Origin of the sequence: Bacillus cereus group sp. MS39, assembly GCF_040448665.1 — a bacterium.
Taxonomy (GTDB): domain Bacteria; phylum Bacillota; class Bacilli; order Bacillales; family Bacillaceae_G; genus Bacillus_A; species Bacillus_A wiedmannii.
The window spans coordinates 1,375,533-1,836,905 of record NZ_CP123058.1; the positions used below are offsets into that span (position 1 = coordinate 1,375,533).

The window sequence follows — 461,373 nt, forward strand, 5'->3', positions numbered from 1 at the left end:
TACGAATTATGATTTATACCACTCTCCTCCAGCTAAATTAGTAGATTGGGTGGGCTTCAAAAACTTTATTGATATCTTTACATTACCGATGTGGAGAGAGACATTTTTAAGCGTATTTTCTTGGACTGTCATTTGGACATTCGTTGCAACGACGTTACAAGTTGCGCTTGGTATTTTCTTAGCGATTATCGTGAATCAGCCTGGTATTAAAGGGAAGGCAATTATTCGAACAATCTTCATTTTACCGTGGGCGGTTCCAGCATTCGTATCTATTCTTGTTTTCTCTGGTATGTTTAATGAGACATTTGGAGCAATTAACAATCAAGTATTAGCTTTATTTGGAATCGAAAAGATTGCTTGGATGACAGATCCATTTTGGGCAAAAATCGCTTTAATTATGATTCAAACATGGCTTGGATTCCCGTTCGTCTTTGCAATGACAACAGGCATACTGCAATCGATTCCAGGGGAGTTATATGAAGCTGCTACAGTAGATGGAGCTACAGCTTGGCAGCAGTTTCGTAAAATTACATTGCCACTTGTTCTATATGCAACAGCACCAATATTAATTACGCAATATACGTTTAACTTTAATAACTTTAGTATCATCTATCTATTTAACGGCGGAGGTCCTGCTGTAGCTGGACAAGACGCAGGTGGAACAGATATTTTAATTTCATGGATTTATAAGTTAACGATGACTTCGGCGCAGTACGGGAAAGCGGCAGCTCTTACAATGATCTTATCGTTAATCGTTATTACAGTTGCGTTATGGCAATTTAAGAGAACAAAATCATTCCAAGAAGAGGATATGATGTAAATGAATATTAAAAGACAAAAGATGTTACGTCTCTCATTAAGTTATCTCGTTATTTTCGTAATGTGTGCCATCATTTTCTATCCATTATTATGGATTATTGGCTCATCGTTTAATCCGGGTGATAGTTTATCTGGATCAAGTATTATTCCGCAAAATGCAACGTTAGATCATTATCGTAAGTTATTAGATTTAGAGAATAGTAATTATTTACTATGGTATAAAAACACATTAAAAGTAAGTGTTATAACGATGATTTTCTCAGTGTTAGCAATTAGTTTTACTGCTTATGCATTTTCAAGATACCGTTTTGTTGGAAGAAAAAATGGTTTATTAACGTTTTTAATCCTGCAAATGATTCCGAACTTTGCGGCGTTAATCGCTCTATACGTATTGGCACAGTTAACAGGGTTAATCGATACGCACCTTGCATTAATTTTAATTTATGTAGGTGGGGCAATTCCAATGAATACATGGCTTATGAAAGGATATTTTGATACGATTCCGAAAGAATTGGATGAGTCAGCTCGTATGGATGGGGCAGGACATTTCCGTATTTTTTGGCAAATCATTATGCCACTTGCAAAGCCAATCGTAGCAGTTGTGGCGTTATTCACTTTCATCGGTCCATTTACAGATTTCATTTTAGCGAGTGTTATTTTGCGCACACCAGAAAATTATACGTTAGCAGTTGGGTTATATGAAATGGTAGCGAAGAAATTTGGTAATGAATTCACAACGTTCGCAGCGGGTTCAGTATTGATTGCAATCCCAATTTCAATTTTATTCCTATCACTACAAAAATACTTTATCTCTGGTTTAACTGCTGGGGGTACGAAAGGATGAAAAATGGGACATTACGTCCCATTTTTCTTTTCATCTCCCTATAAAAAATTTTATAGGGAGATGAAAAGAGATTTGACATCACATATGAAAAGAAGTGAAATAAATAGTATATTATAGTATAGGAAAAAAGGGCTATATCCCTTACAATACATGGAGAGGGAGAATATGATAGGATTTACAAGATAGAATCAATGAAAGTTTATGTCTTCTCCTATTACTTGCAACGGGTGCAAGATTAAAATATATAACAAAATGGCAGAGAAGTGAGAGGAGGGGGATTTTTATGACAGTTACAATTAAAGATGTGGCGAAGAAGGCAAATGTAGCACCATCTACCGTTTCTCGTGTAATTGCTGATAATCCAAGTATAAGTGAAAAAACAAAGCGTCGTGTTCGGAAAGTAATGAGTGAACTAGGGTATCATCCCAATTTAAACGCAAGAAATCTAGCTAACCAAACAACAAAAACACTTGGTCTTGTTATGCCAAGTTCTGCAAGTAAAGCTTTTCAAAATCCGTTTTTCCCAGAAGTTATAAGAGGGATTAGTTCATTTGCACATGTAGAAGGGTATGCGCTTTATATGTCGACAGGTGAAACGGAAGATGAAATTTTTAATGGTGTTGTAAAGATGGTACAGGGGCGCCAAATTGGTGGCATTATTCTTTTATATTCAAGAGAGAATGATCGGATTATTCAATATTTGCATAAACAAAATTTCCCGTTTGTTTTAATTGGGAAACCGTATGATCGAAAAGATGAAATTACATATGTAGATAATGACAATTATACAGCTGCAAGAGAAGTAGCAGAATATTTGATTTCATTAGGTCATAAACAAATCGCGTTCATCGGCGGTGGATCAGATTTACTTGTAACGAGAGATCGTTTGGCTGGTATGAGTGATGCTTTAAAATTAGCGGACATTGTATTACCAAAAGAGTATATTTTACATTTTGATTTTTCGAGGGAAAGTGGTCAACAAGCCGTTGAGGAGTTAATGGGACTACAGCAACCACCGACAGCAATTGTGGCAACGGATGATTTAATTGGACTTGGTGTGTTAAGTGCTCTTTCTAAAAAAGGATTCGTTGTACCAAAGGATGTTTCCATTATAAGCTTTAACAATGCTTTATTATCAGAAATTGCGAGTCCGCCACTTTCGACAGTTGATGTGAATATTTATCAACTAGGATATGAGGCAGCAAAAGCTTTAGTGGATAAAGTAGAGAATGCGGAGTCTACTGCAAAGTGTATTATTATTCCTCATAAATTACTAAAGCGCCAAACTTGCGATCGTTATGCATAAAAAAGCTAAGAGTTTAACTCTTAGCTTTTTGTTGTAGAAAGGCCTCTAATCGATCACAGCCTTCTTTTAAAGTTTCAATACTATACGCATAGGACAAGCGAAGATAGCCTTCACCATATTCAGAAAATGCAGTTCCAGGAACGACAGCTAGTCCAGCTTCTTTGACAAGGTCAAGTGCAAAATCAAATGATGAAGATGTTAAATGACCAACATATGGGAATAAGTAAAATGCACCTGTTGGCTTTTCAACTGTTAAGCCCATTTGAATGAGTCGATTATATACATAATCGCGGCGTTTCTTGTATTGATGACGCATCATTTTTGGTGCATCTTTAGCAGCTGTTAATGCTTCAATTGCAGCATATTGAGCGATTGAAGTAGCACACGTTACGTTGTATTGATGAACTTTTAGTATATGTCCTGCTAAATAGCTTGGTGCGAATAATAGACCGATACGCCAGCCAGTCATAGAATGAGATTTTGATAAACCGTTAATGACGATAGTCTTTTCACGCATTTCTGGGAAATGAGCGATAGATGTATGCTTTTGTTCATATACAAGTTCGCTATAAATTTCATCAGAAAGGACGAAAATATTTTTATCTTTTAAAACAGTTACAATATCCTGTAATTCTTCTTTTGATAAAGTTACACCAGTTGGATTAGAAGGATACGGCAGTACGACGCATCTTGTTTTTTCTGTAATAGCATTTTCTAGCGCTTCGGCTGTTAAACGGAAGCCAGTTTCACGAACATCGATAAAAATAGGTGTAGCACCGCATAGTCGAATAATTGGTTCGTATCCTGGATAAATAGGGGCAGGTAAAATAACTTCTGTTCCTGGCTCTAAAATTGTTCGAAATGCAATATCAATTGCTTCACTGGCACCGATTGTAACGATGGTTTCGTTTTCAGGTGAATACTGTAAATCGTAGTTATCTTTTACAAAGTTACAAGCTGCCTTGCGTAATTCTAGTAAACCAGCGTTATGTGTATAGCTTGTATAATTTTCTGTAATAGCCCGTTTTGCCGCTTCTTTTACGAGAGAAGGTGTAGGGAAATCGGGTTGTCCAATTGTTAAAGAGATAAGATTATCATAGTTTTGAATCATGTTAGAGAATTGACGGATTCCAGAAATTTGGATGTCCTTCACTCTAGGGTTAATGAATTGTTCCATTGTATCTCCCTTTCTTCCGTTTGAAAATTAAGTTCATTTTAACATATTTTCTATGATTTCGCTTGTGTATATGTTATGTAGAAAGAGAGGGATAATAGAAAAAAAGCCGCTGTAAGCGACTTTTTAATATCCGTACTCCCAATCTATTTCATCTTCATTCCAAAGTACAGAGGATACTTTGCCAAGGTGAACAACTGATTCATTCACAGCACATGTGCAATTTTCTTCTCCGGTTTTATGCTGTAATTCTTCATATACTGATTTTTCAACATTTTCTAGAACGACCAAATTTTCTTCTTTTAAAACAAGCGTAGTACCCGCCATATTTATCTTCCTCCTACTAAAATAATGATCACTTATTTGTAAACATAGATAGTATGGATTATATGCTGTATTTTGCTATAGTTGTCCGTCTCATGAAGTATTTTTTATTTTCTTTGTAATCCGTATTCATTGTATACTGTCGGGCAGAAATTTGGTACAGGGTTTACATTCATTTCGAAAATCTGTAACAATTATTATGTGTTGTTAACAAAGAATTAACAAATATGTTAAGAAAAATCAAAATTTTAAAACAAATAAACCCGTAAAATGATATAATCATATCAAAATACATATAGGGGATGAGAGGCTATGGAGCTGATCCGTGATTTAATGATCCAAATTGCCATCATTATTTTGCCACTATTTTTATATGAAGCGATTCGTTTAAATCGTTATCAAGAAATGCCTCCGAAGCCGAACCGCTACTTTATTATGTTTTTATCCAGCATTACACTCATTCTCTCCATGACATACTCTATTTGTTTTGGTGACATTTGTGGGTATAATTTTCACCCAATCCCGATTGTTAGTGGTTTTTTATATGGTGGGATTGTTGGTTTAATCCCGGCCGTTATTTTTGTTGCATATGAATGGGCGCTAAAGGGAATGAGCCTTCTTCCAGTCATAGAAGTAATATTTCTATTGATAGTTCCATTATTTTTATCAAAGAAATGGTCTCTATTTTCAAGGGATAAGAAGCTAATTTTAGCATTTATGATTTCATCACTATACGTACTTGTTTCTTTAGTGATTGGCATGATTAACGTTCTGTTAGAAACGGGGTTTACACCACATATTTCACACTTATATAGCGGATATATATTTGCTTCGCTTACTATGGTTATGACTATGGTATTTCAAGTGTACTTAACAGAATATTTAAATGAAAATGCAATACTACGTACAGAGATGCAAAAGTCAGAAAAGCTTAATATTGTAAGTGAGTTGGCAGCAAGTGTTGCACATGAGGTTCGAAATCCACTCACTGTTGTTCGTGGTTTTATTCAATTGTTAGAAAGTACGGAAGATGTGAAAAATAAGGATTATATGCGTCTCGTATTAGCCGAATTGGATCGGGCAGAACAAATTATTTCAGATTATTTGAATTTAGCAAGGCCACAAATTGAGAAAAAAGAACACATTTGCTTATCCGCTCAATTAATAGAAATGACAACTCTTATGTCATCATTTGCTGCGATGCAAGGTGTATATTTGCAAGTTGAGATTTCTGAAAGTCTTTATACGATCGGTGATAAGACGAAATTGAAGCAAGCTATTATGAATGTTGTTAAAAATGGTATTGAAGCAATCCAAGGAAATAAAGGATATTTAAAAGTAACGGCTATGCAAAAAGATGAAACGATAGTAATAAGAGTTAAAGATAGTGGTGTTGGAATGACGAAAGAACAGTTAGTAAGACTGGGACAACCGTATTATTCTTTAAAAGAAAAAGGGACAGGATTAGGGCTTATGGTAACATTTAGTATTTTACAAGCGCATAATGGTACGCTGGAATATAAAAGCGAAAGTGGGAAAGGAACTGAAGCGATTATTATATTGCCAGCTGTAAGAAATAAGGAATAAAAGTTACCGATGGCAGGTAACTTTTTATTTTATATAGGAAAAAAATATTATTTTATTCAGATGTTTTTTCTTGTTTTGATCGGCTAAATAAACTTCTAAATGATTGAAAAAAACTTTGTTCTTTCGAAGCTGCGACTAATCTTTTTGTTTCTTGAATTTCGCGAATCACTTGCATAAGTTGTGCATCCCGGTTGCTGTCTTTATTATAAATTTGATTTACGAGTTTATTCATTTTTTCCTCTTGCTTGGATTCTCGTTTATACATATGATTCATTAATAAGTCCATCTTTTCTTTTTGCAGGGCATCTGTTTGAGCGGCATGATCTACTAACTCTTGTAGCATTTTTTCTTGAGAGCCTTCTTTTACATAAACTTGTTGCATCAATTCATCTAGCTTTTCATCTTTTAAACGATTTTGGGTAATAAGAGTAGAATTTTGATGAATAATTGCTTCATTTAATTGAGCGAGCATTTCAAGTTTTAACATGAACTCCTCAAAGTTACGCCCATCTTCTTTTTCTTTCGTTTGTATTTCTTGCTTATCTTGTATAGCGGGTACAGGCGGGTCCTCTTTTTCTTTTAAAATAATAGGTATCGTTTCTGAAATATCTTCTTGCAGTTTAGCAGCTCTTTCATGTATAGATTTCAATAGTTTTAAATCATCCAGTTTATAAATACGAGCATCAGCTGTTTTTGAAATGATATAACCATGTTCCTCTAACAGTTGGCTATATTTACGGACTATATGTTTTGGGATGCCTGTTTTATTCGTGACATCTTTCGTTTTATAGATAGCTTCCATGTTATTTCCTCCCCAAAAAGTATCGTATATATCATTTCAATCTTTTATGAGGACTTCCTTTAAAAAAGAATGTCGGAAGGTTATTAGTTTTCTACAGCATTAGTGAAAAGATGAAGGAAAATGAGAGTTTTTTGGCGGAATGGCGAAGAAGAGCTAAAATAATGTCTGAAAACATATACAGGAGAAGTTTGTTATAATAACGGAGGAAAAGAAACTGGTAGAATCATGGAGGTATACATGAAGCAATTAAAAGGTATTATCATTTCAATTATTGCAATTCTTTCTATTGTAGTAGCGGTGTATGAAGTACTTGTTCCAGAAGAAACAAGTATCAAAAAAACAAATGCGTATGATCAAGTTCTAGAATTTCCGAAAGAGCGATATCCAGAGACAGGGAAACATATTACCGATGCTATAAAAGAAGGGCATTCAGAAGTTTGTACAATCGACCGTGGTGGCGCTGCGGATAGAAGAAAATTATCGTTAGCTCCATACCCATCAAAAAAAGGGTATGATCGTGATGAATGGCCAATGGCGATGTGTAAAGAAGGCGGAAAAGGAGCACATATTGAATATATAAGTCCAGCCGATAATCGCGGGGCAGGGTCTTGGGTAGGGAATAAGTTAGATAAATACCCAGATGGTACACGTGTGAAATTTGACGTAAAGTAGTAGTTGCATATTTCATAATGAAGGAGAAGTGACCTATGGAGTTAACAATTTCGTATTCGCAATTAATGTTGATGAACTATGACGGTGATCAGCCTTACGTTGACTGGACGGATGAAGATTTTGAAAGAGGTTATGCGAAGGCGGATGGAACTGTTATTTTTGAAGCACTCTCTGATTATACTTGTGAAGTAAAAGTGACTTGCGGGAAGCATATTGAGAAAGAAGAAGTGATTAGAACGGTTACAGTTCCTTTTACAATTGAAAATGAATGTATCGTTGTAACAAGTATTCTTTCAAATAAATTTCAAATCCCTATTCCAAATGGTGAGTATACAGTTGTCTTACAAGCAACTCCTCTTGAAGAACCAACGGATGATGAATTATATAAAATACAATACGAATTCTTTTTTGAAAGTAAAGAATAAAAAATGGGTTATCCTCAAAAAGGATAACCCATTTTCGTTATGCGTTTGTTTTTAGTAGGGAACGTGCATCTTTTGCTGCTTGCACCATGTGTTCTAAAGCCGGGATAACTTCTTCCGTTCTTCTCGTTTTTAAACCACAATCAGGATTAATCCAGAAATATTTAGGATCGCATACTTCTAAAGATTGTTCCACGATTTTATACATTTCATCTTTACTCGGTACACGTGGACTATGAATATCATATACACCTAGACCGATGCCTTTTTCATATGTTGTATGTTTTAATGTGTCAATAAATTCACCGTGACTTCTTGATGTTTCGATAGAAATCACATCTGCATCTAATGCGCGAATCGCATCAACAATATCTTCGAAGTTACTGTAACACATATGCGTATGAATTTGTGTTTCATTTGCTACAGAAGAAGTTGCTAAAAGGAAGGATTGTACTGCCCATGTAATATAAGCGTCCCAATCTTTTTCTTTTAGTGGCATTCCTTCACGAAGTGCTGGCTCATCGACTTGGATTACTCGAATTCCGGAAGATTCAAGTAGTTCAATTTCGTGACGAAGAGCTAATGCAATTTGATACGAAACTTCTTTTCTTGGAATGTCATTTCGAACGAAAGACCAATTTAAAATCGTAACAGGTCCAGTTAACATTCCTTTTACAACTTTCTCTGTTAAGCTTTGTGCATAAACCGTTTCCTTAATAGTCATTCCATTAATAAAGGCAACATCACCATAAATAACAGGTGGTTTTACGCAGCGAGAACCGTATGATTGTACCCAACCGTTTTTAGTGAATGAGAAACCAGCAAGGCGCTCACCAAAATATTCGACCATGTCAGTTCTTTCGAATTCACCATGTACAAGGACATCAAGACCAATTTCTTCTTGGTAACGAATCCATTTTTCTGTCTCTTTTTCAATAAATTGCTCATATTGTTCATTTGAAATAACACCGTTACGCCATTCTTTTCGCGTTTGACGAACTTCAGTTGTTTGCGGGAAGCTACCAATAGTCGTTGTTGGTAATAACGGTAACTCTAGGGCAACTTGTTGTAATTCGTATCGTTTTTCAAATGGAAGAGGACGTGAAAAATCTTCTTCTTTTAGTGCTGTTCGTGCTGCTTTGACATCTTCACGGTTACGTACAGCAGATGAACGAATTGTATGATGTACATTTCGATATGTTTCCAGCTCATTACTAATACTTTCTGTACCTTTAGTGAGAGCAGAGTGAATGAGAACTAACTCTTCTAATTTTTGATTTGCAAATGCTAACGCATCGAATAGTTCAGTCGATAAGTGAGTTTCTTCTGTTTTATCGATTGGTGTATGCAATAAGCTACAAGAAGGCTGAACGATGAAGTCTTTCGTTTGGACTTCTTTTTGTAACGTTGTAAATAACGTAATAACTTCATCAAGGTCAGCTCTCCAAATGTTACGGCCATCTATACAACCGACAGCTAAAATTTTATCAGCTGGGAATCCATATTTTGAAATAGCATGTAGATTACCTTCTTTACCATGAACGAAATCTAATCCAATACCGGATACAGGGAATGTAATAATTTCTTCATAGTTTTCTTCTACACTATCAAAATATGTTTGTAAAAGAAGATTCGCATTTGGAACTTCTTTACGAATAGCTTCATAAATTTCTTTTGCTTGTTGAACTTCTTCTTTCGTTAAAGAAGCGAAAATCGGTTCATCAACTTGAATGACTTGTGCACCAGCTGCATGTAGTTCTGAAAGCAGTTGTACGTATGGTGCAACTAATTGTTTTAAAATCGTAGTAAATTGTTCTTGTGTATAACCTTTAGCTAATTTTAAGAAAGTATATGGTCCTAAAATAACAGGTTTTCCATCTACTCCTAATTCTTGTTTTGCCTCTTCGTATAAGCGAAGTGGACGATTATCTTTTAAAGAGATTTGTAATCCCTCTTCATATTCAGGAACGATATAATGATAGTTTGTGTTAAACCATTTTGTCATTTCAGAAGCTACGTGATCTTTAGAGCCACGCGCCATTGCGAAATATACATCAAGGTAAGATGTAAACTCAGAAAAACGTGATGGGATAAATCCTAGCATATAAGCAGTATCCAAAACGTGATCATAATATGTAAAGTCGCCAATTGGAATGAGTTCAATCTCTTTTTCTTGCTGTACTTTTACGTGTTGAAGGCGAATTTCTTTCATCTTTGTTAAAAATTGTTCTTCATCGATTTTATTGGACCAAAAAGCTTCCAATGTCTTTTTCCACTCTCGTTGTAGTCCGATACGTGGATAACCTAAGTTACTTGTTTGAATTGCCATTTTAAATTCCTCCCTAATTGAAAGTAAGCATTTCCGTTTACTAGGAAATACCTATAACAAAAAGCATAAAGGCATAGAAAATAAGCCTTCCTTTTTGTTTTAACACCTCATCATCATCCGTGAATCTATCAGTGTTGTTAAAACAGGCAGGTCTCCTGACTTATGCTTCATATAATCTCTTTTACCTTCCCGTTTTCACAGTGGCATAGAAAAGAAATCTCAGCATTTACAGTGGCGGGACCGTGTTGGAGTTTCACCAAGCTTCCCTTTTAAACACGAAACGAAATTTTCGTGTACCTATTTTCCTTTTGAAAGGAAGTTAACAAGCGATATGATATTGAAACAAATTCTAACACAATTTTTGGAATTTTGTCTACTGTTTTAAAATAAGAAAATTCTAAAGTTTTTAATTTTAATTATTATGATTTTTCTGAGTTTTTTAAGGCGAAGGGAATTGAAATGAAGAGCGATTAAACATACAAAGAAGTATACACTTGTATAGAGATAAGATACGAGTTATTTTATTTGAAAACTCTTCCGTATTTTGGGAGATGGAAGGAAATTGAATGGTTCATTTTGAAATAGTAACGTATCACAAGAAAGAGTAAGGCTCCTGTATAAAGATAAATATACTAAGTTTATAGAAATGGGGAATTTCAATTGGAACAAAGTACAAAAAATATTTATTCACCACCAAAACATATAGTTTCAGCAGCGACAATTGTAATTAATGAACAAAAAGAAATTCTATTAATTAAGGGACCTAGAAGAGGATGGGAAATGCCAGGTGGACAAGTTGAAGAAGGGGAGTCTTTGAAAGATGCTGCAATAAGGGAGACTAAAGAGGAAACAGGTATTGATATTGAAGTATTAAAATTTTGTGGAGTATTCCAAAATGTGAACCATTCAATCTGTAATACGTTGTTTTTAGCTAGACCAGTTGGAGGTAAATTAACGACTACACCAGAAAGTTTGGAAGTAGGGTTCTATCCTATTGAGCAGGCGTTAGAGATGGTGAATTTTATGAATTTCAGACAAAGAATTGAATACAGTTTGGATGAAAATCAACATCCTTTTTATATAGAATTTTAAGAAATAATCTTCTATTATGGGATACCGGTGATAAATAAATCTTTGTTATATTTTTGAGTGCAGTGAAATAAGTATCTTATAGCGAAAATAAAACAAGCATCCCTCGTCCTAAGTTAGAACGGGGCTATGCTTGTTTTAGGGGGTAAAAAGAAATAACTTTATTGTCTTTTTACAGTTTCTTCTTTATAAGTTTAATTTGTATCTATATCAATTTCTGACAGTCGCCCTGCAACTGCATCTGTAAGGAGGGTGTTTAACCATTGCAATTCAACTGTAATATGTTCAATAACGCTTTGTAAAATATATAGTTGTGCACGTGGAATTTGTCCTTTACTACAATCATATATAGTTTGCATTTTATGTAAATATTGAACGGTATCATTTTTCTTTTTTTCTAAAATAGGAATTAACTCTTGATCATCACCAAAATGAGCGAAAGAGAGTGCTGAATAAATTGGTTTATATATTTGATTTTGTGCCTCGAATTGTTTTAATAGTAACGTGTGAAATAACCGTTTACCTTCTTCTGTTATATGAAAGATTGTTTTATCGGGTCTATTCGTATCTCGAACAATCGTGGTAATACGAATTGCACCCTGCTTTTCTAATTGCTCGAAGGCGTAGTAAAGTGATCCTTTTGCATATTTAATATAACAATCCATTTGTCGTTCTTTCATGATGTGTTGCACTTCATATGGATGTTTATCTCCTTCGAGTAGCAAGCCGAGAATGACTAATTTCATGCTCATGCTGTCTCAACTCCTATAAATAAAAACTTTATACATATTATAAACGGCATATCCGTTTTCATAAAGGGATATGCCGTTTCTTTTCTTTATATTAACTTACTTGCTTTTGTTTTTGTTTCGTTTTTGGACCTGTAAAGAGGCGTTCATTTCCCATAAGTAAAATACAAATAACACTTAGTACAGCCGGGATCAGTGCCCAGAAGAATGTACTGGCAATAGAGGTAGCGAGAGCATCTTTAATACCAGTTAATATTTCAGCTGGAATCTTCTCGGTAGCACCTTGTGATAATAAGAAACTTGTGTCTCCGCCTTTTGGAACTAATTTAGCTAGTTCAGGAGGGAACACAGTGTTTAATTTAGTAGTAAAAATATGGTTTTGAATTGTACCAAAAATCGTTACACCAAGAGTCATACCGAGTGAACGGAAGAATGAGTTTGTTGATGTAGCAGAACCACGGTCTCGCATTTCTAACTTGTGGATAGAAGACATACTTAAAACTGAGAACGAGAAACCAACTCCAAGTCCAGTGAGAACCATAAATAGCGTTACAAGTAGACGAGGTGTATCCATTGTTAAAGTGCTTAGTAAATAAATACCAATTACGAAGAAAATGCCAGATACCATCATGATGTTACGATAGCTTGTTCGAGAAGCTAACTGTCCACCTGTTTGACTTCCAATTACAGAGCCAACCATCATAGGTGTTAAAATTAATCCAGCATTGGAGGCTGAACCACCGAGAACACCTTGAACGAAGATTGGGATATAAACTGTACAGATAATAAAAGCGGCACCATAGAAAAAGGCAACGCCTTGGCTAGCTGCGAATAAAGGTTTTTTAAATAGATGGAAAGAAATGATAGGCTCAGTTGCTTTTCGTTCTACGAAGAAGAAAATAATAAGCATAATAACAACTGTTGTAAATAAACCGATAATTACAGTGGAATTCCATGCGTATTCTTTACCACCAAGTTCTAAGGCAAACATTAAGCAAACGATACTAATAACAAGTGTAATAGCGCCAGCCCAATCAATTTTTTGTTTTCTAAATTCTAGAGATTCACTGTAGTATTTAGTAATGAAGAAGAAGGAGATAATTCCTAATGGAATATTAATATAGAAGACCCAATGCCAACTTATATAGTCTGTAATATAAGCACCTAATAAAGGGCCAAATACACTAGATGTCCCGAAAACCGCACCAAATAGCCCTGTCATTTTCCCACGCTTTTCTGGTGGGAATATATCGTACATAATCGTGAAGGCGATAGGCATAAGAGCACCGCCACCGATCCCTTGAATTGCTCTATAAATACTTAGTTGCTCAATACTAGATGCTGTCCCGCAAAGTGCAGAACCAAATAAGAAAAGAATGAGACCACCAATATAAAAGCGTTTCCGTCCGTACATATCAGAAAGTTTTCCGAAGATAGGCATCCCTGCCATTGTTGCTACCATATATGCAGACGTGACCCAAACGAACTTGTCAAATCCTCCTAGGTCTCCAACAATCGTTGCCATTGCTGTTGCAACGATTGTATTATCCATTGCCGCCATTAAAATACCAAGTAATAAACCTGCAACAACAAATTTTGTATTGTTGGAGTCTTTTTTTGATAATTGAGATTCCAAATATAACCCTCCTTTAATAATAGTAAAATATATGAAGTTTTGAGTGCAGCGCATAAAAATTTGAAATATAGTTTTTTAAATCAATTTACATAAGTGCACTGACAAAGCCATAAAGAATATTATAGTCAAATTTGACTAAAAGGCAAACTTTTTCTTCCGCCAAAATATTCTGTTGTATGGACAGAGAAAGAGTGAGCAATACTTAGTATTGGTGTAAAGTCAATGAAGGAAATTGTAAAAAAATATTTCCGTAAGAATACCTTCTGTTAACAGAGGAAAAATGGTTTTTTCTTTATATTGTCGAATAGGATAAAAGGAAGAGTAATAACTATATATCGTTTGTAACAAGCTTTATTAATATTGTGTGGAGAGGCAGAATAAGGTCGTATGGATATGATGCATCTGAAATGGGGTGAATATTATTATGAAAATATGGAAACGAATTTCAGATCAAGGTAGGCGTTCAATGCCGCTACAACCGGTGTTATGGATTGATGGCTCAAAAAAGGAAAACGAATGTCCTAATGTAGCAGTTACATTGCAAATCCGTAGTATGTATAAAGAAAAATTTTCATATGAACTGACCTATGATGTAAATGACATACTTATTATTCGAATTGAAGTAGAAAATAAAGGAATGGAAATGATTTCACGAGTTGTAGTAAGTCATATGATTCGAGATTATTTTGCATATATCCCAAATTCATTAAAGGCTGATAAGGGGATGAGCGAGTTTTTGTTCCAGCTTGTAAGGTGGCGAATTGATAATTTATTACCGAATGAGAAAGTAGAACTAATTTGTAAAATAAAAGCAAATAGAGATAAAGCAATCAAAAACGCATTATTTCAGGCTACATATACATTTCAATATAAAGGAGTATCATATGGCCCGCTACAAACAAATGAGGTTGTTGTGCGGCAATGATAAAAAGGAACCTGTAAGAAAGGTTCCTTTTTTAATGAAGGTTGTGTTTTTTGAGTACTTTTTTTTGCTCGATTCCTTTTTTTCCTACATAATTATTTTTATAACCAAAATATAAAATGAAAAGAAAGGAAGCAACATTTACAATAGCATCAATTTGATCGTTTGTAATAAAGTTCACTCCGAAAGAATTAAACAGTAATTTTAATGATAATAGAAAACCTGCTAGTAAACGTATAATATCTGATAGATTCTCTTTTTGTAGCATATAAGTCACCTCTTTCTAAAACGATATATAGTATATATATGAAATAGAATAGAAATGGTAGACAAGCTTAAGCGGAAATGTACACTCAATATGTACATTTTTTATTTTGTAGAAAAACATAATTGTTATAGAAACATATATTGGTATAGAAAGGAGGAGAAGTATGAAACATAAAGGGAAAATTAGTGGGTTATTACTTGGGAATACAGTGGCAGTTACAGAATGGATTGCGCTTCAGGATGTAATTACAAAACTGGATTCGCGATCATTTTATACCGTCTTTATTATTTATATATTGCAAATGATACTCAGCTATTATTTTGGACATTGGTATGATAAAAGAGCGAGTGGGCGTATGGATACGGAAGTAGGGGGGATGGCAAGTAATGATTTTGTAGTTGATTTCTTTGAGAAAGTAGCTGCTTTATCAGAACGGGATTCTCATAATATTACAGTGTACATTCTTTCTGTGAAAGAATGGAAAGAACTAAAAGAAACAGTGCAAGAAAAAAAATTGGAGGTGTTAGTACAAAAATTGGAGAGTACGATTGTAAAGACAATTCGTAAAGGAGATGTCGTTACTAGGTGGGATGAAAATAAGTATGTTATTGTGGCGATTGATAACGGACATGAAAAGTCGACAATAACAAATCGATTAATGAAAAATATTGAAAGTGAAATAGAAAATGGTTTGTTAAGTATGACGCTATTATTTGGAGCTGCTAGTTATCCAATAGAAGGAAAAACTTTTGAAGAATTGTTAAGAAAGGCACAAAATCAATTGTACCAGCATAGGGATTTGTAAGAAAATGAGTGAAACCTTGATTTGAAGAAATATGATATGAAGAAGTTTTGAATGTAACATTTTTTTGACTTTTATTACAAAAAGAACTTTTATTGTAATAAAAGTCTTTAAAAATATATGGAATAAGCATATAATTATGATGGATGTGTCAATGCATTTTGCACAATGTGTTTCATTTTAAAAGTGTAGAGGAAAGCATGCTCTACACTTTTCCTTTTTAGGGAATGACAAGAATAATTGTAAGTTGTTGCAAGATAGCATTTATACTGTGTAAAATGAACAAATAGATTATTTGATAGAAAGCCGGAAAGGGAATGATAGAATGATAGACGTGAGAGAACAACGATCATCTTTTATCAGGTGAATTATTATTGCTGTTGTTCTTCAAATTATTATGGCTGTGATGAATTCCGTTGTACTTTTATGTAATACATAGTATGAACAGGCTTTAAAAAGTGCTAAGTAAAAGATGGATATGAAACTGCTAATTGGTTCAAAAAAGTAAAATGTAATTTTAAGTAATACAATTTGTACAAGCATTATAAACAATATCAATGATTTTCGTAGAAAAGGTGCGAGTATGGAGTTTATAGAAGGATGTATAATTTTCATAGCTTTTTACACGATGATCGTATATAAGTAGGAGGAAGAAGATGTTGAAATATAGTAAATTAGCAATTGTAACTGCATTATCAATGACTTTATTAGCCGGTTGTTTCGGACCGAAACCAGAAGAGGAATTATATGTTGCATTTGAAAATGCTGCAAAGCAAGAAAAAACAATGTTTGAAGATGCAAAGAAACTTGAAACTTTAGAAAAAGAGGGACAAGAATTATATAACCAGATTGTTCAAGAAGGAAAAGATAATAATCAAACTGTTAAGGAAAAATTGAACCAAGCAGTGAAAAATACAGATGAACGAGACAAAGTGCTTAAAAAAGAAAAAGAATCTTTAAGTAAGGCACAAGAAGAAGTAAAATCAGCAGATAAATATGTGAAGAAAATTGAAGATAAGAAATTGAAAGATCAAGCGGATAAAGTGAAAAGCACATATGAGAAACGACAAGATTCATTTAACAAGATGTATGATAGCTATAATAAATCGTTAAAACAAGAAAAAGAATTATATACAATGTTACAAGATAAAGGTACAAAATTAAAAGATATTAGTGAAAAAGTAAAAGTAGTAAATCAATCTTATAAGGATATTGAATCAGAAAAAGACAAGTTTAATGAATTTACAAAATCTTATAATACAGAAAAAATAGCTTTTTATAAACAAGCAAATATTAAAATTAAAGAAGAGAAAAAATAAAACAGTTTGGCCTACAATTGGCCAAACTGTTTTATTTTTTTGTATAAGTACGACTATACCATGGGACAGGTTCACTTAATTTTTTTTCTTGTTTCAGTGCTTCAGCACCAATATAATCTTGAAGTGTTTTTTTTGCTACTGTTAAAGATAAGGTTGTTTTCGGATTTCGATAGGAGGATTCAAGATGACCAAGATGTGGTAGGATTCGAAAATCTTCTTTGGTAGGAGGAATATGGAAAAAATAATCACCTAAACGTATAAGAACATCAGATTGTTGTTGGCTAAAACGTGGATTTCTAGAAAAATGTAATCCTTCTTTAATAGCTTTTTTTTCAGCAATTAAGCGTTCTAAAGCCGTCTTTTTTAACCAGTATAAATACTTCGGATTAGTTGCAGCTTTAGCATGACGATTCACAACGAAAATAGATTGAGCTAGTCGATTAATAGAATGTTGGTTTTGTAATTGAGATTGTGGTTGTGAAGGTTTCATATTGAATCTCCTTTCAATTTTTCATTATTATAACATAAATAAAAGAGGTTTTTATTATATGCAAAAAGTGATTGTATATATTTTCAATATTAAAGCAATATTGTTACAAAAAACAACTATTTTGTATAATAGTAATAGAATGTGCTTTAGAAATTTGATAATGAAAGAGTGAGAAGTTTGAAAGAAATATTAAAACAGCAATATGCCATTATAGATATTGGATCTAATACAATGCGTTTAGTTATTTATGAAAAGCAAAACGGAGGTTTTTATAAGGAGATTGAAAATACGAAAGTGGTTGCTCGGTTAAGGAATTACTTAATTGATGGTGTGTTGATTGAAGAAGGAATAGAGGTATTGTTACAAACATTATTTCAATTTCAAGAAAGTACGCGATTCCACCAGTTGCATCATGTACTTTGTGTTGCAACAGCAACAATTAGACAGGCTGAGAATCAAGAGGCAATTAAAAAACTGGTTGAAGGACAAACAGACTTTACTCTTAGAGTCTTATCAGAATATGAGGAAGCACGTTACGGCTATTTAGCAGTTATGAATTCAACTTCGTTCTCTGAAGGAATTACAGTAGATATTGGTGGAGGAAGTACAGAAGTTACATACTTTCGAAATAGAGAGATTCTAGAGTACCATAGCTTTCCTTTTGGAGCACTTTCTTTAAAGCAACAATTTATTAAAGAGGATATACCTACTGAAGACGAGTTGGAAAAGATTCAAACGTACTTAGAATATCAATTTCAAACATTACCATGGTTAATTGATAAGAAATTGCCTCTTATTGCAATTGGTGGTAGTGCGAGGAACTTAGTGAAAATCCATCAAAATTTAATTTGTTATCCTATAGCAGGGGTACATTTATATAAAATGAAAGAAGAAGATATTAAAAATGTGAAAGAAGAATTGGAAGCATTGTCGTTCATAGAACTTCAAAAATTGGAAGGATTGGCAAAAGATCGAGCAGATACAATTATTCCAGCAGTCGAAGTTTTTCATATGCTTGTTAATGTTATAGAGGCACCAGCATTTGTGTTAAGTAGAAAAGGGTTACGAGAAGGTGTTTTCTATGAAGAGTTGACAAAAGATTTGGGGATTTCATATTATCCGAACGTAGTCGAAGAAAGTTTGTATTTATTATCACATGAATATGAAATGGATATGGAATTTGTAATGCAGCTTATTAAACATGGAAGACTCATTTGTCAACAACTTGAAGAAACAGGGCTGATTTCTATGTCAGTAAAAGACTGGGAAGTATTCCATCAAGCAGCGAAAGTATTTAATATAGGTAAATATATAGACGAAGAAGCGAGCCGCTTACATACGTTTTATTTATTAGCGAATAAAACAATTGATGGGATGATGCATAAAGAGCGAGTTAGATTAGCGCTTATTGCGTCTTATAAATCAAAAATGTTATTCAAACAACATTTGTCCCCATTTGAAGGATGGTTTGATAAAAATGAACAAAAAAAAATCCGTCTATTAGGGGCTGTTTTACAGTTTTCAGCAGCTCTGAATATAAGACAAAGATCGCTTGTTGAATCGATATCTATAACAGAAAGTAAAGAAGGATTAACATTTAAAATTGTATGTGAGCAATCGGCATTAGCGGAAAAAGTGCAAGCTGAAAAACAAAAAAAGCAGCTGGAAAGAGTGTTGAAAACGACTATTAATTTATCCTTCGAATCAAAACGTTAAGTTGTACGGATGTCTTTACAAAAAATTAACACCTTGGAATATTGTAATTTGCTAAAATAAAAGTAACTAAATTATAGTAAAAAAGTTTCAGGGGAAGTGTGAAGAGGATGGAAATGTTGATGGGGAATATAGTAAATTTAAATGATACAGCTTATTACAATAATCGAGAATTAAGTTGGTTAGCATTTAATGAACGTGTACTACAAGAAGCACAGGATGAAACAAATCCGCTCTTGGAAAGATTAAAGTTTATTAGCATTTTCAGTTCCAATTTAGATGAATTCTTTATGGTACGCGTAGCAGGATTGAAGGATCAAGTGAGTGCTGGGTTTAACCAACCAGAAAATAAGGCTGGCTTAACACCAAAAAAGCAATTAAATAAAATTGCGATAAAGGCCCATGAATTAATGACTGTACAATATGATACGTTTAAAAATTATGTGTTGCCAGCGCTGGAGTTAGAGGGGATTGAACGTTTAACATTCCACGATTTGACGAAAGAACAGAGGGAATTTATAGAAGAGTATTTTGATGAGCAGATTTTTCCAGTCTTAACACCTGTAGCTATTGATGCATATCGTCCATTTCCGATGTTATTAAATAAAAGTTTGAATTTAGCTACTCTTTTATATGATGAGAAACAAGTGGAGGAAGAAAACCGCACGAAGTTAGGAATTGTACAAGTTCCTTCATTACTTGAACGTTTCATATTTTTACCGAGTGAGGGGCAAAAGCATAAATTTATTTTATTAGAAGATGTAATTAGTGGTTTTACTCATAAATTATTTACAGGATATAAAGTATCGTCTGTTACTCGTTTCCGTATTACACGCAATGCGGATTTAACGATTCATGAAGAAGGTGCGAGGGATTTATTAAAGGTAATTGAAAAAGAATTAAAAAAGCGTAAGTGGGGAGCTGCTGTACGTTTAGAAGTTGGCAAAGAGCATATTGATGAAAGAGTATTAGCATTATTATATGAGGTGTTGGAAGTAAAAGATGAAGATGTGTATATAATGGATGGACCATTAGATTTAACATGTCTATTTTCTTTATATAAAAAACTAGCTCCTTTATATGAACATCTAGTATATCCGGCTCTTATTCCGCAACGGCCTCAAGACTTGGGGGATGCGGAAGATGTATTTGAAAAAGCAATTGAGCATGATATTTTATTACATCATCCTTTTGAATCATTTCAGCCAGTAGTTGATTTTGTCCGTGATGCGGCAGACGATCCGAATGTACTTGCAATTAAACAAACATTATATCGAGTAAGTGGGGATTCGCCGATTATTCAGGCGCTAAAGGTAGCAGCTGAAAAAGGGAAGCAAGTTACGGTATTAGTTGAATTGAAGGCAAGATTTGATGAAGAAAATAATGTGCATTGGGCTAAAGAATTAGAAAAGGCAGGCTGTCACGTTATTTACGGTGTAAGCCACTTGAAAACACATAGTAAAATTACGCTAGTTGTAAGAAGAAAAAACAGAAAAATCGAAAGGTTCGTACATCTCGGGACTGGAAATTATAATGACGCAACAGCAAAGTTATATACTGATTTCGGGTATATTACATCACGAAAAGACTTTGGGGTCGATGCAACAAATTTCTTTAATTATTTGAGTGGTTATACAACCAAGCCACATTTTCATCATTTATCGGTTGCACCATTTGATATAAGAGAGCAATTTATGGATTTAATAGATGAAGAAATCCGTTATCATAGGCAATATGGAAATGGATATATTATCGCTAAGATGAATTCATTAACAGATAAACCATTAATCAAAAAAATGTATGAAGCATCACAAGCTGGAGTAAAGGTAGAGCTCATCGTTCGAGGAACGTGTTGTTTAAGGCCTGGTATTCCAAATGTAAGTGAAAATATTCGGGTAGTTAGTGTTGTCGGGAGATATTTAGAACATAGCCGAATTTATTATTTCCATCATAATGGAGAAGAGAAAATATACTTATCTTCAGCTGACTGGATGACGCGGAATATGGAGAAGCGAGTAGAAATATCTTTCCCGATATTAGATATTGAAATGAAGGCGAGAATTAAGGCGATTTTACAACTTATATTAGCTGATAATGTGAAAACACGTGAACAGAATAAATCTGGTGAGTACTACTATGTTATTAATAGTAGTACAGAAGAAATTGATAGCCAAGTGAAGTTGTTTAAGATGGCGTATCAAAACACGGATGCTGAATAATGAGAACAAAGTAAAAAAACCTCTTTTTTTAAGAGGTTTTTTTACTTTGTTCTCTACTTATTATACATTCTCTAAATAGAAGGATGCGTAGAGAGAATAGTTTTTATTATAAGCATGTTAATGGATCAGTTAAGAGAGGGAATAACATTGGTAGAATTGTTGGAGTACATTAATAATAGAATGGTTGTTGACAAGGTCCGCCATAACAAGGATAAGGTGTTGGCGGTGGGAAAGGTGGTGGATATGGTGGGTAATACGGTCTAGGACCGAAAGCTAATGCTCCACCGAGCAGTCCACCAGCAATCCCAGCTAGAAATGGAACACCAAAAAACGGAAAGAAGCGTGAGTCGCCTACTGGACCAATAGGTGCTGAACGGACTGGGATTGGTTGATAATATGGATACATGAACAAACCTCCTTTATTGGACTCATTTTTATCATATGGTAAATGAAACGTGGATGAGCGCGTACAAGAAAGGATATGTAAGAAAATAGGCGAATTATTACGAATGTTGGAGCGTAAAAATTGTAATTTCAGGTTTTGCCATAAATCGGAATGGGACGCGTGTTCTGCCAAGACCTCGATTGACATAGAGAGCTAAATCTTGAATCGTATAGAAACCTTCAACATAGTTTTTAGCAAGTGATGGGGTAATAATAGCACCTAAAAAAGGAATTTGTACTTGTCCGCCATGGCTATGACCAGAAAGTTGTAAGTTAACTGGATATTTAGCGATTTGTGGTGCAATATCTGGCTCGTGAACAAGAACAATGTTATAAGTGTTTTGCCTCGCGTGCTGTAGTGTTTCTTCTATTTTGGGTTTGCCTAGTAGTATATCATCAAGACCGAAAATTGAAATTTCACTATTATCCAGTAGACGAATTCTCTTTTCGCTATTTAGTAGTAGTTCAAATCCAGATTCACGCATGACGTGCTCGTAGTATTCCGTTCCATATCCGCCGTGATCATGGTTACCATAAATAGAAAATTTACCGAAGGGTGCTTGTATATTTTTTAAAATAGATGGAACGAAAGGAGTGTCAGTATATGTTTGATAATTATCAATGAGATCACCAGTGAAAAGAACAATGTCAGGTTTTACAGCATTAATTTTAGAAACGATTTGAGATAAATGTTGGAGAGAGAAATAGTATCCGAGATGTAAATCGCTAAATTGAAGAATCTTCATACCATGAAAACTTTTGGGTATGAGTTGTGATTTAAGTGTATGCTCTGTAAAAGAGAGTAAATGAGGCTCAATATATTTAGCGTAATAGTATCCGATGCTAGTGGTTATAAATGAATATAGACAAGTGCGCATTCCAGCTTTAAAAAAATCTCTTCTTGTAATTTTCTTCATAAAAATATGAGTATACCTATTTAACTTATATCACATGTTTTCGTTACATTTATAGGTTACTCAAATCTCCTTTCAGTTTATTTCAAATATATTTTAAATAATAAAAAAGTAGTATGGATTACGAAAAAAACGAATAAAAAGAACCCTCTTTACGTTAAAATATCAGAAAAGTTTAAAAATATAAAGATTTCTATTAAATAAAATGATAAAATGAATGTGTATTCATTTTTGGGAGGGGATGTATGTGAAAGAAAAGGTAGTTATTATAACAGGTGGATCGAGCGGAATGGGAAAAGGAATGGCGACCCGTTTTGCAAAAGAAGGGGCAAGAGTTGTTATTACAGGACGTACAAAGGAAAAACTAGAGGAAACAAAGTTGGAAATTGAACAATTTCCGGGGCAAGTATTACCCGTACAAATGGATGTAAGAAATACTGATGACATTCAGAAAATGATTGAAGAGATTGATGAGAAGTTTGGTCGAATTGATGTTTTAATAAACAATGCAGCTGGAAACTTTATTTGTCCAGCAGAAGATTTATCCGTGAATGGCTGGAATTCAGTCATTAATATTGTATTAAACGGTACATTTTACTGCAGCCATGCTGTCGGAAAATATTGGATTGAAAAAGGTATAAAAGGGAATATCATTAACATGGTAGCAACATATGCATGGGATGCAGGTCCGGGAGTTATTCATTCGGCTGCAGCGAAGGCTGGAGTATTAGCAATGACGAAGACACTCGCTGTTGAGTGGGGTCGTAAATATGGAATACGAGTTAACGCTATCGCGCCAGGACCAATTGAACGTACGGGCGGTGCTGATAAATTATGGATTTCAGAAGAAATGGCTAAGCGTACGATACAAAGTGTTCCGCTTGGAAGACTGGGCACGCCAGAAGAAATTGCAGGTCTAGCTTATTATTTATGTTCAGATGAAGCTGCGTACATAAATGGAACTTGCATGACAATGGATGGAGGACAACATTTACATCAATATCCATTTTAAAAGGGATAAGAAAATGAATGTTTGATTCATATTCTTACGGTTAAATGTGACGGAATTGTGACATGTGAAAGAAAAGTGTTTACAAGAGGTCATATATACGTTATATTTAAGACCTCTTTTTTCTTCATAGTAGAATTGCTAATTCCCCTTAGCATTTTACCCCTCTAATCCCTTCAGGAAAACTGAAGGGATTTTTTATTATTTTTCCGTAAATATCATGTTATAATTTTTGAAAAGTAAAGGGAGGGAAGCACATTGATAGATGCATTAGATGTAATGAGTAACTTGGATAAAGTCCTTCCTTATTATCAAGCTATTTTTAGTGCTGATGAGCATACTGTAATTGGATATGAAGTAGTAGGACGTATTCAAACAGAAGAGGGCATACAAAGTTTAGCTTCTTTCTTTCATGATGATTCTATTCCGAGTGAGTTTCAACTGGAAGCGGATAACATTATAGTAGAAAAGGCTTTAAATCGTTATTTAGAAAGTGATCAAAAACTATTATTATTTATACATCGGAATGCTAACGTATTAATGAACGATGATGATGAAAGTTTACTTCAACTTTTATTGATGTATGAAGAGCAAGGTTTAAATTTGAAACACATTGTTTTAGAAATTACAGAACATGAATGTAAAGAAGATATAGAGCAATTTAATCATTTGCTTATGTATTATCGTACATATGGTATTCAAATTTCGATTAATAAAGTCGGAACGGGTACAAGTAATTTAGAACGTATTAGCGTGTTAGCACCGGATATTTTAAAAGTAGATTTAACAAACTTAAGGCAAACTGCACTTTTACAATCTTATCAAGATATTTTATATTCTTTATCATTACTTGCTAGAAGAATTGGTGCAACATTGTTATATGAAGAAATAGATGCTTTTTATCAACTACAATATGCTTGGAAAAACGGTGGTAGATATTATCAAGGGAATTATTTGAAAGAGTGCTTACCTGATTTTATTGAAACGAATGTTTTGAAAGAACGACTTGGTAATGAGTGTCATCAATTTATTCAACATGAGAAGAAGAAATTACAAAAAATTTATAATTTAACAGAACTGTTACGTGATCGAATTGGTGATGTTCTAGCCAAACAGAAAAAGAATGAAGATATAAATGATTGGTTATTACAATTTAGCCAAAGTGTATCACAGTGTAGTTTCCGCATATTTATTTGTAACGAAGATGGTTTCCAACAATCAGGAAACGTTATGAAAAAAGATGGGGAATGGATTGTGATGCCTGAGTATTATATGAAGAACTGGAGTTGGCGTCCGTATTTTCTAGAAAATATTATGAAAATGCGTTTTGAGAATAAGGCAAGACTTTCAGATTTATATGCTGATATTGAAACCGGTGAGATGGTACGGACATTTTCCTTCCCAATTGATGATGAAAACTTTTTATTTATAGATTTATCGTATGAATATTTATATGAAGAAGATGTTTTATTTTAATGCACGAAGAGATTCGTGCATTTTTTGTTTGTTTTTATCATAAATTGGTAATAGTGAAAATGGTGATGAAAATGCTGTCTATCGTTGTAAAGATTTTACGAACGAAACCACCCCTGTCTTTGCATAATCATTGTTACAATGAATACTACAAAGACAAGTTTTCTTAAAAGGAAGGTGAAAAAATGAGGAAATATGGAATATGGTTAGTTCTATTTGTATGCGTTGCCTTTCTAGTTGGTTATAGTGTCACAACTGTTTTAGGAAAAGAGGAAGTGAAAGTCGATCGGGAAGAAGTGTTTACAACGATACAAAAGGGCTATGAAACCCAATTTTCAATTCGTGGGAAGCATTTGCCGATGAATAAGATGATAGAAACGTTATCACCATATTTTACAGAGAATTTCCTTCAAGTATTTACAGATGAAAATAGTAGAAGTGATAAACAAAGTGGTGAATATTTACTTCCAGCAAAAGAAGCGCCGTTTTCTTTTCATTCAGAAACGAAAATGTCATATGATGAAGAACATAAAATTTTATATGTATATGAGCGGGCGAAAAGTGGACAATATCAAATTGTAACATTGCAAAGAGATCAAGGAAAATGGAAATTGGCCGGATATCATGAAAGCCAAGAACTTTTAACTGAAATAAAACGATTACAACAATTATAAAGTGAAACTGTAATCGGTGGGGATGTTCATCTCTCACTGATTAATAGCTCGCACCAATAGGGCTATTACTGCCCACAAATAGTGGGATAAAAATAAGAATAGGTCTTTACCTATTCTTATTCAATATTGAGTAGCTGTTGTAATTTTTCAATTTGAAAACCAGCAACAACTTCTCCATCAATTACAACTGTTGGAGTTGAATACGAATCATAGTCGTATAAAAGACGATTGCGTGCAGCAGCGTCTTTTTTCACGTCAAATTCTTCATATACAACGTTATTATGCTTTAAAAATTCTTTCACAATGACACATGGCGGACAATCAGGTTGTGTGTAAACCTCAATTTTTCTCATTGTAATTCCTCCTTTTTTCTGTTTTTTATTATATTCTTCCAGTATAAAAATCGCAATAAAGAAGGGAAAAGATGTTCTTTCTGTTTTTTCCTTCGCATTTCGACAAATTTTTAGTTGAGTTTCTGGCCAATAACCTTTATCCTAGACTGTGGAACATTTTTTCTGTTATGACGGATAGAATGAGTATAGCTGTAAAACCTATTGGTAGGAAGATCAGAGAAAGGAGAGATTTCATGTCTCTACTCCAAGGAATTTTAACTCGACTTGTTAGTCTACAAGAACAAGCTGAAAGCGGTGAAGTAGCACAACGCTATTTTGAAGTGAACGGTGAGCGCAAATGTAGCGTGAAATTTTTCGATAAAAGTGAAATGTATGAGTTAGAAGTGTATCAACAAGGTGAAAAACCTCAAGTGTATCAATTCGATAATATCGATATGGTTGCAATTGAGATTTACGATATCATTTCTTGATACATATAAAAAAGGTGTTGCCATATGGCAACACCTTTTTTAGTTCTATTACTTTTTAGCATATAGGTATAGGGAGTTTTCATTTTTCCTACAATGGTAATAAAGTGAAATTGTAATCAGTGGGGCTTCTTCGTCCTATACTGAATATTAGTCATCACCAATTGGTTGTTTACAGATAGCAAAAGCGAGATAAAAATAACGAGGAGGTGTGTTGTATGGAACGTTTACCAGTTGTGATTTGTCCTAAATGTCATAATTCTGCTGAGATTATTCATGTATTAACAGCTCAATCGAATCAAAATGTAATTTATACGTGCCAAGTTTGCCATTATGTAATTCGAAATATTGAAACGAATAAAGGATAGGAAGTTATAATTTTTATTTTTGTCCCATACAATGAGAATACGAAAAGTCTGTCTAATTGAAAGGACGTGACTATGTGGCCGGTGAACATACATTTTATAATGTTTCAGAGAGACATTTAAATTTTGATATGGTCTTTAGCCGTATTTGTAGTTTCATTGAAAAGGATCCACGAAATTTATATCGCTTATCCATTGGGACAGACTCACAAGCACATCAAAAGGATACGAGGTTTATTACGGCAATTCATATTCATCGCGTTGGAAAAGGTGCCTGGGGGTGTTTACACCATAAATCAGTGAAAGATAAGCCAGCAACTTTACGTGAGAAAATATATTTAGAAACGCAGTTTAGCCAAGAGATCGCATGCCTATTTACTCCAAATCATATACAAACAATATGGGATTTATTGCATCCATATGCTCAAGATGGGGCTGGATTTATAATGGAAATTCACTTGGATATCGGAAATGATGGTTTAACAAAAGAATTTATTCTAGATATGACAGCGAAAATTCAAGCGATGGGATTAACTGCAAAAATTAAGCCAGATGCTTATGCGGCGTTTAGTTATGCAAATCGATATACGAAATAAAAAACAATTTTTATATATCCTTCACTAAAAACTGAATATTACATCTATTAAATAGGTTGGAAATTATATATAATAAGAGTAACGATGCGAGTATAAGGAGAGGGGTATATGAAAAGGGAATTTGTTTTAACAGAAGAAGAAGAGAGTTTATTACTAGATATTCTATTTCAGCAAAATTATGCGAGTGAAATTTTATCTGTGGAAATTACAGATATTGAGAATGGCTTAAAACAGACAGATGTGACACAATATAAAAAAATCACAAGGTTATTTTACAGATTAAAAAATAAGGGGTATTAAGCGCTACCGGGATGGTAGTCTTTTTTTTGTGTTGTATGCTAAAATAGCTGTGTAATTTTGTTTTTATTGAAATAAAGTAAGGACAAAATAATAATATGAAAACGCTGTCATAAAATGTGAATAGAGTCGATGATTAAAAGTAGGAAAAAGGGAAAATGGGGGATGTAATATGATTAGTATTCCGAAAGACGAGTTTCAACAAATTTTTGTGAAAGATTTAATGATTTCATCAGAAAAAGTAGCACATGTCCAAATGGGGAATGGTTTAGAGCATGCTTTACTCGTTCTTGTGAAATCTGGATATTCGGCGATACCTGTTTTGGACCCGATGTATAAATTGCATGGGTTAATTAGTACTGCTATGATTTTAGATGGTATGTTAGGGTTAGAACGTATTGAGTTTGAAAGACTTGACGAAATGAAAGTAGAACAGGTGATGAAGGAAGACATTCCGGTTCTTAAGTTAGAAGATTCGTTTGCAAAAGCTTTAGAAATGACAATTGATCATCCTTTTATTTGCGCTGTCAATGAAGATGGGTATTTTGAGGGGATTTTAACACGTCGGGCTATTTTAAAATTGTTGAATAAAAAAGTAAGGCAACATAATCGATAATGTGAGAAAAGTGACTTCATAGAAGCGGAGAAGTCACTTTTTTTCGTGCATATCAGTTGTGTATGTATTATATTTAAAAAGATAAAAAATATAAGAGTATATAGTTAAATTAAGGATGAAAAGCTTATTGAGATAAGGTGTATGGAAGCTAAGGAAAGAGGGAGAAAGTTGCAAATTGATGATTTTCAAATGATGGTTGTGTTAGCTCAGGAATCGAATATGAGAAAAGCGGCGGAACGTTTATTTGTTTCACAACCTGCGCTTAGTCAACGATTACAATCTATGGAGAAACAATGGGGAATGAAGTTTTTTATTCGCTCACAAAAAGGATTGACAATTACACCTGAAGGGGAAAAAGTCGCAAATTATGCAAAAGAAATGCTACAAAAGGAAGAGGATATTAAAAGTGAGCTAGCTGTTTTTAGAACAGAAACTCACGGAACGTTAAAAATAGCTGTTGCATCAGTTATTGGTCAATATTGGCTTCCTCCTGTTTTGAAGAAGTTTGTACATAAATACCCTTCTGTGAAAATATCGCTGTTTACTGGCTGGAGTAGTGAAGTGCAAAAGCAATTTTATGAAGGAGACGTTCATGTTGCTATATTGAGAGGAACACAAGAATATAAAGGTCAGAAGCAACAATTATTTGAAGATGAACTTTATTTAGTGGATAAAGAAATAAAAGATATTACGATGTTAAAAGAAACAAATAGACCTTTTATTCAATTTAAAAGTGATTCGACTTATTATGGACAAATACAAAATTGGTGGTATGGTTTATTTTCTAATCCACCTAAGAGAACAATTGTGGTTGATCAAATTGAGACTTGCAAACAACTCGTTTTAAATGGTATAGGTTATGCTCTTCTACCTTCTACCGTTTTAAAAGAAGTACAGGAAAATATGTATAAAACACCTGTTCAATTAACGAGAGAAACATGGTTATTGACGAGTGAATCGGCCAGACAATTGAAGCAAGTAAGGGCATTTTTAGAAATTATAGAAGAAATTCAAATGGAAAAATAGGATTATTATCTTGCTACTCGCTCTATCGTTTGGTAGAGTAACATTATAAATGGATTTAGGAGGCAACAAGAATGAAAATGATGGACGCTAACGAAATTATTTCGTTTATTCAAAAAAGTGAAAAGAAAACTCCTGTAAAGGTATACATAAAAGGGGATTTAAAAGAAGTAACATTCCCTGAAACGGTACAAGCATTTGTAAATAAAAAGTCTGGTGTATTATTTGGAGAATGGTCTGAAATTAAGACAATTCTTGATGAAAATAGCAAGCACATTGTTGATTATGTTGTTGAAAATGACCGTCGTAATTCTGCAATTCCAATGCTTGATTTAAAAGGTATTAAAGCTCGTATTGAGCCAGGCGCGATTATTCGTGATCACGTTGAAATCGGCGACAACGCTGTTATTATGATGAATGCAACAATTAATATCGGTGCTGTAATTGGTGAAGGTACTATGATTGACATGAACGCGGTACTTGGTGGACGTGCAACTGTTGGTAAGAACTGTCACGTAGGTGCAGGTGCAGTACTTGCAGGTGTTATTGAGCCGCCTTCAGCAAAACCAGTTATCGTTGAAGATGATGTTGTAATTGGTGCAAACGTAGTTGTGTTAGAGGGAGTTACAGTAGGTAAGGGTGCAGTTGTAGCAGCAGGAGCTGTTGTAACAGAAGATGTACCTCCATATACAGTTGTTGCCGGTACTCCAGCACGTGTAATTAAAGAGATTGATGAGAAGACAAAAGCAAAAACTGAAATTAAACAAGAGCTTCGTCAATTAAACCCAGAGAAATAAACACAAAAAAGCGTAAGAGCATAACAGGCTCTTGCGCTTTTTATAGATAGAGGTGCAAAAATGGCAGTAAGCAAATTCGTTCAAATTCGTAGAGACTTACACAAAATACCGGAAATTGGATTTAAAGAGTGGAAAACACAACAGTATATTTTAGATTACATAGGAACGCTTTCGAATGAATATGTGGAAGTGAAAGTATGGAAAACGGGTGTCATTGTTAAAGTAAATGGAAAAAATCCAGAAAAAATTATCGGTTATCGCGCAGATATAGACGGTTTACCAATTACCGAAGAAACTGGATATGAGTTTGCTTCTATTCATGAAGGAATGATGCATGCATGTGGACACGATTTGCATACAACAATCGGTTTAGGCCTTCTAACAGCAGCTGTAACAGAAAGAATAGATGATGACCTTGTGTTTCTATTCCAACCAGCTGAAGAAGGACCAGGAGGGGCTCTTCCTATGTTAGAGAGTGAAGAGTTAAAAGAATGGAAGCCAAATATAATTCTTGGTCTTCATATTGCACCTGAATACGCTGTAGGAACAATTGCCACAAAAGAGGGGCTATTATTTGCAAATACATCAGAGTTATATGTTGATTTGAAAGGGAAAGGTGGACATGCAGCCTACCCGCATACTGCAAATGATATGATTGTAGCAGCAAGTCACCTTGTTACACAACTTCAATCCGTTATTAGTCGTAATGTGAATCCTCTTGATAGTGCAGTGATTACAATCGGAAAAATAACAGGTGGTACAGTTCAAAATATCATAGCAGAAAAGTCTCGGTTAGAAGGAACGATCCGAACGTTATCAGTGGAATCAATGAGGCGTGTTAAAAGTAGGATTGAGGCAATTGTTGCAGGTATAGAAGCTTCCTTCCAATGTGAAGCTATTATTGACTATGGAGCGATGTATCATCAAGTATATAACCATGAAGTATTAACGAGAGAGTTTATGCAGTTTGTAAGTGAACAAACTGATATGAATGTAATTACATGTACTGAGGCAATGACAGGGGAAGATTTTGGTTATATGCTTCAAGAGATTCCTGGATTTATGTTTTGGCTTGGTGTAAATTCAGAATATGGTTTACACCATGCAAAATTAAAACCAGATGAAGAGGTTATTGAGAAAGCTATCGCATTTTTAGATCAATATGTAAAGTGGAAAGGAACTAGAAAGTAAACTCGCTCGCCAACTTTGCAAAAACTTACAGTGGGTACTTATTAGTTCCAAGACGAAAACATCTTTCATATTTGTTTTGGATACACATTGGCATACAAATGGATAAAGTAATGAGCAGCGGTTTTGAGCCGCTGCTCATTATTCATTATCGCTTATTGAGAAGATGATTAGTTAACTAGCTTATATATGTTTACATTTCGTGTAGAAAGTGTGTAAAATCAAGGTGAAACATAGAAAAAAGGGTGGGGAATTACGTGCAAATTAGCAGTGCAATGTTGTGTTTCGTCTTATATGCGTATGTTATTATTGCGGCGGTGTATTTTGGGATAAGTTTTTATGCCTACCGTTTAGTAGATAATCATGAATATGACGAAACTTATAGATGGGTGAAAAGATATTTATCACCTGTATTAGAAATTATGAATGGGTTTGTGCTCTTTTTATTTATTGGATTAATTGCTTTCTCGACGAGTTTAGTAGGGAATAAAACGACATTATTTGTACTAGGTATCATTATTTTTATGTTGTTAGGGATACGGATTGGTAACACAGTGTTTTGGAATGAAAGAAAAGTAGATGGTTGGACTGGAATGTTAATCCCGTGTATGTTAGCGGCTATCGTGACAAACATAGAGCATGAGTATTATCAATTACATTTTTGGCTTATTATCGTTTTAACAATTCTTTCAGTTTTGTACATAAGTACGGTAGTACTCACATACATTGCACATGAAAAAGGTGATGTTAAAGGAACACGCTTCTTTAGAGGGCGAGCATTATTTTGGAGTGTGCCAACGATGGCTGTTATAGGAATTATTGCGATATTAGTAAATGGGTATCAATTTACTAATTGGCAACTGTTTTTAGAAAATTGGTGGATTTTCATCATTTCGTTTATCGCTTTTTTAGGTGCAACACATTATTTATTCCATCAACATCATTATATATTGGCATTGCTATTCGCATTTACACAACTATTATTTGCTTTCTTCGGACAAGAAACGTTATTATTCGTTTTTGAAACATTTAGTTCATTTGGAAATATATTTGTATTTGGTATGTTAATTTTCAGTATCGCATTTTATTTACAACAGTATTTTTATATGCAAAAACAAAAATAAGAATGAGATACAGGTTTTTGTAGCAAATCTAAAGTATGTTACAATAAAAATACATAGTATTCGATGTTATTGGAGGAATCCCTGTGGGTGAAAAAGAGAAAGAATTTGCTGTCATTGGGCTTGGACGTTTTGGTGGAAGCATTTGCCGAGAACTCGCTCAATTAGGTATGGAAGTAATGGCAATTGATTCAGATGAGGATAAAATTAATGAGTTTGCAAATATAGCTTCACATGCTGTAATTGCAGATTCAACAGATGAGATGGTATTAAAAAGTCTTGGTATTCGTAATTTTGATCATGTAGTCGTTGCTATTGGAGATAATTTAAATTCAAGTATTTTAACAACATTAATTTTGAAAGAATTAGGTGTAAAAAATATTACTGTAAAAGCTCAAAATGATTACCATGAAAAAGTGTTAAGTAAAATAGGGGCAGACCACATTGTGCATCCTGAGCGTGATATGGGAAAAAGGATTGCTAATAATATTGCATCAAGTAATGTATTAGACTATCTTGAGCTTTCAGATGAGCATAGTATTGTAGAGATTATTGCAAATAAAAAAATTGATGGTCATTCTTTAATCGAATTAGATATTCGTGCGAAGTTTGGATTGAATATTGTAGCGATTAAACGTGGTAAAGAAGTTATTGTATCTCCTCGAGCTACGGAAAATATTCAAGCGGGAGATATATTAATTGTAATTGGTCATGACGATGAAGTAGATCGTTTTAAACACTTTTTAAGATAAGAAAAAAGGACAATACCACGAAGGTATTGTCCTTTTTCTTATATTTCCATAATGATTGGTAAAATCATTGGGCGACGTTTTGTTTTCTCATATAGGAATGGTGCTAATGTATCTGTAATTTCATTTTTAATTTCAGACCATTGTGTTGTTTTACGCTCCATTACTTTTTCTAAATGAGTTGTAATTAATGTTTGAGCATCATTAATTAAATCACTACTTTCGCGCATATACACGAAACCACGTGAGATAATATCAGGTCCTGCTGCAACTTTAAACTCTTTCATATCAATGCTTACAACTACAATAACAAGTCCTTCTTCAGAAAGAATACGACGATCGCGTAATACGATATTACCGATATCTCCAATACCATTTCCGTCAATATAGACAGATCCAGATGGTATTTTACCAGCTACGCTTGCTTCATCAGAACGAAGAGCAAGAACATCTCCATTATCCATGATGAAACAGTTTTCTTCTGGAATACCACAATCGTTTGCTAACTTCATATGCATACGTTGCATGCGATATTCACCATGAATTGGCATGAAATACTTCGGTTTAATTAGACGAAGCATTAGTTTTTGTTCTTCTTGTCCACCGTGTCCACTCGTATGAATGTTTGACAGTTTCCCGTGGATTACATCAGCACCAGCACGATACAACATGTTAATTGTACGGCTTACACTAATTGTATTACCAGGGATTGGTGAAGAAGAGAAAACAACTGTGTCGCCAGGAATGATTTGAATTTGACGATGAGTACCATTAGCAATACGTGAAAGTGCTGCCATTGGCTCACCTTGACTACCTGTACATAAAATAACAACTTTATTAGCCGGTAGGCGGTTTAGTTGAGCTGTATCTATGAATGTATCCTTCGGACAGCGAATATAACCAAGGTTTTGTCCGATTTCAATCGCCGCTTCCATACTGCGACCGAACACAGCCACTTTACGATTGTTTTCAACAGCCGCTTCAACAACTTGTTGTAGACGATGGATATTTGATGCAAAGGTTGCAAAGATAATACGACCTTCTACTTTGCGGAAAATATCTTGAATACTATCACCAACACGGCGCTCAGACATTGTAAAGTTTGGAACTTCACTGTTTGTACTGTCAGATAAGAGACAAAGTACGCCGTCTTTTCCGATTTCAGCCATTTTTGTTAAGTCCGCTGGTTCACCGACTGGTGTGAAATCAAATTTGAAATCGCCAGTATGAACAACTTGTCCTTGAGGTGTTTTCACAACAACTCCGTATGAATCTGGGATACTGTGAGTTGTACGGAAGAAGGAAACAGATGTCTTTTTAAATTTAATAACATCATCTTCTTGAATTTCATAAAGTTTTGCTTTACGAAGTAATCCGTGCTCTTCTAATTTGTTTTTGATTAGTGCAATTGCTAATTTTCCGCCATAAATCGGGATGTTTACTTGACGTAATAAGTAAGGAATTCCACCGATATGATCTTCGTGACCATGTGTAATGAATAATCCTTTAATTTTATCTTCGTTTCGCACAAAATAAGTGTAATCTGGTATTACATAATCGATTCCGAGGAGTTCGTCTTCTGGAAATTTAATTCCAGCATCAATAATAATAATTTCATCTTGAAATTGAACAGCATATGTATTTTTACCGATTTCACCAAGTCCACCTAAAGCAAAAACGGCTGCTTGATCATTCTTTAGAAATTTCATATGACTATACGATTTCCGCTAATGTTAAATCAGCGTTTTCTTTTTCATATTCAAGATGAGCACCAGTAACAGACTGAACGAACTCGATATTATATGCGAACTTATTTAATTTCTTACGAACATCCTTTTCAGACGTAGCCTCTAAATATAAAACTTTTGTATTTTCACGTACTGGAACCTCAGTCAATTTTACTTGATAAAATACTTTAAAAATCATTTGGAAAACCTCTCCTTGTCTATGTTTTGCATTATCTGTTACTTATTATAAAGCAAACAGTCACGATTTTCATGTTTTTTCGAATGAGAATGAAGAAAAAGCCCGAAATGGGCACAATTTAAGCGATTGTCTTTTTACGGACTAGATCTTTTAAATAACGCTTGAGCTTTTTCTTCAGCTTCTTCAGCATGATTACTCCTTCCTTTCCTTATTTTAAACATGCATATTACTAGTGAAAACTCCGTCTCTGATATAAGAAAGAAGACAAAAGTGAATGTTGAATCTTGTCCTTTCTCATACAGGGAAAGTTATTCTATAGTAACGATTAGTAGCCGTTAGTTATAGGTATAGTATGAGAAAGAATAGAAAAGAAAATTCATACGAACAAGTATCCACATTTTTTACTAATATATATATGCAGGTTTCATAAATAAGGTCAGAAAGTGAACGCTTTCTTCACAGATGTTTAATATGTTATACTTTTTTTTAGAATTTGAAAAGTGATAATCAAAATAGGAATATAGAGTAACGGAAAGGATTTTGACAAATGAATGATAAAATTGTCTTTTTTGATATTGATGGAACATTATTAGATCACGATAAGAAGATTCCGCAATCTACACGAGATGCAGTAAGACATTTACAAGAAAAAGGTGTGCATGTAGCAATTGCGACAGGACGTGCGCCATTTATGTTTGAAGATATTCGTGAGGAACTCAATATACATAATTATGTTAGCTTTAATGGACAGTACGTTGTATTTGAAGATGAGGTAATATTTAATAACCCGTTACATCCAGCTGCCTTACATAAGTTTACTCAGTTTGCAAAACAAGAAGGATATCCACTTGTATATCTGGATCATCAAGAAATGAGAGCATCAGTAGAATATCATGATTATGTGAAAGAAGGTTTTGGAAGCTTAAACTTTGAACATCCGGCATATGAACCTGATTTCTATGAGAAACGTAATATTTATCAAACACTTCTTTTCTGTGAAGTGAATGAAGAAGAAAAGTTTATTAATCATTACCCAGACTTTCATTTTATTCGCTGGCATGCATATTCAATGGATATTATTCCGAATGGTGGTTCGAAGGCAAAAGGAATTGAGAAATTTATTGAAAAATTAGGATTTACCCGTGAACAAGTGTATGCATTTGGAGATGGCTTAAATGATTTAGAAATGATCGAAGCAGTTGGGACAGGTATTGTGATGGGGAATGGTCACGAAGACTTGAAAAAACTTGCAAATCATGTGACAAAGGATGTTAGTGAAGACGGCATATATCATGGCTTAAAATGGGCTGGATTGCTATAAGTGAATATGGAACCCATTTCATATAAAAAAGGCGGAAGATTAACTCCCGCCTTTTTTATTATCGCTCTAGAGGTTTTGAATCGTCAGGAGCAGCAAATGGATTTTCTTTATTAATGTGGTCATAGAACATAACACCATTTAAATGGTCAATCTCATGCTGAAATACAATTGCTGGTAAACCTTTTAAACGTAATTTTACTTCTTCGCCGTTGATAGATGTTGCTTTCACTGTAATTCTTGTGTAACGAGGGACATAACCAGGTACTTCGCGGTCTACTGATAGACAGCCTTCCCCGCTTTGTAAATATGTACGTTCAACAGAATGACTAATGATTTTGGGGTTGAATAATGCATGACTATATAACGTACCGTCAGTATCAGTTACATGAACCGCAATCATTTTCTTTGAAATACCGATTTGTGGAGCTGCTAATCCGATTCCAGGGCGTAAACTATATTTTTCAGCCATTTCAGGATCTTGGCTATTTATTACAAATTCAATCATTTCTTTAAGGGTAGTTGTATCTTCTTCGCTCGCCGGTATTGATACCTCTTCTGCAACGTTTCGCAAAATAGGATCTCCTTCGCGAATTACATCTTTCATTGTAAGCATATGTAATCTCTCCTTTCTTCTTTAGTCTACCAAAGGAGATGGAAAAAGTCATCGACAAGTAGGGAAGCGCTTTGGAAAGCGTTCTACTATAGAATATTTATGTATGTAATAAAAAGAAAAGACGGCAAAGCCGTCTGTTTCTTCCATAGTTGTTTCATTTTACATTAGCGAATGCAAGCAGCACCAACGATAATTAAAAGAATAAACAACACAACGATTAAGGCGAAGCCGCGTCCAGACCCGCCACAAGAACCGCCATAACCGTAGGAAGGATTTGAACAAGTTGGATAGCAATATGAGTATCCGTACATGAGATGACCTCCTTTATCATTTCCCGCTAACACTGCGGTTACTATAATGTATGGAGGGAAGGATAGAAATGTATGGGTAATTACCTATAAAAGGAAGAAGAGTTTGTATATTTTTGCTAAGAAGAGAGAAAAACTAAAGAGAATTAAATCGTTTACATATTATTCTAAGAGAAAAAATAAGTTGAAAAGGGAATAATATAACAGTAGGTTAATGCTTACTAATACAGATGTGAAAAATAAAAACACGTTTGTGTAGAAGAAACCTGCAGATTATTTATAAAAAAACGTAACCAAAGTAATTGACATCGTAATTAGAATAGTTGTAAACTAAAAAACGTGATCAAGATTGTATTAATATGTTTCTGAAAAAACATTAGTACAGATTGTTAGGTACACAAAATTATTCTCAACCGACAGATAAATTTGTTGGTTTACATTGTTGCGTTTTCAGTCTAGCTAATAGATAGTGAAAGCGTTTCAGAATATGGTTCAAGAGAGGAAGAGGTGAACGGAATGGGTACTAAAACAAAAAAGACCCTATTTAATGTTGATGAGCAAATGAAAGCTATCGCAGCTCAATTTGAGACATTACAAATTTTAAATGAAAAAGGCGAAGTTGTGAATGAAGCAGCTATGCCTGAATTATCTGATGATCAATTAAAAGAATTAATGCGCCGTATGGTGTATACTCGCGTACTAGATCAACGTTCTATTTCTTTAAACCGTCAAGGACGTTTAGGTTTCTACGCACCAACAGCTGGACAAGAGGCTTCTCAATTAGCAAGTCATTTCGCACTTGAAGCAGAAGATTTCATCTTACCAGGATATCGTGATGTGCCACAATTAGTATGGCACGGTTTACCATTATACCAAGCATTCTTATTCTCTCGTGGACATTTCATGGGTAACCAAATGCCTGAGAATGTAAATGCACTTGCTCCACAAATCATTATCGGTGCGCAAATCATCCAAACTGCTGGTGTTGCGTTAGGTATGAAACTACGTGGTAAAAAATCTGTTGCAATTACTTACACTGGTGACGGTGGTGCTTCACAAGGTGACTTCTACGAAGGTATGAACTTTGCGGGTGCATTCAAAGCTCCAGCAATCTTCGTTGTACAAAACAACCGTTATGCAATCTCTACTCCAGTAGAAAAGCAATCTGCAGCTAAAACTGTAGCACAAAAAGCAGTAGCAGCAGGTATTTACGGAATTCAAGTAGACGGTATGGATCCATTAGCTGTATACGCAGCAACTGCTTTCGCTCGTGAGCGTGCAGTAAACGGCGAAGGCCCTACTTTAATCGAGACTTTAACATTCCGTTACGGTCCACATACAATGGCTGGTGATGACCCAACTCGTTACCGTACAAAAGATATCGAGAACGAATGGGAACAAAAAGATCCAATCGTACGCTTCCGTGTATTCTTAGAAAACAAAGGCCTATGGTCTCAAGAAGTTGAAGAGAAAGTAATCGAAGAAGCAAAAGAAGATATCAAACAAGCAATTGCTAAGGCTGACCAAGCTCCAAAACAAAAAGTTACTGATTTAATGGAAATCATGTACGAAAAAATGCCTTACAACTTAGCTGAACAATATGAAATTTACAAAGAAAAGGAGTCGAAGTAAGCCATGGCTCAAATGACAATGATTCAAGCAATCACTGATGCTTTACGCGTTGAAATGAAAAATGACCCTAACGTACTTGTGTTTGGTGAAGACGTTGGTGTAAACGGCGGTGTATTCCGTGCTACTGAAGGTTTACAAGCTGAATTCGGTGAAGATCGTGTAATGGATACTCCACTTGCAGAGTCTGGTATTGGTGGACTTGCAGTTGGACTTGCATTAGAAGGCTTCCGTCCAGTTCCAGAAATCCAATTCTTCGGTTTCATTTATGAAGTAATGGATTCAGTTTCTGGTCAATTAGCTCGTATGCGTTACCGTTCTGGTGGACGTTGGACTGCTCCAGTAACAATTCGTTCTCCATTCGGTGGCGGTGTTCATACTCCTGAACTACATGCTGATAGCTTAGAAGGATTAGTGGCTCAACAACCTGGTCTAAAAGTTGTTATTCCATCTACTCCATACGATGCAAAAGGTCTTTTAATCTCTGCGATTCGTGACAACGATCCAGTTATCTACTTAGAGCATATGAAATTGTACCGTTCATTCCGTCAAGATGTACCAGAAGGCGATTACACAATTGATTTAGGTAAAGCTGATATCAAACGTGAAGGTACAGATGTATCTGTTATCGCTTACGGTGCTATGGTTCATGCTGCATTAAAAGCTGCTGAAGAACTTGAAAAAGAAGGTATCTCTTTAGAGGTAGTTGACTTACGTACAGTTCAACCATTAGATATCGAAACAATCATCGCTTCTGTTGAAAAAACAGGCCGCGTAGTTGTAGTTCAAGAAGCACAAAAACAAGCTGGTATTGCAGCTAACGTTGTAGCGGAAATTAACGACCGTGCAATCTTAAACTTAGAAGCTCCAGTTGTACGTGTTGCAGCTGCTGATACAGTATTCCCATTCTCTCAAGCTGAGAGCGTATGGTTACCAAACCATAAAGATATTGTTGAAGCTGTTAACAAAGTAATGAACTTCTAATTTTTAGCTTTTCATGTGCAAAAGAAATCAGCACATGCTGGTTTCTTTTGTACATATTCCATAATAATGAAATGAATCAGGGGGCTGAATTCCGTGGCATTTGAATTTAAACTACCAGATATCGGTGAAGGTATCCACGAAGGTGAAATCGTAAAATGGTTTATTAAACCAGGCGATGAAGTAAACGAAGACGATGTACTTCTTGAAGTACAAAATGATAAAGCAGTAGTAGAAATCCCTTCTCCTGTTAAAGGTAAAGTACTTGAAGTACTTGTAGAAGAAGGAACAGTTGCAATTGTAGGAGATACATTAATTAAATTTGATGCTCCTGGATACGAAAACCTTAAATTTAAAGGTGACGATCATGATGCAGCTCCAAAAGCTGAAGAAGCAGCAGTAGAAGCTCCAGCAGCGGAAGCTACTCCAGCAGCAACTGCAGAAGTAGTAAATGAGCGCGTAATCGCTATGCCATCTGTTCGTAAATATGCTCGTGAAAACGGCGTAGACATTCATAAAGTAGCTGGTTCTGGTAAGAACGGCCGTATCGTAAAAGCTGACATCGATGCATTTGCAAATGGTGGACAAGCAGTAGCAGCAACTGAGGCTCCAGCAGCAGTAGAAGCTACTCCAGCAGCAGCGAAAGAAGAAGCACCAAAAGCACAACCAATCCCAGCTGGTGAATATCCAGAAACTCGTGAGAAAATGAGTGGTATCCGTAAAGCGATTGCTAAAGCAATGGTTAACTCTAAGCATACAGCTCCTCACGTAACATTAATGGATGAAGTAGATGTAACAGAACTTGTTGCTCACCGTAAGAAGTTCAAAGCTGTTGCAGCTGACAAAGGTATTAAATTAACTTACCTTCCATACGTTGTTAAAGCTTTAACATCTGCATTACGTGAATACCCAATGTTAAACACTTCTTTAGATGATGCTTCTCAAGAAGTAGTTCATAAACATTACTTCAACATCGGTATCGCAGCTGATACAGACAAAGGTCTATTAGTACCAGTTGTTAAAGATACAGATCGCAAGTCTATCTTCACTATTTCTAACGAGATCAATGATCTTGCTGGTAAAGCACGTGACGGTCGTTTAGCTCCGGCTGAAATGAAAGGTGCTTCTTGCACAATTACAAACATTGGTTCTGCAGGTGGACAATGGTTCACTCCAGTTATCAATCACCCAGAAGTAGCAATCCTTGGTATCGGCCGTATCGCTGAGAAGCCAGTTGTGAAAAACGGTGAAATCGTTGCAGCTCCAGTATTAGCATTATCTCTAAGCTTTGACCATCGTTTAATTGACGGCGCAACTGCTCAAAAAGCATTAAACCAAATTAAACGTCTATTGAATGACCCACAATTATTAGTAATGGAGGCGTAATAACAATGGTAGTAGGAGATTTCCCAATTGAATTAGATACAGTCGTTGTTGGTGCAGGTCCTGGTGGATACGTTGCGGCAATTCGTGCAGCACAATTAGGTCAAAAGGTAGCAATTATCGAAAAAGCTAACCTTGGTGGCGTATGCTTAAACGTTGGATGTATTCCTTCAAAAGCGTTAATCAATGCAGGTCATCGTTATGAGAATGCAATGCATTCTGATGACATGGGTATCACTGCAGAGAACGTAAAAGTTGACTTTACAAAAGTTCAAGAATGGAAAAACGGCGTAGTTAAGAAATTAACTGGCGGTGTTGAAGGCCTTCTTAAAGGTAACAAAGTTGAAATCATTCGCGGTGAAGCTTACTTCGTAGATGCTAATACATTACGCGTAATGACTGAAGATGCAGCACAAACGTATACGTTTAAAAATGCTGTTCTTGCAACTGGTTCTACACCAATCGAAATTCCAGGATTCAAATACTCTAAACGTGTTATCAACTCTACAGGTGCTTTAAGCTTACCTGAAATTCCTAAAAAACTTGTTGTAATCGGCGGCGGTTACATCGGTATGGAATTAGGAACTGCATATGCTAACTTCGGTACAGAAGTTACTGTAGTAGAAGCTGGCGACGAAATCTTAGCTGGTTTCGAAAAAGCTATGAGCTCTGTTGTTAAACGTGCTCTTCAAAAGAAAGGTAACGTAAATATCCATACAAAAGCTATGGCTAAAGGCGTTGAAGAAACAGAAACTGGCGTAAAAGTTAGCTTTGAAGTTAAAGGTGAAATCCAAACTGTAGAAGCAGATTACGTATTAGTAACTGTAGGTCGTCGTCCAAACACTCAAGAAATTGGTCTTGAGCAAGTTGGAGTTAAAATGACTGACCGCGGCATCATCGAAATCGATGAGCAATGTCGTACAAACGTATCAAACATCTATGCAATCGGTGATATCGTTCCTGGACCACCATTAGCTCACAAAGCTTCTTACGAAGGTAAAGTAGCTGTTGAAGCAATTAGTGGCCATGCATCAGCAATCGATTACATCGGAATTCCTGCAGTATGCTTCACTGATCCTGAATTAGCATCTGTTGGTTACACTAAGAAACAAGCTGAAGAAGCAGGAATGACAGTAGCTGTATCTAAGTTCCCATTCGCTGCTAACGGTCGTGCATTATCATTAAACAGCACTGACGGTTTCCTACAACTTGTAACACGTAAAGAAGATGGTCTTCTTGTAGGTGCTCAAGTTGCAGGTGCAGGCGCTTCTGATATTATCTCTGAGATTGGTTTAGCTATCGAAGCTGGAATGACAGCAGAAGATATCGCTCAAACAATCCACGCTCACCCAACATTAGGTGAGATCACAATGGAAGCAGCTGAAGTTGCTCTTGGAATGCCAATTCACATTGTAAAATAATTTAAGTAATGAAAATAACCCCTCTCTTATTTAAAGAGAGGGGTTATTTTTATTTTAATAAAATGGCTTGCAAGGTCTTTATGTGTACTTGTCGAATGAATATATAATACTTTAAATGAATCGTTAGAACATATGTTAATTCAAAAGTAGTATATATGCTTTCGTATAATATGTAATTGATTCAAACTTAATCCCATATATTAATAAAATAGAGCATGTCAAAGGAGAAGGTTCCATGAGAATATTACATGTTATATTTTATCATTTTTTATTATGGAGTGGTTTTTCCGTAGTATTATCATTGTCAAATGGTGATAAGTTGCATTACAAAGTAATGCTATTCTTTGTATTTCTTTATTTAGCATATGTGATCGCATATTTTGTATTGCACATCAGAAAGCAGGCATTATTCCTTACGTGTTCAAATTGCATACTTTTTTTAATTGTATATTCTATTTTTTAAATTAACGTTTATAGAAATACATTGTTCTTCCATTAAATAATTGTAATTCTCCTTCTAATTTCTTCGCTAGAAAACGGCAAAATTCATTTGCTTTTCCTTTATCACCAAATGTTGCATTAGGTGGTAAAGAAATCTGAATAAAAGATTGTTCCTTTTCTATACCAACACCAACATATATGGAGTCATATCGATCGTGAGTAGCTTGTAGTTTTAATGTTGTTGCTGATGTATCTAAAATTTCATAAGGAAAAGCGGTATTTGTATAAGCGTAATTAATTTGAACACCAGTTTTGGAAGTAACTGTTTTATAGCACTGAAAAAGTTGTTTTATATCATCTGTTGAAACAGTTTGTTGATTGGATTTAGGTACAAGCGTAATAAAGGCATGTTGCATATAAGTTCCTCCTAACTTAGTAGAATACTATCATTCTACATCCTACTGAATTTTTTGACAATTAAAAGGAGTATTCCTTTTTTTGTTTAATATACTAATGAAAGGTGATGTAGAAAGGTGGAAACCGATGTTTGAAAAATTGTATGATGAGCATGAAAGTGTGAAGGTACGATTTTTGGGGTTTATGACACATGATACTCGTTATGATTTTGGTGTTATTTATACAAATATGTTTTTTGGAAAGCCGCTCATTGTTTGTATGCAAACAGGAAGGTCTACTTTACTTGGAAGAGATGATGTAGAGAATGTGCAACATATACAGGAAGTTTTTAAATTAGGGTCAGAAGAGGAAGCAGCAGAGTTAGCTCAGTTTTTTAAATTTTTAGTCCCATCTACTTCTTTGCATGCGGAATATGAAGAATAATTAATGTAAAACAGTCGTACGTATAAATATGGCTGTTTTTTTGTTTGAATATCGCATACTAATTTAAATTAAAAATATTTAATGTGTTATACTAAAAACCTATTGACGTAAAAAGTATAACATATTAAAATAAAGACAGAAAGTTAAGCGGTTACAAAAGTTTTTGGGATTATAAACTTAGGAGGAAATGAAAAATGGGAACGATCGTATGTCAAGATTGTGAAGGTACAATTGCACACTTCGAGGATGAGAAAGTAACGGTACTTTACGGGAAATGTGGATCTTGCGGATGTGATCACACAGAGCATACAAAAGCCCAATAATTGATAGGAAATGGACAGCTAAAAGTTTTTAGGACCATAAACTTAGGGGGAAATGAAAAATGGGAACAATCGTATGCCAAGTATGTGAAGGAACAATCGGACATTTTGAAGATGAAAAAACGACAGTGCTTTACGGAAAATGTGGTACAAATTGTGACTGTGCTAATAGAGACAAGGCGAAAGCTTAATTATAAATAAGTAGATTATTATTAAAACTCAGGGGGAAATGAAAAATGGGAACAATCGTATGCCAAGTATGTGAAGGAACAATCGGACATTTTGAAGATGAAAAATCAACAGTACTATACGGAAAATGTGGATCTCATTGCGAATGTGACCATAAAGAACATACAAAAGCTTAAATAAGAAGAAGCGCCTACATATATATGTAGGCGCTTTTTTAATAAATTGTAGTTGTATGGCCAACTGTTGCAACGATTGCATCATCTCTAATCGGAATAAATCCTATCGATGTCTGTGGAGTGCTAGGAGAGGCGTAGTGGCTCATGAGACGGCTATCAATACGGGTAATAGTATCGGTCAAGAAAGCTGAAATAAAAGCGTAAGGGACTCGTCGTTCATTTAATGAGTATATAATTTCCTCTTTTGTTTTTACACCTACGCCATGTCCGTAAAAAAAGAAATTTCCTAGATAGATTGTATTTTCTCCTTGCCACTCGATCGTAGCTGGATTCACTTGTGGATTTTTAAAATAAACGAGATCACCTGGAACAAGATCGCCACCCGTTTTTGTTATGAGCTTTAAATCTTGATCGTAGTCCCACGTATAAAGTAAAAGGTTTGCAAAGAGACGGTTGAAAGTTTCTTCCTCATATAATGATAGTAAAGCTTTGTAAAAAATAATGATCATAGCGGTGGCGCATTCAGTTCCATATAGTTTTCCGTTTTTGAAAATATCTTGTATGGCAATGGAAGGGGGTATGTTTGGTAGTAGCTCGAACCCTCCAAGTGGTGTTCTTTTCCAATACTGGGGGTTGCAAAAGGATTGTTGAAATGTGCGAAACTGAAATCCACTTTGAAAAAGTTCTAATGCAGAAGTAATAATATTCACTCGCAAATTTAGATCAAAGCTGAGTTCATCAGATGTTCGGAAGGAATAAATTTCTTGATTTCCTGCCATTATCGATAAAATTTGTTGTTTCTCAGCTGCAAATGGCTCATATTCATTTGTGATATAAGGATGTACAATAGAACGGCCTATTACAATCATAATAGTATCCCCACCTATACGTTACATTACTTAATATCGTATGGGAAAAGAGAAAAAGGGTGAAAGAAAAGCCTATCAACTGATAGGCTTGTACTCTTTAATCACACGTAATGTTTGTAATGTCATATCTTCAGGACCTTGTACAGGTAAACCTGCTTCTAAGTTTTTACGAATATACTCTAAGTTATCTTGTGTAATAATTTCCCCCGGAGTAAAGATTGGAATCCCTGGCGGATAAACCATAACGAAATCAGCTATAATACGACCTGCTGCATTTTCAAACGGAATGACTTCTGTTTCCGAATAAAAAGCATCTCGAGGAGAAAGTGCTAGCACTGGAATTTCTGGAATTTCTACTTGTATTTGAACACCTTTATCGGCTTTATTTCTAAATGTTGCTGCTAAATCTTGTAATGCTGCAATAAGTGTATTTGTCTCACTTTCTGTATCCCCAAAAGTGACAAGACATAGTATGTTGTATAAATCTGAGAGTTCTACTTCAATGTTATATTGCTCTCTAAGCCATACTTCAGCCTGATGGCCTGTAATACCTAAATCTTTTACAGATACAATTATCTTTGTAGGATCGTAGTTAAAAGTAGCATCCGTACCTAGCATTTCTTTCCCAGGACAGTAAAGATCCTCAATAGCATTAATAGCATCACGAACTTGTTCCGCTAATTGTATTGTTTGTTCTATGAGTGCTGTTCCTTCTGTAGCAAGACGTTTTCTAGCAACATCTAGGGATGCTAACAAGATGTAAGAAGTTGATGTCGTCGTAAGCATGCTAATAATAGATTGAACATGTTTAACGTTCACAAGGCCTTCCTTCACGTTAAGAATAGAACTTTGCGTTAAAGATCCTCCTAATTTGTGAACACTTGTTGCTGCCATATCTGCACCGGCTTGCATCGCTGACATCGGCAATTCATCGTGAAAATGAATATGAACTCCATGAGCCTCATCAACTAGTACAGGGATATCATAAGAATGCGCTAATTGGACGATCTGTTCTAAGTCCGCAGCAAAGCCAAAGTATGTTGGATTAATAACAAGTAAGCCTTTCGCATCTGAATGCTCTTCAAGTGCCTTTTTGACAGATTGAATTGTGATTCCGTGTGAAATACCAAGTGTTGGATCGATTTCAGGATGCATGAAAATCGGTTTTGCACCTGAGAAAATAATAGCTGACATTACTGATTTATGCACGTTTCGTGGCACTAGGATTTTGTCACCAGGACCGCACACGCTCATCACCATTGTCATTATTGCACCACTTGTACCTTGAATAGAAAAGAAAGTATGATCTGCACCAAATGCAGCGGCTGCTAAATCTTGTGCTTCTTTAATCATACCTTTCGGATGATGTAAATCATCGAGCGGCGCAATATTAATTAAATCAATTGCTAATGCATTATGCCCAATAAATTCGCGAAATGTAGGATCCATGCCCTGTCCTTTTTTGTGACCAGGAATATGGAATTGAATTGGATTTCGCTTACTGTGCTCAACTAAAGCGGTAAACAATGGTGTTTCGTATTGGGACAATCTATACACCCCTTCTTTTTCATAATATTTATTAGAGTTTGTTTTATATAATCTTGTTCTAAAAAAGTTAAGTGCTTTTTAGAATGAGACTTGTTTTTCTGCCAATCACAAAAGCATTTTTGAGATGGTAGGTTCACTTTATTTTCTATAAAACAAAAGCATTATATCACCAATAATTATAGATGTATAGAAAAAAATATTTTTACAGTGAGTATGTTAAATAGTTATTTCCAATTAACTTATAGAGGAAGACAATTCCATCACAATGAATAAATAGTGTATAATGCAAAGTGGCTATAGTGAAGAAGAAAAAATCCCTTTAAGATAGCATATCGAAATAAGAAGAAATGATAAATGAGGTGCGAAATGGAATATCAATATCCGTTAGATTATGATTGGTCAAATGAGGAAATGGTTGTAATTGTGAAGTTTTATGAAGCAATTGAGAAAGCATACGAAAAAGGAATTATAAGAGAAGAATTAATGGGATTATATCGTCGTTTTAAAGAGATTGTTCCATCTAAAGCAGAAGAGAAGAAAATTGATAAAGAGTTTCAAGAAGTAAGTGGATATTCTATATACCGTGCGATTCAAAGGGCGAAAGAAACGGAAGAACAAAAGCTCGTTAAAATGTAAAAATATTTTGAAAAATGAAAACTGAAGTGATATAATGTGATAACAACTAAAAACGGACAATATAAATTGTCCGTTTTCTACTATCGATTACAAAGTGCATATAAAGGAAGGAGTGATTGCATCGTAGATTCAATCTTAGCAAGGAATTGTTCGTTGGTCATTGCTGAAAACTCCTCTGGTGATATATGAATACCAACTAATAATTCTGCTTTTTTCACAGTAGCTAGACGTTCAATCATCTTTTGTAAGTCTTCTGTTTCAAGTGTTTTATGTAATTTTACACTTGGTTTAGTATGGTCAATGGACCAAACGAAGTCATTTGGAATATTTGTTTTTAAATCATTTAAATGTTCTAAGAAGGCGTGAGCCGTCTCCACTTTTTGTGGACACTCATAGATTAAACCAAAGTATATGAAGGCATGAGTACCCCATAATCCAATTTGGAAATGTGGTAGCATTTTATATCCGCGTTTATTTGTTGAAAAAGCAACCCAAGTATCGTTTGGTGGATTGACTTTGCGACGTGCATGTTTTGCTACATGATAAAAAAAGTTCTCATCAGTTTGTTTGGATAAATACGTTGCAAACTGTTCCCCTAAAGCTTCCAGCTTAGGATGAATGTTCGTTTTAATTGCACTCATTCGTTCTTCGAGACCATCAACTGTAAAGACCTCAAAATCAGTTGACTTGAATGTTTGTAGTGTCATGATTGTTCCTCCAACTCCTATTTTGCTTTTATTTTAGCATAGCTTGTACTATTCATAAAAAAAACAGCACAAAAAAAATTTAAATAAAAAAATATAATTTTGTTGCATAGATGATTTATCCAACATAGTATAGTATAAAACAAAAAATCAGAAAATTGAATCAATTCTAGTCCGAGGGCAGACGAATATTGGGAGGAGGCAAATAATATGAGACAGGTGATTAATGCGTTAAAGAGAACAGATGCTGAAAAGAGAATACCGGTGCTACGTTTGGAGCTAGATTATGAATTAGCAACTTTATATGATGCGATGATGGAAAATGATAAACTGAAAAAAGAAGAGTGTGTACAAAAGTTAGAAGTGTTAAGACTTGAAATGATTCGTTTAGAAGCGTAATAATAGTATATGTATAAAAAATTAGTTGGTGCGAACCTTATAAAGGGTTCGTTTTTTCTGTGAACAGTATAGATCGGAGTGTTTAAACATGCAAGAAGTATGGAAAGACATCGATGCACACGCCAAACAGTGGATTCGAGATGCAGGAGAGTTTTTAATGGCATCAATGGAAAAAGCACTTATTATAGAAACGAAATCCAATGCAGCTGATTTAGTAACAAATATGGACCGAGAAATAGAACAGTTTTTAATTGGGAAAATTAAAGAAACATTCCCGAACCATAATATTTTAGGAGAAGAAGGTTATGGAGATGAGGTAACTTCTTCTGAAGGGGTTGTTTGGTTAATTGATCCAATTGATGGCACGATGAACTTTGTTCATCAAAAAAGAAATTTCGCAATTTCAATTGGAATTTATGAGAACGGTATCGGAAAGGTTGGACTCATTTATGATCCAGTTCATGATGAATTATACCATGCGGTAAAGGGAGCTGGAGCATTTTGTAATGAAGTACCAATACCTTTATTGGAAAAAGGAACTGTAGAGCAAGGTATTGTAGCTGTAAATGCGATATGGCTTACCGACAATCCAATGCTTAATAAGGAAAGTATGATGGCACTGGTTAAGAAAGCAAGAGGCACGAGATCATATGGCTGTGCAGCGTTAGAGATGGTATACGTTGCAACAGGAAGAATAGATGCATATGTAACGCCGAGATTATCACCATGGGATTTTGGTGGGGGACAGATAATTGTAGAGGAAGTTGGAGGCAAGGTGACAACTTTTTCTGGATCCCCGCTTTCTATCGTAGAGAAGAGCAGCGTATTAGTTGCAAAACCAGGAGTGTATGAAGAGTTGTTACGATTTATAGCGGAGTAACAAAAAAAGTAAGAGGCTGTATAAGCGCTTCTTACTTTTTGACGTTATTTCGATTTACGCATTTTTCTTTTTGTTACAAAACCGTATCCAACTGTAACAAATGTGCCGATAATGCAAATAATAATACCGATGGGACTATTTTCAGCAACCATAATGCCGATACCAATTAAGAAAATAACACCGATAATTGCAGTTAATAAAAAGCGATATTGAATGTGTTCCATTTCTTCACCCTCCAATCTCATTTTACTTTCACAAAAGTAAGAATACAACTATATTTTCATTCTTGATTTTATTTTGATTGCCATTGTATCCCCTTCGCTCTTATAATAGAGAAGGATTAAAAAGACATTAGGAGTTGGACATGTTGAAAAAACGACAAGATTTACGAAATATAGCAATTATTGCCCACGTTGACCATGGTAAAACAACACTTGTTGACCAGTTATTACGTCAAGCGGGGACGTTCCGTGCGAATGAACATATTGAAGAACGCGCAATGGACTCAAACGATCTAGAAAGAGAACGTGGTATTACAATTTTAGCGAAGAATACTGCGATTCACTATGAAGATAAAAGAATTAACATTTTAGATACACCTGGTCACGCTGACTTCGGTGGAGAAGTAGAGCGTATCATGAAAATGGTTGATGGTGTTCTACTTGTTGTTGATGCATATGAAGGTTGTATGCCACAAACACGATTTGTTTTAAAGAAAGCTCTTGAGCAAAACTTAACTCCAATCGTTGTTGTAAACAAAATTGACCGTGACTTCGCTCGCCCTGATGAAGTAGTTGATGAAGTAGTTGACTTATTCATCGAACTTGGTGCAAACGAAGATCAATTAGAGTTCCCAGTTGTATTTGCATCAGCAATGAACGGAACAGCAAGCTTAGATTCAAATCCAGCAAATCAAGAAGAGAATATGAAATCATTGTTTGACACAATTATTGAACATATTCCAGCACCAGTTGATAACAGCGAAGAGCCACTTCAATTCCAAGTAGCACTTCTTGATTACAATGACTATGTTGGTCGTATCGGAGTTGGACGCGTATTCCGTGGTACAATGAAAGTAGGACAACAAGTTGCATTAATGAAAGTTGATGGAACTGTAAAACAATTCCGTGTAACGAAATTATTTGGTTACATTGGATTAAAACGTCAAGAAATTGAAGAAGCAAAAGCTGGAGATTTAGTAGCTGTTTCAGGTATGGAAGACATTAACGTAGGTGAAACGGTATGTCCGGTTGAGCATGAAGAGGCTTTACCATTATTACGTATTGATGAGCCAACACTACAAATGACATTCCTTGTAAATAACAGCCCATTTGCAGGTCGTGAAGGTAAATTCATTACATCTCGTAAAATTGAAGAGCGTCTTCGTTCACAATTAGAAACAGATGTAAGTTTACGTGTAGATAATACAGATTCTCCTGATGCGTGGATCGTATCTGGACGCGGGGAATTACATTTATCTATCCTAATTGAAAACATGCGTCGTGAAGGTTATGAACTACAAGTATCTAAGCCTGAAGTAATTATTAAAGAAGTTGATGGCGTAAGATGTGAGCCTGTAGAGCGCGTGCAAATCGATGTACCTGAAGAATACACTGGTTCTATTATGGAATCTATGGGTGCACGTAAAGGTGAAATGTTAGATATGGTGAATAACGGAAACGGTCAAGTTCGCCTTACTTTCATGGTTCCAGCACGTGGTTTAATTGGTTACACAACAGAATTCTTAACATTAACTCGTGGTTACGGTATTTTAAACCATACATTCGATTGCTACCAACCAGTACACGCTGGACAAGTTGGTGGACGTCGCCAAGGTGTTCTAGTTTCACTTGAAACAGGAAAAGCATCACAATACGGTATTATGCAAGTTGAAGACCGTGGTGTAATCTTCGTTGAACCAGGTACAGAAGTATATGCTGGTATGATTGTTGGAGAACACACTCGTGAGAATGACTTAACAGTTAACGTTGTAAAAATGAAACAACAAACTAATATTCGTTCTGCGACGAAAGATCAAACTTCAACAATGAAAAAACCACGCTTAATGACTTTAGAAGAGTCATTAGAGTATTTAAACGATGACGAGTTCTGTGAAGTAACTCCAGAATCAATTCGTCTACGTAAAAAGATTCTTGATAAGAGCGAGCGCGAAAGAGCTGCTAAGAAAAAGAAATCTGTAGAAGCGTAAAATAATAGAACAGCTACCTTTGAGGGGTAGCTGTTTTTTTATTGTATTTATTTTTGGAATATTTACTCTTTTTTGTGGACAGTATTTTTTTTGCGGGTTACTCTTGTATTAAGTACATAAATAAAATTTGTTTCTTGTGAGAAAGGGGGATGAATGATGTTAGAAAGAATGTCGTTTTTTGCGAAATTATGTAAAGTTGATGAAAATCCAGAACTAGGGATGTGGTTGCTATATGGCATCATTATTATATTAAGTGCACTTGTGTATAATTTAGGTTTTGCAAGAAAACTATCAATAATAAAAAATATAGTGATATATATATCGTTAGCGATTGGGTGTACAGTTTTAACTTTCTTTGCAGTTTTTTTACCTGTTGGAGAGGGCCTTGTTGTAGCGGCAATTGTACTTGGGATTTATAGGTTGCGTTTACGTCAAGCGAGACAACAAAAAGCAGGATGAGGGGGGGAGTTTTATGCGTTCAGTACAAGATGCATTATATAATTGGTTAACAATTAAAACAGTTGCCGAAGCACGTCCAGATGATCGTGCTGCAAAAGAAACGTATTTGTTATTTCAAAATATGATATATGAGGAACATAAATTAAAGAATGTGGAAGTTAAAAAGAATGAAGAAATGTATTTGATTACATATGAAATGAATGGAGAAAGAAAATCTGCGAGGTTTCCGTTAGAAGCTATTGATTGCTTTTTGGATCAAATGAATCGTGAACCTGAAAAATATAAATAAGTCCTTATCTATATGATTAAGGACTTATTTACATTTTACCAATCGTCTTCGACTTTTTTATCACGATATAATCGGAAATTACCACTTGCATGACGTTCCATCGTACGTTCTGCAATTCGTTCCGAACATTCCATGCACATATATGTATGAATAGGGCGGTTACGTAGTTTTTTTGCCATAGGATTTTCATCATCTAACATATCTTTTTTATCACAAATCATACATTTGACTCTCATTTCGTCACCTCAATACGAATTCTATCAGTATAAGTATATCATGGAAGTGTAATATTTTTGAATAATAGCGGGAAAAAATAATATTTTCGCAATTCGAAAAATAAGTTATGATAAGGATATACTAATTATATTTGGAGGTGGAAATATGGCGAATGTAGTAGATCCTACATTAACAGATGATTTAGTACAAACGTTACGTAAAGAATGTATTGTTATGGTAGCAACAACAGACTTCGAAAAACAAGTTCCTAACGTAAGTGCTATTTCTTGGGTGTATGCAGTGAGTAAAACTAGTATTCGATTTGCAGTAGATCAACGTTCACGTATTGTGGAAAATATACGGCATAGTACTGGGCTAGTATTGACTATAATGGCGAATGAATCCGTATTTTCCATAAGTGGTGCAGGTGAAATTTTGACTGATAGAATGGAAGGCATTCCTCTAAAATTAACTGTAATAGAAGTAAATGTACAAGAAGTACGTGATGTTATGTTTTATGGAGCGAAGCTTGCAACTGAGCCAACCTATGAAAAAACATATGATATTCGCGCAGCGAAAAAGCTGGATAACCAAGTGTTAGTAGGAATAAAAGAATTATAAATGTGATAAATAAGAAAATAAGTTATTAACTTTTGTAATCAGTTATTGTGATTTTATGTTAATAATTATAATTAAAAGTAATATATTGAATAGAAATGAATAAAAAATAAATAAAAGGTTTCATGGCTATGAATTTCGATTCTACCTCGTTTATACGGTACATATAATTATAACAATGGTTCGTCCATATTTTATGGATGAAACCCTTGTTCTACAAATTTAAAAGTGGAGTCAGGGGGTAACAGGTTGGATAAAATTTATGTGTTAGATACGAATGTACTTTTGCAGGATCCTTTATCTATTTTTTCATTTGAAACAAATGAAGTAGTGATTCCAGCAGTTGTATTAGAAGAGGTTGATTCGAAAAAACGTTATATGGATGAAGTAGGACGAAACGCTCGTTATGTATCTAAGCTAATAGACAAATTTCGTGAAATAGGAAAGCTGCATGAAAGTATTCCGTTAGAAAACGGCGGTACATTTCGTATTGAATTAAATCATCGTTCATTTGTTCAACTACAAGATATTTTTGTAGAAAAAACGAATGATAATCGAATTTTAGCTGTAGCAAAAAATCTATCTTTAGAAGAACAAGAAAAAGAGGACGGGAAGTCTGTTATTTTAGTAAGTAAAGACGTGCTCGTAAGGGTAAAAGCTGATGCAATTGGTTTGAAGGCGGAAGATTATTTAAGTGATCGTGTAATTGAAGTAGATAATATATATTCAGGATTTTTAGAAGGGTATATATCAAAAGAGCAATTAGATTATTTTTATGAAAAAGGTGAATTGCCTTTATCCGAAATTGCAAATCACCCTTTTTATCCAAATCAGTTTGTAGTAATGAAAGATGCATTAGGGGGATCTAGTTCAGCACTTGGCATTGTGGATCATTTAGGTAAGAAGGTAAAGAAACTTATTTTTCACAATGAACAAGTATGGGGGATACGACCACGAAATGTGCAACAAATTATGGGATTAGAATTGTTGCTTCGTGAAGATATTCCGCTAGTAACGTTAACGGGGAAAGCTGGTACAGGAAAAACATTACTCGCGTTGGCTTCAGGACTCATGCAAACGGAAGATTTAGGACTATATAAAAAACTACTCGTTGCAAGGCCAATTGTTCCGGTCGGAAAAGATATCGGTTATTTACCAGGAGAAAAAGAAGAAAAGTTAAGACCATGGATGCAACCGATTTTTGATAATCTAGAGTATTTATTTAATACGAAAAAGCCAGGAGAGTTAGATGCTATTTTAGCTGGAATGGGTTCGATTGAAGTAGAGGCCCTTACCTATATACGTGGGAGAAGTATTCCAGATCAGTTCATTATAATTGATGAAGCACAAAATTTAACGAAGCATGAAGTGAAAACGATATTAACAAGGGTAGGAGAAAAAAGTAAAATTGTATTAATGGGAGATCCTCAGCAAATTGATCACCCGTATTTGGATGAATATAATAATGGTTTAACATATGTTGTAGAGAAGTTTAAAGAGCAACGTATTAGTGGTCATGTAAAGTTTGTTAAAGGGGAGCGGTCTAATTTAGCTCAACTTGCAGCAGATTTATTATAAAAGGAGTGAGCTGAGGCTCACTCCTTTTTCTTCCAAGTATACACTTTAAATAATTGTAAATTTACGGATGTTACGGATTGGATTTTGTCTATTAGATCCATCATTGTAATATAGATGAACAGGTCCATCCTCTTTTAATGGCTTTCCTTCTTTTGAAAAACCAAGAATAGCATTTGCTACAGTTTCTAATGGAAGTATTATTGTTTGATCTACTGTTTCAATTTCGACTTGCGTAGCGTCCTCTGAAGTTTCGGCGTTAGCAAGAAATGGATGAAATGGTATACCGAACGTTCCGGTAATTAGTTGTTCTTTTTTATATTTCTTTACACTTTGTTGTATCGGTGGAAACGCAGCACCATCACGGATTTCGCGATCCCAATGCTCTGAAGTGTTTTTTAAATAAGCTTCTAGTTCTGAAGTGTTTTCTCTTGTTTCATCAAAGTAAGTTGTCAAATCTACTTTTCGATCATCAAAGATCCAAACAGTTGGATCGATAGTGATTGGAAAACGAACTTTTCCATTAATAAATAAAATTTCGCTCATTGTTGTTCCCCCATTTGTGTTATACTCCCACTTTTCAGTATAATAGCATTAGACACGGTTGTCACAAAAAATGTTTCTATTGCAATTTACTAAAACTATCGCTAATATTAATAGATAGGAGAGAGTAGGACGGAAACGGAGGGAATCAATTTGGCGTCTGAGACAGTATCAAATCATCAGGAAAAGGCACTAGCCCTTCTACAAGCGGATGCGGAGAAGATTTTAAGACTTATTAAGGTGCAAATGGACAATCTTACAATGCCGCAATGTCCATTATATGAAGAAGTGTTAGACACACAAATGTTTGGACTATCCCGCGAGGTCGATTTTGCAGTTCGCCTTGGTCTTATTGCAGAAGAACAAGGGAAAGCAATGTTAGGAGAGCTTGAACGTGAGTTATCTGCACTTCATGAAGCATTTACGAACAAACAACAATAACGGGTTCAAATAGGGGGGCTCAAACTGAAATAGTTTGGGCTTTTTATTTGTATAATAAAGCAGGAAGAATCAATGTACATATGGAATACAACAATAATTAAATTGAAACAGAAAGAGGAAATGAAATGAAAAGAGTATGGAAATCAATGGATTATTCATTATTACTTCCTCTTGTTATCTTATGTGTGTTGGGAGTTATAATGGTATATAGTTCTAGTTCCATTGTCGCGATTTCGTCGAAATATAACTGGCCAGCAGATCACTTTTTTAAAAAACAATTAGTTGCTCTTGCTATTGGAACAGTAATACTAGTGATTGTCGCTGTAATTCCTTACAAATTTTGGAGGAAAAAAATAGTTCTTACAGCGATGGGGTTAGGGAGTCTGGGCTTACTAGCAGCAGCTTTTCTTTTCGGTAAGGTAATCAATGGTGCAAAAGGATGGATACTAGGTATACAACCAGCTGAGTTTGTAAAAATAGCAGTTATTATTACGCTAGCAAGTTTTTTTGCTAAGAAACAAGAGAGGCAAACCCCTTTTTTTCAAGGGATAATACCTCCTATATTTGTTGTCGGTGGATCGATGGTATTAATTTTATTACAAAATGACTTAGGGACCGACATATTAATAGGTGGAACAGTGTTAATTATGTTCTTCTGTTCAGGAGTTAATGTTAACTTGTGGATTAAAAGATTTTTATTAACATCTGTCGTGTGGATTCCGGCGTTGTATTTTATTGGAAACTATAAATTAAGTCTATACCAAAAAGCTCGATTTTCAGTTTTTCTTGATCCATTTAGTGATCCGCAAAATGATGGATTTCAACTAATAAATTCATTTATTGGAATTGCCTCAGGTGGATTAGGTGGTAGAGGATTAGGGAATAGTATACAAAAGTATGGCTACTTACCAGAGCCGCAAACGGATTTTATTATGGCAATTATATCTGAAGAACTAGGTTTTATAGGTGTAGCTATCATTTTAATCTGTTTACTACTTATTATCATTCGTTCGTTTAGAGTAGCACAAAAGTGTAAAGATCCATTTGGAAGTTTAATTGCAATCGGAATTGCAAGTTTAATTGGGATACAAACTTTTGTTAATGTTGGTGGTATGTCTGGATTAATACCACTTACAGGAGTACCTTTACCGTTTATTAGTTATGGTGGTAGTTCTTTATTGGCTAATCTAATCTCGATGGGTATATTATTAAATATTGCTAGTCATGTAAAACGACAAGAGAAACAACAAAATGAGATAATGAAAGAAAGAGAGCAAGATGGACCGCGTCTTGTTGTAGTAAAATAAAAAACACATTGTGCTTTAGAGCGTGATGTGTTTTTTTATGTTCAAGAAACATTGAATAGGATACATTAATTGATATATATATTAAAAAATATATCACATTTAATTAAATGTGATATACAATTAAGTTGTTAGAAAAGGAAGAGGTATGCTATACTATTTTTGTGAAACAAATTGATCAGAAAACTTATCATTTGTTAAAAAATAAGGTATGATGGATAAAAATAAAGTGAAGCTTTCTAAGTATAATATAATGTAGAAAGTGAAGAACTTCACGCTCTTTATGGTGTGTATATATTTTATCTCTAGAGTGGTAGGAAAGTAGAGGGGGAAAATCATGACAAAGCTGCAACGTATTCAAAAAGTATTGGTAGCTAACCGTGGAGAGATTGCAATTCGTGTGTTTCGAGCTTGTTCGGAACTTGGATTAAAAACAGTTGCAATCTATTCTAAAGAGGATAGCGGTTCTTATCATCGTTATAAAGCCGATGAGTCCTATTTAGTTGGGGAAGGGAAAAAGCCAATTGATGCTTATCTAGATATTGAGGGCATTATTGAGATTGCGAAAAGTAATCATGTAGATGCAATCCACCCTGGATATGGTTTCTTGTCAGAAAATATTCAATTCGCAAAACGTTGTGAAGAAGAAGGGATTATCTTTATTGGTCCAAAGAGTAAGCATTTAGATATGTTTGGAGATAAAGTGAAAGCAAGAACACAAGCGCAGCTAGCACAAATTCCAGTTATTCCTGGTAGTGATGGGCCAGTAAATTCAATAGAAGAAGTCGAAGAATTTGCTGAAAAGTATGATTACCCGATTATTATTAAAGCTTCCCTTGGCGGTGGCGGTCGTGGTATGCGTATTGTACGTACTAGTGAAGAATTAAGAGAATCGTATAATCGAGCGAAGTCAGAAGCGAAAGCAGCCTTTGGTAATGATGAAGTATACGTTGAAAAATTCGTTGAAAAACCTAAACATATAGAAGTTCAAATTTTAGCAGATGAAGAGGGCAATGTTGTACATTTATATGAGCGTGATTGTTCTGTACAACGTCGTCATCAAAAAGTTGTAGAAATTGCACCAAGTGTGTCGCTTTCAGATGATTTACGTCATCGTATTTGTGATGCTGCTGTGAAATTAACGAAAAATGTAAACTATTTAAATGCAGGAACAGTAGAATTTCTTGTAAAAGGTGATGAGTTTTACTTTATTGAAGTAAATCCGCGTGTTCAAGTTGAACATACGATTACAGAGATGATTACAGGAGTCGATATCGTTCAATCGCAAATTTTAATAGCTGATGGACATGCATTACATAGTAAAATAGTAGGTGTTCCGAAGCAAGAGGAAGTAGTTGTGCATGGATTTGCAATCCAATCTCGTGTAACAACTGAGGATCCACTAAATAATTTTATGCCGGATACAGGAAAAATAATGGCGTACCGATCAGGCGGTGGTTTCGGTGTGCGTCTTGATACAGGAAATAGCTTCCAAGGTGCAGTTATTACACCGTACTACGATTCTTTACTTGTAAAAGTTACAACATGGGCGCTTACTTTTGAACAAGCTGCTGCAAAAATGGAACGTAACTTAAAAGAATTCCGTATTCGTGGTATTAAAACAAATATTCCATTCCTAGAGAATGTAGTAAAACATAAAAACTTCTTATCAGGAGAATATGATACTTCGTTTATTGATGTGTCACCTGAACTATTCTTGTTCCCGAAACGTAAAGACCGCGGAACGAAAATGTTAAATTACATTGGTTCAGTAACAGTAAATGGCTTCCCAGGAGTAGGGAAAAAAGAGAAACCAATTTTCCCGGATGCTCGTATACCGAATGTATTACATTCAGAGCCAATCCAAAATGGAACGAAACAAATTTTGGACGAGCGTGGAGCAGATGGATTAGTAAAATGGGTACAAGATCAAAACCGTGTACTTTTAACGGATACAACATTCCGTGATGCGCATCAGTCATTACTTGCAACTCGTATTCGTACAAAAGATTTACATCAAATTGCAGAGCCAACAGCGAGAATGTTACCGAACCTATTCTCAGCGGAAATGTGGGGTGGTGCAACGTTTGATGTTGCATATCGTTTCTTAAAGGAAGATCCATGGGAACGATTACTAGATCTTCGTGAAAAAATGCCAAACGTTTTATTCCAAATGTTACTTCGTTCTTCAAACGCAGTTGGTTACAAAAACTATCCGGATAATTTAATTCAAAAATTTGTGGAATGTTCTGCTCAAGCTGGAATTGATGTCTTCCGTATTTTTGATAGCTTAAACTGGGTAGAAGGTATGAGAGTTGCGATTGATGCTGTACGAGATACTGGTAAAATTGCAGAAGCAACAATGTGCTACACAGGAGATATTCATGATCCGTTACGTAGTAAATATGATTTGAATTATTATAAAAACTTAGCAAAAGAGTTAGAAGCATCAGGAGCACATATATTAGGAATTAAAGATATGGCAGGCTTATTAAAACCTAATGCGGCATATGATTTAGTTTCTGCATTAAAAGAGACGGTATCGATTCCGATTCACTTGCATACACACGATACGAGTGGAAATGGTATATTAACGTATACAAAGGCAATTGAAGCAGGTGTTGACATTGTCGATGTAGCAGTAAGTTCTATGGCTGGTCAAACGTCACAACCAAGTGCGAACACGCTATACTATGCATTAGGTGGAAACGAAAGACAGCCAGACGTTAATATAGATTCATTAGAAAAACTATCTCATTATTGGGAAGATGTACGTAAATACTACGCACCGTTTGAAAGTGGTATGAATGCACCTCATACAGAGGTATATATGCACGAAATGCCAGGCGGACAGTATAGTAATCTACAACAACAAGCGAAAGCGGTTGGTTTAGGAGATCGCTTCGATGAAGTGAAAGTAATGTACCGCCGTGTGAATGACATGTTTGGCGATATTGTTAAAGTAACACCATCATCTAAAGTTGTCGGTGATATGGCATTATTTATGGTTCAAAATCACTTAACAGAACAAGATGTTTTAGAGCGTGGGCATTCTATGGACTTCCCAGGATCTGTTGTTGAAATGTTCTCAGGAGATTTAGGACAACCGTATGGTGGTTTCCCGAAAAAGTTACAAGAAATTATTTTAAAAGGGAAAGAGCCATTAACAGTAAGACCGGGTGAATTATTAGAGCCAGTAGATTTCGACGCGTTAAAAGAAGAGCTATTCCATAAGCTTGGACGCGAAGTGACGATTTTTGATGTTGTTGCATATGCATTATATCCAAAAGTATTTATGGATTACGAAAAAGTTGCTGAGCTTTATGGAAGTGTGTCTGTGCTTGATACACCGACATTCTTCTATGGTATGAGACTTGGTGAAGAAATTAATGTGGAAATCGAACAAGGTAAAACATTGATGGTTAAACTAGTATCAATCGGAGAGCCTCAGCCAGATGGAAATCGTATTCTTTACTTGGAGTTTAACGGTCAACCACGTGAGATTGTTGTGAAAGACGAAAGTGTGAAAGCAACAGTGGCACAACGTGTGAAAGGAAACCGTGAAAATCCAAACCACATTAGTGCAACAATGCCGGGAACGGTTATTAAAGTAGTTGTAAAAGAAGGCGATGAAGTGAAAAAAGGCGATTCTATGGCAATTACAGAAGCGATGAAAATGGAAACGACAGTTCAAGCGCCGTTCAATGGTAAAGTGAAAAAAGTATATGTTAACGATGGAGATGCAATTCAAACGGGTGACTTACTCATTGAATTAGATCACTAAAAAAGAAAAAGAGCTGTGTAAATGCAGCTCTTTTTCTTTATCCCGCTATTCGCCGGACAGTAAGACACCCGCCTCAAAATTCAGCGAAAACAAAGAAGTTAGATGGGGGATCAACTGCCCATAAAAGCCTGATTGGTGCGGGCTAATAAGCAGTGGGGGATGAAGCCCCCACTGCTTAAAGTTTCACTTTATTGCAAAAAATACCTTGCCAATTCAGCAAGGTATTTTAATTTGAATTTATTTTGTTTGTTTAGAAGTTGATTCAGCTTCTTTTGCATTCACTTTACTTCGTGTACCTAACATAACTAAATAGCATAGTACAGCAAACAAGCAAGAAATGAATAGTGAATGTAATAATGCCATTACTAAATTAGCATTTGTAAATACGACTAAAATTCCTACGATAGCTTGAAGTGTAACAAGGATAAATGAAATGATCCATCCCCAGTATACGACAGGCTGCTGCTTGTAATGGCGAATAGCGAGAATCATCGCGTATAGTATCCAAGCGAAAATTAACATCGCTGCAACTCTATGTCCCATTTGAACCCATTCATGTAGTTGAGTTGGCATAGGTCTATTTTTGCTACATAAAGGAAAGTCTGGACAGGCTAAGCTAGCTCGTTCGTGACGTACTAAAGCACCTGTGTAGACGACAATATAACTGTAAATTGTTACACCATAAATATGAAATTTCATTTTTTTGTCCATAATAAGTGAACGTGCATCAAATTTCTGATCAATTTCAAAGATAAGACACGTTAATAAAATGACAGAAGCAAATGAAATTAAGGAAATACCGAAATGGATAGCAAGTACAGCTGGCATTTGTCCCCAAACAACTGCTGCCGCTCCCATTAATGCTTGCGCAACTAAAAATACGAAGGATAAAATTGCTAACGTTTTTGTTTCGCGCACATGTTTATAATATTTCCAGGACAAAATACAAAGGAGAGTGACAAGAATTCCTGCTGATCCTGATGTAAGGCGGTGACTTAGTTCAATAATAGTTTCCATTGATAAATTAGATGGAACAAATTCACCGTTACAAAGTGGCCATGATTTACCGCACCCTTGGCCAGAACCTGTTTTTGTAACTAAGGCGCCTCCTAGTAAAACTATTAATAAATCAAGACTCGTAATGACTGCTAACCATTTAATAAAGCGTTGCAATCTATTTCACCATCTTTCTGCTATGAAGTTATTGCGAAATATTTTCATTCCATTATGTATAGAATAAAAAGCGCTAGTTCCTATGATATATAAAAAATAATAAAATAGCAAAGAAATGGCGGGGGCAGACAGGGGAGAGAAAATGGGTGTGGAAATAGGATATATAAGGGAATTTTTAGGTGAAAAACAGGCTATTTTGAAAAGATATGGGGAGAATACGTGTTAAATATGACAAAAAAGTTTATTATAGAAGGTAACATCATGTTATGATAAGGACAAGTAAGAATTAAGTTTTTATATTCGACACAAAAAGTTCATGTTTTCTTCACAAAATGTTCGGGAAATATGATTTAATATATTGGAGTATGGGCGTAGATTAGTAGTAGAATGGATTAACAATATTTCTACTGTAATAATATTGCTATATAGAAGCGAAATATTTCATTCGAAATAGGCGCAAAAAGAAAGATGAAAGTTTTAAGAGGGGGTTAAAGTGATGAGCCATGCAACAAGTGAGCTGCATGATGAGTCAGCTGTTACAAGCGTACCGGAAACAACTCGGCTACAAGATTTATCAGCGCTCGTTAAAATGGGGATTGTAAACTCAAATACACTTACTGTATTTACAGGATTTTGGTTGGCATTACATTTTAATGGATTAAGTGTGATGGATAATCTGGATAAGTTATTCTTTACAATCGTTGGTTCTGGATTAATTATGGCAGGGGTATGTTGTTTAAATAACTACATTGATCGAGACATCGACCCGTTAATGGAAAGAACAAAAACCCGTCCAACAGTTACTGGGAAGTATAAACCGGGATTTGCACTTACATTTGGACTAGTTATATTACTTCTTGGATTTGTATTTTTATTATTAACAACACCAATGGCAGTATTAATGGGATTTATTGGTGCTTTCACATATGTTGTCTTATATACGTTATGGACAAAGAGAAAGTATACACTAAATACTGTTGTAGGTAGTATATCTGGAGCAGTTCCACCTTTAATTGGATGGGCAGCAATCGATCCATCTTTAGGCCATCCAATTGCTTGGATGTTATTTTTAATTATGTTTATTTGGCAAATCCCACATTTCCTCGCATTAGCGATGAAACGTGTTGATGAATATCGAAATGCAGGAATTCCAATGCTTCCTGTAGTTCATGGATTTGAAATTACGAAACGCCAAATTATGATTTGGACAGTATGTTTATTACCACTACCATTTTATATGAGTGGACTAGGGATAACATTTATGGTAATTGCAACATTGTTAAACATCGGATGGATCGTTTTAGGATTTTATGGCTTCCGTAAGCAAGATGACATCAAATGGTCCGTACAAATGTTTGTTTATTCCCTAAATTATTTAACAATCTTATTTGTATCAATGATTGTAGTTACATTCTTCTAAGACAACGACATAATTGGATTTCTTTACGTTGAGATTTACTTTACTTAACTATAAAGTACAATCTAATTCACAAGGAAAGTGGGGGTTGTTTGTATGAAGAAACAGTGGCGACTGCTTTCGTTCGTTTCACTGCTGGCTTTACTGTTAGGGGGATGCGGTAAAGCCTTTCAATCTACTTTAATTCCGCAAGGAGAAGTAGCAAAAATGCAATATGATTTGCTCTTACTAGCAACTGCGATTATGGTAGGAGTAGTACTAGTAGTTACTATTATTTTCTTATATGTAATTGTGCGTTTCCGACAAAAGAAAGGTCAGGAAGATTATATTCCAGAGCAAGTTGAAGGGAATCACAAACTAGAAATTATTTGGACAGTTATTCCGATTATTCTTTTGTTAATCTTAGCTGTTCCGACGGTTACATATACATTCAAACTTGCTGATGTAAGTGCGATGGAGAAAAAGAATATTGATAAAGATACTATCGTTGTTGATGTAACAGCGAATCTTTATTGGTGGGAATTTTCTTATAAATCAGAAAAAATAGTAACTTCTCAAGATTTAGTCATCCCCACAGGTAAGAAAGTGTATTTGAATTTGAAGGGTGCCGATATTAAACATTCGTTTTGGGTTCCATCTTTAGCTGGGAAAATGGATACAAATACAGACAATGTGAACAAAATGTGGTTAAAGGCAGATAAATCGGGCACTTATAATGGTTTTTGTACAGAATTTTGCGGCCCATCACATTCTTTAATGCAATTCAAAGTGAAAGCTTTAGATGAAAGCGAGTACAAAAAGTGGCTTGCTGATATGAAGAAGATTGATGGGAAGAAAGAAGTAGCTTCAACAAAGGCGCAAGAGGGCCAAGAAATATTTAATAAAAGCTGTATTGGTTGTCACGCAGTTGGATCTAATGATAGTAGACCACCTTCCGCTCGTATCGCACCAAACTTAGCAAACTTTGCGGATCGCGATATGGTTGCCGGTATTGCCGAAAACAATGAAGAAAACTTAAAAAAATGGCTGAAAGATCCTGAAAATATGAAACCAGGAAATAAAATGACTGGTAAATATGGCAACTTAACGGATGATCAAGTTGATGCATTAAATGCATACTTACAAACGTTAAAAGTTGAAAAGTAAAGAGGGATTATTCGCGAAGGGGAGGTTGAAAACGTGAGTTCTGTAGCAAAAAAACAGGGGATGGGTGCTGTCATATGGGATTATTTAACGACAGTAGACCATAAAAAGATTGCCATTCTCTATTTAATTGCAGGTGGATTGTTTTTTATAATAGGCGGAATAGAAGCTCTATTTATTCGCCTTCAATTAGCGATTCCTAACAACGCTTTTCTTGTTGGGGATGCTTATAATCAAGTATTAACGATGCACGGTACAACAATGATTTTCCTCGCAGCTATGCCACTCGTGTTTGCATTTATGAACGCCGCTGTACCACTTCAAATTGGTGCACGTGATGTAGCGTTCCCGTTTTTGAATTCACTCGGATTTTGGTTATTTTTCTTTGGTGGAGTATTTTTAAATTTAAGTTGGTTTTTAGGTGGAGCACCTGATGCAGGCTGGACATCTTATGCATCTTTAGCTTTAGCCTCTAAAGGCCATGGTGTTGATTTTTATGTACTCGGCTTGCAAATCTCCGGTATTGGTACATTAATTGGAGGTATTAACTTCCTTGTAACCATTATTAATATGCGTGCGCCAGGAATGACGTATATGCGTATGCCGATGTTTACATGGACGACATTTGTAACATCTTCTCTAATATTATTCGCTTTTCCGCCGTTAACTGTAGGATTAGGACTTTTAATGTTAGATCGTTTATTTGGAACAAGTTTCTTTAATCCAGCATTGGGCGGGAATACGATTATATGGGAGCATTTATTCTGGATTTTCGGTCATCCAGAAGTATACATTCTTATACTCCCAGCTTTCGGAATATTCTCAGAAATCTTCGCGACATTTTCGAAAAAACGATTATTTGGTTATTCGTCGATGGTGTTCGCGACAGTATTAATTGGATTCTTAGGATTTATGGTATGGGCGCATCATATGTTTACTGTTGGACTTGGTCCAGTTGCAAATGCTATTTTCTCAGTTGCAACAATGGCGATTGCAGTACCGACCGGTATTAAAATATTCAACTGGCTCTTTACGATGTGGGGAGGAAGTATTCGTTTTACGACACCGATGATGTGGGCAGTAGCTTTCATTCCATCATTCGTAATGGGTGGAGTTACAGGGGTTATGCTAGCATCTGCACCAGCGGATTATCAATTTCATGATAACTATTTCGTAGTAGCTCACTTTCATTATGTAATTGTCGGCGGTGTTGTATTTGGTCTACTTGCAGGAGCTCATTATTATTGGCCACTGATGTTTAATAAAGTATTGAATGAAACGTTAGGAAAGATAACATTTTGGCTATTCTTTATCGGTTTCCATTTAACGTTCTTCATACAGCATTTCCTTGGTTTAATTGGTATGCCACGTCGTTACTACACATATCTTGAAGGCCAAGGGTTGGAAATGGGGAATATGATTAGTTCTATTGGAGCGGTATTTATGGCTCTTGGAACGATTGTTCTTCTATTCAATGTAATTAAAACGACAGTTTCAAAAGAAAAGGCTGGTCGTGATCCATGGGATGCACGTACATTAGAATGGACGATGCCAGCACCAACACCAGAATATAACTTTAAACAATTACCATTTGTTCGCGGGTTAGATCCGTTTTGGATTGAAAAACGTGAAGGGAATAAAGAGATGACAGCGGCGGAACCAGTTGGTGATATTCATATGCCAAATCCATCATTTTCACCATTTATCATTTCTTTAGGATTGTTTATAGCGGCATTCGGTGCAATGTATATGCAGGGTGGAAAAGATAAGTTTTGGTTATTAGTAGCAATTATCGGTTTAATCATTACATTTGGCACAATGTTCCTACGTTCAGTAATTGATGATCATGGATATCATATTCATAAGGAAGATTTAGAAGATAAGGGGGGCAAGGCATAATGCATGTAGATGAAAAATTAACGAATGAAACATTTCCAGCAGAGCCTGAAAAAGCAACCCTTGAGGGGAAAAATAAGTTTGTCGGTTTTTGGTTATTTCTTGGAGGCGAAACAGTATTGTTCGCTTCCTTATTTGGCACATATTTGGCGTTAAAGAATTCTACAAATGGTGGACCAACATCTCAAGAGATGTTCCAAATGCCACTCGTTTTCATTATGACGATGCTTTTATTAACGAGTAGTTTAACGAGCGTTTATGCGATGTATCATATGAAAAACTTTAACTTTAAAAAAATGCAACTTTGGCTACTAGTAACAGTGTTGCTAGGTTTAGGGTTTTTAGCATTTGAGATATATGAGTTTTATCATTATACGCATGAATTTAAGCATACTATGAGAAGTAGTGCATTTGGTTCCGCGTTTTATGCTCTTGTTGGTACACATGGTCTCCACGTATTGTTTGGGTTATGTTGGATTTTAACATTAATCTTTAGAAATGCGAAGAGAGGTCTAAATTTATACAATGCACCGAAGTTTTATGTTGCATCGATTTATTGGCACTTTATTGACGTAGTTTGGGTGTTTATTTTCACTGTAGTATATTTGATGGGAATGGTGGGATAAACAATGGCGATAAAGCAAACGAATAATCCTAAAGTTGATCTTGTTTATCGGAAGAGAAAAAGTGCGGAGGAAATGAAGCATCAAGTTATTACATTTGCATTAATGATTTTTTTAACATTAGTTGCATTTGCAGCAGTCGCATATCCGAAAACTTTTAGTCCGACTTTCTCAGTACCATTTATTTTACTATTAGCAGTGGTACAAGTAATTTTTCAATTGTATTATTTTATGCATATGAGTCATAAAGGACATGAAGCGGCAAGTTTCTTTCTTTATTCTGGTCTGTTGATCGGGTTAATTACAATTTTAGCTTTTATGACAATTGTGTGGATTTGAAAAGTGAAAAATAAGGGAGCTTGTGTTGGCACAGCTCCCTCTTCTTATTATGTGAAAGGATAACCTTAAGAAGGTAGGTGTAACAATGAGTAACTTGTGGATATTTGGTTTTCAAGCTCTATGGAGTCCAATCTTTTTATTATTTATGCTTTCGATTCTTATTGGGTACTTTTTAATTATTGGGCCATATAGAATGCGATTTGAAAATGCGAGGAAGGTAAGTAAGAAGCAAATTTTTTATTTTACGACCGGGATTGTTCTTTTGTATCTTGTAAAGGGAGGGCCTATTGATTTAATTGGTCATATTATATTTAGTGCACATATGTTTGAAATGGCAGTTATGTATATTGCAGTTCCACCGTTATTGTTGCTTGGTATACCAGATTGGTTATATCGTTATATTACTTCTTTTAAGTTCGTTCAAATTATATTAAAGATATTTGCTAAACCACTTATTGCATTGTTTGTATTTAATGGCCTGTTTTCTTTTTATCATTTACCAGTTGTTTTTGATACAGTAAAACAAAGTCAAATTGCTCATCCTATTTGTCTCGCTATATTGTTCTTTACGGCAATCATGATGTGGTGGCCGATGCTAAATCCATTACCAGAATATCAAACATTAAGTGATATAAAGAAACTTGGTTATATGTTTGCTAACGGTATATTATTAACGCCAGCTTGTGCGCTAATCATTTTTGCAACTGCACCGTTATTTGCAACCTATACGGATCCGGCTGCTTGGATGAAGGCGATGGAACTTTGTGTACCCGCGGGAACTTTATCAGATTTAAATATAACGGGATCAGAATTTTTACACTGGATGCCAGTCGTACAAGACCAACAAACAGGTGGCATCATTATGAAAATTGTCCAGGAAATAGTGTATGGCACAATTATAGGCTATGTATTCTTTCGATGGGCGCGTCGAGAGCGTGAAAAGGATAAAGAGCAGTTGCAACAATTGCCGCCGTATTTACAGACTAAGTAAAAAAGTGTATGGGTTTCCATACACTTTTTTAGTTTTAGTAAACTATAAAAAGATTGAATTTTCAATTTATTTATGTTAAGTTAGTGTAGGCATGTACTAAAAGTGGATATAAGATTTACTACTAGCTTTAATACGTAATGATTCCATGTGTAGTGCAAGTTTTTTAGAGAGTTACAAATTTATATTGTTATCTTTAATAAACAAGAACTATTTTAAGGGGGAATTTAAATGGGTAGTAGTGGAAGTATGGTAAAGCCAATTAGTGGTTTTTTAACAGCATTAATACAATATCCAGTACCGGTAGTAGAGTCACGTGCAGACATTGATAAACAAATTAAACAGATCATAAAAACAATTCATTCAACTAAATCAGGGTATCCTGGATTGGAATTGATAGTATTTCCAGAATATAGTACACAAGGGCTTAATACAAAAAAATGGACTACAGAAGAGTTTTTATGTACAGTTCCTGGGCCAGAAACAGACTTGTTTGCTGAGGCATGTAAAGAGTCTGAGGTATATGGTGTTTTTTCTATAATGGAAAGAAACCCTGATGGTGGAGAACCGTATAATACAGCAATAATTATTGATCCACAAGGTGAAATGATTTTGAAGTATCGTAAGCTAAATCCTTGGGTGCCAGTCGAACCTTGGAAAGCTGGAGATTTAGGCTTACCTGTTTGTGATGGACCTGGAGGAAGTAAATTAGCTGTTTGTATTTGTCATGATGGTATGTTTCCTGAAGTAGCTCGTGAAGCAGCTTATAAAGGTGCAAATGTCTTGATTCGTATTTCTGGATATAGCACACAAGTTAGTGAACAATGGATGTTAACTAATCGTTCGAATGCATGGCAAAACTTAATGTATACATTGTCAGTGAACTTAGCGGGTTATGATGGGGTATTTTATTACTTTGGTGAAGGACAAGTATGTAATTTTGATGGGACTACTTTAGTGCAGGGACACCGAAATCCTTGGGAGATTGTTACTGCCGAAGTATATCCAGAGCTAGCAGATCAGGCTAGATTAGGATGGGGTCTCGAAAATAATATATATAATTTAGGTTCAAGGGGATATGTAGCGACTCCTGGAGGGGTGAAAGAAAACCCGTATACGTTTGTAAAAGATTTAGCTGAAGGTAAATATAAGGTTCCTTGGGAAGATGAGATTAAAGTAAAGGATGGAACTATTTATGGGTATCCAGTCAAAAAGACGATTCATTCTTAAGTAAGATAAATAGAAAAAGCGCATCACTATGATGCGCTTTTTCTATTTACTCAATGATTTGGAACTCTTTTAACTCTTTTTCGATATTTTGTAGGAGTTGTTCGCTTTTTTGAAGTACATTCGTTGGGAAAGTTTCACCATCACCATATTCAACGCCGTGAGGATAATAATGTTTTCCTAATAAGGGAGGAAGTAGCTTTATATCAGCGTGTCTGCTACCAACATCACCTTCAACAGCCAAACCTTGTACGCGCAAATAATAAATATCATTTAATATTTCAAATTTATAATCGTATGTAACTCGTTCATAATCCCACTGTCCAGCAAGTACAAAATGGTTCTTTTCCATAATCTCTGTTAATAGTGTTAAATCAACGACTGCCCCATTAAATTTCGTATTTGTAAATTGCATATAATACCTCCTCTTTTCATGTTACATCATTATTTTTATAATAGTACGAATAATAAGAAAGCGCAATTCATATTGAGAGAAAAGGTAGAATCCAGACTTTTTTTGCAAAAATATGATATAGTGAAAAGAGTACGGTACACACAAAAAAGGAAAGAAAAGGATTTGTGTATATCTCAATTTTATGTTTTGTGCAGGAGGTATATCGATTGAAGAAATTATTGCGTATCGTAATGATTACATTTTTAATTTTAGCTGTTGATTTATACGGAAAATTACTCGTTTCACAATATATATTAACCCCATCTCAATCAAAGCAAGAAAATAAAATTGTGAAAAAGAAAAAACAAGTAAATGAAGACTCTTCCGATACTGTTTTAAATATGATTGGTGGGGACTCTGAAAATTTATTAGCAAAATGGGGCGAACCATCTCGAATAGAGCCATCTGCTTACGGATATGAATGGTGGGTATATAATCAAGATTTAACTAAGTATGTGCAATTTGGAGTTGCAGAACGAAAAGTTGTAACGGCGTATGTCGCTGGTGAGCAAGTTAAGGTGCCGCCTTATTATATAAATGAAAAGTATGAAGAAGTGTATAAAAAGAGTCCACTCTCGCATGAGATTTCGTTAAAAAGAGGGAAAAATAGTTATCAATTTGAGTTATCTGACACGGAAGTGATGGAACAACCATTAATACCTGTAGAAGATGGCTGGGCACAATTATATTTTGATCATTTTACACATGAGCTTGTTGGTGTTCGTTATATGGATGATGAAACGTTATTACGCCAAAGACCGTATCAGCTTGTTTATTCGGGTGAATTACTAGCTGAACAACCATTGACTCCAGATAAAATGAAACAAATAGAGAATGGGAATATGCAACAAATTTTTGATTTAACAAATATTATTCGAAGTCGCTATAAGTTACCGCTGCTAGCTTGGGATCAACAAACAGCAGAGGTGGCTATAGGGCATAGTAAAGATATGAAGGATAATAATTACTTTTCACACGATTCACCTACACTAGGTACGTTAGGAGATCGTTTACAGCGCGGGAAAGTAGGGTTTCAACTTGCTGGTGAGAACATAGCGGCGCAGCATAGTGATGGAATTGCGGCGGTGCAAGGTTGGCTAAATAGTGAAGGGCATAGAAAGAATGTATTAAATGAACAATTTACAGGATTAGGTGTTGGGGTATACGATAAGTTTTATACACAAAACTTTATTCGAAAATAAAGTGAAATTTTAAGTTGTGTAGGGGACACCTCACGTTTAAGTACTTCGTATTCACTGAAGTGTAGGTCGGAATCTTACCGTATGCAAATAGCAGGATAAAAAGGTGCATGAATCGTCTAAAAATAGGCGAACCATGTGCCTTTTTTTTCTTACTATATAGTAGATATACATGAAGAGGTGAGGATTATGCCAACAACAAAAGGGCCGTTACATCCATCGGTTCAACAGTTTAAAGAGTTTGTAAACCATCACCCTAAAATGGTTCATGAGGTTAGAAGTGGTCACAAAACTTGGCAACAGTTTTATGAAGAATGGTACTTACTTGGTGAAGAAGATCCGATATGGGCAACTTTTAGGCCTGATGGAGCGCCAGCTTTTTCTTCGGTAAAAGAAAATAAACAAGAAAAAGAAAAAGATAATCGAACTGAAGAGGAAAAAACTGCTGATGTGATGGGACAAATGCTTTCTTTCTTTAAAAAGCTAGATGTGGAACAGATGCAACACCATTTAGCTAATGTGACGAGTGCTATTGGTAGTGTGCAACAAGTTTTTCAACAATTTCAAGGGAAGCCCGCGCGGCAAGAAGAAAGTACTTCCGAAAATAATCCATTTTTCTTTCAGAAGGATTAGGGGGAAAGCGGATGAGAGCAGAAATTATGGAGTTTATAAAGGCTGATGAGGATTTATCTCGCTATATTAGGGAGCAACCGTACTGGTATAGAAAACTAACGCGAAACCCTGAAGAAAAAGAGGCATTTGAGTTAGCGGCTATGCAGCATTTCAAAAAAACGATACCAGATAAAGTTGAGAAATTTCAAAACCAATTGGCAGTTGCCTCCATTATGATCGATATGTTTCAGTATATGAAGCAGCAAAATACAACATAATTGGAAGGGAAAACTATGTCCGTCATGCAGAACTTTTGATACAATAGAAGCGGATTATTTAAAAAGGAGTTGCAGCATGAGCATGACGGAAATTTGTTTAGTACGACATGGACAAACTGATTGGAATTTTCAAGAGATTATTCAGGGACGTGAAGATATTCCACTTAATGAAGTGGGAAAGAAGCAAGCAAGTCAAAGTGCAGTTGCTTTGCAAGCGGAAGCATGGGATGTAATTATAAGTAGCCCATTAATTAGAGCGCACGAAACAGCTAAGGAAATTGCAGGGGCTGCAGGATTGCAATCGATTTTATTAGATGAGCGATTTGTTGAACGTAATTTTGGTGAAGCTTCTGGGAAGCCGGTTGCGACTGTTAGGGAGCTAATTGCAGAAGGTAAAGTAGAAGGTATGGAGCAAGATGACGAGATTGTAACTCGTTGCTTTGCTGCTATAAAAGATGTTGCAGAAACTCATTCTGGCAAACGTATTATCATTGTAGCTCATTCACATGCGATAAAAGCAATTTTACATGCAATTGCACCGGAAGATATTTCGTTTAAGACACCATTAAAAAATGCATGTATTAGTTATGTGAAAGAAAATAGTGGGAAATGGGATGTTCTGAAATATAATATTGCGGAACATATTAATGTATAAGTATGTGCTGGGATTATACGGAAAATAGTTAGAGTGATATCTTTCTGTTTAGTGAGACGCTTCAATTAGTAGTTCTATTCTAAATGTGGTATGATGAATACTCGGAGGTGTCTCTCATGATTGTAGCGACGCTGGAAAGCGTATTGATATTAGATAAGGCAGAGCAGCTTGCAAAAGCGATTATCTGTTCAGATATAGCAGAAGACTATCGTAAGTGTTATAAAGAATTGCATGAAGATATGGAAGTTCAGACGTTAATTCAGCAATTTACAGCGATGAAAGAACGATATGAAGAAGTGCAACGTTTCGGTAAATACCATCCTGATTATACTTTCGTTTCGACGAAAATGAGGGAGTTAAAGCGTTCTGTAGACTTACATGATAAGGTTGCAGCTTTTAAACGAGTAGAAACAGCTTTGCAAAAGTTGTTAGATGAAGTTAGTGTAGCAATCGGTTCTGAGGTGTCTTCTTCCATCAAAGTTCCAACAGGAAATCCATTTTTTGATGCTGGTGGCTGTGGTGGCGGTTGTGGTACCGGCGGAGGTTGTGGCTGTAAAACGGGGTAAATTACCCCGTTTTTTAGAAGATAGAAGAAAACGTATACAGAGTTTGTCCTGTAATGTCATAAATTTCTGATTGGTTTTCATAAAATATAAAATATATGTTTTTAAAAGGAGAAGATGGAGAAGATTATGTTCGGGCAACGACAAAGTATGATTGTTTATTTACATTCATTGAAACATGCCAAGATTTTAAGGAAATATGGTAACATACATTACATATCAAAACGCTTAAAATACGCAGTAGTATATTGTGATATGGAACAAATTGAGCATATGATGCAAAAGTTGAACAAACTTCCTTTTGTGAAGAAGATAGAACAGTCGTACCGCCCGTATTTAAAAACGGAATTTGAAAATTCACGTCCTGATCGGGCAAAAGAATACGATTATAGTTAATAGAAAAAATCCCCTGCTAATTTTAGTAGGGGATTTTTTTACTTGAAATAACACTTTATTTCATTGGAGGAATGAAATTATTCATTCGTAAAATACCAATTAAATGATTGAAAAACAGTTCTTTTTCTGGGAAAGTTGTGGATGGTTTTACCGTAAAGGTAGTCACTTTTCTTCCTAGTTGTTCTGCCGTTTCTTCAAATAAAATGACGCGTTTACTTTTTTTATTTTCAAGTACAGGAATGCCTTCACGACATATGTATAATGGTTGGAAATCACCAGTAGTAGTTGGTTTTAATATTACAACAAGTGAGCACACTTTTTTTTCATTTTTAATCGTTTCAAATTGTAACATATGTGTTATACGTTCTTGATTTGCTTTGGCAATTTCAAGTAATTCATATAAATCAGAGTAGCCTTCTCCGAGTTCTATAAAGCGTTGAATCATATTTTTTCCTCCTCTTTCTTTTATTTACTGTACCATCTCACTTTTTAAATGAAAAGTAGACAAAGAAAAAAAACCCTGCAAAGCAGGGCCCTTCTTATACTAGCATGTACTAGTAAGAAGGCAAAGGGAGAGGAGAAACCGGAGGAAGAACTTATGGGGAAACGTAAGTCTTCTCCGCGGTTGGCAACAACATCGAAGGTGATGTTGTTATAATTATTTATGTCCAATCTAAATGAAGATATACATCATGAAATTAAATTTTATGTTTGGCTTTTTATTTTTCTTTTTTTTATTTTATGATAGGATAAAAAAGATAAAGTGAAACGAATATACATAATGGGTTCGTGTTAGCGCATAGTGAGATGAATACATAAAAATGCAGAGCGGTTATTTTAAGCCAAAGTTCTCCTATTGTTCGTTGAGAAATGAATGGAAAATTTCATGGAATAGTATAGTTTGGTAGCGGTTACCGAATGGAGAAAGGTTTTCTATAATTGCTCGATAGATTGAAATAAAGGTAGTGACAACAGATGAGAGTAGTTTCAGGAAAATGTAAAGGGCATCCACTAAAAGCGGTGCCAGGTAATACAACACGTCCAACGACAGATAAAGTAAAAGAATCAATCTTTAATATGATAGGTCCTTATTTTGATGGTGGTATCGCTCTTGATTTATTTGGCGGTAGTGGTGGTCTTGGAATCGAGGCTATAAGTAGAGGGATTGATAAAGCAATTTTTGTTGATCGAGATAATAAAGCGATAAAAGTAATCCATCAAAATTTAGAAAGTTGTCGAATACAGGAACAAGCTGAAGTATATCGAAATGATGCAGAACGTGCGGTAAAGGCTCTTATAAAACGTGAAATATCATTCGATCTTATATTAATTGATCCTCCATATAAAGATCAAAAAATTGTATCTTTAATTAGTGTGATGGATCAACATGGATTGCTACATAGAGATGGATTAATTATGTCAGAGCATGGTAATGATGTAGTTTTACCTGATTCTATAGGGAGTCTTGTAAAAGTAAGAGCTGAAAATTATGGGATTACAGCAATATCGATTTATAAGTATGAAGGTGAGGGGACGGAATGACTAGTATAGCTATTTCTTCGGGAAGTTTTGATCCAATTACCCTTGGGCATCTGGATATTATTAAAAGGGGAGCAAAAGTATTTGATGAGGTATACGTAGTAGTTTTAAACAACTCGTCAAAAAAACCGTTCTTTTCAGTTGAAGAGCGCTTAGATTTAATTCGAGAAGCAACAAAGGATATCCCGAATGTAAAAGTAGATTCACATAGTGGACTACTAGTGGAGTATGCGAAAATGCGTAATGCAAACGCGATTTTGCGTGGGTTACGAGCGGTTTCTGATTTTGAATATGAGATGCAAATTACTTCTATGAATCGAAAATTAGATGAAAATATTGAAACCTTTTTTATTATGACAAATAACCAATATTCATTTTTAAGCTCGAGCATTGTAAAAGAAGTTGCGAGATATGGAGGAAGCGTAGTAGATCTTGTACCTCCTGTTGTAGAACGTGCTTTAAAAGAAAAGTTTCAAACCCCGTTAAAGTGAACGGGGTTTTTCTTTGTTGCTACGAAAAAATAATAAGATAACATATACATATAAACAAAATAAAGTAAAGATCGGTCCATAGTGTACAAAAGATGTCCAAATTTCTTGCAGTATAGAAGAATGATTCGATAAAAATACGGGGATATCTTTTTGCATAGGTGAAAAAGAGCTTACTTTTTCATAAAATGGTTTCCAAAATATAAAAGTAAAAATAGGAGCCAGAATACTTTGGATAATTCGTGCGAAAAAATAGGGCTTAAATCGGATGTCTGTTTCAGCTAATATGCTAGCAACTTGTGCCTGAATAGAAAGGCCGCTAAACGCTAAAATAAAGCTTGTTACCATAGCTTGCTGCAGGAGGGGTGTTTCATTTATTTGACTAATCATTTGGCTACCGAGTGTCATTTCAAAAATGCCTGATAAGATTGGAATACTAAATTCTGTAGTTAGTTGGAAGAATGATAAAATATGTTGCATAATAAAAGAAAGTGCTGCTGTAATATGAAATACAGTAATCATTTTATTTAAAACAGAGAATAAAATAATAAATCCACCAATCATAAGTAATGTTTGAATAGAAGAAACGATAGCGTCCCCAAGTAATTTTCCTAATGGTCTTTTTTCTTGCATGCGCGTCTCGTGTAGGACTGAAAAAGGGTTTTGAAAAGGACGTTTTTTAGTAGGATGTTGATCCTTCGTGGAAATATTGTTATTGCCGTAAAAACGCATCAATAACCCGACGGCAAAGTTACTTAAATAATGTGCAGCGGCTAATACGATTCCTAATTTTGGATTATTGAAAAAACCGATAGAAACAGCTCCAAAAATAAAAAGTGGATTAGATGAGTTTGTAAAAGATACGAGGCGTTCTGCTTCGATTTGTGTTAGCTGATTACTTTTACGTAGTCTAGCGCTTAATTTGGCGCCAGCAGGGAATCCAGAAGCCATTCCCATTGCCCAAACAAATCCGCCTATCCCTGGAACGCGAAAAAGTGGTCGCATGAGTGGTTCTAATATAACACCTATAAATTTTACAACACCAATACTAATTAGAAGTTCCGCAATGATGAAAAACGGTAAAAGTGAAGGGAATACAACTTCCCACCATATATTTAACCCTCGAATGGAAGCTTGCAAAGCAGCTTGGGGGTGAAGTACAAGAGAAAAGGTTAAAAACAGTGTTGATATGGTAAGAAAAGCCGTTTTCCATTTTTCATACATGTAAGTAAATCCCCCTTTGTCCCAAAAAACGTTCATTTCAGTATACGTGGATACGTAGTGCATTTAGACCATAAGTATGAAAAAGGAATGAAAAAAATTAAAGGGTGAGAAAAATGAAAGAACCGAAAATTGGTTTAGCTCTTGGATCTGGGGGCGCAAAAGGGTTTGCGCATATTGGTGTTATAAAAGTTTTAAGAGAAAATGGTATACCGATTCATATGATTGCAGGAAGTAGTATGGGGGCTTTAGTAGGTACGTTTTATGCAGCTAGCTCAAACGTTGAAAGGTTGTATAAACTGGCAAATGTTTTTAAGAGGAAATATTATTTAGATTTTACAGTTCCGAAAATGGGATTTATTGCTGGAAAACGTGTCAAAGATATGATTAAAATGTTTACATATAATAAAAATTTAGAAGAGTTAGATATCCCGACGGCTGTTGTGGCTACTGACATCTTGAAGGGGGAAAAAGTAGTTTTTACAAGTGGTCCTGTTGCAGAGGCTGTGAGAGCTAGCATATCTGTACCTGGAGTGTTTGTACCAGAAAAAATAGATGGACGATTATTGGTGGATGGCGGAGTGATTGATCGCATTCCAGTATCGGTTGTGAAAGAGTTAGGTGCCGATATTGTTATTGCTGTTGATGTATCGCCGATTAAAGTGAATGGAGAGGTTACGTCTATTTATGATGTAATTATGCAGAGTATTGAAATTATGCAACATGAGCTGGTGATGAATCGACAAATTGCATCGGATTTAATGATGCGACCAGCTGTAGAACAATTTAGTTCACGTGCTTTTACAAACATTGAAGACATTATTCGAGTTGGAGAAGTAGAGGCGGAAAAACATGTTGCAAATATTTATTTATTAATTGAGCAGTGGAAGGAGAAACATAATGTTTAAGCGTTTTCGGTTTATATATGCAATTTTAATAGGGGTTATATTGGCGATGTTACTTGTTTACGTACGTTTACCGTATTATGTAACAAAACCAGGAATGGCGGCCAAATTAGAGCCTTACGTTCAAGTTGAGGGTGGAACGAAAGAATCCGGTGATTTTATGCTTGTTACGGTTTCAATGGGACCAGCAAATGTGGTGAATTTAATAGCGGCACAGTTTAATAAATATACACATATTTCGAAAGCGGAAGAAATATTGCAAAAAGGTGAGAGTGATGAAGAATATCAATTCCGCCAAAATTATGCGATGAAAGATTCGCAAAATGCAGCAATCTATAATGCGTATAAACGTGCAAACCGTACTGTTTCTTTTGAAAATAAAGGTGTATTGGTTGCAGGAGTAGCGAAAGGGATGCCGTCAGAAGGAAAGCTTAAGCTTGGAGATGTCATCATAGCTGTCGACGGAAAAACATTTGAAAAGACGGAGCAATTTATTGAATATATGACAGGGAAAAAAGAAGGGGAAGCAGTAAATATTGAGTACAAGAGAAATGGAAAACAGTTAAAAGAAAATTTAAATGTAAAGGCCATTCCGAATGGAAATGGGCGTGTTGGTATAGGGGTTTCTATCGTTACTGAAAGAGAATTAGTGGTAGATCCGAAAGTGAAAATTGATTCTCATGAAATAGGCGGACCATCGGCAGGCCTAATGTTTACATTAGAAATATATAATCAACTTGTGGAAGATGATTTAACAAGAGGGCATGAAATAGCTGGAACAGGGACGATAAATGAAAAGGGAGAAATTGGCCCGATTGGTGGTATTCAGCAAAAAGTGGTTGCTGCAAGTGATGCTGGTGCTGAAGTGTTCTTTGCGCCAAATGAAAAAGGTGCGGAGAAATCGAATTATAAAGATGCGCTTGAGGCTGCGAAAGATATTAAAACAAAAATGAAAGTTGTACCAGTTGATACGCTGGATGATGCATTGCTGTATTTGGAAAAAATGGGCGAGAAAAAATAAACCTCTCTGAAAAAGAGAGGTTTATTTATAGAAATTTTGCAGTTGTTTCATCATAACGAATTGGATGGTGTGTTGCATCTTGTTTTAGTAGTTGTGTTCGTAATGGTTCTTGCATGATGGAGAAATATACAGAATTGGCTTTTCGCTCTATATGTAAAGTAGGATGGTCAAATGTTTTTGTATGGGTAAGGATGGGAAGTTCTATTTTTTTCTTGTTTTTTGAAAGGTAAGTTTGTCCTTTTTGTGACATGCCTAGTAGACGAATGTACGGTGCATGCTGCTCTATATTTGCGCTATGTATTTCTTCTTTTGTTGTATTTGTTAAAATGTGTGTACAAGCTCTTTGTAATCTAGTCCATGTATAACGCTTCGTTTTTAATGCTTCCATGAATGAATGGAAGGAGGAACTGTTTTGTATTTTTGATAAAATACGATGCTCTAAACCTTCTTCTATTTCATATATATGTCGTAAGTCTTCTGGAGACATCGTCATGAGTTTGTATTTAAAAAATGAAAAGTATTGTTCCCAATTATGTAATATCCCGTAGTTTTGTTTGTAACTTGCTAAAAGAGAAGCAGTCGCTTTTGGGATAAAAGGCTCAATTTCTGTAAAAGAACTATTTTCGCTAAAAAGTTGTTTACGAATACTAGTTGCGCTTGCAATATGTTGGTCGCTAAATGTTTCATCATGATAATGAGATGCGAATCTTTTTATCGTTTGTGCTTGCATAGAACTATTTTGTAAGAAAATTGATTTCATGTATTGGAATCCTAATATGTTATTCGGTTGTGACATGTCTATGTTTTTTTCGGATGGTAAAATGTGTAGGAAGGCTTCAGATGTAGCTTTTGCGTAACTGTTACCTGCATTCATAAATTGCTTTACAAGATGATTAAAAGTATCTTCTTCATTTTTTTGCACAGAGATGGTGTTATGAAAATTTTCAATCTGCCCATCTTCACTACCGAAACAAATTTCAGAAACACGCAGGGCGTTTAAAATAGAAATAGCGCCATTTGCAAAGGTTTCAGCCTTTTGTGTTGAGAAGGCGTATGGAAGCTCTACAACAAGGTCTACACCGCATGATAAGGCCATTTTGGTACGATACCATTTGGATATGAGTGCTGGCTCACCACGCTGTAAAAAAGGGCCACTCATAACAGCGATTGTAATATCGGCGTGTGTTAACTTTTTTGTTTGTTGCACATGATAATCATGACCGTTATGAAAAGGGTTATATTCAACAACAATGCCACTGGCTTTTATGGTAATCTCTCCTTTCGATGTAGCATCTTTTTCAAAAACGTGATACTCTATATATTATTTACTATGATGACTTCATTATAGTGTAAAGAAAAAACATTGACAAATATAAAATGGCTAGCTATAATTTTGTTTGTTGCCTTGAGGTGATATGATATGAAATGGTCCATCCATCAATTGAATAAATTGAGAAATAAAGGATTGACATTGGATGAGATGGTAGATGTAAGTGAGCTGCAAGAGGTCGAGAAAGATATTCGTGAAATTAATCCTGCTCATGTAACAGGAAGAGTTGATTTTGGCTCCGGTAAGTTTACGTTCCATCTACATATAACTGGAAGCATGGTTTTACCATGTTCTCGCTCTTTAGTAGATGTGACATTACCATTTGACATTAAAACAACTGAGGTGTTCCAAACTTCACAAGAAGAATTTGAAACTGAAGCTGAAATTCATTGTTTAGAAGGAGAAGTACTTGACTTACTGCCCGTAATCAAGGAAAATATACTTTTGGAGATTCCAATGCAAATTTTCAGTGATGATGTTTCTGGTGGAGCACCGATGCAAGGTCAAGACTGGCAAGTGATTTCGGAAGAAAACAAAGAAAAGACTGTTGATCCACGATTAGCAGGACTTGCAAAGTTTTTTGACAAATAATCGGAAGACTGGTTTAGGCCTTCATATGAAAATAACTATTTCTTTTAAGGAGGTGGGAAGAATGGCTGTACCTTTTAGAAGAACTTCTAAAACAGTAAAAAGAAAGCGTCGTACGCATTTCAAATTATCAGTACCTGGTATGGTAGAGTGCCCAAGCTGTGGTGAAGCGAAATTAGCTCACCGTGTATGTAAAGCATGCGGTACTTACAAAGGTAAAGAAGTAATCAGCAAGTAATTGCGGGAAAATAAACGTAGAAGATATCTTCTGCGTTTATTTTTTTTTGTTGTATTCTATCTTTTCTAGTAACTGCATATGCTTAATAAAAAATGCATAGGGAGGACTAGAGAGATGGCGACAACAAGACAAGATGCTTGGACTGATGATGAAGATTTGCTTCTGGCAGAAGTAGTACTCCGGCATATTCGAGAAGGTGGAACGCAATTATCTGCCTTTAAAGAAGTGGGAAGACATTTATCTCGTACACCAGCAGCATGTGGCTTTAGATGGAATTCTTACGTTAGAAAGCAATACAAAGAACGTATTGAAGAAGCGAAGCAACTACGTAAAGTAGAAAATTATGAAGTAAAAGAGACAAAGGTAGTAGAGCCTACGTCAATTACATTGAATGATGTTATTGATTTCTTGCAAAATTATAAAGATGAAAACTCTTTAATGGTGTTGCAACAGCAAATTGAATCGTTACAAACAGAGAGAGAGAGTCTTTTGGAGCGATTATCAGTATATGAGGAAGAGTATAGAACATTGCTTGATTATATCGATCAAAAAAGAAGTGTAATGGTAGCGGAAAGAAATAGCGCTCGTTCGAATGGGAAATTAGAAAAGTTAAAGAAATAAAAAAACAGCTGCTATGTAGCTGTTTTTTTATTTCTTATGCAGACTCTTCGTTTGTAACCGTATTCAAATTTGTTTCTGGGTTCCAAACATAAAAATCACCATCAGGTACTGATACAGGCTGGAAATTTAATTTATCCCAAAAACCAGCTGAATGGATACGTGCGATCGTTTTAATTGGGAACTGTAGCCCCTTCGCATAATTTACAAGCATTTCTCCGAATCCTTGTTTTTGGAAAGTCGGTAACACTTCAAGTTTATAGAGTTCTAGGTAAGTACCTGTAATTTCGAATGGTTCTCCGCCGTTCCTTTTCATATATAGACTCATGCGTGCAATTAGTGATCCGCCATAATAAATACCGTAAAATGGAGATTCACTATCGTTTTCAATAATGTTTGCCTGTAATTCTTCTAACATGGATAGTTCTTGAGCTCCGCAACCTTTAAATTTTTTAAATTCGTCTAATGTTTTATAATTGATGAGCAAGCGCTCAACTTTTGGGAATCCCATAACATCACATCCTTTTCTTGTCTCGTTGAATGCAGAAAAGTAAAAATATTTATAATAATATTATAACTCATTTTTTTATTTTTATGAAGAAGATAGTATATTTCTTTTATTATTTTTTTGAGGATTTGCTAAACTAAGAGTAGAAGCATATTAATAGGTAGTATATACATATTGAAAGTAGAGGTTGCATTTGTTTGTTAAAGAGCAATGAAATTGTAAACTATGTTCATGGAATTGAGAAAGGTAAAGTGAAACTGTAATCGGTGGGATTTGTTCACCTTTAGTTAATTATGATTCCGCACCAATCAGGCGTTTGCGGGATAAAAAGGGGGAGGGAAAGGGACTTGTGTAACGTATTTATATGAGTTCCTTGTGTGAAAATGAAAATCGGAGTTGTGGGACCAGGAGCTATCGGTCTGTTATATGCATTTTATTTACAAAAAAGTAATCAAGATGTTACGTTGTTTACAAGGACAGCTAAACAGGCTGAGGAATTGAATAGAACGGGTGTAACTTGTATGAGGGAGGAAAAACGTGAAACCGTATTCCCACCTGTTTTACCAATAGAAAGTATGCTAGACCAGAAGCTAGACTATATATTTATTGCTGTTAAGCAATATCATATAACTGACATACTACCTTTTGTGCGAGGGGAATCCTCATTAATCTTTTTGCAAAACGGAATGTCGCACCTTCATGCTATGCAGCAAATAAGGAATAAAAATATTGCGGTTGGGATTGTAGAGCATGGTGCAAAAAAAGAAGAAAGACATATCGTTTATCATACGGGAATAGGTGTAACGAAGTTTGGAATCGTGCACGGCCAGTCTATACATTTTGAAAAAATATTTAATTGCTTTCCATTTCCTCATTTTCCGATTCAAATAGAAGATGATTGGAAGGATGTCATGCACAAAAAATTAGTAGTTAATGTATGTATCAATCCATTGACAGCATTATTACAAGTCCAGAACGGAGAGTTGATTACGAACCCGTTTTTTTATCGATTGATGGAGCAAGTTTTTCAGGAAGTCGTTTTTCTTGTTAAAGAAGAAAAAGAAATGGTATGGAAAATGGTACATCGCGTATGTGAAAGAACGTCTCGTAATACATCATCTATGCTGGCAGATGTAAGGGCAAATAGACAAACGGAAATCGGTGCGATTGTTGGATATGTATTAGAAGAAGCTAAGAAACAGCAACGATCTGTTCCGACACTGCAATTTTTGTTCGATGCAATAAAAGGATTAGAAGTAAAAGAATAAGTGTAATTCTTTGCTTTTACGTGCAACATTGACTACAATGTGGATTGGTGAGAGAACAGGATACGAAAGGAAGAATTATATGGAGATAAAAGAAATCTCTGTTCCGCAACAAGGTGTTGTAGCGGACTATATGAACGGTAAAAAAGAGATACAGTCGTGTTTTGACTATATGTTAACAGAAGATGCTTTTAAACAGCGTGTACATGATTTGTGTGAGAGGGAGTTTTTCCGCCAAGACTTAGTAGCGCATTTATTAGAATATAATACAAAATTACAAGCGGGAGAAGCTACGATTCAAAATGTAAAAGCGCTTGGAGATGAAAATACATATGTTGTTATAGCTGGACAACAAGCTGGGTTATTAACTGGACCACTTTATACAATTCATAAAATTATTTCAGTTTTACAGCTTGCGAGGGAAAAGGAAGAAAGTTTAGGTGTTAAAGTCGTTCCTGTTTTCTGGATTGCTGGTGAAGACCATGATATGGATGAAATTAATCATACTTTTGTAACGAAGAATAAAAAAATAAAAAAGACTATTTTTCATGACCGTAATCCGAAAGTGGCGAGTGCTTCAGAGTCCGAGCTTTCTTTGGAAGACTGTAGAAAGTGGATTGAAGAAATTTTCAAAACATACCCTGAAACGAATTTTACAAAGGATGTACTGCAATTTATTGATGATTCTTTGGGGAAATCGAATACGTATGTAGATTTCTTTGCCCATCTTATTATGAAAATGTTCGTTAATTCTGGTTTAATTCTTGTTGATTCGCATCATCCTGAATTAAGAAAATTAGAAGTGCCGTTTTTCAAGCGAATTATAGGTAAGTATAAAGAAGTGCAAGAGGGGCTTCATAACCAACAGGAAGTAATTAAAGAATTAGGATATAAACCAATTATTGAAACAAAGTATAATGCAGTACATATATTCATGGAAATTGATAATGAGCGAGTATTACTTGAAGACGATCAAGGGAAGTTTGTAGGGAAGGATGGAGCGTATTCCTTTTCATATGAGGAATTGATGGAAGAGATGGAAAGAAGTCCGGAACGCTTTAGTAATAATGTTGTAACGCGCCCTCTTATGCAAGAGTATCTATTTCCTACGCTTGCGTTTATTGGAGGACCAGGGGAATTAGCTTACTGGAGTGAATTGCAACAAGTTTTCCATACGATTGGTTTCCAAATGCCGCCTGTCGTTCCGCGTATTACAATCACTTATGTAGAGAGGGATATAGCGACAGATTTATACGATTTGCAATTGCAAGACAGTGATCCGTTTTTAAATAACGTAGATAAGTTGCGTGAAAACTGGTTATCTAATCAAATAGAGGAACCGATAGATGATCGATTTGTAGAGGCGAAAAAAGAAATAATTGATATCCATACGTCATTACAACAGTTTGTGAAGAAAATAGATCCTGGATTAAGTGCGTTTGCAGGGAAAAATGAATTCAAAATTAATGAACAAATTGAACTGTTGGAAAGAATGTTGAAAAGAAATGTTGAGAAAAAACATGAAGTACAGCTAAATAAATTCCGTCGCATACAATTTGCACTTCGTCCATTAGGGGCGCCGCAAGAGCGTGTGTGGAATGTATGTTACTATTTAAATCAGTTCGGTTTGGATTTCGTTGATCGTGTAATGGAAAAACCGTTTTCTTGGGACGGAAAACATCATGTTATAAAACTATAGAATCTTGCTCTTAGGAGCAGGATTTTATTTTTGTCCTGTTGAATTTACTGTGAAGTGAAATTTTTCTGAATTATTAATTTTAAAAAAGTGAATATCGTAATTATGCAGGATACTTAAATATATGACAAAATAGCACAAAATGTAAACGTATTATCATCTTTTTCGACAGTTTTTTATTTAAATTCCCGCAAAAAATGATAAAATTTAGTATATAATAAAAGAAAATAGCGATTTGTATAGTATGCTGCCTTTGTAGGCAAGTTAAATGAGTCGTTCTTTCATAGTATTTCGTTCTCTAATCGTGAAATATGCGTTTGGGGGAGGAGATGCATTCAACATAATTAATTGGAAAAAGAGTAGGTGCAACAATGTTTAAACATGTAACAGTGCTTTTGAAGGAAACAGTAGACGGCTTAGATATAAAGCCAGATGGTACATATGTAGATTGTACACTGGGGGGAGGAGGACATAGTTCTTATTTATTATCCCAATTAACTGAAGGTGGAAGATTAATCGCGTTTGATCAAGATGAGATAGCGATTCAAAATGCGAAAGAAAAATTCTCTTCATACGGTGAGCAGTTCATAACAGTAAAGAGTAATTTCCGTTATTTATCTGAAAAACTACAGGAATTAGGTATAACAGAAGTAGACGGTATTTTATTTGATTTAGGTGTTTCATCCCCACAATTAGATACACCAGAGCGTGGCTTTAGTTATCATCATGATGCACCGTTAGATATGCGGATGGATCAAGATGCCCCATTAACAGCATATGATGTTGTAAATAGCTGGTCATATGAACAACTTGTAAGAATTTTCTTCCAGTATGGTGAAGAGAAATTTTCAAAACAAATAGTAAGGAAAATTGAGGCGTATCGTGAGAATAAAGCTATTGAAACGACAGGAGAATTAGTAGAACTAATTAAAGAGGGTATTCCAGCTCCTGCTCGTAGAACGGGTGGACATCCTGCGAAGCGAGTGTTCCAAGCAATCCGTATTGCTGTAAATGATGAATTGAAAGTATTTGAAGAAGCGTTGGAATCTGCAATTGACATGGTCAAGCCAGGTGGAAGAGTTAGTGTTATAACATTCCATTCTTTAGAAGACCGTATTTGTAAAACGACGTTTAAGCGAAATAGTACAACGCCACAATTGCCACCAGGATTACCGATTATTCCTGATGAATTTAAGCCGAAATTAAAACTTATTACAAGAAAACCGATTTTACCTTCTGATATAGAGTTAGAAGAAAATAATCGAGCGCGTTCTGCGAAATTGAGAATCGCTGAAAAACGATAAAAAGGGGAGAGAGGTATGAGTAACTTAGCTGTAAAGTACAAACAACAAGCGCAAGAAGAGATACAGATTCAAACGCCCCCACAGCAGATGGTTCAGCCAAAAGCTAAAGCGAAGATTACAAGAATCGAAAAACTGTTGTATGTAGCATTTATTGGCTTTTTATTGTATGCCTGTGTAGCGTTTATTGGAAATAAAGCAGGCCTTTATCAAGTTAATGTAGAAGCAGCGACGATAGAACAAAAAATTGTACAGCAGCAAAAAGAAAATCAAGAGTTACAGGCTGAAGTAGAGAAGTTAAGTCGCTATGAACGAATCGCTGAAGTTGCAAAAAAACACGGGCTAGAAATTAATGCGAATAATGTGAAGGGCCTCAAATAAGGCAATAGGTGTGAAGGGAAAATGAAAAGAAATATGACTAAATTTCATACCAATAAGGGAGCAGGGTATTTTATGATTTTATTCCTCCTGCTCTTTTTGCTATTGTTAGCCCGATTTTTTTACATACAAGCAACAGGAACTGTTCATAATCAAGATTTGGATAAACTTGCTCAGCAAAAACATAGTAAAAAAGGAGTTCTAGAAGCAAATCGCGGGACGATTTATGATCAAAACGGTCATGTACTAGCGCAAGATGCAAACTCTTATAAACTTGTAGCGGAATTAAAAGGTGCGAATCATGTTGAAAATAAAGAGGATACTGCAAAGAAAATTGCGGGAGTACTCGGAAAAGATGAAGAGAAGATTTTAGCCACGTTAAATAAAAAAGATAAAAGTCAAGTCGAATTTGGAACACTAGGTAAAGATTTGACGAAAGAACAGAAGGAACAAATAGAAGCATTGAAATTGCCAGGCATATCTTTTATTACTGAAAATGCAAGAGTGTATCCGAACGGTGATTTTGCATCTTACGTTATAGGTCATGCTAAACCGAATGAAGAGGGGACTTCGGTAGGGCAATTTGGTTTAGAAAAAAGTTTAGATAAATATTTAAGTGCTTCTAACGGCAAAGTAGCTTATACAGGCGATCGTAAAGGAGTGTCTCTTGACGGTGGAAAAGTGAACGTAGAGGCACCTAAAAACGGAGATAACGCGTATTTAACGATAGATCAACGTATTCAAAGTTATTTAGAAGATGCGATGAAAGCTGCAAGTAAGCATTACGACCCAGAAAGTTTAATAGGGATTGTTGCGGATCCAAAAACAGGGAAAATATTAGCGATGTCTAGTAAACCTAGTTATGATCCAAATGATCGTCAAATTAAATATTTCTTCAATGATGCAATTGCAAATGCATTTGAACCTGGATCAACAATGAAAATTTTCACGTTAGCAGCAGCTATTAATGAAGGTGTGTATAAAGGACAAGATTATTATCAGTCTGGTACATATCAAGTCGGGAACCGAAAAATAAAAGATCATAACGGTGGCGCTGGATGGGGATCTATCACATTTGATGAAGGGGTAGAGCGTTCTTCCAACGTAGCGTTTGCAATTTTAGGGGATCAAAAACTTGGCCCCGAACGTTTCCGAAAGTATATTCATAGTTTTGGATTAGATGAAAAAACGAACATTGATTTACCTGGTGAAGGTTCAAATGCAATTGTATTTGATCAACAAATACAGCAAGTAACAACAGCTTTTGGACAAGGTTCTACTGTAACGCCAATTCAGCTTGTGCAAGCTGCAACTGCTATTGCAAATGATGGAAAAATGATGAAGCCTTATACAATTGATAAAATTGTAGATCCAATAACAGCCGAAGTAAAATTAGAACATAAGCCAGAGGAAGTGGGAAAACCTGTTACGAAAGAAACAGCAGCGCAAGTAAGACAGTTATTAGAACGTGTTGTTACATCGCCGAAAGGAACAGGAACTGCTTATAAAGTTGATGGGTATTCAGTTGGTGGTAAAACAGGGACAGCGCAAATTCCGGATGGAAAAGGTGGCTATATGACGGGAAGAGAGAATTATATATTCTCATTCTTAGGGATGGCACCTATGGACGATCCACAACTTGTTGTGTATGTAGCTGTAAAACAGCCGAAATTGAAAGATGATGAGAATGGCGCACAGCCTTTAGCTGATATTTTTAAATATGTAACTAAAAATAGTTTAGAGTATTTAAAGATTAAGCCAAATGAAATAAAAGACCCGAAAAAATATGTGAAAGAACAACAAACTGTCGTTCCGGATGTAACAGGGAAAACGATGGAAGAAGCGAAAAAAGCAATTGATAAAGCAAAACTTCGTCCAATCGTATTAGGTGAAGGGAAAGTGCAGCAGCAAGTGCCAAAAGCAACTGAGCAAACATTAAAAGGTGACCGAGTCTTCTTAGTAGGAGATAAACCTACAATGCCAAATATACAAGGCTGGGCACTGCGTGATGTTATGAATTTAGCGAAAACATTAAAGCTTAACCTAAAACCTACTGGTACCGGATATGTAACTGAACAAAGTGTGGCAGAAGGAACATTGTTACAACCTGGTACAGAGTTAGGTGTAACACTTGTACCGCCACTTGAACCACAACAAGAAGCAGAAAAACAGTAATGGTAAAAGAGAAGAAGTTCTAATTAAATAAGTACAAGCATATATTGGAACAAGCTAGGCGTAAGGGAGGCTTGTTCCAATATGCGTGTATCAAATGTAACAGTTAGAAAAAGACTTATTTTTATACTCATATCAGGTATACTTATTTTCACTATCATCGATATTCGTCTTGGATATGTGCAATTTTTTCTTGGGAATATGTTAACGGATCGTGCGAAAGATTCATGGAGTCGTAATATTACTTTTGAACCTGAACGTGGGAAGATTTTAGACCGGAATGGTGTGGAACTTGCTACGAATAAAAGTGCCCCAACTGTCTTTGTTGTACCGAGGCAAATTGAAAAACCAGCAGAGACTGCAGAGAAGTTAGCTGCAGTATTAGGTGTGGAAAAAGATGAGGTTTATAAGCGGATTACAAAAAAAGAATCGATTGTAAGGTTAGATAAAGGTGGAAGAAAAATATCACATGATAAAGCGAAAGAGGTACGAGGATTAAGTTTGAAAGGTGTTTATATCGCAGAGGACTCTATCCGGTACTATCCATTTGGCAACTTTTTATCACACGTATTAGGGTTTGCAGGTAGTGATAACCAAGGTCTTATGGGACTGGAAAAATATTATGATAAAGAGCTAAATGGTGATGAAGGTCATGTGCGTTTTTTTGCAGATGCAAAAGGCCAAAGGATGCCTAATGTTGGCGATGATTTCAAAAAACCAGAAGCTGGTTTGAATTTAGGTTTAACAATTGATGCACGTATTAATAGAATTATGGAAAGAGAAATGAATATTGCAGAGTCGACATATAATCCAGATGGTATGATTGCGATTGCAATGAATCCGAAAAATGGTGAAATTTTAGGTATGTCGAGTCGGCCGAGTTTTGATCCAGCAGATTTTCAAAGTGTTTCTCCAGAAGTGTATAATAGAAATTTACCAGTATGGAGTACGTATGAGCCTGGTTCAACATTTAAGATCATTACGTTAGCAGCAGCCTTGAATGAAAATTTAGTAGACTTAGAGAAAGATACGTTTTATGATGATGGAGCAGCTGAAGTGGGTGGAGCTAGATTGAAATGCTGGAAAGCGGGAGGCCATGGTAGCCAAACGTTTTTAGAAGTAGTTCAAAACTCATGTAACCCAGGATTTATTGAACTTGGTGATCGTCTTGGTAAAGACCGATTGTTTAAATACATTCGTAATTTCGGCTTTGGACAGAAAACCGGAATTGATTTGCAAGGTGAAGGTAGTGGGATTTTATTTAATTTAGATAAAGTCGGTCCAGTTGAGCAAGCAACTACTTCATTTGGTCAAGGAGTTTCTGTAACACCAATTCAACAAGTAGCAGCAGTAGCAGCGGCTGTAAATGGTGGGACATTGTATCAACCGTATATAGCTAAGGAATTTATTGATCCGAAAAATAATCAAGTTGTAAGTAAAAAGACACCTGTGGAAAAAAGAAAAGTTATTTCCAAGGAAACTTCAGAAAAAGTTCGGTATGCATTAGAGAATGTTGTAGCAAAGGGATCTGGTAAAGGTGCTTTCATTGATGGGTATCGTGTAGGTGGAAAAACAGGTACGGCTCAAAAGGTGAAAGATGGTAAATATTTAGAGAATAATTATATAGTATCTTTTATCGGTTTTGCTCCAGCAGATGATCCGGAAATTGTTGTCTATGTTGCTGTTGATAATCCGAAAGGTGTAACGCAATTTGGTGGAGTAGTAGCAGCTCCAATTGTTGGGAATATTCTTCGGGATGCACTTCCTGTTATGGGAGTGAAACCGAGAAAAGAACAAGTTGAGAGAGAATATAAATGGGGCGATACACCAACTGTGGAAGTTCCGAATTTAATTGGTATGAAAAAGAAAGACTTACAGACACAACTCGTCGATTTGAAGCTTGATATAAGTGGAGACGGAGAGAAAGTAATTAAACAATCCCCAGAAGCAGGAGCTAAAGTGAAAGAAGGCTCAAAAATTAGAATTTACTTCGGGAATTAAAGGTAACCTAGTACGTTTTATGGTACAATTGGTGGAAGTGAGTTCTTTATAGAAGAGTTACTTAATTTGAGGCTGTAAGAGCCCCAATTATAAATAAGTCTATTTATTAGACACAGTAGCACTTACCTCCTATTTTACATATTTAGGAGGTAACGTGTTGCTTATTAAAAAAGAGATAAATACACAATGTAGAGAGGGTTTAGTGAAATGAAGTTGCATACACTTTTATCATGTTTGCATGATTTTCCAGTTGTTCCAAAAGAAAATCCAGAAATCACATCTATAGAAGCTGATTCACGTAAAGTGAAAGAGGGAAGCTTATTTGTATGTATGAAAGGATATACGGTTGATAGCCATGATTTTGCTAAGCAAGCAGCGGCACAAGGAGCGGCTGCTATTGTTGCGGAAAGACCAATTGATGTTGACGTTCCAGTTGTACTTGTGAAAAACACTTTTCGTTCGTTAGCGGTTTTAGCTGATTATTTTTATGGTCAACCAACACACAAGTTACATTTAATCGGAATTACAGGTACAAATGGAAAGACAACAACATCGCATATTATGGATGAGATTATGCGCGCACATGGTCATAAAACGGGGCTAATTGGAACGATTAATATGAAAATCGGTGATGAAACATTTGAGGTGAAAAATACAACACCAGATGCACTAACACTTCAACAGACATTTTTAAAAATGGTTGAGCACGGTGTAGATAGTACAGTAATGGAAGTTTCGTCACATGCTTTAGATCTTGGTCGTGTACACGGATGTGATTACGATGTAGCAGTGTTTACAAATTTAACACAAGATCATTTAGACTATCATAAAACGATGGAAGAATATAAACATGCAAAAGGGTTGCTATTTGCACAACTTGGCAATAGTTATAACCATGATCGTGAAAAGTACGCGGTACTGAATAACGATGATGCTGTAACTGCGGAATATATGAGAAGTACTGCGGCAACTGTTGTAACGTATGGAATTGATACAACAAGTGATATTATGGCCAAAGATATCGTTATGACGAGTGGTGGAACTACATTTACGCTTGTAACACCGTATGAAAGTGTAAATGTTACGATGAAATTGATTGGGAAATTTAATGTATATAACGTACTAGCGGCAACAGCGGCAGGACTTGTTTCTGGTGTAAGTTTAGAAACGGTTATTGATGTAATAAAGCAACTAGCTGGAGTTCCAGGACGTTTTGAAGTAGTTGATGGTGGACAAAATTATACAGTTATTGTTGATTATGCACATACACCAGATAGCTTAGAGAATGTATTAAAAACAGCAAAACAGTTTGCAAAAGGCGATGTATATTGCATCGTCGGTTGTGGTGGAGATAGAGATCGAACAAAGAGACCAATTATGGCAAATGTTGCAACAAAATATGCAACTCATGCAATTTACACTTCAGATAATCCAAGAAGTGAAGAGCCAGGGGCTATTTTAGATGATATGGTGCAGGGTGCAAATGGGAATAATTATGAAGTAATTATTGATAGAAAAGAAGCGATATACCATGCAATTGCTAACGCGAAAGCTGAAGATATCATCATTATTGCTGGTAAGGGTCATGAAACGTATCAAATTATTGGTAAAGACGTTCATCATTTTGACGATCGTGAAGTCGCTAAAGAAGCAATTACAGAGCGTTTAAACAACGAAGAGTAACAACGTGAGAGGAGGACTACATGTGCTTGAGCAAGGTTTATTAGTAACGGCTGGGGTAGCATTCTTAATTTCTGTTGCCCTTTCGCCATTGTTTATTCCATTTTTAAGGAAATTAAAGTTCGGACAGAGTATTCGTGATGAGGGACCAAAGTCACATCAAAAAAAATCAGGGACACCTACAATGGGTGGTATTGTCATATATGTATCTATGATGGTAACTTCACTTATTATGGCGATTAAGTTTAATCATTTAGGTGCAGAGGTTTCGTTATTATTATTAGTGACATTTGGCTACGGATTAATTGGATTTTTAGATGACTACATAAAGGTAGTTAAGAAGAGAAATCTTGGTTTAACATCAAAACAAAAATTAGTAGGTCAGCTTGTTATTGCTATTGCGTTCTTTTTAATTGGAAAAGGGCAAGCGTTCCACACATACATCATGATTCCGGGAACAGATGTTAAGTTTGAACTAGGTTGGGCGTATTTTGTACTTGTATTATTTATGCTTATTGGTGGATCAAATGCAGTTAACTTAACTGACGGTTTAGATGGTTTATTATCAGGAACAGCTGCTATTGCATTTGGAGCGTTTAGTATTATTGCAGTAGCGCAAGAGCAATTTGGAGTAGCGATATTCTGTATGGCAGTTGTAGGAGCTGTACTTGGATTTTTAGTATTCAATGCAAATCCAGCGAAAGTGTTTATGGGAGATACAGGTTCCTTAGCTTTAGGTGGAGCCATTGCAGCTGTAGCGATTTTATTAAAACAAGAATTACTACTTGTAATCATTGGTGGAGTATTCGTAATGGAAACTTTATCTGTTATTATTCAGGTCATTTCTTTTAAAACAACAGGAAAACGTGTCTTTAAAATGAGTCCATTACACCATCATTATGAATTATGTGGTTGGTCAGAGTGGCGTGTTGTTGTGACATTTTGGTCTGTAGGCTTTTTATTAGCTGTGTTAGGAATTTATATCGGGGTGTGGATGTAATTGAAAACTGTAACTGAATTTCAAAATAAAAATATTCTTGTATTAGGCATTGCAAAAAGTGGTTATGCAGCAGCTACGCTGTTACAAAAATTAGGGGCAAATGTAATTGTAAATGACGGAAAGCCTTTAGCGGATAATGTACTTGCTGCAGAATTACAAGCAAAAGGAATGGACGTTGTATGCGGTGGTCATCCTTTAGAATTGTTAGAGAGAAATATTTCTCTTGTAGTAAAAAATCCAGGAATCCCGTATTCTAATCCAATATTAGTTGCTGCGAAAGAGAAGCAAATTCCAATTGTTACGGAAGTTGAATTAGCATATCGTATTTCAGAAGCGCCATTTGTTGGGATTACGGGGTCTAACGGTAAAACGACGACGACAATGCTTGCATTTGAAATGCTAAAAGAAGGACAAAAGCATCCTGTAATTGCAGGGAACATAGGAACTGTAGCGTGTGAAGTAGCACAGGATGCAAAAGAAAATGAAGTTGTAGTTACAGAACTTTCATCGTTTCAACTGATGGGAGTAGAATTGTTCCAACCTAAAATTGCTGCGTTTTTAAATTTATTTGAGGCCCACTTAGATTATCACGGGACGAAGAAGGAATATGGTTTAGCAAAAGCAAATATTTTTAAAAACCAAACAGAAAATGATTATAGTGTAATAAATGCAGATGATGCAGATGTGATGGCTTTATCTGCTTATAGTAAAGGGCAAAAAGTACTATTCTCGACAACGAAAGAAATTGAAGATGGTGCGTGTATAAAAGAGAATGCTCTTTGTTTTAAAGGTGAAAAAGTTGTTGAAGTAGGCGATATCGTTTTACCTGGTCAACATAATTTAGAAAATATTTTAGCAGCGATGAGTATCGCAAAATTATTAGGTGTTTCTAATGAAGCGATTACGGCGGTGTTAAAACGTTTTACAGGTGTAAAACATCGTTTAGAATATGTAACAACTATTAACAATCGTAAGGTTTATAATGATTCAAAAGCAACGAATATGTTAGCGACTGAGAAAGCTTTATCTGCGTTTACACAACCGATTGTGTTATTAGCAGGTGGGCTTGATCGTGGAAATGAATTCGATGATTTAATTCCGTATTTCAAAAATGTAAAAGCAATTGTGACATTTGGACAAACAGCTCCAAAATTAGTAAGAGCTGCAGAAAAAGCGGGATTAGATACAATTGAAAGTGTCGATACTTTAGATGAAGCGGTAGTGAAAGCTTATGCTCATTCTACAGATGGCGATGTAATTCTTCTTTCTCCAGCATGTGCAAGCTGGGATCAATTTAAAACATTTGAAGAAAGAGGAGACATGTTTATACAAGCTGTGCATAAACTTATATAAAGTAAATCAAAACATCAGTAGGCTAATACCTACTGATGTTTTGTTACATAGGGCAAAAGTTTCTGCCTAAAGAGGTGGTGTTTATGGGTAATGAAGAAAACCCCTGATTTTATTCTCATCATCGTTACACTTGCGTTGTTAACAATCGGAATGGTTATGGTGTATAGTGCGAGTGCGGTTTGGGCCTCTTATAAAATGGGGGACTCATTCTTTTTTGCAAAAAGGCAATTGCTATTTGCAAGTATTGGTGTAGTGGCAATGTTTTTAATTATGAAAATTGATTATTGGGTGTGGCGTACGTATTCAAAAGTAATTTTGCTAGTTTGCTTCATTCTTCTTATTCTTGTTCTTGTTCCTGGGGTAGGACTTGTTCGAGGAGGAGCGCGAAGTTGGATTGGAATCGGGGCATTTTCCATTCAACCGTCAGAATTTATGAAGTTTGCGATGATTATTTTTTTAGCAAAATTTTTAGCGGAACGACAAAAATTAATTACCTCTTTTAAACGTGGTTTACTACCAGCTCTTAGTTTTGTATTTCTTGCTTTTGGGATGATTATGTTACAGCCAGATCTTGGCACAGGAACGGTAATGGTTGGGACATGTATTATTATGATATTTATCTCGGGAGCAAGGGTCTTTCACTTTGCAATGTTTGGTTTGCTTGGTGTAGCAGGATTTGTAGGGCTAATTGCATCAGCACCGTATCGAATGAAACGTATTACATCATATTTAGATCCGTGGTCAGATCCGCTTGGAAGTGGATTTCAAATTATTCAATCGTTACTCGCAATTGGACCTGGTGGATTATTCGGGCTTGGACTTGGACAAAGTAGACAAAAGTTTCTTTATTTACCTGAACCGCAAACAGACTTTATATTTGCAATCTTATCCGAGGAATTAGGTTTTATTGGTGGTTCATTTGTGTTATTATTATTTAGTCTATTATTATGGCGTGGGATTCGTATAGCTTTAGGAGCGCCAGATTTATATGGTACGTTTTTAGCAGTAGGTATTGTGGCGATGATTGCGATTCAAGTAATGATTAATGTTGGTGTTGTAACAGGATTGATGCCTGTAACAGGTATTACTTTGCCGTTTTTAAGTTATGGTGGATCAAGTTTGACATTAATGTTAATGGCAGTAGGTGTATTATTAAATATAAGTCGCCATTCTCGCTACTAAACCCTGTTTTATAAGACAGGGTTTTTCGTATGTGCGCGAAGAAACATGATGTATATAGAAATAAATACGACTGAAATAAGAAAAGAGAAGCGGAGGAGTTAGTAGTGCGTGTATTAGTAAGTGGTGGGGGCACTGGAGGTCATATTTATCCGGCTCTTGCTCTAATAAGAGAAATAAAAAAATTAAATCCGGAAGCAAGGTTTTTATATATTGGTACGGAGAGTGGATTAGAGAGCACAATCGTTCCAAAAGCAGGCATACCGTTTCAATCTATTGTTATAAGTGGATTTAAGCGTAAAATATCGTTAGATAACGTGAAAACGGTGATGCGTTTCCTAAAGGGTGTACAAGATAGTAAACGATATATTCGTCGTTTTAATCCGGATATTGTGATTGGAACGGGTGGATATGTATGTGGACCAGTTGTATATGCTGCAGCAAAATTAGGTATTCCAACCATTGTACATGAACAAAATAGTGTACCTGGTGTAACGAATAAATTTTTAAGCCGCTATGTTGATAAAGTTGCGGTTTGTTTTGAAGCGGCTGCAGAACATTTTCCACAGTCAAAAGTGGTGATGACAGGAAATCCAAGAGCATCAGAAGTAATGGATCAGAATGGAATGAAAGGAAAACGTTCAGTAGGTTTATCTCTTCCTAAAAAATCGGTACTTATTTTTGGTGGAAGTCGTGGGGCTAGACCGATTAACGATGCTTTCGTAGAGGCAATTGAACAGTTTGGAAATAAAAGTTACGAAATATTGTATGTAACAGGTGAAGTTCATTATGACAAAGTGATGGAAGCAGTGAAGCAAAAAGGGAATCCGAATAATGTTATTATTAAACCTTTCATTCATAATATGCCAGAGGTACTTACAGGGGTAGATCTTGTTGTTTCAAGAGCGGGGGCAACAACACTTGCAGAATTAACCGCGTTAGGTAAGCCAAGTGTGTTAATACCTAGTCCTTACGTAACAAATAACCATCAGGAAAAGAATGCACGTTCCGTTGTCGATAAAGGAGCAGCAAAAATGTTGCTTGAAAAAGACTTAACAGCAGAAACGCTTATTCGTGATATTGATGAGATTTTATTAGATGCACAAACATTACAAAATATGAAGCTGGCTGCGGGGCAATTAGGTATTCCAGATGCAGCAAATAAGCTGTATGAAGTAATGAATAAGCTTGTAAAAAAATAACGTTAGGTGAACGCCCTGCATACTACTGTAATAAGGATACTTAGTATGGGGGAGATTGTTTATGGAGCAATTAGTAAATGAGCTTATAGAAGCAAATGTTGGTCGCGTGTTAGTGAATGAAGCGTTAGCGCGTTATACCACTATGAAAATAGGTGGACCAGCTGATATTTTAATTGTGCCAAAGCATGTTGCCAGTATTGAAAAAACGTTGCAGTTAGTAAAAAAATATAAAACAAAGTGGACTGTAATTGGTCGAGGTTCGAACCTTCTTGTATCTGATCTAGGTATAGAAGGTGTCGTTATTCGTTTAGGAGAAGGATTAGACCACTTAGAAGTCGAAAAACATAGAGTAAGAGTTGGTGGTGGGTATCCCCTTATTAAATTATCAACTTTACTTAGTCGTCAAGGGTTATCCGGTCTGGAATTTGCCAGTGGTATTCCAGGAAGTGTTGGTGGTGCAGTGTATATGAATGCTGGAGCACATAAATCGGATATATCAAACATATTATCAAAAGCTCTTATTTTGTTTGAAAACGGAACAATTGATTGGTTAACACATGAAGAAATGGAGTTTTCCTATCGTACTTCTGTATTGCAAACGAAACGTCCTGGTATTGTTTTGGAAGCTGAGTTTCAATTGCAGGTAGGAGAGCGTGAGGGAATCGTAAGCGTCATGCAAAAGAATAAAGACTACCGTCGTGAAACACAGCCGTGGAATCATCCTTGTGCAGGAAGCATATTTCGGAATCCAATCCCATACTTTGCAGGAGACTTAATAGAAAAGGCGGGGCTTCGTGGTTATCAAATAGGCGGAGCTCAAATTTCTGAAATGCATGGGAATTTTATTATTAACACTGGGGGAGCCAGTGCGCAAGATGTCTTATCTTTAATTGCATTAATAAAACAAACAATCAAGGATAAATTTGGCGTAGAAATGCATACAGAAGTAGAAATCATTGGAAGATAACGGTTATTCGTTCCGCTCATTATCATTTATGTTATAATAAGAAGATAAGAACGGCATGAGGAACATGCCGTTTTTTATGTTACGTAGGGGGATCGTACATGAAAAATAGTAAAGTGATTAAACTACAGGATCGTGTACCAAAGTTAAAAAATCAACAGAAGAAAAACAAGAAAAATGTTAATCATCGGTTGATTTTATACATATCAATTTTATTTTTATTAGTGCTCTTTTTAATTTATTTTCGGTCTCCGCTAAGCAATATCAAAAAGATAAGTGTGTTTGGAAATCATTATATGACAGATGAACAAGTGATGAAGGAATCAGGTGTGACGTATGATACAAGTTATTTCCGAGTGACAGCACATAAAGCAGAAGAAAACCTAACGAAACGAAAAGAAATTAAAGCAGTAAATGTAAAAAAACGTTTTCCAAATAAAATTGATGTTCATATTGAAGAATATTTAACGATTGGTTATATAAACAAAGATGGGAAATTACAACCGTTACTAGAGAACGGGAAAACACTTGATGTACTTCCGAACGGAAAACTTCCTGTTGCAGCACCAATTTTTGAACCTTTTAAAGAGGAAAAAATGAAGGAGTTAATTGCTGAGCTTGAAAAATTAACACCAACTATTTTAAGGTCTATTTCTGAAATTCGTTATTCACCGACGAATGCGAATGAAGATCACCTTACTTTATATATGAACGAAGGGTACGAAGTGAGCACTACGATTCAAAATTTCGCAAAGCGTATGGAAGCTTATCCGCTTATCTTAAAAACAATTGAACCGGGTAAAAAGGTATTAATTGATTTAGAAGTAGGGGCATATACGAAAGAATTAGGAGCGGAAGAAAAAAAAGAATAGAACGATAGTTTTTACTACGTCCCTGTAGAAAAAACGAAACGAACGTTCTATTGAATGCATCTGAATTTACAAGAATGGTTCATTTGATGAAAAAGATGTAAAAATTCTTAGATTCATACTAGGATTGGTACAAGTTTCACTTTTCTATGAGTACATCTTAGTGTAGACTTATACTTGGCGGTAATCTTTACACTTGAAATAGAATTATTTCAAGATAAGCAGTTATTCACAGTTTACTGCGATATTCTTAAATGAATGTTAAATAAAAATAAGAAAAATATAGGGTTAAAAAAGGGAAACGTATAAAGACGTTGAATATTTTTCTTATAAATAGTAAAGTTGCGATTGTTGTTCCATATATTGAGTTGTATGGTATAAATAAAGAAGGAGGTGCCAAAGAATGAACAGCAATGAAATATATGTTAGTCTTGACATCGGTACATCCAATGTTAAAGTCATCATTGGTGAAATGGTTAATGACAGCTTAAACATTATTGGTGTTGGAAATGTAAAATCAAATGGTTTAAAGAAGGGATCGATAGTTGATATAGACGAGACTGTTCGATCAATTAAAAAAGCAATTGAACAAGCTGAGCGCATGGTGGGAATCCACATTGAGCAAGTTGTAGTAGGTGTCAATGCAAACCAGGTACAGCTACTTCCTTGTCACGGAGTAGTCGCTGTTTCAAATGAAGATCGTGAAATCGGGAATGAAGATGTCTTACGCGTTCTAGATGCAGCACAAGTTGTGTCAATTGCTCCAGAGCGTGAGTTTATTGATGTGGTACCTCGACAGTTCATCGTAGACGGTCTTGACGAGATTAACGATCCACGCGGGATGATCGGTGTAAGATTAGAAATGGAAGGTACACTTATAACAGGCTCGAGAACTTTACTACATAACCTACTTCGTTGTGTAGAAAAAGCAGGTCTTGAAATAGTTGATATTTGTCTTCAACCTTTAGCGGCTGCAACAGTTGCTATATCTTCAGATGAGAAACATAGAGGAGTAGCCCTTGTTGATATGGGGGGAGGATCTACAACTTTATCTATTTTTAAAGATGGAGAGTTACAAGCGACGAGCGTATTACCGTTAGGTGGAGACCATATAACGAAGGATATTGCGATTGGGTTGAAAACTTCAACAGACAATGCAGATCAAATAAAGTTGAAATATGGACATGCTTTTTATGATACAGCATCTGAAGAAGAGATGTTTACGGTTCCTATTATGGGAAGCGATCAAACAGAACAATATTCTCAGTTGGAATTATCGGATATAATAGAGGCTCGTGTAGAGGAAATTTTAATGTTTGTTCAAGATGAAGTGCGTAAGTTAGGAGTAAAGCAAGTAGCTTCTGGCTATGTACTAACTGGTGGAATTGCTTCTATGCCGGGTGTTCTTGATCTTGCATATGATATTTTACATGAAAATGTTCGTATAGCGACTCCTGATTATATTGGTGTGCGTGAGCCCCAATATACAAGTGGAGTAGGATTAATTAAACATTCTTATCAAAAAGCTAAATTACGTGGGAAAAATGTGCAGGAAAAGCAAGAACATTTTGAACCAGTACCAGCACCAGCACCAACGCCGGTACAACAGCAACCTGCGAAACAAAAAACTCGTAATCAAAACAATAATAATCAAAATGATGAACGTATGATGTCAAAAGTAAAACGTGTATTCCGTTATTTATGGGATTAAAATTGGACACGAAAAATGAGGTTCTAGGGGGATTTCGACATGTTAGAGTTTGATACTACTCAAGATCAATTAGCGAATATAAAAGTTATCGGTGTCGGCGGTGGCGGAAACAATGCTGTAAACCGTATGATTGAACACGGTGTACAAGGTGTAGACTTTATCGCTGTGAATACTGATGCACAAGCATTAAATCTATCAAAAGCTGAAACAAAAATGCAAATTGGTGGAAAATTAACACGTGGACTTGGTGCAGGTGCAAACCCTGAAGTAGGGAAAAAAGCTGCAGAAGAAAGTAAAGAACAGATCCAAGAAGCACTTCGTGGTGCGGATATGGTCTTCGTAACTGCTGGTATGGGCGGCGGAACTGGAACTGGTGCAGCTCCAGTTGTTGCTCAAGTTGCAAAAGAATTAGGTGCATTAACAGTTGGTGTTGTGACACGTCCATTTACATTTGAAGGACGTAAACGTGCAACGCAAGCAGCATCTGGTATTGCGGCATTTAAAGAAAATGTAGATACGCTTATTGTAATTCCAAACGATCGCTTATTAGAGATTGTTGATAAAAATACGCCGATGTTAGAAGCATTCCGTGAAGCAGATAACGTATTACGTCAAGGTGTTCAAGGTATTTCTGATTTAATTGCAACACCAGGTTTAATTAACTTAGACTTCGCAGACGTAAAGACAATTATGTCTAATAGAGGTTCTGCTTTAATGGGTATTGGTTCTGGTAATGGAGAAAATCGTGCTGCTGAAGCTGCGAAAAAAGCGATTTCTAGTCCATTATTAGAAACATCTATTGATGGAGCTCAAGGTGTTATCATGAACATTACGGGTGGAGCTAACTTAAGCTTATATGAAGTACAAGAAGCGGCAGACATTGTAGCTTCAGCTTCAGATCCAGAAGTAAATATGATCTTCGGTTCTGTTATTAATGAAGGATTAAAAGATGATATCGTTGTAACTGTAATTGCAACTGGTTTTGATGATAGTGCTTCGACGCAGCCACCAAAACCAATTATCCGTCCGACTGCGAATCACACGCAACAACAGCAACAGCAAGTAGCTCAACCTTCAAAACAACGTGAAGTTAAGCGTGAAATGAAACGTGAAGAGCCAGTTGTGCATGAGCGTCATACAGATTCAGATGACATCGATATTCCAGCATTCTTACGTAACCGTCGTAGACGATAAAAGAAAAGGAGTTTTTATGCTCCTTTTTTGTTTTATACAGGGAAAAGATCTGCTAAGCAGGTCTTTTTTTATTTTATATATTTCGATTTATCCCGCTATTTGCTGGGCAGCCTGATTCGTGCGGGGTGATTAAAGTTTCACTTAATATATAAGTAAAAAGATATAGTATTCTATGAAACATATACTTTTATTTTTTACCGACAGATTTTGTCTAGAAAGCACAAAATAACAAAAAAACACCTCCGCAAATTGACACACTTTCCTATTGGATATGCATTATACTAGTCTCAACTTAAAAAAAGAGGTGAATTGTTTGGTTGTTTACGCCGACGTTGTTTGGTTGTTAAACGCCTGCATTGATTTTCTTTTACTTTTATTAACAGCAACCGTGTTAAAAAAGAAGATCAAAAGATGGAGGCTTGTGTTAGGGGCATTTATAGGTTCAACCATTGTTATTTTTGCCTTTACTCCTTTTGCTTCTATGATGACACATCCAATTATGAAACTACTGTACTCGTTACTTATTGTGTATACAGCATTTGGGTTTACAACGTTTAGAAACTATGCACAAACTGTTTTTACTTTTTACTTTGTAACCTTTATGGTTGGCGGAGGGTTAATTGGGACTCATTTCTTTTTGCAAACGAATGAAATGGTAAATGGATTGGTTCAATCTCAATCAATTTCTTACGGTGATCCAATTAGCTGGTTGTTTGTTGTTTTTGGTTTTCCAGTAATTTATTATTTTTCTAAAAAGCGTATTGAAAGCGTAGAGGTTACAAAAATACACTATGACCAAATTGTGAAATTGAAAATTCAATTAGCTGAAGAGGAACTAGAACTCGCAGGTTTAATTGATAGTGGGAACCAACTTTACGACCCGTTAACAAAAACACCCGTTATGATTATGCATATTTCATCATTAGAGCATTGCTTGCCAGCTTGGTTAACAGAACAAATTTATTCCAAAACAGAGATTCCTCAAATACCAGAAAATGATTCTGGCTGGGCGACAAAATTACGCTTAATTCCTTTCAGAGCAGTAGGAGTAGAGAATCAATTTTTATGGGCAATTAAGCCAGACAGTGTGCAAATTTATCATGAAGGTAGTTCTATTGTAGTCAGCAAAGTATTGATTGGGTTGAATACACAACAGTTGTCAACCAATGGAGAGTATCAATGTATTGTGCATCCGAAAATGTTAATTTCGCAAAAAATGGTAATTGCTTAATAATGGGAGGCGGGATAATATGATGAAATTAAAATTTTATTTAGTATACCTTTGGTATAAAGTATTGTTGAAATTAGGAATTAAGACCGATGAAATTTATTATATCGGTGGAAGTGAAGCGTTGCCACCACCGTTAACGAAAGAAGAAGAGGAAGTTCTTTTGAATAAATTGCCAAAAGGAGATCAGGCAGCAAGATCGTTACTGATTGAACGCAACTTACGCTTAGTTGTATATATAGCAAGAAAGTTTGAAAATACAGGGATAAATATTGAAGATTTGATTAGTATAGGAACAATCGGCCTTATTAAAGCAGTGAATACATTTAATCCGGAAAAGAAAATAAAATTAGCGACATATGCCTCACGTTGTATAGAAAATGAAATTTTAATGCATTTGCGTCGGAATAATAAAAATCGTTCAGAAGTTTCTTTTGACGAACCGCTTAACATTGATTGGGATGGGAATGAACTTTTGTTATCAGATGTATTAGGTACAGATGATGATATTATTACAAAAGATTTAGAAGCTACTGTAGATCGTCATCTTCTAATGAAAGCATTGCATCAATTAAATGATCGTGAAAAACAAATTATGGAACTTCGGTTTGGGCTTGCTGGAGAAGAGGAAAAGACGCAAAAAGATGTGGCGGATATGCTTGGGATTTCACAGTCATACATTTCGCGTTTAGAAAAAAGAATCATAAAAAGATTACGAAAAGAATTTAATAAAATGGTGTAAAGAATAAGACCAGCCGTTATCTAGGCTGGTCTTATTCTCTTTCGTTGTATGAGAAGAGACAAAGAAAATGAAAAATGAAGAGAAAACCGCATGCATAAAATCCCCTTCAAAGGAAATACTTTACACTGTACAGCAACTCCCGATAGGAGGGAACACTTTGACGAGAAACAAAGTAGAAATTTGCGGTGTTGATACAGCTAAACTTCCCGTACTAAAAAATGATGAAATGCGTAAATTATTTCGTGAAATGCAAAGTGGAGAGATAAGCGCAAGAGAGAAATTAGTGAATGGAAACTTACGTCTTGTACTGAGCGTCATCCAAAGATTTAATAACAGAGGAGAATATGTTGACGATTTATTTCAAGTTGGTTGCATCGGACTTATGAAATCCATTGATAACTTTGATTTAGGCCAAAATGTAAAATTTTCAACGTATGCTGTGCCGATGATTATTGGGGAAATACGCAGATATTTGCGTGATAATAATCCGATTCGCGTATCTCGATCATTACGAGATATTGCGTATAAAGCGTTACAAGTAAGAGAGAAATTGATTGCAGAAAATTCAAAAGAACCAACAGCAATGGATATTGCAAAAGTGCTTGAAGTGACTCATGAAGAAATTGTTTTTGCATTAGATGCGATTCAAGATCCAGTTTCATTATTTGAACCGATTTATAACGATGGGGGAGATCCTATCTTTGTTATGGATCAGTTAAGTGATGAAAAACAAAAGGACGAGCAGTGGGTTGAAGAGTTAGCGCTGAAAGAAGGGATGAAGCGTTTAAATGATCGTGAGAAAATGATTATTCGAAAACGTTTCTTTCAAGGAAAGACACAAATGGAAGTTGCAGAAGAAATTGGGATTTCTCAAGCACAAGTGTCACGTTTAGAGAAATCAGCTATTAAACAAATGAATAAGACGATTCAAGGATAAGGTTTCACCATTTATGGTGAAACCTTTTTATATGTAATATAGTTTGTCTTCGCTCATAGTAGGGAAGTTGTGTTCATATAATGAAAATAATATGGGATTAGTAGAGGGTGCTTCCTGTTAATTTGAGAAACAGTGTTTTTTCAATTCGTCATATATAAGGGAGAGGATGAAAATGATAAGAATTTCGGAGTTGCAGATGAAAGAGATAATAAATGTTTCAGATGGAAAAAGGCTTGGGAATATTGGAGATATTGAAATTGATATGAACACAGGGAAGATCGGGTCTATTATTATTTCCAAACAGGCACGTATGTTAGGGATCTTTGGGAAGGATGTAGAAATTGTAATTCCTTGGGAGGAAATTATGAAAATTGGGGAAGATGTCATACTTGTTAGAGTAAATCCTGTTAATTCTGTAACAGAATCAATACAAACACCGACAATTTCATAAAGAATATTACAAATTCCTCTTTTTTTTCTGTTGGCATTATGAAAAAATAAAAGTATGGTAAAATAGACAGGAAGTACCATGCTTTTTTATGTTATTTTAATTAAAAGGAGTCACTTTATGAGACAACCATTTAAATATGTGGACGGTATACTGTATTTACAAGCGTGGAAAGAACTTGGAAACATTACTGCTGGATTTACGACAAAAGATGGTGGGGTAAGTACGGGCTCCTATCATGCGATGAATTTAGGATTACATGTGAATGATATCGTGGAGAACGTTCATGAAAACAGACGCATTTTAGCAAATAAGTTACAAAAACCATTAGAAAACTGGATTTGCTCTGAACAAGTTCATGATCATCATGTTGAAAAAGTAGGACAACAGGAAAGAGGAAGTGGCGTCTATTCATATGAAGACGGCATTTCAAAAACAGATGGCATTTATACGACTAATAATGATGTTCTTCTAACATCATGTTACGCGGATTGTGTTCCACTCTATTTTTATGCACCATCACATGGTATGATAGGACTTGCGCATGCTGGATGGAAAGGGACTGTAAAAGAGATTGCAAAGGAAATGATTCAAAAATGGAATGCAGAAGGGATTTCAAGTGATGAAATTCATGTTGCAATTGGACCAGCAATTGGATCTTGTTGTTACGTTGTTGATGATCGAGTGTTAACAGCAGCAGAGCAAGTAGTAAACGGCTCTGTCCCTTATAAAAAAATTTCTGATGGGCAGTACGCAATTAATTTAAAAGAAATTAATCGTATATTATGTGTACAATCAGGCATAAAAGAAGAGAATATTGTAATGTCATCTCTTTGTACAAGCTGTGAAGAACAACTATTTTTCTCTCATCGTCGTGATCAAGGTAAGACAGGAAGAATGTTGAGTTTCATAGGTTTTAAGGAGGAAGAAAGCAAGTGACAGTACAAAAAAATTTAACAACTGTAAATGAAGCAATTAAACAATCTTGCGTACGAGCGGGACGTTCGTTGCAAGATATTAAACTCGTTGCGGTTACAAAAACGGTAGGAATTGAAAAAACAAACGAAGTAATTGAAGCTGGAATTATCGATTTAGGTGAAAATAGAAATGAAAGTTTCTTACAGAAGTACGAACATTTCGGTTCAAAAGTGAATTGGCATTTTATTGGATCATTACAAACGAGAAAAGTAAAAGAAATCATTAATGAAATTGATTATTTACATTCGTTAGATCGTCTTTCACTTGCAAAAGAAATTCAAAAACGTGCTGATAAGAAAGTGAAATGTTTTATTCAAGTGAAAACATCATCTGAAGAATCAAAGCAAGGATTGGCAATAGAAGAAACCGTTTCTTTTATTCAAAGTTTGCAAGAATTGGATAAGATTGAAGTGGTGGGACTAATGACAATGGCTCCGTTTACAGAAGAAGAGGAAGAAATCAGACGCTGTTTTAAGGAGTTGTGTATGCTACAAACAGAGGTGCAGGAGCTAGAATTATTACATGCGCCATGTAAAGAATTATCAATGGGAATGTCTAATGATTACACGATTGCAATTGAAGAAGGTGCTACATATATTCGTTTGGGGACGATTTTAGTAGGAAAAGCGTAAAAGGAAGGAGAATCTTATTATGAGTTGGTCAAAAGTAAAATACTTCTTTTTTGATACACCGGAAGAAAAAGAAGCAGCTCAATATAGTTATGAAAAGGAGCAAACAGACATGAAGAAGCAGCAAGATCCGCCAGAACAACAAGATGTTGCGTTTCCAAAAGCGCAACCGAAACAAAATGTTGTGAGCATTGAAACGGCAAAGCAATCTTCAAAAGTTGTTTTATTAGAACCACGCACATATTCGGAAGCACAAGGGATTTCGGACCATTTAAAAGGTAGACGAGCTGTTGTGATTAATTTACAACGAATGTCTACTGATCAAGCTGTACGTATCGTTGACTTTTTAAGTGGTACTGTATACGCTATAGGCGGGGACATTCAAAAAATAGGACCGAAAACATTTATGTGTACCCCTGAAAATGTAGATATTGTTGGTGCAATTTCAGAGTTATTCGGTGAAGAAGAAGACACAAATATAAAGAGGTGGTAATACGCCATGGTAACAGTTTTAAACGTTTTAATTACTGCTATCGAGATCTACTCGTGGGCACTTATTATTTACATTCTTCTATCATGGTTCCCTGGTGCAAAAGAATCAACTTTTGGAGAAATTCTTGCGCGTATTTGTGAACCGTATTTAGAACCATTTCGCAGATTTATTCCGCCGCTTGGTATGATTGATATCTCTCCACTCGTTGCGATTTTCACGTTAAAGCTTGCTACGAATGGTTTAATAAGTATATTCAACTATTTCTTATAGTAAGAGGTTAAATACATGAGCATCTATGAACATTTCAGACCCGATGAAGAGGTCTTTGTGGATAAGGTGTTAGAGTGGAAGCGAGCAGCGGAGTACCATCAAGTGAAGTTAACAGACTTCCTTGATCCAAGACAACAACAAATTGTCACTATGGTAATAGGACAAGGGGATGTTGCTGTACAGTTTGATGGTGCAACGCCTCATGCAGAGCGTAAGAGAGCACTCATTTATCCGAACTATCTAGTAGTGAATGAAGAGGAATTTCAAGTAGAAGTATTGGAAATTGACTATCCTTCCAAGTTTTATACGCTAGAACATAGGCAAATATTAGGTACATTTATGTCTCTTGGTTTAACGAGAGAAAAATGTGGTGATATTTTGCTTCAAGAAGATCGTGCCCAAATTGTAGTCGCGAAAGAAGTTGTATCTTATATTGAGATGAACTTACAATCTATAGGGAAAGTGAAAGTCTCCTTATCACCAGTGCAAGGAGAAAAAATTCTACAGATGCAAGAAACGTGGGGAGAGAAATCTGGAACGGTTTCTTCACTTCGTTTAGATGTTATGTTAGCTGAAATGTTACATATATCCAGACAAAAAGTACAACCTTTCATAAAAAATGGTTTAGTAAAAGTTAATTGGAAAACAGTGGAGCAAACTTCTTATGAATGTTATCCAGGAGATGTTTTTTCAGTGAGAGGATATGGACGAAGTAAATTGTTTTCTGTAGAAGGTAGAACAAAGCGCGACAAATGGAGAATTTTGTATGGTATACTAAAATGATTGGTTTTTTAGAAGGAAATCCTCCTATTTTGTCGAAGAAAAGATATAATTGAAATAGGAAATTTAGATAACTACTTGGAGGTGGCGTTGTGCCGTTAACACCATTAGATATTCATAACAAAGAATTTGGTCGCGGATTCCGTGGCTATGATGAAGATCAAGTAAATGAGTTTCTTGATCAAATTATCAAAGATTATGAATTAGTCATTCGTGAGAAAAAAGCTTTAGAAGAAAAAGTTGCGCAATTAGAAGGGAAGTTAGATCATTTCTCTAATATTGAAGATACGTTAAACAAATCTATCATCGTTGCACAAGAAGCAGCGGAAGAAGTAAAACGTAATGCGCAAAAAGAAGCAAAATTAATCGTACGTGAAGCTGAAAAGAATGCAGACCGTATTATTAACGAAGCGTTAGTAAAATCAAGAAAAGTTGCCTTTGATATTGAAGAGCTAAAGAAACAAGCGAAAGTATTCCGCACTCGTTTCCGTATGTTATTAGAAACACAGCTTGAAATGTTAAACAACGATGATTGGGATAAACTAATTGAGTTAGAAGACGAAGTAGATGAACTGTTGAAAAAAGAAGAAACAGTGTAAGCTTGACGTTTTTCTCATTATTACATATAATTTTAAACAACATATTTATTAAGAAAAACGAAGATAGGGATAAGTACCTTTTTCATACCTTATATAGCGAACTGAGGATGGTGTAAGCTCAGGATAAGGAGATAATGGGAATATCACCCTGGAGTTCCGCGCTGAACAAATAGAGTAAGCGTAGGCGTATATTCGCGTTAAGAATATAAAGAGGATTGTATACATACGTATAGGATCTACTAGGGTGGTACCGCGGGAGACTTTCTCGTCCCTTTTTGGGATGAGAAGGTCTCTTTTCTATTCCGTTTTTTAAGTGTTTCTTTTATACATGTAAGGAGGAATTGAGCATGGAGTACAAAAATACATTACTAATGCCAAAAACAGAGTTCCCAATGCGTGGGAATTTACCAAAACGTGAGCCTGCAATGCAAGAACAGTGGGCTGAAATGAATATTTATGAAAAGGTACAAGAACATACGAAAGGTCGTCCTTTATTTGTACTGCATGATGGACCTCCATATGCGAATGGTGACATTCATATGGGACATGCATTAAATAAAGTGCTAAAAGACTTTATTGTTCGTTATAAATCAATGACAGGTTACTGCGCACCATATGTACCGGGTTGGGATACACACGGTTTACCAATTGAGCAAGCTTTAACAAATAAAGGTGTAAAGCGTAAAGAAATGACAGTTGCTGAGTTCCGTAAGTTATGTGCAGAGTATGCATATGAACAAGTAGAACGTCAACGTGAACAATTTAAGCGTTTAGGTGTACGTGCAGATTGGGATAACCCATATATTACTTTAGAGCCGGCTTATGAAGCGCAACAAATTAAAGTGTTCGGTGATATGGCGAAAAAAGGTTATATTTATAAAGGACAAAAACCAGTTTACTGGTCTCCAACGAGTGAATCAGCTTTAGCAGAAGCTGAAATTGAATACCAAGATAAAAAATCAGCATCTATTTACGTAGCATTCCCTGTAAAAGACGGAAAGAACGTATTAGAAGGTGATGAGAAATTTATTATCTGGACAACAACACCTTGGACGTTACCTGCAAACTTAGGTATTTCTGTTCACCCAGAACTTGAATACGCTATTGTAAAAGTAAATGATGAAAAATATATTATTGCTTCTGAACTATTTGAGACAGTTGCAAAAACGTTAGAGTGGGAAAATGCTGAAGTTGTGAAAACGGTAAAAGGTAGCGAACTTGAGTATACAGTTGCAAAACATCCATTCTACGATCGTGATTCATTAGTTATGCTAGGAGATCACGTAACAACAGATGCAGGTACAGGTTGTGTTCATACAGCACCAGGACACGGGGAAGATGACTTCGTTGTTGGTAAAAAGTATGGATTAGAAGTACTTTGCCCAGTTGATGATAAAGGTGTATTAACAAATGAAGCACCTGGATTTGAAGGCTTATTCTATGATAAAGCTAACAAGCCAATTACAGAAAAATTAGAAGAAGTAGGCGCGTTACTGAAACTAACGTTCATTACGCATTCATACCCGCATGATTGGAGAACGAAAAAACCAATTATTTTCCGTGCAACAGCACAGTGGTTTGCATCTATTGAAGCGTTCCGTAAAGAATTATTAGAAGCTGTTGCGGAAACAAAATGGGTACCAGCATGGGGAGAAACTCGTCTTCATAATATGGTTCGTGACCGTGGTGACTGGTGTATTTCTCGTCAGCGTGCATGGGGTGTGCCAATCCCTGTATTCTATGCAGAGAATGGTGATCCAATTATTACAGATGAAACAATTAACCATGTAGCAGATTTATTCCGTGAGCACGGTTCTAACGTATGGTTTGAGCGTGAAGCGAAAGATCTATTACCAGAAGGATTTACACATACAGGTAGCCCAAATGGTGAATTCCGTAAAGAAACAGATATCATGGATGTATGGTTCGATTCAGGTTCTTCTCACCAAGCAGTATTAGAAGAGCGCGAAGACTTACAACGTCCAGCTGATTTATATTTAGAAGGATCTGACCAGTATCGTGGTTGGTTTAACTCTTCATTATCAACAGCAGTTGCTGTAACAGGTAAAGCTCCATATAAAGGCGTACTAAGCCATGGTTTCGTATTAGATGGTGAAGGACGTAAAATGAGTAAGTCGATTGGAAACATCGTCGTACCGAAGAAAATTATGGATCAATTAGGTGGAGATATTTTACGCTTATGGGTATCTTCTGTTGACTATCAATCTGATGTACGTATTTCAGATGATATTTTAAAACAAGTAGCAGAAGTGTATCGTAAAATCCGTAACACATTCCGTTTCTTATTAGGAAACTTAGATGACTTTAAGCCAAGTGAAAATACAGTAGCTGTAGCTGAACTTCGTGAAGTAGATCGTTACATGTTAGTGAAATTAAATGACTTAATTACAAAAGTAAAAGAAGCATATGAAACATACGACTTCGCTGCTGTGTATCATGCAATTCATAACTTCTGTACAATTGATTTAAGTTCATTCTACTTAGACTTTGCGAAAGACATTTTATACATTGAAGGTGCAAACCATGAAGATCGTCGTGCAATTCAAACTGTATTATATGATGTTCTTGTTGCATTGACGAAACTTGTAACACCAATCTTACCGCATACAGCTGATGAAGTATGGCCCTACATTCCGGGTGTAACAGAAGAAAGTGTACAATTAACTAATATGCCAGAAGCTGTACAATTAGATGGTGCGGAAGCATTAAAAACAAAATGGGATGCATTTATGACGCTGCGTGATGACGTATTAAAAGCGTTAGAAGTAGCTCGTAATGAAAAAGTAATCGGTAAGTCATTAAATGCAAGTATTACGCTATATCCGACTGTAGAAATGAAAACTATGTTAGAGTCTATTAGCGAAGACTTAAAGCAATTATTCATCGTTTCTGAGTATAAACTTGGTGGTATGATGGAAGAAGCGCCAGCAGATGCGCCGAAGTATGAGCATACAGCGGTTGTTGTTGCTCAAGCAACTGGTGAAACATGTGAACGTTGTTGGGTAGTTTCAGAAACAATTGGTAAAGACGCTGAACATGAAACATTATGTGAGCGTTGTGCAACAGTTGTTAAAGAAAACTATGTAAAATAATAAAAAAACTGACTGTGCGTAAGTACAGTCAGTTTTTTTGTTGATGATATATTAAAATAACTTTCACTCTCTTTCCTATGAAGGAAAAATGTGTGTGAGGTAAGCATAGAAATTTCGGACACACTAATCGTACATTGCAGCTAGGAGGAATGTACACGTGAATGAAATGTATATGGAAATCAAAGAAGAATTGCAATTGATGCGAAAAGAGTTACAAGAGAGGCTAGCTAAAGAGGTCATGCACAAATATGATACAGAGTTTAGCGAAGAGCTTGGATATGAAATTAAGGAAGAGATAAAGAAAAAACTCCTATTACATGATATAAAAGAGGACTTAAAAGATGTAGAACGTGCATTATTTAAAATGGAAATAGATATGTATGGTATTTGTGAAGAAACGGGGAGAGCAATTTCGGTAAAACAAATGAAGACGATGCCGACTGCCCGTACCATTCATGAATTTTTCTATGAAAAAGTAAATGTATGAATGCGCACAACGATATTATATTACCTTTTTTTAATTTATTTTATTCTTCTATAAAGGTTCATTGTGAAAAGGTTGCAGCTATGCTAAAATTTTGAGGTACACTGTCTTTGTGGGGGAAATGAAAATGATATATTATGTAATAGCGTTATTTGTCATTGCCATCGATCAAATATCGAAATGGCTAATTGTAAAGAACATGGAATTGGGTACGAGCATTCCGATTATCGATAATGTATTATACATAACATCACATCGAAATAGAGGAGCTGCCTGGGGGATTTTAGAAAATAAAATGTGGTTTTTCTACATTATTACAGTCGTTTTTGTAGTATTTATCGTAATTTATATGCAAAAATATGCGAAAACAGACAAACTTCTAGGGATTTCATTAGGTCTAATACTAGGCGGAGCAATTGGTAATTTCATTGATCGTGTATTTAGACAAGAAGTAGTGGATTTCATTCACGTGTATATTTTCTCGTACAACTATCCAGTATTCAATATAGCTGATTCAGCATTATGTATTGGTGTTGTATTAATTATTATTCAAACATTATTAGAAGGCAAGAAAACGAAGGAGTAATTGAATGAGTGAAGTAGTACAAGTAACAGTTGCAGAAGAACAAAAAAGTGAGCGAATTGATAAATTCGTTGCAGAAATAAACAGTGAATGGTCACGTTCACAAGTACAACAATGGATTAAAGATGATGTCGTTACAGTTAATGGAAAATCGGTAAAAGTGAATTATAAAGTTAAAGAAAACGATGAAATTACAGTAACGATTCCTGATCCAGAAGAGTTAGATATCCAAGCAGAAGATATGGGCTTAGAAATTTATTATGAAGATGCAGATGTACTCGTTGTAAATAAGCCACGTGGTATGGTTGTACATCCAGCTCCAGGGCATACAAGCGGTACGCTTGTAAACGGACTTATGCACCATTGTACAGACCTGTCAGGTATTAACGGTGTAATGCGTCCTGGTATCGTGCATCGTATTGATAAAGATACATCTGGACTATTAATGGTTGCTAAAAATGATGTGGCGCATGAGTCACTTGTAAATCAACTTGTAGCAAAAACAGTAACAAGACGTTACAAAGCGATTGTACACGGTGTGATTCCGCATGATAAAGGAACGATCGATGCGCCAATTGGTCGCGATAAGAAAGAACGTCAAAGCATGACAGTTGATGAAAATGGTAAGAATGCTGTTACACACTTCCAGGTGTTAGAACGCTTTAAAGATTTTACACTTGTAGAATGTCGCTTAGAAACGGGACGTACGCACCAAATTCGTGTTCATATGAAATACATTGGCTATCCACTTGCAGGAGATCCGAAGTATGGTCCGAAGAAAACATTAGACATGAATGGACAAGCACTTCACGCAGGTATTTTAGGGTTTGACCATCCTCGTACTGGTGAATATATTCAGTTTGAGGCACCGATTCCAGAAGTGTTTGAAGACGCATTAAATATTTTACGGAAATAGTATTGACAAATCATAAGAAAACTGAGATACTGACAACAGTTAAATAATGATCCTTTAACACAGCCCCGTGAGGTTGAGAAGGTAACGGTTTGAAATACATAGGGTATGCTGTACCCTTTTTTCAAAAGTCCTCTCGCACACGCTGAGAGGACTTTTTTTATACCATTACTCTCACGCAAGAAAAAAGCTTGGAGGTGTAGAGCATGCAAGAGAAAGCTGTCGTTTTAGATGACCAAATGATTCGCCGCGCTTTAACACGAATTAGTCATGAAATCGTGGAACGAAATAAAGGTGTCGATAATTGTGTTCTTGTCGGAATTAAAACTCGTGGAATTTTTATTGCACAACGTTTGGCAGAACGAATTGGTCAAATTGAAGGAAAAGAAATGGAAGTTGGAGAGCTAGATATTACGTTATATCGTGATGATCTAACACTACAATCGAAAAATGAAGAACCACTTGTAAAAGGTTCTGATATCCCTGTAGATATTACGAAGAAAAAAGTTATCCTTGTGGATGATGTATTATATACAGGAAGAACAGTTCGAGCGGCAATGGATGCTCTTATGGATTTAGGTAGACCATCACAAATCCAACTGGCGGTTCTTGTTGATAGAGGTCATCGTGAACTACCAATTCGCGCTGATTATGTAGGAAAGAACATTCCAACATCAAGTGAAGAGCGTATCGAAGTTGATTTGCAAGAGACAGATCAACAAGATCGAGTAAGCATATACGATAAGTAAAGCCCTTTTAAATGTAGTCCTGTGAGGCTGCCAAAGGGTCTTGGCTTTCATATGTCAAATTTGGCATACGAAAGTGTAGGACTCTTTGTGCACAGGCACAAAGAGTTTTTTTATTGCAAAGATTTAAACTGAAGGAGGATGTAACAATGGAACAAAAGCCAGTGTTAGACGTTAATGAAGTACCGAAACCGGGAAAATGGTTATTTTTAAGTATACAACATTTGTTCGCGATGTTTGGATCCACAGTGCTTGTTCCGTTTTTAACAGGATTGAATCCGTCAGTAGCATTAATATCAAGTGGATTAGGAACGCTAGCGTTTCTTCTTATAACGAAAGGTCAAGTACCTGCCTATCTAGGATCATCATTCGCCTTTATCGCACCGATTATAACAGCGAAAACAGCAGGTGGACCTGGAGCAGCAATGCTCGGTGGTTTGTTTGCAGGACTTGTGTACATCTTAATCTCACTCGGAATTAAGAAGTCAGGATCAGAGTGGATTATGAAATTACTTCCGCCAATCGTAGTTGGTCCAGTCGTAATGGTAATCGGTCTAGCTTTAGCACATACAGCAGTTAACATGGCGATGAACGGTGCGGATGGCAAATATAGCTTTACACACTTTTCAGTAGCATTAGTAACATTAGCAATTACAATTATCTGCTCTATATTCGGAAGAGGGTTTTTCAGTATCATACCAGTGTTACTGGGCATTATCGGCGGATATATCTTCGCTTACTTCCAAGGGCTAGTAAACTTAAAGCCGGTAGCTGAGGCAAAATGGTTTGTTGTACCAGATTTCACAGTACCATTTGTAACATATACTCCGGAGTTTTCGTGGAAGATTGTACTCTTGATGGTACCAGTTGCACTAGTAACAATTTCAGAACATATCGGACATCAAATTGTACTTGGAAACGTTATTAAAAGAGATTTAATTGAAAAACCAGGTTTACATCGCTCAATCTTCGGTGATGGAATAGCAACATTGATTGCATCACTAATAGGTGGACCACCGAATACAACGTATGGTGAAAATATCGGTGTGCTAGCAATTACGAGAGCTTACAGCGTATACTTATTCATCGGATCAGCAGTATTCGCAATCATGTTTGGTTTTATCGGTAAGATTTCCGCGCTGATTCACTCCATACCAACACCGGTTATGGGTGGAGTATCAATCTTACTATTCGGTGTAATCGCATCAAGCGGATTACGCATGATGGTAGATGATAAAACAGACCTAAGTGACAAACGAAACTTAATGATTGCATCAGTAATACTAGTAATCGGTATTGGTGGAGCGGTACTTCATGTAGGAGAATCGTTCCAAGTAGAAGGAATGGCACTAGCAGCAATTGTAGGTGTACTGTTAAATCTACTACTACCGGAAACGAAACAAATAAAACAATCTAAGCAGATTGCTTCATAATAACAACCTTTTAATTCAGTCCTGTGAGACCGGAAAGGGTGGCTTCTTCCTTGCACCCTAGTCTCACATGACTAGGGTATTTTTATACGAAAGTTGTTATAAAAATACAAAAGTGGTAACATAAAAATCAGAAAGATGAGGGATGACGATGAGCCATTTGTTAACGATGAGTGAATTATCGGAAGTAGAAATTTCAGAAATCCTAAAAGACGCAGAAGATTTCGCGAATGGAAAAGAGAGCAAAACGACAGAGCAAACTTTTGTTGCGAACTTGTTCTTTGAGAATAGTACGAGAACGAGATTTAGCTTTGAAGTTGCTGAGAAGAGATTAGGACTTGAAGTTTTAAACTTTTCAGCGGATGCATCTAGCGTACAAAAAGGAGAAACTTTATACGATACGGTAAGAACACTAGAATCAATCGGAACAAAAGCGGTGATCGTCCGCCATGAGCAAGATCGCTACTTCGATGAACTAAAAGAACAGGTAAATATCCCAATCTTAAACGCTGGAGATGGATGTGGAAACCATCCAACGCAGTGCCTACTCGATCTTCTTACAATTAAACAAGAGTTTGGAAGATTTGAAGGATTAAAGATTGCGATAGTAGGAGATGTTCGTCATAGCCGAGTAGCACGTTCTAATGCAGAAGCATTAACGAAACTGGGTGCAACAATTTACTTTGCAAGTCCAGAAGAGTGGAAAGATGAAGACAGCACGTTTGGAACATACAAACCATTAGATGAACTTGTTCCAGAAGTGGATGTAATGATGTTACTTCGTGTACAACATGAGCGTCATGATCATTATGAAACAGACATTATGAAAGAGTATCATGAGAAACACGGATTAACAGTGGAAAGAGAAAAGCATATGAAAGAAGGAAGCATTATTATGCATCCAGCTCCTGTAAACCGTGATGTTGAAATTGCAAGTGAACTTGTTGAGTGTGAGCGTTCACGCATATTTAAACAAATGGAAAATGGAGTTTACGTAAGAATGGCTGTACTAAAACGCGCCTTACCAAATGTATTAGGAGGAATGAAACATGAATTACTTGTTTAAAAATGGTCGTTATATGAATGAAGAAGGAAAAATCGTAGCAACAGATCTTCTCGTACAAGACGGTAAAATCGCTAAGGTAGCAGAAAATATTACGGCAGATAATGCTGAAGTAATCGATGTGAACGGAAAGTTAATCGCACCTGGATTAGTAGATGTACACGTACATCTTCGTGAACCAGGTGGTGAACATAAAGAAACAATTGAAACAGGTACACTAGCAGCGGCAAAAGGTGGGTTCACTACAATTTGTGCAATGCCAAATACACGCCCAGTACCAGATTGCAGAGAACATATGGAAGACTTGCAAAATCGTATTAAAGAAAAAGCGCATGTCAACGTACTACCATACGGAGCAATTACAGTACGCCAAGCTGGTTCTGAAATGACAGATTTCGAAACATTAAAAGAACTTGGAGCATTTGCTTTCACTGATGACGGTGTAGGCGTACAAGATGCTAGCATGATGTTAGCTGCTATGAAGCGTGCAGCGAAATTAAATATGGCAGTAGTTGCACATTGTGAAGAGAATACTCTTATTAATAAAGGTTGTGTACATGAAGGGAAGTTTTCTGAGAAACACGGATTAAACGGTATCCCATCAGTATGTGAATCTGTACATATTGCAAGGGATATACTGCTTGCTGAAGCGGCAAATTGTCACTATCACGTATGTCACGTAAGTACGAAAGGTTCTGTACGCGTAATTCGAGATGCGAAACGCGCTGGAATTAAAGTAACAGCAGAAGTAACACCTCATCACTTAGTGTTATGTGAAGATGATATCCCATCAGCTGATCCTAACTTTAAAATGAACCCACCGCTTCGTGGGAAAGAAGATCACGCAGCACTAATTGAAGGTTTATTAGATGGAACAATCGATATGATCGCAACTGACCATGCACCGCATACAGCGGAAGAGAAAGCGCAAGGAATTGAAAGAGCACCATTCGGAATTACTGGTTTTGAAACAGCATTCCCACTTCTATACACAAACCTTGTGAAAAAGGGAATTATTACATTAGAGCAGTTAATTCAATTCTTAACAGAAAAACCAGCTGATACATTCGGCTTAGAAGCAGGTCGCCTGAAAGAAGGTAGAACAGCTGATATTACAATCATTGATTTAGAACAAGAAGAAGAGATTGACCCAACAACATTCTTATCAAAAGGAAAAAATACACCATTCGCAGGTTGGAAATGCCAAGGATGGCCGGTAATGACAATCGTTGGTGGTAAGATCGCATGGCAAAAGGAGAGTGCATTAGTATGAAAAGACAACTTATCTTAGAAGATGGAACAGTATTAATTGGAAAAGGTTTCGGAGGAGAAATCGAAAAGTCAGGTGAGGTTGTATTTACAACAGGAATGACTGGATATCAAGAAACATTATCTGATCCATCATATTGCGGTCAAATTGTAACATTCACGTACCCATTAATCGGAAACTACGGCATCAACCGTGACGATTTTGAATCGATTCACCCATCTGTAAATGGTTTAATCGTAAACGAAATTTGTGATCATCCATCAAACTTCCGTAATGAAATTTCGTTAAATGATTACTTAAAAGAAAGAAATATCCCAGGGTTAGCAGGAATTGATACAAGAAAATTAACGAGAAAAATTCGTCAATACGGTACATTACGTGGACGTCTATGTAACATGGATGCAGATGTAGAATACATCGTGAGCCAATTAAAAGCGACAGTATTTACAGATCACGTGAAACGCGTATCAACGAAAGATCCATACCCAAGCCCAGGCCGTGGACACCGAGTTGTACTTGTAGACTTCGGAATGAAACATGGTATTTTACGAGAATTAAATAAACGTGACTGTGATGTAATTGTAGTACCTTACAATACAACAGCAGAAGAAATTTTACGTCTTAGCCCAGATGGAATTATGTTAAGTAACGGACCTGGAGATCCAAAAGATGTACCAGAAGCAATTGAAATGTTAAAAGACATTATCGGTAAAGTTCCTTTATTCGGAATTTGCTTAGGACATCAACTATTCGCTCTAGCATCTGGTGCGAATACAAGTAAGTTGAAATTCGGTCACCGTGGTTTAAACCATCCGGTAAAACATCTTGCAACTGGAAAAGTAGCAATTACATCTCAAAATCATGGTTACGCAGTAGAAGAAGAATCAGTTAAAAATACAGAACTTGAAATTACACATGTTGCTTTAAATGATGGAACAGTAGAAGGTCTTCGTCATACGAAGTTCCCAGCATTTACAGTACAATACCATCCAGAAGCTTCTGCAGGACCAGAAGATGCAAACGATTTGTTCGAAGATTTCTTAGCAATGATTGAAAACTTCAAGAAAGAAGGGGAAGAGTTATGCCAAAACGCCTAGACATTAACACAATTTTAGTAATCGGATCAGGACCAATTGTAATTGGGCAAGCAGCAGAGTTTGACTACTCTGGTACACAAGCTTGTCAATCTCTTAGAGAAGAAGGTTACAAAGTAATCCTTGTTAACTCTAACCCAGCAACAATTATGACAGATACTGCAACGGCAGATAAAGTATATATAGAACCATTAACACTAGAATTCGTAAGCCGTATCATTCGTAAAGAACGTCCAGATGCAATCTTACCAACATTAGGTGGTCAAACAGGCCTGAATATGGCTGTTGAACTTGCGAAATCAGGCATACTTGAAGAGTGCGGAGTTGAAATTTTAGGAACAAAATTATCAGCAATCGAGCAAGCGGAGGATCGTGATCTATTCCGTACCTTAATGCAGGAATTAAATGAACCAATTCCATCTAGTACTATTATTCATACGCTAGAAGAAGCACATGAATTTGTAAAAGAAATTGGATATCCAGTTATTGTTCGCCCGGCATTTACGATGGGGGGAACAGGTGGCGGAATCTGTAGTAATGAAGAAGAACTAATTGAAATCGTATCAGGTGGATTAAAACATAGTCCGGTAACACAATGTTTATTAGAAAAGAGCATTGCTGGTTGTAAGGAAATTGAATATGAAGTAATGCGTGATTCAAATGATAACGCGATTGTAGTATGTAATATGGAAAATATCGATCCAGTTGGGGTTCATACAGGTGATTCTATCGTTGTAGCACCGAGCCAAACATTAAGTGACCGTGAATATCAAATGTTACGAAACACTTCATTACGAATTATTCGTGCATTAGGAATTGAAGGTGGATGTAACGTTCAGCTTGCACTTGATCCACATAGCTTCCAATACTATGTAATCGAAGTAAACCCGCGTGTAAGTCGTTCATCTGCATTAGCATCTAAAGCAACTGGATATCCAATTGCGAAGCTAGCGGCAAAAATTGCAGTCGGTTTAACATTAGATGAAATTATAAACCCAGTAACACAAAAAACATACGCTTGTTTCGAACCAGCATTAGACTATGTTGTTTCAAAAATTCCGCGCTGGCCATTTGATAAGTTTGAATCAGCAAACAGAACACTGGGTACACAAATGAAGGCAACTGGTGAAGTTATGTCAATCGGACGTAATTTAGAGCAATCATTATTAAAAGCGATTCGTTCTTTAGAACTTGGTGTTTATCACTTAGAGTTAGAGCATTTAAAAGAGCTTGATAAAGAGACAATGAAAAAACGCATTATAAAAGCTGATGATGAGCGACTGTTTATTGTAGCGGAAGCAATTCGTCAAGGTGTAACGAAAGAAGAAATCAACGATTGGTGTGAAATGGACTTCTTCTTCTTACAAAAAGTTGAAAATATCGTAAACATGGAACGCGAAGTAAAAGCAAATGTAGGAAATATGGAAGTATTACAATCAGCGAAAGAAATGGGATTCAGTGACCATTACATCGCTAATGCTTGGAACAAAACAGAGCGTGAAATTTACGACATGCGTAAAGAAAGCAATATAACTCCTGTTTATAAAATGGTAGATACTTGTGCTGCAGAGTTTGAATCTGCAACACCATACTACTACAGCACATATGGTGACGAGAATGAATCGGTTAGAACAGATCGTAAGAGTGTAGTAGTTCTAGGATCTGGTCCAATCCGTATCGGTCAAGGTGTTGAGTTTGACTATGCAACAGTTCACTCTGTATGGGCAATTAAAGAAGCTGGATATGAGGCAATTATTGTTAATAACAATCCAGAAACAGTTTCAACAGACTTCAGTATTTCTGACAAATTATACTTTGAACCATTAACAATCGAAGATGTAATGCACATTATCGATTTAGAAAAACCAGAAGGTGTTATCGTCCAATTCGGTGGACAAACGGCAATTAACTTAGCTGCTAAATTAGAGGCTCACGGTGTGAAAATCTTAGGAACATCACTTGAAGATTTAGACCGTGCAGAAGATCGTGATAAGTTTGAAGCAGCTCTAACACAGCTTGGTATCCCGCAACCAGTTGGTAAAACAGCAACGACTGTAGAGCAAGCAGTAGCAATCGCTGACAAAATTGGTTACCCAGTATTAGTAAGACCATCTTACGTACTAGGTGGACGCGCGATGGAAATCGTATATCGTCAAGAAGAACTGCTGCACTACATGAAAAATGCGGTTAAAGTTCACGCAGATCACCCAGTATTAATCGATCGTTACATGGTTGGTAAAGAAATTGAAGTAGATGCAATTTCAGACGGTGAGAATGTATTCATTCCAGGTATTATGGAACATATTGAACGCGCTGGAGTTCACTCTGGTGACTCAATCGGAGTATATCCACCGCAAAGCTTATCTGCAAAACTGAAAGAACAAATTATTGAACATACAATTGCACTTGGAAAAGGTTTAAACATTGTTGGATTACTAAACATTCAGTTTGTAGTATTCAAAGATGAAGTGTATGTAATTGAAGTAAATCCACGTGCGAGCCGTACAGTACCATTCTTAAGTAAAATTACAGGTGTACCGATGGCGAATGTTGCAACGAAAGTTATTTTAGGGCAAGACCTAGTAGAGCAAGGATATGGAACGGGTTATCACCCAGAAGAGAAAGAAGTATATGTAAAAGCTCCGGTATTCTCATTTGCGAAACTACGTTCAGTTGATACAACATTAGGACCTGAAATGAAATCAACAGGGGAAGTAATGGGTAAAGACTTAACACTTGAAAAAGCATTATACAAAGGGTTAGTTGCTTCAGGAATTAACATCCCAACGCACGGATCAGTAATCATCACTGTAGCGGATAAAGATAAAGAAGAAGCAATGGAAATTGCAAAACGTTTCCACGAAATCGGCTATAACTTATTAGCAACAGCTGGAACAGCACAGTCGTTAGCAGAGCAAAACATTCCAGTGCAAGTTGTAAATAAAATTGATTCTGAAGAATACAACTTACTTGATATTATCCGTCAAGGAAAAGCACAGTTTGTAATCAATACATTAACAAAAGGCAAACAACCAGCGCGTGATGGTTTCCGCATTCGCCGTGAATCAGTAGAAAATGGTGTGGCTTGCTTAACATCACTTGATACAACGAGAGCAATCTTACGAGTACTAGAATCTATGACATTCTCAGCTCATTCAATGAAAGAAATTACGCAAACGAAGCGTCACGAGGTGGTACATGCATGATGCAAAAGCAAAATATGATCGTCGTTAACCAAAAAGAAATCGCAAAAAACATTTACGAATTAGTGCTTCAAGGGGATCTAGTGCAGCAAATGAACGATCCAGGGCAGTTTGTACACATTAAGGTAGCAGAGGGCATTACGCCCCTTCTGCGCCGCCCAATTAGTATTTGTAATGTCGATCAAGAGAAGAACGAATTTACAATGCTATATCGTGCGGAAGGACAAGGAACAAAAACATTAGCGAAAAGAAAACAAGGCGAACTTGTAGATGTGTTAGGACCACTTGGACATGGTTTTCCTGTAGAAGAAGCGGAAGCTGGACAAACGGCTCTATTAGTTGGAGGGGGAATTGGTGTACCACCACTATATGAATTGTCACAGCGTCTTGTAGCAAAGGGAGTACGCGTTATTCACATCTTAGGTTTCCAAACGAAAGATGTTGTCTTCTATGAAGAGAAATTCGCAGAGCTTGGTGATACGTATGTTGCAACAGTTGATGGTACGCATGGTACAGAAGGCTTTGTAACAGATGTAATTGATAGCTATGGAATCGACTTTGACATTCTATACTCATGTGGACCTTTAGCGATGCTTCGTGCATTAGAAGGACGCTATAAAGAGAGAAAAGCCTACATTTCATTAGAAGAGCGTATGGGCTGTGGCATTGGAGCATGTTTCGCATGTGTATGCCATTTACAAGTAGATCCGAGTGGACATTCTTACAAGAAGGTGTGTAGCGACGGACCAGTATTTCCAATCGGGGAGGTTGTACTATGAACAGATTGCAAGTTGAATTACCAGGGTTATCATTAAAAAATCCAATCATCCCAGCATCTGGTTGCTTCGGATTTGGTCGTGAGTATGCACAGTTCTATGATTTAAGTGTACTTGGATCAATTATGATTAAAGCGACAACAGAACAGCCTCGTTACGGAAACCCAACGCCTCGTGTTGCGGAAACACCAGGCGGAATGCTAAATGCAATCGGGCTTCAAAATCCTGGATTAGAAAAGGTAATGAATTCTGAATTACCTTTTCTCGAGCAATTTGATCTTCCGATTATTGCAAATGTTGCTGGCTCACAAGCTGAGGATTATGTAGCAGTTGCGAAGGAAATTTCAAAGGCACCTAATGTTCATGCGCTAGAATTAAATATTTCTTGTCCAAACGTAAAAACGGGTGGTATCGCTTTTGGTACGAATCCTGAAATTGCTGCTGATTTAACGAAGCGAGTAAAAGAGGTTTCTGAAGTACCGGTATATGTGAAATTGTCACCGAACGTGGCAAACATTGTGGAGATTGCAAAAGCAATTGAAAATGCGGGTGCGGACGGTTTAACGATGATTAATACATTGCTTGGTATGCGTCTAGATTTAAAAACAGCTAAACCAATTTTAGCAAACCGTACAGGCGGATTATCAGGTCCTGCGATTAAGCCAGTAGCAATTCGTATGGTACATGAAGTAAGCCAAGCGGTTAACATTCCGATTATCGGAATGGGTGGTATTGAAACTGCGGAAGATGTAATTGAATTCTTCTATGCTGGCGCAAGCGCGGTTGCAGTTGGAACAGCGAACTTTATCGATCCATTCGTATGTCCGACAATTATTGAAGAATTACCAGCATTACTAGATGAATTAGGATTTGATCACATTTCGGAATGTCAAGGAAGGAGCTGGAAGCAAACATGTCACAGTCGTTAATCGTTGCACTAGATTTTCCAGGGAAACAAGATGTAGAACAATTCTTACACCACTTTGAAGGGGAAGAGTTATTTGTCAAAGTTGGTATGGAGTTATTCTACAAAGAAGGACCTGCGATTATTACGTACTTAAAAGAAAAAGGGCATAAGATCTTCCTAGATTTAAAACTTCATGATATTCCGAATACAGTAAAAAGCGCTATGCGTAGCCTAGCTAGTCTAGATGTTGATATGGTAAATGTTCATGCTGCTGGGGGAAGCAGTATGATGAAAGCTGCGATTGAGGGATTAGAGGAAGGTAAGCAAGAAGGAAAAGAGAGACCGATTTGTATTGCAGTTACACAACTAACAAGCACTTCGGAAGCTATGATGAAAAAAGAGATTGGCATTGAGAAAACGTTAGAAGAAGCGGTTGCTCATTATGCAAAACTAACGAAAGAAAGTGGACTTGATGGTGTTGTTTGTTCAACACTTGAAGTTCCGAAATTACGTGAAGTATGCGGAAATGAATTTGTAACAGTAACACCGGGGATTCGTCTTGCAAGCGATGATGTAAATGACCAGGTGCGCGTAGCAACACCGAAACGTGCGAGGGAACTTGGCTCAAGCTACATCGTAGTTGGACGTAGTATTACAAAAGCGGAAAATCCGCTTGAAGCGTATAAAACAGTAAAACAACAGTGGGAAGGTGTATCAGTATGAAAAAAGAAATCGCATCGCATTTATTAGAAATTGGAGCAGTATTTTTACAACCGAATGATCCATTCACTTGGTCTTCAGGTATGAAATCACCAATTTATTGTGATAATCGTTTAACTTTATCTTATCCAAAAGTACGTCAAGCGATTGCAGCTGGATTAGAAGAGTTAATTAAAGAGCACTTCCCAACTGTAGAAGTTATTGCAGGAACAGCAACGGCTGGTATTGCGCACGCTGCATGGGTAAGCGATCGTATGGATTTACCAATGTGCTACGTACGTAGTAAAGCAAAAGGTCACGGTAAAGGGAACCAAATTGAAGGGAAAGCTGAAAAAGGTCAAAAAGTAGTAGTAGTAGAAGACTTAATTTCAACTGGCGGTAGTGCAATTACATGTGTAGAAGCACTTCGCGAAGCTGGATGTGAAGTATTAGGAATCGTATCAATCTTCACATACGAGCTAGAAGCAGGAAAAGAAAAACTAGAAGCAGCTAACGTAGCATCATACTCTTTAAGCGACTACAGTGCATTAACTGAAGTAGCAGCAGAAAAAGGTATGATCGGACAAGCTGAAACGAAAAAATTACAAGAGTGGCGTAAAAATCCAGCAAACGAAGCTTGGATCACAGCGTAACACGAAAAAAACGACCGCGGGGGAACGCGGTCGTTTTTTATATTATTGTTAAAACTTCATGTAAAGAACAGATAGTAGGAATATCGTACTTGAGTTGTGAGTTATCCCGATTTAACCATATCCCTTGCATCCCAGCTGCTGTACTACTAATTGCATCAGTCTCTAATCGATCGCCAATATAATAGCAATCTTTCATTTCAAGATTCGATTGTAATACGGTTCTGTGAAAAATTTCAGGATCTGGTTTCGATATACCAAGTTCACTAGAAGTAAATATATATTTGAAATGTTTTAAAATGTTTAGGGCAGTTAATTTTTCGACTTGTTGTTCATAGTCACCATTACTAATGATACCTAATGAGTGCCCTTCTTGCTTTAAGGTCTGTAATGTATAGTGTACATCTTCAAACGCGGCCCAGTTGTTCTTATAAAGTTCTATATATTGATTGAATCTGTGCTGAGATTCCTCGGGTGATAAGTTTAATCCATATGTTTTAAATAAATGATACATTCGCATCCTTTGTTGTTCTTGAAAAGATAATTCCTTGGATAAAAATTTGTTGAAATATTCTTCGGATAATTCATGCCAGACTTTTGTGGCCTCTAATTCATTACCTGAAAAAATAGTACTATATACTTGAAAGAAATCTATAATACCATTTCTTTCAGCCGCCTCATAATCAAATAAAGTTCCATCGACATCAAAGAAAATCATATGACAAACTCCTCGTTAATAACTATTTAGCGTTTTCCGCAACTTCATACCCTCTCACAAACAATAGTGTCATATAAGAAACAATAAACGAGAAGATGCTGTACATGCCAACCCAAAAGAAAAATTTTGGAGTAAAGGCGATAACACCTATTATTAAAAAACTAGCAAACGTTACAATCGGCATTACGTAATACGTTTTCGTCTTGCGCGTTCCAATAACAGAAACGATAAAGATAAGTAATGGACAAATTAATAAGACGAAAATCAATTCATTCATAGTTATGTCCCCTTTTCGAATTGCAGTAATCTGTTTCTCGTAAACGTTTTGAAATAATTACTCTCCTAATATAATTTCGCTAAGTAATAACGAATCCCTCTTGAAAACGAGTAATTCATGATGAATTTCACAAGAAAAAAACGTAAGCAAGAGAACACTTGCTTACGTTATAAAATAAACATCGCAACGATTGTGGTGACAATTAAGCCAATCACAACCGGTAAAAAGTTTCGGCGTGCAAGTTCAAATGGATCCACCTTACAAATGGCAGCAGCAGGAATAAGCGCCCAAGGAATTAACGTCCCGCCCCCGGTCCATATAGCTGCAATTTGTCCGAGAGCTGTTAATGTAGCGGTCCCATGCCCAAGCGCTGTTCCGAAAAGATTGGCAATTGAACCAGCAAGTGAAATCCCGGAAAATCCAGATCCATCTAATCCTGTTATGGCACCAACGATAGTTAATGTTCCAGCTGATACATATTGGTTTAAAGGAACAGTTTGTGATAAAGCGATTCCTAAGTCGTTAATGATTCCGTGTGAACCTTTCGGTAAATAGTCTCCGATGATTTTCACAAAGCCGCTATCTCCTAAATAAAAAAGTGCAGCAATTGGAATGACTGGTCCGAAAATTTTAAATCCAAATTGAAGCCCTTCTATAAAATAATCGGTCGTTTTATTTAGTCCATGTCCTTTGTAGGTGATGAGAGAAATGATGATAATCATAATAACAGTCGTCCCGCCGATAAGTGCAGTTGCGTCGCTTCCTTGTAGTTTATATTGAATCATGCAAAGGATGTCAATGATATATACGATAGGGATACATATAGCGAGCCATTTCTTTATGCGAGGAGATAATAAAATGGTAGTTTTAGATGGTTCAGTTGATGAAGAGGTGTCTTGCAATGATAGTCCTGTATGAAACTCTTTTCGTAGGAAGAAAAAAGCGACAGAAGTTGTAACAACGCCCATAACGATAACGAGTGGAACACTTGCAGATACGACGCTGGAAACAGGGAGACCAGCAGCGTCTGCGGTTAATTTTGGTGCGCCTTGTATAACGAAGTCGCCGGATAAAGCAATCCCATGACCGAATAAGTTCATAGCAATTGCAACTCCAATTGGCGGAAGACCGACGCGTACAGCGACTGGTAATAAAATAGCTCCCATTAAAGCGACAGCTGGAGAAGGCCAAAAGAAGAAAGAAATTGTCATCATTAAAAGACCGATAATCCAGTAGGCGAGTGTAGGTGTACGAATCATCTTTGTAAATGGTGAAATCATCGTATCATTTATGCCGGTATGAACGAGTAAATTGCTCATGGATACGATAATGGAGATGATTAATATAGTTGGTAATAGTTCAGTAATGGCGTAAATGAAACTTTGAAAAATGCCGCTAACGGCAAGAGGGATAGAGTGTGTTGCGGTTAATGCTAGTAAAAAGATAAAAACGATACAAATGATCGTCGTATCTTTTCGGAGAATAAAAAAGGTAATAATAGTGAGTAAACAAAGAACATAGAGAGCGTGTAATAGCGTTAATTCAACTCCCATAACATTCACATCCTTTAGGCATTCGTGTAGTTTATTGTATGAAAGCAGTGAAAGTATGTGAGTATAGGAAAAAGAAAAAAGTGAAATTTCATGTACTGTAATGGTGAGTTTTTGAAATGGATGTTACAATACAATTAATCCTAAAAATGGAATTTAAGGAGGGGTTATGTGCAAAAAATTGGATTTTGGGGATTCATCATATCTTGTATTCTAGTAATCATTTTAAATCTATTTACAAATACCGAATGGATAGGTATCATACCTGTTTTCGGGTTTGTTTTTATACTGTTATACCGCTGGGATGACATGACACAATATAGTAAGAAAAGTATCAGAATTATAATAGGTATCACTGTTGTTTGCTCATTTTTCGTAGGGTTTATTTTAATAGAGGGGCAGAAACAAATGGAAAAAATGTCTATTTTTCAAGAATGGATGTCGTCTGCAAAAGGTCTTTATATTGTAATTGTAGTAGTTGTTTTTCTGAAAATTGTTATAAGCATAGCAAGCTACATATTAAAGGGAAAGTAGAATGGGGGAGTATGAATGAGAGAGAGAATAGGTTATTATGGTGTGCTCGTTTGTTTACTATTATCAGTTATTTCAGGACAATTTCTTAAAAGTGAATGGATACCGATTATATTATGTATAGGAGTATTGATTTTTGCTCCCATGTATCGCTGGGATGAATGGAAAGCATATAGTCGAAAAAAGAAAATTGTTTTCAGTATTGAGTTTGTCATTATAATTAGTACAATTCCGTTTTTGTTATTGAAAGGAAATGAGATAATAGGTGAAATTGTAATGTTTCAAGGGTGGTTATTTATCGCGAAATTGCTATATTTAATTTGCATTCTAATAGCGATAGTAGTGATTGCTAAAAAAGTAAATGAAATAATATTTGCTAATGAATAGAAGAAAGTGCCACCGAATAAGGTGGCACTTTCTTACTTTACTGAATGGGCTTTTTGCATTTTCTTAATTAAACGAATTTGTCCGCGATGATTGATTTCATCTTCAAATACGTGAAACCATTTAAAGTAGTTATTTGCTGGTTTATCATACCAAAAGTCTGTCGTTTTAAATAACCATTCATCAGGTAACGATTGAAAAGTCTCGATCGTTTTGGAACGTACTTCTTGCAATGTACGTATGTAAAATTCTATAGAGTTACCTTTTATTTTCTCGCGTCCAAGATCTCCTAACTCAATAGCAGGTAACCACCGTTCTAACTCAGCCTCCGTTGGTTCACGGTCTTCAAAAGTATGAATCTGGTAGTAAAATTCAATAGCGGCCATATGGTACAATAACATGCCGACTGAATTTGCTTCTTCATCATACAAATAATCAAGTTCTTCAATTGTTAAACCTTCCACCGCTTGCATTGTTGTATAGCGAGCGTAATTCATCATGGAAACAAGTTTGGAAAATTCAAGCTGTAAACCATCTATTTTATCAATTACAAAGTTCAATTTAAATTCCCCCTCTTTAAACGATGACTCCAGAGAAAGAATTCTATGTGCAGCGAAAAACTCCTTTTAAAAAGCCCATGATTTTAACAAGGAATAATAATTAGTTCCCGATTTGATTTTGTAATAACTTCATATCCGTCTTTTGTGATGACAATATCATCTTCAATTCTGCAACCGCCCCAGTCTGGTATATAAATGCCTGGTTCCACTGTAACAACCATACCTTCTTCTAAAGTAGCTTTACTTTCTTGGGATAAGCGGAGAGGTTCATGAATTTCTAACCCAAGACCATGACCAGTAGAGTGTCCAAAATATTGGCCGTATCCATGTTCAGTAATGTAATCTCTCGTTATATCATCGATACTTTTCGCAGTTTCCCCAGGTTTAATTGCTTCCGTCCCACGTTTTAACGCTTCTCGTACAACATTGTATATCTTTTTGAATTCTTCTGATGGTTCCCCAATTGCTACAGTACGTGTAATATCGGAACAATATCCGTCGTAAAGTGCGCCGAAATCTAATGTAACGATGTCACCTCGTTCGATTATTTTATTTGATGCAACTCCATGAGGAAGTGAAGAACGGACGCCAGAAGCTACAATAATTTGGAAGGAAGAGGATGTAGCTCCTTTTTTCCGCATGAAAAATTCTAACTCATCTCGTACATCATTTTCACTTATTCCTGGTTTTAGAAACGTAAGGATGTGGTGAAATGCTTCATCAGCAATATTAGCTGCGATTTTCATTGTTTCTATTTCAGGCGTGTCTTTAATAATACGAATATTTTCAATGATTTCGCACACTTGAACCATTTCCGCATGTACGTATTTTTGTAAGTTTTTATATTGTTGCAATGTCATGTTGTTTTCTTCAATTCCAAGTTTTTGAATGTTTAATTTCGATACTTGATGTGCAATTTCTTTTTCTAAATTTCCTGTATGCATAATAATTTCAGCATCTTTTATTTGTGATTTCGCTTGATCTACATAGCGAAAATCAGTGATAAAAACAGCTTTATCCGCAGAGATTAAGACGACGCCAGCACTACCTGTAAAGCCTGTTGCATATTGGCGATTTTCTTTTTTTGTAATTAGTAATCCGTCAATTTCATAGTTTTGTAGTTGATTTTGGATTTTATTAATTTTTAAAGTCATGTTAATTCCCCCTATTCACAGTATTGAATAAAGCAAATAGCGTGCCACAAAAATATTTTTCGAGAGAAGTTAGCAGAAATTGCATATCTTTTAGGTAGGAAATTTAGCCCGCTATTTGTGGGTGGTGGGCTGCTCGTGAAATACAGATTATTTCAATTGTCAGTGGGAGAATGAGAAAAATATCGACCACAATTTCACTTTCTTTACAATTTGTCAAAAAATTTATACAAATTCGAAAGAGCACTGTCAATTTTTTTGACAATATGGAAGAAAAGGATAAGAGGTTTTTTAGTATATATATTTTGAAAGTATGTTCTTTGTTTTGTTCTGATGTAAAATTTAATATATAAATAAATAATTGTTATTGATATAATAGGTAATTGTTGGATTTCTCTCGAAGATAGGGAAACGTAACGAATATGAAGGAATAAGGGTTGTGAATACATGAAGAAATTAAGTAAAGTAATGTCATTTTGCTTGGTGGCTAGTATGTTAGTTGTAACAGGTTGTGAAAAAAGTGAAAACAAAGTTCAAGTAAATGAAACGATTGAACAGCTTAATGAAGCGCCAGAAGTGACAGAAAAAGAAGCGAAAAAGATTGTAAGAAAGAATGTAGATGCAATAGCAAATGCATTTAATGAGATGGAAAAAGAAAATGGATGGAGCCGAAATAATCCTGGAGATTTAGGAACAGCTAAAAAAGGCGTTAAGGGGTTAGTTTCAGATAAGTTTGTGGAGAAGGAGCTTCCAGGATTGCTTGATACATTTAATAGATCAAGAGAAACTGATATGTTACCATTTCCGATTCATATTGAGCCGGACGTGAGGATAACTTATTCACAGAAAAATGATGTTTTAAAGGTTGAGACGCTTACTCTTGCAAATGATATGGGGAGTGAAGCGGAGATGTGGGAATTTGTTTTAGTGTATACCGATGGAAATTGGTTAATGGATAAATGGTCATCAAATACGCCAGTAGATTTAAATTTAACTAAAGAAGAAGCTAAAGAACTTCTTAGAGTACAGGGTTTCAAGAATGTCTCTTTTGTTAGAGAAGAGAATAGTGGAAATAAAAAATATATTTTTAAAGAAAGTAACGGAGTAGTTGCTGTTGACGCCAAAAACTCGGTTATTACTCACAATGTAGATGATGAAGAGCAAGAAAAGGTAACGAAAAAGGATTTTATTCAAGAGCAAGAAACAGTTAAGGGGAATGATTCTAGTACGTATACTAGTTCAAAAAAAGAAACTTCGTTAGCGGTAGGTAAAACTAAGGTTTTAAATGAGTTAGCAGCTCTAGAAAACCAAGAAAAACATATAAATGCTATATCAACAAATGACATAGTAAATGAAATAGAAGGAAATTATGAACTGTGGGATAATAAGCTAAATGAAATTTACAGTACATTAAAAAATACGATGTCCCCTGATGCATTCCAGTCATTAAAAACGAAACAAATTGCGTGGGTTAAAGAAAAGGAAAGTAAGGTTAAAGCAATTGGTACTGATACAAATAACGGAACGATGAGACGTATAGAAGCTTCAGAAGAGAAATACAACATGACAAAAGAAAGATGTTATGAATTAGTGAATGGGTATATGAACTAGTTTGAACGAATATAAAAATGCGTTGCTTATGAGCAACGCATTTTTATATTTAAGCTTTTAATTTCATTACAGTATCAGCATCAGGTGTTACATATACGGTTTGCTGATTGTCGTACGTAACAAAACCAAGTTTTGCACCACTCGGTTTTTTGACATGGCGTATTTTGGTGAAATCTACAGGAACAGAACTAGAATCTTTTGCTTTACTGAAATAGGCAGCGATTTTAGCAGCTTCTAACACGGTTTCTTCGGTAGGTTCAAGAGAACGAATGACAACATGAGACCCAGGGATATCTTTCGTATGTAACCAAATTTCATCACGACGGGCAAACTTCGTTGTTAAATAATCGTTTTGCTTGTTGTTTTTACCGACGAAAATTTCTGTTCCGTCACTAGCTAAATATTTGTCTAATACCGGTTTAGTTGGTTTCTTCTTAGCATTTTTTGCTTTACGATTGCGCATATAACCTTCTTCAGCTAATTCCTCGCGAATTTCTTCAATATCTTTTGAAGAAGCAGCTTCCATTTGTTGAAGTAAGCTATCAAAATAAAGAATTTCTTCATTTGTTTTTTCGATTTGTTCTTCTACAACAACAACTGAATTTTTCGCTTTTTGGTACTTTTGGAAATAGCGTTGCGCATTGTCAGATGGTGTTTTTAAAGGATCTAATGTAATTTTTACAGTTCCGCCATTTTCGTCGTAATAGTTAACGACTTCAATATCTTTATCACCTTTTTTCAAAGCGTACATATTGGCTGTAAGTAGTTCTCCAAATAGTTGATATTTATCTGCTTTTCCGGCATCTTGTAATGTTTTTTCTAGTTTAATGAGTTTCTTCTCATTTTTATTTTTTTCGTTTTGCATAAAGCGCTCTAAATCATAAGCTTGTTGTTTTACACGGTCGCGCTCTGCTTTTCCGAAAAAGAAACGGTCTAGCAATTCACTAACAGATGAGAATGTCTTGTCTTCTCCTTGCAAGTGTGCAAGAGGGAAAAGATAAAAGAATTCTTTCCCATTTGAAGTAGTCATTGTTGGTGAATATGTATGAGTTAGTAATGGTTTTTGTATGGAGAAAAATGCGTCCGCTAATGCTTTTTCATTTACCATACCTGCTTTTTTCACTACTTCTTTTGCGAATAACGGCGAAATTCCCGTAAAGGTGCCGACAAGCTGTTTATCCATGTTTCCAGATAGAAAGTCTAGCGGTCTAATAAATTCATCATTTGTTTCAATCTGGAGTGGGTTAATTTTATGTTGTGCTGGTGGTGCAATGTACTCCGCTCCAGCATATACAGTTCGATGTCGGTTTACCGCTAAAGAAACGTGTTTTAAGCTATCTAAAATATTGTTTGTTTTTGTATCTACTAAAATGATGTTACTATGTCGTCCCATTATTTCAATTACTAATGTTTTGAGCGATTCGTCACCAATTTCATTTCTGCTACGAACTGTAATTTGAATAATGCGCTCTAAATCAATTTGTTCAATTTTTTCAATGAACCCACCTTCTAAATGCTTACGAAGAAGCATACAAAACATTGGCGGAAGTGCAGGTGAATCGTAATTTTGATTTGTTAAGTGTAAACGTGCATATGTCGGATGAGCGGAAAGAATTAGTTTTTGATTTTTTCCGTTTGCTCGAATATGTAATAAAATCTCGTATTTTGAAGGTTGATATATTTTGGAAATTCTTCCTGTGTAAAGAGAATTTGCAATTTCATGTGTAATTGCTCTTGTAAATAATCCATCGAATGCCATAAATGAACACTCCTTTCTAACTAAAAGTTAATTATAGCATTTTTTTGGACGAGGCTGAATAAGCTTTCAATAGAGTATGTCTGGAATCAGGAGGTCGATAGCGGGATGAACTGGTATGGAATGCGCGCACACGAAGTGGAAGAAAGAACGAATACGAATGTGAAGGTTGGGCTTACAGAGAAGGAAGCAGAAGGGCGAATAAAAAAATTTGGTACAAATGAATTAGATGAAGCCAAAAGGCCTTCTGCACTGATGGTATTTTTGGCGCAGTTTAAAGATTTTATGGTGCTTGTTTTATTTGGTGCAACAATAGTTTCAGCTTTTTTAGGTGAATACATTGATTCTATTGCGATTGTTGCGATTGTTATTATCAATGGTATTCTTGGCTTTTTTCAAGAAAGAAAGGCTGAAAAGTCACTGGAAGCCTTAAAAGAGCTAGCCGCCCCGCAAGTTACTGTAATGCGGAATGGAAATTGGGTAAAAGCACCGTCTAAAGCACTTGTTTTAGGTGATATCATTAAATTTTCTAGTGGTGATCGTATTGGGGCGGATGTACGTCTTGTTGAGGCATCAAGTTTATATATCGAAGAATCAGCTTTGACAGGAGAGTCAGTACCGGTGCAGAAGAAGGTAGAAGCTCTGCAGGGGAAAGATGTTTCAATTGGTGATCAAAAAAATATGGCTTTTATGGGTACGATGATTACACGAGGAGCTGGAACAGGGGTCGTTGTAGCAACTGGTATGAATACAGCGATGGGCCAAATTGCAAATATGTTACAAAATGCAGAGCAAATGGAAACACCACTGCAAAGAAGATTAGAGCAACTCGGGAAAATATTAATTATTGTAGCTCTTATTTTGACAGCGCTTGTTGTATTAGCCGGTGTGTATCAAGGGAATGAAGTGTATCATATGTTTTTAGCAGGCGTGTCGCTAGCTGTTGCTGCTATTCCTGAAGGATTACCAGCAATTGTTACAGTAGCTTTATCGCTTGGTGTACAGCGTATGATTAAAAAGAGAGCAATTGTAAGGAAGTTACCAGCGGTAGAAACGTTAGGATGCGCTTCTGTTATATGCTCTGATAAAACAGGAACAATGACGCAAAACAAAATGATGGTAACACATATGTGGTCAGGTGGGGAATTATGGAAAGTTACAGGTCAAGGATATGAACCTAATGGCTCTTTTTTGAAAGGTGAAAAAGAATGCGATCCAGCTAAAACAAAAGCACTGTATCAACTACTAACATTTGGTTCACTTTGTAATAACGCAAATATTATTCAAAAGAAAAAGGCGTATGTATTAGATGGAGATCCAACTGAGGGAGCACTTGTAGCTGCAGCAATGAAAGCGGGGATAACGCGTGAGGCACTGAAAGGGAAATTTGAAATTATTCGTGAATTTCCATTCGATTCAACTCGAAAAATGATGAGTGTTATTGTGCGAGATAGGGAGGGGAAAAAGTTTCTTGTTACGAAGGGAGCACCAGATGTCCTCCTGCAAATGAGTCAAACGATTTTATGGGGGGATAAGCAACAACCGTTAAGTGAGTTGTATAGAAAAGAAGTACAGGCGGCTATTCATAGTTTAGGTAGTCAAGCGCTCCGAACAATTGCAGTTGCATTTAAGCCATTAAAAGTAACAGATTCTATTGAACATGAAAGAGACGTTGAAAAAGATTTTATGTTGGTCGGGATACAGGGAATGATTGATCCGCCAAGACCAGAGGTAGAACAGGCTGTAAAAGAGTGCAGAGAAGCTGGTATTCGAACAGTGATGATTACAGGAGATCATAAAGTGACAGCAATGGCAATTGCGGAACAATTAGGGGTTTTACCACCTGGTGGACGTGTTGTTGAAGGAGTAGAACTCGCGAATATGGATGTAGAGGAACTAGAAAGTGTTGTAGAAGATACGTATGTATTTGCTCGAGTATCACCTGAACATAAATTGAAGATTGTTAAGGCGTTGCAAAATAAAGGGCATATAGTAGCGATGACAGGTGATGGAGTAAACGATGCTCCGGCTATAAAAACAGCGGATATTGGGATAGCGATGGGAATTACAGGGACAGACGTTGCGAAAGAAGCTTCTTCTCTTGTTTTGCTAGATGATAATTTTGCTACGATTAAATCAGCAATTAAAGAAGGTAGAAATATATACGAGAATATACGTAAGTTTATTCGTTATTTATTAGCATCGAACGTAGGAGAAATTTTAGTCATGTTATTTGCAATGTTACTTGCATTACCGCTGCCGATGGTTCCCATTCAAATTTTATGGGTGAACTTAGTGACTGACGGATTACCGGCGATGGCATTAGGATTGGATAAGGCGGAAGGAGACGTTATGAAGAGAACGCCGCGTCATCCGAAAGAAGGGGTATTTGCTAGAGGGCTTGCCTGGAAAATTATAAGCCGTGGCTTTCTAATTGGAGCAGTGACGTTAGTGGCGTTTATTATTGCATATAATCAGCATCCAAATGAACTGAAATATGCACAAACTGTGGCGTTTGCGACGTTGGTACTTGCACAACTTATTCATGTATTTGATTGCCGAAGTGAACATTCTATCTTCCACCGTAATCCGTTTGGGAACGTGTATTTAGTAGGAGCGGTTATTATTTCTTTACTGTTAATGTTAGTGGTTATATATTACCCACCGCTACAACCGATCTTTAGTACAATGCCAATACAAGCGAGAGATTGGTTGTTAATTGGAGGTTTGTCATCAATTCCGACCTTCTTATTAGTAGGTTCTTTATTAACAGGGAAAAAGGGGAAGAAGGAAAAGTCAGTATTATATAAGAAGGGATTAAACTTGAAATAGTCAATGATATGAAAATGTGATATAATTTACAGAAGGTAGTAGAGCCTTGTCTCTATTACCTTTTTCATTGAGTTATTTCATGGCTTGGATGTGATAAAAATGATTTGTAGTATGACAGGATTTGGAAGATCGAAAGTGGAAAATGATACTTTTCAAATTACAGTAGAAATGAAATCGGTGAACCACCGTTTCCTAGAGATGAGTATTCGACTTCCGAAGCAAATGATGATATTTGAAGAAAAAATTCGTAAAATAATTGCAGAACAAGTTCGGCGTGGACGCATTGAAGTGTCTATTAGTATAACGGGTGAAGGGCTTGTTGAAAGAAAATTAAGTGTGAATTGGTCGCTTCTTGAGCAGTACCAATCGATTATGGAAGATATAAAAGAAAAATTTCAATTACAAGATTCTATTACACTTCAGCAATTAATGGAAATGCCAGAAGTAACAGCGATTGAAGAAGTAGAAAATGTAAATGAACAATTTGAGAACGGTTTATATGAGGCTGTTCGCCAAGCTGCTCATATGTTAAAAACGATGAGAGATGGCGAAGGAGAACGATTACATAAAGATATAGCGTATCGTTTACAAGAGATTCACAATTGTGTAAATGCAATTATTCCGCATGTACCGATTGTTACACAAAAATATCGTGAACGATTAGAAAATCGCTTAAAAGAATTACATAATCAAGATCTAGATGAACAAAGATTGTTAACAGAAGTCGCAATCTTTGCAGAGCGTTGTGATATTCACGAAGAGTTAGTTCGTTTGCAAAGTCATTTAGAGCAATTTCGTGAAACACTGCAGATTGAAGAGCCTGTTGGAAGGAAAATGGATTTCATCGTGCAAGAGATGCATAGAGAAATTAATACGATTGGTTCTAAGGCAAATGACTTAACAATTTCAAAATATGTTGTAGAAATGAAAAATAACCTTGAAAAAATTCGTGAACAAGTACAAAATATTGAGTAGCTTTCAAAAAATATATAAAGTTATACGTGGTGGAGAAATCGGATAGACTTACTAGGAGGCGCAAACTATGGCCATGCGGTTTTTAAATATTGGATACGGAAATATTGTATCTGCTCATCGAATTATTGCTATTGTAAGTCCGGAGTCAGCTCCTATTAAACGAACAGTACAGGAAGCACGCGAACATAATGCTTTGCTTGATGCTACGTATGGGAGAAAAACAAGGGCGGTTATTGTTATGGATGATGGGCATGTGGTATTAAGTCCAATTCAGCCAGAGACGATTGCACATCGTTTGAATAATAAAGAAGATTTAAGTGAGGAAGGGTAGGTTTTACATATTTATGAGAAGTAGAAGAGGATTGCTCATCGTTCTTTCAGGACCTTCTGGGGTTGGTAAAGGAACGGTTCGAAAAGAGCTGTTTAGTCATGAGGATACACGTTTTCAGTACTCCATTTCAGTAACGACACGTAAGCCACGTGAAGGTGAAGTAGATGGTGTGGATTATTTCTTTAAAGAGAGAGAAGAATTTGAGGAAATGATTCGTAATGAAAAATTACTGGAGTGGGCTGAGTTCGTAGGTAATTATTACGGAACACCGATTGACTATGTTGAAAAAACATTACAAGAAGGAAAAGATGTATTCTTAGAAATTGAAGTGCAAGGAGCAATTCAAGTTAAGAAAGCTTTCCCAGAAGGTGTATTTATTTTCTTAGCACCTCCAAGTTTATCTGAACTAAAGAACCGTATTGTCGGCCGTGGTACAGAAACTGAAGATGTTATTGAAAATCGTTTAACGGTAGCGAAAGAAGAAATCGAAATGATGGACGCTTACGACTATGTTGTAGAAAACGATCAAGTTGAATTAGCTTGTGAAAGAATTAAAGCAATTGTGGTTGGTGAACATTGCCGCCGCGAAAGAGTAGCAAAATATTATAAAGAAATGACGGAGGGTCTATAATTATGTTAAATCCATCAATTGATTCATTATTAACAAAAATCGATTCTAAATATACACTTGTAACAGTAGCTGCAAAACGTGCGCGTGAAATGCAACTTGCTGATAACTGTGTTATCGAGCAACCTGTTTCTCATAAATGTGTAGGTAAATCATTAGAAGAAATCGATGCAGAAGTATTAAAATATGTACCAAGCGAAGGCAAAATCATCGATTAAGACATTCTTTTCGACAAATTAAAACATAGACTTTATAATTTTCTATGTAACGGTAACAACCTATTTACAAGTAGGTTGTTATTTTTTTACGATAGGGAAGAAATATTGGTACTGATGAGCTGGGAATTCTGTTTCAGTATTATAAGTTTGAAAAAGAAAGAGGACGAGCCATATGCTAAAAGGGAAAAAGATACTTCTATGTGTAACAGGAGGCATTGCGGTCTTTAAAGCGGCTGCGTTAACTAGTAAATTGACACAAGCTGGTGCTATTGTAAAAGTAATGATGAGTGAGTCGGCAATGAAGTTTGTTATGCCTCTTACATTTCAAGCACTTTCTCGCCATGACGTATATACAGATACATTCGATGAGAAAGACTCGGCTGTTATTGCACATATCGATTTAGCAGATTGGGCAGATGTAGTACTTGTTGCACCTGCTACTGCCAATTGTATTGGGAAGTTAGCTGGTGGTATTGCAGACGATATGATTACAACTACTTTGTTAGCTACTACAGCCCCAGTGTGGATTGCACCTGCTATGAATGTGCATATGTATGAAAACAAAATTGTACAAAAAAATATGATGACGTTGAAAACGTTAGGATATACATTTATTGAGCCTGGAGAAGGTTTTTTAGCGTGTGGTTATGTTGCGAAGGGAAGACTAGAAGAACCGGAAGCAATTATTGCACGGTTAGAAGAGGCTTTTTCCGAACAAAAACCGTTGCAAGGAAAAAAAATATTAATAACTGCTGGCCCAACTCGTGAAAAGATTGATCCAGTGCGTTTTATGACCAATTTTTCTTCTGGGAAAATGGGATATGCAATTGCGGAAGTGGCAGCGAACTTAGGTGCTGATGTCATACTTGTTTCGGGACCGACAGCATTAAACCCACCATTACATGTAAATACGGTACAAGTGGAATCTGCACAAGATATGTTAGAAGTAGTTCTGCAACAGTATCAAAACGTAGATGTTGTCATTAAAACAGCAGCAGTTGCAGATTATCGCCCGAAATATGTTCATGATAATAAAATGAAAAAGAAAAATGGTGATGCTGTAATCGAACTTGAGAGAACAGTAGATATTTTAAAAACGTTAGGTGAGATGAAGGATAAACAGTTACTTGTCGGTTTTGCGGCTGAAACGACAAAGGTAGAGGAATACGCAACAAAAAAATTACGTGAGAAAAATGCGAATATGATTGTTGCGAACGATGTAAAGGCACAAGGAGCTGGATTTGGTACAGATACAAACATTGTAACAATGTATAGAAAAGATGGAGAAGTTATCGAGTTACCACTTTTAACGAAGAAAGAGGTTGCTCGTGAAATATTAAAGCAAATTGAAATGATGTTAGAAGATGATCGTCTATGAAATTTGCAAGTGTAATTGTTGATGTACCTGCACGTCAGACAGATCGACCATTTGATTATATTATCCCTAAAAAGTGGGAAGATATTGTTCAGACAGGCATGCGTGTAGTAGTTCCATTTGGCCCAAGGAAATTGCAAGGCTTTATTATTGGGATCAAAGATTCGGCTGAAGTAGAAAGTAAGAAGCTAAAGACAATCCATGAAATATTAGATGTAACACCAGTTTTAAACGAGGAATTATTAAAGCTTGGATATTGGCTTACAAGCGAAACGTTATGTTATATGATTTCAGCCTTTCAAGTCATGCTTCCAACGGCAATAAAAGCCACGTATAAAAAGCGTCTACAACTTCGTAAACAAGAAGAAGTAGCACCTGAACTACTGTTTTTATTTCAGGACAAAGAAGCGATAGATTGGGAAGCGATTGAGACGCAGCCGCATCTATACCGCACGATTCAACAAGAAATTAAAAATGGCACGATTGAAGTTGTTTATCAGGTAAAAGATAAAGTGCAAAAGAAGAAACAAAGAGTCGTTCAACCGGAGTTGTCAGAAGATAAATTGGAATTAGCAGCATTTGAACTGAAAAGTAAAAAACAACAAGATGTACTCTATTATTTTGTGGAAAATTATAAAAGTGTGCCGTTGAAAGTGATAACAGAAGAGTTGCAAATAACAGACGCTCCGATTAAAGCACTTGTTAAAAAGGGGCTAATTTCAGAAAAGTATGTGGAAGTGTACCGAAATCCGTATGACGATGATGATTTTGAACAAACGAAACCATTCCCACTTACGGAGGAACAAAAGCAAGTTATTGCACCGATTTTATCATCAATTACAAATGAAACTTACAATCCATTTTTACTATATGGTGTTACAGGAAGCGGAAAAACAGAAGTATATTTACAATCTATAGCAGCGGTGCTCGCGAAAGGGAAAGAAGCTATTGTACTTGTTCCTGAAATTGCACTAACGCCTCAAATGGTAGATCGTTTTAAAGGCAGATTTGGCTCGCAAGTTGCGGTTCTTCATAGTGCGCTGTCTGTTGGAGAAAAATATGATGAATGGCGTAAGATTTTAAGAAAAGAAGTGAAAGTTGTAGTTGGTGCACGTTCAGCTGTATTTGCTCCTTTTGAAAATTTAGGGATTATTATTATTGATGAGGAGCATGAATCGAGCTATAAGCAAGAAGATAATCCGAGGTATCATGCAAGGGATGTAGCTGTCTGGAGGGGGCAATATCATAAATGTCCTATCGTTCTTGGTAGTGCAACACCGACACTTGAATCGTTTGCAAGAGCGAAAAAAGGTGTGTATGAATTACTAACGATGGAAAAACGTATGAATAAACAAGCGTTACCAACAGTAGAGATTGTTGATATGCGTGAGGAACTTCGTGACGGGAATCGTTCCATGTTTTCGAAGGCATTGCATGAAAAAATAGCAGATCGATTAGAAAAGAAAGAACAGATGGTGCTCTTTTTAAATAGAAGAGGTCATTCTACATTTGTTATGTGCCGTGATTGTGGGTATGTTGTACAATGTCCGCATTGTGATATCTCGCTGACATATCATAAAATGAACCATCGTTTAAAATGTCATTACTGCAGTCACGAAGAGAATATGCCGACTGCGTGTCCTGCTTGTCAAAGTACATATATTCGTTTCTTTGGTACAGGTACACAAAAGGTAGAAGAAGAAATTACAAAACTATTTCCAGAGGCACGAGTCATTCGAATGGATGTAGATACGACAAGTCGCAAAGGAATGCATGAAAAATTATTAAAGGCGTTCGGGGAAGAAAAAGCAGATATACTACTTGGAACACAAATGATTGCGAAAGGATTAGATTTTCCTAAAGTAACTCTTGTCGGGGTTTTAACTGCAGATACGATGCTTCACTTGCCTGATTTTCGAGCGAGTGAAAAGACGTATCAGTTATTGACGCAAGTAAGTGGACGAGCAGGCAGACATGAATTGCCAGGGGAAGTTATAATTCAAACGTATACGCCAGAACATTACAGTATAGAGTTAGCAAAGAACCAACAATATGATGTGTTTTTTGACCAAGAAATGCAAATGAGACGAACAAGACAATATCCACCTTATTACTATGTTGTACTTGTAACAGTATCTCATCCAGAATTATTAAAGGCAGTGCAAGTGACGGAAAAAATTGTCGGTCATTTACGGGCGCACTGCACAGAGCAAACGATGGTGTTAGGACCAGTTGCTTCAGCAATTCCAAGGATAAAAGATAGATATCGTTATCAATGCATGATAAAATACAAACGGGAACCAAACTTAAAGAACGTGCTCAAAATGGTAAATGAACATTATCAAGCAGAAATGCAAAAAGAGCTACAAATCTCAATTGATTTTAATCCAACAATGTTAATGTAGCGGAGGGAAATATGGCAGTTTTAGAAATAGTAAAGCATCCAAATGAAGTGTTAGAAACACCATGCGAAAGAGTAATTAACTTTGATAAAAAGTTAGTGAAATTGTTGAAAGATATGCATGAAACAATGTTAATTGCGGACGGAGTCGGTTTAGCTGCGCCTCAAGTAGGTGTAAGCTTGCAAGTTGCGGTAGTTGATATCGGTGATGATACGGGGAAAATCGAGTTAATCAATCCATCGATACTAGAAAAACGTGGTGAACAAGTAGGTCCCGAAGGCTGTCTAAGCTTCCCGGGACTTTATGGTGAAGTGGAACGTGCGGATTATATTAAAGTACGTGCTCAAAATCGCCGAGGTAAAGTATTTTTACTAGAAGCAGAAGGATTTTTAGCACGTGCAATTCAACATGAAATCGATCATTTACACGGTGTGTTATTTACATCGAAAGTGACAAGATATTATGAGGAAAACGAATTAGAATAGGTATTAAAAGGAGCGGTTTTTGAATGATAAAAGTAGTATTTATGGGAACACCGGACTTTTCAGTGCCGGTGCTTCGTCGTCTTATCGAAGATGGCTATGATGTAATAGGTGTTGTGACGCAGCCTGATCGTCCGGTAGGTAGAAAAAAAGTATTAACACCTACACCTGTTAAAGTTGAAGCAGAAAAACATGGTATTCCGGTGTTACAACCGTTAAGAATTCGTGAAAAAGACGAATATGAACAAGTCTTGGCATTAGAGCCAGATTTAATTGTAACAGCTGCTTTCGGTCAGATTGTACCAAATGAAATTTTAGAAGCACCGAAGTATGGATGTATTAACGTCCACGCGTCTTTACTACCTGAACTTCGTGGTGGTGCACCAATCCATTATGCAATTATGGAAGGTAAAGAAAAAACGGGTATTACAATTATGTATATGGTAGAGAAATTGGATGCTGGTGATATCTTAACGCAAGTAGAAGTCGAGATTGAAGAGCGTGAAACGACAGGCTCTTTATTCGATAAGTTAAGTGAAGCAGGGGCACACCTTCTATCTAAAACAGTACCTTTATTAATTCAAGGTAAGTTAGAAACAATTAAACAAAACGAAGAAGAAGTAACGTTTGCATATAATATAAAACGTGAGCAAGAGAAAATTGATTGGACAAAAACAGGTGAAGAAGTATACAATCACATTCGCGGATTGAATCCATGGCCAGTCGCTTATACGACTTTGGCAGGACAAGTTATTAAAGTATGGTGGGGAGAGAAGGTCTCTATTACAGAGAAAGCTGAACCAGGTACAATAGTAGCTCTTGAAGAAGATGGATTTGTTGTTGCAACAGGGAATGAGACAGGTGTTAAAATCACTGAATTGCAACCTTCTGGTAAAAAACGTATGAGTTGTTCGCAATTTTTACGTGGCACAAAACCTGAAATTGGAACGAAGTTAGGAGAAAATGCATGAGACAAAATGTTCGTGAGTTAGCTCTTGATGGCTTAATTCAAGTAGAAAAAAGTGGTGCATACAGTAACTTACTTTTAAATAATCTAATTGAAAAAAATGCAATTGATAGAAAAGATATTGGTTTGTTAACTGAAATTGTATATGGAACGATTCAACGTCGTGACACATTAGATTATTATTTGCAGCCTTTTTTAAAAAAGAAGGTTGAGGCGTGGGTAAGAGTATTACTTCGCTTATCTTTATATCAAATGATTTATTTAGACCGAGTGCCAGAAAGAGCGGCTATTCATGAAGCAGTTGAAATTGCAAAGCGTCGCGGGCATAAAGGGATTGCTGGTATGGTAAACGGGGTATTACGTTCGATTCAGAGAGAAGGGGTACCTTCTGTAGATGAAATCAAGGATCCAATAGAACGTTTGGCAATTGCAACAAGTCATCCAATGTGGCTTGTGCAAGACTGGGCTTCTGAATATGGTTTAGAGACAGCAGAGAAAATGTGTGAAGTGAACATGCTACCCCCGGTACCAACAGCGCGTGTAAATGTTGATAAAATAACAGTAGAAGAAGCAATTGAGTTGTTGGCTGGTGAAGGTATAGAAGCGAAGCGCGGCGATTTATCAGAGGATGCAATTCAAATTGAAAGAGGGAATGTAGCGCATACAGATGCGTTCAAAAAAGGTTTTCTTTCTATTCAAGATGAAAGTTCTATGCTTGTAGCACGCGCTTTAGAACCAAATGAGGGAGATGAAGTTCTTGATAGTTGTGCTGCTCCGGGCGGAAAGACAACGCACATTGCAGAGCGATTAAAAGGAACAGGTCAAGTTATGTCTCTTGATTTACATGCACACAAAGTACGTTTAATTAAACAACAAGCGGAGAGACTTGGTTTAGAAAATGTCGAAACAAAAGCACTAGATGCTAGAAAAGTACAAGAACACTTCGCGAATGAAACATTTGATAAAATATTAGTAGATGCACCATGTTCTGGATTTGGTGTGATTAGACGTAAACCTGATATTAAGTTAGGTAAAAATAAAGGCGATAGTGAAAGATTATCGACGATTCAACTTGCAATACTAGAAAAAATAGCACCGTTATTAAAACAAGGTGGTCGCCTTGTTTATAGTACGTGCACAATAGAAAAAATAGAAAATGAACAAGTAATAAAGCAATTTTTACAAGAGCATCCTGAATTTGAATGGGATACTACGATAAAAGATCGCATGCCAGAAAAATTAAATCCGTATATTGATGAAGGTCAAGTGCGAATTTTACCGCATTATTTTGCAACAGATGGCTTTTATATTGCTTGTTTAAGGAAGAAGGTGTAGCATCGTGGAAACGACTGTGAGAAAACAAAAGAAAAATCTAGAAACGAAGAAACCATCAATTTATTCTTTACAACTTCATGAAATGCAAGATTGGTTAAAGGAACAAGGAGAACCTAAATTCCGTGCAGGACAAATCTTTGATTGGCTATATAAAAAACGTGTAAAAAATTATGACGACATGTCGAATCTTTCTAAAGGATTACGCGATAAATTGTCGAATTCCTTTGATATTACTACTTTAAATACATTAGTAAAACAAACATCTTCTGATGGAACAATTAAATTTTTATTCCAATTATATGATGGCTATTCTATTGAAACAGTGTTAATGCGACACGAATATGGAAATTCTATTTGTGTAACAACACAGGTTGGATGCCGTATTGGTTGTACGTTCTGTGCATCTACACTTGGTGGGTTAAAACGAAACTTAGAGGCTGGAGAGATTGTAGCGCAAGTAGTAGAAGTGCAACGTGCACTTGATGAAACAGAAGAACGTGTAAGTTCGCTTGTTGTTATGGGAATTGGAGAGCCGTTTGATAATTACGACAACTTAATGTCATTCTTACGCATTGTAAACCATGAAAAAGGAATTCATATTGGTGCAAGACATATGACAGTTTCAACAAGTGGAATTGTTCCAAAAATTTATAAGTTCGCTGAAGAAGATATGCAAATTAATTTTGCGATTTCATTGCATTCTGCAAATACAGAGTTACGTTCAAAATTAATGCCGATTAACCGTGCTTATAAGCTACCAGACTTAATGGAAGCTGTTAAATACTATGTAAATAGAACAGGGCGTCGTATTACGTTTGAATATGGCTTATTTGGAGGAGAAAATGACCAAGTTGAGCAAGCTGAAGAACTTGCTGCGCTTTTAAAAGGTGTAAAATGTCATGTAAACTTAATTCCGGTAAACTACGTACCTGAACGTGATTATGTACGTACGCCACGTGAACAAATTTTCTTATTTGAAAAAACGTTAAAAGATCGTGGAGTGAATGTAACAATTCGCCGTGAACAAGGTCATGATATTGATGCAGCCTGCGGTCAGTTACGTGCGAAGGAGCGTAAAGAAGAGACGAGGTGACGAGATGAAAGCCGTGTTTCTATCAGATAAAGGAAAAGTTCGTCAACATAATGAAGATAGTGCGGGAGTTTTTCACAATTTAGATGGAAATATTTTAGCGGTAGTAGCAGATGGAATGGGAGGTCATCGAGCTGGTGATGTAGCTAGCTCGATGACCATTCAATTATTCCATGATTATTGGAAGCAAACGCATAATATGAATGAACCAAAAAAAGTAGAAGAGTGGTTACATACGAGTGTTGGGATTATTAATGAGCGTATATATGAGTACTCTAAGCAACATGTAGAATGTAATGGTATGGGAACAACACTTATAATAGCGATTTGTACGCCAAACTTTGTGACAATAGGTCATATAGGAGATAGTCGTTGTTATATGGTATCAGAGGGAGAAATCTCGCTTGTAACGGAAGATCACTCACTTGTAAATGAACTTGTAAGACATGGTGAAATTTCAAAAGAAGACGCAGAATATCACCCGAAAAAGAATGTTTTGTTAAGGGCATTAGGAACAGAAGAAAAAGTCGGATTAGATGTTAAAACATTGGTGCTTGAGGAAGATGATCAGTTACTTCTTTGCTCGGATGGGTTATCTAACAAAGTTTCTATTGCTGATATGCAACAAATTTTACAGTTAAATGAACAGCTTGAAACTAAGGGACAACGTCTCATTCAATTGGCGAATGATCGTGGCGGGGAAGATAATATCACCCTTGTTCTTATTGATTATGCGGGTTCGACAAACGAAAGTAGGTGAAGTGCAACGTGCTGATTGGAAAACGCTTAAATGACCGTTATAAGCTGCTGAAAATGATTGGTGGTGGTGGAATGGCCAATGTGTATTTAGCTCATGATGATATACTTGGCCGAGATGTAGCGGTAAAAATATTAAGACTCGACTATTCAAATAATGAAGAGTTTATTAAACGTTTCCATCGAGAAGCGCAGTCTGTTACAACGTTGTCGCATCCAAATATTGTGAATATGTATGATGTCGGAGAAGAAGATGGTATATATTATCTTGTAATGGAGTATGTACCAGGACAAACATTGAAGCAATACATAATTGAGCGAGGGATGTTACCTATAGGAGAAGCTCTTGATATTATGGAGCAGTTAACATCCGCCATGGCACACGCCCATCATTTTGAAATTGTGCACCGTGATATTAAACCGCACAATATTTTAATTCGAGCTGATGGAGTAATAAAAGTAACAGATTTTGGAATTGCGACAGCTACAAGTGCAACAACAATTACACATACAAATTCGGTACTCGGTTCGGTGCATTACTTATCACCAGAACAAGCACGCGGCGGGATAGCAAATAAACAATCAGATATTTATTCCCTAGGAATCGTTATGTTTGAGTTGTTAACAGGAAGACAGCCGTTTTCTGGCGAATCTGCTGTTGCTATAGCTTTAAAACATTTACAAAGTGAAATTCCGTCTCCAAAGAGATGGAATGAAAATATTCCGCAAAGTGTCGAAAATATTATATTAAAGGCAACTGCGAAAGATCCGTTTCACCGATATCAATCTGCCAATGCGATGAAACGAGATATTGAAACTGCGCTATATCCAGAGAGGATAAATGAGCAGCCATTTTACATACCGGAAGATATGGAAGCGACAAAAGCGATTCCGATTATTCAACAAGAACAATTATTCGAAAATGTAACTGATGAAACAATTGTTTTAAAAGGAAGTAAAGTGGATGAACAGAAAAGAAAAGAAGAAACGGAATTAAATAAGAAGAAAAAACGAAGTAATAAATGGATCAAAGTTTTAATTACGACATTTTTACTTTTAGCAATTGGAATAACGTTAGCGCTTACTGTTATTCCGGGATTCTTTATTCCAAAAGATGTAAAAGTCCCTGATGTGGCTGGTATGAAGTATACGACAGCAGTAAATAAATTAGTTGAAAAGGGTTTTGAGGTTACGGAACCTAATATTGTATATACAGATGATGTTGAAACCGGTGATGTGATAAAAACAGACCCTGTGGCTGGTAGAGTCGTGAAAGAAAACTCTAAAATTACTATCTATCAATCAGGTGGAAAAAAGAAAAGTAAGATGAGTGATCTCACAGGAAAAGATTTTGAGAGTATAAGGAATGAATTAGAAGAAAAATATAAGCAAGTTACAATAAATTATATTGAAAATGATAGGCCAAAAGGTGAAATCGTAGAGCAAATTCCGACGCCTGATCAAATGGTAGTAGAGGCGGAACAAGAACTGAAAATTTGGGTAAGTAAAGGTCCTTATCAAATTAGACCAGGTGATTTTTCAGGATGGACTGAAAATAGCGTAAACGGTTATTTGAATGAGAGAAAACTAACTCCAGATATAAAACGAGAGTATTCCGATACTGTTGATAAAGGACTTGTAATTTCGCAATCTCCAAAACCAGGAACGCCGTTAAAAGAAGGAGATAAAGTGACGATTATCATCTCAGAGGGGCCTAAGCCGAAAGTAACGAAAACAGTGAAAGTGGATAATATTTCTATTCCGTATGAGTCTTCTATAATTGGTGAGAAAAAACCGCAAACAATAGAAATTTATAAAGAAGATATGCAACAAAAAATGGATAGACCAATTGAAACTAGAACAATTTCAGAGTCGGCAACTATTTCTTTAGAATTTGTAATTCAAGAAGGTACAAAAGGACACTATAAAATTGTACGAGATGGTGTAACGATTATCGACAAAGAAGTACCATACCCAACTCAATAATAATGACTTCCATTTTCTTTCTAGAGGGGATGGAATGTATTACTCTTGCCTGTTATGCTGTCTACATATAGTGGACTGTATAACAGGCAAAAATATATGATTCAAAAAGCTATAAAAGTGATACTGTTATAAATAATATTTTAAATTTGATGGTAGATTAAATATATTAACTTGTATATATGACGGGTTTTGAAATAAGTATTTAAAGAATTTTAAACCATTTAATATTAATGACAGCTTCACTTTATACAAAATAAAGGAGAATTATATGCCAGAAGGAAAAATTGTAAAAGCTCTAAGTGGATTTTATTATGTGCAGCATGAAGAAGGGATTACACAATGCCGTGGGCGTGGTGTGTTCAGAAAAAATAAAATTACGCCACTGGTAGGAGACCAAGTTGTCTTTCAAGCAGATAATCCAACTGAAGGATATGTGCTTGAAGTATTTGATCGGAAAAATGAACTTGTTAGGCCTCCTATTGCTAATGTTGATCAAGCAATTCTCGTTTTCTCTGCAGTAGAACCAGATTTTAATCCGGGACTATTAGATCGATTTTTAGTGCTGATTGAATATCATAACATTAAGCCGATTATTTGCATTAGTAAGATGGATTTAGTGGATGAAAAAATGAGAGAGACTGTTGAATCTTATGCAAATGACTATCGTGAGATGGGATATGATGTATTATTTACTTCTATAAATACATCGGAAAGTATTGATATTTTAAAACCATTCTTAGAAGGTTGTATTTCTGTCGTTGCAGGGCAATCTGGTGTTGGAAAATCTTCTATGCTTAACGTTTTACGTCCAGAGTTAGAACTGAAAACGAATGATATTTCCTCGCATTTAGGACGCGGGAAACATACGACAAGACACGTGGAATTAATTGCGGTTGGAAGCGGACTAGTTGCAGATACACCTGGTTTTAGTTCACTTGATTTCATAGATATAGAGGTAGAAGATCTTACATATTGTTTTCCAGAGTTGAAAGAAGCGAGCCAATACTGTAAATTTAGAGGGTGTACACATCTTTCTGAACCGAAATGTGCTGTGAAGACAGCAGTTGAAGAAGGGAAGATTACAGAATATCGTTATAAAAATTACAAACAATTCGTAGAAGAAATTAGAGAGAGAAAGCCGAGGTATTAGTTATGATTAAAATTGCACCATCGATCTTATCAGCAGATTTTTCAAAATTAGGGGAAGAAATTAAAGATGTAGAAAAAGGTGGAGCGGATTACATTCACGTCGATGTAATGGATGGACATTTCGTACCAAATATTACGATTGGACCATTAATTGTAGAAGCTATCCGTCCAATTACATCTTTACCATTAGATGTACATTTAATGATTGAAAATCCTGATAACTATATCCCGACTTTCGCAAAAGCGGGAGCGGATATTATTACTGTTCATGTAGAGGCGTGCCCTCATTTGCATCGTACAATTCAGCTAATTAAGTCTCATGGCATTAAAGCGGGAGTTGTATTAAATCCGCATACGCCAGTTTCGACGATTGAGCATGTATTAGAAGATATCGATATGGTATTACTTATGACAGTAAACCCTGGATTTGGTGGACAGAAATTCATCCATTCTGTATTACCGAAAATTAAACAAGTGGCAGAAATGGTTAAAGAGCGCAATCTAGAAGTAGAAATTGAAGTTGATGGTGGTGTAAACACTGAAACAGCACGACTTTGTGTTGAAGCAGGAGCAAATGTACTTGTAGCTGGATCAGCAGTATACAATCAAAAAGACCGTGGTGAAGCAATTCGTGTCATTCGTGGATAATGAATGAACGAGTCTTTATCCTAGTGAAACTGCTAGTGTAGTAAGTTTTCACTATTTATAAAGGATAGAGAAAAAATATGTAAAAAGGCAATCTACCGAATGGCAGATTGCCTTTTTACAATAGAAGGGGAAGGAAACATGATTATTCATATTTTAGCGGGTGGACCTGCGGAATATTGTGCAGATTTTTCTCGATATGAAAATGAGAAAGTAGTGTGGGCGGCAGTTGATAGAGGAGTATATCGTCTATTAAAAGGAGGGATTACTCCAGCTGTTGCATTTGGAGATTACGATTCAGTTACTGAAGAGGAATTAGTATGGATGGGCCAGCAAACAAATGACTTACATATTGTTCCTCGTGAAAAAGATCAAACAGATTTAGAAATTGCGATTAACTGGGCGTTAGAAGAAAATCCGACATTGATTCGTATTTTTGGTGCCACCGGTGGAAGGCTGGATCACGGTTTAGCAAATATACAGATGCTTTTAAGAGGGTTAGAAGTAGGGATAGAAATGTGTATTGTAGATAATAAAAATGAAATAAGCGTGAAAAAAGTGGGTACACATATAATTGAAGAAAATAAAAATTTCCCTTATGTATCTTTTGTGCCGGTTACTGAAATAGTAGAAGGGATTACATTACTTGGTTTTAAGTATCCTCTAACTAATAAAACAATAGAATGGGGATCAACACTTTGTATTAGTAATGAACTCGTTGAGGAAAAAGGTACTTTTTCATTTACTTCTGGCATATTAATGGTGATAAGAAGCACTGATTAAAGAAACAATTTTGCTCCTTACATCATATAGTGAACAAGTGGAGTAATGGGGATTAGGAGGGAAACCATGAGATTTTATACAATTAAGTTACCTAAATTTCTTGGTGGAATTGTTCGTGCCATGTTAAATACCTTCAAAAAAGATTAAAAAAAGCACCTATTACCGGTGCTTTTTCCATTGTCATAGTAAAAAAAGAGCCTATCGGCTCTTTTTTTTATTATTAAACACGTTCGATTTTGCCAGATTTTAATGCTCTAGCAGAAACGTAAACACGTTGAACTTTTCCGTCGATGCGTACGCGAACTTTTTGAAGGTTAGCGCCCCATTTACGTTTTGTAGCGTTCATTGCGTGAGAACGAGAGTTACCAGAACGAGCTTTTCTTCCAGTGATAGCACAAACACGAGCCATTTATATTTCCCTCCCTTGATACCTTACCATACGTAATTTTTCAATGTTAGTCTTTTTTGCGATGCTAAAAACACTACTATAATTTAACACAACTAAAAAGAGAATGCAACACCGTAGAAAAAAGAAATCAAGAAAAATTACTTGACACCATATGTTGATGATGAAAAGTTGAAATCAAGAAAAATTGCTTGACATATTATAGTGGTACATGTTGTATAATAACAATGGACTATTTTGCTCATCATAAAAAATGTGATTTAAAACATAAAATATGAGAGTGAAAAGAAAGAACGATGGAATTTTCTTTAAAAAGATTATATGATAGTAACTAAAGTAGTCTAGCTCACTTTCACCATTTATGAAGGGGGAAACGAGATGTCAATTGAAATTAAAACGAAGTATGGTCAAATTGATATTAGTACAGATGTAATTGCAACAATTGCTGGAGGTGCCGCAGTAGATTGCTACGGTATCGTAGGTATGGCATCAAAAAATCAGTTAAAAGATGGTTTAACAGACATTTTACGAAAAGAAAACTTCACTAGAGGTGTTATTGTTCGTAAAGATGAAGATGAAGTACATATTGATATGTATATTATTGTGAGCTATGGTACGAAAATTTCAGAAGTAGCACATAACGTGCAGACGAAAGTGAAATATACATTAGATCAAACTGTAGGACTAGCAGTAGATTCTGTAAACATCTACGTACAAGGAGTTAAAGTAATAAACTTGTAATGTGCATTAAGGAGGAAAATCTGTGTCAATTCAAAAAATTGATGGGAAACGTTTATCACAAATGATCATGCAAGGAGCGAATAATTTAACAAATAATGTTCAGCTTGTTGATGCATTAAACGTATTTCCGGTTCCAGATGGCGATACCGGTACAAACATGAACTTATCAATGACTTCAGGCGCACGTGAAGTGAAAGCAAATCCTTCACAGCATGCTGGTAAAGTCGGCGTAAGTTTAGCCAAAGGATTATTAATGGGAGCACGTGGTAACTCTGGAGTTATTTTATCTCAGTTGTTCCGCGGTTTCTCTAAATCCATTGAACAAAAAGAAGAATTAACAACAGTTGATTTTGCTGCAGCTTTAGATGCTGGGGTAGAAGCGGCTTACAAAGCGGTTATGAAACCGATTGAAGGAACGATTTTAACGGTTGCAAGAGAAACGGGTAAATATGCAGTGACAGTTGCGAAAAAACAGCGCGACTTTGTTTTGTTTATGGAAGACGTTGTGAAAGAAGCGAATGCATCGTTAAATCGTACGCCGGATTTATTACCTGTATTAAAACAAGTTGGCGTTGTAGATAGCGGTGGTAAAGGTCTTGTTGTTGTATACGAAGGATTTTTAGCTGACTTAAAAGGAGAAACGATTTCTTCTAATGTGTCTGCCCAACCATCTATGAATGACATGGTACGCGCAGAACATCACCGTAGTGTACAAAGCCAATTGAGTACAGAAGATATTAAGTATGGATATTGTACGGAATTCATGGTGAAATTAGAGCCTGAAAAAATGAAAGAACATAATTTCTCTGAACAAAAATTCCGTGAAGATATTAGTGTGTACGGAGATTCACTACTTGTTGTATCAGATGATGAGGTTGTTAAGGTTCATATTCATGCGGAACATCCTGGAGATCCTATGAATTATGGACAACGCTATGGTAGTTTAATTAAGATTAAAGTAGAAAATATGCGTGAACAGCATACTGCTTTATTAGATGAGCCTACTATGATGCCTGAGCCAACTAGCCAGTCTAAAGAGAAACAACCGTACGGTATCGTAACTGTTGCTATGGGATCTGGTATCAAAACTTTATTTGAGAGCATTGGCGCGACGAAAGTTATCGAAGGTGGCCAAACGATGAATCCAAGTACGGAGGATATTGTGAAGGCGATTGAAGAAGCGAATGCTGAAAAAATCATTATTTTACCGAACAACGGAAATATCGTGATGGCAGCAGAACAAGCAGCGTCAGTTGTGGATCAAGAAGTGATTGTAATTCGTTCAAAAACAGTTCCTCAAGGTATGGCTGCAATGTTAGCATTTAATCCAGTTGGAACGTTAGAAGAGAACGAAGAAAACATGAAAGAAGCTTTATCTCATGTGAAAACCGGTCAAATTACGTATGCTGTACGTGATACGGAAATTGATGGTGTAGCGATTCAAAAAGATGATTTCATGTGTATTGCAGATGGAAAAATTGTATCAACAAACGCTGCAAAAGTAGGAGCTGCAAAGCAATTACTAGAAGCACTTATTGATGAAGATTCTGAAATTGTAACGATTCTTCAAGGTGAAGATGCAACTGACGAAGAAGTAGCTGAGTTAGTTGCATTTGTAGAAGAGAATTTTGAAGATGCAGAAGTAGAAGTACATGCTGGAAACCAACCGGTGTATTCGTTCATCTTCTCTGTAGAATAAGAGAAAATTCGTTTTGAAAATAAATGGATTACTTACTTGCTAATGGATAAGAAGTAGTAATATGAAGTTTATTACTAGTTTTTATTCAAAAGGCTAGCATATTGAAGATAAAAAAGAGCCTTGCTGCTAATAGTGAGGCTCTTTTCTTTCGTATTGTTTATGAGGGATTTGAGTAGTTTCTCTAAGAATGCCTATGATAGAATATATAGGGTGAAAGAGAGCGATTACAGATGTCAATAGTATGAATGAATCAAAGAAAATAATGTGACGGAGCGTGAGAATCTTGAATGAAGTTGTACAAGTTCCTGTTACGGATGTAAAGGGAATCGGAGGAGAAACATCTGAATTACTAAACGAGATGGGGATTTATACAGTTTCTCATCTATTAGAACATTTTCCGTACCGTTATGAAGATTATGCGATGAAAGATCTTGCTGAAGTAAAGCATGATGAACGTGTAACAGTTGAGGGAAAGGTTCATAGTGCTCCTTTACTGCAATATTATGGGAAGAAGAAGTCGCGTCTTACGGTTCGTGTCCTCGTCGGTCGTTATTTAATTACAGCTGTATGCTTTAATAGGCCGTACTATAAGCAGAAGTTAAATTTAAATGAAACAGTAACGATTACTGGTAAATGGGATCAGCACCGTCAAACAATTGCGGTATCAGAGCTTCATTTTGGACCAGTTGTACGTCAACAAGAAGTAGAGCCTGTATACTCAGTGAAAGGGAAACTTACAGTAAAACAGATGCGCCGTTTTATTGCCCAAGCGTTCAAGGAGTATGGAGAATCTATAGTTGAAGTGTTACCTGATGGATTGCTAAGCCGATATAAATTATTGCCGCGTTATGAAGCGCTTCGGTCGTTGCATTTTCCAGCAGGACAGGAAGATTTAAAACAAGCACGTCGCCGTTTTGTATATGAGGAGTTTTTCTTATTTCAGCTAAAAATGCAAACATTACGGAAAATGGAGAGGGAAAATTCGAAAGGGACGAAAAAAGAAATTCCTTCAGCAGAATTGCAAGAGTTTATTGATGCACTTCCGTTTCCATTAACTGGTGCGCAGCGTCGGGTAGTAGATGAAATTATGAAAGATATGACATCTCCTTATCGGATGAATCGTCTGTTGCAAGGTGATGTAGGTTCTGGGAAAACAGTCGTTGCAGCGATTGGCCTTTATGCAGCGAAGTTAGCACATTATCAAGGTGCTTTAATGGTTCCTACAGAAATTTTAGCAGAGCAACATTATCAATCGCTTGCAGAGACGTTCTCGCACTTTGGTATGAATGTTGAATTGTTAACCAGTTCTGTTAAAGGTGTAAGGCGTCGAGAGATTTTGGCAAAATTAGAACAAGGAGAAATAGATATCCTTGTTGGAACACATGCTTTAATTCAAGATGAAGTTATCTTTCATAGGTTAGGTCTCGTTATTACTGATGAACAACATCGATTTGGTGTAGCGCAGCGACGAGTTTTAAGGGAGAAAGGTGAAAGTCCGGATGTTTTATTTATGACGGCGACGCCAATTCCGCGTACGTTAGCAATTACTGCATTTGGAGAGATGGATGTTTCTATAATCGATGAGATGCCAGCTGGTAGAAAGGTAATTGAAACATACTGGGCAAAACATGATATGTTAGATCGAGTTCTCGGTTTTGTGGAGAAGGAGATAAAAAAAGGAAGACAAGCATATGTTATTTGTCCCCTTATTGAAGAATCTGAGAAACTTGATGTACAAAATGCGATTGACTTACATAGTATGCTGACTCATCATTATCAAGGGAAATGTCAAGTCGGATTAATGCATGGCAGACTCTCATCTCAAGAAAAAGAAGAGATAATGGGACAATTTAGTGAAAATAAAGTGCAAATTCTTGTGTCGACAACAGTTGTTGAAGTAGGTGTGAACGTACCGAATGCGACTGTAATGGTTATTTATGATGCAGAGCGTTTCGGTTTATCGCAGCTCCATCAGCTCAGGGGACGCGTTGGGCGTGGTAGTGAACAATCATATTGTTTATTAATCGCGGATCCAAAATCGGAAACGGGAAAAGAGCGAATGCGTATTATGACCGAAACGAATGATGGATTTGTATTGTCAGAAAAAGATTTAGAGTTAAGAGGTCCTGGAGATTTCTTTGGAAGTAAGCAAAGTGGTTTACCAGAATTCAAGGTTGCTGATATGGTACATGATTATCGAGCGTTAGAAACAGCTAGACAAGATGCGGCGTTACTAGTAGAATCAGAAGCGTTTTGGCATAATGATCAGTATGCTTCGCTGCGTACTTATCTTGACGGGACAGGTGTGTTCCAAGGAGAGAAGCTCGATTAAAGGGAGGCAACGAAAGTTTTTGTTGCATTCTACTTTTAATGATTATATACTACTGTTAGTACCTAGTCATAAAAATGGATGGTGCGGTATGAAAAAAAGAAGAAGTAAAAAAGAAAGACAAGAATTATTACAACAAACAATAGAAACGAATCCTTTTATTACGGATGAAGATTTAGCAGAAAAATTTCAAGTGAGTATACAAACCGTACGTCTTGACCGTATGGAATTATCTATTCCTGAATTAAGAGAAAGAATTAAACATGTAGCTACAAAGCAACATGAAGAAGATGTGAAATCTTTACCGTTAGAAGAGGTTGTCGGAGAAATTATCGATATAGAATTAGATAGACATGCGATTTCTATCTTTGAAGTGAAGGTAGAACACGTATTTAAAAGAAATCAGATTGCCCGTGGGCATCATTTGTTTGCACAAGCAAACTCACTAGCTGTTGCGGTTATTGATGAAGAATTAGCTTTAACTGCAAAGTCTACCATTCGATACATTCGTCCTGTAAAATTAGGAGAGCGTGTTGTTGCAAAAGCGCGCGTTGAAGATGTAGAGAATGATAAAGGACGGACCGTTGTCAAAGTGCGTAGCTTTGTTGGAGAAGAACTTGTTTTTACAGGCACTTTTGAAATGTATCGATCTAGTAATTATAGTGAGGAAGGTAACAACTTATGAAAATCGCAATAGATGCAATGGGCGGCGATCATGCTCCAAAGGCTGTCGTATTAGGAGCAATGAAAGCTATTAAGGAATATTCTGATTTACATATTACGTTAGTAGGGAAAGAAGAGGAAATTCGTCAATATTTAACGAGTGAAGAACGAATTACTATACTTCATACAGATGAAAAAATCGAATCGACAGATGAACCAGTAAGAGCGGTTCGTCGAAAAAAACAAGCCTCAATGGTACTAGCAGCGCAGCAAGTGAAAGACGGCGTAGCGGATGCTTGTATATCAGCTGGTAGTACAGGAGCTTTAATGGCGGCTGGATTGTTCGTTGTAGGTCGTATGGAAGGGATTGAGCGACCAGCTTTATCCCCTACAATGCCAACGGTTGATGGAGAAGGTTTTGTTATGTTAGATGTTGGAGCGAACGTTGATGCAAAACCAATTCATTTATATCAATATGCAGTAATGGGATCTGTATACGCTGAGAAAGTAAGAGGAATTAAAAATCCTCGCGTTGGACTTTTGAACGTTGGAACAGAGGATGGCAAAGGGAACGAGCTTTCAAAACAAGTCTTTGCAATGCTTAAGGATGCCCCAATTAATTTCGTTGGGAACGTTGAATCAAGAGATTTATTGCAAGGTGTAGCAGATGTTGTTGTATGTGATGGTTTTACAGGGAATGTAGCGCTAAAATCATTAGAAGGAACAGCACTTGCGTTATTTTCTATGTTAAAAGAGCAGTTAATGAGTTCGTTTACGAGCAAATTAGCAGCAGCGGTATTAAAGCCAAAACTTATGGTATTAAAAGATAAAATGGATTATTCGGAGTATGGAGGAGCGGCATTATTTGGATTGAAAGCTCCAGTCATTAAGGCTCACGGTTCTTCCAATGACCAATCAATATTTAGTGCGATTCGTCAAACGAGAGAAATGGTAGCGAAAGAAGTTATTCCTACTATTTCAAGCGTAATGGAGAAAGAGCCACTCCAATAAGAGGAGGATTTGAAATGGGAAAACTAGCATTTCTTTTTCCGGGCCAAGGTTCACAGGCAGTTGGAATGGGTAAACAGTTAGCGGAGAATAATAAAGAGGTTGCAAATGTGTTTGCGAAAGCAGATGAGGTGTTGCAAGATTCACTTTCAGAAGTGATTTTTGAAGGGCCGCAGGAAAAGCTTACGTTAACGACAAATGCGCAGCCGGCCTTATTAACAACGAGTTTTGCTATTTTGACAGCTTTGAAAGAGTATGATATTACACCAGACTTTGTTGCAGGGCATAGTTTAGGTGAATATAGCGCTCTTGTAGCGGCGGGTGCAATAACTTTTGAAGACGCTGTATATGCTGTAAGAAAACGTGGGGAATATATGGAAGAAGCTGTTCCTGGTGGAGAAGGTGCAATGGCGGCTATTTTAGGTGCTGATCCACATATGCTGAAACAAGTTACAGAAGAAGTAACAAGTGAAGGATATGCAGTGCAAATCGCTAATATGAATAGTACGAAGCAAATTGTGATTTCTGGAACAAAGCAAGGAGTTGAGATTGCTTCTCAAAGAGCGAAAGAAAATGGTGCAAAGAGAGCAATTCCGCTTAAGGTAAGTGGACCGTTCCACTCTTCGCTTATGAAGCCAGCAGCGGAGAAGTTCCAAAGTGTCTTAAAAGAAATTACAATTCAAGATACGAATATTCCTGTTATCGCAAATGTAACAGCAGACGTTATTACAAATGGTGCACTTATTCAAGAAAAGCTAATTGAACAGCTCTATTCGCCTGTCTTATGGTACCCGTCCATTGAAAACATGGTGAATCAAGGGGTAGATACATTTATTGAGATTGGACCTGGGAAAGTACTTGCTGGACTTATGAAGTCAATTGATTCATCAGTGAAAGCATATGCGATATACGATGAAGAGACATTAAAAGATACCATTTCAAATTTGAGAGGAGAAAACTGATGTTAAAAGGGAAAGTAGCATTAGTAACTGGCGCTTCACGTGGAATTGGTCGTGCGATTGCGATTGATTTAGCGAAACAAGGGGCAAATGTTGTAGTAAATTATGCTGGTAATGAGCAAAAGGCGAATGAAGTAGTTGATGAGATAAAGAAATTAGGTTCGGATGCAATTGCAGTAAGAGCAGATGTTGCAAATGCTGAAGACGTTACAAATATGGTGAAACAAACTGTAGATACATTTGGACAAGTTGATATTCTTGTAAATAATGCAGGTGTAACAAAAGATAATTTATTAATGCGTATGAAAGAAGAAGAATGGGATACAGTTATTAATACAAACCTAAAAGGTGTATTCTTATGTACGAAGGCAGTATCTCGATACATGATGCGCCAGCGTCATGGACGTATTATTAATATCGCTTCTGTTGTTGGAGTGACAGGTAATCCAGGACAAGCAAACTATGTTGCTGCTAAAGCGGGTGTAATTGGATTAACAAAAACATCAGCAAAAGAATTAGCGAGCCGTAATATTACTGTAAATGCAATTGCTCCAGGTTTTATTGCGACTGATATGACGGATATATTAGATGAAAATATAAAAGCCGAAATGTTAAAGTTAATTCCTGCAGCTCAGTTTGGTGAAGCGCAAGATATCGCAAATACTGTAACGTTTTTTGCTTCTGATCAAAGCAAATATATTACAGGGCAAACGTTAAATGTTGATGGCGGAATGGTAATGTAATAAAAGAATTGATTTCAACTAGTTTTTTTGGCCAATATTTAATATAATATTTGAGGGGAGGTGAATGGAATGGCAGATGTTTTAGAGCGTGTAACAAAAATCATCGTTGATCGTTTAGGTGTAGAAGAAACTGAAGTAGTACCAGCTGCGAGCTTTAAAGAAGATTTAGGCGCAGACTCCCTAGATGTAGTAGAACTTGTAATGCAATTGGAAGATGAATTCGAAATGGAAATTTCTGATGAAGATGCTGAAAAGATTGCTACTGTTGGCGATGCTGTGACTTACATAGAGAGTCATCTATAATGCTTAAGTGAAGTCCCGTTTTTTAGCGGGGCTTCTCGGCTTATATCTGGAGGGACCTATGCCGTACCGAAAACATAGAGAAAAAAAATACGAAACAAAATATCGTGAAGCGTTTAAAGTATTTCAAGAAGAGATAGGTATTACGTTTTCAGATGAAAAATTATTGATTCAAGCATTTACGCATTCATCGTATGTGAATGAGCATCGAAAAAAACCGCATGAAGATAATGAGCGTCTCGAATTCCTTGGAGATGCAGTATTGGAACTTACTGTGTCACAGTATCTGTTTCAAAAATATCCGACAATGAGCGAAGGAGAGTTAACGAAACTACGTGCAGCTATTGTATGTGAACCATCTCTTGTTCGTTTTGCAAACGAGTTGTCATTTGGTAGCCTTGTTTTATTAGGAAAAGGTGAGGAAATGACAGGTGGACGTGAACGACCAGCTTTATTAGCGGATGTCTTTGAAGCGTTTATTGGTGCCCTTTATCTTGATCAAGGGTTAGAAACAGTATGGGGCTTCTTAAAAGAAATTGTATACCCTAAAATTAATGAAGGTGCTTTTTCTCATGTGATGGATTATAAGAGTCAATTACAAGAGTTGATTCAGCGTGATGGTAGTGGCAATATTGAGTATCAAATTTTGCAGGAAAAAGGACCGGCCCACAATCGAGAATTTGTGTCACGTGTTACGTTAAATAACGTGGCTTTAGGTCTTGGTAGTGGCAAGTCGAAAAAAGAAGCAGAGCAACAAGCTGCTGCAGAAGCATTGAAAAAATTAAAAGAACAACTATAAGGAATCCCCCTTTGAATGAGGGGGATTCCTTATGCATAGAATGAAACTTTCTTTTTGTTTGTGAATAAAGGGAAGGGAAATCCGTATAATAGCTTGTGTTTGTATAGACAACAGTTATAACAACGGAGAATAGGAGGAAGGCCTTTCGTGTTTTTAAAAAGATTAGAAATAGCAGGGTTTAAGTCTTTTGCTGAGCGTGTATCTGTTGATTTTGTCCCAGGTGTAACTTCCGTAGTAGGACCTAATGGAAGTGGGAAAAGTAATATTACTGATGCGATTCGCTGGGTACTTGGTGAACAATCTGCAAAATCATTACGTGGTGCAAAGATGGAGGATATTATTTTTGCAGGCAGTGATACGAGAAGAGCAGTTAATGTTGCTGAAGTAACAATAACTTTAAATAATGAAGATCAACGTTTACCGATTGAATATAATGAGGTGTGTGTAACGCGTCGTGTATCTCGTTCTGGTGATAGTGATTTTTATATTAATAAACAATCATGTAGATTGAAAGATATTATCGATTTATTTATGGACTCTGGTATGGGAAGAGAAGCTTTTTCGATTATTAGCCAGGGGAAAGTTGAAGAGATTTTAAGTAGTAAATCAGAAGAACGTCGTGGTGTATTTGAAGAAGCTGCGGGAGTGCTGAAATACAAACTTCGTAAAAAGAAAGCTGAAGTGAAATTAGCAGACACACAAGAAAACTTAAATCGTGTACAAGATATCATTCACGAATTAAGTAGTCAAGTAGAACCTTTAGAAAGACAAGCTTCTATTGCGAAAGATTATCTCGAGAAAAAAGAAGAATTAGAGAAAGTAGAAGCGGCGCTTATTGTACATGAAATTGAAGAATTACATGAGAAATGGGAAGCGCTTCGAAATCAGTTTGGGCATAATAAAAACGAAGAAGCTAAAATGTCAACGCATTTACAAAAAGGTGAAGAAGAGCTTGAGGAATTACGAGGACAATTACAAGCAGTAGATGAGTCTGTAGATTCCTTACAAGAAGTGCTGCTTCTTTCTAGTAAAGAGCTAGAAAAGTTAGAAGGACAGCGTGAGTTATTAAAAGAGAGAAAACAAAATGCAACGACGCATTGTGCACAACTCGAACAGTTAATTGTTGAATTAACAGAGAAAGCTACAAGTTATGATGGTGAAATTGAATCCAGTACAGAAGTGTTGATGCAATTTGTAAATCAAGTAAAAGAGTTGGAGACAAAATTGCATGATAATGAGCTACTGCTTGCAACTTTTGCTGACAATTTAGAGGAACAAATTGAGAATTTAAAAGGTGACTATATTGAACTTTTAAATCAACAAGCTAGTCATCGTAATGAGTTATCTATGATTGAAGAACAATCTAAACAACAAAACTCAAAAAATGAACGCCTCGATGAAGAAAATGCGAAATATGTAGAAATACGCATGGAAATTACAGCGAAAAAGACGAAACTTGTGGAAAGTTATGAACAAGTGAAAGAAAAAGTAGCTGGTATCCTTTCGAATATACAAAAGACAGAAGCGGCACTTGGGAAATGCAAGACGCAGTATAGTGAAAATGAAACAAAACTGTATCAAGCGTATCAATTTGTACAACAGGCACGTTCTCGAAAAGAAATGCTAGAAGAGATGCAAGAGGATTACTCTGGTTTCTATCAAGGGGTACGTGAAGTGTTAAAAGCTAGAGAAGATAGGTTGCAAGGTATCGAGGGTGCTGTTGCAGAACTGCTAACGGTACCGAAAGAATATGAAATTGCAATGGAAATTGCTCTAGGTGCAGCGATGCAGCATATTGTCGTACAAAAAGAAGAACATGCTCGTAATGCAATTACGTTTTTAAAACAAAATAAACATGGACGAGCAACGTTTTTACCGCAAGCTGTTATTAAAAGTAGATCGTTATCATTTGAACAATTACGTATTGTAAATCAACACCCATCGTTTGTAGGTGTGGCGGCAGAACTTGTGCAATATAACAATAAATATGAAAATGTAGTTTCAAATTTATTAGGTACTGTTATTGTTGCGAAAGATTTACGCGGGGCGAATGAGTTGGCGAAACAACTGCAATACCGTTATCGCATTGTAACAATCGAAGGTGATGTAGTGAACCCTGGCGGTTCTATGACTGGTGGAGCGGTAAAACAGGCGAAATCTTCTTTATTAGGACGTCAACGTGAGCTAGAAGAGTGGACGAGCAAGTTAACTGATATGGAAGAAAAAACAACGAAGTTAGAAAACTTTGTTAAAGCAGTAAAGCAAGAGATTCAAGAAAAAGAAGTGAAAATACGCGAACTAAGGCAAGGTGTAGAAGCAGAGCGTGTAGATGAACAGAAATTAAGAGAAGAAATTAGTCGCTTAGAATTAGAAGAACATCGTATTAATGATCGTTTATCTATTTACGATTTAGAGATTGAAGGTTTTTTACAAGATCAAGTGAAGATACAAGGGCGTAAAGAAGAGCTAGAAAAGATTTTAGCAACGCTTCAAGCGGAGATTACGGAATTAGATAGCAAAATTGTCGCTTTAACAAAACAAAAAAGTGAGCAGTATTCTTCGAAAGAAAAAGTGCAAAAAGAAATGACTGAGTTAAAAGTGTTGGCGGCTGAAAAGCAACAACGCTTATCTAATCAAAAAGAAAAAGTTGAACGATTGACGAAGGAAAAAGAAGAAACGGATGCAACGCTTGTCAAAACGAAAGAGGATTTAGCATTCTTAAAACAAGAAATGACATCTAATTCAAGTGGTGAAGAACAGATTACGAATATGATTGAGAAGAAAGCATATGATCGTAATCAAACTTCAGAGTTAATTCGCTCTCGTCGTGAACAACGCGTATCGTTACAAGAGAGAGTAGAACATTTAGAACGTAATCTGAAAGAAACAACAGGTAAACATAAATACATTCTTGAGATGCTGAAAAATCAAGAAGTAAAAATAAACCGACTTGATGTAGAGTTAGAAAATAGATTACAACATTTACGTGAAACATATACGATTTCATTTGAAGCAGCAAAACTGAAGTATACAATGATGATGCCTGCAGAGGATGCACGTAAAAAGGTGAAACTAATTAAATTATCCATCGAAGAGCTAGGCACAGTGAACTTAGGGGCAATTGAAGAGTATGAGCGTGTAGCAGAGCGTCATACATTCTTACTAGAGCAAAAAGATGACCTAGAAGAAGCGAAAGCGACATTGCACCAACTTATTACCGAAATGGATGAAGAAATGAAAAAACGTTTTTCTACTACGTTTGAAGGAATTCGAATGGAGTTTCAATCGGTATTCTCTGAATTATTTGGTGGCGGTAGAGCGGATTTAGTCATGACGAATCCAGAGGACTTATTAAATACTGGTATTGATATTGTAGCGCAACCGCCAGGGAAGAAACTGCAAAACTTAGGTTTACTTTCTGGTGGGGAGCGTGCTTTAACAGCAATTGCGCTGTTATTCGGTATTTTAAAAGTGCGCCCAGTCCCATTCTGTGTATTAGATGAGGTAGAGGCGGCTCTTGATGAGGCGAATGTTGCCCGTTTTGCGCAGTATTTAAAGAGATTTAGTGATGAGACACAGTTTATTGTCATTACACATAGAAAAGGTACAATGGAAGAGTCTGACGTATTGTACGGTGTAACAATGCAAGAGTCAGGGGTATCTAAACTTGTTTCGGTTCGTTTAGATGATGGAGAAGAACTAGTTGCAAGTAATTAGGAAGGATGGGACAGTATGAGTTTTTTTAAAAAATTAAAAGAAAGAATTTCAAAACAAACAGATACGGTAACAGAGAAATTTAAACATGGATTAGAAAAAACGAGAAATTCGTTTGCAGATAAAGTAAATGATTTAGTTTATCGTTATCGTAAAGTAGATGAAGATTTCTTTGAGGAATTAGAAGAAATTTTAATTGGTGCAGATGTCGGAGTTTCGACGGTAATGGAATTAATTGATCAATTGAAAGAAGAAGTGCAACGTCGTAACATCCAAGATCCAAAAGAAGTACAAGCTGTTATTTCAGAAAAGTTAGTAGGAATTTACAAAGGTGACAGTGAGTTTAGTAACGAAATTAATATGCAAGAGGATCAACTAACAGTTGTTTTATTTGTCGGTGTTAACGGCGTAGGGAAAACGACGACGATTGGTAAACTAGCACATAAATTCAAATCAGAAGGTAAGTCTGTCCTATTGGCGGCAGGAGATACATTCCGCGCAGGAGCGATTGAACAATTAGAAGTATGGGGCGATCGCGTTGGTGTAGAAGTGATTAAACAAGGGTCAGGATCTGATCCAGCGGCGGTTATGTATGACGCTGTACAAGCCGCGAAAGCACGTAAAGTAGACGTATTACTATGTGACACAGCAGGACGCTTACAAAATAAAGTAAACTTAATGAAAGAGTTAGAGAAAGTGAAGCGTGTAATTGAGCGTGAAGTACCGGGGGCTCCTCACGAAGTATTACTTGTTATTGATGCAACAACAGGACAAAACGGTTTAAGTCAAGCGAAGACATTCCGTGAAGCAACGAACGTTACTGGTATTGTTTTAACGAAGTTAGATGGAACTGCTAAAGGTGGTATTGTATTAGCGATTCGTAACGAAATGGATGTACCGGTGAAATTCGTTGGATTAGGAGAGCAAATGGATGACTTGCAGCAGTTTGATCCAGAACAATATGTGTATGGTTTATTTGCGAACTTAGTAGAAACAGAAGAAGTGTAAGTGAAAGAAGCGGCATTTTCCGCTTCTTTTTCTATAAAAATATGTGATGTTAAGAAAAAAACTTGACACTCTTTTGTACTCCATGTAAACTAATTCATGTAAAGGGAAATCACTTAACAAAGGATGATCCAACATGCTCGAGAAAACAACGAGAATGAACTATTTATTTGATTTTTATCAATCGTTGTTAACGCAAAAACAAAGAAGTTATATGTCGCTTTATTATCTAGATGATTTATCTCTTGGTGAAATTGCGGAAGAATTTGATGTAAGTCGCCAAGCCGTGTATGATAACATTAAACGGACTGAAGCGATGCTTGAAGAATATGAAGATAAATTAGTATTACTTCAAAAGTTTCAAGAGCGACAGCGACTTGTTGCAAAGCTAAAACAGCTAATCAGCGAAGAAGAGCATGTGAATGAAGAAATGAAACAAGTTGTTGAAGCTATCGAAAAATTAGATTAGGAGGGCGGCAATATGGCATTTGAAGGATTAGCCGACCGACTTCAACAGACAATGCAAAAAATCCGCGGCAAAGGAAAAGTTTCTGAAGCCGATGTGAAAGAAATGATGAGAGAAGTTCGTCTAGCTCTTTTAGAAGCGGACGTTAACTTTAAAGTAGTAAAAGATTTTGTAAAGCGTGTGTCTGAACGTGCTGTCGGACAAGATGTAATGACAAGTTTGACACCTGGACAACAAGTAATTAAAGTCGTACAGGAAGAACTTACAGAACTTATGGGCGGAGAGCAAAGTAAAATTGCTGTTGCTAATAGGCCACCGACTGTTATAATGATGGTTGGTCTGCAAGGTGCGGGTAAAACAACGACGACAGGTAAGCTTGCGAATTTGCTTCGTAAAAAGCATAATCGTAAACCAATGCTTGTTGCAGCGGATATTTACCGTCCAGCAGCGATTAAACAGCTTGAAACATTAGGGAAGCAATTGGACATGCCTGTATTCTCTTTAGGAGATCAAGTAAGTCCTGTTGAAATTGCGAAACAAGCGATTGCAAAAGCAAAAGAAGATCATCACGATTATGTTTTAATTGATACAGCAGGTCGCCTGCATATTGATGAAGAACTAATGGATGAATTAGCGAAAGTGAAAGAAGTTGCGAAACCGGATGAAATTTTCCTTGTTGTCGATGCGATGACGGGACAAGACGCGGTAAATGTTGCACAAAGTTTCCATGAACAGTTAGGTTTAACAGGTGTTGTATTAACGAAATTAGATGGTGATACGCGCGGTGGTGCGGCATTATCTATTAAGGCGGTAACAAATACACCGATTAAATTTGCTGGTATGGGTGAAAAACTAGATGCGATTGAAGCGTTCCATCCAGAGCGTATGGCATCCCGTATTTTAGGGATGGGAGACGTCTTAACATTAATTGAAAAAGCGCAAGCTACAGTTGATGAAGAGAAAGCAAAAGAACTTGAGCAAAAAATGCGTACGCTTTCGTTTACGCTTGACGATTTCCTAGAACAACTTGGACAAGTGCGTCAACTTGGACCGCTTGATGAATTGTTAGGAATGCTTCCTGGTGCAAATAAAATTAAAGGGCTGAAAAATGCGCAAGTTGATGAAAAACAAATTGGGCATATTGAGGCAATTATTCGTTCTATGACTAAATTAGAGCGAGAACAACCGGAAATAATCAATGCTAGTCGCAAAAAGCGCATTGCCAAAGGTAGCGGTACAACGGTACAAGAAATCAATCGTTTAATCAAGCAATTTGATGATATGAAAAAGATGATGAAAACGATGACGGGAATGCAAAAAGGTAAGAAAAAAGGACTAGGTGGATTGAAGTTTCCATTCATGTAAGGAAAAAAGATGGCTCTGTTAAGAAAAAATACTTTACAAAGCAATAGTCTTTTTGCTAATATAATTATCTGTGTGAAATAAATTCGGAGGTGCTTTATAAATGGCAGTTAAAATTCGTTTAAAACGTATGGGAGCTAAAAAAACTCCTTTCTATCGTGTAGTTGTTGCAGATTCTCGTTCTCCTCGTGACGGACGTTTCATTGAGGAAATCGGTACTTACAATCCGGTTGCTCAACCAGCTGAAGTTAAGATCAACGAAGAAGCAGCATTAAAATGGTTAGGAAATGGTGCTAAACCATCTGATACAGTTCGTAACTTATTCTCTAACCAAGGTATCATGGAGAAATTCCACTTATCTAAACAAGGTAAGTAATTGAGGCAATGACTATGAAGAAGTTAGTCGAGACGATTGTCAAGCCTCTTGTCGATCATCCTGAAGATGTAAAAGTTACACAGGAACTTTACAACGGAGAGATAAAGTATCGATTAACTGTACATCCTGAGGATGTTGGAAAAGTCATTGGAAAGCAAGGGAAAGTTGCGAAAGCAATTCGAATGCTCTTGTATTCAGTGGGACATCATAATGATGAAAAAGTAACACTGGAAATTCAATAAACGTAAAAAGGGCGAGGAGTTATTTCCTCTCCCTTTTTTAACATTTAAAGAGAAGTTGCATGTTCCATATGTGAAATGGAGATGCTTAATTTATATAGAAACCAGGGGTGACATACTATTTATGACAAAATGGTTTAACGTAGGGAAAATTGTAAATACTCATGGCGTAAGAGGAGAAATTCGTGTTATTTCTCGTACTGATTTTCCAGAAGAGCGATATAAAGTAGGAAACACGTTATACATAAGTAATGAGAAAAGTACAGACTATCTTCCAGTGAAAGTAACTTCTCATCGTCAACATAAGACATTTGATTTATTAACATTTGAAGGATACAACAATGTAGATGAAGCAGAGAAGTTTAAAGGTTCTTTAATAAAAGTACCAGAAGAGCAGTTAGGTGAACTAGCTGAAGGCGAATACTACTACCATGAAATTATTGGTTGCAGTGTTGTAACGGAAGAAGGAGAAGCGTTAGGAACAATAAAAGAAATTTTATCTCCTGGTGCAAATGATGTTTGGGTAATTAAACGTCCAAAAGGTCAAGATCTATTAATTCCTTATATTGATGATGTTGTACTTCAAGTTAACATTGAGAATAAATTAGTAACCATTCATGTAATGGAAGGGCTATTATAATGAAAATTGACATTTTAACATTGTTTCCAGATATGTTTACGGGTGTGTTTGGATCTTCAATTTTAAAGAAAGCACAAGAAAAAGAAGCGGTAGAGCTTCGTGTTGTCAATTTCCGCGATTATACAACGAGTAAGCATAATAGCGTAGATGATTATCCGTATGGTGGTGGCGCTGGGATGGTATTAACCCCCCAGCCTATCTTTGATGCAGTGGAAGAGTTAACGAAGGAAACAGACCGTAAACCGAGAGTTGTCCTAATGTGTCCACAAGGAGAGCGTTTTACGCAGAAGAAGGCAGAAGAACTTGCTGAAGAAGAGCATGTTATTTTTGTGTGTGGTCATTATGAAGGGTACGATGAACGAATTCGTGAGCATCTCGTAACGGATGAAATTTCTATCGGTGACTACGTATTAACCGGCGGAGAGTTAGCCTCTATGGTTATTACGGATAGTGTCGTGCGTCTCCTCCCGGGAGTGCTAGGAAATCATGCTTCACAAGTCGAGGATTCGTTTAGTACAGGTTTATTAGAACATCCTCATTATACACGTCCAGCTGATTTTCGTGGTATGAAGGTACCGGATGTACTAATGTCAGGAAATCATAAAAATATTGATGAATGGCGACACAAAGAATCTCTACGTCGTACGTACACGCGTAGACCGGATTTACTGGAAGAACGAGAATTATCTAAGCAAGAAGCGAAATGGCTAGAACAAATTAAAGAAGACAAGTAAGGGCTTGATATATTTTCTATTGCAACAGTCCTAGCAATATGCTATTATAACACTTGTGCTACTGAAATCAGTGGCCGTATTAACGATGTTCCGCTGTAATTTATTAAGACTTTATAAGAGCATCTGTTTAAAGGAGAGAATTTAATATGCAACAATTAATCGCAGAAATTACTCAAGGCCAATTAAAAACTGACCTTCCTTCATTCCGTCCTGGAGACACTTTACGTGTACACGTAAAAGTAGTTGAGGGAACTCGTGAAAGAATTCAGCTTTTCGAAGGTGTTGTAATTAAACGTCGTGGTGGCGGAATCAGTGAAACATTCACAGTTCGTAAGATTTCTTACGGTGTAGGTGTTGAGCGTACATTCCCAGTTCACACGCCAAGAATCGCGAAACTTGAAGTACTTCGTCGTGGTAAAGTACGTCGTGCTAAGTTATACTACTTACGTAACCTTCGCGGTAAAAAAGCACGTATTAAAGAAATTCGATAAGACATGTATGGGAGCTTGTAAATACACAAGCTCCCTTTTTCCAATCTATATAAAATTTTGATATAATACGAGCAGCTTACATAATTGTGGAGGGGAAATGCATGAAGAAAGAAAAGAGTTCACTTTGGGAATGGATCAAAGCAATTTTGATTGCTGTTGTATTAGCGGGTGTTATTAGACAGTTTTTCTTTGCTCCAATTCTCGTAGATGGAGTATCGATGGCGTCTACTTTACATGATCGCGATCGAATGATTGTCAATAAAATCGGTTATCACATAGGAGATCCGAAACGATTTGATATTATCGTATTCCAAGCGACGGAAGATAAAGATTATATTAAGCGCATTATCGGCCTGCCAGGCGATGAAATAGAGTATCGTAATGATAAACTATATGTTAACGGAAAGGCTTATGAGGAGCCGTATTTAGACAAGCAAAAAAAACAAATTGCTGACGGACCGCTTACATATGATTTTACTCTTGAAGAAATGACAGGGAAGAAAACTGTTCCAGAAGGTCAATTATTTGTTTTAGGCGATAATCGTCGTTTTAGTAAAGATAGCCGTTCGATTGGTACAATTTCAATGGACCAAGTGATTGGAAAAGCAAATATACTATATTGGCCGTTAAAAGATGCTCGTATTGTGAAATAAAAGAAAAAGAAGGTGGCAACATGGTAATTCAATGGTTCCCGGGACATATGGCAAAGGCTAGACGCCAAGTAACAGAAAAATTAAAGTTAATTGATGTTGTAATTGAGCTTGTAGATGCTCGATTACCTTTATCTTCTCGAAATCCAATGATCGATGAGATTATTACACATAAGCCGAGGCTTGTTGTTTTAAATAAAGCGGATATGGCAGATGATCGTTTAACAAAGCAATGGATCGCATATTTTAAAGAAAAAGGTCAGATGGCAATTTCAATTAACGCACAAGCTGGACAAGGTATGAAAGAAATTGCAGCGGCTTGTAAAGTGTTAGTGAAAGAAAAATTTGATAAAATGGTTGCAAAAGGTATTAGACCGAGAGCAATTCGTGCATTAATTGTAGGTATACCGAATGTTGGTAAATCTACGTTAATTAATAAGTTGGCGAAGAAAAATATTGCTAAAACAGGAGATCGTCCTGGTGTGACAACAGCTCAACAATGGATTAAAGTTGGGAAGGAAATGGAACTGTTAGATACACCCGGTATTTTATGGCCTAAATTTGAAGATCAATTAGTGGGTCTTCGTTTAGCGACAACGGGCGCAATTAAAGATTCAATTTTAAATTTACAAGATGTTGCTGTTTACGCTTTACGTTTTATGGAAAAACATTATCCAGAACGTTTGAAAGATCGATATAATTTAAATGAAATTCCAGAAGATATCGTGGAGTTATTCGATGCAATTGGAAAAAATAGAGGCTGTTTAATGGGCGGCGGAATGATTGATTATGATAAAACATCTGAGCTTATACTTCGTGAGCTTCGTGGTGGAAAACTTGGGAAAATGACGTTTGAAACACCAGAAGAGTTTGCGGAGCAGACAGAAGATGCAGAAAAAGTAGAAGAAGTATAAGACGTGCGTTTGTACGTCTTTTCTTTTTTGTATATAAAGGGAGTGGCATGAATGCAAAAAGTGACTATTCAAGAAGCGGAACGTTTACTGCATGAAATAATGAGTGAGGAGGACGACTGCTTCCAAATATTAATGAAAGACGAGCGAAAAGGAATACAAAAGCTTATTTTGAAGTGGCATAAACAAAAAGAGTTAGCGCAGAAAGAAAAAGAAAAGTTTTTCGAAATGTCCAAGTACGAGATTGCATTACGTGAAAAAGGGCTCACACTTATCGCCGGTATAGATGAAGTAGGGCGTGGGCCGCTAGCTGGGCCTGTCGTGACGGCAGCTGTTGTCCTTCCAGAAAATTTTTATATTCCAGGGTTAAATGACTCGAAAAAGCTGAGTGAGGCGAAGCGAGAGCGTTTTTATGATGAAATTAAAGCACAAGCAATTGCAATTGGAGTTGGAATTGTATCACCACAAGTTATTGATGAGATAAATATTTATCAAGCGACGAAACAAGCGATGTTAGATGCTGTTGCGAATTTATCTTGTGCACCAGAACATTTATTAATTGATGCGATGAAACTTCCTACACCAATTCCGCAAACGTCCATTATTAAAGGGGATGCGAAAAGTATTTCTATTTCAGCTGCATCCATTATTGCGAAAGTAACGAGAGATCGTATGATGAAAGAGCTTGGAGAAAAGTATCCTGCATATGGATTTGAACAACATATGGGATATGGCACAAAACAACATTTAGAAGCGATTGAAGCGCATGGAGTATTAGAAGAACATCGGAAATCTTTTGCACCAATTAAAGATACGATTCAAAAATAAGCTGTGAATATGCAGCTTATTTTTTTATTTTGGTATATGAACATTATTATTTTCAAAAAAGAATAAAGCGATTTCAGTTTTCTGACACTTTATTGTAGACAGCGTGCCAATCATCTTATACAATGGCAATGTAATGTTTTTTTAACATTAAAAAACTTTTCGAGTAAAACAGGAAAACAGGGGAGGATGGGACCATGAATATCCATGAGTACCAAGGTAAGGCAGTCCTTAAAAGCTATGGGGTTAGCGTTCCAAACGGGAAGGTTGCATTTACAGTAGAAGAAGCTGTAGAAGCAGCGAAAGAATTAGGAACGGATGTATGTGTAGTAAAAGCACAAATTCACGCTGGTGGACGCGGCAAAGCTGGCGGAGTAAAAGTTGCAAAAAATTTAGATGAAGTTCGTACATATGCAGAGAGCATTTTAGGAACTACACTTGTGACACATCAAACAGGTCCTGAAGGTAAGGAAGTAAAACGCTTACTTATCGAAGAAGGTTGCGATATTAAAAAAGAATATTATGTTGGTTTAGTTTTAGATCGTGCAACTTCTCAAGTTGTTTTAATGGCATCTGAAGAAGGTGGAACAGAAATTGAAGAGGTAGCAGAGCAAACACCTGAAAAGATCTTTAAAGAATATATTGATCCAGCAGTAGGCTTACAAGGCTTCCAAGCGCGCCGAATCGCGTTTAACATCAATATTCCAAAAGAGCTTGTAGGACAAGCTGTGAAGTTTATGATGGGCTTATACCGTGCGTTTATCGAAAAAGATTGCTCAATCGCGGAGATCAATCCACTTGTTACAACAGGTGACGGTAAAGTTATGGCATTAGATGCGAAATTAAACTTTGATTCTAATGCTTTATATCGCAATAAAGACATTTTAGAACTTCGTGATCTTGATGAAGAAGATTCAAAAGAAATTGAAGCTTCTAAATATGACTTAAACTACATTCCTTTAGATGGAAATATCGGTTGTATGGTTAATGGTGCAGGTTTAGCGATGGCTACAATGGATATCATTAAACATTACCATGGCGATCCAGCTAACTTCTTAGATGTTGGTGGCGGTGCAACAGCTGAAAAAGTTACAGAAGCATTCAAAATTATCCTTTCTGACAAAAATGTAAAAGGTATCTTCGTTAACATTTTTGGTGGCATTATGAAGTGTGATGTTATCGCAGAAGGTGTTATTGAAGCGACGAAACAAGTAGGTCTTGAATTGCCTTTAGTTGTGCGTCTTGAAGGTACAAACGTCGAGTTAGGTAAGAAAATTTTAAATGAGTCTGGCTTAAATATTGTTGCAGCAGAATCTATGGCAGACGGTGCACAAAAAATTGTTTCACTAGTGGGCTAATAGAAAGCGGGGGAGAAAAATGAGCGTATTAGTTAATAAAGATACAAAAGTTATTGTTCAAGGTATTACAGGTTCTCAAGGTTTATTCCACACAAAACAAATGATTGAATACGGTACGAAAATTGTCGGTGGTGTAACGCCAGGTAAAGGTGGCACTGATATTGAAGGTGTACCAGTATTTGATACTGTAGAAGATGCAGTGAAGGCAACAGGCGCAAATGCTTCGGTTGTATACGTTCCACCCGCTTTTGCGGCTGATGCAATTATGGAAGCAGTTGATGCAGAAATCGATTTAGTAGTATGTATTACTGAAGGAATTCCTGTATTAGATATGGTAAATGTAAAGAGATATATGGCGGGTAAACATACACGTTTACTTGGACCAAACTGTCCTGGTGTTATTACGCCTGATGAATGCAAAATTGGTATTATGCCAGGGTACATTCATAAAAAAGGCCATGTAGGTATCGTATCTCGCTCTGGTACATTAACGTATGAGGCTGTACATCAGTTAACACAAGAAGGTATTGGCCAATCTACTGCTGTAGGTATCGGTGGGGACCCAGTTAACGGTACGGACTTTATTGATGCGTTAAAAGCATTTAATGAAGATGAAGAAACGCATGCTGTAATTATGATTGGTGAAATCGGTGGTACAGCAGAAGAAGAGGCAGCTGAATGGGTGAAAGCTAATATGACAAAACCTGTTGTAGGCTTCATTGGTGGCCAAACAGCGCCTGCTGGCAAACGTATGGGCCATGCTGGTGCAATCATTTCTGGTGGTAAAGGAACTGCTGCAGAAAAGATTAAAACGATGGAAGCTTGCGGTATTAAAGTAGCGGAAACTCCAGCGGTTATGGGTGAAACACTAATCTCTGTCTTAAAAGAAAAAGGTCTATTTGAGACTTGTAAAAACTACTAATCTGTTGAAAGACACCTTCTCGCTTGAAGGTGTCTTTTTACGCAATTTTTGTTTACATAATAAAAATTATGGGTAAGGGGAATTAAGATGAAAAGAGAACGATTATTACATCTTCATTATTTTTTAGCAGATCATTGGAAGGCGATGAAAAGACTACTATATGTCGATCCTGAATTGAAGGGAATATACACTTTTAATACAAAACAAATGGAATACTACACTGGAATATCCTCGAAAAAATCTTCAGAATTAGTAAATTTTCTTCAAAGTTCAAATCTCCCGCAATATATATCTTATTTAGAGAAAAATCGAATCTTTTATATGACTATATGGGATGAAGATTATCCACAATTATTACGTGAAATACAAGATCCCCCCTTTGTGTTATATGGAAAAGGAGAGAAGGATTTTCTCAATAAAGCGAATAAATTAGCGGTTATTGGCACGAGAGAACCGACTTTATATGGACATGAGAGTTTAAAATTTATTTTACACCCATTATTAGAAAGGGAATGGCTTATTGTCAGTGGGTTTGCAAGAGGTATAGATACAATGTCTCATGAAATTACAGTAAGACGGCATTGCCCGACTATTGCAATACTAGGACACGGATTATCGTATATGTATCCAAAAGAGAATAGACATTTATATGAAACGTGGAATGAATATATATTGTTATTAACAGAGTATCCGCCGCACTATGCACCGAAAAAATGGTATTTTCCAAAAAGGAACCGGATTATTAGTGGTATAAGTAAGGGTGTTTTAGTTGTAGAAGCGAAATCAAGAAGTGGAACACTTATTACTGCGGACCTTGCTTTAGAGCAAAATAGAGAGGTATTTGCACTTCCTGGGCCTATATTTATAGATAGTGCATCAGGAACGAATCATCTGATTCAACAAGGAGCAAAACTAGTAAGAAATGCAGAAGATATCTTGGAAGAGGTTTTAAATTAACCTTATATTTTTATGTTTTTATTAAACAATTATTGACAAATGGTAGATAGGCACTGTATGGTATATTCATTCTTGATTGACAAAAACAAGAGAAATCAATAAGATTGATGAAGACTTGAATCCACCTCTTAAGGAGGCACTAGCATGTCAGATTACCTCGTAATCGTGGAGTCGCCTTCTAAGGCGAAGACCATTGAGAAATATTTAGGGAAAAAATACAAAGTTGTCGCGTCTATGGGACACGTTCGCGATTTACCTAAAAGCCAAATGGGGATAGAAGTAAAGAACAACTTCACCCCGAAGTATATTACCATTCGTGGTAAAGGTCCCGTCTTAAAAGATTTAAAATCAGCGGCCAAAAAAGCAAAGAAAGTCTATCTCGCGGCCGATCCAGACCGCGAAGGGGAAGCAATTGCTTGGCATTTAGCCAATACGTTAAATGTGGACGTTGAATCAGATTGTCGAGTTGTGTTTAATGAGATTACAAAAGATGCAATAAAAGAATCGTTTAAACATCCTCGTGCGATTAATATGGATTTAGTAGATGCACAACAAGCAAGGCGTATACTAGATCGTCTTGTTGGTTACAATATTAGTCCTTTATTATGGAAGAAAGTAAAAAAAGGATTAAGTGCAGGGCGCGTACAATCTGTAGCAGTTCGTTTAATTATCGAACGTGAAAAAGAAATTCAAATCTTTGAGCCTGAAGAATTCTGGACAATTAAGACAGAATTTGTGAAGGGGAAAGACACATTTGAAGCAAGCTTTTACGGTGTAGATGGTGAAAAAGTTCAATTAACGAATGAAACGCAAGTGAATGAAATAATTGAACAGATGAAAGATAATGCGTTTTCAGTTGAAAATGTAACGCGAAAAGAGCGAAAACGTAATCCTGCATTACCGTTTACAACATCTTCCTTGCAACAAGAGGCAGCGCGTAAGTTAAACATGCGAGCAAAGAAAACAATGATGCTCGCGCAGCAATTGTATGAAGGTATAGATCTTGGAAAGCAAGGGACTGTAGGTCTTATTACGTATATGAGAACTGACTCAACACGTATCTCAGAAACAGCTCAAACAGAGGCGCGTACTTACATTACTGAGGCGTTTGGTGCGGAATACATAGGGACAGAAAAGAAGAAAGAAACGAAAAAGTCGAACGCGCAAGATGCGCATGAGGCAATTCGTCCTACTTCGGTAATGAGAAGGCCAGAGGAACTAAAGAGTTTCTTAAGTCGTGATCAACTTCGGTTGTATAAACTGATTTGGGAGCGATTTGTTGCAAGTCAAATGGCGTCTGCTATAATGGATACTGTGACAGCTAGACTCATTAATAACAATGTTCAGTTCCGTGCAAGTGGATCGGTTGTAAAGTTTCCAGGATTTATGAAAGTGTATGTAGAGTCGAAAGATGACGGGGCTGAAGAAAAGGATAAAATGTTGCCACCTTTAGAAGTAGGGGAAACGGTATTTTCGAAGGATTTAGAACCGAAGCAACACTTTACACAACCTCCGCCGCGCTATACAGAGGCTCGTCTAGTAAGAACACTTGAAGAGCTTGGAATTGGAAGACCGTCGACTTACGTACCGACACTTGAAACGATTCAAAAACGTGGATACGTAGGTTTGGATAATAAACGCTTCGTTCCAACTGAACTTGGTGAAATAGTAATTGAACTTATTTTAGAGTTTTTCCCAGAAATTATTAACATTGAATTTACTGCTAACATGGAGCAAAGTCTTGATGAAGTAGAAGAAGGAAATGCGAATTGGGTAAAAATTGTTGATGATTTCTACGTAGGCTTTGAACCGCGTTTAGAAAAAGCGGAAAAAGAAATGCGTGAAGTGGAAATTAAAGATGAACCAGCTGGGGAAGACTGTGAATTGTGTGATCACCCAATGGTCTTTAAAATGGGTAAATACGGGAAATTTATGGCTTGTTCGAATTTCCCAGATTGTCGTAATACAAAACCGATTGTGAAAGAAATCGGTGTTACTTGTCCGAAGTGTGATAAAGGTCAAATTATTGAACGCCGTAGTAATAAAAAGAAACGTCTTTTCTATGGATGCGGTACGTATCCAGAGTGTGACTTTGTATCTTGGGATAAACCAATTGGTCGTAAATGTCCGAAGTGCGAAGGAATGCTTGTAGAGAAGAAGTTGAAAAAAGGCGTGCAAGTACAATGTATTTCGTGTGATTATGAAGAAGAACAACAAATGTGAGCGTAACTGCTCACATTTTTTTCGGGAAGAAAAGGAAAGGTGATAAATATGACAACACAAGTAGTAAACGTCATTGGCGCAGGTCTTGCAGGAAGTGAAGCAGCTTACCAAATTGCAAAACGTGGTGTCCAAGTAAAATTATATGAAATGAGACCAGTAAGGCAAACGCCAGCTCATCACACAGATAAATTTGCAGAGTTAGTATGCAGTAACTCACTTCGCGCAAACACATTAACAAACGCTGTTGGTGTTATTAAAGAAGAAATGCGTTTAATGGACTCTGTTATTATTCGTGCAGCTGATGAGTGCTCTGTACCAGCAGGAGGGGCTTTAGCTGTAGATCGTCATGAATTTGCGGCAAAGGTAACGGAGTATGTGAAAAACCATCCGAACGTAACTGTGATGAATGAAGAAATTACTGAAATTCCAGAAGGACCTACTGTTATCGCGACAGGTCCACTTACGTCTCCTGATCTTGCTGCGCAATTAAAAGAATTAACAGGTGAAGATTATTTTTATTTCTATGATGCTGCAGCACCGATTGTTGAGAAAGACAGCATTGATATGAATAAAGTATATTTAAAGTCTCGTTACGATAAAGGTGAAGCTGCATATTTAAACTGCCCAATGACGGAAGAGGAATTTGACCGTTTTTACGAGGCTTTAATTGCTGCTGAAACAGTACCTTTAAAAGAATTTGAAAAAGAAATTTTCTTTGAAGGTTGTATGCCGGTAGAAGTTATGGCAAGTAGAGGAAGACAGACGCTAGTATTTGGACCGATGAAACCTGTTGGATTAGAAGATCCGAAAACAGGGAAAACGCCATATGCTGTTGTTCAGTTACGTCAAGATGATGCAGCAGGAACGTTATACAATATCGTAGGTTTTCAAACGCATTTAAAGTGGGGACCACAAAAAGAAGTGTTACAGTTGATTCCAGGACTGGAAAACGCAGAGATTGTACGTTATGGTGTAATGCATCGTAATACGTTTATTAATTCACCTAACTTGCTTCGTCCAACATATCAATATAAACAACGTGATGATTTATTCTTCGCTGGTCAAATGACTGGAGTAGAGGGATATGTTGAATCAGCGGCGTCAGGATTACTAGCGGGTATTAACGCTGCTCGACTTGTGAAAGGTGAAGAACCGGTTGTATTACCGCCTGTAACTGCAATGGGAAGTATGGCGAATTATATTACTGCGACAAACGCGAAAAACTTCCAGCCAATGAATGCAAACTTCGGTTTGTTTGCACCGTTAGAGAAGAAAATTAAGAGGAAAGCAGAACGAAATGAAGCATATGCAACACGCGCTTTAGAAACGATTCAAAATTTTGTAAATATTTAGTTAAATTTCTTGCAAAGGCTACTAAGTTGTGATACGATTTAGTAGCCTTTATTGAGGTGAATTGTGTGAATGTGAAGAAATTGTTACAATTATTCGTTGGATATTTACAAATTGAAAGAAATTATTCAAAATATACAATTGCAAGTTATCAAAATGATTTAGAACATTTTGTGCAATTTATGGAGCGAGAAGGCATATCCTCTTTTTTAGATGTTACATACGCGGATGTTCGTTTGTACTTAACGACGTTGCACGATGAAAAGTTAGCCCGTAAATCTGTCGCAAGAAAAGTATCAAGCTTACGAAGTTTATATCGTTTTTTGATGCGTGAAGGTTATCGGAAAGATAATCCGTTTGCACTTGCGTCACTCCCCAAAAAAGAATTGTCAATCCCAAAGTTTTTATATGCTGAAGAATTAGAGGAATTATTTGAAGTTGCTGATACGGAAACGCCGCTAGGTCAAAGGAATCAAGCTTTATTAGAGTTGATGTATGCGACTGGAATCCGTGTGAGTGAATGTGTCAATTTACAACTTACCGATATTGACTTCGCGGTGGGAACAATTTTAGTAATGGGAAAAGGAAAAAAACAAAGGTATATTCCGTTCGGAAGCTATGCGCAAGATGCTTTAATTACTTATATAGAGAACGGGAGAAAACAGTTAGCTCACAAAACTGAAGAGCACTCTCATATGGTATTTTTAAATGCGAAAGGCACGCCGCTAACAAGTCGAGGGGTACGTTATGTATTAAACGAACTCATTAAGAAGGCTTCACTGACAATGCGGATAAGTCCCCATATGTTAAGGCATACATTTGCTACACACATGTTAGATGAAGGGGCAGATTTACGTACTGTACAGGAGCTACTTGGTCATGAGAATTTGTCGACGACACAAATTTATACGCATGTCTCTAAAGAAAGATTGCGTTCGGTCTACATGAAGCATCACCCGCGGGCATAAATTGCTTTTAAAGCTATAAAAACATATAAAGGAGTTTTTTTCTATGGGAAATTTCCACGCTACAACGATATTTGCAGTTCATCATAATGGAGAATGTGCAATGGCTGGAGATGGTCAGGTGACAATGGGAAATGCAGTTGTAATGAAACATACAGCTCGTAAAGTCCGTAAACTTTTCCAAGGGAAAGTTTTAGCTGGCTTTGCAGGTTCCGTTGCTGACGCATTTACTCTTTTTGAAATGTTTGAAGGGAAATTAGAAGAGTACAATGGGAACTTGCAGCGTGCTGCAGTTGAGATGGCAAAACAATGGCGTGGCGACAAAATGTTACGTCAGCTAGAAGCGATGCTCATTGTCATGGATAAAACAACTATGCTTCTTGTTTCAGGTACAGGAGAAGTGATTGAACCGGATGATGGTATTTTAGCGATTGGATCTGGTGGGAATTATGCGCTTTCTGCAGGTCGTGCTTTAAAGCAATATGCAAGTGAACATTTAACAGCGAAGCAAATTGCGAAAGCGAGTTTAGACATTGCTGGCGATATTTGTGTTTATACAAACCACAATATAATTGTGGAAGAATTGTAGAATCGTAAGGGAGGCATTTTATATGCATTTACATTTTACTCCGCGTCAAATTGTGGAAAAATTAGATCAATACATTATCGGTCAAAAAGATGCGAAGAAAGCGGTTGCTGTAGCTTTAAGAAATCGATATCGTCGAAGTAAATTAGCTGAAAATCTACGTGATGAAATTGCACCTAAAAATATTTTAATGATTGGACCGACAGGTGTTGGTAAAACAGAGGTAGCACGACGAATGGCGAAACTCGTTGGAGCACCTTTTATTAAGGTTGAAGCTACCAAATTTACAGAAGTTGGATATGTAGGTAGAGATGTAGAATCGATGGTACGTGACCTTGTGGAAACGTCAGTTCGTATCGTGAAAGAAGAAATGGTAATTAAAGTACAAGACAAAGCAGAAGAACAAGCGAACCAACGTCTTGTTGAAATTTTAGTGCCGAGTCCGGAGAAACAATCTGGATTTAAAAACCCATTAGAAATGCTATTTGGCGGTGCTCAAAATTCGAATCAAACATCTGATGCACAGGAAGATGTTGAAATCGAAAAGAAACGTCAAGACGTGGAAAGAAAGCTTGCTGCAGGACTTCTTGAAGATGAAATTGTATCGATTGAAGTGACTGAGCAACAGTCTTCCATGTTCGATATGTTACAAGGAACTGGCATGGAACAAATGGGAATGAATTTCCAAGATGCATTAGGAAGTTTTATGCCGAAAAAAACAAAAAAACGTAAACTTTCTGTAAAAGAAGCAAGAAAACTCTTGACAAATGAGGAAGCACAGCGCTTAATTGATATGGATGAAGTTACACAAGAGGCTGTTTATCGTGCTGAACAGCTCGGGATTATTTTTATCGATGAAATTGACAAAATTGCTGGTAAGCAGTCGAATAGCGTAGATGTATCACGTGAAGGTGTGCAACGTGACATTTTACCAATTGTAGAAGGATCGAATGTTGCGACAAAATACGGATCAGTAAAAACGGATTATATTTTATTCGTTGCAGCTGGAGCGTTCCATATGTCTAAACCGTCGGATTTAATTCCGGAACTGCAAGGGAGATTTCCGATTCGAGTAGAATTAACAAAATTATCGACAGATGATTTCGTTAAAATATTAATCGAGCCTGACAATGCGTTAATTAAACAATATATGGCTTTATTAGCGACTGAAGGTATAGAAATTGAATTTTCAGACGAAGCTATTCGTAAGATTGCTGAGATTGCTTATCAAGTTAATCAGGATACAGATAATATTGGAGCAAGAAGACTTCATACGATTATGGAGAAACTCCTTGAAGATTTATCGTTTGAAGCATCTGAAATTACGTTAGAGAAAATAACGATAACACCTCAATACGTTGAGGAGAAATTAGCAACGATTGCTAAAAATAAAGATGTGAGCCAGTTTATTTTGTAATAGTGTCATCAGGTGACTCGCCCTAGTTTCCAAGTGATGAAAAAATATGTAAGTAACATGTAGGAGGAACTTTTGAAATGGAATTATTAGCAAAAACAAGAAAATTAAATGCGTTATTACAGAGCGCAGCAGGAAAGCCTGTAAACTTTAGAGAAATGTCTGACACAATGTGTGAAGTAATCGAAGCGAACGTATTCGTAGTAAGCCGTCGTGGTAAATTACTAGGTTATGCAATTCACCAACAAATTGAGAATGAGCGTATGAAACAAATGCTTGCAGAGCGTCAATTCCCGGAAGAATACACGCAAAGCTTATTCAACATTACAGAAACATCTTCAAACTTAGATGTAAACAGTGCTTACACAGCATTCCCAGTAGAAAATAGAGAATTATTTGGTCAAGGTTTAACTACAATCGTACCAATCGTTGGTGGCGGTGAGCGTCTAGGCACATTAGTGTTAGCTCGTCTTGGTCAAGAGTTCTTAGACGATGATTTAATCCTTGCTGAATACAGTTCAACTGTAGTAGGTATGGAAATCTTACGTGAAAAAGCAGAAGAAATCGAAGAGGAAGCACGTAGTAAAGCTGTTGTTCAAATGGCGATTAGCTCATTATCTTACAGTGAGTTAGAAGCAATCGAGCATATCTTCGAAGAATTAAATGGAACAGAAGGTTTACTTGTTGCAAGTAAAATTGCTGATCGCGTAGGAATTACTCGTTCTGTAATCGTAAATGCACTTCGTAAATTAGAGAGTGCTGGTGTTATTGAGTCTCGCTCTTTAGGTATGAAAGGAACATACATTAAAGTGCTAAACGACAAGTTTCTACAGGAACTTGCTAAATTAAAAACAAACTAATTTATAAAACTCTCCTCATTTTTTGAGGAGAGTTTTTTTGTGTATAAAAGATTGATGTTGTTTGTAAATAGCGTCATAATCGTGTTTTTCCGAAAAGCTATGAGTTGAATTTTATTTTTTTGCTTAAAGGAAATACAGGTTGGTAATACTAGAATTCGAGCGTGAACAAAGAAAGTTTTACATTGTTCGCATTTTCGACTTGATTGTAATATTTCAGTATGATATAGTAAGCAGTGGTGTCAGTACAAAGTACACACGTTTACTGATTTAAGTGTTGGTGCTACGTTTGTAGTTTCGCTTAGAGATGAAGTAAACGGAGGATATCAAAAACCATTTAGGAGGAACTATATTATGTCAGTAATTTCTATGAAGCAATTGCTTGAAGCTGGTGTTCATTTCGGACATCAAACTCGTCGTTGGAACCCAAAAATGAAGCGTTACATTTTCACAGAGCGTAACGGTATCTACATCATCGACTTACAAAAAACTGTGAAAAAAGTTGAGGAAGCTTACAGAACGATGCGTGACATCGCTGCTGAAGGCGGAGATATCTTATTCGTAGGTACTAAAAAACAAGCACAAGAAGCTATTAAAGAAGAAGCAACTCGTGCTGGTATGTACTTCGTTAACCAACGTTGGTTAGGTGGAACTTTAACAAACTTCCAAACAATCCAAAAGCGTATCAAGCGCCTTAAAGACATCGAAAAAATGCAAGAAGATGGTACTTTCGAAGTACTTCCTAAGAAAGAAGTTGTTCAACTTAAAAAAGAGTTAGAGCGTCTTGAAAAATTCTTAGGCGGTATTAAAGATATGAAAGGTCTTCCAAGTGCATTATTCGTAGTAGACCCTCGTAAAGAGCGTATTGCAGTTGCTGAAGCACGCAAATTACACATTCCAATCATCGGTATCGTTGATACAAACTGTGATCCAGACGAAATCGATCACGTTATCCCAGCAAACGATGATGCAATTCGTGCTGTAAAACTTCTTACATCTAAAATGGCAGACGCGATCCTTGAAGCAAAACAAGGTGAAGAAACTGTTACTGCGTAACAAATTTGGAAAGGTGATAAGGGGTTCGGCCTTTTATCACCTTTTTTAAGGTATAAACACCTTTATAAAAGGTATAAATACATATTTTAGGAGGATGAAAAATATGGCAATCACTGCACAAATGGTAAAAGAACTTCGTGAAAAAACAGGCGCAGGTATGATGGACTGCAAAAAAGCTTTAACTGAGACTAATGGCGACATGGAGAAAGCAATTGACTTCTTACGTGAAAAAGGTATTGCAAAAGCTGCTAAAAAAGCAGACCGCATCGCTGCTGAAGGTTTAACTTTCATCGAAACAAACGGTAACGAAGGTTTAATCTTAGAATTAAACTCTGAAACTGATTTCGTTGCGAAAAACGAAGGTTTCCAAGCATTAATTAAAGAATTAGCTGCTCACTTATTAGCTAACAAACCAGCTAACATTGAAGAAGCTATGGCTCAAACAATCGAAGGCGGCAAAACAGTAGAAGAGCACATCAACGAAGCAATCGCTAAAATTGGTGAAAAACTTACACTTCGTCGTTTCGAAATCGTAACAAAAACTGATGCTGATGCATTCGGCGCTTACCTACACATGGGTGGACGTATTGGTGTATTAACAGTTCTTGAAGGTTCTACTGACGAAGCTGCTGCTAAAGATGTAGCAATGCACATCGCAGCAGTTAACCCTAAATACATCGACCGCGATGCTGTAACAGCTGAAGAAGTTGAGCATGAGCGTCAAGTATTAACACAACAAGCGTTAAACGAAGGCAAGCCTGAAAAAATCGTTGCAAAAATGGTTGAAGGCCGTCTTGGCAAATTCTTCGAAGAAATTTGCTTACTTGACCAAGCATTCGTTAAAAACCCTGATATGAAAGTTCGTCAGTTCGTTGAGTCTAAAGGCGGAACATTAAAAGGATTCGTTCGCTACGCTGTTGGTGAAGGTATCGAAAAACGCGAAGACAACTTTGCTGAAGAAGTAATGAACCAAGTAAAAGGTAGTAACTAATACAGATTAGGGAGCACATTGTGTTCCCTTTTTTAAAATAAAGATGTAAGCAATTGGAGGTTCATTATGAGTAAACCGAAATATAATCGTGTCGTATTAAAGCTAAGCGGAGAAGCGTTAGCTGGCGAACAAGGATTTGGAATTAACCCATCTGTTATTAAATCAGTTGCGGAACAAGTGAAAGAAATTGCAGAACTTGATGTAGAAGTTGCTGTTGTTGTTGGTGGCGGAAACATTTGGCGTGGAAAAATCGGAAGTGAAATGGGAATGGATCGTGCTGGAGCGGATTACATGGGTATGTTAGCAACAGTTATGAACTCATTAGCTCTTCAAGATAGCCTGGAGAACATTGGAATTCAAACTCGTGTTCAAACTTCAATCGAAATGCGTCAAGTAGCAGAGCCTTACATTCGTCGTAAAGCAGTTCGTCATCTAGAGAAAAAACGTGTTGTGATCTTTGCAGCAGGTACAGGTAACCCATATTTCTCTACAGATACAACAGCAGCCCTACGTGCAGCGGAAATCGAAGCAGACGTTATCTTAATGGCGAAAAACAATGTAGATGGCGTATATAATGCAGATCCATCTCTTGACCCAACAGCTACGAAATACGAAACACTTACTTACTTAGATGTATTAAAAGAAGGTTTAGGTGTAATGGATTCAACAGCTTCTTCTTTATGTATGGACAATGATATTCCATTAATTGTATTCTCAGTTATGGAAAAAGGTAACATTAAACGTGCCGTTTTAGGCGAAAATATCGGAACAGTTGTAAGGGGGAAATAAATATGGGACAACAAGTATTGAAGTCTTCAAATGAAAAAATGGAAAAAGCAGTTGCTGCTTACTCTCGTGAATTGGCAACAGTTCGCGCAGGTCGTGCAAGCTCGTCTGTATTAGATAAGGTACAAGTTGATTACTATGGTGCACCAACACCTGTTGTGCAATTAGCGAACATTACAGTTCCAGAAGCACGTTTACTTGTAATTCAACCTTATGATAAAACTTCTATCGGTGATATTGAAAAAGCAATCTTAAAAGCAGATTTAGGCTTAAATCCTTCTAATGATGGAACTGTAATTCGTATTGCATTCCCTGCATTAACAGAAGAGCGTCGTCGCGATCTTGTAAAAGTTGTGAAAAAATATGCTGAAGAAGCAAAAGTTGCTGTTCGTAACGTACGTCGTGACAGTAACGATGATCTTAAGAAGCTTGAAAAAGCTGGCGATATTACAGAAGATGATTTAAGAGGATATACTGAAGATATCCAAAAAGAAACAGATAAATATATTGCAAAAGTTGACGAAATCGCAAAAAACAAAGAAAAAGAAATCATGGAAGTGTAATAGCGATACCTTCGCAAATATGACCCTCTTCTTAAGGGGGTCTTTTTACACTTTTAGGCATACGTCTGCTTGCTGGAGGGTATGAATGATGTTTAAAAACTTTCCTTTTTTTAAAAGTAAAAAGGTCGCATCGTTTGATCATCTCGTTGAAAAAGTGAAAAAAGGATACATCCCAGAACATATTGCCATCATTATGGATGGTAATGGAAGATGGGCAAAGAGGAGAGCGATGCCTCGTATTGCGGGACATCATGAAGGCATGCAAGTTGTAAAGAAAATCACAAAATTTGCAAGCAAACTTAATGTGAAAGTATTAACTCTTTATGCTTTTTCAACTGAGAACTGGAAAAGACCGAAAAAGGAAGTTGACTATTTAATGAGGCTTCCAGAAGAATTTCTAGGTACATTTTTACCAGAATTGATTGAAGAGAACGTACAAGTCCGAGTAATAGGACAACAAGATCGTCTTCCTACGCATACACGCAGAGCGATGGAAAAGGCCATGGAAGATACGAAAGAGAATACGGGATTAATTCTTAATTTCGCGTTAAACTATGGAAGTCGAGACGAGATCGTTTCTGCTGTGCAACATATGGTGAAAGATAGTGAGGAAGGAAAAATTCGTGTTGAAGATGTAAGTGAAGAAATGCTTTCTTCTTATTTAATGACGAGTTCTTTACCTGACCCAGAGTTGTTAATCCGTACGAGCGGAGAGCTACGTATTAGTAATTTCATGTTATGGCAAATTGCATATTCGGAATTTTGGTTTACAGATGTGTATTGGCCAGATTTTACCGAGGAACATTTGCTAAATGCGATTACAGACTTTCAGCATAGAGGGCGCAGATTCGGAGGCGTGTAGAAAGAGAGGGTTTGGTAGTGAAACAGAGAATTATTACTGGAGTGGTTGCTGCCGCGCTATTCATTCCCATCGTAATTTACGGTGGCGTGCCTTTTACGGTTTTAGTGTATGCACTTGCTTCTATAGGTTTATATGAATTAATTCGTATGAGTAAGCTTACGCTTATGTCAATACCAACAGTTTTAGCTGCAGTATTATTATGGATTATTTTAATTCCAAGTAGTGCATCAGAACTGTTTACGCAGATTGGATTAGGTAAATTAGAAATCACATTTGTGATTGTTTTATTACTTTTATCATATACAGTCCTTTCTAAGAATACATTTACTTTTGACCATGCTTCCTTTTTACTAATGGCAACAACATATGTTGCAATGGGATTCTTATATTTGAATGAAACGAGAATTTTAGGAATTAAATATGTGTTTTGCGCATTATTTGTTATATGGGCTACCGATTCAGGCGCATATTTCGTAGGGAAAGCATTAGGAAAAAGAAAATTATGGCCAGAAATTAGTCCGAATAAAACGATTGAAGGTTCATTAGGCGGCATCGTTTGTGGGATTGTTGTGGCACTTGTTTACAATATGTTCTTCCCAGTTGAGGCTAATGTAGGGATTTTAATTGTGTTGACAATTATCATTTCTATTTTTGGACAAATTGGTGATTTAGTACAATCTGCATTTAAACGTCATTATGGCGTAAAAGATTCAGGTACAATTTTACCTGGACATGGTGGTATATTAGATCGAACAGATAGTTGGTTATTCGTTTTACCAATTCTCTACTTCTTATTACAATACAATTAATAAATGAACGAGGGGTTGGAGTCATGAAAAACATTAGTTTATTAGGTGCAAGCGGATCAATTGGTACACAAACTTTAGATGTATTACGCTCGCACCCAGACCAATTCCGTCTCGTTGCTTTTTCTGTAGGGAAAAATATTGACTACGCAGTAAAGGTAATTCAAGAATTTTCTCCGCAAATTGTCTCTGTGCAAAGAGAGGAAGATGTTTTAAAATTACAAGCTGTCTCTGGTAATACAAAAATTGTATATGGTAGTGAAGGGCTTTTAGAAGTAGCATTACATCCAGATGCAGAGATTGTAGTAAATGCTGTTGTAGGTAGCGTAGGGTTGTTACCAACACTTCGTGCAATTGAGGCGAAAAAAACAATCGGAATTGCAAACAAAGAAACGTTAGTAACCGCAGGGCATCTTGTAATGGAAGCAGCACGAAAACATAATGTTTCGTTACTTCCAGTAGACAGTGAACATTCAGCTATTTTTCAATGCTTGAATGGTGAAAATGAAAAAAGAATTTCTCGACTGATTATTACAGCTTCTGGAGGAAGTTTCCGTGATAAAACGAGAGATGAATTGCATCATGTGACGGTAGAAGATGCGCTTCGACATCCAAACTGGTCAATGGGTTCGAAAATTACAATTGATTCTGCTACAATGATGAATAAGGGGCTAGAAGTAATTGAAGCACATTGGCTTTTTGGTATCCCTTATGAGCAAATCGATGTTGTTTTACATAAAGAAAGTATTATTCATTCTATGGTTGAATTTGAAGATCGTAGTGTGATGGCACAGCTTGGCTCACCGGATATGCGAGTACCAATTCAATACGCACTTACATATCCTGATCGATTACCTCTTTCAGACACAAAGCAGTTAAATTTATGGGAAATGGGAACATTGCATTTTGAGAAAATGAACCAAGAACGTTTCCGTTGTTTGCGTTTTGCGTATGAAGCTGGAAAAACAGGTGGAAGTATGCCAGCTGTAATGAATGCAGCGAATGAAGTAGCTGTTGAAGCTTTTTTACAAAAGAGAATTGGTTTCTTAACAGTGGAAGACCTCATTGAAAAAGCAATGAACCATCACAATGTCATTGCACGTCCGAGCTTAGAGGAAATTCTGGAAATTGATGCAACCACAAGACGGTTTGTGATGGAACAAATTTAGCAAAGGTGGTATGGAATTGAATACAGCGATTGCCTTTATATTAATTTTCGGTGCACTCGTATTTTTCCATGAGCTAGGGCATCTATATTTCGCAAAAAGAGCAGGTATTTTATGCCGTGAGTTTGCGATTGGTTTTGGTCCGAAAATATTCTCATTTGAAAAGAATGAAACGGTGTATACGATTCGATTACTGCCCCTTGGTGGCTATGTAAGAATGGCTGGCGAGGATGCAGACACAGTTGAGTTAAAGCCTGGAAAAAAGGTTGGCCTTGTATTAAATGAAAAAGACGAAGTTGCGAAATTAGTTTTTGATGGATACGAAAAGTATCCAAATGTTCGTGTCATTGAAGTCGAACAAGCTGATTTAGAGCATAATTTAGCAATTTCGGGCTATGAAGAGTACGAGGAAGAGCTTCAAACATTCCGAGTGAATGAAAAGGCTCGTATTATTACTGCTGGTGAAGAAATACAAATTGCTCCGTATAATAGGCAGTTCGGCTCCAAGAAATTGGGTCAACGTGCTTTAACAATCTTTGCAGGTCCTGCAATGAACTTCATTTTAGCATTTGTTATTTTTGTGATTCTTGGATTTGTACAAGGTGTTCCTGTTGACAAGCCAATGGTCGGAAAAATAATGGAAAATAGTGCAGCCGAGCAAGCTGGATTAAAAGAAAATGATACAATTCAAGCAATCGATGGGAAAAACACAAGTACATGGAAAGATGTTGTTACCATTGTACGTGAAAACCCAAATAAAGAAATTACGTTACAAGTAAAGCGTGATAGTGAACAGTTTAATGTAAAAGTAACGCCAACGCTCGATAAAGAAGGAAAAGACGAAGTAGGTAGAATTGGTGTTTACTCTCCAGTAGAGAAAACAGTAATGGGTTCTATTAAATCAGGATTTGAACAAACATACCAATGGACAAAACTAATTTTTGATTCACTTGTGAAATTAGTAACTGGTCAATTCTCTATTAATGAGTTGTCAGGTCCAGTAGGAATTTATAATCTAACAGATCAAGTTGTAGATTATGGATTTACGCGTGTATTAAGTTTAGCAGCAGTTTTAAGTATTAACCTTGGTTTATTTAATTTACTACCAGTCCCTGCTTTAGACGGTGGACGTTTGTTCTTCTTCTTAATTGAAGCGTTACGAGGGAAACCAATTGACCGCCAAAAAGAAGGAATGGTTCACTTTATTGGTTTTGCATTATTAATGTTACTTATGTTAGTTGTAACTTGGAATGACATTCGTAAGTTTTTCTTGTAAAATAAAGTGAAACTTATAATGAAATAGAGCTCGTAGAATAAAATCCCTCACCTAACTCGAGGTGAGGGGTTTTACTGCGTGTAAGAGTAAAATGAAGAGGTGCGAATAAATGAAACAAAGTATGGTATTCAGTCCTACATTACGTGAAGTTCCAGCTGATGCGGAGATTAAGAGTCATCAGTTATTACTTCGTGCAGGTTTTATGCGTCAAAATGCTTCTGGTATTTATAGTTTTCTACCATTTGGATTAAAAGTACTACACAAAGTAGAACGTATCGTTCGAGAAGAAATGGAGCGCGCAGGAGCTGTAGAATTATTAATGCCAGCGATGCAAGCTGCAGAATTATGGCAAGAATCAGGCCGTTGGTATTCTTACGGATCTGAATTAATGCGTATGAAAGATCGTAACGCTCGTGAATTCGCATTAGGAGCGACACATGAAGAAGTAATTACGGATCTTGTACGTGATGAAGTGAAATCATATAAAAAATTACCGTTAACATTGTACCAAATTCAAACAAAATTCCGTGATGAACAAAGACCGCGTTTCGGTTTATTACGTGGAAGAGAGTTTCTAATGAAAGATGCATACTCTTTCCATGCTACACAAGAGAGCTTAGATGAAGTATACGATCGCTTATACAAAGCATACTCTAACATTTTTGCTCGTTGTGGCTTGAATTTCCGTGCAGTTATTGCTGACTCTGGAGCAATGGGCGGAAAAGATACGCATGAATTTATGGTATTATCTGAAGTTGGTGAAGATACAATTGCATACTCTGATACATCTAATTATGCAGCAAACATCGAAATGGCTCCTGTGGTAGCTACGTATACGAAGAGTGATGAAGCAGAAAAGGCACTTGAAAAAGTAGCAACACCAGATCAAAAAGCAATTGAAGAAGTATCTGCATTCTTAAACATTGAAGCTGACAAGTGCATTAAGTCTATGGTATTTAAAGTAGATGAGAAATTAGTAGTTGTACTTGTTCGTGGTGATCATGAAGTAAACGATGTAAAAGTGAAAAACGTATACGGCGCTTCAGTTGTTGAGCTTGCTTCTCATGAAGAAGTGAAAGAATTATTAAACTGTGAAGTTGGTTCTTTAGGACCGATTGGTGTAACAGGTGATATAGAAATTATCGCTGACCATGCTGTAGCATCAATTGTTAACGGATGTTCAGGAGCAAACGAAGAAGGATTCCATTATGTAAATGTAAATCCAAAACGCGACTTTAAAGTAAGTCAATATACAGATTTACGCTTCATTCAAGAAGGAGACCAATCTCCAGACGGAAATGGAACAATTCTTTTCGCACGCGGAATTGAAGTTGGTCATGTATTCAAATTAGGAACACGTTATAGTGAAGCAATGAACGCAACATTCCTAGATGAAAACGGAAAAACACAACCACTTATTATGGGTTGTTACGGTATCGGTGTATCTCGTACAGTGGCAGCAATCGCAGAGCAGTTTAATGATGAGAACGGTTTAGTTTGGCCAAAAGCTGTAGCACCATTCCATGTGCATGTAATTCCAGTAAATATGAAATCTGATGCGCAACGTGAAATGGGTGAAAACATCTACAACTCATTACAAGAGCAAGGGTACGAAGTATTACTAGATGATCGTGCAGAACGTGCAGGTGTTAAATTTGCAGATGCAGATTTATTTGGCCTTCCAGTTCGCGTGACAGTTGGTAAAAAAGCAGACGAAGGTATTGTAGAAGTGAAAGTACGTGCTACAGGCGAGTCTGAAGAAGTGAAAGTAGAAGAACTTCAAACATATATTGCAAATATTTTAAAATAAGAAGAGGTACCTCGTAATGAGGTACCTTCTCTTTCTTTGTAAACGTATTTTTGTAAAAGAAGAAGGGAGAAATCTTTCTTTGTAGTACGTTTCAATTTATAATAGCAAATGGAAGGAGAGTGCTTATGTCTTTAACAAATGAACAACAAGAGCGATTTCAAATTTTGCTCCAGCAGTTGCAAATACCAGACGACCTTATAAATCAATATTTACAAGGTGGTGGTATTGAAAGGCTCGTTATTGATAAATCGAATAAAAGTTGGCATTTTGATTTACAAGTGCCACGTATTTTGCCTACAGAATTATATGAATTGCTAGAAACAAAGCTTAAGCAATCATTTTCTCATATTGCAAGAACAACATTTGCATTAGAAACAGAGAATAAACAATTTACAGAAGAAGAAGTGAGGGCGTATTGGCCGCTTTGTACGGAACGAATTACATTTTCACCTATGTTTGCTTACTTAAAGAAGCAGCTTCCGCAGGTGAATGGAGTGAAGTTGCTAATAAATGTGAATAATGAGCTGGAATCTACTGCTTTAAAGAAAAACGTTGCGAAACCAGTAGGGGATCAATACGAAACTTTTGGATTCCCGCGTTTTCAGTTAGACACACATATACAGCAAAATACAGAAGAAATGCAAAAGTTTCGTGAGCAAACGCAGCAAGAAGATCGTGAACGTGTTATACAAGCTATGGAAGAAATGGCGAAGAAGCAAGCTGAAGAAAGTAGCGTTGTGCATGAAGGACCGGTTGTACTCGGATATCTTATTAAGCCGGATGAAGAGATTACACCGATGCGAGAAATTCAAGATGAAGAAAGAAGAAAAACAGTTCAAGGGTACGTCTTCCATGTAGAAACGAAAGAGCTGCGTAGTGGCCGTACGTTATTAACGTTAAAAATAACAGACTATACGGATTCAATTATGATCAAAATGTTCTCGCGTGACAAAGAAGATATTCCAATGCTGCAATCCTTGAAAAAAGGAATGTGGGTGAAAGCGCGTGGTTCTGTTCAAAATGATACATTCGTTCGAGATTTAGTAATGATTGCAAATGATATAAATGAAATAACAGGACCGTCTCGTAAAGATAAAGCGCCAGAAGGTGAAAAACGTGTAGAGCTGCATCTTCACACACCGATGAGCCAAATGGACGCTGTTACTCCTGTTTCTAGACTTGTTGCCCAAGCAGGTAAATGGGGACATGAGGCAATCGCTGTTACAGACCATGCTGTTGCACAGTCTTTCCCAGAGGCATATTCTGCGGGTAAAAAGGCTGGGGTTAAAGTTATATATGGTGTAGAAGCGAATCTAGTTAATGATGGTGTACCAATTGCATATAACGAAGCGCATCGTTTACTTGCAGAGGAAACGTATGTTGTTTTCGACGTTGAGACGACAGGTTTATCAGCTGTATATGATACTGTTATCGAGTTAGCGGCTGTAAAAGTAAAAGGTGGCGAAATTATTGACCGCTTTGAATCTTTCGCAAATCCACATCAACCATTATCTGCGACGATTATTGAATTAACAGGTATTACAGATGATATGTTAACGGATGCACCAGAAGTGGACGAAGTGTTTAAAAAGTTTGAAGAATGGATGGGCGACCATACACTTGTTGCTCATAACGCAAGTTTTGATATGGGCTTTATTAACGTAGGTTTTAAAAAGGCTGGACTAGAAAAAACGAATAACCCTGTTATTGATACGTTAGAACTTGCAAGATTCTTATTCCCAGAAATGAAAAACCATCGATTAAATACGATGTGTAAAAAGCTTGATATTGAATTAACGCAACATCACCGTGCGATTTATGATACAGAAGCAACGGGATACTTACTTGTGAAAATGTTAAAAGATGTGATTGAAAAGGGATTTGAATATCACGATCAATTAAATGATAGCATGGGGCAAGGGGATGCGTATAAGCGTGGACGTCCAAGTCATATGACGTTACTTGCCACATCAGATGTAGGGTTGAAAAATTTATATAAACTTGTTTCCTATTCTCACCTAAATTACTTTTATCGTGTACCACGAGTACCAAGGTCACTATTAAAAAAATATCGTGAAGGAATTTTAGTAGGAACGGCTTGTGATAAAGGTGAAGTGTTTGAGGCGATGATGCAAAAAGCTCCTGAAGAGGTAGAAGAAATTGCGCAGTTCTATGATTATATTGAAGTAATGCCTCCAGAGGTGTTACGTCATTTAGTAGAACGTGAACTTGTTCGAGATGAGGGACAATTAAAAACAATTATTTCTAACTTAGTAAAACTAGGTGAGACGTTAGATAAACCAGTTGTTGCTACAGGAAACGTGCATTATATAGATCCAGAGGATGCGATGTATCGCAAAATTTTAGTCAGTTCGCAGGGCGGAGCCAATCCGTTAAACCGACATTCTTTACCACCTGTACATTTCCGTACAACGGATGAAATGTTAGAGTGTTTTTCATTCTTAGGTGAAGACGTAGCGAAAGAAATTGTTGTAACGAATACACAGAAGATTGCATCATTAATTGGTGATGTTCATCCAGTGAAAGATGATCTATATACACCGAAAATTGAAGGTGCAGATGATGAGACGCGTGACATGAGTTATAAAATGGCGCGTAGCATTTATGGTGAAGAGTTACCTGAAATTGTAGAAGCGCGTTTAGAAAAAGAATTAAAAAGTATTATTGGGCATGGATTCGCCGTAATTTATTTAATTTCACATAAGCTCGTAAAAAAATCATTAGTAGACGGATATTTAGTAGGTTCGCGTGGATCGGTAGGTTCATCATTCGTTGCAACGATGATGGAAATTACAGAAGTAAACCCATTACCACCACACTATGTATGTCCGAAGTGTAAGCAATCAGAATTCTTTAATGATGGTTCTGTAGGTTCTGGTTTTGACTTGCCGGATAAAGAATGTCCTGCATGTAATGTTCCATACGTGAAAGATGGACATGATATTCCGTTCGAAACGTTCCTTGGATTTAAAGGAGATAAGGTACCCGATATCGATCTGAACTTCTCCGGGGAATACCAACCACGTGCCCATAACTATACGAAGGTACTGTTCGGTGAAGATTATGTATACCGTGCGGGTACAATAGGTACAGTTGCGGAAAAAACGGCTTATGGATATGTAAAAGGTTATGCAAATGATCATAATTTAACGATTCGAAATGCAGAGATTGACCGCTTAGTAGCAGGATGTACGGGCGTAAAACGTACAACAGGACAGCATCCAGGTGGTATTATCGTTGTGCCAGATTACATGGATATCTTTGATTTCTCACCAATTCAGTTTCCGGCAGATTCAATAGGGGCTGAGTGGAGAACGACACACTTTGATTTCCACTCCATTCATGATAATTTATTGAAACTTGATATACTAGGACACGATGATCCTACTGTTATTCGTATGTTACAAGATTTAAGTGGTATTGATCCGAAAACAATCCCAACAGACGATCCGGAAGTAATGAAAATTTTCTCAGGCCCGGAATCGTTAGGGGTAACGGAAGAACAAATTAACTGTAAAACAGGTACACTTGGTATACCAGAGTTTGGTACGAAATTCGTAAGGCAGATGTTAGAAGAGACGAAACCTACGACATTCTCTGAGTTAGTCCAAATCTCTGGACTATCACATGGTACAGACGTATGGCTTGGTAATGCAAACGAGTTAATTTATAACGGTACATGTACGCTGAGTGAAGTTATCGGTTGTCGTGATGACATCATGGTATATTTAATCTATCAAGGTTTAGACCCATCATTAGCCTTCAAAATCATGGAGTCAGTTCGTAAAGGTAAAGGTGTACCGGAAGAATGGGAAGATGACATGAAAAGTAATAATGTACCAGGTTGGTATATTGATTCATGTAAGAAAATAAAGTACATGTTCCCTAAAGCCCATGCGGCTGCTTACGTACTTATGGCTGTACGTATTGCATACTTTAAAGTACATTTCGCGCTTCTATTCTATGCGGCATACTTTACAGTTCGTGCAGATGACTTTGATATAGAGGCGATGGCGAAAGGTTCAGCATCTATACGTGTAAGAATTGATGAAATTGCGCAAAAAGGTTTGGATGCAGCGCCGAAAGAGAAAAGTTTATTAACAGTACTAGAAATGACACTTGAAATGTGTGAGCGTGGATACTCATTCCAAAAGGTTGATTTATACCGTTCGCATGCAACAGAATTTATTATTGATGGGGATACTTTAATTCCTCCATTTAATGCAGTGCCTGGACTTGGTACAAACGCAGCTTTAAGTATTGTAGAAGCACGCAAAAATGGAGATTTCTTATCAAAAGAAGATTTACAGCAGCGCAGTAAGGTTTCGAAAACAATTATTGAGTATTTAGATAGTCAAGGTTGCTTAGGCGATCTACCTGATCAAAACCAGTTATCACTGTTCTAATAGGTAGGAAAATTCTTTGCAAATCAACATTTGCTATGGTATACTATTAACCGAGATAACCATGTCATGTATATTGTGTAAAAAAAAGAGTGGGGAAACCCACTCTTTCGTGTTACTATCTACGTTTTATTGATGTGGAGAGGTAAGAAATTTCTGTCGTATATACATATTTTGTTACAAGTTTTACTTCTTAAATTTGGTAATACTAAGACAGATATTCCCTGCTTAACGGCAGGGGCTTTTGTTAGCTAACGAGAAAGAATAAGATGGACCGTTTTTATGGACGGGGTCTTTTCTTGTAAATGGTACATGGCGGCAGGAAGGAGGCTGTTTATGGATAAGAAAGTCACAGAAGTTGTAGAAGCATTTGCGCAGCCAATCGTTGAAGAGTTAAATCTTGAACTTGTAGATGTAGAGTATGTGCAAGAAGGACAAGACTGGTTCTTACGCGTATTCATCGATTCTGAAAAGGGAGTCGACATTGAAGAATGCGGTGCGGTAAGTGAACGTTTAAGCGAAGCTTTAGATAAAGAGGATCCAATTCCTCATCTTTACTTTTTGGATGTATCATCTCCTGGAGCGGAACGCCCATTAAAGAAAGAGAAAGACTTCCAGCAAGCGGTAGGAAAACAAGTGGCAATTAAAACATATGAGCCGATTGATGGTGAAAAAATGTTTGAAGGAAAGCTACTTTCCTACGATGGTACTACAATTACATTATTATTAACAATTAAAACACGTAAAAAAGAAATCCAAATTCCAATGGATAAAGTTGCAAATGCGCGACTTGCTGTTACGTTTTAGTTAGAAGGGGGATCTTCATGAGCACTGAGTTGTTAGATGCCTTGCTCGTATTAGAGTCAGAAAAAGGAATCAGCAAAGATATTATTATTGATGCGATTGAAGCAGCGTTAATCTCTGCTTATAAACGCAATTTTAATCAAGCACAAAACGTTCGTGTGAGCTTTAACCCAGAAGTGGGAACAATTCAAGTTTTAGCACGTAAAGACGTTGTAGATAATGTGTTTGATCCACGTCTTGAAATTTCTGTTGAAGAAGCAAGACAAATTAATCCAAACTATCAAGATGGTGACGTACTAGAGATTGAAGTAACACCAAAAGATTTCGGTCGTATTGCAGCACAAACTGCAAAACAGGTTGTAACACAACGAGTGCGCGAAGCAGAGCGTGGTGTTATTTACTCTGAGTTTAGTGACCGTGAAGAAGATATCATGGTGGGTATCGTACAACGTCAAGATGCTCGTTTTATCTATGTAAGCTTAGGGAAAGTAGAAGCTTTATTACCTGTAAGTGAGCAAATGCCAAACGAACAGTACAAACCACATGATCGTATTCGCGTATTTATTACGAAAGTAGAAAAAACAACAAAAGGACCACAAATTTACGTATCACGTACACATCCTGGTCTTTTAAAACGTTTATTCGAAATGGAAGTTCCTGAAATTTATGATGGAACTGTTGAAATTCGTTCTGTAGCACGTGAAGCTGGCGATCGTTCTAAAATTTCTGTACATGCAGAGAACATTGATGTTGATCCAGTAGGTTCTTGTGTAGGACCGAAAGGACAACGTGTACAACGCATCGTAGACGAATTAAAAGGCGAAAAGATTGACATCGTTCGCTGGTCAAATGATCCAGTAGAATATGTTGCAAATGCTTTAAGCCCATCACAAGTTGTTAAAGTTCTTGTAGATGAAGAAGAAAAAGCAACAACAGTTGTTGTTCCAGACCACCAACTGTCATTAGCTATTGGTAAGCGTGGACAAAATGCACGTCTTGCAGCTAAATTAACAGGTTGGAAAATTGATATTAAGAGTGAGTCTGATGCGAAACAACTTGGTATTGTAACAGAAGAAGATAGCGTAATCGCATTCGGATTCGATTCAGTTGAAGACGAAATCGAATAGAGGTGATGAGTATGAGCAATCGAAAAGTTCCGTTACGAAAATGTGTTGCAACGCAAGAAATGAAATCAAAACGAGAGCTCGTTCGCATTGTTCGTTCCAAAGAGGGAGAAGTGTCCATTGATTTAACTGGAAAGAAATCAGGACGAGGTGCTTATTTATCAAAAGATAAAGAAAGTATTCTTCAAGCCCAAAAGAAAAATGTTTTGGAACATCATCTAAAAGCGAAAATCGACGGTTCTCTATACGAAGAGCTTCTTGAGCTTGTTGAGAAGGAGTCGAAATAAGTGTCCGATTGGAAATCGTTTTTAGGACTAGCAAACCGGGCTCGGAAAATTATTTCGGGTGAAGAACTTGTTTTAAAAGAAGTACGAAGTGGCAAAGCAAAACTTGTATTGCTATCTGAAGATGCGTCAGCAAATACTACAAAACGCATCACGGATAAAGCGACGTATTACAACGTACCAATGAGAAAGGTCGAAAATCGACAACAATTAGGGCATGCGATTGGGAGAGACGAGCGAGTCGTTGTAGCTGTGTTAGATGAGGGCTTTGCGAAAAAGCTGCGTAGCATGCTCGATACAAATTACCGGGGGTGAAGGTATGAGTAAAATTCGAGTGCATGAATATGCAAAACAACATAATATCTCAAGTAAAGATCTTATGACAAAACTAAAAGAAATGAATATCGAGGTTTCGAATCATATGACAATGTTAGAAGATGAAGTAGTAAATAAATTAGATAATGCGTATCAAACTGAAAAACCTTCTGTTGCAGATGAGTTTGAAGTAGAAGAAAAAGTTGTTCGTAGTAAAAAGAACAGCAATAAGAAAAAGAAAAAAGGCAAGGGAAATGAAGACAAACGTCAAGATAACTTTGCTGGAAGACAACAAACACAAACTGTAGAAACACCAGATAAAGTTACTTTCTCTGGAAGTCTTACAGTAGGTGAGCTTGCTAAAAAATTAAGCAAAGAGCCGTCTGAAATTATTAAGAAGCTCTTTATGCTTGGAATTATGGCAACAATTAACCAAGACTTAGATAAAGATACAATTGAGTTAATTGCTACTGATTATGGTATTGAAGTAGAAGAAGAAGTAGTTGTAAGTGAAACTGAATTTGAAACATTCATCGATGAGCAAGATGATGAAGAGAACTTAAAAGAGCGTCCAGCTGTAGTTACAATTATGGGGCACGTTGACCATGGTAAAACAACTTTACTTGACTCTATCCGTAATTCAAAAGTAACTGCAGGCGAAGCAGGTGGAATTACTCAGCATATTGGTGCATACCAAGTTGAAGTAAATGACAAGAAGATTACATTCTTAGATACGCCTGGTCACGCGGCATTTACAACGATGCGTGCTCGTGGTGCGCAAGTAACGGATATTACAATCCTTGTTGTTGCAGCTGATGACGGTGTTATGCCACAAACAGTTGAAGCAATTAGCCATGCGAAAGCAGCTGGAGTACCAATTATTGTAGCTGTGAATAAAATGGATAAACCAGCGGCAAATCCTGATCGTGTAATGCAAGAATTAACAGAATATGAATTAGTTCCAGAAGCTTGGGGCGGAGATACAATTTTCGTACCAATTTCTGCAATTCAAGGTGAAGGAATTGACAACTTATTAGAAATGATTCTTCTTGTAAGTGAAGTAGAAGAATATAAAGCAAATCCAAACCGCTATGCAACTGGTACTGTAATCGAAGCACAGCTTGATAAAGGTAAAGGAACTATCGCGACATTACTTGTTCAAAACGGTACACTTCGAGTTGGAGATCCAATCGTTGTTGGTACTTCATTCGGACGTGTTCGTGCAATGGTAAGTGATATTGGTCGTCGTGTAAAAGTTGCTGGTCCATCAACTCCTGTTGAAATTACAGGTTTAAACGAAGTACCACAAGCGGGAGATCGTTTCATGGCATTCGCTGATGAGAAGAAAGCTCGTCAAATCGGTGAATCACGTGCACAAGAAGCGTTACTTGCTCAGCGTGGTGAAAAATCTAAATTAAGCCTTGAAGATTTATTCCAACAAATCCAAGAAGGCGATGTAAAAGAAATTAACTTAATTGTGAAAGCAGACGTACAAGGTTCTGTAGAAGCAATGGCAGCGTCACTTCGTAAAATTGATGTTGAAGGTGTTAAAGTTAAAATTATCCATACAGGCGTAGGTGCGATTACAGAATCTGATGTTATTTTAGCTTCTGCATCTAATGCAATTGTAATTGGATTTAACGTACGCCCTGATGTGAATGCGAAGCGTACAGCTGAATTAGAGAATGTTGATGTTCGTTTACACCGTATTATCTATAAAGTAATCGAAGAAATCGAATCAGCAATGCAAGGTATGCTGGATCCAGAATTCGAAGAAAAAGTAATCGGTCAAGCGGAAGTACGCCAAACATTCAAAGTAACAAAAGTTGGAACAATCGCAGGTTGTTACGTAATTGACGGTAAAATTACACGTGATAGTGGCGTGCGTATTATCCGTGATGGCGTAGTAATTTTCGAAGGACAACTTGATACGTTAAAACGTTTCAAAGATGACGTAAAAGAAGTTGCACAAAACTATGAGTGTGGTATTACAATTGAGAGATATAATGATCTTAAAGAAGGGGACATCATTGAAGCGTACATTATGGAAGAAGTGAAGCGATGATTATCGCTTCACTCTCATTCGAGTGTATGATTTACGATGTGCATTCTTTAAAAGAGAAACGAGCAATTTTGCAACGGGTGCTAACTCGTGTGAAGCAGCGTTATAATGTAGCTGTTTCAGAAGTAGGGCATCAAGATGTATGGCAACGTACAGAAATTGCAATTGTTTCTGTATCCTCTAATCGTGTTATTTGTGAAAAAGAAATGAATCGTGTACTCGAGTACATCGATTCATTTCCTGAAATTGAACGTACAATAACACAATTGGAATGGTATTGAATGAGGTGAAGAGTTATGAAATTACGTGCAAACCGTGTAGGCGAGCAAATGAAAAAAGAATTAGGCGACATCATCAGTCGTAAAATTAAAGATCCACGTGTTGGATTTGTTACAGTAACAGATGTACAAGTGAGTGGAGATTTACAAATTGCTACAGTATATATTTCTGTTTTAGGTGATGAGGAACAGAAAGAAAGTACATTAAAAGGTTTAGCGAAGGCAAAAGGTTTCATTCGTTCAGAAATTGGCCAGCGCATTCGTCTTCGTAAAACACCGGAAATTTCCTTTGAGTTTGATGAGTCTATCGGATATGGTCATCGAATTGATACACTTTTACATCAAATTAATAAAGACGGTAAACGTGAAGAATAATGGATAGACATTTGTCTATCCATTTTTTCAATGCAAAATTAATTTTGGATAATTACTATGAAAGAATTATGATGAGGTGAACATATATGGAAGGTGTAGTATTATTACATAAGCCAAAAGGCATGACATCACATGATTGTGTATTTAAATTAAGAAAGATATTGCGTGAGAAACGAATTGGTCATACAGGAACATTAGATCCAGATGTAACAGGAGTATTACCTATTTGTGTAGGACGAGCAACGAAGATTGCACAATTTTTAACAAGTGAGACGAAAACATATGAAGGTGAAGTAACACTTGGATTTTCAACGACAACTGAAGATGCTTCTGGTGAAGTTGTTGAAAGGAAAAATGTAGATCGTGTTATTACTCGTAAGGAAGTAGAAGGGGCTCTTGCTGCATTAACAGGTACGATTGAACAAATGCCTCCTATGTTTTCAGCTGTAAAAGTTAACGGAAAAAAATTATATGAATATGCAAGAGCAGGACAAGAAGTTGAACGTCCAGTTCGTACAATTACAATTCATGAATTTGTATTACTAGATGACCGTGAAGTGTTTGAGGGGGAAACTATTTCATTCCGTTTCCGTGTAACGTGTAGTAAAGGGACATATGTAAGAACGTTAGCAGTAATGATTGGTGAAAAACTTGGTTTCCCATCACATATGTCTCACCTTGTAAGAACAGCTTCTGGTGAATTTTTATTAGAAGATTGCATATCATTTGAAGAAATTGAAGAAAACGTGCAAAATGGAACAGTAGAGTCTATCTTCATTTCAATTGATGAAGCATTAAGTAAGTTTCCGAAAATGGTTGTAGATGAAAAGCAAGCAGAGAAAATAAAGAATGGTATGTTCTTAAAAAATGAATTGCAAATAACGGCGCCATTTATAACAGTGTTTGATACAAATAATCGCTGCCTTGCAATTTATGAGCACCATCCAAAACACCCTGGTATGCTAAAGCCGATGAAAGTACTTGTGAATAATCAAGAACTAAAGCTATAATGAATTATTGGAAGGATTATTACAGAAAAAGGTGAATTCAAGCGTGAAACTTATTCATTTAACTCATCCACATGAACAAAATAAATTAGAATTACCACCTACTGTAATGGCATTAGGATTTTTTGATGGCATTCATTTAGGACATCAATGTGTGATTCGAACTGCGAAACAAATAGCTGATGAACGAGGATATAAAAGTGCAGTTATGACATTTTATCCGCACCCATCTGTTGTTTTAGGAAAAAAGGAAGCGCATGCGGAGTATATTACACCAATGTGTGATAAAGAAAAAATAGTCGAAAACTTAGGGATCGATATATTATATGTTATTAAATTTGATGAATCGTTTGCAGGCTTATTGCCACAACAATTTGTAGATGATTATATTATTGGTTTGAATGTAAAGCATGTAGTAGCAGGGTTTGATTATTCATATGGACGTTTAGGAAAAGGAAAGATGGAGACTTTACCATTTCATGCAAGAGGGGAGTTTACACAGACTGTGATTGAAAAAGTTGAATTTCAAGAAGAGAAAGTAAGTTCTACAGCATTACGAAAGTTAATTCGAAATGGCGAAATGGAACAAATTCCATCTATTTTAGGTAGAGCATATACAGTAGGGGGAACGGTTGTACACGGTGATAAGCGTGGACGTCAAATTGGTTTTCCCACAGCTAATATAGGTTTAAGTGATGAGTATCTATTACCACCTGTAGGTGTTTATGCAGTGAGATTAAAAGTTCACGATGAATGGTACGATGGTGTATGTAATATTGGATATAAACCAACATTTAAAGAAGATGAGCGTCAATTATCTATTGAAGTGCACTTATTTGAATTTAACAAAGACATATATGATCAAAATGTTACAGTAGAGTGGCATATGCGTATAAGAGAAGAAAAGAAATTCAATGGCATCGATGAGTTAGTTGAACAAATTGCAAAAGATAAGAAAACAGCACAAGAATATTTTGCGAACGAAAAGAATATACTTGCTTTTTCAAATGAAAAGTAGTATTCTATGTTATGTACTTTATGACAACCATTGCTTGGCATTGCGACTCACCGACGCTTGCTAGGTAATTGGGGGTTTAATTAATAGGAGGTGAAATAGGATGGCTTTAACACAAGAGCGTAAAAATGAAATCATTGCACAATTTAGAACTCATGAGACTGATACTGGTTCTCCAGAGGTTCAAATTGCTGTCCTAACGGAGCAAATTAACACTCTAAACGAGCACTTACGTACTCACAAGAAAGATCATCATTCACGTCGTGGTCTATTAAAGATGGTTGGTAAACGTCGTAACTTACTAACTTACCTTCGTAATAGCGATATCACACGTTACCGTGAATTAATCACAAAGCTTGGCTTACGTCGATAGTCAAAGAAGCGGGAATATTCCCGCTTTTTTGTTAGGTAAAAATATATCTTCTACCCTTTATAGCTTACTTCATTTTCGGTAATACTAGAGGTAGAATATTGTGATATACTATCCATTTACATAGAAGAATTGAATACTTTAAATTGAGAGGGGTACTTAAATGAGTCAAGAAAAGCAAGTCTTCTCGATAGATTTAGCTGGTCGCCAGCTAACAGTTGAAACAAGTCAGCTTGCGAAGCAAGCGAACGGAGCAGTATTAGTAAGATATGGCGATACAGCGGTTCTATCTACAGCAACTGCATCAAAAGAACCAAAAAATGTAGATTTCTTCCCACTTACAGTAAACTATGAAGAGCGTTTATATGCAGTCGGAAAAATTCCTGGCGGTTTCATTAAACGTGAAGGTCGTCCGAGTGAAAAAGCAATTTTGGCAAGTCGTTTAATCGACCGTCCAATTCGTCCGCTTTTCGCAGATGGTTTCCGTAACGAAGTACAAGTTGTGAGCATTGTAATGAGTGTTGATCAAGATTGTTCTTCTGAAATGGCAGCTATGCTAGGTTCTTCATTAGCGTTATCGATTTCAGATATTCCATTTGAAGGTCCAATCGCGGGCGCAACAGTTGGTCGTATTAACGGCGAATTCGTTATTAATCCAACAGTAGAACAGCAAGAACAAAGTGATATTCACCTTGTTGTAGCTGGTACGAAAGATGCAATTAACATGGTTGAAGCAGGAGCAGATCAAGTGCCTGAAGAAACAATGTTAGAAGCAATTATGTTTGGACATGACGAAATTAAACGTCTAATTGCATTCCAAGAAGAGATTGTACAAGCTGTAGGTAAAGAGAAAACAGAAGTGAAACTTTATGAAGTTGACGCTGATCTTAATCAAGCTGTACGTGAAATGTCTGAGAAGGATATGCATTCTGCAATTCAAGTACATGAGAAACATGCACGTGAAGATGCAATTAACGAAGTGAAAAAGCGTGTAATTGAGCATTACGAAGCGCAGGAAGCTGACGCTGATACATTAGGACAAGTAAGTGAGATTTTATATAAAATTGTAAAAGAAGAAGTACGTCGTCTTATTACAGTTGAAAAAATCCGCCCAGATGGCCGTAAAGGTGACGAAATTCGTCCATTAGCATCAGAGGTTGGTATTTTATCTCGTACACACGGTTCTGGTTTATTCACACGTGGACAAACACAAGCATTAAGTATTTGTACATTAGGTGCATTAGGCGATGTACAAATTTTAGATGGTCTTGGTGTAGAAGAATCAAAACGCTTTATGCACCATTACAATTTCCCATCATTTAGTGTTGGTGAAACAAGACCGATGCGTGGACCAGGTCGTCGTGAAATTGGTCACGGTGCACTAGGAGAACGTGCTCTTGAGCCTGTAATTCCATCTGAAAAAGATTTCCCATATACAGTACGTCTTGTATCTGAAGTTTTAGAATCAAATGGTTCTACTTCACAAGCAAGTATTTGTGGTAGTACTTTAGCAATGATGGATGCTGGTGTTCCACTTAAAGCTCCAGTTGCAGGTATTGCAATGGGTCTAGTTAAAACTGGTGAGCATTACACAATTTTATCTGATATTCAAGGTATGGAAGATCATTTAGGTGATATGGACTTTAAAGTAGCAGGTACAGCAAAAGGTGTAACTGCACTGCAAATGGACATTAAAATCGATGGTCTATCTCGTGAAATTTTAGAAGAGGCATTACAACAAGCGAAAGTTGGTCGTGTGCACATTCTAAATCATATGTTATCTGTTATTGCAGAGCCACGTACTGAATTATCAGCTTACGCTCCAAAGATTATTACAATGACAATTAACCCAGATAAAATCCGTGACGTTATTGGGCCGAGCGGTAAACAAATCAATAAAATTATTGAAGAAACTGGCGTTAAAATTGACATCGAGCAAGATGGTACAGTATTCATTTCTTCGATAAATCAAGAAATGAATGACAAAGCTAAGAAAATTATCGAAGATATCGTTCGCGAAGTACAAGTAGGTGAAATCTACGAAGGAAAAGTGAAACGTGTTGAGAAATTCGGTGCTTTCGTTGAATTATTCAGCGGTAAAGATGGATTAGTTCACATTTCAGAACTTGCACTTGAGCGTGTAGGTAAAGTAGAAGACGTTGTGAAGATCGGTGATGTAATTACAGTTAAAGTTATCGAGATTGACAAGCAAGGTCGTGTGAATCTATCTAGAAAAGTATTGCTAAAAGAAGAGCAAGAAAAAGAAGCTGCTAAAGAAGAAAACAAACAAGAGCAGCAATAAGTAAAAGCCAGTTAAACTGGCTTTTTTTGTTATGTAAAAAATATGATTTATATATATTTTTATGTCAGTATAGGTATAGTTTTCATTATAACGCTCAAATTAACAAAGATAAGAAGAAAAAAGGTTTTTATATAGTTAATGGGAGGGTTTATATGAAAGCTCGTATATTGGCATACATATGTATATTCTTTTTATATGTCAGTGTAGGCTCTTATTCCGTTTTTGCACAGGATAATTTGTATGAAGAAATTCAAAAACATGCAAAACAATATGAGATTGCACCTCAAAATGCGATGGTTGATAAAATATGGAAAGCAACACCAGGATATAATGGAAGAAAAGTTGATATCGAAGCATCTTATAATAATATGAGGAAACTAAAGAAATTTGATCAAAAATATCTGGAATTCAAGGAAGTATCACCGAGTGTCCACTTAGAAGGTTTATCACCAGCTCCAATTTATAGGGGACATCCAAATAAAAAGATGGTGGGATTAACAATAAATGTGGCGTGGGGAAACGAGTATTTGCCTCGTATATTAGAAATATTGAAAAAACATGATGTGAAAGCGACTTTCTTTTTAGAAGGACGTTGGGTGAAGGAAAATTTGCGATTTGCAAAAATGATTGTTGATGCAAATCAAGAAGTCGGAAATCATTCTTACACACACCCTAATATGAAAACGCTATCTTCTGATGAAATCCGAGATCAGTTACAAAAAACAAATCGAATGATCGAAGCAGCTACGAATCAAAAGGTAAGATGGTTTGCTCCGCCGAGTGGAAGTTTTCGGGATGAAGTCGTGAAAATTGCAGATGATTTCCAAATGGGAACGATTATGTGGACTGTAGATACAATTGATTGGAAGCGACCTGAACCAGAGGTACTATTGCAGAGAGTGATGACAAAAATACATCCAGGTGCTATCGTATTAATGCATCCAACTTCATCTACAGCAGAAGCATTAGATACAATGATTACAAAATTGAAGGAACAAGGATATAAAGTAGGGAATATAACAGAATTACTGGATGAAAAACGTGTGGATTAAATACATTTGCATGACATTCATCCTTAAACTTGTTATCATTAAATAATAGCAATTAATTAGAGAAACTGGCAGTAGGAGGAAAGTTTTTGATTAAAAAATATACTTGTAAAAATGGTGTAAGAATCGTTATGGAGAATATACCAACAGTAAGATCGGTTGCAATTGGTATTTGGATTCATGCGGGATCAAGAAATGAAAATGAAAAAAATAACGGGGTTTCCCACTTTTTAGAGCATATGTTCTTTAAAGGAACGGAAACACGTAGTGCACGCGAAATTGCAGAATCATTTGATAGCATTGGTGGGCAAGTGAATGCTTTTACTTCAAAAGAATACACTTGTTACTATGCAAAAGTGCTAGATGAGCATGCTAAATATGCTTTAGATGTATTAGCAGATATGTTCTTTAATTCAACATTTGATGAGGAAGAACTGAAAAAAGAGAAGAATGTCGTATGTGAAGAAATTAAAATGTACGAAGATGCTCCAGATGATATTGTGCATGATATGTTAACGAAAGCAACATATGAAACGCATCCACTTGGATATCCTATTTTAGGAACAGAAGAAACGCTTGATACGTTTACAGGTGATACGCTACGCCAATATATCAAGGATCATTACACACCTGAAAATGTCGTTGTTTCAGTTGCAGGAAATATTGATGAAGCCTTCTTGCAAACGGTAGAGCAATATTTCGGTAGTTATGAAGGAACAACAAACCGTGAACAAGTACATAGCCCAATTTTCCATTTTAATAAGGTAGCACGTAAAAAGGAAACAGAACAAGCTCATTTATGTTTAGGATATAAAGGCTTACAAATGGGACACGAAGATATTTATAACTTAATTGTATTAAATAACGTTTTAGGCGGTAGTATGAGTAGCCGTTTATTCCAAGAAGTACGTGAGCAACGCGGGTTAGCCTATTCAGTATTTTCTTACCATTCTTCTTATGAAGATACAGGTATGTTAACGCTGTATGGTGGAACAGGTAGCCAACAATTAGATACACTGTATGAAACAATGCAAGAAACATTAGAAACATTGAAAAATACAGGTATTACAGAAAAAGAGCTTATTAATAGTAAAGAGCAATTAAAAGGAAACTTAATGTTAAGTTTAGAAAGTACGAATAGCCGTATGAGCCGTAATGGTAAAAATGAGTTGCTACTTCGTAAGCATCGTTCACTTGATGAGATTATTGAAAGTGTAAACACAGTAACAAAAGAAAATGTTGATGAGTTAATTCGTAACATGTTTACAGATGAATTCTCTGCAGCATTAATTAGTCCAGATGGAAAACTTCCAAAAGGAATAAAACTATAATTGCTTTATATGAAGTATGTAAAAATAACCGTATCTCTTTTAAAAGAGATACGGTTATTTTTTTTTGATATACAGAATAGGTACTAATTATGGATAACTTAAATTCATAATTCGGTAGGGGGAGATTGTATGCGATTAAGTGAATTAAGTGGCAAAGAGATTGTAAATTTAGAAAGAGCAGAAAAAATGGGAGTTTTAGGTTATGTGGATTTAGAGATTGATGAGAAGGATGGCCAAATACAGGCTCTTATCATACCGGCTGGGAAATGGGGAGGTTTTAAAAAGGAACCACAAGAAGTAAGAGTCACGTGGAGCCAAATTAAGAAAGTAGGGCACGATATGATCCTTTGTGATATTACGGATCATTCAAATTCGAAGTGAAAGGTGGCCATTTTGGTCATCTTTTTTTTGTTCATTCTCTTCTGAGTAAAAGCTCACATGAATCGAGCGTTTACCGGAAATCAATTTCCCGTATAATGTCCTCTCATATGTCGAATGTTGAGATGGAGGTCTAACTGCATACAAATAGCGGGATAAATCATACATGCTTTCGTTTTTCAATCACCTAAAACTCGTACATTACATATGATGTGGAGGAAAAAGAAAAAGTAGGCACTTTTCTTATAAATGACAGAAAAAGAAGGTGAATTAGGGAATGTTGACTGAGATGCATATTGCTGTCATAGGAGGAGATGCAAGACAGCTAGAAGTAATTCGCAAGCTAGTTGAATTGGATGCGAAACTTTCATTGATAGGGTTTGATCAGTTAGATCATGGCTTCACAGGGGCAGCAAAAGAAAGTATACAAAATTTAGATTTCACTTCTGTAGATGCAATTATTTTGCCAGTTGCAGGTACAAATGCCAAGGGAGAAGTAGATACTATTTTTTCAAACGAAAAAGTTTCTATAACGAAAGAACAAATTGAAAATACACCAGAACATTTTACTATATATTCAGGTATTGGTACGCCTTACTTGGAAAATCTCGTATCTACTACAAACCGCAAACTTGTTAAATTATTTGATCGTGATGATGTGGCAATCTACAATTCTATTCCAACTGTAGAAGGTACATTAATGATGGTAATTCAACATACCGACTATACAATTCATGGTTCCAATGTAATGGTTTTAGGATTTGGTAGAACAGGGATGAGTGTTGCCAGAGCATTTCAATCATTAGGAGCCCATGTCAAAGTTGGAGCAAGACGATCGGAACATATTGCACGTATTACAGAAATGATGTTTTCTCCTTTTCATATGCAAAATATTGAGAAAGAAGTAGGAAATATCGATATTGTCATTAATACAATTCCGCATCTCGTCGTGACAGCGAATGTTATTTCGAAAATGCCGGCTCATACGTTAGTAATTGATTTAGCTTCTAAACCAGGCGGTACCGACTTTAGATATGCGGAAAAAAGAGGAGTCAAAGCGCTGTTAGCACCTGGATTACCAGGTATTGTTGCTCCAAAAACAGCAGGACAAATTTTAGCGAACGTTCTTTCTCAGTTACTAGCAGAAGACGTAATAGCAAGAAAGGAGAATGGGGAATGAATTTAAAAGGGAAAAGAATAGGGTTTGGTTTTACTGGTTCACATTGTACGTACGAAGAAGTAATGCCTCATTTAGAAAAATTAATTGCTGAGGGAGCAGAAGTACGCCCCGTTGTTTCTTACACTGTTCAATCAACAAATACGAGATTTGGAGAAGGAGCAGAGTGGATTAAAAAGATTGAAGAAGTAACAGGATTTAAAGCGATTAATTCAATCGTTGGCGCAGAACCACTAGGACCTAAAATTCCACTAGATTGTATGGTAATTGCACCACTAACAGGAAATTCTATGAGTAAATTTGCAAATGCAATGACAGACTCTCCAGTACTAATGGCAGCGAAAGCGACGTTAAGAAATGGCAAGCCTGTCGTATTGGCTGTTTCGACGAATGATGCTTTAGGGCTGAATGGAGTAAATCTCATGCGCCTAATGGCTACAAAAAACATCTACTTCGTCCCATTCGGTCAAGATGCACCAGAGAAAAAACCGAACTCGATGGTAGCTCGTATGGAGCTGCTTGAAGATACAGTATTAGAAGCGCTGCAAGGGAAGCAATTGCAACCGGTTGTCGTAGAAAAATTCAGATATATGAATTAAAAAACGAAAAAAAACGGACAATTTTTGATGAAACCATCATTCTTACTGTAGAATATGATAAAATTAACGTTATTAAGATTAGAAGGGGTATTGTATACTCCTTCTAATTCTAAGTTATAGAAGGATTGGTATCTAGAAAGGGGCATAGTGATGGAAAAGCAAAAAACTTTTCATGTCGCTGTAGTTGGAGCAACCGGCGCAGTTGGTGAACAAATGTTAAATACTTTAGAGAAACGAGAATTTCCAATCGGGAAGTTAACGTTACTTTCATCTAAACGATCTGCAGGTAAGAAACTTGTATTTAAAGGCGAAGAATTTACAGTTCAAGAGGCAACTCCTGAAAGTTTTGAAGGAGTAGATATCGCACTATTTAGTGCTGGTGGATCTGTATCAAAACAATTAGCGCCAGAAGCAGCAAAACGCGGTGCGATTGTTGTTGATAATACAAGTGCATTCCGTATGACAGAAAACGTGCCACTTGTTGTACCTGAAGTAAATGAAAACGACTTAAAAGAACATAATGGTATTATTGCAAATCCAAACTGTTCTACAATTCAAATGGTAGTAGCTCTTGAGCCAGTTCGTCAGCAATATGGTTTAAAACGAGTAATCGTTTCCACATATCAAGCTGTATCAGGTGCTGGTGCGGCAGCGATTGAAGAACTTCATGAACAATCACAAGCAATTTTAAATGGTGAAGAAGTAAAGGCGAATGTTTTACCTGTATCAGGTGATAAGAAACATTTCCAAATTGCTTTCAACGCGATTCCACAGATTGATAAATTCCAAGATAATGGATTTACGTTTGAAGAAATGAAAATGATTAATGAAACGAAAAAAATTATGCATATGCCTGAATTAGAAGTAGCGGCAACATGTGTACGTTTACCAGTTGTATCAGGTCACTCTGAGTCTGTTTACATCGAAGTAGAAAAAGAAGGTGTAACAGTAGAAGAATTCAAGAGCTTACTTGCAAATGCGGAAGGTATCGTTCTGCAAGATAATCCAGAAGAGCAGTTATATCCAATGCCAGCTACTGCAGTAGGTAAAAACGAAGTATTCGTTGGAAGAATCCGTAAAGATTTAAATAACGATAAAGGATTCCATCTTTGGGTCGTATCTGATAACTTATTAAAAGGCGCTGCATGGAATTCTGTTCAAATTGCAGAGCGCTTAGTAAAATTACAATTAGTGTAAACGGCTAAGAGAAGGTGCAAAATATGAAAATTATTGTTCAAAAATTTGGTGGCACATCCGTACGTGATGAAAATGGACGTAAGCATGCGCTTCATCATATAAAAAAATCGCTAGATGCGGGTTATAAAGTAGTTACTGTCGTATCTGCTATGGGCCGTAAAGGTGAACCATATGCAACTGATACTTTGTTAAGTCTTGTAAATCAAGAGGAATCTCGCATTTCTAATCGTGAGCAAGATTTATTATTATCATGCGGAGAATTAATCTCAGCAATCGTCTTCTCTAACATGTTAAATGAGAACGGTATAAAAGCAGCGGCATTAAATGGTGCACAAGCTGGTTTTGTAACAAATGAGGATTTTACGAATGCTAAGATTATTGAAATGAATTGCGATCGTGTACATGAAGAATTAGAAAATGTAGATGTAATCGTAGTTACAGGATTCCAAGGACAAACGAAAAAAGGTGATACGACAACACTTGGACGCGGAGGTAGCGATACTTCAGCTTCAGCGTTAGGTGTTGCGCTTCATGCTGAATACATCGATATCTTCACAGATGTAGAAGGTGTTATGACTGCGGATCCTCGCATTGTAAAAGATGCACGTCATCTTCAAACGGTAACGTACAATGAAATTTGTAACATGGCATATCAAGGTGCAAAAGTTGTTCATCCACGTGCAGTGGAAATTGCGATGCATGCAAAAGTACCACTTCGTGTACGTTCTACGTATTCTGATAGTGAAGGTACGCTTATTTCAGCATCGGACGGTGCTACAAAAGGCCGTGATGTAGAAGAACGGCCTGTTACAGGTATCGCTCATGTGTCAAATGTGACGCAAATTAAAGTGCTTGCAAAAGAAACAGCATATGATTTGCAACAGCATGTGTTTAAAGAAATGGCGAATGAAGGAATCAGTGTCGATTTAATTAATATTTCACCTACCGGGGTAGCTTATACGGTGAGTGATAGTGTATCAAGTCGTGCAGTTGAATTATTAAAAAACCTTGGATATGAGCCAATTGTGACAGAACATTGTGCAAAAGTATCTATTGTAGGAGCTGGAATGGCAGGATACCCAGGGGTTACTGCGAAAATCGTTACAGCTTTAGCGGAAAAAGGTATTCAAATTCTGCAATCGGCAGATAGCCATACAACAATTTGGGTTCTTGTAAAAGAAACTGATTTAGTGGAGGCTGTAAATGCATTACATAGTGCGTTTGAGCTTTCAAAAGAAAAGCAACTGGAACAATAAGGAGTGAGACCATGATAGATTTTGGGACAATTGCAACCGCGATGGTAACTCCGTTTGATAAAAACGGAAATATCGATTTTGCGAAGACAACGAAATTGGTAAATTATTTAATAGATAACGGTACAACAGCAATCGTGGTAGGAGGAACGACAGGAGAATCTCCTACATTAACTTCAGAAGAAAAAGTAGCGTTATATCGCCATGTCGTATCTGTTGTCGATAAAAGGGTGCCCGTAATCGCTGGAACAGGTAGTAATAATACGCATGCTTCTATTGACTTAACTAAAAAGGCAACAGAGGTTGGTGTTGATGCAGTAATGCTAGTAGCACCGTATTATAACAAACCGAGTCAAGAAGGAATGTATCAGCATTTTAAAGCAATTGCTGAAAGCACGCCGCTTCCGGTTATGCTATATAACGTTCCAGGACGATCTATTGTACAAATCTCCGTTGATACAGTTGTTCGTTTATCAGAAATAGAAAACATTGTTGCGATTAAAGATGCAGGCGGCGATGTGTTAACAATGACAGAAATCATTGAAAAAACAGCGGACGACTTTGCGGTATACAGCGGTGATGATGGTTTAACGTTACCAGCTATGGCAGTTGGAGCGAAAGGTATCGTTTCTGTAGCATCTCATGTTATCGGAAATGAAATGCAAGAAATGATTGCAGCATTCCAAGCAGGAGAATTTAAAAAGGCGCAAAAATTACATCAATTACTTGTAAGAGTAACGGATTCATTATTTATGGCGCCAAGCCCAACGCCAGTAAAAACAGCGTTACAAATGGTTGGATTAGATGTAGGCTCTGTACGTTTACCACTTCTTCCATTAACAGAAGAAGAAAGAGTAACGTTACAATCTGTTATGCAATCTATCCCTCGTTAATAAAAAATGACCTAGTATAGAACTAGGTCATTTTTTTATGGTATGAAAATCTTTGCCGCTCTTTTTTACCTACCATATTACTCCATGTGTTTGATCGCTTTTTCATTATGTATTGCAACATATACAAGAAAATAATTGTACCCCCTTTAAATGAATCAAAAAAACATAGTTATTATAGAATAAACATTTGTATAAAAGTAATAAACTATCGATTCTATTTTTCAGAGGAATTGCCTCAAATGTGATGTGATTCATAAAAAAGCTTTATTTTATAAGTTTTTTTGTTTGATTCTAGAAGAATAAGTCATGAAAATCCATATTATGAAATAAATTTAGTGTATTTATGGCTATTTCTTCAAAAAATTATGGAGTACAAAATCGAAGCAAATATAAAGGAAATACGTTCGATACTTTTGTTGTAATTCCGTTCTTTTACTTTCTCTTTCGCACGATTTAACTTGTGTTCTATTTCTTGTATCAGGTATAATATGGCTAAGTAGCTTAGTACGGGTATGCTTAGCAAAATTGGTAAAAATTATAATTTGATTACATTTTCATATCATATCGAATAAGATATTTGATTTATATAATGAAAGAGAGGTGAAACCTGGTTTAAAAAATAAATAAGGACATGATATCGCATAACGGTAAGGACATTCGTCTTGGACGGTGAATATATGGTGGTTGTAGAGTTTCCCCTGGTGTCTCTGCAATTTTAGTGAAATCAGTGTTTGAAAGATTTTTAAACCAGGCAACAACATGAAGAGAAAAGAGAATGAGTCTGTTAAAGTATTTGCTCTTGGTGGAGTAGGTGAAATCGGGAAAAACATGTACTGTGTTGAAATTGATTCTGAAATCTTTATTGTAGATGCAGGATTAATGTTCCCAGGAGATGAAATGTTTGGAATTGATATTGTTATTCCTGATATTACATATTTAGTGGAAAATCAAGAGCGAGTAAAAGGTTTATTTATTACTCACGGTCATGAAGATCATATTGGAGGTATTGTTTACGTACTTCGTAAATTATCTATTCCAGTGTATGCAACGAAATTAACGGTAGGACTTATACAAGAAAAACTTGGCGAAGCGGGTATGTTAGGCCGTGTAGACTTAAAAACGATCGATTCAAATTCAACAGTAGAGTTTAATACTACAACGGTGTCATTCTTTGGAACGACACATAGTATTCCAGATTCTGTTGGTGTTTGTTTCCATACATCAAAAGGTGCTATCGTATACACGGGAGACTTTAAATTCGATCAAACTCCAATTGGAAATAGTGGGGCAGACCTTGGGAAAATGGCACAAATCGGAAATGAAGGCGTACTGTGCTTATTATCTGATAGTACAAATGCTGAGCGTCCAGGTTATACAGGTTCTGAAAAAGAAGTTGGTGTAGAAATTTCTAAAGTGTTCTACGGCGCAGAAGGACGTATTATTGTTGCTTCATTTGCATCGAATGTACATCGCATTCAACAAGTATTTGATGCAGCTGCTGAAACAGGACGAAAAGTAGCGGTTGTAGGTCGTAGCATGGTGAAAGTGGTAGATATCGCAAGACGTCTTGGTTATTTAGATGTTCCAGAAGGTATGGTTATTTCACTACAAGAAGTAGACAATTTCCCAGAGAAAAAGGTAGCTATTTTAACGACAGGTAGCCAAGGTGAACCGATGGCAGCCCTTTCTAGAATGGCGAAGCAAGCTCATAAACAAATTTCAATTCGTAAAGGCGATACGGTTATTATTGCGGCTTCTCCAATTCCGGGTAATGAAATATCTGTATCGAAAATTATTGACTTGTTATTCAGAGCTGGAGCTGATGTTATTTATTACGGTGAAAGAAAAGTTCACGTTTCAGGTCACGGTAGCCAAGAAGAATTAAAATTAATGTTAAATTTAATGAAACCTAAGTATTTTGTACCCGTACATGGTGAGTTCCGTATGCAAAAAGCACATGCATATTTAGCTGAAGATGTAGGTATTGCAAGAGAGAATATCTTTATCGTAGAAAAAGGCGATGTAATTGCTTTTGGTGAAGATGAAGCAAACTTAGTTGGCAAAGTACAAGCTGGTAATGTGTTAATTGATGGATTAGGTGTAGGTGACGTTGGTAATATCGTTCTTCGAGATAGAAAAATGTTATCTCAAGATGGAATATTAGTAGTTGTTGTAACACTTGGTAAAGATGAAAAGAAAATTATCTCTGGTCCAGAAATCATTTCACGTGGTTTTGTGTATGTTCGTGAATCAGAAGCGTTAATTGACCGCTCTACAGAGATTGTACGTATGATTGTTGAGCAATCGATTAAAGAGTATTCAATTGAATGGTCTATGTTAAAACAAAATATTCGTGAATTATTAGGGCAGTTCTTGTACGAAGAGACAAAGAGAAAACCTATGATTTTACCGATTATTATGGAAGTATAAAAAAGATCACCTTTACGGGTGATCTTTTTTTCTTTTTAAACTCTATCGAATGAAATTTATAACTTAAGAAATAATAGTTATATACGAGTGAAAGGGGATGCGATATGACAGAACGTGATCGTTATACAAATGAAGGGAAAGAGGCTGAGCCGAAAGAAACTGGGAAAGAAGCCTCGATAGTGGAAAAAATTCAACAGCTAGGGCAAACGAATGTACCACAAATGAATGAATCGAGTATTCATTGTTTAACAATCATTGGACAGGTGGAAGGGCATGTTCAGTTGCCGCCGCAAAATAAAACAACAAAATATGAGCATATTATTCCGCAAATTGTTGCGATAGAACAAAATCCGAAAATTGAAGGTTTGCTTTTAATATTAAACACGGTCGGAGGTGACGTTGAAGCAGGGTTAGCAATTTCTGAGATGGTAGCTTCGCTTTCAAAGCCAACGGTATCACTTGTTCTGGGCGGAGGGCATTCTATCGGTGTACCAATCGCCGTCTCTACGGATTATTCATTTATTGCGGAAACTGCGACGATGACAATTCATCCCATTCGTCTAACAGGTCTTGTTATAGGTGTGCCGCAAACATTTGAGTATTTAGATAAAATGCAAGAAAGAGTCATTCGATTTGTGACGAAGCATTCGAAAGTAACCGAAGATCGTTTTAAAGAACTTATGTTTGCGAAAGGGAATTTGACGCGAGATATTGGGACGAATGTAATTGGTGGCGATGCAGTGAAATATGGTCTTATAGATGATGTCGGTGGTATTGGGAATGCGATTCGAAAACTGAATGAATTAATAGATGCTCGCATGGATGATAGTGCAGAAGGGACAATGTTACAATGATTTTATACACAATTATGCCAGAGCAACTTGTATATCCAGCTGATTATTCGCAATGTGAAAGCCAAAAAGTTGTAAATATAAACGGTGTTGAATTAATGGTTTCTGAAGAAGAACATGGGTGTTATTCTATTGTACGTGTGTTAAGTACAGATCCGCTACACTACTTAGAGTTTGAGCCCGGCCAGAAAATAACCTTTTAGCAAAAAGCAGGATTTTGTTTAGAAGCTATGGTATAATATAAAAAACAAGACGGTTGAGCAGCCATGAGAGGGCTGCTTTCTTCTGTTTATTTAACAATTTACAAGAAGTGTAAAAATAGAAGATATAAGACCTGAAAAAATAGAGAAAACAGACATATAAGTAGTGCTTTTTTAAGGAAGCCCTACTTACATGTAGAACACGAGGTGAAGAAATGGCAAAACAAAAGCAAAGAGGGACGAAGGCAAAAGCAAGACGCACGATAAAGCCAACTTTGTATTATGAAATCGTAGGTTTAACTCTTTTTGCACTTTCAATCATTACGATTTTACAGCTAGGTGTTGTAGGGAAATCGTTTGTGTTATTTTTTCGCTTCTTCTTTGGTGAGTGGTACATAATTGGTGTGTTAGGTGTAATAGCTTTATCGGTTTCGTTTGTTATCAAACGTGGATGGCCGAACCTTTTAAATAAACGGTTAATTGGTTTTTATTTAATAGTATTGGCGATATTAATGTTTAGTCATATTACATTATTTAACCTTCTTACGAAAGATGGAGCAGTGCAAAATACTTCTGTTATTGTGAGTACGAAAGATAACTTCTTTCTTGAAATGAAAAAGGGGCCGGATAGCGTTCATTTAGGCGGTGGTATGTTTGGGGCGCTTATGTTCGCGACGTGTTACTTTTTATTTGACGAAGTAGGAGCTTATATCATTGGTATTATTTTAGTGATTCTCGGCATACTGTGTATAACAAATAAGCATATTGGAGAAGTACTTGCCCCTGTAGGAAGAATCCTTAGAAGTCAATTTGAAGTAATGCAAGGGGATTATAAAGATTGGAGATCCAAAAGGACGGCTGAACAAACAGAAAAGAAAAAAACAACGAGAAGCACAAGGAGCAAACGTGCTGCAGAACAAGAAGAGATTATTGAGCCGATGGAAGAAATCTCAATTGATCCTCCAATTATTTCGAATTTCACTGAGAATTATCCTGTAAATGAAGAAGAGAATAAACGAATTAGCGAAGAACAGGAAGCAGAGTTAATAACTTCACCGTCTATTGAAGAGGCTCCGCCTGTTGAAGAATCTAAGAAAAAGCGTGGAGAAAAGATTGTGGAATCTTTAGAGGCGGAAACAAGTGCCCCGCCAATGCAATTTTCAAATGTAGAAAATAAAGATTACAAGCTTCCTGCACTTGATATATTGAAATTTCCTAAGAATAAGCAAGTTACAAATGAAAATGCAGAAATTTATGAGAATGCTCGTAAATTAGAACGTACATTCCAAAGTTTTGGAGTGAAAGCGAAAGTAACAAAAGTACATAGAGGTCCTGCAGTTACAAAATATGAAGTGTATCCTGATATGGGAGTAAAGGTAAGCAAAATCGTTAGTTTAAGTGATGATTTAGCACTTGCTTTAGCTGCGAAAGACATTCGTATTGAAGCACCTATTCCCGGGAAATCAGCTGTAGGGATTGAAGTTCCGAACTCAGAAGTATCTATGGTAACGCTAAGAGAAGTTCTTGATTCTAAGGCTAATAATCATCCGGAAGAGAAGTTGTTAATTGGTCTTGGACGAGATATTACAGGTGAAGCTGTATTAGCCCGTTTAAATAAAATGCCCCATTTACTAGTAGCTGGTGCGACAGGTAGCGGGAAAAGTGTATGTATTAATGGTATTATTGTTAGTATTTTAATGCGTGCAAAACCACATGAAGTAAAATTAATGATGATTGATCCGAAAATGGTAGAGTTAAATGTATATAACGGCGTTCCGCATTTATTAACACCGGTTGTAACTGATCCGAAAAAAGCATCACAAGCTTTGAAAAAAGTCGTGAGTGAAATGGAACGACGTTATGAATTATTTGCTCATAGTGGCACGCGTAACATTGAAGGATATAATGATCATATTAAAGAACATAATAGTCAATCAGAAGCGAAACAACCGGAATTACCTTATATTGTAGTAATAGTGGACGAGTTAGCCGATTTAATGATGGTTGCTTCATCAGATGTAGAGGATGCGATTATGCGTTTAGCACAAATGGCTCGTGCGGCTGGTATTCATTTAATTATTGCGACGCAGCGTCCATCGGTTGATGTTATTACGGGAGTTATTAAAGCGAATATTCCATCACGTATTGCATTCGCGGTATCTTCTCAAACGGACTCTCGTACAATTCTTGACGGTGGTGGTGCAGAGAAACTGCTAGGTCGTGGAGATATGCTGTTTATACCAATTGGTGCATCGAAGCCTGTACGTGTACAAGGTGCATTTTTATCCGATGATGAAGTTGAGAGAGTTGTAGAGTATGTTATTGGTCAGCAAAAAGCGCAATATCAAGAAGATATGATTCCACAAGATGTTCCTGATACGAAGCAGGAAGTAGAAGATGAATTATATGATGAAGCAGTTCAGCTTGTAGTGGAAATGCAAACAGCATCTGTTTCTATGTTGCAACGTAGGTTTAGAGTAGGTTATACGCGAGCTGCCCGTTTAATTGATGCAATGGAAATGAATGGTGTAGTAGGTCCGTATGAAGGTAGTAAACCACGAGAAGTGCTCATTAATGATGTACAAGAAAAAAGTTCATAAAAAAAGCCTAATTGTTTTTACAATTAGGCTTTTTTATATGCTAGTTTTGTTATATACTATATTCAGTGATAAAGAAAGGGCTTACATCTAAAGCGATTCTTTAGAATACGAATACTTTGATTATGTTTTTAATGAATGTTCGATATTTAATGTAGAAAAATGTTGAATTTTGTTGACACGTATGGGAGCAAGTGGTAAGATTACTTCGAAAAGAATCACTGCCTCATATAATCTTGGAGATAAGGTCCATAAGTTTCTACCCGGCAACCATGAATTGCTGGACTATGAGGGGAAAAGTGTGTAACAAAGGATGTAAGAGATCTTTGTGCCGAACTTTTTCTCGAAATGAGGAATGTTTATGGTGCGAAGTTTTTTTTATGCAGTAAAGAGTGAAAATTTCATCTTGAAAAATTATTAATATTTATTCGACAATTAAGCTTATTTTTAGTATTTAGCAATTTTTATTATGTTGTAAGTTGAAAAAAGAGAAAAGAAGTCTTACATCAGAGGTCGAATAATTGAAATGCGGGGGAGTCTTATGTCAGTAAAATCCGATAGTCGTCACCTATATTTACGGGTGATTGATCACATCAAAGAAAAAATTAAAGATGGAGCTTACAAAGAAAGACAGAAGTTACCATCAGAGTTTGATTTAGCGAAAGAACTTGGTGTAAGTAGGGCGACTTTAAGGGAAGCGCTGCGTATTTTAGAAGAAGAAAATGTTGTCATTCGTAGACATGGTGTAGGAACATTTGTAAATGCAAAGCCGTTATTTTCTTCTGGGATTGAACAACTTTCTAGTATTACAGATATGATTTCTAGTGTGGGGAAAACACCAGGAACTATCTTTTTATCATCATCTACAACAAGTTTAACAGAAGAGGAAAAAGAGAAGTTTAATAGTGAAGACGGTTTTAATGCGGTAATGATTGAGCGTGTGCGTACAGCAGATGGGGAACCTGTTGTATATTGTATCGATAAACTTGCAAAAGAAATCTTGCCAGATTTATCAGGATACAACGAAGAATCGTTACTTACAGTGATACATAACAATACGCACAAACGTATCACATACGCAGTTGCTCACATTGAGCCAATTGGCTATCATCCGAAAATCTCACCGATTTTAGAATGTGAACCGGAAACGGCACTGCTAGTTTTAAAACAAATGCACTATGATCAAAATGATGAGCCAATCTTATATTCTATCAATTACTTTAGAGCTGATAAGTTTAGCTTCCACGTATTAAGAAGTAGGTAAGTTCCATTTTAGGGAGGTGACAGCAAGAAGTTAGGGACAGCAGCGTAAGAATAAAGAGATATATATAATTTTAGGAGGGGTTTCTAGTATGAAGAAAAAAACAGGTCTTTTATTATCATTAACATTAGCAGCAAGCGCGATTTTAGGTGCATGTGGTAACTCGGATAAGGCGAGTAGCGACAAAAAAGAGTTCAAAGTTGGTATGGTTACAGATGTTGGGGGCGTTGATGATAAATCATTTAACCAATCAGCTTGGGAAGGTTTAACGAAATTTGGTAAAGACAACGATTTAAAGAAAAATGAAGGATATCGTTATCTTCAATCAAGTAAAGATGCAGACTATATTCCGAACTTAACAAAATTTGCGAAAGATCATTATAACACAACATTCGGAATTGGATTTTTAATGCAAGACTCGATTGAAAAGGTTGCAAAACAATATCCGAAAGAGCAATTTGCTATTGTAGATACTGTTGTAAAAGAGCCGAATGTAACAAGTATTACATTTAAAGACCATGAAGGTTCATTCCTAGTTGGTGCTGTAGCAGCAATGACGACAAAATCAAATAAAGTTGGATTTGTTGGTGGAGTGAAGAGCCCATTAATTACAAAGTTTGAATCAGGTTTCAAAGCTGGTGCAAAAGCAGTAAATCCAAATATCGAAATTGTAGCGCAATATGCAGATGCATTTGACAAACCAGAAAAAGGATCTGTATTAGCTTCAGCAATGTACGGTGGTGGAGTTGACGTAATTTATCATGCTTCAGGTGCAACTGGTAACGGTGTATTCACAGAAGCGAAAAACCGTAAGAAAAAAGGTGAAAACGTTTGGGTAATCGGTGTTGACCGTGACCAAAATCAAGAAGGTATGCCTGAAAACGTAACTTTAACTTCTATGGTAAAACGTGTTGATATTGCAGTAGCAAAAGTAGCACAAGAAGCGAAAGATGGTAAATTAAAAGGCGGTAAAGTAGAAGAGTTCGGATTAAAAGATGACGGTATTGGTATTGCAAAAACTACTGACAATGTGAAAAAAGTAAATCCAGAAATCTTAACAAAAGTAGAAGAGTTTGAGAAGAAAATCACTGACGGTGAAATTAAAGTACCTGCAACTGACGAAGAATATAAAACATATGAAGCTTCTCTAAAGAAATAATAATAGAGAAATAGCAAAGGTTAGTTCTTAGAACTAACCTTTGTATATATAAAAATACCTTTAATAGACTGCAATTGGGGAGTGTTCCCTGCTAGAAGGAGGAACAAAATGGAATACGTAATTGAGATGAACAATATTACAAAAGTATTCCCAGGCATTGTAGCGAATGATGATATTACGCTGCAAGTAAAACAGGGAGAGATACACGCTTTACTTGGAGAAAATGGTGCAGGGAAATCAACATTGATGAATGTACTGTTCGGTTTGTATCAACCAGAACAGGGAGAAATTAAGATTAAAGGAAAACCTGTAAAAATTACAAATCCGAATATAGCAAATGACCTTGGTATTGGGATGGTCCATCAGCATTTTATGCTTGTTCATAATTTTACAGTTACAGAGAATATTATTCTTGGAAATGAGCCGAAGAAAAAAGGAAGAATTGCTGTTGAAGAGGCTGCGAAAGAAATTAAACAATTATCTGAACAGTACGGTTTAGCAGTTGATCCAAATGCAAAGATTGAAGATATTTCGGTTGGGATGCAGCAAAGGGTTGAAATATTAAAAACGCTTTATCGTGGTGCGGAGATTTTAATATTCGATGAACCAACTGCGGTGTTAACTCCTCAAGAAATTCACGAGTTGATTCAAATTATGAAAAAGCTTGTGCAAGAAGGAAAATCTATCGTTCTTATTACACATAAATTGAAAGAAATTATGGAAGTTTGCGATCGTTGCACAATTATTCGTAAAGGTAAAGGAATTGGTACAGTTGACGTTGCGGAAATGAATGAACATAAACTTGCAGAATTAATGGTCGGACGTCAAGTGAATTTTAAAACAGAAAAAATAGAGGCTAAACCGAAAGAAGAGGTTCTATCTGTTTCGAATATTTTCGTTCATGATGCACGCCAATTACCTGCTGTAAAAGGCCTTGACTTAACTGTTCGTGCAGGAGAAATCGTTGGTATTGCAGGGATTGATGGAAATGGACAAAGTGAATTAATAGAGGCAATTACTGGTTTACGAAAAGTTGAGTCAGGTTCTATTGCAATTAAAGGAAAAGAAATAACAAATTGGCCTGTTCGAAGAATTACAGAGGAAGGAATTGGTCATATTCCAGAAGATCGTCATAAACACGGTCTTGTGCTTGATTTTTCTGTTAGAGATAATATAGTTTTACAAACGTACTATAAAAATCCATTCTCAAAGAAAGGGATTTTAAACTTTAGTCAAATCACACAAAAAGCAAAAGCGCTTATTGAACAGTTTGATGTGCGTACACCCGGTGAACACACATTAACTCGTGCACTATCTGGTGGAAACCAGCAGAAGGCAATTATCGCACGCGAAGTGGATCGTAATCCAGATTTATTAATTGCAGCACAGCCAACACGTGGTTTAGATGTAGGTGCGATTGAATTTATTCATAAAAAATTAATCGAGCAAAGAGATAAGGGAAAAGCAGTATTGCTTCTATCGCTAGAACTGGATGAAATTTTAAATGTAAGTGATCGAGTTGCTGTTATATATGAAGGGGAAATTGTAGCAATTGTTGATGCGAAAGAAACAAATGAACAACAGCTTGGTTTGTTGATGGCTGGCGGAACGGAGAAAGAGAAGGTGAATACAAATGGCTAAAAAATTTTTAACGGAGCGAACAATTAATATTTTAGTTCCTGTATTATCCGTTATTTTTGGTTTACTTGTTGGTGCCATTGTAATGTTATTTAGTGGATATGATCCAATTGTTGGGTATGCAGCGCTTTGGGAAGGAATGGTTGGAAATCCACAAGCAATTGGTGAAACATTACGTACGATGATTCCGCTTGTATTAGCAGGACTTTCTGTAGCATTTGCATTCCGTACAGGCCTTTTTAACATCGGAGTAGAAGGACAGTTATTAGTCGGGTGGCTTGCTGCTGTTTGGTTTGGATATGCAGTATCATTACCGGCAATTTTACATATTCCGTTGTCAATTTTAGTAGCGGCAATAGCTGGTGGGCTATGGGGATTTATCCCGGGATATTTGAAAGGGAAATTTAAAGTAAATGAAGTAATCGTAACGATTATGATGAATTATATTGCACTTTACGTGACGTATGATTTAATTAAACGCTTTTTACATGAGGCGAATGAGAAGTCATATGATATAAAATCTAGTGCTTCTTTATCTTCTGAATGGTTATCTTCTTTAACAGATGGTTCTCGTTTGCACTGGGGGATTGTCGTAGCGATATTAGTAGCAATTATTATGTGGTTCTTATTGGACAGAACGACATTGGGATACGAATTGAAATCTGTTGGATTTAATCAACATGCTTCTCAGTATGCGGGGATGAAAGTTTCTCGAAATGTTGTACTATCTATGACGATTGCGGGTGCATTTGCAGGGATTGGTGGTGCTATGGAAGGGCTTGGTACATTCCAAAACATGACAGCGATGTCTTCGTTTACTGGTATCGGATTTGATGGGATTGCGGTAGCTCTACTTGGGGGGAATAATCCGTTTGGTATATTATTAGCGGCTTTACTGTTCGGTGGTTTGAAAAGTGCAGCCCCACAAATGAATTTTGAAGCAGATGTACCTTCTGAGTTAATTAACGTTATTATTGCATGTATTATTTTCTTTGTAGCGTGCAGTTATGTTTTACGCTGGGCACTTACACGCATGAGCAAGGAGGGGAAATAAATGAGCTTTTTAGATATTTTAGCCATTCTTGTGACGGGTACGTTATATACGGCAGCGCCACTTATTTTTACGGCGTTAGGTGGAGTGTTTAGTGAACGTTCTGGGGTTGTAAATATAGCGTTAGAAGGTTTAATGTTATTTGGTGCATTTACTGGTATCGTTACAACGTTATTAATGGGTGATACGTGGGGAGCGATGACTCCTTGGATAGCTCTATTATTTGCAGCAATTGGTAGTGGGTTATTTGCACTTCTTCATGCGGTAGCATCCATTACATTCCGTGCGGATCAAGTAGTGAGCGGGGTAGCGATTAATTTCTTAGCTCTTGGTTTAACGGTATTTGCCATTAAGAAAATCTTTGGCAAAGGACAAACTGATTTCATTCAATATCGTATTGAAAAAATCGATGTTCCGGGTCTTTCGGATATTCCGGTAATCGGAAAAATCTTTTTCTCAAATGTACCGTTAACATCGTATATTGCTATTATTTTAGCGTTTGTCGTTTGGTATGTCATTTATAAAACGCCGTTCGGTCTTCGTCTTCGTGCGGTTGGTGAACATCCAATGGCAGCAGATACGATGGGTATTAATGTATATAAAATGCGTTATATTGCAGTTGCTATATCTGGAATGTTTGCAGGGGTTGGTGGAGCGGTCTTCGCTATGTCGATTTCTGGTAACTTCTCAGGTGCTACAATTACTGGACAAGGTTTCTTAGCGCTAGCAGCTATGATTTTCGGTAAATGGAATCCACTCGGTGCTCTTGGAGCGGCTCTGTTCTTCGGATTTGCTCAATCACTTGGAATAACAGGTGGTACGATTCCGGTACTAAAGGAAATTCCAAGTGTATTCTTAACGATATTACCGTATGTATTCACAATATTAGCACTTGTTGGTTTTGTAGGTCGTTCTGAAGCTCCGAAAGCGTTAGGAACGCCGTATGAAAAAGGAAAACGATAAGTATAAAAAAGCTCGCACATTAGTGCGGGCTTTTTTACATAGACTATATGTAATACGGAATTTTACGATGTTCCTTACATATGACAGTTTTTAGAAAGAGCCTCATGTAAGTATAGTGAGGAAGAAAAGTTGATTTTTTATTTCTAAAAACTGTATATTGAAGAGGAATATTCCTATATACGTAAAGGAGGGCTATAAATGAAACTAATGGAACAACAGTTACATGAGTTAGGTGGTTTGCGAGTACATATTATCCCGACTGATAAATATAAAACAAATACTTTTGTATTTCGTTTTAAAGCACCTTTAAATGAAGAGACGGTGACAGAGCGTGCCCTATTGCCATACGTATTGCAAAGTGCGACAGAAAAGCTTCCTTCTGTAATTCGTCTTCGTCAATATTTAGAAGAATTATACGGATCTTCTTTGGCAGTAGATGTAAGTAAAAAAGGAGAAGACCATATTATCTCTATTTATGTAGACATTGCAAATGAAGTATATTTACATGATGCACCACCGCTATTTGAAAAAGTACTTTCTATGTTATCGGATATCGTTTTACATCCAGCAACAGAGGGGGATGGTTTTTTACCTTCTATCGTAGAAAGTGAAAAGAGAGCGCTCTTGCAACGAATTGAAGCTACGTATGATGATAAAATGCGCTATGCAAACGAGCGTTTAATTGAAGAAATGTGCAAAGTAGAACCGTATCGATTAAGTGCAAATGGAAAAAAAGAGAGTGTTGCATCTATTACAAATGAAAGTTTATATCAATATTATCAAAAAGTGTTAGCGGAAGATGAAATGGATCTATACATTATTGGTGATATTTCAGAAAACGCAGTGGATCTTGTCAGTAAGTATTTTTCTATTTCAGCACGTCCTGTGAGAGAGAGAAATGTACTTCTTCATAAGAGAAATAATGAAGAAAAAGAAGTTGTTGAAAAACAAGAATTAAAACAAAGTAAATTACACATTGGTTATCGTACGTTTATTACGTATAAAGACGAAGATTATTTTGCACTACAATTGTTCAATGGATTGTTTGGAGGGTTTTCTCATTCGAAGTTATTCGTTAACGTTCGTGAAAAAAATAGTTTAGCGTACTATGCGGCATCCCGCTTTGAAAGTCATAAAGGCTTATTGTTTGTCATGTCAGGGATCGAAGCGAAAAATTATGAAAAAGCTGTTGAGATTATTAAAGAACAAATGTTGGCGATGCAAAATGGTGATTTTTCTGAAGAAGAGATGCATCAAACGAAAAGTGTCATTCAAAATCAAATATTAGAAGCGATTGATACACCGCGCGGATTTGTGGAAATGCTGTATCATGGTATTATTTCAGACCGTACGCGTCCGGTTGAAGAATGGCTTTCAGGTATTGAAAGTGTGACGAAAGAAGAGATTGTGAAAGTTGCTAAAAATATTGAACTAGATACAATTTACTTTTTACATGGAACGGAGGGAGAATAAATGGAGAAAATTGTTTATGAGCAATTAAAAGAGACACTCTATTATGAAAAACTTCCTAATGGATTAGATGTATATATTTTACCGAAGCAAGGATTTAATAAAACATTTGCAACGTTTACGACAAAATATGGTTCTATGGATAATACATTCGTACCACTAGGTAAAGAAGAAATGATTCGTGTGCCTGATGGAATTGCTCATTTTCTTGAGCATAAATTATTTGAAAAAGAAGATCACGATGCTTTCCAATTGTTTAGTAAACAAGGGGCATCAGCAAATGCTTTCACATCTTTCACAAGAACAGCTTACCTGTTTTCATGTACATCAAATGTAGAACAAAATTTAAATACATTGTTAAACTTCGTACAAGAGCCTTACTTCTCTGAAAAAACAGTTGAAAAAGAGAAGGGAATTATTGGGCAAGAAATTCAAATGTATCAAGATAATCCAGATTGGCGCTTATACTTTGGATTAATTGATAGCTTGTTTGTAAAGCACCCAATTAAAATTGATATTGCAGGGACAATCGAGTCTATTAGTAAAATTACGAAAGACTTATTATATGAATGTTATGAAACATTTTATCATCCGAGCAATATGTTATTGTTCGTTGTGGGGGCAATTGATCCAGAGAAAACAATGGATTTAGTACGTGAAAATCAAGCGAAAAAAGATTATAAAAACCAGCCAGAAATTGTACGTTCATTTGAGGAAGAACCAGATGAGGTAAATGAAAAGAAGAAAATTATTTCCATGCCTGTACAAACACCGAAATGTTTAGTTGGTATTAAAGCGACAAATTTAAAAGAAAAAGGGAAAGCCCTTTTAAAACAAGAAATTGCGCTTACGTTACTTTTAGATTATTTATTTGGGAAAAGCTCCGTTCATTACGAATCTTTATATAATGAAGGTCTTATTGATGATTCGTTCTCGTATGATTATACGGAAGAAAATAACTTCGGTTTTGCAATGGTTGGCGGCGATACGAAGCAACCTGATGAGCTGGAAGAGCGTTTGAAAAGCATTTTACTAAATACAAATTATGATCAATTAGATGAGGTGGCATTAGAACGAGTAAAGAAAAAGAAAATAGGTGGCTTTTTACGCTCGTTGAATTCGCCGGAATATATTGCAAATCAATTTACACGATATGCGTTTAATGAATCTAGTCTGTTTGAGGCATTGACTGTATTAGAAAGTTTAACTGTTCAAGATTTACAAGAAGTAGCCAAATTATTATTATCAGAAGAGAAAATGAGTGTTTGTCAAGTTTTACCGAAAAAATAAAAGGTTTCATAATAATACCCTCATCTTATCATTGATAAATTGTAAGATGAGGGTATTATTTATAGGAGAAAGATTTTGTTGAGATAAGAGAGGAATTGTATGAAAAAGTATGCATTAGTAACTGGAGGAAGCGGAGGGATTGGCTCTGCTATTTCAAAACAATTAATTCAAGATGGATATACAGTATATGTTCATTATAATAACAGTGCAGAGAAAGTGAACGAGTTGCAGAAAGAATGGGGTGAAGTGATTCCTGTTCAAGCGAATTTAGCTTCTACTGATGGGGCAGAGCAGTTGTGGGAACAAATTGAACATCCTCTTGATGTTATCGTATATGCAGCTGGGAAGAGTATCTTTGGACTCGTAACAGATGTAACGAACGATGAATTGAATTATATGGTAGAACTTCAAGTGAAGAGTATCTATAAATTATTATCAAGGGCGCTGCCATCTATGATTCAGCGGAGAAGTGGTAATATTGTACTTGTTTCTTCTATATGGGGCCAAATCGGCGCATCATGTGAAGTGCTTTACTCGATGGTAAAAGGTGCACAAAATTCATATGTGAAAGCTTTAGCGAAAGAAGTTTCATTAAGTGGATTAAGGGTTAACGCGGTGGCGCCAGGTGCAATTGAAACGGAAATGTTACAAGTATTTTCAGAAGAGGATAAAAATGAAATTGCTGAAGAGATCCCGTTAGGTAGGTTGGGACTACCAGAAGAGGTAGCGAAAACAGTGTCATTCCTCGTATCACCAGGAGCATCTTACATAACTGGACAAATTATCGGAGTAAATGGTGGTTGGCATTGCTAAAAATTTCTTACATAAAAAATGAAAAACTGTACAAATTAAGCATGATTCTATTACTAAGTAGTGAGGTGCTTACACATGTCAGTTTTAGATAATTTTGATCAATGGAAGAGCTTTTTAGGAGAACGTTTAGAACAGGCATCAGGAAAAGGTCTTGATGGTGGTGCTGTATCAGATATGGCATTTCGTGTTGGAGATTATTTAGCAAATGAAGTAGAAGCGCGCAACGATCAAGAGAAATTATTGTCTGAGCTTTGGAAAGTTGCTGATGAACAAGAGCAACATACAATCGCAAACTTAATGGTGAAGTTTGTACAGCATAAGTAAAAAATAGAGAGGAGAATCTCCTCTCTATTTTTTTTGTATAATAATTGAACGGGATAGATTATACATTTAGCTTCCCTATTAAGGTGAAATCATATAATATAGTACGTAGGTGTAAAGTAAGCAAGGGGAGTGATCTTGGATGATTGAATGGTATTTTGAATATGAAATACATAAAAACCGACCTGGCTTGCTTGGTGACGTTTCTTCGTTAATCGGTATGCTCGGCATTAATATTGTCACAATTAATGGTGTAGATAATGCACGACGTGGATTACTCCTTATGTGTGATAATCAAGAGCAAATCTCTAGACTTGAATCAATTTTAAATACGATGGATAACATAACGGTAACGAAATATCGTCCGCCAAAGCTAAGAGATAAGCTAGCGGTTAGACATGGTAGGTACATACAACGAGATGCAGATGATAAGAAGACATTTCGATTTGTACGTGATGAATTAGGGTTACTTGTAGACTTTATGGCTGAAATAATGAAAAAAGAAGGTCATAAACTAATCGGGATACGAGGAATGCCTCGTGTCGGAAAAACAGAATCCATTGTTGCCGCAAGTGTTTGTGCAAATAAAAGATGGTTATTTGTATCATCTACTCTTATTAAGCAAACTGTTCGTAGTCAATTGATTGAAGATGAGTATAGCGACGACAATATTTTTATCTTAGATGGAATCGTGTCAACAAAGCGTGCTAACGAAAGGCATTGGCAGCTTGTTCGTGAAATTATGAGATTACCTGCAACGAAAGTTGTGGAACATCCTGACGTATTTGTGAGTCAGTCAGAATACACATTGGATGATTTTGATTATATTATCGAGTTGCGTAACGATTATGATGAAGAAATTCAATATAATTTAGTAGATGAAATTGAGCAAGGTACGCAAAATAATTTCTCTATGTTTGACTTTTAAAGAAATATTGAGGTGTTAGTAGTGACAGAATTAGGACAAAAGCTGAAAGAAGCAAGAGGAACGAAGGGCTTGTCTATGGATCAGCTGCATGAGATTACAAAAATTCAAAAACGCCATTTAGTAGCGATTGAGGAAGGCAATTATGATGTATTGCCAGGAGCTTTTTATGCGCGTGCATTCATTAAACAATACGCAGATGCGGTTGGGTTAAATGGAGAGGAACTGCTTGTAGAATATCAGAGTACGATACCACAATCTGAAAAACGCGACGTTCCACAAGTATCAACAGGACAGAAAACACAAGAAACAATGCAAAAATCTTCATCATGGCCAATTGCAGATCATATGCCGAAAGTTTTAGTTGCGCTATTAGTAATTGCATTTGGAGTGGTAATTTGGTTTGTTTTCCAAGCGTTAACTGGAAAAGGTGATGAGAAAGTTCCGAATGCTCAAAGTGAGAAAATTGAAGTTAAAAAAGCAGAAAACTCTCCGTTAGATACGAAGAAAGATGAAGTGAAAGCGGAAGAGCCGAAAAAAGAGGAACCAAAGAAAGAAGAGCCAAAGAAAGAGGAACAACCGGCACAACCAACGGGACAAGAAGAAGTAAAAGTAGTTGGTACAACTGGTAAAGTATCTACTTTGGAAATTCATAACAATAAAACATTAGAACTGGAAATATCGGGTAAAGGTGCGAGCTATGTAGATGTTAAAGATGATGCGGGGAATGTGATTCTAAACGCTACAGTACAAGAGGGCCAAATAGAAAAACGTGATGTATCAACATTAAAAGAAGTGCGACTTAATATTGGGAATGCAACGAATGTTGAAGTTAAACTGAATGGCCAAGTGGTCGCTTATCCATTGGATCCAGAAAAAGAACTTCACCAAAGATTGGTGATAAAAAACCAAGGGATAGGGCAACCAGCACAATAATAGTCATCGCCTCGATGACTTTTTTCAATGAACAAATGTTTTTGATATGATGGAGGAATAGCTGTGAATTTACCAAATAAAATTACAATATCTAGAATCTTCTTAATTCCAATTTTTATGGTAATTATGTTAGCGCCCTTTGAATGGGGTTCATACACAATTGGTGATGTTGATTTACCAATTCAACATTTAGTAGGGGCACTTATCTTTATAATTGCTTCGGCTACAGATTGGATTGATGGACATTACGCAAGAAAGTATAATCTTGTAACGAATTTAGGGAAGTTTCTTGACCCGTTAGCTGATAAATTACTTGTTTCAGCAGCGCTTATTACATTAGTTGAGATGCAATACGTACCTGCTTGGATCGTTATTGTAATTATCAGCCGTGAGTTTGCAGTAACTGGTTTACGCCTTGTACTTGCTGGAACAGGAGAAGTAGTGGCAGCAAATCAGTTAGGGAAAATTAAGACGTGGACACAAATTATTGCAATTGCGGCGTATTTATTACACGATGTACCTTTAAATTTAATCCATATCCCAGTTGCTGATATTTTCATATGGATTGCATTAATCTTTACTGTTATTTCAGGGTGGGATTATTTCTGGAAAAATAGAGCTGCTTTTGTAAACTCAAAATAGAAGTTTATGGGGGAATTGGGATGAATGCTGAAATTATTGCGGTTGGAACTGAATTATTACTTGGACAAATTGCAAATACAAATGCCCAGTTTTTATCTGAAAAGTTAGCTTCAATCGGAATTAATGTGTACTACCATACTGTAGTTGGAGATAATAACAAGCGATTACAGCAGGCGATTGAAGTTGCGGAAGAACGTGCTGACATACTTATTTTCACAGGTGGATTAGGCCCGACAAAAGATGATTTGACGAAAGAAACGATATCTTCTAGGTTGGGTGAAGAGCTTGTATATGATGAAAAGGCATTAGCATCGATAAGCGAGTACTTTAAGCGTACAGGTCGGGAGTTCACAGAGAATAATAAAAAGCAAGCGCTCGTTTTGAATGGAGCAACTGTATTTGCGAATGATCACGGCATGGCACCTGGTATGGGGCTAAATAAGAACAGGAAAGTTTATATTTTATTACCAGGACCACCGAAAGAGATGAAGCCGATGTATATAAGTTATGTAGAGCCTTTTTTACGTAACTTTACAACAGGAGAAAACATTTATTCTCGTGTGCTTCGCTTTTTCGGGATTGGGGAATCTCAATTAGAAGTGAAAGTTCAAGATTTAATTGATGGACAAACGAACCCGACAATCGCCCCCCTTGCGAATGATGGAGAAGTGACACTACGTTTAACTGCCAAACATCAAAATGCTGATGAAGCTGCGAAACGAATTCAGCATATGGAAGATTTGATTTTAGAAAGAGTAGGAAAATTTTTCTACGGGTATGATCAAGAGTTTCTGCATGATAAGGCGATAGAGTTATTGAAGAAAAAAGGATTAACTTTAGCGTGTGCAGAAAGTTTAACCGGTGGTCTCTTTGGTAATCAAGTAACAGAAAGTGCTGGTGTGTCTTCAGTATTTAAAGGCGGTGTCATTTGTTATCATAATGATGTGAAGCAACATGTTTTACATGTACCTGCGGAAGTGTTGTCTACTGATGGTGCAGTTAGTAAAGAATGTGCTCGTTATCTTGCTGAAAATGTTAAGGGCTTATTAAAAGCGGATATCGGAATTAGTTTCACTGGGGTAGCAGGACCGGATGCTTCAGAACATAAAGAGCCGGGAACAGTATTCGTTGGATTGGCGATTAAGGATAAACCAACTGTAGTCTTTCCTCTTATTTTAAGTGGAAGTCGTCAACAAATTAGGGAACGTTCGGTGAAATATGGATTTTATCATTTATATAAAAAGCTAGAAGAGATATAAGTTTCTTCTAGCTTTTTTTATGGTTAAACTCATTTTTATTTAATGGAAAATAAAAAAAAACGAATAAATGTTCGATTTTGTTGGCAAATTGAATTGAAAATAGGTATAATAAGATTAGCAATTCAGTTAAGGAGGAATTTTGAATGAGTGATCGTCAAGCGGCGTTAGATATGGCGTTAAAACAAATAGAGAAGCAATTCGGTAAAGGTTCAATTATGAAATTAGGAGAACAAGCGGAGCGTAGAATTTCTACAATTTCAAGTGGTTCTTTAGCACTTGATGTGGCATTAGGGGTAGGCGGCTACCCACGTGGTCGTATTATCGAAATTTATGGACCAGAAAGTTCAGGTAAAACAACAGTTTCATTACACGCAATCGCGGAAGTACAGCGTCAAGGTGGACAAGCAGCGTTTATTGATGCGGAGCATGCAATGGATCCTGTATATGCACAAAAATTAGGCGTTAACATAGATGAATTACTATTATCACAACCTGATACAGGGGAGCAAGGACTAGAAATCGCAGAAGCACTTGTACGAAGTGGCGCGGTTGATATTATCGTAATTGACTCTGTAGCAGCTCTTGTACCGAAAGCTGAGATTGAAGGAGACATGGGTGACTCACACGTAGGTCTACAAGCTCGTTTAATGTCTCAAGCACTTCGTAAGCTGTCAGGTGCAATCAATAAATCAAAAACAATCGCAATCTTTATTAACCAAATTCGTGAAAAAGTTGGGGTTATGTTCGGAAATCAACCACAAGTTGCTTAATCAGAGCGTAGTACTTGAATCTTTATTTGTCTTCTTCATTTAAGTCTTTATAAGGGATTTCTTATAAGGAGAGATTAAGGTGGCAGTGACAATCGGAAATAGAACTTATCGAAACATAGAACAATGGCAAGTGGATTTTATCGCGACACATGCGGAGAGAAAATTAAAAGATATAGGTAAAGAAATTAATCTGGATGAAAGGCGAGTAGGTGAAATATTAAAGTTACTCGGAATTAAAAGAACCAGACATAGGAAGATTTATTTACCTAAAACCGCAGAAGTTGAACAGGAGTTAAAAAATCCATATTTATCACATGTTGAAATTGCCGTTAAGTATGGCGTATCCGATACATGTGTTGCTAAAAGGAGAAAAGAGCTTAATGTAAAGGTCAGAAAGAAAAATTATGATACTTTACTGGAACAACAGGTCGAACAGATATTATTAAGCTTAGATCTGGCGTTCATTAAGCAAAAAAGAATCGATAAGTGGTCCATTGATTTCTACTTAGGTAGAAAATATTGTTTAGATGTCCATGGGAAATGGGCACACTCACTCAACAAAATAAAAGAACGAGATAAAAGAAAACTTTTATTTATGGAAGAGAGCTGCTATAAATATCTTGTTATACATGAAGAAGAGTTAGTAAATAAAGAAAAAGTCGCACAAAAGATTAAGGAGTTTACCATGGGTTTCCCTTGCTAGTGATAGCATGTTAAAAAACCTTGTGAACCTTATTGCCTAAGGGTGTAACTATTTATATAGTTGCTAACGGTGAAGCCCACCATTATTTAGGGTAATACCGTGCCAAGCTTCATATTTATATGGGGAAGGTGTAGAGACTACCGAAAAGGACTTTTAGTTAACTGAGTAGGGTACGGCAGATGATAGGCTACTGCTGGAAGTGCAAGGCTCTCTGTAAAGAGATGAAGAGATAGTCCGGACTATAGAGATGGAAAATCTATAGATAGTGCCAGAAACAACTCCAGGTGGTCGTGCGTTGAAATTCTATTCAACAGTTCGTCTTGAAGTGCGTCGTGCGGAGCAATTAAAGCAAGGTAACGACATCGTTGGTAATAAAACGAAAGTAAAAGTAGTTAAAAATAAAGTAGCACCACCATTCCGTGTTGCTGAAGTTGATATTATGTACGGAGAAGGTATTTCAAGAGAAGGTGAAATCTTAGATATGGCTTCTGAACTTGATATCGTTCAAAAGAGTGGTGCTTGGTACTCTTATAATGAAGAGCGTTTAGGACAAGGTCGTGAAAATTCGAAGCAATTCTTAAAAGAGAATACGGATTTAAGAGAGGAAATTGCCTTCTTTGTTCGTGATCATCACGGAATTGGTGAAGACTCTGGTGTGGAAGACACGGAAGATTCAAATCTTCAAGATTAAAAATAAAAGACACGGTCCCGTGTCTTTTATTTTTAATTATTATGAAAGCGTTGTATATCGTTGGAAATAAAATATTTAATTTAACTAAAAGGCTATGTATAAAGAGGGATATATGCATGTTTTGTATGCATAAACTGGAATTTACTAAGGTTTTCCAGGATAATATGCTGTCTGCTTTTTAAATTCATATATGAATTAGGGCTGAAGGTAAAGAAAGTAAAAGTAGACAACGCTTGACAATGAAAATTGCGATAGATACAATGAGAATGTATATTTTTTCTTATATACGAAACACTCTTCTCAAGAAGAGAAGTAATATTCGGAGTAAGACTTAAATCTTGCCGAAATAATAATATGACATTTTAATTGTGAAATGAAGAAAGTCCCTTAAAAAAGTGGGGCGACGGTCTTTGCTGTATGTTGGTATTCAATGTACATGCCGACAGTCTTTTTTCATTCATAGCAAGGGGAGGTGAAATCATGAGTAGTACTACAGTTTGGATACTCATCTCCATTTTGCTTGCAACAGTCGGTGCAGTTGTTGGCTTTTTTGTTCGAAAGTCTATTGCTGAAGCGAAGATTAATGGTGCAGCTAATGAAGCGAAACGTATTATAGACGAAGCGAATCGTGAGGCTGAAGCACTTAAGAAAGAAGCGCTTTTAGAAGCAAAGGATGAAATTCATACACTTCGTACAGAAGCTGAATTAGAAATTCGTGACCGTAGAAGCGAATTACAAAAACAAGAAAATCGTTTAATGCAAAAAGAAGAGAACCTTGATCGTAAAGACGAAACGCTCGATAAACGCGAGCGACAGTTAGAAAAGAAAGAGGATTCTCTTGTAGCGAGACAACAACAGATTGAAGAGTTGGAAAGCAAAGTGGGAGAGTTAGTTCAAAAGCAACAAACAGAATTAGAGCGCATTTCCAATCTGACACGCGAACAAGCGAAAGCAATTATTCTTGGTAAAGTAGAAAGTGAAGTTTCTCATGAAATTGCCGTAATGGTAAAAGAAAGTGAAGTTCGTGCGAAAGAAGAAGCGGATAAGAAAGCAAAAGAAATCTTATCTCTTGCAATGCAAAGATGTGCAGCTGATCATGTTGCTGAAACAACCGTTTCGGTTGTAAATCTTCCAAATGACGAAATGAAGGGACGTATTATCGGACGTGAAGGTCGAAATATTCGTACGTTAGAAACGTTAACAGGTATTGACCTTATTATCGATGATACACCAGAAGCGGTTATCCTTTCTGGATTCGACCCAATTCGTCGTGAAACAGCTCGTATCGCTCTTGATAAACTAGTACAGGACGGACGTATTCACCCAGCGCGTATTGAAGAGATGGTCGAAAAATCAAGACGTGAAGTGGACGAGTATATTCGCGAAGTCGGAGAGCAAACAACGTTTGAAGTGGGTGTTCACGGATTACATCCAGATTTAATTAAGATTTTAGGTCGTTTAAAATACCGTACAAGTTACGGACAAAACGTCTTAAAACACTCTATGGAAGTTGCATATTTAACTGGACTTATGGCAGCGGAGCTTGGTGAGGATGAAAAACTAGCAAGACGTGCTGGTCTATTACATGATATCGGTAAAGCAATTGATCATGAAGTAGAAGGTAGCCACGTTGAAATTGGTGTCGAACTCGCAACGAAGTATAAAGAGCATCCTGTAGTTATAAACAGTATTGCATCTCACCATGGGGACACAGAACCAACTTCTATCATTGCAGTTTTAGTTGCAGCAGCAGATGCATTATCAGCTGCAAGACCTGGAGCTCGTAGTGAAACACTTGAGAACTATATTCGTCGTCTTGAAAAGTTGGAAGAGATTTCAGAGTCTTATGAAGGCGTAGAAAAATCTTTTGCAATTCAAGCAGGACGAGAAGTTCGTATTCTGGTAAAACCAGATACAATTGATGATTTAGAAGCTCATCGTTTAGCTCGTGATATTCGAAAACGTATTGAGAATGAACTGGATTATCCAGGACATATTAAAGTAACTGTTATTCGTGAAACACGTGCAGTGGAATACGCAAAATAAAGTGGTGAAACACCACTTTATTTTTTTGTGTTGGAATTGGTTAAAATAAAGGGAATTAGTATACAAGTGAAACGAACTTATAATAAATATATTGTAAGGAAATCACTTGAAGCTATAGTAATAAAAAATGTAGTACATAGGAAGGGTAAGACATATGAGAATATTATTTGTTGGGGATGTAGTAGGATCTCCTGGTAGAGGTATGATTCAACAATACGTACCGGCATTAAAGAAGAAATATACACCTACAGTAACCATTATTAATGGAGAAAATGCAGCAGGTGGACGTGGAATTACGGAAAAAATATATCGAAACTTTTTAGAATGCGGGGCACAAGCGGTTACACTTGGAAACCACGCTTGGGATAACCGTGAAGTATTTGAATTTATTGATGACGCAAAATATCTTGCAAGACCAGCTAACTTCCCAGAAGGAACTCCAGGAAAAGGACTTATCTTTGTGAACTGCAATGGAACAGAAGTTGCAGTTATTAACTTACAAGGACGTACATTCCTTCCTCCAATTGATTGTCCATTCCGTAAAGTGGATGAATTAATTAACATTGCAAAAAAACGTACGAATATTATCTTTATTGATTTTCATGCGGAAACTACAAGTGAAAAACAAGCGTTAGGTTGGTATGTAGATGGTCGTGCTACAGCAGTAGTGGGTACACATACACATGTTCCTACAGCAGATAATCGTATTTTACCAAGCGGAACTGCATATATCACAGATGTTGGTATGACAGGTCCTTACGATGGGATTTTAGGTATGGATCGAGAAGCGGTATTGAAGAAGTTTTTAACAAACTTACCAGTACGATTTGAAGTGACAAGTGGTAGAACACAATTAAGTGCAGTGCTAGTTGATGTGGATCCTAATACAGGAAAAGCTAAGAAAATCCAGCGTATCTTAATTAATGATGATCAGCCATTTTTTGAGTAATTTCTGGATAAGATTTAGAAAAGTTATTATTTTTTAATTTTTTAGAAAAATTACAGAAATTTAGCAGGAATACGCGTCATTCCTCGTGAATATAAGTTAAAGTGAAATAATTGCTAATACTTTTTATAGAAACGAGGAGGAAACGCGGAATGGAAATATTAAAAGTTAAAGCAACGTCGGTCCCTAATTCTGTAGCTGGTGCACTTGCAGGTGTTATTCGCGAACGCGGAACAGCAGAAATTCAAGCCATTGGTGCAGGTGCATTGAACCAAGCGGTAAAGGCAGTAGCAATTGCAAGAGGATTTGTAGCGCCTAGTGGTTTAGACCTGATTTGTATCCCAGCGTTCACAGATATTATGATTGATGGGGAAGAGCGTACAGCAATAAAATTAATTGTAGAACCTCGTTAAGTTTAAACAACCTGTTTGCAGTATGCAAACAGGTTGTTTTTATAATGGAGGAATGGAAATGAAAATTTTTGATGCTCATTGTGATGTACTCTTTCGATTATGGAGTGCACAGGGGAAAAAGGATTTTAAAAACGATCCGCAATTACATATTACATTTGAACAGTTAAAGAAAAGAAAAGGAAGTATACAATGTTTTGCTATATATGTGCCAGAAACGGTGCTATATGAAAAACGATTTGAAGTGGCATTACAAATGGTAGATATTTTTTATAATGAAATTTTATCATTACCGGGTGTAAAGTTTATTCAGACAAAAGATGATATTAACATGTTAAAACAGGACGAGATTGGAGCGATATTAACACTAGAAGGATGCGAAGCAATTGGAAAAGATGCAATGAAATTACGGTTGTTTTATCGTCTAGGAGTACGTTCTTTTGGACTAACATGGAATTATGCCAATTTATTAGCTGATGGTGCGCTAGAGACACGTGGGGCGGGTTTAACGACCTTTGGTAAACATGTTGTACAAGAACTTAATACGTTACATGTATGGACCGATGTGTCGCATCTGAATGAAAGAAGCTTTTGGGATGTGATAGAAATTGCAAAAAATCCTATTGCCTCCCATTCAAATTGTATGAAACTTTGTCAGCACCCACGTAATTTAAACGATGAACAACTTAGAGCTCTTATAAAGCGAAATAGCATGATCGGTGTTACTTTCGTACCACAGTTTCTAATAAGTGAAAAACAAGCGAATATAGCAGATATAGTAAAACATATCGAATATATTTGTTCATTAGGTGGAGAGAACAATATAGGGTTTGGTTCGGATTTTGATGGGATATTAGAAACAGTTGTAAATGTATCAGCGTATGGAGAATATGAAAATGTAATTAATGAGCTTTGTAAACACTATGCTGCATCTACTGTAGAGCGATTTTTATATGATAATTTTGTTGAACATATAAGCTTTTAAGATTTTCTTTTTAAAAATACAGAAAAATTAGAATTAATTCATTTGATATTATTGCTTTTTTTAAGACCTAATACTAGAATGAAAAACAAAATAGCTTTATACTAAAGATTCAGGGAAATCAGAAGAGGCATAATTTGCGTCCGTTGTAGTTTATTTGTATAAAAAATGCTAAACTATTACTGTAAAAAATACACTACAATGAATGCAGCCAAAAGGGGTGTAGGAGATGATTAGTCAACTTTCATGGAAAGTTGGAGGCCAACAAGGTGAAGGAATTGAAAGTACAGGAGAAATCTTCTGTATTGCATTAAACCGATTAGGATATTACCTATACGGTTACCGCCACTTCTCATCACGTATTAAAGGCGGCCATACAAATAATAAAATTCGTGTAAGTACAACAGAAGTACGCGCGATCTCAGATGATTTAGATATTTTAATTGCTTTTGATCAAGAAACAATTGATTTTAACTTCCACGAACTACGTCCAGGTGGAATTGTAGTTGCGGATGCGAAATTTAATCCAACAATACCTGATAATACAGATGTAAATCTATATGTGATACCGTTTACAGATATTGCTTCAGAATTAGGTACATCATTAATGAAAAACATGGTTGCTGTTGGGGCATCAAGTGCGGTATTAGGATTAGATGAAACAGCTTATTTAAATGTTGTTGAAGAGATCTTTGGTCGTAAAGGAGAGCAAGTCGTTCAAAAGAATATGGACGCAATTAAACGTGGCTCTCAATATATGAAAGAGTTGCTAGGTGAGAAAGTTAACATGATGCAGCTTGAAAAAGCTGATGGTAAGAAACGCATGTTTATGATTGGAAACGATGCAATCGCATTTGGTGCGGTAGCTGGTGGTGCTCGCTTTATGTCTGCATATCCAATTACACCTGCATCTGAAATTATGGAATACTTAATTAAAAAATTACCAAAAGTTGGCGGAACAGTAATCCAAACTGAGGATGAAATTGCAGCTTGTACAATGGCAATCGGTGCAAACTATGCTGGTGTTCGTACATTAACTGCATCTGCTGGTCCGGGTCTATCTTTAATGATGGAAGCGATTGGTTTAGCGGGGATTACAGAAACACCATTAGTAATTGTTGATACACAACGTGGTGGTCCAAGTACAGGATTACCAACGAAACAAGAGCAGTCGGATTTAATGGCGATGATTTACGGTACGCACGGTGAGATTCCAAAAATCGTAATGGCGCCAAGTACAGTTGAAGAAGCTTTCTATGATATTGTAGAAGCATTTAACCTAGCTGAAGAATATCAAGTACCTGTTATTTTCTTAACGGATTTACAGCTTTCTCTAGGAAAACAAACTGTAGAACCGCTTACGTTAGATAAAGTGGAAATTCGTCGCGGTAAGCTTGATTTAGAAGCGGAATTACCAGAACGTGAAAATAAAGCATACTTCAAGCGTTATGAAGTAACCGAAGATGGCGTTTCACCACGTGTTTTACCTGGTATGAAAAATGGTGTTCACCATGTTACAGGTGTAGAACATGATGAAACTGGTAAACCATCTGAATCAGCAATAAACCGTAAAGATCAAATGGACAAACGTTTCCGTAAAATGGAGAACTTGAAGTTTAACACCCCTGTCTATAAAAATGTTAAGCATAAAGAAGCGGACGTATTGCTTGTTGGGTTTAACTCAACTCGTGGTGCAATCGAAGAGGCAATGGAGCGCTTAGAACAAGAGGGTATGAAAGTAAACCATGCTCATGTACGTTTAGTTCACCCGTTCCCAACAGCTGAAATCGATCCACTTGTGAAAAATGCGAAGCGTGTTGTAGTGGTAGAAAACAACGCAACAGGTCAGCTTGCTAACATTATGAAAATGAATCTTGGTAACGGTGAGAAAATTTCTAGTCTTTTAAAATATGATGGGAACCCATTCTTGCCGAAAGAGATTTACAACGAATGCAAAAAAGGGGTTGTATTAAATGGCAACATTTAAGGACTTTCGTAACAGCGTAAAACCAAACTGGTGCCCAGGTTGCGGAGACTTCTCGGTGCAAGCTGCAATTCAACGTGCGGCAGCTAACGTTGGTTTAAATCCAGATGAACTTGCTGTTATCTCCGGTATCGGCTGTTCAGGTCGTATTTCAGGTTATATTAATTCATATGGTGTGCATAGTATTCATGGTCGTGCCCTTCCAATTGCACAAGGTGTGAAAATGGCAAATCGTGATTTAACAGTTATCGCATCAGGTGGTGACGGTGATGGATTTGCGATTGGTATGGGACATACAATCCATTCTATTCGTCGTAACATCGACATTACGTACATCGTAATGGATAACCAAATTTACGGATTAACAAAAGGGCAAACTTCACCGCGTAGTGAAGCTGGATTTAAAACGAAAAGCACACCACAAGGTTCAATTGAACCGTCACTAAATGTTATGGAAATGGCTTTAACAGCTGGTGCTACATTTGTGGCGCAAAGCTTTTCAAGTGATTTAAAAGAACTAACACAAATTATTGAAGCTGGTATTAACCATAAAGGATTTTCATTAATTAACGTATACAGCCCATGTGTTACTTACAATAAAGTAAATACTTACGATTGGTTTAAAGAGAATTTAACAAAACTAAGTACAGTAGAGGGATATGATCCATCTAATCGCATGATGGCTATGCAAACGTTAATGGAAAATAACGGATTAGTAACAGGTTTAATATATCAAAATACAGCGCAACCTTCGTACCAAGAACTTGTAAAAGGCTATAGTGAGAAGCCTTTAGTGCAAGCTGATTTAAATATGGATCAGAAAATGTTTGATGAACTCGTAGCTGAATTTATGTAATGTAAGAAGAGGAGGTTGCCATTTGGTAACCTTTTTTTATGAGTAAAAAATATAGGATAGTCTTATTTACTTAGAAAATTCAGAATGGTAAAATAATATATAAATCGTTGTATGAAAATGGCGAGTTCATTGCTGATGAAATGTAAGATCAGACAGAGCCTCTTTCTTGTTAAAATTGGCGCAACGCTTCATACTATGGTAATGTTTATAGGGATAAAGCAATATGCTTTTGGATAGGACAAAAAGAAGTATGAAAAGGGAATGTCTATTTGTGTGGGGAAGACTTCATTCTTATGAATGATTAGATTGATTACTCAAGTTTCAAAGGACAAGTTATCTCTCAAGCTATCTAACCATTTTTGAGGTGAGTCAAAGCGCATTAAAATGGACTATAGAGTGTGTATAGTTAAGGGTGAAAGGAGATTACCAATGAACGAGCAACAACGATTAGCAAGTCGACAAGCAAATTCCTCTACGAAAAAAGAAGAGAAAGATTATAGTAAATACTTTGAAAGTGTATACCAACCACCTTCCTTAAAAGATGCGAAAAAACGAGGGAAAGAAGAAGTTAAAATTGAACGGGATTTTGGCTTACCTGAAGAATTTCGCAATTTTGGTACAGGAAGAAAGTTCTATATTCGTACATATGGTTGTCAAATGAATGAGCATGATACGGAAGTAATGGCGGGTATTTTCACCGCACTTGGATATGAGCCAACCTTTTCAACTGAAGATGCAGATGTAGTTTTATTAAATACTTGTGCAATTCGTGAAAATGCTGAAAATAAAGTTTTCGGTGAATTAGGTCATTTAAAGTCATTAAAAAGAAGAAATCCGGACCTTTTAATTGGTGTATGTGGTTGTATGTCTCAAGAAGAATCTGTTGTAAATAAAATTATGCAAAAAAATCAGCATGTAGATATGGTGTTTGGAACGCATAATATTCATAGATTGCCGTATATTCTTCAAGATGCGATGTTCTCGAAGGAGACGGTAGTTGAAGTTTGGTCAAAAGAAGGGGATGTAATTGAAAACCTTCCGAAAGTACGCCGTGGTGATATTAAAGCTTGGGTAAATATTATGTATGGCTGTGATAAGTTCTGTACATATTGTATCGTGCCGTATACACGTGGAAAAGAGAGAAGCAGACGTCCAGAAGACATTATCCAAGAAATTCGTCATTTAGCTGCGAATGGTTATAAAGAAATTACATTACTTGGCCAGAACGTAAATGCATATGGTAAAGACTTTGAAGATTTTGAATACGGTCTTGGCGATTTAATGGACGAACTCCGTAAAGTTGATATTGCCCGTATTCGTTTTACAACGAGCCATCCACGTGATTTCGATGATCACTTAATTGAAGTGCTTGGAAAAGGTGGAAACTTAGTAGAACATATTCACTTACCAGTTCAATCTGGAAGCACAGATATGTTAAAAATTATGGCGCGCAAATATTCACGTGAGCATTATTTAGAACTTGTAAGAAAAATTAAAGAAGCAATTCCAAATGCAGTATTCACAACTGATATTATCGTTGGTTTCCCGAATGAAACAGATGAGCAATTTGAAGAAACGATGTCGTTATATCGTGAAGTAGGATTTGATACTGCCTTTACCTTTATTTATTCTCCGCGCGAAGGTACACCAGCTGCAAAAATGAAAGATAATGTACCGATGGAAGTGAAAAAAGAACGTCTTCAACGCTTAAATACACTAGTAAATACGTTGGCAATTGAAAAGAATAATCGTTACAAAGGTCAAATTGTAGAAGTGTTAGTTGATGGGGAAAGTAAAAATAATCCAGAAGTACTCGCAGGTTATACTCGTACGAATAAACTTGTAAACTTCGTCGCTTCAAAATCTTTAATTGGTCAGCTTGTGAAAGTAAAAGTAACGGAAGCAAAAACTTGGTCTCTTAACGGGGAATTAGTTGAAGAGCCGATTGAGGTGGAATAATAGATGAAAGCATATTCGAAAGATGAAATTGTTGAACAAGCGAAAGAATTAGCAAAAATGATTTCTGAAACAGAAGAAGTTGATTTCTTTAAGAAAGCAGAGGCGCAAATTCATAAAAATGAAAATGTAAAGCGCGCAATTGATGAAATTAAAGCACTGCAAAAACAAGCAGTAAACTTGCAGCATTACGGGAAATGGGAAGCTTTGAAAAAAGTAGAAGCTGACATTGATGCATTGCAAGATAAGTTGGATAGTATCCCAGTTGTGCAAGAATTTAAATCTTCACAAACATATGTAAATGACTTACTACAGCTAGTTGCAAGTACGATTTCTAACAACGTAACAGATGAAATATTAATTTCAACTAATGGCGATGTATTGAAGGGTGAAACGGGCGCAGCGGTAGAAAGTAAAAAAGGAAATTGTGGTTGTTAAAGAGATGTCGAATTGACATCTCTTTTTTTAATGGGTTAAACGTAAGTTCTTCTCGAAAAAGAATGACACATTCCGCTATTGTCACGCATATGATTAAGTGAATAGTGATTGAGGAGGGTTACGAATGTCCGAATTTAGAGAGATTATTACAAAAGCAGTGGTTGGAAAAGGACGTAAGTATACAAAGTCAACGCATACATGTGAATCGAATAATGAGCCAACAAGTATTTTAGGGTGCTGGGTAATTAACCACTCGTACGAAGCAAGAAAGAATGGAAAGCATGTGGAAATTGAAGGTTTCTATGATGTGAACACTTGGTATTCATTTGATGGTAATACAAAGACAGAAGTTGTAACAGAACGTGTGAACTACACTGATGAAGTGAGTATTGGGTATCGTGATAAAAACTTTTCTGGTGATGATTTAGAAATTATTGCTCGTGTCATTCAGCCACCAAATTGTTTAGAAGCTCTTGTATCACCAAATGGTAATAAAATTGTTGTAACTGTAGAACGTGAATTTGTAACAGAAGTAGTTGGGGAAACGAAAATTTGTGTAAGTGTAAATCCTGAAGGTTGCGTAGAATCAGACGAGGATTTCCAAGTCGATGATGATGAGTTTGAAGAATTAGATCCGAACTTTATCGTCGATGCAGAAGAAGAGTAATAGAAAGCTAGGGAGAAGTTCTTCCTAGCTTTTTACTTTACATAAGTGATGCTTGAATGAACATGATTCCTTATGAAATGTGCTATAATGAGGAAAGACTCCTGAAATAGGAGATATGGATGTCCGTGAAGTGTGACATATATGAAAATTGATTACTATGTAAGAATTATGGAGGAAAAGTATGACTCAATATACCCCTATGATACAGCAATATTTAAAGGTTAAGGCAGACTATCAAGATGCCTTTTTATTTTTCCGATTAGGTGATTTTTATGAAATGTTCTTTGAAGATGCGGTTAAAGCAGCTCATGAACTTGAAATTACATTAACGAGCCGAGATGGTGGTAGTAGTGATCGTATACCGATGTGCGGTGTACCACATCATGCAGCTAAAAATTATATTGAACAACTTGTTGAAAAAGGATATAAAGTAGCTGTTTGTGAGCAAGTGGAAGATCCAAAAACAGCTAAAGGTGTAGTACGCCGTGAAGTAGTACAACTAATTACGCCAGGAACGATGATGGAAGGGCGTACTATTGATGAGAAAGAAAATAACTTCTTAGCAGCATTAACACATTTTGAAGATGGATCGTATGCTTTAGCTTGTAATGATTTAACGACTGGACAAAATACAGTAACGTTGTTAACAGGTTCAGTAGAAGATATTTTATTAGAAGTGTATGCAACTGGTTCAAAAGAAATTGTTGTAGATTCTACATTTTCAAAAGATGAATTAAATAAATTAACTGCAACATTAAAAATGACGATTTCGTATGAAGATGCAACAACGATTCCGGAAGGGTTAGAACATCTTGTGAAAAACGTTTCGCAAGCAAAGTTAATTAAAGCAGTTGGACGTTTATTTAACTATGTAATAAGAACGCAAAAACGTTCGTTAGACCATTTACAACCAGTGGAAATTTATTATACGAATCAATTTATGAAAATTGATGTGCATTCAAAGCGAAATTTAGAGCTGACAGAAACACTCCGAACGAAAGAAAAAACAGGATCATTATTATGGCTATTAGATAAAACGAAAACAGCTATGGGTGGTCGTATGTTAAAACAGTGGATGGAACGTCCGCTGATCCAAAAAGAAAAAGTAGAAGAGCGTTTAGAAATGGTTGAAACATTTGTAAATGATTACTTCTTACGTGAAGATTTAAAAGAAAAATTAAAAGAAGTATATGATTTAGAACGTTTAGCAGGGAAAGTTGCATTTGGTAATGTGAATGCACGGGACTTATTACAGTTAAGACGATCTTTACTTCAAGTACCGGCTATTTTAGAAGCGATTAGTCTGTTAGATAATGCTTATGCAGCAAGGTTAATTCAAGGTGCGGATCCATGTGAGAGCTTAACTGAATTACTAGGAAGAAGTATTCAAGAAAACCCACCGCTTTCTATTAAAGATGGAGATATTATTAAAGACGGTTATAATGACAAGCTTGATCAATATCGTTACGTTAGTAAAAACGGGAAAACGTGGATCGCTGAGCTTGAAAAACGAGAGCGTGATATTACAGGAGTTAAATCGTTAAAAATCGGGTACAACCGTATTTTCGGCTACTACATTGAAGTGACGAAGGCGAATCTTGCAGCACTTCCAGAAGGCCGCTATGAGCGTAAACAAACGCTTGCTAATGCGGAACGTTTCATTACAGATGAATTGAAAGAAAAAGAAACATTAATCTTAGAAGCAGAAGAAAAAATTGTACAATTAGAATACGATTTATTTACAGCGCTTCGTGAAGAAGTAAAAGTATTTATTCCGAAATTACAACATTTAGCGAAAGTAATTAGTGAATTAGACGTACTGCAAAGTTTCGCGACAGTTAGTGAAGAAGAACAGTTTGTAAAACCTGTTTTAACAACTAAGCGCGAAATCTTTATTAAAGATGGTCGTCATCCTGTCGTTGAAAAAGTATTGAACGGGAAATTGTATGTACCGAATGATTGTATTATGCCGGAGAAGATGGATGTCTTTTTAATTACAGGACCGAACATGTCTGGTAAAAGTACGTATATGAGACAATTAGCACTTGTAACTGTTATGTCACAGATTGGTTGTTTCGTACCAGCAACAGAAGCGGTATTACCTGTATTCGATCAAATCTTTACGAGAATTGGTGCAGCGGATGATTTAATTTCGGGTCAAAGTACATTTATGGTCGAAATGTTAGAAGCGAAAAATGCAATTGCAAATGCATCAGAAAGAAGTTTAATTTTATTCGATGAAATTGGACGCGGTACATCTACGTATGATGGTATGGCACTTGCCCAAGCAATCATTGAACATATTCATGACCAAATTGGTGCGAAAACGTTATTCTCTACGCATTATCATGAATTGACGGTGCTAGAAGAAAGTTTAGGACAATTGAAGAATGTACACGTTTCAGCTATTGAAGAGAACGGAAAAGTAGTATTCCTTCATAAAATTCAAGATGGAGCAGCTGATAAAAGTTACGGAATTCACGTTGCGCAACTTGCGGAGCTTCCAGATAGCTTAATCGCTCGTGCGAAAGAAGTGTTAGCGCAACTAGAAGGACAAGAAGAAATTATTATTCCAAAGCGTACAGAAGTGAAAGTACAAGAAGTGGCTCCAGAAGCAGCTGTTGTAAAAGAAGAACCAGCAGAAATACAAGAGACGAAAGTAGAGACTGAGGAAGAATCGCAATTATCATTCTTTGGTGGAGAACAATCTTCGAAAAAACAAGACAAGTCAGTTCTAGATGCAAAAGAAACGGCAGTACTTGCGCAAATTAAAAAAATTGATTTACTTGATATGACACCTTTAGAGGCGATGAACGAACTGTATCGCTTGCAGAAAAAGTTAAAGAAAGGATGAGTAAGTAGATGGGGAAAATTCGCAAACTCGATGATCAACTCTCTAACTTAATTGCGGCAGGGGAAGTAGTAGAGCGCCCTGCCTCAGTCGTAAAAGAACTTGTGGAAAATTCTATCGATGCGAATAGTACATCTATTGAAATCCACTTAGAAGAAGCTGGTTTATCAAAAATTCGCATCATTGATAATGGGGATGGCATTGCAGAAGAAGATTGTATCGTCGCTTTTGAACGACATGCGACGAGCAAAATTAAAGATGAAAACGATCTGTTTCGTATTAGAACACTCGGTTTCCGCGGTGAGGCATTGCCGAGTATTGCCTCAGTTAGTGAATTAGAATTAATCACTAGCACAGGTGATGCGCCTGGTACACACCTTATGATTAAAGGTGGAGACATTATAAAGCAGGAGAAAACAGCGAGCCGAAAAGGAACAGATATTACAGTACAAAACTTATTTTTTAATACACCAGCGCGTCTTAAATATATGAAAACCATTCATACAGAGCTTGGGAATATTACAGATATTGTGTATCGTATTGCAATGTCACATCCAGAAGTATCATTAAAGCTGTTTCATAATGAAAAGAAATTGCTTCATACATCAGGAAATGGTGATGTAAGACAAGTACTTGCATCAATTTACAGTATTCAAGTTGCGAAGAAGCTTATTCCAATTGAAGCTGAATCTTTAGATTTCACAATTAAAGGTTATGTAACATTACCAGAAGTAACGAGAGCATCTCGAAATTATATGTCAACGATCGTAAATGGCCGTTACGTTCGAAATTTCGTATTAATGAAAGCCATTCAGCAAGGATACCATACATTATTGCCAGTCGGACGATATCCAATCGGCTTCTTATCGATTGAAATGGATCCGATGCTTGTTGACGTTAACGTACATCCAGCGAAATTAGAAGTTCGTTTTAGTAAAGAACAAGAGTTGCTAAAGCTTATCGAAGAAACATTGCAAGCAGCATTTAAAAAAATACAGCTCATTCCAGATGCAGGTGTAACAACGAAGAAAAAAGAAAAAGATGAAAGTGTGCAAGAGCAGTTCCAATTTGAGCATGCAAAGCCGAAAGAGCCATCTATGCCAGACATCATTTTACCGACGGGCATGGATGAAAAACGAGAAGAACCACTGGCAGTGAAACAGCCAGCACAACTGTGGCAACCGCCGAAGCAAGAATGGCAGCCACCACAGTCGCTCGTAAGAGAAGAACAAAGTTGGCAACCATCTACTAAACCGATAATAGAAGAACCGATTCGAGAAGAGAAATCGTGGAACAGTAACGATGAAGACTTTGAATTAGAGGAATTGGAAGAAGAAGTTCAGGAAATAGAAGAGATTGAAATGAACGGTAATGATTTACCACCGCTTTATCCAATTGGACAAATGCACGGAACATATATTTTCGCTCAAAATGATAAAGGCTTATATATGATTGACCAACATGCCGCGCAGGAACGTATTAATTATGAATACTTCCGTGATAAAGTAGGAAGAGTAGCGCAAGAAGTACAAGAACTACTTGTACCATACCGTATTGACCTATCTCTTACTGAATTTTTACGTGTCGAAGAGCAACTAGAAGAACTGAAAAAAGTTGGATTATTCTTGGAGCAATTCGGTCATCAATCCTTTATCGTCCGCTCGCATCCAACGTGGTTCCCAAAAGGACAAGAAACAGAAATTATCGACGAAATGATGGAACAAGTCGTTAAACTAAAAAAAGTTGACATTAAAAAACTACGTGAAGAAGCAGCCATCATGATGAGCTGTAAAGCATCGATCAAAGCAAATCAATATTTAACGAACGATCAAATATTTGCTTTACTGGAAGAACTACGTACAACAACAAACCCATACACATGCCCGCACGGAAGACCAATTCTTGTGCATCATTCTACTTATGAGTTGGAGAAGATGTTTAAGAGGGTTATGTAGGGATACTGTTCATAGAGAAAAATGGTTCCTTGTTATTTTAATAAAATATAGAGAGAAATAAAAAGGAGCGATAGTAACAAGTCGCTCCTTTTTAATATAATTCTTTTGCAACTATATTTTAAAAATTCATTTATAAACTAGAGATAACCTCAACCTATTTGTACTTTATATGTGCCTTCTCAATTTTTTTGTAAGGAAAGAGGTTTTAAATTTACAGAATTATCAGAATTATGTAAAGTGTAGATAAAACCATAAAACGGGGTGTTCTTTATGTGTACTAGTTTGACATTACAGACAAAAAACGGTCAGCATCTTTTTGCAAGAACGATGGACTTCACATTAGATTTGAATCAAGAAGTAATAGTCATTCCTCGACATTACCAGTGGAATAATATAACTGGTGAAATCATTAATACGAAACATGCTACGGTCGGAATGGGAATTAATCATCAAGGAAGGATCATTATGGCGGACGGAGTAAATGAAGCAGGTATGACATGTGCAACACTCTATTTTCCAGGATTCGCTACTTATAGTCAAAGCATAGATGACAACAATACGAATTTGGCTCCATTTGATTTTGTGACTTGGAGTCTGACACAATTCAATTCTGTCAAAGAGTTAAAGAAATCTGTAGATAGCCTTACCTTTTTGGATATACCATTACCGGATTTAGGGCTTACGCCACCACTACATTGGATTTTAGCGGATAAATGGGGAGATTGCATTGTACTGGAGCCAACAAATGAAGGATTAAAAATGTATGATAACCCACTAGGAGTGATGACGAATAGTCCGGAGTTTAATTGGCATTTGCAAAATTTAAGGCAATATATAGGCCTTAAATCGCAGCCATTCGCACCAACTGAGTGGAGTAATGTACCATTAAGTGCTTTTGGTCAGGGCTCAGGTTCAATGGGACTTCCAGGGGACTTCACTCCGCCATCAAGGTTTGTGCGAGCAGCATATGGTAAACAAAACATTCAAGGTATAGATAGTGAAGAAGAGGGAGTATCGGCCCTATTTCATATCTTATCAAATTGCGAGGTTCCTAAAGGCGGAGTAATAACAGAAGAAGGTGCATTAGATAATACCATTTATACAAGCGTAATGTGTATGGAGTCCGGAACATATTATTATCATACTTACGATTGTAGACAAATTATAGCCATTCATTTATTTCATGAAAATTTAGATGCAGATGAGATTAAAGTCTATCCGTTCCAACGGAAACAAAAAATATTTTATGAAAACTAAGTTACTTTGAAACTGCGTTTGGTAAATTTAAAAATATATATAATAGAGCAATAACGGCCTATAAAAAGTAGGGATTGGAAGGGATATAAATTCAATCCAATAACTTCTAGAAGGCCTATTAAAGTACCATTAAGTAAAATAAACATGGAAGTACTTTATTTATAAATAGTAAAGAACAAAAAGGTATGGAAAATATCCATACCTTTTTTGTTCTTCCATTATCTATGTATAAAAAAGCGCCGTATATCAGCACTTTTTAAAAAATACGTGGGTTGTATAATAAAGATTTATATATTACTAAAAATATAACTATACAAGGTCTAACATAGATCCTTATTTGGCTAATTGTCATAAGGATCTATACGCTTATTTATTTTTATTATTATTATTATTAATTTTTTCCGTATATAACACCTGTTCTTTATAGTGTTTTTTAATTGGGAAAGTATGTGTACCAGAGCCGTTTTTGAAAGTTTTATTGATGGGGTTTTTTAGCGGGATTGTTGTAGTTTCAGTAAATTCATATGGGTAGTTTATTTTAGATTTATCTTCAAACATGAAAATGCCTCCTTTTAGGATTTCCTGAATTCTTTACTATAACATGATATGCATATAGATTTTTTTTGGACTAGTTATTTATATAGGTTAATGGAATTAAATTACGTAACTACTGAAATATTTCAAAGGAAAACAAGGTGAGAAATATATGATAATGCTTCTTTTATTTATTAGGGAAGGAAATATTGCATATATATTCGTTATAAATTGTTTTTATAATATGGTTTATATAGACTTTTCCTGATAATATAATGCGGGAGATTATAGTGTTATTAGGTTATTAGGAACATTTAATGCTGTTTCACAACTGAAAGGAAAATGAAAAAAAACTGAAACTTTTCTCATAAAAATTCAATCTAACTTGAAAAATGAAAGGAAAATGAAATTTTCCAAAAGATATTCTTTGTTAAGATAAAAAGCATACATACAAAAAGTATTGACATATCTTAAAAATGTATTTTCAAGATATAGTGGGGGAAAAGATGAGAGTAGAAAAACAATTAATAAAAAAGATGTATTATGAAACATTCCTAATGGAGAATGAAACAAAACCACCTATTGATGTACTTGGAGAAGTTTATGTAAACGAAGAAAGAAATGAGATTTCTGATGGATCTTACATTCGTTTTGCACAAGGTGAATTTTATTATCACCATCAAGATTTTGAAGCAGCTATTTTTAAATGGGAGAAAGTTAGTAATGAATTAGCACCATGGGCACAAAAAAATATTGCCGATGCTTATTTCGAGCTTAATCAATTACCAGTTGCTGAAAATGTTTATACTTCCATTACTACTGATAATATAATATTGATGACGGAGATTAGATTACAATTACTTTCTCTTTACATAGAGCAAAATAATTTTGACTCTGCTTTCGCTGTTATTAAAGAAGCAGTTTCTTTAAATCCGGATTATCCAAATGTCACAAAAATTGCCCGTTCCTTTTATGAGGAGCAGCAAGATTTTGATAGTGCAGTAGAGCTTGCTGTGAATGAGTTAATTCGAACAGAATCTTATCCGTGGTTTGAGGTTTTAAAAGGATATATCGATAAAAGATTTACTAAACATATTTCACCAGATTATTTTTATGAAGTATTAGTTACGTTAAATAATGTAGATCAAGTACAATTTACGCAAATGGTTTCATCACTTTGGAATAGTTATAAAAACGAACAAAATTACTTATCATGGCTTAACACAATAAATGAATTTTTCTTACATATTGAAATACATTCGTCCGATATATGGGACAAAATTTCTTCTCTTTACGAAGGAACGTACTTTGAATTAATTCAAGGTCAATATATCCTTAAACAATTGCACGATATCATTCCAAACTTGTTAACAAATTGGTTAAAGGTTGTCAATCCATCTTATGCTGTATTTCCATCTGCAGCTGTATTGGCATGGGATGAGATTTTTCCTTCCGAAATAGATTTAGCAAATATAAAACATGCTGAAAACCTGTTGTTATATTCTATTAATCATGTGAACGGCTTAGAGTATAGTTTGCATCTTTTTGAATCTATTACAGAGTGGGCACAAAAGCATAATATAGAAATGGGTCACCGATTTAGATGGTTAGTTGGCGAGCTCGCAGATTTAAGCACAAATCGCATTTTAGTAACGGGAACTTCAGGAAACGGAAAAACTACATTTATTAACTCTATAATAGGAGAAAATATATTAGAAAAATCAATTTCAAATGTAGTAGTTTTAAAAAATGATGCGCATACAGAAATTAACGCCATAACAGAATTAGCAATTACAACAACTGAAGATGTCTCGGATTACTATAATATGATGTCTCAGCACCATCAAACATATAGAGATAGAGCATGTGTTGAATTTAAATTACCATGCAGATTTTTAAGTGAAAATAAACTTACATTTGTAGTTACACCTGGATTTAATAGGAATAACGATACTAGAGATGAAGTATTCGAATATTTGAATTCTGTAGACGAATTACTATTCGTATTGAATGCGGATTCACCTTTTACTGACAAAGAACGTGATATTCTATTAAGCATTCAAGAACATACACCAAATTTAAAAATTCATTTCTTATTAAATAAAATCGATAACATTTACAGTGATGCAGAAGTGAAAAGAGTATTACATGATACGCAAGCGAGAATAAACACATATTTCCCGCATGCGAGAATTTTCCCTTACTCTTCGTTATATACAAGTAGTCAACAATTAAATGATTTAACTGAGTTTATTCATTTTAACTTTAATCATAAAAATGTCGATGCAGAACGTACGGAAAAGCTATTGTTTTTCATTCGAAAGACAATTAAATATCTATTGGATAAACGCGTTGAGAAAGAAAACAAATTAGTGGATTCTATTCATTGGAATGAAGATATGCTAGTGAAACTAAATGGTAGCATTAATAATCTTACTGCTTTTGAGAAGGAAAAAATTCATTTCATTACAAAATCATATCGTACAATGAAAACTGAAATTACGAATGATCTTACTGAAAATATTCCGAAGATATTACAGAGTTGTTCGGATTTAATTAGTGAAGAAAGTGATTTCGGGCACATTGATACGGAACTAAATAAAGCAATGAATGAAAGAGTGCATAAATATTTAGAACAAACTGTATTACCTAATCTTGCTCTTTCTATGCAAAATTGGATTGCAACTTCTAATAATGAGCTCCTTCAAAGTCAATCGTATCTAGAAGAACTTAGTGAAGGGCTTAATTCTTTATTTGGAGAAAATCGAATACAGTTAGAATGTGATTTTAAAGTGCTTGATGACTGGCGCAGAGATACTGACAGAATGACGACTAGAATACAAATGGATGAAGTAAATATTTTACGTCGCTTTACGCCAGCACAATTTTTACTGAAAAGTGCCGGTAAATTATTTGGAGTTCTTCCTAAAAACAAAGCTATGCTATATAACAAATACAAACAGTATGTAGAAAATGAAGATTATACAGAGGTAACGGCTTCTATTATGAAGAAATTTTTCTTGCAATTTGAGCTATTTGAAAACACGCAAGAGCGGGATATTAATATATTCTTTAGGAATCCATTTAACTCCTTGAAACAAGCTGTAGAAAACACTCATTTAGAAATACAAGAAAAACAAGAGATGTTACATAAGATGAAATCACAACCTGAAGTTTATCATGATTCTATCATGCTCTTTGAATTGAGATTACGTCAATGTGAAGTAATTTTAAATATAGGTGATGATCATACCTATACAGATGTAACTTTAGAAACAAGCGTAGAATAAAAGTAAAATATACGAGGTTTTTATATGACATTGCATCATATGTTATACGATAGTAAAAGGGAGCAACTTATTACAGTTGCTCCCTTTTCATATTTAGATTATTTTTCAGTCTCTTTAATTTTAGTTTGTACTTCGCCAGTTTTAATTTTATTACTTTCTGAGAAACGTAATAAATCGCCTTCAATAATTTTGTCAGACATTCGTAATTCATTTTGTGCACGGTTAATGAGTGCTTGCGCTTCTTTTTTTGGTAAATCTACAATTTCACCTGTTATGCGGTCATAGAAAGTGTTGTTTGTGTATGCATACTTGTCTGTAACGAAGCTACCATCACGTAAAACAACAAAACCGGTATATTCATCTGAAAACATATCATGACCAAAACGGATATCTTTCGTAGTATCAATCCCAAGTAAGTTTAGAATAGTAGGTTTCATATCGATTTGTCCCGTAGGCTTTGAAATTGTTTGACCTTCTGTTTGGCCAGGCATATGAATATATAAAGGTGTGCGTTGTAAATTTAAAGTATCAAATTCTGTTATTTGATCTTTTTCTAAAAACTGTGCCATTGCGCGATTATGTTTTTCAGAAATACCATAATGATCACCATACAACACAATAATAGAATCATCATACATTCCCTCGGCCTTTAAACGCTCAATAAATTTTTTAATTGATTCGTCTAAGTAACGTGCTGTTACGATATAACGATCAAATACGCCATTACCAGAGTTGTATGGTTCAATGAATTTTGTATCTTCATCATACGTAAATGGATAATGGTTCGTTAAAGTAAGGAAACGAGCATAAAAGGGTTGGTCAACAGTTTTTAATATATCTACTGATTGATCAAAGTATTCGATATCTTTTAATCCCCAATTTAAATTTGTTTCGGGTGTAATTTTGTAATCAAGTTCATTATAGTAACGATCATAACCGAGAGCAGAGTACATAATGTTACGATTCCAAAATGTTGCGTTATTCGCATGGAATACAGAAGTGAAATAACCTTGCTGACGTAAAATTTCTGGAGTCGCAGTATAATCATTGTTACCGTGCGTAAAAAATACAGCTCCTCGATTTAATGGATACAACGACGTATCGATTAGAAATTCAGAATCGGACGTTTTTCCTTGCCCAGTTTGGTGGAAAAAGTTATCAAAGTAATAGCTTTCATTTATGAATTCATTCAAGAATGGTGTAACTTCTTGACCGTTAACTGATGCGCCTATTAAAAAGGTTTGCAGGGATTCAAGAGTAACGACAATTACGTTTTTTCCTTTCGCTGCACCAAACATGTTAGGGTTTGGCTCACTTTGGTTTGCCTTTACGTAGTTTTCAGTTTCTTGTAATTTACTACTATCAGCAAGTGCTTTTTGTGATCCTGCTTTTACTTGCAGTGTTAAATCATATATTTGATGAGTGTATAGTCCCAAATTTTTAACAAGCATAACTCGGTCGAATGATCTCGTTAATAGTTCAGGTCGTTCTTTTTCTGCAAGGTGTAGATTCGCAAAAAATACACCAAACGTTAAGAGAAAATATAACAAGCGTGCCGGATGAGTTACACGTCCTGTTTGGAAGACTAGTGCCTTCTTCTTTAACAAAATAAAGAAGAAAATAATGTCTACGAAAGCGAGTATAATTTTATAGTTCAATATTTCTATAATACTGCCGCCTAATTGGCCAAAGTTTGATGTTTGTCCAAGTACTGGTAACGTAACGAAATCACTATAAAAATCATAGAACATGACATTCCCAACAAGTACGATTGTTAATAAGAGATTAATACATAGCGCTATATAATTTCGCTTTTCACCGGTTGCAAATAATGCTAATCCGACAAAAGCTAATGATGCAGCGAGAGGGCTAATAAACAAAATAAGCTCTTGTGTAGAAGACTCAATTTTTAAATCGAAACTGAATCTTGTAATAAGATATGTTTTTAACCATACTGCTAAAGCAATTATTAAAACAAAGCTTATATTTTGCATTTGTAAATTGATTTTATTTTTCATTTTTACACCTTCTTTATACAATTTATTTAACTTGTGTTATATATTATATTTTCATAACTATTAGAGTGTAATGTACCATTTAATGGTTTCTAAAGGTAACAATATGAAGTATTCATATACGTACAATGAGGAATTTTAAAGCGCAAATCTATTTTGGGAAACAGAACAGAGAAAGTCATAGTTGTAGTAAAAAATACTTATAGACATCCTAACATATTAAACACTATGATGATGTTACAAAATATCGAACAAATGAAAGTGGAAATGAATAGAGGCTTTTAAAACTGTTGACATTCAATTTTTTAGAATTGAATGTCGATAGTTTTACCATACATAGTTATGTTAAATATGTATCTCGTAAAATCCCGATTTTTGGCGGGATAATCATTAGCGGGGGAAGGACAAGGTACATAAATAAAGCGTTATGGAAGTTAAAATATTTGATTGATATCTTAATGAAAGAAATTAAATATGAGATAAATATTTTCCAACATACAACCCACTTGCAGCAGCTTGAGATAATGAATGAGTGACGCCTGAACAATCTCCAACTAAAAATAGTCCATGCACACTTGTTTCAAAATGGTTATTGATTTTTATCGTAGGAGCATAGAACTTTCCGTCAATTCCATATAACAAAGTATCTTTATCAATCGGTTCTTGGATAAATCGTTCTAAGCGTAATAAAAACTCTTTTAGTCCTTCAATATATAATGGGGGAATTTCTGTATTCAAATCTCCATAATCTCCTTGTAGTGTAGGCTGTATATGGTTATGTTTTATGCCGTTCTCTGTTGTAGGTTGTTTATTTAGTAAGTCCTCTAAGCGCTGTATAACAATCCGATCTCGTCCTTGGTTAATGTTTTTTATAATTGAACTTGCGTATACATTTGCTTCTTTGAGAGTTGAAAAATAGCGCGGGATAAATAAAGTGAAATTTAAGTTAGGTGTGCCAGTTCCTTCCTCTCGAAAATTTTGACCGTCAGGCATAACTAAACCTTCTTCGTACTTTCTAATGATGCGTCCTTTTGGATTCATACAGTACGTAGTTGCGGTGAAGTGTTCATGCTCATAAGAAAGTTTTGTCTCAAATGTATCTTTTAATATAGAACGTAATTGGTGTTCGTTCATCTCTACTCTAATCCCTAAATCTACACGAGTTTGCTCCTGAGAAATATTGAGAGAAGTGCACATTTTTTTTAACCAATCCGCTCCAGAACGCCCAGTTGCAAATACTAGTTGCTTAGATTGAACTGTTCCTTCATTTGTCTCTATTGTAAAATGATCTTTCTGTTTCATAATGTGTTGTACATCTATATGAAATTGTATATTTATTTTCGTAAGTAAAAATTCATAGAGCTGCTGAAAAATGTCACTTGAAAGGGTAGTACCAAGATGTCTTACTTCTGTTGTTAGCATTTGTAAACCACACGTTTCAGCTCTCTTATTGAGATTTGGATTTTCTGTAGAGTATTTTGAAACAGAACTTCCTCCGAACTGACATAGAATTTCATCTACTTCAGCCATAAGTTGTATAAAGCCTTCTTTACCGACTTTTTGCTCAAGTTCTCCGCCAAATCCGTTTGTATAATTAAATTTCCCTTCAGATTTTCCTAAACCACCAAACCCAAAATATTTATCGCATGTAGTACAATTACACACTTTTCCTTCGTCTAAAGGACAATGGCGATCTTCTAGCGCTTTACCTTTATCAAGAATTAAAACCTTTTTGTTACTTTTAGCCAGTGAATAAGCCATAAAAATGCTACTTACTCCAGCACCGATAATTGTAACATCATACATATTTTTTCACCTGCTAACGAATAGTTTGTTTTTATTTTTCTAGTGTATAACAATTTTATGAAGTTAAGAAATAGCTTTTATTAATAAAGAGGGAGTTTTTGAACTTGATGCTTTTTTAATTTCTCGGAGTGGTGGGATAAATACAAATGTTTTTATTTGAAAGAAGAAATAGTTTTAAATGATCACTATGTCATATGATTAATAAAATCTAACATATAAAAAAACAGACCTTTCAAGTGAAGAGGTCTGTTAATGAGTTCAAATGTTATTTAGCAAACAGATGGTTACCAATTACTGCTACTGTTTGACGTGTCGTAATCCATTTGTCTGTTGATGTTTTTGGATTATAGAAATAAAGCCAATCAGAATGTATGCCATTTGTGGAGATAGCTTCTTCTACTGCCATTTTTGCTTCTGGGCTTGCAGGCTGATTAATTCTTCCATCTGTAACAGGAGTAAAGGCATATCCATATTTAATAGGTTCATAAATAACGCCTGTTATTGTATTTGGAAAACCTTTTGCGTTTACACGATTTAGTATAACTTTTGCTACAGCCACTTTTCCTTTATATGACTCTCCACCTGCTTCAGCAGTAACTAAGCGTGCCATTAAGTCTTTTTCTTTTTCTGAAATGTTTGAGTTGATTTTTAAATGTTGTCCTGTATAAAGTTTGTTTCCGGCTGTATTGTTAATTTGTTTTATAGATTGAACGGTAACATTGTAACGCTTTGCTATCGTTTCTAATGAATCTCCCGGTTGTACTTGATAAATAATTTGTCCAGAAATGTTCGCAGGTTTGACGTTTTGACGAACGGTGATTTCATTTGATTTCGTGGACCCTGGAATATTTAACTGTTCACCAATAAAGGTTTGATCGTTTCCTTTATTATTAGCCTGTTTAATGGATTGTATTGAAACCCCGTATTGTTTACTAATGCCCCAAAGTGTATCATTCTTTTTTACTGTATGAATGGTAGATGCTTCAGCTGTACTTTGATGACATACGAATGTAATTGCAGCTGCAGATATAGGGATTATATGTTTTATTTTTAATAATTTCATTGCAAATCCTCCTAAGAAAAATTAAGGCGAAACGGTTAAGTAATGTAGTTCAGAATGTCTATTTATAATATTTTAATGTAAGTATATTAGCACATATGAAATAAATAATCATTATAAGTTTCTTATTTAGTTAGTTTAGAGTCCGAATATGAAATATTGCATATGAAAATACATTGAAGTTCATATTGCTGATTACTATAATCTATTTAGTAGAAGGATAACTTTATATGTTATAGAAATTAAATCATTATAGATTAATATAATGATTTAATAGTTTGTCAATTGGAGGAGTGATGTAATGAATATATTTAAAAGAATATCTGTTTCAGTTGTAATCATTTCAATATGTTTAGGAATAGGAGGTATTGTCAATATTGTAAATGCTGATTCTATAGAACAGCAGGGTAAATTAGGAATAGAGCAAGAAGCAGGTAAGCAAATCATTGTAAAATTTAGAGCAGATTTGAAATTGCCATATGAAGATGGTATTGAAAAACAGATACAAGATCAAGCAAGTGACAAAGTACTAGAAGATCTTTTGGTAGAATATCCAGATGCAACATTTACTCGTTTATTTACATCTGTAAGTCCAGAAGAAATACAAGACCTTGAAGTGAAAGCACCTAATAATGTATCTACAAGTTTATTAAACTACTATATTCTTCGAAATCAAAATAGTGGGCATGAAGAAGAACTAGTAGATAAGCTAAAGGCATCTTCTTTAATAGAAGATGTGTATATGAAGAAACAAGAAAAAATAACGCCACCAGAAGTACAACCATCAAATGTATCTCTTAATCCTAATAATAATCCTAGATTTAAAAAACAAGGATATCTTGAAGCAGCCCCATACGGTATTAATGCGTCTTTTGCCTGGGGAGTTCAAGGTGGAAATGGAAATGGTATAACTTTTGTTGATATGGAATATGGTTGGTTATTAAATCATGAGGATTTAGTACATCAAAATATTGAATTAATGTCTGGAATAAATATAGATCAACATGTCGGCCATGGGACGTCTGTACTAGGAATTGTATCCTCTGAGGACAATGAAGTTGGGAATATTGGGATTGCGCCAAAAGCGAAAGCAAAGGTGATTTCTCAAATAAGAGATAACGGACAGTATAATACAGCTGATGCAATATTAAGTGCTGTAAATCATTTAGAAGCTGGGGATGTTTTATTATTAGAGGCACAAGCTTCCTTTGATGGATATGGTGATAAATATTTACCTGTTGAAGTACAACCAGATATCTTTGATGCAATTCGTGCTGGTACAGATAAAGGTGTTGTCATTATAGAGGCTGGAGCAAATGGTTGGAATGATTTAGATCAATTTAAAGATAGAAATGGTAAACAAATTTTAAATCGCAATAGTAAAGATTTTAAAGATTCAGGTGCAATTATGGTAGGAGCGGGCTCTTCATCTTTCCCTCACGAGCGCATGTGGTTTTCGAATTATGGAAGCCGTATTGATGTGTATGGCTGGGGAGAAAACGTAGATACAACTACAGCTGAGCAAAGTCGAAGTGCTGTAAATCTTTATACATCTAGCTTTAGTGGCACATCGAGTGCGTCGCCTATTATTGCCGGAGCAGCGACTTTAGTACAAAGCATTGCTAAAGAAAATTTAGGACAACCATATAGACCAAGTGAACTAAGAGCAATATTAAGCAACCACAACACAGGAACAAAATCTAAAGATCCATATTTAGATAAAATTGGTGTTTTACCAGATTTGAAGTCTATACTAGTAAACTTAGGGTATGGACAAAGAAAACCAAACGGTGGGAATGAGTTACAAGTAACAGAAAATGAACCAAATAATGAGCCTAGACAGGCAAATAAAGTTAACATTCATACACCGGTGAAAGGAACGCTACATAATAGGGATAATGTAGATGTATTTACTTTCCAAATTGACTCACCAGAAAATATTAATATTTCTCTACTAAATGAACAAAACATTGGAATGACATGGGTACTTCATCATGAATCAGATTTAAACAACTATGTAGCATATGGTGAAAATGAAGGGAATGTAGTTAAAGGAACTTATAATGCAAAGCCAGGTAAATATTATTTATATGTTTATAAGTATGAGAATAAAGATGGTTCATATATATTGAATATAAAATAAACGAAAGGAACTTCAGATGAAGTTCCTTTAAATTTTTCTAATTCAGTATATGTGAATGATTTTTTAACTTTACTTCTATGCAATATTTCATATTGATGAAATGTTATTTATTTTTTACTCACCAGATTATATTATATTCAATAAGTTTGATATAAAAGGGAAAAAGGAGGAAGAATAATGAGCAATAAGAAGTTTATTTTGAAATTATTCATATGTAGTATGATATTTATCACATCTGTATTTGCTTTACATGATAAGCAAGTCGTTGCAGCTAGCTCTGTTATTGAACTTGAAAATTGGTCAAAATGGATGCAACCTATACCTGATAACATCCCGTTAGCACGAATTTCAATTCCAGGAACACATGATAGTGGTACGTTCAAATTACAAAATCCAATAAAGCAAGTATGGGGAATGACGCAAGAGTATGATTTTCGTTATCAAATGGATCATGGAGCTCGCATTTTTGATATAAGAGGCCGTTTAACAGATGATAATACGATAGTTCTTCATCATGGGCCATTATACCTTTATGTAACACTGCATGAATTCATAAACGAAGCGAAACAATTTTTAAAAGATAACCCAAGTGAAACAATTATTATGTCTTTAAAAAAAGAGTATGAGGATATGAAAGGGGCAGAAGGTTCCTTTAGTAATACGTTTGAAAAAAAATATTTTGTTGATCCTATCTTTTTAAAAACAGAAGGAAATATAAAACTTGGAGATGCTCGAGGGAAAATTGTACTACTAAAAAGATATAGTGGTAGTAATGAATCTGGAGGATATAATAATTTTTATTGGCCAGATAATGAGACGTTTACGACAACTGTAAATCAAAATGTAAATGTAACAGTACAAGATAAATATAAAGTGAGTTATGATGTGAAAGTAAAATCTATTAAAGATACGATCAATGAAACGATGAACAATAGTGAGGATTTAAATCATCTATATGTTAATTTTACAAGCTTGTCTTCTGGTGGTACAGCATGGAATAGCCCATATTATTATGCCTCTTATATAAATCCCGAAGTTGCGGCATATATTAAACAAGAGAATCCAAAAAGAGTTGGTTGGGTGATCCAAGATTATGTTAGTGATAAGTGGTCACCGATTCTCTATCAAGAAGTTATAAGAACTAATAAGTCACTTTAAGTTTCACCATAATTTCATAGAAACAATGTAACGCTATTAAAAGTCTTGTGGAATTCCCATAAGACTTTTTAGTATTTGATATTATGAGAATCAAAGTTCTTTGAATAGGTTTATATAATAATTTAATGCAGTTATAAAATCAACATGAGAAAATTGTCGATAAATGTCGATTGTTATTGTAATATAAAACATATAAGTATAATATACAGATTAGGTGGATTTATTGTCTTTTATTAAAAATAGTAAAATTGGAACGAAATTAAATGTGTTAGTCATTATATCGAGTTTGGCTTGTATCATGTTATCTTCTCTGGGGTTTTTAGGGCTTCAAAAAGGTGAAAATACATCTTCTAGTATGTATGACGAAAGGCTATTACCAATTGAATGGATAGGAACTGTAGAATCAAATTTTTACCATGTTAATATGAATTTTATGGAGATTATGATATCGAAAGATGAAAAAAGAATGAAAGAACTAATAACAGAAATGGATAAGACTAGGAAAGAAAATGATGAGTTATTAAAACAATTTGAAACTAGAATTAGTTCTCATAAAGAAAAGGGCTTGTATAATGCATTTCAAAGTCAATTCAAAGATTTAAGAATACAAATGAAGAAAGCACAGGACTTGGGACTGACTAATAATGAAGAAGCGTATAGCTATTATTTAAAAGAAATTGAGCCTAATATGGGAAAAACAATTCAGTCTATTCGTGAACTTATTTTATATAATAATACCGCGGCTGAACAACTACAAAAAGAGAATGTGAATAGTGTGAAAAATACAATAATAACATTTGTAATTATTTCATGTGTTGGAATCATAATAATTATTTTTATTGGTTTTATAATAAAAAATGTTATAAAAAAACCAATTGTATTATTACAAAAAGATATGGAACGAGTATCTGCTGGAGATTTAACAATTCGAACTTCTTATAAATCCGAGAACGAATTAGGCCATATTGTACAATCTTTTAATAGTATGTTAGATAACTTGCAACAATTAGTCGGTCAGGTGAAGGTTACAGCAAAAGAAGTGATTATTTCAACTGAAAATATGTTACAAGAGACAAAAACGGCAGCAAATATATCAAACGAGGTTGTTCGAACTACTTCTGAAATAAATAAAGAAATAGAGGGACAAGTGACTAGTATTCAAGAAAGTTCAACTGCGATGGAAGAAATTGCAACTGGAGTTCAAACAGTAGCTGAATCTTCAGCGATGGTTGCTGAAGTTGCTGTTGCAACAATAGACCAAGCAAATGCTGGTAGTGAAGTTATAAAACAATCTATTCGTCAAATGAATAGTGTGAATGAAGTTGTCGAAGAAACTTCTAAGGTCATTGATAGACTTGTAACACGTACACAACAAATTGAAGAAGCGCTAGATATTATTACTAATATTGCAGAACAAACGAATTTACTGGCCTTAAATGCTGCAATTGAGGCAGCACGCGCCGGAGAAAATGGAAAAGGATTTGCAGTAGTTGCAGCTGAAGTAAGAGGTCTGGCTGAGAAATCTAAAACGTCTGTAAATGATATAAATAATTTATTACGTTTTATACATCAAGATACACAGGATACAGTTCATGTAATGAAAAAAGGTCATCAACAGGTTAGTGGTGGTAAAGAAGCAGCATATAAGGCAGAACTCGCATTTTCATCTATTATGCAAGATATTAATAGAATAACGTCCCAAATTCAAGAAGTGTCTGCTGCCACAGAAGAAATGTCTGCTGGGACAGAAGAAGTGAATGCCTCTTTATCAATAGTTTCTGAAACTGCAACACAAGTCGCACAAGAAACGAATCGAACAGTACAATCAATTCAAGCACAAGCCACATTGATTCAAGAAATAACGACGAAATCTAATGAAATGAAAAAGAAAGTCGAAAATTTAGAAATGCTAATTTCACAATTCATTATTGAAGAATAAGTTTGTTAACATTTATCATTAGTATAAACTTTAAGATAATCAATATAGTCTGCGTTGCACAATTTGAAAAAGGACCTTTATAGGTTCTTTTTTTGTAAAAGGTGTGAATGCTATGTTCTATTATAGTGAAAAACAGAAACTTAATAATCATTTAAATTTGTACCTATAAATTTAATATGTAATAATGAATTTGATTTATTCTAATGAAATGGAGGTATATACTATGAAGTTTCCACATGATTTTTTATTCGGAGCTGCTTCAGCTTCTTATCAAGTAGAAGGTGCATGGAATGAGGATGGAAAAGGTGTTACGAATTGGGATGAGTTTTCAAAAATTCCTGGCAAAACATACAATGGAACAAATGGTGATGTAGCGGTTGATCATTATCATCGATATAAGGAAGATGTTCGTTTAATGGCTGAGATGGGATTGGAATCGTATCGTTTTTCGATTTCTTGGGCGAGAATATTGCCGACTGGAGATGGAGAGGTAAATGAAAAAGGCATTAAATTTTATAACAATTTAATTGATGAATGTTTAAAGTACGGGATTGTACCGTTTGTCACTTTATATCATTGGGATCTACCATTACCGTTAGAAAAGGATGGTGGGTGGACGAATAAACGAACAGCAGATGCTTTTGTAAAGTATGCCGAAATTTGCTTTAAGGCATTTGGTGATAGAGTGAAACATTGGATTACTTTTAATGAAACAGTAATGTTTTGTGGATTAGGCTATTTAAAAGGTGCACATCCACCAGGAATACAAAATGATGTTCCAAAGTATTTTCAAGCGACTCATTATGTATTTTATGCGCATGCGAAAACAGTTGCGGTGTACAAGCAGCTGAAACAATATGGGGAGATTGGGATTACACATGTTTTCTTACCTGCTTATAGTGTGGATGATGAAAAAGAAAATATACTAGCAGCAAATCATGCGAATGAATATGAAACGTATTGGTATTATGATCCAGTTTTAAAAGGTGAGTATCCACCTTATGTTGTTCAACAATTAAAGGAAAAAGGGTGGACTCCTAATTGGACGGTTGAAGAATTAGAAATCATTAAACAAAATGCCGAAAAGAATGATTTTATTGGCTTGAATTATTATCAACCAATACGAGTAGAAAGATACGATATGGATATAAAGAGCGATGAGCATTCTCGAGAAAACTCAACACTTGCTCCAGGTAATCCTTCTTTTGATGGTTTTTATCGCACAGTAAAAATGGATGATAAAACATATACAAAATGGGGATGGGAAATATCTCCCGAAGGTTTCTTAGATGGATTGCATATGTTGAAAGAGCGTTACGGTGACATAAAGATGTATGTAACGGAAAATGGACTTGGTGATGAAGATCCAATCATTGAAGGAGAAGTTGTAGATGTTCCGAGAATTAAATTTATTGAAGAGCATTTAAAAGTAATAAAGCGTGCAATTGAAGAGGGAATCAATTTAAAAGGTTATTATGCATGGTCAGTGATTGATTTATTAAGTTGGTTAAATGGGTATAAAAAGCAATATGGCTTTATTTTTGTCGATCATAATGATAACTTAAAACGTAAGAAAAAACTTTCGTTTCATTGGTATAAACATGTGATCGAAACGAGAGGAGAAGAGTTATAACAGATAAAAGAGTATTTTAGGAGAAAGTGTATGAGTGCAAAGTATAAACAAATTGCAGATGTGTTAGAGCAAAACATTCGAGATGGGCTTTTTAATGAAACGAAAAAACTACCTACAGAAGAAGCTTTGATGAATCGGTTTGAAGTAAGCCGTAATACGATACGTAAAGTAATTAGTCAGCTTGTAAATAGAGGTTATATTTTTCAAGTGCAAGGTAGTGGTATGTTTTTACGCGAAACTTCTGTAACAGATTACATTAATTTAGGAAGTTTACGTGGATTAACGAAAAATCTCGTTTCGCAAAATATTGAAACGAAAGTGTTAGAGCTTGAAGTAATAGATGCGGACGAAGATATAGCAAAGCGGATGCAATGCGAAGCTGAAACTAGGATATATTTTTTGAAGCGTTTAAGAATTGTAGATGGTAAACCGTTCTCTATTGAAGTAAGTTATTTCAAAAAGGATATTATTCCATATTTGAATAAAGAAATAGCATTAAGCTCTGTATACAGTTATTTCATTGAAGATTTACGATTAAATATTGGCTTTGCCGATAAAGTTATTAGTTGTGAAAAAGTAAATAAAGAAAACGCGCAGCTGTTAGAATTAAATGAAGGTGATCCGGCGCTTCTTATTGAAAATACAGTATGTCTTGTAAACGGGACAATTTTCGAGTTATCTCAATCGATGTTTCATTATGAAAAGACTAAACTTTTAAATCGAATTAATTTCAAATAAAAAAAGAAAATAATTTATCTTGTGAAAAGCAACTGAGTCCAAAGTGATCAGTTGCTTTTTATTTTTCAAAGTGGATGAGCAAAAAAACACAAAAGTGGTTGGTCCGTTTTTGGCAAACATACATTATGATAAGAGAAGAAAGGTAGTATGTTATTAACGTTTTAAAGAGGAAGTTCTTTATTAAAATAGATTGTCTTTAGAGAGGTGAAGATACAATGAGTTTTGCAATTTCACTAGTGGTTATTATTGTAATTGTATCGCTGTTTGGGACCGTGCTAGTTGCACGAAATGTGGAGGAGAATTACGGCAAGTCTACAAAGAGAAATGTGAAAAACTTATCAACTATTTATATTCTCCTTCTTTTTGTACTACTTGTTGGGGTAACGTGGTATGCGGTAGTGATTTAATAGTTTTGAAAGAAAAAGGTTAATATTGTATATGATGGAGGAGTATGATTTTGATAAAAAATGAACGCCACGTATTAATTGTTTTTCCGCATCCAGATGATGAGTCATATTGCGTGGCAGGTACAATTTTAGCTTATGCGCAGCGAAATGTTCCTCTTACTTATGTTTGCTTAACGTTAGGTGAAATGGGGAGAACGATGGGGAATCCTCCTTTTGCAACACGTGAATCATTAAATGTTATAAGAGAGAAGGAACTAAAGAGGGCTACAAATATTTTAGGGATTAAAGATTTACGTATGATGGGATATCGTGATAAAACTCTTGAATTTGAAACTCCCGGAGAGTTAAGACGTGTAATACAAAAATGTGTAGAAGAAGTGAATCCTTCGTTAGTCATTTCTTTTTATCCGGGATATGCGGTTCATCCAGATCATGATGCAACAGGAGAAGCGGTAGCAGAGGCGTTAGCTAATATTCCGGAATATAAAAGGCCAACATTTTATGCGGTAGCTTTTTCGAAGAATCATGAAGCGGAAATAGGTCCTCCACATTTTAAAAATGAAGTGAAAGAATATGTTCCCAAAAAGTTAGAGGCATTGCAAGCACATGCATCACAATTTGCGACGAAAGTAACGGAACTAAAAAGAGAGTATAAAGAAGGTGTACCGGAAACAGTAGAGTGGTTAGAAAAGGAACCATTTTGGATATATTCATTCAAAGATAAGAGTAAGTGACGTTATAGCTGAAGGTGATGAATATGTATTTTGAATATAAGAATCGGAAAATTTCTTACAATATAGAAGGATCGGGCCCTGTTATATTGTTATTACACGGTCTTGGTGGGAACGCAAACAATTGGCTATATCAAAGGCAATATTTCAAAGAGAATTGGACGGTGATTTCTCTTGATTTACCGGGGCATGGGAAATCTGAAGGGCTGGAAATTCCTTTTAAAGAATATGCAAATGTTTTGTATGAGTTATGCAGTTATTTAAAGCTACAAAAAGTAGTTATGTGTGGTCTTTCAAAAGGAGCTAGAGTCGGTATCGATTTTGCTATTCAATATCCAGGCTTTGTTTCCAGTTTAATTGTTGTAAATGCATTTCCCTATTTGGAGCCTGAAGATCGAAAAGAACGAATTGAAGTATATGATTTACTTAGCTTACACGATAATGGAAAAACATGGGCGGATACATTATTGAAGGCGATGGGAGTAGCAAATAATGAAGTAATTGTTAGGGGATTTTATCAATCTTTACAGTCTATTAATTCGGTACATATTCAAAGATTATTTGCTGAATTAGTAGATTATGATCAAAGACCGTTTCTTTCAAATATTTCATGTCCTACTTTAATTATAAGAGGGGAAAATGATGATTTCGTTCCCGAGAAATATGTAAGAGAGTTTGAAAGACGTTTGAAAAATACAACTTTTATTGAGTTTAAAAATAGTGGACACTTACCTTATTTAGAACAGCCGACTAGCTTTAATATGACGGTAGAAAGATTTTTAAATCATGCACTTAATTAATACTATTATTACAGTCAATACTGTTATTAGGAAATCAAGTATATTTCGTTTTGAGAGGGGCAATAAGGTGGAATGGAAACCAAATCGTGCAGATAAGACGCCTGTATATAAACAAATAGCGGATTATATGGAAAGGGGTATTTCTTCAGGTGAGTTTCCTTCTGACAGCAAGTTACCTTCTGAGCGTACGTTAGCGAAAGAATTACAAGTGAACCGAAGTACGATAGTAGCTGCATATGAAGAATTAAAATCACTTGGAGTAGTAGAACGGCAAAAAGGAAGCGGAACACGGGTGAATACAGACATATGGGGTGTTTCACATAAACGAATACCAAACTGGGGTAGGTACGTTGAGGATGGATCATTCTTACCTAATGTACCACTCGTTCAACAAATTCGAACAGAAACACAAAAAGACGAATTGATTAATTTAGCAAGTGGTGAATTGTCACCAGAATTAATTCCGAGTGATAGATTCCGAACGATTTTGTCAGAGAAAATATTTAGGGAAAACCTCGGTTATGACCATCCACTTGGAAATGAAATGTTGAGAAAAACAATTGCAGTACATGTTCAGCAATATAAACAAATTGAAGCAGATTCGAATTCTATCCTTATTACATCTGGAGCGCAACAGGCACTTAATCTTATCGTTCAATGCTTATTAAAACCTGGCGATGCGATTGCAATTGAGGACCCTTCGTATTGTTTCTCATTGCCGATGTTTAAATCCGCTGGCTTAAAAATATTCCATTTACCTGTTGATCAGCATGGAATGAATCCAGATGATTTAATTGATTTGCATAAAAAGCATCGTATTCGCATGGTATTTTTGAATCCAGATTATCAAAATCCAACGGGAACTGTGCTTTCATTAGCAAGACGTAAAAAGATTTTAGAACTGTCTTCTGAATTTGGGATACCGATTGTAGAAGATGATCCGTATAGTTTAACTTCATTTAATGGAGAAGTGAATCCAACATTAAAATCAATGGATCAAAACGGAAATGTTCTTTATATAAGTTCATTATCAAAAATTGTTGCATCAGGATTACGTATTGGCTGGGTAATTGGCCCTACGCGTGTAATAGAACGTTTAGCAGATGCGAAGCAGCAAGTTGATTTTGGCCATAGCGTATTTACGCAGTGGGTGGCAAATCAATTTTTAGAATCAGAAGATTTTCATGTACATATTACAATGCTTCGTGGACAATTGAAGGAAAGAAGAGATGCATTAATTAGAAAGCTTGAAGAAATATTGGGGGACCAGGTTGAATTTTTTGTTCCAGAGGGTGGAATACATTTATGGTGCAAAGTGCAAGGAACATTTGATGAATATCATTTATTAGGTGAATCTATACGAAATGGTGTAGCGTTTGTTCCGGGAAGTGTTTTAGGTACTAAAAGTGAATATATTCGATTTACTTTTGGGAGAGTAGATGTCGAACAAATTCAGCTGGGAATTACGAGGTTTGCGGAAACGTTAAATGAGATTTCATAATAGTGATGCATATTGAAATGAGGGAAAGAAATGAAGTACGTGACGCTTTTACTTCAAGTAGGCGTGCTATATGTATTTAGCATAGTTGGTACGTGGATTCAGGGAGTATTTCATCTATCAATGCCGGGAAGTTTAATAGGGATGTTAATGCTGTTTTTACTCCTTTCTACTCGTATTTTACCATTAAAGTGGTTTGAGGAAGGTGCGGAAAAGTTAATCATATTTTTACCGTTATTTCTAATTCCTTCGACAACAGGGCTGATGGAATATGGGTCTTTTCTTTTCAGTAAGGGGAGTGTTATATTCCTTTTAGTAGTTGCAAGCACGGTAGTAACTTTGATTGTTTCAGGGTATATAAGTCAATTATTAGTAACATCAAAAAAATAAAATCGACAAGGTGCACGATGCAAATGGTCTTAATTATTATTACTGTAGTAATGTATGTATTCGCGACAAAGTTATATAAAAAATTTACGTTTCCATTTACATTACCGGTGTTAACAGTTACAGCGAGTATGATTTGCTTATTTCTGATTTTTGGTATTTCTCATCATGAGTATAGAGAAAATGGGGGAGATATTCTTTCCGGTTTATTGAGTCCTGCAATTGTAGCGTTAGCGATACCTTTATTTAAAGAGCGAAAAATACTTATGAAAAACGTTTTGTCGATACTTATCGGCGTAGCGGTAGGTATAGTGGCTTTAACGAGTATGAATGTAGTGATTGGTGAGATGTTAAATATAGATAAGGAGCTCATATTAACAACACTGCCGCAATTAGCGACGATGCCTATCGCCGTTTCATTAGCGGATCAAATTGGTGGTATTCCATCTATGACTTCTAGTTTTGTAGTTGTTGCAGGAATAACAGGTGCTATTATCGGACCAACAGTACTTAAGCTTTTCCGAATAACAAGTACGATTGGAAAAGGAGTGGGGATGGGATGCGCATCACATATTATCGGTGTGAGCCGTCTCGTGAAGGAGGGCGAGAAAGAGGCGACGATCGGTTCGGTGACGATGATTGTAACCGGAATACTCATTAGTATATTTATACCTTATGGAACGAAATTTATATTTTAAAATGTAATGGAGATGGTGAAAATGACAACATGGTTTATAGTTACATTATTTATTTTTGGAGCTCTTAAAGTACTAGTTTCTAGTATGCCAACTTCTGTTGTAGAATCAATTATTAGTAGATTTGAATTGCATCAAAAACTTGAAGAAGAGAATACCTCTATATCGATAAATGGAAAAAATATAGAGGGGGAAATGAAACTACAAGTTATTCATGAATTTAATGAGGCTTTATTTTTAGATAAACATTATTTCCCACCGCACGGGGAAGGAACACCGATCGTTATTAACACGAAGAAAGGGAATAAAGAGATTAGGTTTTCTCTATATAGCCATGAGGAACATGTTGATGTAATCAAGCAATATAAGAAGAAAATCGTTGCCTACCGTTTACGTTCAAAAATTCTTCAAAATCCTGCATCATTAGCAATAACTGAAGATTATGCTTAAGAAGAGATCTATAATGGTCTCTTTATTTTTGTATGAAATGATATATTTTCCAAATAAAAGAAAAGAAAATCATATAGCCAAATAAAGAGTATGTATGATTCCAATCTACGCTATGGATAAAGAAACCGAATCTTTCAGCAACCTGTTCAAAAATGCTAGCACAAATACCTATTGAAACAATAAATAGCATTCTAGAAACTGCAGTTAATGTTTTTGAAATTTGTATGAAAATCGTTGTTAAAATCGGTAGTGCAAACAAAGTAAAACCAATGTTAACTGAAAATATGGATGAGAATGGTCTAACCGGAAAGGCATACATTTGTTTCGCGACAAAGAAAGCATCTAAGCAAGTTCCGATAATACAAGAGAGTAAGATTGTAACTGCTAATGCTAAAAAATCATTCTTCTTCTCGAAGGAGGACGTTTTTCTTTGCAAGAATGGCGAGTTCAATTTTTTCGAGCGTTTTACAGTAGTCTTCTGTAATTTGTCCATTTATATTTTCCTCCTTATCTACTAAGTAATTTACAACTTGCCAGTCCGTAAACCAATCTTCACTGTCAACTTCTTCATGCTTCATATCTCGCCATGCATAGATGAGTTCAGGACTGTATATACGATAAGCGCCACTACGCAACTGGCATTTTTTTATTCGACGCTTATAAAATTCACGGGAAAAAGATTCATTTACACTTGAAAATAAATGAGGCCAGTAATCTTTCCTTGATCCTGTATGTGGATGGTGCTGGGCCCAGCTTATTATTTGAGATAAAACATGTGTGTCTCGAAATAATAAGGAATACAACCTTTTTCCAATTAAGATTCGTTCGTGTAAGGAAGTGAAATGCTTCATTGTATCACCAAATAGTAATACTTTGTGTTTCTTATCATTTTCGTAGAATGGGAAAAGGATATGATTAAACTGAAAGAAATCAAAGAGTTTAAATCCAATACTATTAAGTACAGTCTTTTTAAATTGTATATTTTGAATCACTCTTTTTTCTAAGTAGTTTTGTTCATTAATAATAGTTGCAATGGCTAATGTTTTTTTGTTACCTGTTTTCCAAAAATCGTTCCACATCGTTTCCATAAATGTAGAAACATTTAGGTGAGGGAGAAGGTGAAATAGCTTTTGTGCTCTTTTTACACTTTGTTCGTAAAGCAGAAATTGAGGATATACATCTTGGAAAATAAGCCAATTCCCTCTTTCTAAAAAAGAAAAAAATGTGACTTGATCTTTCTCTGATAAAATTTTCGTATATAAATCGCCCTTTAAATCAGTCATATTCCAACCGCCGTTACGTGATACCATATGCCCAAGTAGTGCCCAATGTATTTCTGGATATTGAATGTAAAATTGGTAGTATGCGCGTGTTCTTGTAACATTATTTTTATTTAGCTGTTCTGTTTGTATTTTTATGTTGTTGATGATGAGTTGCTCTTCTTTCGTTAATTTATACATCGTGTCAGAATGAATGAGCTTGTTTTTTTGTTTCAATTCATTTTTTACATCAAATAGGGATAGAGGCAATGCTTTGGAAAGTCCGTTATCTGTATGATTTGAATTGCTTCGGTACATTCCATTACCTCCCTTTTTCATAAATTTAAACATGATTATTGGCTATGAATCATTCTATTTATTTTATTACGAGTATAAGAAATAAATGAGCGGTGTTTTTTACAAGGTATTTATTATGCAAACAGTATAAAAAATCTTACTGTTGTGAGGTGAAATGAAAAACAGAAACTATTTTTAATAGTTTCTGTTTTTTTATTTTGTCAATTAAATGTAACAAACGACGATTATGATTTGAATCAATTGAAAATAATTCAATACATTTTATAAATACTATATTAATTGAAATGTTTAGTAGGAGGAAAAGAAATGCTGAATAAAATAATTTTAATTACTGGTGGTACAGGTTCGTGGGGACGTGAACTTATAAAACAACTATTAGAAAAATCACCGAAAGAAATTAGGGTTTTTTCAAGAAACGAAACGGTTCAGTTTGAAATGCAGCAACAGTTTATAAATGATGATAGGTTAAAATTTATTATTGGAGATATTCGTGATAAAGATCAACTAGCCTATGCATGCCAAGGTGTACATTATGTATTCCATCTTGCAGCTTTAAAGCATGTTCCAGTATGTGAGTATTATCCTTATGAAGCTATAAAAACCAATATACATGGTACACAAAATGTAATTGAAGTATCTATACAGATGCAAGTTGAGAAAGTTATATATGTTTCAACGGATAAAGCAGCTGACCCATCAAATACGTATGGGATGACAAAAGCAATTGGTGAAAAGTTAATGGTTCATGCGAATATGCAAACGAAGAAAACAAAATTCATTTGTGTTCGTGGTGGAAATGTTTTAGGGACGAGCGGAAGTGTGGTACCACTTTTTAAAAAACAAATTAAAAAATCTTCAAAAGTAGGGATTACCGATGCAAATATGACTAGATTTTTCTTAACGATTGAAGATGCTGTTGGATTGTTATTTAAAGCCGTATATCAAGGTAGAGGTGGAGAAATCTTTGTTATGAAAATGCCGGCATGTAAAATAACAGATTTAGCAGAAGTGTTAATTGAAGATTCAAAAAAAGAAAACGTGAAGGTAAAAGAGGTAGGGATAAGGCCGGGTGAAAAATTAAGTGAAATGCTTTTATCTGAGGTAGAGAGTAAAACAAGTATAAGCTTTGATCAAAATTATTTTGTGGTACTACCGACTATTCCTATAGAAGGGCTGCAAGAATATTATGCTAGTTATCCGCTAGTGGATGTGAAGAGTTTTAGTTCTCAACAAGACTTACTTACAAAACATGAGGTGAAACAAATGCTAGAAAAAGGAGGGTTTTTACGATGAAAAAAAATGCGAGCCTCTTAATAACTGGCGCAAATGGCTTCACAGGGCGCCATGCTTGCCAATATTTTTTAGAGCAGGGCTTTCATGTAATTCCTATGTTTCAAAATCGTGCACATAGAGAAATAATTGGGAATGGTATTACTTGTAATTTAACTAATAAGAGCGAAGTAATGAAGGTAATGAAACAAATAAAGCCAGATTATGTATTGCATTTAGCAGGAAGGAATTCGGTCATAGAGTCTTGGACAGCTGCTCTTGAATATGTAGAGGTTAATGTAATAGGGACATTATATTTATTAGAAGCAATTAAGCAAGAAGTACCTCACTGTAGAACATTGGTTATAGGATCTGCTTTGCAAGCAGATAGTATGAACAACATAAAAATTTCAAATCCATATAGTTTAAGTAAAACGATGCAAGTCATTATTGCAGAGGCGTGGAGTGAATTAATGAATTCAAATATTATCATTGCAAAGCCCTCGAATTTAATTGGTCCAGGAGTATCGAATGGTATTTGTTCTATTCTTGCAAAAAAAATGATAACTATAGAGTCGAATAAAAGTGAAGCAATTATTGAAGTAAACAGTTTGAAAGATAGTAGGGATTTTCTAGATGTACGTGATGCGGTTAAAGCGTATCATGTGTTATTACGCGATGGAATAAATGGAAAACAATATAATATTGGATCAGGGGTAAAACGGTCTTTATTAGATGTAATAGAACAATACAAAGAATTAACACAGCTGAATTTTTCCATAAAAGAAGCAGAGCATAGTGGGAGCGAATCGAATGAGAGTTTAGTAATAGAAGATATAAAAAGGTTAGGTTGGGTCCCAGAAATTCAATTCCATCAATCATTAAAAGATGTACTCGAGTATGCGAAGTGTAGTGAAATCTGTATTCAATGAAAAATGAAAAGGATGTAAGAAATATATGAATGGCTATAAAACAATAGATAATCAAAATACGCTACTTCTTTTAATTGTTGATACGCTGGACTGGAAAGATGAGGAAGAGCATGTTTTGTGTATCTATGAGGCGATAAATAAATGTCGAGCCTATGTGGAAGGTAAAAAGGATGATTGGAAAAATCCAGTAATAAATACAGGAACTAGGCTTGTAATCCAAGTTTTTGCTCAGTATGAATGTAGTGAGTATGGAAAAGATTTTTATGATCTCATTAAAGATTTTTTGCAAGATATAGGATTTGAGTTACATGTTTATATAAATAATAGTAAGTTTACTTACATTTAATAGATTAGTATAAAACAAGATTTTTAATGATAAAGGTGGATAAAAATTATGAATAAAAAGATTCTCTTTACTGGGGGCGGTACAGCCGGACACGTAATGATTAATATGGTATTGATTCCTAAATTTATGAAAAAAGGGTGGGGAGTTGAGTATATTGGATCTCAAAATGGAATTGAAAAATTATTAGTTCAAAATGTTAAGTATAATAGTATTTCAACAGGGAAGCTTAGGAGGTATTGGGATTGGGAGAACTTTAAAGATCCTTTTAAAATAATAAAAGGTTGCATACAAAGTTATAAATTGATGAAACGAATAAAACCAGATGTTGTTTTTTCGGCAGGAGGATTTGTGTCCGTTCCTGTAGTAATAGGAGCGTGGATGAATAAAGTACCTGTAATAATACGTGAACCAGATAGTACGTTAGGATTAGCAAATAAAATAGCATTACCTTTTACTACAAAACTATGCACAACATTTCCTCAGACAGGAGAAAATGTAAGTAATGAGAAGAAGGTTTATGTAGGACCAATTGTAAGGGAAGAAATTGAGAGGGGCAACGTATTGCGGGGAAGAAGCTATTGTAAATTTCAGCAAGATAAACCAGTATTGTTAATTATGGGTGGGAGTCAAGGTGCTCAATGGATAAATGATATGGTAAGGGAAAGTTTGGAAACATTACTATTAAATTTTAATATTGTTCATATGTGCGGTAAAGGGAAGGTGGATTCATCTATTGGTATGGAAGGTTATATGCAATTTGAGTATATAGGGGACGAGTTGCCGCATATACTAAATATGGCGAGTGTTGTAGTTTCTAGAGCGGGTTCTACTGCTATTTCTGAATTGCTATTTTTGAAGAAACCGATGTTGCTTATCCCGTTAACTAACAGTTCCAGTAGGGGAGATCAAGTTTTAAATGCTGAATATTTTTCTCGGCAAGGATATGCGGAAGTTTTACTCCAAGACAGAATAAGTACGAATGTATTCATACATGCAGTAAATAAGTTGCATACAAATAAGGAGAGATATATTCAAAACATGAATGGATATAAGAAAACAAATGATGAGGGGATTCATCAATTAATAGATATAATAAATGAAGTGGTGAAGTAATAGAAATTTAAATAGTAAAAAGGAAAGAAGGTATCTTCTTTCCTTTTTACTATAGTTGTTCAAATTCATTATTACTTATCCAAATTAGCTATATACTATGGGTGAATACCGGTTTCTAATAGCTCAGTAAATGCATGAGTATGGATAGGTTTACTATAATAGTAACCTTGAATAAACTGACATTTATTTTTTTGAAGGAAATTCACATGTTCTTTCGTTTCTACACCTTCAGCAATGACAGACATTTCTAATGTATGTGCTAATGTGATAATCGTTTTAATAATTTCCATTCCATCTTCACACGTTTCAGACATTGTTATAAATTCTCTTGGGATTTTTAACGTATCTATTGGATATAAAGGTAAATACGCTAGTGAAGAATAACCTGTACCAAAGTCGTCGATTGAAATGTGAACTCCTAAACCCTTTAGTGTGCGGAGCTTTATCAATGTTTCTCGCTCATCCATCATTGCAATGCGCTCTGTTAATTCAAGGTCGAGAGAACTTGCCGATAAGCCTGTAGCTACTAATGTAGAAGAAATAGACTTTACAAAATCTTCTTGTTCAAATTCTTTAGCAGATAAGTTTACACCAATTTTTAAATGAGAATATCCGAGTGTGTGCCAACGTTTCATTTGCTCACAAGCTTGGTGTAACGTCCATTTTCCTATTGGAATAATTTGTAGTGTTTCTTCTGCAATCGGAATAAACTCGTATGGAGAAATAACGCCTAATTCAGGATGATTCCACCTGATTAGAGCTTCTGCACCGATAATTTTATTAGATTCACTATCAACTTGAGGTTGATACAAAAGGAACAATTCTTCATTTTGTATTGCGTTTGGTAAATCTTTTTCTAATCGTAATCGTCTTTCGATTTTTTTAGCGATTAGATCGTCATAAATAGAGACAGAGTTAAGTTTTTTTGCTTTCGCATCATACATGGCAACATTAGCGTTTTTCAAAAGTGTAGCGGTATCGATTCCGGAATGTGGATAAATAGCGATGCCGATACTAAGTGATAAAGTTAATGTATGCTCATGTATGACAAACGGTTTTTCTATGCATTCAAATAACTGGTTGCATAAATCGAATAAGGAATCTTCGTCAGTATAGTTTTCAATTAAGATTGTAAATTCATCACCACCGATTCTTGACAGATGAGTATGTGATGGAAGACATGATTGGAATCGCTTCGCTACTTCTTCTAATATGTGATCTCCTGCCGAATGTCCAAGTGTATCGTTAATTGCTTTAAAGCGATCTAAATCTAAATATAATAATGCAAACTCGCTTTCTATCGTTTTAGCATGTTTTATAATTTTTTTTAATTTCTTATGGAAAAAGGCACGGTTCCCAATTTTCGTTACAGTATCATGGAATGCTAAATACTTTATTTCTTCTTGTTGCTTTTTTAGTGCGGTAATATCTTTTACCATAATATAGCTTCCTGAAATTTGTCCGTCTATTATAATAGGGACGATGGTAACGTATAAAAAATAAGTAAAACCATCTTTATATTTAGAACTTAGTTGTAAGTATGCCGATTCTTGTTGTTTCACCTTTTCTAATGCAGATGTTAGTTTATGTTTGTCTTCGTCTAAAATAATTGAAAAACATGTTTCACCGAGTAACTCATCTGTTGGTGCCCCAAGTAGTATACTCCCGGCTTGATTTACATTTAAGAATACGCCGTGTAAATCAATTGTAAAAATAGGATCAGGGTGATATTCATATAACGATTTAAACTTTTGTTGTTTTTGAGATAGAGCCTCTGATTTATGAACTAAATCAGAAGTCCGTAAAGTCACTTTTTCTTCTAGTTGCGCATTAAATGCCTGTAAACGTTTTGTTAGGGAATTGTTTTGCATACGTACAATAGAATGACGAATGAGTACGAAAATGAAAGTAATACAATTTCCTGTAATGAGAGTTGAAGATGCTGTTTGTTCTTTTAATGTAAACCCGATTAGTATTGCAACAGCAAGATAGGGAAATACAACTAAAGCCTTTTTTCCTATTATAGGGTTAACAATGAAATAATTTTTATGGCTATTACGATCTGCTGAAATAGATCCAGCTATTGCAATAAACAATATAGGTATTCTATATAAAAGACGTAATAATGTTATCGTTTCAGTTGATAAATGGTTATTTAAGTAGAAATAAATATAGTTAAAAGTTGCAGAACTTATTAATACAAAAATAAAGATATAAATCTTCCGTTTAGAATTAAAAATTGTCGGACGGAAAAAGAGACTAACGCCTAGTAGAAGAAATAATAAATCTGCAATTGGATATAGAAATGAAAGGAAAACATCTCCTAGTGAAAGAGAGAATATATTTAAATTTGGTTGATTAAATAAATACCACTCTAATGTGAATATGGAAGTAAGTACTATACATATATCACAAATAAAGAACGCTTTTTCCCATTTATCGCATTCTTTTAAAATTTTATAACTGAAAGCGATAAGACAAAAGAGTAGAAAAAACATGTAAAATACATCAGAAATAGTAAAACGATGTATTGGAATTTCGAAGAAGCTATCTTGATATGTATATACTATTTTTCCTAATAAAAAACTCCCAATTGCTATTGTGATACATATCCAAAATGGATTTGAACTGACTTTTTTAGAATATATAGAATAAATTAGTGATACAAATGTAATGGCTTCAACGATAAGTGAAGCGAAGCGTACATCCGAATTTGAAAAATGAGTAGGGAACAGATAAAAAAATATAAAATAGATTGAATAGCATATTAATGTTCCGATTAATATACATAGTTGTAAATTTTTATTTAATTTCAATAAAATCACCTTCTTTAATTATGCACTATATTCGTAATATCTATACATAATAATATTATTTAAGAATTGTATCAGATTTCCTTGTAAAAATCTTGTTTATAAGGAAAGTATTGAAGAGTTTAATACTTCTTAAAATTGAAAAATATTGAGTTTGATAATATGTACTTCATCAAGATTTTAAATGGAAATTGTATATTTAGTCATCCTTTGAATTGTAAAGGTTTTTTAGTAATTTGTAAGTGGAGATGCACAATTGCATATAAAATGATGAGAATCCTCTTTTGTGCTGATCTTTTGATTGTTATAGGCTATTTTAAGTAAGGTTTTCATTTTTAATCTGAAAATTAACATTTGTAAAAATGTTACAAAAGGATATAAAATAAGAACGTGTATTCTTACAGAGTGGATAGTATTTTCACTAAATAGGGAGGACTTTTTATGTTATTTCGAATGAAAGGTGCAGAAGTATACTATGAAATTGTGGGTGAGGGTAAACCAGTCATTAATATACATGGCTGTGCGCCGGATCATAGGTTAATGATGAAATGTATGGAATCAGTATTTCAAAAATATGAAGGTTATCAACGAATATATATTGATTTACCTGGAATGGGGAAATCGAATGCTCCAGATTGGATAAATAGTTCAGATCATATATTAGAAGTGTTAAATATATTTATTGAAGAAATCATTCCAAAGAAAGATTTTTTACTAGTAGGAGAGTCTTTCGGCGGATATTTAGCTAGAGGGATACTTTCAAAAATGTTTGAGAGAGTCAATGGATTATTATTAATATGTCCTGTGGTTGTTGCGCTGCAAAAAGAAAGACGTTTGCCGGATAAACAGATAATTGTACAAGATAAGGAGTTTTTAAATACGTTAACTTCTACCGAAAGAAATGAATTTAGGGAGTTAGCAGTGGTAGCAAATGAATATACATATAAGCGATTTAAAGAAGAAATTAAGCCGGGGTTAGATGTTGCTAATTATGAATTTATTGAAAGGTTGCAAAAAAATTATTCTCTTACTATGGAGTTTCACCGAAAGAAATATGAGAAACCCGTTCTTTTATTAGCAGGAAGACAAGATATATCGGTAGGTTATCGAGATGTTATAGAAATTATTGAAGATTATCCAAGAGCAACATTAGCGGTGCTTGATATGGCGGGACATAACTTGCAAATTGAACAGCCTGAACTATTCGAGAGTTTAGTAGGAGAATGGATTACACGAACAAAACAACAAAATTTATAAAAAACAAATGAATATTTTCAAGGAGGAAGTATGAATACATATATCTATATGGTTAGGCACGGTGAATCATCAAAATTAGAAGGGAGTGAAAGAACACGTGGTTTAACTGAAAAGGGAAGTTTAGACGCTCATAGAGTAACAGACATATTAAAAACAGAGGGAATTGATACTTTCATTTCAAGTCCATATAAGAGGGCTGTGTTAACGATAGAAAAAACAGCCAATTTCTATGAAAAAGAAATATTAGTATATGAAAACCTTAAAGAGTGTATGTTTTCCAGTGGGGATCAAGTTATATCAGATAAAGAGGTGTATCCACTTGTAAAGAAGATGTTCTCTAATCCTGACTTTGCACTCATGGAAGGAGAGTCATATAAGGATTGTCAGAGACGGGTAGTGAAAGTGTTAAAGGAAATATTAATGGATTTTCAAGGACAAAAAATTGTAATTGGCACACATGGGCTTGTAATGACACTCATGATGAATTATTTTGATAAGCAATACGGGTTTGGATTTCTAATACATACATCAAAGCCGGACATATATAAGCTGGAATTTAATGATGAACAATTATTGAATGTAGAAAAATTATGGATAGGAGAATGAAACTGAATATATGGAGTGTGTTTTAATTCGTACTTATAAAATATACTTTTTTATAGAAAGCATTTTTATCAACTATTTTTAGAATCTTAAATCAATAAGTAATTATTCAATTTCTGAATAATATAAATGGAAGTTGGTTTAAGGAAACAATTTTAAATTTGACGAAACTCCAAACGTTGGATTTATATTCAAACAGAGAAAAAGATGTAGAATTTTGTCTTACGGTCCCCGTTTACTTTTCATTTCATTACATATAGGCTTTGTGGTGTAAAGGGGAACATCATCTTTACACAAAATTTATAAGGAGGACATTGTGATGAAAAAGATTAAAAAGTTTGCGGGAGTTGCTTTAGCGGGGACGATTGGATTAAGTGGACTACTGTTTTTAGAACCAAGTGTAAGCGCTGCGGAAACAAAGCAGGTGAAAGAAGGAAATTTCAATGCGATTGATGTAACGATGAATCAAAGTGAATTTTATGTATTGAGTGGTAGAAGTATTGATATTCTTTCTGGAGATAAAGAAGCAATTCAGTTAAATAAATACACAATTCGTTTTAGTAAACCAGGGAAGTATGTAATTAAAGTAAATGGCTGTATTTATGACGATGTATATACTTTTATTGTGAATGAGTAGTATATATTCTGAAATTGTGAGATGAAAAAAGAAACACCCTATTTGTGGTGAGAATCGTAAATAGGGTGAATTTATTTGTATTAAGCTGTACTTTAAATATGTTCACTAACTTTCTCTTTGCTATGTAAAGTATGTAAGAGTGTTTGAAACATCTTAAATGATTGCTGAAAGATTGGACTTTGAATAAAGGTGTACAGAAAAGTTACGATGAAAACAGGACCTCCTAGCATAAATCCAATAACTAGTACAACACATTCTACTATAATTCTAGCACGGCTAATAGACAGTCCTGTTTTGTCGGAAATAGTAAGCATGAATCCATCGCGAGGGCCAGCACCAATCCCAGCCGCAACATACATCCCTCCCCCAATACCTGTAATTGCAATACCAGCAAATAAAATGAGTAAGTTCATCCATAAATAATCACTAGCGTTTGGAAGGATATTTGATTGTAAGAAAAAGTCCATAATGGGACCGATAAGTAGTGCATTTAAAAATGTGCCCACATTTATATATTTTCGATCTACTAGTAAAGAAATGAGAACGAGACATAATCCACATATGACACTCCACGTACCAATGGTCCACCCAAACCTTTGGTAGAGAGCCATGTTTAAAACTTCCCAAGGGTGTAAACCGAGAAATTTAACTTTGACTGCAAGGGCGTTTCCAAGGCCGAAAAAAATTAATCCTAAGAAAAAAAGAAAATAGCGAAAGAGAGTTAGCCTCATCTTTAAAACCTCCCATATTTTATAATTATGTATATTACATGTAAGAGTTTTGATGTACAAATATTACGACTTTTTAGCTGCTATTTAAAATTGCTAAAATACAAATGAAATATATATTCGCAGTCAAAAAAGTTAAAATATTTCGTTTTAAGGATTATAATAGAACGAGAAACATAAAAGGGAGTGAATGAGTTTGAAACAAGAACTTATTGAAAGATTTACGAGATATGTAAAGATTGATACACAATCAAATGAAGAAAGTCATACAGTACCAACAACACCTGGACAAATTGAGTTTGGTAAGTTATTAGTGGAAGAGTTAAAAGAGATTGGCTTAACAGAAGTAACAATGGATGATAATGGGTATGTAATGGCAACACTTCCTGCTAATACGGATAAGGATGTTCCTGTAATCGGCTTTTTAGCACATTTAGATACGGCAACAGATTTTACAGGGGAAAACGTAAAACCACAAATTTATGAAAATTTTGACGGCAATGCAATTACGTTAAATGAAGAGCTAAATGTTGTGTTAACGCCAGAACAGTTCCCAGAGTTACCATCTTATAAAGGACATACGATTATTACAACAGATGGTACGACACTTCTTGGAGCAGATGATAAAGCTGGTCTGACTGAAATTATGGTTGCAATGAATTATTTAATACATAATCCACAAATTAAGCATGGGAAAATTAGAGTGGCATTTACGCCAGATGAAGAAATTGGCCGTGGGCCAGCGCATTTTGATGTAGAAGCGTTTGGTGCATCATGTGCTTATACGATGGATGGAGGTCCATTAGGTGGTTTAGAGTATGAAAGCTTTAATGCTGCAGGTGCTAAGTTAACGTTTAACGGAACGAATACACATCCTGGAACAGCGAAAAATAAAATGCGTAACGCAACTAAACTTGCTATGGAGTTTAATGGGCACTTACCAGTAGAAGAGGCACCAGAATATACAGAAGGCTATGAAGGATTCTATCATTTACTTTCATTAAATGGTGATGTTGAGCAAAGTAAAGCGTATTATATTATTCGAGATTTTGATCGTGAAAATTTTGAGGCGCGTAAACATAACGTTGAAAATATTGTGAAGCAAATGCAAGAGAAGTATGGACAAAATGCAGTCGTTTTAGAAATGAATGATCAATACTATAACATGCTTGAAAAAATCGAACCAGTGAGAGAAATTGTTGATATTGCATATGAAGCGATGAAAAGTTTAAATATCGAACCAAACATTCATCCGATTCGTGGTGGAACAGATGGATCACAATTATCGTATATGGGATTACCAACGCCGAATATTTTCACAGGTGGTGAAAACTATCACGGTAAATTTGAATATGTTTCGGTGGATACGATGGAAAAAGCTGTTCAAGTTATTGTGGAAATCGCAAGACGATTCGAGGAACAAGCTTAAAAAAGAACCAAGTAGTGCGGATGCGCTACTTGGTTCTTTAGTATAATACTCGCCACAAATAAAAAGTTGCGTAAGACTCCCAGTTGGTCCAATTTGCCGCAAAATCTTTTATTTCATGTTTAGTCGGTTTACTTTCAGAACCTGTTATATATTTAATTGCATTGTGCAAGCCAACATCGTCAATTGGAAAAGCGGAAGGAAATCGTAAACAACGCATTAAAACATAGTTGGCAGTCCACGGTCCTATACCGTGTATAGCAGTTAATTGTTTTTCAGCTTGTTTCACATCTTGTATTTGCAATAAAGATTCTTTTGATAGTTTTCCTTCTGTAATAAGCTTTGCAATACCGATTACATATTCACATTTTCTAGTCGTCATTTTTAAGTTTTTGAGATCCTCTACATGTAAATTGGCAATCGTTTCAGGAGAAGGGAATATCCAATGTTTTCTACCGTTCCATTCTACATAATTTCCAAAGTGTTCGACTAATCTTCTTTTTAGTGTATAAGCATATGTGAGATTAATTTGCTGACCGATAATTCCCCAGGAAAGTGCTTCAAATAAGTCTGGAATGCCTAAAGTACGAAGCCCATAATATTGTTCAATTGGTCTTTGAAGGAGTACATCATGTTTAGCTAATGTATAAAAGGGAGCTAAATCAGTAGTTAAATCAAACCACTCTTTTACATAGTGAGCTACAGCTTCGCATATCGATTCTTCAGATGTATATGATTCTTCTAAAAAATGTATTTGAATATTATCATCCGAGTTCATACTAATTTCCACTAAAGGATGTACATCCTGAACAGGGATCACTTTATAAATTTTGTTATCTTCAATGTAGAACATACATTCATTGTTAGAACGTGATAGATAGCGTAAATTTTCTTGGAAACTAAATTCTGTTGGAACTGCTAAAGTTAATGCGCTAGTATATTTTGCTGTCATATGCATTCTACCTGAGACTTTTCTAATGTAAGCAACACTTTCTTCATTTCTAATCCGCCCCTAAAACCGGTTAGTTTACCATTCTTTCCAATAACACGATGGCAAGGAATTGTAATGAGAAGAGGGTTGGCAGCAATAGCAGTAGCAACGGCACGCACAGCAGTAGGTTTGTGCATTCTTTCGGCAATTTCTGAATAAGAGTATGTCTTTCCATAAGGAATTTCACGTACCGTATTCCAAACAGATAATTGAAAATCAGTTCCGTAAGCATCGATAGGGAATGTAAAAGTTTCTCGCTTACTTTCTAAATACTCGATAACTTCTTTCGTATATGATTGCAGGTAATCTGGATTACAGGTCAATATATGTTGTGGCAATTTTTTTCTAGCCCATATATTTAGTTCTTCAAATTTTTCATCTTGTGATCCAATGAAGCATAGTCCATTTTCAGTTGCCGCAATATGAAACTGCCAATTTTCATGTGTAAGTAGCGTCCAATATATAAATTTATTTTTGGAGGAATTCATTATTGTATCCTTCTTTCATTTCGTTCTTTTTTCGATATTCAGTAGGAGTAAATCCAGTATTCTTTTTAAATAAAGTTGCGAAATACTCTGGGTTTTCTATCCCGACAGCAGTACTAATTTCTTTAATGGATTGATTTGTGTGTAAAAGGTGTTCTGCCGCTTTAACAATCCTAAACTGCTGTATATATTCTATTGGACTTATTCCAGTCATTTTTTTGAAAGTGCGTTGTAAATGAAATGGGCTACCATGACACATTTCAGCAAGTATGTCGAGAGTTAATAATTCGTCGAAATGCTTTTCGATATAATCTTTAATTTGTTTTACCCACTCTTCATTAGGTAAAGTGAGCCCATTTGGCTTACAACGTTTGCACGGGCGAAAGTTTTCACTCAATGCTTGCTCTACGTGATGAAAAATTCGTACATTGTTTCTATTCGGTATTCTTGATTTGCATGACGGTCGACAAAAGATTCCGGTTGATTTCACAGCATAAAAGAATTTACTATCATAGGAAGAATCATTATGAATAATTGCTTGCCAATGCTCATTTGTTAACGTAACCCCTTCATTGTGCAAAGAACATCACCTCTGCAATTAGTATAACCTGAATAAAGTGCGTATGTATGTATTCACAAATGTAAGAGCAAGATTACAAAGGTGAAAATATGATTGTTTTTCTATTTTGTGATAGCATGAAATTTGGAAATAAACATCAAGAGGAGGGCTATAAGTGAAGTTAATCTCATGGAATGTAAATGGCTTGCGAGCTGTTATCGCAAAAGGTGGATTTTTAGAATATCTCGAGGAATCAAGTGCTGATATATTTTGTCTACAAGAGATTAAATTACAAGATGGACAAATTGATTTAAATCCAGAGGGATATTATGCATATTGGAATTATGCCGTGAAAAAAGGTTATTCAGGAACAGCTATTTTTTCGAAAAAAGAACCGCTTGCTGTTACATACGGTTTAGGAATTGAAGAGCATGATCAAGAAGGACGAGTTATCACTTTAGAATTCGAAGATTTTTACATAATCACGTTATATACACCAAATTCAAAACGTGGATTAGAACGATTAGATTACAGAATGAAATGGGAAGATGATTTCCGGGCTTATATTAAGCAATTAGATAAAAAAAAGCCCGTTGTTTTTTGCGGAGATTTAAATGTTGCTCATAAAGAAATCGATTTAAAAAATCCAAAAAGTAATCGTAAAAATCCTGGATTCTCTGATGAGGAAAGGGAGAAATTCACACGTATTTTAGAAGAAGGATTTATTGATACGTATCGTTATCTGTATCCTGATCAGGAAGGTGCATATTCGTGGTGGTCGTATCGTATGGGAGCGAGAGCAAAAAATATTGGATGGCGTTTAGATTATTTTGTTGTTTCGGAAAGAATGAAAGACAAAATAACAGAGGCGAAAATTAATAGTGAAGTAATGGGATCAGATCATTGCCCAGTTGAATTACATATAAATTTCTAAAAAAAGAAGTATCTTCCTAGGATTAGGCGGATACTTCTTTTTTTATTCAGTTTGTTAAAATTTTTCAAATCTTTCTTGAAATAATTGCATATTAAATATATACTTAGTAACGATAATCATTATCAATGGGAATATTGTCAATGGATGAGGTGTAAAAGAATTATAGTTTAGGGGAAGTGAACGAGAATGAGTTCTGGATAGAATTATTAATCTAATGAAATATATATGTGAGATAAGTTACATATAGTTAAATTTTATTGAGAATATAGTTTGAAAATTCGAGAGGAGTTATATAAAGATGAACAAGAAGTTATTTACTTTAGGGATGGTTACAGTTTTAAGTATAGGACTAGCAGCATGCAATAGTACGGATAAAACTTCAGGAGAACAAAAGCAACAGACAAAAGCTACGGAAACGAAAAAAGACGAAAAAAGAAAAATTACATATTTAGGTAAAGAATATACAGTACCAGCAAAAGTAGATAAAATTGCGACAGCTAGTTTAGAGTCAATGGAAGATGCAGCGGTACTTGGTATTAAGCCGGTAGGTGCCATTACTGTTGGTGGTAAATTACCGAAGTATCTTGAGAAAGATTTAGAGGGTGCGAAATCTGTTGGCGAGAAAATGCAACCAAATTTTGAAACATTACTACAATTAAAGCCAGACGTTATTACATCAAGTACAAAATTCCCAGCAGAAACAGCTGAGAAATTTACGAAAGTAGCTCCGACGCTCCCAGTATCACACATTTCAACAAATTGGGAAGATAACTTAAAGTTAATGGGAGAATTAACTGGTAAAAAAGATAAAGCAGAAAAAATTATTAAAGATTACAATGCGGATGCTGAAAAGGCAAAGGCAAAACTAGGAGATAAGTTAAAAGACAAAAAAGTACTTGTCATTAGACTAAGAGCAAACGAATTATTCCTATATCCAGAAGGAGTATACTTCAACCCTGTCATTTATAAAGACCTTGGGCTAACTGCTCCAGAACAACTTAAAACTGTAAAAGCACAAGAGAAAATTTCATTTGAAAAACTTGCTGAACTGAACCCAGATTATATTTTCTTACAATATGAGACAACTGAAAATAAAAATCCGAAAGTACTAGAAGAAATTGAAAAAAATCCAATTTGGCAAAGTATGAATGCTGCGAAAGAAAAGAAAGTATTTGTAAACGTTGTAGATCCAATGGCACAAGGTGGTACAGCTTGGAGTAAAACAGCGTTCTTAAAAGAAGCAGTGAAAAACTTATCTAAATAATACAATAAGTAAGGTGCGTTGAATGATATGCAGAAAACGAATGCAGTACCAGTAACGATTTTATGTATAGCACCCATATTGATTTTAATTACCGTTATACTTTCTGTTTTATATGGTGCGAAAAACATTGATGCTGAAACAGTGTGGAATGCATTATTTCATTTTGATTCAAGCGATGTAAATCATAATATTATTATTACTTCACGTTTGCCAAGGGTAGTTGCAGCTCTTTTAGTCGGAGCATTTCTAGCCATATCAGGAGCACTTATGCAGGGGATGACAAGAAACTATCTTGCATCCCCTTCTATTATGGGTGTGACGGATGGGGCAGCCTTTGTTATTACACTTTGTATGATTTTTCTTCCGGGAATGTCATCAATTGGTATGGTTTTATGTTCAATGATTGGTTCTGCACTAGGAGCCGGTATCGTATTTGGTTTTGGTTCGCTCCTTCAAAATGGCTTATCACCAGTTAGGTTAGCGATTATCGGAACAGTTATTGGAACATTTTTAAGTAGTGTATCGGCCGCGATGGCATCATATTTCCAAATCTCTCAAAATGTTAGTTTTTGGTTTAATGCAAAGTTAGACCAAGTGGACCCTAATATCATTAAAATCACGATACCGTTTGGGATAATTGGAATAATTTTAGCATTGTTAATATCAAAATCTATTACTATTCTTTCTTTAGGCGAAGAGATTTCTATTAATCTAGGGCAGCGTACAAAACTAGTTAAAGCGATGGCGATTTTATCAGTTATCTTTTTAACAGGAACAGCAGTTGCTTTAGTAGGAAAAGTTGGTTTTGTAGGTTTAATTATTCCGCACATTACTCGCTTTATAATTGGGGTAGATTATAAGTGGATTTTGCCATGTGCAGGCGTTATTGGTGGAGTTTTCTTAGCGTTATGTGATGTTTTAAGTAGATTTGTAAACTATCCATTTGAAACACCTATTGGGGTCGTTACCTCCTTAATTGGAATTCCTTTCTTCCTTTATTTAATTCGTACAAGAGGAGGAGAGAGACATGCTTAAAAGTTCAAGTCAACGTTTTGGAATGACGATGGGGATTATTATATTTTTAATACTATGTGCTATTTATATTAGTTTAACGAATGGTACGTTTGATATTACAATTACAGATGTATTTAAAACACTCTTTAGAATAGATCCAGTACCAGACCATGATTTAGTTATTTTTGAGTTTCGTCTTCCTCGTATCGTAATTGCTGGATTAGTAGGATTAGGCCTAGGCGTTGCAGGTGCTGTAATTCAAGGGATTACGAGAAACGGCCTGGCAGACCCGGGAATTTTAGGAGTAAATGCCGGAGCAGGAACAGCAATCGTCATTTTTATGTTTTTCTTTCAAGGGCAATTAAAGAGCACAGACTGGGTTTCTATTATGATGATGCCGATGTTTGGTTTAGTTGGCGGGTTAGGAGCTGCTATCATTATTTATCTGTTTTCGTGGAAAAACGGTAAGTTAGATTCGCAGCGTCTTTTATTAACAGGGATTGCGATTGGATCAGGATTTGGAGCATTTTCCATGTATTTATCACTCAAAATGAAGTCAACTGATTTCGAGATGGCTGCAGTTTGGGTGTCAGGAAGTATATATAGTGCAAACTGGAAGTATATTATTGCTATGTTGCCGTGGCTTATCATATTAATTCCGCTTATACAAAAGAAAGCTTATTTATTAGATTTATTTCAATTGGAAGAAACGAGTATTACAAGTTTAGGTGTTCCAGTAGAAAGAGAGAAATCTATTTTACTACTAAGTAGTATCGGACTTGTAAGTGCATGTGTTGCAGTTTCAGGAAGTATTGGTTTCATTGGTTTAATGGCACCGCATATAGCGAAAAGGCTTGTCGGTATTCAGCATAAGCATATCATTCCTACGTGTGGAGTAATCGGAATGTTCCTTGTAATAGCTTCAGACTTTATTGCAAAAACAGTTTTCAACCCTGTAGAGTTACCTGTTGGGATCGTTATTTCTATTGTCGGTGTACCGTATTTCTTATATTTACTTTATAAGGCGAAAGCGTAAGAGGAGGAATAAAAGTGAGTATTTTAAGTGCAAAAAATTTAGAAACGAGTTATGAAAAGCTTACAGTGTTTCGCGATTTAAATGTGGAAATACAAGAAGGAAAAGTAACGACAATTATAGGGCCAAACGGGTGCGGTAAATCAACACTGTTAAAAACAATGGGAAGAATTTTAAAGCAAAAGAGCGGTAAAGTATATTTGCAAGGACAGGATTTAAATACGATTCCAACGAAAGAAATTGCGAAGCAGTTAGCTTTACTCCCGCAAACTCCAATTGCACCAGGAGAACTTAAAGTGGAAGAATTAATTTCCTATGGACGCTATCCACATCGAAATAATGTAAATAAGTTAACTTCAAAAGATAAAGAGATGATTGATTGGGCATTAGATATAACGAAAACTTCTGAATTTCGAACGAGACAAATTGCAAATTTATCAGGTGGTCAACGACAAAAGGTATGGCTAGCGATGGCTTTAGCACAAGAGACAGAAGTATTACTACTAGATGAACCAACCACATATCTTGATATGTCTCATCAATTAGATGTATTACAAATTGTGGAGAAGTTAAATAAAGAACATAATTGTACGGTTGTTATGGTACTGCATGATATTAACCATGCAGCAAGGTTTTCAGATGAAATTATTGCGATGAAGGAAGGGGAAATCGTTACAACTGGTAGCCCAGAAGAAATCATTACAAATGAAGTGTTAAAAGAAGTATTTCATATTGATGCGCGTGTCATGATTGATCCGTATAATGGGTCTCCTGTTTGTTTCGGTTACGATAGCGTTGTATCTCAAGAAGAGAAAGTAGAGATATATGTAACGAGTTAAGAAGGGGGGAATATAAGATGAATACTACTATTGAAAAAAAGCAGATTATTACATCTAATACAGAACAGTGGAAAATGTATTCAAAATTAGAAGGTAAAGAATATCAAATTCATATTTCAAAGCCGAGGCAGCCAGCACCAGAGTCAGGATATCCTGTTATATACGTATTAGATGGCAATGCCTTTTTTCAAACATTCCATGAAGCGGTTAAAATACAATCAGTTAGAGCAGAGAAAACAGGTGTTTCACCAGCCATTATAGTAGGTATTGGTTATCCAATTGAAGGGGCATTTTCAGGTGAGGAAAGATGCTATGATTTTACGCCTAGTGTAATTTCAAAAGATGCCCCTTTAAAACCAGACGGTAAACCGTGGCCTAAAACAGGAGGAGCACATAATTTCTTTACTTTTATTGAAGAAGAATTAAAACCTCAAATTGAAAATAATTATGAGATTGATAAAGGGAAGCAAACATTATTTGGGCATTCACTAGGTGGTTTATTTGCTTTACATATACTATTTACAAACGTAAATGCCTTTCAAAGTTATTTTATTAGTAGTCCATCTATTTGGTGGAATAACCAATCCGTGCTTGAAAAAGAAGAGAATCTAATAAATGAGTTAAACAATGCAAAAGTTGAAACAGGAGTATTTCTTACAGTTGGTTCACTAGAACGAGAGCATATGGTTGTAGGTGCAAATGAATTATCAGAGCGCCTTCTCCGAGTGAAACACGATCAGTTTCGATTTACGTTTTATGAAGCTGAAGGGGAGAATCATGCATCAGTTGTGCCGACCTCTTTAAGTAAAGGGTTAAGATTTATTAGTCACGTATAAATTGAAATGAATATCTAATAAAATGCAAACAAAAGGCTATGGGAAATTCTCCATAGCCTTTTGTTTGTGCAAGTAGAATTGTCCTTTTTGAAAGTTTTGTTTCAACTTTTCGTCTAAAGAGACAAAAAGTTGTCACAATTCGGTCACAATTAGCATAAACATAAAATAGACGAAATGAACTTATTTCCAAAAAGGCTTGATTCATTCCATTCATGATTAGTAGAGCTGAAAAAGCATGGATTAAAAGTTCACTATATTTTCAAGGAGGTAGATCGTATGAAAACTATTCTTGCTATCGCTGGGCTTATTTGGGTTTTATCACATGGCATTCCAATTTATGAAGGAGAACAAATTCGCAGTGCTCTGAATAAAAATTTTAATGAATATCATATCATTGATCGTCAAGATAAAGTCGTGACAGTTCGTGTAAATGACTGTTTTCATACGGTAACCGTTGAAGGAACTTCAGTAGTGAATGATACAAAAGTATGTGATCAGCAATAATTATATATAGGAAGAAAAAAGTCTCAATTTACACGTGTGAAAATTGAGACTTTTATATTTGTGGATGAATAATAAGCGGGGATGGATAATCCCTGCTTATTATTGTTTTTTGAAAAAAAGGCAAGGGTATCATAATAATTGAGTCTGAGAAGCTAATAAGTTGTTAAGAATAAGCATAGAGCAGAAATATACTCATATGGGGTATCATACGTAGATATTTAATGCTATAATTGGTATACTCGTAAAAGCAATTGTTTTATTGGATGAAGAGAAACTTTAAGAAGGTGATAATATGGATCATAAAGATCATGAAGCGGTAACACATAGATCAGAAAAAGAAAAAGAACAAATTATAAATAGATTAAAGAGAATTGAAGGACAAGTCCGCGGTATTCAAAATATGATTGAAAATGATCGTTATTGCGTGGATATTTTAGTGCAAATTTCAGCGATTAATGCAGCAATGAAAAAAGTAGGAATGGGTGTATTAAAAAACCATACAAGTCATTGTGTTTCAGGTGCTATTAAAGATGGCAATGGTGACGAAGCAATTGAAGAATTAATGACAGTATTTGAACGTTTTTCAAAAGCGTAAAAACAAGCTAGTATGTAACTGGCTTGTTTTTTGTTTACCTCTATATAGGATTTCGAGGTATTGATGTGTAAAATAAACTTTTAGAAAATAATTGAAAAATCATGATACAAAACCATTGATTACCTTAGGGGGGTATGGTAAGATGTAATTGTGATTAACAAACAATGAAGAAACAAGAGGAGGATTTTAAATGGAACAGTTAACATTACAAGTTGAAGGTATGTCTTGTGGACATTGTGTAAATTCTATTGAAAGCAGTGTGAAAGAACTAAACGGTGTTGAACGAGTGAAAGTTCAATTAGCAGAAGGAACTGTTGAAGTTACGATCGACTCATCAGTTGTAACGTTAAAAGATATTGTTGCTGTAATTGAAGATCAAGGATACGATGTTCAATAATTATTTTTAGATATGGAAATAAATCGTACTTTATAGGAAGTACGATTTATTTTGCTAATAATTATACCTCATAAGGGTATATAGAGGTGAGAGACATGAATGAACAAAAAGAGGCCAATCTTCAAATATCAGGAATGACATGTGCGGCATGTGCGAATAGAATTGAAAAAGGCTTGAAAAAAGTAGAAGGTGTTCATGATGCAAATGTAAATTTTGCACTTGAAAAAACAAAAATAATGTATGATCCCCAAAAAACAAATCCGCAACAATTTAAGCAAAAAGTTGAATCGCTAGGGTATGGAATTGTAAGTGATAAAGCTGAGTTTACTGTTTCAGGGATGACATGCGCGGCATGTGCGAATAGAGTAGAAAAGCGCTTAAATAAATTAGAAGGTGTGAACGGAGCGACAGTAAATTTCGCTTTGGAATCGGCTACAGTAGATTTTAATCCTGATGAAATTCATGTAAATGAAATGAAGAGTGCAATTACGAAATTAGGCTATAAATTGGAAGTGAAATCAGATGAGCAAAATGGATCAACTGATCATCGCTTACAAGAAATTGAGCGACAAAAGAAGAAATTTATTATTTCGTTTATTTTATCATTCCCGTTACTGTGGGCAATGGTAAGTCATTTCTCATTTACATCGTTTATTTATTTACCTGATATGCTTATGAACCCTTGGGTGCAGCTAGCTCTTGCAACTCCGGTTCAGTTTATCATTGGTGGGCAGTTTTATGTTGGAGCTTATAAAGCGTTACGAAATAAAAGTGCCAATATGGATGTTCTCGTTGCACTTGGAACGTCTGCAGCGTATTTCTATAGTGTGTATTTAAGTATTAGGTCGATTGGTTCTTCTGAACATATGACAGACTTGTATTTTGAAACGAGTGCAGTACTTATTACATTAATTATTTTAGGTAAATTATTTGAGGCGAAAGCAAAGGGACGCTCGTCAGAAGCAATTAAAAAATTAATGGGATTACAGGCGAAAACCGCTACTGTTTTACGAGATGGAACAGAAATAAAAATTTTAATCGAAGAAGTGGTAGTTGGTGATATCGTTTATGTAAAACCTGGTGAAAAAATCCCGGTAGATGGGGAAATTGTAGAAGGAAAGTCAGCAATAGATGAATCGATGTTAACAGGTGAGAGTATTCCAGTTGATAAAACAATTGGGGATGTAGTAATCGGTTCTACAATAAATAAAAACGGATTTTTAAAAGTGAAAGCAACTAAGGTAGGAAGAGATACTGCATTAGCTCAAATTATTAAAGTAGTAGAAGAGGCGCAAGGTTCAAAAGCTCCTATTCAAAGGGTAGCTGATCAAATTTCAGGTATTTTCGTACCGGTTGTAGTTGTGATTGCTATTATCACATTTGCAGTGTGGATGCTATTTGTTACACCTGGTGATTTTGGCGGAGCACTTGAGAAAATGATAGCCGTACTTGTTATCGCTTGTCCATGTGCATTAGGTCTTGCGACACCTACATCTATTATGGCGGGATCAGGAAGATCAGCAGAGTATGGTATTTTATTTAAAGGCGGGGAGCATTTAGAAGCAACGCACCGATTAGATACAGTTATTTTAGATAAAACAGGTACAGTGACAAACGGGAAGCCGGTGCTAACAGATGTAATTGTAGCAGATGGATTCCACGAAGAAGAAATACTACGTTTAGTAGGTGCGGCAGAAAAAAATTCTGAACATCCACTTGCAGAAGCGATTGTAGAAGGAATTAAAGAAAAGAAAATTGAAATCCCAAGTTCAGAAATGTTTGAAGCGATTCCAGGATTCGGTATCGAATCAATTGTAGAAGGGAAACAATTATTAATTGGTACACGTCGATTAATGAAGAAATTCGATATTGATATTGAAGAAGTTTCTAAATCTATGGAAGAGCTAGAACGAGAAGGAAAAACAGCAATGCTTATTGCGATCAATAAAGAATATGCTGGTATAGTGGCCGTTGCAGATACTGTAAAAGATACTTCAAAAGCAGCTATCGCAAGACTTAAGAAAATGGGTCTAGACGTTGTTATGATCACAGGAGATAACACACAAACTGCTCAGGCAATCGCTAAGCAAGTTGGTATTGATCACGTAATTGCAGAAGTATTACCAGAAGGAAAAGCAGAAGAAGTGAAAAAACTCCAAGCACAAGGTAAGAAAGTAGCAATGGTTGGAGATGGAATAAATGATGCTCCTGCTCTTGCTACGGCGGATATCGGTATGGCAATTGGAACAGGAACGGATGTAGCGATGGAAGCGGCAGATATTACGTTAATCCGTGGGGATTTAAATAGTATTGCTGATGCAATCTTTATGAGTAAGATGACGATAAGAAATATTAAGCAAAATTTATTCTGGGCACTAGCTTATAACGGATTAGGAATCCCGATTGCGGCGTTCGGTTTCTTAGCACCTTGGGTTGCAGGAGCGGCTATGGCATTTAGTTCTGTATCCGTTGTATTAAATGCATTACGATTACAAAGAGTGAAATTAAAAAAATAAAAATCTAGAGAGTAATTGCATATGCTTTTAAACGAAAAACAATACTTTGAAATAAGTATTGTTTTTTGTTTATATAGAAAGAAAAAAGATATAATAAAGCAGAAATATTGAATACTAGATGGTAGACAAGTTAAATGATAGTTTAGTAAGGAGGTTCATATATGTTAAAAGATACGATCATTAGAACATTCCATAAGGAGGATTTAGAACAAGTATTACAGTTGTTCTATGAAACAGTTCATACAATTAATGCAAAAGATTATAACGTGTTACAGCTACAGGCATGGGCACCAGATCGACTAGATAGAGAAAGCTGGTTAAAGTCTTTAGAAAAGAATATTAGTTATGTAGCGGATCATAACGGTGTGATCGTGGGATTTGGGGATTATAATGATGATCATTACGTGGATCGCTTATTTACGCATAAAGATTATCAAGGAAAAGGGATAGCTTCCTACATACTACAGAAGTTAGAAAAAGAAGCAGTAAGCTTGGGTCATAGGGAGATATATACAGAGGCGAGTATTACAGCAAAACCTTTCTTTGAAAGTAACGGTTTTATTTGCATAAAGGAACAAAAGAAACAGCATAATGGTCAGATTTTTATTAATTATGTAATGAAAAAAATAGCCTTCTCATAAACGAGAAGGCTATTTTTCATTATTTTACAGCTTCTTTTAGTTCTTTACCAGCTTTGAAAGCAGGTACTTTAGAAGCTGCGATTTGCATTTCTTCACCAGTTTGTGGGTTACGGCCTGTACGAGCAGCTCTTTCGCGAACTTCGAATGTACCGAATCCGATAAGTTGTACTTTCTCACCAGCAGCTAAAGTGTTAGTGATTGATTCTACTACAGTTTGTAAAACTACAGTAGCTTCTTTTTGAGAAATCTCAGCATTTTGTGCTACGTTTTTGATTAATTCTGTTTTGTTCATGTTTTTCACCTCATATGTAAATAATGCTATTTAAGTTGTTATTATAACGTATAAAACATTCGAGAACAAGTGTACGCACATATATTCGTAAAAAAAATGAAATTTGTAATATTTTTGAGAGCCACTTTATAGACATTCAATTTAAGCGGATACAGATTTTTTCTTTAATGCAGTTTGCTCTTTATTGGAAGGGAGTTTCTTATTATAGGATATGAAATAAGGTAATGCTACAAATAACATACCTCCTACTAAGTTTCCAAAGAAAACAAAAATGAAGTTTGGAAAATATTCAATCCAAGTTAAATGACCGGCAAAAATTGCAGCTGGGATAACAAACATATTGGCTACAACGTGTTGAAATCCAATCGCAACAAAAGTCATAACTGGGAACCAAATGCCGATAATCTTTCCGATAAATTCTTTACTTCCCATACTAAGCCAAACAGCTAAACAAACGAGCCAATTACATCCGATTGCAGAAATGAAGGCTTGTAGTGGTGTATCTTGAAGTTTAGCTTGCGCAATAGAAACTGTTTTCGCTAAAAAAGCGCCTTCTGTTAATCCGACGATATGACCGAAAAAATAAGCAACGAATACAGCACCTATGAAGTTGCTAAACGTAACAATAACTAAATTTCGGATGAAGTGAAATAAGTCGATTTTTTTGTGAAGCCACGCCATTGAAACGGTCATCATATTGCCAGTTACTAACTCACCGCCTGCAAGAATAACGAGTATAAGACCGATAGGAAATACAGCGGCACCTAGAAAACTAGTAAATGATCCCCAAGATTTTGGCATTGTTCCAATAACATGAATATCGAGTAAATACCCTAATGCTATGAAAGCACCACCAAAAAAACCGAGAATTAGCATAGGGAGTAATGATAAATGAGCTTTTTTTCTACCGGAATTCGCAGCAAGTTCCGTAATTTCTTCTGGTGTAAATACAGACATGAATAATCTCTCCTTAATAAAATGATAGAATGAATAGAAGGAACATTTTTAAGAATCTATGTATTATAAAAATATGTTATGACTTCTGTATAAATTTGTCAAAGTAAATGAGGATAGAATTGGATATAGCTAACATTGTTCATGTTGTCACATTAATGTAACAATAAGGCTTTAAAGTACTTCTAGAGGTGAGAACATGAATACGAATCATGTAAAAAAAGAACAAAAAAAATCAATCGTCAAGATATGTATAATCAGTTTCATAAGTATAGTAGTGATTTCAATAAGTTTGTATTTCTATGCGACAGAAATAGAACGAAAACTAGTAACAGTTACGTGGAATGAAATAGAAGCTTCTACAATTCCTAAAGAGTTTAATAACAAAAAGATATTACAATTCTCAGATGTGCATTTAGGGCCAGAATTTACATTGAAACAACTAGAAAATTTGGTAGAGAAGATGAATGCATTACATCCAGATGTAGTAGTTTTTACAGGGGATTTAATAGATAAGTTTGGATCGTATAAGGCGGAAAGAGAAGAAGCGAAAAGTATTTTACAGAAAATACATGCGCCCTTAGGGAAATATGCAGTGTTTGGGAATCATGATAGGGGCGGGGGAGGTAGTTTATTTTATAAAAAGTATATGGAGGAAGCTGGTTTCTCTGTGTTAGTAAATGAAGTGCATAAAATTAATGCAGAAAATGGCAAATATATTACAATATCAGGTTTGGATGATTTTTTATTAGGGAATCCGAAAATAGACGCGACTTTAAAACAAGTAAGGCAACAAGATTTTAATATGCTCTTAGTACATGAGCCGGATATTGTAGACAAAGTAGCTCGTTACCCAGTTGATTTTCAAATGTCAGGACATAGTCACGGAGGACAAGTTCAAATTCCTTTTATAGGTCCATTAATTACTACAAAATTAGCTGAGAGTCATGTTGAAGGTATGTATGAATTAGAAGGGAAGAATAAGTCGTTACATTTATACGTAAATCGTGGTATTGGGACAACACGAATGCCTGTTAGATTTTGGAGTGTACCTGAACTTTCAGTATTTGTGTTAAAGCAAAATAGCAACTAGACTATTTTAGAGTAGTAACAGGACTTTCAGAGAAAGTTCTCTTTTTTTATTGGGTAAATACAGAATGTTATGTGATTTTTATTTAAAGTGTTAAAAAGGAAAGGGGAATTTCTATGGTAGAAACATGGCATAAAGAATTGGAAAGTTTATATAACGAAATGGTTTCGTGGCAAATTACTTTTAAGTATTGTAAATAGTTATGTAGAGATGGAAAAGAATCTTTTCATCATGTAGAAGTGAAAAAGTAATTTACATAAATAAAAAACAACAATAGGTTATGTAACCTATTGTTGTTTTTTATTATTTTTGCAAGGGAATAGCATCAAAATATGTTCTATAGTTATTAGAGAATTCAAAGTTGTTTTTTGCATCCCAATTAATAGACCAAGACATTAGGCCGCGGAATGCAGGGTAGCCACTCTGATTTGAAAGTTTATACTTTCCTCCGAAAGGAATTCCTTTAATGATATAATCTAAAGCTTTTTTCATTTCAGTTGGAGAAATATATCCGCCACTTGGAGCGGCCGCTGGTGCTGCAGGAAGTCCAATCATGACTTGATCCGAACGAAGAGCTGGGAAAATGTTATTTGTATTACCACCTACAGGAAAACCATGTAAGAGCATATCTGCCATAGCGACTTCGTAGTCTGCAGTACCTTGATTGTAGTTATTACCGTCCATTCCAATCCCGCTACCAGCGTTGTAGTGTTGAACGTGAATGTATGTTAGTTTGTCTTTTACTCCGAAAATAATCGGTAAATAAGCACCCCAGATGCTTCCGTATGCGCTATAACCACCTTGAACATAAGCTGTTTCAGGAGCCATGCTTAATAAAAAATCTGGACCGTAATGATCTGAGATTGTTCGAATAGCTGAGATAAGATTTACGATTTGAGGAGTAGTTGGGTTTTTAAAATTAGTGTCATTTCCGTTTAAGTAAATACCTGATTCAAGGTCAATATCTATTCCATCAAAACCATATTTATCGATCAGAGATTGTAGGGAATTAATAAAACGTTGCTTAGCCGCATTGTCAGGAAGTAAAACGACCCCATTTTGTCCACCTATTGAAAGAACTATTTTCTTACCTTTACTTTTTAAATAAGAAATATCTGATTTAAACTCTGCATCTGTACCATACACAGGAGAAAATTCAACAGTGGAACGATCACCACCAGTTTCACCGAAAGATACATTGATTACATCCCATTTTGGTGAAACGTCTCTTAATTTAATAATGCCAGTACCGTTGTCGAAGTTATGCCAGTATCCAACGAGTAATTTTGATCCTAAATTGTTTGCAGCTTGTGCTTGGAAGGGAGCTAGCGGTAGCAGTAAGAAAATTACTAACGTACAACAAATAAATTTGAACTTGTTTAACATATCAACACTCCTATACAAAAAGTTGTCTAGATGTATAATCTTGTTTATTTTATGATATCTGAAAATTCGATCTTTTGTAAGGTGACTATAATTTTCTCAACAATTGTGTATGGAAAATTATTAAACCTAATGTAATAATTTTTGGAGGAGATCGAATTACGATTGTTAAATTCAGAATATTTTGATATATTTTAAAGTATAGGACAAGATTTTTCGCATAATACTCTTACATAAAGTGAAACTTTAATCAGTGGGGCTTTGTTCATCCCCGCTGATTATCAGCCCTCACCAATCGGGCTTTTACGGGCAGTAGATTCCCACCTAACTTCTTTGCTTCCGCTGAATTTTGAGGTGGGGGTCTTACTGCCCGTTAATGCGGGGTAAATTTCAAAATTAAGTTTGGAAGGGGATGTACAAGAGTTGGATAAAAATCTTAAGAAAGACCTCAAAATACGCCACATTACAATGATTTCCATTGGTGGCGTAATAGGAGCTGGTTTGTTTGTTGGAAGCGGTGCGGTTGTGCATTCAGCCGGACCAGGTTCTATCGTTTCATATGCATTAGCAGGACTTCTAGTCATTTTCGTTATGAGAATGCTAGGGGAAATGGCAGCTATTAACCCGACAAGTGGTTCATTTGCAACATATGCAAGAGAAGCAATTGGTCCATGGGCCGGTTATACAATTGGGTGGCTATATTGGTTTTTCTGGGTAATTGTTATTGCGATAGAAGCTACAGCAGGTGCTGGTATTATTCAATATTGGATTCCAGAAATCCCGCTCTGGTTATTAAGCTTAATATTAACGATTTTATTAACATTGACGAATGTTTTTTCGGTGAAATCATTTGGAGAGTTTGAATATTGGTTTTCATTTATTAAAGTAATAAGTATTGTTTTGTTCCTTTGTCTTGGACTCGCTGTTATTTTAGGATTTGTACCAGGAACGGAAGCACCTGGCACTTCGAATTTAGTAGGGCAAGGAGGATTTATGCCAAATGGTATAAGTTCGGTGCTACTTGGAATTACCGTCGTTATATTTTCATTTATGGGATCAGAGATTGTCGCAGTAGCCGCTGGAGAGTCTGCCGAACCTGTAAAAGCAGTAAAAACAGCAACAAATAGTGTAATTTGGCGTATTCTCGTATTTTTTATTGGATCGATCGCTGTAGTTGTTACACTCCTTCCGTGGAATTCAGCGAACATACTAAAAAGCCCGTTTGTGGCGGTGCTGGAACATATAGGGATACCAGCGGCAGCACAAATTATGAACTTTATCGTTTTAACAGCTGTACTTTCTTGTTTAAATTCGGGTTTATATACGAACTCAAGAATGCTTTTTTCAATGGCAGAAAGAGGAGACGCGCCAAAGGCATTTTTGAAATTGAATAGTAGTGGTGTTCCAGTTCGGGCGGTTTTATTTGGAACTTTCTTTGCTTACATTGGAGTTGTTTTTAGTTACATATCTCCAGATAAAGTATTTTTATTTTTAGTGAATGCATCTGGCGGGATTGCGTTACTCGTTTATCTCGTTATAGCGGTTTCACATTTCAAGATACGTAAAAAAATGGGGAAAGCGGAACAACAAAATTTGAAAGTCAAAATGTGGCTTTTTCCATATGTAACATATGTTACAATTACTGCGATTATAGCAGTTTTAGTTGCCATGCTCGCAATTGAATCTTTACGTTCACAAGCGCTTTTAACAATGCTTGTTACTGTTCTTATAATAATTTCTTATTTTATTTTTAATAGAAATAAAAATAGTACATTATTGAATCCTAAAAGCAAGAATGAGGAATCTGTTCGATTCTAATTTCTTGTTTTAGAAGAGAGTTACACCCAATCATTGCTATAAAAGAATCATATATAATCATAGAAACAAGTAATTACTATTGTCATAGTGAATATAAACTTTTTTCTTGACTTTTTATATGAAGGCGAGCAAAATGGTAAAAAAGGAAGGGGGGATGACGATGGAAGAGTACGTACTAGAGCTGTATAACTTGTTATATACGACAGAATGGCAAGATATTGTTTCATTTCTAGGAATAATGTTTTGTATGAAAATTGTAATTGTATATATGGAAGAGCAAGGTATGTTCTATTCCTTCTCATCTCCGTTCGATGTGCAGCGCGAGCCGTTGCCAAACTATGCCAAGGTAAATTACGAACAATTTCCTTTTGTGATTTTCTTTATGATTCAATTTATAACAGCAATTGTAAAGAAAAAGGAAAGTGACGATGAAGAGTGCCATTCAACTTGTAATATAGCGACTGCTTTTTAAGCTAAATACAAGGAGGAGATTTATATGTGGTTTCGATTTCTTATGATTGGTTTCTTTTCATTAACAGCAATTTCTTTAATGGGATATCAAGTGTCTGAAATTTATCAAGCATATAGCAATACGTTTTTTAACAAAAACTAATTACATTGCTATTTAAATAATAAAGCGATAAAATCCTTCTTAAGAAGTTTTATTAAGAAGGATTTTTTTCTATGCTCTGTCTTACTGTGTCAAACTATTGTCACATTTACACTGTGAATAATATGTTAAAATAGTGAGGTTACGTATACATATTTGAAGGAAGAGGAGTGACCATTTTGGTGGATCAATCAACTAATCAGAAAAGCTATGCTCCTATTGTGATAACGCTTTCTGTAATTGTAAATGCGATTATTTTATTTTTGTTCTTTGGACCTGTTGGCTATGAAGGAGAAGTACATTTTGATGTAACAATTTTACCAATGTTAAATGCAATTTTTAATAGCTTTACGTTCGTATTCTTATTAGCAGCTTTATACTCTATTATTAAGAAAAATGTGAAAATGCACCGCGGTTTTATCCTGGCAGCATTTACAACGACGTTGCTATTTTGTGTTTCTTATTTATCGTATCATTACTTGGCGCCGGCAACACATTTTGGTGGAGAAGGATTCATTAAATATGTGTACTTCATTATTTTAATTACACATATTATCCTTGCAGCAATTATTGTACCACTTGCATTGTTTGCACTTGTATTTGGTTTTACAAATCAATTAACACGTCATCGTAAAATTGTACGTTGGACGATGCCGATTTGGTTATATGTAAGTTTATCTGGTGTTATTGTTTACTTAATGATCTCACCTTATTACCAATAAAAAATCTCAGCCTGTAGGCTGGGATTTTTTTGTTAGGCAAATATTTTTGTGAAATGAAAAAAATATGGTATACAAAAGTATAGTTGCTTTTCATATAGAAGGGATGGTAAAGGAATATGCAAAATTTTGTATTTCGTAATCCAACGAAACTTATTTTCGGTAAAGGGCAGTTAGAACAGTTGAAAACTGAAATTCCACAGTTCGGTAAAAAAGTTCTTCTCGTATACGGGGGAGGCAGTATTAAAAGAAACGGTATTTATGATAATGTAATTTCTATTTTAAAAGATATAAATGCAGAAGTATTTGAATTGACAGGCGTTGAACCGAATCCTCGTGTATCAACTGTAAGGAAAGGAATTCAAATTTGTAAAGATAATGGTGTTGAATTTATTTTAGCAGTTGGCGGAGGAAGTGTGATCGACTGTACGAAGGCAATTGCTGCTGGTAGCAAATATGATGGAGATGTATGGGATATTGTAACGAAAAAAGCATTTGCTAGTGAGGCGTTACCATTTGGTACGGTGCTTACTCTTGCAGCGACAGGCTCTGAAATGAATGCTGGTTCTGTCATTACAAACTGGGAAACGAATGAAAAATATGGCTGGGGTAGCCCAGTTACTTTCCCGCAGTTTTCAATTTTAGATCCAGTCCATACTGCGTCTGTACCGAAAGACCAAACAATTTACGGTATGGTAGATATTATGTCGCACGTATTAGAGCAGTATTTCCACCACGGAACAAATACAGCACTACAAGATCGTTATTGTGAATCTGTATTAAAAACAGTAATTGAAACCGCTCCTAAGCTTTTAAGTGATTTAGAAAATTATGAGCATAGAGAAACCATTTTATATTGCGGTACTATGGCGTTAAACGGCATTTTAGCGATGGGAGTAAAAGGAGACTGGGCAACTCACAATATTGAGCACGCAGTTTCTGCGGTTCATGATATACCACACGGGGGTGGCCTTGCGATTTTATTCCCGAACTGGATGAAGCATGTTCTAGATGAAAATGTAAGTCGTTTTAAACAGTTCGCTATTCGTGTATTCCATGTAGAAACAGATGGGAAAACTGATCGAGAAGTTGCGTTAGAAGGAATTGAGGCGTTACGTCAATTTTGGACTTCAATTGAGGCGCCGGTAACATTAGCTGATTACGCTATTGGGGAAAATGAAATTTATTTAATGGCGGATAAAGCAATGGCTTATGGCGAATTTGGTAACTTTAAAAAATTAAATAAAGACGATGTTTTAAGCATATATAAAGCTTCTTTATAAGTGAATCAAGCAAAGAAACCCATTTGATATAACAATCAAATGGGTTTCTTTTTTGTTGTTTATAACTGTTCGTGACTGGTTTTGGTTATTTTTGAATGTTTATGGTTGATTTTTGTGATCGTTTTCATTATACTGTAATCAAAGAAGAGGTGAATAAAATGTTAACTCCTGAACGTCATCAAATGATATTGCAACTTGTAAAAGAGCAGAAGGTTGTTAAATTACAGCAATTAGTGGAAAGAACAGAAAGCTCTGAATCAACAATTCGTCGTGATTTAGCGCAATTGGAAAAGCAAAGGTTATTAAAAAGAGTTCATGGTGGTGCTGCTGTTTTAACAGGAAAAGGACAAGAGCCAACGATGGTTGAAAAATCATCCAAAAACATTCAAATAAAACAACAAATTGCTAACTATGCGGCTAGCATTGTTGAACAAGGTGATTGCATTTATTTAGATGCAGGAAGTACAACATTTGAAATGATCCCATTTTTAATAAATAAAGATGTTACTGTCGTTACGAATGGACTTATGCATATTGAAGCTTTAGTTGAAAATAATATTCGTGCGTATTTACTAGGCGGAATGATGAAAAGTAGGACGAAAGCTTTAATTGGTGCTATGGCACAGGAAAGCATGCAGAAGTACCGTTTTGATAAATGTTTTTTAGGAGCAAATGGTGTGCATGAACAGCTTGGTTTTACAACTCCAGATCCAGAAGAGGCACTTTTAAAACAAATGGCATTAACATTTGCGAACGAAGGATATTTCTTAATTGATGAAAGTAAGTTTTCAGAAGTTGCGTTTGCGAAAATTGCCAATGTTGAAGAAGCAAATATTATTACAAACCATTTAGAAATTGATTTAGAAAAATATAAAAGACAAACCAATGTAATTGAGGCTGATAAATAATGATCTATACAGTTACTTTAAACCCATCTATTGATTATGTAGTACAAGTTAATTCCTTCGATTTAGGCGCAGTAAATCGAGCAGAGAAAGATATGAAATTTCCTGGAGGGAAAGGCATTAACGTTTCTCGCGTTCTTCATCGTTTAGGTGTTGAAAATGTAGCGCTTGGATTTACTGGTGGATTTACCGGTCGATTTATTAAAGATGTATTACAGGCGGAAGGTGTAACAACAAACTTTGTTCAAGTAGATGGAGATTCTCGAATTAATGTGAAAATAAAAGGGCAAGAAGAGACAGAATTAAATGGACAAGGTCCTAGTGTGACAAATGGGCAATTTGAACAATTAATGAAACAAATTGAAAGTATGAGGCAGGGAGATTGTGTTGTACTAGCTGGAAGTTTACCGGCGTCTATCCCAACTACTTTTTATGAATCAATCGCAGCGTTCGGAGCTGAAAAAGGCATTCGCGTAGTAGTCGATGCAAGTGGTAGTGCACTGCATCATGTAATTAAAAATAAGCCATTTTTAATAAAGCCTAATCATCATGAACTTGGTGAGTTATTCGGAGTAGAGATTTCAACAGTAGAAGATATTTTACCGTATGGAAGAAAATTAGTTGAACAAGGTGTAGAGCATGTTATCGTATCAATGGCTGGAGATGGGGCTTTATTATTTACGGCAGAAGGTATATATGAAGCAACTGTTCCAAAAGGTGTTGTAATTAATTCGGTTGGGGCCGGAGATTCACTCGTTGCAGGATTTGTAGGGAAATATGAACAGACAAAAGATATTGAAAAGGCATTTCAATATGGCGTTGCAACAGGGAGTGCAACGGCATTTTCAGCTGATTTATGTGAAAAGGAAAAAGTAGAAGAATTATTGTCGCAAGTAATTGTAACTAAGCGATAGGGGGAAACAACATATGAAAATTACAGAACTATTAAAAAGGGATACAGTTATTATGAATTTGACAGCTTCAAATAAAGAAGCTGTCATAGATGAATTAGTTGAGAAATTAGACGGCGCAAATCGTTTAAATAGCAAAGCGGAATTTAAAGAAGCTATTTTAAAGCGGGAGTCACAAAGTACGACTGGAATAGGGGAAGGGATTGCAATACCTCATGCGAAAACAAAAGCTGTTAAGCAACCAGCGATTTGTTTTGGTAGAAGTGTAAGCGGTATCAACTATGAATCGCTTGATGGGCAGCCTGCACATTTATTCTTTATGATTGCTGCGAGCGAAGGGGCGAATAATACTCATTTAGAAACGTTATCGCGCCTATCTACATTATTAATGGATGAAGGATTTCGTAAGCAATTGTTAGAAGCAAAGGATGAAGAGGAACTTCTTCGTTTATTTGATGAAAAAGAGAATGAAAAAGAAGAAGAAGACATTGAGGTTGCAAAACCAGAAGGAAATGAACCGTACGTATTAGCAGTTACGGCTTGTCCAACTGGAATCGCTCACACTTATATGGCTGCGGATAGCTTGAAAGCAAAAGCAGCAGAGCTAGGAATAGCGATTAAAGTTGAAACGAATGGATCAACAGGTATAAAAAACGCTTTAACGAAAGAGGACATTGAACGAGCAACAGCTATTATCGTTGCCGCAGATAAACAAGTAGAAATGAACCGTTTTGCTGGGAAACATGTTATTCAAGTGCCAGTCGCTGATGGGATTAGAAAAACGGAAGCGCTTCTTAATCGAGCTGTAAAACAAGACGCGCCAATCTTTAAAGGAATAAAGGAAGATGGGAAGACAGAAAGTACAGAGAAAGAAAAAGGGTTAGGAATTTATAAGCACTTAATGAACGGTGTAAGTAATATGCTTCCATTCGTTGTTGGTGGAGGAATTTTAATTGCACTAGCATTTTGGATTGGTGGCATAAAAGCAGAAGGACCATTGGCTGAATTGTTAATGTCTATTGGTGGAGGCAAAACAGGTGCGTTTTTATTCCTCGTACCAATTTTAGCTGGATTTATTGCAAGTTCTATTGCTGATCGCCCTGGTTTCATGCCTGGTGTTGTAGGTGGATTTTTAGCTGCACATGCGAATGCTGGATTTTTAGGGGGATTAATTGCTGGTTTCTTAGCTGGGTATGTTGTTTTAGGATTGAAAAAATTGTTTTCAGGATTACCAGCACAGTTAGAAGGAATTAAACCTGTATTGTTATATCCGGTCTTTGGATTGTTGATTACAGGAGTTGTTATGCAAAAAGTAGTAATTCCGCCTGTAGTAGCATTGAATGAAATGTTAACAGGATGGTTAAATGGTTTGAACGGTACAAATGCTATATTACTAGGTCTTATATTAGGTGGTATGATGGCAATTGATATGGGTGGTCCAATTAATAAAGCTGCATTTACATTTGGTATTGCTGCAATAGAAGCGCAGAACTTTGGCGTGCACTCTGCTGTTATGGCCGGTGGTATGGTACCACCATTAGCGATTGCATTCGCAACTACTTTCTTTAAATCAAAATTTACTGAAGCAGAACGTAAATCTGGTTTAACAAATTATATTATGGGAGCATCGTTTATTACAGAAGGTGCGATTCCATTTGCAGCTGCAGATCCGATTCGAGTAATAGTAAGTTGTGTTGTTGGTTCAAGTGTTGCGGGTGCATTATCTATGTTATTCCAAATTACGTTACCAGCACCGCATGGTGGATTGTTTGTTATCGCATTAGTAAATAAACCGGTGTTATATATTTTCTCGATATTCATAGGGACAGTTATTTCAGCTCTTATGATGGGGATTTGGAAAAAGAAAGTTAAATAACACATGAAAAAGGAGTAGCTTTTATTAGCTGCTCTTTTTTATTACAAAAAAGGAGATTAATAATTGGAGAATGATGAATTTTGGTAAAAGATGTAATGAAATATGTTTTTTTTGTAACAAAAAAGTAATACTGTAATTTTTTCTGGAAAAAATTTTGGGCTAGTATGTGGAAAATATATGAAAACTATTGGGGATTCTATTAGAAATGGAATTCATTAATATGGAAATTTATGTTACAACTCATTAATCGTGTATTACGAATGGTTTGTAATTGTGTGATTTCTAAAAATCCTAAAAATCTGTTGCTATAATGAAAATACGAAAACAAAGCAAATGGAGGCTATTCATGAAAAAATTATTAGGTATAGCAACGGCGGCAGTTTTTGGTCTTGGGATTTTTGCAGGTTCTGCGAAAGCAGAAACGATTGTAACAACAGACGTATTAAATGTTAGAGAAAACCCAACTGTAGAGTCAAAGCTTGTAGGTAAAATGTTAAGTGGAAATAAATTAGATGTTATAAATACAGAAAACGGATGGGCAAAAATTAAATTAAATGGTAAAGAAGCGTTTGTAAGTGCTGAATTTACAAAAAGTACATATTATGTAACGGCGGGCGTGTTAAATGTTCGTGCTGGAGCGAATACTGACTCTGAAATTCTTGGTAAACTGAATAAAGATGATGTAATTGAAACGACAAATCAAGTTCAAAATGAATGGTTACAATTTGACTATAATGGAAAAACGGGATATGTTCACATGCCATTTTTAACAGGGACGGTACCTGTAATTGAAAAGAAAGAAGTTGTAACGCAAGAAGAGGCGCCAGTAAGAGTAAATACGCCGGTTAAAAATAATAAAGTAGTTAAGAACAAAGAGTCTGTTAAAAATGTAGAATCAAGTAAACCTGTGGCAAAACAGCAGTCAACTACGAAACAAGTTACGAAATCTACTGAAACAAGTGCACCTGCTGGTGGACGTGAAATAACAGTAGAAGCGACAGCGTATACAGCGCATCCAAGTGAGAATGGTACGTATGGTGGTCGTGTATTAACTGCAATGGGGCATGATTTAACAGCAAATCCGAATATGAAAGTAATTGCTGTTGATCCTAAAGTAATTCCGCTTGGATCAAAAGTATGGGTAGAAGGATATGGAGAAGCAATTGCTGGAGATACTGGTGGTGCGATTAAAGGAAATCGTATTGATGTATTAGTCGGTTCAGATGGTAGTGCCGATAGCTGGGGGCGCAAATCTGTAAAAGTGAAAGTGATCAAATAGTGTATATGTATTAATATAAAAGGCGGTTGCTTGAAAGTATGTAAGCAACCGCCTTTTATGGGTTATTGAAAAGGATAAATAGTTTTACCTGTAATAATTTTATAGGCACTGCAAAATTGATTTTGTATATACTCTGTATTTTTATTTTCTGGATGTAATGTTGTTTCTTGGAGAGTAGAATGAAAAGAACGTAGCAAACAATTTAAGGCGAAATATAATTCTTCTTGTGAACAATTTTGTTCTTTTGTAGCAGTAGCTAAAATAAGGTCTTTTGTTAAAGATGAAAAATTGATGGTGGATTGTTTCATAGTCAACTCATCCTCTCGAAGGTATTTTTAATCATGTATATGCGGAATTGGACAAACTATGTTCTTTTTTATTTGTAATTTCATGTACCGGAATGAAAGAACTTGCAATCATGCCGTTAAAATTGGTAAGATTGGATATAATCAATAGATGGAGTACATTACATAAAGAGAGTTGAATGATATGGGAGAAGTGCAACGTGAAAAAGTTGCTGTCATCATTGGACCAACTGCTGTTGGAAAGACGAAGTTAAGTATTGATCTTGCCAAAGCGTTGAATGGTGAAATTATAAGTGGAGATTCCATGCAGATTTATCGTACGATGGATATTGGAACTGCAAAGGTGACAAAAGAAGAAATGGATGGAATTCCGCATTATATGGTCGATATAAAAAATCCAGAAGAATCATTTTCTGTTGCCGAATTTCAAGAACGTGTTCGTAAGCATATTCGAGAGATTACAGAGCGTGGTAAATTGCCAATTATCGTTGGTGGAACTGGTCTGTATATACAATCTGTTTTATTCGATTATCAGTTTACGGATGATGCTGGCGATACTATATACCGAGAACAAATGGAAAAGTTAGCATTAGAACGTGGTGTGGAATATGTACATAAGAAATTACAAGAAGTAGACCCAGAAAGTGCTGAGCGTATTCATGCAAATAATGTACGTCGTGTCATTAGAGCGTTAGAAATTTTCCACACGACGGGTGAAAAAATGAGTGATCAACTTGAAAAACAAGAAAACGAGTTATTATACGATGTTTCCTTGATTGGCTTGACAATGGATCGAGAAATGCTATACGATCGCATTAACTTACGAGTTGATATAATGATGGACCAAGGGTTATTAGAAGAAGTAGAAGGATTGTATAATAGAGGGATACGAGATTGTCAATCTATTCAAGCGATTGGGTATAAAGAGATATATGATTATTTTGAGGATCGTGTCTCTTTAGAAGAAGCGGTATCACAATTAAAGACGAATTCACGTCGTTATGCAAAGCGTCAATTAACGTGGTTCCGTAATAAGATGGATGTCACGTGGTTTGATGTTACAGGCGGTGAAAAAACGTCAGAAATTTTACGATACATAGAAGGAAAGTTACAACTAAAGTCGAATAATAGTAAGTAGAGAAAAAGAGGAGGATTCGACATGAAGCAATCAATCAATATTCAAGATCAGTTTTTAAATCAACTCCGTAAAGAAAATACGTTTGTTACGCTGTACTTATTAAATGGTTTCCAGCTTCGTGGATTAATTAAAGGATTTGATAATTTTACAGTCCTACTGGAAACAGAGGGTAAGCAACAGCTTATTTATAAACATGCAATTTCTACATTTGTACCACAAAAAAATGTTTCAATTGAATTAGAGTAGTAATGAATTATTGTACATAACAAAAAAAGAGCGAGTTTCTCGCTCTTTTTTTATTTGCTATAAACAATACATAGTGAAATTTAAGCAATTCTAAATACAGTAAGGCGAATGTTAGTGTTTCCTGTTGCAGGGATCGTAATCTCGTTAAGAGTAGATTGGACAGAAATGTTTGCGCCAGCTCTTAACGTTTCGATTGTAGTGAATGAAAGTGAGTCGCCTATTAAATTTGAAGAGAAGTTATCAGTTGCGACTGCTCCATTTATTGAAATGCCTACTCCAAGAGGAGCGCATCCTGGTGCAGTTGTAGAGATGGATACGCTAATGACATAAATACCACCGTTGATAACTGTAACTGTATCTGTGCCATTAAAGATAATATTGTTTACGTTAATTGCAGTACTGAAAATAAAGTTATTAAATTGTAGTACTGTTTGTTGAATGTTGTTTGTTACAACAATTGTTGCTACAGGGAAGCTAGGTCCAGTAGGCCCGGTAGGTCCAGTAGGTCCACCAGAAGGTCCAGTAGGTCCAGTAGCTCCTATACCAGTGGCGCCGGTAGCACCTGTTGGTCCTTGAACACCTTGAGGTCCAGTAGCGCCCGTGTTACCTTGAACACCTTGAGGTCCAGTGGCACCGGTAGCACCTGTGTTACCCTGAGGTCCAGTGGCACCAGTAGCGCCTGTGTTACCTTGAACGCCCTGAGGTCCGGTAGCGCCTGTGTTACCTCGAGGTCCAGTGGCACCGGTAGCACCTGTGTTACCCTGAGGTCCAGTAGCACCGGTAGCGCCTGTGTTACCCTGAGGTCCAGTGGCACCAGTAGCGCCTGTGTTACCTTGAGATCCAGTGGCACCAGTAGCGCCTGTGTTACCTTGAACGCCCTGAGGTCCGGTAGCGCCTGTGTTACCCTGAGGTCCAGTGGCACCGGTAGCACCTGTGTTACCTTGAACGCCCTGAGGTCCAGTAGCACCCGTGTTACCTTGAGCACCTTGAGGTCCAGTGGCACCGGTAGCACCTGTATTACCTTGAACACCTTGAGGTCCAGTGGCACCGGTAGCACCAGTAGCACCCGTGTTACCTTGAGCACCTTGAGGTCCAGTGGCACCAGTAGCACCTGTGTTACCTTGAACACCTTGAGGTCCAGTAGCACCCGTGTTACCTTGAACGCCCTGAGGTCCGATAGCACCCGTGTTACCTTGAGCACCTTGAGGTCCGGTAGCGCCTGTGTTACCTTGGACACCTTGAGGCCCAGTAGCACCAGTATTACCTTGAGGCCCCTGAGGTCCAGTAGGTCCAGTAGGCCCGCCAGAAGGTCCGGTAGGTCCGGTAACTCCTATGCCAGTAGCGCCCGTGTTACCCTGAGGTCCAGTGGCACCAGTAGCGCCCGTGTTACCTTGAACACCTTGAGGTCCGGTAGCGCCAGTAGCGCCCGTGTTACCTTGAGGTCCTTGAATACCCTGAGGCCCGGTAGCACCTGTGTTACCTTGAGCACCTTGAGGTCCAGTAGCGCCTGTGTTACCTTGAGCACCCTGAGGTCCAGTAGCGCCCGTGTTACCTTGAATACCCTGAGGCCCGGTAGCGCCTGTGTTACCTTGAACGCCCTGAGGTCCGGTAGCGCCCGTGTTACCTTGAACGCCCTGAGGTCCAGTAGCACCGGTAGCGCCCGTGTTACCCTGAGGTCCAGTGGCACCAGTAGCGCCCGTGTTACCTTGAATACCCTGAGGCCCGGTAGCGCCCGTGTTACCTTGAACGCCCTGAGGTCCAGTAGCACCGGTAGCGCCCGTGTTACCTTGAACACCTTGAGGTCCAGTGGCACCAGTAGCGCCCGTGTTACCTTGAACACCTTGAGGTCCAGTGGCACCGGTAGCACCTGTGTTACCCTGAGGTCCAGTGGCACCAGTAGCGCCTGTGTTACCCTGAGGTCCAGTGGCACCAGTAGCGCCCGTGTTACCTTGAACACCCTGAGGTCCAGTAGCGCCCGTGTTACCTTGAATACCCTGAGGCCCGGTAGCGCCCGTGTTACCTTGAATACCCTGAGGCCCGGTAGCGCCCGTGTTACCTTGAGGTCCAGTAGCACCGGTAGCGCCTGTGTTACCCTGAGGTCCAGTGGCACCAGTAGCGCCCGTGTTACCTTGAATACCCTGAGGCCCGGTAGCGCCCGTGTTACCTTGAACGCCCTGAGGTCCAGTAGCACCGGTAGCGCCCGTGTTACCTTGAACACCTTGAGGTCCAGTGGCACCAGTAGCGCCCGTGTTACCTTGAACACCTTGAGGTCCAGTGGCACCGGTAGCACCTGTGTTACCCTGAGGTCCAGTGGCACCAGTAGCGCCCGTGTTACCTTGAACGCCCTGAGGTCCAGTAGCACCGGTAGCGCCCGTGTTACCTTGAACACCTTGAGGTCCAGTGGCACCAGTAGCGCCCGTGTTACCTTGAACGCCCTGAGGTCCAGTAGCACCGGTAGCGCCCGTGTTACCTTGAACACCTTGAGGTCCAGTGGCACCAGTAGCGCCCGTGTTACCTTGAACGCCCTGAGGTCCAGTAGCACCGGTAGCGCCCGTGTTACCTTGAACACCTTGAGGTCCAGTGGCACCAGTAGCGCCCGTGTTACCTTGAACGCCCTGAGGTCCAGTAGCACCGGTAGCGCCCGTGTTACCTTGAACACCTTGAGGTCCAGTGGCACCAGTAGCGCCCGTGTTACCTTGAATACCCTGAGGCCCGGTAGCGCCCGTGTTACCTTGAACGCCCTGAGGTCCAGTAGCACCGGTAGCGCCCGTGTTACCTTGAACACCTTGAGGTCCAGTGGCACCGGTAGCACCTGTGTTACCCTGAGGTCCAGTAGCACCGGTAGCGCCTGTGTTACCCTGAGGTCCAGTGGCACCAGTAGCGCCTGTGTTACCTTGAACGCCCTGAGGTCCGGTAGCGCCTGTGTTACCTTGAACGCCCTGAGGTCCGGTAGCGCCTGTGTTACCCTGAGGTCCAGTGGCACCAGTAGCGCCTGTGTTACCTTGAGCACCTTGAGGTCCGGTAGCGCCTGTGTTACCTCGAGGTCCAGTGGCACCGGTAGCACCTGTGTTACCCTGAGGTCCAGTGGCACCAGTAGCGCCCGTGTTACCTTGAACGCCCTGAGGTCCAGTAGCACCGGTAGCGCCCGTGTTACCTTGAACGCCCTGAGGTCCAGTAGCACCGGTAGCGCCCGTGTTACCCTGAGGTCCAGTGGCACCAGTAGAGCCCGTGTTACCTTGAGGCCCAGTAGCACCAGTAGCGCCTGTGTTACCTTGAACGCCCTGAGGTCCAGTGGCACCAGTAGCGCCTGTGTTACCCTGAGGTCCAGTGGCACCAGTAGCGCCTGTGTTACCTTGAGCACCTTGAGGTCCGGTAGCGCCTGTGTTACCTCGAGGTCCAGTGGCACCGGTAGCACCTGTGTTACCCTGAGGTCCAGTGGCACCAGTAGCGCCTGTGTTACCTTGAACGCCCTGAGGTCCGGTAGCGCCTGTGTTACCCTGAGGTCCAGTGGCACCAGTAGCGCCTGTGTTACCTTGAGCACCTTGAGGTCCGGTAGCGCCTGTGTTACCTCGAGGTCCAGTGGCACCAGTAGCGCCCGTGTTACCTTGAACGCCCTGAGGTCCAGTAGCACCGGTAGCGCCCGTGTTACCCTGAGGTCCAGTGGCACCAGTAGAGCCCGTGTTACCTTGAGGCCCAGTAGCACCAGTAGCGCCTGTGTTACCTTGAACGCCCTGAGGTCCGGTAGCGCCTGTGTTACCCTGAGGTCCAGTGGCACCAGTAGAGCCCGTGTTACCTTGAGGCCCAGTAGCACCGGTAGAGCCCGTGTTACCTTGAGGCCCAGTGGCACCAGTAGCGCCAGTAGCGCCTGTGTTACCTCGAGGTCCAGTAGGCCCGGTAGGACCTCTGCCGAACGAAGCTGAATTAACTAGAGTAGTTTGTAACTCTGCAATTAATTTAAGGAGTTCTTGGAGTGTACAATGATCGATTCGGAATAACTTTGTGATGTAAAGTAAATAATTAATTAAAATTTGGAGTTCAACAAATACAGCACTTGCTACGAAAGTTGGATTTTTTAATATAGTTATTAAGTTTTTAATAATAGCTAATCCTTGCGCTTTCAGGGAGGAAGTAGCTTCTAGTGAACAAATAAATTTACTTAGTAGGTTCAATGTATCAATTAGATCTTCAATATTTTGGGGAGATGGATTTGCAAAAAGTTTTGGGATTATTTTTGTTAAATCGATAATGATTGCGCGAAATGTTCTAAGTTGTGCTTTAGTAATTGGGATCGATGGGGTATTTGGGATTCGTCCAGCGCTACTTGGAAAGCATGGTTTGGAGAATTTGTTTTGACTGTCGTCATAACGAGACATTAAATCTCTCCTTTCTCATGAGAATGTGAATGAAACTCATCATAGTAGATGCAAAAATTAGTTAAATGGTCATAGTAAAATCGTTTGTTTAAAGAAAAAATAGAAAAAACGCCTCATGATAAGGCGTTTTTTCTATTTTCTGCGTATTGATAATATCGTTTTAGTGAAACTTTTGATTTGAATCCAGCTAGTTTTATAATTTCTGACTCCGGAGTTTCTTTTTTTATTAAGTTTAAAATATAGGTGTTACGAAAGTGTTGTCCTGAGATTCCTTTGCGTAAATTAGCTCTAGATACTTCAAGGCGAATCATTTTTTGGATAGCGATTTCTGTTAATCCCTTCGGTGCATCATTTTCGTATACCCATCTGTATGTTCCGCGATTAAAATCAAATGCGATAAATAATGGGTCATGACTATGGTATTTTGGACGAACGGGTTCAGGGATGCTTTTGTAATAAGTATATAGTTGTTTTTTGTCTTCGTTAGTTAATGTAATTGTTCTTTCTACCCCTGCGGTTGCTGGGATAGAAAATGTGTTAGTTTCAAAGTGAACGTGATGCATAGTTAACGCTGTAAGTTCCTGTAAGGATAATCCATAGTCGATTAATAAGTTTAAAATAGCAACATTACGATCCATTAATAAAGGGCGCACAGGACGTTGTTTTTCTGAAAGTCCTTCTAATGAAGTGATTATATGTTTCAATCTTTTTTCTTCATCAGATGAAATGAAATCTTCGTTACGAAGTGTGCGGTCTGGTTGAATAGAAATTTCCATGTTCTTTAATGGGTTAGGGATGTTTAGAAAATGATGCATTCTATTTAATACAATAAATACACGGTGCATCGTTTTCTCTGAGTAATGTCGATTCTTTTTTAGGTCGGAAAAGTAATCTTCGTAGTCTTTTGTACAAAGTGTAGCCCATATATTACTGGAAGGGAGCTTTTTGTTTTTTTCTAACCAATGTCCGAAATCTTCAATGTCATAAACATAACGTTTAATGGTTGAAGGTTTTCGGCCTTTATTCAATAAAAAAATAGAAAAGGCTTGTATTGTATCATGGAATTCCGTTGTCTCCATAGTCCCACCACCTTCATTATTTCTTATATTATAGCAAACTTTTCTGAAAATAGTCATTTGCAAGGGAGACCGGAATAATAATATTTGGTGAGTGGATAAAGTGAAACTTTAATCAGTGGGGATTTTGTTCATCCCTCTGATTATTAGTTGAACCAATCGGGCATTTACGGACAGTTATCTCCCGGCTAACTTCCTAGCATTTGCTGAATTTTGAGGTGGGAGTCTTACTGCCTGTTCATGCGGGATAAAATGAGGTGATTGTATGGAACAATCGATGCGAAAGAAAAATAATAATCAAATTAACATTGTGTTAAATCATCGAAAGAAAATTTCTTTACCGGCCGCAGAAAATAAAACAGTGATTTCAAGTGAAACTACTACGAAACATGAGATGTTGCAAAGAATTGAAGAAGAGATGGGAAAGCTTGTTGGGATGGATGATATAAAAAAGATAATAAAAGAAATATATGCTTGGATTTATGTGAATAAAAAAAGACAAGAAATAGGGTTGAAATCTGAGAAGCAAGTACTCCATATGTTGTTTAAAGGGAATCCAGGTACAGGGAAGACAACTGTTGCTAGAATGATAGGGAAATTGTTGTTTGAGATGAATATTCTATCAAAAGGGCACTTAGTTGAAGCTGAACGAGCTGATCTTGTAGGAGAGTACATCGGTCATACAGCTCAGAAAACAAGAGATTTAATAAAAAAAGCAATGGGAGGTATTTTGTTTATTGATGAGGCGTATTCATTAGCCCGAGGGGGAGAAAAAGATTTTGGGAAAGAAGCAATTGATACGCTCGTAAAACATATGGAAGATAAACAACACGGTTTTGTATTGATTTTAGCCGGTTATTCAAGAGAGATGAATCACTTTCTTTCATTAAATCCAGGACTGCAATCACGTTTTCCGTTTATAATAGAATTTTCTGATTACTCAGTGAATCAACTGTTGGAAATTGGGAAGAGGATGTATGAAGAACGTGAATACCAGTTATCGAAAGAGGCTGAATGGAAATTTAGAGATCATTTACATGCTGTAAAGTACTCATCGCAAATTACATCGTTTAGTAATGGAAGATATGTACGGAATATTGTTGAAAAATCGATTCGTACACAGGCTATGCGGTTGTTGCAAGAGGATACTTATGATAAATATGATTTAATTGGGATATCAAGTTGTGATTTGATGCTTGAAGAGGAGACGCACAGTACGTAAACTGTGCGTCTGTTTTTTGTATAAGTGCTGCTACTCTTTTTTTGCTTTTTCTTGATAAGATTTATGGAAGCGTTCCATTTTAGCGCTTTTTTCGTGTGCAGAATTAGAATCGTGTCCAATTTGACCTACTGAGCTTTTTTGAGCACCTTTATTAACGTGGTTTGTCATTTGTGTTCACCTCGCTTTGAGGATTAGTATAAACATTATGTAAAGAAAAACTCGTTAGAAAAGAAAAACCTCTTTACGATCTGTAAAGAGGTTGGATTGCTATTTATGCACTGAACGCTCTTTTGTATCGATACGTCTATGCGGTAAATGCCATTTGTAATGAATAGAAACCATGCGGAAGCAAACAATTAAAATGAATAAGGTATATAGAGCCCAATCGCTAACAATAATTTGAGCACCGATTAAGAAACCTGCTAGAATCGTCCAAAAGGCATATACTTCAGCTCGAAGGACGAGAGGTTTTCTGCGGGCTAAAAGATCGCGGATGATACCACCGCCAATACCAGTTAAAACAGCTGCTACGATTGTAGCGCTAATTGGTAAATTTAATTTTTGAGCGTATAATGCTCCTTGTACGGCGAATGCTGATAAGCCGATAGCATCAGTGATATTTTCCCACTTTTTCCAGTGTCTAATTAATTTATTAGGAAAAAGAAAAATAATCGTCATTGATAGTAGTGCGATTTGGAATAACATGTCTTGTTGCCAAAACGCGACAATCGGATAACCGATTAATAAATTACGAAGGGCACCTCCCCCAAATGCGGTTGCCATTCCTAAAATATACACTCCGAAAATATCATAATCCTCTTCCATTGCAACAATGGCTCCGCTTAGTGCGAAAGCGATTGTGCCTATGATGCTAAAAATCTCCCATGCCATGAATTTTCTCCCCCGCTAACTAGATGAAATGTGCTTCCTCTGCTATTATATTAGAAGGTTTAAATTTCGAAAAGGATGAGTGAACATATTTGATGGAAGAAAAAGAAAAAGTCATATTAGTAGGCTGTCAATTGCCACAAGATGATGATGAAAAGTTTATGCATTCCATGAAAGAGCTTGCATCGCTAGCGAAGACTGCACGAGCAGAATTATTAGTGTCTACAACGCAAAAACGACCGAAGTTTCATCCGGCGACTTATATAGGTAAAGGTAAATTAGAAGAGCTTACAATGTTAACGGAAGAATTAGAACCGGATGTTATCGTATTTAATAACGAATTAACGCCGAGTCAAATTCGGAATTTATCCTCAGTATTAGATGCGAGGGTAATTGATCGAACGCAACTAATATTAGATATTTTTGCGCAACGTGCGAAGTCGAGGGAAGGTAAGCTTCAAGTAGAATTAGCTCAGTTGCAATATACAATGCCGCGTCTTATGGGGCAAGGATTGTCTTTATCACGTCTTGGTGGCGGTATTGGAACGAGAGGGCCGGGTGAGACGAAACTTGAGACGGATCGTCGTCATATTCGATCACGCGTTGATGAAATAAAGAAACAACTTGCGGGTGTTGTGGAGCATCGAAAAAGATATCGTGAGAGAAGAAAAGATAATAAAGTATTTCAAGTTTCATTAATAGGGTATACGAATGCTGGAAAATCTACACTGTTTAATAGATTGACGGAAGCAGATACGTTTGAAGAAAACTTGTTGTTTGCAACGCTAGACCCGACGACAAGGAAGATGCCCTTACCTTCAGGTTATACAGTATTACTAACTGATACGGTGGGTTTTATACAAGATTTACCTACGTCATTAATTGCTGCTTTTCGTTCGACATTAGAAGAAGCTGGTGAAGCGGATGTTATTTTACATGTAGTTGATTCAGCGGATCCTAATTATGTAGGGCATGAGAAAACAGTAAAACGATTATTGTCAGAACTTGAAATTAGTCATATTCCTATTATTACGTTATATAATAAAAAAGATGAATTACATCAAAACTTTATTCCGTTTCCGAAAAGTGACTTCTTAATGACTAGTGCCTTTGAACAAAGTGATTTATTACATATAAAAGAAGCGATAGAAACGAAAATGAAGGAAGAAATGAATCGTTATCAAGTGGAAATTCCACCGAGTGAAGGTAAGCTGTTAACGCTATTAAAGACGGAAACGCTATTAACAAAGATGGAGTTTCTGGAAGAAAAATTTGTATATGATTGCGTAGGGTATATTTTTGCTCATTCATCGCTTAATGTGCAATTAAAGAGATTTTTAGTGGAAGAAGGAGAAAATAAAAATGTTTGATCGTTTGAAAAATGGAGAAAAAATTGCTCCAATCGTAAAAGAAGTAGAGAGCCAGATTACAGAAGTACATAAACGCGCGGATGAAGTAATTGAAAGCAATCAGTTTCGTGTGTTAGAAAGTTTTCGTAAACATAAAATTAGTGATTCGCATTTTATCCCGACGACAGGTTACGGTTATGATGATATTGGCCGTGATACGTTAGAAAAAGTGTATGCGGATGTATTTGGAGCGGAAGCTGGTCTTGTTCGTCCGCAAATTATTTCAGGTACTCATGCTATTTCTACAGCGTTATTCGGTATTTTACGTCCGGGAGATGAGTTATTGTATATCACTGGCAAACCGTATGATACGTTAGAAGAAATCGTTGGTGTACGCGGAAAAGGTGTAGGTTCATTTAAAGAATATAATATTGGTTATAATGCAGTTCCACTTACTGAAGAGGGGCTTGTTGATTTTGGAGCTGTTGCGGCTGCAATTCATAGTAATACGAAGATGATTGGGATTCAGCGCTCAAAAGGTTATGCTACTCGTCCATCGTTTACTATTTCTCAAATTAAAGAGATGATAGCATTCGTTAAAGAAATTAAACCTGATGTTGTTGTGTTTGTAGATAACTGTTATGGTGAGTTTATTGAAGAGCAAGAGCCATGTCATGTTGGTGCAGATTTAATGGCAGGTTCGCTTATTAAAAACCCTGGTGGTGGAATTGTTAAAACTGGTGGTTACATTGTTGGTAAAGAACAGTATGTTGAAGCGTGTGCATATCGTTTAACATCTCCGGGAATCGGTGCGGAAGCAGGGGCATCTTTATACAGTCTGCAAGAAATGTATCAAGGTTTCTTCTTAGCGCCGCATGTAGCGGGACAAGCGCTAAAAGGTGCGATTTTTACAGCTGCATTTTTAGAGAAGTTAGGAATGAATACATCACCAGCATGGAATGCACCAAGAACAGATTTAATTCAGTCTGTTCAATTTGATGATAAAGATCGTATGATTGCATTCTGCCAAGCGATTCAATATGCATCTCCAATTAATTCTCACTTCACTCCATATGCGAACTATATGCCGGGTTATGAAGATGATGTAATTATGGCTGCGGGAACGTTTATTCAAGGTGCAAGTATTGAATTGTCAGCTGATGGTCCAATTCGTCCGCCTTATGTTGCTTACGTGCAAGGTGGGTTAACTTATTCACATGTGAAGATTGCGATTTGTTCTGCAATTGATGCGTTAATTGAAAAAGAATTATTAACAATTTCTTAAGGGGAAGCTGTCGATTTCGACAGCTTTTTTCTAATGAAAGTAATGATTAATTTCATTAGAAAAAAGAATGAAAAAATTTATAAAAAAATCATGTAAGAAAAGCTAACATCTATTGACACTAAACATAACATGGTATAAAATGAGAAGCAGTTAAGGCGAAGGAGGAACTGAAACAATGAAAGAAGATAGACGTTCTGCCCCGCTGTTTCCTATTGGTATTGTTATGGATTTAACACAATTATCTGCACGTCAAATTCGCTACTATGAAGAGCATAATCTTGTTTCTCCAACCCGTACAAAGGGGAATCGTAGATTATTTTCATTTAACGATGTAGATAAGTTGTTAGAGATTAAAGATTTATTAGATCAAGGCTTGAATATGGCTGGTATTAAACAAGTGTTACTAATGAAAGTAAATCAAACAGAAACAGTGAAAGTAAAAGAGGAAACGAAAGAAATTTCAAAAACCGAGCTTCGCAAAATACTTCGAGATGAACTACAACATACAGGTAGATTCAATCGGACTTCATTGCGACAAGGTGACATTTCAAGGTTTTTTCACTAAAGATAACTGATTCTGAAGGTGTTTAGAGGGACTAAGGAGGAATTTATAATGGCTAGGTACACAAGAGAAGATATTTTCCGTTTGGCGAAAGAAGAGAATGTAAAGTATATCCGCTTACAATTTACGGACCTTTTAGGAGTAATTAAAAACGTAGAAATTCCAGTGAGCCAATTAACAAAAGCTCTTGATAACAAAATGATGTTTGATGGATCTTCTATTGAAGGTTTCGTACGTATTGAAGAATCTGATATGTACTTATTCCCGGATTTAGATACTTGGGTAATTTTCCCTTGGACAGCTGAAAAAGGCAAAGTAGCTCGATTAATCTGTGATATTTACAATGCAGATGGCACTCCATTTGATGGCGATCCACGTAACAACTTAAAGCGTGTATTAAAAGAAATGGAAGCATTAGGATTCTCAGATTTCAATCTTGGACCAGAGCCAGAATTCTTCCTATTTAAAGTAGATGAAAAAGGAAATCCAACATTAGAATTAAACGATAACGGTGGATACTTCGACCTTGCGCCGATGGATCTAGGGGAAAACTGTCGTCGTGATATCGTTCTTGAACTTGAAGAAATGGGCTTTGAAATCGAAGCGTCTCACCATGAGGTTGCTCCAGGGCAACATGAGATTGACTTTAAATATGCAAATGCAATTCGTTCATGTGATGACATTCAAACATTCAAACTTGTTGTAAAAACAATTGCTCGTAAACACGGTTTACATGCAACATTTATGCCAAAACCATTATATGGTGTGAACGGTTCAGGTATGCACTGTAACTTATCACTATTCAAAAATGGTGAGAACGTATTTTTCGATCAAAACGGTGACTTACAATTAAGTGATGATGCTCGTCACTTCATCGCAGGTATTTTAAAACACGCACCAGCATTTACAGCGGTAGCAAACCCAACTGTAAACTCTTACAAGCGTTTAGTACCTGGATACGAAGCTCCTTGTTACGTAGCATGGTCTGCACAAAATCGTAGCCCGTTAGTACGTATCCCTGCATCTCGTGGAATTAGTACACGCGTAGAAGTACGTAGTGTTGACCCAGCTGCAAACCCATATTTAGTAATGGCTACATTATTAGCAGCAGGTCTTGATGGAATTAAAAACAAATTAACTCCACCAGCTGCAGTAGACCGTAACATCTATGTAATGACAAAAGAAGAGCGCGAAGAAGCAGGCATCGTTGACTTACCAGCAACATTAGCGCAAGCATTAATTACATTGCAATCGAATGAAGTAGTATGTGGTGCACTAGGTGACCATTTACTTGAGCACTTCATCGAAGCGAAAGAGATTGAGTGGGACATCTTTAGAACGCAAGTTCACCAATGGGAACGTGATCAATATATGTCTCTATACTAAGAGGCTTAAACCCTTGACACATAATGTGTTGAGGGTTTTTTATTTACAAAACATTTTTATAGGAGGGGATATAAAGGGGCAAACAAATTCAAAAATGTATTTGCTAATACCAATGTGAAATGAATTTCAATTGAAAAAGTGAGTTATAATATACGACCGATTTAAAAGTTTTAAAAAGCCTTGCTACAATCCGTTTTAATACAAAGAAAAACACCCTGATACTGCAGTAATAGGGTGTTTTCGTCATTTATCTACAGTGAATTATGAAGAATATTGTCGTAATTTTTGAGCTGGAATTAAGAAGTGATTAAACAAAAATAAATTATATTGACTCGTTCTATATAAAGAACTAAAATGACAGTAATTAGGAAGTTTTGTATATTCGAAAAATAAAAATAATAATCTTGTTTTTGTTTTTTTATGGAATGCTCAACTGAAATCTCATTGGTATTAAATGAGGGGGAGAAGTAATGAATAAGGAAATAAATTTGAAAAATCTATTCACTTTAATGCGGAAAAGGGTGTGGATACTACTATTGTTTACGACTCTCACAACGGTAGGAGGAGTCCTGTATAGTATGTATATGAAAACGCCTTTGTATGCTTCTTCGGCAAGGGTAATTGTTCAAGCTAATGCCGAAACGATGAATACATTGAAAGCAATGGTAAATGAGCCTGTAATATTAGAAAAAGTAGCTGCTGAATTGAATATAAACAGATCAGCAGGTGCATTAAGTGGACAAATAAGTACAGAAAGTGTACAAGGCTCTCAAATTATGAGGATAAATGTAGTGGATATGGATCCTGTGCTTGCACATAAAATTGCAAATACTACAGCGGCTGTTTATAAGCAAGAAGTAGCAAATATACTGAATTTTAATAATGTAAGTATATTACCAGAGGATCCAGTTCAAAAAAATTCTATGCCTATAAATATAAATCACTTTAAGACGATACTAATCGCATTCACGCTAGGTATGGTGCTCAGTATCGGTTTTATTTTTTTATTGGATTCATTGGATGAGAGAATCCAATCAGAACGACGAATTGAACAATTGTTAGATATCCCTGTTTTGGGTGGAATTTCTAAAATGAATAAGAAGAATATGAAAGATAAATTTAGTGGGAAAAATACAGTGTTATTGGGGGAGGGAACGGAGTGGCATACAAAAATAGACGGAAAACAAATAAAGTTAAAGGAGAGAGTATAGTTGCGTATACCGCCCCAAGATCGAAAATTTCGGAGCAGTATCGTTCGCTTCGAACAAACATTCAATTATCTTCGTCTATGCATAAAATCAGGACGATAGTGATTACTTCTCCGAGGTACGGTGAAGGGAAATCAACGATTACAGTAAATTTAGCAGTCTCAATAGCACAAAAAGGTGAAAAAGTATTGGTAATAGATGCGAATTTACGAACACCAACGATTCATGAAATGTTAGAAGTAGAAAATACAATTGGATTAACTGACATATTGAACGGAAAAACAAATTTGGTAGGTGCTGTAAAAAAAACAAGGATGGAGAGTCTGGATGTATTAACTAGCGGTCCAGTACCATTCAATCCGTCAGAAGTACTTAGTTCAGAGGAAATGGATATGTTGATTCAAAAGGCGATGGAACGGTATGACATCATATTATTTGACTCTTCCCCTGTATTAGAAGTAACAGATACGAGCGTATTAGCTGATAAGTGTGAAGGAGTACTTTTGGTGATCCGATATAATCGCACTGTGAACGAAGACGCACTTGAAACGAAAAGGGCACTAAGTTTTACGAAAAGTAGAATGTTGGGTGCGATTTTGAATGGGAAAGTATAAAAGCTATTTTTAAATTAAACTTTCACAAGTGGAATTGTTCGTTATAAAGAAGAAAATAAAATCGTGATGTGGTGATGTCTCCTGACCGCTATCAATGGAGGCACTCGATTATGCTGTGGGTTGTGAAAACAACCTTAGATGCCAGTCGTCAAAAGTGTAATGTGAGGGAGGGTTAGATGCCCATGTTTTATTAAAGTTTCTAACTATGTGTTTTTAATAAAGAGAATATAGTTAGAAACTTTAAGTTTGAAAGAGTTAAGTAAGGAATTGATTAAAGGAGGAAGTTATATGACGTATCGCCGGAGGATATCGTTATTGCTTTTAATGGATTCACTGATAGTATTAACTGCTATTTTTTTTAGTTATTTTTTTGTAAATGCTAGCTTCAGTGTTATCACTTTATCATCAGTTATTAGCTCTATCACTTTATTAGTTAGTCATCATTTGTTTGCTTTTATTTATAAGTTGTATAAAAAGGCATTGGAATATGCAAGTATAGGAGAATTGCTAATTATATGCAAGGTTGTTACATTTTCTATACTTACTACAGCGGTTGTGCAGCAACTAGTCATGGGGAAAATGTATTTTCGATTGTTAGTTGTTACTTGGATGATTCATATTTTATTAATAGGTGGTTCTCGCTTTATTTGGAGAATGTACAGAGATATTTATTATGTAAAAAAAGGAGATAAGAAAAGAACGTTAATTGTTGGTGCGGGATCCGCTGGGACAATGGTTGCAAGACAGTTGTTGAAGAATAGTGCTACGGAATTAATGCCAGTCGCGTTTATTGATGATAATGTCAAAAAACATAATCTTGATATTTGGGGGATTCCGGTAATTGGTGGTACGAACCAAATTGATTACGTTATCAAAAAACTGAATATTGAAATGATAATTTTAGCAATTCCTTCGCTAAACAAGAAAGATAGAAATAATATTTTAAAAGATTGTTTAAAAACAAATGTAAAAACGCAAATTCTTCCAATGTTAGAAGACTTAGTAACAGGTAAAGTTTCAGTGAATGAATTCAGAGATGTTCAAGTAGAAGATTTATTAGGGCGTGATCCTGTAGAGTTAGATGTGGATATCATTTCAGATTATATAACGGATAAAGTCATTTTAGTTACTGGTGCAGGTGGATCAATAGGTTCAGAAATTTGTAGACAAGTTGCGAAGTTTAAGCCGAAAAAATTGATTTTATTAGGGCACGGAGAAAACAGTATATATTCAATAGAAATGGAATTAAATGAAAAACATAATGATAAAAAAGGCGTGTTTATTCCAGAAATCGCAGATATTCAAGATGAAAAGAAGATGCATTTAATCATGAATAAACATCTTCCTCATGTTGTATATCATGCTGCTGCACATAAACATGTACCATTAATGGAAAACAATCCTGAAGAGGCAGTTAAAAATAATTTGATTGGGACTATGAATATAGCAGAGGCGGCAAAAACACATGGAGTAGGAACGTTTGTTATGATTTCGTCGGATAAAGCAGTGAACCCAACGAGTGTTATGGGGGCGACAAAGAAATTAGCTGAGATGGTAATACAACATAAAGATAAAATAAGTCATACAAAGTTTGTTACTGTACGATTTGGAAATGTCTTAGGAAGTAGAGGGAGTGTTATCCCGTTATTTAAGAAGCAGATTCAAAAAGGGGGGCCAGTTACAGTTACTCACCCAGATATGGTTCGTTATTTTATGACTATTCCGGAGGCATCTAGACTGGTAGTACAAGCCGGTGCGTTAGCAAAAGGTGGAGAAATTTTTGTACTGGATATGGGAGAACCAGTAAAAATAGTGGATCTTGCTAAAAACCTCATTCGATTATCAGGAAACTCTGTGGATGAAATAGGAATAGAATTTACGGGTATACGCCCTGGAGAGAAATTGTTTGAAGAATTACTAAAAGAAGATGAAATGAATGAAAAGCAAGTCCACCCGAGAATTTATGTAGGGCAAGAAATGAATGTTCGTATAGATGAGATAGAAAAATTGATTTCTGAATATTCGGTATTAAGTGAATTAGAATTAAGAAAGCGATTGTTAAATTTAGTGAATCAGCGTAAAACTTTAAAGCTATTAATACCAGTATCAGGTTAAAGGCAAAAATTTATAATAAGACGGGTGCGTGGGATGGTGTCTAAAAAAGTTCTGTTTTGTGCAACTGTGGATTATCATTTTAAAGCATTTCATTTACCGTATTTGAAATGGTTTGCAGACCAAGGTTGGGAAGTACATGTTGCAGCGAATGGGAATATGCACCTTCCGTACGTAACTCAAAAATATAATATTCCTATTCAAAGATCACCTCTTAGCATACAAAACCTTCATGCATATAAAAAACTAAAATCAATTATTCACCAAAATAAATATAAAATCATTCATTGTCATACGCCTATGGGAGGTGTAATTGCTCGAATAGCTGCCCGGAAAGCACGGCGGGAAGGGACAAAGGTAATATATACGGCGCATGGATTTCACTTTTGTAAAGGATCGCCGTTTATAAATTGGCTTTTATACTATCCAATCGAAAGAAGTTTAGCTACTACTACAGATTGTCTCATAACAATTAATCAAGAAGATTACAATTTAGCGGTTAAACATCGTTTTCAAGCTAAAGATATTAAACTCGTTCATGGTGTAGGGGTAGATATAGAACGATATGTTCCTGTTACTGAAAGTGAAAAGGAGAAAATAAGACATAAAAATGGTTATAAGTCTAAAGATTTTTTAATGTTTTATGCTGCTGAATTTAATAAGAATAAAAATCAAAGCTTTTTAATCCATGTATTAGCACAATTGAAAAATGAAATGCCACATGTAAAGCTTTTGCTTGCTGGAGAAGGTCCGTTAATGGAAGAGTGCAAAAAAATAGCGACGCAACTAGGTGTGAGTAGTATGGTGCACTTTCTTGGTTATAGAAATGATATAGCCCATTTGCTACTGATGTGTGATCTAGCTGTTGCATCCAGTTACAGGGAAGGTTTGCCAGTTAATATTATGGAAGCCATGGCTTGTGGACTTCCGGTTGTAGCTACAAGTAACCGAGGGCACAGGGAGTTAATTATTAATAATAAAAATGGTTGGACTATAGAACGCGATGACATAAAGACGATGGCTGAAAGAATCAATACTATTTCTAAAAATACTAAATTACAAGCGCAGTTTGGACAGTATGGACGTACTATTATTACGAATGAATATTCAGTCAATGAAGTATTGAAAGAGAAAAAAGAAATTTATACAAGTTATATGGATGAAATGGAGGATTTAAATTGGGCACTCCATTAAGAGTATTACATGTAGTCGTAAATATGAATAGAGGCGGAGCCGAAACTTTAATTATGAATTTGTATCGTAATATAGACCGCTCAAAAGTACAATTTGATTTTTTAACTTGTAAAGAGGGAGTATTTGATAAAGAGATAGTAAAGTTGGGCGGGGAAGTTCATAGAATTCCATACGTTACAGATGTTGGTCATAGAGGTTATATAAAGGCTCTCAATACCTTCTTTAACTCTCATCCACAATATAAAATCATTCATTCACATATGGATAAAATGAGCGGATTTGTCCTTCGTTCAGCAAAAAAAGCAAGGGTGCCAGTTAGGATTGCGCATAGTCATAGTACAAGCAGTGAGGGTGGGGCTATAGCAAAAATATATAAATGGTATGCAGGAGCATTTATTACGTCGTGTGCTACACATTTTTTAGCGTGTTCAGTAGCTGCAGCGCAATGGTTGTTTGCTAATAGAGAAAGTGCAACAAAAATATTAAAAAATGGAATTGAATGTGATGAATTTACATTTAATCCAGACATTAGAGCGCAGGTAAGAAAAGAACTCAACCTTCATGGGGATGTTTTTGTGATTGGACACGTGGGAAGATTTGCGCATCCAAAAAATCATACTTTTTTAATTGATATTTTTGCTCAATTAATAGAATACAGGCCGAACTCTATTCTTCTATTAGTTGGAGATGGGCCACTTCGATTAGAAATGAAGAAAAAAGTAGAGAAACTGAATCTAACAGATAAAGTTAAATTTTTAGGAATACGTAGTGATATTAATCGTTTATTACAAGCATTTGATACATTTATATTTCCATCTATTTATGAAGGTTTACCAGTTACTCTTATTGAAGCACAAGGGGCGGGTTTGCCATGTATTATATCGGACACTATTACACAAGATGTGGATTTGGGGTTGAATTTAGTTGAACAGTGTTCATTGTTAGAAATAAGAAATTGGGTAGGTCCATTACAAAATATAGCGAACAAGCAGGTATCGCGAAGTGTGGAACAAAATGTATTAGCTGAAAAAGGATACGATATAAAAAATATTACAAGGTTTACCCAAAAATTTTATGTAGCAGTATCGAGGTGAGCATATTGAAAAGGCTAACGATTTTTACCCCTACATATAATCGAGCATATTGTCTTCAGGGGTGTTATGAAAGTTTGAAGCAGCAAACGTGTAAAGATTTTATATGGTTAATTATAGATGATGGGTCTGATGATTATACAAAGGAGTTAGTGCAATCTTGGATTTCTGAAGATTGCATAAGCATACGGTATTACTGGCAAGTAAATCAAGGGATGCATGGTGCTCATAATGTAGCTTACGAGATGATTGATACAGAACTTAATGTATGTATTGATTCAGATGACTCAATGCCTAGTGACGCCGTAGAGAAAATTATTTCATTTTGGGATGAAAATGGAAGTGACCAAGTAAGTGGAATTATTGCTCTTGATTTATATAAAGATGGGACAGTAATTGGTTCAAAGCTACCATTAAATCTTAACCGTTCTACACTTTTTAATCTTTACAATAAACATGGTGTAACTGGAGATAAGAAATTAGTATATCGAACAGAACTCACTAGGAAGTATCCTTATCCGGTTTTTAAAAATGAAAAGTATGTAGGTTTGGCATATAAATACTATATGTTGGATCAGAAATATGAGATGTTACTCATGAACGAAGCACTTTGTTATGTTGAATATATGCCTGATGGTTCGTCGATGAATATGCTAAGTCAGTATTGTAAAAATCCAAAAGGTTTTGCTTTTTATCGTAAGGAACTGATGAAGCTACCATTTGCAAATAGATTGTTTAAATATAGACAAGCTGTACATTATGTATCAAGTAGCATTATTGCGAAGAATAAAAAATTTATAAAAGAGTCACCATGCAAAGTGCTTACCCTTTGTGCAGTGCCATTTGGGATTATTCTATATAGTTACATTACATTGAAAACAAGAATGAAAGTAAATATATAGAAATTTAATTAGGATTGATAAGAGGGAAGAATAATGACTATACTTTGGATGAATTTCTTTATAGTGTTCGTACTAGCGTTTTTTGCACGGTATTTTGCGATGCCAGTAACTTCAGAAAATGTGATGTTAAAACCGAATCGACTCTTGATTTTAATGGCGACGACCTCTCTTGTACTAGTATCTGGTTTTAGAAATAATATTGGTGATACGTATTTTTATATGCATGCTTTTACAGTTACTGATTTTAATTGGGATTATATTCAAAGTAGTAAGGACGTTGGATTTAGTATTTTACAAATGATTTTAAAAGTATATACGAATGATCCGCAAGTTTTGATTTTGATAACAGCTCTATTAACAAATATATTAATAGTAGCAGTTCTATATAAATATTCAAGAATGATTGAATTAAGTTTATATGTGTATATCGCATCCGGCATGTATTTAGTGTCAATGAATGGAGTAAGACAGTATTTAACTGCAGCGATTATTTTTACTGCTACAAAATATATTTTAGATGGGAATTGGAAGAGATATTTTTTGATTGTCCTATTTGCTTCTACTTTTCATCAAAGCGCCCTTGTATTAATTCCTATTTATTTTGTAGTCCGAAGAAAAGCATGGTCGACAATATCATTTATACTACTCTTTGTTGCGGTACTTATAGTAATAGGGTTTAATCAGTTTGCAGAAATTTTCTTTGCAACTATAGGGGATACACAATATGGTCACTATAAGGATTTTCAAGAAGGAGGAGCTAATATTCTTCGGGTTGCTGTGGATGCAATACCGCTCATTCTAGCTTATATTGGGAGACATAAATTAAGAGAGATTTTTCCGGAAAGTGATTATATCGTAAATATGGCATTGTTAGGTCTAGTTTTTATGATTATTTCAACTCAAAATTGGATTTTTGCAAGATTCTCCATATATTTTGGGCTATATCACTTGATATTGATATCGTGGGTTATAAAGTTATTTATAGAAAAGGATCAAAAGTTAATTTACTATGCAGTAATATTATGTTATTTTGTTTACTTTGTATTTGAACATATTATTACTTTAGGAATAGTTTATAAGAGTAGTTTTTGGGGATAAAATATATATTTGAAAATCGTTCTTAGATGGGAGTAATTTTCAATGTTTAAACAAGAACGACCAAAAAGAGTGTTACATATCGTTAGTGCGATGGACCGAGGTGGCGCTGAGACCTTATTAATGAATGTATATAGGAATATAGATAGAGAAATGGTGCAATTTGATTTTGTTTCCCATAAAAGTGAAGAAAGTGATTATGATAAGGAAATCATTGCGTTAGGTGGGAAAATACACCGAATATCTAGCTTAGGACAGCTAGGCCCTCTTTCATACATTAAAGAGCTTGTTAAGGTAATGTCTGATAATCAATATGTGGCCGCTCATGCACATACTGATTATCAGGGGGGGATTGTGGCTATTGCTGCTAAAATAGCTGGTATAAAAATAAGGATTTGTCATTCACATAGTAATAATTGGCCGATGGGATCGGGGGTAAAAGGGAAAGTTTTATTGAGTTTTTTACGAACAGTTATTACTTATGCAGGAACAAATTATTGTGCGTGCAGTGTAGAATCTGCACGTTTTTTATTTCAAAAAAACATTGATAATTCAAAGGTAAAGATAATGAAAAACGCAATAGATATTAATCAATTTATTAATGTAAATATGCAGGATGATAATAAAATAAGGAATGAATTCAATATACCAGTTGAACAGAAAGTGATTGGTCATATTGGGCGTTTTTCTGAATCTAAAAATCATATATTTATATTGAAAGTTTTCAATGAGGTATTAAAATATGATCCTAATTTTATGCTTGTTTTAGTAGGAGATGGTCCGTTACAGAAGTCTATTGAGCTAGAATCCAAAAGACTAGGTATCTATGAAAAAGTTAGATTTTTAGGAGTAAGAAAAGATATTCCAAGAATTATAAGGATGTTTGATGTTTTTCTTTTTCCGTCACTTTTTGAGGGATTTGGAATTGTTGCATTAGAAGCACAGTGTGCAGGTATTCCGTGTGTAGTGGCAAATACAATAACTAAAAATGTTGATATGGGATTAGGGATAGTATCATTTGTTAGCTTGGATGAAAATCTTAAAATATGGTCTGCAGAAATTCAAAAGGTTTTGGAAAAAGAAAAATTAAATACAGAAATAATAACTGATACAATCTCGAAGCTAGGTTTTGATATAAAGAGTAATATTCAAGAGTGGCTATTATTATATGGATTAGAGTATAGGGAATCATAGTTAAATGTAATTATTTTCATAAGAAGAAAACTAGTAAAATAAATCGGCTGAGGGAGTAAGAAATGAAAAAGAAAAAAATTCTCATTACATCATTTGATATGGCAATTGGTGGGGTAGAAAGAAGTTTAATTGGTTTGTTGAATACAATCGATTATAGCAAATATGATGTAGATTTAATGTTATTTAAACATGAGGGAGAGTTTCTTTTTTTATTACCTAAACTGCCTAATTTGTTAAGGGAAGTAAAACAATATACTACTTTTAGAAAATCAATTAAGCAAATATTGCAAGAAGGGCAAATTAAAATTGGAGTGGCAAGGACTTTTGGGAAAATTTTAGGAGATGTGCATGGGAGATATGTGAAAAGTGCAGAGGTTGGATATTTCGTTATTCAATATGGGTGGAGAATAACTTTACCCTTTATACCGAAACTGGAAGAGGAGTATGATGTAGCAATTAGTTTTTTATGGCCCCATTATTTTGTTGGGGATAAAGTTCGAGCGAAACGAAAGATTGGTTGGATTCATACAGATTATTCAAATATAAATCTGAATGCAAACATGGAGTATAAAATGTGGAGAAAAATGGATAACATCGTAGCAGTTTCAGAAGGATGTCGAGATTCATTTCTTAGTATTTTACCAAATGTAAATAAGAATGTTGAAATTATAGAAAATATATTATCTCCTGAGTTCGTACGTGAGCAAGCAGACAAGGGAGATGTTATGAAAGAATTACAGATGAAACCAGGAAAAATAAAGCTTGTTACTGTAGGACGGTTATCATATGCAAAAGGAATAGACATTGCTATGCATGCCTTAAGAAAGTTGTTAGATGAGGGATATGATATTGAATGGTATGTAGTTGGGTATGGAGTACAAGAAGTTGAACTTAGAAAGTTATTAGCTGAACTTAATCTGGAAAAACAATTTTTTTTATTGGGCAAAAAGACAAATCCCTATCCATATATAAAAGCATGTGATATATATGTGCAGCCATCAAGATATGAGGGGAAAGCTGTAACAGTTCGGGAAGCACAAATAATCGGAAAGCCAGTACTTATTACTAATTTTTCAACTGCTAAAAGTCAGGTACAGGATGGAATTGATGGATTAATAACTGAGATGGGGATAAACGGGTTAGTTAATGGGATTAAGAGGCTTATTGAAGATAAAGAATTAAGGGAAACGCTGGTAGAAAATACTCTTAAAGGTGAGTATGGAAATCGTAATGAAATTAATAAATTATATGCATTATTTTCATAAAGGGAAATTTAGTAAATGATTTTTAATATTTTGAGCTCAATAAAAACACTTTAGGGTAGTGATAGTTATGAAGAAAAAAATTTTATTCGTTATAGATTCGCTACAAAGTGGAGGAGCTGAAAAAAGTTTGGTTTCTTTACTTTCTTTATTTGATTATACGAAATATGAAGTCGATTTGTTAATGTTTTCTGCTAGTGGATTGTATTTACCATTACTACCAAAACAGGTAAACGTTTTAGAAGTACCGAAAATTATTAAAAGACAGGCTGAGAAATTTAATTATTTAATTAAACATAAATACTTTAAAGAGTTATTTCTTAGAGTTGGGGCTTCTATATCTCTTAGAAATCCATACATAAATAAAAAATTACATGCAGCTCAAGTAGTTTGGAGATGGGTGTCTAGAGGGATGGATAGTTTAAAGATGGAATATGATGTTGCCATAGCTTATAGTCAAGGAATGCCAACATATTTTGTGGCAAATAAGGTTTACGCATGCAAAAAAATTGCCTGGGTGAATACTGATTATAGGTTAGCTGCATATAATAAAGATTTTGATTTGAAATATTATGAGGAATTTAATGAAATAGTAGCTGTGTCCGATATTTGTAAGGAAGTATTGATTCAAGAAATTCCTAAAATAAAGTCGAAAATTCAGGTTGTCTATGATATTATATCGCCGACGTTAATTAAATCGATGGCAAATGAGAGTAAAGGATTTAGTGATCAGTTTGAGGGATTACGAATATTAACGATTGGTAGGTTAGTGTATGAAAAAGGATATGAATTGGCCATAGAAGCTTGTTATAAGTTAAAGCAAAAAGGGTATAGATTTAAGTGGTATGTAATTGGAGAAGGAAATCTTCAAAGTGAACTCGAGGATAGGATAAGTAAATATAATTTACACGATACTTTTATATTATTAGGTACATACAAGAATCCCTATCCCTTTATAAAACAAAGTGATATATATGTACAACCCTCTAGGTATGAAGGATATGGCTTGGCAATAGCAGAGGCTAGAATATTTCAAAAGCCTATAGTAGTAACCGATTTTATAACAGTTCATAATCAAATCAAACATAGACAGAATGGTGTAATAGTGAAGATGGATTCGGAAGCAATATATGAAGGGGTGAAAGAAATTATAGAAAACGGTTTGCTAAAAAAACGGTTGTGTGAAAATTTAAAGAAAGAGCAGGTTGGAACTGAAGAGGAAATTGAGAAGATATATGCTTCTTTCAATTAAAGGATTTTATAAAGAGAAAGAATAGGGGGAACTATGAAAAAGAAAATACTCTTTATGGTTATAAATATGAATATAGGTGGTACAGAGAAGGCCCTATTAAATATGGTAGCAGAAATCCCAAAAGACAAATATGAAGTGACAATTTTAATGTTAGAGAAAAAAGGAGATTTTTTAAATTTTATTCCAAAGGAGGTTCGTATTGAATATGTAAAGGATTATGAAGAAATGCAATATATATTAAATAGACCATCACGATTAGTTATAGCGGATCTTATAAAACAACGAAAAATTACAAAAGCGTTGCAACTGGCAGTGTTGTACGTAATCTCTAAGATTATGAAAGAACGGAGCGTTATTTTAAAATATTGTTTACAAAATTATGAAGATGTTTATAGAAATTATGATATTGCTATAGCTTATGCTGGACCCATGGATTTTATTAGTTACTTTGTGGCAAATAAAATCGAGGCTAGACGAAAGGTTCAATGGGTCCATTTCGATATTGAAAAAATATATTTTAATAAGTATTTTGTTAACAAAGTATATAAAAAGTTTCAACATGTTTTTGTAGTTTCAGATTTAGGAAAGATGAAACTTACTCAAACTGTCCCAGAATTGATAAATAAGACAGAAACTTTTTTTAATATTATTTCACCTGAAATGATATGTAAGATGGCAAATGAAGGAATTGGGTTTGTAGATGATTTTGAGGGAGTAAGAATCCTTACTGTTGGTAGATTGAGTATAGAGAAGGGACAGGATTTAACAATATCTGTGTTAGCTAAGCTGAAAGAAGCTGGCTACAATGTTAAATGGTATTGTATAGGAGATGGAAAGGAAAGAGGAATGTATGAAAAGCTTGTGAAAAATTACGATGTTCAAGGTGATTATATATTTTTAGGAGCAGTTTCGAATCCCTATCCATTTATGAAACAATGTGATATATATGTACAACCGTCTCGACATGAGGGATACTGTATAACACTTGCAGAAGCCAGATGTTTTAATAATCCAATTATTAGTACAAATTTTACAGGGGCAAGTGAACAGATAATCGATAACCACAATGGATTAATCGTTCAATTTGACGAGCAGCAAATGTATGATTCTATTGTACAAATATTAAGTGATAAATCGCTAGAAGGACGGTTGAGAAAAAATATAGAAAAGGAAGTGGTAGATACGAGAGAAGAGTTAAAAAAGTTATATAAAATAGCAAATTCTAATGTGTAACTTGTTTTAGAAGGTATTATTATCGTATTACAGAAATATGGACGGTTCATTATTATAAATTATGTTTGTTGTGAAAACATCTTTGAGAGGGTGTTTTTTTATTTTGTTATAAAACTTTTAGGTGGTAGAAGGAGACAGGTATGAAGAGAGTGCTATTTATGGTAAGTAGTATGAATATAGGTGGTGTAGAAAAATCACTTCTTTCTTTGTTATCTGTGATACCAAAAGAAAAGTATGATGTCACAGTATTGATGTTGGAGAAGCGAGGGGGATTTTTAAAACAATTACCAAGCTGGGTAAAGATAGAAGAAGTTACTTGGTTTGAAAATATAAAACCTAAAATTATGCAACCACCAAAGAAAACGATTAATGAGTATTTCGAAAATACAAGATATATTAAGGGTTTAAACTTTTTACTCACTTATGTGGTATCAAAAAAATTAAAGGATAGATATATTTTCTATAAAGAGATTTTTAAAGACATTCCACACAATAAGAATAAATATGATATTGCAATAGCATATCAAGGACCTACTGACATAATTGATTATTATATAGTTAATAGAGTAGCTTCAGAAAAGAAAATTTCTTGGATACATTTCGATGTTTTTCAACATCAAATTAATACAAAATTATATGAGAAATTATATGATCAGTTGGATAATATATATGTAGTTTCTAAAGAAGCACAAAAACATTTAATAGAGAAATTTCCTAAAGTAGAAAGTAAGACAAGTGTCTTTTTAAATATTGTACTTCCAGATTTAATAAATGAAATGGCGAAAGAAAAAGTAGAGTTTGATAATGGATATAAAGGTATAAAGATAGTAACAGTAGGTAGACTTTCAAAAGAAAAAGGTCAAGACCTTGCAATTAAAGTTTTATCAATGCTACGTAAGGAGGGATACGAAGTACGATGGTACTGTATCGGAGAAGGGGAGGATAGAGGGTATTATGAGACATTAATATGTAAGTATAATTTGAAACAGGATTTTCTATTATTAGGATCAGCAATAAATCCGTATCCATATGTAAATCAATCAGATATATATGTTCAAACCTCTAGGCATGAAGGGTATTGCCTCACGTTAGCTGAGGCGAAATGCTTAAAAAGACCTATTGTAACGACTAATTTTACAGGAGCATATGAGCAAATAAAAGATGGATATAATGGTTTTGTTGCTGAATGTAATGAGGAAAGTCTATATAACAAGATAAAATATCTTTTAGATCAACAAAGAGTGCGTGAAGAGGTCAAGACTAATTTGTTAGAAGAGGAATTTAACAACTTAGAAAAGGTAAATAGTTTTCTAAGTTAATTGCAAATGAAAGGGTGCAATTATGAATCCTAAAATTAGTATTATTGTTCCAGTTTATAAAGTTGAGCAGTATATTCATAAATGTATTGATTCTATATTAAAGCAAACGTTCAAAGAGTTTGAGCTGATACTTATTGATGATGGATCTCCTGATAGTTGTGGTGAGATTTGTGATGGGTATGCGACTCAAGATAGCCGAATTAAAGTAATCCATAAGGAAAATGGTGGATTATCTTCTGCAAGAAATGCTGGATTAGAAATAGCGCAGGGAGATTATATAGGATTTGTTGATAGTGATGATTGGATAGAAGTGGATATGTATGAATTGTTATATAGTATGTGTGTAGAACAGGAGTGTGATATAGCTATTTGTAGTAGTGAAATTCATTACAATGATAAAACGGTAATTTCAAGCAGCCAACCGTTCGTTATTCATGATAGATATAGCGCGATGAGAGCGATGCTAGAAGGGGATTTGTATGATGAAGTTGTTTGGACTAAACTTTTCAAAAGACAGTTATTAGAGGGTATTAAATTTCCAGTAGGTATGTCATATGAAGATACAGCATTTACATATAAAGTTATTCATAAGTGTAACAAAGTATGTTTCATAGGAGAACCTAAATATCATTATATAAAGCGTGATAATAGTATGATGGATCAGGCTGTAAAAGAGATTAAAATTGACTCAGTCTTAATTTATGATGAAATGTGTAAATTTATGGAGCGATATTATAAGGAGTTATATAACTTAGTTATATTAAAACTAGGAAATTGTTCGATGGTAGTATTAAATTTAATATCATTAAGTGGAAGACTTAATGAGCATAAGAGTAAATATTATAAGGTTATTGGTATATTGAATCGTTATTTTTATAAAACAATGCGTTTAAAAGAGTATGGGAAAAGTGTAAAGTTTTTATTATTGGCGACCAAGTTACATCCATTATTGTATAAATTTTTAATTAATAATTTTGCAAAAAGGGGATGAGGATCGTCCAGAATAATATAATCTGAATATTCATCTCTCGATAGTTTAGTTTAACTTATGAAGGGGATTAATCATGCGAACGATGCATTCAATCAAGAATATATCAATAAGTATATTTTCTCAAATGGTTATTGTTATTCTGGGATTTATATCTAGGAAGGTTTTTTTGGATAGTTTAGGAATAGAGTATTTAGGGATAGATGGCTTGTTAATTAATGTTTTATCTATGTTAGTGTTAATTGAAGCTGGTATAGGAGCGAGTATAGTATACAATTTGTATAAACCATTAGCAGAAAATAATCAGTATAAAATTATAGCTCTTGTTCAATTATATAAAAAAATTTATCAGATTTTAGCAATCATTATTTTAGTAATAAGTGCTATGATATATCCCTTTTTAAGTTATTTAATGGAAGACGGGGCGTCTATATCGAATATTGCGATAATCTATTCGATATTCGTGGTGAAAAATGTAGTTACCTATTTAAATGCTCATAAGAGGTCTTTAATACAAGCTGATCAAAGAGGATACATATTGGCTAGGGTGGATCTCTTATTCCAAGTGGTAACTACAATATTTAAAATATTTATACTAATGTACACAAAAAATTATATATTGTATTTAATTATAGAGTTGAGTATATATGTAATTCAAAATGTCGTAAACGGTAGGAGTGTGAATAAGAACTATCCTTATATAAAGACAAAAAAGAAGTATTCTATAGATAATGATACGAAAGAAAAATTAATTATAAATGTAAAGGCGATGTTTTTGCATAATATTGGAGGATATATTGTATTTGGAACGGATAATATACTGATTTCATCTTTTGTAGGTCTTGCTATGGTTGGGATATATTCGAACTATACAATGATAATAAATCAATTAGCAGCTGTAGTAAATCCTATATTAAATGGAATTGAAGCAAGTGTAGGAAATCTAATTGCAACTGAGAATAATGACAAAAATTATGCAATATTTAAAGTGACTTATTTAGTGAATTTTTGGATCTTTTCTTTTTGTACCATATTTTTATTTAATCTGTTAGAGCCATTTATAGGGTGGTGGCTTGATAAGAAGTATTTATTAAATAACATAGTTTTTGTAGTGATACTCATTAACTTTTATTTAACAGGGATGCGAACCGCGATAGCTATTTTTAAAAATAAAGCGGGATTATTTGTACAAGATAAGTATATTCCATTAGTTGAAGCGATAATCAATTTAAGTTTATCTATTCTATTAGCTAACATGTTTGGGTTGGTAGGTATATTCATAGGAACGGCGATTAGTACAATTGCTACTGTACTTTGGATTCAGCCTTATATTGTATATAAAAATCTTTTTAAGAAATCAGTTTGGAAGTATTTTACAACATATGTATTTTATATGTTTTTAACTATCGTAACAGGTTTCATTACTACAAGTATATGTAATTATTTTATAGAAGGTAGTACCTTTATTTCGTTAGTCGAAAAAGGTTTGATTTGCTTATTAGTACCAAATGTAATATACGTTTTAATTTTTTATAAAAGCACAGAATTTCAATATATAAGGAATATCTTTAGTATGATGTTTTTACAAATTAAAAAGAAACGAAACGTTATTTAGGTATAAAAAGTATGGACATTATATTGGTTTGAATTATTAAGGAAGTATATTGTTGTTGAAGCCTGTTAGTATGAAATGAAACTTGATTTTAATTAGAAAACGTGAATCATTAGCCCTAACATAGTATTTATATAATGCATAGTATTCTATTAAAGGGATACGTATGTAAGCATAATATAAAATATTTGTCCCCATGCACTGATAGGAGTTTGAATTTTCTGTCAAAATTCAACTTCTATCTTAGTTGGAGGTTATATATAAATCATGGCAAAATTTCAAGTGACATGTGTTTTGAAAGGGAATCTGCCTGTGTTAAGCGAGGGAGAATTTTGTTTTTGTATAGATACTTGTGAGTTATTTATTGGGACGAAAAAAGGGAATGTAAAAGTATCAACGGAGAATAAATTTGAGAGGTTAGTAAGTAAACTTAAAAGCAATACATTTGGAAGTTCTAAGTCTAGAAAATCACTGATTGGAGAAACAGAATCTGCTAATGTGGTTTCGGGCACGTATTTTCTTGAGTTAGAGAGATGGAATGTTAAAAATGATGGAACGGACGCGGATAATACTTCTAAAGGGATTAATAATGCATTATCATGGGCATCTCAACAAGGATTTATAGAAGTTGTTTTACCCATGGGGACATATTTAATTGATGAAAATACACCAATTGAGCCACAAAGCTTTATGACTTTAAATTTAGGTGGATCAACTTTAAAAATAAGAAGTAATGGATTAGTTAAATATGCAATCGTACGATATCAAAGAAATCAAAAATTTTCTCGGGTTACCAATGGAAGGGTTGAAGGAGATAAAGATACACACGATTATACAACGATTCCTCATACTCATGAATGGGGATATGGGATTGAAGTAGGAAATACCACTCCTGCTGAGGGGAGTAATTTGAATTATATTTCAATAGATAATATAGAAATTTTAAATTGTACTGGCGATGGGATAGCAATGGAAAGTACATGGGGACAAATTGGAGAATATGATTTTGCCGGTACATTTGAAATGGGGGGGATTAGTGATGTCAATGGTTCCCTAATAGTAGATGATAATAAAATTAGATCCAATTTAAAAATAGATTTACATCATAGTAGCATTATAAAATGGGGATATTTCGGTTTGTATGGAGATGGCTATGGTGGAATTGGTTCAGAAATATATACAGAATTATATGATGTGTTATTTTATAAAGCTGATAATACTTTTGTAACGGCTGCGAATAGAGTAAAGTTTTTTGAAGAAGTGAGTGTTCCAAAAGAAGCAGATTATGCAAAAATAGTTCTTCATCAAGGTACAATACCTACAGAAAACGGTTGTAAAATAACTGTTAGAATTCCGGAATTTTCTCGAAATGTATTTATTGAGAAATGTAAAATACATGATTGTAGAAGGCTTGGGGTAAGTGTATCTGGAGCGAAACAAATTTATATTAGAGATTGTGAAATTTACAAAATGAAAGGTACAGCACCTCAGGGAGCAATAGATATTGAAGATGGATATCGATTAAATCAATATATAAACATTGAGCGTAATAACATATATGATAATCAGGGATATAACGTTGTTGTAGTCGGTGGTAGATATATTAATATCATTCAAAATAAATTAGCTAATAATTCATTAGTAGTAGGTGAAAATGTAGAGAAAGTGATTATAAACAATAATCACTTAAGGGAAGTAAGTTGTGTTTTAAGCGGAGAAGTAACTTTTACGAATAATCAAATGTATGCTACTCGAGTCACGATAGATCAAGGAGATAAGGAAGCGCTTATTGGTAACTGTATTTTCCATAATAGCGCATTGTTAATGGGAAGAGATAAAGCATATTGTATTCAAGTCAACCAATGTGAATTTTTTAGTGATCGAGATTTATTTCATTCTTTTTCACAGTTAGGTTCAATAATTGGTTTTTCAGCAGAACCGCAAACTATATCAAATTGTGTTATTAAAGGAGGAGCTGTAGAGGGTACAAGTTTGACAGGCGTATCACCTGGTATGAAAAATGGATGGAGATTAAATAATATTTCTTTTATAGATACGAAACACCCGCAAGGAATCATTACGAATTTACCGCCAGGAGTATATACGGGATGTAAATTTGAGAACAGCGGTACAATATCATTTGTTACAAAAACTCCTCAAGCAGAATATGAATTTAATGGATGTTCATTTAGTTGGGATGCCTATAATCTTTTTACTGTTGAGTCTTCTCAAAGGATATCGATGCTAAAAGTGAAAAATAGTAATTTTAGAGGGGGAAGATGGGGCTCAGCATTTTTTTTATGGGACATTGGGGGAAGAATAGAATTTAGTAATAATGCATTTGAATACCTTAATTCGGAATCGACAGACAGTATAATGAATTTTTGGAATGAAACATTTACGAGTGAGTTTATGTTAATAGAAAATAATATATTTAGGTCAAATAAAAGTATGATAGGCGTGAATGCAAATCAGATTTCATCCTCAATCACTTTGATTTTTAAAGATAATATTGTGGAGACAGTAGTTATAAAGTTAAGGGATGAACATATAAAAAAGGATAATTATATTAATGGCGTCTTTGATCCGTACATGTAAAGTTATAGGAACTAATGAAGTAACAGGTCCTTTGTAAATAAGTAGTGATACCGTATGGGAATATTCACATAGGTTAGCTATGTTTAAACTATTTGATGAGATAGAATTAATGAAAGATGACGTAATGAAACAAAACAAGGGGTAACTAACTGTAGTTGCCCCTTGTTTTGTTTCATTGCATATAAAGTTCTAAATGGTCCTTCGTGTTAGGAGTATTAAACGTAAATAAGTAAGGAGGATAGTACATGAAAAGAATTTTTGATGTATGTATTTCTTTATTGTTATTATTTGTATGTTTGCTTCCTATTCTTGTTGTAGCAATTTTAGTTAGGATGAAATTAGGATCACCTGTACTGTTTAAACAACAGCGTCCAGGACTGCATGGAAAATCGTTTAATGTTTATAAGTTTAGAACTATGCTAGATAAGAAGGATAGCGATGGGGAATTACTTCCAGATAAAAATAGACTGACTACTTTTGGAGAAATTCTTAGAAAATATAGTTTAGATGAGTTACCCCAACTTATGAATGTTGTAAGGGGTGATTTAAGTTTAGTAGGTCCACGACCATTATTGATGGAATACTTACCCCTATATTCTAGTAAACAGGCTAAAAGGCATAATGTAAAACCGGGAATTACGGGATGGGCACAAATAAATGGTAGGAATTTGATTACCTGGGAAGAAAAATTTGAATTGGATGTATGGTATGTGGAGAATCGCTCTTTTTTATTAGACTTGAAAATAATTGTACTTACAATATTAAAAGTATTTAAAACAGAGGGAATAAACCATGTAGGGCATGTGACAATGGAGCGATTTACTGGAGGGAAAATAGAAATAAAGGGGGAGGGAAAATGAAAATTTTAATAATAGGATGTGGTGGGCATAGCAAGGTTGTGAGGGATATAATTTTATCAAATAAAGGATATGAAATAGTCGGTTATTTAGATGATTTGTATACAGGTATAAATATTGTAGATAATCTTTATTTTGGAGCAATTGCAGATGCAAGGGAAATTATCAATAATTTTAATGATGTAAAGCTCGTTATTGCTATAGGAAATAATAAAATAAGAAGGGAAATTGCAGAAATATTAAATCAACAAAGTAGCATATATGCTACTTTAATTCATAAAACAGCCATTATAAGTTCAAATGCTTATATAGGAAACGGAACGGTAATTATGCCAAATGTGGTTGTTAATGCGGATACTTTCATCGGTAACCATACTATAATAAATACGGGCTCAATAATAGAACATGATAATATAATTGATGATTTTGTTCATATTTCACCACATGCTACGCTTACAGGTTCTGTCACTATAGCAGAGGGGGCACATATAGGAGCATCAGCTACTATAATTCCAGGTGTTCAAATTGGTAAGTGGTCAATTGTTGGAGCTGGTTCTGTTGTCATAAATGATTTTCCATCTAATTGTACTGCTGCTGGTATTCCAGCCAAAGTTATTAATGTAGTAAATTGAGAGGAGATGAAGAATGATGATAAAAAATAAGGAGAAAATCTATCTTTCCTCTCCACACATGAGCGGAAATGAACAAAAATATATAAAAGATGCCTTTGACTCAAATTGGATTGCACCTCTTGGTCCAAATGTAGATGAATTTGAAAGAGAGCTTGCTTCTTTTGTAGGAGTTAAAGGTGGGGCTGCGGTTAGTTCAGGTACTGCTGCCATTCATCTAGCTTTGCGATTATTAGACGTTCAAAAGGGAGATACAGTATTTTGTTCAAGTTTCACTTTTGTAGCGAGTGCGAATCCGATTGTTTATTTGGGAGCTGAACCGGTATTTATTGACTCAGAACCAGAAACATGGAATATGTCACCGCAAGCTCTAGCACTTGCGTTGCATACTGCTGATAAAGCAGGAGAATTACCTAAGGCTGTCATTCTTGTTCATTTATATGGTCAGAGTGCAAAATTAGATGAAATTCTTTCGCTTTGTAATCACTATGATGTCCCTATAATTGAGGATGCAGCAGAATCTCTAGGCTCTACATATAAAGGAAAGGCAAGTGGTACATTCGGGAGGTTTGGGATTTATTCATTTAACGGAAATAAAATTATTACAACTTCGGGCGGTGGAATGCTAGTTTCTGATGATGTGGAAGCGTTAGAACAGGCGAGATTTTTAGCGACTCAAGCAAGAGATTTAGCATCTCATTATCAGCATAGTCAAGTAGGTTACAATTATAGAATGAGTAATATATTAGCTGGTATTGGGAGAGGGCAATTAGAAGTGTTAGAAGATAGAGTGAGCTCTAGAAGGCGTATATTTAAGCAATATTATGAAGAGTTATCTCATATACCGGGATTTTGTTTTATGCCAGAATTAGAAAATACTCGTTCGAACCGTTGGCTTACAACTATGATGATGGATGAAAAGGAATCTGGCATCTCTATTGAAAAAATAGTAACAACTTTAGCTGAAGAGAATATTGAAGCGCGTCCTACTTGGAAGCCACTACATATGCAGCCGCTCTTTAAAGAATATAAGTATTATTCTCATCAGAAAGATAATGATGTATCTAAAAAATTATTTGAAAATGGGATTTGTCTTCCTTCTGGATCCAATATGACAGATGAGGATCAACGTAGAGTTATTCAATCTATAGTAAATATTATATAGCAAGCAAAAATTTACAGAAAAACAAGTGAATCGAAGTTCATTATTAAGAATATATCTCCTTGAATATGGATTATATTAACATTGGTTATTGACGAGAAGGGGACGTAATGATAATTTAAACATAAATATACCTTGATTTATAAGTGAATTAGAGTGCGGAATTGAAATGTGTATTATTGTTCTTTAAAAAGAATATAACTGGAAAGAGAAAGGTTCATGAAATAAATAAAACAAAATATTTGCAGTAACTTGTTGTATAGGAGGGAGGGGAAAAATGAGCGCTATAACTGGCATTATTCACTTTAATAATGAACCTGTATCAATTGAACATGGAACACGATTAATGAGTGGTTTACAAAAGTATCCTGCTAATGATATTCAAATATGGCACAAAGAAAATGCTTTTCTAGGGTGTCACGCACAATGGATTACACCCGAGTCAGTTGGTGAACAATTACCATTCTATAATTATGAAAAACAACTGGCAATTACCGCAGATGCTATTATTGATAATCGTTATGAGTTGTTTGAAAAATTACAAGTAGATTATGTAGATAGAAAAAACATGACAGACAGTGAATTGATTTTATTATCTTATCAGAAATGGGGAGAAGCAGCACCGAAATATTTGGTGGGCGATTTTGCTTTTATGATTTGGGATGAGAAAAAACAAATGCTTTTTGGTGCTAGGGATTTTTCGGGAAGCCGAACTCTTTATTTTTATCGTAGTGAGGAAAGGTTTGCTTTTTGCTCTATTATAAATCCACTATTTTCTCTACCAGAAGCTGAGAGAAAATTGAATGAACAGTGGCTTGCTGAATTTTTAGCAATACCTGTGAATTTTGAATCAGTAGATCCTTCTTCAACGGTATATAAAACTGTTGAGCAAATTCCACCTTCCCATGCTGTTATTGTAAAAAATGGGAAAGTGAAGTTATTGAGATACCATACACCAATTATTGGAGAAAGGCTTCAACTCAAATCGAACGAAGAGTATGAAGAAGCGTTTTTGGAAGTGTATCAAAATGCGATAAGATCACGTTTACGCACTCATCATCAAGTAGGGGCTCATTTGAGTGGAGGACTTGACTCGGGTTCTGTAGTTAGCTTTGCTGCACGAGATTTAAGTGCAGCAAATAAACGTCTACATACATATAGTTATGTCCCGGTAAAGGGGTTTGTAGATTGGACGCATAGAAGTAGAATAGCTGATGAACGACCTTTTATTCAATCAACTGTACAGCATGTAGGAAATATTAAGGAACATTATTTAGATTTTGAAGGAAGAAGTCCTCTATCAGAAATAGATGATTGGCTTGAAATTCTAGAGATGCCATACAAATTCTTCGAGAATACTTTTTGGCTTAGGGGAATCTATGAGGAGGCCCGGTTACAGGGGATTGGAGTACTCTTAAATGGACAGAGAGGAAACTGGACGGTGTCATGGGGATCGGCTGTGGACTATCAAGCTATGCTTTTGAAAAAGATGAATTTGCGTCGCTTTTTGCAAGAGTTATATTCGTATAGTAAAAATATTGGTGTAAAGAAATCGCGAGTATTTTCAGTAGTGAAAAAAAAGGCATTTCCGTTTTTGAATCGAATATCTTCATCGAAAAATCAAATCGTTTTCCCAAGATTTATTAATCCAGAATTTGCAAATAGAATGAATGTGTTCGATAAGCTTCTAGAGCATGATGTTGATATAACAGGAACCTCTATAACAGATGTATATGAAATAAAAAAAAGGCAATTTGACCAGTTATATTATTGGAATATAACTGGTACATACGGATCTAAATTATCTTTGCGCTATTCTTTATGGGATCGAGATCCAACGAATGATTTACGGGTTGTTAAATTTTGTTTAGCTGTTCCAGAAGAACAATACGTTCAAAATGGTGTAGATCGGGCACTAATTCGAAGAGCAACCAAAAATTATTTGCCTGATAAAGTAAGGTTAAATCAACTTACTCGAGGTGTTCAAGGTTCTGATGGTGTTTATCGTATGACGCATCAATGGAGTGGATTTATTGAAGAGCTTGAGCAGCTTAGTAAGGATCCTATAATTTCAGAATTCTTGGATATAGAGGTTATTAGAACTGCGATTTCTAAGATTAAAGAAGAACCCCATCCAGAATATGCATTTGATTTAGATTTTCGAATTTTAATGCGTAGTTTAATAGTATATCGATTTATGAAGAAAATTATTTGAAGGGAGGTGACATAATGAAAAAAGATTGGACAATTCCTACACTGGAAGTACTTGATATTAATATGACGATGGCTGGACCGGGACTTAAAACACCGGATGCTGTTCAACCAGATGTTGATGAAGTAGTGCACTATAGTTAATTCATCGAGTAGCAATTAGATCTTATGTTTCCTATCCCCTTATACATTAGAAGTATAAGGGGTATTTGTAAAACAACGCTGATAATTATTTGGAGTGAGAGAGTTGATTAAAACTACAAAAAAAAATATGTATAAAGTTTTTGGGTTAAGGGTGTTGAGTGAAATTCAATTTCCAGAATTACCTAGAATTAATGAACAAGAAGAAACGATAGAAGTAATAATACGAACTGCTGATTTATTTCAGAAATGGAGTGAATTTACTAACACAGAACAAAATTTTGTAGTTGATAAAAACGTAGTTATGATTCGTATTCCTGATACAGCTATATTTTCTATACAAGAAGGAAAGCAAATAGTTGTTTCACCAATGAAAGAAGCTTGTGAAGATAAGGTTCGTCTTTATATACTTGGAACTTGTATGGGTGCCTTGCTAATTCAAAGAGGGATTTTACCATTACATGGTAGTGCAATAAATATTGATGGGAAAGTTTATGCCTTTGTAGGTGATTCAGGAGCAGGTAAATCAACTCTTGCATCGGCTTTTTTAAGTAAAGGATACAAAATTTTGAGTGATGATGTAATTGCTGTGACAGTTTCGTCAGATAAGACTCCAATTGTGATTCCATCTTATCCGCAACAAAAATTATGGGCGGAAAGTTTGAATGCTTTTGGAATGGGAACGGCAAGTTATAATCCGTTGTTTGAACGAGAAACAAAGTATGCTGTTCCTGTACAATCTCATTTTTTCTCTGAACCATTACCTCTTGCAGGTATTATTGAGTTAACGAAAACAGAGGATGAGAATGTTGAATTGATTCGAATCGAAGGACTTGAACGACTGCGTACATTATTTTTGCACACGTTTCGTAAGTTTTTAATTGCGCAATTAAAATTAACAGAGTGGCATTTTACTACTTCTACAAGCGTGATAAACAAAGTAGATATGTTTCATTTGAAACGTCCCAATAATAGGTTTACAGCGCATGAACTTGTATCAATTATATTAAAAACTATACAAGGAGGAGTAATAGATGATGTATACAGAGAGAATTTCTCTAAAGTCTCAGATTGTGCAAAGTGAAGAGAATATTGTGAGTGATATGGATGGGGAAAAAGTGATGCTAAATGTTCAAAAAGGGAAATATTATAATTTGGGACAAACAGGGGGGGAAATTTGGGAACTAATAAAAACTCCAATTATGGTTACTGAACTTGTTAGTACATTGTTGTCAAAGTACAACATTGAACGGAGTGATTGCGAAGAGCAAGTTCTTTCCTTTTTAGATTGTTTATTTCAAGAAGGTTTAATTCAAATAAAAGGTTAATCTAATAGATAGATTCATAATGTCAAGAGAACTGTTAGGATGGGATTCATGAATATTGTGAAGAGGTTAAGGGTATTTTTATCACTGAACATGGACACAAAGCTTTTATTATTAGAGGCTTTTATTTTTTTAGGGTGGGCGCGTGTATTAAAAAGTATTACCTTCTCCAAAGTTGCACCTTCTTTAGGGGAGTATATGAATGAAACATTAGTTGCTCAAATTGAGCCACACGGAGATACACTAAAGAAGGTGTCTGAAGCTATTTCTATTATGAGTCGTTATACTTTTTGGGAAAGTCAGTGCCTTGTTAAAGCTATAGCTGGGATGAAAATGCTCGAAAAACGTCACATTGAGAGTACTCTTTATTTAGGAACTGCTAAGGATAGTCATGGTGAATTAATTGCGCATGCATGGTTACGGAGCGGTTCTTTTTATATTACTGGATCAGAAGGAATGGAGAAATTTACTGTCGTTGGATCATTTGCAAAGAGGCTAAGTGAGGACACTCTTAAAGGAGAATAAAATGGAGAAAGATTTTGGTCTTAATGTAGAGTTCATGTCTAAGGAATTGAAACTGCTTTTTACAATTTTGAAGTTACAAGATGATGAGACAATGCAAACTTATAGTAGTGAATGGTTCATAGATATTGATTGGGAGTTTTTTCTTAAGCAAGCTGTGCATCATCGCGTTTATCCGGTGATATATCAAAAACTTAAACAGGTGAATGAAGAACTAATTCCTTCGCATATTGTACAAACCTTGAATAGAAAATATAAAAAAAATACATTTCAAATGCTTTATTTAAGTGCTGAAATGGAACGAATAAATAAACTATGTAGTGAAAATGAGATTCGTATGATTTTTCTAAAAGGACCTGTACTGTCTCAGGATTTATATGGAGATATTTCTTTAAGAACATCCTGTGATTTGGATGTTCTTATTCCGATGCAAAATTTAGAAAAAGTAGAAATGCTACTTTGGGAGCAGGGGTATGTAAAAGATGATTATATTCAAACGATATTAAGTGATTGGAAATGGAGGCATCACCATATAACATTTTTCCATCCAACAAGGCGGATCAAACTTGAAATCCATTGGAGGTTAAATCCCGGACCGGGTAAGGAACCTGGGTTTGAAGAGCTTTGGAAGCGAAAGAGAAAAAGTACACTTACGAGTAATTCGGTATATATGTTAGGAAAAGAAGACTTGTTTTTATTTCTTGTATCTCATGGTGCTAGACATGGTTGGTCCAGGTTACGTTGGTTAGTAGATATAAAAAAAATTGTCGGTCAGGATCTTAACTGGAATGAGATTCATAAATTAATGAGAAAATATCAAGTGCTTCATTTAGGGGGACAAGCATTAATTTTGGCGTCACAATTGCTAGGTGTACAGCTAAATGAAAGCATGACGGAATTAGTAGCTAAGAAACATTCGAAGCAGTTAGCACAAGAAGCGCTATTTTATTTCAAGAAAATGATAAATTTACATTCAGAACCTGTTCCTGAAGAAGTACTTTCCTATCATAGTAGACATTTATTTTCACTGATGTCTAATCAACAAAGAATTATATTTATTTTGAGCCAGCTTTACCCTTATCCAATTGATGCAAAAACATTACCGTTGCCAAAATTCCTTCATTTTTTATATTTTCCTTTACGTCCGTTTTTATGTCTTTGGAGGAAAACAAAGAAGCTTGCTTTGTTATAGGGGGGACATCGATGAATCATATTATATATTTTATGAAAAAATTATACTCTTCAGCGGGAAAAATACTGTATGTGAATTTATTTGGTATGGTTTTAATAAGTTTACTTGAAGGGATAGGGATTATTTTATTAATTCCTATGATAAGTATGACTGGAGTAATTAATATAGGCGAGGAGTCTACTTTTATTGCACCTGTCTATAGGTTTTTGCAGGATTTTCCTAAAACGACAAGTCTAATTTCTATTTTAGGTATATATATACTAATAGTGTTAGGTCAAAATCTACTACAAAGAAACATAACCTTAAGGGATGCGAGAACACAACAAGTTTTTGTAAGAGAATTAAGAATAGAAACATATAGTATGATTCTAAAAGCGAAGTGGAGTTTTTTTTTAGAGAAAAGGAAAACAAATCTAATAAATATATTAACTACAGAATTAGCTCGCGTAAGTTATGGGGTTAATTTAATTTTACAATTGTTAGCTGCTATTCTGTTTACATTCATACAGGTGGGGATTGCGTTTTTATTATCTCCCAAAATAACGATATTTGTTTTGGGCTTTGGCTTATTATTCTTGGTAGCTTCTCGTGTTTTTATAAAAAAAGCACGAATACTAGGCGGTAAGACCTCAAAATTGGCACAAGGCTATCTTTCTGGTATAACAGATCATTTTAATGGAATTAAAGATATAAAGAGTAATACTTTGGAAGCATCACGTTTAGAATGGTTACAAACTATAACAGGAAAGATGAGTAACGAACAAATGGAGTATATGAGAATAAGATCGAACTCTCAATTGTTTTATAAAGTTTCAATGGCTATTTTAATTGCATTTTTTATATTATTATCAGTAAGTATATTGAAAGCTCAGCCCACCCAATTACTATTAATCATTCTCATCTTTTCGAGACTATGGCCAAGATTTATGACAATTCAGTCTAATTTAGAACAGCTTGCGGCAAGCATTCCTGCTTTTAAGTCATTATGGGAATTACAAGGGGAATGTATTGAAGCGATTGAAATGCAGGATATACAGCAAAAACATATAAAGCCGATTTGTATAGAACAGGGTATTGAATGTAAGGATATTTATTTTCGGTATAATAAGAAGGAGCCTTTGTATGCGCTTCAAAATATTAATGTACAAATACCAATCAATAGTATGACGGCCATTGTGGGACATTCGGGAGCTGGGAAGAGTACATTAATCGATGTTTTAATGGGGTTGATTCAACCAGAAAAAGGTCAAGTGTTAATAGATGGAACTCCTTTTACAAGTGAAAATTTACTGTCATTGAGACGGGCTGTTAGTTATGTGCCACAAGATCCTTTTTTATTTAATGCAAGCATAAGAGAAAATTTATTGATGATTGAGCCGAATTCGAGTGAAGAACAAATCTGGACTGCATTAGATTTTGCGACGGCAGCTGAATTTGTACGAATGCTTCCAAAAGGGCTTGATACTCTCATTGGAGATCGTGGAGTGAGACTTTCAGGTGGTGAACGTCAACGACTTGTACTAGCTCGAGCTATTTTAAGACAACCATCCATTTTAGTATTAGATGAAGCTACGAGCGCATTAGATACTGAAAATGAGGTGAAAATCCAATCAGCAATAGAAAGATTGAAAGGAACGATGATTATTGTTGTTATTGCGCATCGTTTATCTACGATCCGTAATGCAGATCAAGTTATTGTTTTAGGAAAAGGTGAAATTGTTCAAAAAGGTGAATTTAATCAATTGGCTAAAGAGAGAAAAGGTGTATTTCGAAATTTGTTAAGGTCACAAATGGAAGTTGGTTCTTAGAGAGGAAAGAGTGAATGAATTTTTGTATTCATACAGTTCGAATCGAATAAAAGCCTGAGTGATGGCCAGTTATAACAGGACATTATTCAGGCTTTTATTTGTACGTTTTCTACATTTAGGGAGTAAATATAAATGAGTACCTTGCAATGAATAATACTAAGTGGTATATTATGGATATGACAGGTACCGTGTATTGAACAGTACTGAAATGAGAAAGGGGGATGGACCTTGAACGTTCAGTTTAAAAAAGGTGTGTTAGAACTGTGTGTTTTGGCACTTGTGAAACGTAAAGATTGTTACGGTTATGAACTTGTACAGCAAATCTCAAATAAATTTTTAATATCGGAAGGGTCAGTGTATCCTTTATTACGTCGTTTAACGAAAGAAGGGTATTTTCAAACGTATTTGAAAGAATCTACGGAGGGGCCGCCTCGTAAATATTATCAACTAACTGAGCAAGGGGAAACGCAACTGAATTTGTTAGTAACAGAGTGGCGTGATTTTGCAAAAGGCGTACAAGAAATTATTGAAGGGGTGGAATGGGATGAGTAAAGAACAGTTTCTTAAAGAATTATCAAGTCATCTTAGAAAGTTACCGGAAGAAGAGAGGAAAGATATTTTATTTGATTATGAAGAGCATTTTCAGTTTGGGAAAGAAGAGGGGAAAACTGAATCGGAAATAATAAAAGGCCTTGGCTCTCCGAAAGTAATTGCCAAAGACTTACTTGCTTTGTATCGCTTTGATGAAATGAAAAAGGACCCATCTACTTCGAATATAACAAGGGCTGTTATGGCAGCGATTGGACTTAGTTTGTTTAATTTTATTATTGTGTTAGGCCCGTTAGTTGCAATTATTGCTTTTATATTTTCCTTCTGGCTCGGTGGAATTGCTAGTGTAGTGACACCATTTTTCGTTATTGGAAAAGTATTTATGGGTACTTTTATATGGTTGGATGTATTCGTTAGTATAACGTTTGTTGGAGTAGGTTTGTTGTTATGTATTATCGCTTATTATAGTACGAAGTGGTTTAAAAAGTTATGCGTACGTTATGTAATATGGAACTTCAAAATGATAAAAGGGGAGTAGATGATGAAGAAAATATTGTTAGTAGCTATCGCTTGTATCATTATTGGAGTAATAGGGATTTCACAAACATATGAAAAAGCAGTGCAAACTGCAGAAGAAGGAAACAAAGAAGACGTAATTAAAAACGAAACACTAAAAAATATAGAAGTTAAGTTAGATGCTGGGGATATTGTTGTCCAAAAATCTCCCGACTCTTCTTTTTATGTAAAGCAATCAGGAGATGTACGTAAACACGAGGTTCGTATTGACGAAGATGGTGACACATTAAAAATTATTGGGGAAAGAGAAAAAGGTGCTTCATTTGATTTTTCTTTTTACGATTTTAGATTTCAAACGTCTACAATAACTCTCCTCGTGCCTGAACGTTCTTACCAAGAGATAAAAGTAAATTCATCCGCTGGACAAATAGAAATAAGTGATGTGAAAAGTGATCATGTAAGTGTTGGAACAATGGCTGGAGAAGTAGATTTGAAACATGTCACAGCTAAGAGTGTGGAGGGATCTACAAAAGCTGGTGAGGTGAACTTTAAAAAAGTAATAGGGAAAGTAACAGCGAAGTCGGCTAGTGGGGAAGTGCATATTATGGATCATGATCCTAAATATGACGTAGAGGCAAGTTCAACTGCTGGTGACGTAGATATAACTTTATTGGAAAAACCACAAGATGCAGTTATAACGGGGCAAAGCGCTGCTGGCGAAGTAATGATTTTTAATGAAGAAAATAAAAATGTAACAATTGGCAATGGTAGCAAAAAGATTAGTGGTAAAACAGCTGCTGGCGATGTGACGATTGAAACTCGTTCATAAGAAATAGAATGTATGAAAATCTATCAAAATACAAAAAAGAAGATAATTACCGTATATAAATAAGGTAATTATCTTCTTTTATTATTCTTAATGTAAATCACGATATACGCCAATTACTTTTCCGATAACTGATACTTGTTTTAAAATGATAGGTTCTAATGAAGAGTTTTCCGGTTGTAGACGGAAATGGTCTTTTTCTTTATAGAAACGTTTAACAGTTGCTTCGTTATCTTCTGTTAAAGCGACTACAATTTCACCGTTGTATGCAGACTGTTGTTGGCGAACAACAACTAAATCCCCATCGAAAATACCAGCTTCAATCATACTATCTCCGGAAATACGTAACATAAATACTTGGTCTGCTCCAGCAACAATGCTAGCTGGAAGTGGGAAGTGATCTTCTACACTTTCAACTGCTGTAATCGGTAATCCAGCAGTAACTTTTCCGACAATTGGAACTTGAATAACAGATTGTGTCTCTGTATCCATTCGGTTGTCACCTAAAATTTCAATTGCTCGTGGTTTTGTTGGATCGCGTCGAATATATCCTTTTTCTTCTAGTCGTGATAAATGTCCGTGCACTGTAGAACTAGAAGCGAGGCCGACTGCTTGACCGATTTCACGTACGGAAGGTGGATATCCTTTTTCTTGTACTTTTAGCTTAATAAAGTCGAGAATGTCTTGCTGGCGTTTCGTTAACTTTTCCATGTTTTCTAACACCTCGTTTTCTTTCATTTTTCTTATTAATAAGTATAACATGCGAAAAAACATTCTACAAACATAAGTTCGAACGAAAGACGAATTTATGATACACTATAAGGAAAATATAGTGAGAAAGAAGGGTTCAAAATGAATGCAATTATTTATGCGCGTGTGAGCACAACAAAAGAAGAACAGGAAACATCATTATTGCGTCAAAAAGATGAATTATTGCATTTAGCTGAGCGCTATCAAATGAATGTTGTAAAGGTGATTGAGGAGCAGGCTAGTGGTTATACAATTGAACGTGATGGCATATTAGAAGTGCTAGATACAATTCGCGATGAACAAGTTGATGTACTTCTCATACAAGATGAAACGCGCCTTGGTAGAGGGAATGCAAAGATTGCATTAATGCACTGTTTACATAAAGAGGGAATAAAAGTATATACGCATACGCATAATGGAGAATTAGAACTCTCTGACTCTGATTCGATGGTACTAGATATAATTGGGATTGTTGAAGAGTATCAAAGAAAGATCCACAATTTAAAAATTAAACGTGGTATGCAACGTGCAGTAGAAAAAGGTTATCGTCCAGAAAATAATTTGAAGAATCGTCATTTAAGCGTAGGACGAGAGAAGAAAGAAGTGCCGATTGAGGAAATTGTACGTTTACGCCGGAATGAATTAACTTTTGAAGAAATTGCAGCAACACTTCGTGGTTTTGGTCATGATGTTTCAAAAGCAACTGTACATCGAAGATATGTAGAATATACAAAGCAATTGCTTGATAAAGAGGACTAACTATTGTATGATAATAATCAGTTTTGAGTAAAAGGGGGATTCGAGATGCAAAGTCACGAACTCATTGAACGCATTAACTTCTTAGCGAAAAAAGCAAAAGCTGAAGGCTTAACTGAAGAAGAACAACGTGAGCGCCAATCGCTACGTGAACAATATTTAAAAGGATTTCGTCAAAATATGTTAAACGAACTTAAAGGAATTAAAGTTGTTAACGAAGAAGGTACTGATGTTACACCGGCGAAATTAAAAGCTTTAAAAAAGCAAGATAATGCAAAATTAAACTAAAAGATGGGCGAAGCCCATCTTTTTTATTTATTATATCCGTTATTTAATAACTTTCCAGTTGTTATTGACTGTTGCTTCTATGTTTTTGTGCTTCAATATATAGTTAGCGATAAGTTCAGACATATCTGTTGGTATGTCTTTTATTACGGGCTTATTTTGAAACATAAAGAAGTTCCCTCCGCCACTTGCGCGATAATTATTCATAACGACGTCATATTCTTCATTCATATGAAGTGGAGCGCCTTTATACTGTAAGGATTCTACTCTCTCGCCAATTGGTTTGGAAATGTTTAATACGTACGAAATTCCTTCCCACATATCGTAATTATAGTGTTGCGGCTTTGGTTCTATGTAGGTAGGGTTTACGATGATAGTTCCATTTGCTTTTAATATGAAATAAGAAGCAGAGAGTTCAAGGGCATCTTTTATATCCGCTCCAGTTATTCTAATTACTTTTAATGTATTTGGATAAATATAATTAGAAACGATGTCACGCATTGTTACGCGATTAGGGAAACCTGGAGATGTATTATGGAATAAGCTTGTACAAGAAATGGAAACATTAGCTATATCCATCTGTATTTTATTTATGAATTCAATAAAAGGATGGTCTTGCAAACGAGTTTGCATAGCATCTGAAATTTGCATGTCCCCATAGATTACTCCAATAGGTTGATCGAGCCAATTTTGTGTTTTTTCTTCATAATCGGCAACCAAGGAAAGAATATCTTGGTCAGCCTCAATTCCTTGTACGGGCAATAATTGTGAATAACTCTCTTTTTTTCCCCATTTTTTTTCTGTTTTTTCGAATGTTACTGTTACTTTTCCAACGGAGTGTCCATTGCATCCAATCTGTAAAATTGTTACACCATTCATTACGGTGTGAGCGATTTCCCGGTGTTGGTGGCCTGTTAGTAAAATGTCTATACCTTCAATTTCATGGCACATTGCATATCCTTGGTTTTCACCTGTTAAAACTTCAGTCGGTACCCCAGTTTGTAAATCGCGTTCAAATCCCCCATGGTAGGCTACGACTAATAAATCTGGTTTCTCGTGTTCGCGAATGTAAGAAACCCATCTTTTTGTTGTTTCTAATGCATCTTCAAATTGTAAATCTTGAATGTGATGGGGTTGTTCCCAATTGGGAATGTAATGCGTTGTCATCCCTAAAATAGCAATTTTTATATTTGATTCAATATGTTTTATTATATATGGTTTCCCGAAATAAGGTTCTTTTCTGTTTTTATCTAAAATATTTGCTGATAGATACGGAAAGTTTGCAGTAGAAATAGCATTATTTAATATGTCCATTCCATAATTAAATTCATGATTCCCAATAACTGCAGCATCATAACGTAAATAGTTCGCTAATAAAGACATTGGATTTTTCTTATCTTCTTCGTATGTAGCGTAATGATAAGTGAAGGGTGTTCCTTGTATGAAGTCACCGTTATCAATTAAAAGAACGTTTCTATTTTGGGAACGTTCTTTTTTTATAAGAGTAGAAATTTTGGCTAAACCAATTTCAGCTTGGGAGTTATCTTGGTAGTGAATTGGATAAACAGTGCCATGTATATCACTTGTTAATAAAATGTTTAAAGTTACAATTTGATTTGGATTCAATATCATTCACCTTTTCTATTGTTATCTACTAATTAAGCATATCAAATATATGAAGAGAATTTTAATGAGAATGTATAGAATGTGTAAAGATTCTGTAAATAAGCAATTGTACGTGAAAATGTGTGATATATTTCTTCATGTTTACGGAAGGCAATTTTATAACAACAAAATTGGAGGCATTAATATGTTGAAAAAAGTTTTTGCAATGAGTACGACAGTTGTACTAGCGGCGGGATTATTAAGTGGTTGTGGAACGAAAGAATCAAGTGCAAGTAAAACTGAAGATACGAAAAAAGGTTATGTACCGAAGACTTTAAATGTTCAATTTGTTCCTTCTCAAAATGCAGATACGTTAGAGGCAAAGGCAAAACCATTGGAAAAGTTATTAAGTGATAAATTAAATATTCCCGTAAAAGTTAGCATTTCAACGAATTACAATACAATTGTAGAAGCGATGGCGTCTAAGCAAGTAGATGTAGGGTTTTTACCTCCAACAGCGTATGTGCTAGCGCATGAGAAAAAGGCTGCAAACGTAATTTTACAAGCACAACGTTTTGGAGTAGATGATGAAACGGGAGCTCCTACAAAGGATTTAGTAGACTTTTATAAATCTGAGTTTGTAGTTAAGAAAAATTCAAATATTAACAGTGTAAAAGATTTAAAAGGTAAAAAAATTGGTTATCAAGATGTAACGTCATCAGCGGGGTATGTATGGCCTGCGGCTGTATTGTTAAAAGAGGGAATTGATCCACTAAAGGATGTGAAACCTGTTACATTAAAAGGTCACGATCAGTCGCTGATTGCTCTTTTAAATGGTGATGTAGATGCATCTGTTGTATTCCAAGATGCTCGTAATATTGTGAAAAAAGATTATCCGAATATATTCGATCAAACGAAAATAGTGAAATTTACGGAAAAAATTCCAAATGATACGATTTCGGTACGTTCTGATTTAGATGCAGAGTGGAGTAAGAAATTACAGGACGCTTTCATTGAAATAGGAAAGAATGAGGAAGGTCACAAAATCATTAAAGAAGTATATTCACATGAAGGATATGTTAAATCTGATGATAGTAAATTTGATATCGTTCGTGAATATGGAAAGAAAGTAAAAACGCAATAATACATATGGAAATGGCAGCTAACTGGAAGGGAGGCATATGTTTCCAGTTAGTTTGCCATTTTGAATACATAGAAGGTAGGTAAGATGTGTGATAGAATTTCGAAATGTTTCCAAAATGTATCCGAATGGTACAAAAGGATTGAATAATATAAACTTGAACATTCAAAAAGGTGAGTTTGTTGTAATGGTAGGGCTGTCGGGGGCTGGAAAGTCTACACTTCTTAGATCGGTAAATCGCCTTCATGAGATTACAGAAGGAGAAATCTTGATTGAAGGTGAGTCTATTACTGCTGCGAAAGGAAAAGAATTACGACGCATGCGCCGGGATATTGGTATGATTTTTCAAAGTTTTAACCTTGTAAAACGATCAACGGTTTTGAAGAATGTATTAGCTGGGCGTGTTGGATACCATTCGACTTTTCGTACAACGTTAGGTCTATTTCCAAAAGAAGATTTGGAGCTTGCCTTTCAATCGTTAAAAAGGGTGAATATTTTAGAAAAAGCATATGCGCGAGCTGATGAATTATCAGGAGGACAACAGCAACGTGTATCGATTGCTAGAGCGTTGGCGCAAGAAGCAAAAATCATATTGGCAGATGAACCTGTTGCGTCGTTAGATCCGCTAACAACAAAGCAAGTATTAGATGATTTGAAAAAAATTAATGAAGATTTTGGGATTACAACAATTGTAAACTTACATTCTATTGATTTAGCTAGGCAATATGCGACACGCATTATTGGATTACATGCAGGCGAAATTGTTTTTGATGGTTCAGTAGAAGAGGCAACGGATGAAAAATTTGCTGAAATTTATGGAGACGTAGCGCAGAAAAGTGAATTATTAGAGGTGGCAGTTAAATGAATGACGCGACGATATATTCAAAATCGATACCGAAGCCGCCGAGTAAGTTGAAACATATGTTAACGGCTATTCTAGTCATTTTACTGTTGTGGGGAAGTAGTGTACAGGTCGACGCATCATTTTCAAAACTAGTAGTTGGTTTTCCTAATATGATTGATTTGTTAAAAGAGATGGTGCCGCCTGATTGGAGTTATTTTCAAGTTATTACAACAGCGATGTTAGATACAATACGTATGGCGATTATTGGGACGACTTTAGGAGCGATTTTAGCTATTCCACTGGCACTATTTGCGGCAAGTAATGTGTTTACTAGTACATTTTTGTACGGTCCAGCTCGATTGGTTTTAAATTTTATCCGAACGATACCAGATTTATTATTAGCGGCAATTTTCGTAGCTATTTTTGGAATAGGACCACTTCCAGGTATTTTAGCTCTTACTTTTTTCTCAATTGGGCTCGTGGCGAAATTGTTGTATGAGTCAATGGAATCGATTGATCCAGGTCCATTAGAGGCGATGACAGCAGTAGGAGCAAATAAAGTGCAATGGATTGTGTATGGGGTAATTCCGCAAGTGAAAGCACATTTTGTCTCCTATGTTCTTTATACATTTGAGGTGAACGTACGTGCAGCAGCTGTTTTAGGTTTAGTAGGAGCGGGTGGTATTGGGTTGTATTATGACCGTACACTTGGATTTTTACAATATCAACAAACTGCATCTATTATTATTTATACTCTTGTTGTTGTATTGTTAATTGATTATGTAAGTACATTGTTGCGGGAGAAATTATAATGAGTAAAACGACGATAATTGTACCAAAACCGAAGAAACCGAGTGTGTATCGCTGGTTTATTTTTATAGCACTTGCATTTGTTTATGTATGGGCTTTTTCAGGAGTCCCGCTAGAGGGAATAAAGGATACGGCAGGAGAAATTACAAAAGCAATTATGACAGGTGTATTGAATCCAGATTGGTCGTATGTATCTTTGCCAGATGGTGAAGATTTATTACATGGCTTAATTGATACGTTGGCAATTGCGATATTAGGTACATTTATTTCTGCCTTTTTATCTGTTCCATTCGCTTTTTGGGCGGCAACGAATATGAGCAGTGGAAAATTAACGGCAGGAACTGGGAAATTTGTACTTAGTTTTGTTCGTACATTTCCTGAATTAGTTATGGCTCTTTTATTTATAAAAGCTGTTGGACCAGGTTCCTTTGCCGGAGTTCTAGCTTTAGGATTACACTCTATCGGAATGTTAGGGAAATTATATTCAGAAGGAATTGAAAATATAGATAAAGGACCGACGGAAGCGTTAATAGCTACAGGTGCGAATCGCTTTCAAACACTTTGGTATGCAGTATTGCCACAAGTATTACCGGATTTTCTATCGTATACGTTATACAGGTTCGAAATTAATGTACGATCCGCTGCTATTTTAGGTGTTATTGGAGCAGGTGGGATTGGTACGCCTCTAATTTTTGCACTGAGTTCACGCAATTGGTCTCGTGTGGGGATTATTTTATTGGGTATTATTTTAATGGTAATTATCATTGATTTTATTTCAAGTTCGATACGGAAGAAAATTGTATAATTTATTTTAAGCACCTATAAAAGGTGCTTTTTTATATAATAAGAATAATAAATGTGAGCAATAGGGGGGATAATTTGGCTTTACAGCACGAGTTTGTATTTGTTTCGAATGAAGAAAAAGGGTTGGATTTTATAGGTATAGATTGGATTGAACTTTGTTTTCTATATAAAGAAAAGGCAACGATAGATGAGTGTGTTGTATTAAGTGATGAGCTAATCGTATATCTATTAGATTTTACCCATTTGATTCCGACCTATTATCCAGCGAAAAGAGCAGAAGGATTTGGAATTCACTATTATGGTATTACGAAAATAGAACAGCAAGGGGCAGTGATAGCAGAACATTTATTTTGTTCGCTAGTTAATATGCTTTCTCTAGCGCCAGAAACAATCGAACTGACAGGGCAGTTTCAATGGGAAAATGATAATAATACTGATGGAGAATATGAAAGATACGTATTTGATCGAGATAAATTATGCCAAGATTTAAATTCTTTTATTCGTTTGCTTTGCAGAGTGAAAAATGGGGAAGGATATATTTTGCATTATGGAATTTGAAAATGATGAATAAATATACAGATAATTCCCTTTCTTTTTAAAATAAAAATAATGAAAAAGTATGTCATATTGAATACCCATACATTCCCGAAATCACTGATTTTTTTATGAAAAACCAAAAAAATATCAACATATTTGTCGATACATGTTGTATAATCTTGCGTGGGAAGCTATCATATAAATGTATAAAACGTTTACTAATATAAGCGAAGGGAAGAATAGCATGTCACATTCAATCGAACAACTTTCTATCAACACGATTCGCACATTATCCATCGATGCGATTGAAAAAGCAAACTCTGGTCACCCAGGAATGCCAATGGGTGCAGCACCAATGGCTTATACATTATGGACTCAATTTATGAAACACAATCCAAATAACCCAACGTGGTTTAACCGTGATCGTTTCGTATTATCTGCAGGTCATGGTTCAATGTTACTATACAGCCTACTTCACCTATCTGGTTATGATCTAACAATGGATGACTTAAAGAACTTCCGTCAATGGGGAAGCAAAACTCCAGGACATCCTGAGTACGGTCATACAGCAGGTGTAGACGCAACTACTGGTCCACTTGGACAAGGTATTGCAACTGCTGTAGGTATGGCAATGGCTGAAAGACATTTAGCGGCTAAATATAACCGTGATGCGTATAATGTAGTAGATCATCATACATACGCTATTTGTGGTGATGGAGATTTAATGGAAGGCGTTTCTGCTGAAGCATCTTCATTAGCTGCTCATTTACAATTAGGTCGTCTTGTTGTGCTTTATGATTCAAACGATATTTCATTAGATGGCGATTTAAATCGTTCATTCTCTGAAAGTGTAGAAGATCGTTACAAAGCATACGGATGGCAAGTAATCCGTGTTGAGGATGGAAACGATATTGAAGCTATCGCGAAAGCAATCGAAGAAGCGAAAGCTGACGAAAAACGCCCAACGCTAATTGAAGTAAGAACGACAATTGGTTTCGGTTCTCCAAACAAATCAGGAAAATCAGCTTCACATGGTTCTCCACTTGGTGTAGACGAAACAAAATTAACGAAAGAAGCATATGCTTGGACTGCTGAGCAAGACTTCCATGTAGCAGAAGAAGTATATGACAACTTCCGTAAAACTGTACAAGATGTTGGTGAAACTGCGCAAGCAGCCTGGAACACTATGCTAGGTGAATATGCACAAGCATACCCAGAATTAGCAAACGAATTACAAGCGGCAATGAATGGTCTTCTTCCAGAAGGTTGGGAGCAAAACTTACCAACTTATGAATTAGGATCAAAAGCAGCAACTCGTAATTCTTCAGGTGCTGTAATTAATGCAATTGCAGAGTCTGTACCATCATTCTTCGGTGGATCTGCTGACCTTGCTGGTTCTAACAAAACATACATGAATAACGAAAAAGACTTTACAAGAGATGATTACAGCGGAAAGAACATTTGGTACGGTGTACGTGAGTTCGCAATGGGTGCAGCAATGAACGGTATTGCACTACATGGCGGTTTAAAAACTTACGGTGGTACGTTCTTCGTATTCTCTGACTACTTACGTCCAGCAATTCGTCTTGCAGCATTAATGCAATTGCCAGTAACGTATGTATTCACACACGACAGTATCGCTGTTGGTGAAGATGGTCCAACACATGAGCCAGTCGAGCAATTAGCAGCGCTACGTGCAATGCCAAATGTATCTGTTATTCGTCCAGCTGATGGTAACGAATCTGTTGCAGCTTGGAGACTAGCTCTAGAATCTACAAACAAACCAACTGCTTTAGTATTAACTCGTCAAGACCTTCCAACATTAGAAGGTGCAAAAGAAGATACGTATGAAAAAGTAGCAAAAGGTGCATATGTAGTTTCTGCAAGCAAGAAAGAAACAGCTGAGGTAATCTTACTTGCAACTGGATCTGAAGTAAGTCTAGCTGTTGAAGCACAAAAAGCTCTAGCAGTAGACGGCGTTGACGCAGCTGTTGTCAGCATGCCATCTATGGATCGCTTTGAAGCTCAAACTGCTGAGTACAAAGAATCTGTATTACCAAAAGCAGTAACAAAACGTTTCGCAATCGAAATGGGTGCTACATTCGGATGGCACCGTTACGTAGGTCTTGACGGAGATGTGTTAGGTATCGATACATTCGGTGCTTCTGCTCCTGGTGAGAAGATTATGGAAGAGTATGGATTTACTGTAGAGAACGTTGTTCGTAAAGTAAAAGAAATGCTTTAATGATTTTAGAAAAATCTCTCCGGCATGGAGAGGTTTTTCTATGTAAATGAGTTTTTTCGACAGAAAAAGTTTTTTATCTCTCCGCAGTCAGACAATCATTGCAAAATTTCTTCTATATAATGAAGGGAAAAGGTTGTCCAGATTGGGAGGCGAAAGATGAAAACGTATGAATTGTATTTAATTCAAGAGGATATTGCGAAAGCTTACTTTGGTCGTGAATATTTGTTTTTTGATTTATTTGCTCGATTTTCAGAATCTGGGTCCCTTTCGGAGAAAAAAGTGTTATATAAACAAATGATGTATATAACGATGCCATTACAAGTAATGAAAATTCACCATAAATTAGAACAAGCTTTGCGCGTTCTTGGTAAATATGATCGAACACATCATACACATACACTTTATACAGGAGCGGAATACGGCGAAATAATGGTGAAACCGCACTACATTCGCATGAATACCTCTGGAAACGTTTCTATGGAAACGACTTTCTTTGAAGTACTAAGGAAGTGTGAATTAACATTTTTAGCAATGGATTATGAAAATACAAAGTACGGATGGCTGAATCCTCTAAAACAAGTACGAACATATGTGTAAAAAATGTCGAATTGTATCTTGTCTTATTGAAAAGGTTTTAGTACACTGTAAGGTAGACAACATGAAGGAGGAAAATATATGCCAATTTGGTTAGGTATTCTAGTGGGCGTAGTAGCACTAGTAGCAGGCGTGGCGTTAGGATTTTTCATTGCCCGCAAATACATGATGAACTACTTAGAAAAAAATCCACCAATTAATGAACAAATGTTAAAAATGATGATGATGCAAATGGGACAAAAACCTTCCCAAAAGAAAATCAATCAAATGATGAGCGCGATGAGCAAGCAACAAACAAAATAAGCGCTAAAGGGCACTCGATAAGAGTGCCCTTTCCTATTGGACTTTTGAAGTGTTTAAAACTTTTAAAAATTCTGTATTTTTGGTAAACTGAAAACATCGCTCATTTTAAGGGAGGAGGATAAAAATGAAAGTATTTATTAATTTAGCTTGGTTTTTTAAACAAGAAAAACGAGCGTACATAATCGGAATTATTATGTTATTTGGTGTCGCGCTTCTTGAACTTGTAGCCCCGAAAGTACTAGGTATTGTAGTAGATGAAATTAATAATGGAACATTAACATCTGAAAAGTTGTTGAAATGGGTTATTTTGTTAGTAGTTGTAGGGATTACTATGTACATATTACGTTATTTATGGCGTATTATGATTTTTGGATCTTCGTTAAAACTAGCTCGTCAATTACGGAAGAATTTATACGAACATTTTACGAAGATGAGTCCATCTTTTTATCAATCACGTCGTACGGGTGATTTGATGGCGCATGCGACTAATGATATTCAGGCGATTCAACAAACTGCTGGATCGGGCGTTTTAACATTGGTTGACTCATTAGCAGTTGGGGGATGTGTACTCGTAGCGATGGGTTTTACAATTAGTTGGAAGTTAACATTGTTAAGCTTAATTCCAATGCCGATTGTAGCGATTTCGACAAACTATTATGGAACGTTATTACATAAAAGGTTTCATAAAGCGCAGCAATCGTTTTCGGAAATCAATGATAAAGTGCAAGAGAGTATGAGTGGGATGAAGGTAATTCGATCAATTGGACAAGAGAAAGAAGATTTACAAGCATTCCGAAAAAAGTCAGAAGATGTTGTACATAAAAATATGTTAGTCGCACGTATTGATTCGTTGTTTGATCCGACAATCTCACTTATCGTTGGATTTTCTTTTTTAATTGCAGTATGTTACGGGTCAGTATTAGTTGTGAGAGGGGAATTAACTGTAGGTGATCTCGTTACATTTACAACGTATTTAGGTACCCTCGTTTGGCCAATGTTAGCCTTTGGGTGGTTGTTTAATATTATGGAGCGTGGGCGTGCTTCGTATGACCGTGTAGAAAAAATTCTCTCTCAAAAATCAGATGTAGTAAATAGAGAAGATGCTGTGCATACAATAGCGAGCGGTGATGTTACATTTGCGGTTGATTCATTTTCATATAAGAAAAATGAATTGTTACAGCTAATAGATGTTCACTTTGATTTAAAGAAGGGTGAAACACTAGGAGTTGTCGGACGTACAGGTGCCGGGAAAACGACTTTATTAAAATGTCTAATTCGTGAGTATGACCATTTTAATGGTGAATTAAAAGTTGGGGAGCGGGATATTCGCGATGTAACACTTTACGGTGTCCGTTCTGCCATTTCATACGTGCCGCAAGATCATTTTTTATTTTCGGCGAGTATTGGAGAGAATATTGCCTTCGGAAAGGCGGATGCTACATATAATGAAATTACCCGCGCTGCAGAGATTGCTTGTATTCATGATGATATCCTCCAATTTTCAGAAGGGTATGAAACAATAGTAGGAGAAAGAGGCGTTTCGTTATCTGGAGGCCAAAAACAGAGAATTTCTATTGCACGTGCGTTATTAACGAATGCGGAAATATTAATTTTAGATGATTGTTTATCAGCGGTAGATGCAAAAACAGAAGAAACGATTTTAAATGCATTAAAGAGGGAAAGATCAGGGAAAACAACGATTATTACTGCTCATCGTTTAAGTGCAATTCAACATGCTAATCTTATACTTGTTGTGGATGAAGGTAGAATTGTGCAACGAGGTACACATGAGCAATTAATGGAAGAAAACGGTTGGTATAAAGAGATGTATGAGAGCCAGCAGTTAGAAGCATTAGTTGAGAAAGGAGGCGTATGATGACTGAGAAGAAGCAGAGTGATTTAAGTAGATTGCTTTCTTATATGAAGCCGTATAAAGGGTTGCTATCTTTAGCATTTATCTTTTTAGTTGGTGCAACTGTAACTGAAATGATGGGTCCTTTTTTAATTAAACAATTTCTTGATGAACATTTAGTACCACGTAACTTTGATCAATCAGCACTTGTTACTCTATTTGTAGTGTATCTTATTGCTCACTTATTAAAAGTATTATTTACTTATTTAGACTTATTGTATTTTCAAAATATCGCTTTTAAAATTGTTCAAGATATGCGTGTTGAAGTATATGATCATGTTCAAAAGTTGTCATTAAGTTTCTTTGATCGTACGCCGATTGGTACGCTCGTATCGCGAATAACGAATGATACGGAAGCAATTAAAGATTTTTATGTCAGTGTATTATCCACATTTGTCAAAAATGTAGTCTTTTTAATAGGTATTTTAGTAGCAATGTTTTTATTAAATGTAAAACTAGCTCTATTTTCTCTCGTATTAATTCCGATCATGTTTGCAATTATGGTGCTATATCGCCGGAAAAGTGCAGCTTTTTATTTAGAAGTACGTAATCAATTGAGCGTGTTAAATGCAAAGTTAAATGAGTCTATTCAAGGAATGAATATTGTTCAAGTGTTCAGACAAGAAAAGCGTATGCGAAAAGAGTTTGAAGAAGTGAATAATAAACATTATAGTGCAGGGAGACGGACGTTAAAGTTAGACGCGTTACTTTTACGCCCAGCAACTGATTTAGTTCATATTGTAGCTATTGCGTTAGTACTTGGTTTATTCGGAATTGATGCTTTGAAGAGTCCTGTTGAAGTAGGAGTTCTATATGCGTTTGTTAATTATATACATCGTTTCTTCCAGCCTGTAAACGAGATGATGATGAAATTATCATTTTTCCAACAGGCACTTGTTTCATCATCACGTGTATTTCATTTAATGGATGAAAAAGATTTAGCGCCAGTTCAAAAAGGGGATGGAAATCCTCAAGTTGTTAATGGAGAAATTGAATTTAAAAATGTTACTTTTTCGTATGATGGAAAACGTGATGTTTTAAAAAATGTATCTTTTCACGTGAAACAAGGGCAAACGGTTGCTTTCGTTGGACACACTGGTAGCGGAAAAAGTACCATTATGAATTTGTTAATGCGATTTTATAATATTAAGTCAGGAAAGATTGTAATAGATGGTGTGGATTTAGAGAAATTTGAAGAACGAGAAATTAGAAAGAAAATAGGACTCGTATTGCAAGATGCATTTTTATTTGCGGGAAATGTAAAACAAAATATTCGTATGTACAATGAAGAAATTACGGATGAAGAAGTAAAAGAAGCGGCACAATTTGTGCAAGCCAATACGTTTATTGAAAAATTACCAGAGCAGTATGAAACAGAAGTAGTAGAAAGAGGAGCTGCATTTTCTAGCGGTCAACGCCAATTAATTGCTTTTGCTAGAACGATAGCAACGAATCCCAAAGTATTAGTATTAGATGAAGCAACAGCTAATATTGATACAGAAACTGAAGATGCGATCCAAACAGCATTACAGCAAATGCGAAAAGGGAGAACGACGATAGCCATTGCGCACAGGTTATCTACAATTCAAGATGCGGATCAAATCTTTGTTATGCATGATGGAGAAATAGTAGAAAGAGGTACACATCAAGAATTACTGAGTGAACAAGGATTGTATTATAATATGTATTTACTACAAAATAAAGGAAGTTTACAAAAAGCCTTGTAATTACAAGGCTTTTTTTATTTTGTTTATAAAATATGTTTGCTCTCTATGTCTATAGTATAAACGTCGTGACCCTTTAATAAAGTTGTACATATTGTATGTATACGAAATGAAAAAAACTGATAGGAGCTTTTATATGCAAGATAGATCTAGTACAAATATTACGTTTATCGATGTGTCTCATTGGGAAGGGAATATTGATTAGAATGCAGTGAAAGGATCCGGTATTTCAGCGGCGTATGCAAAAGCGACAGAAGGTGTGAATAATCTTGATCCTACTTTGGTTCAAAATGTACAAGCAGCGCGAAATGCGAATGTATTAATCGGTGCATACCATTTTGCGCATCCAGAACTAAATGATGCAATTTCAGAAGCGAAACATTTTGTGAACATATTACAAAGCAATCAGACAGACTTAATGCCAGTTCTAGATTTAGAATCACCGATAGATCCGAGTAATAGTAATTTAACTGGTACTGCTATATCTAATTGGGCAAGGAGTTTCATAAATTATGTGAAACAGGCTACTGGAAAAGATGTCATGTTATATACAGGAGTTTGGTATATTAATGAGTTTGGAATTAACGGGTTAAGTGATATTCCACTTTGGATTTCTAAATACTCTAGTACGCCGCCTGCTGATGCTGGTGGTTGGACAGAGTGGACAGCATGGCAATACACAGATTCTGGTAAAATTTCAGGGGTAGTAGGAAATTGTGACGTATCGGCAGCGGTTTCATTAGAAGCTTTGCAAGGAAATGGAACAAATGGTGGTGGAAATGTTTCTCCACCTAGTACTGCTACTGCAGTCTACGGCGTTGCTGCAATTAAAGGCGATAATGTAAATTTACGGAGTGGACCATCTTTACAATCTAGTGTAATTCGCCAGCTAAATAGAGGAGAATCGTATAAAGTTTTGAGTGAACAAGATGGTTGGCTTGCTTTAGGTGGAAACGAATGGATATACTATGATCCAAGTTACATTCAGTATAAACATTATGTGGCGACTATTACTGGTGATAATGTGAATCTGCGGGATGCTCCATCATTAAATGGAAATGTTATAAGACAGTTACATCGCGGTGAGGCTTATAGAGTATGGTGTAAGCAAGATGGCTGGCTTGGTTTAGGTGGAAATGGCTGGATATACTATGATTCAAGTTATATTCAGTATGGTGTACAATAAAATGCACGTAAAAGGTATCTCGCCTGAGATTCCTTTTATTCTGCTATTTGCGGGCAAACTGAAACAATCAGTGGGGAATGAGAAAAATCGCTTATTAAAGTCTCTCTTCATTAAAAATATGTAATTTTTACAAAGTGTATATTGAAAGCATAGTATAATATAATGGATGTTTATAAAAATAAATGAAAATGGAATAAAGGAGTAAAGATATGGATTATGTGCTAATAGGTGTGATTTTATTATTATTAGCTGTAGTATTCGTGCTGTTCTATAAAAATAAACAGCTAGAATCAGAGAGTCAGCAAGTAGAATTTGAAAAGAAACAAGCAATTGAAACGTATGAAACTGAAATTGCAGCTACGGTTACAGAGCATAAAGAACAACAAAATACATTGAAAAATATGGAACAGAAGAAATACAATGATTTACAAATAAGTGCAGCTAGAGAACTTGAAAATATGCGTATGATGAAAAATCAATTAGCTATGCAACATAGTAAAGAACGAAGTGAAATACAAGAAAAACATAGTAACGAAATACACATGTTTCAAAAGTTAATTGCAAATTTGCGAGAGTATACAAAAAATGGAGCTGAAGTGAATACACACGAAACATTACATTATATGAAGCGTGGATTCGTAGAACAAGGCATAATACTAGAAAATGAATTTCATATTATGCCGAATGTTTTTATTAAAAGTCAGCACGGAGGAAATGATTTTCGCATTCATCATCTTGTCTTAAGTAAAACGGGTATGTATGTACTTGAGACGAAAGAATGGACAGGGAAATTAATTCATGGCTTAACGAAAGAAAATGCTAGTATATATTCATTTATGATTGATGAAATTGGCAAGTATCAACAAGAAGTAGAGAAAGAAGAGACGTTTGAATATATTACAGGTGAAGATTCATTAACGATACAAGTAAAAAATGAAGGGAATCCAGTATATAGAGCGAAGAAACTATCCCATATTCTATACAATTGTTTGAAAGAAATACAAGTTGATATTGTAAAGGAAAACGTAAAACCGATTGTATATTTTTATAATGAGAGTGGGAAAGAAGTGCTAGATCTGTCTGAAGAAAAAACGCCGAGATTAAAAGATAGAGAGCAAATTGTAATGTTCTTTAGAAATGAGATCTTAACAGGGAAAGTAATATATACAGATCAAGAGTTAGAAAAACTTCGAGAAATCATTAATCGGATGAATTATAAAATGAATTAAAAAGAGGTGGGCTTTCTGCGTGCTATATTAAGGGGTATTTTGTATGTTTATGTTTGTTTGTATATACTAATGTATCTTGCGTTTATTTACATTATCGATATAACTCATACGTTATTAAGTGTAAAGAGTATTTTTGTAGTAATCATGCCATTTGCTTTATTAATCATGATTCAAAAATCTATCTTATATGTTTCTAAAAATCGTAATGAAGAAAAGAAGCAAATGTCGGGAGTATTAATAGTAGCACTCATTCCGTTAATAGTGTGCACTGCGCAATTAAGTATGAATACATACACTTCTAAGTTTAATCAAAATCGGTGGTTACATGCTGAAGAGAAACGGGTACATATGGTAGATGATCTAATGCAAAAATATAAATTAACAGGGAAATCAAATGAAGAAATTACAAAATTATTAGGAGCACCTACTGAAACGAGAAATGGAGAAGAAGGGATTACCACTTCGTACTATCTTGGAAATGAACGTGGCTTTATTTCAATAGATAGTGAACAGCTTGTTTTACAATTTGATAGAAATGGTAGAGTTATGAAATATGAGATACTAAGAGATTAAATAAATTTAGAGAGAAGCTATATGTTATAGCTTCTTTTTTATTTTTCAATATGTTACGGAAGGGAGAGAAGGATTTTGAGTGGAATAAGGAATGAAAGCGGAGGTGATGCATATATATGGATGCATTGGGTTGTTTTTATCGTGCATAAACGAGCAGCCCGATTATAATCAGTGCGGAATGGAGCAAATCGCAACTGATTAAAGTTTCACTGTATCATATTGTATAAATGAAAAGGAGGTAAGACGGTGAAAGCAATCCCGACTGATGTCCTGAGTAAAGAATTAATGGAAAGAGAAGGAGTTATATCTATTACAGTAAAAGAATTTGAAAAGATAGAAGTAGCTGGAGTAGTAGTCGCTGGTCCTGCAGTTATTTTGATTAATCAAGATTAAGTACATATTATTGAAATAAAAAGCATCCATCTAGGATGCTTTTTATTTGTATGCAAGGAAGAATATGATGGATAATTGCTTTACTGGAGGGAAAGTCTGTGGCAATTATTATAACGATGTTAGTAATGGGAGTTTTATTAGGATTTGTTGGAGCAGGGGGAGCTGGTTTTATTATCGCAATACTCACTTTAGTATTCCGCATTCCTATTCATGTTGCGCTTGCAACGTCTTTAACTGCTATGGCATTTACGACATTATCTGGGGTTATAAGTCATTATCGTGAAGGAAATGTTGTAGTTACTATAGGAGGGATTGTTGGTGGATGTGGAGCACTTGGTTCTTATATTGGTGCAAAGCTTGGTTCACTTATACCATCGCATCTTCTTCATTGGTTTACAGCTGGAATGTTATTTTTATCTGCAATTTTTATGTTTGTTAAATTAATTAAGTTTCAAAATAGGGAAGAACTACTTTTAGCAGAAATTAAAGATTTTTCGAAAGACAATATAATGAAATGTATATGTCTTGGATTAGTCACTGGAATGATGGCTGGTTCATTCGGGATTGGTTCTGCACCATTTATTCAACTTGGATTAATGGTTCTATTAGGATTAACGATTCAGCAATCTGTAGGAACAACTATGCTTGTTATATTGCCGATTGCGATTGGAGGTGGGCTAGGATATAGTTCAGAAGGGTATCTAGATTATATATTGTTATTGCAAGTATTAATTGGGACGATGTTAGGAGCGTATATCGGAGCGAAGTTTACAAATTATGCACCACGTATGCTTTTGAAGTTTTCAATGATTATGACACCAGTTGTAGCTGGATGTATGTTATTGATGGAATAAAAATAATATAGCAAACTAATATGTTTTACGACTGAATTATGTAAGTAATTCATATTTCCCATATAAAAGGATTTGCTTTAATATAATGAGTATAAAGTTCGAGTATTCGAAGTACTACTTGAATTATATCCCTATCCCTTTTCTAAAAATGCGAACAAGTTTTGCCCTATTCTATTCAATAATTAATTGCATAGAAATATATTGTTCGATGACCATTATGGAACGTACATAATGGGAAGATCCCGATCCTTAAAGAGGATGCCCCTAATCTTCATGTGAAAATATGATCGGATAAGAAAGCTGACCAATTTATGGTTAGCTTTCTTTTTGTTCAAAAACTATTTCTTCTTTAATTTCTGTTTGCAATAATAAAGCTTTTCCGAAACGACGTTTACATTCCGCACGCACTTTTTCAATGGCTAGTAGCTGAGTAGTGGCGGGAACTGTTACGATAGCTTGGCGTGGTTTTCGATTTTCTTCACAAAAGACACATTCCACAACATATTTAGAAATCATATTTTCATCCTTCCGTTTTTAATTTCTAAGAAGGGATTGTCTATGAAGTTAATGTGATTTTTCGTCATTAGTTTACTTTTTTCCTCTTTTTTCAAGGAGAAAATGATAAAGAAGGTGAATTTTTGTAGGGGAGGGATGTATATGGAAAGATGGATAGGTTGTGCAGCAGTATGTATAAATGAAAAAAATGAAGTTTTAATGGTGTTGCAAGGGCAAAAGGGTGAAGAAAAAAGGTGGTCTGTTCCAAGTGGAGGGCTTGAAAAGGGAGAGACACTAGAAGAATGTTGTATTCGAGAAGTTTGGGAAGAAACAGGTTACAATGTGGAAGTTGTAAATAAAATATACGAAAAAGAGGGTATTACATACGGGGTTCCTGTATACGTTCATTATTATGTCGTTAAAAAAATAGGCGGTAGTATGAAAATCCAAGATCCTGATGAGTTAATACATGAAATTGCTTGGAAAAGGATAGATGAAGTGAAGGAATTAACGCTACCTTTCCCGGAGGATTATGAGATTTTAAATAAATATATAAATAAAAAAGCGAGTGTTTAAACACTTGCTTTTTCAATGTATCCACGATAAGAAAAGCGGAACGATAACTAAACTAGCTCCTGCTGTTAAAAGCATAGATAAACTTGCAATGGTTCCTTCTACAGGGCCGATTTCGAATGCTTTTGATGTACCGGTTCCATTTGCGCTCGTGCCTAACATAATGCCTTTTGCGAGCGCTGTTTTAATACGGCATATACGTATGAGAGAAGGTCCGAGCAATGCTCCTGTTAACGCAGTTAAAACAACAAATACAGCTGTTAATTGTGACATACCACCGATCATTTCTGAAATGGCCATTGCAATTGGTGTCGTTACAATATGAGGCGCTAAACTATGTTCTAACGATGAATCAATTTGAAAATAATTAGCTAGTAGTGCTGAAGTAATAACTGATAAAAATGAACCGACAATGACATTAAGTAAAATAGCTATTCCATGTTTCTTGAGTAAATCAAAGTATTTATAGATTGGCCATGCGAAAGCAACTGTTGCAGGCTTTAATAATTCTGTTAACCATTGACCACCTGTTTCATATGTTTCATAAGGTGTGTCTAGTCCGAGTAATAAAGCAATTAAAATAATAGGGCAGACGAGAAGAGGAGAAAGTAAGCTCCAATTCCAGCGTTGATACATTTTCTTCGATATCCAATATGTGAATAGTGTTAATAGTAAACAAAGAAAGCCGATCATTGTGTTGATCCTTTCCGCTTTAGTAGCAATTCTGTTAGGAGTCCTGTAGCGAGAGTGACACAAAGTGTACTAATCATAATAATTAAAATGAGATCGATTCCATATTGTGATAGTGTATCTTTGTAGCGTATGACAGCGACTGCAGAAGGAATGAAAAATAAAATAAGTTCTTTTAATAAAAAGTCTGCTCCGTCCTGTATCCACTCTTTTTTCACTAGGTTAAATTTTAATGAAATTAACAATAAAAAAATACCGATTATACTTCCTGGAACTGGGAGGTGTGCCTGTTTTGCAATCCATTCACCTGTCCAAGCGAAACAAAATAATAATAAAATTTGTCCGCTTAATTTCCACCATTTCATACAGTACCCACCTCTTTCTTTTTTTACATAAAAATTGTAAAAAAGAATTAACAATTTCTACTATACGTTCATTCGAAAAATTTGTCTAATATATAAATTATATGTTATTAATATATTAGATGTATTAATTGAAAGTGAAAAGGGTGTCCAAAATGGAATTACGGCATTTGCAATATTTTGTTGTAGTGGCAGAGGAGTTACACTTTGGACGAGCAGCTGCTCGTTTACAAATGACACAACCACCGCTTAGTCAACAAATTCAGCAATTAGAAAAAGAAATGGGAGTTATGTTATTTTCAAGAACGAAGAGAAAAGTTGAATTAACAGAAGCTGGAGAAATGTTTTTAAAAGAAGTAAAAAAAGCGTTCGAACAAATTGATAAAGCAGTAGAAGTTGCACAAAGTGCCCAAAGGGGAGAAGTGGGCTCACTTTCAATTGGTTTTGTAGGTGCGGCGATATATGATATTTTACCATCTATCGTAAGGGAGTATAGAAAGAAATTTCCGAGAGTGTCTGTTGCATTACATGAACTGTCAACACCGGATCAGGTGCATGCACTTCACGATAACCGTATTGATATTGGCTTTTTGCGTCCGCCAATTCCAACGCAATTACTAGAGTTAGAACCAATTCAAAAACTTTCTTGTACGTTATGTTTACCGAAGGCACATCCACTTGCTGAAAAGGATGAAATACATATTGAAGATTTAAGAGACGAACCGTTCGTATTTATTACGAGACCGGTATGGCCAGCGTTATACGATACAATTTTATCACTTTGCCGCGACGTAGGATTTAGTCCACACATTGTACAAGAAGCAACGGAATATCAAACAGTTATGGGACTTGTAGCGGCAGGAATCGGAATTACGGTAATACCTGTATCGGCGAATAAATTGTATAAAACCGAAGTCGTATATAAAGAGTTATGTGATTCGAATTTTGTTGCAGAAATGTCAGTAGCGTACAAAAAAATGAATACTAATCCAGAACTTTTAGAGTTTTTGAAAATTGCAAGAGAGAAGAAAAGAATAGAAGTTGAGGATGAGATTAATTAATTTGTTAAAAAGTACACCTCGTTAAACACTAAAGCGGAAATGCAATATAATTGCATTTCCGCTTTAGTGTTCTTTTTTTAGTTCTATACTAAAGAGATAAACATGTTCGTTTTCTTGTAATAGTTGGTCAATAGCAGTTTTTTCCTCAAGCATTGGAATTCTTACGGTTTCTTTATTCGTTTTTATTATAGCTGCTAAAGTCGTCTTTTGATTGTATGTTAAGTTTATAGCAGATTGAAGAGTGGTAGAGGTAGAGCTATTTATGATTGGAGGTGCTTCTTCAGGAGCGAGCATGGAACTACCTTCAATATTAACATACCAATGTTTTTGCACTTGTACATCTTTATCGAGTTGGGATTGAGGTGGTAAAAAAGAAAGCTTTACTTTCTTTTTTTGAAAATGGGAGGTAGCTATATTCGCAATTACGTTTGTTTTTTTACCATTTTGATAATAATCAATTGTAGCATGTATTTCATCTTTTTTATTTTTTAGGGTAACGTTATAAAACATGCTGTCTCCTTCTTGAAAAGGAGTCATTTGTAAAATAGAAGATTGCTCTTCTGTTAATTTGTATGGCTCAACAATGGCGATTTCATTGTTTTTAAGTGAGCTACAACTTGTGAGAAATAATAAAAATAAGATTGATAGTAATTTTATGCGCATGCAACCCCCTCCTTTTTACAAATATATTCTTAATATGATTTATTTACCATTTTATTTTCTAGGACTAAAGACTTAGAACAAATTCAGATTGTAGTGCGATGTTTAAAATGTCATATTTTTATACACTAGTAGTATAGAATGAGTATGGTATGAAGTAAGGTAGGGGAAGAACATATGTCTTTATGTCAGTTAGTGAGAAAAAATATAAGAACATTTGCTGCCAAAAGGATGAAGCAATTCATGTGGGTTGCTATGAGTACTATGATTTTATTTTTTATGATATCGCTCCAATTTAATGAAGGAGCGATTGGGAAATTAGAGACTACACTTTTATTTCAAATGAGCTTTTACATGCTGTTTATTGTATTCATTTTTATTTGTATTTTTACTACATATAAAATAACGTTTTCTCTTCTGCAAGTGAGGAAAGAGGAAATTAAATCTTATGTAGCAGAGAGTAGGAAGAGAAATGACGTACTATGTTTATTATGTCAGGAGCAATTATTTATTTATGGGGCAGCGTTTGTTTTTGGATTAGTGAATGGGATGTTATTTTTGAAATTATTTACGATTATCTTTATGAAAATAGCAGGAATACAAGGGATAAATAGTGCACCGATTACAGTATATGCAATAGTAGTTGTTAGTATAATTATGATTGTGATCGTCCTATTATCGATGATGCAATGTTTTCGATTTGTTCAAAGTTTACAAGATGAAAATTCGTTTTAATTCAAGGAAAAGGCATGAGAAATCATGCCTTTTCTTATTTTACACATAAAAATAATCATGTTACAGTGTAAAGACCTGACAAAGAATGGGAAGGAAAGGTTGTATAGTATGACAAATGAACAATCAATTGTAAAGGTTGAGCGGTTAACGAAGCGAATCGGTTCAAAGACACTTGTAGAAAATATTAGTTTCGAAGTTAAAAAGGGTGAAGTAGTTGGCTTGCTCGGACCAAATGGTGCTGGAAAAACGACTTTAATGAGAATGATGGTCGGCATGATTCGTATGACAGAGGGTGAAGTTTGGATTGACGGTCAATCTGTAAAACAGCAATTTGAAAGTACTGCTGCGAAAATTGGAGCAGTAATTGAGACACCGGAATTTTATCCTTTTTTGAGCGGCTATGAAAATTTAACATATTTCGGACGAATGAATGGTAACGTGACGGAAGAACGTATCGATGAAGTAGTGAAATTGTTAGGGATGGGACAAGTAATTGACCGAAAAGTAAAAGCATATTCACTCGGCATGAGACAACGTTTAGGAATTGCTCAAGCGCTTATTCACGATCCAGATGTATTGATATTAGATGAACCAACGAATGGATTAGATCCTAGTGGAATACATGAAATGAGAATGTACATAAAGAAAATTGCACATGAACAAGGAAAAGCGGTACTTGTATCTAGTCACTTACTTTCAGAAGTTGAATTAATGTGTGATAGAGTTATCATTATTCAGCATGGAGAATATGTGGCGACGCAAAATATTCAGCATAATCAAAGAGAAGAGATGGAGACAATCCGTATACGTGTAGATGATGCGAATAAAGCAGCAGAAATGTTAGACCAAGATGTTTTAATAAAAGGTAATGATCTACTTATTCATGTAAAAGATGAAGAAATCCCAAATGTTATTCGTATATTGCTTGAGAAAAATATTCAAGTGTATCGTGTATATGAAGAAAGAAAAACGTTAGAAGAGCAATTTTTAGAATTAACAGGGGGAAAAGATATTGTTTAATTTAGTGTATAACGAACTGTATAAAATATTTAAGCGAAAGCGAACGATTATTCCCTTTGCAGTTATTGCAGTATTAATAATTGGATTAGGGTGGGTTACGGTAAAGTATTTAGAACCGGAAACAAAAGGATGGAAAGCCGATTATACAGAACGAACTGTAGAAATAGAGAAAAAGCTAGGTATGAAAAAAGAATCTATATTAGCAGAACGATCTGGGGACGAGCTTGTAAAGGAATATCAGCTTAAGATGAAGCATTTAGATACAGATACAGCACCGGCAAGCAGTTCTCCGCTTTCTTTCATGAGAGATACAGGTTTTATCGTATTTCCAATATTGCTCCCATTTATCCTCGTGTATGCAAGTACAATTTTTGCGAATGAATATAGCTGGGGAACATATAAATTTTTAACGATACGACCAGCGAGTCGATTTAAAATTTTGACAGCTAAATTTTTAGCAATTGTGATATTTGCAGCGTTATTGTTTATATTTAATATGATTTTCTCCACTTTATGTGGACTTGTTATTTATAAATTCCAACAGCCTGCATGGAGCGAGCTTATTTTCCAAGATGGAAATATTATAAAACAAAATATTTTTGTGGAAGCTAGTAAGTATTATATTTTATCGTGGTTGCCGACGATTGTGTACGCAGCGTTTGCATTTATGATTTCTGTATTAACAAGATCTAGTGGAGGCGCGATTGGTATTTCACTATTTCTTGCTTTATCAGGAAACATTGCATTATTAGCAGCGACTAGATATGATTGGGCGAAATATTTATTGCCAGCAAACACAGATTTATACAGTATTTCAAAGAATGGAAGTTTTATTGATGGAGTAACATTCCCGTTTGCTTCATGTATGTTATTACTATATTTATTTGTATTTTTAAGCATTTCCTATATAGTATTTTTAAAACGTGATTTAACTTAAAAAAAGGAGCCGTTAAGTATTTCTTAACGGCTCCTTTTTTTATGCAAATTGTTTAAGTGCTTTTTCAGCTAACAAAGCGAAGTATTCTGCACTTATAGGTAATGCTTGCTCATCTACTGTAAAAGCTGGATGATGCCATTCATGTGTACCACTCGTTCCCATAAAAACGAATGAACCAGGTATTTCTTGTTGATAAAAAGAAAAATCTTCTCCGGCCATTGACGGGGTAGGAGAGATGATATTTAAATTCATTTTTTCAGCAACTTGAGAGGATAAGTTTGTTAAAGATGTATCGTTATGAACAGCAGGAGGACCTGCATAAAAACGAAATTCTGTTTTTACACCTAATGCATCAGAAACCCCTTGAATAATACGTTTCATTAGTGCGGGAATCTTTTCACGTGTTTCAGTTTGGAATGTACGTACAGTTCCTTCCAGCGTTGCTTTTTCAGGAATTACGTTCCACGTATTTCCTGAATGGATGTTTGTGACACTGACGACGGCATTATGTGAAGAGCTTATATTTCGGCTTACAATTGTTTGGAGCGCCATCACGATTTGAGAGGACGCGACAATAGGGTCTACCCCAGCATCTGGTACAGCTGCATGTGTACCAACTCCGTGAATTTCAATTTCAAATCGATCGACCCCGGCCATCAGTGGACCATCTTTAATACCGATTGTACCTACTGGTAAATCGGGTTTATTATGCATACCGAAAATAGCTTGCACGCCATGTAAATGCCCGGCTTCAATTACTTTGCAAGCACCATTGCTACTTTCTTCAGCTGGCTGGAATATAAAGCGTACAGTTCCACCAAGAGAAGATTCTTTTTCTTTTAATAAATAAGCGGCACCTATAATAGCAGCTGTATGAAAATCATGCCCACAAGCATGCATTTTACCGGGAATTTTTGAAGCATACGGTAAATTTGTTTCTTCTTGAATAGGAAGGGCATCAATATCAGCGCGGAGTGCTATAATTGGTCCGCTATTATTCCCTGAAATTTCAGCAATAACGCCTGTTTCTAAACTAGAATTTATAATCGTAATGTTTTTCTTTTCTAACCAATTTTTTATAGTCTTCGTCGTTTCAAATTCTTCGTATGATAATTCTGGATGCTCATGTAAATTTCGACGAATAGAAATTAGCATCTCAGTTAATTGCTCTAGATTTGCTGCCACGTATAATGCCTTCTTTCTTAATTAATGTATTTACATTAATTATACAATAAGAAAAGAGAGGATTCTCAAATGAAAATCCTCTCTTGTTTTATGCTGCCAATTTTTTGTGTGTATGATGTTTACGATAACGTCCACGCATTGCATAGGCAATTTGCGGGATTGCAATACCGATTAAAATAAGTGATACACCGATCCATTGTGAAGATAGCACCGCTTCTTTTAAAACGAATACAGACATGATTGTTGTAACCGGTAGTTCTGCTGCACCAAGAATAGTCGCTAAGCCAGAACCGATCTTTGGAATACCGATTGTAAAGGCGATAGAAGGAATAACGATACTAAATGTTCCTAATCCTAAACCGTATTTCCAAAGTCCTTCAGAAATTGCACCGCTAAAAATAAATGTTGGTGGGAATACGATCATTACTAAAGTTAAAGCGCCAGTCATTAAGAGAACACCGCGCGGTAATGAAGGCACTTCAACAGCAACTTTTCCGCTCACGAAAATGTATGTTGCGAATGTAACAGCAGATAATAAACCTAGTATGATTCCAGTCATATCGAAATCACCTGCTGATTTCTCTAGTAAACCACTTGATAAAAATGTACCTGCAAGTAAGAAAATAACGGAAATAACCTTTTCTCTTGAAGGTAATGTTTTTGTTGTGACTGCTTCAATAATAATTCCGACCCAAACGAATTGGAATAAAAGTATAATTGCAATAGATGCTGGTACAGTTTTTAATGAAGCATAATAAAAAATTCCAGTAAAACTTGCAGATGTACCTGCCACGAATAAAATTAACGCTTGTTTTAATGGAACACGATGTCTAGAAAATAGAAGAGTAATAGCAAGCAAAATAATCCAACCGAACAAATATTGGCTGCCAATTACCTCTCCAAGTGAAAATCCTTCTGCATAGGCAAGTTTAACGAAAATAGCTAAAATCCCATAACTACACGCTCCTAATAAAACTAAAAGAGAATAACGAAGCATGAAAAATTCCTCCCATCTATATGAAATTGTTCCTAACGGACATATATAACTAGAGGGAAGTATACAAAATTAAAAATAAAGGGTCAAATAAAAGAAAAGTGTGACATTTTATAGAATAATAATAAAAGTATGATATTTATGCATAATCTTGAAATTAGTAATAATAAAAGTATTGTAAAATCAGCTTCGTATTGTATAAAGACAGCATTTGAAAAAAAGATTTTTTAGGGAGATAGAAGGGTAGTCCATTATAGTGTGCTAATCATTTGAGAAACTATATTACCTTTGTTATATTAATAACAATTAGAGAAGTTTCATAGTCCAATTGATATTGTTCTATATAATAGAAGGGAATAAAAACGTTTTATTAGAAACTGTTTGTAAGGGTAGTTTTTCTTATTATCACGTTGTTAAAGTGAGTTCACGAATTGTTCATAGTATTTTTATGTGTTTTTGCTACAATATGTAAGGAGAGGAGTGGAATCATGCAAGATATTAGTATTTTTTTAGCGTTTGGCGCTGGATTTTTATCATTTATTTCCCCATGTTGCTTACCGCTTTATCCGGCATTTTTATCGTACATAACAGGTATGTCGGTTTCTGAGTTGAAAGAAGAAAATGCAATGCTTCGCAAAAGAAGTATGATACATACAGCGTTTTTCTTACTTGGATTTTCAATTATATTTATTGCAATTGGATTTGGTACAAGTTTTATTGGTGGCATCTTTACAAATTATAAAGATTTAATTAGACAGTTAGGTGGTATATTTATCATCGTGTTCGGTCTTATTATTGTCGGTGTGTTTAAGCCAAAGTTTTTAATGCAAGACCGTAAATTTACGTTTAAAAATCGTCCGAGTGGCTATTTGGGATCCGTTCTAATTGGGTTGGCCTTTGCTGCAGGGTGGACGCCTTGTACTGGACCTATTTTAGTTTCTGTCATTGGATTAGCAGCAACAAATCCAGAATCAGCAATGATTTATATGATAGCATACATACTTGGGTTTGCTATCCCATTTTTCGTACTATCATTCTTTATTACGAAAATGTCTTGGATTAAAAGAAATAGTATGAAATTCATGAAGATTGGAGGATACGTTATGATTGTCATGGGTATCTTCCTATATTTCAACTGGATGACGAAAATTATCGTATATTTCTCAAGTTTATTTGGTGGTTTTACCGGTTTTTAGTATTATTCTGTGAAAATGTTGGAAATACTAACGGAAAAGCATATAATGAAAGTATATTTTGCATATAGCCACAAAAAAGGATGAGAAAATATGAACATAGTTGTTTTATCCAGTATCGTTGCTGTTTGTATGGCTGTTGGTGCGATGTTTATTCGTTTAAAAGCAGCTAAGAAACCGGCAACATTGAAAAAAATTATACTTCCACCATTTTTTATGAGTACGGGAGCATTGATGTTTGTTTTTCCAGAATTTCGATTAACTCCAGCAGAAATGTTAGAAGCAATTGGCGTCGGTTTGTTTTTCTCTATTTTTCTTATTAAAACATCTAAATTTGAAATTAGAGGACAAGAGATTTATTTGAAGCGTTCAAAAGCATTTGTTTTTATATTAATTGGATTACTTGTCGTGCGGATTGTTTTTAAAACATACTTAAGTCAATCTCTTGATTTAGGACAACTTAGTGGCATGTTCTTCTTACTGGCGTTCGCGATGATTGTGTCATGGAGAATTGCTATGTATCGTTCCTTTACGAAATTACAGAAGGAAATGGAAAAAGAAGATGGTTTTTATAATGAAAAAGATATGAAGCTAACTTGAAAACGTTATATGTATAAAATAAAAAGGACAGTGTCAAAGGCGCTGTCCTTTTTATTGAAAATAATGTGAAGTTACTTTGCGAGTAAAGATTTATAGTTAGAATAATCAATCTCTTTTTCTTGTAGTTTTTTTACTAAAAATTTATGATCACGCTTCGGTGTAGCAATAATATATCCTTTAATAATTAAATCTTGTGTAATTTGAGAGGCTTTTTCTTGTAATGCCAGTTCTCCAATTTTGCCAGCAATTTTTGATTTAGCGACATCGCGAAATAGTTCTGGAACAGGACTTACGAGCTCTTCTAACAATTGTTTTTGTTCTTCATCCCATAAATGTCTAGTTTTATTAATATAGTGCTCTTCCCAATCTAAAATGGACATACCATCTTCTTTAGGTAATCGTTTTAGGAATTTTCTGAACATAAAGTATCCACCGATAGACATAAGTCCTAATAAAATAACAGTCCATAGCACTATGAACCAACTGAACCATCCTTCGAGCAAGCTTATCCCCCCTTAATGATTGCGGTTTTCTTTTATTCATATTATAAACAGTGAGATTCATAGAAAGCAAGAACGCTTGGTCATTTTGACCAAGCGTTATCATTTAAACAAAGTATAGTTGTTCAACACATAAATTATTATTATCATCTTCTACATATTCAATGATTAATGTGCCAACTTTACGATCTTTATCTTTAGTTGTGAAAATAGAGTAAGAAGTAAAACGTACTGTTGATAAGCCGCTTATATGTGTAGGTAAAGAAATGTAGTCGTTATCGCGGAAGAATTCCATCAGTTCAATATCTTCAAATTCTTTTCGATCAACTTGTTTGTTTGTATAGCGGCGTTGAAGTTTTTTTAAAGACTCATTCCAAGAAATTGCTTTTGTGTCGTATACCATTGTTCTATCTCCTTACTGTATGTAATCATTAAGAACATACGTTCTAAACTAGTATACTCTTTTTATTAGAAAAGGGAAAGCAAAAAATAATGTAAGCTTGGATTTCCAAGCTTACATTATTGATGCGTCCGTCATAATCTCTATTTTTATTATAAGTTAGATAAGAATAAGAAACAAGATGATATATATTCTGTTGATGGTTTTTAAAATTCTGTATATTATAGATATACTAAAATGCAAGGGAATGAGAGGAATGGCATATGTAATTTCACTCCAAGGATCGATGGCAAGCGGAAAAACAACATTGGCTAAAAGGTTAGAGAGATGTGGGCTTTCAGTTATATATGAAAATCCATATCCAATTGTAAAAAAGCGAAAACAATTAAATTTGGATATGAATTCAAAAGAAGGGTTTATCATAAATCAAAAAATGTTTATGGAAGCAAAAATAAAGGAGTTTCAAAATGTGAAAGATTCAGTCGTGATTTTTGATCGTGGACCAGAAGATATTGAGTTTTATACAATTTTTTATCCAACGATTATAGGGGAAAAGTGGGATATAGAAATTGAATTGAAAGATGAATTATATAAATTAAGAGAATGCCGTTCGGATGCAATTTTTTATTTAGATGTTTCGAAAGAAAATTTATATGATAGAAAAAATAATGACGGGGCAAGAAATCGAAGTACATTCGAAGAACAATTTAAATTAGTAGAAACTGAAAAAGAATGGTATAAACAATTTCCTGTAACTTATGTGGACACGAATACATTAACAGTGGATGAGTTAGAAGCATATTTTATGGGCTGGTTAAAGGAGAAAGGACTATGAAAAAAATATTATTATTCGTATACCCAACATTTGCGGAGTTTGAAATTACAGTAGCAACAGCATTACTGAAAAAGAAATATGAAATCATTACTGCGGGCTTAACAAAAGGGTTGATTATAAGTGAAACAGGCTTGCAAGTACAACCGCATATAGAATTAAGTGAAGTGCGTGTAGATGAATATGAGGGGATTATCATTCCAGGGGGAGACGAAGTACATATTAAAGACGCAGATATTCTCTTTTCAGTCATTCGCCAATTTTCTGAAAAAGAAAAATTAGTAGCTGCGATTTGTGCTGGACCGTATGCGTTAGCAAGAGCAGGTTTATTTAAAGGGATTTCTTATACAGCGACTATAGATTATCAAAAGTTAGATTGTTTTCCAGTAGAAAATTTTGTATATAAAGAAGTTGTACAACACTCAAATATTATTACTGCACAAGGACATGCTTTCGTACCATTCGGAATAGCAGTTGCTACTTATTTTGGAGTAGCGAACGAACATAGTATAAATTTTTATGGCGGAAAGGGCAATATGATGATGGACAAACTTTTACATGAGAATGTATAAAAGCTAGCATTGGATAGCTTTTTTCTTTTTGACATCGATAAATGGCTAACGTTTTCGGGTCGCGCCATATACCGTTATGAAGTGACAATTCATTTTCTACTTCTTTTTTTAGCCATTCCTTCATTTCGGTGTGAAGATATGTACTATCAGGTATATTTAGCGATGGAAACATGCTAGAAATATAGCTTACAATCGGAGTAGCATGATGAAAAACGAGAGCATTATGAATAACTGTTTCTTCAACAGTTGGAAAAACAGACTGTAATATCTCTTTACCATTTTCTAAACAAAATGGAGTGACTGATGATGTTGTTTTCGGTAAATCAAATGCGTCTAACATGCGGTTACACATTTCAACTATATGAGGTAATGTAACGTCAGAATTTGTTGTAGCTAAAAGTGAGCCTCCGGGACGCATTACTTTATGGAATCCTTGAACTGTTTTTTCGACATCTTTCATGTGATATAACATATGTCTTGCGATGACCCAGTCATAGCGATTAGCTTCAAAAGGAAGTTTACCAGCATCACCTAGTTTCCATTCAATTATGCTATTCTTTATTGCAGCTTCAGAAAGCATCGTTTTTGATTGATCAAAACCGGTTAGTTCGCCTTTATGACCGTTAGTTTGTAAAAGGGAAAGAAAATTTTCATTAGCACACCCAACCTCTAATATTTTTTCTTCTCCTTGAAATTGTAAATGTTCCATGACGAGTTCATCTAAATTTACTTGTTTTTCTTCGTAATGTTTATGCGTATCGATACGTGTTTGTAAATGGTTGCTTACGTTATATTGGCGTTTTACATCATTCATTTTTTCACATTCCACCTTCGTGCAAAATTGCTGAATCGCGTGTGTTAATACGTCGGTTTTCTTTAAACCTTCGTAATGGAGTGCAGATTCAAACCTTTCAAGTAATTTTTCTTCAATTCGAAAATGAATATCTTTTCGCTTCGTCATTGAAATATCGCCCCTTTGCATCTGTTAGTGAGACTATAGCACGCCTGAAAAATTCGTGTAAATAATTTGTGTACACAAATGGAGGGGATGAAAAAATTGTTCGAATGTGAGTTTAAACTATTGACGATTTAACCGTTTTCATATATTCTTAAATTAAGAAATATTCAAATAATTAAAAGAAATGAGAGAGTCACATGCTTCTTCAAGGAACACATCGAATTGGTCGTATGGCCATGTTGTTGGCACTTGCGGATGAGAATGAAAGCCCTGTATTATCTATTCCAAAAGGTTGGAAGTATTGTACGGGGAAAGTGGGTTCGATGAATTCGCAAAAAGTTGTAGCAGCAATGGAAACAGCGGCTAAGAGCACCCAAGTTATTGAAACAGATGTTTACAGAGAAACACATGCACTTTATCATGCAATTATGGAAGCTTTGTACGGAGTGACGAGAGGTCAAATTCAGTTAGCAGACGTTCTTCGTACAGTAGGACTTCGCTTTGCGATTGTGCGCGGTAGACCATACGACGGAAAAAAAGAAGGCGAATGGGTTGCTGTTGCATTATATGGAACGATTGGTGCACCTGTAAAAGGATCTGAGCATGAGGCGATTGGTTTAGGAATTAATCACATATGATTTGCCCATAGTCTATTAGTTAGAAGGGGGCCTTACTTTTTTAGGACAGAAGTCTGTCTTAAAAAGATAAGGTCCCCTTTTGCCTTTTTAAGGAGGAAAAAGAATGATTACGTTAACAGGACACACATTGACAATTGAAGAAATGAAGAGGTTGTTACTTGAAGGGGAAGGTGTAACAGCTTGTCCAAATAGTATGCAAAAGGTGGCGGAGTGCCGCGAAGTTGTTGAGAAAATTGTAGAGGACGGAAAAGTCGTTTACGGTATTACAACTGGATTTGGAAAGTTCAGTGATGTGCTTATTCAAAAAGATGATGTAAAGGCACTTCAACACAATTTAATTCAGTCACATGCATGCGGTATAGGTGATCCATTCCCTGAAGAAGTATCACGCGGTATGTTAATTTTACGAGCGAACACGATGCTTAAAGGAGTATCTGGTGTTAGACCACTTGTTGTAAATATGCTTCTTGAGTTTGTAAATCGTAAAATTCACCCGGTCGTTCCGCAACAAGGGTCACTTGGTGCGAGTGGCGATTTAGCACCTTTATCTCATCTTGCGCTTGTATTATTAGGCGAAGGTGAAGTGTTCTATAAGGGGAAACGCGTTCATGCGATGGTTGCTCTTACAGAAGAAGGGCTTGAACCGATTGAACTTGAAGCGAAAGAAGGGCTTGCATTAATCAATGGTACGCAGGCGATGACAGCGCAAGGAGTTCTTTCTTATATAGAAGCAGAAGCAATGGCGTATCAAGCTGAATTCATTGCTTCGATGACAATTGAAGGATTACAAGGCATTATTGATGCATTTGATGAAAATGTTCATAAAGCACGTGGTTATAAAGAGCAAGTGGAAGTAGCGAGCAGAATTCGTGACATCCTTCATGATAGTAAATTAACAACAAAACAAGGAGAGCTACGAGTGCAGGATGCATATTCACTTCGTTGTATCCCGCAAGTACACGGTGCTTCTTGGCAAGTTTTAAATTATGTGAAAGAAAAATTAGAAATTGAAATGAATGCAGCAACAGATAATCCGCTAATCTTTGATGGCGGAGAAAAAGTAATTTCGGGTGGGAATTTCCATGGTCAACCGATTGCGTTTGCGATGGACTTCTTAAAAGTAGGAATGGCGGAACTTGCAAATATTTCAGAGCGTCGTATCGAGCGTTTAGTAAATCCGCAATTAAATGATTTACCTCCATTTTTAAGTCCAGAACCAGGACTTCAGTCTGGTGCAATGATTATGCAATACGCTGCAGCGTCACTTGTTTCTGAAAATAAAACGTTAGCACATCCAGCGAGTGTTGATTCAATCCCGTCATCAGCTAACCAAGAAGATCACGTAAGTATGGGAACAATCGCTTCACGCCATGCACATCAAATTATTCAAAATGTAAGACGTGTTCTTTCAATTGAGATGATTTGTGCGATGCAAGCAGCAGAATATCGCGGTATTGAAAACATGAGTACAGTGACGAAGAGCTTCTACCATCAAGGCCGTCAACAAGTACCTTCTATTACAAATGATCGCATATTCTCAACGGATATTGAAAATATTGCGCACTGGTTAAAAACGAATTATTCGATAAAAGAAAGATTAGATGTAAACGCGGCACTATAAAATGAGAAAAGGGAGAGATTGAAATGGAAAAAGTTAAACAAACAATTCGCGCGCCAAGAGGTACTGAATTACAAACGAAAGGGTGGGTTCAAGAAGCTGCACTTCGTATGTTAATGAACAATTTAGATCCTGAAGTTGCTGAAAAACCAGAAGAATTAGTTGTATATGGCGGAATTGGCCGTGCAGCTCGTAACTGGGAAAGCTACCATGCGATTGTAGATTCATTAAAAACGTTAGAAAGCGATGAAACATTACTTGTTCAATCAGGAAAACCAGTTGCAATCTTTAAATCGCATGAAGATGCACCTCGCGTTCTTTTAGCGAACTCAAACTTAGTACCAAAATGGGCGAACTGGGATCACTTCCGTGAACTAGAGAAAAAAGGTCTTATGATGTACGGACAAATGACCGCAGGTAGCTGGATTTATATTGGAACACAAGGTATTTTACAAGGAACATATGAAACGTTTGGCGAAGCGGCACGTCAACATTTCGATGGTTCATTAAAAGGTACATTAACACTTACTGCTGGCTTAGGTGGTATGGGTGGTGCACAACCTCTTGCTGTAACGATGAACGGCGGTGTTGTCATTGCTATTGATGTTGATAAGCGCAGCATCGATCGTCGTATTGAAAAGAGATACTGTGATATGTATACAGAATCATTAGAAGAAGCATTAACGGTTGCGAACGAGTATAAAGAGAAGAAAGAACCAATTTCAATTGGTTTATTAGGAAATGCGGCAGAGATTTTACCAGAACTAGTGAAGCGCAATATTACGCCAGATTTAGTTACGGATCAAACATCTGCTCATGATCCATTAAACGGTTATATTCCAGTAGGTTTCACATTAGAAGAAGCAGCGAAACTTCGTGAAGAAGATCCAGAACGTTACGTACAATTATCAAAAGAAAGCATGACAAAACATGTAGAAGCAATGCTTGCTATGCAAGAAAAAGGAGCAATTACATTTGATTATGGAAATAATATTCGCCAAGTTGCTTTCGATGAAGGTTTGAAAAATGCATTCGATTTCCCAGGATTCGTTCCAGCATTTATCCGTCCATTATTCTGCGAAGGAAAAGGACCATTCCGCTGGGTAGCACTTTCTGGTGATCCAGAAGATATTTATAAAACAGACGAAGTAATATTACGTGAGTTTGCGGATAATGAGCATTTATGTAACTGGATTCGTATGGCTCGTCAGCAAGTTGAGTTCCAAGGTCTTCCATCTCGTATTTGTTGGTTAGGTTACGGTGAGCGCGCGAAATTTGGTCGCATTATTAATGAAATGGTGGCAAATGGTGAATTATCAGCACCAATCGTTATCGGTCGTGACCATTTAGATTGCGGATCAGTAGCATCTCCAAATCGTGAAACAGAAGCGATGAAAGACGGTAGTGATGCAGTAGCAGACTGGCCAATTTTAAATGCATTAATTAATAGTGTAAACGGTGCGAGCTGGGTATCTGTTCACCACGGTGGTGGCGTTGGTATGGGTTATTCACTTCACGCTGGAATGGTTATCGTTGCAGATGGAACAGAAGCAGCAGCAAAACGTATTGAGCGCGTATTAACTTCTGACCCTGGTATGGGTGTTGTTCGTCACGTTGATGCAGGATATGACTTAGCTGTAGAAACTGCGAAAGAAAAAGGCGTTAACATTCCGATGATGAAATAAGGAGGAGAAAACATGCTGGACACTTTACTAATAAATATCGGTCAATTACTAACAATGGATCAAGAAGATGGCTTGTTAAGACGGGAAGCGATGAACACGCTTCCTGTTATCGAAAATGGTGTGGTTGGAATTGAAAACGGCGTAATTACTTTCGTTGGAACAGTGGAAGAAGCTAAAGGATTACAAGCGAAAGAAGTTATTGATTGCGGCGGGAAAATGGTTTCTCCTGGTCTTGTTGATCCGCATACTCACCTTGTATTTGGTGGATCTCGTGAAAATGAAATCGCACTAAAATTACAAGGAGTTCCGTACTTAGAAATTTTAGAAAAAGGCGGAGGTATTCTTTCAACTGTAAATGCAACGAAAAAGGCGTCGAAAGAAGAACTTGTTCAAAAAGCGAAATTCCATTTAGACCGTATGCTATCTTTCGGAGTTACAACTGTAGAAGCGAAGAGTGGTTACGGATTAGATGATGAGACGGAATGGAAACAATTAGAGGCAACTGCACAATTACAAAAAGAGCACTCGATTGATTTAGTTTCCACATTTTTAGGTGCTCATGCAGTTCCGAAAGAGTATAAAGGTAGATCGAAAGAATTTTTACAATGGATGTTAGACCTACTACCAGAAATGAAAGAGAAGCAATTAGCTGAATTCGTTGATATTTTCTGTGAAACAGGTGTGTTCTCTGTTGAAGAGTCAAAAGAGTTTTTATTAAAAGCGAAAGAGCTTGGGTTTGATGTGAAAATTCATGCAGATGAAATTGACCCTCTTGGTGGCACGGAAGCAGCGGCTGAAATTGGTGCGGCATCAGCGGACCATTTAGTTGGCGCTTCTGATAAAGGAATTGAAATGCTTGCAAACTCTAATACAGTAGCGACTTTATTACCAGGAACAACTTTCTATTTAAATAAAGAAAGCTTTGCTCGTGGACGTAAAATGATTGATGAAGGTGTTGCAGTTGCTTTGGCTACAGACTTTAACCCAGGTAGTTGTCCAACTGAGAACATTCAGCTTATTATGAGCATTGCAATGCTCAAGCTGAAAATGACACCAGAAGAAGTTTGGAATGCAGTAACAGTTAACTCTTCTTACGCAATTAATCGTGGTGATGTAGCTGGAAAAATTAGAGTTGGTCGCAAGGCAGATTTAGTTCTATGGGATGCTTACAATTATGCTTACGTACCGTATCATTACGGCGTAAGTCATGTAAATACAGTATGGAAGAATGGTAATATCGCATATACAAGAGGTGAACAATCGTGGAGCACGGCCACTATTTAAAGAAAAATGCAAAGTTTATCGATCGTGAAGTGACGAAATGGAGTGAGATGATTAAAGATTGGGAGGAAGGCTTGGAAATATTCGGTGCTGCCTTAATTGGAGCACCCCTTTCTAAACCATCTATTAGTCATTCAGGAGCAAGTTTTGCACCAAAAACAATTCGTGCAATGTTAGATGCATATAGCACGTACGCAATTACAGAAGAACATGATATGAAAGAAAGTGTCTTATATGATTGCGGCGATATTACGATGCATGTGACGGATATAAAAGAAAGTCATAAGCGAATTGCGAAAACAGTTGGTCATGTAACGAAAGTAAATCCAAACATGATACCAATCGTTCTTGGCGGGGATCACTCGATTAGCTTTCCGAGTATAACAGGATTTGCAAATAGTAAAGGGAAGATCGGTATTATTCAATTTGATGCCCATCATGATTTACGTAATTTAGATGATGGTGGCCCATCAAATGGTACACCGTTCCGTAGTCTGCTGGAAAATGATGTAATTACAGGAAAACAACTCGTTCAAATCGGAATTCGTAATTTTTCAAATGCACGAGCGTACCATGAATATGCAAAAGAACATGGCGTGACAGTATATACAATGAAAGATGTACGAGAGCGACAAATCAAAGATATTATCACAGAAAGTATTGAAGTATTAAGAAAGCAAGGCGTGACTTCTATTTACATTTCTCTTGATATGGATGTACTAGATCAAGCATTTGCACCAGGTTGTCCAGCAATTGGTCCTGGCGGTATGGATAGTACGACTTTACTTGATGCGATTGAATTTCTTGGTAAAGAACCGCTCGTTCAAGCGATGGATATAGTAGAAATTGATCCAACCCTTGATTTCAGAGATATGACGAGTCGAGTAGCTGCGCAAGTGATTATGAGTTTTCTTTTAGCGAGAGAGACAGTCCGTAAGCAGGTTAGTATATAGGCGTGAAATTAATAGGGAATGTTTAACGATTCCGTATGAAAAACACATTACTACTTATATGTAGTAATGTGTTTTTATGTAAAAAGAGAAGGTGAAATTAGAATGTATATATGTGTGGAAAAGTTAATAAGATTGCGGGTTTTTAATGATATTTTACGAAATTATTTTCTTAGTTCGAAAGGATTGACATTAAAAATAATTTTATGATAAAATTAAAATTTTGCTAAAAAATTGATTGTGTGTTAAGATTGAGAAGGTTACCATATATGGAGGTGGATTATTTGTTTCAAATTGGCGATAACATAGTTTATCCAATGCAGGGAGCAGGTATAATTAAAGCCATAGAAGAGAAGGAAATCACAGGAGAAAAACAACAATATTATGTTATAAAAATGTCGGGTAGTAATATGGAAGTAATGATTCCGGCAGGGAGAATATTGAGCTCAAATATACGACCAGTCACGGATATAACGGCAATAGCACACATATTGGATATTTTTCAACATGGAGAATCTGATAGATTACTTACGTGGAAACAAAGGTATAAATTGAACACTGATAAAATAAAGACGGGTAAAATACAAGAAGGTGCTGAAGTTGTACGTGATTTATTACGTATGCAGAAAGAAAAAGCACTTAATGCAAGCGAAAAGAAAATGTTAGATAACGCACACGAATTTTTGATTAGTGAACTGGGATTAATTGAAGGTATCACAGAAAGTCAAATAAAAAGCTTTTGTTAAGATTCATTACAAATAATGTATTAGATCCCAAAAAAGGTTTTGAATTTTTTGGGAACATAATTATAGAGAATTAATCATTTCAAAGACATTCAATTCTTTCAAACCACTTTTAGAGCATTAACCTCTTTTGTTATTACTACAATCAAATCCATTTTTATTTTTTAAATTCTTTACGAATATTCGAAGTTTAATTAAACACTTGGATAGAATAGTTACTTGATTTTTGCAATCCTGATTCACACTGGCACGGACGAGGAGCCGTAAGGATGAAAGAGAGGTAGGGCTTTCATTGTTTTAGGTTTATAAGTTATTATTTTTAGAAGAATACTGAACCATTCTCACTTCTACTGCTAAGTAATTTTTTATATGTGAAGAGATAATAATTGTTTATATTCTTTATATTAAAGAGATAAATGAATTTTTAGCCATATACGGTCAACTAAAAAGAAGTGTCATATAGTCGATAATTCGACTATGTGACAGCTCTTTTTTTCATGGGGATTAGGAACGGATAAATAGAAAAAACAACGTGTTAGATATGCAATTATTATCGTAATGCTTGTTGCTTGCATATTGGAAACGAATTTGTTCCCTATCTTCTTTAGAGCAATGACAGAGATGGAGACTAGGCGATGTGGACTAAGAAATCGATCACGAAAGGATATAAATGGTGAGACGGATGTGCGTATATGGAAAAAAAACGTGCTTTTGCACGGCTTTTTTTATGTTAGTTATGAAGAGAAAGCAAACAAATGTTACCCCATTACGATAATCGGCTTAATCAAAATGAATGATTGAAGCCTCGTTACTGTAAGTTTGAATATAGTACAATGGAAATCGTTTTTTTAGTAAATAGTTTGAAAAACAATTACCAATATATTCTATAGTAATAAAACTAGAAGAAAAGAAAACATCCATTTAACAAGTATTTTCCTCATCCACTTACTGAATATAAGAATAGACAGTAGAGATTTGAATTCTAGAACCCTTATAGTAATAAAACGGTTCGTTTTATTATGCGAATATTTCTACATAAGAGCGTATAAATTGACGTTACTATCTAAAAGTAAGTATGATGCGATTATAGTAAGAATTTTTTAGGGGGAAGAAAAATGACAAGTTCAAATAATAAAGCAGCAAGTATTTATGAAGGAACAAATATAAATGATTGGGGTTCTTTTGAAAATATTGAAGAAACGAAGTTATTTGACTCGATTCAAATTGGATCTTGGTCTCTTCGTAATCGCATAGCAATGGCACCGATGACGAGATGTTTCGCGAATCATGAAACAGGAATCGTTGGTACTGATGTAGTCGAGTACTATAGAAAACGTGCAGCTGATGGAGTTGGCTTAATTATTACAGAGGGAATCGTCATTAGCCCAAGAGCAAAAGGAAATCCAGGAGTACCGGGGATTTATACACAAGAACAAATCGATTCGTGGAAGCCTGTTACAGAGGCAGTACATAAAGAAGGTGGAACGATTATTGCTCAAATATGGCATGTTGGCCGTATGAGTCATCACGAGATAATTGGTGGGCAAATGCCGCAAGCACCGTCTGCTATCGCTGCAGAGGGAAATGTTCCGCGTTTTCGTAAACCGTTCGACACGCCAGAAGCAATGACGTTAGAAGAAATACAAGAGGTGATTGGTCAATACGCACAAGCTGCGAAAAACGCGATCGAAGCTGGATTTGATGGAGTAGAAATACACGGTGCACACGGATATTTAATCGATCAATTTACTTATGAGTTCGCAAATAAGCGTACTGATAAATACGGCGGAGATTTAAAGCAAAGGCTAACGTTTATGAAAGAAGTAACGGAGGCTGTAATAGAAGCTGTTGGGGCTGATAAAACACTTCTTCGTTTCTCTGCTTTCAAAGGTGATAATCCAACTTATATGTGGGAAAACCCTGAGTTTGCAATTGAAATGTTTGTAAATATGTTCAACGAAGTTGGATTAACGATGATTCACCCTTCAACGATGAATTATACGGCAGTTATTGCTGACGGAAAGAATTTTCATCAATTAGTAAGAAAATATTGGGAGGGTACGATTGTAGGAGTAGGGAATTTAAATCCGAAAGAGGCTGAAGAAGCGTTGCAAGAAGGAACAATTGATGTAGTGGCATTCGGAAGACCTTTAATAGCTAATCCAGATTTTGTTCATCGAATTAAAAATGCTGAAAGTTTAGTTGAATATGATGCGAAAGAGCATCTTGCTACATTAATTTGAATAAAGATAAAAGGAGAACACATCAGGTGTTCTCCTTTTATTATGGATTTTCATAGGAGGAAGCGGTATGAGTGAAACGCTACTCGTTATTATTAGTATATTGCTCTTATTGATGTTACTATTAATCATTTTTTTTATTATTACATTTTTTATAAAAAAACGGACGCATCATTCTATATTAAAGTTACATCCATACTTAGGAAGGATGCGTTATTTACTTGAAAAGATAGGACCGGAATTTAGGCAATATTGGTTTGATCATGATACGGATGGAAAGCCCTTTTCACGTTATGATTTTCAAAGTGTAATGTTTCTAGCAAAATACCGTTCAGAAATACTCGGTTTTGGATCAAAACGAGATTTTGATGCATCTGGATATTATATTGCTAATACATTATTTCCAATATTAACAGATGAATTAAGTGTGAATGAAACGCAAGAACGTGAAGGGAAAAAGTATGTGATTCATAAAGAAGGGTTATTTTCACGAAGAGAAAAATTGACAGCGGATACAACGAATCTTTGGTTATATGAAGAAGACGATGCAATTATCGTCGGTGAAAACCGCAAATATCCGTGGAAACTACATGGCATGTTTGGGGCATCTGCGACTTCTTACGGTGCGATTGGCGAAAATTATATTTTAGCGAGCGGGTTTGGTGCGAAGATGGCTGGCGGATCGTGGATTAATACTGGCGAAGGTGGCGTTATTCCAGAACATTTACATACAGGTGCGAATATCGTTGCGCAAATTGGTCCGGGTTTATTTGGGTACCGTGATGAGGATGGTAATTTTTCAATGGAGAAATTTATGGAGAAAGCAAAAGAAAGCAATATTAAAGCATTCGAATTGAAATTTGGGCAAGGTGCGAAAATACGTGGTGGTCATCTAGAGGGACAAAAAGTAAATGAGAAAATTGCTTCTGTTCGGAATGTGCGAAAAGGAGAAACGATTAATTCACCGAATCGATTTCCATTTTTAAAGAATGCAGCAGATACACTTTATTTTATTCAACGTTTGCAAGAAAACGGCGGTAAACCAGTCGGGATGAAGATTGTAATTGGACAGCAGGAGCCATTGGAAGATTTATTCAAATCGATGAAAGAGTTAAACATTTATCCAGATTTCATTACAGTTGATGGTTCAGAAGGTGGATCAGGTGCAACGTATAAATCGATGGCAGATAGTATGGGGATGCCGCTTATTCCAGCGTTATTGACATGTATTGATACAGCGAATCATTATGGTGTTCGGGACAAATTCAAAGTGTTTGCCTCAGGGAAATTAATTACACCAGATAAAGTGGCAATTGCTTTAGCCATTGGTGCAGATGCTGTAAATTCAGCCCGTGGATTTATGATGGCAAGTGGCTGTATAATGGCACTTCAATGTAATTCCGGACAATGTCCATCTGGAGTTGCCACGACGAATCCGCACTATCAAAAAGCGCTAGATCCGTATGAGAAGAAATGGCGAGTAATGAATTATGTTGTTAGTATGAGATATAGTTTGTTCTCACTTGCGGCAGCAGCGGGAGTAAAGAGTCCGCGTCATTTAACGAGAGAGCATATTGTGTTTAAAGATGAGATGGGGAGAGTAGTTTCTCTTTCGGAATTGTTTCCTACTAGTAAATAGAAGATAAGCTATGTTTAATAGATTAAAAGTCATACATTCGTATGGCTTTTTTCTTTTGAAATTTGTCTGATAAGTGAATGAAAATAAGGTGTGAAAAAATGGCATTTTATTTTTTGAATATTTTTACTTTAATTTATTTTAAAACCGGGGTAATCCACTGGGATAAAGGCGTTTATAAAGGTTTTCACATGTAGTGAAAAGGGCTTGTTCACTTGAAAGGACAAAAAATGTTTGTTAAGGTAGGGAACCATAAGCGAAAACAAGAAAATAGAAAAAGTCATTTTTCGAAATTTTGAATGGCTTATGTAACTAAGGGAGAGATTTGGTGAAGATCGAGATTATGGTTTCGCTTGCTATTTATATGGCAGGTATGTTGTATATCGGTTATTGGTCTTATAAGAAGACATCCGATTTATCAGATTATATGTTAGGCGGAAGGGGACTCGGTCCAGCAGTTACAGCTTTATCAGCTGGTGCTTCTGACATGAGTGGTTGGATGCTAATGGGATTACCTGGTGCGATGTATGCAACAGGATTATCAAGTGTATGGATTGCGATAGGTTTATTAATAGGTGCTTATGCAAACTATTTAATTCTTGCCCCGCGTTTGCGAACGTATACAGAAGTGGCAAATGATTCAATTACGATTCCAGATTTTTTAGAAAATCGGTTTAAAGATCGTACGAAAATACTTCGTTTTGTCTCCGCTATCGTCATTTTAGTATTTTTCACATTTTATGCGTCAGCTGGTTTAGTTTCAGGTGGACGTTTGTTTGAGAATTCTTTTAATCTTGATTATAAAATTGGTTTATTTGTAACTGTCGGTGTCGTTGTTGCTTATACATTATTCGGTGGCTTTTTAGCAGTAAGTTGGACCGACTTTGTGCAAGGTTGTATTATGTTTATTGCTCTTGTGTTAGTGCCAATTGTAGCTTTTACAGATGTCGGTGGTGTAACAGAAACATTCAATACGATTAAGCAAGTTGATGCATCGCATTTAGATATGTTTAAAGGTACTACAATTCTTGGTATTATTTCATTTTTAGCATGGGGTCTTGGGTATTTTGGTCAACCGCATATTATTGTTCGCTTTATGGCAATTACCTCTGTTAAAGATTTAAAAACTTCTCGTAGAATCGGTATCGGTTGGATGACGATTTCAATTATAGGTGCAATGCTTACTGGTCTAATTGGTATTGCTTATTACGCTAAAAATAATGAGAAATTACAAGACCCAGAAATGGTCTTTGTAACATTCTCAAACATTTTATTCCATCCGTATATTACTGGATTTTTACTGTCAGCTATTTTGGCTTCGATTATGAGTAGTATTTCCTCGCAATTACTCGTTATTTCAAGTGCTGTAACGGAAGATTTCTATAAAACATTTTTCCGTCGTAACGCAAGTGATAAAGAACTTGTATTTATCGGTAGACTGTCAGTATTAGTAGTAGCTATGATCGCAGTTGTTTTAGCGTATCATCCAAGTGATACAATATTAACACTTGTCGGTTATGCTTGGGCAGGATTTGGTTCAGCATTCGGACCCGCCATTTTATTAAGTTTATATTGGAAGAGAACGAACAAATGGGGCGTTCTTGCTGGTATGATTGTAGGTGCAGTAGTTGTTATTACTTGGGTACAAATTCCAAGTTTAAAAGCGACTATGTATGAAATGGTACCTGGATTCTTCTGTAGTTTATTAGCTGTTATAGTTCTAAGTTTATTGACGAAAGAACCAGTGAAAGCAATTCATCGTGAATTTAATGAGATGGAAGCAGTGTTGGAAGAGGAAACGAAATAATTAGCGAAGAGAGTAAATGCTAACTAGCATTTACTCTCTTTTGATTTAAAATGAAAATAAGTGTTTATTGACAACTAAAAGTAAGTAACTTATAATAATTCTTGAGTTCAAGATAATTTATTTCTAAATAAAGATTTCAGATGGAGTAAATATTTTTTGGAAATTATCTCGAATTCGAGATTAATTCAGTGATATAGAAAATAATGGGTAATTTCACAACTTATATCTCGAATTGAAGATAAAATCATAACGATGGATTTTACTTTGCAGTATGGACAAAATGAATAATGAATTTTAATGTATAAAAGTTTTTAAAATGAAATAAAAAGGGGCGGAGAAAATGGAAAAGAAAACAATGGGAATTCATCACATGACAGCAATCGTAGGACACCCACAAGAAAATGTAGATTTTTATGCTGGTGTGTTAGGTTTACGTTTAGTGAAACAAACAGTGAATTTTGATGATCCAGGCACGTACCATCTTTATTTTGGTAATGAAGGAGGAAAGCCTGGAACAATTATTACGTTTTTCCCATGGGCAGGTGCTCGTGAAGGAATTATTGGTGACGGTCAAGTAGGCATTACGTCTTATGTTGTACCAAAGGGCGCAATGGAGTTTTGGGAAAATAGATTAGAAAAATTCGATATTTCGTATACAAAAATGACTCGATTTGAAGAGCAGTATTTAGAATTTGATGATCCACATGGTTTGCATATAGAATTAGTAGAAAGAGAAGAAGGCGAATTAAATAATTGGACTTTTGGAGAAGTTACGCCAGAAGTAGCAATTAAAGGATTTGGCGGTGCTGTTCTTTTATCTGCACAACCTCAAAAAACAGCTGAATTGTTAGAGCATGTTATGGGTCTTGAGAAACTTGGAGAAGAAGGTGAATTCGTTCGATTCCGTTCTTCTGCTGATATTGGGAATATTATCGACTTGAGGCTATCGACAATCGGGCGTGGCCAAATGGGTGTTGGTACAGTCCACCATATTGCTTGGAGAGCGACTAACGATGATGATCAACTCGACTGGAAAGAGCATGTGTCTCGTTTTGGATACCACGTAACTCCTGTACAAGATCGAAATTATTTTAACGCAATTTATTTTAGAGAACATGGGGAAATTTTATTTGAAATTGCAACAGACCCTCCTGGTTTCGCTCATGACGAATCGTTAGAGACGATGGGTGAGGAATTAAAGTTACCAGAGCAATATGAACCACATAGAAAACAAATTGAACAAACACTTTTACCATTTGAAGTGAGAAATTTAGATTAAAGTGATTGAAAGGGGAAAAGGATTATGATGAAACATGTTTTTCAAAAAGGAAAAGATACGTCAAAACCAGTGTTGTTATTACTTCATGGTACAGGAGGTAATGAATTAGATTTATTACCACTTGCAGAAATAATTGATCCAGAAGCATCTGTATTAAGTGTTAGGGGAAATGTATTAGAACAAGGCATGCCACGTTTCTTCCGCCGATTAGCAGAAGGTATTTTTGATGAAGAGGATTTGATTTTCCGTACGAAGGAATTAAATGAGTTTTTAGATGAAGCTGCAAAAACATATGAATTTGATAGAAATAATATTGTAGCTATCGGTTATTCAAATGGAGCAAACATTGCTGCAAGCTTATTATTCCATTACGAAAATGCATTAAAAGGTGCTGTCCTTCATCACCCAATGGTACCTAGAAGAGGAACACAATTGCCTAATTTAGCAGGGAAATCCGTATTTATCGCTGCTGGGACAAATGACCCGATTTGTTCCTCAGCGGAGTCAGAGGAATTGAAGGTACTATTAGAGAATGCAAATGCTACTGTTACAATGCATTGGGAAAATAGAGGACATCAATTAACGATGGGTGAAGTAGAAAAAGCAAAAGAATGGTATGTCAATACAGTATTATAAAAGTAAAAAAAGAAGCATCTGCTAACAATTAGCAAATGCTTCTTTTTTTACGACTGAATTGCAAGATGAGATGAAGAAAGCGGAAGTTGAATATCAACGATCGTACCTTTATCTAACTCGCTTGAAATGTGTAATTTACCATGATGTTCTTCAATTATTTTGTAACACATCATTAATCCTAGTCCTGTTCCCTTTTCTTTTAAACTATAAAATGGTTCGCCTAAACGAGAGATACGATCTTCTGGGATACCGCAACCTTCATCGATAATACGTATTAAGATGAAAGTATCCTCTAATGGTTTTGTTTGGATGAAAATATTTCCGCCATTTGGCATTGCTTCTATCGCATTTTTTAATATGTTTATAAAAACTTGTTTTAATTGGTTACCGTCACATTGAATATCATGTGCGTAATCAAAATGATCCATAATGATATGAACGCTATGCATAATAGCAGTTGGTAAAATAAATGTGACTACCTCTTCAATTAAAGCTTGTATGTTACAAGTTTTGATTGATAATACTTGTGGTTTAGACATCGCCATAAATTGACTTGTGATAGATTCCATTTGTGAAATCTCACTTAACATAACATCGATATACCATTTTTGCTCTTCATTTATTTCAGGGAGTAGCAATGTTAGAAAACCTTTTAGAGAAGTGAGTGGATTTCGAATTTCATGGGCGATTCCAGCTGTCAGTTGTCCGACTACTGCGAGTTTTTCTGATTTTCGTAATAACTTTTCCGTTTCTTTTAGCTCGGTAACGTCTCTTCCCATTACGATAAGACCTTTTCGCGAGCCGTCAGGATGATAAAGTGGAACTTTCGATATACTTAAGATTAGGTCAAAATCATCTCTATGAATAATAAATTCCTCGCCATGAAGAATTTGTCTTTGTTGCCATGCTAGTTCGTCGACTTCTTCACAATGTAAAAAAGCCTCTCGGTACGCTTCGTTATATTGAATGAGTTCACTATCTTTTTTCCCATGGTAAGGTACATGATGGAAATTGAAACAAGAAAGTGCGTAGTCATTTGCCTCAAGCCAGCGCCCCTCATGATCCTTAAATATAACAAACGCAGGCATCGAGTTCACTAATGTACGTAACCTCTTCTCACTTTCTTTTAGCATATTCTCAATTCTTTCTGATTTTTCAAGAGGCTTCATAATAGTATATACGCCAGTTAGACGATTTTGGACAAAAATAGGAACTAGTTTTGTCACGACGTCTAATAAGAATCCATTTTTATGATAAATAGATAAAATATACTCTTGTTGATTATCCGCTTCAGTATTCTTTATATTTTGTAATACTTGCTCAGAAATATGAGCTTCTAAAATAGAGGTAATATTTTTCTGTTCTAATTCTAAAGAATTGTAACCTAATATTCTTTCGGCAGAAGGATTTATATGTAGAATAACTCCCTCTAAATTTAATGAAATAATACTATCAGGATTGTGTTCGAACAGAGATGCGTACATTCCTGTTAATGAACGATCTTGTATATGGTTTCGCAAACGTCTAGAAATGTTCGGATGACGTTTTCTTTGAGTTGATGAATATTTTTTACGACTCATAATAGTTCCTCCGTACAAATAGCATCTAAAAAGATTTGTCTATCCATAACTATAATATAGATGTAATGTGTATTTCTATAAAAAATGGAAGTTATATAATAAATTTTGTTTTCTTTATTTTGGAAAAGTGAGTGTAAGGTCGTAATAAGGGGAGCTTATATTGTTTTATAAATCTTTTGTAAGTTACAGGAGTAGGTTTTCTTTATAACATTAGGGTAGAAGAGGGGGAGAGAAAATGAGAAATTATATTCAAGGTATCGATCATGTGCAAGTAGCTGCGCCTGTAGGGTGTGAAGAAGAAGCACGAGAGTTTTACGGTAATAAAATTGGTATGGAGGAAATACCGAAGCCAGAGGAATTAAAGAAGCGTGGTGGGTGCTGGTTTAAGTGTGGAAATCAAGAGATTCATATCGGAGTTGAGAAAAACTTCAATCCAGCTAAAAAGGCGCATCCAGCTTTTTATGTTTTAAAAATTGATGAATTTAAACAAGAGTTAATAAAGCAAGGTATTGAAGTAATAGATGATCATGCACGGCCAGATGTAATTAGATTTTATGTGTCAGATCCGTTCGGAAATCGAATTGAATTTATGGAAAATAAAAACTAGGTGGAAATCCACCTAGTTTTTTAACCTTTTCGAAACAATCCTAATACTTCAACCGTTTCGGTAATGTTAACGAATGCATGAGGGTCAATTTCGGAAATTGTTAATTTCATACTTGCTAATTCTTCACGAGAAACGACGGTCATAAGTACACGTTTTTTTTCGCTGGAATAAGCACCTTCGCCATCAAGTAATGTAATTCCACGTACAACAGTTGAAAGAAGTTGTTTTTTCATTTTTTCTGCTTCATTTGTTACAATCATAAGTGTAACCTTTCGATGTTTCGTATGAATAGCATCGATGACTTTACCAGTTACATAAATGGAAAGTAAGCTTGTAAGAGCAACATCCCAAGTGAAGAAGAATCCTGCAATTATTACAACAACTGCATTTAAAACAATAAGGAATCCGCCAAGTTTAATGTCTCTTTTGCGAGATAACAACATACCGATAATATCAAATCCACCAGTTGAGCCATTACAGTTAAAAACAAGACCGATACCAGCTCCGGCAATGACACCACCAAAGATAGATGATAAAAGTGGGTCTGTTGCTACGACTTTCACTGGAACATAGTATAATGCAACAGATAATACAATAACAGAGATAACAGTGTTAAAAATTACTTTTTTTCCAAGACCTATGTATCCTAAAATAAGGATAGGTAAGTTTAATACAAAGTTAATAATACCCGTGTTTACAGGAGTTACAATCCCTAAAATAATAGCAATTCCGCCAATTCCACTACTTAATATTTTGTGGGGGATAAGGAAAAGATTAAATGCAATCGCAATAATAATAGAACCGATAATAACACCAAGAAATCTGACCATCTCTTTCCCGTCCTTCACTAAAAAATTCATATTATTTCAAGATTATATATGATATTGAAAGTTTTGGGTAAAAACAGTTTATTTCGGAAAATTAGATTAATCAAAAAAATTCAAGTATTTTATCATTTGAAAGGGGATACAGATATGAGGATAAAAACGTATCAACAGAAAAGCCCGTTGAAGCAAGAATGTGAGGATTCTTATTTTTGTAATGAAGAAAAAAAGATGTATGGTGTATGTGATGGTGCAACACCGCTCGTCCCGTTTCGTGATGAAAAGGGACATAATGGAGCATACATCGCTTCACATTTATTTGCAAGTTATTTTACTTCATTACGAGAAACTCATAGTTTACAAGTTGCCGTTGCAAAAGCAAATAAAGCATTGCAAAGCAAAATGTTAGAATATGAAGTAGACACGAGAAAGAAAGAGCATTTGTGGTGTACATGTATTGCGGCAGTTCAAATAAATGGTGAGAAAATTGAATACGCACAGTTAGGAGACTGTATGATTGTTGCAATACTTCAAAATGGAACGATGCAAGTATTAACGCAAGACACGGTTGAAGGAATTAGTAAACGAGCAAAAAAGAAGAGAGAAGAAGATCGTAAAAAAGGGTTATCTGTACCAGAAGAACATGTTTTTCAAGATGTGCAAGAACAGTTAAAATACAATCGTTATCTTGCAAATATGCAGGGCGGATATTCCGTTGCAAATGGAATGAAAGAAGCGATACATTATTTACAACATGGTGAACTACATATAGATGAAGTGAGCGGGATTTTTATTTGTTCAGACGGAGTATACCACCCAGATTGGCCACTTGAACAAACTGTTGCATATATAAGAAAGAATAGTATAAGTGAATATGTAGCAATTATTGAACAGCTAGAAGGGGAAAAGAGAATAAGACCAGATGATAAAACAATTATGATCATTGATTTGTAAGGGGAGGATGTTCGAATGGAAATTAAATGTATTAATTTAACATTTCAAGATGAATTAGTTCCTTTAGAGAAAGTTAATAAACTGATTATCCACCATACATCCGAAGATGGATGGGATGTGTATAAAACACATGAATTTCATCAAAAAGTAAGAGGGTGGAGCGGGATCGGTTACAATTATTTTATTGAAGAAGATGGAACTGTAGTTGAAGGGCGAGGTTTACATATTGGAGCACATGCGAAAGAAAATAATAGAGATACAATTGGAATATGTATGACGGGTAATTTTGATAAATATGATCCAACTTCTGCACAAATGAATGCATTGTATTCTTTATGTAAAATGTTTATGAAGCAGTTTGCTATAAAGAAAGAAAATATACTCGGTCATAGGGAGCTAGAAGGCGTTACAAAAAGTTGTCCTGGAAATCGTTTTTCTATGGTAGAGTTAAGAAACGGACTAACTTAAATATAGAGGAGTAACAAATGATGATGAATATAAAAATACCAAATGATAAAAAAGAAGAGCTTGTGGCACAAATTCAGCAATTTTTCGTTGAAGAAGATTTAGATGAAATTGGACGTTTCCAAGCAGAGCGATTAATAGAAGAAATGATTAAATTAGTAGGACCATTTGCATACAATCAAGCAATTGGAGATGCTAGAAAGCTTGTAACAGAGAAACTATCTAATATTGAAGAAGATTTGTATGTGTTAGAGAAGAGTGAAGGGAAATAAAAAAGAGCCGATGGGCTCTTTTTTATTTTTCTTTCTTGTGTTCTTGATATTCATGGACTTTTTCTTTTACATTACCAACTGTATCTTTAGCAGTGCCTTTTACTTTATCCCATTTTCCTTCAGCTTGTAATTTTTTATTGTCAGTTACTTTCCCAACAACTTCCTTTACTTCGCCTTTTACTTTATCAATGGCACCTTCTACTTTTTCTTTTAAACCATGATCATGTTTAGTCATACATTTCTCCTCCTTGTAGTTTGATTAGAATTCTCTTTTCATATTGCAAGTTGAATGATGTATCTAGTAATAGCGTAACAAATTTAGTTTGAATATTCAAATGATTAATAGGGTAGAAAAGGAATTGTCATAGAATGTATAAGATTGTAATGGAAGGAGAAAGAATGTAAATTACATGTCTTTTGCAGTCCATATGGATTTTGTATAAGCAATTTTCATATGGGCACGTTCCATATTATTTTGACTGCTGCTACCAAACCTTGCTTGCCCAACTATTAAATGACAATTGGATTCAATAGCTGTCTCAATTCTTTTTTGAATTAATGCAGTATGACAGCCTTTAAGCTGAAATTCTGGCAAAGTAGCAGAAGCAGCTAATGAAGCAACACCATTATTTATAAAGAGAACTCCTATACTAGCAGGAGTGTTTTGAATTTCAGCTATGAAAAAATGCCATCCTGGTTTATTATAAAGAATTTCGTTATTTTGGCGCACGCCATCTTTTGTAAAGGATGGCATGTTAAAACCACGTACATATATGTCAGCAAAAATATCAAACTCATTTTCTTTTAGTTTGCGTACTGAAATGTTAGAAGGAAGAAGAGATGGATCTTCTTTTGGTTTACTATATAAAGCGGTATGGAAGCTAGATTGGTAAAATCCTTTTTCAGATAAGTATTGAAATAATTCAGCTGTACCTTGTGCTGGTGTAATTTCAAAACGGCAAGGAATTTGTAGTGATTGATAATAAGAGATAATCGCATCTATCTCATCTGTATTTATAAAGGTAACGCCTTTGACTGTGTTAAAAGCAGGACCAGCAATTACTTTTGATGAAAAGGCAGTGGCACTCTCGAACTTTTTTATTTGTACTTGCATTGGATTTCCGTCCATTGCTTGTAGTAGTGCTAATCTAGAAGAAAGCATATGTATTTCTGCGTTTTCAATTTCTTGTGCGGTATTGATTGTCATAATTGTACTCATGAGATTCCCCCGTCAATAAATATATTTCATAGTACATATACGATGTTTGTTTGGAGATTCCTGTTGAAATGTAAGAGAATAAGAGGTTTTTTGGAAGGGAAATGGAAGTGAACTGTCGAAGGGAGTAGAAACAGATTAAAGGTGGTGCTCTCATGAAACAGAAAGACGTGCAGACATGCTCTAATTGTGGTTCTCAAAATATAGGAGAAGGTGAGTTTGTCGGTTATGCACAAATACGGAAAAAGGAGACGATGTTCACATCTTCACCAGTAGATGCTTATATTTGTACAGATTGCGGGAATATCCTTTTATTAAAAGTGCGACATTACGAAAAGTTTAAGCAGAAGCCGTTATGATTCTTGAGCAGTGGTTTTATTAGGGAAGTTAATAAGAGTAATATTTTACATATATATGAGTATGCCTCAGATAAAGAGATGAAAACATATACTGTACATAGTTCGTTATATGACACATAAAAATATATAGAAGAAATTGTGAGAGAATAGGAGGAAGGAGAAACAGCCCCTCTTGGAATATTTCATATTAAAAACTCCTTTAAATAAATAAGGGAGTTTTTAGTTTTTTATAACAACAATTACCTTTAATTGTTATAATTGGTTATTAGGAGAGGGTGGTTTAGTAACGCCATAATCTTAGAAGAAAAATAGCTAAATCGTATACAAAACCGCTAAATAACACAATCGCAACCGTAAGTTGACAAAGTGCAACCGCAGAAAGATAGAGATAAGGGCAATGTTTATATACAATTTAGTTAAGAAAACAAAGGGGGGCACACATATGGGATTTGGTGAAAAGCTTTTTAAATTAAGAAAGGAAAAGGGCCTTTCTCAAGAAGCGTTAGCTGAGAAATTAAACACGACAAGGCAAGCGGTTAGTAAATGGGAAAATGGTCAAGGTTTTCCTGAAACTGAAAAGTTAATAATGATTGGAAATGTATTTGAAGTATCACTCGACTATTTATTAAAAGAAACAGCTGGGCAAAGTAATGAAAATGTGGATGGCTATTACGTAAGTAAGGAAATGGCAGAAGGGTATATAGTGTATGGACAAAAAATTTCTAAATATATCGCGTTAGGATTTAGCTTGCTCATTTTATCGACAATACCGTATTTACTATTTAAGGAAAGTGCAACAATGTCGACATTTCTTGTTATTATCATTGCTGTCCTTGGAATTGGAGCGATGATGGTACCTGTAACGATAGAAGAGAGTCGATACAATGTATTGACAAAGCAAGAACTATTATTTGATCAAAACTTTCTAAAAGAATTAACAAAAAGATATGCGACTATTAAGAAGAAGTATGCGGCAGTGATGATTGTTGGATTTTGTTTTATAGCCGCAGGCGCAATCCCGTTTTTGTTTGAGAAAAAGCATATCACTTCAGGAGAATTAGTGCAGTACTATCCGTACTGTGTTGTACTTATTGCGATTGGAGTCTATCTTTTTGTTCGTGTTGTAGGAGTGTGGGAGATGTATCGAATTTTAGTAGAAAATAAAGAATATAGCAATCGTATTATTTTTAAACTAAAAAAGAAAGTGAGAGATAAAGTGGATAATTTTTAATAGGAGAAAATCAATTTTATTAAAAGTTAAGATGGGAGTGAAATGATGTCAAATATTCTAGAAATTAAAAATTTAAGTAAATCATTTGGAAGCAAAGTTGTTTTAAAAGATGTTACATTCAATGTGCCATCAGGGGCAATTGTTGGATTCATTGGTGACAATGGGGCAGGTAAATCAACAACATTTAAAACAGTACTAGAATTAATTTTTAAAGATAGCGGTACAGTAAAAATATTTGGTGAAGAAAATATAAATAAAGATGCCAAGAATAAGGGGAAGATTGGAGTCGTATTTGATGCTATGAATCTACCGGCTCATCTTACAATAAAACAACTAAATAAGGTTTTTGAAAAGATGTTTGAATCTTGGGATAGAGAAAATTTTTACCGATTAGTTCATTCTTTCTCTTTACCTACTAATGAAAAAGTAGGTAGATTTTCCCGTGGAATGTCGATGAAACTATCTATAGTTGTTGCATTGTCGCATAATGCAAAATTATTAATTCTAGATGAAGCGACAGGAGGTCTTGATCCTTCGTCTAGGGAGGAGGTGTTAGAGGAATTAAAAAGTTTTGTGAGTAAAAGTAATGGTGGTATATTACTTTCTTCTCATATTATGAGTGATGTAGAAAAAATCGCTAGCCACCTTATCGTTATAAAAGATGGAGAAATTTTATTGAATGAAGAAAAGGATAAGGTTTTGGACAATTATGCCATTGTAGATGTTAATGAGGAACAACTAACTTTAATCAACAAAGATATAGTTGTGGTGCAAAGGAATAATGGTTCTTATTTCAATGTACTTGTATCAGATGTGCATAAATTACCAAGTGGGATTGCTCATAGAACCATTTCGATAGAAGAAATAAGTGTTTTATTAACGAGGAGTGAAAAATAAATGAAAGGTTTATTATTGACAAACTTTTATCTAGTGTATCGAACTTTCTTTATGTTCATGGGAATAGCGATATTAGGAGCGGGATTTGTTTTTTATTTTGGTAATGCTTCAATGTACCGTTTAATTGCTACGTTCATTATCTTATTTGCTGCGATTCCTGCACTTGAAGTTATTAAATATGAGAGTAAGTCGGGGTATGAAAAATATGTACTTACTTTACCGGTTACTAGAAATAATATTGTACAAAGTCACTATCTTTTCTATTTTTTAGTTGTAATTATTGGTACTTTATTATCGTATGGCATATTTTATGTACATGGTTTAGTTTCAGATACACCAATTGATGATGGTATATTTAAGAGTGTTTCTTTAGGGACGTTCATCATTCTTAATGCCGGAGCAATAGCTTATCCGCTTCTCTATGTTTTTGGAGCAGAAAAATCTGATGCTATTACAATTGGAGGCGCATGTGGGGGACTTGTTACTTATTTTGGATTACAAAGTGTAATTGGATATCTAATAGAACAATTTCCAATATCAAATTTAAATTCATCTGTATACGTTTCAATTCTATATACAATATTTGGCGTTATCATATATATCTTCTCTTATTTCATTTCGGTATTTATATATCGTAAGAAGGAATTTTAATATATTTTCTCTTAGTATTTTCTGAATTATTTCCAAAGAAATAATTCAGAAAATACAAAAAAATGTCGTAATCATTTGTAGAAGTCTGTTATAATAAACAAAAAATGAAAACGTTTTAAAGGGGGATGTAACCAATATGATGATGAATGTACCGCTAACAATTAGTTCTATGATGGAAAGAGTAGAGAAACTGTTTTCGAAGAAAGAAATTGTTTCACGGACACATGATACAGTTACGACGTTAACGTATAAGCAGTTAGGTGAAAGGACGAGAAGACTTTCAAGTGCGCTAAAAAAATTAGGAATTAAAGAAGGCGAGCGTATAGGAACGTTAGCGTGGAATCATCATCGACATGTGGAAGCGTATTTTGCTATTCCTGGTATTGCTTCCGTGTTACACACAATTAATATTCGTTTATCTCCTCAACATATTTCATATATTATTCAGCACGCAGAAGATCGAATTCTACTTATAGATGAAGATCTCGTACCACTTGTTGAAAATATTCAATCACAATTATCAACTGTACAAGCCTACATTATTATGACTGATAAAGATGAACTTCCCAATACTACGCTAGAACCTGTATATCATTATGAAAAGCTATTAGAAGAAGGCGATCCAACTTTCCAATTTGTAAAAGATATTGATGAAAATACACCTGCTGGTATGTGTTATACGTCAGCGACTACAGGAAACCCAAAAGGTGTTGTATATACGCATCGTAGTACGGTGTTGCACTGTATGGCACTCGGGTTAGCGGATACGACAGCTTTATCGGAAAGTGATGCAGCAATGGCGATTGTGCCAATGTTTCATGTGAACGCTTGGGGACTTCCTTTTGCTGCTACTTGGTTTGGGGCAAAACAAGTTCTTCCGGGGCCGATGTTTACTCCGAAAATTTTATTAGAAATGATTCAATCTGAAAAAGTAACGATAGCTGCGGGTGTGCCGACAATTTGGCTCGGTGTTTTACAAGAGTTAGAAAATAATAGTTATGATTTATCTAGTATGAGTCGAATAGTATGTGGAGGTGCAGCTGCACCGAAAAGTATTATTAAAGCATTTGAACAAAAATATAATGTTCCTTTCGTGCATGCATACGGTATGACTGAAACAAGTCCAGTAGTAACATTGGCACGCTTAAAAAGTTATGAAACAGAATTATCGTATGAAGAGCAATTAGAAATCCGATCAAAACAAGGATATCTTGTCCCTGGTGTAGAGATGAAAGTAGTCGGTACAAATGGTGAAGTGAAGTGGGATGGTACGGAGATGGGAGAATTATGTTTACGAGCGCCATGGATCGCTGAAAGCTATTATAACGATGAGCGTACGGTCGAAGGTTTTCGTGATGGTTGGTTATATACAGGAGATGTTGTCACAGTCGATGAGGAAGGCTGCGTAAAGATTGTTGACCGTACGAAAGATGTTATTAAAAGCGGAGGCGAGTGGATTTCCTCTGTTGACCTTGAAAATGCTTTAATGGCACATGATGCTATATTTGAAGCGGCCGTTGTTGCAGTTCCACACCCGCAATGGCAAGAGCGTCCGGTTGCCTGCGTTGTACAAAAGGCAAATAGCACTGTTACAAAAGAAGAACTATATGAATTTTTAAAACCACAGTTTGCGAAGTGGTGGTTACCAGACGATATTGTATTTATGCAGGAAATTCCGAAAACATCTGTTGGGAAGTTTTTAAAACAGGCGCTTCGGAAAGAACTTGAGCATTTGCATAAAGAGAAATAATTGAAAAAATATTTGTAAACCTATATTTGAAATAAGTTGACAAAGACTAAATAGAAAGATAATATAACTCCTATAATATGTTACCTAAAAATCATTTTAAGTTTACAAATAGGAGAAGCAAATATGAATACAAAAAACTTAGTTTTCGTCGCTTTATTTAGTTCTATTATGGGAGTGTTAGGATTAATACCCCCAATTGCTCTTGCTATTACACCAGTTCCGATTACATTACAATCACTCGGTGTTATGCTTGCTGGTGGATTGTTAGGATCACGTCTTGGTGCGTTAAGTCAGCTTATTTTCTTACTTATAGTTGGAGTTGGAGCACCATTACTTGCTGGTGGACGCGGTGGTCCAGGCGTATTTGTTGGGCCAAGTGCAGGATATTTACTTGGTTATATCGTTGGAGCGTTTGTCATTGGTTATTTAATTGAGCGTTTACGTGAAGTTTCTATAATAAAGGTATTATGTATTAATATAATTGGTGGTATTTTCGTAGTTTATGTATTTGGTATTATTGTACAAGCTTTCTTTATGGATGTTTCTATATGGCAGACGATGAAAGTAAGTGCCGTATTTTTACCAGGTGATTGCATAAAAGCGATTATATCAGCAATTCTTGTAACGAAATTACATCGTTCATTGAAACATATTATTACGCCTGCTCTCAAGAGTGGGAAATATACAAATGCGGGATAAGAAAGAGAAGAAACACGTTCATTGCGTGTTTCTTTTTATTATTTTGTAAAGAAAGGACGTCTCAAATGGGGATTACAAAAAAATATAAAAAGTATGCCTCTTTACAAACAAATAAAATAGCAATAAAGGAAAATGATCGAGTATTAACATTTAAAGAATGGTTTGAGTCAGTATGTAAAGTAGCAAACTGGTTGAATGAAAAAGAATCGCAGAATAAAACGATAGCAATTGTATTAGAAAATAGTATGGAGTTTTTACAACTATTTGCTGGTGCTGCTATGGCCGGATGGGTTTGTGTGCCGTTAGATATAAAGTGGAAACAGGATGAGCTCAAAGAAAGAATTGCGATCAGTAATCCGGCTATGATTGTGACAGAGCGATATAAGGTAAAGGATTTACCGGATAAAGAAGGAAGAGTAATTGAAATTGATGAGTGGAAAAGAATGATAGAGAACTCTCTGCCTGCATGTGCCCCTGTAAAAGATGTACAACATGCTCCGTTTTATATGGGATTTACATCAGGATCGACTGGAAAGGCAAAAGCATTTTTACGTGCACAACAATCGTGGGTTCATAGTTTTGATTGCAATATACATGACTTTCATATGAAAAAAGAAGATTCTATTTTCATAGCTGGGACGCTCGTTCATTCTCTTTTTTTATACGGCGCAATAAGTGCATTATATGTAGGACAAACGGTGCATATTATGAGAAAGTTTATTCCAGATCAAGTACTGGAAAAGTTAGAAACAGAAAATATTTCGGTCATGTATACAGTTCCGACAATGCTAGAATCTTTATATAAAGAAAAGAGAGTAATAGAAAATGGGATGAAAATTATTTCGTCAGGAGCGAAATGGGAAGCTGAAGCGAAAGAAAAAATAAAGAGTATATTTCCTTATGCGCAAAAATATGAATTTTACGGTGCATCGGAACTAAGTTTTGTAACAGCACTTGTTGATGAAGAGAGCGATAGAAGGCCAAATTCAGTAGGAAAACCTTGTCACAATGTTCAAGTTCGAATACGTAACGAAGCAGGAGAAGGAGTACAGAAAGGCGAGATAGGAACTGTTTATGTGAAAAGTGATCAGTTTTTTATGGGCTACATATTGGATAAGGTTTTAGTTCCAGAGTTGACTACGGATGGCTGGATGACAGTGCGAGATGTAGGTTATGAAGATGAAGAAGGCTTTATATACATAGTGGGTAGAGAGAAGAACATGATTTTATTTGGAGGAATTAATATTTTTCCAGAAGAAATAGAAAGTGTATTACATGAACACCCAGCTGTTGATGAAATAGTTGTAATTGGTGTGAAAGATAGTTACTGGGGTGAAAAACCTGTCGCCATCGTAAAAGGAAGTGCTACGAGGCAACAATTAAAAAGTTTTTGCTTACAACGATTATCCTCGTTTAAAATACCGAAAGAATGGCATTTTGTAGATGAAATACCGTATACAGATAGCGGGAAAATCGCTCGTATTGCAGCAAAAAATATGATTAAACACCGGGAGAAGATATATGAATAGAGCGGTTATTGTAGAAGCAAAAAGGACACCTATTGGTAAGAAGAATGGGATGTTTAAAGATTATGAAGTTCAGCAATTAGTAACGCCGCTTCTTACGTTTTTAAGTAAAGGAATTGAGAGAGAAATAGACGATGTTATATTAGGGAATGTTGTTGGGCCGGGAGGGAATGTTGCGAGATTATCTGCTTTAGAAGCAGGACTTGGCTATCATATTCCTGGTGTAACGATTGACCGGCAATGTGGTGCCGGATTGGAAGCGATTCGCACCGCGTGTCATTTCATTCAAGGCGGGGCAGGTAATTGTTATATTGCAGGAGGAGTAGAGAGTACAAGTACATCACCTTTTCAAAATAGAGCGCGATTTTCACCAGAAACAATTGGAGATCCTAATATGGGAGTAGCGGCTGAATATGTTGCAGAGCGTTATAATATAACGCGAGAAATGCAGGACGAGTATGCTTGTCTTAGTTATAAACGGACACTGCAAGCATTAGAAAATGGATATTTACAAGATGAAATATTTTCGTTTAATGGATCCTTAGACGAAGCTATAAAACGAGAAATGAAGTATGAAAGAATGATTAAAAGAACAAAGCCTGCATTTTTACAAAATGGTACAGTAACGGCAGGCAATTCGTGCGGTGTAAATGATGGGGCATGTGCCGTTCTTGTAATGGAAGAGGGGCAAGCACGAAAATTAGGATACAAGCCTGTTCTTCGTTTCGTTCGTAGTGCTGTAGTTGGAGTGGATCCAAATCTTCCCGGGACGGGTCCGATATTTGCGGTGAACAAATTATTAAACGAAATGAATATGAAAGTAGAGGACATTGATTATTTTGAAATAAATGAAGCATTTGCTTCAAAGGTTGTTGCTTGTGCAAAGGAGTTACAAATTCCTTTCGAAAAATTAAATGTAAATGGTGGTGCAATTGCGCTCGGTCATCCGTACGGTGCATCTGGAGCTATGCTTGTGACACGTTTGTTTTATCAAGCGAAAAGAGAGCATATGAAGTATGGAATTGCGACGTTAGGAATTGGTGGTGGAATAGGGCTTGCGCTAATATTTGAGAAAGTAGAAGACTAGCAAGGAACTAGTTTTCTACTTTTTGAGGAACATAAGCATTACTACCAGGCTTTGCTTTGATTTCATTCCAAGCAGCGATAGCATCAGTTTTTGATTTTCCTTTATTATTTGGATCTTCGAAAAAATCGCGAGTGAAACGATTGTATTCAAACTGCGCGCTAATAGTTGTTTTGTATGTAGGATCTTTTTTTCGTTCGTTTTCTTCATACCAAAACGTTAGCGCGTCTTCATATGTTTTTCCGACATTCTCTTTAAAAAACTTTTGAAGAGCTACTGTAAAGCGGAAGTTTGTTCCGATTTTTTCTTTGAAAAAAGCACGAACTTCTTCGCTGCAGCGGTGATTGTTAGTAATAATTGTTTGAAGAGAAAGTTCTTTATAAGAGAGGGAAGCTTTACTCACCTTTTGACGAGAGCTGTTTTTTAATATTTTACCAGTATGTAAATAATGTGAGATACGCTCGGTTATTTCAATCTTAGAGCCACTAGCTGGCAAACCATGCTCACGACAAAATGTTTGGAGTTCTGCTTTTAACCAATAAAAGTTTTGGAAATCTTCAAGTGATATAGACTTTGTTAAAGGTGGACGCATAGATGTAACAACTTCTTTCTTCCATAATTTTCTTTAATTATAAAACATACGTTCTTTTTGTGGAAGGATTAATTTGTAAATATAACGGGAAGAGGAGATTACATATGGAAAGTGTAATGCAAGTTCGTGTTACGGGAATTTTAATTGAAGATGAAAGAGTATTGCTAGTAAAGCAAAAAGTTGCTAATCGTAATTGGTCTTTACCTGGGGGAAGGGTAGAGAATGGTGAAACGTTAGAAGAAGCGATGATTCGAGAAATGAGAGAAGAAACAGGATTAGAAGTTAAAATTAAGAAGCTACTCTATGTTTGTGATAAACCAGATGCTAGTTCATCTTTATTACATATTACGTTTCTGCTTGAAAGGATTGAAGGTGAAATTACGCTACCTTCTAATGAGTTTGATCATAATCCAATTCAAGATGTGCAAATGGTACCGATTAAAGATTTAAGTCAATATGGTTTTTCGGAAACTTTTATAACTCTTATAAGTGAAGGTTTTGCAAGTGCAGGGAGTTATCAAGGCTTGAAACAAAATATAGGCTTGTAAATATAGTTGAAGGATAGCAGTTAGCTATCCTTCATAAACATGTTTTATACTGCCGACTGTAAAGAAGAAACAAGCTGATTTAAAAACTTGTCCCCAGTCATAAGCGCTTTTCCGCCGCCGCGCGCACTCTTTTTATTTCCGCCACCTTTTCCCTCAATTGTAGGAAGTGCCTCTTTTAAAAGAGCATTCATATCGAGCGTGACTGTTTTTCCACAAGCGAGGATGCATTGTAGTTTGTCCTCATTTTCAATAACGAAATATGTAATGGCATGCTCTTGTTGTTCTGTAATAATGGCAGAAAGCTTTGCGATTTCTTGCATAGAACGATTTGTAAATACTTTAGAAATAAGTATGCCGGCATGTATTTCCGTAGGCTGTTGAAGTAGTTCATTTGCCTCTGCAAATAATAATTTTTCATTCATTGTTTGTATTGCTTTTTCATTTTCTTTTTGAGAAGTAAGAAGTTGTGCTACTTTTTCTGGAATATCACTCTCGCTACTGTTTAATTGTTTAGAAACATCCTTTATAATTTGTTGCTGATGCCCCATTAACTTTAGTGTGCGCCAGCCAGCGATAAACGTTAATCGTATGCCACCTTTATTGCGTTCCCAGCTAAGCACTTGTATAGGCCCTACTTCACCTGTACGTTTCGGATGCGTTCCGCCACAGCCGTTGTAGTCGTAATTTTCGATAATTACAACACGTATATTTTCTGATAAAGTCGGTTCTTTACGAAGGGGTAATGCTTTTGCTTCTTCTAAGTTCATCCACAGGGGGCGGATTGGATGGTTTTCAAATACAATTTTGTTTGCAATGTGTACTGCTTTTTCAACCGTTTCCGCATGAAGATTTTCTGTTTCTAAATCAATTGTTACCGTTTCTTTTCCGAGATGGAATCCAATCGTAGGTATGTTAAAATGGTCCCAAAAAGCAGCAGATAAAATGTGCTGAGCCGCATGTTGCTGCATATGATCAAAACGGCGCTCCCAATTGATTTTACCTTCTACTTCTTCTGTATGTAATTTTTCTACAATGAAGTGAAGAATTTCTCCATGTACCTCTTCTACATTGATTACATCGATATCATTTAATGTGCCAGTATCATGCGGTTGTCCGCCACCTGTCGGATAAAATGCGGTCTCGTTTAAAACGACGTATAAGTTACCGTCTTTATCATAATCTTGCTTTATAACTTTTGTAGTAAAGTCTTGCTTATAAGCGTCAGTGTAATATAATTTTTGCTCCAATTTTCTTTCCCCTTTCGCGTTCACTAGTTTCATTGTAAAGCAATTGAAATTAGTTTCCTAATATTTCAGAAGAAAGAAACTATTTTTAGAATTTTCTTGCTATAATAAGAAAAAGAAAATGCGGGGGTGGAATGAATATGTTATATGAAAACGGCGTAGATAAACTTCTTAGTTTAAGCAAAAATATTTCTGAATTGTATCGAGAATTAAATGAAATGACCCGGATTTTAACGGATTGTAATCGAGAAAGTGTAAAGTTTGATCGGTTATATGTAAAAGAGTTACTGTGGAAGAAAGAAGATGTAATAGAGAAATATGACCAGCTGCTTGTACAACTTTGTATAAATGAATGCTTTGATTTAAAAAGTGTCATTACAGGAGAATATAAGTATACATACGAAGAAGTAGAAAGCATAGTTTTACAATTTAATGAAACGTATAATGTCGCGATTTTAATTAAAGATGTTTGTAAGGAATTACAGTTTACATATGGAATTGATATGGACATAACGAGAACAGCTCGGGTACAAGCATCTCAAGTATAAAAAGGGAAAAGAAAGCAGATCCTTTGCTTTCTTTTTTTTGTAGGAAAAGGGAGAGTAGGTTAGAGATGAAGGGGAAGTTACAACAGATTCATCCGCTTGGAATGACAATTATAATAGGTACTTTATTTGCGAGGTTCGCCACGTCAATGAGTATTCCTTTTTTAGCAATTTATTTAACGACTGTTAAAGGCGTATCGGCTGGAATGACGGGTGCTATTATCGGAACGAGTGCACTTGTTGGAGTGTTTGCTAGTTTTATCGGAGGGAATTTATCGGATCGATTCGGCCGAAACATGATTATAATATGGTCCATGATCGTTTGGGTGTTTGTATTTATAGGTTTTTCATTTGCAAATCATGTTTTAAGTTTCTTTTTATTAAATGCTTTAAATGGATTATGTCGATCTTTTTTTGAGCCGACGTCAAGAGCATTATTATCAGATTTAACGAAACCAGAGTATCGTTTACTCGTATATAATTTGCGTTACGGTGCAATAAATGTTGGAGTAGCGATTGGCCCACTTGTCGGGTTACAGATTGGAAGTGCAAAATCTACAATTCCTTTTTTAGTAGCAGCTGGAGTATACATTCTATATACAGCTATATTAGCGTTCCAATTTAAAAAGTATCCAATTGAAAAAAAGAAAGTAAATACAGAAAAGCCTGTCACAATGTTAAATGCAGTTCGTATATTGCGAAAGGATGTCGTATTTTTAGTTGCTTTAGTCGGTATTATTTTGAGTAATTGTGGCTTTTCACACTTAACGACAACAGTATCTCAATATTTTGCAAATGCACATATATTTCAGGATGGAGTGACATTGTTTTCGTATATATTAGCTTTAAATGCGATTGTTGTAGTCGTAATTCAATACCCTGTTATTCAAATATGTAAAAAGTATACACCGTTAACATCAATTATGGTGGGAACTTTATTTGTGAGCGGAGGATTGTTTGGATTTGGAATAGTAGAATCTACGCTAGGTGCTGCTGTCTGCACAATTATTTTTACAATTGGAGAAGTTTTAATGTTTTCCATGACAGATGTATTTATTGATGATATAGCTGTTTCACATTTAAAAGGAACATATTTTGGAGCAATGGGATTTTCAGGGATTGGAGCAGTAATTGGTCCATGGTTTGGGGGAGTGCTTCTCGATTACTACGGGTATCAAAATGGGTTTGTAGTATTTTCAGCACTAGCTATATTTTCAACTGTAGCATTTCCTGTACTTGTAGTTACAAAAGGTTTATTGAAAAAAAGATATGATAGAAATTGTAATTTAGAATTACATGCGAAATAAAATAAGCCCCAGCAGATGACTGGGGCTTATTTTTGTATTTATCCCGCATTAACGGGCAGTAAGAACCCCCACCTAAAAATTCAGCGAAAGCAAAGAAGTTAGGTGGGGGATGAAGCCCCCACTGATTAAAGTTTCACTTTATCCCGCTATTTGCGGGCAGTAAAACTCCCATTGATTAAAGCTTTACTTTATTTTAATTCTCAATTTGAAAAAGAACTTTTTTTTCATGTTTATTAGCAACTTCATTTTTGGAAATATGAATGGCTAAATATCCATTCTCTAAGCAGGCTAGCATCTTCTTATAAATAATAGTAGCGGGTAAAGGAATGATCCGTTGCAAAGAACTATTATTATGAAGTATGCAAATATTTAGGCCTGTCTCCATCTTTTTAATAACTACATTTTGTTCGGATACATTTGGTACATCTGTTTCCAAAATGTACTCTTGTTCAGTTTCGCAAAGATCAATATGAATTTGATTTGGGAAACTAAAGTTACTACAAGAATCAGAACAAAATTGATCCATCCATTCTTCGAAACCATCAACATGAAAAAGACAATCCTTCTTTTTCTTGCCCATGTAAGACACCCTCCGTAAAATCTCAATTCATACTATGTTATGCATGAATGAAGTAGGGGTGAAGAATAAATGGAAAAATATAAACATTGTATGTGGCAAAGGTAGCTAGTGTGAGCCTTTTGTTTTACATATCATGATGTGCATGATTTTTTTGGCGTGAATGGTTACGGTTTTTTACTTTATGAGATCCGCTTAATGGTTCAGGTTGTCCCTTTTTTTCTTTCGCTTCACGATTGTTTTTTCCCATTGTATGTGACACCTCCTCTTTCTCTTTAGAATGAGAGAAGTTTGCAAATTTATACGAGAATGTTTTTAGAAAAAAAGGTAAAGATAAATGGGACTAACTATTATGGAAAGGGGATTATATAATGCCATATCATAAAGATAAACAACAAGCTTTTCAAGCAGCGCAGCAAGGAGTTACACAAGCAGAACATGCATTTAACAACATTGTGAAAAATGATCCAAACTACGGTCATGATCTAAAAGAATTACGCCAAGAGGTTCAGGAAGCGTATGAACAGATTCAAAATGCGTTAGAAGTAGCTTCAGAAACACAACGTCCACAACTTGAGCAATACGAAAATAATCTCCAAAACATTATGCGAAATGTAGATCAATTAGAAAAGTAAATGAGGTTGTTGTGTATTCGACAACCTCCTACTTTAATGAACATTATGCTAAAACAGAAAATTTTTTTAGTGGTTTTTTCTTTATTATGCGCAGTACATATATTTCAAGTGGAAAAAGTGGAAGCGAAAATGTTGCTCAGAAAAGAGCTAGAACCAACTGGCTATGTAACATGGGAAGTACCTAATAATGAAAAGATTATTGCCATTACATTTGATGATGGACCAGATCCGACTTATACAACACAAATTTTACATTTATTACGTCAATATAAAGCAGAAGCGACTTTTTTTATGATTGGATTTCGAGTTCAGCGTAATCCATATTTAGTGAAACAAGTATTAAAAGAGGGACATGAAATTGGAAATCATACGATGAACCATTTGTATGCGAGTAATTCATCAGATGAAAAATTAGAAAATGATATTTTAGATGGAAAGAAATTTTTTGAAAAATGGGTGAAAGAACCTTTACTATTCCGTCCGCCTGGCGGATATATTAACGATGCTGTATTTAAAACAGCGAAAGAAGCTGGTTATCAAACTGTTCTATGGTCGTGGCATCAAGATCCACGTGATTGGGCGAATCCAGGGGTTGAATCCATTGTAAATCATGTAGTGAAAAATGCTAAAAGTGGAGATATTGTATTATTACATGATGGAGGAAATGATCGTAGTCAAACAGTAGCAGCGCTAGCAAAAATTTTACCTGAGCTGAAAAAACAAGGATATCGATTTGTAACGGTTTCGGAATTACTACGTTATAAACATTAGAAAAAATCCCAAAAGGAAAATATGCCTTTTGGGATTTTTCGTTACTGGTTCTTTTTACGTTTTTTATTATTTTGTCGCTCTGCTGGAGTTAAAGGTTCGTTTGCAAATTCTTCATTGTAACCAGTTGCTTGTCCTTGTGCAGATGCTGCATTCATTCCTGAAATAGTATGATTTGCTTTTCTTTTACCCATTTTATTTCACCTCTATAATATTTTTTGTATGTTGAATGATGAGCAGTTCATAGTATGTATGAACTGTAAGTAAAGCACTAATAGAGCACTTTACTTTATGGTAATAGTATTCATAAGGAGCGTGAACACTATTCAAATTTAGAAACATAAAGAAAACTTATGATAATCTATAAGTTTCTTATTATTTACTTATTTAGAAAGTTGTAATAAGATATTATCGTAAGGTATTGAAAAGTTTGTCTACATTTTATATTCAGACAACTTAGCCACGTTTAACAGGGGGGAAACATAATGGTCAAACATAATCCATTTCAATCACGTGCAACTTTTGAAGTAGATGGAAAAACGTATCATTATTATGATTTGAAAGCGCTTGAAAATACAGGGGTTGGCAACGTATCTCAATTACCATATTCCGTGAAAGTTTTACTTGAATCAGTACTTCGTCAAGTAGACGGACGTGTAATTACAGAAGAACATGTTACAAATTTAGCGAAATGGGGAACGAAAGATGTGCAAGATATCGATGTTCCATTTAAACCATCTCGTGTAATTTTACAAGATTTCACTGGTGTTCCAGCTGTTGTAGATTTGGCTTCGCTTCGTAAAGCAATGGCAGATATGGGCGGGGATCCTGATAAAATTAATCCAGAAATTACTGTAGACCTTGTAATTGACCACTCTGTACAGGTTGATAGAGCGGGTACGGCAGACGCGCTTGCATTCAACATGGACTTAGAGTTTAAACGTAATGAAGAACGTTATAAATTTTTAAGCTGGGCACAAAAATCATTTGATAACTATCGCGCAGTGCCACCAGCTACAGGTATTGTACACCAAGTAAACCTTGAATATTTAGCACCAGTTGTTCATGCTGTGAAAAATGCTGAAGGTGACTTAGTTGCATACCCAGATTCATTAGTTGGAACAGACTCACATACAACAATGATTAACGGTATCGGCGTTCTTGGATGGGGCGTTGGTGGTATTGAAGCGGAAGCAGGAATGCTTGGACAGCCTTCATACTTCCCAGTACCTGAAGTAATCGGTGTGAAATTAACTGGTACACTTCCAAGTGGTACTACAGCAACTGACGTTGCATTAAAAGTAACACAAGTATTACGTCAAAAAGGTGTAGTTGGTAAATTCGTTGAGTTCTTCGGTAATGGACTAAAGAGCATGCCTTTAGCTGACCGTGCAACAATTTCAAACATGGCACCAGAATACGGTGCAACTTGTGGATTCTTCCCAATTGACGATATTTCATTAGAATACTTACGTTTAACAGGTAGAGATGAAGAGCAAATTCGCATTGTTGAAGAATACTGTAAAGCAAATGGTTTATTCTATACAGCAGACAGCAAAGATCCAATTTACACTGATCTTGTTGAAATTGATTTAAATACAATCGAATCTAACCTTTCTGGACCGAAACGCCCACAAGATTTAATTCCACTTTCAGATATGAAAGATGCGTTCCATAAAGCTGTTGTAGCACCAGTTGGAACACAAGGACTTGGATTTAATGAGCAAGAGTTCGATAAAGAAGTGAAGGTTACATTAGAAGATAAAGAAGTAACGATGAAAACAGGTGCAATTGCAATCGCTGCAATTACAAGCTGTACAAATACATCAAACCCATACGTATTAATTGGGGCAGGTTTAGTTGCGAAGAAAGCAATTGAAAAAGGGCTTGTAGTACCTGAGTACGTAAAAACATCATTAGCACCAGGATCTAAAGTTGTTACTGAGTACTTAGATAAATCAGGTTTAACGACATATTTAGATCAATTAGGTTTCCAAACAGTTGGTTACGGTTGTACGACTTGTATCGGTAACTCTGGTCCGTTAGCAGAGGAATTAGAAGAAGCAATCGCAGCAAACGATTTATTAGTAACATCTGTTTTATCTGGTAACCGTAACTTTGAAGGTCGTATTCATCCACTTGTAAAAGCAAACTACTTAGCATCACCACCACTTGTTGTGGCATATGCACTTGCAGGTACTGTTGATATTGACCTGAAAAATGATGCAATCGGTAAAGATGCAAATGGCAATGCTGTTTACTTCAAGGACATTTGGCCATCAGCTAAAGAAATTGAAGATGTAGTTCAAAACGTTGTTACATCTGAACTGTTCAAGAAAGAATATGCACAAGTATTTAACAGCAATGAGCGCTGGAATGAAATCCAAACTTCAAATGAAGCTTTATATACTTGGGATAATGATTCAACTTATATTCAAAACCCACCGTTCTTTGAAGGATTATCTAAAGAGCCAGGTGAAGTTGAAACGTTATCAAATTTACGCATAGTTGGTAAATTTGGAGACTCTGTAACGACAGACCATATTTCACCAGCAGGTTCAATTGGTAAGCATACACCAGCAGGACGCTACTTATTAGAAAACGGCGTACAACCTGTTGACTTTAACTCTTACGGTTCTCGTCGTGGTAACCACGAAGTTATGATGCGTGGTACATTCGCGAACATCCGTATTAAAAACCAAATCGCACCAGGAACAGAAGGCGGATACACAACATATTGGCCAACTGGTGAAGTAACATCAATCTATGATGCTGCTATGAAATATAAAGAAGATGGCACAGGTCTTCTAGTTGTTGCTGGTAAAGATTACGGTATGGGAAGTTCTCGTGACTGGGCTGCGAAAGGTACAAACTTATTAGGTATTAAAGCAGTAATCGCAGAAAGCTTCGAACGTATTCACCGTAGTAACCTAGTATTAATGGGTGTATTACCACTTCAATTTAAAGATGGCGATAGCGCTGAAACGTTAGGTCTTGTTGGTAACGAGTCATTTGAAATTCAAATTGACAAAACAGTTAGACCACGTGATCTTGTAAAAGTAGTTGCAACTGATGCAGATGGCAACGAAAAACAATTTGAAGTAGTAGCTCGTTTCGATAGTGAAGTTGAAATTGACTACTACCGTCACGGTGGTATCCTACAAATGGTTCTTCGTGAGAAAATCGAAGAGTCAAAAGTGTCGAACTAAATAATTGAAATGAACGATAAGGAAGCTAACAACTGTTAGCTTCCTTATTTTATGGAAAGGGATGAAACCATTTGGTTTCATCCCTTTCTTTTTACTATAAAAATGGAGGGAACATCATGAAAGAATATAAAAGAATATTGTTACCGTTACAGAAAGAAAAATTATTAGTAATAGTAGCTGTATGTAGTGGATGCTTTGCTGCTATTTTAAATTTATCTCGTCCACTATTCATGGGATTAATTGTAGATAACCTTATTCAACGAGAGTTAAAGGAGGCGTATCTTTACATTACTCTGTTTGCAGCTAGCCGCTTGTTGATGTGGGTGAACAATCTTTCATTTGATTATGTAAGTTCAAAAGCGAGTCAGCGAATATTACGAGAGAAGCGTATAGAGGTATTGCGTCATTTCTTCTCATTACCGTTTGAAGAGAGTGAGAAGATTAAGGGAGGAGAGTTAGAGACATTAGTCGTGTCTGATATTCCGAACTGGGTCAGATTATATGGATCCATATTAATAGAATATATACACGCTATTGCCCAATTTATTGGTGCACTCATAGCACTACAACATATAGATATGCAGTTCATATTGTGGGTAACTCCGTTTTTATTTTTAAGTGCAACGGTTCCGATGTTGGCGGGAAAAAAGGTAAGAAACATTGCAAGCATTGCTCAAAAGAATCAATCAAGTGTTGTAGAGATGGTGTCACAGTTTGTAAAAGGAGCACAAGATTTACGTAGTTTGCAAAAAGAGAGCTGGGCAATTGGCTTATTTAAAGGAGTGACAGTAAAATCTTATAAAGCAGAAGTAAAGAAGACGATGATGCAACATTGCATTGGAGTAGTTGGAACAGTGATTGAAACAGGAGCATATATCGTTGTTCTCATTATAGGTGCGCAAAAAATAATGCAGGGCGAAATGGAAGTTGGTTCACTTGTTGCAGTGTTAGCTACAATAGAGATGCTCTTTTTCCCTGTCCGCTATGTGGGAGATTTATTAATGATGACACAAGTTGCAGTTGCTTCGGCAAGTAGAGTTTTCTTCTTTTTAGATAAACGAGTGGCAAATAGTCATGTAGAAAGAGCGATGGGGATGACGGTAACGAATGTTTCATTTCAGGAGAGTGATGAAGAGAAATGTAGGATAAAAAACATTGATTTGCAAATTAATCCTGGTGAACTCGTTATGATTGTGGGAGAAAGTGGTGCAGGAAAGACGACGATTTTAAAATTAATGACAGGTTTGTATAAACCATCTAACGGTAGCATTGTTTATTATGGTAATGAGGCTCGTATGGCTACAGTGTGGCAAGAACCTCGTTTCTTTCGGACCACAGTAAAAGAGAATGTGCATTTCGGAGAAGAGTATTTAGAAAATCAATTAGAAAAAAATATTGAACTTGTAAATGTGAAATCGATTATTAGAGATTTATCAGAAGGGATTGAAACTGTACTACATAAAAGCGGTGAAGAGTTTTCGGGAGGGGAAAGGAAACGTCTTGCATTATTACGTGCCATTGTTTCAAATCCGAATCTTATTATTTTAGATGAACCGACTGCGGGATTAGATTCGAGCAATCAAGAAACTGTTTGGAATATGATAGAAGGATTAGGAAGAGATGTAACACGAATTGTGGCAACACATGATGTAGAGAAAGCGATACTAGCAGATCGTGTTGTCATAATGAGAGAAGGAAGTATTGTTGCATGTGGAAGTCCTGAAAAATTAATAAATAGTCATTCGTTTTGCAAGTGATGTGAATAAAGATAAGAGTACCGCTCTTATCTTTATTCAGCGTCATCTATTTGATACTCGATAGATTCCGAGTGATTCAGATCAACGTTAAAAGTAGCGGTCATAAGGAAAGTGGCAATTCCGAGGATTACAAAAAGGACGAATGAGATTAGAGAGACGTAGAGACAAATACGCCCTATTTTCTTTTTTTCAAGATCTTTACTAAAGAGTGAAATGATCCATGTAATAATACCGATTGGGTATAAAAGAAAACTAAGAATATATAATGTTATTTTTTCGAATGAATTCATAAACGATCCCCCTTTTGTTAAAGATTATATAAGAAAGTAAAAAGGTGAATGGGTCGATAAGAAGATAAGCGGCACTTCATTTGTTTTTCTAATTATATGATAAAAAGGAAAAAATTGCACTTTAAATAAGAATATTCTAATTATTTTGACTGTGAATATTTCCAAGCTTGTCCGTATAAGCTAAAATAAGGTATATAGTATTTGGGTAATTAGGTTAATAAGAAGATAAATACGTTAGGGTGATATAAAATGTGGCGGAAGCTTACGATTATTGTAGTGTTACTTTGTTTAGCGGGATATGCAGCTTATGAACAGTTTGGTAAAAAAGACCAGGCGGTACAAGGGGAGCAAGAAAAAAGTGAAGCTGCTATGAAAGAGATGATTGCAAGTAATGGTATTGAAATAGGGAAGAGTGCACCAGACTTTGCATTAACGAAGTTAGATGGAACGAATGTAAAGTTATCGGATTTAAAAGGAAAGAAAGTAATTTTAAACTTTTGGGCAACGTGGTGTGGACCTTGCCAGCAAGAAATGCCTGATATGGAAGCTTTCTATAAAGAACATAAAGAAAACGTAGAAATTTTAGCAATAAATTATACGCCTTCAGAAAAGGGCGGGGGAGTAGAAAAGGTAAGCAATTTTGCTAAGGAAAAAGGAATTACTTTTCCTATTTTATTGGACAAGAACATTGATGTGACAACAGCGTATAAAGTAATTACGATCCCAACTTCGTATTTTATAGATACGAAAGGTGTCATTCAAGATAAGTTTATTGGACCGATGACGCAAAAAGAGATGGAGAAAAGGGTTGCTAAATTAAAATAATGGTGAAAAGGTAGAGGTGGAGAGTTACCATTTCTGCCTTTTCTTTTTCACGTAGTGATAGCAGCATGTTATGATAAAAGAAATATAAACGTTTAGAGGTAAAGGAGTGTTTGGAGTGGGGAATATATCCTTACCGTTAGATTATGTTGTAATTGATTTTGAAACAACAGGATTTAACCCTTATAATGATAAAATTATTCAAGTCGCAGCAGTGAAATATCGTAATCATGAACTAGTAGATCAATTTGTTTCCTATGTGAATCCAGAGCGTTCAATTCCGGACCGAATAACGAGTTTAACAGGTATTACAAATTACCGTGTTTCAGATGCACCGACGATTGAAGAAGTATTACCTTTATTTTTAGCATTTTTACATACAAATGTAATTGTCGCTCATAATGCATCTTTTGATATGCGCTTTTTGAAAAGTAATGTAAATATGCTTGGGTTACCGGAACCTAAAAATAAAGTGATTGATACTGTGTTTTTAGCAAAGAAATATATGAAGCACGCGCCAAATCATAAACTTGAAACGTTAAAGCGAATGCTTGGAATTCGTTTAAGTTCTCATAATGCATTTGATGATTGTATTACGTGTGCAGTTGTTTATCAAAAATGTGCATCTATTGAAGAAGAAACAAACAGGAAATCGAATACGGAAGTACTTGATGAAACAGCAGTATATGAAGCAGTAAAAAAGATACTTGTACGAAATAAACGTGATATCGAATGGATTCGTTGTATGAATGTAGGAAGCTATGTAGACATAAAAGCTTTTTACCCAGTTATGAGAATAAAAGTAAGAGGGAGAAAGAAATATGTATTAACAGAGATATTAGAAGATGATGTGAAAGAAATATGTACGAGTTTAAATTGTGAACCCGCGTTAAAAAGTGAAGTTGGTAATACGAGAATTATGCTTAATAGCTTAGAGGATGTCCTGAAATTAGAAAGTTATATTTTAGGACAGTATGATTTCGTACTGCAAGCGCTAAGTGAGTATAAACAAAGTGAAATGAATGCAGATGAAAAGCTAAAAGAATATTTAAATATAATGGTATAAAAAACTCCGTGTACAAGAAGTTGTACACGGAGTTTTTTTAGGAGTACTAAAACATAAAATTTTCTTACAAATCTGATTAAAGAGTTTTTCATTTGCTCATACTATGTATAGTAAGAATGCGAAGGAGAGAGGGTGAACAGCATGAGAAGAAGTCGCCGTAAATCATTTGACGAACTTGTGAAAGAAAATAAACAACAATTATTAAGTGATCGTGATGCAATCGATCGCATTGAAGAGCGTATTGAAAAACGTTATGAAATGCAACTTTTTAAGCAAGCTGAATAATTCTTAACACTAGTACGATACTAGTGTTAAGGAGGCGATAGTAATGGGTAATCCGAAAAAGAATTCAAAAGACTTTGCACCGAATCATATTGGAACACAATCAAAAAAAGCTGGTGGCAATAAAGGAAAGCAAATGCAAGACCAAACAGGCAAACAACCGATTGTTGATAACGGTTAAAAAAGGGAGAATGTTGTCATTCTTCTTTTTGTGACGGATTTTTAATAGTCAAAAAGGGCTGACTTATGTCAGCCCTTTTTCGTAATCGTAAAATTTTCAACGAGTAAACGCCAATTTTGCGGGAATGGTAAGCCAATCTTCCAGTAACTAATACCGCCTATACCTTGTTCTTTCATTAAATTGAATTTGCTTTGAACAGACCGTGAATCTTCAAACCAAACTTCGTGTTGAACACCATTTTCATCAAAATAATTAAAATGAGGAGCTTGGGCTGTGAAATCATAACGAATAGGAACATTATATTTACGAGCTAGTGCAACAGCTGCGACAGAGCTAATTGCTTTTGCGGGTGGATTTCCTTGTTTAAATGGAAGCTTCCAATCAAACCCGTATAAATTTTGCCCCATCATAATTTTTTGGGGAGGCATTTGAGATTTTGCATATTGAAGTACTTCTTTCACCGGACCGATAGGAGAAATCGCCATCGGTGGCCCGCCCTGCCATCCCCAGTCATATGTCATAATGACGACGAAATCAACAATCTGCCCTTGCGCTTTATAATCGTGAGCTTCGAAAAATTTTCCCTTTTGATTTGAACTTGTTTTCGGTACGAGAGTTGTGCTCAATGTGTACCCGCTAGGTAAGCGTGTTTTTACATTTCGTAAAAAACGATTATACGCTTCGCGGTCTTCAGGTGCTACACTCTCGAAATCGAAATGAATGTCTTGCATGCCATATTTCTCAGCTGTTTGCAAAATGTTAGTAATAAATTTGTTTTGAATCGTTGCGTCGCGTAAAATAACCGATGTTAGATCGGCACTGAAATTACCATTTTCAATATTTGTAATAACGAGCATAGGGATTGTTTTACCTTGCGTTGCAATATTAGCGATTTTAGCTGTTTCAGTAGGTTCTTTTAATGTGCCATCTCTTTTTGCCTCAAAACTAAAATAAGCTAAGTATGTTAAGAATGGATTGATGGCACGTGTAGCATTAACTAAACTCTCTTTAATCGGTATAGTGGAAGGCTGTAAATAAGCGATGGATTCTACAGCTCGTTTTGTACCTTTTGGTACGTATAATTGTTGTCCGACATGGAGAATAGATTTTAAAGATAAGTTATTAACCTTAGCTAAACTAGCGAGAGGTACGTTATATGTTTGAGAGATTCGATATAGGCTATCGCCAGGCTGTACATAATAATTATTCCCTTTCGTATTAACGATTAGTGCCTGACCTACAACGAGTGTTTCAGCTGGATTTAGTCCATTGTCCTTTACTATTTCGTCAGGTGTTGATCCATACTTTGATGCCAAGCTATATACGCTATCACCGCTACGAACAGTTACAATTTGAATCATATGCTTGCTCCTTTCAGTAAAAGATTCACTGTTTTTATTTTATTTTTGATTTCACTGTATTATGATTAAATGTATGCAAGGTAGCAGAAGTGAAAGAAGGGAAGAAACAGTTAGTGTATATCTACAAAAATATATAATTAGTGATAAAATATTTGTAGATGAAAAATTGTCGCCGGGGTAAAGTAGTTTCATGGGATGAAAAATATGAAAGTATATTCAATTGGTGATTTTGCAAAAAAGGCAGGTAGGATAGAACAAACTAGTTGCCATCTTCAAGGGAAAATAAGCTAAGAAGATGGTTAAGGGGTTGCTGGAAAATGATGCTTGCGAAGAAAGTGAGAATCAAGCCGAATAAAGAACAAGAATTGCAACTTTGGAAATCTGTTGGTACGGCAAGATGGGCTTATAATTGGACACTGGCGAAGCAAGAAGAGAATTACAAGAATGGCGGAAAGTTCATATCAGACGGTTTTTTACGGAAAGAATTAACTGTATTAAAGCAGACTGAAGAATATGCTTGGTTGTACGATGTTTCAAATAATATAGCCAAACAAGCGATTAAAGATGCTTGTGAAGCATATAAGCGATTTTTCAAGGGACTGGCTGATAAACCACGATTCAAAAGCAGAAGGAAAGCAAACCTCTCTTTTTACAATGATAATGTCAAGTTAAAAGTAAAAGAAAAACAAGTTTTGATTGAGAAAGTTGGTTGGGTAAAAACATCCGAAAAGTTACCTGTAGGGGTTAAGTACTCTAATCCACGCATTAGCTTTGACGGTAAGTATTGGTATTTGTCTGTCGGTATTGAACAGGAGTTTACAAAAGAGAAGTTAACGGCTGTTTCGTTAGGAATAGATATTGGAATCAAAGAATTAGCATATTGTTCTGATGGGCAGAGGAAGAACAATATCAACAAAACAAAAATGGTAAGACAGGCAGAGAAACGCCTTCGTAGGTTGCAACGTCAAGTTTCTCGTAAATATGAAATGAATAAGGAGGGAAACCGTTTTGTCAAAACAAGCAACATTATAAAAATCGAGAAAGAGATACGACAACTACATAGAAGGTTATCAAATATCAGAAAGAATCATCTTCATCAATCCACGAGCGAAATTGTGAAAACCAAGCCATTTCGCATTGTGATGGAGACGTTGCATATGAAAGGTCTGCTGAAGAATAGACACCTAGCTAAAGCGATTGCGAAGCAGTGTTTATATGAGTTCAAAAGACAAATTCAATACAAGTGTGAAAAATATGGTATTGAATTTGTAGAAGCTGATACATGGTATCCTTCTTCAAAAATGTGTTCCAGTTGTGGAAGCATCAACAAAGAACTAAAACTTTCTGACCGTGTATACAAATGCACTTGTGGTCACGAAATGGATAGGGATTTAAATGCGGCTATCAATTTGTCACGGTATGAATTAGCCAGTTAACATCTAAAAAAGTTACGGCTAATATGTAGGATTCGTTGTATCCGAATTTACACCCTCGGAGTGTTACATCAAACGAAAGTAGCTTCTGTGAAATCGGACACGTAGAACAGGGAAATAAACAAAATTTATAGATTTTTATAAGTTTATGGCAACGGCGAATACATATGTTTGTAGCAGAACATGAAGTTGAAATCCGTTATGCGGAAACAGATCAAATGGGTGTTGTTTACCATTCAAACTATTTGGTGTGGCTTGAACTAGGTCGCACGAAACTTATACAAGATTTAGGATTTTCATATGTTGAAATGGAGAAAGAGGGAATTATTTCTCCTGTGTTAGATTTGCAAATTTCATATCGTAAAGCGATGCGTTACGGAGAAAAAGCAATTGTGAAAACGTGGATTGATACTGTTAGTCCGCTTCGCGTTGTATATGGTTATGAAATATATAACGGTGAAGGTGAACTTTGTATTACTGCAAGTACGACGAATATTTGCGCGAAAAAAGAAGGGTTCAGGCCCGTATCATTTAAAAAGTTATATCCTGAGTGGTATGCGAAATATGAGGAAATTAAGAAAAAATAAAAAAGCGTGGCAGAAGCCACGTTTTTTTATTTTTCATAATTAAATTGCGGGAAATCATCACCGTCGTTAAATGTAACAGATAAATTATGTCCATCGAAGAACCACTCATCATCGCCTTCAATAAAGAAGTTAATACCTTCTTCTTGAGTTTGAACAGCAGGATGTGCAGGATCATCTTTACGAATACCTAAAGAAAGTCCTTTTTGCACAGTACTGCAACCGCCGTATTGTACGAAAAGGCGTAGTGTTTCACCCGATTGTAAGTTTAATTCGTTTTTATACCATTGTGCTGCTTCTTTTGTTACGGAAAGATTCATGTATAGTTCCTCCAAATTATGTTGCTTTTTCTTTAGTATAAAAAATAACGCAAAAAGACGCTATTAATATGCTTCACGTTTTCTTTTTGCGTTATGTGGGTTACGATCTTATTTTTGCTTTTTTGAAAAGTTTGCTTTCGGTTCAGTTTTATTTATAATTCGTCCGATATTTGCACGGTGTTTATAAATAACCATACCTGCTAATAAACACATCGCAATAATGAAGATTTTATCCCCGCTAACAATGGATGCAATAACAGCAACGACGGCTGTTACCATAGAAGAAAGTGATACGTATCTTGTTGTAAATAAAAGGCTGAAAAAGACAACAGCTAATATTGCAAAAACAACTGGAGAGTAGCATAATAGCACGCCAGCAGAAGTTGCAACAGCTTTACCACCACGGAATTTCGCGAAAATCGGATACACATGTCCAAGAACAGCTGCTAATCCGAACCATAGTGGGTGAACATCTAATCCGAAAATAATCGGTAGACTTGTTGCTAATGTACCTTTTAAAATGTCAGCAATTGTAACGATAAAACCTGCTTTTTTCCCTAGTGTGCGGAATGTATTTGTTCCGCCTAGATTACCGCTTCCGTGCTCACGAATATCGATTCCGTAGCCGATTTTTCCAACGACTAGTGCGAATGGAATCGAGCCAAGTAAGTAGGCAACGATAAATAAAAGATATGTAGTAACCATAAGTTCAGTCTCCTTTATTCAAATGTGTTGATAAAGGGTAAAAAGAGTTTTTCCCGTATATTGTACCATACATTTGTAAAGAGCACATTTCTTTTTTGTAAATGAAAAATTCATTATTTCGTGAAAAAAATTTCACAGGAATGTTACATTTCTCACAGAAACATCAAGACTATATGTAGTAACATTTTAATCAAAAGACAACAACATATTGGTGGAGGGTTATAAATGTTACAACGAAATGTACGTGGAGAAGAATTAATGAGAGTGTTTGAAACGATTGTCCACGGTAGTGAGCAAGATTTAATGCAAGAAAATGCAAATGTAGATGGTCGCTCTCCAATGGGAGTAATGGGAACGTTCGCATCAGAGAGTGCGAAATATTATGCAGTTGAAAATTTATTGTCAGATCAAGTGAAAAAAGCGATAAATCAAAATATATTATATCCACATGACTTAGATTTTTATGCGACAGGAACGACGACTTGTTCGCAAATTCCGTTAGCGCAAATGCTTGCGAACGGTTTTCATACCGGACATGGGCATATGAGACAACCGCAGGATATTAAAAGTGCATTGGCTCTTTCGTCTATTATTTTTCAAGCGAATCAAAATATGCAGCACGGTGGTCAATCATTTGCACTCTTTGATATTGATTTAGCTCCATATGTGAGAAAAACAGTAGCGAGACATAAGAAACGATTACAGTCATATCCGCTTACGAAAGAACAAATAGAAGAATTTGCATGGAAAGAAACAGAAAATGATACGTATCAGGCGTGTGAAGCTTTCGTTCATAATTCAAATAGTATGCACAGTAGGGGCGGGGGACAAGTACCGTTTATTTCTATTAATTATGGAACAGACACATCAAAAGAGGGACGGTTATTAGTTAGACAACTTTTAAAAGCGACACAAGCTGGTCTTGGTAAAGGAGAAACACCAATTTTTCCAATTCAAATTTTTAAAATGAAAAAAGGTGTGAACTTTGAAGAATGTGATCCGAACTATGATTTATTTGAATTAGCGTTAGAGACAACGGCTGAACGATTATTCCCTAATTTTTCATTTTTAGATGCGCCATTTAATGCAGTGCATTATGACGGACGACCGGAAAGTGAAGTATGTTACATGGGATGTCGTACCCGTGTTATGTCTAACATACATGGAGAAGAAACGGCGATTGGAAGAGGGAATTTATCATTTACGTCTATTAACTTAGTGAAATTAGCGTTAATTAGTGGTTCAAAAGAAGCGTTTTTTGAAGCGTTAAACTATTACTTAGATTTAGGAATTAAGCAATTATTAGAACGATTTGAGTATCAATGTACGAAGCGAGCAAGAGATTTTCGATTTTTATATTCACAAGGTGTATGGCGCGGTGGAGAAAAGTTACAGCCTGAAGATTCTGTAGCATCTATTTTAAAGCAAGGGACGTTAAGTCTTGGTTTTATCGGTCTTGCGGAGTGCTTAGTAGCTTTAACAGGAAAGCATCATGGAGAAGATGAAGAATCATGGAAACTCGGGTATGAAATCATTTCCTTTATGAGAGATAAAATGGATAAAGCGACGGAAGAACATGAACTGAATTTCTCAGTAATTGCAACTCCTGCAGAAGGGTTATCAGGGAAGTTTGTGAAAAAAGATAGAGAAGAATTTGGTGTGATTAGCGGTATAACGAACCATAATTATTATACGAATTCATTTCACATCCCAGTTTACTATAGCATTCAAGCGATAAATAAAATTCGTTTAGAAGGACCTTTCCATGCCCTATGTAACGGGGGACATATTACGTATATTGAGCTAGACGGAGCAGCTATGCATAACAAACAGGCGTTAAAACAAATTGTACGAGCGATGGCAGATCATGGCGTTGGATACGGTTCAATTAATCATCCTATTGACCGTTGTAAGTGCTGTAGCTATCACGGAGTTATCGGAAATGAATGTCCAAGCTGTGGAAATGAAGATGAGGCCAATATAGAAAGAATTCGACGTATAACAGGTTATCTTGTAGGAGATATGTCGAAGTGGAATAGTGCGAAACGTAGTGAAGAGATGGATCGGGTGAAGCATAAATGAAAGTGATGAACATCATTCATGATAGTGTAGTAGATGGAGAAGGGTTGCGGACAGTCGTGTTTTTTGCGGGCTGTCCGCATCGTTGTTTCGGTTGCCATAATCCGAAATCGTGGAATATTTGTAATGGAACTGAAATGACAGTAGAAGAAATTGTGAAAGAGATTGCAAGTAATACATTAACTGATGTAACATTTTCAGGTGGAGATCCATTTTTTCAAGCTGCTGAAGTGAAAAAAGTAGCAAAAGCTGTGAAAGACTTGAAAAAAAATCTTTGGATGTATACAGGTTATACGTTAGAAGAGATACAGAGTTCTCAAAATAATGATATGATAGAGTTGTTACATTATGGGGATGTTTTAGTCGATGGAAGATTTGAAATCGAGAAAAAAGATTTAACACTTCCATTTCGCGGAAGCTCCAATCAACGTATTATTCGATTGAAAGAGTAAAAAGGCGGGATAGATGATATGAATAAAACAGTATTACTTGTTGAAGATGAAAGAAGATTACGTGAAATCGTTAGTGATTATTTTCGTAATGAAGGCTTTGAAGTAATCGAAGCAGAAGACGGAAAAATAGCGTTAGAATTATTTGCAGAGCATGAAATTGATTTGATTATGTTAGATATAATGTTACCAGAAATAGATGGATGGTCTGTTTGCAGACGAATTAGAAAAGAATCAGCAGTACCAATCATTATGTTGACAGCCCGTTCGGATGAGGATGATACATTACTAGGGTTCGAATTAGGTGCAGATGAGTATGTAACGAAACCTTTCAGCCCGAAAGTGTTAGTAGCTCGCGCGAAGACATTATTGAAACGTGCGGATGGCGTGGTAGGAGTAGCGGAAGAAAATGCTATGTCCTTGGCTGGAATAGAAGTAAATCGTCTATCTAGAACTGTGTTAGTAGATGGAGAAGAAATTATATTGACACATAAGGAATTTGAACTTCTTGTTTATTTAATGGAGAACAAAGGAATTGTGTTGTCACGTCAACATTTATTAGATCAGTTATGGGGATATGATTACTACGGTGATGACCGAACGGTTGATACTCATATTAAAAAACTACGAAATAAGCTAGGAGATAAAGCGAAGCATATCGGTACTGTTATTCGAGTTGGTTATAAATTTGAAGAATAACCTTTAATTTACTATGCGCTTTGGCTTTGGGATATAGCAAATTTATACTCTCTTTTGTAGGTGGAATGTACAAAAAATACTTTTCTTGTCTACAATGTTAGATAAGAGTATTTTTTTAATTGGATTTCACGATGAGTTCACAAGAAGGACACAAAACGTGACTATACTGAAAATACGAATTCACCAGAGAGGGGAAGTAAACATGGGATATTACGACGGACCAAATTTAAATGAAGAGCATAGTGAAACGAGAGAAGTGAGAAAATCAGGTAGTAAAAAAGGTTATTTTTTCACAGGTTTAGTCGGAGCTGTAGTTGGGGCTGTCACAATTAGTTTTGCGGCACCATATATGCCATGGGCTCAAAATAATGGAGCGGCTGTATCATCATTCAGTTCGGATTCAAAAGTTGAAGGTACTGTAGTTCCTGTTGTCAATAAAGCAAAAAATGAAACTGATTTACCTGGTATGATTGAAGGCGCGAAAGATGTTGTTGTAGGTGTTATTAATATGCAACAAAGTGTTGATCCATTTGCAATGCAACCGACAGGCCAAGAGCAACAAGCTGGCTCAGGATCAGGTGTTATTTATAAAAAAGCAGGAAATAAAGCGTATATTGTAACGAACAACCATGTAGTAGATGGAGCAAATAAACTTGCTGTAAAACTAAGTGATGGTAAAAAGGTAGAAGCAAAGCTTGTAGGGAAAGACCCTTGGTTAGATTTAGCGGTTGTAGAAATTGATGGATCTAATGTAAATAAAGTTGCCACTTTAGGTGATTCAAGTAAACTTCGTGCGGGTGAAAAAGCGATTGCAATCGGTAACCCACTAGGTTTTGATGGAAGTGTAACGGAAGGTATTATTAGTAGCAAAGAACGTGAAATTCCAGTAGATATTGATGGCGATAAGCGTGCAGATTGGAATGCTCAAGTTATTCAAACAGATGCAGCGATTAACCCAGGTAATAGTGGTGGTGCGTTATTTAACCAAAACGGTGAAATAATTGGGATTAATTCAAGTAAAATTGCACAACAAGAAGTTGAAGGAATTGGATTTGCTATTCCAATTAATATTGCAAAGCCAGTTATTGAATCACTTGAAAAAGACGGAGTAGTGAAACGTCCAGCTCTTGGAGTAGGTGTCGTTTCATTAGAAGATGTGCAAGCTTATGCAGTAAATCAATTGAAAGTACCGAAAGAAGTAACAAACGGCGTTGTATTAGGTAAAATTTATCCAATATCACCTGCAGAAAAAGCTGGTTTAGAGCAATATGATATTGTAGTATCATTAGATGATCAAAAAGTAGAAAATTCACTTCAATTCCGTAAATATTTATATGAAAAGAAAAAAGTAGGCGAGAAAGTAGAAGTTACATTCTATCGTAACGGTCAAAAAATGACGAAAACAGCTACTTTAGCAGATAATTCAGCTACAAAGAATCAATAATTGAAATAAAAGAAAGTCTCTTTCATATTGAAAGAGACTTTCTTTATCGGCTATACTAAAGGAATAGGAGGGATAAATTATGACAATTGAAAACCCAACTCGTACGGAAATTGGTGAAGTATTAAAGAAAAGCAAAACGATTGCAGTTGTTGGATTATCAGATAAGCCAGAACGTACATCGTATATGGTTTCAAAAGCAATGCAAGATGCTGGGTATCGCATTATTCCAGTAAACCCAACAGTAGATGAGGTGCTTGGAGAAAAAGCAGTTTCTTCACTAAAGGATATTAAGGAACATGTTGATATTGTAAATGTATTCCGCCGTTCAGAATTTTTAATGGATGTTGCGAAAGAGTTTGTAGAGATTGATGCAGATGTTTTTTGGGCACAATTAGGAGTACAAGATGAAGATACATATAAACTTTTAAAAGAAAAAGGCTATACTGTAATAATGGATCGTTGTATTAAAGTAGAACATGCGATGACAAAGTAGTATAGGTTTTAAAGAGAGAAAGATTGATTCAGCCCTCGTTATAGATAAGTAGGGCCGATGAACGAGGTGTTCATCATGAGATTTTTTAAAGGCTGTTTTTGGGGATTATTACTCGTTATCCCATTTTGGATATTGATCATTTGGATCATGATAAAGGTTTGGAATGTATAATCTTGGCATACATATCCATTTCTCGTTGACAAACGATTATTTTTCTGAAATAGTAGCCTAGAGGAATCCTTGTGAAAAAACAAGGATTTTTCTATTGAAAATGGTATATAAAAGAGATAAGATAACTTGCCAAAACTATAGTCGAGGCGTTATTCTATAATAGAAACATATGTTCTGATTTGATTAGGAAAGGGGCAAGGAGTTTGGCGAAGCATCAGTTCCAATATAATGAAGATGCAATTCAAGTGCTAGAAGGACTTGAAGCCGTTCGAAAACGCCCGGGTATGTATATCGGGAGTACGGATAGCCGTGGATTGCATCATTTAGTATATGAAATAGTAGATAACTCCGTTGATGAAGCGTTAGCGGGATTTGGCGACGAAATTTCTGTCGTAATACATAAAGATAATAGTATTAGCGTTATTGATAAAGGGCGAGGAATGCCTACGGGAATGCATAAACTTGGGAAACCTACACCTGAAGTTATTTTAACTGTACTTCATGCCGGTGGTAAGTTTGGTCAAGGTGGCTATAAAACAAGTGGTGGTTTACACGGTGTTGGGGCATCAGTTGTAAATGCCTTGTCAGAATGGTTAGTAGTGACGATTAAACGTGATGGAAATATTTATGAACAACGCTTTGAAAATGGTGGTATTCCTGCAACGACACTGGAGAAGATCGGGAAGACGAAAGAGTCTGGTACGACAATACATTTTAAACCAGATACAACGATTTTCAGCACAACAAATTACAATTACGAAACATTATGTGAAAGATTACGTGAATCTGCATTCTTATTAAAAGGGATGAAAATCTCAATAAAAGATGAGCGAAATGATTTAGAAGATGTCTTTCATTATGAAACAGGAATCGAAGCTTTCGTTTCATACTTAAATGAAGAAAAAGATTCAATCCATCCGGTTGTATACTTCACTGGTGAACAAAATGGAATTGAGGCAGAGCTAGCATTTCAATTTAACGATGGCTACTCAGAAAATATTCTTTCGTTTGTAAATAATGTACGTACAAAAGATGGTGGAACACACGAAGCTGGGTTTAAGACAGCAATGACTCGTGTGTTCAATGAGTATGCTCGTAAAGTTTCACTATTAAAAGAAAAAGATAAAAACTTAGAAGGTACAGATATTCGTGAAGGTGTAGCGGCTATCGTTTCTGTACGTGTACCAGAAGAAGTACTTCAGTTTGAAGGACAAACGAAGGGGAAACTAGGTACAAGTGAAGCTCGTTCTTCAATTGATGCAATTGTATCTGAGCATTTAGCTTACTTTTTAGAAGAAAACCCGGATGTTGCTACACTTCTTGTGAGAAAGGCAGTTAAAGCAGCGCAGGCACGTGAGGCTGCTCGTAAAGCGAGAGAAGAAGCGCGTACTGGTAAAAAGAAAAAGAAATCAGAAGGTACATTAAGTGGTAAGTTAACACCAGCACAATCACGTAACCCGCAAAAAAATGAACTGTACCTAGTAGAGGGTGACTCTGCGGGTGGTTCCGCGAAACAAGGTCGAGACCGACGTTTCCAAGCGGTATTACCGTTACGTGGTAAAGTAATCAATACAGAAAAAGCAAAACTTGCTGATATCTTTAAAAATGAAGAAATTAATACAATCATTTACGCTATTGGCGGTGGTGTAGGGAATGAATTCGCTGTTGAAGATATTAACTACGATAAAATTGTAATTATGACCGATGCTGATACAGATGGTGCGCACATTCAAGTATTGTTATTAACGTTCTTCTACAGATATATGAAACCACTTATCGAAGCTGGCAAAGTATTTATTGCACTTCCTCCTTTATACAAAGTAAGTAAAGGAAAAGGTAAGAGTGAAGTGATTGAGTATGCATGGTCTGATGAAGAATTAGATGGTGTAACAAAAAAGGTTGGTAAAGGCTACATGCTACAGCGCTATAAAGGACTTGGCGAAATGAATGCCGATCAATTATGGGAAACGACGATGAATCCTGAAACACGTACGTTGATTCGTGTGAAAATTGATGATGCATCAAGAGCGGAGCGCCGAGTTACGACATTGATGGGTGATAAAGTAGAACCTCGCCGTAAATGGATCGAACGAAATGTACAATTTGGTATGCAAGAAGAAGGAAACATTTTAGAAAATGAAATGATTATGGAGACGGAGGTGGAATAACATGCAGGCAGAGAAGTTTCATGACCTCCCGCTTGAAGACGTGTTAGGTGACCGCTTTGCACGTTATAGTAAATATATTATTCAAGATCGCGCGCTTCCAGATGCGCGTGACGGTTTAAAACCGGTACAAAGACGTATTTTATATTCCATGTATGTAGAAGGAAATGTACATGATAAAGCGTTTCGTAAATCAGCTAAAACAGTCGGTAACGTTATTGGTAATTACCATCCGCACGGTGATTCCTCTGTATATGAGGCGATGGTACGTTTAAGTCAAACTTGGAAAGTACGTAATGTTTTAGTTGAAATGCATGGTAATAATGGTAGTGTTGATGGCGATCCAGCAGCGGCAATGCGTTATACGGAAGCGCGATTATCACCAATTGCATCTGAGTTATTACGTGATCTTGATAAAGAAACAGTGGAATTTGTGTCAAACTTCGATGATACGAGTGAAGAACCTGTTGTATTACCAGCAATGTTCCCGAACTTATTAGTGAACGGATCTACAGGGATTTCAGCTGGTTATGCAACAGAAATTCCTCCGCATCACCTTGGGGAAGTAATTGATGCGACGATGATGCGTATTGATAAGCCGAATAGTACTGTTGATGATTTATTAACAGTTATGAAAGGGCCAGATTTCCCGACCGGTGGTATTATTCAAGGGATTGATGGTATTAAAAAAGCGTACGAAACAGGAAAAGGTAAAATTATTATTCGCGGAAAAGCGGAAGTTGAAACGATTCGTGGTGGTAAGCAACAAATCGTTATTACAGAAATTCCGTATGAAGTAAATAAAGCGAACCTTGTTAAAAAAATGGATGAATTACGTCTAGATAAAAAACTAGATGGAATTGCTGAAGTACGTGATGAGACAGATCGTACAGGTCTTCGTATCGTTGTAGAGTTAAAAAAAGAAGTAAATGCTGAAGGTATTTTAAATTATTTATATAAGAATACAGATTTACAAATTCCATATAACTTTAATATGGTTGCGATAAATAATCGTCGTCCTACACTTATGACGTTACCAAAAATTTTGGATGCATATATTGGACACCAAAAAGAAGTTGTAACAAAGCGTTCTCAGTATGAATTACGAAAAGCGGAAAATCGTCAACATATTGTTGAAGGTTTAATGAAAGCATTATCAATTTTAGATCAAGTAATCGAAACGATTAGATCTTCTAAAGATAAGCGTAATGCGAAAGATAACTTAAGTGCTAAATTCGGCTTTACAGAAGCACAATCAGAAGCAATCGTTTCGTTGCAATTATATCGTTTAACAAATACAGATATTACAGCACTAGAAAAAGAAGCGGATGAATTAAGTACAAAAATTGCAGAATTACAGGCAATTTTACAAAGTGAAAAAAGACTTCTTCAAGTTATTAAAACAGATTTGAAGAGAGTAAAGAAAACATATAGTGATGATCGCCGTGCTATTATTGAAGAACAAATTGAGGAAATTAAAATCGATGTGGAAGTGATGATTCCTCAGGAAGATGTCATCGTTACTGTAACGAAAGAAGGATATGTGAAACGAACAGGTTGGCGTTCACATAATGCATCGAACGGAAAAGACTTCGGTATGAAAGAGGGTGACATCTTACTGGAGCGATTCGATACGAATACGACAGAGACAGTCCTCTTATTTACGAATAAAGGAAACTATATATATCTGCCAGTATATGAAATGCCAGAAATTCGTTGGAAAGATTTAGGTCAACACGTTGCGAATCTCGTTTCACTCGAGCGGGATGAAATGATTATTTGGGCGACCGTCGTACCGAATTTTGAAGAAGAAAAACGATTTATCGTATTTGTTACACGAAATGGTATGATTAAGAAAACAGAATTAAACCAATATAAAGTTCAGCGTTATTCAAGAGCGTTCGTCGCTGTGAATTTGAAAAAAGATGATTATGTTGTAGATATATTTGCAACAGATGGAACGAGTGATATTGTTCTTGCAACCTATGGTGCATATGCACTTATTTTCCATGAGGATGAAGTAAGTCCAGTCGGTGTAAGGGCCGCTGGTGTGAAAGCAATTAACTTAAAAGAAGATGATTATGTCGCTTCTGGTAAACCGTTAAATGGTGACAAAGATCAACTTATTCTCGTTACGCAGCGCGGTGCTGTAAAACGTCTAAAAGCATCAGAAATTGAGAAATCAACGAGGGCGAAGCGAGGTCTTGTTATTTTCAAAGAGTTAAAACGTAATCCATACCGTATTGTCGGTATTGAAATTGTTAGAGACGATGAACTAGTTTACATGAAGACAGAGAAACACATCGTAGAAGAAATTGATCCGAAAGCGTATCGAAATAAAGACCGGTATAGTAACGGTAGTTTAGTGCTAGATGTTAACGATACAGGTGAAGTTATTGAAACGTGGACAAAAAAACGACCGGAATAAAAAAAGCATCTTGCTATGGATAATGGCAAGATGCTTTTTTCTAGGCAAATTATTATGTAAATAATAATAATCTTGTTATAATAACTGAATGAAATCGTTCTCATAAAGTGAAACTTTAATCAATCGGACTTTTACGAGCAGTTGATTCCTCAACTAATTTATTTACTTTCGCTGAATTTTGAGGTAGGGGGTCTTACTGTCCGTTAAAGCTTGATAAATGGAGGGGCAACATGAAAAAAATAGGTGTAGGGATTGTAGGATTTGGATTTTCTAGTACAACATTTCACATTCCATTATTACAAACGATAGAAGAATATGATATTCGTGCTATTTTATCATCAAAAGAAGAACTCGTGAAACAAGCATTACCAAATGCTGAAGTTGTTGGCACAATTGAAGAATTAGTAAAACGTGCTGATATTGACTTAGTGGTGATTACTTCACCAAATACAACTCATTTTCCATATGTAAAAGAAGCAATTTTACATGGTAAGCATGTAGTTGTGGAGAAGCCATTCGTTGTTTCAATTGAAGAAGGCGAAGAACTAATTTCATTAGCAAAACAGCACAATGTGGTGTTAAGCGTATATCATAATCGCCGTTTTGATAATGATTTCTTAACGATAAAGAGATTGTTAGAAGAAAACAGAATAGGGAATCTATACGCATATGAAGCACATTTCGATCGTTTTCGTCCACATGTACGTGATCGCTGGAGAGAAAAGAATTTACCAGGATCAGGTATATTATATGATTTAGGATCGCATTTAATTGACCAAGCATTGTCATTATTTGGGAAACCAGATGCGATAAGTGCAGATGTAATCAAACAACGACCAGGTGCAGAAATTGATGATTACTTCCATGTTATACTCCACTACGGTGTTAAACGTGTCACTTTACATAGTAGCAGTTACGTAAAGCAAGCAGGTCCACACTTTACACTGCATGGAGATAAAGGTTCTATCGTGAAATACGGTATGGATTCACAGGAAGAACAATTAAAAAATGGAATGAAGCCAGGCGATAACGGTTATGGAGTAGACGCTGAAGAGAATTTTGCTACTTTACATACGGAAGAAAAGCTAGAGCGTATTTCGACAGAAGTTGGCTGTTATGACATGTATTATAAAGGTGTAAGAGATAGTATTGTAAATGGTGAGAAACCACCTGTAACAGCACAAGAAGGCTTGGAAGTTATTCGACTTATTCAATTAGCGATTGAAAGTAGTGAAACGGGTAGAGTCATCAATGTAAAATAAAAAAAGACACGAATTTCGTGTCTTTTTTTATTAGGCATATGTGAATATGACTAATTATTTAGTTTAATCGCTTGTCATACATTAACTGAATTTGTATGCCGTAAGGATCTTCAATAATCCCATATGCTTCACTAAATATATTTTTTTCTAGCGGAGAGATTATTTTCACATGCTTATTAGAAATTAAATTATTATAAAATCTTTGTATTTCTTCTAAATTAGCGCTTTGAATGCAAAGCGACATGTTATTTCCAACGTTATAACGTTCATTAGGCTTCATTGTATCTTCTGCTATCATTAGCTTTGTATTCCCGATTTGTAAAACAGAGTGAGCAATATAATCTTTATTTTCACTTGTAATTTTAAAAGAACGATCTCTTTTGGCCAATTCTTCATACGTAACAACCATTAGCTTCTTTGCTTCTAAATTACGTGTATAAAAGTTAATTGCCGCCCTTGCTTGCCCATTCATTGAAAGAAAAATAGCTATTTCTAATGTCATAAATTTATAGCTCCTTTATTAGTTAATAATTATAATATAGACTAAAAAGGTTTCAATACATGACACCTTTCAGGAGGGGAATATGAAAAAAACGGAACGAATAAATGACATGCTTATTTTCTTAAATAATAAAAGATATTTTAATTTAAAAGATTTAATGGCTAGATATGATATTTCTAAAAGTACTGCTTTACGAGATATTCAATCATTGGAAGAAATAGGTGTGCCAATATATTCTGAATTAGGTAGAAATGGAAGTTATAAAATTATAGAAAATAGTGTGTTATCACCAATTTATTTTAGTGTGGATGAAATGTATGCGTTATACTTTTCGATTCTTACATTAAATGGATACAAGACAAAACCATTCAATATAGAAAGTATTGCTCTTGAAAATAAATTTAAACATGTATTACCTGATAATGTGCGTAAAAATATTTCAATTATGGAACGAACGCTTTCTTTTGAAGTAACAAATCATAGTAATTTTAGTCCGTTCTTAAAAGAAATTTTACAGGGGATTTTTGCTGAGCAAGTTTATCATTTAACATATTTAAAAAAAGATGAGGAGAAAGTATTAGTCGCCCAATTTATTCGAATAGAATCTAAATTTGGCCAGTGGTATGCTAAAATCTTTAATTTTGAGACAAATAATGTTCAAATACTTAGATGTGATAAAATTCTTTCTATTATGGAAACAAGCAATACGAATTCAAAAAATCTTGAAGAATTACTAAGTTACCTTACTACTTTTCACAGAAAGCCTGATGCAATTGATTTTCGTGTCATCGTTAATCAAAAAGGAAAAGATATTTTCGATAAAGAGAATTATCCTTCTATGAGGATACAAAAAGAAAATGAAAACTATACTATAACAGGCTATTTTAACAAGCAAGAATTTGATTTTATTTCAAGTTATTTTCTGAATTTCGGTGAAACGATTATTTCAATTCAGCCTGTTATGCTAAAAGAGTTAATCTACAATAAGGTGTTATCTATTAAGCAGCATTTAACTTTTTTAAGTTAAAATTTGTTTTAGTCGTTTTTTTGACATGAAAAAGCCCTTGAGATTTCAATATCCAAAGGGCTTTTTGGTGATTTTATTTGTTCTGTAGGAAAAATTATTTTTCTGGGACGGACAGTCCATAAAAGAACATCGTAACGATATCTTGTATATGTTTTTCACGATCTCCTTCAAGAAGCTGTGCCCCGAAATCATCACCTAATTTAGTAAACATTTGAATGTAAAGTAACATCATTTCTTTAGTAAGATGGGGATTAATTTCATTATTGCGCTGTGCTTGTTCTAATATTTCTAAATACCATGGCAGTATTTTTTCATTTTGATAACTATAAATAAACTCTCGGAGAATTTCATCTCTTTTCATCATTTGTAGTAACATATCAGGCTGAAATAACCCGCCAGTATTCATTTTTCTTACAATCATTTTTTGCATCATATCATGAAAAGGTAATTTTTCTTCAGCAAGCTCTTTATAATATTGAAATTCAGATATGATAAATTCTTGTATAAGCTCCCTAAATAACGCATCTTTACTTCCAAAATGATTATAAATGGTAACTTGAGAAACGTTAGCTTTTTTTGCAATAAGTTCTATTTTCACTTCATTAAATCCACGTTCTGAAAATAATTTAAAGGCCGCATCTTTAATGGCACGTTTTTTCTTTTCTTTCACTTTTTCAAAGCCGTTCAATACAATCACCTCAATAAAAATATACAAGAAAATATAGATGAAAACAATATTTTTGAAATATGGACATATAAATATTTCAAAAAGTTGTTGCGAATATGAAAGATGAGGAGTACAATAATTTTGAAATATCACATATTAAATATTTCAAAAAATGAGGTGGAATTATGATTTCAGTTCAAAATGTCACAAAACAGTTTTCAAATGGAAAAGGTTTGTTTCATATAACCTTTGATGTAAAAGAAGGGGAAGTTTTTGGCTACTTAGGACCAAATGGTGCCGGGAAATCCACAACAATTCGTAATTTAATGGGATTTATAAAACCGACAGCTGGGAAATCATCAATTTTCGGATTAGATTGTTGGAATGAAGCAGCGAAAATTCAAAGACAAGTCGGATATTTACCGGGAGAAATTTCTTTTATTGAAGGAATGAACGGATTAGAGTTTTTAAAGTTAATGCAAGGAATGCGTGGGCTAAAGGATACGAAAAGACGTGATGAACTAATAGAACGTCTGCAATTCGATGTGAAAACACCGATTCGAAAAATGTCTAAAGGAATGAAGCAAAAAGTAGGAATTGTTGCTGCTTTTATGCATGATCCGGAAGTGTTAATTTTAGATGAACCGACATCGGGACTCGATCCACTTATGCAGCAAGTGTTTATAGATTTAATATTAGAGGAAAAGCAAAGAGGAAAAACGATTCTTATGTCTTCACATATATTCACGGAGATTGAGCGTACATGTGACCGAGTAGCGATTATTAAAGATGGGCGCCTTGTAACAGTTGAAAATATTCATGATTTACAAAGCATGAGACGACAAGTGATAGATGTAACAGTATCGTCGCAAGAAGAAATTGAGTCTCTTACAAAGTGTAATTTGCAATTTGAAGCGGTGAAAGGTAGAGAAGCATCGATTATTGTACAAGGAAACTATCAAACGGTTTTACAAACACTTTCAAACTATAATGTAACGGCACTTCAAACGAGAGCAATGGATTTAGAACATTTATTTATGCATTATTACGATAAGAAAGAAGGGGTAAAGCATGAATAAGCAATTGTTTTTAGCTAGTTTGAAAGAGACACAAAAAAGTATTTTGAGTTACGCAACTGGTGCAGCTCTTTATTTATGGTTATTAATTTGGATATTCCCTTCAATGGTATCAGCGAAAGGGTTAAATGAATTAATAAGTGCTATGCCTGATAGTGTGAAAAAAATTGTTGGCATGGAAAGTCCGATTCAAAACGTAATGGATTTTTTAGCTGGCGAATATTATAGTCTATTATTTATTATTATTTTAACAATTTTTTGTGTAACAGTTGCAACGCATTTAATTGCTCGTCATGTAGATAAAGGAGCAATGGCATACTTGTTAGCAACACCTGTATCTAGAGTGCAAATTGCAATCACGCAAGCGGCTATTCTTATATTGGGACTACTGATAATTGTAGCTGTTACGTATGTAGCGGGTATAGTAGGTGCAGAATGGTTTTTAGAAGATAATAACTTAAATAAAGAATTATTCCTGAAGATAAACGTAGTCGGAGGGCTAATATTTTTAGTCGTTAGTGCTTATTCATTTTTCTTTTCTTGTATATGTAATGACGAAAGAAAGGCACTTAGCTACTCAGCAAGTTTAACAATTTTATTTTTCGTAACGGATATGGTAGGTAAATTAAGCGATAAGTTAGAGTGGATGAGAAATATATCATTATTTACGCTATTTCGTCCGAAAGAAATTGCTGAAGGAACGTATAATATATGGCCGGTAAGTATAGGTTTAACTGCTGGAGCACTTTGTATTTTCATAGTAGCGATTGTAGTGTTTAAGAAGAGGGATTTACCGTTGTAAAGTAGAAAGTCCACTGAGAAAGTGGGCTTTTTTTGATGAGGAGGAAACGAATGAATCATTTGTTCCGGGTGCAGCTATATGTAAATGATATAGAAAAGTCATTATTGTTTTATGAAGAAGTAATTGGTTTAAAGCTGTATAAAAAAGGTATGCATGCAGCACGTTTTAATCACGACCAGTTTTCTTTATTACTAGTTAGTGATTCAAAATTGAATGAAAATCACTATTTTTACAATCGAAAAGAAATGAAGGGAAATGGCTTTGAACTAATTATCGTTGTCGACCGACTTGAAGATGTATATGAACGTTGTAAAGAGAAGGGATGCAAGATACAAGAAGAGATTCAAACATATTCATGGGAGACGAGAGGATTTAAAGTTGTAGATCCAGATGGATATTTCTTAAGGATTACGTCTGAGTAAAGGTGGACATGAAGAATGTTTACCTTTTTATGGAAATATTCAAAAAAATGAACCTTTTTCTAGGCTCATCCGTCTAATACATGTAAAGTTAAATTTGAAGTGAGGATGAAACAGGAGGAGCAATTGTGAAAGTAATCCCTTTATATAAAATGATTATAAAAGAAGAAACCGATGTTTCTTTAGCGAAAAAAGGTGATCATGAAGCGTTTATGGCGCTTATACATACAGAAAAAGTGAAGATGTACCGAATAGCAAAGGCTATGTTACGTGATGAGACAAATATAGAGGATGCGATACAGACGACAATTTTAAAAGCCTATGAAAATATAAAAAAATTAAAGAAAGAAGAGTTTTTTCAAACTTGGTTAATTCGAATTTTAATGAATGAGTGTAACAATATTATTAGAGCGTATAAAAATATAATTGTGATAGAAGAGAATGATTACAATATGAGCGCGTGTGATCAGTATGAAGATATAGATTTGTGTAATGCGATTCAATCGTTACATGAAGAATTAAGAGCTGTTACGGTGCTGTATTACTATGAAGATATGAATCAAGATAGCATTGCGAAGCTTTTAGAAATACCAAAAGGAACAGTGAAATCGAGATTGTCGCGCGCGAGGGAACAACTACAGAAACGATTAAAGATGGAATAGGGGGTGCAAAGGATGGATGATGAAAAATTATTTGATGAGAAATTAAAAAAGAGAATAAAAGATGAAAATATTATAGTACCGCTAGAGTTAAATGAAAAGATTAATGGTACATTACATAATCTTCCGGTAAAAAAGAAGGGTTACAGGGTGTATATGATGGTTATAAGTGCTGCTGTTCTAGCGCTTTCTATTGTGTCTATGTCGGAGTTTTCTGATCAAATTTTTGCTCAAAACGGCGGAGTATTTGAATATGTAAAGAAAAAGGCGTTTTCTGATTATGAAAATGAAGAGGAAATGAAATCGAACGTAAATTATCCAGAGAAAGAAAAGATTCATGAAAAGATGCTAGATTCCATTGATCATTTTAAAAATATTTCAGGACAATTTGAGGAATATTCTAGTTCGTCAAGAATTGCTACAACATACAAATATACGATTGATACGGAGGAACAAAGAGGTATCTCTTCGAAAGAAGATAAGCTATCGAAAAAACGAACACTTATATATAACGAGGGCAAGAAAAAAGAATTTGATGATGAGAAGTATACATATAAAGAGACAAAATGGAGCTCGAAAGAAAGAAACAATGAACTATTAAAATTAAATCCTACGGAAAGGTTATTGAGAAAATCGGGTGAGAAAAAAAGATATGATGATGAATATGTGGGATTCGCGAAGTATAGTATTCAATCAGAATTTGCGGATCTATTAATTCGATATAAAGATTGGAATTATAAAGAAACGAAGTATCTTGGACTGGATTGCTACAAAATAGAAGGGACAATAAATATAGAAATGCCTGTAAGTACATCTGAAGATTTAAGAGGGAAATTTGAAATGGTTGTAGAGAAAAATACAGGGATTATGCTCAAGTTCCTTAGTTTCCACGAAGGTATGATTCAATATTCAATCACGACCGAATGGATACAAATAAACAAAGGATTGAAAGAGAATGCATTTCAAAAGGAAAGCGCTAATTATGAGAAATTGAAAAATATATTAGATGAATAGAAAACGGAGGAAACGATATGGAGAATCACCCTTCTTCAAGAGAAAAGAAAAATAAGCGAAAATATAAAAAGACAACAATAATAAGTGTATTGTTAGCAATATTACTATTTGGCGGAGTTGGATATGGTACTTACGTATATATGAAAACTTCTAATCTCGTACAAAAATCAAATGTTAATTTAGCACGTGGTGAAAAATCAAAATTACGTGAGGAAACTGTAAAACCGATCACCAATAATGTTTCACTTTTAATTATGGGAATTGATGAAAATCCAGAACGACAAAAGGAGTATAATGGTGCATTTCATACAGATGCACTACTGTTAGCTACTTTTAATAAAGATGATAAGACTGTGAAATTAACGAGCATACCACGTGATACATATACATATGTACCAGTAGAAAAGAAAAAAGATAAAATAACGCATGCATATGGAAGTGGTTTCGTTAAAAATGGTAAAGATGGAGGACCGCAAGCTTCAGTGGAAGCGGTAGAAAAATTGTTACAAGTGCCTGTTGATTATTTTGTGAAGTTTAATTTTAATGCATTTACTAAAATTGTGGATGGATTAGATGGGATTGAAGTAAATGTCCCAGTTGAATTTACAGAGCAAAATAGTAAAGATGAACCTGACGCAATCCATTTGAAAAAAGGACTACAAACATTAACAGGGGAAGAAGCACTTGCACTGGCAAGAACGCGTCATATTGATAGTGATGCAATGAGAGGTCAGCGTCAACAGCTTGTTATTGAAGCGATGTTAAGTAAATTAAAAAGTGTAGGATCAATTACGAAGCTAGAAAAAATAGTTGAGGCAGTTGACGGCGATTTTAAAACAAACTTAGTAATGGATGATATTTTATCTTTTTATAAATACGGTTTAAACGGTTCAGTTGAAAAAATACAATTAGCTGGTGATGATTTATACTTACCTAACGGTCCAAATGGGAATCGTGTATATTATTATAACCCTAATAAAAAAGATCTACAGAGTTTGAGTAATACTCTTAGAACACATCTAGGATTAAGTGAAAAGCAGATTGAGGAGAATTAAAGCAGGCATAATGTCTGCTTTTTTATTACGTTTAATAGTGTGACATTTAAAATTAAATGTTATATACTATTTTCGAATTATGGATAATAGCGTAACATAATAATGTGATTTAAGTTAAATAGCAGGGGGGCTATTACATAAAATACATCATTAGCAATTATTGAAATCGTATGGGAGAAATGAAAGAATAAAAATGAGAATTGTAAAGAATTTAACATTCCAAGTTATTGTGGCGATTATTTGTGGTATTGCAGTAGGGGCCATTTGGCCTAGTGTTGGACAAGAGATGAAGCCAATTGGTGAAACGTTCATCAATATGATTAAAATGGTTATTGCACCAATAATCTTTTTAACAATTATGCTTGGGATTGCAAGTATGGGAAGTATGAAAAAGGTAGGTCGTGTTGGCGGGAAGGCACTATTATATTTTGAAATTGTTACAACAGCGGCTTTACTTATTGGTATCATCGTAGCGAATGTTGTACGTCCAGGAGATGGATTAGATCCTTCAAAACTAAAGGGCGGAGATGTTTCACAATATGTACAAAGCGGGCAAGAAATGAAATGGATGGATTTCTTTTTACATATTGTGCCGTCTAACATGTTCTAAGCATTTGCAAAAGGTGACATTTTACAAGTTTTGTTCTTCTCCATTTTATTCGGTGCAGGGTTAACGATGTTAGGGAAAAATGGACAACCGGTAATCGACTTTTTTGAAAGATTATCGAAAGTATTTTTTAACATTTTATCAATTGTAATGAAATTAGCACCGGTTGGAGCATTCGGTGGAATGGCGTTTACAATTGGCAAATATGGTTTAAGTACACTTATTCCACTCGGTAAATTAATGATTTGTGTATATGCAACAATGGCATTATTTGTTTTTATTGTTTTAAATTTTATTTGTAAACTGTATAAATTTAGTTTGTGGAAATATTTAGCGCATATTTAAGAAGAATTACTCATTGTTCTCGGGACATCATCATCAGAATCAGTACTGCCGCGAATGATGACAAAGATGGAAGACTTCGGGTGTTCGAAGCCGGTAGTAGGTTTAGTCATTCCGACGGGATATTCTTTTAATTTAGATGGAACAACGATTTATTTATCGATGGCTACTATATTTTTAGCTCAAGTCTTTCACGTCGATCTTTCACTAGGTCAACAATTAACTATAATAGCTATTTTGTTAGTTACATCTAAAGGTGCAGCAGCAGTAACAGGTGGAGGGTTTATTGTATTAGCATCTACTCTATCTGCAATGAATGTTATTCCATTAGAAGGGTTAGCACTATTACTTGGTGTAGATCGTTTCATGTCAGAAGCACGTGCTATCGTCAACTTAATTGGTAACGGTATTGCGACTGTAGTTGTTGCAAAAATTGAAAATGAATTTGATGATGAGAAGTATAAGAGGATAGTAGAAGAAATGAAAAGAGAGAAAATGGCCGGATAAAAAAGTCAGCTTTGCTGACTTTTTTTATTTTTGTAGAAAAGAGGTTTGTTACGATATACATTATTTATTAACAATAATTTACAAGTGTTTTATAGTGAGGGGATATAAAGACTATTAAATCAATGCATAGAATTCAATGAGATATAGTGTTTCAAAAGATTATGGAATTTTTATGAATATTACTGTAAAAAAATAATTTTTTAAAAATTTTCAATAATAACACTTTACAAAACTCAAAAAATTAGTAGAATAATAGTTAATAAGAATCTTCTGATAAATATATAAAGAAAAACGGAATTATCAGAAATTTCTTAAATGAGAGCGTTAAGAATTAGGGAGGGTACAGAAAGTGAAAAAGAAAAAAATCAAAAAATTAACAGCAGTTGTAGCACCAGTTTTAGCAATGAGTATGGCATTAACAGCATGTTCTACATCAGGTGGAGATAAGAAGACAAGCACAAATTCTAGCTCTGGCGGAGATAGTAAATCAGAGGAAAAATTAGCAGCGAAACAAGTGCTAAATCGAACAGAAACGAATGAGATTCCAACAATGGATACTTCGAAAAGTACAGATACTTTAGGTTCTCAAATGTTAGGGAACACAATGGAAGGTTTATACCGATTAGATAAAGAAAACAAACCAATCCCAGCTGCGGCAGAGTCAAGCACGAAGAGTGAGGATGGTAAAAAATATACATTTAAATTACGTAAAGATGCAAAATGGTCAAATGGTGATCCTGTAACAGCGAAAGATTTCGTATTTGCATGGCAACGTCTATTAGATCCAAAAACAGCTGCTGAGTATGCATTTATCGCATTCCCGATTAAAAATGCAGAAGCAATTAGCCAGGGGAAAGCAGAAGTTTCTACATTAGGTGTAAAAGCGGTTGATGATCTTACACTTGAAGTAGAATTAGAACAAGCGGTACCATACTTCTTAAACTTAGTAGCATTCCCGTCATATTATCCACTAAATGAAAAGTTCGTCAAAGAAAAAGGGGATAAATACGGTTTAGAATCTGATACAACAGTTTATAACGGTCCATTCGTTCTTACTGATTGGAAACACGAACAAGGATGGAAACTAAAGAAGAATGATCAATATTGGGATAAAAAGACTGTGAAATTAGATGAGATTAACTTTAGTGTTGTAAAAGAGCCAGCAACTCGTGTGAATTTATACGATAGTGGCCAAATTGATTTCTCTTTATTGACTGGAGAATTCGTTGACAAATATAGAAATAATAAAGAGGAGTTTGGAACATATTCAGAACCAAGTACATTTTTCATACGTTTAAATCAAAAACGTGGTGGGCAAGATACACCATTAAAGAGCCAAAAATTACGCGAAGCAATTGCTTTATCGATTGATAAAAAGAATTTAGCAAATGTTATTTTAAATGATGGATCGAAACCGGCTGATTACTTAGTACCTAAAGGGTTAGCAAATGGACCAGACGGAAAAGACTTCCAAGAAACGTTTAAAAATGGTATTAAGCCAGATGCGAAAAAAGCAGCTGCTGCATGGGAAGAAGCGAAAAAAGAGCTTGGAAAAGATCAAGTTACAATTGAGTTCTTAAACTATGATACTGGTAATGCGAAAAAAGTTGGGGAATATGTAAAAGATCAAATTGAGAAAAACTTAAAAGGTGTAACAGTAAATATTAAACTGCAGCCGTTTAAACAAAAACTAAAATTAGAATCAGAGCAAGATTATGATATTTCGTATGGTGGATGGAGCCCAGACTATGCAGATCCAATGACATATTTAGATATGTTTGAATCTAGTCACTCTCACAACCAAATGAGCTACTCTGATGCGAAGTATGATGAAATGGTTAAAAAAGCTGGCGGAGAGTTAATGAGTGACGCGAAGAAACGTTGGGAAGAACTAGGAAAAGCTGAAAAATTATTACTTGAGCAAGATGTAGCACTTGTACCTTTATATCAAAATGCTAGATCTTATGTAATGAAACCGACTGTAAAAGGTGTTGTTAAACATAACATTAGTCCGGAGTACAGCTTTAAATGGGCTTATGTAACTGAAAAATAATAAGTTAAAAAAGCATTCCGAAAGTAGACTACTTTTGGAATGCTTTTTTATTATGAGATTAAATTGTAAATAAATCAATAAGCACAAGGGGAATGCTACTTATATAGTAAATAGGAAGAATTTGTATAGTGGTAATTGTAAAAAATAATTTTTACTATCACAAAAAAATAATTTTTAGAATATTTTAAAAATAACTTTACAAAAACGGAAAAGTTAGTAGAATATTAATTAATAAGAATTTTCTGATAACTAGTTATTAGAAAA

Annotated in this window: 449 protein-coding genes, 3 pseudogenes, 2 riboswitches and 1 other annotated feature (1 of these 455 cut by a window edge); of the genes and pseudogenes, 372 read left to right on the forward strand and 80 right to left on the reverse strand. The window is 35.7% G+C overall.

Annotation, left to right across the window (positions count from 1 at the left end):
* The 3 genes from malC to malR form a co-directional block, all read left to right on the forward strand.
* Positions 1–820, forward strand: partial view of a maltosaccharide ABC transporter permease MalC gene (gene malC / locus QEP67_RS07315; protein WP_001194989.1) — the 3' portion only. It extends 482 nt beyond the left edge of the window; only the last 820 of its 1,302 coding nucleotides appear in the window; its start codon lies beyond the left edge, outside the window; the stop codon is at positions 818–820.
* Complete coding sequence (malD, locus tag QEP67_RS07320; protein ID WP_001022607.1) at positions 821–1,663, forward strand: maltosaccharide ABC transporter permease MalD; 843 nt, start codon at positions 821–823, stop codon at positions 1,661–1,663.
* 283 nt (positions 1,664–1,946) lie between these two features.
* Positions 1,947–2,969, forward strand: coding sequence for a maltose operon transcriptional repressor MalR (malR, locus tag QEP67_RS07325; RefSeq protein ID WP_000219037.1), 1,023 nt, complete (start codon positions 1,947–1,949; stop codon positions 2,967–2,969).
* A gap of 13 nt (positions 2,970–2,982) precedes the next feature.
* Here malR and QEP67_RS07330 read toward each other — a convergent pair whose 3' ends face one another.
* Together QEP67_RS07330 and QEP67_RS07335 are read right to left on the reverse strand one after the other, a co-directional pair.
* Positions 2,983–4,146, reverse strand: a complete 1,164-nt coding sequence (locus tag QEP67_RS07330; RefSeq protein WP_000434595.1) for an aminotransferase A — start codon at positions 4,144–4,146, stop codon at positions 2,983–2,985.
* 123 nt (positions 4,147–4,269) lie between these two features.
* Complete coding sequence (locus QEP67_RS07335; protein WP_000929285.1) at positions 4,270–4,470, reverse strand: hypothetical protein; 201 nt, start codon at positions 4,468–4,470, stop codon at positions 4,270–4,272.
* A 309-nt stretch (positions 4,471–4,779) separates the two neighbouring features.
* On the opposite strand from QEP67_RS07335, the gene kinB reads away from it, so the two are divergent.
* Positions 4,780–6,054: a sporulation sensor histidine kinase KinB gene (gene kinB, locus QEP67_RS07340; RefSeq protein ID WP_000420379.1), complete on the forward strand. Its 1,275-nt coding sequence runs from the start codon at positions 4,780–4,782 to the stop codon at positions 6,052–6,054.
* Between the two features lie 52 nt (positions 6,055–6,106).
* On the opposite strand, the gene QEP67_RS07345 is transcribed toward kinB, so the two are convergent.
* Positions 6,107–6,856, reverse strand: a complete 750-nt coding sequence (locus tag QEP67_RS07345; RefSeq protein ID WP_000387497.1) for a DUF3967 domain-containing protein — start codon at positions 6,854–6,856, stop codon at positions 6,107–6,109.
* A 237-nt stretch (positions 6,857–7,093) separates the two neighbouring features.
* Here QEP67_RS07345 and nucA point away from each other — a divergent pair, with 237 nt between their 5' ends.
* Positions 7,094–7,528 carry a DNA-entry nuclease gene (gene nucA, locus QEP67_RS07350; protein ID WP_000811502.1) on the forward strand — a complete coding sequence of 145 codons (435 nt, stop codon included), beginning with the start codon at positions 7,094–7,096 and terminating at the stop codon, positions 7,526–7,528.
* A gap of 35 nt (positions 7,529–7,563) precedes the next feature.
* Positions 7,564–7,953, forward strand: coding sequence for a competence protein ComJ (gene comJ / locus QEP67_RS07355; RefSeq protein WP_000424013.1), 390 nt, complete (start codon positions 7,564–7,566; stop codon positions 7,951–7,953).
* A gap of 37 nt (positions 7,954–7,990) precedes the next feature.
* On the opposite strand, the gene metE is transcribed toward comJ, so the two are convergent.
* Positions 7,991–10,279, reverse strand: a complete 2,289-nt coding sequence (gene metE / locus QEP67_RS07360; protein ID WP_353706553.1) for a 5-methyltetrahydropteroyltriglutamate--homocysteine S-methyltransferase — start codon at positions 10,277–10,279, stop codon at positions 7,991–7,993.
* Between the two features lie 127 nt (positions 10,280–10,406).
* Positions 10,407–10,595, reverse strand: a riboswitch (cobalamin riboswitch).
* Between the two features lie 344 nt (positions 10,596–10,939).
* Here metE and QEP67_RS07365 point away from each other — a divergent pair.
* A complete protein-coding gene (locus tag QEP67_RS07365) occupies positions 10,940–11,371 on the forward strand; it encodes an NUDIX hydrolase (protein WP_000438217.1) in 432 nt (143 codons plus the stop codon).
* Between the two features lie 191 nt (positions 11,372–11,562).
* On the opposite strand, the gene QEP67_RS07370 is transcribed toward QEP67_RS07365, so the two are convergent.
* Together QEP67_RS07370 and QEP67_RS07375 are read right to left on the reverse strand one after the other, a co-directional pair.
* Positions 11,563–12,120, reverse strand: coding sequence for a PadR family transcriptional regulator (locus QEP67_RS07370; protein WP_000062072.1), 558 nt, complete (start codon positions 12,118–12,120; stop codon positions 11,563–11,565).
* Between the two features lie 91 nt (positions 12,121–12,211).
* Positions 12,212–13,753 carry an MDR family MFS transporter gene (locus tag QEP67_RS07375; protein WP_000445748.1) on the reverse strand — a complete coding sequence of 514 codons (1,542 nt, stop codon included), beginning with the start codon at positions 13,751–13,753 and terminating at the stop codon, positions 12,212–12,214.
* Between the two features lie 424 nt (positions 13,754–14,177).
* Between QEP67_RS07375 and QEP67_RS07380 the strand changes: the two genes are divergently transcribed.
* Positions 14,178–14,678 carry a hypothetical protein gene (locus QEP67_RS07380; protein WP_000708185.1) on the forward strand — a complete coding sequence of 167 codons (501 nt, stop codon included), beginning with the start codon at positions 14,178–14,180 and terminating at the stop codon, positions 14,676–14,678.
* 31 nt (positions 14,679–14,709) lie between these two features.
* On the opposite strand, the gene QEP67_RS07385 is transcribed toward QEP67_RS07380, so the two are convergent.
* Positions 14,710–14,943 (reverse strand): SPP1 phage holin family protein, encoded by a 234-nt coding sequence (locus QEP67_RS07385; protein WP_000939452.1) that lies wholly within the window; start codon positions 14,941–14,943, stop codon positions 14,710–14,712.
* A gap of 163 nt (positions 14,944–15,106) precedes the next feature.
* Here QEP67_RS07385 and QEP67_RS07390 point away from each other — a divergent pair, with 163 nt between their 5' ends.
* Positions 15,107–15,748 (forward strand): diguanylate cyclase, encoded by a 642-nt coding sequence (locus QEP67_RS07390; protein ID WP_000680839.1) that lies wholly within the window; start codon positions 15,107–15,109, stop codon positions 15,746–15,748.
* Positions 15,749–16,401: 653 nt separating this feature from the next.
* On the forward strand, positions 16,402–17,064 hold the full coding sequence (locus QEP67_RS07395) for a YkyA family protein (RefSeq protein WP_000922489.1): 663 nt from the start codon (positions 16,402–16,404) through the stop codon (positions 17,062–17,064).
* Positions 17,065–17,095: 31 nt separating this feature from the next.
* On the opposite strand, the gene QEP67_RS07400 is transcribed toward QEP67_RS07395, so the two are convergent.
* Positions 17,096–17,554: a YkyB family protein gene (locus tag QEP67_RS07400; RefSeq protein WP_000804863.1), complete on the reverse strand. Its 459-nt coding sequence runs from the start codon at positions 17,552–17,554 to the stop codon at positions 17,096–17,098.
* 177 nt (positions 17,555–17,731) lie between these two features.
* Here QEP67_RS07400 and ppx point away from each other — a divergent pair, with 177 nt between their 5' ends.
* Together ppx and QEP67_RS07410 are read left to right on the forward strand one after the other, a co-directional pair.
* Positions 17,732–19,270, forward strand: coding sequence for an exopolyphosphatase (ppx, locus tag QEP67_RS07405; RefSeq protein ID WP_000658839.1), 1,539 nt, complete (start codon positions 17,732–17,734; stop codon positions 19,268–19,270).
* Between the two features lie 107 nt (positions 19,271–19,377).
* A complete protein-coding gene (locus QEP67_RS07410; RefSeq protein WP_353706554.1) occupies positions 19,378–21,486 on the forward strand; it encodes a polyphosphate kinase in 2,109 nt (702 codons plus the stop codon).
* Positions 21,487–21,655: 169 nt separating this feature from the next.
* Here the strand turns inward: QEP67_RS07410 and QEP67_RS07415 are convergent, their stop codons facing one another.
* On the reverse strand, positions 21,656–21,892 hold the full coding sequence (locus tag QEP67_RS07415; protein ID WP_000283744.1) for a hypothetical protein: 237 nt from the start codon (positions 21,890–21,892) through the stop codon (positions 21,656–21,658).
* Between the two features lie 97 nt (positions 21,893–21,989).
* A complete protein-coding gene (locus tag QEP67_RS07420) occupies positions 21,990–22,847 on the reverse strand; it encodes a metallophosphoesterase (protein WP_000724503.1) in 858 nt (285 codons plus the stop codon).
* 244 nt (positions 22,848–23,091) lie between these two features.
* Here QEP67_RS07420 and fadH point away from each other — a divergent pair, with 244 nt between their 5' ends.
* The 3 genes from fadH to QEP67_RS07435 all read left to right on the forward strand — a co-directional run bounded on the left by fadH (position 23,092) and on the right by QEP67_RS07435 (position 26,000).
* Entirely contained in the window at positions 23,092–23,856 is a 765-nt protein-coding gene (gene fadH, locus QEP67_RS07425) for a 2,4-dienoyl-CoA reductase (RefSeq protein ID WP_000660912.1), read from the forward strand.
* 255 nt (positions 23,857–24,111) lie between these two features.
* Positions 24,112–25,329 carry an EAL-associated domain-containing protein gene (locus QEP67_RS07430; RefSeq protein ID WP_000564299.1) on the forward strand — a complete coding sequence of 406 codons (1,218 nt, stop codon included), beginning with the start codon at positions 24,112–24,114 and terminating at the stop codon, positions 25,327–25,329.
* 182 nt (positions 25,330–25,511) lie between these two features.
* Positions 25,512–26,000: a DUF3993 domain-containing protein gene (locus QEP67_RS07435; protein WP_001233813.1), complete on the forward strand. Its 489-nt coding sequence runs from the start codon at positions 25,512–25,514 to the stop codon at positions 25,998–26,000.
* Between the two features lie 116 nt (positions 26,001–26,116).
* On the opposite strand, the gene QEP67_RS07440 is transcribed toward QEP67_RS07435, so the two are convergent.
* Complete coding sequence (locus QEP67_RS07440) at positions 26,117–26,353, reverse strand: glutaredoxin family protein (protein WP_001225788.1); 237 nt, start codon at positions 26,351–26,353, stop codon at positions 26,117–26,119.
* Positions 26,354–26,586: 233 nt separating this feature from the next.
* On the opposite strand from QEP67_RS07440, the gene QEP67_RS07445 reads away from it, so the two are divergent.
* The 10 genes from QEP67_RS07445 (at position 26,587) to QEP67_RS07490 (ending at position 33,575) form a co-directional block, all read left to right on the forward strand.
* On the forward strand, positions 26,587–26,823 hold the full coding sequence (locus QEP67_RS07445; protein WP_000055151.1) for a YkuJ family protein: 237 nt from the start codon (positions 26,587–26,589) through the stop codon (positions 26,821–26,823).
* A 215-nt stretch (positions 26,824–27,038) separates the two neighbouring features.
* A complete protein-coding gene (locus QEP67_RS07450; protein WP_000440533.1) occupies positions 27,039–27,188 on the forward strand; it encodes a hypothetical protein in 150 nt (49 codons plus the stop codon).
* Positions 27,189–27,262: 74 nt separating this feature from the next.
* Positions 27,263–27,781, forward strand: a complete 519-nt coding sequence (locus QEP67_RS07455; RefSeq protein ID WP_000896654.1) for a ribonuclease H-like YkuK family protein — start codon at positions 27,263–27,265, stop codon at positions 27,779–27,781.
* 108 nt (positions 27,782–27,889) lie between these two features.
* Complete coding sequence (gene abbA, locus QEP67_RS07460; RefSeq protein ID WP_000817795.1) at positions 27,890–28,081, forward strand: antirepressor AbbA; 192 nt, start codon at positions 27,890–27,892, stop codon at positions 28,079–28,081.
* Between the two features lie 169 nt (positions 28,082–28,250).
* Positions 28,251–28,694 carry a cyclic-di-AMP-binding protein CbpB gene (gene cbpB / locus QEP67_RS07465; protein ID WP_000623572.1) on the forward strand — a complete coding sequence of 148 codons (444 nt, stop codon included), beginning with the start codon at positions 28,251–28,253 and terminating at the stop codon, positions 28,692–28,694.
* A gap of 141 nt (positions 28,695–28,835) precedes the next feature.
* Positions 28,836–29,720: a LysR family transcriptional regulator gene (locus tag QEP67_RS07470; protein ID WP_002008407.1), complete on the forward strand. Its 885-nt coding sequence runs from the start codon at positions 28,836–28,838 to the stop codon at positions 29,718–29,720.
* Positions 29,721–29,791: 71 nt separating this feature from the next.
* Complete coding sequence (dapD, locus tag QEP67_RS07475; RefSeq protein ID WP_000783245.1) at positions 29,792–30,514, forward strand: 2,3,4,5-tetrahydropyridine-2,6-dicarboxylate N-acetyltransferase; 723 nt, start codon at positions 29,792–29,794, stop codon at positions 30,512–30,514.
* A 60-nt stretch (positions 30,515–30,574) separates the two neighbouring features.
* Positions 30,575–31,705 (forward strand): N-acetyldiaminopimelate deacetylase, encoded by a 1,131-nt coding sequence (locus QEP67_RS07480; protein WP_000301170.1) that lies wholly within the window; start codon positions 30,575–30,577, stop codon positions 31,703–31,705.
* Positions 31,706–31,959: 254 nt separating this feature from the next.
* A complete protein-coding gene (locus tag QEP67_RS07485) occupies positions 31,960–32,826 on the forward strand; it encodes a hypothetical protein (protein WP_001167333.1) in 867 nt (288 codons plus the stop codon).
* A gap of 83 nt (positions 32,827–32,909) precedes the next feature.
* Positions 32,910–33,575, forward strand: coding sequence for a TrkA family potassium uptake protein (locus QEP67_RS07490; RefSeq protein ID WP_000504032.1), 666 nt, complete (start codon positions 32,910–32,912; stop codon positions 33,573–33,575).
* A 38-nt stretch (positions 33,576–33,613) separates the two neighbouring features.
* Here QEP67_RS07490 and rnjA read toward each other — a convergent pair whose 3' ends face one another.
* Together rnjA and QEP67_RS07500 are read right to left on the reverse strand one after the other, a co-directional pair.
* A complete protein-coding gene (gene rnjA, locus QEP67_RS07495; protein WP_000670370.1) occupies positions 33,614–35,281 on the reverse strand; it encodes a ribonuclease J1 in 1,668 nt (555 codons plus the stop codon).
* A gap of 4 nt (positions 35,282–35,285) precedes the next feature.
* Positions 35,286–35,498, reverse strand: coding sequence for a DNA-dependent RNA polymerase subunit epsilon (locus tag QEP67_RS07500; protein WP_000576445.1), 213 nt, complete (start codon positions 35,496–35,498; stop codon positions 35,286–35,288).
* 547 nt (positions 35,499–36,045) lie between these two features.
* Here QEP67_RS07500 and QEP67_RS07505 point away from each other — a divergent pair.
* Positions 36,046–36,819 carry a Cof-type HAD-IIB family hydrolase gene (locus QEP67_RS07505; protein ID WP_000998281.1) on the forward strand — a complete coding sequence of 258 codons (774 nt, stop codon included), beginning with the start codon at positions 36,046–36,048 and terminating at the stop codon, positions 36,817–36,819.
* A gap of 58 nt (positions 36,820–36,877) precedes the next feature.
* Here the strand turns inward: QEP67_RS07505 and def (QEP67_RS07510) are convergent, their stop codons facing one another.
* Both def (QEP67_RS07510) and QEP67_RS07515 read right to left on the reverse strand, forming a co-directional pair.
* Entirely contained in the window at positions 36,878–37,432 is a 555-nt protein-coding gene (def, locus tag QEP67_RS07510) for a peptide deformylase (RefSeq protein WP_000957045.1), read from the reverse strand.
* 164 nt (positions 37,433–37,596) lie between these two features.
* Positions 37,597–37,743, reverse strand: coding sequence for a YjcZ family sporulation protein (locus QEP67_RS07515; RefSeq protein WP_000274561.1), 147 nt, complete (start codon positions 37,741–37,743; stop codon positions 37,597–37,599).
* 513 nt (positions 37,744–38,256) lie between these two features.
* Between QEP67_RS07515 and pdhA the strand changes: the two genes are divergently transcribed.
* The 5 genes from pdhA (at position 38,257) to QEP67_RS07540 (ending at position 43,617) form a co-directional block, all read left to right on the forward strand.
* Positions 38,257–39,372: a pyruvate dehydrogenase E1 component subunit alpha gene (gene pdhA, locus QEP67_RS07520; RefSeq protein WP_071741812.1), complete on the forward strand. Its 1,116-nt coding sequence runs from the start codon at positions 38,257–38,259 to the stop codon at positions 39,370–39,372.
* Between the two features lie 3 nt (positions 39,373–39,375).
* Positions 39,376–40,353: a pyruvate dehydrogenase complex E1 component subunit beta gene (gene pdhB / locus QEP67_RS07525; protein ID WP_000068162.1), complete on the forward strand. Its 978-nt coding sequence runs from the start codon at positions 39,376–39,378 to the stop codon at positions 40,351–40,353.
* A 93-nt stretch (positions 40,354–40,446) separates the two neighbouring features.
* Positions 40,447–41,736 carry a pyruvate dehydrogenase complex dihydrolipoyllysine-residue acetyltransferase gene (pdhC, locus tag QEP67_RS07530; protein ID WP_000863412.1) on the forward strand — a complete coding sequence of 430 codons (1,290 nt, stop codon included), beginning with the start codon at positions 40,447–40,449 and terminating at the stop codon, positions 41,734–41,736.
* Between the two features lie 5 nt (positions 41,737–41,741).
* Positions 41,742–43,154 carry a dihydrolipoyl dehydrogenase gene (lpdA, locus tag QEP67_RS07535; protein ID WP_000260106.1) on the forward strand — a complete coding sequence of 471 codons (1,413 nt, stop codon included), beginning with the start codon at positions 41,742–41,744 and terminating at the stop codon, positions 43,152–43,154.
* Positions 43,155–43,389: 235 nt separating this feature from the next.
* Entirely contained in the window at positions 43,390–43,617 is a 228-nt protein-coding gene (locus tag QEP67_RS07540; RefSeq protein ID WP_001221352.1) for a hypothetical protein, read from the forward strand.
* A gap of 1 nt (position 43,618) precedes the next feature.
* Here QEP67_RS07540 and QEP67_RS07545 read toward each other — a convergent pair whose 3' ends face one another.
* Positions 43,619–44,011, reverse strand: coding sequence for a DUF1885 family protein (locus tag QEP67_RS07545; RefSeq protein WP_001163317.1), 393 nt, complete (start codon positions 44,009–44,011; stop codon positions 43,619–43,621).
* A 127-nt stretch (positions 44,012–44,138) separates the two neighbouring features.
* Here QEP67_RS07545 and QEP67_RS07550 point away from each other — a divergent pair, with 127 nt between their 5' ends.
* From QEP67_RS07550 to QEP67_RS07565, 4 genes are all read left to right on the forward strand, one after another.
* The gene (locus QEP67_RS07550; RefSeq protein ID WP_033656384.1) at positions 44,139–44,435 is read left to right on the forward strand and encodes a DUF3055 domain-containing protein; all 297 of its coding nucleotides are present in this window, start codon (positions 44,139–44,141) and stop codon (positions 44,433–44,435) included.
* Positions 44,436–44,629: 194 nt separating this feature from the next.
* Complete coding sequence (locus QEP67_RS07555; protein WP_000536778.1) at positions 44,630–44,758, forward strand: GapA-binding peptide SR1P; 129 nt, start codon at positions 44,630–44,632, stop codon at positions 44,756–44,758.
* A gap of 59 nt (positions 44,759–44,817) precedes the next feature.
* On the forward strand, positions 44,818–44,946 hold the full coding sequence (locus QEP67_RS07560) for a GapA-binding peptide SR1P (protein ID WP_000536801.1): 129 nt from the start codon (positions 44,818–44,820) through the stop codon (positions 44,944–44,946).
* A gap of 45 nt (positions 44,947–44,991) precedes the next feature.
* Positions 44,992–45,120 carry a GapA-binding peptide SR1P gene (locus QEP67_RS07565; protein ID WP_000536796.1) on the forward strand — a complete coding sequence of 43 codons (129 nt, stop codon included), beginning with the start codon at positions 44,992–44,994 and terminating at the stop codon, positions 45,118–45,120.
* 38 nt (positions 45,121–45,158) lie between these two features.
* On the opposite strand, the gene QEP67_RS07570 is transcribed toward QEP67_RS07565, so the two are convergent.
* Complete coding sequence (locus QEP67_RS07570) at positions 45,159–45,989, reverse strand: protein-glutamine gamma-glutamyltransferase (protein WP_000635322.1); 831 nt, start codon at positions 45,987–45,989, stop codon at positions 45,159–45,161.
* A gap of 75 nt (positions 45,990–46,064) precedes the next feature.
* Positions 46,065–47,537: an arginine decarboxylase gene (gene speA / locus QEP67_RS07575; RefSeq protein WP_000084906.1), complete on the reverse strand. Its 1,473-nt coding sequence runs from the start codon at positions 47,535–47,537 to the stop codon at positions 46,065–46,067.
* A 366-nt stretch (positions 47,538–47,903) separates the two neighbouring features.
* On the opposite strand from speA, the gene QEP67_RS07580 reads away from it, so the two are divergent.
* A complete protein-coding gene (locus tag QEP67_RS07580) occupies positions 47,904–48,173 on the forward strand; it encodes a UPF0223 family protein (RefSeq protein WP_000456565.1) in 270 nt (89 codons plus the stop codon).
* 80 nt (positions 48,174–48,253) lie between these two features.
* Here the strand turns inward: QEP67_RS07580 and QEP67_RS07585 are convergent, their stop codons facing one another.
* Complete coding sequence (locus QEP67_RS07585; RefSeq protein WP_000175087.1) at positions 48,254–48,880, reverse strand: DUF1054 domain-containing protein; 627 nt, start codon at positions 48,878–48,880, stop codon at positions 48,254–48,256.
* A 207-nt stretch (positions 48,881–49,087) separates the two neighbouring features.
* Here QEP67_RS07585 and QEP67_RS07590 point away from each other — a divergent pair, with 207 nt between their 5' ends.
* Both QEP67_RS07590 and QEP67_RS07595 read left to right on the forward strand, forming a co-directional pair.
* Entirely contained in the window at positions 49,088–49,276 is a 189-nt protein-coding gene (locus tag QEP67_RS07590) for a hypothetical protein (protein ID WP_001250166.1), read from the forward strand.
* An 88-nt stretch (positions 49,277–49,364) separates the two neighbouring features.
* Entirely contained in the window at positions 49,365–50,156 is a 792-nt protein-coding gene (locus QEP67_RS07595; RefSeq protein ID WP_048565660.1) for an inositol monophosphatase family protein, read from the forward strand.
* Positions 50,157–50,200: 44 nt separating this feature from the next.
* Here the strand turns inward: QEP67_RS07595 and QEP67_RS07600 are convergent, their stop codons facing one another.
* The gene (locus QEP67_RS07600; RefSeq protein WP_000400128.1) at positions 50,201–50,380 is read right to left on the reverse strand and encodes a DUF5325 family protein; all 180 of its coding nucleotides are present in this window, start codon (positions 50,378–50,380) and stop codon (positions 50,201–50,203) included.
* Between the two features lie 140 nt (positions 50,381–50,520).
* Between QEP67_RS07600 and typA the strand changes: the two genes are divergently transcribed.
* From typA to QEP67_RS07615, 3 genes are all read left to right on the forward strand, one after another.
* A complete protein-coding gene (gene typA, locus QEP67_RS07605) occupies positions 50,521–52,365 on the forward strand; it encodes a translational GTPase TypA (RefSeq protein ID WP_000914755.1) in 1,845 nt (614 codons plus the stop codon).
* 156 nt (positions 52,366–52,521) lie between these two features.
* Positions 52,522–52,824: a YlaH-like family protein gene (locus QEP67_RS07610; protein ID WP_000893656.1), complete on the forward strand. Its 303-nt coding sequence runs from the start codon at positions 52,522–52,524 to the stop codon at positions 52,822–52,824.
* A gap of 13 nt (positions 52,825–52,837) precedes the next feature.
* Entirely contained in the window at positions 52,838–53,113 is a 276-nt protein-coding gene (locus tag QEP67_RS07615) for a hypothetical protein (RefSeq protein ID WP_001258133.1), read from the forward strand.
* Positions 53,114–53,148: 35 nt separating this feature from the next.
* On the opposite strand, the gene QEP67_RS07620 is transcribed toward QEP67_RS07615, so the two are convergent.
* Positions 53,149–53,349 (reverse strand): YlaI family protein, encoded by a 201-nt coding sequence (locus QEP67_RS07620; RefSeq protein ID WP_001995040.1) that lies wholly within the window; start codon positions 53,347–53,349, stop codon positions 53,149–53,151.
* Positions 53,350–53,494: 145 nt separating this feature from the next.
* On the opposite strand from QEP67_RS07620, the gene QEP67_RS07625 reads away from it, so the two are divergent.
* Together QEP67_RS07625 and QEP67_RS07630 are read left to right on the forward strand one after the other, a co-directional pair.
* Positions 53,495–53,950, forward strand: a complete 456-nt coding sequence (locus tag QEP67_RS07625) for a pyridoxamine 5'-phosphate oxidase family protein (protein ID WP_000024571.1) — start codon at positions 53,495–53,497, stop codon at positions 53,948–53,950.
* 246 nt (positions 53,951–54,196) lie between these two features.
* Positions 54,197–55,525, forward strand: coding sequence for a PhoH family protein (locus QEP67_RS07630; RefSeq protein ID WP_000358079.1), 1,329 nt, complete (start codon positions 54,197–54,199; stop codon positions 55,523–55,525).
* A 45-nt stretch (positions 55,526–55,570) separates the two neighbouring features.
* On the opposite strand, the gene QEP67_RS07635 is transcribed toward QEP67_RS07630, so the two are convergent.
* Complete coding sequence (locus QEP67_RS07635; RefSeq protein WP_001289802.1) at positions 55,571–56,068, reverse strand: hypothetical protein; 498 nt, start codon at positions 56,066–56,068, stop codon at positions 55,571–55,573.
* 150 nt (positions 56,069–56,218) lie between these two features.
* Here QEP67_RS07635 and QEP67_RS07640 point away from each other — a divergent pair, with 150 nt between their 5' ends.
* The 3 genes from QEP67_RS07640 to pyc all read left to right on the forward strand — a co-directional run bounded on the left by QEP67_RS07640 (position 56,219) and on the right by pyc (position 61,594).
* On the forward strand, positions 56,219–56,506 hold the full coding sequence (locus QEP67_RS07640; protein WP_000135698.1) for a YlaN family protein: 288 nt from the start codon (positions 56,219–56,221) through the stop codon (positions 56,504–56,506).
* 125 nt (positions 56,507–56,631) lie between these two features.
* Entirely contained in the window at positions 56,632–57,813 is a 1,182-nt protein-coding gene (locus QEP67_RS07645; protein ID WP_000832770.1) for an FtsW/RodA/SpoVE family cell cycle protein, read from the forward strand.
* A gap of 334 nt (positions 57,814–58,147) precedes the next feature.
* Complete coding sequence (pyc, locus tag QEP67_RS07650) at positions 58,148–61,594, forward strand: pyruvate carboxylase (RefSeq protein WP_000164083.1); 3,447 nt, start codon at positions 58,148–58,150, stop codon at positions 61,592–61,594.
* A gap of 237 nt (positions 61,595–61,831) precedes the next feature.
* On the opposite strand, the gene ctaA is transcribed toward pyc, so the two are convergent.
* Complete coding sequence (ctaA, locus tag QEP67_RS07655; RefSeq protein ID WP_001188735.1) at positions 61,832–62,767, reverse strand: heme A synthase; 936 nt, start codon at positions 62,765–62,767, stop codon at positions 61,832–61,834.
* A gap of 496 nt (positions 62,768–63,263) precedes the next feature.
* On the opposite strand from ctaA, the gene ctaB reads away from it, so the two are divergent.
* From ctaB to QEP67_RS07690, 7 genes are all read left to right on the forward strand, one after another.
* Positions 63,264–64,187 carry a protoheme IX farnesyltransferase gene (ctaB, locus tag QEP67_RS07660; protein ID WP_000017546.1) on the forward strand — a complete coding sequence of 308 codons (924 nt, stop codon included), beginning with the start codon at positions 63,264–63,266 and terminating at the stop codon, positions 64,185–64,187.
* A gap of 93 nt (positions 64,188–64,280) precedes the next feature.
* On the forward strand, positions 64,281–65,330 hold the full coding sequence (gene coxB / locus QEP67_RS07665; RefSeq protein WP_000745279.1) for a cytochrome c oxidase subunit II: 1,050 nt from the start codon (positions 64,281–64,283) through the stop codon (positions 65,328–65,330).
* A gap of 60 nt (positions 65,331–65,390) precedes the next feature.
* Positions 65,391–67,226 carry a cytochrome c oxidase subunit I gene (gene ctaD / locus QEP67_RS07670; protein WP_000501451.1) on the forward strand — a complete coding sequence of 612 codons (1,836 nt, stop codon included), beginning with the start codon at positions 65,391–65,393 and terminating at the stop codon, positions 67,224–67,226.
* Positions 67,226–67,849, forward strand: a complete 624-nt coding sequence (gene ctaE, locus QEP67_RS07675) for a cytochrome c oxidase subunit III (protein WP_000557858.1) — start codon at positions 67,226–67,228, stop codon at positions 67,847–67,849. The genes ctaD and ctaE overlap by 1 nt, the downstream gene beginning before the upstream one ends.
* 3 nt (positions 67,850–67,852) lie before the next feature.
* Positions 67,853–68,185: a cytochrome c oxidase subunit IVB gene (ctaF, locus tag QEP67_RS07680; RefSeq protein ID WP_000985699.1), complete on the forward strand. Its 333-nt coding sequence runs from the start codon at positions 67,853–67,855 to the stop codon at positions 68,183–68,185.
* 85 nt (positions 68,186–68,270) lie between these two features.
* Complete coding sequence (gene ctaG / locus QEP67_RS07685) at positions 68,271–69,176, forward strand: cytochrome c oxidase assembly factor CtaG (protein WP_341056741.1); 906 nt, start codon at positions 68,271–68,273, stop codon at positions 69,174–69,176.
* Positions 69,177–69,404: 228 nt separating this feature from the next.
* Positions 69,405–70,403: a formamidase gene (locus QEP67_RS07690; protein WP_000535797.1), complete on the forward strand. Its 999-nt coding sequence runs from the start codon at positions 69,405–69,407 to the stop codon at positions 70,401–70,403.
* Positions 70,404–70,449: 46 nt separating this feature from the next.
* On the opposite strand, the gene QEP67_RS07695 is transcribed toward QEP67_RS07690, so the two are convergent.
* A complete protein-coding gene (locus QEP67_RS07695; RefSeq protein WP_001160937.1) occupies positions 70,450–70,815 on the reverse strand; it encodes a YugN family protein in 366 nt (121 codons plus the stop codon).
* A gap of 206 nt (positions 70,816–71,021) precedes the next feature.
* Here QEP67_RS07695 and QEP67_RS07700 point away from each other — a divergent pair, with 206 nt between their 5' ends.
* From QEP67_RS07700 to QEP67_RS07725, 6 genes are all read left to right on the forward strand, one after another.
* Complete coding sequence (locus tag QEP67_RS07700) at positions 71,022–72,056, forward strand: CAP domain-containing protein (RefSeq protein WP_000735385.1); 1,035 nt, start codon at positions 71,022–71,024, stop codon at positions 72,054–72,056.
* A gap of 186 nt (positions 72,057–72,242) precedes the next feature.
* Positions 72,243–72,686, forward strand: coding sequence for a YlbD family protein (locus QEP67_RS07705; protein ID WP_001143336.1), 444 nt, complete (start codon positions 72,243–72,245; stop codon positions 72,684–72,686).
* Positions 72,687–72,697: 11 nt separating this feature from the next.
* Positions 72,698–72,943, forward strand: coding sequence for a YlbE-like family protein (locus QEP67_RS07710; protein ID WP_001200991.1), 246 nt, complete (start codon positions 72,698–72,700; stop codon positions 72,941–72,943).
* Positions 72,944–73,025: 82 nt separating this feature from the next.
* Positions 73,026–73,598, forward strand: coding sequence for a histidine phosphatase family protein (locus QEP67_RS07715; protein ID WP_002008391.1), 573 nt, complete (start codon positions 73,026–73,028; stop codon positions 73,596–73,598).
* Between the two features lie 116 nt (positions 73,599–73,714).
* Complete coding sequence (locus QEP67_RS07720) at positions 73,715–74,164, forward strand: YlbF family regulator (protein WP_000634355.1); 450 nt, start codon at positions 73,715–73,717, stop codon at positions 74,162–74,164.
* A 126-nt stretch (positions 74,165–74,290) separates the two neighbouring features.
* Positions 74,291–74,557: a YlbG family protein gene (locus QEP67_RS07725; protein WP_002080814.1), complete on the forward strand. Its 267-nt coding sequence runs from the start codon at positions 74,291–74,293 to the stop codon at positions 74,555–74,557.
* A gap of 55 nt (positions 74,558–74,612) precedes the next feature.
* On the opposite strand, the gene QEP67_RS07730 is transcribed toward QEP67_RS07725, so the two are convergent.
* Positions 74,613–75,002: a hypothetical protein gene (locus QEP67_RS07730; protein ID WP_000616012.1), complete on the reverse strand. Its 390-nt coding sequence runs from the start codon at positions 75,000–75,002 to the stop codon at positions 74,613–74,615.
* A 530-nt stretch (positions 75,003–75,532) separates the two neighbouring features.
* Between QEP67_RS07730 and rsmD the strand changes: the two genes are divergently transcribed.
* Positions 75,533–76,099, forward strand: a complete 567-nt coding sequence (gene rsmD / locus QEP67_RS07735) for a 16S rRNA (guanine(966)-N(2))-methyltransferase RsmD (RefSeq protein ID WP_001266975.1) — start codon at positions 75,533–75,535, stop codon at positions 76,097–76,099.
* Positions 76,096–76,587 carry a pantetheine-phosphate adenylyltransferase gene (gene coaD, locus QEP67_RS07740; protein ID WP_000200598.1) on the forward strand — a complete coding sequence of 164 codons (492 nt, stop codon included), beginning with the start codon at positions 76,096–76,098 and terminating at the stop codon, positions 76,585–76,587. Before rsmD ends, coaD begins: the two co-directional genes overlap by 4 nt.
* Here coaD and ylbJ read toward each other — a convergent pair.
* On the reverse strand, positions 76,579–77,808 hold the full coding sequence (gene ylbJ, locus QEP67_RS07745) for a sporulation integral membrane protein YlbJ (protein WP_000273093.1): 1,230 nt from the start codon (positions 77,806–77,808) through the stop codon (positions 76,579–76,581). The genes coaD and ylbJ overlap by 9 nt on opposite strands.
* Positions 77,809–77,921: 113 nt before the next feature.
* On the opposite strand from ylbJ, the gene QEP67_RS07750 reads away from it, so the two are divergent.
* On the forward strand, positions 77,922–78,713 hold the full coding sequence (locus QEP67_RS07750) for a patatin-like phospholipase family protein (RefSeq protein WP_000662602.1): 792 nt from the start codon (positions 77,922–77,924) through the stop codon (positions 78,711–78,713).
* Positions 78,706–79,731 (forward strand): SepM family pheromone-processing serine protease, encoded by a 1,026-nt coding sequence (locus tag QEP67_RS07755; RefSeq protein WP_000476310.1) that lies wholly within the window; start codon positions 78,706–78,708, stop codon positions 79,729–79,731. The genes QEP67_RS07750 and QEP67_RS07755 overlap by 8 nt, the downstream gene beginning before the upstream one ends.
* Positions 79,732–79,756: 25 nt before the next feature.
* On the opposite strand, the gene QEP67_RS07760 is transcribed toward QEP67_RS07755, so the two are convergent.
* Positions 79,757–80,938, reverse strand: a complete 1,182-nt coding sequence (locus QEP67_RS07760; protein WP_001187897.1) for a nucleotidyltransferase — start codon at positions 80,936–80,938, stop codon at positions 79,757–79,759.
* A gap of 213 nt (positions 80,939–81,151) precedes the next feature.
* Between QEP67_RS07760 and QEP67_RS07765 the strand changes: the two genes are divergently transcribed.
* The 3 genes from QEP67_RS07765 to QEP67_RS07775 all read left to right on the forward strand — a co-directional run bounded on the left by QEP67_RS07765 (position 81,152) and on the right by QEP67_RS07775 (position 82,508).
* Positions 81,152–81,652: a DUF177 domain-containing protein gene (locus QEP67_RS07765; protein ID WP_000872150.1), complete on the forward strand. Its 501-nt coding sequence runs from the start codon at positions 81,152–81,154 to the stop codon at positions 81,650–81,652.
* A gap of 61 nt (positions 81,653–81,713) precedes the next feature.
* Positions 81,714–81,887, forward strand: a complete 174-nt coding sequence (gene rpmF / locus QEP67_RS07770; RefSeq protein WP_001984764.1) for a 50S ribosomal protein L32 — start codon at positions 81,714–81,716, stop codon at positions 81,885–81,887.
* A gap of 114 nt (positions 81,888–82,001) precedes the next feature.
* Positions 82,002–82,508, forward strand: coding sequence for an RsfA family transcriptional regulator (locus tag QEP67_RS07775; RefSeq protein WP_000246481.1), 507 nt, complete (start codon positions 82,002–82,004; stop codon positions 82,506–82,508).
* 34 nt (positions 82,509–82,542) lie between these two features.
* Here the strand turns inward: QEP67_RS07775 and QEP67_RS07780 are convergent, their stop codons facing one another.
* Complete coding sequence (locus QEP67_RS07780; RefSeq protein WP_000506704.1) at positions 82,543–83,016, reverse strand: N-acetyltransferase; 474 nt, start codon at positions 83,014–83,016, stop codon at positions 82,543–82,545.
* A gap of 374 nt (positions 83,017–83,390) precedes the next feature.
* Between QEP67_RS07780 and panE the strand changes: the two genes are divergently transcribed.
* The 39 genes from panE (at position 83,391) to pyrE (ending at position 127,016) form a co-directional block, all read left to right on the forward strand.
* Positions 83,391–84,281, forward strand: a complete 891-nt coding sequence (gene panE, locus QEP67_RS07785; RefSeq protein WP_074651370.1) for a 2-dehydropantoate 2-reductase — start codon at positions 83,391–83,393, stop codon at positions 84,279–84,281.
* A gap of 79 nt (positions 84,282–84,360) precedes the next feature.
* On the forward strand, positions 84,361–85,977 hold the full coding sequence (gene bshC / locus QEP67_RS07790; protein ID WP_000403047.1) for a bacillithiol biosynthesis cysteine-adding enzyme BshC: 1,617 nt from the start codon (positions 84,361–84,363) through the stop codon (positions 85,975–85,977).
* Between the two features lie 368 nt (positions 85,978–86,345).
* On the forward strand, positions 86,346–87,278 hold the full coding sequence (rsmH, locus tag QEP67_RS07795; protein ID WP_000472509.1) for a 16S rRNA (cytosine(1402)-N(4))-methyltransferase RsmH: 933 nt from the start codon (positions 86,346–86,348) through the stop codon (positions 87,276–87,278).
* A gap of 15 nt (positions 87,279–87,293) precedes the next feature.
* The gene (ftsL, locus tag QEP67_RS07800; protein ID WP_000067079.1) at positions 87,294–87,656 is read left to right on the forward strand and encodes a cell division protein FtsL; all 363 of its coding nucleotides are present in this window, start codon (positions 87,294–87,296) and stop codon (positions 87,654–87,656) included.
* Between the two features lie 72 nt (positions 87,657–87,728).
* Complete coding sequence (locus QEP67_RS07805; RefSeq protein ID WP_002107807.1) at positions 87,729–89,828, forward strand: penicillin-binding protein; 2,100 nt, start codon at positions 87,729–87,731, stop codon at positions 89,826–89,828.
* Between the two features lie 81 nt (positions 89,829–89,909).
* Complete coding sequence (locus QEP67_RS07810; RefSeq protein ID WP_001266244.1) at positions 89,910–91,826, forward strand: stage V sporulation protein D; 1,917 nt, start codon at positions 89,910–89,912, stop codon at positions 91,824–91,826.
* A gap of 207 nt (positions 91,827–92,033) precedes the next feature.
* Positions 92,034–93,509, forward strand: a complete 1,476-nt coding sequence (gene murE, locus QEP67_RS07815) for a UDP-N-acetylmuramoyl-L-alanyl-D-glutamate--2,6-diaminopimelate ligase (RefSeq protein WP_048565658.1) — start codon at positions 92,034–92,036, stop codon at positions 93,507–93,509.
* A 22-nt stretch (positions 93,510–93,531) separates the two neighbouring features.
* Complete coding sequence (gene mraY / locus QEP67_RS07820; RefSeq protein ID WP_000893058.1) at positions 93,532–94,506, forward strand: phospho-N-acetylmuramoyl-pentapeptide-transferase; 975 nt, start codon at positions 93,532–93,534, stop codon at positions 94,504–94,506.
* Positions 94,507–95,859 (forward strand): UDP-N-acetylmuramoyl-L-alanine--D-glutamate ligase, encoded by a 1,353-nt coding sequence (gene murD / locus QEP67_RS07825; protein ID WP_000860101.1) that lies wholly within the window; start codon positions 94,507–94,509, stop codon positions 95,857–95,859. It begins immediately after the preceding gene.
* Positions 95,860–95,949: 90 nt separating this feature from the next.
* The gene (gene spoVE, locus QEP67_RS07830) at positions 95,950–97,041 is read left to right on the forward strand and encodes a stage V sporulation protein E (RefSeq protein ID WP_000753517.1); all 1,092 of its coding nucleotides are present in this window, start codon (positions 95,950–95,952) and stop codon (positions 97,039–97,041) included.
* A gap of 104 nt (positions 97,042–97,145) precedes the next feature.
* The gene (gene murG / locus QEP67_RS07835; RefSeq protein WP_001265424.1) at positions 97,146–98,240 is read left to right on the forward strand and encodes an undecaprenyldiphospho-muramoylpentapeptide beta-N-acetylglucosaminyltransferase; all 1,095 of its coding nucleotides are present in this window, start codon (positions 97,146–97,148) and stop codon (positions 98,238–98,240) included.
* Between the two features lie 61 nt (positions 98,241–98,301).
* Positions 98,302–99,207 (forward strand): UDP-N-acetylmuramate dehydrogenase, encoded by a 906-nt coding sequence (murB, locus tag QEP67_RS07840; RefSeq protein WP_000437052.1) that lies wholly within the window; start codon positions 98,302–98,304, stop codon positions 99,205–99,207.
* A 98-nt stretch (positions 99,208–99,305) separates the two neighbouring features.
* The gene (gene divIB, locus QEP67_RS07845; protein WP_000798232.1) at positions 99,306–100,076 is read left to right on the forward strand and encodes a cell division protein DivIB; all 771 of its coding nucleotides are present in this window, start codon (positions 99,306–99,308) and stop codon (positions 100,074–100,076) included.
* A gap of 400 nt (positions 100,077–100,476) precedes the next feature.
* Positions 100,477–101,784 carry a cell division protein FtsA gene (gene ftsA, locus QEP67_RS07850; protein ID WP_001087543.1) on the forward strand — a complete coding sequence of 436 codons (1,308 nt, stop codon included), beginning with the start codon at positions 100,477–100,479 and terminating at the stop codon, positions 101,782–101,784.
* A 39-nt stretch (positions 101,785–101,823) separates the two neighbouring features.
* Entirely contained in the window at positions 101,824–102,978 is a 1,155-nt protein-coding gene (gene ftsZ, locus QEP67_RS07855; RefSeq protein WP_000888983.1) for a cell division protein FtsZ, read from the forward strand.
* Positions 102,979–103,291: 313 nt separating this feature from the next.
* The gene (gene spoIIGA / locus QEP67_RS07860; protein ID WP_000261976.1) at positions 103,292–104,209 is read left to right on the forward strand and encodes a sigma-E processing peptidase SpoIIGA; all 918 of its coding nucleotides are present in this window, start codon (positions 103,292–103,294) and stop codon (positions 104,207–104,209) included.
* 19 nt (positions 104,210–104,228) lie between these two features.
* A complete protein-coding gene (gene sigE / locus QEP67_RS07865) occupies positions 104,229–104,948 on the forward strand; it encodes an RNA polymerase sporulation sigma factor SigE (RefSeq protein WP_000976947.1) in 720 nt (239 codons plus the stop codon).
* A 157-nt stretch (positions 104,949–105,105) separates the two neighbouring features.
* Positions 105,106–105,885, forward strand: coding sequence for an RNA polymerase sporulation sigma factor SigG (sigG, locus tag QEP67_RS07870; RefSeq protein ID WP_000197753.1), 780 nt, complete (start codon positions 105,106–105,108; stop codon positions 105,883–105,885).
* Between the two features lie 172 nt (positions 105,886–106,057).
* Positions 106,058–106,336, forward strand: a complete 279-nt coding sequence (locus QEP67_RS07875) for a YlmC/YmxH family sporulation protein (RefSeq protein WP_000619414.1) — start codon at positions 106,058–106,060, stop codon at positions 106,334–106,336.
* 117 nt (positions 106,337–106,453) lie between these two features.
* Complete coding sequence (gene pgeF, locus QEP67_RS07880) at positions 106,454–107,272, forward strand: peptidoglycan editing factor PgeF (RefSeq protein WP_064459842.1); 819 nt, start codon at positions 106,454–106,456, stop codon at positions 107,270–107,272.
* On the forward strand, positions 107,269–107,943 hold the full coding sequence (locus tag QEP67_RS07885; RefSeq protein WP_000218035.1) for a YggS family pyridoxal phosphate-dependent enzyme: 675 nt from the start codon (positions 107,269–107,271) through the stop codon (positions 107,941–107,943). Before pgeF ends, QEP67_RS07885 begins: the two co-directional genes overlap by 4 nt.
* 19 nt (positions 107,944–107,962) lie before the next feature.
* The gene (locus QEP67_RS07890) at positions 107,963–108,433 is read left to right on the forward strand and encodes a cell division protein SepF (protein WP_000119131.1); all 471 of its coding nucleotides are present in this window, start codon (positions 107,963–107,965) and stop codon (positions 108,431–108,433) included.
* Between the two features lie 6 nt (positions 108,434–108,439).
* Entirely contained in the window at positions 108,440–108,703 is a 264-nt protein-coding gene (locus QEP67_RS07895; RefSeq protein WP_000259082.1) for a YggT family protein, read from the forward strand.
* 15 nt (positions 108,704–108,718) lie between these two features.
* Positions 108,719–109,486 carry an RNA-binding protein gene (locus QEP67_RS07900; protein WP_064459843.1) on the forward strand — a complete coding sequence of 256 codons (768 nt, stop codon included), beginning with the start codon at positions 108,719–108,721 and terminating at the stop codon, positions 109,484–109,486.
* Positions 109,487–109,575: 89 nt separating this feature from the next.
* Positions 109,576–110,082 carry a septum site-determining protein DivIVA gene (divIVA, locus tag QEP67_RS07905; protein WP_001131609.1) on the forward strand — a complete coding sequence of 169 codons (507 nt, stop codon included), beginning with the start codon at positions 109,576–109,578 and terminating at the stop codon, positions 110,080–110,082.
* Between the two features lie 51 nt (positions 110,083–110,133).
* Positions 110,134–110,358 (forward strand) — a binding site (T-box leader).
* Positions 110,359–110,429: 71 nt separating this feature from the next.
* The gene (gene ileS2, locus QEP67_RS07910) at positions 110,430–113,195 is read left to right on the forward strand and encodes an isoleucine--tRNA ligase (RefSeq protein ID WP_000455964.1); all 2,766 of its coding nucleotides are present in this window, start codon (positions 110,430–110,432) and stop codon (positions 113,193–113,195) included.
* 157 nt (positions 113,196–113,352) lie between these two features.
* A complete protein-coding gene (locus QEP67_RS07915; RefSeq protein WP_001004658.1) occupies positions 113,353–113,682 on the forward strand; it encodes a hypothetical protein in 330 nt (109 codons plus the stop codon).
* Positions 113,683–113,806: 124 nt separating this feature from the next.
* Positions 113,807–114,265, forward strand: a complete 459-nt coding sequence (gene lspA / locus QEP67_RS07920) for a lipoprotein signal peptidase LspA (protein WP_000642186.1) — start codon at positions 113,807–113,809, stop codon at positions 114,263–114,265.
* A gap of 4 nt (positions 114,266–114,269) precedes the next feature.
* Positions 114,270–115,178 carry an RluA family pseudouridine synthase gene (locus tag QEP67_RS07925; RefSeq protein ID WP_000005846.1) on the forward strand — a complete coding sequence of 303 codons (909 nt, stop codon included), beginning with the start codon at positions 114,270–114,272 and terminating at the stop codon, positions 115,176–115,178.
* A 203-nt stretch (positions 115,179–115,381) separates the two neighbouring features.
* Entirely contained in the window at positions 115,382–115,924 is a 543-nt protein-coding gene (gene pyrR / locus QEP67_RS07930) for a bifunctional pyrimidine operon transcriptional regulator/uracil phosphoribosyltransferase (RefSeq protein ID WP_001156490.1), read from the forward strand.
* Positions 115,925–116,070: 146 nt separating this feature from the next.
* On the forward strand, positions 116,071–117,354 hold the full coding sequence (gene uraA, locus QEP67_RS07935) for a uracil permease (protein ID WP_000435919.1): 1,284 nt from the start codon (positions 116,071–116,073) through the stop codon (positions 117,352–117,354).
* Between the two features lie 148 nt (positions 117,355–117,502).
* Entirely contained in the window at positions 117,503–118,417 is a 915-nt protein-coding gene (gene pyrB / locus QEP67_RS07940) for an aspartate carbamoyltransferase (RefSeq protein WP_000018866.1), read from the forward strand.
* Complete coding sequence (pyrC, locus tag QEP67_RS07945) at positions 118,401–119,687, forward strand: dihydroorotase (protein ID WP_001108381.1); 1,287 nt, start codon at positions 118,401–118,403, stop codon at positions 119,685–119,687. The genes pyrB and pyrC overlap by 17 nt, the downstream gene beginning before the upstream one ends.
* A complete protein-coding gene (locus tag QEP67_RS07950; protein WP_000828668.1) occupies positions 119,684–120,781 on the forward strand; it encodes a carbamoyl phosphate synthase small subunit in 1,098 nt (365 codons plus the stop codon). The genes pyrC and QEP67_RS07950 overlap by 4 nt, the downstream gene beginning before the upstream one ends.
* Positions 120,766–123,984 (forward strand): carbamoyl-phosphate synthase large subunit, encoded by a 3,219-nt coding sequence (gene carB / locus QEP67_RS07955; protein ID WP_001126133.1) that lies wholly within the window; start codon positions 120,766–120,768, stop codon positions 123,982–123,984. Before QEP67_RS07950 ends, carB begins: the two co-directional genes overlap by 16 nt.
* The gene (gene pyrK / locus QEP67_RS07960) at positions 123,981–124,760 is read left to right on the forward strand and encodes a dihydroorotate oxidase B electron transfer subunit (RefSeq protein ID WP_353706555.1); all 780 of its coding nucleotides are present in this window, start codon (positions 123,981–123,983) and stop codon (positions 124,758–124,760) included. Before carB ends, pyrK begins: the two co-directional genes overlap by 4 nt.
* Entirely contained in the window at positions 124,757–125,686 is a 930-nt protein-coding gene (gene pyrD, locus QEP67_RS07965; protein WP_001081053.1) for a dihydroorotate oxidase B catalytic subunit, read from the forward strand. Before pyrK ends, pyrD begins: the two co-directional genes overlap by 4 nt.
* On the forward strand, positions 125,671–126,387 hold the full coding sequence (gene pyrF / locus QEP67_RS07970; protein WP_000083487.1) for an orotidine-5'-phosphate decarboxylase: 717 nt from the start codon (positions 125,671–125,673) through the stop codon (positions 126,385–126,387). The genes pyrD and pyrF overlap by 16 nt, the downstream gene beginning before the upstream one ends.
* Positions 126,384–127,016 carry an orotate phosphoribosyltransferase gene (pyrE, locus tag QEP67_RS07975; RefSeq protein ID WP_000711449.1) on the forward strand — a complete coding sequence of 211 codons (633 nt, stop codon included), beginning with the start codon at positions 126,384–126,386 and terminating at the stop codon, positions 127,014–127,016. The genes pyrF and pyrE overlap by 4 nt, the downstream gene beginning before the upstream one ends.
* 37 nt (positions 127,017–127,053) lie before the next feature.
* On the opposite strand, the gene QEP67_RS07980 is transcribed toward pyrE, so the two are convergent.
* The 3 genes from QEP67_RS07980 to QEP67_RS07990 all read right to left on the reverse strand — a co-directional run bounded on the left by QEP67_RS07980 (position 127,054) and on the right by QEP67_RS07990 (position 129,561).
* Positions 127,054–127,731, reverse strand: coding sequence for an HAD family hydrolase (locus QEP67_RS07980; RefSeq protein WP_000575809.1), 678 nt, complete (start codon positions 127,729–127,731; stop codon positions 127,054–127,056).
* Between the two features lie 22 nt (positions 127,732–127,753).
* The gene (locus QEP67_RS07985) at positions 127,754–128,008 is read right to left on the reverse strand and encodes a YbeF family protein (RefSeq protein ID WP_001003934.1); all 255 of its coding nucleotides are present in this window, start codon (positions 128,006–128,008) and stop codon (positions 127,754–127,756) included.
* A 167-nt stretch (positions 128,009–128,175) separates the two neighbouring features.
* A complete protein-coding gene (locus QEP67_RS07990; protein ID WP_000537917.1) occupies positions 128,176–129,561 on the reverse strand; it encodes a hypothetical protein in 1,386 nt (461 codons plus the stop codon).
* A 168-nt stretch (positions 129,562–129,729) separates the two neighbouring features.
* Here QEP67_RS07990 and QEP67_RS07995 point away from each other — a divergent pair, with 168 nt between their 5' ends.
* Positions 129,730–130,092: a YoqO family protein gene (locus QEP67_RS07995; protein ID WP_001169219.1), complete on the forward strand. Its 363-nt coding sequence runs from the start codon at positions 129,730–129,732 to the stop codon at positions 130,090–130,092.
* A gap of 15 nt (positions 130,093–130,107) precedes the next feature.
* A complete protein-coding gene (locus QEP67_RS08000) occupies positions 130,108–130,476 on the forward strand; it encodes a YoqO family protein (protein ID WP_001209170.1) in 369 nt (122 codons plus the stop codon).
* A gap of 32 nt (positions 130,477–130,508) precedes the next feature.
* Here the strand turns inward: QEP67_RS08000 and QEP67_RS08005 are convergent, their stop codons facing one another.
* Positions 130,509–131,033, reverse strand: coding sequence for a DinB family protein (locus tag QEP67_RS08005; RefSeq protein ID WP_001012027.1), 525 nt, complete (start codon positions 131,031–131,033; stop codon positions 130,509–130,511).
* A gap of 83 nt (positions 131,034–131,116) precedes the next feature.
* Positions 131,117–132,187 (reverse strand): Xaa-Pro peptidase family protein, encoded by a 1,071-nt coding sequence (locus QEP67_RS08010; RefSeq protein WP_000172797.1) that lies wholly within the window; start codon positions 132,185–132,187, stop codon positions 131,117–131,119.
* 444 nt (positions 132,188–132,631) lie between these two features.
* Here QEP67_RS08010 and QEP67_RS08015 point away from each other — a divergent pair, with 444 nt between their 5' ends.
* Complete coding sequence (locus QEP67_RS08015; protein WP_033658710.1) at positions 132,632–133,795, forward strand: lysozyme inhibitor LprI family protein; 1,164 nt, start codon at positions 132,632–132,634, stop codon at positions 133,793–133,795.
* Positions 133,796–133,844: 49 nt separating this feature from the next.
* Here QEP67_RS08015 and QEP67_RS08020 read toward each other — a convergent pair whose 3' ends face one another.
* Positions 133,845–135,554 (reverse strand): NFACT RNA binding domain-containing protein, encoded by a 1,710-nt coding sequence (locus QEP67_RS08020; RefSeq protein WP_000863260.1) that lies wholly within the window; start codon positions 135,552–135,554, stop codon positions 133,845–133,847.
* A gap of 105 nt (positions 135,555–135,659) precedes the next feature.
* Here QEP67_RS08020 and QEP67_RS08025 point away from each other — a divergent pair, with 105 nt between their 5' ends.
* From QEP67_RS08025 to spoVM, 17 genes are all read left to right on the forward strand, one after another.
* Positions 135,660–138,383, forward strand: a complete 2,724-nt coding sequence (locus QEP67_RS08025; protein ID WP_048565651.1) for a calcium-translocating P-type ATPase, SERCA-type — start codon at positions 135,660–135,662, stop codon at positions 138,381–138,383.
* A 99-nt stretch (positions 138,384–138,482) separates the two neighbouring features.
* On the forward strand, positions 138,483–139,358 hold the full coding sequence (locus QEP67_RS08030; protein WP_000563110.1) for a YicC/YloC family endoribonuclease: 876 nt from the start codon (positions 138,483–138,485) through the stop codon (positions 139,356–139,358).
* Between the two features lie 67 nt (positions 139,359–139,425).
* On the forward strand, positions 139,426–139,689 hold the full coding sequence (gene remA / locus QEP67_RS08035) for an extracellular matrix/biofilm regulator RemA (protein WP_001251456.1): 264 nt from the start codon (positions 139,426–139,428) through the stop codon (positions 139,687–139,689).
* A gap of 13 nt (positions 139,690–139,702) precedes the next feature.
* Positions 139,703–140,320 (forward strand): guanylate kinase, encoded by a 618-nt coding sequence (gene gmk / locus QEP67_RS08040; RefSeq protein WP_001257740.1) that lies wholly within the window; start codon positions 139,703–139,705, stop codon positions 140,318–140,320.
* 2 nt (positions 140,321–140,322) lie between these two features.
* Positions 140,323–140,535, forward strand: coding sequence for a DNA-directed RNA polymerase subunit omega (gene rpoZ / locus QEP67_RS08045; RefSeq protein ID WP_000933965.1), 213 nt, complete (start codon positions 140,323–140,325; stop codon positions 140,533–140,535).
* Positions 140,536–140,707: 172 nt separating this feature from the next.
* Positions 140,708–141,913 carry a bifunctional phosphopantothenoylcysteine decarboxylase/phosphopantothenate--cysteine ligase CoaBC gene (coaBC, locus tag QEP67_RS08050; RefSeq protein ID WP_353706556.1) on the forward strand — a complete coding sequence of 402 codons (1,206 nt, stop codon included), beginning with the start codon at positions 140,708–140,710 and terminating at the stop codon, positions 141,911–141,913.
* Entirely contained in the window at positions 141,910–144,315 is a 2,406-nt protein-coding gene (gene priA / locus QEP67_RS08055) for a primosomal protein N' (protein ID WP_000666707.1), read from the forward strand. Before coaBC ends, priA begins: the two co-directional genes overlap by 4 nt.
* A gap of 11 nt (positions 144,316–144,326) precedes the next feature.
* Positions 144,327–144,797 (forward strand): peptide deformylase, encoded by a 471-nt coding sequence (def, locus tag QEP67_RS08060; protein ID WP_000279468.1) that lies wholly within the window; start codon positions 144,327–144,329, stop codon positions 144,795–144,797.
* Between the two features lie 23 nt (positions 144,798–144,820).
* Positions 144,821–145,765 carry a methionyl-tRNA formyltransferase gene (gene fmt / locus QEP67_RS08065; RefSeq protein ID WP_000598794.1) on the forward strand — a complete coding sequence of 315 codons (945 nt, stop codon included), beginning with the start codon at positions 144,821–144,823 and terminating at the stop codon, positions 145,763–145,765.
* A complete protein-coding gene (gene rsmB / locus QEP67_RS08070) occupies positions 145,762–147,096 on the forward strand; it encodes a 16S rRNA (cytosine(967)-C(5))-methyltransferase RsmB (RefSeq protein ID WP_001249653.1) in 1,335 nt (444 codons plus the stop codon). The genes fmt and rsmB overlap by 4 nt, the downstream gene beginning before the upstream one ends.
* A gap of 4 nt (positions 147,097–147,100) precedes the next feature.
* Positions 147,101–148,189 (forward strand): 23S rRNA (adenine(2503)-C(2))-methyltransferase RlmN, encoded by a 1,089-nt coding sequence (gene rlmN, locus QEP67_RS08075; protein ID WP_000450539.1) that lies wholly within the window; start codon positions 147,101–147,103, stop codon positions 148,187–148,189.
* Between the two features lie 4 nt (positions 148,190–148,193).
* Positions 148,194–148,946 (forward strand): Stp1/IreP family PP2C-type Ser/Thr phosphatase, encoded by a 753-nt coding sequence (locus QEP67_RS08080; protein ID WP_000648694.1) that lies wholly within the window; start codon positions 148,194–148,196, stop codon positions 148,944–148,946.
* A gap of 8 nt (positions 148,947–148,954) precedes the next feature.
* Entirely contained in the window at positions 148,955–150,928 is a 1,974-nt protein-coding gene (gene prkC / locus QEP67_RS08085; RefSeq protein ID WP_064459844.1) for a serine/threonine protein kinase PrkC, read from the forward strand.
* A 268-nt stretch (positions 150,929–151,196) separates the two neighbouring features.
* Complete coding sequence (gene rsgA, locus QEP67_RS08090; RefSeq protein WP_001113945.1) at positions 151,197–152,078, forward strand: ribosome small subunit-dependent GTPase A; 882 nt, start codon at positions 151,197–151,199, stop codon at positions 152,076–152,078.
* A 2-nt stretch (positions 152,079–152,080) separates the two neighbouring features.
* Positions 152,081–152,725, forward strand: a complete 645-nt coding sequence (gene rpe / locus QEP67_RS08095) for a ribulose-phosphate 3-epimerase (RefSeq protein WP_000589963.1) — start codon at positions 152,081–152,083, stop codon at positions 152,723–152,725.
* 99 nt (positions 152,726–152,824) lie between these two features.
* Positions 152,825–153,505, forward strand: a complete 681-nt coding sequence (locus QEP67_RS08100) for a thiamine diphosphokinase (RefSeq protein ID WP_002096352.1) — start codon at positions 152,825–152,827, stop codon at positions 153,503–153,505.
* A 66-nt stretch (positions 153,506–153,571) separates the two neighbouring features.
* Positions 153,572–153,652, forward strand: a complete 81-nt coding sequence (spoVM, locus tag QEP67_RS08105; protein WP_001213599.1) for a stage V sporulation protein SpoVM — start codon at positions 153,572–153,574, stop codon at positions 153,650–153,652.
* A gap of 73 nt (positions 153,653–153,725) precedes the next feature.
* Here the strand turns inward: spoVM and rpmB are convergent, their stop codons facing one another.
* Positions 153,726–153,914 (reverse strand): 50S ribosomal protein L28, encoded by a 189-nt coding sequence (rpmB, locus tag QEP67_RS08110; protein ID WP_000124776.1) that lies wholly within the window; start codon positions 153,912–153,914, stop codon positions 153,726–153,728.
* A 375-nt stretch (positions 153,915–154,289) separates the two neighbouring features.
* Between rpmB and QEP67_RS08115 the strand changes: the two genes are divergently transcribed.
* The 91 genes and pseudogenes from QEP67_RS08115 (at position 154,290) to QEP67_RS08565 (ending at position 255,068) form a co-directional block, all read left to right on the forward strand.
* Positions 154,290–154,652, forward strand: coding sequence for an Asp23/Gls24 family envelope stress response protein (locus QEP67_RS08115; RefSeq protein WP_000021109.1), 363 nt, complete (start codon positions 154,290–154,292; stop codon positions 154,650–154,652).
* Between the two features lie 22 nt (positions 154,653–154,674).
* Positions 154,675–156,351: a DAK2 domain-containing protein gene (locus tag QEP67_RS08120; RefSeq protein ID WP_000027123.1), complete on the forward strand. Its 1,677-nt coding sequence runs from the start codon at positions 154,675–154,677 to the stop codon at positions 156,349–156,351.
* A 283-nt stretch (positions 156,352–156,634) separates the two neighbouring features.
* Positions 156,635–158,683 (forward strand): ATP-dependent DNA helicase RecG, encoded by a 2,049-nt coding sequence (recG, locus tag QEP67_RS08125; RefSeq protein WP_001006891.1) that lies wholly within the window; start codon positions 156,635–156,637, stop codon positions 158,681–158,683.
* Positions 158,684–158,771: 88 nt separating this feature from the next.
* Entirely contained in the window at positions 158,772–159,365 is a 594-nt protein-coding gene (fapR, locus tag QEP67_RS08130) for a transcription factor FapR (RefSeq protein WP_000747352.1), read from the forward strand.
* A complete protein-coding gene (gene plsX / locus QEP67_RS08135) occupies positions 159,362–160,354 on the forward strand; it encodes a phosphate acyltransferase PlsX (protein WP_000684108.1) in 993 nt (330 codons plus the stop codon). The genes fapR and plsX overlap by 4 nt, the downstream gene beginning before the upstream one ends.
* Positions 160,355–160,368: 14 nt before the next feature.
* A complete protein-coding gene (fabD, locus tag QEP67_RS08140) occupies positions 160,369–161,313 on the forward strand; it encodes an ACP S-malonyltransferase (RefSeq protein WP_000516944.1) in 945 nt (314 codons plus the stop codon).
* Positions 161,313–162,053: a 3-oxoacyl-[acyl-carrier-protein] reductase gene (fabG, locus tag QEP67_RS08145; RefSeq protein ID WP_000911777.1), complete on the forward strand. Its 741-nt coding sequence runs from the start codon at positions 161,313–161,315 to the stop codon at positions 162,051–162,053. Before fabD ends, fabG begins: the two co-directional genes overlap by 1 nt.
* Positions 162,054–162,122: 69 nt before the next feature.
* Complete coding sequence (gene acpP, locus QEP67_RS08150) at positions 162,123–162,356, forward strand: acyl carrier protein (protein ID WP_000786062.1); 234 nt, start codon at positions 162,123–162,125, stop codon at positions 162,354–162,356.
* A 58-nt stretch (positions 162,357–162,414) separates the two neighbouring features.
* Positions 162,415–163,152 (forward strand): ribonuclease III, encoded by a 738-nt coding sequence (rncS, locus tag QEP67_RS08155; protein WP_001146867.1) that lies wholly within the window; start codon positions 162,415–162,417, stop codon positions 163,150–163,152.
* A 147-nt stretch (positions 163,153–163,299) separates the two neighbouring features.
* The gene (gene smc / locus QEP67_RS08160) at positions 163,300–166,869 is read left to right on the forward strand and encodes a chromosome segregation protein SMC (protein ID WP_064470306.1); all 3,570 of its coding nucleotides are present in this window, start codon (positions 163,300–163,302) and stop codon (positions 166,867–166,869) included.
* A gap of 15 nt (positions 166,870–166,884) precedes the next feature.
* Entirely contained in the window at positions 166,885–167,874 is a 990-nt protein-coding gene (ftsY, locus tag QEP67_RS08165; protein WP_000007661.1) for a signal recognition particle-docking protein FtsY, read from the forward strand.
* A 133-nt stretch (positions 167,875–168,007) separates the two neighbouring features.
* Entirely contained in the window at positions 168,008–168,340 is a 333-nt protein-coding gene (locus tag QEP67_RS08170) for a putative DNA-binding protein (protein WP_000891061.1), read from the forward strand.
* A gap of 12 nt (positions 168,341–168,352) precedes the next feature.
* Positions 168,353–169,702 carry a signal recognition particle protein gene (gene ffh, locus QEP67_RS08175; RefSeq protein ID WP_000863466.1) on the forward strand — a complete coding sequence of 450 codons (1,350 nt, stop codon included), beginning with the start codon at positions 168,353–168,355 and terminating at the stop codon, positions 169,700–169,702.
* Between the two features lie 100 nt (positions 169,703–169,802).
* Positions 169,803–170,075: a 30S ribosomal protein S16 gene (rpsP, locus tag QEP67_RS08180; protein WP_000268750.1), complete on the forward strand. Its 273-nt coding sequence runs from the start codon at positions 169,803–169,805 to the stop codon at positions 170,073–170,075.
* A gap of 14 nt (positions 170,076–170,089) precedes the next feature.
* Positions 170,090–170,317: a KH domain-containing protein gene (locus tag QEP67_RS08185; RefSeq protein ID WP_000737397.1), complete on the forward strand. Its 228-nt coding sequence runs from the start codon at positions 170,090–170,092 to the stop codon at positions 170,315–170,317.
* A gap of 121 nt (positions 170,318–170,438) precedes the next feature.
* Positions 170,439–170,954, forward strand: coding sequence for a ribosome maturation factor RimM (gene rimM / locus QEP67_RS08190; protein ID WP_000170282.1), 516 nt, complete (start codon positions 170,439–170,441; stop codon positions 170,952–170,954).
* Positions 170,954–171,688, forward strand: coding sequence for a tRNA (guanosine(37)-N1)-methyltransferase TrmD (gene trmD, locus QEP67_RS08195; RefSeq protein ID WP_000686894.1), 735 nt, complete (start codon positions 170,954–170,956; stop codon positions 171,686–171,688). The genes rimM and trmD overlap by 1 nt, the downstream gene beginning before the upstream one ends.
* Before the next feature lie 146 nt (positions 171,689–171,834).
* Positions 171,835–172,179 (forward strand): 50S ribosomal protein L19, encoded by a 345-nt coding sequence (rplS, locus tag QEP67_RS08200; RefSeq protein ID WP_001186518.1) that lies wholly within the window; start codon positions 171,835–171,837, stop codon positions 172,177–172,179.
* A 101-nt stretch (positions 172,180–172,280) separates the two neighbouring features.
* Positions 172,281–172,832 (forward strand): signal peptidase I, encoded by a 552-nt coding sequence (gene lepB, locus QEP67_RS08205; protein ID WP_000711855.1) that lies wholly within the window; start codon positions 172,281–172,283, stop codon positions 172,830–172,832.
* 20 nt (positions 172,833–172,852) lie between these two features.
* A complete protein-coding gene (ylqF, locus tag QEP67_RS08210) occupies positions 172,853–173,743 on the forward strand; it encodes a ribosome biogenesis GTPase YlqF (RefSeq protein WP_000236708.1) in 891 nt (296 codons plus the stop codon).
* A gap of 51 nt (positions 173,744–173,794) precedes the next feature.
* Positions 173,795–174,568: a ribonuclease HII gene (locus tag QEP67_RS08215; protein WP_001174726.1), complete on the forward strand. Its 774-nt coding sequence runs from the start codon at positions 173,795–173,797 to the stop codon at positions 174,566–174,568.
* A gap of 194 nt (positions 174,569–174,762) precedes the next feature.
* Positions 174,763–175,923 carry an ADP-forming succinate--CoA ligase subunit beta gene (sucC, locus tag QEP67_RS08220; protein ID WP_001020778.1) on the forward strand — a complete coding sequence of 387 codons (1,161 nt, stop codon included), beginning with the start codon at positions 174,763–174,765 and terminating at the stop codon, positions 175,921–175,923.
* Between the two features lie 19 nt (positions 175,924–175,942).
* Positions 175,943–176,845, forward strand: a complete 903-nt coding sequence (gene sucD / locus QEP67_RS08225) for a succinate--CoA ligase subunit alpha (RefSeq protein ID WP_000115178.1) — start codon at positions 175,943–175,945, stop codon at positions 176,843–176,845.
* 87 nt (positions 176,846–176,932) lie between these two features.
* Positions 176,933–177,802, forward strand: coding sequence for a DNA-processing protein DprA (gene dprA, locus QEP67_RS08230; protein ID WP_000818023.1), 870 nt, complete (start codon positions 176,933–176,935; stop codon positions 177,800–177,802).
* 144 nt (positions 177,803–177,946) lie between these two features.
* Positions 177,947–180,025, forward strand: a complete 2,079-nt coding sequence (gene topA, locus QEP67_RS08235) for a type I DNA topoisomerase (protein ID WP_001286953.1) — start codon at positions 177,947–177,949, stop codon at positions 180,023–180,025.
* 48 nt (positions 180,026–180,073) lie between these two features.
* Positions 180,074–181,378, forward strand: a complete 1,305-nt coding sequence (trmFO, locus tag QEP67_RS08240) for an FADH(2)-oxidizing methylenetetrahydrofolate--tRNA-(uracil(54)-C(5))-methyltransferase TrmFO (RefSeq protein ID WP_000211996.1) — start codon at positions 180,074–180,076, stop codon at positions 181,376–181,378.
* A 65-nt stretch (positions 181,379–181,443) separates the two neighbouring features.
* Positions 181,444–182,343 (forward strand): tyrosine recombinase XerC, encoded by a 900-nt coding sequence (gene xerC / locus QEP67_RS08245; RefSeq protein WP_001101235.1) that lies wholly within the window; start codon positions 181,444–181,446, stop codon positions 182,341–182,343.
* Positions 182,344–182,386: 43 nt separating this feature from the next.
* Positions 182,387–182,929 (forward strand): ATP-dependent protease proteolytic subunit HslV, encoded by a 543-nt coding sequence (gene hslV / locus QEP67_RS08250; RefSeq protein WP_000526271.1) that lies wholly within the window; start codon positions 182,387–182,389, stop codon positions 182,927–182,929.
* Positions 182,930–182,951: 22 nt separating this feature from the next.
* A complete protein-coding gene (hslU, locus tag QEP67_RS08255) occupies positions 182,952–184,343 on the forward strand; it encodes an ATP-dependent protease ATPase subunit HslU (protein ID WP_000550070.1) in 1,392 nt (463 codons plus the stop codon).
* A gap of 77 nt (positions 184,344–184,420) precedes the next feature.
* Positions 184,421–185,200, forward strand: coding sequence for a GTP-sensing pleiotropic transcriptional regulator CodY (gene codY / locus QEP67_RS08260; RefSeq protein ID WP_000421290.1), 780 nt, complete (start codon positions 184,421–184,423; stop codon positions 185,198–185,200).
* Between the two features lie 351 nt (positions 185,201–185,551).
* Complete coding sequence (rpsB, locus tag QEP67_RS08265) at positions 185,552–186,253, forward strand: 30S ribosomal protein S2 (RefSeq protein WP_000111484.1); 702 nt, start codon at positions 185,552–185,554, stop codon at positions 186,251–186,253.
* Positions 186,254–186,356: 103 nt separating this feature from the next.
* Positions 186,357–187,244: a translation elongation factor Ts gene (tsf, locus tag QEP67_RS08270; RefSeq protein WP_001018585.1), complete on the forward strand. Its 888-nt coding sequence runs from the start codon at positions 186,357–186,359 to the stop codon at positions 187,242–187,244.
* 66 nt (positions 187,245–187,310) lie between these two features.
* Positions 187,311–188,033, forward strand: a complete 723-nt coding sequence (gene pyrH / locus QEP67_RS08275) for a UMP kinase (RefSeq protein WP_000042667.1) — start codon at positions 187,311–187,313, stop codon at positions 188,031–188,033.
* Between the two features lie 2 nt (positions 188,034–188,035).
* Entirely contained in the window at positions 188,036–188,593 is a 558-nt protein-coding gene (frr, locus tag QEP67_RS08280) for a ribosome recycling factor (RefSeq protein ID WP_000531506.1), read from the forward strand.
* Between the two features lie 85 nt (positions 188,594–188,678).
* On the forward strand, positions 188,679–189,455 hold the full coding sequence (uppS, locus tag QEP67_RS08285; protein ID WP_000971311.1) for an isoprenyl transferase: 777 nt from the start codon (positions 188,679–188,681) through the stop codon (positions 189,453–189,455).
* 17 nt (positions 189,456–189,472) lie between these two features.
* Entirely contained in the window at positions 189,473–190,264 is a 792-nt protein-coding gene (gene cdsA / locus QEP67_RS08290; RefSeq protein WP_000813597.1) for a phosphatidate cytidylyltransferase, read from the forward strand.
* Between the two features lie 23 nt (positions 190,265–190,287).
* Positions 190,288–191,430 carry a 1-deoxy-D-xylulose-5-phosphate reductoisomerase gene (gene dxr / locus QEP67_RS08295; RefSeq protein ID WP_000790363.1) on the forward strand — a complete coding sequence of 381 codons (1,143 nt, stop codon included), beginning with the start codon at positions 190,288–190,290 and terminating at the stop codon, positions 191,428–191,430.
* A 16-nt stretch (positions 191,431–191,446) separates the two neighbouring features.
* Positions 191,447–192,703 (forward strand): RIP metalloprotease RseP, encoded by a 1,257-nt coding sequence (rseP, locus tag QEP67_RS08300; RefSeq protein ID WP_001090235.1) that lies wholly within the window; start codon positions 191,447–191,449, stop codon positions 192,701–192,703.
* 109 nt (positions 192,704–192,812) lie between these two features.
* Positions 192,813–194,513, forward strand: coding sequence for a proline--tRNA ligase (locus tag QEP67_RS08305; RefSeq protein ID WP_000814330.1), 1,701 nt, complete (start codon positions 192,813–192,815; stop codon positions 194,511–194,513).
* A gap of 125 nt (positions 194,514–194,638) precedes the next feature.
* Positions 194,639–198,940, forward strand: a complete 4,302-nt coding sequence (locus QEP67_RS08310; protein ID WP_000060008.1) for a PolC-type DNA polymerase III — start codon at positions 194,639–194,641, stop codon at positions 198,938–198,940.
* Positions 198,941–199,273: 333 nt separating this feature from the next.
* Entirely contained in the window at positions 199,274–199,744 is a 471-nt protein-coding gene (gene rimP / locus QEP67_RS08315; RefSeq protein WP_000359098.1) for a ribosome maturation factor RimP, read from the forward strand.
* A 17-nt stretch (positions 199,745–199,761) separates the two neighbouring features.
* On the forward strand, positions 199,762–200,868 hold the full coding sequence (nusA, locus tag QEP67_RS08320) for a transcription termination factor NusA (protein ID WP_000102596.1): 1,107 nt from the start codon (positions 199,762–199,764) through the stop codon (positions 200,866–200,868).
* Positions 200,869–200,879: 11 nt separating this feature from the next.
* Positions 200,880–201,152: a YlxR family protein gene (locus tag QEP67_RS08325; RefSeq protein ID WP_000071127.1), complete on the forward strand. Its 273-nt coding sequence runs from the start codon at positions 200,880–200,882 to the stop codon at positions 201,150–201,152.
* Positions 201,153–201,464 (forward strand): YlxQ family RNA-binding protein, encoded by a 312-nt coding sequence (locus QEP67_RS08330; protein WP_001286521.1) that lies wholly within the window; start codon positions 201,153–201,155, stop codon positions 201,462–201,464.
* A 4-nt stretch (positions 201,465–201,468) separates the two neighbouring features.
* Positions 201,469–203,529, forward strand: a complete 2,061-nt coding sequence (gene infB / locus QEP67_RS08335) for a translation initiation factor IF-2 (protein ID WP_000036353.1) — start codon at positions 201,469–201,471, stop codon at positions 203,527–203,529.
* The gene (locus QEP67_RS08340) at positions 203,526–203,807 is read left to right on the forward strand and encodes a DUF503 family protein (protein WP_000582364.1); all 282 of its coding nucleotides are present in this window, start codon (positions 203,526–203,528) and stop codon (positions 203,805–203,807) included. Before infB ends, QEP67_RS08340 begins: the two co-directional genes overlap by 4 nt.
* A 15-nt stretch (positions 203,808–203,822) precedes the next feature.
* Positions 203,823–204,179 carry a 30S ribosome-binding factor RbfA gene (gene rbfA, locus QEP67_RS08345; protein ID WP_000776445.1) on the forward strand — a complete coding sequence of 119 codons (357 nt, stop codon included), beginning with the start codon at positions 203,823–203,825 and terminating at the stop codon, positions 204,177–204,179.
* 86 nt (positions 204,180–204,265) lie between these two features.
* Complete coding sequence (gene truB, locus QEP67_RS08350; RefSeq protein WP_000399336.1) at positions 204,266–205,189, forward strand: tRNA pseudouridine(55) synthase TruB; 924 nt, start codon at positions 204,266–204,268, stop codon at positions 205,187–205,189.
* 43 nt (positions 205,190–205,232) lie between these two features.
* Positions 205,233–206,204: a bifunctional riboflavin kinase/FAD synthetase gene (gene ribF, locus QEP67_RS08355; RefSeq protein WP_000766715.1), complete on the forward strand. Its 972-nt coding sequence runs from the start codon at positions 205,233–205,235 to the stop codon at positions 206,202–206,204.
* A gap of 100 nt (positions 206,205–206,304) precedes the next feature.
* The gene (gene rpsO / locus QEP67_RS08360; RefSeq protein WP_001229392.1) at positions 206,305–206,574 is read left to right on the forward strand and encodes a 30S ribosomal protein S15; all 270 of its coding nucleotides are present in this window, start codon (positions 206,305–206,307) and stop codon (positions 206,572–206,574) included.
* 160 nt (positions 206,575–206,734) lie between these two features.
* On the forward strand, positions 206,735–208,873 hold the full coding sequence (gene pnp / locus QEP67_RS08365; protein ID WP_000076761.1) for a polyribonucleotide nucleotidyltransferase: 2,139 nt from the start codon (positions 206,735–206,737) through the stop codon (positions 208,871–208,873).
* Positions 208,874–209,025: 152 nt separating this feature from the next.
* Positions 209,026–209,925: a polysaccharide deacetylase family protein gene (locus tag QEP67_RS08370; protein ID WP_000647536.1), complete on the forward strand. Its 900-nt coding sequence runs from the start codon at positions 209,026–209,028 to the stop codon at positions 209,923–209,925.
* Positions 209,926–210,011: 86 nt separating this feature from the next.
* A complete protein-coding gene (locus QEP67_RS08375; protein ID WP_000593006.1) occupies positions 210,012–211,253 on the forward strand; it encodes a pitrilysin family protein in 1,242 nt (413 codons plus the stop codon).
* Between the two features lie 129 nt (positions 211,254–211,382).
* Positions 211,383–211,634 carry a YlmC/YmxH family sporulation protein gene (locus tag QEP67_RS08380; RefSeq protein ID WP_001239751.1) on the forward strand — a complete coding sequence of 84 codons (252 nt, stop codon included), beginning with the start codon at positions 211,383–211,385 and terminating at the stop codon, positions 211,632–211,634.
* 274 nt (positions 211,635–211,908) lie between these two features.
* Positions 211,909–212,811 carry a dipicolinic acid synthetase subunit A gene (dpaA, locus tag QEP67_RS08385; protein ID WP_000954740.1) on the forward strand — a complete coding sequence of 301 codons (903 nt, stop codon included), beginning with the start codon at positions 211,909–211,911 and terminating at the stop codon, positions 212,809–212,811.
* Positions 212,808–213,407 (forward strand): dipicolinate synthase subunit B, encoded by a 600-nt coding sequence (gene dpaB / locus QEP67_RS08390; RefSeq protein ID WP_001049480.1) that lies wholly within the window; start codon positions 212,808–212,810, stop codon positions 213,405–213,407. The genes dpaA and dpaB overlap by 4 nt, the downstream gene beginning before the upstream one ends.
* A gap of 150 nt (positions 213,408–213,557) precedes the next feature.
* The gene (gene asd / locus QEP67_RS08395; RefSeq protein ID WP_000414854.1) at positions 213,558–214,604 is read left to right on the forward strand and encodes an aspartate-semialdehyde dehydrogenase; all 1,047 of its coding nucleotides are present in this window, start codon (positions 213,558–213,560) and stop codon (positions 214,602–214,604) included.
* A 23-nt stretch (positions 214,605–214,627) separates the two neighbouring features.
* Entirely contained in the window at positions 214,628–215,860 is a 1,233-nt protein-coding gene (gene dapG, locus QEP67_RS08400; RefSeq protein ID WP_000692480.1) for an aspartate kinase, read from the forward strand.
* Between the two features lie 11 nt (positions 215,861–215,871).
* The gene (dapA, locus tag QEP67_RS08405) at positions 215,872–216,750 is read left to right on the forward strand and encodes a 4-hydroxy-tetrahydrodipicolinate synthase (protein ID WP_000564777.1); all 879 of its coding nucleotides are present in this window, start codon (positions 215,872–215,874) and stop codon (positions 216,748–216,750) included.
* Between the two features lie 759 nt (positions 216,751–217,509).
* The gene (locus QEP67_RS08410; RefSeq protein WP_000823081.1) at positions 217,510–219,180 is read left to right on the forward strand and encodes a ribonuclease J; all 1,671 of its coding nucleotides are present in this window, start codon (positions 217,510–217,512) and stop codon (positions 219,178–219,180) included.
* A 104-nt stretch (positions 219,181–219,284) separates the two neighbouring features.
* The gene (tepA, locus tag QEP67_RS08415) at positions 219,285–220,034 is read left to right on the forward strand and encodes a translocation-enhancing protein TepA (protein ID WP_000139828.1); all 750 of its coding nucleotides are present in this window, start codon (positions 219,285–219,287) and stop codon (positions 220,032–220,034) included.
* The gene (locus QEP67_RS08420; RefSeq protein ID WP_000605020.1) at positions 220,031–220,234 is read left to right on the forward strand and encodes a YlzJ-like family protein; all 204 of its coding nucleotides are present in this window, start codon (positions 220,031–220,033) and stop codon (positions 220,232–220,234) included. Before tepA ends, QEP67_RS08420 begins: the two co-directional genes overlap by 4 nt.
* A 212-nt stretch (positions 220,235–220,446) precedes the next feature.
* Positions 220,447–222,831, forward strand: a complete 2,385-nt coding sequence (locus tag QEP67_RS08425) for a DNA translocase FtsK (RefSeq protein ID WP_001118773.1) — start codon at positions 220,447–220,449, stop codon at positions 222,829–222,831.
* A gap of 203 nt (positions 222,832–223,034) precedes the next feature.
* Positions 223,035–223,136, forward strand: a riboswitch (purine riboswitch).
* 233 nt (positions 223,137–223,369) lie between these two features.
* Positions 223,370–224,092: a GntR family transcriptional regulator gene (locus tag QEP67_RS08430; RefSeq protein WP_000114177.1), complete on the forward strand. Its 723-nt coding sequence runs from the start codon at positions 223,370–223,372 to the stop codon at positions 224,090–224,092.
* Between the two features lie 88 nt (positions 224,093–224,180).
* On the forward strand, positions 224,181–225,248 hold the full coding sequence (locus tag QEP67_RS08435) for a BMP family protein (protein WP_000730589.1): 1,068 nt from the start codon (positions 224,181–224,183) through the stop codon (positions 225,246–225,248).
* A gap of 108 nt (positions 225,249–225,356) precedes the next feature.
* Positions 225,357–226,889 carry an ABC transporter ATP-binding protein gene (locus QEP67_RS08440; RefSeq protein ID WP_000456916.1) on the forward strand — a complete coding sequence of 511 codons (1,533 nt, stop codon included), beginning with the start codon at positions 225,357–225,359 and terminating at the stop codon, positions 226,887–226,889.
* Positions 226,882–227,940, forward strand: a complete 1,059-nt coding sequence (locus QEP67_RS08445) for an ABC transporter permease (RefSeq protein WP_001074492.1) — start codon at positions 226,882–226,884, stop codon at positions 227,938–227,940. The genes QEP67_RS08440 and QEP67_RS08445 overlap by 8 nt, the downstream gene beginning before the upstream one ends.
* Positions 227,941–228,900 carry an ABC transporter permease gene (locus QEP67_RS08450; RefSeq protein ID WP_000008847.1) on the forward strand — a complete coding sequence of 320 codons (960 nt, stop codon included), beginning with the start codon at positions 227,941–227,943 and terminating at the stop codon, positions 228,898–228,900.
* A gap of 198 nt (positions 228,901–229,098) precedes the next feature.
* Positions 229,099–230,373 (forward strand): pitrilysin family protein, encoded by a 1,275-nt coding sequence (locus QEP67_RS08455; protein ID WP_000772422.1) that lies wholly within the window; start codon positions 229,099–229,101, stop codon positions 230,371–230,373.
* Positions 230,374–231,660, forward strand: a complete 1,287-nt coding sequence (locus QEP67_RS08460; protein WP_000411935.1) for a pitrilysin family protein — start codon at positions 230,374–230,376, stop codon at positions 231,658–231,660.
* A 99-nt stretch (positions 231,661–231,759) separates the two neighbouring features.
* Positions 231,760–232,473 (forward strand): SDR family oxidoreductase, encoded by a 714-nt coding sequence (locus QEP67_RS08465; RefSeq protein ID WP_000759596.1) that lies wholly within the window; start codon positions 231,760–231,762, stop codon positions 232,471–232,473.
* Between the two features lie 75 nt (positions 232,474–232,548).
* A complete protein-coding gene (locus tag QEP67_RS08470; RefSeq protein ID WP_000114455.1) occupies positions 232,549–232,797 on the forward strand; it encodes a DUF3243 domain-containing protein in 249 nt (82 codons plus the stop codon).
* Between the two features lie 139 nt (positions 232,798–232,936).
* Complete coding sequence (locus QEP67_RS08475; protein WP_000574107.1) at positions 232,937–233,722, forward strand: DUF3388 domain-containing protein; 786 nt, start codon at positions 232,937–232,939, stop codon at positions 233,720–233,722.
* Positions 233,723–233,743: 21 nt separating this feature from the next.
* A complete protein-coding gene (locus QEP67_RS08480) occupies positions 233,744–234,655 on the forward strand; it encodes a helix-turn-helix domain-containing protein (RefSeq protein WP_000137490.1) in 912 nt (303 codons plus the stop codon).
* Positions 234,656–234,718: 63 nt separating this feature from the next.
* Positions 234,719–235,297, forward strand: coding sequence for a CDP-diacylglycerol--glycerol-3-phosphate 3-phosphatidyltransferase (gene pgsA / locus QEP67_RS08485; protein WP_001052976.1), 579 nt, complete (start codon positions 234,719–234,721; stop codon positions 235,295–235,297).
* Positions 235,298–235,317: 20 nt separating this feature from the next.
* On the forward strand, positions 235,318–236,556 hold the full coding sequence (gene cinA / locus QEP67_RS08490) for a competence/damage-inducible protein CinA (RefSeq protein ID WP_048565642.1): 1,239 nt from the start codon (positions 235,318–235,320) through the stop codon (positions 236,554–236,556).
* 143 nt (positions 236,557–236,699) lie between these two features.
* Positions 236,700–237,308: pseudogene (gene recA / locus QEP67_RS08495) on the forward strand (recombinase RecA); the annotation flags it as partial.
* Positions 237,309–237,405: 97 nt separating this feature from the next.
* Positions 237,406–238,029 (forward strand): hypothetical protein, encoded by a 624-nt coding sequence (locus QEP67_RS08500; RefSeq protein ID WP_000301531.1) that lies wholly within the window; start codon positions 237,406–237,408, stop codon positions 238,027–238,029.
* 268 nt (positions 238,030–238,297) lie between these two features.
* A pseudogene (locus QEP67_RS08505) lies at positions 238,298–238,720 on the forward strand (recombinase RecA); the annotation flags it as partial.
* 480 nt (positions 238,721–239,200) lie between these two features.
* Positions 239,201–240,766 (forward strand): ribonuclease Y, encoded by a 1,566-nt coding sequence (gene rny / locus QEP67_RS08510; RefSeq protein ID WP_000099731.1) that lies wholly within the window; start codon positions 239,201–239,203, stop codon positions 240,764–240,766.
* Between the two features lie 154 nt (positions 240,767–240,920).
* Positions 240,921–241,715, forward strand: coding sequence for a TIGR00282 family metallophosphoesterase (locus tag QEP67_RS08515; RefSeq protein ID WP_001221093.1), 795 nt, complete (start codon positions 240,921–240,923; stop codon positions 241,713–241,715).
* 149 nt (positions 241,716–241,864) lie between these two features.
* On the forward strand, positions 241,865–242,125 hold the full coding sequence (gene spoVS / locus QEP67_RS08520) for a stage V sporulation protein SpoVS (RefSeq protein WP_000404341.1): 261 nt from the start codon (positions 241,865–241,867) through the stop codon (positions 242,123–242,125).
* A gap of 58 nt (positions 242,126–242,183) precedes the next feature.
* Positions 242,184–243,107, forward strand: coding sequence for a dipeptidase (locus QEP67_RS08525; RefSeq protein ID WP_341056699.1), 924 nt, complete (start codon positions 242,184–242,186; stop codon positions 243,105–243,107).
* A 226-nt stretch (positions 243,108–243,333) separates the two neighbouring features.
* Positions 243,334–245,091, forward strand: coding sequence for a 2-oxoacid:acceptor oxidoreductase subunit alpha (locus QEP67_RS08530; protein WP_048545957.1), 1,758 nt, complete (start codon positions 243,334–243,336; stop codon positions 245,089–245,091).
* The gene (locus QEP67_RS08535) at positions 245,078–245,944 is read left to right on the forward strand and encodes a 2-oxoacid:ferredoxin oxidoreductase subunit beta (protein ID WP_000190158.1); all 867 of its coding nucleotides are present in this window, start codon (positions 245,078–245,080) and stop codon (positions 245,942–245,944) included. Before QEP67_RS08530 ends, QEP67_RS08535 begins: the two co-directional genes overlap by 14 nt.
* Positions 245,945–246,373: 429 nt before the next feature.
* On the forward strand, positions 246,374–247,903 hold the full coding sequence (gene miaB / locus QEP67_RS08540; protein WP_341056697.1) for a tRNA (N6-isopentenyl adenosine(37)-C2)-methylthiotransferase MiaB: 1,530 nt from the start codon (positions 246,374–246,376) through the stop codon (positions 247,901–247,903).
* Between the two features lie 3 nt (positions 247,904–247,906).
* The gene (locus tag QEP67_RS08545) at positions 247,907–248,338 is read left to right on the forward strand and encodes a RicAFT regulatory complex protein RicA family protein (protein WP_000649386.1); all 432 of its coding nucleotides are present in this window, start codon (positions 247,907–247,909) and stop codon (positions 248,336–248,338) included.
* 124 nt (positions 248,339–248,462) lie between these two features.
* The gene (gene cotE / locus QEP67_RS08550) at positions 248,463–249,005 is read left to right on the forward strand and encodes an outer spore coat protein CotE (RefSeq protein WP_001288802.1); all 543 of its coding nucleotides are present in this window, start codon (positions 248,463–248,465) and stop codon (positions 249,003–249,005) included.
* 181 nt (positions 249,006–249,186) lie between these two features.
* Entirely contained in the window at positions 249,187–251,859 is a 2,673-nt protein-coding gene (gene mutS / locus QEP67_RS08555) for a DNA mismatch repair protein MutS (RefSeq protein WP_046957390.1), read from the forward strand.
* Between the two features lie 8 nt (positions 251,860–251,867).
* Positions 251,868–253,811, forward strand: a complete 1,944-nt coding sequence (gene mutL, locus QEP67_RS08560) for a DNA mismatch repair endonuclease MutL (protein ID WP_061672270.1) — start codon at positions 251,868–251,870, stop codon at positions 253,809–253,811.
* A gap of 270 nt (positions 253,812–254,081) precedes the next feature.
* Complete coding sequence (locus QEP67_RS08565; protein WP_000337610.1) at positions 254,082–255,068, forward strand: choloylglycine hydrolase family protein; 987 nt, start codon at positions 254,082–254,084, stop codon at positions 255,066–255,068.
* A 366-nt stretch (positions 255,069–255,434) separates the two neighbouring features.
* Here the strand turns inward: QEP67_RS08565 and QEP67_RS08570 are convergent, their stop codons facing one another.
* The gene (locus QEP67_RS08570; protein WP_000461130.1) at positions 255,435–255,626 is read right to left on the reverse strand and encodes a hypothetical protein; all 192 of its coding nucleotides are present in this window, start codon (positions 255,624–255,626) and stop codon (positions 255,435–255,437) included.
* A 482-nt stretch (positions 255,627–256,108) separates the two neighbouring features.
* On the opposite strand from QEP67_RS08570, the gene QEP67_RS08575 reads away from it, so the two are divergent.
* Positions 256,109–258,892, forward strand: a complete 2,784-nt coding sequence (locus QEP67_RS08575; protein WP_353706557.1) for a dynamin family protein — start codon at positions 256,109–256,111, stop codon at positions 258,890–258,892.
* A gap of 98 nt (positions 258,893–258,990) precedes the next feature.
* Here the strand turns inward: QEP67_RS08575 and QEP67_RS08580 are convergent, their stop codons facing one another.
* The 3 genes from QEP67_RS08580 to QEP67_RS08590 form a co-directional block, all read right to left on the reverse strand.
* Positions 258,991–260,910, reverse strand: a complete 1,920-nt coding sequence (locus QEP67_RS08580) for an LTA synthase family protein (protein WP_000791056.1) — start codon at positions 260,908–260,910, stop codon at positions 258,991–258,993.
* 465 nt (positions 260,911–261,375) lie between these two features.
* On the reverse strand, positions 261,376–262,713 hold the full coding sequence (locus QEP67_RS08585) for an NAD(P)-binding protein (protein ID WP_000272408.1): 1,338 nt from the start codon (positions 262,711–262,713) through the stop codon (positions 261,376–261,378).
* 265 nt (positions 262,714–262,978) lie between these two features.
* Complete coding sequence (locus QEP67_RS08590) at positions 262,979–263,776, reverse strand: cell wall hydrolase (protein ID WP_000770995.1); 798 nt, start codon at positions 263,774–263,776, stop codon at positions 262,979–262,981.
* Between the two features lie 298 nt (positions 263,777–264,074).
* Here QEP67_RS08590 and QEP67_RS08595 point away from each other — a divergent pair, with 298 nt between their 5' ends.
* The 12 genes from QEP67_RS08595 (at position 264,075) to QEP67_RS08650 (ending at position 276,352) form a co-directional block, all read left to right on the forward strand.
* The gene (locus QEP67_RS08595) at positions 264,075–265,916 is read left to right on the forward strand and encodes a peptidase (RefSeq protein WP_001020066.1); all 1,842 of its coding nucleotides are present in this window, start codon (positions 264,075–264,077) and stop codon (positions 265,914–265,916) included.
* A 177-nt stretch (positions 265,917–266,093) separates the two neighbouring features.
* Positions 266,094–267,074 (forward strand): phosphatidylinositol-specific phospholipase C, encoded by a 981-nt coding sequence (locus QEP67_RS08600; RefSeq protein WP_000066271.1) that lies wholly within the window; start codon positions 266,094–266,096, stop codon positions 267,072–267,074.
* Positions 267,075–267,297: 223 nt separating this feature from the next.
* Complete coding sequence (locus tag QEP67_RS08605) at positions 267,298–269,013, forward strand: methyl-accepting chemotaxis protein (protein ID WP_000008152.1); 1,716 nt, start codon at positions 267,298–267,300, stop codon at positions 269,011–269,013.
* Between the two features lie 223 nt (positions 269,014–269,236).
* Positions 269,237–270,646, forward strand: a complete 1,410-nt coding sequence (locus QEP67_RS08610) for a glycoside hydrolase family 1 protein (protein ID WP_000671623.1) — start codon at positions 269,237–269,239, stop codon at positions 270,644–270,646.
* A 30-nt stretch (positions 270,647–270,676) separates the two neighbouring features.
* Positions 270,677–271,384 carry a GntR family transcriptional regulator gene (locus tag QEP67_RS08615; protein ID WP_001274905.1) on the forward strand — a complete coding sequence of 236 codons (708 nt, stop codon included), beginning with the start codon at positions 270,677–270,679 and terminating at the stop codon, positions 271,382–271,384.
* Positions 271,385–271,599: 215 nt separating this feature from the next.
* Positions 271,600–271,791, forward strand: coding sequence for a hypothetical protein (locus QEP67_RS08620; RefSeq protein WP_000006469.1), 192 nt, complete (start codon positions 271,600–271,602; stop codon positions 271,789–271,791).
* Positions 271,792–271,844: 53 nt separating this feature from the next.
* The gene (bshB2, locus tag QEP67_RS08625; protein WP_033658814.1) at positions 271,845–272,525 is read left to right on the forward strand and encodes a bacillithiol biosynthesis deacetylase BshB2; all 681 of its coding nucleotides are present in this window, start codon (positions 271,845–271,847) and stop codon (positions 272,523–272,525) included.
* 23 nt (positions 272,526–272,548) lie between these two features.
* On the forward strand, positions 272,549–273,322 hold the full coding sequence (locus tag QEP67_RS08630) for an alpha/beta hydrolase (protein WP_000273472.1): 774 nt from the start codon (positions 272,549–272,551) through the stop codon (positions 273,320–273,322).
* A gap of 67 nt (positions 273,323–273,389) precedes the next feature.
* The gene (locus QEP67_RS08635) at positions 273,390–274,823 is read left to right on the forward strand and encodes a PLP-dependent aminotransferase family protein (protein WP_000454986.1); all 1,434 of its coding nucleotides are present in this window, start codon (positions 273,390–273,392) and stop codon (positions 274,821–274,823) included.
* 30 nt (positions 274,824–274,853) lie between these two features.
* A complete protein-coding gene (locus QEP67_RS08640; RefSeq protein ID WP_000878480.1) occupies positions 274,854–275,210 on the forward strand; it encodes a CidA/LrgA family holin-like protein in 357 nt (118 codons plus the stop codon).
* 23 nt (positions 275,211–275,233) lie between these two features.
* Positions 275,234–275,905 (forward strand): LrgB family protein, encoded by a 672-nt coding sequence (locus QEP67_RS08645; RefSeq protein ID WP_000242956.1) that lies wholly within the window; start codon positions 275,234–275,236, stop codon positions 275,903–275,905.
* Positions 275,906–275,926: 21 nt separating this feature from the next.
* Positions 275,927–276,352: a YfmQ family protein gene (locus tag QEP67_RS08650; protein WP_000214627.1), complete on the forward strand. Its 426-nt coding sequence runs from the start codon at positions 275,927–275,929 to the stop codon at positions 276,350–276,352.
* Positions 276,353–276,374: 22 nt separating this feature from the next.
* On the opposite strand, the gene QEP67_RS08655 is transcribed toward QEP67_RS08650, so the two are convergent.
* Positions 276,375–276,845, reverse strand: coding sequence for a CBO0543 family protein (locus QEP67_RS08655; RefSeq protein WP_000359642.1), 471 nt, complete (start codon positions 276,843–276,845; stop codon positions 276,375–276,377).
* Positions 276,751–277,929 (reverse strand): DUF2515 domain-containing protein, encoded by a 1,179-nt coding sequence (locus tag QEP67_RS08660; RefSeq protein WP_000286276.1) that lies wholly within the window; start codon positions 277,927–277,929, stop codon positions 276,751–276,753. The genes QEP67_RS08655 and QEP67_RS08660 overlap by 95 nt, the downstream gene beginning before the upstream one ends.
* 306 nt (positions 277,930–278,235) lie before the next feature.
* On the opposite strand from QEP67_RS08660, the gene QEP67_RS08665 reads away from it, so the two are divergent.
* The 4 genes from QEP67_RS08665 to QEP67_RS08680 are packed head-to-tail and all read left to right on the forward strand — an operon-like array spanning position 278,236 to position 281,589.
* Positions 278,236–279,222: a UDP-N-acetylglucosamine 4,6-dehydratase family protein gene (locus tag QEP67_RS08665; protein WP_000932620.1), complete on the forward strand. Its 987-nt coding sequence runs from the start codon at positions 278,236–278,238 to the stop codon at positions 279,220–279,222.
* Complete coding sequence (locus QEP67_RS08670; RefSeq protein WP_000739088.1) at positions 279,219–280,130, forward strand: NAD-dependent epimerase/dehydratase family protein; 912 nt, start codon at positions 279,219–279,221, stop codon at positions 280,128–280,130. Before QEP67_RS08665 ends, QEP67_RS08670 begins: the two co-directional genes overlap by 4 nt.
* Positions 280,131–280,155: 25 nt before the next feature.
* Entirely contained in the window at positions 280,156–280,476 is a 321-nt protein-coding gene (locus QEP67_RS08675; protein WP_001014808.1) for a DUF6572 domain-containing protein, read from the forward strand.
* Positions 280,477–280,524: 48 nt separating this feature from the next.
* Positions 280,525–281,589, forward strand: coding sequence for an undecaprenyldiphospho-muramoylpentapeptide beta-N-acetylglucosaminyltransferase (locus QEP67_RS08680; RefSeq protein WP_001035083.1), 1,065 nt, complete (start codon positions 280,525–280,527; stop codon positions 281,587–281,589).
* A 95-nt stretch (positions 281,590–281,684) separates the two neighbouring features.
* Here the strand turns inward: QEP67_RS08680 and QEP67_RS08685 are convergent, their stop codons facing one another.
* Positions 281,685–284,405 (reverse strand): EAL domain-containing protein, encoded by a 2,721-nt coding sequence (locus QEP67_RS08685; RefSeq protein WP_000773532.1) that lies wholly within the window; start codon positions 284,403–284,405, stop codon positions 281,685–281,687.
* 438 nt (positions 284,406–284,843) lie between these two features.
* On the opposite strand from QEP67_RS08685, the gene QEP67_RS08690 reads away from it, so the two are divergent.
* From QEP67_RS08690 to QEP67_RS08700, 3 genes are all read left to right on the forward strand, one after another.
* Positions 284,844–285,659 carry an alpha/beta hydrolase gene (locus QEP67_RS08690; RefSeq protein ID WP_000898923.1) on the forward strand — a complete coding sequence of 272 codons (816 nt, stop codon included), beginning with the start codon at positions 284,844–284,846 and terminating at the stop codon, positions 285,657–285,659.
* Between the two features lie 30 nt (positions 285,660–285,689).
* On the forward strand, positions 285,690–286,265 hold the full coding sequence (locus QEP67_RS08695) for a histidine phosphatase family protein (protein WP_001099571.1): 576 nt from the start codon (positions 285,690–285,692) through the stop codon (positions 286,263–286,265).
* Positions 286,266–286,581: 316 nt separating this feature from the next.
* Positions 286,582–286,899, forward strand: coding sequence for a hypothetical protein (locus QEP67_RS08700; RefSeq protein WP_000721341.1), 318 nt, complete (start codon positions 286,582–286,584; stop codon positions 286,897–286,899).
* 92 nt (positions 286,900–286,991) lie between these two features.
* On the opposite strand, the gene QEP67_RS08705 is transcribed toward QEP67_RS08700, so the two are convergent.
* Positions 286,992–287,630: a YitT family protein gene (locus QEP67_RS08705; RefSeq protein ID WP_001241265.1), complete on the reverse strand. Its 639-nt coding sequence runs from the start codon at positions 287,628–287,630 to the stop codon at positions 286,992–286,994.
* A gap of 193 nt (positions 287,631–287,823) precedes the next feature.
* On the opposite strand from QEP67_RS08705, the gene pepT reads away from it, so the two are divergent.
* The gene (gene pepT, locus QEP67_RS08710) at positions 287,824–289,056 is read left to right on the forward strand and encodes a peptidase T (protein ID WP_353706558.1); all 1,233 of its coding nucleotides are present in this window, start codon (positions 287,824–287,826) and stop codon (positions 289,054–289,056) included.
* Between the two features lie 37 nt (positions 289,057–289,093).
* Here pepT and QEP67_RS08715 read toward each other — a convergent pair whose 3' ends face one another.
* From QEP67_RS08715 to adaA, 3 genes are read right to left on the reverse strand one after another with little or no spacing between them, the layout of a single operon-like run.
* Complete coding sequence (locus QEP67_RS08715) at positions 289,094–290,005, reverse strand: DNA-3-methyladenine glycosylase (RefSeq protein WP_000125663.1); 912 nt, start codon at positions 290,003–290,005, stop codon at positions 289,094–289,096.
* A complete protein-coding gene (locus QEP67_RS08720) occupies positions 290,002–290,532 on the reverse strand; it encodes a methylated-DNA--[protein]-cysteine S-methyltransferase (protein ID WP_001088917.1) in 531 nt (176 codons plus the stop codon). Before QEP67_RS08720 ends, QEP67_RS08715 begins: the two co-directional genes overlap by 4 nt.
* A complete protein-coding gene (gene adaA, locus QEP67_RS08725) occupies positions 290,513–291,109 on the reverse strand; it encodes a bifunctional transcriptional activator/DNA repair enzyme AdaA (RefSeq protein ID WP_000551311.1) in 597 nt (198 codons plus the stop codon). The genes QEP67_RS08720 and adaA overlap by 20 nt, the downstream gene beginning before the upstream one ends.
* Before the next feature lie 154 nt (positions 291,110–291,263).
* On the opposite strand from adaA, the gene QEP67_RS08730 reads away from it, so the two are divergent.
* The 11 genes from QEP67_RS08730 to QEP67_RS08780 all read left to right on the forward strand — a co-directional run bounded on the left by QEP67_RS08730 (position 291,264) and on the right by QEP67_RS08780 (position 301,661).
* Positions 291,264–292,022: an exodeoxyribonuclease III gene (locus QEP67_RS08730; protein ID WP_000767613.1), complete on the forward strand. Its 759-nt coding sequence runs from the start codon at positions 291,264–291,266 to the stop codon at positions 292,020–292,022.
* 298 nt (positions 292,023–292,320) lie between these two features.
* Complete coding sequence (locus QEP67_RS08735; RefSeq protein ID WP_001035491.1) at positions 292,321–293,286, forward strand: iron-hydroxamate ABC transporter substrate-binding protein; 966 nt, start codon at positions 292,321–292,323, stop codon at positions 293,284–293,286.
* A gap of 27 nt (positions 293,287–293,313) precedes the next feature.
* Complete coding sequence (locus QEP67_RS08740; protein WP_001173071.1) at positions 293,314–294,321, forward strand: iron ABC transporter permease; 1,008 nt, start codon at positions 293,314–293,316, stop codon at positions 294,319–294,321.
* Entirely contained in the window at positions 294,314–295,336 is a 1,023-nt protein-coding gene (locus QEP67_RS08745; RefSeq protein WP_000920447.1) for an iron ABC transporter permease, read from the forward strand. Before QEP67_RS08740 ends, QEP67_RS08745 begins: the two co-directional genes overlap by 8 nt.
* A 14-nt stretch (positions 295,337–295,350) precedes the next feature.
* The gene (locus QEP67_RS08750) at positions 295,351–296,172 is read left to right on the forward strand and encodes an ABC transporter ATP-binding protein (RefSeq protein ID WP_000025778.1); all 822 of its coding nucleotides are present in this window, start codon (positions 295,351–295,353) and stop codon (positions 296,170–296,172) included.
* Between the two features lie 17 nt (positions 296,173–296,189).
* The gene (locus QEP67_RS08755) at positions 296,190–297,008 is read left to right on the forward strand and encodes an alpha/beta hydrolase-fold protein (protein ID WP_001098311.1); all 819 of its coding nucleotides are present in this window, start codon (positions 296,190–296,192) and stop codon (positions 297,006–297,008) included.
* Positions 297,009–297,284: 276 nt separating this feature from the next.
* Positions 297,285–297,512 (forward strand): hypothetical protein, encoded by a 228-nt coding sequence (locus QEP67_RS08760; RefSeq protein WP_000849098.1) that lies wholly within the window; start codon positions 297,285–297,287, stop codon positions 297,510–297,512.
* A 292-nt stretch (positions 297,513–297,804) separates the two neighbouring features.
* A complete protein-coding gene (locus QEP67_RS08765) occupies positions 297,805–298,107 on the forward strand; it encodes a metal-sensing transcriptional repressor (RefSeq protein WP_000349635.1) in 303 nt (100 codons plus the stop codon).
* Between the two features lie 190 nt (positions 298,108–298,297).
* A complete protein-coding gene (gene copZ / locus QEP67_RS08770; RefSeq protein WP_000436981.1) occupies positions 298,298–298,504 on the forward strand; it encodes a copper chaperone CopZ in 207 nt (68 codons plus the stop codon).
* Positions 298,505–298,599: 95 nt separating this feature from the next.
* Positions 298,600–301,020, forward strand: a complete 2,421-nt coding sequence (locus QEP67_RS08775) for a heavy metal translocating P-type ATPase (RefSeq protein WP_001005314.1) — start codon at positions 298,600–298,602, stop codon at positions 301,018–301,020.
* A 161-nt stretch (positions 301,021–301,181) separates the two neighbouring features.
* Complete coding sequence (locus QEP67_RS08780; protein ID WP_000910418.1) at positions 301,182–301,661, forward strand: GNAT family N-acetyltransferase; 480 nt, start codon at positions 301,182–301,184, stop codon at positions 301,659–301,661.
* Between the two features lie 19 nt (positions 301,662–301,680).
* Here the strand turns inward: QEP67_RS08780 and QEP67_RS08785 are convergent, their stop codons facing one another.
* Both QEP67_RS08785 and QEP67_RS08790 read right to left on the reverse strand, forming a co-directional pair.
* Positions 301,681–301,953: an HU family DNA-binding protein gene (locus QEP67_RS08785; protein WP_001043902.1), complete on the reverse strand. Its 273-nt coding sequence runs from the start codon at positions 301,951–301,953 to the stop codon at positions 301,681–301,683.
* A 141-nt stretch (positions 301,954–302,094) separates the two neighbouring features.
* Complete coding sequence (locus tag QEP67_RS08790) at positions 302,095–302,910, reverse strand: formate/nitrite transporter family protein (protein WP_000110532.1); 816 nt, start codon at positions 302,908–302,910, stop codon at positions 302,095–302,097.
* A gap of 196 nt (positions 302,911–303,106) precedes the next feature.
* Here QEP67_RS08790 and QEP67_RS08795 point away from each other — a divergent pair, with 196 nt between their 5' ends.
* Complete coding sequence (locus tag QEP67_RS08795) at positions 303,107–304,000, forward strand: metallophosphoesterase (RefSeq protein ID WP_001095328.1); 894 nt, start codon at positions 303,107–303,109, stop codon at positions 303,998–304,000.
* 300 nt (positions 304,001–304,300) lie between these two features.
* Here the strand turns inward: QEP67_RS08795 and QEP67_RS08800 are convergent, their stop codons facing one another.
* Positions 304,301–305,383, reverse strand: coding sequence for a chitinase (locus tag QEP67_RS08800; protein WP_002107829.1), 1,083 nt, complete (start codon positions 305,381–305,383; stop codon positions 304,301–304,303).
* A gap of 420 nt (positions 305,384–305,803) precedes the next feature.
* Between QEP67_RS08800 and gabP the strand changes: the two genes are divergently transcribed.
* From gabP to entD, 8 genes are all read left to right on the forward strand, one after another.
* A complete protein-coding gene (gene gabP / locus QEP67_RS08805; RefSeq protein WP_000360103.1) occupies positions 305,804–307,198 on the forward strand; it encodes a GABA permease in 1,395 nt (464 codons plus the stop codon).
* A gap of 133 nt (positions 307,199–307,331) precedes the next feature.
* Positions 307,332–307,670 carry a hypothetical protein gene (locus QEP67_RS08810; RefSeq protein WP_074651352.1) on the forward strand — a complete coding sequence of 113 codons (339 nt, stop codon included), beginning with the start codon at positions 307,332–307,334 and terminating at the stop codon, positions 307,668–307,670.
* 317 nt (positions 307,671–307,987) lie between these two features.
* Positions 307,988–308,530 (forward strand): DUF420 domain-containing protein, encoded by a 543-nt coding sequence (locus tag QEP67_RS08815; protein ID WP_000228316.1) that lies wholly within the window; start codon positions 307,988–307,990, stop codon positions 308,528–308,530.
* Between the two features lie 116 nt (positions 308,531–308,646).
* Positions 308,647–309,810 carry an iron-containing alcohol dehydrogenase gene (locus QEP67_RS08820; protein WP_001179097.1) on the forward strand — a complete coding sequence of 388 codons (1,164 nt, stop codon included), beginning with the start codon at positions 308,647–308,649 and terminating at the stop codon, positions 309,808–309,810.
* Between the two features lie 158 nt (positions 309,811–309,968).
* A complete protein-coding gene (locus QEP67_RS08825) occupies positions 309,969–310,718 on the forward strand; it encodes a DeoR/GlpR family DNA-binding transcription regulator (RefSeq protein ID WP_000957283.1) in 750 nt (249 codons plus the stop codon).
* On the forward strand, positions 310,718–311,629 hold the full coding sequence (pfkB, locus tag QEP67_RS08830) for a 1-phosphofructokinase (protein WP_000640837.1): 912 nt from the start codon (positions 310,718–310,720) through the stop codon (positions 311,627–311,629). Before QEP67_RS08825 ends, pfkB begins: the two co-directional genes overlap by 1 nt.
* Positions 311,630–311,642: 13 nt before the next feature.
* Positions 311,643–313,502 carry a PTS fructose transporter subunit IIABC gene (locus QEP67_RS08835; RefSeq protein ID WP_000704620.1) on the forward strand — a complete coding sequence of 620 codons (1,860 nt, stop codon included), beginning with the start codon at positions 311,643–311,645 and terminating at the stop codon, positions 313,500–313,502.
* A gap of 346 nt (positions 313,503–313,848) precedes the next feature.
* Positions 313,849–314,781 (forward strand): cell wall-binding protein EntD, encoded by a 933-nt coding sequence (gene entD / locus QEP67_RS08840; RefSeq protein ID WP_000734618.1) that lies wholly within the window; start codon positions 313,849–313,851, stop codon positions 314,779–314,781.
* Positions 314,782–314,843: 62 nt separating this feature from the next.
* Here entD and QEP67_RS08845 read toward each other — a convergent pair whose 3' ends face one another.
* Positions 314,844–315,089, reverse strand: a complete 246-nt coding sequence (locus tag QEP67_RS08845) for a hypothetical protein (RefSeq protein ID WP_000814419.1) — start codon at positions 315,087–315,089, stop codon at positions 314,844–314,846.
* A gap of 181 nt (positions 315,090–315,270) precedes the next feature.
* On the opposite strand from QEP67_RS08845, the gene miaA reads away from it, so the two are divergent.
* Positions 315,271–316,224, forward strand: a complete 954-nt coding sequence (gene miaA / locus QEP67_RS08850) for a tRNA (adenosine(37)-N6)-dimethylallyltransferase MiaA (protein ID WP_000504945.1) — start codon at positions 315,271–315,273, stop codon at positions 316,222–316,224.
* A 21-nt stretch (positions 316,225–316,245) separates the two neighbouring features.
* Positions 316,246–316,470, forward strand: a complete 225-nt coding sequence (hfq, locus tag QEP67_RS08855) for an RNA chaperone Hfq (RefSeq protein WP_000813896.1) — start codon at positions 316,246–316,248, stop codon at positions 316,468–316,470.
* An 80-nt stretch (positions 316,471–316,550) separates the two neighbouring features.
* On the opposite strand, the gene QEP67_RS08860 is transcribed toward hfq, so the two are convergent.
* Together QEP67_RS08860 and QEP67_RS08865 are read right to left on the reverse strand one after the other, a co-directional pair.
* Entirely contained in the window at positions 316,551–320,843 is a 4,293-nt protein-coding gene (locus tag QEP67_RS08860; RefSeq protein ID WP_353706559.1) for a Gly-Xaa-Xaa repeat protein, read from the reverse strand.
* Positions 320,844–320,956: 113 nt separating this feature from the next.
* Positions 320,957–321,922 carry a tyrosine-type recombinase/integrase gene (locus QEP67_RS08865; protein WP_000450306.1) on the reverse strand — a complete coding sequence of 322 codons (966 nt, stop codon included), beginning with the start codon at positions 321,920–321,922 and terminating at the stop codon, positions 320,957–320,959.
* A 262-nt stretch (positions 321,923–322,184) separates the two neighbouring features.
* Between QEP67_RS08865 and spoVK the strand changes: the two genes are divergently transcribed.
* Positions 322,185–323,141 (forward strand): stage V sporulation protein K, encoded by a 957-nt coding sequence (gene spoVK / locus QEP67_RS08870; RefSeq protein WP_000438186.1) that lies wholly within the window; start codon positions 322,185–322,187, stop codon positions 323,139–323,141.
* A gap of 30 nt (positions 323,142–323,171) precedes the next feature.
* Here spoVK and QEP67_RS08875 read toward each other — a convergent pair whose 3' ends face one another.
* Positions 323,172–323,309 (reverse strand): hypothetical protein, encoded by a 138-nt coding sequence (locus tag QEP67_RS08875; RefSeq protein WP_000181498.1) that lies wholly within the window; start codon positions 323,307–323,309, stop codon positions 323,172–323,174.
* A 99-nt stretch (positions 323,310–323,408) separates the two neighbouring features.
* A complete protein-coding gene (locus tag QEP67_RS08880) occupies positions 323,409–324,032 on the reverse strand; it encodes a trimeric intracellular cation channel family protein (RefSeq protein ID WP_000312271.1) in 624 nt (207 codons plus the stop codon).
* Between the two features lie 92 nt (positions 324,033–324,124).
* Between QEP67_RS08880 and hflX the strand changes: the two genes are divergently transcribed.
* The 32 genes from hflX (at position 324,125) to QEP67_RS09040 (ending at position 360,026) form a co-directional block, all read left to right on the forward strand.
* A complete protein-coding gene (gene hflX, locus QEP67_RS08885; protein ID WP_000391404.1) occupies positions 324,125–325,399 on the forward strand; it encodes a GTPase HflX in 1,275 nt (424 codons plus the stop codon).
* Positions 325,392–326,663 carry a methionine gamma-lyase family protein gene (locus tag QEP67_RS08890; RefSeq protein ID WP_000460296.1) on the forward strand — a complete coding sequence of 424 codons (1,272 nt, stop codon included), beginning with the start codon at positions 325,392–325,394 and terminating at the stop codon, positions 326,661–326,663. Before hflX ends, QEP67_RS08890 begins: the two co-directional genes overlap by 8 nt.
* A 175-nt stretch (positions 326,664–326,838) precedes the next feature.
* Positions 326,839–327,228 carry a transcriptional repressor GlnR gene (gene glnR / locus QEP67_RS08895; RefSeq protein WP_000656785.1) on the forward strand — a complete coding sequence of 130 codons (390 nt, stop codon included), beginning with the start codon at positions 326,839–326,841 and terminating at the stop codon, positions 327,226–327,228.
* A gap of 48 nt (positions 327,229–327,276) precedes the next feature.
* Positions 327,277–328,611 (forward strand): type I glutamate--ammonia ligase, encoded by a 1,335-nt coding sequence (gene glnA / locus QEP67_RS08900; RefSeq protein ID WP_000135336.1) that lies wholly within the window; start codon positions 327,277–327,279, stop codon positions 328,609–328,611.
* Positions 328,612–329,081: 470 nt separating this feature from the next.
* Positions 329,082–329,822 (forward strand): Wzz/FepE/Etk N-terminal domain-containing protein, encoded by a 741-nt coding sequence (locus tag QEP67_RS08905; protein WP_001031068.1) that lies wholly within the window; start codon positions 329,082–329,084, stop codon positions 329,820–329,822.
* Positions 329,771–330,433 carry a CpsD/CapB family tyrosine-protein kinase gene (locus QEP67_RS08910; protein WP_000323607.1) on the forward strand — a complete coding sequence of 221 codons (663 nt, stop codon included), beginning with the start codon at positions 329,771–329,773 and terminating at the stop codon, positions 330,431–330,433. The genes QEP67_RS08905 and QEP67_RS08910 overlap by 52 nt, the downstream gene beginning before the upstream one ends.
* A 288-nt stretch (positions 330,434–330,721) precedes the next feature.
* Positions 330,722–332,548 carry a nucleoside-diphosphate sugar epimerase/dehydratase gene (locus QEP67_RS08915; protein ID WP_000222380.1) on the forward strand — a complete coding sequence of 609 codons (1,827 nt, stop codon included), beginning with the start codon at positions 330,722–330,724 and terminating at the stop codon, positions 332,546–332,548.
* Between the two features lie 33 nt (positions 332,549–332,581).
* Entirely contained in the window at positions 332,582–333,739 is a 1,158-nt protein-coding gene (locus QEP67_RS08920) for a glycosyltransferase family 4 protein (RefSeq protein WP_000253785.1), read from the forward strand.
* On the forward strand, positions 333,724–334,833 hold the full coding sequence (locus tag QEP67_RS08925; protein WP_000537139.1) for a glycosyltransferase family 1 protein: 1,110 nt from the start codon (positions 333,724–333,726) through the stop codon (positions 334,831–334,833). The genes QEP67_RS08920 and QEP67_RS08925 overlap by 16 nt, the downstream gene beginning before the upstream one ends.
* Positions 334,834–334,838: 5 nt before the next feature.
* Positions 334,839–335,732: a glycosyltransferase family 2 protein gene (locus QEP67_RS08930; RefSeq protein ID WP_002107855.1), complete on the forward strand. Its 894-nt coding sequence runs from the start codon at positions 334,839–334,841 to the stop codon at positions 335,730–335,732.
* Between the two features lie 33 nt (positions 335,733–335,765).
* The gene (locus QEP67_RS08935) at positions 335,766–336,830 is read left to right on the forward strand and encodes an EpsG family protein (protein ID WP_000154271.1); all 1,065 of its coding nucleotides are present in this window, start codon (positions 335,766–335,768) and stop codon (positions 336,828–336,830) included.
* Positions 336,831–336,872: 42 nt separating this feature from the next.
* Complete coding sequence (locus QEP67_RS08940) at positions 336,873–338,021, forward strand: glycosyltransferase family 1 protein (protein ID WP_000476157.1); 1,149 nt, start codon at positions 336,873–336,875, stop codon at positions 338,019–338,021.
* Positions 338,022–338,083: 62 nt separating this feature from the next.
* On the forward strand, positions 338,084–339,286 hold the full coding sequence (locus tag QEP67_RS08945) for a glycosyltransferase (protein WP_000727413.1): 1,203 nt from the start codon (positions 338,084–338,086) through the stop codon (positions 339,284–339,286).
* A 67-nt stretch (positions 339,287–339,353) separates the two neighbouring features.
* A complete protein-coding gene (locus tag QEP67_RS08950; RefSeq protein WP_000727034.1) occupies positions 339,354–340,535 on the forward strand; it encodes a glycosyltransferase in 1,182 nt (393 codons plus the stop codon).
* Positions 340,536–340,568: 33 nt separating this feature from the next.
* Positions 340,569–341,768 carry a glycosyltransferase gene (locus QEP67_RS08955; protein ID WP_000727032.1) on the forward strand — a complete coding sequence of 400 codons (1,200 nt, stop codon included), beginning with the start codon at positions 340,569–340,571 and terminating at the stop codon, positions 341,766–341,768.
* A 140-nt stretch (positions 341,769–341,908) separates the two neighbouring features.
* On the forward strand, positions 341,909–343,087 hold the full coding sequence (locus QEP67_RS08960; protein ID WP_353706560.1) for a glycosyltransferase: 1,179 nt from the start codon (positions 341,909–341,911) through the stop codon (positions 343,085–343,087).
* A gap of 22 nt (positions 343,088–343,109) precedes the next feature.
* The gene (locus tag QEP67_RS08965; protein ID WP_001068408.1) at positions 343,110–344,078 is read left to right on the forward strand and encodes a glycosyltransferase; all 969 of its coding nucleotides are present in this window, start codon (positions 343,110–343,112) and stop codon (positions 344,076–344,078) included.
* A 73-nt stretch (positions 344,079–344,151) separates the two neighbouring features.
* Entirely contained in the window at positions 344,152–345,690 is a 1,539-nt protein-coding gene (locus tag QEP67_RS08970; RefSeq protein WP_001259934.1) for an oligosaccharide flippase family protein, read from the forward strand.
* A 264-nt stretch (positions 345,691–345,954) separates the two neighbouring features.
* On the forward strand, positions 345,955–348,285 hold the full coding sequence (locus tag QEP67_RS08975; protein ID WP_001051567.1) for a right-handed parallel beta-helix repeat-containing protein: 2,331 nt from the start codon (positions 345,955–345,957) through the stop codon (positions 348,283–348,285).
* Between the two features lie 245 nt (positions 348,286–348,530).
* Positions 348,531–349,145 (forward strand): sugar transferase, encoded by a 615-nt coding sequence (locus tag QEP67_RS08980; RefSeq protein ID WP_000821042.1) that lies wholly within the window; start codon positions 348,531–348,533, stop codon positions 349,143–349,145.
* Positions 349,142–349,774 (forward strand): acetyltransferase, encoded by a 633-nt coding sequence (locus tag QEP67_RS08985; protein WP_000697621.1) that lies wholly within the window; start codon positions 349,142–349,144, stop codon positions 349,772–349,774. The genes QEP67_RS08980 and QEP67_RS08985 overlap by 4 nt, the downstream gene beginning before the upstream one ends.
* Positions 349,775–349,790: 16 nt before the next feature.
* The gene (locus tag QEP67_RS08990; RefSeq protein ID WP_002107861.1) at positions 349,791–350,936 is read left to right on the forward strand and encodes an aminotransferase class I/II-fold pyridoxal phosphate-dependent enzyme; all 1,146 of its coding nucleotides are present in this window, start codon (positions 349,791–349,793) and stop codon (positions 350,934–350,936) included.
* A gap of 274 nt (positions 350,937–351,210) precedes the next feature.
* Complete coding sequence (locus tag QEP67_RS08995; RefSeq protein WP_001274524.1) at positions 351,211–353,148, forward strand: lasso peptide isopeptide bond-forming cyclase; 1,938 nt, start codon at positions 351,211–351,213, stop codon at positions 353,146–353,148.
* 14 nt (positions 353,149–353,162) lie between these two features.
* Positions 353,163–353,288: a paeninodin family lasso peptide gene (locus QEP67_RS09000; protein WP_000711189.1), complete on the forward strand. Its 126-nt coding sequence runs from the start codon at positions 353,163–353,165 to the stop codon at positions 353,286–353,288.
* A 103-nt stretch (positions 353,289–353,391) separates the two neighbouring features.
* Positions 353,392–354,369, forward strand: coding sequence for an aldolase (locus QEP67_RS09005; RefSeq protein WP_000598273.1), 978 nt, complete (start codon positions 353,392–353,394; stop codon positions 354,367–354,369).
* Complete coding sequence (locus QEP67_RS09010) at positions 354,320–354,613, forward strand: lasso peptide biosynthesis PqqD family chaperone (protein WP_000990396.1); 294 nt, start codon at positions 354,320–354,322, stop codon at positions 354,611–354,613. Before QEP67_RS09005 ends, QEP67_RS09010 begins: the two co-directional genes overlap by 50 nt.
* 48 nt (positions 354,614–354,661) lie before the next feature.
* On the forward strand, positions 354,662–355,135 hold the full coding sequence (locus QEP67_RS09015) for a lasso peptide biosynthesis B2 protein (protein WP_002107864.1): 474 nt from the start codon (positions 354,662–354,664) through the stop codon (positions 355,133–355,135).
* A 1-nt stretch (position 355,136) separates the two neighbouring features.
* Positions 355,137–356,324, forward strand: coding sequence for a nucleotidyltransferase family protein (locus QEP67_RS09020; protein WP_353706561.1), 1,188 nt, complete (start codon positions 355,137–355,139; stop codon positions 356,322–356,324).
* Positions 356,325–356,335: 11 nt separating this feature from the next.
* Positions 356,336–358,132: an ABC transporter ATP-binding protein gene (locus tag QEP67_RS09025; RefSeq protein ID WP_001015566.1), complete on the forward strand. Its 1,797-nt coding sequence runs from the start codon at positions 356,336–356,338 to the stop codon at positions 358,130–358,132.
* A 228-nt stretch (positions 358,133–358,360) separates the two neighbouring features.
* On the forward strand, positions 358,361–358,684 hold the full coding sequence (locus QEP67_RS09030; RefSeq protein WP_001102620.1) for a PadR family transcriptional regulator: 324 nt from the start codon (positions 358,361–358,363) through the stop codon (positions 358,682–358,684).
* Positions 358,677–359,219: a DUF1700 domain-containing protein gene (locus tag QEP67_RS09035; RefSeq protein ID WP_000032405.1), complete on the forward strand. Its 543-nt coding sequence runs from the start codon at positions 358,677–358,679 to the stop codon at positions 359,217–359,219. Before QEP67_RS09030 ends, QEP67_RS09035 begins: the two co-directional genes overlap by 8 nt.
* Positions 359,220–360,026 (forward strand): DUF4097 family beta strand repeat-containing protein, encoded by an 807-nt coding sequence (locus tag QEP67_RS09040; RefSeq protein WP_033658712.1) that lies wholly within the window; start codon positions 359,220–359,222, stop codon positions 360,024–360,026. It begins immediately after the preceding gene.
* 87 nt (positions 360,027–360,113) lie between these two features.
* On the opposite strand, the gene lexA is transcribed toward QEP67_RS09040, so the two are convergent.
* A complete protein-coding gene (lexA, locus tag QEP67_RS09045; RefSeq protein WP_000413737.1) occupies positions 360,114–360,734 on the reverse strand; it encodes a transcriptional repressor LexA in 621 nt (206 codons plus the stop codon).
* A gap of 141 nt (positions 360,735–360,875) precedes the next feature.
* Here lexA and QEP67_RS09050 point away from each other — a divergent pair, with 141 nt between their 5' ends.
* Positions 360,876–361,532 carry a recombinase family protein gene (locus QEP67_RS09050; RefSeq protein WP_000991476.1) on the forward strand — a complete coding sequence of 219 codons (657 nt, stop codon included), beginning with the start codon at positions 360,876–360,878 and terminating at the stop codon, positions 361,530–361,532.
* A 45-nt stretch (positions 361,533–361,577) separates the two neighbouring features.
* Entirely contained in the window at positions 361,578–361,817 is a 240-nt protein-coding gene (locus QEP67_RS09055; RefSeq protein WP_001190582.1) for a DUF896 domain-containing protein, read from the forward strand.
* A gap of 39 nt (positions 361,818–361,856) precedes the next feature.
* On the opposite strand, the gene QEP67_RS09060 is transcribed toward QEP67_RS09055, so the two are convergent.
* Positions 361,857–363,440 carry a bifunctional metallophosphatase/5'-nucleotidase gene (locus tag QEP67_RS09060; RefSeq protein ID WP_001069268.1) on the reverse strand — a complete coding sequence of 528 codons (1,584 nt, stop codon included), beginning with the start codon at positions 363,438–363,440 and terminating at the stop codon, positions 361,857–361,859.
* 184 nt (positions 363,441–363,624) lie between these two features.
* Between QEP67_RS09060 and QEP67_RS09065 the strand changes: the two genes are divergently transcribed.
* From QEP67_RS09065 to QEP67_RS09135, 15 genes are all read left to right on the forward strand, one after another.
* Positions 363,625–364,563: a phosphate/phosphite/phosphonate ABC transporter substrate-binding protein gene (locus QEP67_RS09065; protein ID WP_000915075.1), complete on the forward strand. Its 939-nt coding sequence runs from the start codon at positions 363,625–363,627 to the stop codon at positions 364,561–364,563.
* Between the two features lie 88 nt (positions 364,564–364,651).
* Entirely contained in the window at positions 364,652–365,425 is a 774-nt protein-coding gene (gene phnC / locus QEP67_RS09070; RefSeq protein WP_000569233.1) for a phosphonate ABC transporter ATP-binding protein, read from the forward strand.
* Positions 365,422–366,216: a phosphonate ABC transporter, permease protein PhnE gene (phnE, locus tag QEP67_RS09075; RefSeq protein WP_000996079.1), complete on the forward strand. Its 795-nt coding sequence runs from the start codon at positions 365,422–365,424 to the stop codon at positions 366,214–366,216. The genes phnC and phnE (QEP67_RS09075) overlap by 4 nt, the downstream gene beginning before the upstream one ends.
* Positions 366,216–367,019 carry a phosphonate ABC transporter, permease protein PhnE gene (gene phnE / locus QEP67_RS09080; RefSeq protein ID WP_000047899.1) on the forward strand — a complete coding sequence of 268 codons (804 nt, stop codon included), beginning with the start codon at positions 366,216–366,218 and terminating at the stop codon, positions 367,017–367,019. Before phnE (QEP67_RS09075) ends, phnE (QEP67_RS09080) begins: the two co-directional genes overlap by 1 nt.
* Before the next feature lie 74 nt (positions 367,020–367,093).
* A complete protein-coding gene (locus QEP67_RS09085) occupies positions 367,094–367,576 on the forward strand; it encodes a hypothetical protein (protein ID WP_001207846.1) in 483 nt (160 codons plus the stop codon).
* Positions 367,577–367,799: 223 nt separating this feature from the next.
* Positions 367,800–369,800, forward strand: coding sequence for a transketolase (tkt, locus tag QEP67_RS09090; RefSeq protein WP_353706562.1), 2,001 nt, complete (start codon positions 367,800–367,802; stop codon positions 369,798–369,800).
* Between the two features lie 156 nt (positions 369,801–369,956).
* The gene (gene sirA, locus QEP67_RS09095; protein WP_000860645.1) at positions 369,957–370,397 is read left to right on the forward strand and encodes a sporulation inhibitor of replication protein SirA; all 441 of its coding nucleotides are present in this window, start codon (positions 369,957–369,959) and stop codon (positions 370,395–370,397) included.
* A 78-nt stretch (positions 370,398–370,475) separates the two neighbouring features.
* A complete protein-coding gene (locus tag QEP67_RS09100) occupies positions 370,476–370,697 on the forward strand; it encodes a YneF family protein (protein ID WP_001123316.1) in 222 nt (73 codons plus the stop codon).
* A gap of 124 nt (positions 370,698–370,821) precedes the next feature.
* A complete protein-coding gene (locus tag QEP67_RS09105) occupies positions 370,822–372,573 on the forward strand; it encodes an ABC transporter transmembrane domain-containing protein (protein WP_000862360.1) in 1,752 nt (583 codons plus the stop codon).
* On the forward strand, positions 372,573–374,336 hold the full coding sequence (locus QEP67_RS09110; protein WP_000136741.1) for an ABC transporter ATP-binding protein: 1,764 nt from the start codon (positions 372,573–372,575) through the stop codon (positions 374,334–374,336). Before QEP67_RS09105 ends, QEP67_RS09110 begins: the two co-directional genes overlap by 1 nt.
* Positions 374,337–374,544: 208 nt before the next feature.
* Positions 374,545–375,519, forward strand: a complete 975-nt coding sequence (locus QEP67_RS09115; RefSeq protein WP_000678748.1) for a GH25 family lysozyme — start codon at positions 374,545–374,547, stop codon at positions 375,517–375,519.
* A 209-nt stretch (positions 375,520–375,728) separates the two neighbouring features.
* On the forward strand, positions 375,729–376,748 hold the full coding sequence (locus tag QEP67_RS09120) for a nuclease-related domain-containing protein (RefSeq protein ID WP_000386816.1): 1,020 nt from the start codon (positions 375,729–375,731) through the stop codon (positions 376,746–376,748).
* A 6-nt stretch (positions 376,749–376,754) separates the two neighbouring features.
* The gene (locus QEP67_RS09125) at positions 376,755–377,321 is read left to right on the forward strand and encodes a hypothetical protein (protein ID WP_081252631.1); all 567 of its coding nucleotides are present in this window, start codon (positions 376,755–376,757) and stop codon (positions 377,319–377,321) included.
* Between the two features lie 246 nt (positions 377,322–377,567).
* On the forward strand, positions 377,568–377,714 hold the full coding sequence (locus QEP67_RS09130) for a BC1881 family protein (protein ID WP_000644411.1): 147 nt from the start codon (positions 377,568–377,570) through the stop codon (positions 377,712–377,714).
* Between the two features lie 98 nt (positions 377,715–377,812).
* Positions 377,813–378,568 (forward strand): sulfite exporter TauE/SafE family protein, encoded by a 756-nt coding sequence (locus QEP67_RS09135; RefSeq protein WP_000974681.1) that lies wholly within the window; start codon positions 377,813–377,815, stop codon positions 378,566–378,568.
* Between the two features lie 315 nt (positions 378,569–378,883).
* On the opposite strand, the gene QEP67_RS09140 is transcribed toward QEP67_RS09135, so the two are convergent.
* A complete protein-coding gene (locus QEP67_RS09140) occupies positions 378,884–379,084 on the reverse strand; it encodes a DUF3903 domain-containing protein (RefSeq protein WP_000624205.1) in 201 nt (66 codons plus the stop codon).
* 141 nt (positions 379,085–379,225) lie between these two features.
* Between QEP67_RS09140 and QEP67_RS09145 the strand changes: the two genes are divergently transcribed.
* Positions 379,226–379,639 (forward strand): NUDIX hydrolase, encoded by a 414-nt coding sequence (locus tag QEP67_RS09145; protein WP_353706563.1) that lies wholly within the window; start codon positions 379,226–379,228, stop codon positions 379,637–379,639.
* A gap of 12 nt (positions 379,640–379,651) precedes the next feature.
* Here the strand turns inward: QEP67_RS09145 and QEP67_RS09150 are convergent, their stop codons facing one another.
* On the reverse strand, positions 379,652–380,329 hold the full coding sequence (locus tag QEP67_RS09150) for an LrgB family protein (protein ID WP_000578956.1): 678 nt from the start codon (positions 380,327–380,329) through the stop codon (positions 379,652–379,654).
* On the reverse strand, positions 380,326–380,691 hold the full coding sequence (locus tag QEP67_RS09155) for a CidA/LrgA family holin-like protein (RefSeq protein WP_000872362.1): 366 nt from the start codon (positions 380,689–380,691) through the stop codon (positions 380,326–380,328). Before QEP67_RS09155 ends, QEP67_RS09150 begins: the two co-directional genes overlap by 4 nt.
* A gap of 152 nt (positions 380,692–380,843) precedes the next feature.
* Here QEP67_RS09155 and alsR point away from each other — a divergent pair, with 152 nt between their 5' ends.
* On the forward strand, positions 380,844–381,749 hold the full coding sequence (gene alsR / locus QEP67_RS09160; RefSeq protein ID WP_000423221.1) for an acetoin biosynthesis transcriptional regulator AlsR: 906 nt from the start codon (positions 380,844–380,846) through the stop codon (positions 381,747–381,749).
* A gap of 63 nt (positions 381,750–381,812) precedes the next feature.
* On the opposite strand, the gene QEP67_RS09165 is transcribed toward alsR, so the two are convergent.
* Positions 381,813–382,412, reverse strand: a complete 600-nt coding sequence (locus QEP67_RS09165; protein WP_001220611.1) for a hypothetical protein — start codon at positions 382,410–382,412, stop codon at positions 381,813–381,815.
* Between the two features lie 174 nt (positions 382,413–382,586).
* Between QEP67_RS09165 and QEP67_RS09170 the strand changes: the two genes are divergently transcribed.
* From QEP67_RS09170 to QEP67_RS09180, 3 genes are all read left to right on the forward strand, one after another.
* A complete protein-coding gene (locus QEP67_RS09170) occupies positions 382,587–383,144 on the forward strand; it encodes a hypothetical protein (protein ID WP_000050589.1) in 558 nt (185 codons plus the stop codon).
* 108 nt (positions 383,145–383,252) lie between these two features.
* On the forward strand, positions 383,253–384,164 hold the full coding sequence (locus QEP67_RS09175; protein ID WP_000180637.1) for an ABC transporter ATP-binding protein: 912 nt from the start codon (positions 383,253–383,255) through the stop codon (positions 384,162–384,164).
* A complete protein-coding gene (locus QEP67_RS09180) occupies positions 384,157–385,101 on the forward strand; it encodes an ABC transporter permease subunit (protein ID WP_000482785.1) in 945 nt (314 codons plus the stop codon). Before QEP67_RS09175 ends, QEP67_RS09180 begins: the two co-directional genes overlap by 8 nt.
* 39 nt (positions 385,102–385,140) lie before the next feature.
* On the opposite strand, the gene QEP67_RS09185 is transcribed toward QEP67_RS09180, so the two are convergent.
* Positions 385,141–386,286, reverse strand: a complete 1,146-nt coding sequence (locus QEP67_RS09185) for a M20 peptidase aminoacylase family protein (RefSeq protein ID WP_000729787.1) — start codon at positions 386,284–386,286, stop codon at positions 385,141–385,143.
* Positions 386,287–386,374: 88 nt separating this feature from the next.
* Positions 386,375–387,283 (reverse strand): DMT family transporter, encoded by a 909-nt coding sequence (locus QEP67_RS09190; protein WP_000947035.1) that lies wholly within the window; start codon positions 387,281–387,283, stop codon positions 386,375–386,377.
* Between the two features lie 325 nt (positions 387,284–387,608).
* Between QEP67_RS09190 and QEP67_RS09195 the strand changes: the two genes are divergently transcribed.
* From QEP67_RS09195 to QEP67_RS09205, 3 genes are all read left to right on the forward strand, one after another.
* On the forward strand, positions 387,609–387,752 hold the full coding sequence (locus tag QEP67_RS09195) for a peptidase T (RefSeq protein ID WP_087947101.1): 144 nt from the start codon (positions 387,609–387,611) through the stop codon (positions 387,750–387,752).
* Positions 387,753–387,768: 16 nt separating this feature from the next.
* On the forward strand, positions 387,769–388,476 hold the full coding sequence (ccdA, locus tag QEP67_RS09200; protein ID WP_001152685.1) for a cytochrome c-type biogenesis protein CcdA: 708 nt from the start codon (positions 387,769–387,771) through the stop codon (positions 388,474–388,476).
* Positions 388,477–388,566: 90 nt separating this feature from the next.
* The gene (locus QEP67_RS09205) at positions 388,567–389,073 is read left to right on the forward strand and encodes a cytochrome c biogenesis protein CcdC (RefSeq protein WP_001028637.1); all 507 of its coding nucleotides are present in this window, start codon (positions 388,567–388,569) and stop codon (positions 389,071–389,073) included.
* A gap of 71 nt (positions 389,074–389,144) precedes the next feature.
* On the opposite strand, the gene QEP67_RS09210 is transcribed toward QEP67_RS09205, so the two are convergent.
* Positions 389,145–389,576 carry a DUF2621 domain-containing protein gene (locus QEP67_RS09210; RefSeq protein WP_000889390.1) on the reverse strand — a complete coding sequence of 144 codons (432 nt, stop codon included), beginning with the start codon at positions 389,574–389,576 and terminating at the stop codon, positions 389,145–389,147.
* A gap of 103 nt (positions 389,577–389,679) precedes the next feature.
* A complete protein-coding gene (locus tag QEP67_RS09215; RefSeq protein WP_000262395.1) occupies positions 389,680–389,976 on the reverse strand; it encodes a hypothetical protein in 297 nt (98 codons plus the stop codon).
* Positions 389,977–390,220: 244 nt separating this feature from the next.
* Here QEP67_RS09215 and QEP67_RS09220 point away from each other — a divergent pair, with 244 nt between their 5' ends.
* Positions 390,221–390,808, forward strand: a complete 588-nt coding sequence (locus QEP67_RS09220) for an AAA family ATPase (protein WP_061672865.1) — start codon at positions 390,221–390,223, stop codon at positions 390,806–390,808.
* Positions 390,805–391,377 carry a DJ-1/PfpI family protein gene (locus QEP67_RS09225; RefSeq protein ID WP_000722195.1) on the forward strand — a complete coding sequence of 191 codons (573 nt, stop codon included), beginning with the start codon at positions 390,805–390,807 and terminating at the stop codon, positions 391,375–391,377. The genes QEP67_RS09220 and QEP67_RS09225 overlap by 4 nt, the downstream gene beginning before the upstream one ends.
* Here QEP67_RS09225 and QEP67_RS09230 read toward each other — a convergent pair.
* Positions 391,283–392,338 (reverse strand): class I SAM-dependent methyltransferase, encoded by a 1,056-nt coding sequence (locus tag QEP67_RS09230; protein WP_353706564.1) that lies wholly within the window; start codon positions 392,336–392,338, stop codon positions 391,283–391,285. The genes QEP67_RS09225 and QEP67_RS09230 overlap by 95 nt on opposite strands.
* A gap of 194 nt (positions 392,339–392,532) precedes the next feature.
* Between QEP67_RS09230 and hutP the strand changes: the two genes are divergently transcribed.
* From hutP to QEP67_RS09285, 11 genes are all read left to right on the forward strand, one after another.
* Positions 392,533–392,973: a hut operon transcriptional regulator HutP gene (gene hutP, locus QEP67_RS09235; RefSeq protein ID WP_000926520.1), complete on the forward strand. Its 441-nt coding sequence runs from the start codon at positions 392,533–392,535 to the stop codon at positions 392,971–392,973.
* A gap of 103 nt (positions 392,974–393,076) precedes the next feature.
* Complete coding sequence (gene hutH, locus QEP67_RS09240; protein ID WP_000631834.1) at positions 393,077–394,594, forward strand: histidine ammonia-lyase; 1,518 nt, start codon at positions 393,077–393,079, stop codon at positions 394,592–394,594.
* A gap of 23 nt (positions 394,595–394,617) precedes the next feature.
* Complete coding sequence (hutU, locus tag QEP67_RS09245) at positions 394,618–396,276, forward strand: urocanate hydratase (protein ID WP_000416700.1); 1,659 nt, start codon at positions 394,618–394,620, stop codon at positions 396,274–396,276.
* A 12-nt stretch (positions 396,277–396,288) separates the two neighbouring features.
* Positions 396,289–397,560: an imidazolonepropionase gene (gene hutI / locus QEP67_RS09250; RefSeq protein ID WP_048565878.1), complete on the forward strand. Its 1,272-nt coding sequence runs from the start codon at positions 396,289–396,291 to the stop codon at positions 397,558–397,560.
* A complete protein-coding gene (gene hutG / locus QEP67_RS09255; protein ID WP_000399817.1) occupies positions 397,539–398,510 on the forward strand; it encodes a formimidoylglutamase in 972 nt (323 codons plus the stop codon). The genes hutI and hutG overlap by 22 nt, the downstream gene beginning before the upstream one ends.
* Positions 398,511–398,791: 281 nt before the next feature.
* The gene (locus tag QEP67_RS09260; RefSeq protein WP_170771247.1) at positions 398,792–399,253 is read left to right on the forward strand and encodes a CarD family transcriptional regulator; all 462 of its coding nucleotides are present in this window, start codon (positions 398,792–398,794) and stop codon (positions 399,251–399,253) included.
* Between the two features lie 1,112 nt (positions 399,254–400,365).
* A complete protein-coding gene (locus QEP67_RS09265) occupies positions 400,366–401,493 on the forward strand; it encodes an alkene reductase (RefSeq protein WP_000204417.1) in 1,128 nt (375 codons plus the stop codon).
* Positions 401,494–401,560: 67 nt separating this feature from the next.
* Positions 401,561–403,129, forward strand: coding sequence for an FMN-binding glutamate synthase family protein (locus QEP67_RS09270; RefSeq protein WP_000005188.1), 1,569 nt, complete (start codon positions 401,561–401,563; stop codon positions 403,127–403,129).
* Between the two features lie 325 nt (positions 403,130–403,454).
* Positions 403,455–404,933, forward strand: coding sequence for a sodium/proline symporter PutP (putP, locus tag QEP67_RS09275; protein WP_000687609.1), 1,479 nt, complete (start codon positions 403,455–403,457; stop codon positions 404,931–404,933).
* Positions 404,934–405,273: 340 nt separating this feature from the next.
* Complete coding sequence (locus QEP67_RS09280) at positions 405,274–406,212, forward strand: ring-cleaving dioxygenase (RefSeq protein ID WP_000412753.1); 939 nt, start codon at positions 405,274–405,276, stop codon at positions 406,210–406,212.
* A 24-nt stretch (positions 406,213–406,236) separates the two neighbouring features.
* The gene (locus QEP67_RS09285; RefSeq protein ID WP_000975462.1) at positions 406,237–406,848 is read left to right on the forward strand and encodes a dienelactone hydrolase family protein; all 612 of its coding nucleotides are present in this window, start codon (positions 406,237–406,239) and stop codon (positions 406,846–406,848) included.
* Between the two features lie 47 nt (positions 406,849–406,895).
* Here QEP67_RS09285 and QEP67_RS09290 read toward each other — a convergent pair whose 3' ends face one another.
* Positions 406,896–408,428, reverse strand: a complete 1,533-nt coding sequence (locus QEP67_RS09290) for a BA3702 family sensor histidine kinase (RefSeq protein ID WP_000087693.1) — start codon at positions 408,426–408,428, stop codon at positions 406,896–406,898.
* A gap of 235 nt (positions 408,429–408,663) precedes the next feature.
* On the opposite strand from QEP67_RS09290, the gene QEP67_RS09295 reads away from it, so the two are divergent.
* Positions 408,664–409,035, forward strand: coding sequence for a VOC family protein (locus QEP67_RS09295; protein WP_001246939.1), 372 nt, complete (start codon positions 408,664–408,666; stop codon positions 409,033–409,035).
* A gap of 20 nt (positions 409,036–409,055) precedes the next feature.
* Here QEP67_RS09295 and QEP67_RS09300 read toward each other — a convergent pair whose 3' ends face one another.
* A complete protein-coding gene (locus QEP67_RS09300; RefSeq protein WP_000251343.1) occupies positions 409,056–409,865 on the reverse strand; it encodes a YitT family protein in 810 nt (269 codons plus the stop codon).
* A gap of 144 nt (positions 409,866–410,009) precedes the next feature.
* Between QEP67_RS09300 and QEP67_RS09305 the strand changes: the two genes are divergently transcribed.
* The 3 genes from QEP67_RS09305 to QEP67_RS09315 are packed head-to-tail and all read left to right on the forward strand — an operon-like array spanning position 410,010 to position 411,550.
* A complete protein-coding gene (locus tag QEP67_RS09305) occupies positions 410,010–410,813 on the forward strand; it encodes a protein phosphatase 2C domain-containing protein (protein ID WP_001220829.1) in 804 nt (267 codons plus the stop codon).
* 15 nt (positions 410,814–410,828) lie between these two features.
* Positions 410,829–411,281 (forward strand): peptidoglycan recognition family protein, encoded by a 453-nt coding sequence (locus QEP67_RS09310; protein WP_000402951.1) that lies wholly within the window; start codon positions 410,829–410,831, stop codon positions 411,279–411,281.
* 17 nt (positions 411,282–411,298) lie between these two features.
* Entirely contained in the window at positions 411,299–411,550 is a 252-nt protein-coding gene (locus QEP67_RS09315) for a DUF2164 domain-containing protein (RefSeq protein WP_001983516.1), read from the forward strand.
* A 22-nt stretch (positions 411,551–411,572) separates the two neighbouring features.
* Here QEP67_RS09315 and QEP67_RS09320 read toward each other — a convergent pair whose 3' ends face one another.
* The gene (locus tag QEP67_RS09320; protein WP_000160411.1) at positions 411,573–411,785 is read right to left on the reverse strand and encodes a CsbD family protein; all 213 of its coding nucleotides are present in this window, start codon (positions 411,783–411,785) and stop codon (positions 411,573–411,575) included.
* A gap of 171 nt (positions 411,786–411,956) precedes the next feature.
* Positions 411,957–412,769, reverse strand: coding sequence for a GNAT family N-acetyltransferase (locus QEP67_RS09325; protein WP_000104263.1), 813 nt, complete (start codon positions 412,767–412,769; stop codon positions 411,957–411,959).
* A 152-nt stretch (positions 412,770–412,921) separates the two neighbouring features.
* On the opposite strand from QEP67_RS09325, the gene QEP67_RS09330 reads away from it, so the two are divergent.
* The 8 genes from QEP67_RS09330 to QEP67_RS09365 all read left to right on the forward strand — a co-directional run bounded on the left by QEP67_RS09330 (position 412,922) and on the right by QEP67_RS09365 (position 420,966).
* Entirely contained in the window at positions 412,922–413,125 is a 204-nt protein-coding gene (locus QEP67_RS09330; protein WP_000810209.1) for a hypothetical protein, read from the forward strand.
* A gap of 442 nt (positions 413,126–413,567) precedes the next feature.
* The gene (locus tag QEP67_RS09335) at positions 413,568–414,356 is read left to right on the forward strand and encodes a helix-turn-helix transcriptional regulator (protein ID WP_000505630.1); all 789 of its coding nucleotides are present in this window, start codon (positions 413,568–413,570) and stop codon (positions 414,354–414,356) included.
* A 45-nt stretch (positions 414,357–414,401) separates the two neighbouring features.
* On the forward strand, positions 414,402–415,253 hold the full coding sequence (locus tag QEP67_RS09340) for an ABC transporter ATP-binding protein (protein ID WP_000065399.1): 852 nt from the start codon (positions 414,402–414,404) through the stop codon (positions 415,251–415,253).
* Complete coding sequence (locus QEP67_RS09345; protein ID WP_000677363.1) at positions 415,254–415,904, forward strand: ABC-2 transporter permease; 651 nt, start codon at positions 415,254–415,256, stop codon at positions 415,902–415,904.
* Between the two features lie 136 nt (positions 415,905–416,040).
* Positions 416,041–417,654 (forward strand): long-chain fatty acid--CoA ligase, encoded by a 1,614-nt coding sequence (locus QEP67_RS09350; protein WP_000980216.1) that lies wholly within the window; start codon positions 416,041–416,043, stop codon positions 417,652–417,654.
* A gap of 123 nt (positions 417,655–417,777) precedes the next feature.
* Complete coding sequence (locus tag QEP67_RS09355) at positions 417,778–418,353, forward strand: biotin transporter BioY (protein WP_001093322.1); 576 nt, start codon at positions 417,778–417,780, stop codon at positions 418,351–418,353.
* 65 nt (positions 418,354–418,418) lie between these two features.
* The gene (locus tag QEP67_RS09360; RefSeq protein WP_000513191.1) at positions 418,419–419,882 is read left to right on the forward strand and encodes an acyl-CoA synthetase; all 1,464 of its coding nucleotides are present in this window, start codon (positions 418,419–418,421) and stop codon (positions 419,880–419,882) included.
* A complete protein-coding gene (locus QEP67_RS09365) occupies positions 419,875–420,966 on the forward strand; it encodes an acetyl-CoA C-acyltransferase (protein ID WP_001077975.1) in 1,092 nt (363 codons plus the stop codon). The genes QEP67_RS09360 and QEP67_RS09365 overlap by 8 nt, the downstream gene beginning before the upstream one ends.
* Positions 420,967–420,973: 7 nt before the next feature.
* On the opposite strand, the gene QEP67_RS09370 is transcribed toward QEP67_RS09365, so the two are convergent.
* Entirely contained in the window at positions 420,974–421,555 is a 582-nt protein-coding gene (locus tag QEP67_RS09370) for a DUF6434 domain-containing protein (RefSeq protein WP_001247732.1), read from the reverse strand.
* A gap of 104 nt (positions 421,556–421,659) precedes the next feature.
* Between QEP67_RS09370 and QEP67_RS09375 the strand changes: the two genes are divergently transcribed.
* A complete protein-coding gene (locus QEP67_RS09375; protein WP_000446731.1) occupies positions 421,660–422,103 on the forward strand; it encodes an NUDIX hydrolase in 444 nt (147 codons plus the stop codon).
* A gap of 44 nt (positions 422,104–422,147) precedes the next feature.
* On the opposite strand, the gene QEP67_RS09380 is transcribed toward QEP67_RS09375, so the two are convergent.
* Entirely contained in the window at positions 422,148–423,350 is a 1,203-nt protein-coding gene (locus QEP67_RS09380; protein WP_000435904.1) for a serine-tRNA(Ala) deacylase AlaX, read from the reverse strand.
* Between the two features lie 137 nt (positions 423,351–423,487).
* Here QEP67_RS09380 and QEP67_RS09385 point away from each other — a divergent pair, with 137 nt between their 5' ends.
* A complete protein-coding gene (locus QEP67_RS09385; protein WP_000965136.1) occupies positions 423,488–423,895 on the forward strand; it encodes a hypothetical protein in 408 nt (135 codons plus the stop codon).
* Between the two features lie 65 nt (positions 423,896–423,960).
* On the forward strand, positions 423,961–425,199 hold the full coding sequence (locus QEP67_RS09390) for an MFS transporter (protein WP_000676841.1): 1,239 nt from the start codon (positions 423,961–423,963) through the stop codon (positions 425,197–425,199).
* A gap of 193 nt (positions 425,200–425,392) precedes the next feature.
* On the opposite strand, the gene QEP67_RS09395 is transcribed toward QEP67_RS09390, so the two are convergent.
* Entirely contained in the window at positions 425,393–425,779 is a 387-nt protein-coding gene (locus tag QEP67_RS09395) for an Hsp20/alpha crystallin family protein (protein WP_000516738.1), read from the reverse strand.
* 124 nt (positions 425,780–425,903) lie between these two features.
* On the reverse strand, positions 425,904–426,026 hold the full coding sequence (locus tag QEP67_RS09400) for a small acid-soluble spore protein P (RefSeq protein ID WP_000517650.1): 123 nt from the start codon (positions 426,024–426,026) through the stop codon (positions 425,904–425,906).
* A gap of 121 nt (positions 426,027–426,147) precedes the next feature.
* Here QEP67_RS09400 and QEP67_RS09405 point away from each other — a divergent pair, with 121 nt between their 5' ends.
* Complete coding sequence (locus tag QEP67_RS09405; protein ID WP_001146292.1) at positions 426,148–426,411, forward strand: hypothetical protein; 264 nt, start codon at positions 426,148–426,150, stop codon at positions 426,409–426,411.
* 45 nt (positions 426,412–426,456) lie between these two features.
* Entirely contained in the window at positions 426,457–427,182 is a 726-nt protein-coding gene (pdaB, locus tag QEP67_RS09410) for a polysaccharide deacetylase family sporulation protein PdaB (RefSeq protein ID WP_074650989.1), read from the forward strand.
* Positions 427,183–427,223: 41 nt separating this feature from the next.
* On the opposite strand, the gene sspO is transcribed toward pdaB, so the two are convergent.
* Positions 427,224–427,373, reverse strand: coding sequence for a small acid-soluble spore protein O (gene sspO / locus QEP67_RS09415; RefSeq protein ID WP_000518050.1), 150 nt, complete (start codon positions 427,371–427,373; stop codon positions 427,224–427,226).
* 291 nt (positions 427,374–427,664) lie between these two features.
* On the opposite strand from sspO, the gene acnA reads away from it, so the two are divergent.
* Both acnA and QEP67_RS09425 read left to right on the forward strand, forming a co-directional pair.
* Positions 427,665–430,388, forward strand: a complete 2,724-nt coding sequence (gene acnA / locus QEP67_RS09420; protein WP_000238583.1) for an aconitate hydratase AcnA — start codon at positions 427,665–427,667, stop codon at positions 430,386–430,388.
* A gap of 116 nt (positions 430,389–430,504) precedes the next feature.
* Positions 430,505–432,145, forward strand: a complete 1,641-nt coding sequence (locus QEP67_RS09425; RefSeq protein WP_000666378.1) for an ABC transporter ATP-binding protein — start codon at positions 430,505–430,507, stop codon at positions 432,143–432,145.
* Positions 432,146–432,177: 32 nt separating this feature from the next.
* Here QEP67_RS09425 and QEP67_RS09430 read toward each other — a convergent pair whose 3' ends face one another.
* Positions 432,178–432,435 carry a hypothetical protein gene (locus QEP67_RS09430; protein ID WP_001083870.1) on the reverse strand — a complete coding sequence of 86 codons (258 nt, stop codon included), beginning with the start codon at positions 432,433–432,435 and terminating at the stop codon, positions 432,178–432,180.
* Positions 432,436–432,684: 249 nt separating this feature from the next.
* Between QEP67_RS09430 and QEP67_RS09435 the strand changes: the two genes are divergently transcribed.
* From QEP67_RS09435 to sspN, 4 genes are all read left to right on the forward strand, one after another.
* Positions 432,685–433,260 (forward strand): redoxin domain-containing protein, encoded by a 576-nt coding sequence (locus tag QEP67_RS09435; protein WP_000269058.1) that lies wholly within the window; start codon positions 432,685–432,687, stop codon positions 433,258–433,260.
* Positions 433,261–433,375: 115 nt separating this feature from the next.
* A complete protein-coding gene (locus QEP67_RS09440) occupies positions 433,376–434,323 on the forward strand; it encodes a 3'-5' exonuclease (RefSeq protein WP_000526918.1) in 948 nt (315 codons plus the stop codon).
* A gap of 141 nt (positions 434,324–434,464) precedes the next feature.
* Entirely contained in the window at positions 434,465–434,608 is a 144-nt protein-coding gene (locus QEP67_RS09445; protein ID WP_001254698.1) for an FbpB family small basic protein, read from the forward strand.
* Between the two features lie 43 nt (positions 434,609–434,651).
* Positions 434,652–434,786, forward strand: a complete 135-nt coding sequence (gene sspN, locus QEP67_RS09450; protein WP_000527987.1) for an acid-soluble spore protein SspN — start codon at positions 434,652–434,654, stop codon at positions 434,784–434,786.
* Between the two features lie 68 nt (positions 434,787–434,854).
* Here the strand turns inward: sspN and QEP67_RS09455 are convergent, their stop codons facing one another.
* On the reverse strand, positions 434,855–436,147 hold the full coding sequence (locus QEP67_RS09455; RefSeq protein WP_000614853.1) for a glycosyl hydrolase family 18 protein: 1,293 nt from the start codon (positions 436,145–436,147) through the stop codon (positions 434,855–434,857).
* Positions 436,148–436,464: 317 nt separating this feature from the next.
* Between QEP67_RS09455 and QEP67_RS09460 the strand changes: the two genes are divergently transcribed.
* The gene (locus QEP67_RS09460; protein ID WP_000978850.1) at positions 436,465–437,583 is read left to right on the forward strand and encodes an RNA-guided endonuclease TnpB family protein; all 1,119 of its coding nucleotides are present in this window, start codon (positions 436,465–436,467) and stop codon (positions 437,581–437,583) included.
* Positions 437,584–437,747: 164 nt separating this feature from the next.
* Positions 437,748–438,167 carry a thioesterase family protein gene (locus QEP67_RS09465; RefSeq protein ID WP_000495804.1) on the forward strand — a complete coding sequence of 140 codons (420 nt, stop codon included), beginning with the start codon at positions 437,748–437,750 and terminating at the stop codon, positions 438,165–438,167.
* Between the two features lie 26 nt (positions 438,168–438,193).
* Here the strand turns inward: QEP67_RS09465 and QEP67_RS09470 are convergent, their stop codons facing one another.
* Positions 438,194–438,484, reverse strand: coding sequence for a HesB/YadR/YfhF family protein (locus QEP67_RS09470; RefSeq protein WP_001054449.1), 291 nt, complete (start codon positions 438,482–438,484; stop codon positions 438,194–438,196).
* Between the two features lie 108 nt (positions 438,485–438,592).
* Positions 438,593–439,189 (reverse strand): glycerol-3-phosphate 1-O-acyltransferase PlsY, encoded by a 597-nt coding sequence (plsY, locus tag QEP67_RS09475; protein WP_000258967.1) that lies wholly within the window; start codon positions 439,187–439,189, stop codon positions 438,593–438,595.
* 225 nt (positions 439,190–439,414) lie between these two features.
* Between plsY and QEP67_RS09480 the strand changes: the two genes are divergently transcribed.
* From QEP67_RS09480 to QEP67_RS09515, 8 genes are all read left to right on the forward strand, one after another.
* On the forward strand, positions 439,415–441,271 hold the full coding sequence (locus QEP67_RS09480; protein WP_000941751.1) for an anaerobic ribonucleoside triphosphate reductase: 1,857 nt from the start codon (positions 439,415–439,417) through the stop codon (positions 441,269–441,271).
* Complete coding sequence (gene nrdG, locus QEP67_RS09485) at positions 441,268–441,720, forward strand: anaerobic ribonucleoside-triphosphate reductase activating protein (protein WP_000867065.1); 453 nt, start codon at positions 441,268–441,270, stop codon at positions 441,718–441,720. The genes QEP67_RS09480 and nrdG overlap by 4 nt, the downstream gene beginning before the upstream one ends.
* A gap of 18 nt (positions 441,721–441,738) precedes the next feature.
* Complete coding sequence (locus QEP67_RS09490) at positions 441,739–442,416, forward strand: response regulator transcription factor (protein WP_001044675.1); 678 nt, start codon at positions 441,739–441,741, stop codon at positions 442,414–442,416.
* Positions 442,417–442,618: 202 nt separating this feature from the next.
* Positions 442,619–443,860 (forward strand): trypsin-like peptidase domain-containing protein, encoded by a 1,242-nt coding sequence (locus QEP67_RS09495; RefSeq protein WP_000542652.1) that lies wholly within the window; start codon positions 442,619–442,621, stop codon positions 443,858–443,860.
* 79 nt (positions 443,861–443,939) lie between these two features.
* Positions 443,940–444,353 carry a CoA-binding protein gene (locus QEP67_RS09500; protein ID WP_000151391.1) on the forward strand — a complete coding sequence of 138 codons (414 nt, stop codon included), beginning with the start codon at positions 443,940–443,942 and terminating at the stop codon, positions 444,351–444,353.
* Positions 444,354–444,727: 374 nt separating this feature from the next.
* Positions 444,728–446,692, forward strand: coding sequence for a DNA topoisomerase IV subunit B (gene parE / locus QEP67_RS09505; protein WP_001062189.1), 1,965 nt, complete (start codon positions 444,728–444,730; stop codon positions 446,690–446,692).
* Between the two features lies 1 nt (position 446,693).
* Positions 446,694–449,117 (forward strand): DNA topoisomerase IV subunit A, encoded by a 2,424-nt coding sequence (parC, locus tag QEP67_RS09510; RefSeq protein ID WP_061672854.1) that lies wholly within the window; start codon positions 446,694–446,696, stop codon positions 449,115–449,117.
* Positions 449,118–449,347: 230 nt separating this feature from the next.
* Entirely contained in the window at positions 449,348–450,379 is a 1,032-nt protein-coding gene (locus QEP67_RS09515; RefSeq protein WP_048565898.1) for an oxidoreductase, read from the forward strand.
* A gap of 58 nt (positions 450,380–450,437) precedes the next feature.
* On the opposite strand, the gene QEP67_RS09520 is transcribed toward QEP67_RS09515, so the two are convergent.
* Positions 450,438–450,881 carry a VOC family protein gene (locus tag QEP67_RS09520; RefSeq protein WP_353706565.1) on the reverse strand — a complete coding sequence of 148 codons (444 nt, stop codon included), beginning with the start codon at positions 450,879–450,881 and terminating at the stop codon, positions 450,438–450,440.
* Positions 450,882–450,963: 82 nt separating this feature from the next.
* Here QEP67_RS09520 and QEP67_RS09525 point away from each other — a divergent pair, with 82 nt between their 5' ends.
* The gene (locus QEP67_RS09525; RefSeq protein ID WP_000750568.1) at positions 450,964–451,908 is read left to right on the forward strand and encodes a WYL domain-containing protein; all 945 of its coding nucleotides are present in this window, start codon (positions 450,964–450,966) and stop codon (positions 451,906–451,908) included.
* Positions 451,909–452,002: 94 nt separating this feature from the next.
* On the opposite strand, the gene QEP67_RS09530 is transcribed toward QEP67_RS09525, so the two are convergent.
* The gene (locus QEP67_RS09530; RefSeq protein WP_001012991.1) at positions 452,003–452,596 is read right to left on the reverse strand and encodes a TetR/AcrR family transcriptional regulator; all 594 of its coding nucleotides are present in this window, start codon (positions 452,594–452,596) and stop codon (positions 452,003–452,005) included.
* A 164-nt stretch (positions 452,597–452,760) separates the two neighbouring features.
* Here QEP67_RS09530 and QEP67_RS09535 point away from each other — a divergent pair, with 164 nt between their 5' ends.
* The 8 genes and pseudogenes from QEP67_RS09535 (at position 452,761) to QEP67_RS09570 (ending at position 461,109) form a co-directional block, all read left to right on the forward strand.
* Positions 452,761–453,654, forward strand: coding sequence for an ABC transporter ATP-binding protein (locus QEP67_RS09535; protein WP_061672852.1), 894 nt, complete (start codon positions 452,761–452,763; stop codon positions 453,652–453,654).
* The gene (locus QEP67_RS09540; RefSeq protein ID WP_061672851.1) at positions 453,647–454,453 is read left to right on the forward strand and encodes an ABC transporter permease subunit; all 807 of its coding nucleotides are present in this window, start codon (positions 453,647–453,649) and stop codon (positions 454,451–454,453) included. Before QEP67_RS09535 ends, QEP67_RS09540 begins: the two co-directional genes overlap by 8 nt.
* A 50-nt stretch (positions 454,454–454,503) precedes the next feature.
* Positions 454,504–454,875 (forward strand): VOC family protein, encoded by a 372-nt coding sequence (locus tag QEP67_RS09545; RefSeq protein ID WP_048565901.1) that lies wholly within the window; start codon positions 454,504–454,506, stop codon positions 454,873–454,875.
* A 125-nt stretch (positions 454,876–455,000) separates the two neighbouring features.
* Positions 455,001–455,534, forward strand: a complete 534-nt coding sequence (locus tag QEP67_RS09550; protein WP_000864725.1) for a sigma-70 family RNA polymerase sigma factor — start codon at positions 455,001–455,003, stop codon at positions 455,532–455,534.
* 12 nt (positions 455,535–455,546) lie between these two features.
* Positions 455,547–456,545, forward strand: a complete 999-nt coding sequence (locus QEP67_RS09555) for a hypothetical protein (protein WP_000340809.1) — start codon at positions 455,547–455,549, stop codon at positions 456,543–456,545.
* Between the two features lie 17 nt (positions 456,546–456,562).
* Positions 456,563–457,600 carry an LCP family protein gene (locus tag QEP67_RS09560; RefSeq protein ID WP_000427470.1) on the forward strand — a complete coding sequence of 346 codons (1,038 nt, stop codon included), beginning with the start codon at positions 456,563–456,565 and terminating at the stop codon, positions 457,598–457,600.
* Positions 457,601–457,793: 193 nt separating this feature from the next.
* Positions 457,794–459,056 (forward strand): annotated as a pseudogene (locus QEP67_RS09565) (dicarboxylate/amino acid:cation symporter).
* Positions 459,057–459,405: 349 nt separating this feature from the next.
* Positions 459,406–461,109: a peptide ABC transporter substrate-binding protein gene (locus QEP67_RS09570; protein WP_000727407.1), complete on the forward strand. Its 1,704-nt coding sequence runs from the start codon at positions 459,406–459,408 to the stop codon at positions 461,107–461,109.
* Positions 461,110–461,373 lie beyond the last annotated feature (264 nt).

Bases quoted from the DNA above. Each gene is read 5' to 3' on its own strand.
- malD (WP_001022607.1), top strand. From the start codon at position 821: ATGAATATTAAAAGACAAAAGATGTTACGTCTCTCATTAAGTTATCTC.
- malR (WP_000219037.1), top strand. From the start codon at position 1,947: ATGACAGTTACAATTAAAGATGTGGCGAAGAAGGCAAATGTAGCACCA.
- QEP67_RS07330 (WP_000434595.1), bottom strand. From the start codon at position 4,146: ATGGAACAATTCATTAACCCTAGAGTGAAGGACATCCAAATTTCTGGA.
- QEP67_RS07335 (WP_000929285.1), bottom strand. From the start codon at position 4,470: ATGGCGGGTACTACGCTTGTTTTAAAAGAAGAAAATTTGGTCGTTCTA.
- kinB (WP_000420379.1), top strand. From the start codon at position 4,780: ATGGAGCTGATCCGTGATTTAATGATCCAAATTGCCATCATTATTTTG.
- QEP67_RS07345 (WP_000387497.1), bottom strand. From the start codon at position 6,856: ATGGAAGCTATCTATAAAACGAAAGATGTCACGAATAAAACAGGCATC.
- nucA (WP_000811502.1), top strand. From the start codon at position 7,094: ATGAAGCAATTAAAAGGTATTATCATTTCAATTATTGCAATTCTTTCT.
- comJ (WP_000424013.1), top strand. From the start codon at position 7,564: ATGGAGTTAACAATTTCGTATTCGCAATTAATGTTGATGAACTATGAC.
- metE (WP_353706553.1), bottom strand. From the start codon at position 10,279: ATGGCAATTCAAACAAGTAACTTAGGTTATCCACGTATCGGACTACAA.
- QEP67_RS07370 (WP_000062072.1), bottom strand. From the start codon at position 12,120: ATGAGCATGAAATTAGTCATTCTCGGCTTGCTACTCGAAGGAGATAAA.
- QEP67_RS07380 (WP_000708185.1), top strand. From the start codon at position 14,178: ATGAAAATATGGAAACGAATTTCAGATCAAGGTAGGCGTTCAATGCCG.
- QEP67_RS07385 (WP_000939452.1), bottom strand. From the start codon at position 14,943: ATGCTACAAAAAGAGAATCTATCAGATATTATACGTTTACTAGCAGGT.
- QEP67_RS07390 (WP_000680839.1), top strand. From the start codon at position 15,107: ATGAAACATAAAGGGAAAATTAGTGGGTTATTACTTGGGAATACAGTG.
- QEP67_RS07395 (WP_000922489.1), top strand. From the start codon at position 16,402: ATGTTGAAATATAGTAAATTAGCAATTGTAACTGCATTATCAATGACT.
- QEP67_RS07400 (WP_000804863.1), bottom strand. From the start codon at position 17,554: ATGAAACCTTCACAACCACAATCTCAATTACAAAACCAACATTCTATT.
- QEP67_RS07410 (WP_353706554.1), top strand. From the start codon at position 19,378: ATGGAAATGTTGATGGGGAATATAGTAAATTTAAATGATACAGCTTAT.
- QEP67_RS07415 (WP_000283744.1), bottom strand. From the start codon at position 21,892: ATGTATCCATATTATCAACCAATCCCAGTCCGTTCAGCACCTATTGGT.
- QEP67_RS07420 (WP_000724503.1), bottom strand. From the start codon at position 22,847: ATGAAGAAAATTACAAGAAGAGATTTTTTTAAAGCTGGAATGCGCACT.
- QEP67_RS07435 (WP_001233813.1), top strand. From the start codon at position 25,512: ATGAGGAAATATGGAATATGGTTAGTTCTATTTGTATGCGTTGCCTTT.
- QEP67_RS07440 (WP_001225788.1), bottom strand. From the start codon at position 26,353: ATGAGAAAAATTGAGGTTTACACACAACCTGATTGTCCGCCATGTGTC.
- QEP67_RS07445 (WP_000055151.1), top strand. From the start codon at position 26,587: ATGTCTCTACTCCAAGGAATTTTAACTCGACTTGTTAGTCTACAAGAA.
- QEP67_RS07450 (WP_000440533.1), top strand. From the start codon at position 27,039: ATGGAACGTTTACCAGTTGTGATTTGTCCTAAATGTCATAATTCTGCT.
- abbA (WP_000817795.1), top strand. From the start codon at position 27,890: ATGAAAAGGGAATTTGTTTTAACAGAAGAAGAAGAGAGTTTATTACTA.
- cbpB (WP_000623572.1), top strand. From the start codon at position 28,251: ATGATTAGTATTCCGAAAGACGAGTTTCAACAAATTTTTGTGAAAGAT.
- QEP67_RS07470 (WP_002008407.1), top strand. From the start codon at position 28,836: ATGGAAGCTAAGGAAAGAGGGAGAAAGTTGCAAATTGATGATTTTCAA.
- dapD (WP_000783245.1), top strand. From the start codon at position 29,792: ATGAAAATGATGGACGCTAACGAAATTATTTCGTTTATTCAAAAAAGT.
- QEP67_RS07480 (WP_000301170.1), top strand. From the start codon at position 30,575: ATGGCAGTAAGCAAATTCGTTCAAATTCGTAGAGACTTACACAAAATA.
- rnjA (WP_000670370.1), bottom strand. From the start codon at position 35,281: ATGAAATTTCTAAAGAATGATCAAGCAGCCGTTTTTGCTTTAGGTGGA.
- QEP67_RS07500 (WP_000576445.1), bottom strand. From the start codon at position 35,498: ATGATTTTTAAAGTATTTTATCAAGTAAAATTGACTGAGGTTCCAGTA.
- QEP67_RS07505 (WP_000998281.1), top strand. From the start codon at position 36,046: ATGAATGATAAAATTGTCTTTTTTGATATTGATGGAACATTATTAGAT.
- def (WP_000957045.1), bottom strand. From the start codon at position 37,432: ATGCTTACAATGAAAGATGTAATTCGCGAAGGAGATCCTATTTTGCGA.
- QEP67_RS07515 (WP_000274561.1), bottom strand. From the start codon at position 37,743: ATGTACGGATACTCATATTGCTATCCAACTTGTTCAAATCCTTCCTAC.
- pdhA (WP_071741812.1), top strand. From the start codon at position 38,257: ATGGGTACTAAAACAAAAAAGACCCTATTTAATGTTGATGAGCAAATG.
- pdhB (WP_000068162.1), top strand. From the start codon at position 39,376: ATGGCTCAAATGACAATGATTCAAGCAATCACTGATGCTTTACGCGTT.
- lpdA (WP_000260106.1), top strand. From the start codon at position 41,742: ATGGTAGTAGGAGATTTCCCAATTGAATTAGATACAGTCGTTGTTGGT.
- QEP67_RS07540 (WP_001221352.1), top strand. From the start codon at position 43,390: ATGAGAATATTACATGTTATATTTTATCATTTTTTATTATGGAGTGGT.
- QEP67_RS07545 (WP_001163317.1), bottom strand. From the start codon at position 44,011: ATGCAACATGCCTTTATTACGCTTGTACCTAAATCCAATCAACAAACT.
- QEP67_RS07550 (WP_033656384.1), top strand. From the start codon at position 44,139: ATGTTTGAAAAATTGTATGATGAGCATGAAAGTGTGAAGGTACGATTT.
- QEP67_RS07555 (WP_000536778.1), top strand. From the start codon at position 44,630: ATGGGAACGATCGTATGTCAAGATTGTGAAGGTACAATTGCACACTTC.
- QEP67_RS07560 (WP_000536801.1), top strand. From the start codon at position 44,818: ATGGGAACAATCGTATGCCAAGTATGTGAAGGAACAATCGGACATTTT.
- QEP67_RS07565 (WP_000536796.1), top strand. From the start codon at position 44,992: ATGGGAACAATCGTATGCCAAGTATGTGAAGGAACAATCGGACATTTT.
- QEP67_RS07570 (WP_000635322.1), bottom strand. From the start codon at position 45,989: ATGATTGTAATAGGCCGTTCTATTGTACATCCTTATATCACAAATGAA.
- QEP67_RS07580 (WP_000456565.1), top strand. From the start codon at position 47,904: ATGGAATATCAATATCCGTTAGATTATGATTGGTCAAATGAGGAAATG.
- QEP67_RS07585 (WP_000175087.1), bottom strand. From the start codon at position 48,880: ATGACACTACAAACATTCAAGTCAACTGATTTTGAGGTCTTTACAGTT.
- QEP67_RS07590 (WP_001250166.1), top strand. From the start codon at position 49,088: ATGAGACAGGTGATTAATGCGTTAAAGAGAACAGATGCTGAAAAGAGA.
- QEP67_RS07595 (WP_048565660.1), top strand. From the start codon at position 49,365: ATGCAAGAAGTATGGAAAGACATCGATGCACACGCCAAACAGTGGATT.
- QEP67_RS07600 (WP_000400128.1), bottom strand. From the start codon at position 50,380: ATGGAACACATTCAATATCGCTTTTTATTAACTGCAATTATCGGTGTT.
- typA (WP_000914755.1), top strand. From the start codon at position 50,521: ATGTTGAAAAAACGACAAGATTTACGAAATATAGCAATTATTGCCCAC.
- QEP67_RS07610 (WP_000893656.1), top strand. From the start codon at position 52,522: ATGTTAGAAAGAATGTCGTTTTTTGCGAAATTATGTAAAGTTGATGAA.
- QEP67_RS07615 (WP_001258133.1), top strand. From the start codon at position 52,838: ATGCGTTCAGTACAAGATGCATTATATAATTGGTTAACAATTAAAACA.
- QEP67_RS07620 (WP_001995040.1), bottom strand. From the start codon at position 53,349: ATGAGAGTCAAATGTATGATTTGTGATAAAAAAGATATGTTAGATGAT.
- QEP67_RS07625 (WP_000024571.1), top strand. From the start codon at position 53,495: ATGGCGAATGTAGTAGATCCTACATTAACAGATGATTTAGTACAAACG.
- QEP67_RS07635 (WP_001289802.1), bottom strand. From the start codon at position 56,068: ATGAGCGAAATTTTATTTATTAATGGAAAAGTTCGTTTTCCAATCACT.
- QEP67_RS07645 (WP_000832770.1), top strand. From the start codon at position 56,632: ATGAAAAGAGTATGGAAATCAATGGATTATTCATTATTACTTCCTCTT.
- pyc (WP_000164083.1), top strand. From the start codon at position 58,148: ATGACAAAGCTGCAACGTATTCAAAAAGTATTGGTAGCTAACCGTGGA.
- ctaB (WP_000017546.1), top strand. From the start codon at position 63,264: ATGAGCCATGCAACAAGTGAGCTGCATGATGAGTCAGCTGTTACAAGC.
- coxB (WP_000745279.1), top strand. From the start codon at position 64,281: ATGAAGAAACAGTGGCGACTGCTTTCGTTCGTTTCACTGCTGGCTTTA.
- ctaD (WP_000501451.1), top strand. From the start codon at position 65,391: ATGGGTGCTGTCATATGGGATTATTTAACGACAGTAGACCATAAAAAG.
- ctaE (WP_000557858.1), top strand. From the start codon at position 67,226: ATGCATGTAGATGAAAAATTAACGAATGAAACATTTCCAGCAGAGCCT.
- ctaF (WP_000985699.1), top strand. From the start codon at position 67,853: ATGGCGATAAAGCAAACGAATAATCCTAAAGTTGATCTTGTTTATCGG.
- ctaG (WP_341056741.1), top strand. From the start codon at position 68,271: ATGAGTAACTTGTGGATATTTGGTTTTCAAGCTCTATGGAGTCCAATC.
- QEP67_RS07690 (WP_000535797.1), top strand. From the start codon at position 69,405: ATGGGTAGTAGTGGAAGTATGGTAAAGCCAATTAGTGGTTTTTTAACA.
- QEP67_RS07695 (WP_001160937.1), bottom strand. From the start codon at position 70,815: ATGCAATTTACAAATACGAAATTTAATGGGGCAGTCGTTGATTTAACA.
- QEP67_RS07705 (WP_001143336.1), top strand. From the start codon at position 72,243: ATGCCAACAACAAAAGGGCCGTTACATCCATCGGTTCAACAGTTTAAA.
- QEP67_RS07710 (WP_001200991.1), top strand. From the start codon at position 72,698: ATGAGAGCAGAAATTATGGAGTTTATAAAGGCTGATGAGGATTTATCT.
- QEP67_RS07715 (WP_002008391.1), top strand. From the start codon at position 73,026: ATGACGGAAATTTGTTTAGTACGACATGGACAAACTGATTGGAATTTT.
- QEP67_RS07720 (WP_000634355.1), top strand. From the start codon at position 73,715: ATGATTGTAGCGACGCTGGAAAGCGTATTGATATTAGATAAGGCAGAG.
- QEP67_RS07725 (WP_002080814.1), top strand. From the start codon at position 74,291: ATGTTCGGGCAACGACAAAGTATGATTGTTTATTTACATTCATTGAAA.
- QEP67_RS07730 (WP_000616012.1), bottom strand. From the start codon at position 75,002: ATGATTCAACGCTTTATAGAACTCGGAGAAGGCTACTCTGATTTATAT.
- rsmD (WP_001266975.1), top strand. From the start codon at position 75,533: ATGAGAGTAGTTTCAGGAAAATGTAAAGGGCATCCACTAAAAGCGGTG.
- coaD (WP_000200598.1), top strand. From the start codon at position 76,096: ATGACTAGTATAGCTATTTCTTCGGGAAGTTTTGATCCAATTACCCTT.
- ylbJ (WP_000273093.1), bottom strand. From the start codon at position 77,808: ATGTATGAAAAATGGAAAACGGCTTTTCTTACCATATCAACACTGTTT.
- QEP67_RS07750 (WP_000662602.1), top strand. From the start codon at position 77,922: ATGAAAGAACCGAAAATTGGTTTAGCTCTTGGATCTGGGGGCGCAAAA.
- QEP67_RS07755 (WP_000476310.1), top strand. From the start codon at position 78,706: ATGTTTAAGCGTTTTCGGTTTATATATGCAATTTTAATAGGGGTTATA.
- QEP67_RS07765 (WP_000872150.1), top strand. From the start codon at position 81,152: ATGAAATGGTCCATCCATCAATTGAATAAATTGAGAAATAAAGGATTG.
- rpmF (WP_001984764.1), top strand. From the start codon at position 81,714: ATGGCTGTACCTTTTAGAAGAACTTCTAAAACAGTAAAAAGAAAGCGT.
- QEP67_RS07775 (WP_000246481.1), top strand. From the start codon at position 82,002: ATGGCGACAACAAGACAAGATGCTTGGACTGATGATGAAGATTTGCTT.
- QEP67_RS07780 (WP_000506704.1), bottom strand. From the start codon at position 83,016: ATGGGATTCCCAAAAGTTGAGCGCTTGCTCATCAATTATAAAACATTA.
- bshC (WP_000403047.1), top strand. From the start codon at position 84,361: ATGGAGATAAAAGAAATCTCTGTTCCGCAACAAGGTGTTGTAGCGGAC.
- rsmH (WP_000472509.1), top strand. From the start codon at position 86,346: ATGTTTAAACATGTAACAGTGCTTTTGAAGGAAACAGTAGACGGCTTA.
- ftsL (WP_000067079.1), top strand. From the start codon at position 87,294: ATGAGTAACTTAGCTGTAAAGTACAAACAACAAGCGCAAGAAGAGATA.
- QEP67_RS07805 (WP_002107807.1), top strand. From the start codon at position 87,729: ATGATTTTATTCCTCCTGCTCTTTTTGCTATTGTTAGCCCGATTTTTT.
- QEP67_RS07810 (WP_001266244.1), top strand. From the start codon at position 89,910: ATGCGTGTATCAAATGTAACAGTTAGAAAAAGACTTATTTTTATACTC.
- murE (WP_048565658.1), top strand. From the start codon at position 92,034: ATGAAGTTGCATACACTTTTATCATGTTTGCATGATTTTCCAGTTGTT.
- spoVE (WP_000753517.1), top strand. From the start codon at position 95,950: ATGAAGAAAACCCCTGATTTTATTCTCATCATCGTTACACTTGCGTTG.
- murB (WP_000437052.1), top strand. From the start codon at position 98,302: ATGGAGCAATTAGTAAATGAGCTTATAGAAGCAAATGTTGGTCGCGTG.
- divIB (WP_000798232.1), top strand. From the start codon at position 99,306: ATGAAAAATAGTAAAGTGATTAAACTACAGGATCGTGTACCAAAGTTA.
- ftsA (WP_001087543.1), top strand. From the start codon at position 100,477: ATGAACAGCAATGAAATATATGTTAGTCTTGACATCGGTACATCCAAT.
- ftsZ (WP_000888983.1), top strand. From the start codon at position 101,824: ATGTTAGAGTTTGATACTACTCAAGATCAATTAGCGAATATAAAAGTT.
- sigE (WP_000976947.1), top strand. From the start codon at position 104,229: ATGATGAAATTAAAATTTTATTTAGTATACCTTTGGTATAAAGTATTG.
- QEP67_RS07875 (WP_000619414.1), top strand. From the start codon at position 106,058: ATGATAAGAATTTCGGAGTTGCAGATGAAAGAGATAATAAATGTTTCA.
- pgeF (WP_064459842.1), top strand. From the start codon at position 106,454: ATGAGACAACCATTTAAATATGTGGACGGTATACTGTATTTACAAGCG.
- QEP67_RS07890 (WP_000119131.1), top strand. From the start codon at position 107,963: ATGAGTTGGTCAAAAGTAAAATACTTCTTTTTTGATACACCGGAAGAA.
- QEP67_RS07895 (WP_000259082.1), top strand. From the start codon at position 108,440: ATGGTAACAGTTTTAAACGTTTTAATTACTGCTATCGAGATCTACTCG.
- QEP67_RS07900 (WP_064459843.1), top strand. From the start codon at position 108,719: ATGAGCATCTATGAACATTTCAGACCCGATGAAGAGGTCTTTGTGGAT.
- ileS2 (WP_000455964.1), top strand. From the start codon at position 110,430: ATGGAGTACAAAAATACATTACTAATGCCAAAAACAGAGTTCCCAATG.
- lspA (WP_000642186.1), top strand. From the start codon at position 113,807: ATGATATATTATGTAATAGCGTTATTTGTCATTGCCATCGATCAAATA.
- QEP67_RS07925 (WP_000005846.1), top strand. From the start codon at position 114,270: ATGAGTGAAGTAGTACAAGTAACAGTTGCAGAAGAACAAAAAAGTGAG.
- pyrR (WP_001156490.1), top strand. From the start codon at position 115,382: ATGCAAGAGAAAGCTGTCGTTTTAGATGACCAAATGATTCGCCGCGCT.
- uraA (WP_000435919.1), top strand. From the start codon at position 116,071: ATGGAACAAAAGCCAGTGTTAGACGTTAATGAAGTACCGAAACCGGGA.
- pyrB (WP_000018866.1), top strand. From the start codon at position 117,503: ATGAGCCATTTGTTAACGATGAGTGAATTATCGGAAGTAGAAATTTCA.
- pyrC (WP_001108381.1), top strand. From the start codon at position 118,401: ATGAATTACTTGTTTAAAAATGGTCGTTATATGAATGAAGAAGGAAAA.
- QEP67_RS07950 (WP_000828668.1), top strand. From the start codon at position 119,684: ATGAAAAGACAACTTATCTTAGAAGATGGAACAGTATTAATTGGAAAA.
- carB (WP_001126133.1), top strand. From the start codon at position 120,766: ATGCCAAAACGCCTAGACATTAACACAATTTTAGTAATCGGATCAGGA.
- pyrK (WP_353706555.1), top strand. From the start codon at position 123,981: ATGATGCAAAAGCAAAATATGATCGTCGTTAACCAAAAAGAAATCGCA.
- pyrD (WP_001081053.1), top strand. From the start codon at position 124,757: ATGAACAGATTGCAAGTTGAATTACCAGGGTTATCATTAAAAAATCCA.
- pyrF (WP_000083487.1), top strand. From the start codon at position 125,671: ATGTCACAGTCGTTAATCGTTGCACTAGATTTTCCAGGGAAACAAGAT.
- pyrE (WP_000711449.1), top strand. From the start codon at position 126,384: ATGAAAAAAGAAATCGCATCGCATTTATTAGAAATTGGAGCAGTATTT.
- QEP67_RS07980 (WP_000575809.1), bottom strand. From the start codon at position 127,731: ATGATTTTCTTTGATGTCGATGGAACTTTATTTGATTATGAGGCGGCT.
- QEP67_RS07985 (WP_001003934.1), bottom strand. From the start codon at position 128,008: ATGAATGAATTGATTTTCGTCTTATTAATTTGTCCATTACTTATCTTT.
- QEP67_RS07990 (WP_000537917.1), bottom strand. From the start codon at position 129,561: ATGGGAGTTGAATTAACGCTATTACACGCTCTCTATGTTCTTTGTTTA.
- QEP67_RS08000 (WP_001209170.1), top strand. From the start codon at position 130,108: ATGAGAGAGAGAATAGGTTATTATGGTGTGCTCGTTTGTTTACTATTA.
- QEP67_RS08010 (WP_000172797.1), bottom strand. From the start codon at position 132,187: ATGACTTTAAAAATTAATAAAATCCAAAATCAACTACAAAACTATGAA.
- QEP67_RS08015 (WP_033658710.1), top strand. From the start codon at position 132,632: ATGAAGAAATTAAGTAAAGTAATGTCATTTTGCTTGGTGGCTAGTATG.
- QEP67_RS08020 (WP_000863260.1), bottom strand. From the start codon at position 135,554: ATGGCATTCGATGGATTATTTACAAGAGCAATTACACATGAAATTGCA.
- QEP67_RS08025 (WP_048565651.1), top strand. From the start codon at position 135,660: ATGAACTGGTATGGAATGCGCGCACACGAAGTGGAAGAAAGAACGAAT.
- QEP67_RS08030 (WP_000563110.1), top strand. From the start codon at position 138,483: ATGATTTGTAGTATGACAGGATTTGGAAGATCGAAAGTGGAAAATGAT.
- remA (WP_001251456.1), top strand. From the start codon at position 139,426: ATGGCCATGCGGTTTTTAAATATTGGATACGGAAATATTGTATCTGCT.
- gmk (WP_001257740.1), top strand. From the start codon at position 139,703: ATGAGAAGTAGAAGAGGATTGCTCATCGTTCTTTCAGGACCTTCTGGG.
- rpoZ (WP_000933965.1), top strand. From the start codon at position 140,323: ATGTTAAATCCATCAATTGATTCATTATTAACAAAAATCGATTCTAAA.
- coaBC (WP_353706556.1), top strand. From the start codon at position 140,708: ATGCTAAAAGGGAAAAAGATACTTCTATGTGTAACAGGAGGCATTGCG.
- priA (WP_000666707.1), top strand. From the start codon at position 141,910: ATGAAATTTGCAAGTGTAATTGTTGATGTACCTGCACGTCAGACAGAT.
- def (WP_000279468.1), top strand. From the start codon at position 144,327: ATGGCAGTTTTAGAAATAGTAAAGCATCCAAATGAAGTGTTAGAAACA.
- fmt (WP_000598794.1), top strand. From the start codon at position 144,821: ATGATAAAAGTAGTATTTATGGGAACACCGGACTTTTCAGTGCCGGTG.
- rsmB (WP_001249653.1), top strand. From the start codon at position 145,762: ATGAGACAAAATGTTCGTGAGTTAGCTCTTGATGGCTTAATTCAAGTA.
- QEP67_RS08080 (WP_000648694.1), top strand. From the start codon at position 148,194: ATGAAAGCCGTGTTTCTATCAGATAAAGGAAAAGTTCGTCAACATAAT.
- rsgA (WP_001113945.1), top strand. From the start codon at position 151,197: ATGCCAGAAGGAAAAATTGTAAAAGCTCTAAGTGGATTTTATTATGTG.
- rpe (WP_000589963.1), top strand. From the start codon at position 152,081: ATGATTAAAATTGCACCATCGATCTTATCAGCAGATTTTTCAAAATTA.
- QEP67_RS08100 (WP_002096352.1), top strand. From the start codon at position 152,825: ATGGCAGATTGCCTTTTTACAATAGAAGGGGAAGGAAACATGATTATT.
- spoVM (WP_001213599.1), top strand. From the start codon at position 153,572: ATGAGATTTTATACAATTAAGTTACCTAAATTTCTTGGTGGAATTGTT.
- rpmB (WP_000124776.1), bottom strand. From the start codon at position 153,914: ATGGCTCGTGTTTGTGCTATCACTGGAAGAAAAGCTCGTTCTGGTAAC.
- QEP67_RS08115 (WP_000021109.1), top strand. From the start codon at position 154,290: ATGTCAATTGAAATTAAAACGAAGTATGGTCAAATTGATATTAGTACA.
- fapR (WP_000747352.1), top strand. From the start codon at position 158,772: ATGAAAAAAAGAAGAAGTAAAAAAGAAAGACAAGAATTATTACAACAA.
- plsX (WP_000684108.1), top strand. From the start codon at position 159,362: ATGAAAATCGCAATAGATGCAATGGGCGGCGATCATGCTCCAAAGGCT.
- fabD (WP_000516944.1), top strand. From the start codon at position 160,369: ATGGGAAAACTAGCATTTCTTTTTCCGGGCCAAGGTTCACAGGCAGTT.
- fabG (WP_000911777.1), top strand. From the start codon at position 161,313: ATGTTAAAAGGGAAAGTAGCATTAGTAACTGGCGCTTCACGTGGAATT.
- acpP (WP_000786062.1), top strand. From the start codon at position 162,123: ATGGCAGATGTTTTAGAGCGTGTAACAAAAATCATCGTTGATCGTTTA.
- rncS (WP_001146867.1), top strand. From the start codon at position 162,415: ATGCCGTACCGAAAACATAGAGAAAAAAAATACGAAACAAAATATCGT.
- ftsY (WP_000007661.1), top strand. From the start codon at position 166,885: ATGAGTTTTTTTAAAAAATTAAAAGAAAGAATTTCAAAACAAACAGAT.
- QEP67_RS08170 (WP_000891061.1), top strand. From the start codon at position 168,008: ATGCTCGAGAAAACAACGAGAATGAACTATTTATTTGATTTTTATCAA.
- ffh (WP_000863466.1), top strand. From the start codon at position 168,353: ATGGCATTTGAAGGATTAGCCGACCGACTTCAACAGACAATGCAAAAA.
- rpsP (WP_000268750.1), top strand. From the start codon at position 169,803: ATGGCAGTTAAAATTCGTTTAAAACGTATGGGAGCTAAAAAAACTCCT.
- QEP67_RS08185 (WP_000737397.1), top strand. From the start codon at position 170,090: ATGAAGAAGTTAGTCGAGACGATTGTCAAGCCTCTTGTCGATCATCCT.
- rimM (WP_000170282.1), top strand. From the start codon at position 170,439: ATGACAAAATGGTTTAACGTAGGGAAAATTGTAAATACTCATGGCGTA.
- trmD (WP_000686894.1), top strand. From the start codon at position 170,954: ATGAAAATTGACATTTTAACATTGTTTCCAGATATGTTTACGGGTGTG.
- rplS (WP_001186518.1), top strand. From the start codon at position 171,835: ATGCAACAATTAATCGCAGAAATTACTCAAGGCCAATTAAAAACTGAC.
- lepB (WP_000711855.1), top strand. From the start codon at position 172,281: ATGAAGAAAGAAAAGAGTTCACTTTGGGAATGGATCAAAGCAATTTTG.
- ylqF (WP_000236708.1), top strand. From the start codon at position 172,853: ATGGTAATTCAATGGTTCCCGGGACATATGGCAAAGGCTAGACGCCAA.
- QEP67_RS08215 (WP_001174726.1), top strand. From the start codon at position 173,795: ATGCAAAAAGTGACTATTCAAGAAGCGGAACGTTTACTGCATGAAATA.
- sucC (WP_001020778.1), top strand. From the start codon at position 174,763: ATGAATATCCATGAGTACCAAGGTAAGGCAGTCCTTAAAAGCTATGGG.
- sucD (WP_000115178.1), top strand. From the start codon at position 175,943: ATGAGCGTATTAGTTAATAAAGATACAAAAGTTATTGTTCAAGGTATT.
- dprA (WP_000818023.1), top strand. From the start codon at position 176,933: ATGAAAAGAGAACGATTATTACATCTTCATTATTTTTTAGCAGATCAT.
- topA (WP_001286953.1), top strand. From the start codon at position 177,947: ATGTCAGATTACCTCGTAATCGTGGAGTCGCCTTCTAAGGCGAAGACC.
- trmFO (WP_000211996.1), top strand. From the start codon at position 180,074: ATGACAACACAAGTAGTAAACGTCATTGGCGCAGGTCTTGCAGGAAGT.
- hslV (WP_000526271.1), top strand. From the start codon at position 182,387: ATGGGAAATTTCCACGCTACAACGATATTTGCAGTTCATCATAATGGA.
- hslU (WP_000550070.1), top strand. From the start codon at position 182,952: ATGCATTTACATTTTACTCCGCGTCAAATTGTGGAAAAATTAGATCAA.
- codY (WP_000421290.1), top strand. From the start codon at position 184,421: ATGGAATTATTAGCAAAAACAAGAAAATTAAATGCGTTATTACAGAGC.
- rpsB (WP_000111484.1), top strand. From the start codon at position 185,552: ATGTCAGTAATTTCTATGAAGCAATTGCTTGAAGCTGGTGTTCATTTC.
- tsf (WP_001018585.1), top strand. From the start codon at position 186,357: ATGGCAATCACTGCACAAATGGTAAAAGAACTTCGTGAAAAAACAGGC.
- pyrH (WP_000042667.1), top strand. From the start codon at position 187,311: ATGAGTAAACCGAAATATAATCGTGTCGTATTAAAGCTAAGCGGAGAA.
- frr (WP_000531506.1), top strand. From the start codon at position 188,036: ATGGGACAACAAGTATTGAAGTCTTCAAATGAAAAAATGGAAAAAGCA.
- uppS (WP_000971311.1), top strand. From the start codon at position 188,679: ATGATGTTTAAAAACTTTCCTTTTTTTAAAAGTAAAAAGGTCGCATCG.
- dxr (WP_000790363.1), top strand. From the start codon at position 190,288: ATGAAAAACATTAGTTTATTAGGTGCAAGCGGATCAATTGGTACACAA.
- QEP67_RS08305 (WP_000814330.1), top strand. From the start codon at position 192,813: ATGAAACAAAGTATGGTATTCAGTCCTACATTACGTGAAGTTCCAGCT.
- QEP67_RS08310 (WP_000060008.1), top strand. From the start codon at position 194,639: ATGTCTTTAACAAATGAACAACAAGAGCGATTTCAAATTTTGCTCCAG.
- rimP (WP_000359098.1), top strand. From the start codon at position 199,274: ATGGATAAGAAAGTCACAGAAGTTGTAGAAGCATTTGCGCAGCCAATC.
- nusA (WP_000102596.1), top strand. From the start codon at position 199,762: ATGAGCACTGAGTTGTTAGATGCCTTGCTCGTATTAGAGTCAGAAAAA.
- QEP67_RS08325 (WP_000071127.1), top strand. From the start codon at position 200,880: ATGAGCAATCGAAAAGTTCCGTTACGAAAATGTGTTGCAACGCAAGAA.
- infB (WP_000036353.1), top strand. From the start codon at position 201,469: ATGAGTAAAATTCGAGTGCATGAATATGCAAAACAACATAATATCTCA.
- QEP67_RS08340 (WP_000582364.1), top strand. From the start codon at position 203,526: ATGATTATCGCTTCACTCTCATTCGAGTGTATGATTTACGATGTGCAT.
- rbfA (WP_000776445.1), top strand. From the start codon at position 203,823: ATGAAATTACGTGCAAACCGTGTAGGCGAGCAAATGAAAAAAGAATTA.
- truB (WP_000399336.1), top strand. From the start codon at position 204,266: ATGGAAGGTGTAGTATTATTACATAAGCCAAAAGGCATGACATCACAT.
- rpsO (WP_001229392.1), top strand. From the start codon at position 206,305: ATGGCTTTAACACAAGAGCGTAAAAATGAAATCATTGCACAATTTAGA.
- pnp (WP_000076761.1), top strand. From the start codon at position 206,735: ATGAGTCAAGAAAAGCAAGTCTTCTCGATAGATTTAGCTGGTCGCCAG.
- QEP67_RS08370 (WP_000647536.1), top strand. From the start codon at position 209,026: ATGAAAGCTCGTATATTGGCATACATATGTATATTCTTTTTATATGTC.
- QEP67_RS08380 (WP_001239751.1), top strand. From the start codon at position 211,383: ATGCGATTAAGTGAATTAAGTGGCAAAGAGATTGTAAATTTAGAAAGA.
- dpaA (WP_000954740.1), top strand. From the start codon at position 211,909: ATGTTGACTGAGATGCATATTGCTGTCATAGGAGGAGATGCAAGACAG.
- dpaB (WP_001049480.1), top strand. From the start codon at position 212,808: ATGAATTTAAAAGGGAAAAGAATAGGGTTTGGTTTTACTGGTTCACAT.
- asd (WP_000414854.1), top strand. From the start codon at position 213,558: ATGGAAAAGCAAAAAACTTTTCATGTCGCTGTAGTTGGAGCAACCGGC.
- dapG (WP_000692480.1), top strand. From the start codon at position 214,628: ATGAAAATTATTGTTCAAAAATTTGGTGGCACATCCGTACGTGATGAA.
- dapA (WP_000564777.1), top strand. From the start codon at position 215,872: ATGATAGATTTTGGGACAATTGCAACCGCGATGGTAACTCCGTTTGAT.
- QEP67_RS08410 (WP_000823081.1), top strand. From the start codon at position 217,510: ATGAAGAGAAAAGAGAATGAGTCTGTTAAAGTATTTGCTCTTGGTGGA.
- tepA (WP_000139828.1), top strand. From the start codon at position 219,285: ATGACAGAACGTGATCGTTATACAAATGAAGGGAAAGAGGCTGAGCCG.
- QEP67_RS08420 (WP_000605020.1), top strand. From the start codon at position 220,031: ATGATTTTATACACAATTATGCCAGAGCAACTTGTATATCCAGCTGAT.
- QEP67_RS08425 (WP_001118773.1), top strand. From the start codon at position 220,447: ATGGCAAAACAAAAGCAAAGAGGGACGAAGGCAAAAGCAAGACGCACG.
- QEP67_RS08430 (WP_000114177.1), top strand. From the start codon at position 223,370: ATGTCAGTAAAATCCGATAGTCGTCACCTATATTTACGGGTGATTGAT.
- QEP67_RS08435 (WP_000730589.1), top strand. From the start codon at position 224,181: ATGAAGAAAAAAACAGGTCTTTTATTATCATTAACATTAGCAGCAAGC.
- QEP67_RS08440 (WP_000456916.1), top strand. From the start codon at position 225,357: ATGGAATACGTAATTGAGATGAACAATATTACAAAAGTATTCCCAGGC.
- QEP67_RS08445 (WP_001074492.1), top strand. From the start codon at position 226,882: ATGGCTAAAAAATTTTTAACGGAGCGAACAATTAATATTTTAGTTCCT.
- QEP67_RS08450 (WP_000008847.1), top strand. From the start codon at position 227,941: ATGAGCTTTTTAGATATTTTAGCCATTCTTGTGACGGGTACGTTATAT.
- QEP67_RS08455 (WP_000772422.1), top strand. From the start codon at position 229,099: ATGAAACTAATGGAACAACAGTTACATGAGTTAGGTGGTTTGCGAGTA.
- QEP67_RS08460 (WP_000411935.1), top strand. From the start codon at position 230,374: ATGGAGAAAATTGTTTATGAGCAATTAAAAGAGACACTCTATTATGAA.
- QEP67_RS08465 (WP_000759596.1), top strand. From the start codon at position 231,760: ATGAAAAAGTATGCATTAGTAACTGGAGGAAGCGGAGGGATTGGCTCT.
- QEP67_RS08470 (WP_000114455.1), top strand. From the start codon at position 232,549: ATGTCAGTTTTAGATAATTTTGATCAATGGAAGAGCTTTTTAGGAGAA.
- QEP67_RS08475 (WP_000574107.1), top strand. From the start codon at position 232,937: ATGATTGAATGGTATTTTGAATATGAAATACATAAAAACCGACCTGGC.
- cinA (WP_048565642.1), top strand. From the start codon at position 235,318: ATGAATGCTGAAATTATTGCGGTTGGAACTGAATTATTACTTGGACAA.
- rny (WP_000099731.1), top strand. From the start codon at position 239,201: ATGAGTAGTACTACAGTTTGGATACTCATCTCCATTTTGCTTGCAACA.
- QEP67_RS08515 (WP_001221093.1), top strand. From the start codon at position 240,921: ATGAGAATATTATTTGTTGGGGATGTAGTAGGATCTCCTGGTAGAGGT.
- spoVS (WP_000404341.1), top strand. From the start codon at position 241,865: ATGGAAATATTAAAAGTTAAAGCAACGTCGGTCCCTAATTCTGTAGCT.
- QEP67_RS08525 (WP_341056699.1), top strand. From the start codon at position 242,184: ATGAAAATTTTTGATGCTCATTGTGATGTACTCTTTCGATTATGGAGT.
- QEP67_RS08530 (WP_048545957.1), top strand. From the start codon at position 243,334: ATGATTAGTCAACTTTCATGGAAAGTTGGAGGCCAACAAGGTGAAGGA.
- QEP67_RS08535 (WP_000190158.1), top strand. From the start codon at position 245,078: ATGGCAACATTTAAGGACTTTCGTAACAGCGTAAAACCAAACTGGTGC.
- miaB (WP_341056697.1), top strand. From the start codon at position 246,374: ATGAACGAGCAACAACGATTAGCAAGTCGACAAGCAAATTCCTCTACG.
- QEP67_RS08545 (WP_000649386.1), top strand. From the start codon at position 247,907: ATGAAAGCATATTCGAAAGATGAAATTGTTGAACAAGCGAAAGAATTA.
- cotE (WP_001288802.1), top strand. From the start codon at position 248,463: ATGTCCGAATTTAGAGAGATTATTACAAAAGCAGTGGTTGGAAAAGGA.
- mutS (WP_046957390.1), top strand. From the start codon at position 249,187: ATGACTCAATATACCCCTATGATACAGCAATATTTAAAGGTTAAGGCA.
- mutL (WP_061672270.1), top strand. From the start codon at position 251,868: ATGGGGAAAATTCGCAAACTCGATGATCAACTCTCTAACTTAATTGCG.
- QEP67_RS08565 (WP_000337610.1), top strand. From the start codon at position 254,082: ATGTGTACTAGTTTGACATTACAGACAAAAAACGGTCAGCATCTTTTT.
- QEP67_RS08570 (WP_000461130.1), bottom strand. From the start codon at position 255,626: ATGTTTGAAGATAAATCTAAAATAAACTACCCATATGAATTTACTGAA.
- QEP67_RS08575 (WP_353706557.1), top strand. From the start codon at position 256,109: ATGAGAGTAGAAAAACAATTAATAAAAAAGATGTATTATGAAACATTC.
- QEP67_RS08580 (WP_000791056.1), bottom strand. From the start codon at position 260,910: ATGAAAAATAAAATCAATTTACAAATGCAAAATATAAGCTTTGTTTTA.
- QEP67_RS08585 (WP_000272408.1), bottom strand. From the start codon at position 262,713: ATGTATGATGTTACAATTATCGGTGCTGGAGTAAGTAGCATTTTTATG.
- QEP67_RS08590 (WP_000770995.1), bottom strand. From the start codon at position 263,776: ATGAAATTATTAAAAATAAAACATATAATCCCTATATCTGCAGCTGCA.
- QEP67_RS08595 (WP_001020066.1), top strand. From the start codon at position 264,075: ATGAATATATTTAAAAGAATATCTGTTTCAGTTGTAATCATTTCAATA.
- QEP67_RS08600 (WP_000066271.1), top strand. From the start codon at position 266,094: ATGAGCAATAAGAAGTTTATTTTGAAATTATTCATATGTAGTATGATA.
- QEP67_RS08610 (WP_000671623.1), top strand. From the start codon at position 269,237: ATGAAGTTTCCACATGATTTTTTATTCGGAGCTGCTTCAGCTTCTTAT.
- QEP67_RS08615 (WP_001274905.1), top strand. From the start codon at position 270,677: ATGAGTGCAAAGTATAAACAAATTGCAGATGTGTTAGAGCAAAACATT.
- QEP67_RS08620 (WP_000006469.1), top strand. From the start codon at position 271,600: ATGAGTTTTGCAATTTCACTAGTGGTTATTATTGTAATTGTATCGCTG.
- QEP67_RS08630 (WP_000273472.1), top strand. From the start codon at position 272,549: ATGTATTTTGAATATAAGAATCGGAAAATTTCTTACAATATAGAAGGA.
- QEP67_RS08640 (WP_000878480.1), top strand. From the start codon at position 274,854: ATGAAGTACGTGACGCTTTTACTTCAAGTAGGCGTGCTATATGTATTT.
- QEP67_RS08645 (WP_000242956.1), top strand. From the start codon at position 275,234: ATGGTCTTAATTATTATTACTGTAGTAATGTATGTATTCGCGACAAAG.
- QEP67_RS08650 (WP_000214627.1), top strand. From the start codon at position 275,927: ATGACAACATGGTTTATAGTTACATTATTTATTTTTGGAGCTCTTAAA.
- QEP67_RS08655 (WP_000359642.1), bottom strand. From the start codon at position 276,845: ATGGACAAATTACAGAAGACTACTGTAAAACGCTCGAAAAAATTGAAC.
- QEP67_RS08660 (WP_000286276.1), bottom strand. From the start codon at position 277,929: ATGTACCGAAGCAATTCAAATCATACAGATAACGGACTTTCCAAAGCA.
- QEP67_RS08665 (WP_000932620.1), top strand. From the start codon at position 278,236: ATGCTGAATAAAATAATTTTAATTACTGGTGGTACAGGTTCGTGGGGA.
- QEP67_RS08670 (WP_000739088.1), top strand. From the start codon at position 279,219: ATGAAAAAAAATGCGAGCCTCTTAATAACTGGCGCAAATGGCTTCACA.
- QEP67_RS08675 (WP_001014808.1), top strand. From the start codon at position 280,156: ATGAATGGCTATAAAACAATAGATAATCAAAATACGCTACTTCTTTTA.
- QEP67_RS08680 (WP_001035083.1), top strand. From the start codon at position 280,525: ATGAATAAAAAGATTCTCTTTACTGGGGGCGGTACAGCCGGACACGTA.
- QEP67_RS08690 (WP_000898923.1), top strand. From the start codon at position 284,844: ATGTTATTTCGAATGAAAGGTGCAGAAGTATACTATGAAATTGTGGGT.
- QEP67_RS08695 (WP_001099571.1), top strand. From the start codon at position 285,690: ATGAATACATATATCTATATGGTTAGGCACGGTGAATCATCAAAATTA.
- QEP67_RS08700 (WP_000721341.1), top strand. From the start codon at position 286,582: ATGAAAAAGATTAAAAAGTTTGCGGGAGTTGCTTTAGCGGGGACGATT.
- QEP67_RS08705 (WP_001241265.1), bottom strand. From the start codon at position 287,630: ATGAGGCTAACTCTCTTTCGCTATTTTCTTTTTTTCTTAGGATTAATT.
- QEP67_RS08715 (WP_000125663.1), bottom strand. From the start codon at position 290,005: ATGACAGCAAAATATACTAGCGCATTAACTTTAGCAGTTCCAACAGAA.
- QEP67_RS08720 (WP_001088917.1), bottom strand. From the start codon at position 290,532: ATGAATTCCTCCAAAAATAAATTTATATATTGGACGCTACTTACACAT.
- QEP67_RS08735 (WP_001035491.1), top strand. From the start codon at position 292,321: ATGAACAAGAAGTTATTTACTTTAGGGATGGTTACAGTTTTAAGTATA.
- QEP67_RS08740 (WP_001173071.1), top strand. From the start codon at position 293,314: ATGCAGAAAACGAATGCAGTACCAGTAACGATTTTATGTATAGCACCC.
- QEP67_RS08745 (WP_000920447.1), top strand. From the start codon at position 294,314: ATGCTTAAAAGTTCAAGTCAACGTTTTGGAATGACGATGGGGATTATT.
- QEP67_RS08755 (WP_001098311.1), top strand. From the start codon at position 296,190: ATGAATACTACTATTGAAAAAAAGCAGATTATTACATCTAATACAGAA.
- QEP67_RS08760 (WP_000849098.1), top strand. From the start codon at position 297,285: ATGAAAACTATTCTTGCTATCGCTGGGCTTATTTGGGTTTTATCACAT.
- QEP67_RS08765 (WP_000349635.1), top strand. From the start codon at position 297,805: ATGGATCATAAAGATCATGAAGCGGTAACACATAGATCAGAAAAAGAA.
- copZ (WP_000436981.1), top strand. From the start codon at position 298,298: ATGGAACAGTTAACATTACAAGTTGAAGGTATGTCTTGTGGACATTGT.
- QEP67_RS08775 (WP_001005314.1), top strand. From the start codon at position 298,600: ATGAATGAACAAAAAGAGGCCAATCTTCAAATATCAGGAATGACATGT.
- QEP67_RS08780 (WP_000910418.1), top strand. From the start codon at position 301,182: ATGTTAAAAGATACGATCATTAGAACATTCCATAAGGAGGATTTAGAA.
- QEP67_RS08785 (WP_001043902.1), bottom strand. From the start codon at position 301,953: ATGAACAAAACAGAATTAATCAAAAACGTAGCACAAAATGCTGAGATT.
- QEP67_RS08790 (WP_000110532.1), bottom strand. From the start codon at position 302,910: ATGTCTGTATTTACACCAGAAGAAATTACGGAACTTGCTGCGAATTCC.
- QEP67_RS08795 (WP_001095328.1), top strand. From the start codon at position 303,107: ATGAATACGAATCATGTAAAAAAAGAACAAAAAAAATCAATCGTCAAG.
- QEP67_RS08800 (WP_002107829.1), bottom strand. From the start codon at position 305,383: ATGTTAAACAAGTTCAAATTTATTTGTTGTACGTTAGTAATTTTCTTA.
- QEP67_RS08810 (WP_074651352.1), top strand. From the start codon at position 307,332: ATGGTAAAAAAGGAAGGGGGGATGACGATGGAAGAGTACGTACTAGAG.
- QEP67_RS08820 (WP_001179097.1), top strand. From the start codon at position 308,647: ATGCAAAATTTTGTATTTCGTAATCCAACGAAACTTATTTTCGGTAAA.
- QEP67_RS08825 (WP_000957283.1), top strand. From the start codon at position 309,969: ATGTTAACTCCTGAACGTCATCAAATGATATTGCAACTTGTAAAAGAG.
- pfkB (WP_000640837.1), top strand. From the start codon at position 310,718: ATGATCTATACAGTTACTTTAAACCCATCTATTGATTATGTAGTACAA.
- QEP67_RS08835 (WP_000704620.1), top strand. From the start codon at position 311,643: ATGAAAATTACAGAACTATTAAAAAGGGATACAGTTATTATGAATTTG.
- entD (WP_000734618.1), top strand. From the start codon at position 313,849: ATGAAAAAATTATTAGGTATAGCAACGGCGGCAGTTTTTGGTCTTGGG.
- QEP67_RS08845 (WP_000814419.1), bottom strand. From the start codon at position 315,089: ATGAAACAATCCACCATCAATTTTTCATCTTTAACAAAAGACCTTATT.
- miaA (WP_000504945.1), top strand. From the start codon at position 315,271: ATGGGAGAAGTGCAACGTGAAAAAGTTGCTGTCATCATTGGACCAACT.
- hfq (WP_000813896.1), top strand. From the start codon at position 316,246: ATGAAGCAATCAATCAATATTCAAGATCAGTTTTTAAATCAACTCCGT.
- QEP67_RS08860 (WP_353706559.1), bottom strand. From the start codon at position 320,843: ATGTCTCGTTATGACGACAGTCAAAACAAATTCTCCAAACCATGCTTT.
- QEP67_RS08865 (WP_000450306.1), bottom strand. From the start codon at position 321,922: ATGGAGACAACGGAATTCCATGATACAATACAAGCCTTTTCTATTTTT.
- spoVK (WP_000438186.1), top strand. From the start codon at position 322,185: ATGGAACAATCGATGCGAAAGAAAAATAATAATCAAATTAACATTGTG.
- QEP67_RS08875 (WP_000181498.1), bottom strand. From the start codon at position 323,309: ATGACAAACCACGTTAATAAAGGTGCTCAAAAAAGCTCAGTAGGTCAA.
- QEP67_RS08880 (WP_000312271.1), bottom strand. From the start codon at position 324,032: ATGGCATGGGAGATTTTTAGCATCATAGGCACAATCGCTTTCGCACTA.
- hflX (WP_000391404.1), top strand. From the start codon at position 324,125: ATGGAAGAAAAAGAAAAAGTCATATTAGTAGGCTGTCAATTGCCACAA.
- QEP67_RS08890 (WP_000460296.1), top strand. From the start codon at position 325,392: ATGTTTGATCGTTTGAAAAATGGAGAAAAAATTGCTCCAATCGTAAAA.
- glnR (WP_000656785.1), top strand. From the start codon at position 326,839: ATGAAAGAAGATAGACGTTCTGCCCCGCTGTTTCCTATTGGTATTGTT.
- glnA (WP_000135336.1), top strand. From the start codon at position 327,277: ATGGCTAGGTACACAAGAGAAGATATTTTCCGTTTGGCGAAAGAAGAG.
- QEP67_RS08905 (WP_001031068.1), top strand. From the start codon at position 329,082: ATGAATAAGGAAATAAATTTGAAAAATCTATTCACTTTAATGCGGAAA.
- QEP67_RS08915 (WP_000222380.1), top strand. From the start codon at position 330,722: ATGACGTATCGCCGGAGGATATCGTTATTGCTTTTAATGGATTCACTG.
- QEP67_RS08920 (WP_000253785.1), top strand. From the start codon at position 332,582: ATGGTGTCTAAAAAAGTTCTGTTTTGTGCAACTGTGGATTATCATTTT.
- QEP67_RS08935 (WP_000154271.1), top strand. From the start codon at position 335,766: ATGACTATACTTTGGATGAATTTCTTTATAGTGTTCGTACTAGCGTTT.
- QEP67_RS08940 (WP_000476157.1), top strand. From the start codon at position 336,873: ATGTTTAAACAAGAACGACCAAAAAGAGTGTTACATATCGTTAGTGCG.
- QEP67_RS08945 (WP_000727413.1), top strand. From the start codon at position 338,084: ATGAAAAAGAAAAAAATTCTCATTACATCATTTGATATGGCAATTGGT.
- QEP67_RS08950 (WP_000727034.1), top strand. From the start codon at position 339,354: ATGAAGAAAAAAATTTTATTCGTTATAGATTCGCTACAAAGTGGAGGA.
- QEP67_RS08955 (WP_000727032.1), top strand. From the start codon at position 340,569: ATGAAAAAGAAAATACTCTTTATGGTTATAAATATGAATATAGGTGGT.
- QEP67_RS08960 (WP_353706560.1), top strand. From the start codon at position 341,909: ATGAAGAGAGTGCTATTTATGGTAAGTAGTATGAATATAGGTGGTGTA.
- QEP67_RS08965 (WP_001068408.1), top strand. From the start codon at position 343,110: ATGAATCCTAAAATTAGTATTATTGTTCCAGTTTATAAAGTTGAGCAG.
- QEP67_RS08970 (WP_001259934.1), top strand. From the start codon at position 344,152: ATGCGAACGATGCATTCAATCAAGAATATATCAATAAGTATATTTTCT.
- QEP67_RS08975 (WP_001051567.1), top strand. From the start codon at position 345,955: ATGGCAAAATTTCAAGTGACATGTGTTTTGAAAGGGAATCTGCCTGTG.
- QEP67_RS08980 (WP_000821042.1), top strand. From the start codon at position 348,531: ATGAAAAGAATTTTTGATGTATGTATTTCTTTATTGTTATTATTTGTA.
- QEP67_RS08985 (WP_000697621.1), top strand. From the start codon at position 349,142: ATGAAAATTTTAATAATAGGATGTGGTGGGCATAGCAAGGTTGTGAGG.
- QEP67_RS08990 (WP_002107861.1), top strand. From the start codon at position 349,791: ATGATAAAAAATAAGGAGAAAATCTATCTTTCCTCTCCACACATGAGC.
- QEP67_RS08995 (WP_001274524.1), top strand. From the start codon at position 351,211: ATGAGCGCTATAACTGGCATTATTCACTTTAATAATGAACCTGTATCA.
- QEP67_RS09000 (WP_000711189.1), top strand. From the start codon at position 353,163: ATGAAAAAAGATTGGACAATTCCTACACTGGAAGTACTTGATATTAAT.
- QEP67_RS09010 (WP_000990396.1), top strand. From the start codon at position 354,320: ATGATGTATACAGAGAGAATTTCTCTAAAGTCTCAGATTGTGCAAAGT.
- QEP67_RS09015 (WP_002107864.1), top strand. From the start codon at position 354,662: ATGAATATTGTGAAGAGGTTAAGGGTATTTTTATCACTGAACATGGAC.
- QEP67_RS09020 (WP_353706561.1), top strand. From the start codon at position 355,137: ATGGAGAAAGATTTTGGTCTTAATGTAGAGTTCATGTCTAAGGAATTG.
- QEP67_RS09025 (WP_001015566.1), top strand. From the start codon at position 356,336: ATGAATCATATTATATATTTTATGAAAAAATTATACTCTTCAGCGGGA.
- QEP67_RS09035 (WP_000032405.1), top strand. From the start codon at position 358,677: ATGAGTAAAGAACAGTTTCTTAAAGAATTATCAAGTCATCTTAGAAAG.
- QEP67_RS09040 (WP_033658712.1), top strand. From the start codon at position 359,220: ATGATGAAGAAAATATTGTTAGTAGCTATCGCTTGTATCATTATTGGA.
- lexA (WP_000413737.1), bottom strand. From the start codon at position 360,734: ATGGAAAAGTTAACGAAACGCCAGCAAGACATTCTCGACTTTATTAAG.
- QEP67_RS09050 (WP_000991476.1), top strand. From the start codon at position 360,876: ATGAATGCAATTATTTATGCGCGTGTGAGCACAACAAAAGAAGAACAG.
- QEP67_RS09055 (WP_001190582.1), top strand. From the start codon at position 361,578: ATGCAAAGTCACGAACTCATTGAACGCATTAACTTCTTAGCGAAAAAA.
- QEP67_RS09065 (WP_000915075.1), top strand. From the start codon at position 363,625: ATGTTGAAAAAAGTTTTTGCAATGAGTACGACAGTTGTACTAGCGGCG.
- phnE (WP_000996079.1), top strand. From the start codon at position 365,422: ATGAATGACGCGACGATATATTCAAAATCGATACCGAAGCCGCCGAGT.
- phnE (WP_000047899.1), top strand. From the start codon at position 366,216: ATGAGTAAAACGACGATAATTGTACCAAAACCGAAGAAACCGAGTGTG.
- tkt (WP_353706562.1), top strand. From the start codon at position 367,800: ATGTCACATTCAATCGAACAACTTTCTATCAACACGATTCGCACATTA.
- sirA (WP_000860645.1), top strand. From the start codon at position 369,957: ATGAAAACGTATGAATTGTATTTAATTCAAGAGGATATTGCGAAAGCT.
- QEP67_RS09100 (WP_001123316.1), top strand. From the start codon at position 370,476: ATGCCAATTTGGTTAGGTATTCTAGTGGGCGTAGTAGCACTAGTAGCA.
- QEP67_RS09105 (WP_000862360.1), top strand. From the start codon at position 370,822: ATGAAAGTATTTATTAATTTAGCTTGGTTTTTTAAACAAGAAAAACGA.
- QEP67_RS09110 (WP_000136741.1), top strand. From the start codon at position 372,573: ATGACTGAGAAGAAGCAGAGTGATTTAAGTAGATTGCTTTCTTATATG.
- QEP67_RS09120 (WP_000386816.1), top strand. From the start codon at position 375,729: ATGGATTATGTGCTAATAGGTGTGATTTTATTATTATTAGCTGTAGTA.
- QEP67_RS09140 (WP_000624205.1), bottom strand. From the start codon at position 379,084: ATGATTTCTAAATATGTTGTGGAATGTGTCTTTTGTGAAGAAAATCGA.
- QEP67_RS09145 (WP_353706563.1), top strand. From the start codon at position 379,226: ATGGAAAGATGGATAGGTTGTGCAGCAGTATGTATAAATGAAAAAAAT.
- QEP67_RS09150 (WP_000578956.1), bottom strand. From the start codon at position 380,329: ATGATCGGCTTTCTTTGTTTACTATTAACACTATTCACATATTGGATA.
- QEP67_RS09155 (WP_000872362.1), bottom strand. From the start codon at position 380,691: ATGAAATGGTGGAAATTAAGCGGACAAATTTTATTATTATTTTGTTTC.
- alsR (WP_000423221.1), top strand. From the start codon at position 380,844: ATGGAATTACGGCATTTGCAATATTTTGTTGTAGTGGCAGAGGAGTTA.
- QEP67_RS09165 (WP_001220611.1), bottom strand. From the start codon at position 382,412: ATGCGCATAAAATTACTATCAATCTTATTTTTATTATTTCTCACAAGT.
- QEP67_RS09170 (WP_000050589.1), top strand. From the start codon at position 382,587: ATGTCTTTATGTCAGTTAGTGAGAAAAAATATAAGAACATTTGCTGCC.
- QEP67_RS09175 (WP_000180637.1), top strand. From the start codon at position 383,253: ATGACAAATGAACAATCAATTGTAAAGGTTGAGCGGTTAACGAAGCGA.
- QEP67_RS09190 (WP_000947035.1), bottom strand. From the start codon at position 387,283: ATGCTTCGTTATTCTCTTTTAGTTTTATTAGGAGCGTGTAGTTATGGG.
- ccdA (WP_001152685.1), top strand. From the start codon at position 387,769: ATGCAAGATATTAGTATTTTTTTAGCGTTTGGCGCTGGATTTTTATCA.
- QEP67_RS09205 (WP_001028637.1), top strand. From the start codon at position 388,567: ATGAACATAGTTGTTTTATCCAGTATCGTTGCTGTTTGTATGGCTGTT.
- QEP67_RS09215 (WP_000262395.1), bottom strand. From the start codon at position 389,976: ATGGTATACGACACAAAAGCAATTTCTTGGAATGAGTCTTTAAAAAAA.
- QEP67_RS09220 (WP_061672865.1), top strand. From the start codon at position 390,221: ATGAGAGGAATGGCATATGTAATTTCACTCCAAGGATCGATGGCAAGC.
- QEP67_RS09225 (WP_000722195.1), top strand. From the start codon at position 390,805: ATGAAAAAAATATTATTATTCGTATACCCAACATTTGCGGAGTTTGAA.
- QEP67_RS09230 (WP_353706564.1), bottom strand. From the start codon at position 392,338: ATGACGAAGCGAAAAGATATTCATTTTCGAATTGAAGAAAAATTACTT.
- hutP (WP_000926520.1), top strand. From the start codon at position 392,533: ATGCTTCTTCAAGGAACACATCGAATTGGTCGTATGGCCATGTTGTTG.
- hutH (WP_000631834.1), top strand. From the start codon at position 393,077: ATGATTACGTTAACAGGACACACATTGACAATTGAAGAAATGAAGAGG.
- hutU (WP_000416700.1), top strand. From the start codon at position 394,618: ATGGAAAAAGTTAAACAAACAATTCGCGCGCCAAGAGGTACTGAATTA.
- hutI (WP_048565878.1), top strand. From the start codon at position 396,289: ATGCTGGACACTTTACTAATAAATATCGGTCAATTACTAACAATGGAT.
- QEP67_RS09265 (WP_000204417.1), top strand. From the start codon at position 400,366: ATGACAAGTTCAAATAATAAAGCAGCAAGTATTTATGAAGGAACAAAT.
- QEP67_RS09270 (WP_000005188.1), top strand. From the start codon at position 401,561: ATGAGTGAAACGCTACTCGTTATTATTAGTATATTGCTCTTATTGATG.
- QEP67_RS09280 (WP_000412753.1), top strand. From the start codon at position 405,274: ATGGAAAAGAAAACAATGGGAATTCATCACATGACAGCAATCGTAGGA.
- QEP67_RS09285 (WP_000975462.1), top strand. From the start codon at position 406,237: ATGATGAAACATGTTTTTCAAAAAGGAAAAGATACGTCAAAACCAGTG.
- QEP67_RS09290 (WP_000087693.1), bottom strand. From the start codon at position 408,428: ATGAGTCGTAAAAAATATTCATCAACTCAAAGAAAACGTCATCCGAAC.
- QEP67_RS09295 (WP_001246939.1), top strand. From the start codon at position 408,664: ATGAGAAATTATATTCAAGGTATCGATCATGTGCAAGTAGCTGCGCCT.
- QEP67_RS09300 (WP_000251343.1), bottom strand. From the start codon at position 409,865: ATGGTCAGATTTCTTGGTGTTATTATCGGTTCTATTATTATTGCGATT.
- QEP67_RS09305 (WP_001220829.1), top strand. From the start codon at position 410,010: ATGAGGATAAAAACGTATCAACAGAAAAGCCCGTTGAAGCAAGAATGT.
- QEP67_RS09310 (WP_000402951.1), top strand. From the start codon at position 410,829: ATGGAAATTAAATGTATTAATTTAACATTTCAAGATGAATTAGTTCCT.
- QEP67_RS09315 (WP_001983516.1), top strand. From the start codon at position 411,299: ATGATGATGAATATAAAAATACCAAATGATAAAAAAGAAGAGCTTGTG.
- QEP67_RS09320 (WP_000160411.1), bottom strand. From the start codon at position 411,785: ATGACTAAACATGATCATGGTTTAAAAGAAAAAGTAGAAGGTGCCATT.
- QEP67_RS09325 (WP_000104263.1), bottom strand. From the start codon at position 412,769: ATGAGTACAATTATGACAATCAATACCGCACAAGAAATTGAAAACGCA.
- QEP67_RS09330 (WP_000810209.1), top strand. From the start codon at position 412,922: ATGAAACAGAAAGACGTGCAGACATGCTCTAATTGTGGTTCTCAAAAT.
- QEP67_RS09335 (WP_000505630.1), top strand. From the start codon at position 413,568: ATGGGATTTGGTGAAAAGCTTTTTAAATTAAGAAAGGAAAAGGGCCTT.
- QEP67_RS09340 (WP_000065399.1), top strand. From the start codon at position 414,402: ATGTCAAATATTCTAGAAATTAAAAATTTAAGTAAATCATTTGGAAGC.
- QEP67_RS09345 (WP_000677363.1), top strand. From the start codon at position 415,254: ATGAAAGGTTTATTATTGACAAACTTTTATCTAGTGTATCGAACTTTC.
- QEP67_RS09350 (WP_000980216.1), top strand. From the start codon at position 416,041: ATGATGATGAATGTACCGCTAACAATTAGTTCTATGATGGAAAGAGTA.
- QEP67_RS09355 (WP_001093322.1), top strand. From the start codon at position 417,778: ATGAATACAAAAAACTTAGTTTTCGTCGCTTTATTTAGTTCTATTATG.
- QEP67_RS09360 (WP_000513191.1), top strand. From the start codon at position 418,419: ATGGGGATTACAAAAAAATATAAAAAGTATGCCTCTTTACAAACAAAT.
- QEP67_RS09365 (WP_001077975.1), top strand. From the start codon at position 419,875: ATGAATAGAGCGGTTATTGTAGAAGCAAAAAGGACACCTATTGGTAAG.
- QEP67_RS09370 (WP_001247732.1), bottom strand. From the start codon at position 421,555: ATGCGTCCACCTTTAACAAAGTCTATATCACTTGAAGATTTCCAAAAC.
- QEP67_RS09375 (WP_000446731.1), top strand. From the start codon at position 421,660: ATGGAAAGTGTAATGCAAGTTCGTGTTACGGGAATTTTAATTGAAGAT.
- QEP67_RS09385 (WP_000965136.1), top strand. From the start codon at position 423,488: ATGTTATATGAAAACGGCGTAGATAAACTTCTTAGTTTAAGCAAAAAT.
- QEP67_RS09390 (WP_000676841.1), top strand. From the start codon at position 423,961: ATGAAGGGGAAGTTACAACAGATTCATCCGCTTGGAATGACAATTATA.
- QEP67_RS09395 (WP_000516738.1), bottom strand. From the start codon at position 425,779: ATGGGCAAGAAAAAGAAGGATTGTCTTTTTCATGTTGATGGTTTCGAA.
- QEP67_RS09400 (WP_000517650.1), bottom strand. From the start codon at position 426,026: ATGGGAAAAAACAATCGTGAAGCGAAAGAAAAAAAGGGACAACCTGAA.
- QEP67_RS09405 (WP_001146292.1), top strand. From the start codon at position 426,148: ATGCCATATCATAAAGATAAACAACAAGCTTTTCAAGCAGCGCAGCAA.
- pdaB (WP_074650989.1), top strand. From the start codon at position 426,457: ATGCTAAAACAGAAAATTTTTTTAGTGGTTTTTTCTTTATTATGCGCA.
- sspO (WP_000518050.1), bottom strand. From the start codon at position 427,373: ATGGGTAAAAGAAAAGCAAATCATACTATTTCAGGAATGAATGCAGCA.
- acnA (WP_000238583.1), top strand. From the start codon at position 427,665: ATGGTCAAACATAATCCATTTCAATCACGTGCAACTTTTGAAGTAGAT.
- QEP67_RS09425 (WP_000666378.1), top strand. From the start codon at position 430,505: ATGAAAGAATATAAAAGAATATTGTTACCGTTACAGAAAGAAAAATTA.
- QEP67_RS09430 (WP_001083870.1), bottom strand. From the start codon at position 432,435: ATGAATTCATTCGAAAAAATAACATTATATATTCTTAGTTTTCTTTTA.
- QEP67_RS09435 (WP_000269058.1), top strand. From the start codon at position 432,685: ATGTGGCGGAAGCTTACGATTATTGTAGTGTTACTTTGTTTAGCGGGA.
- QEP67_RS09445 (WP_001254698.1), top strand. From the start codon at position 434,465: ATGAGAAGAAGTCGCCGTAAATCATTTGACGAACTTGTGAAAGAAAAT.
- sspN (WP_000527987.1), top strand. From the start codon at position 434,652: ATGGGTAATCCGAAAAAGAATTCAAAAGACTTTGCACCGAATCATATT.
- QEP67_RS09455 (WP_000614853.1), bottom strand. From the start codon at position 436,147: ATGATTCAAATTGTAACTGTTCGTAGCGGTGATAGCGTATATAGCTTG.
- QEP67_RS09460 (WP_000978850.1), top strand. From the start codon at position 436,465: ATGATGCTTGCGAAGAAAGTGAGAATCAAGCCGAATAAAGAACAAGAA.
- QEP67_RS09465 (WP_000495804.1), top strand. From the start codon at position 437,748: ATGTTTGTAGCAGAACATGAAGTTGAAATCCGTTATGCGGAAACAGAT.
- QEP67_RS09470 (WP_001054449.1), bottom strand. From the start codon at position 438,484: ATGAATCTTTCCGTAACAAAAGAAGCAGCACAATGGTATAAAAACGAA.
- plsY (WP_000258967.1), bottom strand. From the start codon at position 439,189: ATGGTTACTACATATCTTTTATTTATCGTTGCCTACTTACTTGGCTCG.
- QEP67_RS09480 (WP_000941751.1), top strand. From the start codon at position 439,415: ATGTTACAACGAAATGTACGTGGAGAAGAATTAATGAGAGTGTTTGAA.
- nrdG (WP_000867065.1), top strand. From the start codon at position 441,268: ATGAAAGTGATGAACATCATTCATGATAGTGTAGTAGATGGAGAAGGG.
- QEP67_RS09490 (WP_001044675.1), top strand. From the start codon at position 441,739: ATGAATAAAACAGTATTACTTGTTGAAGATGAAAGAAGATTACGTGAA.
- QEP67_RS09495 (WP_000542652.1), top strand. From the start codon at position 442,619: ATGGGATATTACGACGGACCAAATTTAAATGAAGAGCATAGTGAAACG.
- QEP67_RS09500 (WP_000151391.1), top strand. From the start codon at position 443,940: ATGACAATTGAAAACCCAACTCGTACGGAAATTGGTGAAGTATTAAAG.
- parC (WP_061672854.1), top strand. From the start codon at position 446,694: ATGCAGGCAGAGAAGTTTCATGACCTCCCGCTTGAAGACGTGTTAGGT.
- QEP67_RS09515 (WP_048565898.1), top strand. From the start codon at position 449,348: ATGAAAAAAATAGGTGTAGGGATTGTAGGATTTGGATTTTCTAGTACA.
- QEP67_RS09520 (WP_353706565.1), bottom strand. From the start codon at position 450,881: ATGACATTAGAAATAGCTATTTTTCTTTCAATGAATGGGCAAGCAAGG.
- QEP67_RS09525 (WP_000750568.1), top strand. From the start codon at position 450,964: ATGAAAAAAACGGAACGAATAAATGACATGCTTATTTTCTTAAATAAT.
- QEP67_RS09535 (WP_061672852.1), top strand. From the start codon at position 452,761: ATGATTTCAGTTCAAAATGTCACAAAACAGTTTTCAAATGGAAAAGGT.
- QEP67_RS09540 (WP_061672851.1), top strand. From the start codon at position 453,647: ATGAATAAGCAATTGTTTTTAGCTAGTTTGAAAGAGACACAAAAAAGT.
- QEP67_RS09545 (WP_048565901.1), top strand. From the start codon at position 454,504: ATGAATCATTTGTTCCGGGTGCAGCTATATGTAAATGATATAGAAAAG.
- QEP67_RS09555 (WP_000340809.1), top strand. From the start codon at position 455,547: ATGGATGATGAAAAATTATTTGATGAGAAATTAAAAAAGAGAATAAAA.
- QEP67_RS09560 (WP_000427470.1), top strand. From the start codon at position 456,563: ATGGAGAATCACCCTTCTTCAAGAGAAAAGAAAAATAAGCGAAAATAT.